Raw genomic sequence first — 461,373 nt, 5'->3', positions numbered from 1 at the left:
CTGGATATGGAGCATAAGGCCATCCACAGGTGAGGCCAGCCAGGCCAGGACCGGGGCATTTGCAGGCCATCTGCCAGAGTCTATCTCTTTCCTCGGATAATAAGGGACCAGCCTCTGTCCCGATACGCGTCCCCAGATCGTTACGGCAGGGAGAGCTGGGTTGAACTGCCTGATATCCACCCTTACAAGATCGGCAGGGACGCCGTATAATGGATATGTAAACCGGTCGTTAGGCGTAAGCGATGCCGAAAGCTCAGGCTGAAAGTATCCTGTAATAAGCAGGGGGTCCTTGTCGACCGCTTCTATGGTGCGCTCGATCTTATAGAAATCAAATCGCCTTGCAAGCTCCTCCTGGAAGGCCTGTCGGGAAAGACCTTCATCGAGAAGGTGCAGAAAGACCTGCACGGTCGCCTTGAGCCGTAAGGCCTTGACGACCATGCCACCTAATAAAAAGGATTGATCCGGATCAAACCTAGAAAGGGCCGAGATATCCTTTTCCGCCGCATCCCTAAGCGACTCCCTATCACCGGTGTCTATAAAAACCGGGATGTCCAGCGGGCTGACACGAACCACATAAGGTGCCGAGACAGATTGCCTCACCCGAGGCGGATAGCTGCATGAAGGAGGCAGGAAACAGATCAAGACCAACAAGGCCAAGACGGTCTTTCTTGAAAACACCATATCAAAGACCGGTTGACGCCACCTGTCTCTTGACCGCGGAAATGGACTCCTGCAGTGCACCATGTTCCTCAGGGGTAAGTGGAAACTCCAATATGCGCTCTACGCCCCCGGCCCCGAGAACGACCGGCGCCCCCAGAAACACACCGTTTATCCCAAACTCTCCCTCAAGATATACGGCACACGGCAGCACCCTGTGCTGGTCTTTGAGTATGGATTCGGCCATCTCAACAGCGGCAAGCCCGGGTGTTGCAAAGGCACTTCCAGTCTTCAAATGACCCACGATCTCTGCACCTCCATGCCTGGTCCTGTGGATGATCCTGTCGATCTCGTCTCTTGGAAGAAGCACCTCGAGCGGCACGCCTCCAACAGTTGCAAGCCTCACGAGCGGAAGCATATGATCCCCGTGGATCCCCATTACGACGGCGCTCACATCCTGTGGCGAAACCCCAAGGGCCTGGGCTATAAAAAACCGGTATCTGGCAGTATCGAGTACACCGGCCATGCCGACCACCCGCTCACGCGGGAATCCTGACACCTTGAATGTGACATAGACCATGGCGTCTATGGGATTCGTTACCACCACTATACACGCCCCTGGAGACCGGCCAGCGGCCTCGGTAACGACAGCCTTTATTATCCCCACATTTTTGGAAAGCAGGTCTTCACGGCTCATGCCAGGTCTTCGGGCAAGACCAGCGGTTATGATTATCACGTCAGAGTTCCCGGTCTCTTCATAGTCATTCGACCCTGTCACCTTGCCGTTGAACCCACAAAGCGCGGCTGATTGTGCAAGGTCAAGGGCCTTGCCCTGCGGCAGCCCTTCCACCACATCAACAATTACAATCTCATCGGCTGCATGCCGACTCACAGCCCATTGAGCGGCTGCCGTACCGACCGCGCCAGCACCTATGATGGTCAATTTTTTCTTGATGCCTTTCATGGATGACCATCATAGTTAAAAAAACATGTCTTTGCAATCCGATAAGTCACACTTGTCAAACATACAGCTCTTTGGTAGGTTAATGTTACAACTGCTTAAAAATTATTTTAAACTTCTTCTTGCACAAGGCTAAAACAATGATTCTGGGTCCCCTTCTAGGCTGGCTTTCAAAAGACCTCGCAATTGATCTAGGCACCGCCAACACCATCGTCTATGTAAAAGGAAAGGGTATAATCCTCCGGGAGCCCTCAGTTGTAGCGGTAAAAAGAGAAATGGGTGGAATAAACAAGGTCCTGGCCGTAGGCAAAGAGGCCAAGATGATGCTCGGCAAGACCCCGTACAACATCGAGGCCATCCGCCCCATGAAAGACGGTGTGATAGCCGACTTTGAGGTCACCGAGGCCATGCTTCGATATTTCATCCGCAAGATCCATAACAGACGCACCCTTGTTAGGCCGCGCATCATAATAAGCGTCCCTTCAGGGATCACACAGGTTGAAAAACGCGCCGTAAAGGAATCGGCTGAGTCGGCCGGGGCGCGAGAGGTCTATCTAATCGAAGAACCTATGGCCGCGGCGATAGGCGCCGGCCTTCCGATAACGGAACCCACGGCCAACATGGTGATAGATATAGGTGGTGGCACCACCGAAGTAGCGGTAATCTCCCTTTCCGGGATCGTCTATAGCAAATCGGTCCGTGTGGCAGGAGATAAGATGGACGATGCCATCCTGCAACACATAAAGAGGCGCTATAATCTATTAATAGGTGAATATACCGCTGAATACATTAAGATGGAAATAGCCGATGTAATGCCGGAACCGCCATACAAAGAGATGGAGATAAAGGGCAGAGATCTCATATCCGGCATCCCTAAAACCATAAAGATAAACTCCCAGGAGGTGCGCGCGGCCATCGCTGAACAGATCGACAACATCGTCGAGGCCGTAAAAGATGCATTGGAACAGACTCCGCCCGAGCTTGCAGCTGACATAGTAGAAAGAGGCATAGTATTGACAGGCGGAGGTGCCCTCCTGAGGAATCTCGACAAACTGCTTGAGAAGGAGACGGGCCTTCCGATAATCGTTTCCGAAGACCCGCTTTCATCAGTCGCGCTAGGTTCAGGCAAGGCATTGGATAACATCGAAATTCTAAAGGAGATTATGATATATTGATCGTTTCCTGCACTTGATGACCTGCAAACTTTTTAATCCTGAACGGCCTGTAAGCCCCTTCTAATCCAAATAACTATCGGGTGTATTGGTAGTGTCCCGCCTCCAAAAGAAAAAGAAACAAAGACACCCTTCATTGTCAGCCCCTTTTGTACTGGCAGCCTTTATATTCCTCATATCGGCAGGCCTCTGGCTGGGCGTATTCGGCATATTGCAACCTATCAAACAGACATTTCTCGACATCTCAGGATCGGCCCAAAAATGGCTCGAGATCCCCTTCGCCTGGACGAAAGATATCTGGAGCTCATATATAGCCCTCCGAGATATAAAAACCGAAAACGAATCCCTCAAGCATGAGATAGAAAGGCTTCAGCGGGAGATAGCCAGCTATAAAGAGGCAGTCATGGCAAATGCAAGGTATAAAAGGCTCTTGGACATAAAAAACCAAGAAAAGATCCCAGTCGTAGCAGCATCCGTAATCGGCGAGGATCTTGCACCATGGGTGTGGTCGCTGACCATCGACAAGGGGATCAGGGACGGCGTAGGCCCTGAGATGCCGGTCTTGGCCGACGATGGCATAATAGGCCAGGTGGTCGAATCATCGGACCGATTCAGTAAGGTGTTGTTGATCGCCGACCAGAACAGTGCAGTAGCGGCCATAGATCAGCGAAGCCGCACACCAGGGATCTTAAAAGGCAATGGGGACGGCCTATGCAGGCTTGCCTATGTTGGGAAGGAGGAAGATGTAGCGGTTGGAGACGAGGTCATAACCTCAGGTACCGACCAAATATTCCCCAAGGGACTCCCCCTCGGAAAGATAATTGCCGTTGATAAGGGATCTGGCTCCGATCTCTTTCAAACCGTGACCGTCAAACCGGCAGCCGGGCTAAAGAAGGCCGAAGATGTGCTGGTGCAGATCAGAGGGAAGCCGCTGGTGGAGGGTCTTCATTGAACATATTTTTGACACTGGCGACCGGTTATATCCTTATCCTGACGGAAACTGTTGTCTGGCCTTCCTTATTTACAGGCATAATACGCCCTGACGGGCTCTTTGCCCTTGTGGTCTGGTGCGGGATCGAAATCCCACCATCAAGAGGCCTTATCGCAATGTTTGGTCTCGGCCTTACAGCCGAAGCCTTTACAATAATGTCAAAAGGCCTCTATTTGATCTCTTTCACCATAGGGTATATAATAATTCGCTATATCTTGAAACATATAATCGCTCCGCATCTCTGGGAACGGGGGGTGCTTGTGGCATTCATAAGCGCCATATGCCTGACCGTGTTATTGACGGGCAGCGGCAATGCAGGCCTCTTTTGGCCCTGGGGGATCCTGCAGTCCATATTAAACGGCGTCTTAAGCCCTGCATACTTCTTTCTTTTTGAGAAGATATCCGCGCTTAATCACCTTGCCCCGACGAGGAAAACGAAAGACCAACAACAATGAGATTACCTCCTCGTACCATCTTCGACATCAAGCAATTCGACAAAGACATGAATGCCTTCGAGGGCAGGTACAAAAGGTGCACCTTATTGCTTCTATTAGTCTTTATGATTCTGATCTCGCGCCTTTGGTACCTACAGATATATAAAGGCGATGAGCTGCGGGCAAAATCTGAAAGCAACCGCCTGAGGGTACTGCGCATCCAGGCGCCGAGGGGCAGGGTGTTCGACAGAAACGGTCGTATCTTGACGGGCGTAAAACCTTATTTCAACGTTTGCATCGTGCGCGAAGACGTAAGGGACATGGAAGGACTGATTACAAGGCTCGCCGGGCTCCTCGGTGAAGACGAAGCCGATATACGGGCAAGTCTTTATCAAGGGTCAAAACAGCCCCTTTATATGCCGATAGCAATAAAAAGGGACATAGATTGGGAGACCCTGTCCAAGATAAGCGCACGGCTCATATATCTGCCCGGGGTTGTTATAGATGTAGCGCCTGGCAGGGAGTATCCATATGGCCCGGTAGCGCCTCATCTCATAGGCTATCTCGGAGAAATCAGCGAAGACGATATAAAAAACAACCTCTATCCAGGTGCCAGACCAGGAGATATGGTCGGCAAAAGCGGAGTTGAGGGTAGATACAACAGCGAACTGGCTGGAGTACCCGGCAAACGCATCGTCGAAGTAGATGTAAAGGGCGGCCTTGTAAAAGAATTGGAGGAGACGCCGCCTGAAGCAGGGGATGATATCTATCTCACCATCGATCTCGACCTCCAGATGGCTGCTGAAGAGGCGATGAAAGACAAAATAGGCGCTGCAGTAGTTCTCGATCCGAACTCAGGGGAGATCCTCGCCATGGTGAGCAGCCCGGGCTTTGACCCAGGGATATTCGCAAAAGGCCTGACGACCGAGGAGTGGAAGGCGCTGAACGACCCTCTCTATAGGCCGCTCTTCAACAAGGCCATCCAGGGGACTTACGCACCGGGATCGACCTTCAAGATAGTCATGGCGGCCGCCGCCCTGGAAGAAAATGTTATAAATGAAAACAAAACCTTTTTTTGTCCCGGATTCTTTAAGTTCGGCAACAGGGATTACAGATGCTGGAAAAAAGAGGGGCACGGTTCCACAAACCTTTATAGGGCGCTTGCCGAATCGTGCGATGTGTACTTTTATAATGTCGGTCTGAAATTGGGTATCGATAAGATAGCAAAATATGCCAAACTATTCGGATTGGGCGAAAAGACGGGGATCGATCTCCCCAATGAGGCCGCGGGCACGATCGCCTCGTCCGAATGGAAAAAAAAGAGGTTCAAGAGCAAATGGTATGAGGGCGAGACCCTGAGCATCTCCATAGGCCAGGGCTACAACACTGTGACCCCTATTCAGATGGCCCGCCTGATTGCTGCGGTGGCGAACGGCGGCATCCTTTACAGGCCGAACTATATAGAAAAGATAACGGGGCCGGACGGAACTATCGAAGCCCGCTTTAAAAAGGATCAACAGGGTATCATCCCTGTTTCTGAATCAAACCTTCGGCTTATCCAAAACGGACTCATAGGTGTGGTGGAGGACGACAGGGGGACTGCAAAGGTATGTAGGATAAAAGGCATAACGATCGCAGGGAAAACGGGTACAGCGCAGGTGATCAGACAAGCCAAACGCAAGGAGGACGAAAAGATGAATTGGAAATACAGGGATCACGCCTGGTTTGTAGCCTATGCCCCTGCCGAAGCACCTAAGCTAGCCATAGCCGTCCTCATAGAACACGGCGGTCACGGCGGGTCGGCCGCCGCCCCAGTAGCCCGTGCAATAATCGAACGCTGGCTTCAGATGCAGGGTCCAAGGCCGCAAGATAGCCCCGAACGAACAGCCGGGCTCGATCCTGCTCCAGCCCATCAAGGATAATAGAGGTCAAACATGTTTGATCGCAAAGTGTTTCTGCATCTTGACTGGTGGCTCCTTGGATATATGGCCATCATCATGATCATCGGGGTTATCAACCTAAACAGTGCAAGTACCGCGGGCTCCTATTATCAATGGAAACAGGCCCAATGGTATGCAGCCGGCACCGTGTTTATGCTCCTGTGCATCATATTCGATTACAGGGTGCTTGCATCACACGCCGTACATATATATATATTGACGGTTGTGTTGCTGCTTTTGGTCATCTTTGTTGGGAAAAGTGTAAGCGGCTCACAGAGATGGATCCCACTTGGGTTCTTCAATCTACAACCATCAGAGTTTGCCAAGCTGAGCACGGTTATTGTGGTCAGCAGCTATTTCTATCACAACGAAAAACCCAGTTATGGCATAAAAGACCTCATAAGACCCACCTTACTGATGGCAGTGCCGTTTTTTCTGATCTTCCGCCAGCCCGACCTCGGCACCGCCTTGTTGGTGCTGCTTATAATGGCATCCATAATACTTGTAGCCGGACTACGCTGGACGTCCATATTGACCATTGCTACAGCGTGCATTGCTGCTGCACCGCTCGCGTGGAAATTGATGAAACCCTATCAAAGGGAACGAATAAAGATATTTCTGAATCCCGAGTCCGATCCCTTGGGATCGGGTTATCACATCATCCAATCCAAGATCGCTATTGGCTCAGGCCAGCTGTTCGGCAAGGGTTATATGGCCGGGACGCAGGCCCATCTCGACTTTCTGCCTGAAGTCCATACAGACTTCGCATTTTCCATATGGGCCGAGGAATGGGGATTCATCGGTGCGTTTATACTGCTCTCGGTGTATTTCCTGATTATCGCAAGGGGGCTCCAGATAGCCTCTCAATCAAAGGAACGCTTCGGATCTTTCCTGGCCTTCGGCATTACGGCCATGCTGTTCTGGCAGGCCGTAATCAATATATGCATGGTGACCGGGCTCATGCCTGTGGTTGGCATACCCCTCCCCATGATAAGCTATGGGGGTTCATCTGTGATAACAACCATGATAGGCGTCGGTCTCCTCATCAACATAAAATCTAGACGTTTTATTTTTGATTCTAAATAACCAATAAACAACCGCTCAATCCCTATTGCATGCCTCGCCACAACGCCAAGACCTTGTCCACATACTCCCTTGTCTCGCGGAACGGCGGGACGCCCCCGAACCTTTCTACACTGGCCGGGCCTGCATTATATGCAGCTAAAGCCAATCTGATATTGCCGCCAAATCTATCGATCATCTGTCTCAAATACTTGGCGCCCCCCCATATGTTCAACTCAGGGTCAAAAGGATTTGCTACATACAGCTCTGCCGCGGTATCAGGCATGAGTTGCATGAGACCTATAGCCCCTTTCTGGGAGCGCGCATCGGCAAGGCCACCCGACTCAGCCTTTATCACGGCCTTTATAAGGGCTGGATCAAGATTGTGACTCCTGGCTGCGCTGGAAATAACCCCATTCAATGAAGCCAGACTAATCCTCGACCTAGATACCGAGCTGACCATTGCGCCCCTCACTGTAATGTTTTTGTATCTGGCGATAAGTTTATACCTGCTGTCCGTAGGCACATTCGTAAAATGCATCACCCCGCGCTCGTCTCTAAAGCAATACAGCCCGTCCGCATGGCCGACACCAACACTGCAAAGAACCGCAAAAACACCACTCAGAAAAGGGATCATCGAAAGACAACCTATCCTTAGCCAAGACCTCATCAAGGCGAATATCCTCCTCTTGTTTGTTATTTAATTTTTCGGAACCTTTTCCCAATCGGATAAAAATTTCTTGAGGCCGGCGTCTGTCAGCGGGTGACAAACAAGCTGCGCTATCACCTTATACGGTATCGTTGCGATATCGGCCCCAAGCCTCGCCGCCTCAAGGACATGAACGGGATTTCTTACGCTGGCTACGATAATCTCGGCATCAAAACAATAGTTGTCGAATATCCGTATGATGTCCGCCACCAGCTCCATACCCGTCTGCGCAATATCGTCGAGCCTCCCGACAAACGGGCTTACATATGCGGCGCCGGCCTTGGCGGCAAGGAGTGCCTGGAGCGGGGAAAAGACCAATGTCATGTTTGTCTTGACGCCCTGACCAGCAAGCTCCCGTGTTGCCTTGAGCCCTTCCGTGGTCATTGGGATCTTGACAACGATATTGGGGGATATCACAGCCAATCTTTGGGCCTCCTTTATCATACCCCCCGCCTCAGTGCTGACGACCTCTGCACTGACAGGCCCGTTCACCAAACTGCATATCTCCCTTATCCTCTCTTCAAATGGACACCCCTCTTTGGCTATAAGCGACGGATTGGTGGTGACTCCGTCGGCCATGCCAAGCGCGACCGCGTCTCTTATCTCATCAAGGTTTGCGGTGTCGATAAAAAATTTCATAAAGAGCCACCTCCTGATTCTATAACGCACAAAAGAAACTTGATTTTTAAATCTCCTTGCACCACTGATCCGATCAAGTCTGGTCTGTCAGTCGGCAGACAGGCTTGCGGACAGGACGCCCATCGCCGCAAACAGGGATATGGGACCCGCCAGGCCATGAACGGATATCGGACAAAATTTTTATTAGTATATCAGCCTACCGCGGATTTGTCATGTCAAACAACCTAAAAAGACGTAGTAAATCGGTTTGTTTTATTGAGGCGAAATTCATTTTGACATAAATCATAACGACAAAAGGCTTGGCAAAGATGGATGGTTGTGATACAGAAAGAATGAAATATGTTTTTATCCTTTTAATAAACTCCGCTCTGGATATTCAAAGAGGCGGTGAAGAAATAAAAAATCAAGGAGGTTTTAAAATGCCAGTTTATGTTTTAGGACACAAGAGCCCGGATACAGATTCCGTAACTTCAGCTGTCGCATTTGCAGCGTTGCAAAAGATGCTTGGCGTAGACGCGGTTCCATGCCGCCAGGGCGACCCCAATCCAGAGACCGAACTCGCCTTTAAAAAATTCGGCGTGCCCATGCCAGAACTTATGACCGACGTAGCGGGCAAACAGTACATGTTGGTGGACCATAGCGACATCAAACAGGCGCCCGACAACTGGGACAAGGGGGAACTTATGGCAGTAGTGGATCACCACAAGATCGGCGACATCACCACAGCAAGCCCGATCTTTTTCTGTGCCATGCCAGTAGGCTGCACTGGTACCGTACTCTATCGTCTATACAGCGATCTTTACAAAAAGCCGATTGATCCGAAGGTGGCTGGGCTCATGCTATCGGCCATCCTTAGCGATACGGTGCTCTTCAAGTCCCCAACCTGCACCGATGCCGACAAGGCCGCCGCAGAGGCCCTTGCCAAGATCGCCGGTATATCCGACATCAAGGCATTAGGTCTAGAGCTCGCCAAGGCCAAGAGTTCAGTGGAAGGCGTACCCCCAATGGATCTAATCCACAGAGACTACAAAGACTTCAATATGAGCGGCAAGACCGTGGGTATAGGTCAACTCGAACTGGTCTCTTTGAGCCAGGTCAGCAATGACCTCAAATGTGCCATCATGGACAACCTCAAGAAGATGAAGGTGGACGGCAATCGTCACAGTGTATTTTTGATGCTTACCGACACCATGGAAAAAGAAGGGACAGAGCTCTTGGCCGTGACCGACGACCCTTCAATAGTCGAAAAGGCATTCGGCAAGAAGCTTGAAGGCAATTCTGTGTGGCTTCCGGGGGTCATGAGCCGTAAAAAACAGATGGTTCCGCCCCTTGAGAAGGCATTCGCTGCTTAATCTTTCAAAATTCCTCTGAGGCCGGGTCTACCCGGCCTTTTTTATTTTTTTATTTAATGACATGTGCCGCAACCTGTCTCAAAAGACATTCTTTGTGTGCATTACCACCCTTTCCGTGGTCTTGATCATCCTCGGCCTTGCAGCACTTGCACGCCCAGAAAAGAAAATGGGTGGAAAAGATATCCCAAGGAAGGCGGTGACCGTCAGCCGCACTTCAGGCGGCAGGGTGGAAATGTGCCTCAGCTGCCACAAGGAAACACCTGATAAGGCGCATGGTCGGGAGGTTCTTGGTTGTTCCGTATGCCATATGGGTAATCCACTTTCAGGCGACGTATTCGATGCCCATAGGGGCATGGTCCTAAACCCCGGCGAGTTGAAATACGTCGGAGAGACCTGCGGACAAGAGGGCTGCCACCCGCGGGAGGCCGCCTGGGTCAAGAATTCATTGATGGCCACAAACCGCGGGATCATAAGCACACTTAGGTACTATTGGGGCGAGACCAAAAACCACAACGAGGCGATAACCGTAGAATATCTCAAAAAAACCGGGTTCGACTCACCTGCGACCGATTACTTCAGAAAGCTGTGCGGGAGCTGCCATCTCTGGGTTGAAAGAAGAACCCTGCCCTATTTTCTGAAACACAAAGGTGGAGGGTGCACGGCCTGTCACCTTGTGCCCGGGCCGAAAGATATAAAAAAGGGACAGGAACACCCATATATAACCAGGTCCATCCCCATGGAAAACTGTGTGCGTTGCCACAACCGCAGCGGGCGGATCGGGCTTTCATATCAGGGCATTTATGAAACCGACGGCTACGGCGCCCCTCTTGAGGCAGGACATCCAAACAACAAAGTCCTGGAAGACGGCCGTTTTTATCAAGATCTCCCTGAAGACGTCCATCACAAGGCAGGTCTTATCTGCATCGACTGCCACACACAGAGAGAGACCATGGGAGACGGTGTGCAGAGGCCGCACATGGAGTACCAGCTTGAGATAAATTGCTCTCTGTGTCACGGGGACGAAAAGGCCCTGGAATATATGTACAAAATCAATAAATCCGATGATGAAAAACTATACCCAAAGGGTGACAAGATCCCCCTGTATCCCAGACTGAACATCGAGTCCAAAGATGGCCGTTTTTTCCTGTTAGGCAAAAATGACAAAAAGCTCCATCCTTTAAAAAATCCTGACCAGACGGCGTGCAACCACCCGGTTCACCGGCGCCTTTCATGTCAGGCCTGCCACAGCACATGGGTGCCTCAGTGCTTTGGATGCCATGTGAGAAATGAGAAGGCAAAACCACAGCTTGACAAAGTAGTAAATAAAAATACCCCTGGTCTATGGCAGGAGTTCAAGGGCTTCATGCGCCTTGACGCACCGTCTCTTGGCATAATGGAAGAAAAGAAGGATGGTACAGACCAGGACAAGGTGGTGATCCTGGTGCCTGGATGACAAGATTTCGCATCCTTTCTGGACGAAAGGGGGAAATGGAAAAAGGACTTCACAAGACTCACCATTTCGTGGATGGACCCGCATACTACACAGAAAAAGGCAAGGACCTGCAAGGAATGCCACCAAGACCCAAGGGCACTAGGGCTCGGCGAGGGAAATCTTTTCATCCGCCGAAATGGCACATGGGGCTTCCGCCCTGCCTTGTCATCCGCACCATCAGGCGGTATCAGTCACCCCCTAGATGCCTTCGTGGGCCTTGCCGGAAGGCCGTTGGTTCATACATCAAGACCGAATCTGCGACCCTTTAACAGAAACGAGATTACAAGAATACTATATGTAGGCCTGTGCTTGAATTGCCACAAAGACTTCAGCGACCCTGTAATGCGAAATTGGACCCCGCTGCATGCCCCGCCTGTCTGCGAAAAAGGCAAGATCTTTTTGCAAGGTCTTGAAAGATAAAGATATGCACGAGCTATCTCGTAGATTTTTGAATAGCCTCGCCCCCTTTTTCTATATCCTTGCCCAGCCCATGTATGGTATTACAACCAGCTGCAGTCAAACAAAAGGATGCAAGAAACAGAACAAATATAATTTTTTTAAACATCAGGGATCCTCCTTAAAAACAAAACATTATTCCGTTTTCGGCAACGACTCACCACCTGCTTACAACCTAGGGTATGGCGAGACCGATAGCAATCAATCATGACGGCTTGCATTCATCAAATATTAAGTTAATATGAAAAATTCATGAAATCAACAAGATATTCAATCGATACAAAACAGTCGGGCGAACACTGGGGCAAGGCTGTATGGGAATATATCCAGGCGATATTGATCGCCCTTATCCTTGCGCTGACAATCAGGACATTCGTCATCCAGGCCTTCAAGATACCATCCGGGTCCATGATGCAGACCCTCTTGGTCGGCGATCATTTGCTGGTCAACAAATTTATCTATGGTGTCAGAAACCCTTTTACTCAAACGCTCTGGATAAAAGGAGAAAAACCGAAGCGGGGCGATGTAATCGTATTCATATATCCGCTTGATCCGTCAAAGGACTTTATAAAACGGGTGATCGGCATAGGAGGCGATACTGTAGAGATAATAAATAAAAAGGTCTATGTAAACGGCCGGTTATATCCCGACCCACCTGGGGTGCAACATACAGACCCAAGGATACTCCCGGCTTCTGTCAGCCCGAGGGACAATATGGGGCCTATAATCGTCCCGAAGGATAGTCTTTTTGTCATGGGAGACAACAGGGATCAGAGCTACGACAGCAGGTTTTGGGGTTTTGTCCCTTTAAAAGATGTAAGGGGAAAGGCCTTGATCATCTACTGGTCTTGGGATTCCGATGACTTTAGGCCCAGGCTTGACCGTATCTTCAAGATTATAAACTGACATCATAACTCTTTAATATCGCTTAGATATCTATTCTTGAAATCTTAAGGCACTAAAACCACTTTTTAAACATCTATCCAGATTGTGGCGATAATAATAAAAAACCCTTGTAAGAGGTCGCCATGGATAACAAAGGCATCGATCCAACCAATGCAAATCCCGCCATTCTGATACAAATAAGGTCCGAAAAGAAAGAACCTAGAGACATCAAGCCTGTCCAAGAAAGCGCAAGAGGGACATTTCAGACGCCTATGGACAAAAGGCCAGACAATGGTTTCAAGGATTTCATGCATGAAGCAGGGTTTGGGCTTATCGCCAACATCTTACCTGACGGCCTAAAATCCACAAGGAAATACAAGACGCGATGGCGCATAAATAGAGAAAATGGGGAGCTTGTATTGGAGATAAGCGACAGGGCATCAGATAAAGTGGTAATGGTATTCACACAACAAGAGATAGAAAAAAAACTTACAGAGAAGGGCAGAAAAGGATCCGAATCATCTGGATCCCTTATAGATAAAACTGCATGATGCAGCTGCGAAAAATAAGATGACGCACGCAATCAAAGGCCCCAAATAAAACCAACCACAATGCGGCCTCCCCAGACCCAGCCAACGACCCCTGTGTCAAGAACTGCAGCAGGGTGCGCACACTAAAGACAGGGCGATTGAAACCGCCCTGTCTTTAGACAATCACCCTCTCTCCATTCAGTAGCTGCTATTTCTTTATGAATGGTTTCCAGAGATCGGAGTTAGCGCCTGAGACAAGGCCATGTTCAACACAGACAAATTCGCCAGGATGATTGACCTTCGCTACTACATAGGCACTCGAATACCCTACAATAGCTGCGCTTGCGTCTTTCCTGAATACGGTATCGCCTGCAACCTTGGTCCAGATCTCCGGCTGTGCCCCAGTGAAAGGCAGTTTAACGATCATGGCCTTTTTCTCCGCGGTATTAAGCCCCAACCTCAGCACATAGGCATCGGCAAGGCCGATGCCGTCGAGGTAGACAGACTCGGCCTGCGGCTGAAAACCGCACTCTGAAAGCTCGGGCTTCAGATCTTCGGGTATATAGAAATAGAGCTTGTCCGACCAAGGGCCATTTACCACCTGTTTGGCGTATTCTGCGGCCAGCTCATCCGGGGTAAATTTCGATGGATCGTTGATCTCGGTTATATCATAACCGCGAACGCTGCCTTCGCTCGTTATATAGAAGAGCTCCTCTGCATGATGTTTACTAAGGGCCAAGACGTCTTGGGCCTTAGCGCCGAGTACGCTCAAGTTGTCGGCTTGCTGCGGCTGAATGTAGGCCACCTCGCCGTCAACTATGAAGAGGCCATTCGGGTTGGCCGGGACCATGCCCTTTGCCGGGTCATACTTCATGACACGATTATCATCCCTGAACCAAGGCGGGGCCCACGACACATAAGTGATAATCCTGTCGGTAATCCTGTGCGCACCTGGATCTTTTGTATAATCCCCATGACAGTCGAAGCAGGATCTTGCGCCCAATGCCTTCTCCTTTGGCTGAACCCCGTGCGAATCGGAGAAATAATGGGCGGCCACAAAGATGATCGGCTTGGGATCTGTTTCGCCCTCTGCCTTCAGGACCTTCACTAGTGCCTGCTGCATGGCGCGCACATCCTCGTCCCACCACAGATCGGGATACATGTCTCCGGTATGGTCGAATATGACATAGCCGCTGTCTTTTAGAATGATCTTGCCCACATTTGGGTTCCTTGCCCAGTTGGGATCATTCGGCGGGATGCCTGCAAGCGTCCTTGGATCAACAGCCCCGACCTGGAGCGGCGGGATATAAGCCTGTATAGCTGCATTTATCTCCCTTAGATAGAGCACCTTGGCCCCGCCGTATGGCAGATCACTCATATCGTGATCCGGCTGCGGGTTGGCGTCAACCCATGTCATGATAGTAATCGGATTGCCAATCACTATCTGCGGATAACCGTTTCTTGAGTTTGCATAGTATAGAGGCGGAAATACCTCATTGTCGTGGGCCGGGTCATAGTTCAACGGGACACCCATGGCCTTGTACTGATTCAGGCTTGCCTCATAGAAATAACGCCAGAAATCAAAGCCAGGATTCGTAGGCATGCCGTTCACAATTTGACCTGGATCGGCTGAGCCGCTCATGTTGAAGTAGTCCACCATCTGTGAGACATAGTCCATGGGCACCACGCCACCACCATTTGCGTCTATATGTTGTGATAGCATATTGAAGTGCGCTATGCCGTACCCTGGAGACGTCCCATAGACAGGGGACAGGGCATATTCGGGCGGATAGGCAGCCATCTTGCCGTCACCGCCGGGGAGTATATTGTAACCCATGCGGTTGTCAAAATTGCTGAAATATCCCATGGTGTCGTCAAATGTCCTGAAACGCCACGTCCTTCTATACGGCACATGGCATGTCTCGCAGGCGATCTCAGCCATGTGACGGCCTGTATTTTCGCCGAATTTCTCCTCATGGGCGGCGGTAGGATTAGGCGCCTGCGGATCACCGCCCGAAAGGTGACAATACTCGCATGTCTTCGGTTTCGGATTATTGTCAAGCTCGTTGCTGACCATGTGAGCGGTATCGGTACCCTTCAAGAAATTATGCTTATCCTCTACCGTACCGACCGCCCTAAGATGACACGATCCGCAACCCATCTTCTTTGATGACATATGAACATCATAACCGGACGCCTCTATATCGTTGGTGAAATTGACATACTGGCCATTTTTGACCCAGTCGGCAGGCATCCCGAGGTTGTAGGGACGGGCGTAATTCCATTCGCTGTTACCGTGATCTTTGGTCATCACATGGCACTGGCCGCATATATTGACCCACTTGTATGAGCCTATATCTTTAGGACCTCCAAACATGTCTATGCGGAGATATCCATCCCCAAGGTCTGCTGTGTTCCAATACGCCTTCGCCTGCCAGCTCCCGCCGCTCTTGTCAATACGCACATAAGTAAGGGGCGCGCCGTCCTGATTGAGATCAAGCCCCATTAAACCCGCTGTAGGCATCATATAGAAAAAGTTGGGCAAATACTCATGAAGGGCCGGCTGGATCGCACTTTGACTTATAACACCCTTTTGCACATCGGCCATAACTGCAGCCACATCCGGGGTCCCGGCAGGGGTGATATAGCGGCTATCCCCCTGCATAGCCCTCTGCACGGCATACATGGCCGCCCCCCAGCCCATGCCGACCTTGCCTGAGTAAGGAATGCCTTCACCTTCGATAAGCGGGGCCCTCACATAATCCCTTACAGAGGCATTACAGTCATCCCAGTCGGTATAGAATTTCCCTGGCTCATACGCCCTTAAAGGAACAGGTATGGGAAGGAGGTTGCCCATCTGGTCCTTTATCTTGTAACCATATATAAAATCGTTAAAAAATAGGGCCATCATGTCGTTCATGGTGGCACTTGACGAGATAAGACCTTTGGACTGCATGAATCCAAGGAGTTGAGAAAAGAGCTGGTTTATGGCGCCAGCGGCGTTTGCAAGCCTGGCAGCCTCATCCGCAGGCCCTGCCGGGTTTGGACAATAGGCGCCTTTTATACCGGTTGATGTCCATATCTTGTTGACATTCGGGCCGTAAAGGGCGTAAGGAAGGCTTATCCCGCTTTTTTCTATTTGTTTGAGCCCGTCTGTCCACATCTTCATCATCTGCCCAACGACATCTGGCGGCAACATGTCAAGGGCCAACATCTTCGTCGGCCTGGACATCCTCTGGGGATCGTTGGTATAGGAAAAGGCCGATTCATTAAAAAGCCCATAATTTAACGGCATGCCGAGCGAGATGCTCTGCACCTGACCGTTTTGTCTGGATGCAAAGATCATAAGCCTAGGCCTGAACGGCTGGGCCTTTAGCCCATCCGCAGCCTTCAGTGCATATGGACTCTGAGGATCGATATGACATAGGAGGCAGTCCGCCTCCATGACGCCTGACTGATGCCAGTCGTGCGCCTTGGGCGCACCAATTGCAGCTATGGTATCGCTGATTGACGCCTGGCTATTCAATGCCTCTGTAGTGGCATACGGGCTGTAATCGTAGAAATCCCTATCATAGGTATGAACAGGCTTGAGAGTCGAATCCGTATAGGGAATAACCGTTCCGTTTGCCTGAACGATGCCCTCTGCAGGCCCACCGCCTGGATGGCATGAGTAACAGACCCCCATCTCATCAGCGGTCCCGACATCAAAAAAGTATCTCTTGCCCTCTGAGGTAAATGGGCTTTTTAATCCACCACGCTCCGACTTAGCCGCCAACTGGCGGTAAGACGGCGGTCACCACGCGCCGAATTGCCCAGGGCTTATCAGATGCCCATAGGCATTGGCTAGATAGCGGTAAAGGGGGTTATCTTTGTTTTTCGCGCTCCAGTGGTCGCTAAGGTCCTGACCGTAGGCGCCAGCGCCTTCACGGAAGTGATAGGCCCTTGTAATCGCCTGATAGTCATGGCACTTGCCACATGTCTGCTTCGGGCTGTAGGCAGGACCCCTCATATAAACTGAACCATTTGCGGCAACCACCGTATCCGACGGATTCAACTGATCTTTTATAGGCATCCCGTTGGCGTCCAGGAGTCGGACCGCCGGGTGAGCGAACGCCAGGGCCGGGATAATGAGACCTGCTGCTATCACCCACAAGATTGATCTTGAAATCCTTGTAATTTTGTTAGACATCCCTCAAAGCCTCCCTTTGGATAGTAATCTAAAAGATATATCAAGATATCTCCGATCTCTCGGCGCTATCTCCTCAAGATGATCGACTGATGACACTTCATGCACTCGCTTGTTTCGTGACACACATTGCAGCTCCTGAAATTGCGGCGCGCCTCCTCGGCATGGCCGTTTTCTCGGCTGAGCGCCATCCAGTCTGCACGCCTGTGCGAGATGGGCTGCTCTGACCTGTGACAATCAGAACAGTAACTTGCTGTATGACAAGTCGTGCACAGACGACGGTCATGTGTCGCCTCCTCGCCGTGCTGCGTCGTCTTCCAATTGAATATATGATCCTTCGGCTTCTGTGTCCTGTGGCAATCCTGACAGAAGCGCTCCTGATTTTCATGACAGAACTGGCATGACCTGTCGAAACGGCTCTCGAGGCCGTGGTGCATGGTCCAGTCGCCATGATGGCTCTCTGGTGCTATATCCTTTCTGATCTTCTCATGGCAGACCTCACAGGTGATCGGGGCCTCTTTCCCGTTGTGGCACCTCTTGCAAACAAACATATCAGGCCACTCTATTTGCGAGAGAGAATCCTGTTTATCTATCCCCTTGTGGCACGTATTACATTCAACACCTTCATGATATTCATGGCTGAATTTGAGGTCTTTATAGCTCTTCGGTTTCTCCGGTACAGACTCAGACACCTCGTAATCGTGGGCCGCGCTCTTTACGGAATGGCACAAAAGGCACTTTTCAGACGGATGGTCAGTATCTATTTCATGGCATTCGGAACACTTGTCCATGCCTGGGTTCTGCAGCTTTCCCTTTTCGCCTGACGCATGGCAGGTTGCACACGCCATCTGGTTGTCAATTACGTGCAGCTTGTGGTTAAATTTGAGATTGGTCTCTTCTTTTTTACAGCCTGGCAATAGCAATAGCAGACCAATCAACACCAAAATTATGAGTAAAAACTTGAGCGATCTCGACTCATTCATATCTTATTCCCCTATCCCTTTTTATCCGCTGATCTCCAATACGCCTGCCTTTCCAAAACTAGAAACGGGCGGAAACCGTAGCGGTTATGGAATTTATATCTCCTACACCGAATTCCCTGTAATAGTCATCGTGCTCATATTCATACTTAAGCTCGGCCCACTTGTCCTTGGCAAAACCATATCTCAGAGAACCATAATAGTGTGCAGCGGCCTCACCCTCGATGAGGGAATTGACATCTTCATCCTTGTAATAAAAACCGCCACTGACCTCGAACCTGTAGGGGAGTTCCTGATGAAAATCCAGGAAGACCGATCTGGATTTACCTTCATAAAGATAATCCCTCTTCTCCCACCATGAAGTCACACCGACCGACATATGAAAACCATGCAACTCGAGCCATTCATCAAGCGAAAGACCGCATGTAAGGCTATAAAAGCTGGTATTATACAGGTCTTCCTGATTATCATGGGCTAGATCCCTCTTCGTACCGCGCACGAAGACAGCAAGACCTTTCTGTGTAGGGATCGGTTGGCTGACCGACAATGTATACTGGGTATACGCCTCCTCCCTGGAGAGATAGAGACGCCTTATATTGTTCAGACTGTCGCTCATTGAATATGTATAATCGTAGATGAAATCGTCAGGCAGGGTTACCCTGAACCTATGATATACATTGAAACCTATGGTAGTACCTGTAGACTCGACATCACCCACCACGTCAACGGATGCCTCACGACTCTTGTCGTCGATCAACGCCCATCTGACATTGGCCTTAATGTATTCGACCGGACGCCAATAAGCTGACGCCTCGTAAGAATTTTCGCGATAAAACACGCTGTTAAGATACAAGGCAAGTTCTTTCGATGGATAAAAGCCCAGATTGACGCCGCCCACACCGTCCTGGGTAAGGTTAGAATACATCTGGACTATCTGGCCGCCGAAGGCCTCTATGCTGAAACGCTCATCCAGGGACCTGTCCGCCCTGACCCATAAGCCATCAAAATGGACTGTTTCCGCTCCATAGGCATATTGGCGCCCTAGCCTAAGATCAACACCCGGTATGACATCTTTATTTTCGGCAAAGGCATAGTATGCATCAAACCTCTGCCTTTGACCTCCGCTTGCATCCAGGTAATCCTGGAATATGGAGCCAGACGGCGTACCATCGAGGTCTTTTGCATATTTCCCCAGAAAGGAAAAGGAAAGTCCATTGATTTTGGACGAATTCCAGTCAACGCCGAGTATCTCAGAGATGTCTTGATCGCTTGAATTGCTTGAAACAAGCTTGCCGTTAGGAGGATCTGACCATTGGAGTTGATACCTGGTGGTACTGCGGATGTCTATTTCGCCGATAGACGTATCCATTGCCCAGGCAGGCTGGACCAAAAACGAAAATGCAAGAAACAAGACAAGAATAGGGCCCCTGGCCCAAGTGGCTATTCACCTTCCATATCGTGTCTTTTCCCTCTCCATATCCCTGACCCCCTTCTCCTTACAAGAAAAATAAACAGCAGCAAATTTATAGCATCCAAATTAAAATTGCCCCAATAATACAGCTAGATATTATCAATGATCTAACAATTGAATATCTATTCAATTTTAATAATATTAAAAATGAATTAGTATTCAATAAATATTTATAAGTGAAAATGCCTGTCAATTTCTAAAATGAACGATTATCAACACTTATGGAAGGTATCTGCTTTTTTATACGTGCAAAGAAATTTTTTCACAAATAACGAACAAATTCGCCGCAATCGATCTAACTAAAGATTGCTTGCATAGACAAAAATAAACAACGGGCTTGATAGCCTACTGTCGAGGAATACCTTGATCTTTCGTCCTCAAAGGCAAAGGGTTTGGGATAGGCGCCCTCAAAATCTGATTCGATCATGATATCGTAGGGAACAAGGCTTATACAGAGACTTCCTATAAAGCTGGGCGCGTAAATAAAGTCTAAGGGGGAAAATGCCGAATTTTAATAAGGCAGGAAATATGTTAAGGGCCTTTGGGGCTTATATTTTTACCCCTCATCAGTTGAGAATAAATTTAAAGGGTTTCTTATGGAAAATTCCAAAAAACAGGGTTAAGAAATTTATTGATGATCTAAACTTTTTTATGTTTTCTGGGGGTGGAAATGCCGATATATATCTGGGAAGGGATATCGATAACAGGCGAAAAGAAGAGGGGGGAATTAGAAGCGGTTGATGAGAGGGCGGTACGGATAACCTTAAGGAGGCAACGCATCAAACCTTCGAAGATACACACCAAACCCAAAGACCTTTTTAAAGACATAAACCTCCTTAAACCCAAGATCAAAACCAAGGATATCGTAATCTTTACAAGGCAATTATCAACAATGATAGACGCAGGCCTGCCGCTTGTCCAGGGGATTGATGTGCTGGCGGAACAACAGGAAAATAAGACCTTTAAGTCGATGCTCCGCCAGATCAAGACCGATGTAGAGGGCGGATCCACATTTGCCGACGCCCTAAAGAGACATCCAAGGCACTTCGACAACCTTTATACTAACATGGTGGCCGCTGGAGAGGTGGGTGGAGTACTCGATGAGGTCATGAACCGGCTCGCCGTTTATATGGAAAAGTCCCAGCGCCTGAAGAGGAAGGTAAAAAGCGCCCTTACTTACCCAATAATAGTCCTTGGCATATCAGTTGTTGTATTGGCCATCATACTGATATTTGTAATACCTGTATTCGAAAAGATGTTTGCCGAATCCGGGCAGGCGCTGCCCTTGCCCACCCAGATGGTCATTGCGCTCAGCAACTTTGTAAAATCATACTTTCTGGTGATCGCAGCAGCGGTGGCGTTTTTTGTATTTCTTTTTAAAAAATTTTATTCCACATCCAAAGGACGTCTTTTAATCGACAAGACCCTGTTGAGGATGCCCGTATTCGGTCCCCTCATAAAAAAGGTCGCCGTAGCCAAACTTACGCGTACGCTTGGGACGCTTATAAGCAGCGGGGTCCCTATTATAGATGCACTGAACGTCGCAGCGGGAACGGCTGGGAATAGGTTAATAGAAGACGCCATTTACAATGTGAGGATGAGTATAAGCGAAGGACGCACGATAGCCCAGCCCCTCCAAGAAGCCGGCATATTCCCCAATATGGTGGTGCAGATGATATCGGTAGGAGAGACGACCGGGGCCCTGGAACAGATGCTGGGCAAGGTGGCGGATTTTTATGACGAAGAGGTTGATGCTGCGGTTGACGCACTGACGAGCATGATAGAGCCGTTTATGATAGTCTTTCTGGGCGGCACGATAGGCTCCATCATAATAGCCATGTATCTGCCGATATTCAAGATGGCAAGTGTAGTCGGGAGTTAAAAGCCCCCGAAGCCTGGGCCTTGGGGGCCTTAATCAAAAAGAGACAAGAAACGGCCTTGTTCTTGGCCTAATCCTACCACCAGCTTACGGTCTGATCGGCCTCGAATATCATCTGCACAAGCATGTCATAATTTGGTTCGCCGATATAAAGCCTGAATTCTTTCGCCTCTCTATCACGGTTTAGTATCTCGACCAGCTTTTTGACGTCATCCGAAGGCTCGGATCTATATACATGAAGTATCTTTTTTACATCACTCATAATCATAAACTCCTTTATTTATACTTACCTTACTCTGCACAGGCAGGCGGCGGGGTCTTGCTTTGCTTCGGCAGTCCGTAAGGTATGATCACATCCGCCTCCCGAAGACGCTCACCGAGCTCCTCAAGCGTAATAGGGGTAAGCTCGACACCTTCCGGTGCCTCGCCGCCAAGGGTAAAGACATCGCCCTCCATATCCCTGATCCAGTCGATATTCTCCTTTACATAATCTGAAAACCTGGGATACTCTCCATACATAAGGACTGGATAGGCAAAGTGGTTCTCAACGGCCTGCCCAAGTGCGGAGCGTATGGCATCTCCGGCATACATGCGGTTCGGCAATAAAAAATATATCTTTTTTGATTCCATGTCTCATCTCTCCTTTTTTTAAAGCACTAGATATTTACCACACTCTTCCAGTACCGCCCCATGATAGGCCTGGGTACGCATCTGGCGTGGGGTAAGCCCGCGCGGGACATCCTTCTCGACGTCGTATCCTTCACAGGTATAACTGTCGGCGCAGATTGCAAGATCTTCCACGTCGCAGAGATTGGCAAGGGTTGCAAACTCAGGGGTCTTGGTCAGATGGACGGACTTGTATGTAAAAAAGATCATGACCTTTTTCCCTGCCCTTACAGCCGCCTGGGCGACGCCAAGGATATGGCGCATGTTTTGTGGAGATGTTACAAATATTCCCAGCTTGTTTGGATCGGCAGACATCTTGATTATCCTCCAAAAATTGACATTAATTAATCAAAGATTTCACTCTCTTCCGTGCCGGGGAACCTGCACACAACCCACCCCAGCCCGAAAATAAAATAAAAAACACCCGCTCTGCCCCTCGGCTTATTTTTTACGCACGTAAAAACGTATAAAGCCTGAGTCTTCTTTTTCGCCCAGATATTCATGACCAGCCCTGGCGCACCAGCCCGGGATATCATTGCGGGAACCAGGATCTGTCCCCAAGACCTCAAGGATCTCGCCACTCTTGATCTTCTCGATCTCCTTCTTTGTCCTCAAAAGAGGCATGGGGCAACTGAGTCCCTTTGCATCCAATGTGCGATTAGCCGTGATCCCGTCAGGGGCCTTTTTGATGTCGCTCATAACTCCTCCCTTATTTATTAAGTATTTTTCAAAACAGTCTTATATTTCTGTAAATTACATCTCTATGACCAACTTGTTGCTGTCCTCATTCCAATCGATCACTAAATACCAAAGCAACATGGCGATTATCACGAGGATGATAGAGCCGCCATATCCAAAAATATCCGGAAGATAGATCGCTTTGCCAAGCTTTGACATCCAGTCATTCTTCTCAAACCAGTAGCGCAAGAGGCTGTTGGTAAGGGCAAAGGCGACCACCACCACCCAGAGTTTTATCTGACCCTCTGCCACACGCCAGAGAGAGCCGCTGCCGCAGCCACCGGCCACCACCATCCCTGCTCCAAAGATAAAACCACCCAGAAGGGAACCCCACCAGAAGGAAGTCACAACAAAAAGGCTTGTATCCCTCAGACCTGCATATTTCAATATGGCTATGCCTATGGTACCGAGGATCACGCTTACCGCGACAGCCTTGCCCATGGCCGCCTCACCTGTCATAAACGGCTCACGGAAGCCGTTAACCATGCACAACCTGCTCCTATGAAAGACAAAACCGATGCCCGCCCCTATCAGGAGATAACCTGACATGAGAGGGGCATTTTCCACGCTTGAATTTGAATAGGCATAAGCCGCAACTACAAGACCGATGATGCCGAGCAGCCCGATGGCTGGAGGGATGTTGCCGAGAAAGGTAGGCCCAGCGGGACCCGGGGTGAAGTGCTCCATCTCCCAATAGAGGTATTTAAGCCCTACAATAACACCGGCTATAAGGCCGATCATCATGGCAAAACCGTTGGCCGCAAGGTTCTGGATGGCGCTGTAGAACCCGCCGACATTGCACCCATAGGCCAGGGTCGAACCTATGCCCATAAGGATCCCGGCGAAAAACCCCTTCCAGAGCTCAAGGACAGGAGGAACCCTGAAGGCGAATTCCCTTGCTATGACAGCCGATATCCAGGCGCCTGCAAGGAGCCCCAGGTCCATGACAGACGATGAAAAAAAGAGGGGGTGTTCAGGCTTATCTCCGAATACGCCGATCAGATAAAAAAACCAATCACCCCAGTTTCGAAGACCGCCGACGATACCCCATGGACGCTGCCATGCCTCCATGTAAATGGCAAGTACCGCAAGAAGCACGCCTCCGGTCATGGGAGACCACGTCCGCTTGAAAAATGACTCATAGACCTCGGATATCTTCTCTCCAAAAGAACTCATCTTGCCCCCCCCGACATAAATTATTATTAGGTATGGCCGATGTCTTGCATGCCACAAAAAACATGGCTATCGTACCGCAAGGACATCGAGTATCTTTACAAGGTTAATGGCTTAGGTCGTACCAAAATTCACGCGCAGTGTCAAGACCTTTAATGAACAGTCATTCATCAAAAAAAGGAGACGAACTTCCATGCCGGGGTACAAAGAAACAATCATTCTCCTTGCGGCCTTCCTGGTCTCGGTCGTATTCCAGCTAGGTATCAGACCCCTTGCTGCATGGGCTGAAGACATCCTGCCTGGGGCAACGAAAATCAAACTACCGAACGGCCTGACCGCAGTCATCAAGGAGACGGACCGTGCACCGGTGGCTGCCGTCCAGGTATGGGTAAGGGCCGGCAGCAGCTATGAGACGGACCGAGAGGCCGGCATCACCCATCTCATCGAACACATGATATTTAAAGGCACAAAGAAGAGGGGGCGAGGGGAGCTTGCAAGGGCCATAGAATCCATAGGCGGGTCGATCAATGCCTATACGTCCCTTGATTACACCGTCTATCACTGCGAGGTGCCCAGCCGATTCCTTGGGGAGGCCATAGATGTCCTCTCCGACGCCGTACTCAACTCGAACTTTGAGCCAGATGAACTTGCAAGGGAAAAGGATGTGGTGCTCGAAGAGATGAAGATGCGGAAAGACATGCCGACATCCGCACTCTTTGATCTACTCATGGAGACATCATATGAAAAATATCCATACAGACGCCCCGTTATAGGCTTTGTCAAAACAGTCAAGTCCTTCACGAGACAAGACATCATGGATTATATGGCCAAGAGATACAGACCTGAAAACATACATGTCGTGATAGCCGGTAATGTAAACACACGGGAGGCGGCAAGATATGTCCGCAATGCATTCAAGACGCTCAAGACGTCCAGAGAAAAGGCGGATATGGATGTAATCGAACCACTGCAGGACGCCCCTAGGGCGGCAGTCAAGACGATGGATATACATGAAGGCCACTTAGCCATTGCATTCTCCGGCGCACCCGGCTTCAACGACCCACGCGCGCCCGTCCTAGACGTCTTGGCGGCGCTCCTTGGAGGCGGTAACAGCTCAAGACTGAACAGATCCATCAAGGAAGACAAACAGCTCGTCTATCAAATCGATTCATCTGCCTTTACGCCTCTGGGACCTGGTCTGTTCGAGGTGACCGCCATCCTTGCCCCTGAGAAGACCAGGGACGCGCTTACCGCCATACTCACAGACATCTACCGATTACGCACAGAGGCTGTGGGCCAGGAAGAGCTCAACAGGGCCAAGATCCAGGTTGAAACAGATTTCATCTATGCCCAAGAGACGATGGAAGGCGAGGCTCAGAAATTGGGTCTGTTCGAGACGATGGCTGGAGATCCTTCAGCGCAGACGACATATCTGGAGCGCGTAAAATCGATTACGCCGCGAGACATCCAGCGGGTTGCTACTGACATATTCAAAACTAAGAATATAAACATCGCCATGGTCATGCCGAACTGGAAGGCGCCGAAGATCACCAAAAAAGACCTGACGGCCATAATAAAATGCGCCGAAGCCGTGGCTGCCGCATCGCCGATCAAGACACATAAGGCACCCATGGGTTTCAACATTAAAGAGACCACGCTCTCAAACGGCGTAACCATACTCGTACGGGAGGTGCGGGATGCACCTACGTTTGCCGTGCGGGCAGTGTTTCCAGGCGGGGTGAGATACGAGACCGAAGATACAGCTGGCCTCTTCAATTTTCTTGCAAGGGCATGGACCAAGGGCACAAGACTGCACAACGCCCAAGAGCTCGCTGCGCTTATAGAGGGCATAGGCGGAGAGATAGACGGATTTTCGGGCCAGAATTCGTTCGGGCTCGAAGGCCGCTTTCTAAGCGATCATCTTGGAGATGGCCTCTCGCTTTTCGCCGAAATCCTCCTTAATCCAATATTCCCGGATGAAGAGATAAAAAAATTGCAACCATTGCTCATCGCAGGCCTCAAACGCCAGGAAGATTCCCTGCCGTCGGTCGCCGTAAGGGAATTCAGGCGCGAGCTCTTCAAACCGCACCCATATTCTCTGAATCCCCTTGGCACAGAGACATCCATAATGGGGATCACATCCGAAAGGCTCGCCATCGCCTATAACGACTTCGCGAGGCCGGACCGGGCGATAATCTCTATAGCCGGGGACGTGAACCCTGATGAAGTCACAAAAAAGCTCAAGGCATATCTTGAAAAATGGGGCGCTGGCAAAACCCTTGACCCGCCCACCTTGCCGACCCCGCAACCACTTGACTCTCCTAGGACCGTAACGGTTAAAAAACAAGACAAACAACAGTTACACATCGTGCTTGGTTTCCCAGGTGTTACATTTAAATCCAGCGAGAGATACGCCGTAGAGGTATTAAACGCCGTTCTGGCCGGTCAGGGCGGGAGGCTTTTTACTGAACTGAGGGATAAGAAGGCGCTCGCATACTCCGTAACCTCTTTTGTAGGCCTCGGAATAGACTACGGCTCATTCGCCCTTTACATAGCCTGCGCACCGCAAAAGAAAGAAGAGGCTATAAAAGGACTTTGGCAGGAGATAGAAGCGGTGCGAAACGGATCCGTATCGCCTGAAGAGCTTGAAAGGGCCAAGATGTGGCTTATAGGAAATTATGAAAACGACCTGCAAACCAACGGGGCGCAGGCAATGGACATGGCCCTTAACAAACTCTACGGCCTTGGCGCAGGATTCGCCAGGATATATCCAAAGGAAATAAAAAAGGTGACAATCTACGATGTCAGACAGGCGGCCGTGCACTATCTCAACCCTGAAAGATATGTACTCGTGGAGGTAGGTCCATAATACCAACAACACTGAAAACACAAAGGCCACCATGCAGCCGCTGGGCCGGCGTATCACGCGCCAAATACTGGATCGCAGGCATGCTCCTCGCCTTTTTTGTCACCCCGATGCAGGCCTCTACATCATCATTATCATCATTGGAAAAAGAATCTAGACAGGAAGTGCCGCAGGAAGAACTTAGATACAGGATAACATGGAGCGGCATACCTGCCGGTGAGGCTGTATTGGACACCATCAAAAGCGGACAGTTCATCACCTACCGGCTCACGGCCAGGAGCCTTCCCTATATAGATGCAATATATCCGGTAAGGATACATGAGGAATCCATAGTCACATCAGACGCCCACCGGCCTGTCAGTTTCTATAAAAGGTCAAGGGAAGGTCTTATGGGAAAGGAGGGTGTAACGCAGGTCCTGTTCAATGCAAAGTCAGGCTACGTGGAGCTATGGAAAAACGGGAGGTTCAGGGGGAGGCTCATAGTATCCGAAGACGTGCAGGACCCACTTTCCTGTCTTTTTTGGTACAGGACGAACGGAAAACCCGAGCATGACGTCAGGCTCAGGATAACGGACGGCAAAAAGATCATCACCGGCACGGCCCATATGATAAAACGGGAAGAGATAGAGACGCCCGCCGGCATATTTGACACCTTCCTGCTCAATCCCCGGATGGAAGGACTTTCAGGCGTCTTCAAAAAGAGCCCAGGGGCAGAGATCATGGTGTGGCTGACAGATGATGCAAGAAAAATCCCAGTACTGGTCAAAAGCAAGGTGGTGGTCGGCTATTTCAGCGCTGAGCTTATAAGCCGTTGATGAAAGGCCTCAAAGGCCTGTGTTCACAAAACAACACTCAAGAAAAGAGAAAGGCAATATCCTCCGCTGAGAGCCTCTGCAATGCCTCATTGCGCCCTGAAAAAAAATCAGCGACCAGCTCCTGCTTTCTTTCTTGAAGCATCAAGACCTTTTCCTCCACGGTGCCCTCCGAGATGAGACGATATGTAAAGACCTTTTTATCCTGGCCTATCCTGTGGGCCCTATCAACTGCCTGGAGCTCCACAGCTGGATTCCACCACGGATCGATCAAAAACACATAATCGGCAGCGGTGAGATTAAGACCTACACCGCCTGCCTTGAGGCTTATCAAGAAGAGCCTTGCATCTTCGCAGGATTGAAACCTCTTCACCCTTCTTGCCCGTTCTCCAGCCGGCGTCTTGCCATCCAGGTATTCATATTCGATGCCTAACTTGGCCACAGCCTCTCTGACAAAATTAAGCATATCGGTAAATTGAGAAAAGACCAGTGCCTTGTGACCTTGGAACACCACAGCCCGCTCCACAAGAGACACAAGCTCCTTGAGCTTACCCGAACCGATGCCCCGCATACCTACAAGCCCCGGGTGTACTGCAACCTGTCTTAATCTCAGAAGCCCTTCAAGCACCCTGAATCTAACGGTATCCTTGCCGCTTCCGGCCCCACGCACAACTATGGCCCTATAGCGTTCCTTTATATCTTCATAAACCCTGGCCTGACCTTCCGTCATGGGACAACGAACCAGATGCTCCACCTTTTCCGGCAGATCGCACGCCACATCACCTTTGGTGCGTCTCAGGATAAACGGATGGACAATCTTCTTTAAAAACATCAGGGCCTCATCGTCGCCATCAGCTGCAGGCCTTATGAATCTCGCATCAAAGGCGCTGTAAGGGCCGAGAAGGCCTGGGTTCAGGAAGGCCATCTGCGACCACAGCTCACCAAGATGATTTTCGATAGGCGTCCCGGTAAGGCAAAGCCTGTGAACACACCTGAGACGTCTGGCAGCCCTGGCCGTGATGGACGCCGCATTTTTTATGGCCTGACTCTCATCAAGGACCGCGTAATTGAAACGCCACCTTGTCAAAAGGCCAATATCTAGCCTCAAAACGGCATAGGTGGTAAGGACTATGTCGGCATCGTCAAAACCATTCTCAATCAGACGAAAACGGTCCCGGCCGCAATACAAAACAACCTTCAGCCGTGGCGCAAAACGCGCGATCTCCCCTTGCCAATTGAACAAGAGTGAGGTCGGCGCTATTATAAGTGAGGGACCGTTGTCTCTGCCTTCCCCTGCAAGCATGGCAATGACCTCGACGGTCTTTCCAAGCCCCATATCATCCGCAAGCACACCGCCAAAACCAAACCATTTCAAAGACAAAAGCCACCCCAGGGCCTCCTTTTGGTAGTTGCGAAGTCGGCCTTTGAATGACTTCGGAACCTGTACGTCTTTAAAGGAATGGACGGCCTTGAGCGACATGACAAATTCCCTGAAACGCCCATCTGTAAACTCCACGGCTTCGCCTTCAAGAAAGGCCTCAAGGATCAAGGCCTGGGAGGCCCTTATCCTCAGCCGCCCTGAGGCCTGCACACCTGTAGAAAGTCCAAGGACGGCAAGGTTCTTTTTGACCCATTCATCAGGGACAAGCCCCACGCTTCCATCATCGAGCCTTATTAAATGCTCTCCCCTCGAGGCCGCCCTCAACGCCCTTGTCAGCGGCACGGATATACCTTGTCCGAAAGAGATCTCACCTTCCAGATCGAACCAATCAAGACCTGAGAAGACCCTTAACCTCCCGACCTTTCCAACCCTTACAGGTCTGCCGTTATTGCCATAGACAAACCAGCCCTTCAAGGAAAGACCCCTGATCGCCTCTGATACACCGTAGATAGACCTGACAAAACGCCCATGCGCCCCCTCCTCAAACCCATGATCTTCAAGCTCCTTGCGATACAACGCCTCGTCTTCAGAGCTCCGCCGGACAATCCGCCAATCGGCGGCATCCAAGATCTCATGGCCTCGACTATCCAGCCCTATTAGTATGCCCCCATAATCCATAAAAGGCTTTGCCAAAAGCATGCCATCCCTGAATTCCAGTATCAGGTGCGGAACCGGCTTGAGCGCAACCGGCTCAGGTCCGAACCCTTCAGGTGCGACTATGCGCGGCCCACATGCAAGCGATGACGCCTTTGCGACAAGCCTTCTCAGCTCCCCCCTTGTCACAACAACCACATCTTTCGCACCTAGCATGGCCTTCAGCGCCTGAAAGGACGGGCCCTTGAGCGAATAAAGGCGCCCCTGCCAGATAAAATAAATCGGCTTTGTATTAAAAATATAGAAAAGAGACCTAATGTCCACAGACAGTCCATCGACCTTGATGGACGGTGAAAGGATGTAAGTGTCGTCCGTGTCTACCTCCATCGCATCAATTATTAATTCGGCCTCAAGGGGCTCGGCTGCAACGAGCGGCGCCGTCAGACGCCCTTTTTCATGGTGGACAAGAAAACAGCGGCCCGTCCTGGCCAGGAGCGGCAGCAATGCCCTGACATCCCTGGGCCCAAGCAAGATATTCGAAAACGACCTCGCGCCGCTGCGACAGGTACTGCTGCCTAATGGCCTTTCAGCTGCGATATCCCACAAAACGGCCATGATAAGTCTGTCTTCCGGCGGAAAATCCCGATGCTCAACAGATGCAGGACTGACGTCTCTGGCCCTTCCCAGTGCCCCATCTCTACGCAAATACCTCTCAACGGCGGAAAGCCTTACATGTTTACCCCCGAGTTCAAGCTCATAACACAGCACAAAACCCCCAAGTGCAGGGTTCCATGGCGTTGCGGCGTCATCGTTATGCCAGAGCTCAACCAGAAGGAAATCACCTATTCCGGCAGGGGTCTCCACCCCCTGCCTTGTCATCGGTATCTCTTTCTTGATCTTTTCAGAAATCATCCTCGTCTTCATCCACCTGTAATCAGCCTCTAGGATGGAACTTCCGATGCACCTCTCTCAGGCGCTTGAGATCAAGATGGGTGTAAATCTGCGTGGTGGTTATGCTCGAATGCCCCAAAAGCATCTGGACAGCCCTAAGATCTGCCCCGCGCTCCAGAAGATGGGTGGCGAAGGAATGACGGAGGGTATGCGGGGAGATTCTATGCCTGATCCCTTTCATGGCCGCATAGGTCTTCAATATCTGCCAAAATCTCTGTCTTGTGAGGGGTCTTCCATCCCTGCCGGTGAAGACATAGAAGCTCGCCGCCTTGCCGAGCATGCACGGCCTCGCCTCCTTCAAATAACGATCCAGCCAGTAAACAGCCGTCTCGCCAATGGGTACGACCCTCTCCTTTTCACCCTTGCCAGAGACCCTTATATAACTAAGCTTACGGTCTATCTGATCCAGTCTCAGCGTCACGGCCTCGGAGGCCCGAAGGCCACAGGCATATGAGACCTCGAGCAAGGCCTTGTCCCGAAGACCGATGGGTTTAAGGCAATCAGGGGCCTCCAAAAGCGCATTCACCTCCGGGATCGACAGCTGATCCGGCAGGCTCAACCCGATCCTTGGATTGTTAATGACCGTAAGCGGCGTCGGGTCAACGCCATACCCCTCGGACAAGAATCTAAAAAAAGAGCGGAGGGCCGACAGCCTTCTGGCCAGGGTCCTTGGCGAAAAACCTCTGTTTCTCTGGGTCTTCAGCCAGACCAAGACGTCGGAAGACGAGACAGCGCCTGGACCACAGGCCTTATCTCCGCCTAGTCCGTCAATAAAATCGAGGATATCCCTGCTATATGCCTCAAGCGTCTTGACCGAGGCCCCACGCTCCACTGTAAGGTGTGCCAAAAAATCGTCTAACAGGGTGGTCCACGACAAAAGATGAGCCGATCCAGTGCCTGACATGGATATCACAATTCGCCCACCCCGGCCCACGCGGCATCCCTTATCTCAAGGTCCCTTGCGTTCAGACTTAAGACCTTGAGCTTGCTTTTCAAACCCTGCCTCTCAAGAAGCCCCTTCCCACGAGAAAGCCTGACAAGCGCATCGATCGCCTCAATGACCACACGCGGCTCACTCTTAAAGTCCAGAAAAAGCATTAAGGTCGCCCAATCATCGGGTAGGCCGTAACGTTCCAGATAACGCCTTACCGCAGCCTCAAACTTTGCGGTCCCATATGTCTCATGTATAGCCCTTAAGTCCTTTGAATGTCCAGCACCACCTTTAGCCCCCATAAAAAGCCTATTGGCCTCTTTGAGATATCTCTCCTTAAGCCTGGGATCTTCCAGCGCCCTTTCAAGGCTACTTCGCTCGTCCCTTTTGTCTGATACGTCCCCTCTGTCTTTTATTCGGTCTATCTCTCTCCAACTCCTTTTTCTCTCAGACATCTCTTGATCTTGCCCCTCAACCCTCAAAGAAAAATCGGCCGCCCTGGCATTCCTTGTCTAATTTCAGGCAAGGTCTGCGATTATGGCCCTTAACGCATCAAAATCGGTCTTTTGAACGGCAAGAGGCCCGTTTTTAAGCGCCGTAAAACGGTCTTCAAACACGGGCCTCCCGGTCTTTTCGTAGATGACGCCAAGCGGGATACGCCCCCCGAAAAGGAGTGCAGTCCTAAATGCAAGCTCCCTGTCCGTTGGGTCGTAGCCAATAGGCAGTTCCCGACAGCGCTCCTTATACCATGCATAGGTGTTTACCTTATTAAACGACACACAAGGCTGGAGGATATCCACCAACGAAAATCCCCTGTGCCTTATGGCCCTGACAATGAGATCGGTAAGATGTTCCTTCATGCCCGCATAGCCCCTCGCCACAAAGCCTGCATCAAGGGCGACTGCAACCGCTAGTGGATTGAACGGCGATGAATACACGCCGTGCGGCTGGGCCTTGGTCACAAAACCCTCGTCAGAGGTGGGGCTTGCCTGGCCCTTGGTAAGCCCATAGACCTGATTATTATGGACTATCATCGTTATATCAATATTTCTACGGATGGCGGAGATGAAGTGATTGCCGCCCTCGCCGTACATGCAACCGTCTCCGCTCTCCGCTATCACGGTAAGCCCAGGGTGTGCAAGCTTGGCCCCTGTTGCAACGGGGACAGCCCTGCCGTGAAGGCCGTTAAACACATTCACGTTCAGATAGTGAGGTATCTTCGCCGCCTGCCCTATGCCTGAGACTATTAAGACCTCGTGGGGGCCGAGTCCACAGGCAACAAGGGCCTTTTTGAGCGCATCGAGTATGCCGAAATTTCCGCATCCTGGACACCAGGCGGTCTCATATTCCCCGAAATCCTTTATATCAACCATGGAAATGCCCCCATTAAAGGCGTTCAAGTATGTAATCCGCCGTAAACGGCAATCCGTCGTAGCGAAGCACACGGTCTTTGATATCAAAGCCTGTCTCGCGCCTGATGAGTCGGGCGAACTGACCTGTGGCATTGCCCTCGATGGAGACTACCCTCTTGGCCGAACTCAATCGTCCGAGGAACTGGTCCTGCGCCAAAGGCCAAACCTGGTCGAAGTGGAGGTTCCCAACGGATTCGCCACCTTGTCTCAGTCTCTTGCCTGCCTCAAGACCAGCGCCCCTTGAGGAACCCCATGTTAAAAGGATCGTCTCGGGCGCCTCTGGACCATGATATTCAGGCGGTTCGACCTCTTTCAAGACGACGGTCCATTTCCTAAACCTCTTTTTCACCATTGCCTCCCTAACTGAAAGGTCCTCAGTAAGATGCCCATCTTCAGTGTGTTCGTCGCTGTCGGCGACGACAAGATGCCGGCTGAACCCTGGAAGCAGCCTAGGCGAAACGCCGCTCTCTGTAATGAGATATCTCCTATAAGGCGCCTCTATGTCGGATACCCTTGCGCCGGCCCTTACCGGCGCAAGCCCCTCCAGATTAAATGGTTCAACCGCCCTATAGGAATCGGCAAGAAACTGGTCGGTCAAGATGAACACCGGCCCCTGCGACGCCTCTGCAAGGTGAAATGCCCTGTGAGTCAGGTGAAAACATGCCTCTATAGACCCTGGGGCAAAGATCGCCCTTGCAAACTCGCCGTGGCCGGCATGGAGTACAAACTCGAGGTCGGCCTGTTCCGTCCTGGTCGGAAGGCCTGTAGCCGGCCCTGGACGCTGGGCAACCACTATCACAACAGGGGTCTCTGTCATGCCTGCAAGGCTTATACCCTCTGTCATCAGGGCAAAGCCCCCTCCCGAGGTCGCAACCATGCTGGGCGCGCCACAAAAGGAGGCCCCTATGGCCATGTTGATTGCAGCTATCTCGTCTTCGGCCTGCTCCACAACAAGGTCCATAGCATCTGCATTGGCTATGAGTGTAAGAGGGACGGATGTGGACGGTGTCATGGGATAGAAGGCGCAGAACTTCGCCCCAGCGCTCATAGCCCCTAGGGCTATGGCCTGATTGCCGTTCAGCATGACGCTGCGGCCTGAGCGGTCCGTTTTGCACGTCTTTGAAACATCCATCCGCCTAGAGGTGTTGGTCTTGGCCCATTCATATGCCTTTTTGAATGCCGCAAGGTTTTCATCCAGGGCCTCTGGATGTTTCTTGCCCAGGGTATCGCGGATAAGCCCCTCGAACAGGGCACTTTCAATGCCGATCAAGAAAGCTAAGACCCCTAGGACTGCTGTATTTTCAAATCCCGACAGCACCATATCGCGTGGGACCAAGACCGCACCATCTGCATCAACGCCGACGGATCCGCTCGCGATGATCAGCCCGTCTTTCTTTAAATCCTTCCTGTGGAGATCCAAGGTCTCGGGGTCTAGGGCAACGAGTACATCAAGTTCATCTTGCGGAGCAAGCGGCAAATCAGCCCCCGCCCTGATGGAAAACGTATTATGTCCACCCCTGATCCTCGATTGATAGCCCTGGGTTACAAGGATATAGCAGCCGCTCCTTACCATCGCCCTGCTTAAGAGCTCACCGATAGTTACGAGCCCCTGCCCAGCCTCTCCCCCAATGAGGATATTGAATTCATCAAACGACATAACGCCCCTCTTATTTAGTCTTTGGAAGTATCTCACTTCAGACCGACCCTGAAACACCAAAAAGGGTCTCTCATGACCTCCGTCTCCCAGATACAGATCGGACTGCCATCCAACCATATATCAGGATGTTTATCGCTACAACCAGCAAGCCGAGGTCTGTCTGGGTCCTGCGCGTAAGACCTGCCGGATATAGTAATGGCAGGATGTAGTGCCCGACAAAATCGCCGGTGTATCCAACCTGTCCGCCGGCCAATCTGAGCTTTTGTTCCAAAGGGGTAAGTGGACATAGCCACCCGTTAAACTCAACCAGTGCGCCCCATACAGCAGCAGGTATATGCAGGCACATGATCCAGCGCCACCTTAGGGCCAAAAAACCGCCAGCCACCACAAAGGCGACAAACGCCAGGTGAAAAAACACCAGCACGTCCGCACAAATAAGATAGCCCAGAAACACCCCCTTTTTTGCTGCAAGACGTTGCTTCAAAGACCTTAACCCTGCCCAGATCTCTGGCATCAAGATATCAGAAAGGGAATCGGTGTCAACCGCAGGACCACCTGGCATCACCGACGCAGACGCAACCCTATGCCGCCCATACATACCGAAACAGCCTAAAAAAGTTGTATTTTGTCATAATGTCCTCCTTCGGCCATCTTACATCAAGGGAGAAGGTGATTATTGGCAACCGCCGTCGGCCAATTAGGGCACCCTGTTTCTTCTTGAATTCCGGACATGTTGTGTTATACAAAATACTTCACTTTGTATAACCGTCCAAACTTGGAATCGACCTATGCAGCCTTGTATCCAGGCATTTCTTGACTTTTTGAGCGCGGAGCGGAATGCATCCGCAAACACCATAAAGGCCTATTCAAGAGACCTTTCTGAATTTGTCGGCATGCTCGGCCAGGACAGAGACATCCGTACGGCGACAAGCCGAGAGGCAAGGGCATGGCTCGGTGCACTCATCAAAAAAGGGGCCGGCAGGTCCACCGTTGCAAGGAAACTTGCGGCCCTGAGGAGCCTCTTCAGATTCCTTGTGCGTGAAGGGCTTGTTGCAAGGAATCCGATGAGCGCCCTTCGCTCTATAAAACCGGACGGAGCGCTTCCAGCGTATCTTTCCATAGAAGAGGCCTTCAGATTGATTGAAACAGGAAAGAGGGACGGATTCAAGGCCTTAAGGGATCAGGCCATCCTTGAACTCCTCTACAGTGCTGGTTTGAGGGTGGGCGAGTTGTGTAGCCTTGATATGGGACATATATCTCTTTCTCCGGAAATGGTCCGCGTCAGGGGCAAAGGGAACAAAGAACGCATCGTGCCGTTCGGAGAAAAGGCGGCCGAGGCCTTGAGGGCGTACCTCCCTGCACGGCTTTCCGTCCTTCAAAGGCTCAAGCTGGACAACGAGGCCCTTTTCATAAGCCAAAGAGGCACCCGCCTTACACCAAGGAGCATCGAAAGGCTTGTTGAACAAAGGCGTCTCGAGTCAGGGATCGACACCAAGGCTACACCACACACTTTCCGCCACTCCATGGCCACCCATCTCCTGGAACAAGGAGCGGACCTCCGCGCCATACAGGAGATGCTGGGCCATGCAAGCCTTGCCACAACCGAACGCTATACACATCTTGACATAGCAAGACTTACTGAGCTCTATCAAAAAGCCCACCCCAGGGCCGTCCTTAAGATGCTCCATAAGCCTGAAAGCCAAGGGAGAAATAATGAAGATGCATGACATGAAGCCGGATTTGAAGGATCGACTTATCAGGGGCACCACTGTGATCTGTGTCAGACATAAAGGCGAGGTCGTAATGGCCGGAGATGGGCAGGTTACGCTCGGTGCGACCGTCATAAAACACAGTGCAAAAAAGATAAGGAGGCTCTATCATGACAGTGTGATAACAGGTTTTGCAGGGGCGACCGCCGATGCATTCACGCTTTTTTCAAGGCTTGAACAAAAACTTGAACAATATAAAGGAAATCTGGTACGTTCGGCGGTCGAGCTCGCAAAGGATTGGCGCACAGACAAACTGCTCAGGCGCCTTGAGGCCATGCTTATCGCCGCGGACAGTGGACACTCGTTTCTCATCTCCGGATCGGGCGACGTGATAGAACCTGACGATGGCATAATAGCCATAGGCTCCGGCGGACCTTACGCCCTTGCAGCCGCACGGGCACTTGTCCTGCACAGCGGCCTTGCTTCAAGGGAAATCGCTGAGCAGGCGCTTAAAATAGCCTCGTCTATTTGTATCTACACAAACGACCAAATAACGGTCGAAAATCTATAGACATGGAGAATAGCTGTGCCGTTTAAAGATATAAGACCATTGACGCCCAAAGAGATAGTGGCTGAACTTGACAAATACATAGTAGGGCAGGACCAGGCCAAGCGTTCTGTGGCTATAGCGCTCAGGAACCGCTGGAGGAGACAACAGGTCGCACCAGAATTGAGGGATGAGATCGCACCTAAGAATATCATCATGATAGGTCCAACTGGCGTCGGAAAGACCGAGATAGCCAGAAGGCTTGCACGTCTTGCCAATTCCCCTTTCTTGAAGGTGGAGGCCACTAAGTTTACGGAAGTGGGCTATGTGGGACGCGATGTCGAGTCCATGATCAGGGACCTGACGCATCTTGCGGTTGACATGGTCAAGTCTGAAGAACGTGAAAAGGTGGAAGAAAAGGCCCAGGGCCTGGCAGAAGAAAGGCTTTTGGATCTACTACTTCCTACAAGACACCAAGTGGAAGACGAGGCCTCCCAAAACGCCACCAGGGAACGTTTCAGGCAAATGCTCCGTGAAGGCAAACTGGATGACAGGTTCGTGGAGCTCGAAATAACTGCACACCCCCAACCACCCATGATCGAGGTCTTGGCCGCAACTGGCATGGAAGAGCTCCAGGGTGGCCTCCAGGATATGCTCTCCAACATCTTTCCAGGTAAACGGAAACGCCGACAGGTGAAGGTTTCAGAGGCCAAGAAGATACTGGCACAGGAGTCAGCGGCAAAACTGATAGACATGGACAAGGTAACGGAGATGGCTATAGCTAGGGTCGAAAGTGCAGGCATAATATTTTTGGACGAGATAGACAAGGTCGCATCAAAGGGTGGGGGAAGCGGCCCTGACGTCTCGAGGGAAGGGGTGCAACGCGATCTCCTGCCGATAGTAGAAGGTACGTCCGTCCACACCAAATACGGCATAGTCCGCACTGACCATATCCTTTTTATAGCAAGCGGGGCATTTCATCTAGCAAAACCATCTGACCTGTTGCCCGAGCTCCAGGGCAGGTTCCCGATTCGGGTCGAACTGAACCCGCTTACCCAGGAAGACTTCAGGCGCATACTCACAGAGCCTGAAAACGCCCTTGTAACGCAGTACGAGGCCTTGCTCGCCACAGAGGGCGTAAAGCTTGTATTTGAGCCGGATGCTATAGAGGAGATAGCGCACATAGCATTTGTTGTAAATGAACGCACGGAAAACATCGGTGCCAGAAGGTTGCATACAGTGATGGAGAAGCTGGTGGAGGAGATCTCTTTTGAGGCCCCTGATGTCGCACCACAAGAGATCAGGATCACTGCTTCATATGTACAGGAAAGGCTCAAAGACATAGTAAAAGATGAAGATCTGAGCAGATTCATCCTGTAAAAGGGGGTGGATGACAATTGGATGCCCAACTGAAGGCCGAGGTCCTTACAGAGGCCCTGCCATATATCAGACGGTTCGCAGGAAAGAGTGTGGTCATAAAATACGGCGGCCATGCGATGGCGGACAAGACCCTAAAAGAGAAATTCGTTCTTGATGTAATCCTCATGAAATATGTTGGTATAAGGCCAGTAATAGTGCATGGCGGCGGTCCCCAGATAAGCCGCACCATGGAACGCATGGGGATTAGGCCAGCATTCGTAGAAGGACAGCGGGTAACGGATGCGGAGACCATGAGCGTAGTGGAGATGGTGCTCGTGGGCACAGTCAACAAGGAAATCGTGGGCCTAATAAACCGTCACGGCGGCAGGGCCGTCGGACTATCAGGCAGGGACGGTGACCTTATCCAGGCCGAACAAATGAAGATATACAAATACACCGGCGATGAAAGACCCCCTGAAATCATTGATATCGGACGGGTCGGCAAGGTCGCCAGGGTGGACGCAACGGTCTTGAAGACCCTCGAGGACGCCGGCTTTATCCCGGTCGTCGCCCCTGTGGGTGTAGGACCTGACGGCGAGGCATACAACATAAATGCAGATCTCGTAGCCGGGGCCATAGCAGGTGAACTTGGTGCAAAAAGGCTTATCCTCCTTACGGACGTACCCGGTTTTATGGAGACCAAAAAAGGCGGAAACGGGATTGAAACAAAGGAGCTCGTTACCTCCATGACAGCGGCCGATGTCGAAAATGCCATCCTCAACGGTACTGCAACAGGCGGGATGATCCCAAAACTCAAGGCATGCCTCAAGGCGCTTGAGAGGGGTGTGGAAAAGGCCCATATCGTCGACGGACGGATCGCCCATACAACACTTTTAGAACTCTTTACAGACCATGGCGTGGGAACGGAGATAATACCAAAATGACCTGCGAGACAGCTATCGCCAACACATACAACCGCTTCCCGGTGACACTGGTAAAGGGCCTTGGGTGCAGGGTCTGGGACGATGCCGGGCGCGAATATCTGGACTTTGCCGCAGGCATCGCGGTATCAAGCCTTGGCCACTGCCATCCAAGGGTGGTAGAGGCCGCAAAGGCCCAACTTGAGGCGTTGATGCATGTCTCAAACCTCTACTGGACCAGACCTCAGATAGAACTTGCCAAACGCTTAACCAGCCGCTCGTTTGCTGAACAGGTGTTTTTCTGCAATTCTGGAGCGGAGGCGATCGAGGCCGCGATAAAGCTTGCCCGCCACAGGGGTCATGACATCAAAGGGTCGGATTGTTATGAGATCATCTGTCTCGAAGGGGCCTTTCACGGCCGCACCCTTGCCGCCGTTGCAGCCACGGGCCAGCCCGTTTATCAGAGGGGCTTCGAGCCATTACCGAACGGTTTCCTGCACGTTCCGCCTGACAATATCAAGGCGCTGAGGCTTGCGGCAGGCACGAGGACCGCCGCCATCCTTATCGAGCCCATTCAGGGCGAGGCTGGTGTAAGACCGATCAGTGATGAATTTTTGAAAGAGGCCAGGAGACTCTGCGACGAACACCAGGCACTTTTGATATTCGATGAGGTACAAGTCGGACTCGGGCGCACCGGAACCCTCTTCGCCTATGAACAGACAGATGTCACGCCAGATGTGCTGTGTCTCGCAAAGGCGCTTGGAGGTGGGCTCCCGATCGGGGCTATGCTTGCCAAAAAAGAGGTGATGACTCATCTGCCGCCGGGCAGCCATGCATCGACCTTTGGCGGAAATCCAGTTTCGTGTGCGGCTGCCGCCGCCGTGCTCGATGTAATGACCGAAACTGGATTCCTTGAAAAGGTACGAAAGACCGGGGCGTACATGGCGGATGGACTGAACAGGCTCAAGGTGGCCTATCCGGATAAAATCAGGGAGACAAGGGGAAGGGGCCTCATACAGGCCGTTGAATTCGCAGCACCTGCCCCGGATTTAAGCCTTAAACTCCTTGAAGATGGATTCCTGACCATCCTCAGCCACGGCGATACCCTCAGGCTTGTGCCCCCCCTTATAGTTGAAACAACCGAGGTGGACGCCCTCTTGGATTGCCTCAAGGGACGGATCGCCGCATTATAAACGATCAGAATAAACAATCAGGATTGATATCATGAAAAAAACAAACGAATTCAAAAAGGCCAGACACTATCTCAGGGTATTTGACTTAGGGTCAGATGAACTCTTGGGCATCATAAACCGTGCTACGGAATTGAAACGGCGCAAAAAGGCAGGGCTTGCATCTGACCATAGGCCAGCCATAGGCAAGACCTTGGGGCTCCTGTTTGAAAAACCTTCCACAAGAACCAGGATATCCTTTGAGGTCGCCATGTTCAACCTGGGTGGTAACGTGAGCTTCATGCCGGCGCGCGACCTCCAGCTGAGGCGAGGCGAACCGCTTAAAGATACCGCAAGGGTCCTCTCCAGATACCTCGACTGCCTTGTGGTGCGGACCTTCGGACAGGAGATAGTAAACGAGCTGGCCGAGTGGTCTGGCATACCAGTAATAAACGGCCTAACCGACCAGCATCACCCATGCCAAATACTGTCCGACTTAATGACAATAATAGAGAAAAAGGGTGTAGGCCTCAAAGGACTCAAGATCGCCTGGGTCGGAGACGGCAACAACATGGCCAACTCCTGGATCGAAGCCGCATCCCGCCTTGGCTTTGAGCTCATCCTGGCCTGTCCAACCGATTACTGGCCTGATCAAGGCATACTTAATGAGGCGTTGAAAGACGCCAAATCAACCATCAAGCTGACACACGACCCGGAAGAGGCGGTAAAAGACGCCGATGTGATAAACACGGACGTCTGGGCCAGTATGGGGCAAGAAGGAGAGGCGGAGAGGAGGAGAGGCGCCTTCGCCCCTTATCAGATCAATGCAGGGCTTCTAGGTCTGGCAAAAAAAGATGCAATAGTACTTCACTGCCTCCCCGCCCACAGAGGGGAGGAGATAACAGAAGATGTACTGGAAGGGCCACAGTCTGTCGTGTGGGATCAGGCCGAAAACAAAATGCATATACATATGGCTATACTTGAATGGGCGATAGGGCTGCATCCCATCCCCTCTCATTGAAAACAGGGATCGCCGGCTTGAAATGGATAAGAGGCGATTGAAAAGGAATATGAAATGGCTAGAGATACTAAAAAAAATCGAAAGACGGAAAAGATCGTGCTCGCATACTCAGGCGGCCTTGACACCTCGGTTATACTGAAATGGCTCCAGGAAACCTATGAATGCCCGGTGGTCGCCTATTCGGCGGACATCGGCCAGAAAGAAGATTGGGGTCTAGTGCGCCAAAAGGCGACCGATACCGGCGCCTCCGACGTGGTCATAAAGGACCTCAGAGAGGAATTCGTCCGGGACTTCTTGTTCCCGATGTTCAGAGCGAACGCCATTTATGAAGGCGGCTATTTGCTTGGCACATCCATCGCAAGGCCTCTTATAGCCAAGGAGCAGGTGAAGGTGGCAGAAGAATTCGGGGCAGACGCGGTAAGCCATGGCGCTACAGGCAAGGGAAACGACCAGGTGCGTTTTGAACTCACCTATATGGCGCTGAATCCAGCCCTCAAGATTATCGCCCCATGGCGTATCTGGGACCTCAATTCCAGGCAAAAACTCATGGACTTTGCAAAAAGACACGGCATCCCGGTACAGGCCACAAGGTCCAGACCTTACAGCATGGATGCGAATCTCTTGCACATAAGCTATGAAGGCGGAATACTAGAGGACCCCTGGGCCGAGCCGCCGAAGGACATGTTCGTCTGGACGAAGGCCCCTGAAGACGCGCCTGATAGACCGCAATACATCGAGATCGATTTTGAAAAAGGTATACCCGTTGCAATAGATGGGGAGAGATTGGGGCCATTTGCCATATTTTCCAAATTGAATCAAATAGGGGCGCAAAATGGGGTCGGCAGGGTGGATCTGGTCGAAAACCGCTTCGTCGGCATGAAATCAAGGGGTGTGTATGAAACCCCGGGCGGGGCCATCTTAAGAACGGCCCATATGGCCATTGAATCGATCACGATGGACAGAGAGGTCATGCACCTTCGAGACAGCCTCGTGCCTCGCTACTCTGAACTGATATATTACGGTTTCTGGTTTTCACCGGAACGCGAGCTCATGCAAAAATTAATGGATGAATCTCAAGCGAATGTCACCGGGACGGTGCGGCTTAAGATTTACAAAGGAAATTGTATAGTAGCGGGCAGAAAGGCTGAAAAAGGCCTCTACCTACCTGAATTCGCCACATTTGAGGCAGATGATGTCTACAAACAGGCTGATGCTGAGGGCTTTATAAGACTCCAAGGTCTGAGGCTCAAAATCAGGGCCCTTGTGGAAAAGACCAGATCGACATAGAAAATGGCAAAAACCTCGGTTAAAGGTCTTGACCCGCCTGTGCGGTTGCTAGATCTCTACCTTCCTGAACCGGCACCTGGCGATAACAGATCATATGAAGCCAGACTCAGGTCTGCTGCAGAACAGACCTTGGGGGCAAGGCCGCACATCCCGCTCCTCACCCTCCAAAGACTGGGACGACTACTCATGGAGCGCCGGTATCATGTCGAGGCGGTGGCTGTAGATGGACCATGCGGCTGGGAGATCTGTCGGACCCTGCCCAAGGGCGAAGGCGTGGGTCCTCCTTTGGGCCTGGCTATAGACCTTGGAAGCACCACAGTAGTCTTCTATCTCGTAAACATGATCTCAGGGATTGTGCTCCAGACACTGTCTATGGCCAACCCCCAGCGCAGCCACGGCGAAGACATCCTTGACCGCATCATATTTGCAGGCATGGGTGACGGACTCGCCGTCCTCAGAAAAGAAATCATCGGCCTTTTCAACTCAACGATCAGCGAAATGGGCTGCGCCGCACATATCTACTTCATTGCAATAGCCGGCAACACAACCATGTGTCACCTCCTCCTTGGGCTGGAGCCAGGTCATATCTGCAAGGCGCCTTATCTGCCCTTGGCAAATGGCTTTGATATATTTTCAGCAGATGAGCTGGGCATAAAGGTCCATGACCGTGCGAAGGTCTATGTCTTTCCAAATATCGGAAGCTATTTCGGTGGGGACCTGCTGGCCGGAATCGCTGCGGCCGGGATGCATACACATGATGAGATATCCATGCTCATAGATGTCGGCACCAATGCGGAGGTGGTGCTGGGAAACAAGGACTGGCTTATAGCCTGCTCAGGCGCAGCAGGCCCGGCCCTGGAAGGCGGCGTCCTCTCATGCGGCATGATGGCAGGACCTGGGGCCATAGAGCGTGTCTTTATCGACAGGGAGACCCTTAGACCGTCGTATAAGACCATAGCAGGCAAACCGCCCATCGGGATCTGTGGCTCAGGCATAATAGACCTGCTCTCCGCCCTCTTCCTGGCCGGCCTTGTCGATCGAACGGGTAAACTGGTTTTGACAAAGGCCGAGGAAAGGATGAAAGAGATAAGCGGGGAATGGGCCTATATACTTGCAGATGAGAAAGAGACAGGCCATGGAAGGCCGATTTACATCAGTCAGAGCGACATAAAGAACCTGATCCGCTCAAAGGCCGCCATGTACACCATCTTGAATGTAGTCGCCAGCAGTATAGGCATAGGGTTTGAAGACATCAGCACCTTCTATGTGGCAGGGGCCTTCGGAAATTACATAGATCCCAAAAATGCCGTTGCCATCGGCATGTTGCCGGATGTCCCGATAGAACGTTATAAGGGCATCGGGAATTCAGCTGGACAAGGTGCGGTTGAGGTCCTGAGACGCAGAACCGTCAGACAGGAGGTAGAAAAGATCAGAGAAAAGATCACCTATCTCGAGATGAATGTACGCGAGGACTTCATGAACCAACTCACCGCAGCCCTCTTTCTACCGCACACCGACATGGAACGATTTCCGTCGGTCAAGGCCCTTTTACAGAAACGTATTTGACCAAAACCACTTCTGCAAATATTCGGCAGGCACAGCCTACAGCACATCCCGCTCCTGTCGAGGATGCGGCAGATTGAAAAGTGCCCTTGCATTGGCGCTTGTGCGGCTGGCCGCCTCTTCAAGTATGACCTCCTTTAATCTTGCGACCTCTTTGACTACATAGACGACCCTTGCAGGCTCATTCGGTTTCCCCCTGAAAGGCGCAGGACTCAGATATGGGCAGTCCGTTTCTACCATAAGTCTTTCAAAAGGAATAGATTTTACCGCCTCCTTGAGGGCGTCGGTCTTTGGAAAGGTGATAACACCCGTCACCGAAATAAAAAACCCGAGCCCGACAGCATGTCCAGCCACCGCCGCATCCCCGGAAAAACAGTGGATGACACCACTCAGCCCCTGACCCCTATATCCATCAAGAATGCCAAGGACTTCGTCATGTGCGTCTCTGTCGTGGATAATTACCGGCATGGAAAGCCTCAACGCAAGGTCAATCTGTCTTACAAAGGCGTCTCTTTGTCTAGCCCGCGGCGAGTATCCCTTGGCGAAATCAAGCCCTATCTCCCCAATGGCCACCACTTTTTGAAAAGAGGCAAGGCGTTCCAGTTCCTTGACCGCCTCACGGGACATCGAATCCGCATCATGTGGATGAATGCCGACTGCGGCGAAGACACCCCTAAACCGCCCAGCCAACGATATAGCCCTCTTGGAACTGTCAAGATCAACCCCTATGGTTATCATCTGGACAACCCCATGCTCCCTGGCCCTCAAGACCACACCCTGAGGATCACTGGAAAGCGGCGGTATGTCCAGATGAACATGTGTGTCTATAAGATCCAAGAGACCAGAGGTGTTTGTTTGATCCATCAATCCTGTATCACAGGGAGCCTTACAATAACAGTGGCGCCCCTGAACCTGTTACCTTCTATGGAGAACGTACCGCCATGGGCCGATATCGTGCGTTTTGCAAGGCTGAGGCCCAGCCCTGCGCCTTGCGGTTTGGTTGTAAAAAAAGGCTCCCCGACCTGCCTCAGGTGTCCCCTTGCCACTCCGAGACCCGTATCAGTGACACGTATCTCAACCATCCCGTCTCGGCTTGCAACGGACACAGCCAGAAGGCCGCCGTCGGGCATGGCGTCTATCGAGTTTTTAAATATATTCAAAAAGGCCTGCCCCATGCCTTCCTTGTCTAGTTTCAATTCAAGTTCCGGAGCGGCGTTGTAATGCTTGACCTTGATGCCAAGCCTTTCAACATCTCTGTTAAAGAGCGAAAAAGTCGACTCGATCAGCTGCCCCAGCTTGACCTTCTCAAGTTTCAGGCCCGCTGCATCTGATGGTCGGGACAGATCAAAGACGTCCCTCAGTATCCTCTCCAGCCGCTCGGCGTTTCTGACTATCGTCTCCGCGTATACGACAAGGTCAGGATCATTCAGCCTCTTTTTGAGCATCCTCGCCATACCACCCAGGGTCATAAGCGGATTTTTGATCCCATGATAGAGCTGATCCGTCATGCGACTGATTACATTTAACCGCTCCGCCTCGACCAGGAGGTCTTTGTTGCGCTCGACGTCGTCGTTTAGCCTCTTGAGCTGATTGATACAACCTTCCAGCCTCTCGCACATGTTTGTCTTACACACGGCTATAGAAGCAAGTGTCGCGAAGAGGTGTAAGGCGTCCATATCTTCGTCGGTTATCACCGCCCCGGTGACAAAGTTGTCTGCAATTATCACCCCGTACATCTTTTCATCTGTAACTATGGGTACTATAGCGAATTGCCTTGAGTTGATAATCTTTCTGATCTCAGAGACACCATGCCCTTCTGAATCCTCACCTATCCTGACGGCCTTTTGCCCGGTCATGGCCATCATTAGGACGTTCTGCGCATCGGAAAGGGGCACGCGTATCTCTTTTACAAGCTGATTGATGGGGCGCGAACCGTTTCTAAAGTCTTCCTTGACCGCTTCCAGTATCTCAAAAAGGGAAAGATGCCTCTGGGACAACTCGGACCATATTCTATTGGCGTCGGTTGCGTCAGCGGGTCCGATGGCGAATCTGCCCTCCAGCCGTTTCTTGTCTTCATTCAAGAGGATGAGAAAGGCCCTATTGAACCCAAGCCCATCCCCTGCAGTGATCCCTACGAGCACAGCCTGGAATATCTCGTCCAGATCCCTGGCCTTCAAGAAGGTGGAATTGAGTTTAAGTGCAAGATCGAGCAGGAGCTTTATACGGCTTCTACACAAGACAACAACCTCGTCCTGGACATGATCCATAGGCCATGCGGCACCCTGACGCCCGATGTCTTCCATGATTACAAATAGGACCGTTTAAGTATAATTTAGATTCCAAACAACCAATTTACATTTTTGCAGCTTTTTAGCAAGTGTTGCGCTTGCAATATCCATTACTATGAGGCAAGCTTCGATGATATGCCCTATCAAGACTTTAACCGCATAGAAATAGACCTTGGCGCCCTTTCGCACAATTTTAACGCCTTGAAGACGATCGCCGGCCATGAAACATGGGTCTTGGCGGTAGTAAAGTCAGACGCCTACGGCCACGGCCTGGTCGAAGTGGCCAGACAGCTTGCGATAGACGGGGTCTCAGGTTTTGCGGTCTTTGACCTCAATGAGGCCGTCGCACTCCGTAGCGCCGGCATAACCGCACCCATACTTCTGCTCTCTGGGATCGCACCAGGCGATGAAGCGGGATGTCTTGAACTTGGGCTCACCTGCGGAGCGACTTCCTTTCAAATGTTAGATTCCCTTGAACAGGAGGCAAAAAGACATGGCAAGAAGGCTACCGTTCACATCAAGGTCGATACCGGCATGGGGAGGATGGGATTTGATCGCAACGAATTCTTCTGCGCCATAAAGGACTGCGCACGTTGGCCTCACATAAAAATGAAAGGGATATATTCCCATTTCTCATCGGCAGATGAACCGGACGATCCTATGAACAAAGATCAGATAGCGGCCTTTTGTCACATGATCAAAGGGGCAAGGCAGGCTGGCTGGCGCCCTGAGATTATACATCTTGCCAACTCGGCTGGACTTATTCATTTTAAAGAGGCCAGATTTAACGCGGTGCGCCCAGGGCTCGCACTATATGGGGCGTATCCCGGCGAAAAAAGCAAGGGGCGCATCATATTAAGGCCTGTTATGCATCTCAAAAGCAGGGTAATATCGGTCAGGCGCCTGCCCGCAGGCTCCGGCATAAGCTACGGTCATGCCTTTGTCACAAAGCGGGCGTCCAAGATAGCCGTAATACCTGTTGGTTATGATGATGGATATCCAAGGGCCCTGTCCGGGAAGGCGGAGGTCCTTATCCGTGGTAGGCGCATGCCGGTGGTGGGACGTATCTGCATGAAATCCATGATGGTCGATGTGACAGATATGGACGGGATCTCGACAGGCGAGGAGGTGGTGGTGCTGGGGAGGCAAGAGAATGAGGCAATAACCATTGAAGAACTGGCTGAATGGGCCGGTACGATCAGTTATGAACTTTTATGCCTGCTCGGCACGAGGAACAGGCGTCATTTTATCAAGAGGAACTGAATATGTTTGGCATAGGGATCCCGGAACTCGTAATAATATTTATCATTGCGTTGATAGTCCTAGGCCCCGAAAAGCTGCCGCAGCTTGCAAGGCAACTCGCCCGCCTTATAGCAGAATTCAAAAAGGCCGCCGAAGACTTCAAGGCACAGATGGATCTTGAGGCATTAAACGAAATAAAGAGTCCGAAAGAGATGTTGAAGGATGTGTTGGCACCAAAATCGGACAATACGGCCACCAGCCCTGGACCGGAGTGGAAACCGGCTCATCCCTCTGGGCCGAATGGCGGCGCCGGAGACCATCCCCAGTCCACGCCTGCGCCTATACAAAACAACAACTATGAAGGATCGGCTGAAGGGCACCAGAGAGATCCAGCCGACGGGCGCATCGACAAGCCGGTTGACAGCAGGTCAGATGTCGATTGACCGCATCCCTTTCGGAGCGCACCTTGCCGAGTTGAGGCGCAGACTAATCTATTGCGTCCTCACGCTTGCAGCGGCCTTCTTTATATGCTATTGGGCATCCGACTACCTGGTCTCCGCCCTGTTCTATCCCATTAGGCAAGCCCTGCCACCCGGTAGCACCATGGTCTTCACCTCGCTGACCGAGGGTTTCATGACCTATCTCAAGGTCTCCTTCTGGGCAGCAGTTATCGTCTCTACCCCGATGTTTGCATATCAGGCGTGGGCATTTCTGGCCCCAGGGCTTTACGAGAACGAGAAACGCCGCATAACGGTCTTTGCAGGATGGGCTGCGACACTTTTTACAACTGGAGCCGCCTTCGGCTACTGGGTCATAATGCCTGTGGTATTGTCCATAACCATGGGTTTTGCAAGTAAGGGTCTTGAGGCCATGCCCAGATTGCAAGACTATCTGGTCTTTGTCCTAAAGACCATGCTCTGCTTCGGAATCACCTTTGAGATGCCGTTTCTGATGGCGTTCACAGTCCGTCTCGGCCTTGTACCTGGAGGGTATTTCAAGAAACATAGAAAAATATTCTATCTGACGCTCTATATATTGGCGGTGGCGCTCGCACCTACGGACATATTTTCACAAATCATGCTCCTTGCGCCGCTTATAGGAGTCTTTGAGATAGGCATCCTGGCGGCCGCTAAAAAGAATGGGCCGCAATAAACGGCCTTGTCTGATGTACGGCTATTGCCCTTGATGCACGGCGCTGATATTTTATTAAAATGGATAAAAAAACTGGCGGCCGCGACTATTACCCAGCCTTTTTGAACCTTAAAGGCCGGCTCGCAGTGGTAGTGGGGGGCGGAAAGGTGGCCGAACGCAAGGTGCTGGGTCTCCTTGATGCGCATGCCGCCATAAGGCTAGTATGCCCTGAGACAACGCAAAGACTTGAAAACCTGGCACGAGATGGCTTGATCGAGTGGCGAATGCGGGGATTTCTGGCCGAAGACCTAGACGGGGCATGGCTGGCCATCGCTGCAACAGACGATCCAGCTGCGCAAAAGGCCGTCTACGATGGGGCTGAGACAAGGGGCATCTTCTGTAATACGGTCGATCAACCCGATCTCTGTAGTTTCATAGTCCCTGCAGTGACAAGGCGCGGCGGCCTTTGTCTGGCCGTTTCGACATCAGGGAACAGCCCGGCCCTTGCAAAACGCATCAAAGAAGAACTGGAGGCGTCTATAGGTCAGATATTCGGTACATACACAGCCATGCTCGGCGAGATAAGGGATTGGCTGCTCTCCACGCGCCAGGACCCAGTGGAGAGAAAAATCTTGTGTCAATCCCTGGCAGAGAATAAGATCTTAACTTGGATGAAAAACGGCGAGTGGGACAAAATAGAAGATTGGGCCGTGACTAACTATGGAGAAGGGGCCGGAGAGGTGGTAAGGAGATATAGGCCATCAACAAAATCCCTTTAGATTGAAAATGATGCACGATTTTATCTTTAATATCTCGCTGTTTTTATATTTTTTGGCTACAGCAGGTTTCCTGGCAAACATCATAACCCTCCGCAAAGACGCCGGGAAGGTGGCGAATCTCTTTTTGTACGGGGCCTTTGTGGCCCATGGGCTTGCGATCTTGTTACGTATGTTTGAGGCAGGTCATACCCCGCTTGTGAGTATGCACGAGTCCCTCTCTTTTGTAGCTTGGTGTATGGTCGGCGGGTATTTGATCTTGCAGTCCCTTAACAGAGTGAAGTCGCTCGGGGCGTTTGTAACGCCACTCGCCCTTGTGATCATGATTGCATCTTCTATACAGAAAAGGCAGATTCCGTCCCTCCCCCCTGCGCTCCAGAGCGCATGGCTCCCCATTCATGCCGCCATATGTCTTGCAGCCTATGCAATCTTCGCCTTGGCATTCTGTCTTGCCATCATGTATCTCATACAGGAAAGGCAGATAAAAGACAGGCGCCTCGGTGCGATATTCCGGAGGCTCCCGTCCCTCGAAAACCTTGACATCATGATAGGCCGTTGCCTTGCCGTCGGCTTCCTGCTCCTAACTATTGGCATCATTACGGGCTCCATTTGGGCTGAAAATGCCTGGGGATCTTATTGGAGCTGGGATCCTAAGGAGACATGGTCTTTGATAACATGGCTTTTCTACGCCGCACTCCTGCATCAAAGACTTACAGTAGGCTGGCGCGGGAGAAAGGCCGCAATCATGACGATCCTTGCATTTGCGATCCTTGTTTTCACCTTTCTTGGCGTGAATCTCCTTATCCCAAGCGAACACAGCTATGCCGCAAGCTTCAAATAGACCTCAGATATTGCTTATGGGTGTAAACCATAAAACTGCGGGTGTCGAGGTGCGCGAACGTCTGGCGCTTCGTAATTGCGAAACACCGGCCTTGAAACTCCTATCAGGGCTCCCTCAGCTTGATGAACTGGTATTTCTGTCTACATGCAACAGGGTGGAGGTCATCTCCGCAACACAGACCCCCAAGGATGCAGAGGCCGCAATTAAGGCGCTCTGGCTTAAAAACACCGGAATAGACAAGACCCTCCTTGACTCCGTGCTCTATATATACAAGGGGGAAGAGGCGATTCGCCATGTGTTCAAGGTGGCTTCAAGCCTTGATTCAATGGTCGTCGGCGAACCACAGATACTCGGGCAGATGAAAGACGCCTATCGCATGGCAGTGGATGCAAAGACATCGGGCGCCATCCTCAACCGTTTACTCCACAAGGCATTCTCTGTAGCAAAACTCATCCGTACAGAGACCGGCATAGCGAACAGTGCGGTCTCCATAAGTTATGCAGCTGTTGAGCTTGCAAAGAAGATATTCGGCGATTTGAAAGGCAAAAAGGCCCTCTTGGTAGGCGCAGGCGAGATGGCTGAACTTGCGGCCAGACACCTTATGACAAATGGGATATCCAGGCTCATCGTAGCCAACCGCACCCTCTCAAGGGCAGTTGAGCTTGCGGAGCGGCTGAAAGGCCTGGCCATTGCCCTTGAGGAGATAGAAGACGCCCTGCTTGAGACTGATATAGTAATAAGCTCCACAGGCGCACCGGGGTTTATCTTAACCAAAGATATAGTGCGCAGGGCAATGCGTCCCAGGCGGCACCGCCTCTTGTTCCTCATAGATATTGCAGTTCCAAGGGATATAGAGCCGGGGGTCAATGAACTTGAAAATGTCTATCTTTACGGCATAGACGACCTCAAAGGGATCGTTGAATTCAACAAAGCGGAGCGGGGGAAAGAGGCCAAAAAGGCTGAACGTATGGTGGAGGCCGAGGTCATCAAGTTCATGTCTTGGCTTGAGTCAACTGACGCCGTACCCGTGATCCAAGCTATCCAACAGAAGGCGGAGGAGGTACGCCGCCGCGAGATGGCCCGCAGCCACTCCGTATTAAGCGCACTAACACCTGAACAGCAAAAGGCGATTGACGTCCTGACCTCCTCAATCGTGCAGAAAATCCTCCTCAATCCTATAATTTGTCTCAAAAAGGAGGGGTGCAAAGAGGGGAAAAGCGAACTTGTTGAGGCGGCCGGCCGTCTTTTCGGCCTGAATGGGACCGAAGAATGCAAGGAAAGGCATTGAGCCCGGGAAATATGGCAGGCCAGACGCCCCAAGGCGATCCTTAGTTGAAAAATTACAGGGAGATCCTCGATGGACCTTAAAATCTATAATACGTTGACCCGCAAAAAGGAGCCGTTTGAGCCGATGGAACCAGGGCATGTAAAGATGTATGTCTGCGGTGTCACCACATATGACCGTTGCCACATTGGACATGCAAGATCTGCCGTGGTCTTCGACGCCTTTGTGCGCTATCTTCAACATAAGGGCTATAAAGTCCATTTTGTACGAAATTTCACAGACATAGACGACAAGATCATAAAGAGGGCGAATGAAGAAGGGATCTCATCCTCCGAACTCTCAGAGCGTGAGATCAGACATTTTTATGAAGACATGGCAAGGCTCAAGGTAATGCCGGCCAGCTTTGAGCCAAGGGCCACCGAACACATCAAAGAGATTGTAAGGCTTATCGAGACCCTCATCTCAAAGGAATACGCCTATGAAGCTGACGGAGACGTCTATTTTTCTGTGCGCCATTTCCCGGCCTACGGCGCGCTTTCCGGAAGGAATATAGAAGAACTGGTTTCAGGGGCAAGGGTGGCTATAGGTGAACGCAAAAAAGACCCACTCGACTTCGCCCTCTGGAAGGCAGCGAAACCAGGGGAACCTTCGTGGCAGTCTCCATGGGGGGCTGGACGCCCAGGCTGGCACATCGAGTGTTCTGCCATGGGCATGAAATACCTTGGACCCACCCTTGATATCCACGGCGGCGGGCTTGATCTCATATTTCCGCACCACGAAAATGAGATAGCCCAGTCGGAGGCCGCAACCGGCAAGACCTTTGTGCGCTATTGGATTCACAATGGATTTGTCACCATAAACGGCGAAAAAATGTCAAAATCGCTCGGCAATTTTATTACCATCCACGAGATCTTAAAGACACACAGTCCTGAGGCCCTGCGCCTCTTTCTCCTGTCCAAACACTACAGGAGTCCTCTTGATTACAGTGAAGAGGCCTTGAACGAGATGGAGGCCGCGTTGGATAGGTGCTATAACACCATCTGCGAGGCAAAAAACAAGGCATCAAGAGCTACAAAGGCTACAAAAAAAATGCGCCCTTTAAGCGACGTCGCAGAAGATGCCGTAAAGAGCCTAAGGGCCCTGCCGGAAAGATTTGATCAGGCCATGGACGATGACTTCAACACAGCGCAGGCCATGGGCTATTTGTTTGAGGCGGTTAGGGCGCTAAACCGCCTGGCAAAGGAGTGTGAAAGGACACCGTCGATATTGTGCACAAAGGAATTGGAGGCCGGGATAGGGGTGATCCTGAATGCCTCACATATCCTTGGGGTCCTAGAGGAAGAGCCAGATGCCTATATAAATGCCAGGAATCTGGAAGGTCTTAAAAGATTCGGCCTTACAGAAGAGGAGATATTGAGCGCAATAGAAGAAAGGACTGCTGCCAGGGCTAAAAAAGACTGGGCTGCTGCGGACAGGATCAGAAAGGGGCTTGAGGCAAAGGGCATTATGCTCAAAGATACGCCGGAAGGGACCCGCTGGGCCATAAAATCCTTTGGTTGACAAGTCTTTTATACGGAATTACACTTGACGCCATGCTTCTTGAGGAGATCACCATGCCAGCCTTTGTCCAAGGGCTCTCAAAGACCAGGACGGTCATCGTGCCCTTTGGCTCTGTTGAGGAACACGGGGCCCATCTGCCCCTTGGCACCGATACTGCCCATGTCTATGAACTTGCAAAAGAGGCATGTAAAGTGCGGCCTATTTTTGTAGCCCCGCCGATCTGGTATGGCCTATGTAAAAGCACTGGTAGACACCCTGGAACCGTCACTATTTCGGGTGCAACGGTTAAAATCTTAACCATAGAGATCGTGACATCGCTTTACCAACACGGGCTCAGGAATTTCGTCCTTATATCAGGCCATGCTGGCAAAACCCATATGGCCGCGCTGCTCGATGCAGGCGAGGAGATACTCGGGCGCCTCAAAGAGGCTAAGGTGGCAGTGCTCACTGTGCTTGACCTGGTCGCCATGATTGCAGACGGCCTGGTCGAGACAAAAAATGACTCTCATGCAGGCGAGGTCGAGACCTCGCTAATGGAGTTCCTGCGCCCATGGCAGATAAAAGGGACAAGCCCTGAAGAATATCCAATATTCCCACATTCAATCCTGGTTAGAAACAAGAGGGCCTTCTGGCCAGGGGGGATCTGGGGCAATCCAGCCAAGGCCTCTAGGGAAAAAGGGGAAACCATACTAAAAAAAGAAACCGAGCTCCTTGTGGAGCTTGTAGATAAACTAGAATCTTTTAATGAAGAGGAAAAAGATGAAAAAGATCTCTATTAAGTTACTTACAGTATTTTTTTTCTTGGTCGCAATTGTGCATGTTTCAGCCTGCCGGGGTATGGCAAACCCTGTAAAGGCCCCTGATTTCACCCTGTTAAACCTCGAAAACAAAAAGGTGAGCCTGTCGGACTTCAAGGGAAAAGTGGTGCTCTTAAACTTTTGGGCTACATACTGCCCGCCGTGCAGGGCCGAGATGCCCGATTTTATAGCGCTTCAAAACAAATACGCGTCAAAAGGATTCAATGTCATAGGGATCTCTGTTGATGAAGACTGGCAAGAGGTCCTGCCATCCTTTGTCAAGGCCATGAAGGTCAATTATCCTATTTTGATCGCAAATACGAAGGTCTTAAAGGACTACGGCGACATCTACGCCCTGCCTGCCACGTTTATAATCGATAGGGAGCAAAAGATCGTGAAGAGCTACACCGGCATGGTTACACAAGATGAAATCGAGCCGGTCATCTTAAAGGCCCTCAACCAGAAATGATATTCTTGATAACGCCGTGAAAAATAAAAATTGATAGCGTCGCAAGAAGTCGCCAACCAAAAACCATCTATGGTCTGATGACTACAGCAGGCGGACCTTCTTCAACACGGCCTATATCCCTGCACCACTCAAGCCTTTTGCCGGAGAGACGGACGATCAGCTCCTCCGTCTTCTCCTCCGGCACGGCTATCAAAAGACCGCCTGATGTCTGCGCGTCAAAAAGGAGCTCAATAAGCCCTTCTTCCACCCCTGCATCTATTTTTATCTTTTTCTCGCAGAAATTCCTGTTGGCATAATCACCTTCGGGGACAAAGCCCTGCATGAGATATGTGATTGCCTCCGGTATATGGGGTACCTTGTGGACGTCTATCACAAGCCTGGCGCCGCTCGCCTCGGCCATCTCAAGGGCATGGCCGACGAGACCGAAGCCTGTTATGTCCGTGGCCGCAGAGACCCCTATCTCCATCATGGCCTCACTGGCCTCACGATTCAGGGTCTTCATTATATCGACCAACTTTTTGTACAGATCGTTCGGCAGCAGCCCGGCCTTAAGCACAGTCGCCAGGATGCCGGTCCCAAGGGGCTTTGTAAGAATCAGCCTGTCTCCAGCCCCAGCCCCTGCCTTGGTTATAAAATGCCCAGGCTGGACGATCCCGGTCACGGCAAGCCCGTATTTCGGTTCAGGATCCTCCACGCTGTGCCCACCCAGGAGTACCGCACCTGCCTCATGTATCTTGTCGATACCACCGAGGAGTATCTTTTTAAGGACTTCCTTCGGAACCTCCTTGCTCGGAAAGCAGACTATATTCATGGCCGTAAGGGGCCGAGCCCCCATGGCATACAGATCGCTGAACGAATTCGCGGCGGCGATCTGACCGAATTCGTAAGGATCGTCGACTATCGGCGTAAAAAAATCCACAGATTGGACTATTGCAATCTCATCACTGATCCTGAATACGCCGGCATCGGAGGCCATCTCACGGCCAAGGAGGAGATCGGGATGGATAGACAAGGGCAGCACCCCCAGGATGTCTTGAAGGTCACCCGGACCTATCTTGGATGCTCACCCAGAGGCCGCAACCCTGCTTGTTAGCAAGGCACTTTCCTGTTGCGTCATTGTATCATGATGAGGTCTATTTTCTAAGGGTCGCTATAAGACGGCTCGGTTTTAAAAACAAGTCGAAGGCGTCGCAGATATTCAACACCACCATCTTGCTCGACATGATTGCGCTTACGGATGCCCCTTCCTGGCCTATTACGCAGATCCCCAGCGCCGCATCCCTCAACATTAGGACGTCGTTACAGCCGTTTCCTATGGCCACTGTATTTTCCCGCCCGAGGTCCCTTAAAAATTCGAGTTTCTGGATATCCCCTCGGCCGGGTTCAAGACGGTACGCCTTTACAATACCATCATTGACCAAGTCTTTTGTGAGCTCCTCCATGGTCTGATTGGTGTCGGCGGACAGGATATAGACATTAAGGAGCTTGGAGATGTCTTTCAATCTCCCTTCAACGCCATCTATCCATTTACCGTCGACGGTCATGGTACCGTTCATGTCCAGCAGGATATTTTGCAGATTATAAAACACCCCACACGGAAGGTCCACTTCGATTGATTTTGTATGAACCATTGCTCTGGCGCCCCCCCTAATCCAACTTAGTTTCCTTATAAGGATAACCCGAAAAATATTAAAAAGTAAAGGGTTTCTATACCGATGCCAGCCGATGTATTCAAAAGACTGTTCTTTTGTTCAACTCTACTTTATTATTTCATTATATAAAATCGAACCCTCAAAAGGTGGTCATCTATGAATCAAATGCATGGTGTCGTATATCCGGTGACATATCTCGGCTTCAATCTAAAGGGACATCTCTCACGCATGTTCAGCAGGCTCACGGCAATCATCCCGGCCGAGGACTGTATGCCATTTTCCGCTTCGTCGGACCCGAGCAGCATGAAATTGTCTTATATCTCGCCATGCCCGCTAGGTGACAGGCTCCAATGGTTTAATGGGTTCATAAGGTCGATTACAAGCTGGGCAAGAGATGTAGACCTTGAGGCCATAAACCTTGGAGGTCTCCTTGACAGCGAATCCATACCTGAGATCATAACCTCCTTAAAAAAAAGCAGGAAGGACCCGCTCCTTAAGGCCCAAATCCTTTTAAGGCTTGCCCACAACCACGACCGCAATGAAGATGAGGCGGAAGAGTCACTTGTAAGGCTCAAGACAAAGGAGATGGTGCTCAAGGACATACTCCTCGGCGAACCAGCCATCGGCCGAGGGACCGGACCTGACAAGATGGCCCAAAGACCCCTTGCAACCACGGTGACGGTTTCAATACCCTCAAAGCGCCTTGCAGCATGGTCTGAGCTCTGGACAAGGGCCAACCTCGAAGGGGTATCGCCTGTAGGCATCGGCATAGACGTAAAGGACCTCATGGACAAGGCATATGAGTCATTGACCGGAACACCAGCCATAGACCTCTTGGCCCTGAAGCTTCCAATTGATCCATCAATCGATGTCAGTGCACGGCCCGAGATTAAAAAAGGACTCGAAGACCTGGCCGCGGCCGTTTCTTTACTGACAAAAGAGACGACGGAAGGACTGCGAGATGGGGCCGAAGGGGTTGCCGACCGGCTCAAACAGGATGCCTTAAGGCTTTCCGGACTCTGGGACGGCCTTATTAACGGCATGGAATGCGGGCCTATCATTGGTCTGAGCCTGTATCCCAGGGTCTCCTTCGACGAATTGCTCCTAAAAGCGTCCGGCGGATGTCCGCCGACCCCGGGACATAACGGCCAGACTGGATGGTCTTTTTATCTCTATTGAACGCTACATGCACAACCGCCTGCCAGACAGCATCCCTTGCCCGCATGGCCCCTACAAGACCGGGGCGAGGACCGTCCGCCTTGCAGGAACGCCAGCCCAGCCACCTGTGCCGGGGGCATGTGGCATGCTGGACGACCTTACACCGCAACCGACAAAAGTTAACGCTTAATTGAGAAACAGGATTATCCGGCAAGGCGGGTCAAGGCGTCGTCTAAACTGATCCCTTTTATCAAAAAGATCTTGTCCCTTGACCCGGCGCCAGCCTTAAGCTTTACATCGCTCCTTCCGACTTTGAACAGGCTGGCAAGAAACCTCCGGCATTCCTCGTTGGCCGCACCGTCAACCGGCGGAGATTTGACCTTGAGCTTTAGCGCTTCACCGAATACCCCGGCAAAAGACGTAACCGATGCCCTTGGTTGTACATGAAGGCTAATGATTACGCCTTCTCCTTGGACCTCCCTAATGTAACCAGATGTCTTCACTATTGAATTTGGATACGTCCGCAAAGGATTGAGCCCAATCCCTGCAACTCTTCAAAGGTCTTTGTAAAGGCATCCCAGTCCTTGTTGTCGATGATCCTGCGAAGCCCTTCCGCCTTTCTGAAAAACCTCTCAAGCGCATCAGCCGAATATGGGTTGGCCATCTGGATATGGGCGTAAAGCCTGGGGTCCTGCTGCGAAAGTCTCGCCAGCACCTTAAGCTGCTGCTCGAAACTCGGAGTTGAGAGGTCCAGGATATCTCCAGGATCTATCCCATCTTCCATAAGCGCCATTCCAAGACTCATGACAAGAAGGTGATTAAGGGCCTGGACCCAGGCCATGGCCCTGTCATGCAACGCCGCGTCGACCACGCGGACCAATGCCCCATGGGCCCTCAAGAGCCCCTCCCACCAACCCAACCACCTCCTGCCCCTGCCTGGGCAGAGCGCGACCCTTCTACCGGCTATCGACTCCTCGGATGGACCAAAGAGCGGATGCGTTCCAACCGTCTCCGCTTGAGTATATTCAAGCATCAGGGCCACTTGCCGCTCCTTGAGCGAACATAGGTCGGTCAAAAAGGCATCTGGTCCCAGGATGGGCCCCACCCGCCTTACGACATCGTCAAAGGTCGTCATGGGCACTGATAGCACGACAACATCGCAGCGTCTCGCAATCTCCTCAGGGTCAAGACCGCCGTCCAGGTCAGAGAGGAGAACGGTCAGGCCAGCCCCCTTGAAAAACCTTTCAAACCACCTGCCCATACGGCCATGGCCCCCTATGATACCGACCAAAGGAGAGACCTTGGACCCGCAACCGCCGCTCATGCCCGTATCGCCCTCAGCCGCAGGAGATGATCCGCAAGCACGATCCTGACCATGGCCTGGCATACAGGCACTATCCTTGGGATAGCCGATGCATCATGGCGTCCGCCGATGATTATATCGACTGGCCTTGCGCCTGTGTCTATGGTCTTTTGGGTCATTGAAATGGAAGGTATCGGCTTTACCGCCGCACGACATACGATCTCGTCTCCATTTGAGATGCCTGCAAGTATACCGCCGGAATTGTTTGACAAGAACCCATCAGGGCCTATCTGATCGTTGTTCTCCGAACCGAGCATTAAGGCAGCCCTAAAACCAGACCCTATCTCTACACCCTTTACCGCCCCTATGGACATAAGCGCCTTGGCAAGATCCGCATCGAGCTTATCAAACACCGGTTCCCCCAAACCAGACGGGCAGTTGCGCACACTCACCTCCACAATCCCGCCTACCGAGTCGCCTCTTGAACGCGCATCCGCCACTCGCTCTTCCATCCTGACAGAGGCCTCATGGTCAGGACAGAAGAGCCGGTTCTGCTCGGCCGCCCGGAGATCACGCCTTTCGGCCCACACGCCACCGAGACATACCGTATACGCCGTCACCTCTATTCCCGCTGTATCCAATACCGCCTGGGCAACGGCCCCTGCAGCCACCCTTGCCGCGGTCTCCCTCCCTGAGGCCCTGCCGCCGCCACGATGATCCCTTATGCCGTATTTTTTGAAATAGGTGTAGTCACCATGACCGGGTCTGAAGACGTCTTTGAGTTTATCATAAGCCGCACTTCTTGCGTCTTCATTTCTTATGAAAAGCGAGATAGGCGTCCCTGTGGTAAGACCTTCAAAGACACCGGAAAGTATCTCTACCCGGTCCATTTCCTTCCTTGGGCTCTCAATTACACCACCCTTTCCTGGCCGCCGCTTATCCAACGCCTCCTGTATCGCAGCCTCAGTCAAGGGGAGTCTAGGCGGACACCCGTCCACTACCACACCGATCGCAGGGCCGTGGGACTCTCCCCAGGTCATTATCCTGAAGACCTCACCAAACGTATTCCCAGCCATAGCCTTAAACCCTTATAATTTTATTCATTATTTCTCTAGCTATCTCATCTGGAGACCTGCCGTCCGTATCTATAGAGATGTCTGCCCACCTTCTATAAAGGGGTGTCCTTGTGCAGAGTGTCTCTTTTATCTCGTCCTCAAGCGACCATCCTGCCGCCAGCGCCGGCCTTGATGCCTCTGTCGCGGGGTCGGCCTCAAGCCTCCTGAGGATCGTCTCGATCCCGGCCTTGAGCCAAACCACTACGGCATTTTCCTTGATCAAAGGCCATACAGCATCATGCATCACCGCACCGCCGCCACATGCCACGACAAGATTCCTGGCTTGATCCGCGGCCTCCGCAAGGGCATCCCGTTCTCTCTCTCTGAAATATCTCCATCCACGGCCCTTGACTATCTCCTTGATCGAAACCCCTTGTTCAGCAACGATCCGCTCATCAAGGTCCCAAAAATCCCAGCCGAGGACCCGAGAGAGTGCATGTCCGACGCTGCTCTTGCCGACCCCGCGATAACCTATGAGAAAGACCTTTTGCACCATTTTTCAATAGAGGTCCTTCCAAAGCTCCCAGAAGGATGGAAACGACTTGGCCACACAATCAGGGTCCTCGATGACAACGCCCTTGACCTTTAACCCGGCGACGGCAAAGGCCATGGCGATGCGATGGTCGTCATAGGTCTCAATGCCTGCGCCGTGCATGGATCCACCTCCGTGTATGATGAGCCCGTCCGGGAGCTCTTCAACCCTGACGCCGAGCCTGGCGAGCCCTGCTGCAACGGCCCTTATCCTATCCGTCTCCTTGATGCGCAGGTGGGCCACATTTTTTATGTGCGTCACACCCTTTGCAAACGCCGCGGTGACAGCAAGGGTCGGCACCACGTCGGGCATCTTCACCATGTCTATCTCAACCGGCAGCAGCGCGCCGTCAGCCGGACCCTCGACAGTCACACCATTAGAGCCCTTCTCCACCCTGCAGCCCATCCTGCCAAGGACGTCTGCAAACCAGGCGTCCCCCTGCAATGAATGCTCATGGATATTCAAGACCCTTACCCGCCCGCCCGTAACGGCCGCTGCAGCCCAAAAATAGGATGCACTCGACGCGTCCCCTTCGACCTGATAATCAGCCGCGCGATAACCCCCTTGCGGGATTAAAAAACGCCCATCCGTCTCCAAGACATCCACGCCGAATGAGGACATCACGGCAATGGTCATGTCCACATACGGCCTTGAGACCAAAGGGCCTGCAAGCTCGATTACGGCCGGCGTCCGAGCATACGGTCCGATCAGCAGCAGGGATGAGAGAAACTGACTGCTCTTGGCGGCAGAGAGCCTGACTGCACCGCCTTCTAGGCCTTTCGCCCTTATCTCCACCGGCGGACAACCTGTGCCGTTTATGCTCCGCGCCTCAGCGCCCCAGACGTTCAGGGCGTCGAGCAGGGGTCCTATCGGGCGTTCTTCCATGCGCCTTGAGCCAGTAAGCCTGTAGACGCCCTTACCAAGCGCCGCGAACGAGGCCAAAAAACGTATGCCAGTTCCATTGTTGCCGAGATAGAGTTCATTGGCGCAAGGCACAACCTCTCCGCCGGTCCCGTCTACAACCCAGACCTCTCCAACCTCTTTTATCCTTACCCCGAGCGCCCTCAAGGCCTCTCTCAAAAGCCGCGTGTCTTCGCTGTCAAGCGGATCAGCAAGCCTGCTGCGGCCCTTGGCCAAGGCGGCGGCTATGAGGGCCCGCTGCGTGATGCTCTTCGAGCCCGGCACCCTGACCTCTGACGAAAAAGACGATGAAACAGGCGTAATTTCGATATGTCCTGCCATTGCTTGCCTTTATTTTTATTTTTTTTAAGATTAAACTATAATTGTTGGTGCTTGCAAGGCGCAAGTTTCAATTTCTCCGCCTGACACACGCGGCCGACCGGGGAAAACAAGGAGGCTTAAATGAAGATAAAGATTAAGAGGGTGTACGACCCTGTCTCAGCGGATGACGGCAAGAGGATCCTTGTAGACAGGCTATGGCCGCGCGGCATAAAAAAATACAGTGCAGCGATTGACGAGTGGCTGAAAGACATCGCTCCCAGCAATGAACTGAGAAAATGGTTTTCCCATGACCCCTCCAGATGGGCTGAATTTAAAGAGAGATATATCGAGGAACTCAAGCAGAAACGGGATGTGCTCAAAAGGCTTAGGATGGATGCGAATAAAGAGGGAATAACCCTTATATTTGCAGCAAAAGACACGAAACACAACAACGCTGCTGTGCTCATGGAACTCATCGGGCAGATGCAGGCATAAGAAGGGATGTTAACTAACGTTAACCAAGCGGAATGCCGATAAAAAACAAAAAGGCCTAAAGGCTCGGGGGTTGCGATGTCATTGACCATTAATCGCGGCAGTCTTTGCAGGGGCTTTACACTTATCGAGATGGCCGTCGTCCTTGTGATCATAGGGCTGCTCATAGGTATAGGGGCAAGCATGATAGGACCGCTCACCAAGAGGGCGAAGCTCATGGAGACCAGGGAGACGGTCAAGACCGCCTACGAGGCCGTCATGGGCTATGCGGCGCAGAACAAGAGGCTGCCCACTACAACACAATTCACCCAGCTCGGGGTCAAGACCTCCGACAGTTACGGCAACCCCTTGAATTACTATATATGGACAGGTACAGACCTCTGCACGTCCACCGGCACATATCTCACGGTCAACGACGCCTCCAATGGCACGGCGATCACAAAAGACAAGGTGGCCTTCATCCTGATTGCCAACGGTGAAAACAGGTGTAACCAAACGGGCGCAGCATCGCCGTTTTACATATACCAACAGGGCGATTCAGGGGCGGTTTCATATCCAGGATTCCCGTCCGTGCCTGCGTGCCCCGCCGGAGGTGACTACGACGACATAGTCATGTATGCAGATATCGACACAATCAGGGGGCAGATATGCCAGCCCTTCACTATTACAACCTGGTCTCTCCCCATGGGGACTGTGAACCAACCATATCAAAACGTAACACTGGCGGCTGCGAATGGAACACCTCCATTTACATGGACTTGTCCGGTATTGCCGGCGGGTTTGAGACTGGACCAGAAAACCGGCGTTATTTCAGGCACGCCGACACAACCAGGCAGCTATCCAGTAACGGTCCAGGCCTGCGACAGCGACGATGGGCAACAGCATATCCCATGTGTCCAGCCGACAGCCAACCAATATAGATATGCTACAACGACACTGTCAATTACAATCAATCCTTCCGGTGGTGGTGGGGGGCCCACTAGCTGTAGCGATTGCGGCCCCAACTATTATGACAATTATGGGCAATGTAAAAAAAACTGTCTTTCTCCTTGTCACCAAAGCCCCTGTGGAAGCATAACTTGCTGGCAATGTATTTAATTTTTGCGGTTGAAATAGCCGCGCATAAAAGACCACAGACGCTATTTCCGCGGATCTCGCCCGTCCTCTTCAACATCCCATTGGAGAATAACAAGCTTGACATGACCGCCGGTATACCTGTAAAAACAATAAAGAGGATCTGAATCTATAGAAAATACTAAGGAGGCGTCCGATGGTAGAGGTCAAGAAGATACTTTTCCCGGTTGACTTTACGGAGAATTCAAAAAAGGTCTTGCCTTATGTAAAACACTTTGCAAGGGCATTCGCCGCACACATCACCCTTATTCATGTAGTCAGGGGCCCTGATGAATTCAGCGGCTTCGAGCTCGGATCTGCATGGTGGAGTTCCTTTGAAAAGGAGGTCATGGAGGGGTCGCGGGCGGCTATGGAGCACTTCATGACCGAAAACTTACAAGATTACAAAGACATCGATTACATGATACTGATGGGTGATATAATCGAAGAGATCAATAAATTTGCGGTCGAAAAAGGGGTGGACCTGATTATCATGGGGACCCATGGGAGAAAGGGCCTCGAAAAGGCTGTATTTGGGAGTGTAGCCGAGGGCGTGGTCAAACATGCAGCCTGCCCTGTCCTTACAATAAATCCATTCAAGATCAAATCCTAACCGGATGCCGGCTGGCCCGGAGACGGGCTTGCAAGAAAACGCCAACCCGTCTCCATCATCACGCGAGCCGGCCGCTGCAGCCCAAACCCACATGCCCCCTGTTGCGAATCGGTCCATAGACATGTGACCACGGTCATCACCACCCATATCAACGCTGATTTTGACGCCGCGGCATCCTGTCTGGCCGCAAGCAAGCTCTATCCAGGGGCCAGAATCGTGTTCCCCGGTTCACAGGAACGGGGACTCAGGGAGGTTTTGCTCAAATCAGGCGGATGCTTTCCTGACACAACCGCCTTGAAAGACATAGATCTCAATAAAATAGAGCTCCTTGTCGTGGTGGACACACGGCAGAGGGCCAGAATCGGCGTATTTTCAAACCTCTTGGACAGATCCGATGTAACGATACACACCTATGACCATCATCCACACTCCAGGGACGACATAGCGGCGGATAAGACGTATTTTAAGCCTGTTGGGGCGAACACCACCTTAATGGCCACGCTTCTCAGGAGGCACAGGATCAGGATCACACCTTGCGAGGCCACATTCCTGGCACTTGGTATCTATGAAGACACAGGGTCTTTCACCTTCCAATCCACCACACAAGACGACCTGAAAGCCGCCTCCTGGCTCCTTGAAATGGGCGCCGATCTGAACGTGGTCAGAGAGACCTTGGCCCACAAGCTCACCCCGGAACATATAGCCTTGATGGATGAACTATTGACCACCGCCGTCAACTACACAATAGCCGGCATCCCGATAACCATCGCAAAGGCGACTGCGCCGCGATATATTGAAGACCTATCTGTCCTTGCGCATGAACTTATGGACATGAAGGGCCTCAATGTCCTCTTCCTGATGGCGCTCATGGAGGATCATGCCCTTATCGTCGGCAGGAGCCGCGACCCAAAGGTCAATGTAGGCGAGATATTGAAGCCGCTCCGAGGCGGCGGGCACCCGATGGCCGCATCCGCCTCAGTCAAAGGCGCGACACTAACAGAGACAGAGGAACGGCTTATCTCGGAGATATACAGACAGCTCGGCGCTGAGCCATTGGTAAGGGACATAATGTCCTGTCCGGCGCTTTCTGTAACGCCCGAGACGCCTATCTATGACATCCACGACACCCTTACACGCTATGGCATAAGCGTGGTTCCTGTAGTTCAAGAGGACAAAGTGCTGGGCCTCATCTCGCGAAGGACGGTCGAAAAGGCCATTTATCACGGTCTTGCAGCCCAACCAGCCAAGGAATACATGACCACCGACTTCGAGACGATAGGTCCCAATGAAACCCTCGGCCGTGTCAAAGAGCTGATAGTAGAAAAACGCCAAAGATTTCTACCCGTGGTTCAGGATAAAAAGATAACGGGCGTGATAACCAGGACGGATCTCCTGCAGATATTGAGCGGTGATCCCTCTCGAAGGCCTGAACCGCTCATCGAAGAGAGATGGCAGGACAGAAACGTCTCATCGCTTCTACACGGCGAATGCAGCAAAAATATACTGGACATCCTCATGGCCGCCGGGGAGACGGCTGAAAGGGAGGGCTTCCAGGTCTATGTTGCAGGCGGCTTTGTAAGAGATCTGCTCCTGCGCCTCCCAAATACGGATGTAGATCTCGTGGTGGAAGGAAACGGCATAGCATTCGCCAAACGCCTTGCAGAACGATTTTCGGCAAGGGTACGGGCCCACGAAAAGTTTCAGACCGCAGTGATCATATTCCCGGACGGCTTCAAGGTAGATGTGGCGACTGCCCGCTGGGAATACTACGAATACCCGGCCGCCCTGCCGACCGTAGAGCTGTCTTCAATAAAACTCGACCTCTATCGGCGTGATTTTACGATAAATGCCATGGCGATAAAGTTGAACCCAAAGGAATTCGGCATGCTCATAGACTTCTTCGGGGGACAGAGGGACCTGAAAGAAAAGACCATAAGGGTCCTGCACAGCCTGAGCCTCGTAGAAGACCCTACAAGGGTCTTTAGGGCCATAAGATTTGAACAGCGGTATGGATTCAAAATAGGAAGGCATACGCTGAAACTTATCGAAAACGCCGTCCGCCTGAATATCTTTAAAGAACTGTCCGGCAAGCGCATCTCAAACGAGCTCAAGCTCATCCTAAATGAGGCTGACCCTAGACCGGCGCTGCAAAGGGCCCAGGAGTTCGGGCTCCTAGGCGTCATACACCCTGGCCTCAGACTGACGGGGCCCATCCTTGGCCTACTTGTTAGGCTTTACGAGGTCCTGGCATGGTATGACCTCTTGTTTAAACCCGAAAAACCGAGGAAATGGATTGTCTATATGCTTTCTTTGTGTGAAGGTCTTAAACTGGAGGAGGTTGCACAGGTCGCAGACAGGCTCGGGCTTGCCGGCCGGGAAAGGGCGCTCCTTACCAACGGATTTGCAGCTGTGAGAAACGCGGCATGGCGCCTCGCTGAGATATCCGAGCCGAGGCCGAGCCTTATCTATTCGATCTTAAAGCCGCTGGATCTTGAACACCTGATCTACATGATGGCGAGGGCCAAAGATGATGCTATAAAAGAATACATCTCGCACTTTATAACCTCGCTCATGGATAAAACCCCGATACTTAAGGGGGACGACCTCAAGGCAATGGGCCTTGTTCCGGGCCCGGCGTTCAAGGAGATCTTAAATAGGTTGCTGATGGCAAGGCTGGATGGCAAGGTGGAGACTAAAGAAGATGAGATGGAATTTGTAGCGAAGGAGTTTGCCTGCCCGATGGGCAAAACTACAAAAGGCGAGATAGATGGCTATGCCCCATGACTTCAGGAGATAGATGGCTCAATGAAATTAACAATAAATGGCGCGGTCATCCGCGCCATTTATTGTTAACGTTGGCCCAACCGTATCTCTTGACTGCCTCGCGGAGGTTGTCATTCCGAAGACTTTATGTGTTTCCCATGCCGGATCCCGAGAAGGCGTCCGATGATGACGGCAACGAGGCAGCCAAACGGCAAGATTTTTAGTAGATGCTCAGATAATTTTTATGCTCCCAATCCGTGACGGCTATCCTGAAGCTATCCCACTCTTTTTCCTTGGCCTCTATGTATTTTTCATAGATGTGGTCGCCTAACGTTGCCTTGGCGATGGGATTGGCCTTAAGCTCCTCCAACGCCTCTTTGAGCGAGCTCGGCATGCTCACGATCTTTGCGGCCTCTTTCTCTTGATCGGTCATCTTGAAGATGTTTACATCGACGGAATCAGGCGGTGTGAGCTTGTTTTTAACGCCGTCAAGTCCGGAATTGAGCATCATGGCAAAGGCGAGATAAGGGTTGCAGGTCGGATCAGGACACCTGAGCTCGCACCTTGTGGAAAGGCCGCGGGCAGCCGGAATCCGGATAAGGGCGCTCCTGTTGGCCGCTGACCACGCCACATAGACCGGCGCCTCATAACCAGGGACAAGCCTCTTGTATGAATTCACAAGCGGATTTGTGATGGCTGCAAAACCCCTTGCGTTCTTCATGAGGCCCGCGATGTAATGCCTGGCCGTCTCGCTCAATTGAAGTGGCGCCTTCGGGTCAAAAAAGGCATTGGTCCCATCCAGATTGAACAACGACTGATTGGTGTGCATACCAGATCCGTTTATGCCGAATACAGGCTTCGGCATGAAGGTGGCATGAAGCCCATGTCTTCTCGCGATGTTCTTTACGACCCATTTGAAGGTCACGGTATTGTCCGCACAGGTCAGGGCGTCCGCATATTTGAAGTTTATCTCATGCTGACCCTCAGCCACCTCGTGGTGAGAGGCCTCTATCTCAAAACCCATGCTTTCAAGGGTATGTATGATCTCCCTGCGGCAGTCGCTGCCATAGTCCTCGGGATCAACGCTGAAGTAGTTCGCCACATCCTGGGTCTCTATGGTCGGGTTGCCACAATCGTCCAGATTAAAGAAGAAAAACTCCAGTTCCGTCCCGACATTAAGCGTGTAGCCCGCCTTCTTGGCGCCTTCCATGACCCTCTTCAAGTTTACACGGGGGCAGCCTTCAAACGGGGTCCCGTCAGATTTATATACATCGCAGATGATCCTTGCGGCGGCCACCCCGTCCTTTGTACGCCAGGGCAGGATACGAAACGTATCGTAATCAGGTTTGAGATACATGTCTGATTCCTGGATCCTGACAAAACCATCAATGGATGAGCCGTCAAACATGATGTCCCCATCCAGGGCCTTTCCGATCTGGCTCCTGGGAATGGCGACATTTTTCATAAAACCGAAGATGTCACAGAACTGCAACCTGAAGAAATGAACGTTTTCCTCTTCCACCAATTTCATTATCTCGTCTCTGGTCATTTTCCTGCTCCTTAGGTTTTTTGTATTATCTAAACTTAATAGAAAATCTTTAGCTATAGGCCGTCTCACTGTGCTCGCTCAGGTCGAGCCCCTCTATCTCGGCAGAATCGGCCAATCTTAGACCCATAATACCGTCTATAGCCTTAAACAATATCAGGCTCACTGTAAAGGCATAAAATGCAACCACGGCTATGGCGGCTATCTGTATTGCAAGGAATCCGGCATTGCCGGCGAACAGGCCGTCCGCCCCGGCCGGATTTACGGCCTTTGATGCAAACAACCCGACGCAAAGGGTGCCGATTACGCCCCCAAGCCCGTGTATCCCGACCACATCAAGGCTGTCATCATAAAACCAAACCTCGGCTTGAGCGCCACGGCAAAATAACAGCATACACCGGCGGCAAGGCCGATAAGCACGGCGGACCCAGGACTGACAAAACCAGCTGCGGGCGTCACTGTGGCAAGACCCGCCACGGCCCATGACGCCGCGCCCAGGGTGGTGGGCTTGCCGCGATGCCGCCATTCCACCGCCACCCACATGGCCATACCGGCCATCCCTGCAAGATGTGTCGCTACAAAGGCGGATGCCGCCACGCCGTTTGCCGCAAAGGCGCTCCCTGCGTTAAAACCAAACCAACCGAACCACAAAAGCCCCATCCCCATAAGCGTCATGGGCAGGTTATGAGGCATTAACGCCTGCGTCCCATAGCCCCTGCGCCTCCCAGTTACAATGGCCCCTGCAAGGGCAGCGGCCCCTGAACTCAAATGCACCACAAGCCCACCTGCAAATCCAAAACGCCCATCGACTTAAGCCATCCACCCGAACCCCAGACCCAGTGACAAACCGGGTTATAGACCAGAACGGCCCAAAGCAGGCTGAATACCAGAAAAGGGGCGAAACGCACCCGCTCTGCAAAGACCCCGGTTATAAGCGCAGGGGTGATGATCGCGAACATGCACTGGTAGATCATGAACAGGGCCTGAGGGATAGTCGGGGCGTAATCAGGATTTGGAGCCGCCCCAACGCCACTCAGTCCAAACCATGAAAGGCTACCAATGAGACCTTTGATGTCAGGCCCGAAGGACATGCTGTATCCAAAATAGACCCACTCCAAACTGACCACAGAGATCATGATTAGACTCTGCATCATGGTGCCAAGCACATTCTTGCCGCGCACCATGCCCCCATAAAACAGAGCCAATCCGGGTATCATCAACAAAACCAGCGCTGCCGACACCAACATGAAGGCCGTATCGCCTGTTTGGATCTGCGCCATTTAGTTTATCCTTACGAATAATTACATTTTTGTAAAAATTGCACACTATTCGCAGGATAGAAGCAAATCGCATGCCAATATAATTTTTATTTTAATTTCTTGTTTATTCAATAAGTTATTGACCAACCTCTTTTTTTTGTACAAAAAATTTCATTTTTGTATAAAATTTTTCTTCAAAATTGAAATTATATGACAATTTTGTCAAACAGCCTTTTCACCACGTTCGCCCGTCCTGACCCTGACTACTTCCTCAATGGGCAGGACAAATATCTTGCCGTCGCCGATATTGCCTGTATATGCCGCCTCACAGATCTTTTTTACCACATCTTCCGCCTCGGAGTCGGTAACCACTATCTCAAGCTTTACCTTGGGGATGAAGTTCACCATGTATTCGGCCCCACGATATATCTCTTTTTGCCCTTTTTGACGGCCGTAACCCTTTACCTCCGATATGGTCATACCCTTTATACCTATTGAATTTAAGGCATCCTTTACATCGTCAAGCTTAAAGGGCTTGATAATTGCCTCGATCTTTTTCATCTATTCCTCCTGATCTTATTAATGAGTTTGCGCCACGCGACCTTTAAAATTTATACATCAAATCAGAGTGAATAGCCAACCTCACTGTGCTGCGAAAGATCAAGCCCCTGCACCTCATCTTCTTCATTGACCCTCAATCCTATGATGATATCTATCACCTTGAGGATTACAAAGGTCAGAACGAGTGAATACAAAATGGCCGAGCCAGCGGCGATGCCCTGCACCAGAAACTGGTGAGGATTCCCGAAGAAAAGGCCGTCCGAGCCGGCCGGGTTCATGACCTTTGAGGCGAAAAGCCCTGTAGCAAGGGCGCCCCAGAGACCGCCCACGCCATGCACACCCACTACGTCAAGGGCGTCGTCATAGCCGAATCTGGACTTAGCGATTACCGCCATGTAACATATCAGACCTGCCACAAGCCCTATAATGACAGCCGACACCGGCCCCACAAAACCCGCTGCGGGCGTTATGGCCACAAGACCCGCCACCGCCCCTGAGGCCGCCCCAAGGGTGGTGGACTTCCCATGCATCATGCGCTCGACCATGATCCAGGAGAGCGCCGCTGCGCCTGTCGCAACCTGCGTGCTAAAGAATGCGACCACAGCCGTCTCACCGGCCGACAGCGCGCTTCCGGCATTGAAACCGAACCAGCCAAACCAGAGTATCCCGGCGCCCAGGATGGTCATGGGGAGGTTATGGGGTAGGAAGGAGTCTCTGCCATAGCCCTTTCTCCTGCCGAGCATGATGGCCGCGACAAGCGCCGCCACGCCTGAGTTCAGGTGTATGACCGTACCGCCCGCAAAGTCAAGGGCGCCAAGCTTCCCAAGCCAGCCCCCTCCCCAGACCCAGTGACACACGGGCAGATATACAAATGTAGTCCAAAGGATGGTAAAGGCGACAAAGGCTGAAAACTTCATCCGCTCCGCAAAGGCCCCGGTTATAAGCGCAGGGGTGATGATCGCGAACATGAGCTGGAATGCACAGTAGAGGAGACCCGGGATGGTTGCTGCATATGGCCCGGGTTTAAGCCCCACGCCGTTTAGAAACGCAAGGTCAAAGTTTCCTATAAGACCGGATACATCCGGGCCGAACGCAAGCGAATAGCCGTAAAGGACCCATATAATAGAGACTATCCCCAGGCTTATAAAACTTTGCATGATGGTCCCCAGTACGTTTTTGGAACGTACGAGCCCGCCATAAAACATGGCAAGCCCCGGGGTCATAAACATGACAAGGGCAGATGCAATCAACATAAACGCCGTATCACCTGAATTCACAAAAAATCCTCCTTATTTTTGTTGTTGTTATGATGATGCAAGCGCTATGCCGATGTTTAATTAACTGTTTTTTAAAAATAAAAAAGCAAAAGATATAAATTAATTACAATTTTGTATTGTATAAAATACAAAATTGTAAATTTTTAATCTTGATCAACTAAAATAAAGGACCAGATAATAGGCCCCCATCATGAACAGGCCTATCGGGACGCCTATAACCGCCCATGCCCTGCTCGATATCCCAAGCTTTGACGCGGAGATAATGTTTGGGATATTGCCTGGTATCAGCATACCGCCTGATATTATCAGGCCCATCATGACCCCTTTTATCTGTCCGATGTCCATATGAGGGCTTAGTTCCGCGGCTGCAAGCGTGGCGTTATCAAGGACGGCGGAAGACATGTTGACCCAATAGAGCACTCGTCCCGGCATTTTGGTGATATAGGCATCGATAAGGGGTTTGAATCCAGCGCCCAGCAGTATCAATGACATGACAAAGAGATAGACCTTTGCCGCCCTTAACGCGATAATCCTGTAAGATTCTGCGTAAAACTCCGACAGGCTCTCGGGCCGTTCGACCTCTTTACCCCGAAGAAGCCCACCGAGAAGGGCGATAAAAAGCATCCCTGGGATGATATATGCCCCGATAAGTCTTAAAAGAAACAAAAACCCCACGTCATACGCCCCGCCATGGAGTTTCGCCATCGCTATTGTGGAAAGCGGCTCTCCTATGGGGGTAAGCACCGCACCCATGCCTATTGAGAAACAGGCAAGGATTGTAAAGATTGTCTCGTATTTTTTATCAAGGTTCAGTGCGCTTACTATCTCACAGAGTATCAGTGCGGCGATTATCGCGGTGATGACGCTCGATATCATCCCCAGAGAAAATATAGTTATAAATGCAAAAAACCTGGGGCCCATCCGCTCTTCGAGATATGCTATTCTTTTTTTAATGGTCTCCTGAAACACCCTGAAAAGGAAACCGAAGACAAGCGTCGCCAGAGAGATCTTTATGGGCTCCGTAAGGGATAACTCAAGGAGCTTAAGGCTCCAGGCAGGCTCAGGGCCAACAAGATGTGAAGAGGTGACAGCGGCGACCGCCATGACAAAGAGGAAAAGCTCGATATTGTGTTCGATCCTTTTGACCAGGAGGGGCAAAAAAAGGATGATGGAAAAACAGGCCAGAAGAATATAATTGATCATGTGCATCCTTATTTTTGAGGGCAGGGATCAACCCCACCCTCAAAAAATTGAGATTAAGCCGTCAGATCGCCGTCTCTCCGATCTCGCCTGTACGTATTCTTATAACATTATCAAGTGAATAGACAAAAATCTTGCCGTCTCCGATCTGGTCGGTCTTTGCGGACCTTTCAATCGCAGAGAGCACCTTGTCCAGCATGTTATCCGGAATAAGCACCTCTATTTTTATCTTCGGGAGAAAGGAAATATCATATTCCGCCCCCCCTGTAAAGCTCCATGTGGCCTTTTTGCCTGCCAAAACCCTTGACCTCGGTCACTGTCATGCCCTGAATCCCTATGCCATTAAGGGCATCCTTGACCTCATCAAGCTTGAACGGTTTTATTATCGCTTCTACCTTTTTCATGGACTGTCTCCTCAATTACCTGTTGGTTTCACGGATCGCAAAGTCAGGATAGGCCCTGACAGCCACCTCGGCCTGGTCGAGACCTTCAATCTCCAGCTCCCGAGAGACCCTCAGGGGGATTATCTTGTCAAGCAATTTAAAGAATACAAACATCATAACGAATACAAACACCGCATTTGTGATAACACCCGCGACCTGCGCGACAAACTGCAATGCATCCCCATAAAAAAGACCTTTTACAGCGCCGGTTATGCCATTAAGCCCGTCGCCATAGGTGCCGTCAGCGAACAGACCCAGGGACAGAAGTCCCCATGCGCCATTGACCCCGTGTACAGATATGGCCCCCACCGGGTCATCAACCTTCATGACACGTTCTACAAAGAATACGCTTATACAGAGAAGCACCCCTGCGATCGCCCCTATAATCACCGCTGAAACAGAATTTACAAAGGCGCAGGGCGCTGTAATCGCGACCAGTGCTGCAAGCAACCCGTTTGCCGACATGGATATGTCAGGCTTTCCATAGAATATCCACATGTACAGCATTGAGGAAAACGCCCCTGCCGCCGACGCCAGCATGGTATTTACAGCTATTACACCGATTCTCAGGTCTCCACCTGCGAGCGAAGAGCCTGCATTGAATCCAAACCACCCGAAGGCGAGGATAAAACACCCGACTATCGCCATCGGAATATGATGGCCAGGGATGGCGTTCGGCCTTCCATCAGCCCTGAATTTGCCGAGTCTGGGGCCCAGAACGATTGCGCCTGCAAGCGCCGCCATACCACCTGTCATATGGACAACCGATGAACCGGCAAAGTCGAGCGTACCATGGCCTAGGCCGAAATTTTTGCCAAGTTGGGACAGCCAGCCGCCGCCCCACACCCAGTTGGCATAAAGCGGATAGACAAACATAGCGATAAAAAAACCATAGACAACGAACGATTTAAATGTCCACCGCTCGGCCATTGCGCCTGTGGGTATGGTCGCTGTCGTATCCATAAAGACCATCTGAAAAAGAAATAAAGTAAAGACAGCGGCGTCATAGGTATCTCCAGAGAGGAAAAACCCCTTTGTCCCGAATAGTCCGAAGTCTTTGCCAAAAAGATGGACTACAAACTCGCCGTTTAATGTCCCTGCGCCGCCCAGTGTGGCAACGCCCCCCCACACCACCCATCTGGAGCGCAAAACCGCATAACCAGTAGCCGAGCATCCCTATGACGTAAATCATGAAATTCATCGCCATGGTGTGCCCTGCATTTTTGGCCTGCGTGAAGCCCGTCTCGGCCATCGCAAAACCTGCCTGCATGAACATGACCAGAAAGCCGCAGATCAGGGTCCAGACAAAATTTATCGCGATCCTGTTGTGCCCGGTCACGTCCGCCAGTTTTGCCGCAAGGGGCTCCTTCGGCCCAAGGGTCTTGAGATCATCCGCAGTCGGGGCGCCTAAACTTGCACCGATCACATCCGATGCCCCGCCGATGCTGGCGCCAGACGGATCGGCCTTGGCCACGGGAGCGGCAGGAGATGCCGCTGCTGGTTGAGCCAGTTGCGATGGTTCAGGCAGGCTGGATGGGGCAGGGCCAGGCTGTTGAATGCCTTCATCGGCAGAGGATATACCTGCCACACATACCAAAAAAATCGCCAAAATTAATATACCTGATAATCGTTTCATTTATATTCTCCAGATTTAATGAATTTGTTTAGAAACTTAAGCTTGCCGAAACGCCGCCATAGACGAAGCTATCATCTTTTTGGTTATGGCTCCTCCACTTCATGTCGTTTGATGCATCGCCTGAGAGTGGGAAGGACCAATTAATGCTAGGGGTAACGGTTAAATATTTGGCGAGAGGTATATCAAGCGCCGCAGAAACTAGGCCATCATGGAAGTTATTGTATTTATCAGTGCAAATCCCGTTCCGGCGGCATCGTGAATCCACCTTCGGGTAGGCGCCAGCATCCTCAGATATGAGATAGCTTGCCTGGGCGCCAAGGTTCAATGTGATCTCGCGGTACACAGGAATGGAATGGGAAATAGCCGCTGTGATGTACCAGCTTGGATAGTGGGCGAATTCCCTGTAAACTGTAATAGTCGGGGAAAGAAATGTATCAAGCCCGGCGCTCAGGAAGACCTCCTGGGAGTCATCCACGGAATCAAGGGCATAGTAGATATAGCCGCCGTTCAGCTTGACCGGACCAGCCGAGGCGCCATACGAAATGGTCGTGTCGGTCTCTGTCCATTTAGTTTTTGAGCTGTCTGCGTGCCGGTCTGTATCCATATTGCCCCACATGTTATAGGTAAATCCCTTGTAGCCTATCGTCATGGACGGCTCGATGACCATGGAGTCATGACTCAGCTCCTGTCCACGCCATATATACTGGCTCATAAGGGCCACGCTTAAATTCACCGTGGGCCTCTCTTCAACCTGTCCTGACTGTCCGGCCTGCGTGGCCGCAGGGCCGCCTTCTTCGGCGCCTGCGGCAAGCGCGCACATGAGAAAAAATAGCCCGAACACACCGGCCATCATCTTTTTCCACTCGAATTTCCACATAACATCCCCTCCTTTTTATAATGTTTGTCTATTCAAACTATTTATTATTCAAAAAATGTGCCTGAGATCCTGATATAGAAATCGCCTTAAAAAACAATCGGATATGAACTATTTAAAATTTTATTTACAATTTTGAATTTTTTTGAATACAAATTTGTCGTCAAATGTAAGGCACGCAGATCCTGAGGAATGAGGTGTACTCCACATTTCGATATGTACGTTCAAATATGCCTCAGGCCCGCGCTTGTATAGCTTACATCCCTACCTCTTGACATTTGCACATTTTTCTTTTAGAAGTCGTGATACTCTTTGAAACTAAAGAAGAGGTAGTAGTGTTCTAGTTTTTTAAGTCTTAAAGAATTCTTAAAGATCTAGTTTCCGGAGATTGCAGATGAAAACACCCCTGCCAAAGGTGGATGAGATTGAACGAAAATGGTATGTAGTCGATGCAGGTGGCCAGCCCCTTGGACGTCTTGCCTCCCAGATAGCCATGCGGCTGAGGGGGAAACACAAAGCCACATTTACCCCACATCTCGACACAGGCGACTTTGTCATTGTTATAAACGCCGCAAAGGTCAAACTCACTGGCAAAAAAATGGACAAAAAGATATATGTCAGGCACTCAGGATATATGGGCGGCCTCAAAGAGATCACCGCTCGCCAGATGATCGACAAAAAACCAGAAGAGGTCATACGCCTCGCCGTAAAGCGGATGCTGCCGAAGACAAGACTTGGAAACAGCCAACTTAAAAAGCTCAAGGTATACAAAGGCCACGAACACCCTCATCAGGCCCAATCACCTGAGGCGATCAAGCTCCTTAATAAATAGAGAAATAAAAAAAGGAAGACTTTAAAGATGGCACAAGATAAATATTACGCCACTGGAAAGAGAAAGACCGCCACCGCCAGGGTATGGTTAAAAATCGGGAGCGGAAACATATCGGTAAATGGCAAGACATTTGATGATTATTTCAAGTCTGATGTGGCAAGAGTGATAGCAGAAAAACCGTTTGCAATAACTGAAACTCATGACAAATTTGATGTAACCGTTAATGTAGGCGGGGGCGGACTCGCAGCCCAGGTCGAGGCCATTCGTCACGGGATTGCCAAGGCCCTCCTACAAATAAACCCGGACTACAGGTTGCCGCTCAAAAAGGCCGGGCTCCTGACGCGTGATTCAAGATTGAAAGAGCGCAAGAAATACGGCTTGGCTGCGGCAAGAAAACGTTATCAGTACTCTAAGCGTTAAGACGCTTTTTTGATAAGAGGGATGCCCAAACCTGAAAAGGAAGGAATGCCCCCTTCCTTTTTGTTCAATTTAATCCATTCCTAACGAACGATGCTGCGAATTGCGATAATCGGCGGATCCGGATATACTGGGATCGAGCTGTTACGCCTGCTAAGGGGCCACCCTAAGGCCAGGGTCGTTGCCGTCACCTCCAGGAGATTTGCGGGCAAATTGCTGGCAGATGTATTTCCTTCGCTCTACGGCCTCTATGATGGCCTTGCCTTTTCAGAACCAGATATCGGATCGCTGGCCGGAGATATAGACGTGGCCTTCACCGCCGTACCGCACAAAGCGGCTATGGCGATAGTGTCCGAACTCCTTGAAGCTGGGCTAAGGGTGATAGATCTTTCTGCTGACTTCCGCCTCCGCGATCAAAAAACATATGAGGCGTGGTATGAACCGCACAGCGCCCCGCATCTTCTTTCCCATGCGGTCTACGGACTGACGGAGATCTACAGGGCGAAGATAACTGCGGCTAGGCTCGTCGCAAATCCTGGCTGCTACCCCACAAGCGCCCTTCTGCCCTTAATCCCGCTCCTAAGGGCCGGGCTTGTAGACCCCAAGGATATAGTCATAGACTCCAAGTCAGGGGCCAGCGGGGCCGGACGGAATCCATCGATCGGTACCCTTTTCTGCGAGGTCAATGAGGCGTTCAAGGCATACAAGATCGGGGAGCATCGCCATACCCCCGAAATCGAACAAGAGCTCTCTCTGGCGGCCGGGACGGATGTCGTCTTAAACTTCACCCCGCACCTTGTACCAATGTCAAGGGGAATCCTGACGACGATATATGCAAAACCAGCCAAGGCCGCCTCTACATCGGAGTTGATTGAGGCCCTGAGGGTATTTTATCAAGACAGACCATTTGTCCGTATACTGCCTCAAGGCCTCTTCCCGGACGTCTCTTCCGTAAGAGGCAGTAATTTCTGCGACATAGGGCTCAAGATCGAGGGCCGGACAAACAGACTTATCATCATATCCGCCATAGACAACCTTGTAAAAGGGGCATCTGGCCAGGCAATCCAGAACATGAATATCATGCACGGGATCCCTGAAGCCGCAGGCCTTGATGCGGCCCCCCTATTTCCCTGAAGACACCAAAAACCTTTCTTGCCTGTCATGAGGAACATCAAGCTTACCATTCAATATGATGGATCACGCTATCACGGCTGGCAGAAACAAAAAGACAACCCCACCATCCAAGGGCTTCTCGAGGATGTACTCAAGAGGATGACCGGCGAGATGATAAGGCTTATCGGCTCAGGCCGCACGGATGCCGGGGTGCATGCGGCGGCACAGACGGCGAATTTTCACACCATGAGCAATATCTCTCTAAGCGGTATCCAAAAGGGCATAAACAGCATGCTCCCCGATGATATTGCCGTCATCGCGGCCGAAGAGATAGACGATGACTTCCATGCATTAAAAGATGCGGTCTGCAAGCGTTATTCATATCACATTGTCTCATCGCCAGTCAGGCTTCCCCTTTGGGAAGGTCGGGCGTGGGTGATAAACCAGCCGATTGATGCAGACGCTGTCAGGCAGGCCTTGGCCTTCCTTACCGGTGAGCACGATTTTTCTGCATTCAAGGCGAGCGGCTGCTCAGCGAAGACATCGATCCGCAGGATATTCTCCGTTGATTTCAAACAGATATCCATTGAATTTCCGCCTGCCGGCGGCATTCATTATATCTTCACTATTGCCGCAAGCGGCTTCCTCCGTTATATGGTAAGAAATATCGTCGGCGTCTTGGTCATGATAGGGACAGGCAAGATCAGGCCAGATGAAATGAAAAGGATCATCTCATCCAAAGACAGGTCCATGGCCGGACCGACCGCGCCGCCCCAGGGCCTTTATCTGGAAGAGGTGACTTATTGAGGTCGCCGAGGATTGCAAACTGAAACGACAGCGGCCGAAATGACTACTTAAAGGAGATGATAATGATTTTTACCCCTCCCCTTGCCGAACGCGTCAGAAACCTGAAGCCATCGCCTACCCTTGCCATAGATGCAAAGGCAAAGGCGTTAAAGGCCGAAGGGGCCGACATCATAAATCTCTCGGTCGGCGAACCCGATTTCGACACGCCTGAACATATAAAAGAGGTGGCAATAAAGGCCATAAAAGACGGCTTTACCAGATACACGGCAGTTGGCGGCATCATGGAGCTGAAACAGGCCATCATACAGAAATTTCAAAGGGATTACGGACTTGCTTACCGCCCTGAAGAGGTGATGGTCTCAACTGGCGGCAAGCAGGTCTTATACAACATCGCCCAGGCCATTCTTGACCCGGGGGATGAGGTCATATTGCCAGTACCCTATTGGGTCTCATATCCGGCCATAGTGGAGCTGGCGGGTGGTGTAGTAAAATACCTGCCCACAGACCCTCAAAGGGGTTTTGCGCTTGACATCGGCGCGATCGGGACGATGATCACGAACCGCACAAAGGCCATCATCTTAAACAGCCCCTCAAATCCGACCGGCGCTGTGTATGGAAGCGACGAATTGAAGGCCATAGCCGAACTCGCTATGGAACGGAACTTCATGATCATTACCGATGACATATATGATGCCATACGTTTCGACGGCAAAGGACCCGAAAATGTGGCGTCCCTTGTACCAGAGGCAAAGACGAATACCTTGATCGTAAACGGCGTCTCCAAGACCTATGCCATGACGGGCTGGCGTATAGGTTATCTTGCGGGACCGGAGGCCGTTGTAAAGGCCGCAACCAAGATACAAAGCCAGAGCACCTCCAACCCCAATTCAATTGCCCAAAAGGCAGCGCTGGCTGCCCTTACAGGCCCTCAAGACTGCGTAAAAAAGATGTGTGCCGCCTTTAAAGAGCGCAGGGATCTCGTCATGGAGAGATTGAACGCCATACCAGGGGTAAGCTGTGTGGAGCCCAGCGGTGCGTTTTATGTCTTCCCGGATCTATCGCCTTACTATGGCACACGGACCTCTGGAAAGACTATAGAGGGATCGCTCGACCTTGCCGACTACCTCCTAGATATGGCAAGACTTGCAGTCGTTCCAGGTATCGCCTTTGGGGACGACCGGTTTGTACGATTTTCTTACGCGGCCGACATTGCAACCCTGAAAGAGGGCATGGACAGACTGGAAAGGGCGCTTTCAGCACTCAAGCCCTGAAACGAAACGCCCTCCTGATGTAAAATGGGTTTAAACATCAAACAATTTCCTGCAGCCCGGCCTTACGCCAGACCGCCGGATGGATTGAGAAAGATTAACGGCCTCTTGCTGCACGTTTTGCAGCCTTCAGCGGGTTTATCTTCTTGCCGGATTCGTCCTTTGCCACCTCCACCTTTACATGGGTAGCAAAATTACAGATGCCCTTCCGCCATTTCATGGCAGGCTGCGAATAAACCGAGCAATATTCCTTGCCCTCCCAGGACATTATCCTTGCGCATCCCTTGCATTTATCTATTATCTCCTCACAAAGGATGCCCTTGAACATCATCGTCCCTGTTGAAGCACCCGTGGTAGTTACATGTTCCATATCATCGCTCCTATAAGAGGTTACATCCTTAAGTTAGAATTAAGGAATAATTTTTAATATATGCCCCTATATATGTCAAGTTATGGGCCAGCGGGTCATAGACAACCCATGGCGAAACGCATCAAATCGGTAAATGGACACTGGCCTGCCGGGCGATCTTGATAAGACATGGCGAAAACATTTTTCATAAAGTCCATTTGACATCGAGATCTTTTAATTTATTTTAAACCTGATCAAAAAACACCCTCGGGTAATAAGGTAAACGATATGGAAAACCCCCCAAAAGTACTGCTCCGCCTTTTTGCAAGGGCCTGTCGTCGTACTAGACAGAAAAAATGAAGAGGGCTGGCCCGTAGTATTTGCAACAGGAAACGTCAAAGATGTCCTTGGTTATTCCATAGAAGAGTTTGAAAAGGGCCTGATCCGCTATACCCAGATCATCCATCCCGAAGACCTGGAGAGGGTCAAGATCGAGACGGCACGCTGTTCAGCCTCTGGAGCCAACCACTTTAGACAAAATCCCTACAGGCTCATCACAAGGGAAGGAGGGATCATCCATATACTGGATTTCACCACCATTGTTCGGGACGAATCGGATCGTATCATCAACTACATCGGTTACATCATAGACGTGACTGATATGATAAACAAAGAGGCCGAGATCGAGAGAGGCAACCAAAGGCTCAAATTCGTCCTTGAAGCGGCAAATCTGGGCACTTGGGAACTCGACGTGTCTTCGCGAAGGTATGTGGTTGACAGCATGTGGGCCAGGATAAAGGGCTTTCTGCCCGAAGAGGTAAGGCCATCCCTCGACTTTTGGACGGAATTACTCCATCCGGAAGACAAGAAAAAGACCCTTGACACCCTGGAAGGTCACATTACAGGGCGGACGGAGGTATATGACGCAGTATATCGCATAAGGGCCAGAAACGGCCGATGGATATGGATACACTCCCGCGGAAAGGCCATGGGAAGAGACAGTGACGGAAGGGCCCTAAAGATCATGGGCATCCATGAGGATGTGACGCAGCACTATGAACTCCTACACAAACTTGAGGAAAAGGAACGGGAGATAACCGAGGCATACCGTTTCTTTCGACTCACAATAGACACCATCCCTGATATGATCTGGGCAAAAGACATGCAAAAACGCTATATCTTTGCAAACAAGGCGACCTGCGACTTCCTGGGTGCAAACGACCCTGATGAACCTATCGGGAAGGATGATGTGTTTTTCGCCGAGAGATCCCGCGCCCAGAGGCCTGACCGGCCAGACTGGCATACATTCGGCGAGATATGCCAAAATTCCGATGAAGTGGTTATGCGAAACAAACGCAAACAGCACTTCGACGAATATGGAAACGTAAGGGGCAAATTCCTGTTCCTGGATGTATACAAGGCGCCTTTTTTCGATGAAAATGGAAAGATTATAGGGACGGTAGGCGCCGGCAGGGATGTGACCAGAGAAAAGGCCTTGGAGATGGAAAAGGAGGAGATGGAAAAACAGCTTCGACAGTCCCAAAAGCTGGAGGCAATTGGGAGGCTGGCGGGCGGCATCGCGCACGATCTCAACAATTTCCTTATGCCCGTACTCGGCTATTCGGAGATGGCCGCAAGGCTTGTAAGGCCTGGCGATGTAATGCATCAATACATAGCCGAGATCAAAAGGGGCGCCGAGCGGGCGGCTAAAACAGTCAGACAGATACTCGCCTTCGCGAAAAAACAACCCTTCACCCAAAAGCCCATTGATCTCAACAGCCTGTTGAGCGATCTCAAGGGCTCGCTCTTTAAATCGCTGGGTGAAAACATAGAAGTAAAACTGAATCTCTGCGTCGATCTGCCGCGTATCATGGCCGACGACTCACACATAGAACAGGTGATAATGAATCTGGTCATAAATGCTAGAGACGCCATGCCGGATGGTGGGACCATCACTATAGAGACCGCCAAGGCCAACAAGGGCTTTAACGGACAGATAGACGAATATGTATTGCTGTCTGTTGCCGATACGGGCTGCGGCATGACAGATGAGATCAAGCATAAGATATTCGAGCCATTTTTTACCACCAAACCTCTGGACAAAGGCACTGGTCTCGGTCTGTCTATGGTCTACGGCATCGTCAGCCGCCTAGGGGGTAGAATAGAGGTCTTCAGCGAACCAGACAAGGGCTCAACTTTTAAGATCTACTTCCCCACAGCACCAAAGACGGAGATCGAAGAAACAGGATCGCTCCAAGGATGGGATCTTGACCAGCCAACCAAACCGCAAAAAGAACTTTATATAGCAGTGGTGGACGATGATGAGATGATTTGCGACCTCATTTCATCGGTACTGAAGACAGAGGGTCACAAGGTCTTGACCTTCACGAAGCCGGAACAACTCCTGAAGGCGGCGGAACAGGACAGACCGGCGCTCGAGCTGCTGATCACCGATCTAATGATGCCCGGCATGAACGGAAAGGAGGTCTTTAAGAGGCTTAAAGGGCTATATCCCTGCCTTAAGGCGATCTATATGTCAGGCTATGCACAAGACACTGCCGATGGCCCCGACCAAGAGGCCGTATTCCTGCAAAAACCATTCGGCATAAAAGAGCTTCTCGATGCAGTGAATAGGGCATCCCGAATAGATTAAATTATGGATCGCATCGTGAGAGACGCCCTTAGGCTAATCACTCCCACTCTATGGTCGCCGGGGGCTTGGAACTTATATCGAAGCAGACCCTGTTCACCCCGCGCACCTCGTTTATGATCCGGTTTGAAAGACGCGCAAGGACATTATAGGGGAGCCGGGTCCAATCCGCAGTCATGGCGTCTAGGCTGTCAACCGCCCTTATTGCGACCACGTGTTCATATGTCCGCTCATCCCCCATCACGCCTACCGTCCTGATAGGAAGAAGTACCGCGAATGCCTGCCAGACCTTGCGGTACCAACCTGAGGTCTTTATCTCCTCCATGACTATCGCGTCCGCTTCACGGAGGATCGAAAGCCGCTCTTCAGTAACATCCCCGAGTATCCTTATCGCAAGGCCGGGGCCGGGAAACGGGTGTCTATATATGAGCTCATCCGGCATCTTGAGTTCATGAGCCACCTTTCTCACCTCATCCTTAAAGAGTTCTCTCAGCGGTTCAATCAACTCTAGCCTCATCACCTCAGGTAGCCCGCCTACATTATGATGGCTCTTGATAACGGCGGAAGGTCCTTTGAAGGATACGCTCTCTATCACGTCTGGATACAAGGTGCCTTGCGCAAGGAAACTTACCTGACCGATCCGACCCGCCTCCTCTTCGAATATGCGGATAAACTCCTCACCTATGATCTTCCGTTTCCTTTCAGGCTCAGCGACCCCTTTCAGCCTCTCAAGAAACCTCTTTGCAGCATCCACATAATGCACATTGAGCCCTATGCCATTTAGAAAAGCAAGCACCGCTTCCGCCTCGCCCTTTCTCAAAAGCCCGTTGTTTACAAAGATACTGATCAAGTTCCCACCTATAGCCTTGTTGACTATAAGGGCTGTTACCGTGGAATCAACGCCGCCAGAGAGGGCGCATATGACCCTTTTGCTGCCGACCCTCGCCCTGATATCCTCTATGGCGGCTGTCACAAACGACCCCATGTCCCAGACAGGCCGACAGCCGCAGACCCTGAATAAGAAATTGCGTATGATATCATCACCTATCTCGGTATGAACCACTTCAGGATGGAACTGCACCCCGAAGATAGGAAGCCTTTTGTGGCGCATCGCAGCGACAGGGGATGACCCACTGCTGGCCACAGCGACAAAATCCTCAGGCATCACATCAATCCTGTCCCCGTGACTCATCCAGACCTGATGCGTGACCGGCGCCTGGGCCAACCCCTGGAATATCTCGCCGTGCTCCTCTATGACAAGCCTTGCCGGTCCGAATTCCCTTCGTACACCCTTTTCGACCTGCCCACCCATAATATGTGCAGTAAGTTGCATGCCATAGCAAATACCGAGTATAGGGATCCCAAGCCTGAAAAGTCCAGACGGTACCTTGGGCGCACCCTGATCATAGACGCTCGCCGGTCCGCCGGAGAGGATTATCCCCTTAGGTGCCATCTTCCTTATCTCATCTAAACCCAGGCTGAATGGATGAATCTCGCAATAGACCTTGGCCTCGCGCACGCGCCTTGCTATGAGCTGGGTGGTCTGCGAACCAAAATCGAGTATGAGTATCCGCTCTCTGTGCATATCTTTCATCAGGGCCTCCGGACCATAGGTTTGAGCTTTATAATAGCAATCTTGCCTTCAAATGTCATTTGGTTTTGCTGGGCGGCAGCGGCCTGGCAAAACCAAAAAATGGGAATTTTTTCGATTTTTGCTAGCTTGACACTTGCCGAGCCATTCAATTGCAGTTAGGATCAAACGCCGCTGCATAGACCCCAAACGCCGGCTGACTACGATGTGATCGGCTGGCGTACATACGAAGGGGAAGATTGTGGCATAAATCAGGCAAGGATTGAGACATGGCTGTAGTTCTGCCCTTTCGCGGGCTCAGATATGACCAAGATCGCGCAGGTTTAATAGACACCCTCGTAGCACCTCCCTATGATGTAGTCACCCAGGAGGAGCGGGAATGGCTTATCGCACAAAACCCTTACAATATATTTTCACTTGAACTGCCGCACGGAAACGAAGACAGATACGAACGGGCGAAGCACCTTTTCAATGCCTGGATGACCGATGGGATACTCAAAAAAGAAGATGCCCCTGCGATATATCCCTACCAAATAGAATTCCACTTGAAGGGAAAGGTCTTATCAAGACTGGGCTTTGTGGCGCTTGTCAAGATAGAGGAATGGGGGAGCCGCATCATCCGTCCGCATGAAAAGACCTTCGACAGGGTAACCGAAGACAGATATAGGCTTTTGAGCGCCACAAGGGCCCAATTCAGCCAGATATTCGTCATCTACAGACACAACGAACCCGTCTCGTCGCTGCTGTCCTTGTATATTGAAAAATCTGAAGATGGACCTGTGTGTGCAGCAAGAGACAGGGCCGGAAACAACCACAGGCTATGGCGCATAACCGACAAGGATGCAATCAAAGGCATCCACGATGCCCTTATCGACCAGCCGCTCTACATAGCCGACGGCCATCACCGCTATACAACCGCATTAAAATACAAAAAGGACATGAACGCCCGACTGGGCGGCGATCCCGCAATGCCTTTCAATTACCTAATGGCCTACCTTGTCGATGCAGAAGATCCAGGCCTTGCAATCCTGCCGACCCACAGGATGGTCACCCTTGATACCGAAGGGTTCGACAGGCTTAACAGGCTTTCGAGCACCTTTGAAACAAAAAAGATAGAGGCCGACGGAAACGGGCTCTGTCAAAGGCTTGAAGCCGCACTTGCAAAGGGATCGGACATACCTTCCTTCGGCGTGGTCTTGGATCATGGGAAAAGGGCCGAGATATGGCAACTCAAGGACGAGGCAGCGAAAGACCTGCCGCCCCATAAAAGGTTCGATGTCTTGGTGCTCGAAGAAACCATCCTTAAGGCGCTGCCTTGCAGGTCGATTGCATATTCATCTGAATGCAAAGAGGCCCTTAAGGGATTGGGCCAAGACCAGGTGCTCTTTTTGCTGAGGCCTACACCGATTGACAAGGTGCTTGACATAGCTGATCGGGGACTTACCATGCCCCACAAATCCACCTTCTTCTATCCGAAAATCCTCACCGGCCTTGTTGTAAACCAAGCCGGTGAGGATGGCAGGATCGAGCCATTATAAGGCCTGATGGTACATCCAGCTACTCAAGAAAGTATCTCAGCCTGTCCTTGCGGCTTGAGTGCCTGAGGCGGTTTAAGGCCTTTTTCTCTATCTGACGGATACGCTCACGGGAGACATTAAAGCGCTTGCCGATCTCCTCAAGTGTGTATTCGCTGTCTTCTCCTATGCCGAAACGCAGCCTTATAATCTTTTCCTCGCGTGGAGAGAGCGTGGCGAGTATGCCCTTAACACGCTCGGTAAGCTCCTTTTCCTTGACGGTCTCATAAGGAGATGCGGCGTCTCTATTCTCTATAAAGTCGCCAAGGGTGCTGTCTTCATCGCCGACTGGCGTCTCAAGCGATACCGGCTCCCTTGAGGCCTCAAGGATTGAATATATCTTCTCCATGGGAAGTCCTGTCCGTTCGGATATCTCGAGCGGCGCCGGTTCCCTGCCGAGCTCCTTCACTAAGGCATAAAAGGCCTTAAAAAACTGGCTCCTGAGTTCCAAAAAATGGACCGGGAGGCGGATAGTTCGGGTTTTGTCAAGGATAGCCCTTGTAATGGCTTGGCGTATCCACCAACTGGCATAGGTGGAAAACTTGTTACCCTTTGTATAGTCAAACCTGAAGACTGCACGCATAAGCCCCATATTGCCTTCTTGAATAAGATCAGCCAAGGAAAGACCCTGATGCATATAGCGCTTGGCGATGCTCACCACAAGGCGCAGGTTTGCATTGATCATCTGGTCCTTGGCCCTTTCCACCTTCTGGCTGTTTTCCTTGATAAAGGCCAGAAGCTCGCTTAATGATGCATCATCAGGGTGTTGGGCGCATATCTCGCTTACTGTCTTTACAAGGTGATTGAGCTGGTGCTTCTTGGGTTTGAGGGATGGGTCGCGGCGCCTCCATATGCGTATCTGCTCCTTCAGCGCCTCAAGCTCAGGCCACTCCGATTCGTACTCCATTATGGCAAATATGATGCTGTTAAAACCGTCCCGTATCGTGCGGCTCAGTTCCTCTTCCCTCTCGGGTGTCAAGAGTTCATAGCGCCCCATCTCCCTGAGATAAGTAGTTGTAATCTCCTCGGTCTCAGAATATTCCCCCATCTCCATCACGGCTGGGGCCGCTTCAACGCTTATGTCGGTATCAGAAATCTCGAGGTCGGCCACATCGACATCTATCTCCGCCATCTCTACATCTTCCTCCGGGATGCCAGGCAGTCCTTTAGCCGCCCCGACCACACCTTCTATATCGCTGTCTTCTATGATCTCTATGTTGTTTTTACACAACAGATCGAATATCTTTTCGATCTGTTCAGGCTCCTTGACATCGTCGGGCAGGAGGTTGTTCAGCTTCTCATAGGTAATAGGGCCCTGCCGCCCGATCTCAAGCAGACGGCTGAGATAGACATCTGCATCAGATTTCTTTTTCTTGCCGGTGATCTTGTCGTTTGTCATATAATCATCCTACCTTGCGGCATTGGTCTACCCTTCCTTGCCGGTCTTAAGGATTACTATAAGAAGATAAGAATCCGGCACAAAAAGGCCAGATTTGATGCCTAAAAAGTAAAATCTTAAAACATTAAGCAAAAAAAAATAAACTACATGCCCGCGATTGGCAAGCATATTTTTCAAGATATGGATTATTATAGTGGATGTAAAGAAATTTTTTTTCAAGATCCTGCTTGGTGCCAAGGTTATTGGGTGCACAGGCCGATCTTATATGATATTTGGATAAAAATATATAAAAATACATAGGGAGCGGCCCATGCCCGCTAATTCAGATCAAACAATATGCAAAAAGGACAAACGGCTGCGCCTCGCGCTCATCTGCGGCGGACGCTCCGCCGAACGCGAGGTCTCGCTTAAGGGTGCCGAGGAGATAAAAAGGGCGTTAAACCCATCGCGCTATGAGGTCATGATCTATGACCCAGCCATTGACATAAGTCGACTCGTCCATGATGCACCCAAGCTGGATGCGGCGTTTATCCTGCTTCACGGCAGACTCGGTGAAGACGGGACGATACAAGGCCTCCTGGATCTCATCGGGCTCCCTTATCAGGGATCAGGGGTCCTTGGAAGCGCCCTCGCCATGGATAAACACCTGAGCAAGGTCATCTACAGATCGGCAGGCATCCAGACGCCAGCTTGGATTCTAATAGAAAAGGACGAACAGCCCACCGAAAAAGAGATCATAAAATGTATCGGTCTGCCGCTAATGATAAAACCGGCAACACAGGGTTCAAGCGTGGGCATGAGCAAGGTCGTATGCCCCGAGGATCTGAAACCGGCAATCGATGAGGCGTTCAGGTGGGACAAAAAGGTGATAGCAGAGGCGTTCATCCATGGCCGCGAGATCACCGGGGCCGTGCTGGGCCTTGAAAAACCTGAGGCCTTGCCCATTATTGAAATACGCCCGGGTGAAGGCCATGGTTTCTTTGACTATCAGGCGAAGTACCAGGAAGGGGCATCGCGCGAAATATGCCCGGCCGAACTGCCGAACGATGTCGCAGAGGAGGCACGGCGCCTAGCCATAATGACACACAAGGCCCTTAATCTCTCGGGCTACAGCCGTACAGATATGATAGTGAACACCGACAACTGTATATTCGTGCTTGAAACCAACACCATCCCCGGCATGACGCGGACAAGCCTATTTCCGCAGGCGGCAAGGGCCGCCGGGATATCCTTCAGTGAGCTCCTCGACAGACTGATAGCCATGGCTATATCCAAAGGTAAGAGCCGATCCCATGATTAAGGCCATAAGTCTGATAGTCAAACGCGGGGCCGAACTACCGGAAAGGATGGGTGAAAGACTTCGTATCAGCCTTGAGGCAAGGGGCGTCTCTGTAACGGTGGGCGAGGTTGACCCAGGGACCTCAGCAGTGGTCGTCCTTGGAGGCGATGGGACCCTGCTCCATGTAGCAGGCAAGGCCTATATCCATAATCTGCCCCTCCTCGGAATAAACATGGGGACACTTGGCTTCCTTACTGAGGTCTCCATTGAAGAGATGGACGCCGCCATAGACATATTATTGACCGGGCACTTCAAGCTTGACAGGCGAATCATGCTCTCGGTCAAAGCGATTGAAAATGGAAACAAATCGGTTTTTGAATGTTACGCCTTGAATGAGGCGATAATAACAAGGAAAAACCCCGGCGGCATCATAGACATCCCTACACGGGTGAACGAGGTGTTTCTTACCTCATATCGTGGCGACGGCCTCATCATAGCCACCCCGACCGGCTCCACCGCCTATAACCTCTCTGCAGGCGGACCGATAATCCACCCGGACATGGAGGCCGTCATCCTGACACCAATATGCCCGTTCGCCCTTAACGCAAGGCCGTTCATCGTCTCTTCAGACGCAGAGATATCCATCTTGATACGAGAAGATCAAAAGGGTGTAAGACTTGTAGTAGATGGCCATGCAGGTTTCGATTTTGAAGAAGGCGGCAGAATAGAGATACGAAGGGCAAAGGGATACTTAAGGCTTGTCCGCTCCCCTTCCAGGGATTATTTCACAATATTAAGGGAGAAACTCGGGTGGTCCAAGGGAGTCGGGATCTGAGCCGCCATGCCGCTGCTATGAGAGGGCGAGACCCCGCCCTCTCATAGACCGCCTGCTGCAAAAAAAGATTAGACCTCTTCCCCTTCCTTTTTAAACCTGGACACAAAACGCTCCTTTTCCCTCTCCATGGCCTCCTTACCGGCGTCGATAGCGGATTCCAGTATCGTCTTTTTTTCTTCGATAAACTCCTTACCCTTTTCTAGGAGGCCTGCTGCCTTTTCCTTCACCTCGTCCGCCGCTTCGCCTGCCCGCTCACGCAGGTAGTTAGCCCGCTCCAAAAGACGTTCCCTGGTTTCAGGACCTGATTTTGGGGTAAACAATATGGCAAGTCCCGCACCTACTGCACCTCCAAGTAAAAACGCCGCCACCACACTGCCGGCTGAAAATTTCTCATCACAACTCATGATTGCCTCCTTTTTTAATAAAATTCCTTGTCAAAAAGTCAACCGACGCCCTTATGCCAGCGGTCATGCCTGCAATCTGTGCGGCAAGGCCTGTCAATCCCGAACGAGCGGCACTGGATACAGCTATCATGGCCTCGCACGTCTCTATGGCCGCATCAAAAAGGCCTTGGGCCTTTCTAACCTTGTCTTTTATGTCGCCGGTAGTATCACGGAGATCCGAGCTCACCTTATTGAGGTTCCCCACTATAACTGATACATCGTTGTCTATCAGCGCTTCAACGGCATCCGCCACCCTGGCGTGGGCATCGGCGGCCTTTTCAAGCGCAATCAAAACAGATTGTATCTGCGGAAGCAATGCGGAGTGTACCTCTGAAAGCGCAGCCGACACCCTTTTTACGAGATCGACAAGGTACGAAACGAGTACAATAATGGCCAATGAAACCGCAACGGCGGCGATGTCCATCCATGTTAAGGGCTGCATATCAAACCTGCTCTTTAATTTTTATAAACCTTGGATCATCCTATTTTTTATAAATGTCCGACACAAATTAAATATCATCATTCAGGCCCAGTTGGCAAGCTTTTATAGGCTGATCAAAAAACGATTGAACACTGCATGCGCCTTTATCAGGCACAAAACCATACCTCATCTCGGTTGCCAGACTGAAGTAAGGAGACAAATATAAAAATATAGTTACAATATAACCTTTATGACAGCGCGAGGCAAATCAGACAAAAACCTTGCCGATTCTGGTGCAACGGCGGTAAGACTGCAGAAATTGCTTTCAGCCGCAGGTGTGTGTTCAAGACGGACCGCGGAAAGGATGATCCTTGACGGCAGGATAACTGTGGACGGCAAAACGGTGACCGAACTCGGCGTAAAGGTTGAGCCTTCAAAAAACCTTGTCTGCGTCGACGGTATCGCTGTAACAACCGTAAACGCGCCGATATATATGGCCCTCCACAAACCCAAAGGGGTGCTCACAACGGTCTATGACCCCTTTGGAAGACCTACCGTAATGGAACTTCTGGCAGACGCACCAGGCAAGGTATATCCGGTCGGGCGCCTGGACATGGACAGCGAAGGGCTTCTCATCTTTACAAATGACGGCGAGCTTGCAAACCGCCTGATCCACCCGAGGCACAAGATTGAGAAGACCTACCGCGTCGTCGTCTCCGGTCGCCCTGAAGGGCATGACCTCGACCTACTCAGGCTGGGGATAGAGATAGACGGCAAAAAGACCTTGCCATGCAGGATAAAAGAGATCAAGTGTAAGGACCGCTCCTCGCTTTTGGAGGTAACGCTGAAAGAGGGGCGGAAGAGGCAGATAAGGATCATGTTCGACAAGATAGGACTTCATGTTATAAAACTCATAAGGATAAAGATCGGCCCGATCAATCTGGGGGATCTTCCGCCTGGCAAGTGGCGTATGTTAAAAGACGATGAGATATCGGCACTCAAGACGGCCGTCGGCCTCCCGGCATCCAATGCAAAGACGGATTGAAGGGGTGAAAAGATGACCATCCAGAAATTTATTATCGCCACCTACAATGTGAATTCGTTGAGATCGCGTCTGCACATAGTAATACCATGGCTTCAGAAGACAAATGCGGATGTCCTGTGTCTTCAGGAAACAAAGGTAAGGGATGAAGAATTCCCGGCAGATGCCTTTAAAGACATAGGCTACAATATAGTCTTCCGCGGACAGAAGGCCTATAATGGCGTGGCCGTGGCGTCGAGGCACGCGATAAGCAACGCGGAATTCGGTCTCGGCGACCCGCAAAACAGCCCTGAAGATGAGGCGCGGCTCATCCACTGCATAATCTCCGGCATCGCGATCATAAATTCCTATGTCCCGCAGGGCAGAGCAGTCGATCACCCCGCCTTTCAATACAAACTTGACTGGTACAGACGGCTGAAGAGACTTTTTATGGAAAGGTATATGGGCAGGATGCCCCTTGTGTGGTGTGGGGACCTGAATATTGCACCTGAACCCGAAGATGTCTACGATCCTGAAGGGCTAGAAGACCATGTGTGTTTTCACATCAAGGCGAGAACGGCCTTTAAAGACGTGAAGGATCTAGGCCTGGTGGATATCTTCCGCAAATTCAACCCGGGGCCGGGCCATTATACCTTTTATGACTACCGTGCGCCGAATGGGATAAAGAGAGGTATCGGATGGCGCATAGACCACATTCTGGCCACAAACGACATGGCAGAGAAGGCGACCAGCGCATTTATCGACATGGATACAAGGCTTGCCGAAAAACCGTCTGATCATGCCATACTTGCAGCAGAATTCTCTGCTTGAATTCGACAAGACTACTTCCCTTCAGACCCTAGTGATCTTAAAGATCATGGCACAAAGCCGCTTATGATATCTGAAGACCTCTCGTATTCCGCAAGGGCTTTTATGATGCAAATGTGCAGATCCACCCTGGAAAGGCCTAACCGCTCATACAGCGAAGGACGTATCCTGTGTCTGAATCCATCGGCCCCGACACCCATCCCCAGTTGAACCGCAAGGATGTTGCTGAGCGCAAGGAGCGCCGAAAGATCGTCATGGACATACAGGTCGGGATCGTGATGATTACGCACAGCCCTTACTATATCTGGCGGAAAGTCCCACTGTCTCAATATATCTGAACCTATGACCGCATGATCCCCGCCTAGCACCCGCCACTCCGCCTCTGTAAAGGCAAGCCCTTCCTGCTGGGCCAGGGTCAATATCTCGTCAAGCCTGTTGCCGACGAACATATTGAGCACGATCTTTCCTATGTCATGCAGAAGGGCACATGTAAATAGGATAGAGCGATCAGGATAACCGCATTTCTTTCCGAGGATCTCGGCCATGATAGCTGTGGCCATGGAGTGGATCCAGAGATCCCTCGGCTCCATAAGGTATCCTGAAAGCGGTCTTGCAAGATAAGGCGCGCCTGCACTGGCTATCAGCACCTCCCTCGTCTGCACCTGCCCCAAGAGGGTCAAGGCGGTATGAAGGTCGGTGACCTGCCTAGAGAGACCGAAATGCGCCGAGTTTGTAAGGCGTAGCATATTTGCCGTAAGCGACGGATCGAATCTCAATACGTCAACCAGCTGGGCGATGGTTCCGTTAGGGTCGTCAAGGATAGCAAGCGCCTTCGCAACGACCTTTGGGAATGTCGGCAGCTCCACAATGTTGTCGAATATATGTTCCAGTGTAAAATCTATCGGGGGACAGAGATCAAGGCTCATAGAGATACCTCTCTAAGACCTGGCGCCGTAACAAGAGGTCCACCAGCCTTACCGGCAATCATCTTGACCGATCTGTTGTATTGCCCACCCACATGTTCGCCCTGTATCATGACCCTGTTACCCTGAAGGATGGTACGGACAGCGGTATAGATCTGAGCGCCGAGCGCCATGTCGGAGGGCTCTTCAATAAATTTGGCAGCCCCTACGAGCCATATGTTCAAATTTTCCCTCTTGGCACCCCTTTTCATCAGCCCACGCATGAGACGGGTAAGACCTCCTGGTGCATCAAGGGCAACCTCCTCAAGACCAGCGTCACCTTCTATGCCAGATGGAGCCCTGGGGAGGACGATCACCGTCATTGCGGACACAAGGGCTGTCTGATCCTTTACGCAGACACATAGAGTTGAGCCGAGGGACCTGGCCACCAGCCATGTATCCGGGCTGCTGCTTACAGCAATGCCGCCTCTTCTTACCAAGATATGCTCCATGTTTTTATTTTCCCCTGATTGATGATGACTTTTAATATATCATCCCTATTTTTTAAAAAAAAGGAGGTCAACTATGAAAGAGGCCCTTTTTTATGAGACAAAAGGAGATAAGATGGTAAAATGCGGGCTTTGTAACCATTTCTGCCAAATCAAGACGGGTGGTCGGGGGATCTGCGGCGTAAGAGAGAATCAGGATGGACGTCTCGTGAGTCTGGTCTATGGCAGGCTTGTCTCGACCAATCTCGATCCCATAGAAAAGAAGCCGTTATTCAACTTCCTGCCTGGTTCCACCTCCTATTCCATCTCAACCGTCGGATGCAATTTCAGGTGCCTCCACTGCCAGAACTGGCAGATTTCACAATATCCGCGTATGAATAAGGGTAAAATCATAGGGGACGATTACACACCTGACGAGGTGGTAGAGGCCGCCGTCTTGAACGGCGCGAAAAGCATAAGCTATACCTATGTGGAACCAACCATATTTTATGAATTCGCATACGACTGTGCAGTCATTGCAAAAAAGAAAGGCATAAGAAACGTCTTTGTCAGTAATGGCTTCATGGCACCGGATGTCACCAGACACCTTGTCCCGGTGCTCGATGCGATCAACATAGACATAAAGGGCTTTACAGAAAGGTTCTACCGCGAGGTCTGTAAGGCGAAATTAAAACCTGTGCTCGACAACGTAAAATTGTTTCACGAATTGGGCGCCTGGGTGGAGGTAACAACGCTGATCATCCCAGGTCTTAACGATTCACCTGAAGAGTTAAGGGACATAGCGAGGTTTATAAAAGGGGTGAGCCCGGCCATGCCGTGGCATGTAACGGCCTTTTATCCTACCTACATGATGATGGACAAGCCTCCAACCCCTATCTCATCCCTCAGGCTCGCGCGCCGGATCGGACTTGAAGAAGGACTTAAGTATGTATATGAGGGAAACATCTCAGGGGAGGGTGGTGAAAATACATATTGCCCGTCGTGCGGCTCCGAAGTGATAAAAAGGCATGGTTTTTGGATAAAAGAAAACAGGCTTGAAAACGGCGGATGCCCTGATTGTAAGACGCTGATAGAAGGGGTCTGGAAATGAAAGACCCATATTCTATTATCTCCACCAATTTCTCTTCTCCAGGAAGTCGTTGACCTGTCTCCTGATAAGGCGCGGGATGAATTCAGGACGCCCGATATAGGAAAGGGCGTCCTTCTTGAGCCTTTCGACAAACTCCCGAAGCAGCCCGTCTTTTTCTCTCTGATCTATGAAATTCCTTTCAAACTCCTTATCGAAATAGACAAGTTCGCCCCTTGTATCCAGAAATTCGCGGAACATGGCCTCACACTCAGACAAATGTGCGAATGCGTCAGAGGTCACCCTGACAGACGCGCGGGCAAGGAGCTTTACATACCATCTATCACCGGCGATCCGGCGCGAGCAGTCATAAAGTTCCACTACAAGGCCGTTTGGAAGGTCTATTTTTTCTATAAGCAGTCCCATTGCTTAGTTTTGATGGTCTTTTTGCGGGGTCATCAGTGCTTGAACGCCCTCTGGCCGGTAAAAACCATCGCGACAGGTGGATCGGCCTCGTTGCAGGCCTCTATGACCTCCCAGTCGCGAAGACTGCCACCAGGATGCACAATGGCTGATACACCCTGACGGATGCCTACATCAACCCCGTCCCTGAACGGGAAAAAGGCATCTGAGACCATCACTGACCCAGGAAGTCCACCTCTATCCGCCTTGATCCTGGCATCTATCTCTGCCTTCTTTTCCGCTGCGTCCTTTTCGCCGCGTTCGGCCTTGAGCTCAAGCTCTTTATAGGACATACCAAGGCTGTCATAACACAAGATGTCAGCGTATTTGGCATAGGCCTTATAAACCGCTATCTCAGCAACCCCCACCCTATCCTGTTCGCCTGTGCCAATCCCTAATGTCACGCCGTCTTTTACATATATTACAGAGTTTGATGTCACACCCTGCTCCACAGACCACCCGAACAAGATGTCTTCGTATTCCCTTTCGTCGGGCAACCTTTTTATTCGGTAAAATCTCCCCTGGTATTCACATTCCGCGGGCCTAAGATCTTCTTTCGTGCGGATCCGATTTACAGGCGACTGTTGGACGATAAGTCCGCCATCAATGAGGCTCTTGAAATCCACAAAGCGTTTGTCCCAGAAGGTCTCAAGGTCTTCTATCCGCCTTATCTCTATGATCCTCAAGTTTTTCTTCCTGGCGAGGATATCCACCGCCCCTTCCTCGTATTGAGGGGCGCAGACCACCTCGAGATACTGAGCGGAAAGGGCCTCGGCTGTCCCTTTGTCAACAGGCCTGTTCAGGGCAACGCAACCCCCAAATGCGGCTACGCGGTCGGCACGCAGGGCCCTTTGAAAGGCCTCTTCAATCGTAGCGCCATAGGCCACACCACATGGGTTGTTGTGCTTGACGATTACGGCGGCAGGTTTTTTCATTAAGAATTTCAGGATATTAAGTGAATTGTCAATATCTGTGAGATTGATCTTGCCTGGGTGCTTGCCCGCCTGAAGCATGGCAGCCTCATCAATGGCGCTCACAAGTCCGTTTCCAGGTCCTATATAAGCACACCCGCCCATGACCAGATTTCCGTTTACAAGCTCGTACAGAGCTGCCTCTTGATCAGGATTTTCACCATAACGAAGCCCCCTTTCTTCAATCAGCCCTGTCTTTTCGTTCTTGAAGGCCCAAGTCCTCTTGCGGTATATCAAAGTTTGATCCCCAAACGAGATGCAGAGCTCGTCAGGAAACTGATCCTTAAGGATGGTCCTGTACATCTCCTTCATATCTTTCATATCGGCCTCTTGACCTCCGCTTATATCATATTCCGAGATGCTTCTTTAATTCATCGGCTGAAAGGACGCCAGAATGAAAGAGCCCATCCTGAAATATATAAGTAGGCGTACCTGTTATACCCTTTTTGCTTAGGAATGCGATCGTGTCCTCCACCTTTTTTTTACCGGCCTCACACTGGTTTTCCGACCTGTATCTAGATTTCAAGCCCTCGATGCCTTTATTGTCGCATATAATAGAGATAGATTCCTCTTTTGCACCTTGGTGAAACGGAAGCGGGAACAAAAGGACCCTCAACTCCAGCTGCCCAGCCTGGGCCATAGGAACGATTGTCTCCTCTGCCTTTTTGCAATAGGGACACTGAGGGTCGGTCACAAGGTAGACGACCTTACCCTTGCCTATCTTGAAGGCCGTAAGGCTCGAAAGGCGCTCCATCTCTGCAGCAGAAAAACGATTGAGCTCCATGGCCGCTTGCTGTGTGATATTCGTCCCGTCAGATGTCCTGTATAGCTGGCCGGCCACCAGAAATTCACCCTTTGAATCGGTATAGATGATCCCTTTCTGCTCGTTCAGCTTTAACTGCACCTCGCAGAGACCAGGTACCTGGCTCGGCGAAATCTTGACCACCTTGATGTTGGTCTTTTTAAATATCTCCGAAACGGCCTTTTGAACGGCCTCCTGCTGCGGACAACCCACCTCCGCAAACAAGTCGGTAAGCCCAGCGGTTATGGACAAAAAGATAAAAAGTGCTGCTGTAACGGCAATCTTTTTCATAACAATCTCCCGCAATGATTTATTTGTAAGACCTTTGCATAACTTAAACATAAAACGAAGCGCCCGCCTAGGTTGCACTTATAATAATAAAATGGGATAGTTCACTAATTCATATCAGCCATTTTGCACCAAGCCTTGCGATCCCATTCAGCCCCCACGGAAGGACCAAGCTGTCGATGCCGACCGATCTCAAAAAACACTGGGTCTCATAGGACCTCGTTCCGGCATTGCATATCAGGATAAAGGTCTTGCCCCTCGGAAGGGCCTGATAATCACCCCTCACCTTGTCGTAGGACATGGCGATCCATCGGCCAGGAAATCTCTCGGCAAGCAGTGCAGCCTCTTTCGGATGCCTTAAATCAAGCGCCATCCAATCAGGGTGATCAGTCCGGCCTTCCATCCAAGCCATAAAGTCCTGTATGGAGACGGTCTTGAGCCTGTCAGAGACCAAATTGTCAGCCACATTTGACACTGCATTCAGCACATCAACCGCAGTTGAAAAAGGCGGGGCGTAGGCGAGCTCAAGCGTGCTAAAATCGTCTACGGAGGCCCTGCGCTCAATGAGCCCACAGGCCGCATTGATCCTTGCCAAAAGCCCATCCCCCATCTTTCCAAGGCCTTGGAGTCCAAGGACCCTGCGGCTTCTCTTGTCAACGACCATGTTCAGGAACAAGAGGGCCTGTGTCGGAAAAAAATGGGCGCGATCTGACTGCACACACTTCGCCTCCACCGCATCAAAGCCCTCTGAAAGCGCGGTCTCAAGGCTTATGCCTGTCGAGCCCACGCAGACATCAAAGACCTTCATGATAAAGCTCCCCACACAGCCAGGAAAGACGCTTGGGATCCCCGCGAGGTTGTCCGCCACGATCCTGCCCTGACGGTTTGCCAGAGAACCAAGTGGGGCAAAGAACTTCCTGCCTGTTACGAGATGATTTATTTCGACGCAGTCTCCAGCAGCATAGATATCTGGATCCGAGGTCTGCATGTGCTGATTTACTATTATCGCACCCTGGGGCGAGACCAAAAGCCCGGCATCCCTTGCAAGCTCACTGCGCGGACGTACACCGGCAGCCATGACGACCAGGTCGGCAGCGATTTCACGTCTGTTTGTGACGACCCTTTCGACCCTTCCGTCTCCGCCGCCCACAAACTCCTTGGCGGCCTCCTGCGTATGCACCTTTACGCCCCTTTCCTTCAGGTGCTCCTGGACCATGGCCGCCATATCCGGGCCGATTATCCTCGGCAGTATCTGCGGCATAAACTCCACAATAGTCGTATCAACACCCCAGAGGTCTGCCAAACCCTCTGCCATCTCTATCCCTATGGCCCCACCCCCGATTATAACCGCGCTCCTTACCCTGCCGGCCGCAAGGTCGTTTTTTATTGCCACGGCCTTGTGGAGATCGCTTATGGCATAAACCCCCTTGAGGTCTCTCCCTGGTATGGGCAGGATGTTAGGCCTGCTGCCGGTTGCCAACACCAACTTGTCATACGAGAGCGCATCCTTTTCGCCAGTGATCACATCCTCTACATGCACGAGCCTTTCCTTCCTGTCGATGGACACGGCCCTTGTCTTTATACGGGTCGTTACGCCCTTGGCCTCCTGAAAAAAATAGGGGTCCCTGACCATATGAAAACTCGTGGACCTGAGCTCCTTTTCGTCAGAGACATCCCCGCCTACAAAATACGGGATACCGCAGCCACCGTATGAGATGAGTTCGTCCTGATCCACAAGCGTTATGTCGGCGTCCGGAACAAGCCTCTTTAGCCGACTCGCAGCCTTTGGTCCTGCGGCCACCGCCCCTATGATTACCACCTTCATACTATTTTGTGCCCCCTTTAAATCGTTTAACCTGGTTAATTAACAGATAATAAACGATTAGTTAAGGGCAAAAAAGAAAATTTTTAAAGGACGACCACGCGATTGCGGCCGGTGTTTTTGGCCATATAAAGGGCCTCGTCCGCCTTCTTGATGAGATCCATCTCGTCCCTTACATCGGTTTCAGGGAAAGACACGCCCCCTGCACTTATTGTGATCCTGATATCGGTGTCGTCCGCCTTGACAGTCTGGTCCTCCACAAGACGCCGCATCCTCTCCGCTATCTTCATTATGTCCTCGCTTGATGCGGCAGGTAATATGGCCAAGAACTCCTCGCCGCCGTAGCGTAGGAGCACATCCCCCTCCCGCAGGGCCGAACGGGCGGTCTTTGCGACCATGATCAAGACGCGGTCGCCGATCATATGGCCATATGTATCGTTCACCTTCTTGAACCAGTCTATGTCGAACATGACAACGCCCAGCTGTATGTTCGCCCTTACCGCCCTGCCATATTCCTCATGAAACCTTATCATGCCGAACCTGCGGTTGAAAACGCCGGTAAGCGGGTCAATCGCCGCAAGCCTCTGGAGACGGTCATGGATGAGCGCATTGTGAAGGGCAAGGGCAAGGCCTTGACGAAACAGCTCTAGCCTATTTATCTCCTCGGTTATGAAACCCGCCGCACTTGCCAGCACTATAACGCCTATAGCAGCACCCTTATATACAATAGACGCAACACAGGTCTCTTTGGGCCTAAATTCCGCAAGCACGCCCTCGACCACTATGCCCGTCGGCAAGGTCAGCCTTTTACCTACCTTTGTATCAAACGCCCGCTTTACATGGTCATTTTCCGCAAGCCTTGCCGGATTTTTTATGCCGATGGAGGCGGCCACCCGCAATTCCCCGTTTTCTTCTATCAGGACAGCCCCTGCATTGGCGTTTGTATGCTGGATGAGCTGTTCGATGGCCTTGTCAGCCAGTTTTTCAAGGTGCAGGTGGCTTGTCAGCATCTCGGTGAACATGCGGACCGCAAAGACATCCCTGAAAGAGTCGGCAAGGGCCTGCACAAGGCGGTTAAATGCACGGGCGCTCTCGCCTATCTCGTCATCAGAATCCCCTTCTATGAAGCAGTTTTCAGGCGTGCATTTCTCCATGTCGCCCTGATTGGCTATCTCAAGAAGGTTGGTCTTTACGTAGTTCATGCGGTCTGCAAGGATGCGAAGCCGTTTTCCTACTATCGCCTTGGCAAGCCAGATATTGGCCGCACCGACCAGGAGCCCTGCGATCATACAGGTTGCAAAAAACCAGGGTTTCATCACAAACTCAGATGGGATACCCATTAAAAGCACAAAAAACGGGAATACAACGCCCATCAAAAGCCCAAAACCTGTCATCCAGATGGCAAGGTCAGTAAACACCCTGTGGGTTATGCGCATATTACCCCCCCCTAACCTGCAGCTGCCGCACCGCCCTCATCGGCCCATTTTACAGCCTCAAGGTAACACCTGATTGCTGTCTCGTCGTTGATTCTCAATGCATCCATCAGTCTTGCCATATCATAAAGATGTCCCTGTTCATAGGCAAGCATGAATTCAAGATACGGGGCGAGGGGGCCCTTGCTGTCAATCAGCGCGCGGCTTACCGCAGGGGCCACGGGCAGGGGCTTTAATATCTTTTCGATCGGCCTTTCAAGCACCGCATCCATCAGGGAAAAAAGCCCCATGAAAAAGGCATTTGACGCCAAATCGGCCTGTCCCGCGGCCTTTGCAAGCCTTTCTCCAAAGGATGCGCGGACACATGCGGTCTTCATGAGCTCCGTGGGTTTATCCGCGGACAAATGGGCCAGGAGAAGGACGGATATCCACCTCCTGATCTCTATCTCGCCCAACAAAACTATGGCCTGCTTGACAGATGACACCGGCTGCCTGAGGCCCACGGCGGCCACGTTTACGACCTTAAGGAGTTTGTAGCACAGCGCCGGGTCTTTGGTAATAATGTCGGATATCTCATTTATGTCAAGGTGGTTCCCCTGTACCGCGGTCATGAGTCTTAACATGGACCAGACGCCGGGCGATAGATCCTTGCCCTTGATGACAGAGGGTCTGGCGAAGAAATAACCCTGAAAACATGTAAAACCAAGGTTCAAGGCCTGTCTGAATTCTTCATAGGTCTCGATCTTTTCGGCAAGGAGCTTGATATTGCGGCCTGTTGCGGCCTGCCTCGCCGCATCTATTATTCCCCCTGTCTCCTCTTTGGAGCTGGCGCGCCAGTCCACCTTAATATAATCGGCCAGGGGGATAAGCGGTCTTGACGCCTCATTAAGGACAAAGTCGTCGAGCGCCAGCTTGAAACCCTTATGGGTCAGGGCCTTTAAGGCCTGAATCAGCGCTTCGTCAACCAGGACGTCCTCAAGTATTTCTATCACGACCTTATTGGGGTCAAGCATCGGGGGCCCGCTCAAGAGTAGTTCCCGCGTGAAATTGACAAACAGGCGCTTCCCGCCCACTATCTCATTAATATCCATGGAATAGAAGGCGTTATTGATAAGATTGGATGTGGCGGCGGTGCCGTCCATACCTGGAAATGCATTTTTCTCCCCTGAGCGGTAGAGGAGCTCATATGCGACCGTTTCCCGGTCTGAATTCAATATAGGCTGTCTGCCTACATATATTTCCATATGTTCACGCAGGCCTGTACTATTGACTTTAAAATTAGTTTAATACCATGTATAAGTCAAATCGACACAGATGGACGGAAAACCATGAACTTTATTGATCAGGCGGAGATACACATAAAGGCCGGCGACGGCGGCAGGGGTTGCGTCAGCTTCAGGAGAGAGAGATATGTCCCGAAAGGCGGACCTGACGGAGGAGACGGCGGCAAGGGCGGGAACGTGGTCTTTCGTGTAAAGAACGGCCTGAACACCCTCCAGCGTTTCAGACACAGACGCGTCTTCAAGGCCGAAGACGGCAAGGCGGGCCGAGGAAAGAACCAACACGGCAAGACGGGCCACGACCTTATCATAGAGGTCCCGCCCGGCACGGTCATAAAAGACCTTGAAACAGGGGCCGTACTTGCTGACCTTACCAATCCGGGCGAAGAATGGATCGCAGCCAGGGGCGGCAAGGGCGGTCTTGGAAACAGCCGCTTCGTCTCGGCCATGAGACAGACCCCGAGATACGCCCAGCCAGGACTTAAAGGCGAGGAAAGAGACCTTGCGCTTGAACTCAAACTCCTTGCGGATATAGGGCTGGTCGGTGTACCGAATGCGGGCAAATCCACCCTCCTTTCCAGGATATCGGCCGCGAGACCCAAGATAGCAGGCTATCCATTCACAACCCTTGTACCGAACCTCGGCGTGATAAATCTCTCAGACGGCCGCACCATGGTTGCTGCCGACATCCCTGGTCTGATTGAGGGGGCGCACCTTGGAGCGGGTATGGGTATCGATTTTCTACGCCATATCGAGAGGACAAAGGTAATCCTGTTTGTAATCGATGCCTCAGGCGAAAACCCCTTTGAAGAATTCGAAATGGTAAGAAGCGAGATGGAGAGGTATCGCAAGGCCCTAACGGAAAAACCGTTCTTGATCGCGTTGAATAAGACCGACATGTTGGATCGGGATATGATAGAAAGACTCAAAAAGACCTTTTCTCCTAAGACGAAGGCGCCCTGTTTCATATCGGCATTGACAGGCACAGGCATCCCAGAGCTCCTGGAGATACTCTACAACATGAGCCGTCCGACCACGATGGGAGACGGATCCAATGTGGCACAAACCCCCATACTGGCTTCTACGGCAGGATGATATAGAAACAAGAAACTGGACGCCAAAATATGCAAAAAAGATACATTGAAACGGCAAAAAAAATAGTCATCAAGGCCGGAAGTGCGGTCATTGCTGATGAAAACGGCCTTGACACCTCCATGATCGCCGCTGTCAGCCGAGGACTGGCGCATATAACATCCATGGGGCGCAAGGTGGTGCTGGTCTCGTCTGGTGCGGTAGCCGCAGGCAGGGGCAGACTCCCGATGCACAGAGCCTCAAAGACTATCCCTGAAAAGCAGGCGCTCGCCGCGGTAGGCCAAGGCAGACTTATGCACGCATACGAGGAGGCCTTCGACCGCTTTGGGATACCTGTGGCCCAGGTCCTCCTGACTAGAGACGCCCTGGTCTCTAGGCCCAGGTATCTTAATGCAAGAAATACGCTGAAAACCCTGCTCAAATGGGAGGTGCTCCCTATTATAAACGAAAACGACACGATGGCCACTGAAGAGCTCCAATTTACGGACAACGATGCATTAGCCGCCCTTGTGGTAAACCTTATGGAGGCCGATCTCCTTATATGCCTGAGCGACATAGATGGTCTTTACGACAGAGACCCGCGAAAAAGCATGGACGCCAGGCCCATCAAAGTGGTGGAACGGGTCGATGACGACATCCTCCGGCTGGCCGGCTCGAGTCCGGGAAGGGCCGGCAGGGGCGGCATGCGATCCAAGCTCGAGGCCGCGCGGATAGTCACCGCCTGCGGCATCCCCATGATAGTTGCCGGCGGCAGGACGCCAGATGTCCTGGAGCGGCTCTTTGCAGGCGAAGAGGTCGGTACGCTTTTCAAACCACAGAGACGGCGCAGGATATATGGGCGGAAACCGTGGATCGCGCTTGCCTTGCCCAGGGAAGGCGTGATTTGGCTTGACAACGGCGCGGTCATGGCCATACTCGAACAAGGCAAGAGCCTCCTGCCCGTAGGGATAGAGGCCGTAGAGGGCGGATTCGCCGCAGGGGCCTGTGTAATATGCAGGGATCAGACGGGGAGAGATATCGCCATCGGTATATGCAATTACGGCTCTGGCGACCTGTTGAAGATCATAGGGTGCAGGAGCAAAGAGATATGCGGCATAACCGGACAAAATGGGACCGATGAGGTGATCCACAGGGACAACCTTGTGGTATTATGAAATCAAGGAGGTAACCATGAAAGACATACAAGGCCTGATCGCCAGGATGACCGCCGACGCTAGAAAGGCGGCACGTGGAATTGCAAGACTATCGACCGCGACAAAAAATAAACTCCTTCTTGAGACGGCAGGACTTCTGGACGACAGACGCGGGCAACTGAAGGAGGAAAACGCGAAGGACCTTGAGGTGGCAAAAGAAAAGGGGGTTTCAACGGCCTTCATCGACAGGCTAAAGCTCTCCGACAAGGTCATCGACTCCATGATAAGAGGCCTGAAAGAGGTAGCGGCCCTTGCCGACCCGGTAGGGGCGGTTACCGGCATGTGGAAGAGGCCGAACGGCCTACTGGTGGGCAAGGTCCGGATACCGATAGGGGTGATCCTCATGATATATGAATCCCGCCCAAATGTCACCATAGATGCGGCTGGGCTCTGTCTCAAGTCCGGAAACGCAATAATCTTGCGCGGTGGCTCCGACGCCATACACTCAAACCTAGCCCTTGCCTCAATATTAAAAGAGGTCCTTAAGGGCAACAGTGCACCGGAAGGGGCGGTGCAGGTGGTCCCGACCACGGATAGAGAGGCCGTGACTGAACTCCTGAAAAAAGAAGGTGAGATAGACCTTGTGATTCCACGTGGAGGCGAGGGGCTCATACGGTTTATAACAGAAAACTCACGCATTCCAGTGCTCAAACACTACAAAGGCGTCTGTCATATATATGTTGACGACCCATCGGACATCGAGATGGCCAGGAAGATATGTCTAAACGCAAAGGTCCAGAGGCCGGGCGTATGCAACGCAATGGAGGGCCTGCTTGTCCATAAAGGCGTGGCCGATACCTTTTTACCCGCAATGGCAGAGGATTTCAAAAAGGCTGGCGTGGAGATCAGAGGCTGCACACGCACATGCAGTCTTGTACCGTATGCCAGGCCTGCCGCTGACTCAGACTGGGGGACAGAGTTTCTGGACCTGATACTTGCTGTAAGGGTGGTGGATAACATGGATGAGGCCCTAGATTACATCGCCCGCTACGGGTCGAACCACACGGAGGCCATTATCACCAAGGACTACGAACGGGCAAGGAGGTTTCTTGACGAGGTGGATGCATCACTCGTACTGGTAAATGCCTCCACACGCTTCAACGACGGAGGGGAGCTCGGACTCGGTGCAGAGATAGGGATCAGCACATCGAAGCTCCATGCTTACGGCCCTATGGGTCTTGAAGAGCTTACCACCCAAAAATTCATAGCCTACGGCTGCGGCCAGATAAGGATCTGACTTGAAGACCGTCCCGCGGGGTAACACATGCACATAGGATTGTTCGGGGGGACCTTCGACCCCATCCACTATGGCCACCTGAGGTCTGCGGAGGAGGTGCGAGAGGCGTTCGGTCTTGACGAAATATGGTTCATTCCAACAGCTTACCCACCTCACAAAGATACGGGAGACATCACTCCTTTTCACCATCGACTTGCCATGACGAGGCTTGCGGTAAATGGCGTCGATTATTTCAAGGTCCTCGACATAGAGGCAAAAAGAAACGGGCCATCATACTCCATCGACACCTTGAGGGAATTGAGCGGCCTACACCCTGACAAGGAATTCTATTTCATCCTCGGCAGCGACGCATTTGCATCCATAACCTCCTGGAAGGAATACTGGCATATACCCGAATTCACCTCCATAGTCGTCATGGGAAGAAAGGACGGTGAGATTGAGGAGGTAAAGCGGATTATAGCCCGGACCTTCAGAAACGCGAGGCCGGACGGCCCCGGAGACGGGGCGTTTATGCTGCCAGAAGGAAAGGGCATTTATCTCGCAAAAGTGACCCATATCGAGATATCTAGCACTAAAATGAGGGAACTTTTGATAAATGGACGGTCTATACGTTTCCTCCTTCCTCACGAGGTGACCAAATATATCAGCGCAAACGACCTCTATAGAGACGAGGCGATGAAGCTGGCCGTCGAACTGGCGAATGAGGTGGCAAACAACAAGGGTGAAGAGGTAGTGATCCTGAATCTGAGAGGCCTTTCAGACTTCACAAGTTTCTTTGTCATAGCCCACGGACGATCCGCCAGACATATCCAAGGCATGGCCGACAATATCCTGGAGGTCTTCGCGCAAAAAGACATCCATCCGCTAGACATAGAGGGCAAAAAGGAGGCTAAGTGGATACTCATGGACTACGGCGAGGTGGTAGTACATCTCTTTTATGAACCGATGCGCGCCTTCTACGACCTCGAAGGCCTCTGGAGCCAAGCGAAGAGACAATATATCAAAAAATAAACAAAAGGGGCCATACATGAAAAACGACATCCGACCGGTCATGCTGATCATAATGGACGGCTGGGGTTGGCGCGAAGATACAGAGGGCAATGCGGTCAGGCTCGCAAACACACCCAATCTTGACCGCTTTTACAACGAATACCCCTTTACCCTCCTCACGGCATCGGGCGAGGCCGTCGGGCTTCCTGCAGGCCAAATGGGGAACTCGGAGGTAGGGCATTTGAACCTCGGGGCGGGCAGGATAGTATATCAAGAGCTGACCCGTATAGACAAGACCATCCGGGATGGATCGTTCTTTGAAAATAAAACGCTTGTAAAGATCATGGATGAAATCCTGCACTCCGGCCATACGCTTCACCTCATGGGCCTTGTTTCAGACGGCGGAGTCCACAGCCAGATAGGGCATCTGTTTGCACTCCTCAAGATGGCGCGAGACCGTGGCCTCGCCAAGGTCTGTGTCCACGCCTTCCTTGACGGCAGAGATACCCTGCCGTCAAGTGGAGCCGGCTATATGAGGGAGCTTGTGGCCGAGATGGACCGACTAGGCTCGGGCAAGATAGCCACCATAATAGGCCGTTACTACGCAATGGACAGAGACAAGAGATGGGAACGGGTGGAGGCGGCTTACAAGGCACTTGTAAAGGGAGAAGGCCGAAGGGCAAAGGACCCTGTGGCCGCGATCGAAACGGCGTATGCCATGGGCGAGACAGATGAATTTATAAGGCCTGTCGTCCTTGAAGATGAAAGGGGTGAAATGACGCCCAGAATAGGCCGAGGCGATGGGGTCATCTTCTTCAATTTCAGGGCGGACAGGGCCAGACAACTCACCAGGGCGTTTATTGAGCCAGGCTTTTCCGAATTCAACATCAGCGACAGGCCGTTGATTTCCTTTGTAACAATGACCCTTTACGACGAAGGATTCAACTCCCCTGTGGCCTTCCCGCCGCAACACCTCTCCCACATCCTAGGCGAAGAGGTGGCAGCGGCAGGGCTCAAACAACTCAGGATCGCAGAGACGGAAAAATACGCCCATGTCACATATTTCTTCAACGGCGGCGAGGAGACGCCGTTCCATCTTGAAGAGCGGGTGCTCATTCCGTCCCCGCGTGAGGTCGCAACATATGACTTAAAGCCGGAGATGAGTGCCTTCAAGATAAAGGACGAGCTCATTAAGCGAATAACAGAGAATGACTATGCATTAATCGTCGTAAACTTTGCAAACGGCGACATGGTGGGGCACACTGGCGTCTTGCAGGCGGCTGTCACTGCATGCGAAGTAGTGGATAGGTGCGTAGGTGAACTAACCGATGTCTGGACAAAAAAAGACGGCGCGGCGCTGATAACCGCTGACCACGGGAATGTAGAGGTGATGCTCGCCCCTGACGGCGGACCGTCAACCACGCACACAACAAACCCTGTGCCGTTTTACATGATAGACAGCAGAAGAAGAGGTGCAAGGCTGTCAAGAGGGATATTGGCCGACGTGGCCCCAACGGCCCTTACAATAATGGGCCTTCCTTTGCCGGACGCCATGACAGGCAAAATACTCTTTGAATAGGGGGATAATGACGCTCCTTGAACTGATAGACGTTACAAAAGAATATAGGATCAGACAGGGGCTCTTTGATGCAGGGAAAGGCGTTTTGCAGGCTGTAGACAGGGTCGATCTCTCTGTCAGCGAGGGTGAAATACTAGGGCTTGTGGGAGAGAGCGGCTGCGGCAAATCTACCCTTGCAAGGCTCATACTTGGGCTTGAAAGGCCTACACGCGGCAAGATTATTTTTTGCGGCAATGACATAGATAGACTTGATTCCACAAGGCTCAAAGAGTTCAGAAGGCAGGCCCAAATGGTCTTCCAGGACCCGTTTTCATCGCTCAATCCCAAAAAAACGGTCTTTAATACCCTTAGTGAACCCTTAAAGATACATAGGCTCTTTAAAGGAAAAGAACTTACAGAAAAGGTGGCAGGGCTCCTCGAAGAGGTCGGGCTCGATGCATCGGCAATGGACCTGTATCCTCACGAATTCAGCGGCGGCCAGCGTCAAAGGATAGGCCTCGCAAGGGCCTTGGCCACCAACCCAAGGCTCATAGTGGCCGATGAACCCACATCCGCCCTTGATATGTCGATACAGGCCCAGATCATCAATCTCCTCCTCGACCTCCAGCAAAGACGCGGGCTCTCCTATCTTTTCATCTCTCACGACCTGCCGGTGGTGCAATTTATAAGTCACAGGATCGCGGTTATGTATAAGGGGGTTATAGTAGAGGTCATGCCGAAAGACGCCTTTTTGGAAATAGGCGCCGTACCAGACGCCAAAGAAAGGCCGCCTTACCGAGGCATCCCACACCATCCATATACAGATTATCTCATCAAATCCGTCCCCCTTCCGGATCCGAGGCGGAAGATAAATAATCAAATGACGGAAAACACCGCAGCGGAATCGCAGCCTTCTCCATCAAAAGATGTGCGGGATATCAGCGCATGCCGATTTTATGCGAGATGTCCGCTTTCAGCCTGGGCATGCGCAAAAACCCCGCCTGAATGGGTGGAGGCTGGCTCGAATCACTTTATAAGATGTCATGCAGCGGCAAGACCCTAAGCGTAAACAGGCCGCGTCTGGGTGGCTGTAACACCCGGATACCTAAAATCTTCTCATGCAAGCACACCGACTATAAGAAACACCGGATACACGCGGACGCTTCCATCAGGAGCGGCCCTCCGCATCTCGTGCGCAGTCACCGCCTTCAAATCCTTGAGGCCGAGAGACCCCATGATCGTCAATATCTCACTTCTATCAAAGCCATTATGAGCAGGGACCGGCGCCCCATTCCTATGGAAGGAACCGTCTTCAAGATCCAGGTCGGCTATGGCCATGAATCCACCCGGCATGAGCATACAGCGGAAGGTCTTCAGCATACCTGCAAAATCAAGGATGTGATGGAGTGTCATGCTTGTATAAATAAGGTCGAATCCGCCGTCAAGCGGCCCTGTCTTAGTAAGATCTGTGAACAGGGGAAATATGTTTTTTACGCCGAACCTTGCGATCTTCTCCTTAAGCACGGATAGCATCCCTTCTGAGGCGTCGGCCGCCAGCACCTCACGTACCCGCCTGGCGATTTCAAGTGTCACAAGCCCTGTACCGCAGCCGTATTCAAGGGCCTTCATGCTGTTATTTAGCGGGACGTTTTCTGCGATCGCCGATGCAACGCCATGCGCCAAGGCGACCCTTGCAGGCTCTTCGTCCCAATTCGATGCAATCTTGTCAAAGACATTCACAATCCACCTCCATTTTTATCATCTTCAACAAATTCATCTAAAAAATCAATTAAATCAAGATACCCCGGGGCAAAAAGCCTTTGCAACTCTTATTTTTCATTGTTATGATATCGCCATCAAAATACGTCAATATGGATCTCACCTCACAGACAAAACCGGACATATTGCGTAATTTTCAGGAGGTCTCATGTGAAAATAGAATACGATCCCGATATACCCATAGCGGCTCGCCCGTCAATAGACCAAATAATAAATGAGTCTGTTGCCGGTCCATGCGAATGTGGCTGCGATGAAATATATGTCTCGCTTGGCTCCAAAAACATCATTGACGTAAAATGCTACGACTGCGGGAAAAGTTTTTTCGAACTGGAGATCGAGGTCGAAGAAGAGGCCATTGAGGCCTGAATGGCCACCACCATTTAAAGGGACAAGGAGAGATTTTGAGATGGGAAAGATCAGGGTTGCTGTAGTCGGAGTCGGCAACTGTTTTTCTTCTCTATGGCAAGGTATCAATTATTATCACAAGAAGGATCGGGGCGATGAGGCCATCGGCCTTATGCACTGGGATATCGGCGGTTACAGACCTGGAGACATAGAGGTGGTTGCGGCCTTCGATATTGACAAAAGAAAGGTCGGTCGCGACGTCTCCGAGGCGATCTTTGCAAGACCAAACTGCACCAAGATATTTTTCAACAATATACCAAAGACAGGGGTCAAGGTGATAAAGGGAAGGGTGCTTGACGGTTTTTCCACACACATGTCCGACTATCCTGAAGACCAGACCTTCGTATTGGCGGATGGCCCAGAGGCCGACGAGGATAACGTAATAAAGATCCTGAAGGATTCGGGTGCGGAAATACTCCTCAACTACCTGCCCGTAGGCTCTGAAGAGGCAACGCGTTTTTATGCCAGTTGCGCATTAGAGGCAGGGACGGCGTTCATAAACAACATACCGGTCTTCATTTCGAGCGATCCGGAGTGGGAAGGACGTTTCAGAGAAAAAGGACTCCCCATCATAGGGGATGACATAAAATCTCAGATTGGAGCGACGATCGTCCACAGGGTGCTTACAAACTTGTTCAAAAAAAGGGGGGTGCACCTCGACAAGACATATCAGCTCAATACCGGCGGAAATACGGATTTCTTAAACATGCTAAACCGCAAGCGTCTGGCCTCCAAAAAACTCTCGAAGACCGACGCGGTGCAAGCCATGCTCGATGAACCGCTTGCCGATGAAAACATACATATCGGCCCAAGCGATTATGTGCCTTGGCAGAAGGACAACAAGATTGCCTTCATCCGCATGGAAGGCAGGCTCTTCGGAAACGTCCCCATGGATCTTGAGCTTAGGCTCTCGGTCGAAGACTCCCCGAATTCGGCCGGCATCGTTATAGATGCGATACGTTGCTGCAAACTTGCCCTCGAAAGGGGAATAGGGGGGGCGCTCCTCGCACCATGCGCATATTTTATGAAACATCCGCCGATGCAGATGACGGACGACGAGGCCTTTCAACGCGTACAGAAATTCATAGCCGGAGATCCTGACTGATGTTGACAAACACCGCAAGAAGGACACAGACATGAAGGCGCTTATAGCCCTTGAAGACGGGAGGATATTTGAAGGACGGTCGTTCACGGGCCATGGTGAGGTCTATGGCGAGATGGTCTTCAATACCAGCATGACGGGTTATCAGGAGATATTGACAGACCCATCATACAAAGGGCAGATCGTCACAATGACCTACCCACTCATAGGCAACTACGGAACAAACAACAGGGATATCGAGTCCTGCGACATCCACGCAGAGGCCCTTGTAGTCAGGGAATACGAAGAGGCCTACAGCAACTGGCGGGCGGACATGAGTCTCAGACGATATCTCATGGTTCATAACAAATTGGGCATCGAGCAGGTTGACACCAGGGCACTCACCAGACACATCCGCCTTAAAGGGGCCATGAAGGCCGCGATCTCCACCAAAGACCTTGATCCAGGCTCGCTGACAGCAAAGGCGAGGTCGTCGCCAGGGCTTGTGGGCCGCGATCTTGTAAAAGAGGTGACCTGCCGGACGCCATACATATGGAAAGACGATAAAATAACAACTCTAAATGCGCATACCCTGCAGAATATATGCAAGACAAAATCAAGGGATCTCCGGGTAGTAGTCCTGGACTGTGGTCTTAAATACAATCAGTTGAGGCTCCTTGAAAAACGAGGCTGCGAGTGCGTGGTGTTTCCATGCACCGCCTCAAAAGATGAACTCCTATCAGTGGAACCTGACGGGGTCTTCCTCTCTAACGGTCCGGGAGACCCTGCCGCTCTTTGCGGGATCGTAGAGACTGTAAAGGGGATCATCGGCAGACGCCCAATTTTTGGTATATGTCTTGGACACCAGATACTGGGGCTTGCCGTCGGTGGCAGGACGTTCAAATTGAAATTCGGCCATAGGGGTGCAAATCAGCCTGTCAAAGATCTTGAAACCGGTAAGATAGAGATTACATCTCAGAATCATGGTTTTTCAGTGGACGACAAGTCGCTCCCACCCGAAATTGAGATAACACACATAAATCTGAACGATCATACCGTAGAAGGTATGAGGCACAAAAAATTCCCTATGTTTTCAGTACAATATCACCCAGAAAACGCACCAGGGCCCCATGATGCCGAATACCTCTTCGATCGCTTTACAGAGATGATGAGACAATGCCAAAGAGAACGGACATAAAAAAGATACTGATCATCGGTTCCGGACCTATTATCATAGGTCAGGCCTGTGAATTTGACTATTCCGGAACCCAAGCCTGCAAGGCCCTAAGGGAAGAGGGTTTCGAGGTAGTGCTTGTGAACTCAAACCCGGCTACAATCATGACTGATCCCGACGTAGCGGACAAGACATATGTCGAGCCCATCACCCCTGCCGTGCTTGAAAAGATCCTTGAGAAAGAAAGACCCCAGGCCATACTCCCGACACTCGGCGGGCAGACCGGCCTGAACACGGCTGTGCGTTTGGCAGACATGGGGGTGCTCGAACACCTCCAGGTCGAGATGATAGGGGCGTCCCGCGAAGTGATCCACAAGGCCGAAGATAGGGAACTCTTCAGGGATGCCATGACCAGAATAGGCCTCAGAATACCCAAAAGCGCCATAGTCCGCTCAATGGACGAGGTAATGCTTGCTGCAAGGGAAATTGGTTTTCCGCTAATCGTGCGTCCAAGCTTCACGCTTGGCGGTACAGGCGGCGGCATCGCATATAATCCTGAAGACCTTGAAGACATATGCTCCCACGGGCTGGATCTAAGCATGATCCATGAAGTCATGCTCGAAGAGTCTGTTATCGGATGGAAGGAGTTTGAGCTTGAGGTCATGCGCGATGCAAGGGATAATGTTGTAATAGTCTGCAGCATAGAAAACCTCGACCCTATGGGTGTCCATACCGGGGACAGCATCACTGTGGCCCCTGCACAGACCCTGAGCGACAGGGAATATCAGGTCATGCGAGACGCCTCCCTCGCTATCATACGAGAGATAGGGGTCGAAACGGGCGGATCCAATATCCAGTTTGCCATAAACCCCCAAAATGGTGAGATGGTGGTGGTCGAGATGAACCCCCGGGTCTCACGCTCAAGCGCCCTTGCGTCCAAGGCCACAGGTTTTCCGATAGCAAAGATAGCGGCAAAGCTTGCCGTAGGCTATACGCTCGATGAGATCCCAAACGATATCACAAAAGAAACGATGGCCTCCTTTGAGCCGACGATTGATTATTGCGTAGTGAAGATACCACGCTGGACATTTGAAAAATTCCCAGAGGCCGAAGACATACTCACCACTTCAATGAAGAGCGTCGGCGAGACTATGGCCATAGGGCGGACATTCCGAGAGGCCCTTCAAAAAGGTCTGAGATCCCTTGAGATTGGACGCTTCGGCCTAGGCCTTGACGGGCGTGATCCATGGCAACGTTTCAGTGGAATGCCTGATAAAGAGGCTGTGATCAAGAGGCTAAGGACCCCGAACTCGGAACGCATATTCTATATTCCACTTGCCATGTCCATGGGGTTTGATATCGGCGAAATCCATAGACTTACAGGCATAGACCCCTGGTTTCTGCACCAGATAGCTATGATAAAAGAAGAAGGTGAACGCCTCTGTCTCGAGACAAGAGAAACGCTCAAAGACAACCTACTCCACTATAAAAGAGAGGGCTTCTCAGACGTCCAGATCGCATGGGCTGCAGGGCTCACACAAGACGAGGTAAGGGAGCTCAGGAGGCAAAACGGTGTAAGGCCGGTCTATAAACTGGTTGATACCTGCGCAGCCGAATTCGAGGCACATACCCCTTATTTTTATTCCACTTATGAGACGGAAGACGAGGCCAGACCAGGCACAGGGCGGAAGGTCATGATCCTTGGGGGCGGACCTAACAGGATCGGCCAGGGCATAGAATTCGACTACTGTTGTGTCCATGCGGCATTCGCCTTAAAAGAAGAAGGTATCGAGAGCATCATGGTAAATTCAAACCCGGAGACCGTCTCGACGGACTACGACACGTCAGACAAGCTCTATTTCGAACCGCTTACACTTGAAGACGTACTGCACATAATTGAAATAGAGAGGCCGATGGGCGTCATCGTCCAATTCGGCGGACAGACCCCGCTGAATCTCGCCCTTCCCTTGGCAAGCGCTGGGGTTAGGATACTTGGAACCAGTCCTGAAAGCATTGACATGGCCGAGGACAGGAAGAGCTTTCAAAACATGCTACGTAAGCTCGGGCTCATCCAACCCGAAAATAGGACGGCCTACTCGCTCGAAGAGGCCATCCTGGCTGCACGGGAGATCGGGTATCCGATAGTTGTAAGACCGTCCTATGTCCTTGGCGGAAGGGCCATGCGCATAGTCTATGACGAATTAGGCCTCAAATCGTTTATGGCCGAAGCGGTTTATGTCTCTGAGGGACGACCCGTACTGATTGACAAATTCCTCCAGGATGCGACCGAGATAGACGTAGACACTATATCCGACGGCGAGACAACTGTAATAGGCGGGATCATGGAACACATAGAAGAAGCCGGAATACACTCAGGCGACTCCGCCTGCGTCCTCCCGCCGCGGACCCTCTCATGCGCGCTAATAGACGAGATATGTTCGGCGACCAAGGCCATGGCCAGAGAGTTGAATGTTGTGGGCCTGATGAACGTCCAGTATGCAGTAAAAGATGGCAGGCTCTATGTGCTTGAAGTAAACCCAAGGGCCTCAAGGACTGTACCTTTTGTAAGCAAGGCCACAGGAATTCCGTTTGCCAAACTTGCAACCAAGGTCATGATCGGAAAGACATTGAGGGAGCTCGGTCTTACAAAAGACGTACCGATAAAACATGTGGCCGTCAAGGAATCGGTCTTCCCGTTCAGGCGGTTTCCTGGCGTGGACATTATCCTGGGCCCGGAGATGAAATCCACCGGTGAGGTCATGGGAATCGACCAAGGCTTCGGGATGGCCTTTGCAAAAAGCCAGATTGCAGCCGGACTCAATCTACCCATAAGTGGTACGGTCTTTTTCAGCATAAAGACCGGCGACAGGGCGGCCATACTTCCTGTTGCAAGAAAGCTCAAGGAGATGGGCTTTGACATCGTCGCAACCGAAGGCACATCGCTCTTTCTTAGAGAAAATGGACTAAAAAATGAGACGGTGTTCAAGATATCCGAGGGGCGACCGAATGTTATAGACCTGATGAAAAACCGCAAGATCGACCTGGTCATCAATACCCCGAGCGGCAAGAAGACCAGATCCGATTCCTATTACATAAGAAGAACGGCCCTTGAGTATGAAATCCCGTATTTTACAACTGTCCAAGGTGCGAGGGCGGCCGCCGAGGCCATTGCTTCATTGAAGTCGGAGGATATGAAGGTCAAACCCCTTCAAGAATACTACAAAAAATATGGACATTAATATGATCTCAATCCCTCGGCCTTGGCCTAAAATCCGTGAAGAGTGCGGCGTCTTCGGCATCTATGGGCACCCGGAGGCCGCAAAGCTTGCATATTTCGGTCTATATGCCCTGCAGCACAGGGGGCAGGAAAGCGCCGGCATTATCAGTTCAGACGGCAAAAACGTCAGGGAATTCAAGGCAATGGGCCTTGTAAGCGAGGTATTCAACGAGGCAAGGCTCAAGGAGCTGAAAGGGCATCTGGCAATAGGCCATGTGAGATATTCAACTACAGGCTCATCCATACTCCAAAATGCCCAACCCTTTTGCATTAGGCACTCCGGCTGCGCCCTGGCGCTCGCGCACAACGGAAACATCGTAAATGCAGGGGCAATTCGGCATGAGCTTGAGGCCAGAGGCTCGATCTTCCAAACCACAATGGACAGCGAGGTAATGGTGCATCTCTTGGCCAGGGCTGGGATCAAGGGGCTTGAAAATGCGATAACATCCATGATGGGCGCGGTAAGAGGGGCCTATTCCGTCGTCATAGGGACCGAGGACAGCATCATAGGCCTTCGCGACCCGTTCGGCTTTCGTCCACTTTGCATCGGAAGACTGGGCAAAGCCTACGTGCTTTCATCCGAGACCTGCGCCCTTGACCTGATCCAGGCGGAATACATAAGGGATGTGGCGCCTGGCGAGGTAGTGATTATAGATGCAAATGGCCTGAGGTCGTTCAAAGGGATCGAATCCCATAAACGTGCCCACTGCATCTTTGAATTCATCTATTTTGCCAGACCTGACAGCTACATTTTCGGTCAAAACGTCTACAGCTTTAGGAAGACTCTCGGTGCGGCATTGGCAAAAGAGGTGGATGTCAAGGCCGATTTCGTCATGCCTTTTCCTGACTCAGGAAACTATGCGGCGGTAGGATATGCGCAGGCAGCCAAGATACCGCTTGAGCTTGCCGTCATCAGGAACCACTATGTGGACAGGACCTTCATCCAACCGAGCCAATCCATGAGAGACTTCGGCGTAAGGGTCAAGCTCAACCCTGTAAAGGAGATGATCTATGGCAGACGCGTCATAATCATGGAAGACTCGATAGTCAGAGGCACGACAAGCCTGACCAGGATAAGGGCGATAAGGGAGGCCGGGGCAAAGGAGATAACCATGCTCGTTAGCTGTCCGCCGATCAGATTTCCATGTTACTATGGGATCGACTTCTCAACAAGCGGCGAACTCATTGCAGAAAACCACTCGGTAGAGGAAATAAGGCGATTTTTGGAGCTCGATAGGCTTCACTACCTGAGCATCGATGCCATGCTGAAATCTGCCGGGGGGGACCCGAACCGTTTTTGTCTGGCCTGTTTCAACGGCCACTATCCCGTCCCTGTTGACGATTACAAGGGTAAATTCCAGCTCGAACAATGACTGAGGAAGACAAGAAGACATACCGGACCCCGCCCGAAAGGGATGCGGATGCGATATTAAAAGAGGCAAAGGATGCCATAGAGGTTGAGATCCAAGGTCTTAAGCGCGTCCAAGGGCATCTTGGAGATAGCTTTGTAAAGGCGGCAGACCTCATCTTTAAGGCTACCGGCAGGGTCGTGGTGACAGGGATCGGCAAGAGCGGGCTTGTGGGCCGCAAGATAGCCGCAACCCTTGCGAGCACAGGGACTCCATCTATCTTTCTCCACCCCGTGGAGGCCCTCCATGGCGACTTGGGCATGGTAGGCCAGGATGATGTGATAATCGCCCTTTCAAATAGTGGGGAGACGCAGGAACTGAATGCCCTGATCATGGTGTTCAAAAAAAGGGGCATCCCAGTAATCGCCCTTACGGGCGGATTGAATTCAACGCTGGCAAGACTTAGCCTAGTTGTGATAGATACAGGGGTAGAACGTGAGGCCTGCACGCTGGGTCTTGCCCCGACAGCCAGCACGACAGCAGCCCTTGCAATTGGGGATGCCCTTGCGGTGGTCCTTCTGAACATGCGCAAATTCAATGAAAAGGACTTTAGACGCAACCATCCGGGCGGCTCTCTCGGAGAAATATTGAAGGTAAGGGTGGAGGAAGTGATGCTGAGAGGTGATGCGATACCTGCAGTACACATAGGCACAGACATCCCTACGGCCCTAAACGAAATGGACGCCAAGGGGCTTGGTGCAGTCCTGGTGCTGGGCGACGGGGGCTGTCTCCTGGGCATACTTACGGACGGTGATCTCAGACGTTTCATTGTAAAATCAGGCGGATTGACAAAGGGATCCATAGAAGAAATCATGACCAAAAGACCTAAGAGTATCCGCCCTGAGGCGCAGGCGGCCGAGGCCATAACGCTCATGGAGCAGCACCTGATTACCGTACTGCCGGTTGTGGATAGGGAGGGATGTCTTGCCGGAATAGTGCATCTCCACGACCTCCTTGGCAAGGGTCAATTCAAGTTTTCGGTATAACACCGAAAACTAAAATAAAGGTGGACATCAATGGCCAGAGGACTAAACAAGGTAATGCTTATAGGTAGGCTTGGCGCAGATCCCGAGATACGCTACACCCAGGACGGCACCCCGGTCGCCAATCTGCGCCTGGCCACTAACAGGGCTGTTAAAAAAGGGGAGCAGTGGGAAGAGGAGACGGACTGGCATAGGGTGATCGCATGGAGAAGGCTTGCCGAGATCTGTGAACGATATCTTAATAAAGGTAGCCTAATTTATGTTGAAGGGCAGATAAGGACCCGTTCCTGGGAAGATAAAGACGGCATAAAAAGATATGTAACCGAGATACAGGCCCAGGATATCCAAATGCTGGATTCCAAAAAGGAACGTCTTGGCGGTGAAACAGAAGGTCTTGAGACCCCCCCGCCAATTGAAGACGACGTACCGTTTTAAGTGACGCTGAAAGTACTTGTTTTATCCACCAACTGGATCGGCGACGCCGTCATGACCACTCCTGCCATCACTGCGCTGGCTGGGCTCTACCCGGATGCAAAGATAAAGGTGTTGGCAAGACCGGCGCAGGCGTCAGTCTTTACAGGACACCCAGACGTAGACGAAGTTATAGTCGCCGACAGAAAAAGCCTTGCAGATCCGCTAATAAGGCCGTTTCGGCTTGCATGGCGCATAAGGGCCGAACAATTCGATATTGCCGTCGTCTTTCCCAATTCGTTCGAATCGGCGCTCATACCTTTTCTGGCAGGGGTACCTGTACGCATCGGCTATAATACAGACGGAAGGTCCATACTCCTCACACACGGCGCAACGGTGCCTGGCGACAAACAAACCAGACACGAGGTCTATTATTATCTCGGCCTTGTGGATCACTTGATAAAAAAGATGGGGCTTGAGAAAAAAACGGCACCTGAAAAGCCCAGGCTCGTCCTGGACGTCCCCAAAGAAGGAGAGGATGGGGCGGGGCGTATCCTTTCTTCAGTTGGTATTGAAAAAGACATGCTGATAGGATTTAATCCCGGCGCGGCATATGGCCCGGCAAAACGCTGGCCCAGCGGGCGCTTTATCGAACTCGGCAAGACGCTTACAAAAAGGCACAGCGAGTGCTGCATAGTCGTCCTTGGGACGGAAGGTGAAAATACCTTGGCCAAAGAGATATGTGCAGGCATAGGCAAAAGGGCCTGCAACCTGGCTGGCCGGACCAGTCTTGTCGAGGCAATGGGTATCATAAATAGGCTTCGTCTCCTGGTTACGAATGACTCAGGCCTTATGCACGTCGCCGCAGCGCTTGGCACCCCGCTTGTGGCCCTTTTCGGCTCGACTAATCCGACAACTACCGGTCCGTGGACTGAAAAAGCCATTGTCGTCAGTCGCATCCTGCCCTGCGGCCCATGCCTGAAGCGCACGTGCCCGAACGGATTCGAATGTATGTTGGGCATCGGCGTAGAAGAGGTCTTAAAGGCCTGTGAAAGATGGCTTTGAACCAATGAAGACTAGACGCAAGGCGGTATTTTTGGACAGAGACGGTACCATCAATATAGAAATGGGCTACTTGGGCCGCCCGGAGGAACTCGTCCTTATAGACACGGCCGCCGAGGCCATAGCTATGCTCAACGGAAAGGGCTATGCGGTGGCAGTGATCACAAACCAATCAGGTGTTGCGAGAGGCCTCTTTGAAGAGAAAGATGTCAAGGCGATCCATGAAGAGATTGCAAGAAGACTCCTGAGATCAGGGGCCAGGGTGGATGGGTGGTATTATTGCCCTCATCACCCGTCGGAGGGCGTGGGGCGCTATAACATCCAATGTAATTGTCGAAAACCCCTTACAGGTATGATCGAAGCGGCAAGCAACGACCTTGATGTAGACATCTCCGAGTCTTTTGTGGTAGGAGACAGTATCCGAGATATGGAGCTTGCATGGAACTCCGGTGCAAAGGCGGTGCTGGTACTTACCGGCTTCGGGCTGGAGACCTTGAAGCGCCTTGCAAGACAAGACAAAAAGAATATCGTGTATATCGCTGCAGACATCCTTGACGCCAGTAAATTCATATGCGGATCTTGATCATAAAGCTGAGCGCTATCGGCGATGTGGTCCAGAGCCTCCCAGTCCTTGCAGCCCTCAGGATGACATTCTCCGATGCGCATATAGGCTGGGTGGTCGGGGAGGCGGCTTCAGGCCTCCTTGACGCACACCCCATGCTCGACGAACTCATAGTATTCCCACGGAAGGGATTGGGGGAGCTGGCATCAAACCCTGCTGATTGGCCTAAGTTTCTATACAAGGCCGCGACCTTTTTAAGACGTCTCAGGCTCAGGGATTACGACTTTGTCGTGGACCTTCAAGGACTCTTCAAAAGCGGTTTTGTAACCCTTTTTTCAAGAGGAAAGGTAAAGATAGGCTTTTCAGGTGGTAGAGAATTGAGCTCGATCTTCTTGAATAAGCGACTCCCGGCCTATGATCCAAATGAACATGCGGTAACGAGATATCTAAGGCTTGCAGCCCATCTCGGGGCAAAAACCGATAAGCCGGAGTTCCCGACGGGTCTTGACGACAAAGACAGGGCCAGGCTCGATCAGCTGTTAAGGGACCTTGGGATCTCGAAAGGGCCTCTCATATGCCTGATTCCAGGGGCGGCATGGACCTCCAAGCGCTGGACGAGCAGAGGTTTCAGCGAAGTCGCCGGCTACTGCATAGACAGATTGGGTCTTATGCCTGTAATAGCAGGCGGGGCTGGCGACAAAGGGCTTGCAGGGGAGATCGTATCGCTTGCTGGAAAGGGCATTATTGATCTTACTGGCAGGACGGATTTGAAGATGCTTGCGGCCCTGTTCGAACGCACCAGCGTAGTAGTAAGCACCGATACAGGCCCTATGCACCTTGCGGCTGCCGTCGGCACCCCTGTCGTAGCACTCTTCGGTCCGACGGCGCCATGGAGGACAGGGCCTTTTGGAAAAAGACACCAAGTCCTGAGGCTGGAGACTGGATGCAGCCCATGCTTCAAACGCATGTGCCAGGATCCTGTTTGCATGACAGGTATAAAATCCTCTGATGTCATCGCCGCCGTATTAAAGGCAGTAAAAGAAAACACTGCCCGGGCATAGACAAACTGTATATATGGAGATTAAGATGGATCAGTCTGTAAATCTAAATCATCAACTGTTGGAACTGCTGGCCTGTCCAAAATGTAAAGGGGATATCAGGCTCTCGGATGACAAAAAGGGACTTATCTGCGATAGATGCAGGCTCATCTATGAGATCAGAGACGGCATCCCTGTGATGTTAATAGACGAGGCTAGGCCGCTTGGAGACAGATGATTAAAGATCAGATGACAGACAGAACTAGGCTCCTTGTGGCCGTGGAGGCCTTCGAGCAGGCACGTATATTGGTGATAGGCGATCTCATGCTTGATCAGTTCGTTTGGGGCGAGGTCTTCCGCATATCCCCTGAGGCCCCTGTCCCAATAATCGAGGTAAGCGGAGAGACGATAACGCTCGGCGGGGCCGCAAATGTAGCAAACAACTTGAGGTCTATGGGCGCGGAGGTGGCCTTGGGTGGGGTAATCGGCAACGACCCAATGGGGGGTTCTATAAAAGATATGGCCCAAGGGCAAGGCATAGACACCTCCGCTGTGGTAAAAGACGGGCGCCCGACCACGGTAAAGACCAGGATAATAGCAAGGGGGCAGCAGGTCGTTAGGGTGGACAAGGAACAAAGGGCGCCCATAGGGGCTGAATGTATCGAGCCTATGCTCGCCGCTGTCCACAATCTAAAAGATGGTATCTCATCCATCGTGGTCTCGGATTATGCAAAAGGCACGGTCACAGATGGTCTGATGAGGGGTCTCAAAGATCTGGCGAAAGAAAGGAACATCCCCATCCTTGTTGACCCCAAACCAAAAAACCGACATCTATACAGGAATGTAAACCTCATAACTCCGAACAAAAAAGAGGCTGAAGACCTGGCCGGCGTAAAAATAAACGATGAGGCGACGCTTAAAGAAGCGGCCCGGACGATCCGACAAAGGCTTGAAACAGAGGCCGTGCTAATTACAATGGGGCCACAAGGTATGGCGCTTTGGCAAGGAGACGACGGACTCTTTACAATCCCGACCATGGCCCAGGAGGTCTTTGATGTTACAGGCGCAGGAGATACCGTCATAGCAACACTTGCGCTTGGGCTTGCAAGCGGGCTTGCCCTAGAAGAGGCCGCCTGCCTGGCCAATATCGCAGCAGGGATCGTCGTAGGCAAGGCTGGAACGGCGGTCTTGACTCGAGAAGAGCTCAAGGAAAAGATATGCCAAGAAGCATGACTACATTTTCAAGGGTAGAGGTTTCAGAAGGAGAGCTCGCCCTCGTCATGGAACTTAAATCGATAAACAGCAGATACTGCGACCTGGTCATAAGGGCCCCCAGATGGGCCTCGCCCCTTGAAGATAGGATACGAAAACTCATCCAAGGGAGGCTACAGCGCGGCAGGATCGAGCTCAACATCCAGGCTTCAGGCCGAACCAATGGCCTGACGAGTCCAGGGATCGCATCATTTGAACCCGATACAGCTCTTGCAAGGACCTACATAGAAGCAGCACTCAGGCTCAAGCAGGAACTTGGGCTGGAGGGCGTTGTCGATCTGCCGCTGCTGCTGAAGGCCCTGCCGGGCATTATTATTATCAAGGACAAGGAAGAAGACCCTGAGAATATGTGGCAGCTCATGGGCCCGGCGCTTGAACGTCTCTTGGACGAGGCTGAAGATATGGCGCTGGGAGAAGGATCCGCACTTCAAAAGGATATGACAACAAGGATCGAATATATAGAGGCACAACTGAACGAGATATCAAAGCGCGCCTCAACGCACCTTGTCGAGGCACAAAGGGCCATGTCCGAAAGGATCAAGGCCATTTTGAAGGATGTGCCGGTGGATGAATCGAAGCTGGCACAGGAACTTGCTGTCCTTGCGGACCGTCTCGATATAACAGAAGAACTGGTGAGGGCCGAAAGCCACATAGGGCAATTCAAGAAACTGCTCTCCGAAAACGGTCCGATAGGAAGGCGGCTTGACTTCCTGCTCCAGGAGCTGTTCAGGGAAATCAACACCATGGCGGTCAAGTCGGCAGATTCGACCATCTCTCACATATGCGTTGAGATAAAAGGCGCCCTTGAAAAAATCAGGGAGCAGGTTCAAAATATTGTTTAAAAGAGTTTAAAATTCAAAAATTTTAAGTGGATGTCATCAATACCAGCGCCAAAACAGTTTACTGCAGGCTGGTAAAGATATAAATTTAATGCCTTTAAAAAAACTAGAAGGGAAGGACGGAATGAGTTGCAAATTTAAACTCTTGAACATCGGATTCGGAAACTCCATAGTGGCCGAGAGGGTGGTGGCCATAGTAAATCCGGTTTCGGCACCTATCAAACGCCTGCGGGAAGAGGCCAAAAACAACGACAAACTAATAGATGCAACCCAGGGGCGGAGGACGAGATCCATAATTGTAACTGACAGTAATCACGTGATCCTCTCGGCGATTCAGGCCGAGACCATCGCCCAGAGGCTTGCAGCGGATTTACTTACAAAGATCGATGAGAAGAAAGGGGAGAAAGATCTCCCCCCGGCAGAATAGCGTCGGATGGAGCAGGGGGACATCTTTGTCATCTCGGCACCTTCGGGGGCGGGTAAAACTACGCTCTGCAGGAGACTGCTGGCAGACGATAAAAGGCTCTGCTTTTCGATCTCCCATACCACAAGGCGACCAAGACCAGGGGAGATAGACGGAAGGGACTATTTTTTTGTCTCAAGAGAGCGCTTTGAGGCCATAGAAAAGGATGGCGGGTTCCTGGAATGGGCCGAGGTGCACGGGAACCTTTACGGCACATCGAGATCGCAGGTGTTCGAACGGCTCAAAGAGGGTGCGGACGTCCTCCTTGATGTAGACGTGCAGGGGGCCAGACAGATTCGAAGGACCTTTCCGGATGCCGTATTCATCTTCATCTTACCGCCGTCATGGAGAGAACTGGAGAGGCGCCTTTATGCCCGCGGGAGTGAAGACAGTGAATGGCTCGAGCTCAGGCTCAAAAATGCCGCTGTTGAATTGGATGCGGTAACAGAATACGAATTTTCAGTGGTAAACAATGAGCTTGAGACCGCCCTTGAAGAGTTAAAGGCCATAATCCTTGCCAGACGCTGTAGGACAAAGAGGGTCCTCGAAAGGGCCGGGCTTGCCGGGTCCTTGGGTGTACAATGCGGCCGTAATGTCTGAAAGATCGCCGCAAAGGGAATAAATGGAGACATCTCAAGGCCGAGCGCCTGTAACGATCTGGGGCATACACCCTGTAATGGAGTTTTTAAAGACATGCCCGGATGCTGTAAGGGAGATATGCGTGCTGCCATCGTTCGGGAACAGACCCTGGCAGCGTAAACTCCTGACTCTGGCCCTGGAATGCGGTATAAAACCTATAGGCGTACGAGACTTTAACAAACAAACTATAGCGCCGGGCGCTGTACACCAGGGCGTTACGGCGCGAGTCATGCCTATATGGCCGATAGACCTTGCTGAGCTCCCTAGACACGTGGGCGATCATACGCCGCTTCTTGTTGCATGTGATCAGATAACGGATCCCCAGAATCTGGGGGCGATCATACGCTCATGCGTGGCGTTCGGGGCACAGGCGGTCATTGTCCCGTCAAGGAGTTGCCCCGAGATAAACGGCGTGGTTATCAAGGCATCGTCTGGGGCGGTTGCGCATATAAGGGTCTGCGAGGTCTCAAACCTGGCAAGGGCGCTAGCCGCACTCAAAGGCATGGGGCTTTGGGTGGTAGGGCTGAGCCCCGAGGCGGAGACCGTCGTCTGGGACGTCGATCTTTCCGGGCCTATATGCCTTGTAGTCGGGGCAGAGGGTGAAGGGATTCGTTGGTTGATCAAAAAGACCTGCGACATCACCGCCTCTATACCGCAGCATCCTGGGATAGGATCCCTCAATGCAGCATCGGCTGCAAGCGTATTTTTATACGAGGTGACGAGGCAGAGAAGGGGGCCGACAAAATCCTAGGATCAGGGGTGGATATCATCATGATGAAAGGCTTTAATACCACATATTGGAAGACAAACCCTAAAAAGGATGCCGCAAGATATCTTGAGGAGGATCTGATTTGATACTTGTAACCGGGGGCGCGGGTTTTATAGGCAGCTCGATAGTCTGGAGATTGAACACCCTTGGAGAAGACAGGGTTATTATTGTCGATGAGCTTGGCCATGACGAAAAATGGAAGAATCTTGTCGGGCTGAACTATTACGATTTTATAAATAAAGACGAATTTATAGACAAAATCAAGGCCGGGCTGAACTTTGACGCCAGATCCGTTATCCATATGGGGGCAAACTCATCCACAACAGAAAAAGACGCCGACCACCTACTCCGAAACAACTATGAATATACAAAAAAACTTGCACAATACTGCCTTGAAAGGGATATCAGATTTATCTACGCCTCTTCCGCTGCCACATACGGCGATGGCTCCCTTGGCTTTGACGACAGCGAAGACCTGTGCCGTCTTCTGCGCCCTCTCAATATGTATGGCTATTCTAAAAACCTCTTTGATATCTGGGCTGTTAAGAAAGGGGTCATAGGCAGGATCGTCGGTTTGAAATATTTCAATGTGTTCGGCCCTAATGAATATCACAAAGGAGATATGCGCAGCGTGGTCCATAAGGCATTCGAACAGATCATGGATACGGGGAGGGTGAAGCTATTCAAATCGAGGAATCCGCACTACAAAGACGGTGAGCAGATGCGCGATTTTATTTACGTTAAAGACGCCGTTGATATGACCTTGTTCTTTCTCGATAAAAAAGAAAAAAATGGGCTGTTCAACGTGGGTTCGGGCAGGGCGCGCACATGGAACGACTTGGTGACCGCGATATTCAACGCCCTGGACAGGCCTGTAAATATCGAATATATCGACCTTCCTGAGCATCTTGCGGGAAAATATCAATACTTTACCGAGGCAAGACTCGAAAAGATAAAAAGGGCCGGTTACTCAAATCCCATAACTACCTTGGAAGACGGCGTAACTGATTATGTTAAAAACTATCTTTTGAAAAATAAGTACTTCGGATTTTAGGACCGCATAGCGTTAACTGTACGGCAATAATGTAACGCCACTATCCCTGGCAGTTCCTTACCCTCCAGCAGCTCCAGAAAGGCCCCACCACCGGTGGACATATAGGAGATATTGCCCTCTTCCTTGGCCTTGTGGATGGCGGCATCTGTATCGCCGCCGCCAACTATACTGAGCGCATGGCACTCCCCTATGGCCCGGGCTAACGACATGGTGCCCATCGCAAAGGAATCGAACTCAAATGCGCCCATCGGGCCGTTCCATACGATGGTCCTGGCGTCATCAACAGCCTCACGGAAGAGCCTTACAGTGGCAGGGCCTATGTCAAGGGCCATCCAGCCAGGGGGTATCTCCTGTGCGGTGACTATCTTTGTGACTGCATCTTTCTTCATCTCTTCGGCTATGACAAAGTCCACGGGCAGATAGAACTTGACGTCCTTCTCCCTTGCATGTTTCACAATCTCCCCTGCAGTCTTAACCAGGGACGCCTCAATGAGTGACGAGCCTATCCTGAAACCCATAGCGAGGAGAAAGGTGTTTGCCATGGCCCCGCCTATAATGAGCCTGTCCACCTTCTTGATGATATTCTCTATGGCGCCGAGCTTATTCGACACCTTGGCACCGCCAAGGATGGCCACAAGCGGCCGCACCGGCTCTTCAAGCGCCTTTTTAAAATAGGCAAGCTCTTTTTTAAGCAAAAACCCAGCCGCACAGGACGTTACAAATTCAGTCACCCCTGCAACCGACGCATGCGCCCTGTGCGACACGGCAAATGCATCGTTTATATAGACATCGGCAAGGGCGGCAAGGGCCTTTGCAAAGTCAGGGTCATTTTTGGTCTCACCCGGGTGGAATCTAAGGTTTTCAAGCATCAGGACACCCCCGTCCTTGAGCCCCTGCACTGCCTTTTCGACATCAGGGCCGATGCAGTCAGGGGCAAGGGGCACATCCATATCCAAAAGCCCGCCGAGCCTCTTTGCAACCGGCCTGAGGCTGTACTTTTCTATCCTCTCGCCCTTAGGTCTTCCAAGGTGCGAACAGAGTATCAGCCTTGCCCCTGATTCAAGGGCGAAACGGATACCTGGCAGCGCTGCCCTTATACGGCTGTCGTCGGTTATTTCACCGGAGTCGTCGAGCGGCACATTGAAGTCCACCCGCATGAGCACCCGTTTATCCTTCAACACCATCTCATCTATATATCTTATCATGACCACATCCCCTTTTAAGGACCCATAACCCTTTCCCAAGACCCGCCCATTACAGTATCGAATCAGCCACAGACGCCAACCTCTCCCCGAGCATATAGGTATAACTGCCGAGTTCATTGTCATACCAGGCATAAATGACCGCCTGGGTTACAGGGATCTGGATCGATGTGCAAGTGATCCCGGCACCACCTATTCCCTTACATGCAAGCCTCGGGTCCACCTCGATCACAGCGGTACGGGTGTGCGTCTCAGCGCCCTCGATTATGGCTGCGGCACGCGGGGCGCCTACTATGTCCGACGAGACATCCTGTTCCTCTGTGTATATGAGTCTTCCCTTCATCGGCCCATCGGCCGCCTCTTTATAGATATTGTTTATGACGTCGCGCTTTATGGGGTTTTCCACGCTCTCGTCCTGAATGCTCAAGACCAGTATCACAATAGAGCCGGTAGGCGTTGGTATACGCACAGACTCGGCGATGAAACCTATCTTCTTCATCTCAGGCAACACAAGGGCCAAGGCCTTTGCCGCACCAGTGGTGGTGAGTATGATGTTGTTCATGATGCTCCTATGCTTTCTCAAATCCTTCGAACCGGCGGTAGGGAGCCTGTCAAGCACCACCTGGCTGCCTGTTGCGGCGTGAACGGTTACCATTGATGCAGACAATATGCGGCTTGCGCCGAAATGATCCAGAAGGGGCTTCACCATATAGGAAAGGCATGTAGTTGTACACGATGCGGCTGATATGAGCACGTGTTTGCTGGGTATATAATCGTCCTCGTTGATACCCATGACCGTAGTTACGGCGTCCTCTGGCATAGGCAACGCCTTGTCTTTTATCTTGAACGGGGCGGAGAGCACGACCTTTGAGGCCCCTGCCTCAAGATGCCCCCTCAAGGCGCCCTTAGGGTGTTCAGCAGGTGTAGTCGGATCGGTGAATACCCCTGTGGAGTCCAACACAAGACGCACGCCGTGCTGGGCCCAGTTTATATCCTTCGGATTCCGATTCTCCCGCAGGATCGTAACCGGCATGCCGTCTATGGTCATAGTCCCCTTTTCTTCATTGAGATTCTCTATAAGCCTGCCACCCTTGAATCCATAGATATAATTACCGAGCCTGCCATACGTACTGTCACGCTCAATCGAGGCGGCTATGTCTTGAAGTCCCTGTCCAACCTGTCTACCTATGTTCACCACGATCTCGGAAAACGCCCGCTCAGCCACCTGATTCCAGAGGCTCAGTTTGCCTATCCTGCCAAGGCCGTTGATACCAAGTTTTATTGGGCGCCTTTCATTCTCAATGCTTATCATGACTGTCCTCCTGTGAAGTTACCGTTCTTCAAGTTTCATATTCATCAGGTGATAACTGGCAATGAGCTGCGCAATGGCCAGGGGATTGCTGATCTTGACCTCATTCCCATCGTGGTATTTGCCAATATAGGTTTTCGGCATGGCAATGCCGGGTAGGTGATCCCAGACAATTTTCATGACCCGTCTAGTGGTTTTATGGGCAATATCCTGGGTTATGTTAATAATATCCACCGGCAGACCGTCATCCCTGCCAAGGGTTGCGGATATGCAGCATGGCTCCTGGATGAGTCCTGAATCAATAAACCGGGATAAATCAGGATGCCTGATGGTTGGACGCAGGATCAACTGCACGTTGAGCCCGCTGCCGGTCTCTTTTTCAAGTCCCTTGGGACGGTAAAAAGAAACCACAATGTCCGCGTACACCCGTTGTGGACGAATGTATCTTTTTGAAACCTCCTCCCGTCTTTTCAAGGATTCGATCACATCGTCCCGGGTATATCCTCGTTTCTGGGTGTCCCGGGCTATCTTCCAGTCCACCCGCAGGCCCTTCTCGGGGTCCAGGTACAACTTCACGTCAAAGACATCCCGCATCCTCCGGGTATAAAAACCGAGCAACCCCTCAATGATGACAAACTCCTTTGGTTTGATATACTCGGGAGGATCGAAACACCCCGTGGAATGATTGTAAACCGGCTTCAGTATCGGCTCTCCCCGGCGCAGACAGTACAGGTGCTGTTCCATGATGTCGATATAGTTGCACTCCGGGTGCAGGGCCGATATCCCCTTTTCCTTGCGCTGGACCCTGTTGTATCTGTGATAGTCGTCTATGCAGATAACGGTTACCCGGTCCGGCCCGAGTGTGTCTTCAATTCCCTTGGTAAAGGTGGTTTTGCCGGTGCCGCTGTCTCCGACTACCCCCAACAGTATTGGGCGATTGTTTCCCATGATCTTCCTCATCCTGTAAACCTACTGCACAACTTCGGATTTCGGCTTGATGCTGCGTTACTCGTCGGCGGAAAATGCTCACATACAGGGAGTATGCCCCGCCTTTTCACCTTCCTCGCGCCTTGCCTGAGGCCGAACTTCTCGTTTTGCAGCAGGTTCCCTGTGGTTAAAATTTCACTTCAGCCCAGATCGCAAGGGCCTCTCTGAGTTCCCGGCTCTGTCGCGCGATCTGATCCAACGACTTGCCGGCCACGACCCCTTCAACAGCTTCACGGACAGCGGCGGCCCCAGCCTGGCTTCCGCGTGGATGTCCGTGGACGCCACCGCCAAAGGCCCAGATGGCGTCCTTGCCGAAGATGTCAAAAAGTATTGGCACATGCCCTGGATGAAGCCCCCCTGACGCCACTGGAAATACGGGTTTCAGGTCTTCCCAGGGCTGCATGAACCGCATGCCGTTCACCACCTTGCTGTTCCGTTCTCTGAGGATCTCAAGCCGTTCTGCAAGCTCGGTCCTGGTGCCCTCGAGCTTGCCAACCCCGGTCCCCATGTGGATGTGATCCAGTCCTATCATCCTGGCCCACTTGGAGATCACCCTGTAATCCACGCCATGGTATGGAACCCGGTCATAGGCGGCGTGCATGGCCCGGTGGCCGTGCAGGGCGAGTCCTCCCATCCGCTCAATTTCCTTTCGCAGGGAGGCTACTGCAGTGAAACCCGCCACCACAAAGTCAATCATCACGAACCGGCCGCCATGTTCTTTGACCAGGGCCGCCCGGCGCAGCATCTCTTCCGTGTCGCCGGCGGTCACGTTGCACCAGTACCCCTTCCTTTCCCCGGTCTCGGCCTCGGCTTTCCGGACCATCTCAAGGGTGTATCTCACCCGGTCATCAAAGGGATTGAAACCCTGGCTGCCCAGGTTTTCATCGTCCTTGACGGTGTCAAGGCCGCCTCTGAGGGTTTCGTAGCATCGTTTTGCGTGTTCCTTGGCGGTAAGTCCCAACTTAGGTTTGATGGTGGAGCCGGTCAGCGGCCGGTCATAGACGCCGAGGAGTTCCCGTACACCCTGAATGCCCTGGACCGGGCCGGGAAAGGACTTGACGATCTCTTTGGGAAAACGCATGTCCTCGATGCGGATACCGTCAACCGCCTTCATGCCGAAGATATTGCCGGCCAGGCTGCTCAAGATATTGGAGAGACTGCCCTTTTCTACCAGGTCCGGATGATAGGCCACATAGGCCATATCCCCCTCCACCCGGTACACATAACTTGGCAGCCGTCCGGAGATCTCTCGATCTATCTCGGTCCAGGTGCCGGTGGAAGACTCTGCGCATGCGGCCGATGCAGCCTCGATGATATCCACGTCCTTCCTGGGCCTTATCTTGAAGGCGACCAGAATATAGTCGTCGCCTGGCTCCATATCCGGCTTGTAGTAGGCGTCCGCGTATGGTTTTACGCCTTTTTCCGCTGTGATTGTGCCCATGTTTTTCTCCTTTTTTTGAGTTGAAAATAATTGTTTAGAAACCCCATCCTTCTGGAATCTCAGTCATATTTGATGGCGCTTATTCGCATGAGCGTCTCAAGGTTGTGATGGGCCTCTATGTACCGGATGGTGCCAGTGAGTCCCCTCATGACCATGGAAAACGTCCTGGCGCCCTTGCCGGTAAATTCCACCCCCCTGAGAAAGCTGCCGCCGGTGATCCCTGTGGCGGCAAAGAACACGTCATCGCCCCTGATGAGTTCCTCGGTAGTCAATACCTGTTCAAGCCGGTATCCGGCCGACAGTACCGCCTTTTTCTCCGCATCCGACTGGGGATCAAGCATGCCCTGCATCTCTCCCCCCATGATCCTGATGGCCGTGGCAGCAAGCACCCCCTCGGGGGTCCCGCCAGTGCCCATCATCAGGTCAACGCCGGTGCCCGGCATCACGGCCATGAGCGCCCCGGCCACGTCGCCGTCGGTGTGGAGCTGGATACGGGCCCCCGCAGCCCTGATCTCCTGGACAAGCTTCCTGTGCCGCTCCTTGTCCAGGACAAACACCACAAGGTCATCAACATCCTTGCCAAGGGCCTGTGCCACCCTTTTCAGGTTGTCGGCCACAGGGGCCTTGATGTCCAGTTTTCCCCTGGCCTCGGCCGGGGCGACCAGCTTTTTCATGTAAAAGGCCGGCCCTGGGTCATACATGCTGCCCCTGGGGGCCGCGGCCACCACCGAGATGGCATTGGGACGGCCATAGGCAAGCAGCCTCGTCCCCTCCACCGGGTCCACGGCCACGTCCATTTCCGGCCCCCGGCCGGAGCCTACCTGCTCACCATTGAAGAGCATGGGCGCCTTGTCCTTCTCTCCTTCGCCAATGACCACCACCCCACGGATATCCACGGAGTCAAAGCTGATCCGCATGGCGTCTACCGCGGCCTTGTCGCCCTTTTCCTTGTCGCCTTTTCCCATCCAGCGGGCAGCTGTCAGGGCCGCGGCCTCTGTAACCCGCCCCAGGTCAATGCCAAGATTATGTTGCGGTGTTTCCTTCATGTATGGGACCTCCATGTAACGGGTTGTAGAAAATTTCCTTGGATGAAGCCCTGTGTCCGTGGTGATATTCATCATTCGTCGGGGCTGATTACTGCCAAGGTGTTTGCAGCCGTGCTGGTCAAGTTAGAAATACAACTACCGTGCCACAGGACTACTGCAAGCGGGCTTGTTATAAAAAGACTATGATTTCAATATATTATTGGTGCAATTAGCAGACGGGCCGGCAGAACGGCGGGGTTTGTCTGTGCCTTCTCCGGCACATCCGGCAGGAAGGGCGGAGGTCTCAACGTGTCTGATCTGGCACAGGACGTGTGATCCCGTGCTTTTTTATGAGGCGGTACAATGTGCGCCTCGGGATACCTGAGAGTCTTGAGGCCTGGCTTACGTTTCCCTCTGCCTTTTTCAGGTAATGGAGTATCTCCTGCCTTTCGTAATCGGCAAGGAACCGGTCGCGCGATGTCTTTAATTTTGGAAGTTTTCCTTCGCCTCCAGCCGGCGGATGGTTTTTCATGGACTGGGGGATGGGAATCGCCAGGTGTCCGGGGTTGATAATCCCGTCTGTACAGACAATAACCGCCCGTTCGATAACGTTTTCAAGCTCCCGCACATTGCCCGGCCAGTCATAATTCATGAGCACTTCCAGGGCCTCATCCGAGATCCCATTAATCTTTTTGTTGAGCCTGTGTTCCGCCTTGGTGAGGAATTGGTAGGCGAGGTAGGGGATGTCCTCGGTCCTGTGGCGGAGGCTGGGAAGGACGATGGTGAAGGTATTGAGCCGGTAAAAGAGATCCTGCCGGAAATCGCCCTGCTTGATGGCCTCTTCCAGGTTCCTGTTGGTGGCGGCAATCACGCGCACTTTTACCCTCTTTGTGAGCGACGAGCCGACCGGCCTGATCTCTCCTGTCTGCAGAAACCGGAGCATCTTGGCCTGCAGTTCCATCTTCATGTCGCCGATCTCATCCAGAAAGACGGTCCCGTTGTGGGCCTCTTCCAACAACCCCTTGCAGTCTTTTTCAGCGCCGGTAAAGGCGCCTTTCACATAGCCGAAGAGCTCGCTTTCAATCAGGGTGGAGGTGAGGGCGGTGCAGTTTACTGTGATGAACGGCTGGTCCTGCAGATGACTGGCCTGGTGGATACTCCTGGCCACCAGGTCCTTGCCGGTGCCGGTCTCTCCGAGCAGCAGCACGGTGGTGGGCGTCGGCGCCACCTGGGCGATCATCTCCCTGACCATTTCGATCTGCCGTGACTTGCCGATAATAGGCCCTCCCTGCTGGATATAGAGATCATACTCCCTCTTGGTGACCTTGTATTTTGTTTCAAAATCCCAGATACGCTGGCACTCCCTGACAAGAAGCTGGACCAACCGGACAGCGGTGCCATGCAGGATGGTCGTCCCTTCAGAGCCAAATGTGGCAAGGCAGTCTTTCTGTCCCTGATCAACAAAGAGTACGATGTCGGGCGGTGGTAAGCGCCTGAGCTGAGCGCATTCGTTCCAGAGGGAAATATCAAGCCTCCTGGCCAGTTCAAGGCTTGACGGGTCGGCGTCAATATCCAGAAGGCCAACAAGCATGCAGCCCTGGATATTTGAAAGGGTCTCAAGCAGGGTTGCACACTGCCTTCCCGGTCCGACGACCAGCAGTCTCATGGAGGGCCCGACCGAAAAGGCATCTTCGCTGGTTTTTTGAGGATTGGAGAGCAAACTCACCTTTTCCGGCTCCCCAGCTCGTTTCTCAATTGTCTGGCCGCAGCTACCATGTTCCTGAGCATGGCCTCCACCTCGGGCCAGGTCCTGGTTTTCAGGCCGCAGTCAGGGTTTACCCAGAGCTTTTCCGGGGGAATACCCTCCAGGGCAAGGCGTAGGAGGTCGGTCAGTTCGTCAATGGCCGGCACCCTCGGACTGTGGACGTCGATTATGCCCGGACCTATATCGTTTGGATAGTGGAAGTCACGGAAGGTATCAAGCAGCGTCATCCTGCTGCGGCTTGCCTCCATGCTGATGACATCGGCATCCATCCTGGCGATGGCGTCCATGATATCGTTGAACTCGCAGTAGCACATGTGGGTGTGAATCTGGGTTTGGTCCCTGACCCCGCTGGTAGCAAGCCGGAAGGCGGCCACGGCCCAGTCAAGGTATTGCTGCCGGTCTCTCTGTCTGAGAGGCAGTCCTTCCCTGAGCGCGGGTTCGTCGATCTGGATGATTTTCATGCCGGCCTGTTCCAGGTCCTATACCTCATCCCGGATGGCAAGGGCCAGTTGGAAGCAGGTATCCCGCTGCGGCTGATCATCCCTGACAAAGCTCCAGCGCAGGATGGTCACCGGCCCGGTGAGCATTGCCTTCATGGGTTTTTTCGTAAGGGACTGGGCAAAGGTTGACCACAAAATGGTCATGGGATGCGGCCGGGAGACATCACCATAGATAATCGGGGGTTTCACGCAACGGGAACCATAGCTCTGCACCCAGCCATTTTCCGTAAGACAGAACCCGTCAAGCTTTGTCGCGAAATACTCCACCATATCGTTTCGTTCTGGCTCGCCGTGCACCAGTACATCAAGCCCCGCCTTCTCCTGCTGCTGCACGGCGAATTCAATGTATTCTTTCATGCTTTGGACATATTCTTCGCGGTCTGCCTCACCTTGGCGGTATCTCTTGCGTATGGCCCTGATTTCCCCTGTCTGCGGGAACGAACCAATGGTTGTAGTCGGCAGGATAGGCAGGTCGAGAAGCGCGGACTGCGCCTTTTTCCGCTCAGGGAAAGGGGAGCTACGCGTAAACATCTGCTCGGAGATTGATGCCAGCCTGTCCCTGACACCGGGATCCATCCTGCGCGTGCATGCCCTGCGGGCCGCCAGGATTTTCCGGTTTTCGATGAGAGCGTCAGGCTGCCCGCCGGAAGCCGCATCAGCAATGGCCGCGACCTCAAAACATTTTTCCCTGGCAAAGGCCAACCAGGTTCTGATTTCAGGATCAAGACCATTTTCTCCGGCAATATCCATCGGCACATGCAGGAGCGAGCAGGAGGGGGCGACCATGATCCTGTCTTGGCCCAGGACCTTGCCAGCCTGGCACACCAAGTCGATGGCCCAGTCCATGTCCACCCGCCAGATGTTGCGGCCATTCACCACGCCCATGGAGAGGGCCGTGTGGTCCGGCAGGTTTTCCAACACCGCGCCGAGCTGGCCCGGGGACTGGGCAAGATCAAGGTGGAAGGCAGCGACCGGGATCTTAATCGCTGTAGCCGGATGTGCGATCTCCCCGAAATAGGTGGCGATCATGATCTTGGCGTTACCTGCCGCCTTTGCCAGGCGGTCGTAGGCGTTGATCATCCGTTCAAGCATCTTCCGGTCAAGATCAAGGACAAGTATCGGCTCGTCCATCTGGATATATTGGCACTCCTTGCCAAGCCCTGCCAGAACTTTGCAGTATGCCCCGACAATCTCGTCCAGGTGCTCCCAGCGGTCAAAACCCGGTTCCATGCCCTTGCCAAGGTAAATATAGGTAAAGGGTCCGGGGAGTACCGGTTTTGGCTGCACCCCTGACTGGCGGGCCTCCTGCACCTGCCGGAACAGCCGGGAGGACGAAAGACGGAAGACCTGCCCCGGCCAAAATTCAGGGACAATGTAGTGGTAGTTGGTGTCAAACCACTTGGTCATCTCCATGGCAGCAGGACCAGATTCGTCCTCTGCCCGGGCCATGCGGAAGTAGGTATCCAGATCAACCTCGTTGCCTTCAAATCCGAACCGTTCCGGAACCGCACCAAGTGTCGCTGTCATGTCCAGGATGTGGTCGTAAAGGGAAAAATCTCCGACCGGCACCAGGTCAATGCCTGCATCTTTCTGTATTCGCCAGTTCTCAAGCCGGATTTCTCTGGCGGTATCCAGAAGCTGTCTCTTCGAGATCCGGCCCTGCCAGAACCCCTCAAGGGCCCATTTCAGTTCCCTGTTGCGTCCTATTCTCGGAAACCCCAGGTTATGTGTCAGCATAACTGCCTCCTTTTTTAACACATTTTTAAAAAACGTGCTACTAAAACATCAACATAACTGCCTGGCGATGCTTTTTTGTTAGATCATGAAGAGGAAAATCGCGGAGGGAACAGGAGAGAACAAGACGCAGCACAGGCCATGATCGACCTGAAAAAAGGCTGTGGCGGCATATCATCAGTTATCCTCCTGGACCCAGGCGCGAGGTCCTCAACAGGCAAACACAGGCAGGGCGTCTTCTGGCTTACGGGCCAGGGCATGCCCCCTGGTGACAGCACCTCTTGCTCGGCCCCATCCTTCCCGGGCTTTCCCAGTGGATGCAGCCATGCTGTCAGACCCGATCACAGCAGCGCGTCTGCGACGGACTCTCACCGTCTTCCGTTTCCCGCATGTGTATTCCAATTCCAAATTATAACTTTGTCGGCTTCGCTGCGCGGCTCCTCGACGTATTTATTATAATGTACTGTCTCGTCACTGCTCATTCGCCTTCGCGTTCTACTATTGTTTTGCCACGGCGGCCATAAAGGCCTCATGACGCTGCCGGTAGGGAGGAAAGGCAAAAAATGCCGAGCCCGAAACCAGGATGTCGGCGCCGGCCGCAGACAGAGAGGATGCATTTTCAAGGGTCACGCCGCCATCTATCTCTATCAGGGTTGCCGCATCCTGGGCGATGATCATTTCCTTCAGCCGCCTGGTCTTTTCAAGGCAGAAAGGGATGAACTTCTGGCCGCCGAAACCAGGATTGACGCCCATGACCAGCACCATATAAAGCTGGGGCAGGAGGTATTCCACCATAGCTAGAGGCGTGTGCGGGTTCAGGGCCACGGCAGACCGCGCCCCAAGCCTGGCTATCTCGCTGACCGTTCGTTCAAGATGCGTCTCCGCCTCGGCATGGACGCAGATGAGGTCGGCGCCGGCATCCACGAACTGCCCGATGAACCGACCGGGCCGTTCGACCATGAGATGCACGTCAAAAAACAGGTTGCTGTCTTTCCGGCAACTGGCAATCACGGCCGGGCCAATGGTGATATTGGGCACAAACATGCCATCCATCACATCCCAGTGCACCCAGGAAAGACCGGCCTCTTCAAGGGCGGCGAGCTCCCGGGCCAGGCAACCGAAATCCGCCGAAAGGAGCGAAGGAGAGAGCACCGGCATCTCAATCAACCTCCGGGTCTAGGGCGCCAGCGGCATAGCGCTCTGCCATGACATCCAGGGCAAGCGGTCTTATTTTTTCCGCCTGGCCTGCCGAGCCAAAGGCCTCGAAACGCTGCCGGCAGATATCCTTCATGGCCTCGGTGGCGGCCTGCAGGAATTTTCTTGGGTCAAAATTCTTTGGATTTTCTGCCAGGTGACGTCTGACCGCACCGGTGGACGCCAGGCGGAGGTCTGTGTCGATATTGACCTTGCGCACCCCGTGCCGGATGCCCTCCTGGATCTCTTCCACCGGTACCCCGTAGGTCTCACCAATATCCCCGCCATATTCGTTGATGATCATCAGCCACTCCTGGGGCACGCTGGAAGAACCGTGCATGACCAAGTGGGTATCCGGTATCCTGGCATGTATCTCCTTTATCCTGTCAATGGCCAGGATATCGCCGGAAGGCGGTCTCGAGAACTTGTAGGCCCCATGGCTGGTACCGATGGCGATGGCCAGGGCGTCCACTTTGGTTTTTTTCACAAAGTCCGCTGCCTGTTCCGGGTCGGTGAGCATCTGCTCCCTGGCGAGAACCCCATCCGCGCCAACACCATCCTCCTTGCCGGCCAGGGCGGTCTCAAGCGAACCCAGCACGCCAAGTTCACCCTCCACAGACACGCCGCACCCATGGGCCATTTCCACGACTTTGCTGGTGACCGCGACATTGTATTCATAGGTGGATGGGGTTTTCGCATCTTCCAGGAGGGAGCCGTCCATCATAACCGAGGTAAATCCCGACTGGATGGACTGCACACAAACGGCCGGTGAGGCCCCGTGGTCCTGATGGAGACAGACCGGGATATGGGGCCACTCCTCAACGGCGGCCAGAATCAAATGCCGCAGAAAAACAGCCCCGGCGTACCTGCGCGCCCCGGCGGAACTCTGCACAATTACCGGACTGCCGGTCTCGTGCGCCGCCTCCATGATGGCGCGCACCTGTTCCATGTTGTTGACGTTAAAAGCGGGAACCCCATAACCGTGCTCAGCAGCATGATCCAGGAGTTGCCGGAGAGAAATAAATGCCATAATATCCTCCTTTTGTTTTTTTGTTTTCCCCCTCGTCCCGTGTCGGCCCGGCGCGGGACGGCTCATTACACCTTGACGATCTTCATCGAATTTGTGCCGCCCCCCTTGCCGGGAAGGTCGCCGCAGGCGGTGATGACGATATCCCCCTCCATTGCGGCGCCCATCCGGACAAGCCTGGCTGCTGCCTCGGCATGTTGTTCCGGGGCGCTGACGGATGTGATATCAAAAGGTACCGGGTACACACCCCTGAAGAGGGTCATCCGCCGCAGGGTCTTCTCGTGACGGGCAAGGGCGTAGATCGAAACCCCTGAACTAATCCGCGACATCAGCATGGGCGTCTTGCCAGACTCGGTCAGCACCGATATGGCCTTTACCTCCAGGTGATTGGCGGCGTACATGACGGACATGGCCAAGGTCTCGTCAATGTGGGAAAACCGGGTGTCAATCCGGTGACGGGAGGTCCTGGCCACATCCTGCTTTTCCGCCTCCATGCAGATCTGGGCCATGTGGCGCACTGTCTTGACCGGAAACCGGCCGACAGCGGTCTCGGCCGAGAGCATGACCGCATCGGTACCGTCCAGTACCGCGTTGGCCACATCAAAGACCTCGGCCCTGGTGGGTATGGGGTTTTCAATCATGGACTCCATCATCTGGGTAGCGGTGATCACCACCCGGTTCAGGCATCTTGTCTGTCTGATGATCTGCTTCTGTACCGCCGGCAGTCCGGCCTCGCCGATCTCTACACCCAGGTCGCCACGGGCGATCATGACAACGTCAGCCGCTTTTATAATCTCATCCAGGGCGTAGAGGGCCTCACTACATTCAATTTTGGCGACGATGCCCCCGGTAAAACCCATGTCGTTCAGAGATTTTCTGGCCCGGATAATATCCTGCCCGCATTTTGGAAACGAAACCGCCACGTAGTCCGCATCCAGGGCCACGGCCTTTTCCATGTCATGGCGGGTCCTGGTCCCGAGGGCGTGTGACGTCAACCCTCCTCCCAGACGGTTGACACCCTTGTTGCCGGAAAGCGTTCCGCCTTCCAGCACCCGGCAGAAAATTTTTTTCTGCTCTATCTTCTCCACCTGTAGAACAATGCGGCCGTCATCCAGCAGCAGGGTATCCCCAGGCGCTACATCTGCGGCAAGATTGTGGTAGTTTATGCCAACCCCAGCCCTGGTCCCTGCCCCAGGCGGGATTTCCGGGTCAAGGACAAAGACGTCTGACTCGGCAATGTCCACCTGACCATCAGCAAATCTGGTAATACGAATCTTGGCGCCGGGGATATCCGCCATGATCCCCACTTCCCGCCCCAGTTCTGCGGCAATCCGGCGAACCTCCTCGGCCCGTCGGCGGTGGTCATGGCCCGTGCCGTGCGAAAAATTCAGGCGGACCACGTCCACCCCCGCGACGATCATCTCTTTCAGAACACCGGGAGGGTCTGTTGCCGGCCCCAGGGTGGCAACGATCTTGGTCCTTCTCATCCCGGCTCCCATTAAATCCCTTGTATTACCTTGAGCACGGTATCCACTATCGGCTGCACCTCAAAACCAAAATGTTTGAACAGCTCATTGCCCGGGCCGGACTTCCCGAAGCTGTCTATCCCTATAACCCGGCCCCTGCTGCCCGCATACCTGTGCCAACACCCGGTGTGGCCGGCCTCTACCACCACCCTGCGGGCAACATCAGAAGGCAGTACCGCCTTCCGGTATTCGCTGTCCTGGGCCTCAAAACGGTCCACTGACGGCATGGACACCACCCGGATGGGGTGTCCCATCCTGTCAAGCTCCAGGGCCGCCGCAAGGGCGAGCCCCACCTCCGAGCCGGTGGCAATGATGATCGCCTCAGGTCTTCCCTGGCAGTCTCTCAGCACATAGGCGCCCCTTGCTATATTTTCCATCTGTTCCGGCTGCCGCTCGATGTGCGGCAGCGTCTGGCGGGAGAGGATCAGACAGGTTGGCCCGTTTTCATTTTCAATGGCCGCCTGCCAGGCCACCGCGGTCTCCACTGCATCCGCCGGACGCCAGAGGCTCATGCCGGAAATCAGACGCAGACTGGCAATATGTTCAACAGGCTGATGGGTCGGCCCGTCCTCGCCCGTACCGATGGAATCATGGGTAAGCACATAGATGACCCGGAGTTTCATCAGGGCTGACATGCGCATGGCGTTTCGTGCGTAATCGGAAAACACCAGGAAGGTACCTCCATAGGGGATGAAGCCGCCGTGCAGGGCCATGCCGTTCATCATGGCGGCCATGGCAAATTCCCTGACCCCGTAATGCACATAGTTGCCGTCAAAATCAGAAGCAGGCCGGACCGGCCTGGTGCCCGACCAGTTGGTGAGATTTGAACTGGTAAGGTCAGCCGACCCGCCAACAAGTTCAGGGAGATATGACGCATATCTCCCTATGGCCTCCTGGGAGGCCTTGCGGGTGGCCATATCCCTGCCGGCTGCTTCAATATCTTTTATAAATTCTACGGCCTGGCCGGAAAATGATTCCGGCAGCTTGCCGGCGATCCTTCTTTCAAATTCCAAGGCCAGTTCCGGATAGCTCTTCCGGTAGGCGGCAAGCATCTCATTCCACTGTTGCTCCATTCGCGCACCCTTTTCTCTGGCGTCCCAACCGGCGTAAATGTCTTCGGGAATCACAAAGGGTTCATAGGGCCAGGCAAGCCTCTCCCGCGCCGCCGCGATTTCGTCCTGGCCGAGAGGAGCGCCGTGGCAGCTTGCCTTGCCGCAGGCATTGGGCGCGCCACAGCCGATTACAGTCCTGCAGCAGATGATGCTGGGCTTCAGGGTCTGGGCGCGCGCCTCGATAATGGCCCTTTTGATGGCGTCCGGATTGTGGCCGTCCACATCCCGGACGACATGCCAGCCATAGGCCTCAAACCTCTTCGGGGTGTCATCGGAAAACCAGGCGTCCACCGGGCCGTCGATGGATATACCGTTGTCATCGTAAAAAAGGATGAGTTTTCCCAGGCCGAGGGTGCCGGCAAGGGAACAGCATTCGTGGGAGATGCCTTCCATCAGACATCCGTCACCGGCAAACACATAGGTGAAGTGGTCAACTAAGTTGAAACCATCCCGGTTGAACCGGGCCGCGAGCATCTTCTCTGCCAGCGCCATGCCCACAGCATTGGCAAGCCCCTGGCCCAGGGGGCCGGTGGTCGTTTCCACACCCGGAGTCAGACCATGCTCGGGGTGGCCTGGGGTCTTTGAATGCAGACGCCTGAACTGTTTGATATCTTCTATAGTCAGGTCGTAACCTGACAGATGAAGGAGGCTGTAAAGCAGCATGGAACCGTGGCCGTTTGAAAGGATAAACCGGTCCCTGTTGAACCAGCCGGGATTGGCCGGGTTGTGCCGCATAAAGTCGTTCCATAGCACCTCGGCAATATCGGCCATACCAAGGGGCGTACCCGGGTGGCCCGATTTTGCCTTTTCGATGGCGTCCATACTGAGCACTCTGATGGCATTCGCCATCTTTTTTCGTGTAGACAAAGACATGATTCCCCCTTTTCAAAACCATGGTGTAAAGAAACCCGGCTGGTTCCTTCAGCCGTTTTTTATTCGTTTTTATTCCAGAGAAGAGAACCAAGAATCAGGCCAAATCGGTCAGACACTGAGACCAACAACAAATAACTATTTATTTCAATAAGTTATTGCAAACATAGTACGGAGGGACATGAGAATACGCCTGTGCCATAAATGGCCCAAAGAGAAAGCGGACAGGGGTACAACTTGGACGTAATTGACACATATATCATACGGTTTTGCCAGGCCTGACCTGAATCAACCGGCATAGCTGAAATTTTTGACCAGCTGGTTGTCCTGTCGGTGCTTACAGTGTATAAAAAGGCATACCCAGAAAGAAGGGGCACGAAGTTTGTCCCTGACCTGACCAGGGATGGGGAATCTATCTTGTTGTTTTTGCTGGATTCCTGCTTGCGCAGGAATGACAAAATATGGATTTTTAGAACTTCCCTTAAAGATAAATTAGGAATCATAAAGGCGTTATTATGATACTTGTAACCGGAGGCGCCGGCTTTATCGGGTCAAACTTTGTCGTGGACTGGCTCTCTAAAGGCGATGAGCCGGTTGTAAACCTGGACAAGCTCACCTATGCCGGAAATCTTGAAAACCTTATCCATCTTAAAGACGACCCAAGACACATCTTTGTCCAGGGCGACATAAACGACCGTAAGCTTATAAGCGCCCTGTTTGCAGGGCACAGGCCGCGGGCCGTCATAAACTTCGCCGCAGAGACCCATGTTGACCGCTCTATCCATGCACCCGATGATTTCATAAAGACCAACATAAACGGGACATTCAATCTCCTTAGCGAGGCCTTGACATATTGGCAAGGCCTAAACGAAGAGGCAAGGGCGCAATTCCGCCTCCTTCACATCTCGACTGACGAGGTCTACGGTTCCCTCGGGCCTGATGACCCGCCCTTTACAGAGTCATCCCCCTATGCGCCGAACAGCCCGTATTCCGCATCAAAAGCGGCGTCCGACCATCTGGTGAGGGCATTTCACCGCACATACGGCCTCCCCACACTCATCACCAACTGCTCGAACAATTACGGCCCTTATCAGTTCCCTGAAAAGCTCATCCCCCTTGTGATCCTTAACGCCGTCGAAGGCAAACCGATTCCGATATATGGAGATGGGCTAAACGTACGTGATTGGCTCTATGTCGGCGACCACTGCGAGGCGCTCAAGATCGTCCTGGCCAAAGGCAGACCGGGCGAGACCTACAACATAGGCGGCGGCAGCGAAAAGACCAATCTGGATGTCGTACACACTATCTGCACCATATTGGACGAGCTGCGTCCCGATCCAAAAGGCAAGGGCTATTCATCCCTGATAACCAATGTCAAGGACAGGCCTGGCCACGACCGCCGCTATGCTATTGATGCAGGCAAGCTGAAGTGCGAGACAGGCTGGCAGCCAAAAGAGAATTTTAAAGATGGCATCCGTAAGACGGTAACTTGGTATCTGGAGCACATGGACTGGGTGCAAAACATAAAAACCGGGACATACAAGGCATGGATGGCGCTCAATTACGGCGATAGGGGGTGGAATCCATGAAAGGGATCATCCTCGCGGGTGGTTCAGGCACAAGGCTTTATCCATCAACGATCGCGGTCTCAAAGCAGCTCCTCCCCGTCTATGACAAGCCGATGATATATTATCCGCTCAGCACCCTAATGCTCGCAGGTATCAGGGACATCCTTGTGATCTCGACCCCTGCCGACACCCCGCGCTTTGAGCAACTCCTTGGAAACGGCAACCAGTGGGGAATCAACATTTCTTATGGTGTACAACAAAGGCCCGAGGGTATCGCCCAGGCGTTCATAATTGGGGAGAAATTCATTGAAAACAAAAGCTGCGCACTAATGCTCGGCGACAACATCTTTTACGGCCACGACCTACAGGCATTGCTCAAAAAGGCCTCACAAAAACAAACCGGTGCGAGCATATTTGCCTACCCAGTAAAAGACCCTGAGCGTTACGGCGTAGTGGAATTCGACAAGAGCGGCAGGGTCATAAATATCGAAGAAAAACCAAAGATCCCGAGGTCGCGCTATGCCGTCACCGGCCTCTATTTTTATGACGGCAAGGTGACCGACATCGCAAAGGCCATAAGGCCGTCGGCAAGGGGCGAGCTCGAGATAACCGACATCAATAAGGCCTACCTCGAAAAAGGGGAACTGGACGTAGTCGTCATGGGCAGGGGCATGGCATGGCTAGACACGGGCACACATGAATCCCTGCTTGAGGCGTCTTTGTTTATCCAGACCATCGAAAAACGCCAAGGGCTCAAGGTCTCGTGTCCGGAGGAGATCGCATTCCGCATGGGATACATAGGCAAGCGCGAGCTTGAGGCCCTTGCCCAGCCGATGCTCAAAAACGGCTACGGGCAATATCTTGTCGGGCTATTGGATGGCGCAAGGGCGGTTATGTGACCTTGCGCCACACAATCAGAACTTAAAGCTCAATTGATATACGCCGTTTGTCGCGGCCATATAATCGGCCGTCCCCCTTATGGCTCCCTTGCCTGCATTGCCGTCATCATACAACCTGTCAATAGCCTGACAGACATCATAGGGGACGTTTTGAAAATGTATCCAGTGGGCAGTCAATGCCGTACCACCTGCAATCGCCGGCATGGTATAATACGAAACAGCTATTGCCCCACCATAGGGATGGGTCGGGTTGGTAAAACCGGAACCCGTCAAGATATCAGCCGCCCTCAACTCCTGCCAAAGGTCGCACTGCTCAGTACCTGTGCCTGAACAAGCAAAGTTTGGCGCAGTGGATGCAGCGCCAACCGCAATCAGGCCGTTCCCATTCCCATTTGTAACCGTAACACCTGGCCATCTGCCGCTGGCTGCAGGATCATCGCCCGGGAAATACCCATATTTATCATAATACGTATAAAGGGCGGCGAATATCTCTCTTTGCTCATTATAAAACCTCTTAATTTTCGCATTGCCGATCAGCTCGCCACCCTTCAAAACAGCGGCCAGTATGATCCCAATGATCACCAACACTATAGCCATCTCCACCAGTGTAAACCCCCTCTGCCCTCGATGATATAGACTCATAATAGATCCCCTCTCTTTGTATAGTGGACACTCATTAATTTAATTAGCACCAACCCCAACCGGCGCCGGCAGTATCCACGCCGAATACGATCGTACACCCGCCACGCCCCTTCCATCCGCAAGGACGTGAACACATAATAACAAGCAATCAGAGGGATCGCGCTGGACGCCTTCGAGGATATTCAGTCAACATTAATAAGGCTTATCAAACATATAAACCGCCGCCACATCGGTTGTGGCCCACGGCGTTGAGCTACCGGCGGTGGTTGAATTTACGGCAGTTACAGCAGTAACCGCGCCGGCCTGTATGTTGTTGACTGGGCCTGTACCTGCAAGGGTTACAGCAGTGGCCCCCCTGAATCTACCAAGTCCTGCGTCCGCAGTGCCGTCGATGGCTGTATCAACGGCCTGGATTATAGCCAGGTCATCATTGGTGAACGTAGCAGTACACGCTGCATTGGCGCATATGACCATACAGTTTTTATTTGTGCCACTGTCATAGCCTATATAAATATAATAGTTCGAACTGCCCAATTGCACTGGATTCGGCGGGATATTCTGCATGGTGCCCGTTGCTGCAAGCGTGCCTATTGCAGACCCTGCAGTCGTTTGCTCTGCCGCATCATCTCCAATAAGCCCATCTTTGTTGTCTGCATCGCCCGGAAAATAACCCATCCTGTCCATATAGGCCCACGTAAGCATCTCCCACGACTTTAAAGAGGTTATCAATTTCTTCGCCCTGGCACCTTGAATCAGGTCCTGCCCCTTGATTACCGCTCCTAAAATGATCCCAATTATCACCAACACTATCGCCAGCTCCACCAGTGTAAAACCACCTTGCCCTTTCAAGAGCCCTTTGCCACTTGCCTCTTTTGCCACCCTTACCTCTTTCATTTTTGCCTCCTTGATTTTGTTTTGCTTTTATCTGAAGGCCGGTTGCGCCACTCAAGCATCTCCATAACCACCTTGGCGCCCAGATTGGCAGCTATGGCTGGCTTTCCTTTTTAACCTCAATTTTACTGTTTTATTGCAAATGTCCTGCAATTTTAGAATATGCAAATTTTATACCAATGTTATTTGAACCAGATTTTCTTGAACTCCAGAGACAGGCTGCAAGATGTCTCAAACCTGAAGATTTCTTCTCTGAAGTCCCCTTCTTTTATGTATTTGCCGTTTCTCCATCTGTAAACCTTTGCCTTTTTCAAGGCTGGATAACACAATACATAATACCTGACGCCTTCTTTTTGATAAAGTTCAAATTTATATCTCTCATCTGTGGAGGCGTTTTTTTCAGAAACGATCTCAAAGATAACCTCCGGCGGCCTGGTAATGGTGTTTTGAATGTCATCACATACCACCATTACATCCGGCCTGACCACCGTATCACTACTGATAATCCAGTCCAGGTCCTGAAGCACATAGCATTTGGCCTCGCAGGTCTCGAGCTGTTCATCCAAATAACGGATTATTTTGGTGGCAACATACTGATGCACTGGTGTTGGAGAAGGAGACATGGCAATGGGGAACCCTTGGATGAGCTCCCATGAGCCTTCCCAGTTCCGCCAGTCTTCAAGTGTGTAGCGCAAGTCAATGGCTGTCTGCATGGATTAGCCGCCCCTTTTTGATGATTGTCTCATTTCAACAACCCCAGAAGCCTTGCGATAAACTCAAGGGAATTCTGGTTCAAAACCACCATAACGGCCACAATAATCACGGTCATGATCTTCATGTCTTTTCTGACCAGCTCTATCTCTTTCCTTAAATCTATCTCTAACTTTTCTATATCCTTTTTTAAAAGGGCTAAATCGTACTTTGTGGCGAGTTCCTTCTTGAGATTTTCCGAGATAACTGTCTGCTGTCTCTCCTCCGCCTCTTCAAAGGCCTTTTTAATGGACTCCTCCAGTGCCTTGGTTATAACGCCCGCAGCCTCTTTGCCCAGCTTTTCTTCGAGCTGCTCATATATCTTTAATGGTATGGCATAACCCATAACGGCACCTTCGACTATTTTATCATCTTCATATTTTACAATAGTCATTAATCAAGGTGATTGTCAATCAATAAAGGGGCGTTTTTTAGGCGTTTTACAACCCGCTCCCTCCCAATGGCGACAAGACAGTCAAAGAGACCCGGACCCACTGACTGGCCTGTTACAACCGTACGTACCGCATTTATTATGACGCCTGAACTAGCGCCGGTCTCATCTATGAATCCCCTTATCGCGGCCTCGGTTGCAACCTGATCCCAGATTGGAATTGCAGAAAGCCTCTCCGCAAGCACGGGGAGCCACTCTCTAAGATCAGGATGTTTGAGGATATTTTTTGCAAACGCCTTCTCGTCTACACTAAACTCATCGGAAAAATAGGCCCTGCCAAGGGTCGCGAAGTCTTTCAGTGTATGATAGCGAGCCCTTATAAGATCCAGCGTCTCAAGAAACCAGTGCCTCTTCGGTCCATCATATTCGGGATCAAAACACCCTGTGGCCTTGAGCTCCTCCTTTACATATCCAGCCAGGTCTTCTATGGGCATCGTTCTTATATAATGGGCGTTTATCGAGATGGCCTTCGGGTCAGTAAAGAATTTCGGATCGCCTGGACGGTAATTGAATATCGAATTTGCCCTGCTCACCCCCTCAAGGGAAAACGCCTCGATAAGCTCCTCTCTTGTAAATATCTCCCTGTCGTCAGGTGTATGCCAGCCGAGGAGCACCAGGAAATTTACAAGCGCCCAGGGAAGAAAGCCATGTTCTCTATAAAACTGCACTGACACCACCTCGCCGTGCGTACGTTTTGAGATCTTTTGTTTTCTGAGGTCAAGGGTCAGTGGCATGTGGGCAAATTCAGGGGGCTGCATACCAAGGGCCTTGTATATGAGTATCTGCCTCGGGGTATTGGCAAGCCCGTCCTGCCCCCTTATGACATGCGTAATCCCGTCGTTCATGTCATCCACTGCATTTGAAAGAAGATAGAGCGGAGATCCATCAGAACGCAGGATAACAAAGTCTTCTATATCATCATAGTGTTTTTCTATCGGGCCATAGACAAGATCGTTGAAAACAAGAGTGTCTTCCGAATCGGGCGTCTTGAAACGGACAACGTACGGAATACCCCTTGCCTCCATTTCAGCCGCCTTCGCAGGACTTAAATCCCTGCATGTGCGGTCGTATTTGTAGGGTTGTTTTAATGCCTTCGCCGTCTCGCGCTTTGTATCAAGCTCTTCTTTGGTACAGAAACACCTGTAGGCATGACCAAGCTCAATCAACCTCATCGCGGCCTTCTTGTGCGCATCTATGTTGGCTGACTGAAAATACGGACCCTCATCCCAGTCGATCCCGAGCCACCTAAGCCCGTCCAATATGCCCTCGATGGATTCCGCAGTCGAACGCTCGGCGTCAGTGTCTTCTATACGCAAAATAAAATCCCCCTTGTGCTTTCTGGCGAAAATCCAATTGTAGATAGCCGTTCTTGCACCCCCTATGTGGAGATATCCTGTCGGACTCGGCGCAAACCTGACGCGAACCCTTTTTGTTCTTTCAGACATGACCTTCCCCTATGGTTTCATCTTCTGGCTTAAAAGATTAAAATAGTAGTCTTATCTTTTAAAGACTACAAGGGATTTTAATGCCAGAAAAAATACGTCCTTTTAAAATACAATCGCCCTTTCAGCCGTGCGGAGACCAACCTGAGGCCATAAAGCACCTCGTTGACGGCCTCAAAAGGGGGTGTAAGCATCAGGTGCTCCTTGGCGTAACCGGATCGGGCAAGACCTTCACTATGGCGAATGTGATCGCCTCGATGCAAAGACCGGCCCTGGTGATCGCCCCAAACAAGACCCTGGCTGCCCAATTGTTCGGTGAATTCAAGGCCATGTTCCCGGAAAATGCGGTTGAATATTTTGTAAGCTACTACGATTACTATCAACCCGAGGCCTATATCCCACAATCCGATACTTATATTGAAAAGGACTCGGCCATAAACGACTTCATAGACAGGCTCAGGCACAGCGCCACACGCTCGCTCCTTACCAGGCGGGACGTCATTATAGTCGCAAGCGTCTCCTGCATCTACGGCCTCGGCCCCCCTGAGGAATATGAAAAGATGCAGCTATACCTCCGTATAGGCGATAACCGACCGCGGGAATACATCATCGAAAGACTCGTCGCCATGCTCTATGAACGAAATGAGGTGGACTTTCACCGGGGTACGTTCAGGGTAAGGGGCGACATAATCGACATATTCCCTGCCCACGAAGAAGAACGTGCCGTAAGGGTTGAACTCTTCGGGGATGAAATCGAGGCCTTAAGTCTCATAGATTCCCTCACAGGCAAGACCATCGGCGCCTTGAGAGACACGGTCATCTACCCGTCGAGCCATTATGTCACTACTGAAGGCGGGCTTAAACAGGCGATACTCGGCATAAAGGCCGAGCTTGAAGAACGGCTCATGTTCTTTGAATCCAAGGGCAGACTCGTCGAGGCCCAACGCCTGGAGCAGCGTACAAATCTGGACCTCGAGATGCTTCAAGAGCTAGGTTGGTGCCACGGGATAGAGAACTATTCAAGGCACCTTTCAGGCCGGGCGCCGGGTGTTCCACCCCCGACGCTCATCGAATATTTCCCCAGAGATTTTCTGGTCTTTATAGACGAAAGCCATATAACCATACCGCAAATCGGCGGCATGTACGCCGGCGACAGATCGAGAAAGGAGACATTGGTGGAGTTCGGCTTCAGGCTCCCTTCCGCCCTCGACAACAGGCCTCTTCGCTTCGATGAATTCGAAAAGGCGATAGGCCAAGTCATATATGTCTCGGCCACTCCTGGGCCCTATGAGCTGGGGAAGGCAGGCCTGCACGTCGTCGAACAGATCATAAGACCCACCGGTCTTCTGGACCCTATAATGGAAGTAAGACCTGCCAGCACCCAGGTAGACGACCTGCTCTACGAGATCAGGAAGAGGGTTGAGCGGAATGAAAGGGTGCTCGTCACCACCCTCACAAAACGAATGGCCGAGGACCTGACCGAATATTATGCATCGGTCGGAGTAAGGGTCGAGTACCTGCATTCAGACATAAAGACTGTCGAGAGGGCGCGCCTCATCCAAAGTCTAAGGCGTGGAGACTTTGATGTGCTTGTCGGAATAAACCTCTTGAGAGAAGGCCTTGACATCCCAGAGGTCTCCCTTGTGGCGGTGCTCGATGCGGATAAAGAAGGGTTTCTACGCTCCGAACGCTCGCTAATCCAGACCGCTGGCAGGGCGTCGAGGAACAGTGAAGGCATGGTGATCCTCTATGCCGACAAGGTCACGGAATCCATGAAAAGGGCCATGTCAGAAACGCATAGGAGGCGGAGACGCCAGATGGAGTACAATAAGACCCACGGCATCACCCCGCTCACCATAAGCAAAACGGCAAGGGACGCTCTATCCTCAATGTATGAATATGAACGGAGAAATACCGATCTTACAAAGGATGGGGTCTTTGGATGCATCGACGGCGGGATCAATCTTGAAGCAAGAATAAAGGCCCTTGAAAAAGAGATGAAGGCTGCGGCCAAGGCCCTTGATTTTGAACGCGCGGCCAGGATAAGGGACGAGATCAAGGGACTGAAAGGGCTTACCGGATAGCTGCAGGGGGTCCAGTTGAAAATCCTTTGACAAAATATTCGGCAAAGCGTATATTTTCAGGCAAAAGAAAATTTTAATGGGGTAATTTATGATCGCCGCAGACACCTTGACCGCAAGCCTTGAAGACTATCTGGAAGGCATTTTTCACATCATTACAGAAAAACAGGCGGCCAGACCCAAAGACATCGCCAGACGGCTCAAGGTCGGCAACTCATCCGTTACTGGTGCACTTCGTGCCCTGGCAGACAAGGGGCTGATCAACTATGCCCCACATGACCTGGTCACGCTCACCCAGAGCGGCAAGGCCGTCGCAAAGGATATAGTACGACGCCATGAAGTCCTGCGGGACTTCTTTGTAAACGTCTTGGCAGTGGACTATGGGATCGCCGACAAAACCGCCTGCCAGATGGAACACGCGATCCCAAAGGTCATCCTGGAACGGCTGAGCCAGTTTATAGAGTTTGTTGAGACATGCCCCAGGGGAGGGACAAAATGGCTTGCCGGATTTGGCTATTACTGCGACCAGGGCCGCTCCCACGAAAACTGTGAAGAGTGTATCTCCACGACCCTGGAGGCTGTAAAAAAACATATACAACAAGGGGGTAAAAAATCGATGGCCAATACCAATCTAAAGGCATTGAAACCTGGCCAGAAAGGCAGGGTCATAAAGATCAGGGGCCGTGGTGAGACAAACAAACGGATTGCGGCAATGGGAATAACCCCTGGCTCTCTGGTAGAGGTCGAACGCGTTGCCCCGCTGGGCGATCCGGTGGACGTCAAGGTCAAGGGATACCACCTCTCCCTTCGTAAAGACGACGCGGAATCGATAGAAGTGGAATTGATCGAATAAGAATAAGTAAAAATGGAGGAAAGATCGTCATGTCGCTTGCAATGGTTGAAAATGGCAAAAGGGTGCGACTCTTAGGGGTCAAGGCCGGCTGCGAGCTAAGAAGTCGGTTGTCGGTCCTCGGACTCATACCGGGTGTCGAGATCGAGATGATACAAAACCTCGCGGATGGGCCGGTAGTAATAGGACTTAATGGATCTAGGTTGATGCTGGGCCGCGGGATGGCACAGAAGATTATAGTTAGATAATTTTTTTGTACCTTTGTTTCGTTAAAACTAAAATTTTATGCCATACCTAAATAAAAAACCAGTCAAAAAAATGGGGTGAGGGATAAAGAATGGGACCGAAGATTACAGTAGCCCTTGCGGGCAATCCAAATTCAGGAAAGACTACCATTTTTAACAACCTGACGGGCGCTAGGCAGCATGTCGGAAACTATCCGGGCGTGACCGTTGAGCGTAAAGAAGGTCTTTGCCGGCATGGTGGTCATGAGATCAAGGTCATCGACCTCCCGGGTACCTACAGCCTTACGGCCTATTCAGAGGATGAGGTGGTGGCCAGGGACGCGATAATTGATGAACGGCCGGATGTGGTGGTGGATATAATCGACGCCTCCAATCTGGAGAGAAATCTCTATCTTGCCGTGGAGATCATGGAGCTTGGCGCTCCGCTTGTCCTGGCCTTCAACATGAGCGACATAGCCAGGGAGCGCGGGTATGAATTTGATATTGAAAGGCTCTCAAGGCTCCTTGACGCCCCTATCGTCCAGACAATCGGCAATAAAGGGGCGGGGATAGAACAGCTTTTGGACGTGGCCGTATCCATGGCCGGCTCAAAAGGACCCAGGCGCGACAAGGTCGTGGACTATGGGCCCGAGATCGAGGGGGAGATCGAGAGGATACAGACGCTCATCGAAAAGGACCCTGCGCTCCAGGGGGTTGCAGGTAGATACGGTGCAAGGTGGCTGGCCGTAAAACTCTTGGAAAACGACAAAAACGTGCAAAAGAAGGTCGGATCCCCTGAGTTAGACAGGATAGTCAGGGAAGGCGCGGCGCGTATTGAAAAATTGACAGGAGAGCACCCAGAGACCGCCATCGCCGGCCAAAGGTATGGCTTCATCTCTGGCGCATGCCGCGAGGCGGTGCGCTCCACCATCGAGATACGCCATACGATATCCGACAGGATAGATGCGGTGCTTACAAACCGCGTGCTCGGGATCCCGATCTTTCTGGGGCTCCTGTGGCTCGTCTTTCAGCTCACATTCACCCTTGGCGGGCCGCCCGGGGAGTGGATCGAAGGCGGGTTCAATTGGCTTTCCACCCTTGTGGGCGCAATCCTGCCCGAAGGGTATCTGAGATCCCTTATAACCGACGGCGTCATTGCAGGCGCAGGCGGCGTGCTGGTCTTTGTCCCGAACGTCCTCATGCTGTTTCTTGCCATTGCCGTACTTGAGGACTCAGGCTACATGGCCAGGGTGGCCTTCATCATGGACCGTCTGATGCACAGGATCGGCCTGCACGGCAAGAGCTTCATCCCTATGCTCATCGGTTTCGGCTGCAACATCCCTGCCATCATGGGTACCCGCACCATTGAAAACGAGCGTGACCGCATCGTGACCATCCTCGTGAACCCGCTCATGAGCTGCAGCGCAAGGCTTCCAGTCTATACGCTCCTCGCCGGGGCGTTTTTCGCCCCGCATGTCGCAGGTCACGTCATCTTTTCCATCTATGTCCTCGGCGTTGTCCTTGCGATAGCCATGGCGAAGATATTCAAGAAATATCTCCTGCCCGGCGCGGCCACGCCGTTTGTGATGGAGCTTCCGCCCTACCGTATGCCCACGCTCAAGGGGGTATTGATCCACATGTGTGAGAGGGCATGGCTGTACATAAAAAAGGCTGGGACCATCATCCTCGCCATATCGATAGTGATGTGGTTTCTCTCAAGCTTCCCTGCAAATCCCCAGCTTGAGGAGACCTATAAGACCATGATCGAGGCGGCCCATGACAAAAACGAAACCAGGGCCCTTGAAAACGAGCTCGCTGAAAAGAAGCTTGAGCAGAGCCTTGCAGGCCGGATCGGGCACGCGGTCGCCTTTTTCCTGCAGCCCATAGGTCTAGGCGATTGGAAGATAGGCACGGCGCTGTTTGCAGGCTTTGGCGCGAAGGAGGTGGTGGTGGCCACCCTCGGAACCCTTTACAGCGTAGGCGCAGGAGAGGAGGGCGCGGACGATCTCAAGACGGCGCTTCAAAAAGACCCGTTTTACAGCCCGCTGGTCGCCTACACCCTGATGGTGTTCGTGCTGACCTATGTCCCGTGCATGGCCGCGGTGGCGGTCGTAAGGCGCGAGACAAACTCCTGGCGCTGGCCGCTGTTTATGATCGGTTATGAGCTGGCCCTGGCCTGGGTCGTCTCTTTCATCGTCTATTGGGGCGGAAGGTTGTTCATATCGTGAAGGGGGACGGACAATGTTGTGGTGTGAAGACTGGGGTGAATTAGATATCGGGGCGCAGGCCCTTAGCGTTACCAGGGCCTGAGTGAGTCTACATCAATTCGCCGAGGCGCTTGGAAACGCCATAGACGCTAAAGACAGACATACCTATGACCATTCGCAGCATGTAGCGGTGATAGGGTACATGATAGCCTTAAAGATAGGTTTTACAGCCCAGCAAGCCGATGTGATCCACATAGCAGGCCACCTGCAGACATCGGCAAGATTGGGGTCCCTGACCATATCCTCTCTAAAAAAGAGAGATTGACCGAAGAGGAGTGGCAATACATAAAAAGACACCCTGAAACAGGGGCCGCCATCATAGGTGCGGTGAGTTGTTTCAAAGAAAAAGGGGGCATCAAAGACATGGTGCTTCACCACCACAAAAGATATGACGGAGGTGGTTATCCAGCCGGCCTGAGGGGCAACGAAATCCCGATCGGGGCCAGGATCCTCTCTGTAGCCGACACCTTTTCGGCAATGATACAAGACAGGCCGTATAGAAAGGCAATGTCGCCGGAGAAGGCGTTCGATGAGATCGCACTGCTCTCCGGGAGCCAGCTGGACCCTATATGCACAGCGGCACTCCTTGCAATAAAAGACAAGGTTATAGGTTGGATTCGGGGTTTTACGCTTACAGACCACTAGAGAGTGAGGCTTTATGTGCGTAGCGCTGATAGGAGGCATGGACAGGCTTGAGAGACAATACAAAAACGAGGCCGAGAGATTCGGCATAAACCTCAAGGTGTTTACAAAATCTGAGACCGGGCTGGGTTCCAAGATCAAGGGCGTGGACGCCCTGGTCATCTTTACAAACAAGATATCGCACAAGGCCAAAAATGAGGCGAGGGATATGATAAAAGGCAAGGATATACCTGTATTCAGGTATCATTCGTCCGGCGTCTGCACCCTCAGAAGGTGTTTTGAAAAACTGACAGGGGCGCCTCGATTATAAAGCAGAGATACATCATCCATTGCCGATCCCGGGGGTTGCTCTTGGCGGTTGATTGGGCTATATTCGTGTTACTTTTTTTTATAAAAATACTATTTAAGAGGAGGCCAATTAAAATGGGACGGAATTTAAATCTGTTCAGGCATGGTTTTGGAGGAGAGGGCGCATGGATTTTTATAACAGCCATCCTGTTTTTATTAACCTTTTTGCCCGCCGGGATAGTATGCGCGGACACTGAAGACAAGGAAATACGAAAAGAACTTGAAGAGCTGAGGGCCAAGGTAAAGGACCTCGACGCCTTGAAGACAAGGGTCCAGGAGCTTGAGGAAAGGCTTGCTGCAAAGGATGCGGGCGAGGGGCAGGAGACGGTAAAGGAAGAGCTCAGAGAAAAAGAAGGGGCCGCCGAGAAAGAAGGGGAAAAGAAAAAGATTGTAAAGCTGGTCAGCCCATACCTGGACAACCTCAATATCACAGGCGGTGTGAGCGGCGGCTGGTTCTCTACAACAAACGAGGGGCCAGGTAACAAGAGCAGCAACTTCGTCCTGTCAAACCTCCTTTTGGACCTCTCGTCCGAGATGGAAGGGGGGCTTCTTGGTTTTAACGTCGGACTTGGAGGCGTTACGACCCCGTCTGTCTTTGATGCACCCAATGACACGACCCCGGACTTCCGCATTGAATACGCCTCGATAAACCTGAAGCCCATAAGGTCTCTGGAGGGCCTTTCCGTAGAGACAGGTCTCTTAAAACCCAACTCAGGCTATGGGAGCACCTATACCTTTCAAAATCCAAACGTCACTGTAGGGGCGCTTGCCTCCCAGCAGCCCTATAATGCAATGGGCGCAAGGGTGACATATGCCTTTGGCGAAGACCTGAAGCTCTGCGGCGCGATGTTCAAGCACAGGCTCGATGATGACGAATACCGCACGGACGATGTCTATCTCAATGAATACGGCGAGCCAATGGGCCTCGGCGCACAGGATTCAAGCTCGTGGGAGGTAGGCGTAAACGGCTCTGTAAACGGCCTGGGGCTGAGCCTATACCACTACCACCTGAACGATCTCAGGCACCTTACGGGCATTGTTATTGACCATACCATAGATGACCTGTACGGCCTCAAAAGCCTGTATCTGGCAGTAAACGGAGACTACTGGAGGTGGAGCAGCAGGGTGGACAAATACTTCAAGGACGACTCATCCATCGGCGCCAGCCTCTACATAGTCCCATCCCTTGAAAGGCTCTCATTCCCGCTCCGCCTTGAGTATATCCATCAGGGGGAGAGCAGGATATACCTTGACAGCCCAGATGCGGAGGACGTCTATGCGGTCACATTCACCCCCACCTACAACCTCACATGCAATGTATTTTTAAGGGGCGAACTCTCCTACGTCCATGCCGACAACGGCTTTTCAGACGACAAGGGCAGGCTGCAGGACGACAAATACATGTTCGCTGTTGAGACCGGCGTAAAGTTTTAGGCTGTCTTTTATTAAAAAAAGGGGGGTAGATATGTATTGCCATAAAAACCAAAACGCTTGGCCAGGCCGGCTGTCTGCAGAAATTGCAGGCGCAATTGTGTACTTGCCGGCCGGAGAAGGAAACAAAACGGATAAAAAGGACATACTGTCTCAATTGGATTAAAAGAGACCCGATAAATAAAAGGAGAAACGTCATGAATGGTAAGATAGCGATCACGGCCATGGGCATGGATGAAGGCGCGGTCTTTTCCCGTCATTTTGCAACAGCAACCCACTTTCTCGTCTATGACACCGCCACGGGTGTCTTGGGCGCAAGGGAAAACCAGGCTCGGGCCCTGACCACAGGGCGCGGGGTAAAGGCGGCGGAGATCCTTGTCGATTCCGGGGTAAACGCCCTTGTAACCGACCTTATCGGGCCAAAACCCTTTGAGCTTCTCAACAAAAAGGGGGTCAAGATATATCAAGGTCCACGCATAGGTATAAAGGACGTCTTGCAGGCGATCAGAGAAGACAGGCTCGGCCCACCCCTGTCGGCACCTACCGAAGAGGCGCATGCAGGGCAACATGGTGACTAAGGACGTTTGATCCCAAGGGGCCTCGAAGAATTCATTTTTTCACCCACAGGGGAGGGGATTTCAGGGGCCCCTGTCTTCGACTTAATAAAATAATAAGAGGAGGTCTAAGCCATGACAGGTCTTCTAAAAAAACCAGAATATTCAGTCTTATTCTGACCATTGCTTTATCCATTTTTATTCCTTTTGTTGTTGCAGCAAGAGCGGAGACTGAAAGGGGCCCCGGGATACTTGTTATAGCACATGGGACAGACGATCCCACATGGACAGGCCCTGTTTCAGCGCTGGCGGAAGAATTAAAGAAGAGGTTTTCATGCCCGGTGGCCCTTGGTTATCTGGAGGCCACAAAACCCGACATCCCAGGGGCGGTGGATGAACTAAACAGCCGGGGCGTAAACCGTATCATAGCGGTGCCCTTGTTTATCTCCTCTTATTCCAATCATATCGAAGAGATAAGATATATACTCGGTTTAAAGGACACCCCTCCAGGTGGAGAAAACCTTGTAAAGGCCGATCCCGCCGGTGAAGTTGAGCTCACGCGGGCTATTGACGACAACCCATTCCTGGTTGAGACCCTGGCCGGACAGATTGTGGCAATGTTGGACGCAACCACTGGTTTTACAAATATATTTTCTCGAAAGACCGCTATTTTAGCAATGCATGGAAGCGATACCCCTGAAGGTATGGAAGGCTGGGAGCGGGCAACAAATTCCCTGGAGGGGCGCTTATACAGGACGCTAAGCGCCCAGGGATGGGGTTTTGAAAGAGATGACATAAGGCATGGCTATCTCTTCGAAAAGGCTGATCCTCAGCTTGGCGATGTTGTTTATCACGCCATATTTAACGAGGGTAAGATACCGTATGTGATACCTGTGATGCTGAGTGAGGGCTATTTTACCGGGAGCAAGATACCATCGATCCTCAAACCTGTTGAAAACATGTATCGCTACCCGGAGAAAGGCAAACGATCCCTCATTACCTTTGACAAAAAGGCCTTGACAAAGATGGTGGTCTATAGGGCAGCGAATAGCCTCTGGATGCCACCATTGATATTGAAAAACGGGAGAATTGTTGAGTTTTCCCTGGACAGGGTCTATGAGATTTCAGGTGAAATATGCCCTGGCCGGATTATGGCATGGCGCGCGGCCAGCTACGGCCTTGCCAAATTATGGGGGGATACCGTGGTGAACCCGAGCGACCTGTTTGTTGTATCGATGTTCCCGCCGGAGGCGGAACACAAAGAGCTGTTTGACTGGCTTGCCGGTGTTGACAACGTAGCCTATATAGGACAATCCTACAGAGGCATGACAGAGATTACCCCTACATTCTCTTTTATTGACAGGGCAACCGGCAGATTTATAACGGTACGGACAAAAAAAGATATCTTTGGTGGAGATGAATTTTTTGAATTAAAAAACAAGGCGCAGGCAGGCAAAATCACAAGAGAAGAAGGAGCCAGGCTGAAAAGATTAAAAGAAGAACTCCTTCTTAAACTCATGACAACCCCTCCTGACATGCTGTTTGATGTCGTTTCAGCCTCCTTATAACCATCGTTCGTTCCAAAGGGCCGAGGCGCCAGCCCTCCTTAACTCTCATCTCGCCCCGGCCCCTCTCTTTACGTACAAGTTAAATACATCATGGTATCGTATCAATCGAAGCAAACCGAGGCTCGTGAAGCGGTAACAAGATGTCCGCCATGTCCCGCACCCTCAAGACGATGTCATAGGCCTCATATACATTGACATGCGTCCCGGGCGGGATGACCTCCATCTCCATTGCCTTTATCTTTGCTGGTGGATAGAAGTTCTCCATTATCAGACAAAATCCGGTTATCACCGCCTTGCCGCGGGCAGTATCAACCATTACCGTCAAACCCCCATCGGTATGTGCCGGCGTATGAATGACACGGATGCCTGGCACGACCTCCGTATCCTGGGTTATTGTCTTTATCTGGCCGTTCTTTTCGATATCCAATATGAACTCTTCATTATATCGAAAATCGAGCGGATGTGGGTTGTGTATGCGTTCCATTTCTTTTGCATGTACATAGAATGTAGCATTAGTACATTTATAATCATTTTCACAATGATCATTATGTAGATGCGTATGTATGACAATATCTATATCCTCGGGCGACAGCCCCCATCGGCCCAACCCCTCCTCAAACCTGTAAATCTTTCCACCCACGGCCCTTTCCCTGCCCTCGGATTGCAATGGACTCATCTCTCCCGTGTCTATCAGTATATTCCTATCGCCGCCCTCCAGATACCAGCAATATATGGGGATAGTGTAAGGCTCGCCGTATCCGTATTGATAGGTCATCATGCCCTTATCAAATACCTTTGTCCCCATTACGATGGGATGAATTTTATATTGCGCCGATCTGCACATGGCAACCTCCTGTCTCAAAAATATTCTCCCGCTCAGCTTCGGGTCTGATCGATGGCTTCAAGGGGTCATCAATGGCTGGACGGCAAACCCGGCCGCCTGATATCAACCAATCTGTCACTGATCTTTTTCTCCAGCTCAAGCATCTGACCATAGACATGTCTGAACTCATCGCTCCGGGCGATTACAGCCTTACCTCTATTGAGCTGGTTCAGGGCCTCGTGGAGGTCAGCCATCGCACCTGCGGCATCCCCATCAGCCGCCCTTTGATCCGCCCGCCTTACAAGTATAATCGCCAGATTGTATCTCATGTAAAAATTCTGATGGTCCCAATCATCAACCCCTGTCTTTAGATATTTGACAGCGCTGTCTAAGTCGTTCAGCTTGTTATACGCGTCAGCCAAGGCTATATAGAAGTTTTCAGGCTCCCAGGTCACGTCTTTATAGACAAGGAGCCGCTTTATCCCCTTGTTTAACTGATATTTGGCGGCATCGGAATTTTGCTGCCTCAAGACGTCATAATAATAGCTGGATGCAAGGGCATAATAGACGGCATAATGGGATTCAATCGGATTTTGCGCCATCGCCGCATTCATGCGGGCAAGCGTCGTTTCCAGAAATTGAAGCCTGGCCGGAGGCGCCATGGCGTTCTGGTTCGCCTCATAATACTTGATGTTTCCAAGGCCATAAAGAAAATTATTATCGGCAGCCCATGCCTTGAAATAATATATGCCATTTACAACCACTAGGACAGACATCACAAGGACAATGACAAAGAACGGCCAGGGTGTACCGGCCTTTCCTTCGATAACGGCAACGTTATGCACATCTTCCCTGGCTGCAACAATGTTATTCAATGAAACGATAAGGCCCAGGAAGACATAAAACAGCGTCATAGACACAACGGTGTCAAAGATGGTCAGCGTGTTAACGGCATAGGCAAGGAGACCGACGGTAAGCCCTGCCAAAAACACGCGCTCGTCATTGAAAAGGTCTTGTTTGAACAGCCTGAAGATGGACCTTGCGGCAAGAAACCAGATGGCGGTCCAGGCCAAAAACCCCGCTATGCCCATCTTTGCCAGTATCCCAAGATAATTGTTGTGGGGGTCGTCATAGTTTACGTTGGGCTCAAGCTGGGATAGGTGCAGCGGCTTAAAGGGCATGAAGGCCCTCCGAAACGACTCCAGGCCGACACCGAAGACCTTTCCATTAATGGTGTTGTCCCATATAAATCTCAATGTCTCCTGCCACAATATCAGGCGGGTTGCGGCTGTCCCTTTGATTTGCAGCAGCCCCATGATCCTCGGGACAAAAAAATCGCTGAAGACCGATACGGCCCCGGCACTTATAATCAGCAAAAGCGCCAAACCGATTAGAATAAATTTCAGGTGGTGTTTTCTGCGCCCCCTGTCTGAAAAACTCAATAATATAACGATAAAAACCAACAAGCCGGACAGATAGCCTATCCAGGCGCCCCTTGTCAGGCTGAAAAGGATGCCTGCGGTCTGCACGAGCAGCGCAACCCCGAACGCCAGACGCCTGACAGGGCTCACACTGGAAAAAAGTCTGCCAAAATTGAGAAATATGGTAAACATCATTACTGAACCAAAGAGATCGGGTTGACCCTGAAGACCATAGGCGTGGGTACCCAACGGGATATCAAACCCGGTAAAGTCCAGGCCGAAAAATTGAAAGATTGCGACTACGGCGTTTATGGCGCCTGCTAAAATAAGCAGATCGGCAAACAGATATATCTTCTTTTCATCATTTAATATAATGATGGTCAAAAATGTCATGCCGAGGGCCTGTATCTGCGTCATGAGCCCCAATTGCCTTTCATACACGCCGAAAAGGGATACAAGTGGCGTAATGGAAAAAACAGTGGACAAGACCAGCATCGTGGCAAAAATCAAGACTGAAAGGGAAAAGGGCGTCTTTAATCTGTCAAACGCACGACCGTCCCTTAACAGCCAGAGGGATGGGATACCAAAGATCAGCCATGCCCAGGTGAAGATCGCTGATTTGCTGATGTAGAAGGTGCAGCTTACAGATCTTGAGAAAAAGAGAAACGGCAGGATGGCCAGGATAAAAAGACCAAAAAGGGCGTACCTCTCCAGAAAAAGGGGCTTTACAGTATTTGCTTTCAATGGGATCGACTTGGGCAGCTTATGTCTGGCCTTCATTGAGAGTGTTCCATTTTTGTTTTAAGGTGGTCATGTGATTAATATCATCAATGGTATGACATTACAACAAAAGACCGGAGTAAAAATCATATATGAGGACAACCACCTCCTTGTGCTGTCAAAACCGGCGCGCCTCCTGACCGTGCCTGATTCAACTGGCGATCCGTCGTTGCTGGACTGGGCAAAAAGCTATATCAAAAAGAGTGGGTCCAAACCTGGAAATTGCTTTCTTGGTGTGATACACCGCATCGACCGCCCGGTATCAGGGCTTGTATGTTTTGCAAAGACCTCGAAGGCGGCATCGCGTCTCTCGGAACAGATGCGCATGCACACAATCCGCAAGACATATCTTGCACTCACCAGGGCTATCCCCCCTGCCCGAAGTGGGGTGCTCGAACACATGCTCAAAAAAGATCACACCCGAAACCTCGTTCAGGTCTTCCCGAAGGACTTCAGCGACCCCTTGGCAAGACCAGCCCGCACCTTGTGGAGGACTGTTGAAGAAAAAGGCGGGCTCTATCTCCTGGAACTGATACCTGATACAGGACGCCCGCACCAGTTGAGGGCGCAATGCGCCCACATGGGTTGCCCCATCCTGGGAGACATAAAATATGGGGCGGCAGAACCCCTTCCTGACGGCTCAATTGCGCTCCATGCCTTCAGATTGGAGATAGACCACCCTACAAAAAGGGGGCGTCTGGTCTTTAAGGCACCGCCACCAGACACAGATGTATGGCATATATTTTTTTATAAGCACTATGCAAAGTAGCGGCATCGATTTCGCAAGCCAGACATAAAGACCATTTACCTCCCTACGTCCATGCCGCAACAGGTAGACATCAAGACAAAAAGCAACAAAAAAAGAACCAATAAATAATTAATGATCTCTAAAAGTCATTATATGAGATGGTTAAGTAAAAATCGTAAATGCAAGGTGCGCAGATCCTGAGAAATGCGGCATACCTCCTGCACGCCGCAGTGACAAAGGATGCAGCACAACGCAGCAGTTGACAACTTTTTACAACACCATCAACAATTAATTAGGGCCTGTAAATAATTTTGTGTAAACGGTCTTGTTTTTTCATATTCAATAAGCAGGCATTCTGTCACCAAATAAGATGGAAAAGCGGTTCAATGCGGCCTTCCAGTCTCTGATTGGCATAGTCCATTTCCTGGCGATATTGTTCAGCGCCAGATAAAGCAGTTTGAGCATAGCCTCGTCATTGGGGAACGAACCCCGGTTCTTAGTAACTTTGCGCAGCGACATGTTCAATGATTCTATAGCGTTAGTCGTGTATATCACCTTGCGTATCTCCGGCGGATAGGCAAAAAAGGGATAATGCGCTCCCAGTTCCTGCGCCAGGATTGGCCGATGGACGGATGCGTTTTATCCCATTTTTCCTCAAAGGCCGTAAGATTCATCTCAGACTGCTCGGCGGTTGTCGCCTGGTAGATGGTCTTGAGGTCCGCAGCTACCTCTTTGCGCTGTCTCCATGAGACATATCTCAGGGAATTGCGCACCATATGGACAATGCAGAGCTGTATCCGGGTGCGAGGAAAGACCGTCTCAATGGCCTCGGGGAAACCCTTCAGGCCATCCACACAGGCAATAAAGATATCCTGTACCCCACGATTTCTCAACTCTGTCACTACCTGCAACCAGAACTTGGCGCCTTCGTTTTCCGCAACCCACATCCCCAGGACATCCTTGACCCCATCCATGGTGATACCGATAGCCAGATAGACCGCCTTGTTCATAACATGTCCATTATCGCGTCCCTATAGATGATCGGGTAAACAGTGTCCAGAGGGCGATTCTGCCAGATTTTAACCTCATCGGCAACAGCGTCAGTGACCGCTGAAATCAGGCTGGGAGAGACATCAACACCATAGATATCCTCCAGATGCCCCTGAATCTCCCTGGTGGTCATACCCCGGGTGTAGAGTGAAATAATCTTGTCATCAAAACCGGAAAAGCGGGTTTGCCCCTTCGGAATGATCACCGGATCAAAGCTGCTGTCGCGGTCACGAGGGACATCGATCGGCAGCTTGCCAAACTCACCCTTGATGGTCTTGACGGATTTGCCATTACGGGCATTTCCGCCTTTGACGGCTATTGCACCATGTTTCTCGTGTCCCAGATGGACAGCCATTTCCGCCTGCAGCGCCCTTTCCAGAAGGGCCTTGGTCAGTTGCTTGAGCAACCCGTTTTCCCCGATCAGCTCTTCGGGTCTTTTACAGTCGTAGCCGACAAACAGACGATCCAACAGTTCTTTTTCAATGGCCATAATGATCTCCTTTTAAAGGGTGGGATATCGACATACCCCTGAATGGCCATTTACACAAATTATTTTACACCCTCTTTTTTAACACTTTAACATCCTCTATTCTTTACAAATTGATTTTATAACTAAAAAATATGATACTTTTAAATTGTAAACTAATTATTATCATATAACAAAACTTTCAATCTTATAAGGAAAGGAGCACTTCGATGACAAAACCCGGATCTGCAATCATAGACACCGACGCCGCTGCCCACACAGTATCCACCTTGCACCTCATCCTCCTCGCATGTTTTGCAATCCTCAGCACCATAGGCATATCTTTTGGGATTCATGCCCTGGTACTAGGACATGGTGAGACCTTCAACACGACAAGAGAGGTCCCATGGGGACTTCTCATAGCATCGTATGTATTCTTTGCATCCATGTCAACAGGACTCTGTATTGTGGCCTCACTCGGCCAGGTCTTCGGCATAAGGGTATTCCAGCCGATTGTTGAGAGGACGATCTTTCTCGCGATTGTAACTATAGCCGGGGGACTAATGAGTATCTCTCTGGAGCTTGAAAATCCCTGGAGAGTTCCTATTTATGGCGTATTATCGCCCCATCCCGAATCAAATATCTGGTGGAAAAGCACCATCTACAGCATATATTTTGTTTTGCTGACCCTGGATCTGACTATGCTGCATCTTGGGAAACGAAAGGCAGCAGCAAGGTTCGGCCTCGTGGCACTCATCGCATGCCTGGCGGCAAATCTAAACATGAAGGCAGACATGTCGGTTATAGGATCAAGAGAATTTTGGCTCGAAAACTATATGCCGCTCTATTTCGCCATCCAGGCCACCCTCCTTGGGTGTTCCGCAACCATGTTCTTCAACTGGGCCGCCATCAAACTTGACAAACAGCCTATCGACGCCGGGATGCAAGATGCACTCTCCATGATTGCAAAGATCAGCGTGATACTCCTTATTTTGACGGCTGGTTTTGTCGGGTGGAAGATATATTCAGGACTCTTCAACATGACCGAAAACCAAGATGCCATGATGCTTTTATTAAAAGGAAGCTATGCGGGCAATTTTTGGATAGGTGAAGTTATCTTGGCGGTCCTTGCGCCTCTCGCACTCATAACAGCTGCAAGGACAAAAAATGTAACCGCCTTGGCCGCCGCAGGTCTTGTCTGCCTGGTCGGCACTTTTGTGATGATTTACGACCTTGTGGTAGTAGGTCAACTCATCCCGGTTTTCCATCAGTACAATATCGTTGACTTGCCAAGATATTTCTCCTACACCCCATCCCTCCATGAAGATATGATATTTATTGGGGCCATATCTTTTGTCATTACTGCTTTTCTTATTTGGGAACACTTTTATAAAATAAGGGCTATGGAAGCTGCAAGTCTGACACAAGGTACCAATGCTGGCGTTGGCGACTAACAAAAGGGCTTGGCTGACAAGATTTATTAGATCATCGTTGATGGCATAGCAAAAAGTCCAACTGCGGGGTACAGGTCTGTGCGCCTTACATTGACGATTTTTGCTTAGCCATCTCATGTCAATAACTTTTTTACGAGATCATCATTTAAAAAACGCCCGACCCTAAATAGGTCGGGCGTTTTTGGTTATCAGACGTTTTTTGGTTATCATTGGTGCGCCCGGAGGGATTTGAACCCCCGACCTTCGGATTCGTAGTCCGGCGCTCTATCCAACTGAGCTACGGGCGCCAAGTGGGTTATATATAATTGAAATACCTGCCCGTTGCAACCCTTCCCTTATGGCATCTCGTTTTTATAGCATTTGATCATTTGCACAATAAAATTGTGACATAACATAGTTATTTTGTTACAAAATGAAATTAATCTATTCTTTGAAATTTTTCTTAACAAAAGATTTGTCTTTGATATTGATTAAAATCAAGGCAAAAAATTAATAATACGATTTTTTAAAAATTCTTTTGCTGAAATATGTTAAAAAAAGAAACAAATTACGTAAATTAATCTCACCAATAAACGATGGGACATCCAGGAGGAACGATCTATTTTTTTGGCCGATCAAAAAAAGGGAGTCCTCTATTTGAAGTCTGATAAACCGAAGGGGGTAATTACAAGCTGTCGCGTGTCTCATCGATTTAAATTGACCATAAAGGGTCAGATCAGGAGGGAGAGATGCACAAAAAAATCCTTTTTGTAGTTGTAGGGTTGGGATTCATCATGGGCTGCACTGGTGGACTTCAGAAACGCTCGGCCGTAATAAAAACACCAAAACCAGTGCCGGAAGCAGTCTATGTAGGGACAGAGACATGCAGAGGGTGTCATGAGGGGCTTGTAGCCGAGAAAGAAAACGTCCATATGAGGATAGCCTCTTTTGAGGTGCCTGACGGCTACAAGACAGGCTGCGAATCCTGTCACGGGCCTGGTTCAGTCCATATCGAGTCAGGCGGCGATCCGACCAAGATATTGGGCCCAAAAAAAGACAAGAATGACTCGAACCCTGAAGGTGTCGCAGGGATATGTGTATCATGTCACCAAAACGGATCTTGCATGAACTGGCCAGGCTCAACCCACCAAGAAAACGGAGTCCATTGCACATCATGCCATAAGATCCACTCAAATTCAAAAAAATCCTTTTTAATAAAAGATGAGAAGGAATTATGTGCGTCGTGCCATCAAGATGTAAACGCACAGACCTACTTTGCATCACACCACCCTATCAAAGAGGGGAAAATGGGATGTACAGACTGCCATAACCCGCATGGCGGTGAAAATATGGAAAAGGGTATGCTCAGGACGGACGAACGAGTAAATGACCTGTGTCTAAAGTGTCATACAAGATATCAAGGACCGTTCGTCTTTGAACACGACCCTGTAGTGGAAAACTGCCTGATTTGTCATGAACCGCACGGCTCTGTAGCCAACAATCTCTTAAGGCAGCAGGAACCATTCCTCTGTCTGCAGTGTCACGAGGCGCACTTTCATGCAGCAAGGGCCTCGAACAGCCAATTCCCCGTAACCGTGCCTGGCGATCCAACAAATCAGATCGCTGCGACCGATCGCGGCTTCCAAAAATCGTTCATGACCAAATGCACGCAGTGTCACCCAAGGGTCCACGGCTCCGATATGCCATCACAATCTGTAGCCGGCCAGGGCAAGGGCCTTACAAGATGATAAGGGGGATAAGGACATGAACATGAGTAATGTTTATCTTTACTTGATAATCGCTGTCGGTCTTTTGTTTATCTGTTTCACGCCGGTCTTGGCGGATGATGAAAAACCGATCGAGGGTGAAATAACGGTCGGCGGCTCTTTAAACGACAAACTGAAAGGAAAGGAGCAGGGGGCCAAGGGCGCCGCTGAATATCAAAGCATCTATGATAAAGGTTCGAACTGGGACCTTAACGGCAGATTCAAATATAGGGGGGCAATCTTGACCTGGATGGCTCTGCAAGATATCAAGATTCGGAAGACCAGGAGTATAGGGGCGATCTCTCGCTTAATCGAATAATCCTTTACAAGACCGACTACAACAAATTCATGCACCGCCTAGACCATGACAAACTGGAAAATCTTGAAGCACACATATTTAAAGGGGCAGGCACGCCAGGCGCCCCTGTAGGATTACCTTTTTCAAGCCCAATCCCCGGGAAAAATCCTGACGGCACAGCCATAACCGCCGGACAGAGCATAATAGGGGCCGCCGCCGTATATTACACGGATCACGGACCAGGAGATGACTATTCGGTTACCCGCTCCGAGTGGAACAGCCGCATAGTCTTCAATATACCCCAGATACCAGAACTGAAACTCGGTTTTGATCACAGAATGGAAAAAAGGACAGGCTGTGTCCAGTCGCGCACCATGAGCAAGTGTTCAGCATGTCATATAGAGGCCTATTCAAAAGATATAAATGAACTCACGAATGATTTCATACCCAAACTCTCTCTGAGACTTGAGGCCCTTGTAATAGACTATTCATATATGCACAGGGAATTTGATGACAGCGGCGACAAAATGTATAATAATTATAATAAGTTAGCAAGTGCACACGTTGCACCCTTCGGCCCGAAACTCCAGTTCGACGGGACATACGGTGCGCTTCCATTCGACCGCACGCCAGAGTCTACCAAAGACAGCCACAGCCTAAAACTACGCTACGATATAGACAAGAAGAATACCGTAATGGCCGGGGCTGTATATTCTGTGAGCACAAACCGAGGCACAGATTCATCATACAATGCACTCCTGGGCAATTACGGCAAAGACCTTGATCTTAAGAGCGGCTCGCTCTTCGCCAAGATACATAGCCGCATAACCAAAAAATTGTCCTTGACTGCGCAAGTAAGATATCAAACACTCAACAACGACAACGTCTTCATAAACGTAAACGACCAGAGACAGATTGATGCATTTAAAAACGAACCCTTTTCAACATACGATTTTACAAGAAAATCGGGCTATGACCTGAACCTCTATACAGGCGGCGTTGATCTGACCTACAAGCTCAGCTGCACGATTGCAATCATGGGCGGCTATGAATATCGTCGGGAAGAAAGAGAAAACAATAAGGAGCACAATGTACCGCACGACACAGATGAACACATATTTAGACTTGCCGGGGACTGGCAGTTAAACAATGGGCCCAGGTTCAACCTTGGATATAAGCTTATGCTTGCAAACGATGTCTATGCCCTTTACAAGGCAGTGTGCGCCCCTAGCGGACAATTTGCCACCTATGCTGGTCCGGCCACAGACAACTGGAATTATTACAGAACCTATGCACCCAATATCTATGATGCAAGAACTGGGACAAGGAGCAATATGCCCAACAGGCTTCATGAAATAGGGCTCAAGGCAGGGTGGTCGCCCATCCAAATACTCTTTACAAACCTCTATGCAAAATACCGCATAGGAAACAATAACGAGGTAGACGGCAGAGATTGGCATCAGAATCTCTTCACCGGCGGATTGAACCTGGTGCTGGCTCCGAACGAAAAGATGGCCTTCAGTGCAGGCTATAACTATTTCTACGACAAATACGAGTCCATGTATTGCATAGCCGTCTATGACGGGTGAGGGAACCTCATAACATCGAGCCAGTTTGGCTCTGAACACACTAATATGAACTACAGGACAGAGGCACACACCTTTATGGTTGGTACAGACATCAAACCGGCGCCGAAGATCGGCCTAAACGCCACCCTGAGCTACACAAAAGGCATGGGCAGCATTAAGGACTTCTTCTTTGCAAGCATGTATCCAACAGGGGATGTAAAGCTTGATTATAATGTCAGTTCTCTCAATCCCAACATGCCATATCTCTATGATGTTGCATACATAAACGGCATACAAAACTATTCAAATCTCGACTTCTCAGAATTCGATTTCACATTTGGTGCAACCTATCGCCTTACAAATACCATTGGGCTGGGGTTGCACTATTTCTATGACAAATTTACAGACAAAGAACCATACGTTTATGGCGATCAAGGCACTGAGGTCCAGTCCGTTCTAGGGGTCCTGACCTACAGGTTCTGAGTCTTTCTTGCCCCAAGAGGGGCGGATCGTCCGCCCCTCTTATCCAGCCCTATAGACGCATAGACATCTAACCGCCCGCAAGAAATAATTGGTTATCTTTTTGAAGATATCCGCCTTTCGCGATTTAAATAAATTGCGGCCCTCTGGCCCGATCATGTGATGGACGACGGAATGTGCGCACAATATCGGTCTTGTAATCAGGAACAGGATTTAATCGCAACAGCGGTTTGTCGCCGCCAAATTGTTTTAAGATAATGGAAATGCTTGCATTTAGGATCTGATCGGTTTATATAGCCTAAAATCAAAATCCCTATTTTTAAGAGGTCTCTATGTCCAAGACATGCGAAATATGCGGTAAAAGACCTGGAATAGGCTGCAAGGTAAGCCATGCCAACAACCGCACCCTAAGGCGTTGGCTTCCAAACCTGCAACGCGTCAAGGCCCTTGTAAATGGCCAGACGCGGCACATCCGCGTTTGTACTCAGTGTATTCGTTCGGGGCGAGTTGTAAAACCTACAATATAACAAACCAAATTAACGATGGTTGGTGATATCTGCTACGACCTGCTGAATCCATTAAAATGACCTGGTTGGTGATATCTGCTTGACGCGAGATAAAAACTCTTTTTTAGTCTCTCGCATGTCATACATACCACCAGATCCTTCCACAAATACTGCAGCGGTCAAAATGCTCAAATATCAATCCAACGCAATTAGTCCATGGGTGGCTCTGCAGATTGTGCCCGGCATAGGGAGCATTACCCTCAGGAGATTGGTGGACCATTTCGGCTCGCCAGAGGCTGTGCTGAAGGCACAGACCTCTGAACTCGACGCTACCGGGTGGCTCTCTATCAGACTCAAAAATGCCATTTTGGCTGGTCCGGATTGGCGTCTCCACAAACGTTGCATGGAGACGATTGAAGGGCTTGGGGTTTGGACGATAACCTATCGCGATAAAGAATACCCAAAACCCCTGGGGCAGATACCTGATCCACCGGCCATACTATATGGGCTTGGAGACCGCAATGTCCTCAACGGCAAGGCTGTTGCAGTAATCGGCTCCAGGAAGGCCAGTGCATATGGCATCAAGGCGGCCAGCGAGATCGCATCCGGGCTTGCCGAAAAAGGAATTACGGTGGTCTCTGGACTTGCCCCTGGCATAGACTTTGCGGCCCATGAGGCCACACTCAAATCAGGTGGCGTCACCATAGCTGTAAAGGGATGCGGTATAGATGTGCCATATCCCAGGCACGACAAGGCCTTTATTAAGCGCATAACATCAAGTGGCGCTATCATAACCGAATTTCCGCCCGGTACAGCGCCGGAGCCGAAAAACTTCCCTATACGGAACAGAATAATAAGCGGACTCTGTCTGGCAGTTGTAGTAATCGAGGCAGGCCTTAAGAGCGGCTCCCTGATCACTGCATCCTGCGCACTCGAACAGGGCCGAGAGGTGATGGCGGTTCCAGGCAGTATTTACTCAAACGGGAGCACAGGAAGCCATTGGCTTATAAAGCAAGGTGCACGATTAGTTGAAAATGCAACAGATATACTCGATGGTTTCTGTATCTTTCAGACCGGCCATGCAGAACCCGATGTGCCGAACAGGCCCAATATTATGTCTCTAGGGCCGGAAGAGAGGCTTTTATATAATATGCTCGACGCTTATCCGGTACACATAGATGAAATTGTACATTCAAGCGGCCTTCCGGTCGCCCAGGTAAACGGCATATTGCTACAGATGGAGCTGAAAGACCTCATCCAGGTCCTGCCTGGCCAAATGTATCAAAAAAAATAAGGACTAAAAATATAATGGGCAAGAGTCTTATTATCGTTGAATCTCCGACAAAGGTCCGAACAATAAAACGATACCTCGGAAATGGTTTTGATGTAAGGGCATCCCTTGGTCATATCAAGGATCTTCCAGCCAAGTCGCTCGGCGTTGATATCGAAAACGACTTTACCCCGCATTATGAGACGATTCGGGGCAAGGCCAAGGTCTTAAAGGAACTCAAGGCAGCCGCCTCAGGCGTACAGGATATATACTTGGCACCTGATCCTGACCGTGAAGGAGAGGCGATAGCGTGGCATATAGCTGACGAACTTGCAGGAAACGGCAAAAAACCGGTGAAATTCCACAGAGTGCTATTCAGAGAGCTCACAGAAAAGGGGATAAAGGAGGCCATAAGTGCCCCTGTAGAATTGAACAAAAACAAATTCGAATCACAGCAGGCAAGGCGCATACTTGACAGACTGGTTGGTTACCAGATATCCCCGATACTCTGGGACAAGGTAAAAAGAGGTCTTTCGGCCGGCAGGGTCCAGTCAGTGGCTGTAAGGATTGTGTGCGACAGGGAAAGAGAGATACGTACATTTGTCCCTGAGGAATACTGGACCATCCAGGTGAAACTCAAAGCCGGACATCCACCTGAATTTGTTGCAAGGGTAACGGCAAAAAATGGCAAAAAGCTTATCATCAACAACGAAGATGCCGCAAGAGAAATAGCGGACTTTCTAAAAAACGCCGCGTTCAAGGTCTTAAAGATACAAAAAAAAGAAAAGAGGCGTCAGCCTGCCCCTCCATTTATAACCAGCACGCTTCAGCAAGAGGCAGCCAGAAGACTCAGGTTTTCGGCGAAGAAGACCATGACCATCGCGCAGATGCTATATGAGGGCATAGACATCGGCGAAGAAGGCCCTGTAGGTCTTATCACCTACATGAGGACAGACTCTACAAGACTTGCTAGTGAAGCCGTCGATGCAGCCAGGGACTTCATAAAAGAGATGTTTGGAAAGGATTATGTGCCGCCCAAGGCGCCGAGCTACAAAACAGGCAGATTGGCCCAGGACGCCCATGAGGCCATAAGACCCACATCTATCTTAAGGACACCCGAGGCCATGACTACATACCTTTCCAAGGATGCCCTCGCACTCTACGAACTCATCTGGAAGAGATTTGTAGCGTCCCAAATGGCCCCTGCAATATTGGACCAAACACAAGTGGACATAGAGGCAGGGCCCTATATGCTGAAAATTACTGGCTCAATAATGAGATTTCTCGGTTTTACCGCCATGTACTCGGAGAAAAAAGATGAACAGGTAGGTGCCGATGACGATACAGGTCCGGTTGATCTCCCACCCCTTTCCGAAGGTGAAAATCTGGACCTCATAGATATCATTCCAAAGCAACACTTCACCCAGCCTCCGCCCAGATACACAGAGGCAAGCCTTATCAAAACCCTCGAAGAAAAGGGTATAGGCAGGCCAAGCACATATGCAACAATCCTTTCGACCATTCAAGAAAAGGAATATGTCCGCATGGAACAAGGGCATCTTTTGCCGACGGAGCTTGGTTTTATAGTTACAGACCTCCTGGTTGGACATTTCTCAGGCATACTCGATACAGGATTTACGGCCGATATGGAAAGACAGCTCGATGAGATCGAAGAGGGAAAATTGTCATGGCTTGAGGTCCTAAAGGGGTTTTACGCCCCATTTAAAGAGAGCCTTGATACTGCAAAGACCGAGATGAAGTCAATAAAGTGGGTCGGCATAGAAACCGCCATTAAGTGCGACAAATGCGGTGCCCCGATGGTCATTAAATATGGGAAGACAGGGGAATTTCTTGCTTGCTCAGCCTATCCTGTCTGTAAAAATACAAGCGACTTCACAAGGGATGAAAGGGGTCAAATAAAACCAATAGGCAAGGAGACATCCCATCCATCGGCTGGAATATGCGAAAAATGCGGGCGTCCGATGGTGGTGAAAAAGGGAAGATTTGGTGAATTCATCGCCTGTTCAGGCTATCCTGAATGCAAAAACACAAAACCCCTAACAACCGGTGTGCCATGTCCAAATCCAGGATGCAGCGGACAGATAGTAAAAAAGAGATCTAAGACTGGCCGCACCTTTTATAGCTGTAACAGATATCCAGAGTGCCAATATGTAAGTTGGGATGAACCGGTTAATGAAAAATGCCCTAACTGTGGCTCGCCCATATTGGTCGCAAAGATCGGGAGGGACGGGAAAAGGACGCTGAGGTGCCCAGTTAAAGGCTGCGGCTATAAAAAAGAGGCACAATAACAAAAAGGAGGAGCTGTCATGAAAGTAACATTGATGGCATGCAGTGGTGATCCTGAGATCCTCTGGAATGCCTTTCGCATGGGAAATCTAATGCTCGAGCAGATGGATGATGTCACCATCTTTCTTAATGGCCCGTCTGTCAACTACCAGATATTGGCCTCGGAAAGATACCCCCTGACCAATCTCGCCAAACTGTTCACTCTATCCGAAGGCGCCTTGCTTCCTGAGGCAAGCTCCTTGACCTCCACGGCGTGGAGGAAGGATATCACAAAAGGGCCAAACAGGCCGACCTGTACCGGTTGATCGCCGAAAGCGATAGGGTGCTGACATTTTAAAAAATCTCCAAGATTAACGATTTTGTTCGACAGTAAGGCGCGAGATAACCACCATCAATCTGTCCCTCTCCACATCAAGGGGATTAATTTTTATCCTACATCGGAAGTTGTCTTTTACCCCTTTGGAGAAAGGATTTGGAAATGGATTTAAATCTCCCTTCCATACCTTGACAGGATGGATTAAACACCATGGAAGGGGCAATTTGGAATCTTTCCAAGAAATTATAGCTGTTTATACGGCCTTTAAAATGTATCTGATCCGTTCAAACTCATCGAGGTCCTTGTAGCGTATCTCTATACGGCCACCTTTTTGTCCATGGGATATCTTCACGGTAAGGCCAAGGGAGGCACTAAGTTCCTTTGCAATACCTTCTATGTCAGGGTCAGAAATAGAAGGTTGTCTTGCCTTCCTTCCAGCGCCACGCAATAAAAGCCTTCTAGCAAGGTCCTCTGCCTGTCTCACCGAAAGCCCTTTTGAGACGATCTGATCCCTCATCATGCGCATGGTATCTGCATCGTTTGCCATCAAGAGTGTACGAGCATGCCCCATAGTGAGCCTACCCTCCACAAGATCCCTCTGTGCATAGTCCGGAAGCTGCAACAGCCTCAAAAAATTGGCGACTGTAGCCCTATCTCGACCCACCCTCGAGGCAACCTGGGCCTGTGTAAGCCCCACTTCATCCACAAGCCTCTTATAGGCCATCGCCTCCTCAAGCGGGTTCAAATCCTGCCTCTGGATGTTCTCGATAAGCGCAAGCTCCAAGACCTCGTTGGGACTTACATCTTTTATCACCACAGGGATGGTCTTTAACCCGGCCATCTGGGCAGCCCGCCATCGCCTCTCTCCAGCAACGATCTCATACCGACCGGATGAGACCTCCCTTACAACAAGCGGCTGAAGCACCCCTTTCTCTTTTATGGATGCCGCAAGGCCTTCAAGGGCGGCGCCATTCATCTCCTTCCTCGGCTGATTCGGGTTGGGATGGATCTTTTCTATCGGACACTGGAAAAAACCAGGGCTGCCTGCGTCATAAATATCACCTTCAGCAATAAGGGCGCCGAGCCCCTTACCAAGTCCCCCTTTAAACTTCATAAACCCCTCCTATGTCTTGAAAGAAACTCCCTGGCAAACGAAAGATATGCCTCTGCGCCTTTGGATCTCGGATCATACAAAAATATGGGCTGTCCGTGGCTTGGGCTCTCACTAAGCCTTATATTTCTGGGAATAGTCGCTCTATAGACCAAATCCCTAAAATGGGTCCTGACCTCCATGGCAACCTGATAGCCAAGGCGGATACGGTGATCATACATCGTAAGCAATATCCCTTCTATGTGCAACATCGGATTAAAATTGTGTTTTACAAGACGGATGGTCTGAACCAGCTGGCTAAGGCCTTCAAGGGCGAAGTATTCGCACTGGAGTGGTATGAGTACTGCATTTGATGCAACAAGGGCATTTATGGTCATAAGCCCCAACGAAGGTGGGCAATCTAGGATAATAAAATCGTAATGATCGAGACCACTGAGTGCATTCTTTAATACACCTTCCCTCTCCTGCCTCTCGGCCAGATCAAGTTCTATTCCGACAAGGTCGGTATTGGAAGGCAGGATGTCTAGATTCGCCACGGCCGTATGACGCACCACACCGGCCGAGCCAGAGGTCCCAACAAGCATGTGATACAGATGCGGATCAATTTGGCGCGATGAAAGACCCATACCACTGGTGGCGTTTCCCTGTGCGTCACAGTCCACAAGCAACACTGACTGTCCGAGCATGGCAAGGCCTGCGGCCAGATTGACAGCGGTCGTAGTTTTTCCTACGCCGCCCTTCTGATTTGCTATTGCTATAATGGATGTCCTTTGGGAAGATAGGTTTGTCATTGTTTCACGTGAAACATAATTCATGCCGGTTCATTCATATTTCCAGAGAGCAAGGGGGTATGACGATTGATATTTTTTGATATCTTTACCAGCGATCATTAATTGCCGAAACATCGGTCTCTCAAGGGTGACTATGACATTTTGATGTCGTTGATATGGACCCCGGGATTCCCTTGGCCTCAGTTAAAATCGCTCTCTTCTATGTGGATTCCAGATATTGACAATCCGTCCGACCTGGAAAGGTTTATCACGGATTCGCCTGACTTACTGTCTTTGTAAAGCCAGATTCCAGTTGTCCCCCTCAAAAAAACAAAAGGTATGTAGGGATGGCGTAATTTTGCAACAGATTTTTTTGGTACCCCACGATCGTTATTGACACAATCCCGACGAAGACACGCCCCTTCCAACACAGCTGTAACAGAACCCGATCTCCCTTACCTTGAACGGGTCATATACGTTTCTCAGGTCCACAATCGCAGGGGTCGCCATAAGCTCCTTGACCTTCATCAGATCGAGATTTCTAAACTCATTCCATTCCGTGACCAGCACCATGACATCCGCCCCCTCTACGGCCTCATATGGGTCAGAGGTATAGGCGACCTGGTCAACGCTGAATATGCGCTTGAATTCATTCATTGCCGCTGGATCATAGGCAGATACCCTCGCCCCCTTTTTGATAAAGGCATCTACCAGATGAATGGCCGGCGCCTCACGTATATCGCTTGTATTGGGTTTAAAAGAAAGACCCAGGACCGCTATCTTTCTACCGCCAAGCTCTCCGCCAAGTATCGCCTCGGTCTTTTCAACCATACGGTCTTTCTGTGCGGCATTCACATCCATGACCGCCTCAACAATCCTCAATGGAGACCCAAGATCCCTCCCCATCTTGACAAATGCCTCTGTATCCTTTGGAAAACATGAACCGCCGAAGCCAGGACCAGGGTGAAGGAATTTAGGGCCGATGCGCCTATCAAGCCCCATCGCCCTTGCAACATCGTGGACATCCGCGCCGGCCTTTTCGCACAGGTTTGCCACCTCATTGATGAAGGATATCTTGGTGGCGAGAAAGGCATTTGATGCATATTTTATGATTTCAGCGGTCTCAAGGCCAGTAACTACAAACGGTGTCTCAATGAGATACAGGGGTCTGTATATGTCTTTCACAATAGCAAGCGCCCTTGGGCTATCAGAGCCCAAGACAACGCGATTTGGGCGCATAAAGTCCTCAACCGCAGCCCCCTCCCTCAAAAATTCCGGATTTGAAACAATATCCACCTCGACCGGCTGCTTTTTATTCTCATCTATAAGGGCCTTGATCCATCGGTTGGTGCCCACAGGGACCGTGCTCTTTGTGACTACCACCTTATAATCATTCACCGCCGATGCAAGCTCAAGCGCCGCCGACTTGACGGCAGACAAATCAACCCCGCCACGTCCATCGGATGGGGTACCAACACCCAAAAAAATAACTAGTGATTGTTCAACCGCCGGTGCGAGCTCAATGGAAAACGAAAGCCTTTTGTTTGCAACATTCCTATCCACCAACTCCTTGAGACCGGGTTCATAAAATGGCATTTCACCAGCAATAAGCTTATCTATCTTATCTTTGTCCTTATCCACACAGATGACGTGCATCCCGAAATCGGCGAGTCCGGCGCCCGCCACCAGACCTACATACCCCGTACCAATTACTGTAATATGCATCTCGATCAATCACCCGCCAATCTCGTAGTATTTTTTGTACCAATCTATAAACCTTGGAATACCATCCTCAAGGGGTATCTGTGGCTTAAAGCCTATATCCCTTTCCAGGTCCGATATGTCCGCATAGGTTACAGACACATCACCTGGTTGTAAAGGAAGGAGATTTTTCTTTGCCTTTTTTCCAAGGCACCGTTCAACAACCTCTATGAAATACATCAACTCAACCGGTTTGTTGTTCCCTATGTTGTATATCCTGTATGGGGCGTAGCTTGTTGCCGGATCAGGGGCCGCCCCGTTCCATTCTGGGTTTGGATCGGGCACCTTGTCCACAATCCTTATCACGCCCTCGATTATATCATCTATGTAAGTAAAATCACGCCGCATCTTGCCAAAATTAAAGACGTCTATCGGTCTATCTTCAAGGATGGCCTTGGTGAACAAAAAAAGCGCCATATCAGGTCGCCCCCATGGACCGTACACTGTAAAAAAACGCAGGCCGGTTGATGGAAGGCCATAGAGATGGGCGTATGTGTGGGCCATAAGCTCGTTAGCCTTTTTTGTTGCTGCATAGAGTGAAATTGGATGATCGACGTTATCATGGACTGAAAATGGCAGCCTGGTATTTGCACCATAGACCGAGCTGGAGGATGCAAAGATCAGGTGTTTCACACCGGTATGACGGCACCCTTCAAGGACGTTTGCAAAACCAACGAGATTTGTGTCAACATATGAATATGGATTTTCAACGGAATAGCGTACCCCGGCTTGTGCGGCCAGATTTACCACTGCATCAAAGCGTTCCGATTCAAAGAGGGTTGCCATGGCCTCTCTATCGGAGAGATCTGCACGGACCATCTTAAATTTAGGAAACGGGATAAGCTCTCTCGCCCTGTCTTCTTTTATGGATGGGGGGTAATAGTCATTAAAATTGTCGAACCCAATAACCTCCCTGCCTTCTTGCAAAAGCCGCTTTGAAAGATGGAAACCTATAAACCCAGCCGCGCCTGTAACCAAGATTTTTTTAAAACGCACTGTATCTTTCTGTATCATACACCCCATCTTTCATTAAGACCCTGCTACAGACAAACTTATCATTCAACTGTAACACTCTTTGCCAGATTCCTCGGCTGATCAACATCACAACCCCTGGCTGCTGCTATCTCATAGGCCATGAGCTGTAAAGGTACTACATAAAGAAATGGATTTATATCACCATCTGATGGCCTTGGGACAGATACCACATATTTGGCCATCTCCGCAAGACGGGTATCGCCATCTTCACCAAAGGCTATCACAATCCCACGCCTTGACCTTACCTCTTCTATATTGCTGATCATCTTTTCATACACATGATCCATTGGCGCCAGGGCCACAACCGGCATGTCCCTATCTATCAAGGCTATGGGCCCGTGCTTCATCTCGCCAGCGGCATAACCTTCGGCATGTATATATGATATCTCCTTGAGTTTCAATGCGCCCTCAAGGGCTATAGGGAACATGAAACCACGGCCAAGAAAGAGGAAATCCTGCTTCTTATAAAATTCATCTGCAAGACCCATGGCCTCTTTGTGCCACAAGGTAAGGTAACCTTCCAATAGACCAGGAAGCCCTGCGAGGGCATCAATCTTTGTTGCAAGTTCATCACGGGCGATTGTCCCTCTTATTTTGCTGAGGTACAACCCCAATATAAACAAGGCGGCGAGCTGGCTTGTAAAGGCCTTGGTTGATGCAACCCCTATCTCAGGGCCCGCATGTGTATAAATAGTGGCATCAGCTTCCCTGGTTATGGTACTGCCGACAACATTACAGATCGAAAGCACGGGCGATCCCATGGCCTTTACCATCCTGATCCCCGCAAGGGTATCGGCGGTCTCTCCTGACTGCGAGATCGGGACGACCAGCACCTTATCATTAAGGATTGGATGCCTATAGCGAAACTCGGATGCCAACTCCACCTCAACAGGGATCCCAACCCACTTCTCTATCCAATACCTCGCAACAAGGCCTGCATGCCACGATGTCCCGCATGCAAGAAAGATTATACGATTAAGTCCTTTTATTACATCAAAAGAAAGATCTATCTCAGGAAGGGTTATATCGCTCACCCCAGGTTTGATGCGTCCCAGAAAGGTATTCAAGACCGCCTGGGGTTGTTCGTATATCTCTTTTAACATAAAATGCTTATATCCTGCCTTTTCAGCCATAGAAGCATCCCACGAAATGGTATGTGACACCCTGTCGACCGGCTCCCCGGTCTCGAGAGAAAAGAATCTTATCCCACCCCTCGACAGGATAGCCATGTCGCCGTCCTCCATAAAGACCAGGTCGCGGGTATAGGGCAGGAGTGCAGGGATATCGGATGCAAGAAATGCCTCATCCCCTCCAACCCCTAGGATAAGCGGGCTCTGTCTTCGAACAGCCACAAGTCGGTCCGGTGCACCCTTCCACATGACAGCAAGGGCATAGGAACCCCTTACATCAAAAAGCGCTCGCCTTACTGCTTGAATCAGATCTCGACCGTCTGTCAGATATTTTTCGATCAGGTGGGCGATAACCTCTGTATCAGTGCTGGAACGGAAGGTATGCCCTTCATCCAACAAACACCGCCGCAAGGTATAATAATTCTCGATGATCCCGTTATGGACCACCACCAGCGAACCAGTACAGTCTATATGGGGATGGGCATTAACCTCATTCGGCTCCCCATGCGTAGCCCAGCGGGTATGGCCAACCCCTATACCATCCGTCGAGGCACAGTGACCCCTGAGTCTGTCTTCAAGACCATCCAGCTTGCCTTTGCACCTTACAAGCCTCAGATCACCACCCTCGATCCAGGCAACCCCTGCGGAGTCGTAACCCCTATATTCAAGGCTTCCAAGACCCTTAAGCAATACCGAGCGCACATCCCGATGACCAACATATCCGACAATTCCACACATACCAACTCCTACAATGCTGCTTGCGATGATATCAATTTTTGCAATTATAAACTAGCAAACCTATTACTTGAAGATTATATTTTGGTTAAGAAAAAAAGGGGTTAATAGATGATCTTGGCTGTAGATATAGGAAATACCCAGACCGTCTTAGGGATAATCAAAGGTACAACAATAGTCCGAAACTGGAGAATCCATACCAACAAACATACAACCGCCGACGAACTCGCTGCCTTGCTGATCCAGCTAGGCGAGATAGCAGAGATAAAAATTTTCCATATTGAAGATATTATTATTTCCTGTGTCGTGCCGCCTCTTGTACGCCCCTGGGAAGAATTTGCTACAAAATATTTAAAAAAGGAGGCTATAATCTTAAAAGGAGATATGCCGCTTGGGATGCCGATTCTATATAAAAGGCCATATGAAGTCGGGGCAGACCGCATCGTAAATGCCATTGGTGCTTACAAAAAATACAGACGGGCGCTCATTATAATCGACTATGGCACTGCAATCACATTCGACTGTGTCTCATCGAAAGGCGAATATCTAGGTGGCGCAATCGCGCCTGGAATATGGCTTGCGACAGAGGCACTGTTTCGCGGCACATCAAGACTCCCAAGGGTAGAACTCTTTGCCAAACCAAAGACCGCCATAGGCCAGGATACAAACTCAGCCATCCAATCAGGTGTCATATATGGATTCGCCGGTCTTACAGACGGGATGGTGGAGCGACTATCCAAAGAATTTCCTAAGAGACCTACCGTTATAGCAACCGGCGGCCTAGCATCGCTTATTGCCCCTTATTGCTCAACAATAGAAGAAGTTCTTCCCGATCTCACCCTGCAAGGCCTTGCCATTATCTACAGGGGCCTAAAGACAAGAAGCCGGGCTAACCGGCAGGATTCAACAATTCCAAAATGACATCGGCCTGACGGCTTGCAGCATTGCCAGAGAGCCCTATCAAGGCATCTCTAGCTGCCAGACCAACCTGCTTTCTGAATGCAGGGGTCCTAAGCAATGACTCAACAATCGATACAAGCCCGGCAACATCTCTGACCTCAAAACCACCACCGGCATCGAGCGCCGCCTTAGCCTCTTCGAAGTTATCCATATATGGCCCATAGATCACAGGAAGCGCCCATGCCGCAGGTTCCATGATGTTCTGTCCCCCCTTAGGGACAAGTGAGCCGCCAACAAACACAACCGTGGCGATGCCATAAATATCAAACAACGGTCCAACTACATCTACAACAACCACCTGGGATGTGCGCCTCTCCCCCATCTCCAGTCTACTCCAAAGCTGAAAAGGTAGACCTGCAGCCTCCAGCCGCGATGCAATAGAAGACACCTTTCTTATATGCCTTGGTATCAAAAAAAGCATAAGCCCCGAAAAAGAACTTAGGAGCAGGCGATATGCCTCTATAACCAGCCCATCTTCATCTCCCCTCAAACTGCCAGCCACAAATACATGGGCAGAGGCATCTATGCCCATGCGACAGCGGAGCGCCTCGGCCCTTTCATTATCAGGCCTTGAGATCAGACCCTCAAATTTTGCATTGCCGGTTACCTCAACCAAGGTCTCGGGCGCCCCCAATTCGATCAAGCGCCTCCCATGTACCTCTGAAATGGCACAAACCCGCGAAAACTCACGCAACAATCCACCTATCAACCACCTTATCTTTTTATATCTCCCAAAAGACCTTGTAGATATCCGACCATTTATCAATACAACCCTTGAACCGGTCTCGCGAACGGCATTGATCATGTTGGGCCACAACTCTGTCTCAATAGGTGCATAGACCTTCGGCCTTATGGCTACCGCCACTCTGTGCACCGCCCGTGGAAAGTCTAGGGGATATGGTATGACCAGGCAACGATGTGATAAGAAAGACATGGCCCTCGCAAGACCAGCGGGCGTTGTGGATGAGACGGCAATTTTGAGATATGGTGCCCTTTTATCTAGCGCCGCAACAATAGCCTCTGCTACGGCTACCTCTCCGACAGATACGGCCTGAATCCAGACATCATATGGTCCTGTATCAACGGGTAGACCTGGCATCTTACCAAGCCGCCCAACAAGAAGGCCATCCAGCCCCTCAAGCCTTGACCACACCCCCAGAAAAGGATAGGCTATGCTATATAACATAGCGGAACATCTTTTGTATGTGGCATAAGCCACCGACTGCCCCAGTAATTTCATCAAGGTCGATTTTAACTCACCAGACAGCCCTTGCGCCAATACATTCTTCTGGTATTTTTATAATTAATATATATTAATCGTTTGGAATCTTTTCAACCTGAAAGATCAGGGGAGTTGGGCGTGAAGCGTACACCAATAACCAAGGAAGGTTATGAAAGACTAAAAAAAGAACTGGAACAACTAGAAAGGGTCGAAAGACAGCTTGTAATCAAGGCCATCGCAGAGGCAAGGGCGCACGGTGATCTGTCTGAAAATGCTGAATACCATGCCGCCAAAGAACGCCAGGGTCACATCGAAGCAAGGATACAATACCTCAACAACCAACTTGCATCGGCCGACATCATCGATTGTTCAGACCAGGATTGCGAGAGGGTAGTATTTGGAGTAAAAGTCAGACTTATAAACCTTGATACAAACGAAGAAGTTGTTTATCAGATTGTCGGGCCGGACGAATCCGACATACAAGCAGGCCGACTGTCTGTAACCTCTCCACTAGGCAAGGCGCTGATAGGAAGGCGCCAAGGGGATGAGGTGGAATTGAAGACGCCTGCAGGCATTAGAAACTATGAAATATCTGAGATTTTTACATAAAATCCTGTTCAAGACCCCTTGCCAATGGATTTGTTGAGCCCCTCAAGATAACCCTCCCATTCCATTGGAAGGAGATATTTCTTTTTACTATTGCATTCTCTGCATGCCGGAACCAGGTTGACTTTTATACTCTTGCCCCCGCGCGCCAAAGGAACAATATGATCCATTGTAAGGTTCTGCGGCCCCACATTGCGCCGACAATAATAGCATTCACCCCTTGCGCGCTTATTGCGCCACCACTTGCTGTTTCTAAGCTCTTTCGCCTTATTTTTCTCTTTACGAACATCCTCTTCGGTCAGATCGAACAAAAACACTATTTACAACCTCCGACCACCTTGTGGTTGATTTTCATTAAAATTAACCTATTTTATATAAATGGACAAGAATGAGCTCAAAAAACTTGACAAGATGCTTTTTGCCATGCTGGCAAAACGCCCCGACCTTTACGGATTGGTCCCGGACAATGAAGGATGGATAAAAATAAAAGAAATCCGCAGTGCACTCCATCAGGAAGATGGCTTTTCCTACATCACAACCCAATCACTTATACAGTTTTTTAATATCTTTGGCCGCAAAAAATTCGAAACAGACGGCATAGTTGTCCGGGCAAAAGATCCACAAGGTCTGCCAGTCCCAGAAACGGCGGTACCACCTGAAACCCTCTATCTGCCAGCAAAAAATGAGGTGTATGAACATGTGTTAAGAAACGGCCTCTTCCCGTCGCCCGGCAATAGATGGATCGTCCTTTCCGCCTCAAAAGAACTGGCTGCCAAAATAGGAAAAAGAAAAGACAATGAACCCATTGTCTTTGAGGTCTTAACGTCAAGGGCCGATAAAAGCGGGACGGAGTTTAAAAGGTTTGGTGAAAATCTGTTTCTTGTGGATGTTGTCAGGCCTGAATGGTTGAATCTACAGCACATGCCAAAGACTAAACAAAGACAAAAAAACAAAAAGGATAGGGTCAGAAATGGACCCAAACATACCAACAGCATGACTGTCCCGCTCACACCTGAAGACTTAGCAAATATTGGAGGCTACACCCTAAACAAACAACTCCACACCCAAATAGGCGAGCCATTGCCATCCTTCTTTGACAACAAGAAGAAAAGGCGATTTAGAGACAAAGATCCGGAATGGAAACATATAAGACATATCGAAAAGAAAAGGTGACCACCACGATGGCCCGAAGGACCTGTTGCGTCTTTTTGATATACATGCTTATAGGTTCTTTTGTTTCGACATTACAACCAAAACCATCCTGGGCCATGATGTCTATAGAACAAGAACGTAAGCTTGGAGAAAAACTTCTAAAGACCATCGAAACCCAGGTAACCCTGATAAATGATCCAGAGGTTGTGGGATATGTAAGGGATGTTGGGGAACGCATACTTAAATCCATAGACGACAAATATTTCAATTACAGATTCTTTGTAATAAAAAACAGTGGGATAAATGCCTTCGCCGTACCCGGGGGAGAGATATTTGTCAATTCCGGCCTGTTGGAGGTGGTAGACAACGAAGATGAGCTTGCCTGTGTTCTGGCGCACGAAATGGGGCACGTACAAGGAAGGCACATCGCCAGACGGATGGATAGTATGCAAAAGGTCAATATAGCAACCGCTGCGGCGGCTGTAGCCGGTCTCTTTCTTGGGGGTGGACAGGCTGGGTCGGCGGTGCTCGCCACATCAGGGGCGCTAAATGCAACAATAGGACTTAAATACAGCCGGGAAGACGAAGAAGAGGCCGACAGAAGGGCATATCAGTACTTGTGTAAGGCTGGTTATAGCCCAAAAGGACTTATTGAGGTCATGAAAAAGATTCAACAATACCGTTGGCTCGGAAACGATTCCGTCCCAAGTTATCTTCAAACCCACCCCACATCCAGCCAGCGAATAACCTACCTCGAAGACCTCATAGCCAGCAGATCTTGCAAACAGACAGCAAAGGAAAACAACTTCGAACTCAAAAAGATACAAATAAAAACAAAAATCTACGAACACGACCCAAACATCTTGGCAAATAGATATAAAAGGGAGTTGAGCACAAATCCCGACGATATCTTTTTGCTTTACGGCCTTGCACAATCACTCTTAACTGCTAAAGAATATGAGGATGCCATTGCAGCATTCAAGCGACTTGTGTCGATTGCAAAAGATCACCAAGGATTTGTTGTCGATCTTGGTATTGCCTATTTCACGGCGGGCAGATATAAAGATGCTATCTCTACACTGGCACCCTACAGTCAAAACCACCCAGAAGACATCAGGGCGAAATTTTACCTTGCAAGCGCCTATTTAGAACAAGGCTCATACAAAGAAGCGGCCACAATCTTCCGCTCACTGAAAGATGTCTGGCCTGACCGGCCGGCCCTATATTTTAATCTTGGTAGATGCCTTGTTCCTTTAAACGAAAAAGGTGAGGCCCATTATTATTTTTATCTCTATTACAAGGCAAATGGAAATAGAGAAATGGCCAGATATCATCGAGCCAAGGCCATTGCCGAGTTGCCGGTAAACAGTGGCCTTTATGAAGAATTAAAAAATGAAGGCAAGGGTGAGGGCGATGAAAATCAAGAACCACCCAAAAAGACAGGAGAGTGAAGTGAAACAGGGATTGTTTAAAAGGCCATCTGTCCCGTTACTCTTGCTTATTGGCATTACAATAGTAATTCTAGACCAAGTAAGCAAGGCGATAATAATGGCCCACATGACTCCGTTTGAGACAAAACAGCTAATACCCGGCCTTTTTAATCTTACATACATAACCAATACCGGTGTTGCGTTTGGTTTTATGGCCGGGACAGAGAAATGGCGCCACATAACATTTCAAATCATCGCCTTCACGGCGCTTTGCGGGCTTGTCCTTTTGTACAAAAACCTTCAAGACAAAAGCTTGGTGTTGTTTTGGGGAAGCGCTCTTGTCTTTGGTGGGGCGCTTGGTAATTTAATAGACAGGGTAAGATATAGACATGTCATCGACTTCCTGGATTTTTATATCGGGAACCTTCATTGGCCTGCCTTCAATATAGCGGATTCGGCCATAACCATAGGGGGGACGCTGCTGGTATGGCATTTCACGCGCAAACCATCATCCTAATCCGAAACTCTGGATCTTAAATTCAACCCCAAAACGGCGTAGGGGTATTGCATTTCAAAATTTTGTATTTATATTAGCACTCGTTCCAGGAGAGTGCTAACAACCTTTTCAAAAAATCAAAAAAATAAAGAAAGGAGATTGGTTGCTATGAAGATCCGTCCATTAAACGACAGGGTTTTGGTAAAGCGCCTCGAAGAAAAAGAGGTGACCAAGGGTGGTATTATCATCCCAGACACAGCCAAAGAGAAACCCATAGAGGGCAAGGTGATAGCTGTAGGAAAGGGTAAATTGATGGAAAATGGCGAGGTCAGACCGCTTGACGTCAAAGAGGGTGACAAGGTCCTGTTCGGCAAATACGCAGGTACAGAGATCAAAATAGACGGTGAAGACTTTTTAATGATGAGAGAAGATGACATTCTTGGAATCATCGAGGAATAATTCACTATTCTAAAAAATCAGAAATAAAAACCATCAAAAATTATCAATAAATCAATAATATGGAGGTTTAGATATTATGGCAGCTAAAGAGATAAGATATGACATAAAGGCCAGAGAAGCCATTCTTAGGGGCGTAAACACCCTGGCCAATGCAGTCAAGGTAACTCTTGGTCCAAAAGGGCGTAATGTTATTATTGAAAAGTCCTTTGGCTCCCCAATCATCACAAAAGACGGGGTTACGGTCGCCAAAGAGATCGAGCTCGAAAATAAATTTGAAAATATGGGCGCCCAAATGGTCAAAGAGGTGGCATCAAAGACCAGCGATATAGCAGGTGATGGTACCACAACAGCCACAATCCTTGCTCAGGCTATTTATTCCGAGGGTTCAAAGCTGGTCGCCGCCGGAATAAACCCAATGGCACTAAAGAGAGGTATAGACAAGGCTGTTGAAGTGGTGGTTTCTGAACTCAAAAAGATCAGCAAACCTACAAAAGACCAAAAAGAAATAGCTCAAGTCGGCACTATCTCGGCAAACAACGATGCCACCATCGGAAACATTATAGCCGAGGCCATGGATAAGGTCGGCAAGGAAGGTGTTATAACTGTTGAAGAGGCAAAGTCAATGGAGACCTCGCTTGAGGTAGTTGAGGGTATGCAATTTGACCGGGGCTATATCTCCCCATACTTTGTAACCGACCCCGAAAAAATGGAGTGTGTGTTAGAAGACCCATATATCCTTATCCATGAAAAAAAGATAAGCAATATGAAGGACCTCTTACCCATACTTGAACAGATAGCAAAGATGGGTAAACCGTTCCTCATTATCGCCGAAGACACCGAGGGTGAAGCCCTTGCTACATTGGTTGTAAACAAACTCCGCGGCACATTACAGGCATGTGCCGTAAAGGCGCCTGGCTTTGGGGATAGAAGAAAGGCAATGCTTGAGGATATAGCTATCTTAACAGGCGGCCAGGTTATCTCAGAAGATATTGGCATCAAGCTTGAAAATGCATCGATAAGCGATCTTGGACGAGCCAAGAGAGTGGTTATCAATAAAGACACCACCACAATTGTTGATGGTGCAGGTGCCAAAGAAAAGATAGAGGGTAGAGTAAAGCAGATCCGCGCCCAGATCGAAGAAACAACATCTGATTACGATAGAGAAAAACTTCAGGAACGCCTTGCAAAACTCATCGGAGGCGTTGCTGTTATAAACGTAGGAGCTGCAACAGAGACAGAAATGAAAGAAAAGAAGGCAAGGGTTGAGGATGCGCTAAATGCTACAAGAGCGGCTGTAGAAGAAGGAATTGTACCGGGTGGCGGCACAGCACTCCTGCGGACACTCCCGGCCCTTGATAAATTAAAGACAAAAGATAGTGATGAACAACATGGTATCAACATAATCAGAAGGGCGATCGAGGAGCCGCTCCGTCAGATTGCAAATAACGCCGGCCATGAAGGGTCAATTGTGGTAGAGAGGGTTAAGGCCGAAAAAGATGGGGTTGGATTCAATGCTGCAACCGGCGCCTATGAAGATTTGATGGCAGCTGGTATTATTGATCCGACAAAGGTAACGCGTACAGCCCTACAAAATGCAGCTAGCGTATCGGGCCTACTACTTACCACTGAGGCAATGATAGCAGAGATACCAAAGAAAGAAGAAAAGGGTGCGGCTAACATGCCAGGCGGCGGGATGCCTGACATGTATTGATAAGTTAATACCGACAATTGGCAACAAAAAACCCCTTCAATCAAAAAAGAAGGGGTTTTTTGTTGCCAACATACTAACAACAGCCTAAACTTTTCCAAAAAAATAAAAGGATCGGTACGATGTTGGCGACAGCAAGAAGTGCATCTGTAATAGGCATAAACGCCTTTCCTGTCGATGTACAAGTAGATGTGTCCTCAGGCCTTCCTGGTTTTAATATAGTAGGACTCCCAGAAGGAGCGGTAAGGGAGAGCAGAGAACGCGTCAGGGCTGCAATAAAAAACTGCGGTTATATATTTCCAACCAAAAAACTAACCGTAAATCTTGCACCCGCCGACATAAAAAAGGAGGGGGCAGGCCTGGACCTCCCTATTGCAGCGGCCATTCTATGTGCGGTGGGCATAATCAAGCAAGAAAAATTAAACGAATTCGCAATCCTTGGCGAACTCTCTCTTGATGGAAATATCAGGCCTGCAAGGGGTATCTTGTCAATCTCTCTTGCGGCAAGATTTTGGGGGCTTTCAGGAGGACTGATAATACCCAAAGAAAACGCTGAAGAGGCCGCCATTGTTAAAGAAACAATGGTTTATCCAGTAAAACACCTATCAGAATTAGTGGAATTTCTTATTGGCAATCTCGACATCAAACCCAAAAAAATTGATCATAAAAAATTGTCTTTGGACAAAGACAATAATCAGGAAGACTTCAGCGACGTGACAGGACAAGAACACGCCAAAAGGGCCCTTGAGGTAGCCGCTGCAGGTGGACACAACATCCTAATGGTAGGTCCGCCTGGTTCTGGAAAGACCATGCTTGCAAAGAGACTCCCATCCATACTTCCACCACTTTCTTTTGAAGAGGCGCTTGAAACAACAGCCGTCTATAGTGTTGCAGGGCTCCTCCCTCCCGGAACCCCCCTTGTCTCAACCAGACCATTTTGTACACCCCATCATTCCATTTCAGATGCAGGACTTATAGGTGGTGGCGCCATTCCCAAACCAGGACAAATCAGCCTGGCCCACAACGGCGTCCTTTTTCTTGATGAATTGCCCGAGTTTCAGAAAAATGTGCTCGAGGGTATGAGGCAGCCGATTGAAGATGGGATAGTAACGATAGCCAGGGTTAATATGACAATCACCTTTCCAGCCCGCATAACCCTTGTTGCAGCCCAAAATCCATGTCCATGCGGTCATTTGGGTGATCCAAAGATAAACTGCTCTTGCACTCCACAACAAATAGCTCGTTACAAAAACAAGGTGTCTGGACCACTTATGGATAGAATAGATATTCATATAGAGGTACCGGCCGTTCCCTATTCAGAACTTATCAAATCAAGGCGTGGAGAGGACTCAAAAACCATAAGGGATAGGGTTGTTGCAGCCAGAGATATACAAAAAAGACGTTTTGAAGGACTTGAAATCTACTGTAACGCACAGATGTCGTCAAAAGAGATGAGAAAATTTTGTGTACTTGATGGACAATGCAAGGATTTTTTGGTTAGTGCACTGCAGAAACTTGGATTTAGTGCAAGGGCCTATCATAGAATTATAAAAGTCTCCAGGACAATAGCCGACCTGGAAGGTGCCAAAGAAATATCCATAAAACACCTGGCTGAGGCCATACAATACAGGACTTTTGACAGAAAAGTGTTGTAGTATAATGTCAAAACCAATTTTGCTTGGAACAATTCATCTTGACAGGGCCGGGGAATATGAGTCGCTACAGTTAATGCTCGAAAGGATAAGGCCAGAGATTATAGCGGTTGAAATAAGCCCATTTTCAGTCCGTTATAGACAAAAAAATCAAAAAAAATGGTTAACCATTTTTAACAAAAGGATATCATCGCTCACAGAAAAAGAAGGGATGCATTCTGGGTTGGAGTTATTAAAACTACAAATCACTACACCCTTTGAATGGGAAGTTGCAAATATCTATGGAAAAAATAATAATATTCCTGTTATCGCAATAGATTGCGGCGATATTGCAAAAAAAGATATGCCTTATTGGGAGAAAACTCTTTTATCGCTAAAAAACATCTCAAATATCTTAAAATTGCAATCGGTTGATATTGATGATTATTTTGAAAGGCACCATCAATACGCACTAAATTTTATTTCAAGGCCTATGTATATACCAGAGGTCATAAACCCTCTTCGATGGCTAAATGACGAAACTTGGTCAAAAAGAGAGGCACTACTTGAAACAAAAATGAGGAGGATTTTAAAAACAAATAAAAAATCTTTATATATAGGCGGATGGATGCATATTGTTATGGGTTCACCATACAAGACCTTGGCGGAAAGATTATCTGATCTTAATCCGGAGTGTATTCTTTTAAAGAGAAGAAATAAAAAATCTTGAAGGAGCTAGATAATAATGTTAGACATAAAATTCATTCGTTCAAATATCAACTTAATAAAAAAAAGCTTAAAAGATAGAAACTATAACTTAAATATAGATGAATTGCTTGATATAGATTCACAAAGAAGAGAAATTATCCATAAAGTAGAAGAATTAAAAAACCAAAGAAATATCCTATCTGAACAGATAGGCCTTTTAAAAAAAGAAGAAAAAGATACTGATTCACTTACATCTAAAGTAAGACAGATTGGATTAAAGATTAAAGAATTAGATTCCATTCTTGCAAAAAAAGAAGAAAGATACAAAGATATTCTCTTGGCAATACCAAACATTCCGCATAAAACTGTACCTATTGGGAAAGATAATTCTGAAAATGTTGTAGTAAAAAAATGGGGAGAATTACCTGTTTTTAACTTCAAACCCCTTCCACATTGGGATATTGGAGAGCATATTGGAATACTTGATTTTAACAGGGCCGCTAAGATAACAGGGACAAGGTTTTGTTTATATTGTGGAAATGGGGCAAGATTGGAAAGAGCGCTCATAAATTTTATGCTCGATCTACATCAAACAAGACATGGATATAAAGAAGTTCTGCCGCCATTTATTGTAAATCAAGATTCGCTTGTAGGGACCGGACAGCTTCCCAGGTTTAAAGAAGATCTTTTTAAACTCGAGGGAAATAATTACTATCTTATACCAACAGCCGAGGTACCTGTAACAAATATTCACAGAGATGAAATAATCAACGAAGATGACTTACCAATCAAATATGTTGCATATACACCATGTTTTCGCTCTGAGGCTGGCTCATATGGCAAAGATACACGTGGGATAGTGCGCCAACACCAATTTAATAAGGTAGAGCTTGTAAAATTCTCAAAACCTGAAACATCATATAATGAGCTCGAAGAGCTTCTCTTTGATGCTGAAACTGTGTTGCAGCTCCTTGAAATTCCATACAGAGTGGTGCTGTTATGTACGGGTGATATGGGTTTTTCATCTGCAAAAACATATGACATCGAGGTTTGGTTACCTGGACAAAATCGTTTTTGTGAAATCTCTTCGTGTAGCAATTTTGAAGACTTTCAAGCAAGGCGGGCAAACATACGCTATCGTCCAAAAGGGCAGACAAAAACTTGTTTTGTTCATACATTAAACGGTTCAGGGCTAGCTATAGGGAGAACTGTTGCAGCAATTATAGAAAATTACCAATTGCCGGATGGTAGTTTTATGGTCCCCAAGGTATTAAAATCATATATAGGTGGAATTGAAAAGATAACTGGGCCATAAAGACCAAAACAAGAAATCAAGGACTATTTTTTGATAAAACTATTTTTTTTATTTCATAAAAATGTTTCACGTGAAACATGGCTTCAAGTTTTTCATTTTTATAAGCTATAAAAGATATACCGGCATCTCGTGCAGCCTGTTCATCCAAGATAGAATCACCGACAAATACTGTCTTTTTATGCTCGATGCCAAGCTTGTCTATTATTTTTAAGATACCTTGGGGATGGGGTTTTGGAAAATCTACATCAAGGGCGGTCATTATAGAATCAAACAATCGATCAAAACCAAACATCTTGACTAACTTAGGCATGGTTGTTGTTCTGTTCGTAAAGATGGCAGTCAAAACCGGTGGTCTTATATCTTTTAAGATCTCAACGACATCCGGTTCGATCTTTAAAAAAGGTAAGTAATCTAAATAATCCAGTTTTTTGATAAGTTCTAGTGCGTTATTATATAATTCTTTATTATTCCTAAATAAATACAAAATCGATTGCTCGGCCGTATGAGTATGTACATAATCTAATTCGTCTTTATTTATTGAACCAAGCCCCAATTTTACCAAAATATCATTATAATATCTATAATTTGCCTCTTTTGAATCAACAAGAACTCCATCGCAATCAAATATAACGAGATCAAAATTTTTCATATTATATCAGATATCAAAGACGATTTATAAGATTTTTAAGCCGAAAACCCTTTAATGATGTCTGAGTAATATCAAGTCCCTTTGCCTGAACCATTACTTTGTGCGACATCCCCATCCCTTGAGGCATTATAAGGGTCTTAATTTCTGCCAATTGCGGTGAAAAAGGTTTTATTTTGGTACCTATTTTTTCATAAACAACCTCTTCAAAATCTAATCCGCCTAAAAATGCCCATTGTGGTGTATATCCAATAGTATAAAAACCCATTTCCATACCCCATCTGGAAAGATCTGAAAAGTTGATATGGGCGGTTAAGTCCTGCTCACCAGGTCTTATAAGTAGCTCTTCAGAGACCTTTTGATCTTTATAAGCCAAAAGCGTACCCCTATTTCTTGTTGGATTGAAATATTCTTTGGAAGTATAACCGTAATCAATTGTCATCAAAAAACCTTTTAACATCTTCTTGGATATATCCTTAATCCAAGTTTTTATATCAAGATTTATTTCTGTCCTGTAATGATCTGCGAGATTGTTTGGTAATAATTTGACATATAATTTCAAATCTTGGGAACTCAATTTGCCAAGACATTCAATAAAACCGCGATTATGATCAAAATCTATATATATTTCCTTAAAAACCCCCGATTCTTTTTGAACGACATGAACAGGAAAGGCGTCTAAAAGCTCGTTTGAAATAAAACAATATACCCCAAGATCTAATTCATTTATAGAATTTATCCATCTTATACTATCAAATTGGTCTCTAAGATTTTTTTTCTGGATAAAAATATTTTTTGGATAGGGTTCAATTATTATATATGTTATCTTTTTAAAAAGATATTCCTTTTTAAGTTCAGATAGGATGTCAAGGGCCAAATAACCCGACCCAGCACCCATTTCTACAATAAAAAAGGTGTCGGTCTTTAATATTTGATAAAATTCCAGTAACTGCCTTGAAAGTAATGCACCAAAAATATGACCAGTATGTGGACTTGTTATATAATCTCCTGAAGCACCGATAGGGAAATAGGTATTAGTATAATATCCAAATTCAGGATCATAAAGACACATCTTCATAAATTCAAAAAATGTTATAGGACCTTCTTTAAGGATTTTTTGTTGTATTTTGTTGAATAACATATTGGATTAAAGTATTATTTTGTGTTATATTAATTTGCTTAAAATAATCAAAATTAATCGATCAAATTGTAAGTATTATTAAATCATTTTTTTAAAAAGAAAACTCCAAAAATTGAACTTATTTGACTTTATCAACAATAATTAATTTAAAAAATTTTTTTAATTTTAATTAGTTATTTATTTTTTAACAAAATAAACAAACTTAATTATATATTTTTAATATAAGAAAAGGAATAAAAAATTATGTTAAAATTAATTGTTAAAAAAAATAATTTACTCAATCCATTATATAACACACAAAGTATAGTAGATAAAAAAACAACGATGAATATTATTAATAATGTATTAATCTATAGTAAAAACAATGAACTGTTTATTGAAGCAACAGATTTAGAATTAAGTTATAAAAATAAAATTTTATGTTCTGTTATAGAAGAGGGTTCTATAACAGTTAATGCAAAAAAATTTTATGAGATAGTAAAAGAATTTCCAGATGAAGAAATAAATATTGAAGAATTACCCAATCTTTGGTTAAAGATATCAAGTTTAGATAAAATTGAATATAAAATTGCAGGATTGCCAGCAGAAGATTTTCCAAAATTTAAATATATAAATACCGAAAACTCTATAACAATAGAAACGTCTTTATTAAAGGAAATGATAGAAAAAACCATTTTTTCTACATCGCTTGATGACAAAAAAATTAATTTATCAGGTATATATTTAGAACAATTTAAACAAAATAATAAAAATATATTAAGAATGGTAAGTTCAGATGGACATAGATTAAGTTTAATAGATAAATATATAGATGATGATGTTGATTTAAATATTGAATCAGGGATAATTATTCCAAGAAAGGGTGCACAAGAAATAAAAAAAATAACAGAAAATCATAATACAATTTCTTTAGGAATTGATGAAAAGTTCTGTTTTGTAAAAGCAGATAATGAATATCTTGCTATAAGATTAATTGATGCTAAATTTCCAAATTATAAATCAATAATACCACAACAAAATATAAATACAATAATTATAGATAAAGATTATTTCTTTAACGTATTAAAAAGAGTAATTATATTATCATCTGATTCAGAATTTAATGCAGTCAAATTTTCAGTTTATAATTCAAAAATGAAAATAGAATCAATAGTTAAAGAAATTGGCGAAGTATATGAATTTTTAGACATAGAATATAATAATGAGCCTTTTGAAATTGCATTAAATGCAAAATTTTTAATGACTTTGTTAATGGTAATGAAATCAAAAAAAATAAAGTTAATCATTAATACCCCAGAATCTCCGTGTATTATAAAAGGAGATGATGATGAAGGTTTTTTAAGTTTAATTATGCCAATGTCTATTGTCTAATAGTCATTAGTGAGGATTGATTTAATATATGGATATAAATAATATTCAAAATCAATATAATGCTAATCAAATAAAAGTTTTGGCAGGCCTTTCAGCGGTTAGAAAACGTCCTGCGATGTATATAGGAAATACGGGAATAGAAGGACTTCATCATTTAATATATGAGGTTGTAGATAATAGCATTGATGAAGCATTAGCTGGTTATTGTAATTTGATAAAGGTTATAATACATGAAGATGGAATGGTAACTATAGAAGATAATGGTAGAGGAATACCTGTGGATATTCATCCAACAGAAGGTATTTCAGCATTGGAATTGGTAATGACAAGATTACATGCTGGAGGTAAATTTGATCATCAAACCTATAAAGTTTCAGGTGGACTTCATGGGGTTGGTATTTCTGTTGTAAATGCATTATCGGAATACTTAAATGTTGAAGTCTATAGAAATAATAAAATATATTCACAAAATTATTGCAAAGGAAATCCAATTAATCCTATAAAAATTATTGGGGAAACAAAAAAACAGGGAACAAAAATAACATTTAAACCCGATAAAGAAATATTTGAAACAACTGAATTTCAATTTGATATTCTACAAGCTAGAATGAGAGAATTAGCTTTTTTAAATCCAGCAATAACTATAGAATTAAAAGATGAAAAAAACGATATTTCTGTAAACTATCATTTTGAAGGAGGAATTGTAGAATTTGTTGAATATTTAAATAATAATAAAGAATTGGTAAATGAAAAGCCAATTTATATAATAGGAGAAAAAGATTTAATTCAAATTGAAATAGCTTTTCAATATAACACTGGCTATTCAGAAAAACTTTTAAGTTACGTAAATAATATACGTACAAAAGATGGTGGTACACATGTAGCTGGTTTTAGATTAGCATTGACAAAATGTATTAATAAATATGCTAATGAAGATATTATACCTAAAAAACTTAAGGAAAAAATGGAAGGTGATGATTTAAGAGAAGGTCTTACTTGTGTAATATCTGTAAAAGTACCAAATCCACAATTTGAAGGTCAAACAAAAACAAAATTAGGCAATACCGAAGTTAGGTCTATTGTTGCATCTGTTGCATATGAAGGTATATCAACATTTTTTGAAGAAAATCCTGTAGTATCCAAAAAAATATTGGCAAAGGTTGTGGATGCAGCTCGTGCAAGAGAGGCTGCTAAAAAGGCAAGAGAACTTGCCAGAAAGGTAAGTTTAGGGCAAGACATGTCTATGGCTGGTAAGCTTGCCGAGTGTCAAGAAAAAGATCCTGCTCGAAGAGAAATATTTTTAGTAGAAGGAGATTCGGCGGGAGGAAGTGCAAAACAAGGTAGAGATAGACAATTTCAGGCGATATTACCCTTAAAAGGTAAGATAATGAATGTGGAAAAGGCAAGATTTGACAAGATGTTATCAAGTGAGGAAATAAAAAATCTCATATCTTCACTTGGAGCTGGTATCGGCATGGACGAATTTGATATTAATAGATTAAGATATCATAAAGTAATTATTATGACCGATGCCGACGTAGATGGTGCTCACATAAGAACACTACTATTAACTTTTTTTTATCGCCAAATGATTTCTCTTATTGAAAATGGCATGTTGTATATAGCCCAGCCGCCACTTTATAGAGTATCCTTTGGAAAAGGAAAGGAGATATTTCTTAAAGACGAGGAAGACCTTAATAATTTTCTTTTCAAAAGGATATCAAAAGAGATATCTATTAGACCGAAGGGTTGGGATTCTTCTTATAAAGAAGAAAAACTTAGACAGCTTTTATTCGATTTGTCTAGTTATAGTAAAACATTAGAAGATATGGCAAAAAAGGGCTGTTGGAAGGAGTTATGTCAAGATATACTTGAACTGGGGCTGGAAACAGAACATCAATTTGAAGATATAGAATTTGTAAAAAAACTTGCCGAAGGACTCAAAAAAAGGGGTTATAAAGTCGGCCCTGTAACACCATCCAACTCAGTGCCTTTTAGTTATGAAATTAGCATTGGTATGGATGAATTGGCTTATCTTGAAACAACAATCGGTCCAGATTTTGCAAAAATGCCAGAATTTCACAGAATTTTAAGGATATATAAGATTATTTCGCCTATAATCAAAAACGGTTGTGAGATATTGGTGTCGGAAGGAATAGAAGATGATGGTGTCAACAAGTATTTCAGTGATGTTCATGAAATATTGATGTATATAAAGACGCTCAGTATGAAGGGTCTTACCATCCAGAGATACAAGGGGCTTGGCGAAATGAATCCGGACCAGCTCTGGGAAACTACTATGAATCCTGAAAAACGCACCCTTCTTCAGGTAACCATAAAAGATATTGGTGAAGCCGAAAGGTTGTTCACTACATTAATGGGTGAAAAAATCGAACCAAGACGCGAGTTTATACAAACACATGCCCTTGAAGCGAATGATCTTGATATATAATAAGAGTACGGATTAATATTGAATTAGAGGAATAATATTGATTGTTTGTGGGCCTATCTAAGGGCAGAGGGGTGGTGCTATGTCGAAGACAGACAAAGAAAAAAGAAGGTCTCAGCGCTTACCTTTACACATAGAAATAAATTTTTCGGACGGCAAGAGGTTTTATTCCGAGTTTGTAATGGATGTCAGTATGGGTGGTTTACAGGTGGAAACGACCATTCCTTGCAATAAAGACGATATATTAACACTTACTCTTGGTGAGTTTCCCCCGCTTAAGGTAAAAGGCGTTGTGCGCTGGATTAAAAGGGATGGTTTTAAGTACAGAATGGGACTAGAATTTTGCGATCTTACCACTGAACAAGAAAAGCGTTTGAGAGAGATGATATCAAACCTGTTTTGGAAGCAAGTAAAGGTATAAATATTTATGTCTTGTTATATAGATCTCACAATTTTTGGTGAGGGCTTGACAAACGATTTTATTGCTGTTAACTAATGAATTTTTCACACTAAAAAATAAGGATTCTTCATCCACACATACCCGATTGGTACAAATCCAAACAAACCGAATAAATCATCCACAGGATTAAGAATCAAAATTGATTTTTTTGTAGGTATTTTATTCTGGCAGGTGATTTTATTCTGATGTGGCGCCGGACGGTGTGTGGTTGTATGTTTCAGATGAATCATTTTTTGGAGTAGAAACGAGATGAAAAAAGACCCTAGACTTTTAAGAAACATAGGCATTAGTGCCCATATAGATGCGGGCAAAACCACTCTTACAGAACGTATTTTATACTATACCAGAAGAATACACGCGATACATGACGTGAGAGGTAAAGACGGTGTAGGTGCCACCATGGACTTTATGGAGCTTGAAAAAGAAAGGGGTATAACCATTACCTCTGCGGCCACATATTGCGAATGGAAAGGACACGAGATCAATATCATCGATACGCCTGGCCATGTCGATTTTACTATAGAGGTAGAAAGGGCTCTGAGGGTACTTGATGGTGCAATCCTTGTGCTTTGTTCTGTTGGTGGTGTGCAATCTCAATCTATTACAGTCGATCGTCAAATGGCGCGTTATAAAGTACCTTGTCTGGCATTTGTAAATAAATGCGATAGAAGTGGCGGCAATCCCCTCCGGGTGGTTGATCAGCTCAAAGAAAAACTCGGTCATAACGCAATCGCCATGCAGATACCTATAGGGGCAGAGGCTGGTTTTGAAGGTGTGGTCGACCTTGTGTCTATGAAGGCCTTATATTTTGATGGTGCAAACGGTGAGATGGTAAGAATAGAAGATATTCCAGCTTCCTTAAGGGCCGAGGCCGAGACAAAAAGAGAGGTATTGATTGATGCGGCATCCATGTTTTCTGATGAGCTCATGGAGGCCGCAATTGAAGGCCATGTAACAGAAGACATGATAAGGGACGCCGTGAGGCGCGGTACCCTTCAAAGAAAGATTACCCCTGTATTTATGGGGTCGGCCTATAAAAACAAAGGGGTTCAACCCCTTTTGGATGCGGTTACTTATTATCTACCCAGCCCGGCCGAGGTGGAAAATGTTGCTCTTGATATGTCTAGGGATGAAGCCCCTGTCATCTTGGAATCTGACCAGGAAAAGCCACTGGTGGCCCTCGCCTTTAAGCTCGAGGAGGGTAGGTATGGCCAGCTTACATATATCAGGGTGTATCAGGGCACCCTTTCAAGGGGCGATATGATTATGAATTCCAGGACGGGTCGCAAGGTAAAGGTTGGCAGAGTGGTGCGTATGCATGCCGATCAAATGGAAGACATAGATTCCATTCCTGCAGGTTATATAGGCGCACTTTTTGGTATAGATTGTGCCTCTGGAGACACCTTTACCTCACCCGATATAAACTATACTATGACCTCTATGAACATACCGGAACCTGTTATTTCCCTTGCTATAGCCGCAAAAGACAGCAAGGCCCAAGCGAATCTATCCAAGGCCTTGGCTAGATTCACAAAAGAAGACCCCACTTTTAAGGCGTATATAAATCACGAAACTGGTGACACTATTATATCTGGTATGGGCGAACTACATCTTGAAGTCTATATAGAACGTATGCGCCGTGAGTATGGAGCCGATGTCACCACTGGAATGCCACAGGTCGCCTATAGAGAAACCATTACCCAACGCGGAGATTTTAATTATACACACAAGAAACAAACAGGTGGTGCAGGTCAATATGGCCGAGTGGCCGGTTATATGGAACCTACAGAAGATGGCGAGGAGTTTGTTTTTGACAACCAGATAGTGGGTGGCGCCATTCCTACCGAATTTATATCTTCATGTGAAAAGGGTTTTAGGGCCGGTATGGAAAAGGGTCCGCTCCTAGGTTTCCCTGTGACTGGAGTTAGGGTGGTTATAAACGATGGTCAATCCCACTCGGTCGATTCGTCCGATATGGCCTTTCAGGCCGCCGCAAAAGGTGCGTTCAAAGAGGGATATATGAAGGCAAAACCTGTAATCCTGGAACCTATAATGAAGGTTGTTGTTGAGACACCGACTGAATTTCAGGGTGCGGTCATGGGTTCCTTAAACCAGAGAAGGGGAATAATACTTGGAACCCAAGATGAGGGCGATATGTGCATCATTGAGGCCGAGGTGCCCCTTGCCGAGATGTTTGGTTATTCCACAATTTTGAGATCGGCTACACAAGGTAAGGCACAATTCACCATGGAATTTTCAACCTATCGCCAGGTGCCGAGGAATATAGCTGAGGAACTCATGAAAAAGGCCGCTGAACAGAAGAAGAAGGCCGCTTAGAATGGTGTGTGCGAATATTATTTATCTAAACAAGAGGTCTGTCGCGATGCTTAAAAAGGACTTGATCATTAGGAACCCATTGAGACTTCTAGGGGAGAGCACAGGACAGATGCTTACAGAAGGCTGGTTCGGTGCAGTGTTGGCAAGGGCTGGTGTAGGTAAGACCTCGTTTCTTGTTCAGCTTGCGCTTGATAGTCTTCTCGGGGGGAAAAATGTCCTTCATATAAGCCTGGGGCAACCTGTAAAAAAGGTCTGTTTGTGGTATGAAGAGGTATTTCGCAACATAAGCCGTGAGTATCAATTGGAGAATAACAATGAGTTATGGGAAGAGATATTACCTCATCGTTTTATCATGACATTTAATGCCGAACGTTTCAAGGTACCGCGCCTCGAGGAGAGGTTGGCCGATCTTATTGAACAGGGTATATTCTTTCCCCAGGTGGTATTGATAGATGGGTTGCTTTTTGATGATGCGACAAGGGATGTTTTGAGTGAACTGAAATTGGTCGCCAGGGATCATCATTTTCCGGTTTGGTTTGCTGTCAAGACGCATGGAGATGACGAAATTGAACCTGACGGCATCCCGCTGTCTGTCGCCCACACATCAGATCTCTTTGATATCATGATACAGCTTACGTCAAGGGGCAAAGGTGTTCATGTGGAACTTCTTAAGGGCAAAAAGGGTAGGATGGATACACATCTAATTCTGGATCCTGCAACATTTCTCATAAAACAGTCATGAAGTGAACCATTCCATTCTTACAGTAAGTGGGCTGGATATAGAGCTAAAAAGGAGCGGGTGTTTCGTGCCATTGGTGCGGAACACCTCTTTTTTTGTTGGGAGCAGCGAGTCTGTTTGTCTTGTTGGTGAATCAGGAAGTGGCAAGACGGTGACAGCTCTTGCCATTATGGGGCTTTTGCCATTATCTTTTCGAATAAAATCAGGCTCGATCTTATTTGATGGGATTGAGCTTGCACGCCTGGATCAGAATAAATTAAACAGGATTCGTGGGAGGCGTCTGTCTATGGTTTTTCAAGAGCCAATGACCGCACTTAATCCTGTATTTACCATAGGATCACAGATAAAAGAAGGCATAGCCGCCCATGAAAGGCTCACCTCAAAGGAGTTGAACCGCCGGACGCTCGATATACTGGAACGGGTTGGGATGCCAGATCCCCAAACGGCGTTCAATGCCTACCCTCACGAACTCTCCGGGGGGTTGAGGCAGAGGGCGATGATCGCTATGGCGCTTTCTTGCCATCCTGATATGTTGATTGCCGATGAGCCAACCACTGCCCTGGATGTGTCGTTGCAGGCCCACATCCTTGGTCTGCTCTCGGAGTTGAGGCGTGGCTCAGGCCTTGCCCTTCTGTTTATAACCCACAACCTTGGGGTCGTGGCTCAGGTTGCAGAGCGGGTGATTATTGTGTATGCAGGAAAGATTGTGGAAGAGGCCGGGGTTTTTGACCTGTTTGACTCGCCGCTACATCCTTATACAAAAGGACTCCTGGAATCCATTCCTTATTTTAAAGATGGTAGTGGTGGGGTTGATAGAGAAAGGCGGCTAAAATCCATTCCCGGCAATATCCCACCACTTGAAGCCATACCCCATGGATGTCCGTTCCAAGACAGGTGCGGCGAGGTGATGGATGTCTGCAGGAGGATCGAGCCCACAGAGGTAAGCACTGGGAGGGCCCACAAAGTGGCATGTCATCTCTACGGATAGCTATAGTTCATGACTGGCTTGTTTCAAGAGGCGGGGCGGAAAGGGTCCTTGAGGAGCTTTTGCGCTGTTATTCTGATGCAGACCTCTTTACCTTGGTGGACCAGCTTCCTAATAAGGAGCGAGATTTTATCCAACAAAGATCTGTTACCACCCATTTTATAAACCGTCTGCCGTTTGTAAGGGTCTATTACCGTAAACTTTTGCCCTTTATGCCCTTTGCTGTCGAACAGTTTGACCTCAGCCGGTATGATATTGTTATCTCAAGCTCCCATGCAGTGGCAAAGGGTGTTATCACAGGCCCTAATCAACTTCACATTTCATATTGTTATTCCCCTATGCGTTACGCCTGGGATATGTGGCATCAATATCTTGAGACATCTGGCTTTAAATGGCCCCTATCCCCCATCGCCGGATGGTTTCTGCATAAGATCAGGTTATGGGATGTGTGCGCAGCGAACCGGGTGGATCGATTCATTGCCATATCACATTTCATAAAAAGGCGTATCCAGAAGACGTACCGCAGGGATGCGACGGTGATTTATCCGCCGGTTAATGTGGATGCCTTTTTGCTGAGCGGACAAAGGCAAAAGGAGGGGTTTTATCTCACAGCATCGCGTCTTGTGCCATATAAGAGGGTGGATTTGATTGTCGAGGCATTTTCCGAACTCAGGGACAGAGAGCTTGTGGTAATTGGAGATGGGCCTGAGGCGGCCAGAATCAGGGCAAAAGCCGGCCACAATATAAAGTTTCTTGGCTGGGTGGACCAAGCGGTATTGATTGATTACATGCAGCGCGCCAGGGCCTTTGTCTTTGCCGCCCAAGAGGACTTTGGTATCGTGCCTCTGGAGGCCCAGGCCTGTGGAACACCTGTCATAGCCTTTGGAAGGGGCGGGGTGCGTGAGACCATAAATGGGCTTGACAGCCCAAACCCGACAGGCGTATTTTTTGATGCCCAGGACGCCGGTTCAATCCGTGACGCCGTAATGAGGTTTGAAAGGGAGTCATGCCACATAACCCCTGATGCCTGTAGGGCGAATGCTATGAGGTTTTCGTCCGGGCGTTTCAGGAGGGAATTTACCGCCTTTGTGGACGATGCCTGGATCGAGTTTAAAGGGCATTGGTAAATATATGGCATTGCTTACATGGGTTGGTGGTTTTGTCGGACATTTGTCATGGAGAGGCTTGACCACATCCTAAGCTACTCCCCATTGTCAAGACAAAAAATCGAGGGGTATTTAGTGGATCAGGCAGCCTGTCTTTGTTTTAAAGGCAGCCCCTTTTTATAAACCTCAGCCGGTGTTGCATAACCGAGGGATTGATGGAGCCGTTCATTATTATAAAAATCGAAATACCGTCTTAAGCCATCCCTGGCAGCCCTTACGTCCTGATAGTCGTTAAGATAAACCTCCTCATATTTAACACTCCTCCAGAGACGCTCAACAAATACATTGTCCAACGCCCTGCCCCGGCCATCCATGCTGACCCGTACCCCCAATGATTCAAGGCGTGAGGTAAAATCCATGCTTGTAAACTGGACACCCTGATCCGTATTGAATATCTCAGGCAAGGCTATCTTAAGGGCCAGATCAAGGGCGTTCATGCAAAACTCCTTGTCCAGCCCAGTCGATATCTCCCAACTCAGGACATACCGGCTGTACCAGTCAATAACAGCCACCAGATAAATAAAACCATGTCTAAGCCTTATGTATGTTATATCCGCGCTCCATACCTGATCAGGACGGATAATCGTTAACCCCCTCAAAAGATAGGGATATTTCTTATGCTCCTGATCGCTGACACTTAACCGAGGCTTGGGGTATATAGCCTCAAGGCCCATGAGCCGCATTAAACGCCGTGTCCGCTTCCCATTTATTCCATGGCCCTCTTTCCTTAACCACGCCGTCATCCTCGCTATCCCATAAAACGGCGTCTCTGTAAACTGCTCGTCTATAAGCCTCATAAGCTCAAGGTTATATCTGTCTTCTTCCCTCGCCTCGTAATAGTAAGACGCCCTTGATAGATCAAGCAAATCACATTGGCGACATACAGGTATCATGGAATGCCCCGGCTCTATCATGCCCCGCTTCTCGTTTAACTGAGCAGTCGAGACTTTTTTTTAAGCCACTCCAATTCCACACTGAGCTGCCCTATCTGCCGGTAAAGCTCGTCTTTAAGCCCCTCTCCCTCTTCCTCGGATTTTTTCCTCTTATCAGAAAAAAGCGTAGGGAGTCCCTCGATAAGATGCTTCTTCCATTGTCCTATCTGATTTGCGTGTACCCCATATTCACTTGAAAGCTGGGCGATGGTTTTTTCCTGTTTGACCGCTTCAAGCGCTACCCTGGCCTTAAAAACCGCATCGTGATTCCTGTGCAACCTGCTCATCCTGCCTAACCTCCTGAAGTCTCGGCAGGCTACTTTACCACTAAGTTACTCTGTCTAAAATTTGGGGAGTATTATATCCCCTACTATTTGCCATGATAAAACTCGGTAGCAATAGGGTCTGTTTAGTGAAGGAAGGGTTTGTCGGCGCTGTCTTGTGGGATTGCGGGTCAACATCCCATACATATCCAGACGATACTGGATGGTTGTGGCGCGCAATAGTGTATGGATGATGGATTGACGACCACCCTTCAAGCCTTGTGCTTTGGAATGGTTATCCCATGTTTTTTGATCTTATATCCTATTTGGCGCTGAGTGAGACCTAAGACCCTCGCAGCCTTGGCCTGTATCCAATTGTTTTGTCTGAGGGCCTCTTCAAGCTCGCGGCGCTCTATCTCGCACAAGGAAAGCGTCGTCTTCTGAATTTGTTGAATTTGTCTCGGCCCATCGTTCGTTTGTGTCTCAACAGCCTCTGTATTCGGGATCAATCCCGGCGTCCTCAGCATGAATGACGGGATGTCAGACGGCTGAATATAGTTTTCATCAGCCATTATCACCAGGCGCTCTATGAGGTTTTGAAGTTCCCGGACATTTCCTGGCCAGTCATAAGACATGAGTAGGTCCAGTACCTCTTTAGAAAGCCGCACATTGCGGTTGTTTTGTCTATTACTTTCCCGCAAGAAGTGCTCCGCTAGCAGTGGAATATCTTCTTTACGGTTTCTGAGCGGTGGGATGACGATTGGGATGACGTTAAGACGATAGTAGAGATCGGCCCTGAAGCTCCCATTGTCCACGGCCATATTGAGGTCTCTATTTGTGGCGGCTATCAACCTGATGTCTACTGTGATGGTTTGTGTTCCACCCAAGAGTTCGAACTGTTGTTCTTGCAATACCCTTAGGAGTTTTGCCTGCAATGAGAGTGGGAGTTCACCTATCTCGTCAAGGAAGAGGGTCCCGCCATCAGCCAGCTCGAAGCGCCCCTTTTTCCTTGCTGTGGCGCCGGTAAAGGCACCTTTTTCATGGCCAAAGAGCTCGCTTTCAAGTAAGGTCTCTGGCAGGGCTGCACAGTTCACCTTAATGAATGGCCGTTCATGTCTCGGGCTTGCCTGATGGATGGCCCTTGCGATCAGCTCTTTGCCCGTGCCCGATTCGCCAAGAATTAAGACTGTGGCCCTTGTGGGGGCCACTTTTTCTACGGCAAGAAGCACCTCATGCATGGCCTTCGAGCTGCCGACTATGTTGTGGCGGGCGTATCTCCCATGGAGTTCGGCGCGAAGCGAGCGATTTTCCTCCAGGAGGCTTTCCTCTTTTTTATGTATAGCCTGATGTAGGTTTAAAAACTGGGCGACAAGTGTAGCCACAACCGTCAGAAAACGGACGTCTTCTTCAAATGAGATCTCGGGCCCGAAGAGCCTGTCGACCGTAAGCACGCCTACGGGTTTGCCAGCCAGAATTATCGGGACCCCAATGAAGGAGAGTCTTTCCTTTGTGATGATGCGGTCCCTGGCCTTGGTCCTGTTTAGAAATAGTGGTTCTGCTTTTATGTCGGGTACCACAAACGGCGCGCAGGTGCGAAATACTTGCCCAGTTATCCCTTCGCCTAGGCCATAGACCCCTCTTTGCTCCTCTTCCTTTGTCAGGCCGTAGGATGCTTTGATTATTAGGCGTTCGCCGGTATGATCCAGCAGCACCAGGGTGGCTCGCTCCATATGCAGGGTATCGTGAAGCACCCGCAATATCTCCAAGAGCGTCTTGTCAAAAAATACCGCTGAGCCGATGAGAAGCGATATTTCATAGAGTGCCTGGATCTCGATGGCAAGGGTATCTGGATTGCTGTTATGGATAGTATCATCTTGTTTTTTAGGTACGGTAGTCTGCATTTATACGGACATATTCAACCGATAAGTCGGATGTGAGGACCCTAGCCTCGGCCTCTCCGAGGCCGAGGTCGAGCCTTATCTCATATTCTCGACCGGCCATGACCCCTTTCGCTGTAACCTCGGCCTCTTCCCCAATGCCCACACCACCCCTTACAATCTCAACCCCACCTATGGTAAGCGCAATTCGGTCTTGATCAAGGGCGAAGCCAGCCCTACCGGCAGCGGCCAATATCCTGCCCCAATTGGGATCGTTGCCGAAAAGGGCGGTCTTTACAAGGGGAGATGTGGCTATGGTCCTTGCTATCACATCCGCCTCTGCATGGTTTCTTGCCCCTTTCACAATAATGGTCACAAGCTTTGTTGCACCCTCGCCGTCGGCTACGATTAGGCGGGCTAGTTCCTGCATGAGGTCTTTTAATATCGCATTGAATGCGTCGCCCCAACGCCCATTTTCTATTGAATGATTCCCAGCTAGACCGTTTGCAAGGAAAAATACCGTGTCGTTTGTACTTGTGTCCCCATCTATAAGTATGCGATTGAAGCTTTCCTTGGTCGCCATGTTTAGGGTTTCGCGGGCAAAGGTCGGCGTAATGTCGGCATCTGTCAGGATGAATGCAAGCATGGTCGCTTGAGGAGGGGCAAGCATTGGGGCTATCATGCCGGCACCTTTCGCCATACCCGCAATCCTCACCTTCACCCCATCTATCTTGATGTCCCTCACGGCAGTTTTTTTCATACTGTCCGTCGTAAGTATGGCTTGGGCGACAAGATCAAGCCGATCTTCGTCGAGCCCATCTATCAGGGCGTGGATTGCATTTGTGATCCTGTCCATGGGCATTGGTTTCCCGATTACGCCTGTTGAAGATACCAGGATGTCTTCCGGATCGATATTGAGCGCCCGGCCGACAAGCAGCTTTGTGGTTTCTACATCTTGAAGGCCATTCAACCCTGTACATGCGTTTGCATTTCCGCTGTTTACCACGACGGCCCGCACGTAAGGGTTGCCTGTGGCCATACGTCTGATACCGGCGATGACCGGCGCTGCCTTTACTTCGTTCCGCGTAAAGACGGCAGCTGCAACCGCTGGCCTTTCAGAAAGGATCAGTCCGAGGTCAAGCCGCCCTTTGTGTTTTATCCCTGCCTCCACGGCCGAACCAAGAAATCCAGTTACCCGCATAATTAATTTTTATCCCTTCCGCAACATTTTTTGTATTTTTTCCCACTCCCGCAAGGGCATGGATCGTTCCTGCCAACCTTCTTTTCCTTTCGCCTTACTGTTACTGGCTTGTCATCACCTTGGTTGCGGCTGTATGAGAGTTCGGCCTGTTTTTTCTTGCGCTGTGCCTCAAGCTCCTCTACACGGACCTCTTCAACTGGCCTTACCCTGAGCAGGAGGCCTACGGTTTCCTCGCGGAAGGCCTGTATCATGGCCATGAACATATCATAGCCCTCTTTCCTGTATTCCTGGAGCGGGTCTTTCTGGCCGTACCCCCTAAGACCGATCCCTTCGCGCAGATAGTCCATGTTTAAGAGGTGGTCCTTCCAGCGGTTGTCGAGGGTCTGAAGCATGATGAAGCGCTCTATGTGCCCCATCTCTTCCGAACCAAATCGTTCGATTTGTTTTTCATAAGCCGCCTTGAGGGCAGAGGCTATCCTTTCCTCAAGGTTTTTTGTGTCGACAACTTGTCTTTCTTCCTGGGTAAGGCCGAGCTTTATGCCGAATTGGCCAGCGAGTCTCTCTTCTAGCGCAGACCACTCCCACTCGTCCGGAGGTATTTTTTCATTTGTATAGGTTTCGACCAGGGAGGATGCAATTTCTTCCATGAAATCGAGTATGTCATCCCTCAATTCCCGGCCCCCAAGTATCTGCCTCCTCTGACTGTAGATCACCTCCCGTTGCTTGTTCATCACATCGTCGTATTCGAGGAGGTGTTTTCTTATCTCAAAGTTATGGGCCTCAACCTTGCGTTGGGCGTTTTCTATGGCCTTTGTGAGCATAGGGTGTTCGATAGGTTCCCCTTCCTCCATGCCTAGTTTGTCCATAATGCTTGAGATGCGTTCGGCGCCGAATATGCGCAATAGATCATCTTCGAGCGACAGATAGAATCTGGACGAACCTGGGTCACCCTGCCGTCCGGAACGGCCTCGCAGCTGGTTGTCTATGCGTCTCGATTCATGGCGCTCGGTCCCGAGTATGTGCAGACCGCCGAGTTCCGCCACCCCTTGGCCAAGCACTATGTCGGTCCCCCGCCCGGCCATATTTGTGGCGATGGTAACGCGTCCCATCTCGCCGGCATGGGCCACTATTTCAGCTTCGCGCTCATGGTGTTTGGCGTTCAACACCTCGTGCGGTATGCCCATCTTTTTTAAGAGTTGCGAGAGTTGTTCGGATTTCTCGACACTGGTTGTTCCGACCAGTACTGGGCGCCCTTCCTCGTGGAGCCGTTTGATCTCTTTTGCGGCCGCAAGGAATTTTTCTCTCACGGTCTTAAACACCAGGTCAGAATAGTCCTGGCGGATCATTGGCTTGTGGGTGGGTATGACCACCACATCAAGCCTGTATATCTTATAAAACTCGGCGGCCTCGGTCTCGGCTGTACCTGTCATGCCCGCAAGTTTTTCATACATACGGAAATAGTTTTGGAAGGTGATGGATGCAAGGGTCTGGTTTTCGTTCTCGATCTTGACACCTTCCTTGGCCTCGAGGGCCTGATGAAGCCCGTCGCTGTACCGCCTGCCGGGCATTATGCGGCCGGTGAATTCATCTACAATGACAACCTGGCCATCTTTTACTATGTAGTCCTTGTCTATCTGAAACAGGGCGTGCGCCTTGAGCGCCTGCTCGACGTGATGGAGGATCTCTGTCTGCGCCGGGTCATAGAGGTTGTTGACGTGCAGGAGCTTTTCGCACTTGGCTATGCCTTCTTCGGTAAGGATCACGGAACGGGCCTTTTCATCTACTGTATAATGGACATCCCGTTTGAGAGACGGGATGATTTGATTGACCTTGTAGTAGAGATCTGTCGACTCCTCAGAGGGGCCGGAGATGATGAGCGGTGTTCTGGCCTCGTCTATCAGGATGCTGTCTACCTCATCCACAATGGCGTAATGGAAATCGCGCTGGACCATGTCTTCCAGTGAATATTTCATGTTGTCCCTGAGATAGTCGAAGCCGAATTCGTTGTTGGTGCCATAGGTTACGTCGGCCATATAGGCAGCCTTTCTCTGCGCATCGTCCATGTCGTGCACTATGACGCCCACATCGAGCCCAAGAAATCTATAGATGTTGCCCATCCATTCGGAGTCGCGTTTTGCCAGGTAGTCGTTTACAGTCACCACGTGGACGCCGCGACCTGTAAGGGCGTTCAGATATACAGGCATGACCGCGACCAGTGTTTTCCCTTCGCCTGTCTTCATCTCTGCGATCTTTCCCTGATGTAGGACAATGCCTCCTATAAGCTGGACATCATAAGGCCGTAGGCCGAGGACCCTCTTTGCAGCCTCGCGTACCACTGCGAATGCCTCTGGCAGGAGACTGTCCAGGGATTCACCGTTTTTGAGTCTTTCTTTGAATGCAGGGGTTTTCGCCTTGAGTTCGTCGTCTGAGAGTGCCGAGATCTCGCGTTCAAGCGAATTTATTTGCTCCACAATGGGCATGAGTCTTTTTATCTCGCGGTCGTGTTTGGTGCCGAAGACCTTGGTAAGTATCTTGTTTATCATTGTTATTCCTTTACAGTTCTATCAACAGCGCTGACTCGTCACAATCTGGAAATTTGGGACACCTCACACAATCCGCCCAGATCTTGTGGGGAAGAATCGTCTTGTCGACCGGCTTGAACCCAAGCTTTTCAAAAAAATCAGGCTGATATGTGAGTGTAAAGACATTGTGTATGCCAAGCGCCTTGGCCTCGGAGAGGCACTGCCTGACAAGTTCGCGTCCGATCCCGTGTTTTTGGTACTCTTCGTCGACCGCCAGCGATCTTACCTCGGCAAGGTCGTCCCATACGATGTGAAGGGCGGCGACGCCTTTGATTGTGCAGTCCTTGGCCTCGAACACGGTATAATCCCTGAGGTGGCTATACAACTCACTCAGAGATCGCGGAAGGAGTAGACTCTTTTCTGCAAAACGGGACAGTAGGGCATGAATCGCCTTTATATCGCCTATCTCAGCCTTTCGTATCATTTAATAATAAAAAGCCGTATTATTCCTTTACGAATATCACATAAGAGTCGATCCCGTCTTTGTCGTGGAGGGTCTTTGCGAAGGCCTTGGCCTCTTCCGGGGTCTTGAAACGACCCAGATACACCCTGTGGAGCGTTCCGTTGGGTGTGCCAGTATCCGTGACCTTGATCCGCGCCTTGTATCCCTTGGCATCGAGGCGCACAAGCTCCAGTTCGGCATTCTTTTTATCCTTGAAGGCCCCTATTTGAAGGGCGTAATATGCCCCCTCAGCTTCTTTTATACCTTTTCCATGGGTAGGTGCCGTGTTTTGCGGCTTGACAAGGGCTGTTTTCACACCAGTTTGAGCCGCCTTGTTTCGTTCATGTGACGTCTCGGCCGCGGCCTTTGTGTGACCATTAGGTCTTGTCGTGGTCTCGATCTTTTTGACCTCATACCCTTGTTTTGCGGCCTTTTCGGGCCGCCGCGTTTCGATCTCTTTAGCCTTTCCAGCCTCTTTAGCCCCTTCGCCGGCCGCTGCCTTTGTGGTGGGTCCGTTCTCCGCCTGGCCGGTTTGGGAAGAGGAGGCCGCCTCCGGTGTCGCGGCTGGTTGCTGCAGTTGTGCCGCGCCTTGAGGTTGACCCTTTTCGGATGCCTGCTGTAGATGTGCGGCTGCATTCAGCCCTTGTGCCTCTTTATTCGCCTGGAACGTTGTAGGCTGTTGTGTTTCAGGTCCGCCAGCTTCCCTGGCTTCCTGTTGTCCCTGCCCCTGCGGTGGCAGATTTTCATTTGCGCGTGCTGCAGGCTGGGCCTGAGCTGTCTGCTTCGGTTGTTGCGCCATAATCAGGGCGGCGTTTTTCTCAGCCACCTTTTTGCCACTCCAGAAGCCCAGTACGAACGCCCAAAGAAGCACACATATGGTGGATATGGCAACTGCAGCCAAACCGCCCCAGCTCAGCTGAAACTGTATCTTTTTCCCAGTCCTTTCTGTCCGCGCCATAATTGCAAATCCCCCTACATCTGTTTTGGGGCCGAGACCCCTATGAGACCCAAGGCCTTTTTCAACACCTGTCTTATAGTGTCAGCCAGGAGAAGCCTTGCGCACGTAAGATGCCTGTCCTCGCCTATGAATCTGTTTTTTGTATAATAATTGTGAAACAGTCCTGCAAGTTCTGTGAGATAGTAGCTGATCCTGTGTGGTTCAAGGGCTAATGCGCCTTCTTTGACCACCTGAGGGAATGCGTCGAGATGTTTCAGGATGTCCAGGTCTTCTTCGGATCCCAGGAGTTTTGGGTCAGCCTCGTCGAGACATGCTGGCCAAAGGCCGAGATCCTCTGCATTTTTAAGGATGCTTGACAATCTCGCATGGGCATATTGTACATAATAAACAGGATTTTCCTGTCCCTGTCTTTTAGCTAGTTCGAGGTCGAAATCCAGTTGGCTGTCTGATTTTCTTGTAAGAAATACAAACCTTGCTGCATCTCTACCTACCTCCTCAAGGACTTCTCTCAGTGTTACGAATTCACCCGACCTTGTGGACATTGACTTGGTCTTGCCGCCTTCGAGCAGACTCACAAACTGGACGAGCAGGACCCTTAACCTGTCTTCAGGATAGCCAAGGGCCATGATTGCTGCCTTTACTCTGGGCACATAGCCGTGATGATCCGCCCCCCAGATGTTGACAAGGAGATCATAACCTCTCTCGAGCTTGTGTAGGTGGTATGCCATATCCGCCGCAAAATAGGTAAGGACCCCGTTTGAACGTCTGACCACCCGGTCCTTTTCGTCGCCGAATGCAGTGGTTTTAAACCACAGTGCCCCATCCTCTTCATATATGTGTCCTGCCTGTTTCAGCTTTTCAATAGTCCTTTCCACAAGCCCTGAGTCATGTATGATCTTTTCGCTGAACCATGTATCAAAACTTACACCGAAGTCATCGAGATCCTTTTTGATGCCTGCCGAGATGTCGTCAACAGCTGTCTTTACAAAAAAAGGCAGGCAAGACTCCATGGGTTGATCAAGGAAATCCTTCCCTCTTGACGCGATAATTTTTTTTGCGATGTCGATGATATAATCCCCCTGATAATATTCCTTGGGGAAGAGGGCCTTTCGCCCTAGAAGTCCTTGATAGCGGAGATATACTGAGGCCCCAAGGGTATTCATTTGATTGCCCACGTCGTTTATGTAGTATTCCTTTTCCACATCGAATCCGGCGGCCTTCATGATCCTTGCGAGCGAATCGCCGACGGCCGCCCCTCTGCCGTGTCCGACATGTAGGGGCCCGGTCGGGTTTGCGCTTACAAATTCGACGAGCACCCTTTTACCCTCTCCGGCATTGGATTCACCAAAGGACTCCCCGGCCCTATGGATATCAAGGAGTCTTTTTTGCCACTGATCAGGTGAGATGAAAAAATTTATAAAACCAGGGCCAGCGACCTCAATTTTTTCAAAAAATAAGTCGCCTTCGAGCTCCTGTACAATAGCCGTGGCTATATCCCTTGGCTTGAGCTTCATGGAGGGCGCTACGGCCAGTGCCAGATTGCTTGCGAAGTCCCCGTACCCCCTTTCTTTGGGCCTTACCACTTGGTGTGAGGCCGGGACTGGGAGGGCGGGCAGTTTCTTTTTTGACTTCAAATTATCAAATGCGCTGATGAGCGCGGATAAGACCTTTTCGCGCATATTTTAGACCTTTGGTATTATGATAACTGTATAAAAATTTTATAATAGTTAATTTGAGGTATTTTAGCAATCGCATTTATGTTGTTTTTTTGGGTTGTCTGTGTGTGTCAAGATCCATATAATTGTCTCCAGACGTTGATTCCATAAACTAAGGAGTAAAAATGGGCCTTACAGTCACCGAAAAGATCATAGCCGGGCATTTGGTTGAAGGCGAAATGACCCCTGGATCTGAGATAGCCGTGCGAATAGATCAGACTCTTACCCAGGATGCCACTGGCACCATGGCGTATCTCGAATTTGAGGCTATAGGCATCCCGCGGGTCAGGACCGATCTCTCTGTGAGTTATGTTGACCACAACCTCCTACAGTCAGACTTTAGAAATGCTGACGACCATCGTTTTCTGCGTACCGTAGCGGCCCGTTTCGGCGTTCTCTTCTCACGGCCTGGAAACGGCATATGTCATCAGGTACACCTTGAGCGTTTTTCCGAACCAGGAAAGACACTCCTTGGTTCAGACAGCCACACACCGACGGCGGGCGGTGCGTCCATGTTGGCTATAGGCGCTGGCGGTCTTGATGTGGCCATGGCCATGGCTGGTCAACCTTTTTATCTGCGCATGCCGAGGGTTGTGGGCGTAAATCTCGTAGGACGACTCCAACCATGGGTCTCGGCTAGAGACGTAATCTTGGAGCTGTTGCATCGCCTGACTATAAAAGGTGGTGTAGGTAAGGTGATTGAATACTTTGGTCCGGGGGTTATGACCTTGACTGTTCCTGATAGGGCGGTCATTGCAAATCTGGGTACCGAATTGGGGGCGACTAGTTCGGTTTTTCCTTCTGATGAGATGACAAGGGCCTTCTTGAAGGCCCAGGGTCGTGAAGGGCTCTGGCGGCCGCTCGAGGCGGATGCGGATGCCTGTTATGATGAGGTGATCGAGATGGATCTTGCGAGGCTTGAGCCCATGATCGCCTGTCCTTCATCGCCTGACAATGTGGTGCCAGTGCGCGAAGTGGCGGGCAGGGCTGTTTCGCAGGTGATAATCGGCTCATGTGCCAACTCCTCATACAGAGATCTGGCCCTGGCCTCACTTGTATTGAAGGATCGGGCCATTCATAAAGATGTGAGTTTCGAGGTCAATCCTGGCAGCCTCCAGGTCTTGGAGAACTTGGAGATCAACGGTCTTCTTTTACCGCTCATCCATGCAGGTACAAGGATGCACCAGTCTGGCTGTCTTGGCTGTATAGGCATGGGCCAGGCCCCTGCCACAGGCACCATCTCCCTCCGCACCTTCACCAGGAATTTCCCGGGCAGGAGCGGCACCAAAGATGATCAGGTCTATCTGTGTAGCCCTGAGACAGCTGTGGCGTCTGTGGTCGCCGGGGCCATAACGGACCCGAGGGATCTCGGCGAGATGCCCGACATCCATCTACCTGAGCGATTCGTCGTCAATGACGGCGGCATAATAGTTCCACCCAAAGACGGCTCAAGGGTCGAGGTGCTTCGGGGGCCTAACATAAAACCGCTCCCAGTCTTTGATCCACTTCCTGACACCCTGTCCTGTCGGGTCATCCTCAAGGTGGGCGACAACATCACCACCGACCACATAATGCCTGCAGGGAGCAAGATCCTTCCCCTCAGAAGCAACATTCCGGCCATAAGCGAGTATGTCTTTTCGTCCATCGATCCTTCTTTTGCGATGAGGGCCAGGGAAGTGGGCTCGTGTATGGTGGTCGGTGGTGAGAATTATGGCCAGGGTTCATCAAGGGAACATGCTGCATTGGCCCCTAGATATCTTGGGGTGCGGGTTAAGTTGGTCAAGAGTTTTGCCAGGATTCACAGGGCGAATTTGATAAATTTTGGTATTGTTCCGTTGACCTTCAAGGATCCAGATGATTACGCATATATCGCACAAGACGGCCATGTGGAGATACCTGGGCTTAGAGCGGCCTTGCTAGATGGCATGGATGAGGTGGAGTTGAGGGTCGACGGTCGGTTGATTGTCGCCCGTCTGGAGCTGAGCAGGCGCGATAGGGAAATATTGACTACAGGGGGGCTCTTGAACTGGACGAGGGCGAGGATCCAGGGGGTGTAATGGCAAGGTCTTTTCCCTGGCCTAGCGCGGCTACGGCCCTTTATGGCATTATCGGTCATCCGGTGGCCCATTCGTTGAGTCCTGTCATACACAATCGGGCCTTTGAGGTTATGGGGATCGACGCCGCATATCTGGCATTTGATGTGATCGACCCTGCTTCAGCCTTAAAAGGGGTCAAGGCGCTTGATATAAAGGGTCTTTCGGTCACCATACCCTACAAGGAGGCGGTTTTACCCTTTCTGGACGAAATCGATCCGGCGGCCGAACGGATCGGCGCCGTGAATACCGTGATCAATCATTCCGGCAGGCTCTTTGGCGCAAACACCGATTGGATCGGTGCCATAAGGGCCCTGGAGGAGGTTGTGACCATAGAGGGTAGGAGATTTTTGGTCCTTGGGGCCGGGGGTTCGGCCAGGGCTGTCTGCGCTGGCCTGGTAATGAAGGGGGGTGTTGTTCATGTGGCCAACCGGCGTCCCGAGAAGGCAAGGATATTGGCCGAGGCCGTCGGTGCCGCATGGTCGGGGCTTGATCGGATGGCAGATGTCAGGGCATCCGTGCTCATAAACACTACCTCGGTTGGAATGAGACCCGGAGAGGGTGAATCCATTGTGGATAAGGCCTTGCTGAAGGGGTTCGATGTGGTCATGGACATCGTCTATTCACCGCCTGAAACCAGACTCCTTAAGGAGGCCAAGGAATACGGTTGTAGGGTTGTTAGTGGTCTCAAGATGCTCCTTTATCAGGCCGAGGCGCAATTCGAGCTCTGGACAGGGCAAAAGGCGCCTCACGAGGCCATGAAAGGGGCGTTGAAGGCCATCCTCGATCTGGCTGATTTTTAGTCTTCAGTCAATATCGGAAATCTTTTCAGAAGGCCGCCGAGCCCCCTTAACGTCGGCATTACCTGCTCCTCGCCGTGCGGCTCAAGGGTGAGTAAGGGATGGATTTTATGTGCGGTAAGAAACGAAAAGAGGGCGTCAAAGTCAAGGATGCCAGCCCCTATGGCCAGGTGGTCGTCCTTGCGGCCGAGGTTGTCGTGGAGATGGAGTTGGCCGATGTAGCGCCCAAGTTCGTCCAGCCAGATGGAAAGCCCTGTCTTTGAAAAAACCTGCTGATGCCCCATGTCAAAGCAGAATTTCAGGGCAGGCGAGTCTGCGGCTGAAAAGAGCGCCTTGTGGATGGCTGGTGAGGGTTCGAAGACGTTTTCTAGCATGATGGGAATACCTGCTGATTCTGCCTCGCGGCAAAGGGTCTCAAGGGAGGCCCTGGCGTTTTCCATCCATCGTCCTTCAAAACTCAGGTAGTGTCTCTCGTCAAAGCCGGTATGAAAGACCATTGATCTTGCCTCATAAATGGCCGCTATCTCAAGGCACTGCCTGAGTCTGTCCACCGAGACCCTTCTGATCTTTTTGTCGATGGCGCCTATGGAGAGGTCTGTAAACTGGGCATGAATCGTGCATTTTGTTCCAGAGGCCTTGAATATGCGGGCTATTCGCCTGAAGCTTTGGAACCTGAATTCGTCAAGGACACCACCGTTCAGGCCTATCTCAGGGTTTATGTGTTCGGCTATGATCCTTTTCAGATAATCGCTGACAATCAGGTTAAAGGGGCAGCAGACAAAAGCGTTCTTTTTTGCAAGTTCAGCTTCCAATGCCGTTTCTCCTTAAAAGTTCGCATACAGCCTCATATGTGGCGGCCCTGTCAAAGCCGGGGCAGTCGGCCTTGATGGCTTCCCAGGCGTTAGGGTCATTGAGTATGCTTGGATGAAGCGGCCAACGGCGGCAGTGAAACGGCTTGACTGGATGGATGGCGCAGAGGTTGTTAGGGCCCAAGAAGATGCAATGCCCGTTTTTTATCAGCATTTCAACCCTTTTATCTTTTTGTGTGCATAATTTCTGTAAAAAATCCCTGGGTTCCAGGCCAAGATAAGATGCGATCCGTTTTTGTTCCTCTTCTGAGAGCGAGACCGTGCCCTCGCCGCAACAGCAGTGGCCGCACATCTGACAACGGAATACCTCGTTCATGGCCGCACCTCATAAGAAATGGGGTCAATAACGCCTGCGGCCTCAAAGCCCTTAAGCCTCAAAACACAAGAGTCACACCTTCCGCAGGCTGCATCCTCGTTTTTGTAACATGACCAGGTAAGGTGCAGAGGGGCGTTAAGTCTCAGGCCTTCCTCAACCACCTGTCTTTTTGAGTAGCGGATGATTGGTGTGATTACCTCTATTTTGGTCTCAGGCCTGGTCCCTTCCTCTATGAGTCTGTTGAATGCCTCAAAATAGCCCTTCCGGCAATCAGGGTAGCCTGAGCTGTCCACCTCCGTGGCCCCGATGAATATGTAGCGCGCGCCTATTACCTCCGCCCAGGATACGGCGATTGCAAGGAGATGCGTGTTTCTGAATGGAACGTAGGTCATTGGTATCCCAGGCCCATGGGCGTCGAGCGGGACAGGGATCGACGGGTCTGTAAGGGCCGAGCCGCCTATTGATTTAAGGTGTGAAATGTCCACCACAAGGCGGTCTTCAACTCTGAAATAATTAGCAATCCCATTAAAGGCCTCAAGCTCGCGCCGCTCAGTCAATTGGCCATAGTTTACGTGGAGAAATGCAAGCCTGCAAGTCTTCCTGGCGATGGCTGCCGTGACGCAACTGTCAAGCCCGCCGCTTACAAGGCAGACGGCAAGGGGTTTGCCAATAATTTCCACCTGCATTTCACTACCTCTTTGATTTTTTGCGCCTTTCGCTTGAAAGCCTTTTAATTTACTGGATTAAAATAAGTCCTAAGCTGATTTTTACAAGCCTCAAACGAATGAGGCGGCAGCTGGTGGTTTTGAAGGTTTTTGACATAGTTTGACGCATAGGGAATCAGTCTGTTATTGAACTTTGTCCCCCGCCCTGTTATCTTTGATAGTTAATTTATTTGTCAGGGGGAATCCATAATGGAAAAAGTAGCCGAGGCAACACAGGAACAGGCTCCAACCGCGACCGCCGAACAGGCGGCTGCGCCTACTCAATCAGGACAAATGCAACAAAAAAAAGAAGGGTCTTTTGAGGAAACTGGCGACATGGGCCAGTTTGAAGACCTTTTTGAAGAGAGTCTCAAGACCTTCCAGGCCGGAGAGATCATCGAAGGCAGGGTCGTTCGTATAGACAAAGAGCATGTTATGGTGGATGTTGGTTACAAATCAGAGGGAAGGATACCGGTTTCCGAATTTTTGGGCGAGAATGGAGAGGTTATGGTATCGCCTGGTGATAAGATCGAGATACTCCTCGAAGATTGGGATCCTGTGGATGGGAGGCTTTCCATCTCATATTCTAAGGCCCTCCGTCGCCAGATATGGCAGGATATATTGAAGGCATATGAAAATGGCACACCTGTCAGGGGTATCATATCGTCAAAGGTAAAGGGCGGGCTATCGGTCCAGATCGGGGAGAAGAGGGCGGGTGTCAAGGCCTTTCTTCCGTTTTCTCAGATAGATATCAGACCGGTCAACGATCCTGATGGTTTCATGGGGAAGGCCGTCGACTGCCTGATCTTGAAATGCAACAGAAAGAGAGAAAATATAGTGGTGTCTAGGAGAGCGCTCCTTGAGAAAGAGCGGGATGAAAAAAAGAGGCAGACCCTTTCATCTCTAGCAGAGGGTCAGGTAATCGAAGGGGTCGTAAAGAATGTCACTGATTACGGGGTATTTGTGGATATAGGTGGAATAGACGGCCTCCTGCACATAACGGATATATCATGGGGCCGTATAGAACACCCATCGAAGCAGTTCAAGGCGGGTGATAAGATCAAGGTAAAGGTCTTAAGCTATACGCCCGAGAATGAAAAGGTCTCGTTGGGTATCAAACAGCTCACCGAAGACCCGTGGCTTCGTGTGGCGGAGAAGTATCCTGTCGGCGAAAGGGTCAAGGGCAAGGTGGTGAGTCTTACGGATTATGGTGCGTTTGTCGAGCTTGAAGAGGGGGTTGAAGGCCTCATACATGTCTCTGAGATGTCGTGGGCAAAGCGTATCCGCCATCCATCTCAGATATTAAAGGTAGGCGAAAGGGTCGAGGCAGTCGTGCTTAAGGTGGATCCTGAGGCCAAGCGGATATCCCTGGGTTTGAAACAGATAGAGCCGAATCCATGGGATCTTGTAGAGGAACGCTATCCGGTGGGCACAGTCATCGAAGGTACGGTCAAGAACGTGACCGACTTCGGCGTCTTTATCGGCATAGAAGAAGGGATAGACGGGCTTGTTCATGTATCCGATCTTTCATGGAGCAAAAAGATAAACCATCCGGGGGATCTGTATAGAAAAGGTGACCGCATACAGGCCGTGGTCTTGAATGTCGATAAAGAGAAGGAGCGGTTTTCGCTCGGGGTGAAACAGCTTCAACCGGATCCGTGGACTACTATAACCGAGCGTTTTCCAGTAGGGCGGATCGTTACTGGCAAGGTGACGAACGTGACCGACTTCGGCGTCTTTGTCGAGCTTGAAGAGGGGGTTGAAGGCCTCATACATGTCTCCGAGGTTGCCACAGGCAAGGTGAAGACGCCGATGGGTATGTTTGAGATCGGTTCGGAGGTGTCGGCAAAGGTGATCCATGTAGCCCCGCTTGAAAGGCGCATAGGTCTATCTATAAAGCGCATAAACGAGGACTCTGAGAGATCTTATTTCGAGGAGTATTCATCTGCCACAGCCTCCAAGCGCGGGGCTGCAACCCTCGGCAGCCTTCTTCAGGAAGAACTTGCACAGCAGGGCATCGTCCGTTCCAAGTCAGAGGAACGGAGGGGCTAGGTGGATTTCGGCATGGAAGGCGAGCGGCCCATTCAGACCACTGGCGGTCTACGAAATACCTTGCTCGTGGTCTTGGCCACGATAGGGGGGCTTGCCATATTGTCGATGGTGGGTTTTGTCCTGTTGATATTCTGGTTGGTGAGGCCTGGCGTCACTGTACCTGCAGTCGGTTCGGGAGAAAAGATAGGTGTAGTCGAGATTAAAGGTGTGATCACTGAATCGGAGCCGACGCTTAAATTATTGCGGGAGCTGGGTGCACGTCCTGACATAAAGGCGGTCGTCGTCAGGATAGACAGCCCTGGCGGGGCGGTCGGTGCATCTCAAGAGATATACGAAGAAATAAAAAGGCTCGATAAAAAGAAGCCTGTTGTGGCCTCCCTCGCCACAGTGGCCGCCTCGGGCGGATATTATGTAGCGGTAGGTGCCCGCAGGATCATTGCGAACCCGGGCACCATTACTGGCAGTATAGGCGTCATTATGAAGTTGCCGAACCTTGGTCCTTTGATGGAGAAGTTGGGTATAAAACTTAATGTGGTGCAGAGCGGGGCGCTCAAAGACCTCGGGCCGATAAACCGTGATCCGTCGCCAAAAGAGGTCAAGGTCATCTCTAGCGTCATGGATGACATCCACAAACAGTTCATCGCAGCGGTTGCGGAAGGACGCGGGCTTACAATTGAACAGGTCGAGCCCCTGGCTGACGGGCGTATCTTTTCAGGAAATCAGGCCCTTCAGTATAAACTTGTTGATAAGCTCGGCAATTTCAGTGTAGCTGCGCAGGAGGCTGCGAGGTTGGCTGGGATCAAGGGCGAGCCCAAGCTTGAGTATCCTGCTAAGGACCGTTTGTCTATATTGAGAGAGATGTTTGAAGAAACCGGGGCAAGGGCCCTTTCAGGGGTCATCCAAAGATTTTTTATATCCATCGATCCCATACCTTTGTATTCCATTGGCATGCCCAATGGCCAGCGATAAGATGCAGCGGGTGTTGTTCAAGGGCGACTTGGCTGCAAGGCTCAAGGAGGCCTTCCCGGATATCCTAAAAAGGGACTTGAACGAGGTGGTTGATACCGTCTTCAACTCCATTGCCGAGGCGTTAAGAGAGGGTCGCAGGGTGGAGTTAAGGGGATTCGGCAGCCTTGTTGTTCATCGACAAAAAGGGCGCCGTTTCCTCAATCCGAAGAATAACATCTTGACTGAATGCCCTGCCAACAGGCGGATCGTCTTTAAGCCAAGCAAGACCATATCCGCCGTCTCTAAGACATTCGATGGTTGAGGCTGTCGATCCGGGCGTCAGCCGATTCGACTTGTCTATTTCGGTCTGTTACACGGATCAGCTAGATCAACCAAACCAGCTCTAAAAGCCTGATATATCACCCTTGCCGACCCTCAAGACCTTGGCCTCGTCGTTTATGAGTGATATTACGCTTGAAGGCTCAGGATGTATTATCCCGCTGTCAATGACGATTGCTATATGTCTTCCGATAGCATCCCTTATTTCATAAGGATCGGCCCATATTGGACCTGCGCCCGTGCTTGCAGACGTGCTGATGACCGGATTTCCAAGTGCGGCGGTTATGGCGAGACAGATCTTGTGATCAGGTATCCGGATGCCGGCCGTGCGCCTTTTTGTAAGCATCATCTTGGGCACCTCGCGCGATCCTTCGAGGATAAATGTGTAAGGTCCAGGGAGATATCTCTTCAATATCCTGTAGGCCCAGTCTGTGACATGTGCGTAACGGCTGATGTTGCTCAGATCCGCACACACAAAGCTGAAGGGTGTGTTTCTTGGCGTGCCTTTTATTTGATAGATGCGTTCTATGGCCTTTTTGTTCAAGATATCGGCACCTATCCCATAGCAGGTATCAGTGGGATAGACTACGATTTCGCCGCGCCTTAATGCATCGGCGACTATGTTTATATGTCTGGGGTTAGGCCTTGTCGGGTCTATTTCAAGGATCAATTCGGATCACCTCGGCAGGTTCTGGGCATCTTGATTGCAATTACGGAATTGACAAACAACCCCATATTCAGTTACCAGTAAAAATTACACGGCTCATTAAAGACCGTAAGCTTCAGGCCCTTGGTTTTTGGCCTACAATTCTATACAGGAGGAAGATTTTATGCAACTCGATCCAACAAAGATGAAGGATTGGCAGATAGCCGAGGCAGCGGAAGAAAATATGAAGACCGTTTATGCCCTTGGCGAGGAGATGGGGCTTCAAAAGGATGAGCTTCTGCCATATGGACATTATGTGGCAAAAATAGACTATGCCAAGGTCCTCGATCGGCTCAAGGGCAGGTCTGACGGCAAGTATATAGATGTTACAGCCATAACACCCACCCCGCTCGGCGAGGGCAAGAGCACCTGTTCGGTTGGCCTCATGGAGGGGTTGGGCAAGAGAAAAAAGAATGTAATCGGCGCCCTGAGGCAACCCTCAGGCGGTCCTACATTCAATATAAAAGGCAGTGCGGCGGGCGGCGGTCTGGCGCAGGTGATCCCGCTTTCCAAGTTTTCGCTTGGGCTTACAGGCGACATAAACGCTATAATGAATGCCCACAACTTAGGCATGGTCGCTTTGACCTCCAGGATGCAGCATGAGGCCAATTATACGGACGAGGAGTTGGCGAAGAGGGGGCTTAAGCGTCTTGACATACACCCCAAGATGGTAGAGTTCAGGTGGATTATAGATTTTTGCGCCCAGGCGCTAAGAAATATAACGATAGGCCTTGGCGGCAAAATGGATGGTTTTACCATGCAGAGCGGTTTTAATATAGCTGTAAGCTCAGAGATCATGGCGATTCTGGCCATTGCCAATGATCTCAAAGACTTGAGGGAGCGCATAGGAAGGATTGTACTTGCTTATGATAAGCAGGGTCGGCCGATCACCACAGAAGACCTGGAGGTGGCGGGTGCCATGACGGCATGGATGGTTGAGGCGGTAAATCCCAACCTCATGCAGACTATCGAGGGGCAGCCTTGTTTGATCCATGCAGGGCCGTTCGCCAATATCGCAATCGGCCAGTCATCGGTCATTGCAGACAGGGTTGGGCTCAAACTCGCCGACTACCTTGTTACCGAGAGCGGGTTCGGCGCCGATATCGGTTTTGAGAAGTTTTGGAACCTGAAGTGCCGTTTCAGCGGCCTTAAGCCGAATTGTGCCGTGGTTGTTGCCACTATAAGGGCATTGAAATGCCACGGTGGGGCCCCGATACCGCGGCCAGGCCGTCCGATGCCTGAGGAGTACAACAAGGAGAATGTCGAGTGGGTGGAAAAGGGTTGTGTAAATCTCCTGAAACACATAGAGACTGTTAAGAAGAGCGGCATAAATCCGGTCGTTTGTATAAACGCCTTCTATACCGATACTAAAGACGAGATAGCCGCGGTCAGGAGGTTGTGTGAGTCAGCTGGTGCAAGGGTCGCACTCTCCGAACATTGGCTGAAGGGCGGAGACGGCGCGCTTGAATTTGCTGATGCGGTCATTGATGCCTGCGAGGAGCCAAACAACTTTAAGTTCCTTTACGACCTTGATGTCCCGCTGAGAAAGAGGATTGAACTTATAACCAAAGAGGTCTATGGCGGCGACGGCGTTACATACACCCCGGAGGCGGCAGCTAAGGCCGAGGCCATGGAAAAGGACCCGGAGCTTTCAGGGCTCGGCACCTGCATGGTGAAGACCCATTTGAGCCTGTCGGATAACCCGAACCTTAAGGGCGTGCCGAAGGGCTGGTCACTCCACGTAAGGGATATACTGACTTACAAAGGTGCCGGGTTTGTGGTGCCGGTGGCTGGTGCCATAAGCCTTATGCCAGGCACAGGTTCAGATCCGGCTTATCGCCGCATAGATGTGGATGTGGAGACCGGCAAGGTTAAGGGTCTGTTTTAAGGTCCTTTACAGGGGAAAATGCCCCACCTCTGGGGCATTAGACCCCAGGGGCAGGGCATTGATATTATTTATATCAAAAAAGTAACACTTTCTTTAATAAGAATTCTTTGAATTCAATAAATTATGATTTTTTAAAAAGGCTATGGTCGTCGCATAAAATATGGCATGATTTTGGCATTATTTATGGACATTTGATTCGGAGGGTGTATCGCGATGGCAGCAAAGATTATAAGCGGTGTGGAGATAGCTAAACAGATACGCGAAGAGCTCAAGGCCGAGGTGGCCGAGCTCAAGGAAAGACACAAAGTGACCCCAGGGCTTGTGACCATTTTGGTTGGAGAAAATCCAGCGTCGGTTTCGTATGTGATGGCCAAGCAGCGTACGGCTCACGAACTTGGTTTCTATTCGGTGCAGGATAATCAAAAGGCAGATATAAAGGAGACAGATCTTCTTGCCTTGATTGAGAAATACAACAAGGACCCGGCGATCCACGGGATACTTGTTCAGTTGCCGCTGCCTAAGGGCATAAATGAGACCAAGGTGCTCTATGCGATAGATCCTGACAAAGACGTGGACGGCTTTCACCCAGTAAATGTCGGCAAGATGGTTATTGGCGAACAGTGCTTCTTGCCGTGTACCCCGCATGGCATACTTGAGATGTTGGTCCGTTCAGGCATCGATACGAAAGGTGCTGAGGTGGTGGTTGTGGGAAGGAGCAATATCGTTGGTAAGCCCATAGCCAATCTGATGCTTCAGAAGCGGCCTGCCGGCGATGCAACCGTGACCGTATGTCATACAAGGACGAGAGATATGGCCTTTCATACTAGGAGGGCCGATATACTGATCGTGGCTGCAGGGAGACCGAAGGTAATCACCGCCGATATGGTGAAGGATGGTGTAGTTGTGATTGACGTGGGTGTAAACCGCATAGGCCAGACCGCGGAAGGCAAGGCGATCCTCTGTGGGGATGTCGATTTCGATGCAGTCAAGGAAAAGGCTTTTGCGATCACCCCTGTTCCGGGCGGCGTGGGCCCAATGACCATAACGATGCTTATGAAAAATACGGTTCAGGCCGCTAGGCAGGCCGCTGGACTGGCATAGAGCGGACATAAAGGAGAAGTAACTATGGATACCAGTAAGCGATTTGACAAGGGAAACGGCGGATGCCCTAAGATACAATGTGAGGCCAATATAGACGTGCTGTGTCAGTCCTGTGCGTCCGGAGTGGTCACTGCGGCCCACAGGGTGGAGCTCAGGGCCACCGAGCCCTGTCTTTTCGGCAAGGGCGGGACATGCTGCCGCAACTGTAATATGGGGCCATGTCAGATTATAGAGGGCGTTGACCAGATGATAGGGATATGTGGGGCCGACGCATCTACTGTGGCCGCCCGTAACTTTGCCCGTATCGTAGCCGGTGGTGCATCCGCACACATAGATCACGGCCGAGGGCTTGTGATGGCCTTTCTTGCCACTGCAAAGGGTGAGACTCCGTATACAATAAAAGACGAAGACAAGCTCAGGGAAACTGCCTTGAGGCTTGGCATAGTTCCCAACGGCAAGGACAAAAACGACCTTGCCATAGAGGTTGGCACCTTGCTTATAAATGAATTTGGACAGCAGTCGGGCCGGCTCTTATTTGCCGGGCGTGCGCCCAAACCGCGTCAGGAGCTCTGGGCCAGACTTGGCGTTATGCCGAGAGGGATTGACCGCGAGGTAGTGGAGCTCATGCACAGGACCCACATGGGCGTGGATCAAGACTATAGGAATATCCTGTTTCAGGCAGCACGTTGCTCTATGGCCGACGGATGGGGCGCCTCCATGATAGCGACTGAGCTTTCGGACATCATGTTTGGAAGGCCGGCGCCCATTCGCACAAAGGTCAATATCGGCGTCCTCAAGGAGGACGAGGTCAATGTAACGGTACACGGCCATGAGCCTGTCCTGGCTGAGGCCCTTGCAATGGCTGCAAACGACCCCGAGATCATAGCAGAGGCCAAGAAGGTTGGGGCCAGGGGGATAAACCTGGCAGGTGTATGCTGTACTGGAAATGAGATACTTATGCGCCGCGGCCTTCCTATAGCCGGAAGTTTTATACAACAGGAGGTGGTGCTTGCAACAGGGGCGGTTGAGGTCATGGTAGTTGACGTCCAGTGCATCATGCAGGGGGTCTCTCCTGCAGCCAATAGATACCACACTGAGCTTATAACCACCTCTGAGCGGGCGAAGATGGCCGGGGCCACGCACATCCAGTTCGAGGAGCACAGGGCCCTTGATGTGGCCAGAGAGATACTGAGACGTGCCATAGAGCGCTATCCAAGGAGGGGGGAGCATTATATACCGATTTATCAGGCCGATGTGGTTGCCGGATTCAGTCACGAGACCATAAATTACATACTCGGCGGGCGTTTCCGGGCCTCATACAGGCCGCTTAATGACAACATCGCAAACGGTCGCATCAGAGGCGTGGCGGCTATAGTGGGATGCGACAACTATAGGGTCTTTGATGAAATACATGTCGAACTCGCAAAAGAGCTCATAGCTAACGACGTTTTGGTGGTGGTCACTGGTTGTGCCGCGACTGGCGTCGGCCGCGCAGGGCTTCTCAACCCTACGGCCTTGACGATGGCCGGTCCGGGGCTCAGGGAGGTCCTAGAGGCAGTGGGCTGTCCCCCGGTACTCCATATGGGCTCATGCGTGGACAACAGCCGGATACTTGTTGCCCTTACAGAGATGGCGAAGATAGGGGGATTGGGAAGCGATATAAGCGATCTTCCGGCCATAGGCTGTGCGCCGCAGTGGATGAGCGAGAAGGCTGTTGCGATAGGCCAGTATTTTGTAACAAGCGGCGCAGCCGTTGTCTTTGGTCCCAACTTCCCGACTAGCGGGTCCAGGGTGGTAACGGACTACTGCATGAAAGACATGCAGAACCTTTACGGAGCGACATGGGATGTGGCACAGACCCCTAATGAATTCGCAAACAAGATGATCGACAAGATAAACGAAAAGCGCAGGGCCTTGGGGCTTGACAAGAAAAAAGAACGCGTGCTCTTTGACATGGCCATGAGGCGTGAACTAGGTTCGCCTGGCGCGGCGCTTCATGACGTGGGGTGTCACGGGCCCGGTTAGAGTTAGGTCTTGGCGATTGCCAGGCATGGATGTGTCATCCTTCCAAGGGCATGCGACAAGGCATCCACTGCCAGAAAAGGTCGTTTATGACCTTGTTGTCGGGATAGTGTACTGCACGCCCTGGTTATATGATTTCGCAGGATAGCTAAAAGACCGGAGTAATTAATGATATGAAAAAATCAGGTGCTGTTTTGGTGCTCGGAGGCGGTGTGGCCGGTGTCCAGTCGGCCATGGACTTGGCTGATCTCGGTTATTATGTCTATCTGGTCGAGAAAAAGGCCTCTATCGGTGGTATGATGGCCCAGCTCGACAAGACCTTTCCCACCAATGATTGTGCACTCTGAATACTTGCGCCCAAGCTGGTGGAGGCCGGTCGGTCTCCCAACATAGAGATACTTACGAATGCAAGGCTCGAGTCCATTGAGGGTGCGCCCGGGAACTTTATGGCGATGGTGCGTCAGGAGCCTCGTTATATAGATGAGGACAAGTGCACAGCCTGTGGGACCTGCACCATGTATTGCCCAAGACCCATACCGGATCTCTACAACGAGAGACTGGAGATGACAAACGCCCCTCACAAAGATTATCCTCAAGCGGTCCCAACCAGTTACTATATAGACCCCATGGCATGTCTGAGGGTCAATTATGAGACCTGTAACCTATGTGCCCAGACATGTACGGCCAAGGCCATAGACTTTACACAAAAGCCGAAGGAGTTGTCGCTTGAGGTAGGGGCTGTAGTACTTGCCCCGGGTTTTGGCAGGGTCGCCCAGGAGGTGCTTGCAAGATTTGGTTATGGCCGTTTCCCGGATGTTGTGACGAGCCTTGAGATGGAGAGGATTATGTGCGCTTCAGGTCCGTCCGAAGGTCATATAGTTAGACTTTCAGATGGACGGGCGCCGAAAAAGATCGCCTTCTTGCAGTGTATTGGTTCAAGAGATGAGACATGTGGAAACGGTTATTGCTCATCCGTGTGCTGTATGTATGCCATAAAAGAAGCCTCAGTCATCAAGGAGCACGAGCCCGATCTGGATATTGCCTTGTTTTTTATTGATATAAGGACCCAGGGAAAGGGTTTTGACGCCTCCAGGGAGAGGGCGGAAAGGAATTATGGGCTCAGGATTATTAGGGCCAAGGTGCCAAGGGTTGATCAGGTTGACGGGCGGCTTGTGCTCACTTGGGTTACGGATGATGGCGAGCACCATTCGGAGGTCTTTGACATGGTGGTGCTTTCCGTCGGGCTCGAGGCCCCGGAGGATGCGGAAGAGATAGCGAAGACTGCGGGGATAGAGCTGAACCACTATGATTTTTGCAAGACGGATATAGGTGCGCCGCTGTCTTCGAGCCGCCCCGGAGTCTTTGTTGCAGGTGCGTTTCAGGGGCCGAAAGATGTACCTGAAAGCGTTACGCAGGCCTCAGGTGCGGCTGCAGCAGTGTCAGAGATGCTGGCTGAAGGCCGCGGCACACAGAGTGTAACCCTGACATATCCGGATGAAGATGAATCTTTGGCCAGAGAAGAGCCGAGGATCGGCGTCTTTGTCTGTCACTGTGGGACAAACATCGCAGGGGTGGTGGATGTCAAGGCAGTTAAGGACTATGCCGGGACATTGCCAAACGTCGTCCTATATGAAGATACTATGTATTCCTGTTCCCAGGATGCCTTGAAGCTGCTCGTTCAAAAGATAAAAAATAACAGACTCAATCGAGTGGTCATCTCGGCCTGTTCTCCGAGGACCCATGAGCCGCTCTTCCAGGAGACATTGAGGACCGCGGGCGTCAATCCTGCGTTCTTCGAGATGGCGAATATCAGGGATCAGTGTTCATGGGTTCATGCCCATGAGCCTGAGGCAGCAACACAGAAGGCAAAGGATTTGGTGAGGATGGCTGTCGCTAAGGCGAGGCTCCTTGAGCCCCTTCCTCAGCAGACCGTATCAGTCACGCCGAGCGCCGTAGTGCTCGGCGGCGGGGCTGCGGGCATGTCAGCAGCCCTTAGTATAGCCGATCAGGGCTATGAGTGCCTGTTGGTGGAAAAGACTGATCAGCTCGGCGGAAACCTGCGCCGCGTGACTTGGACTGTCGATGGCCAGGATGCGGCAAAGATAGTCGGCGGTCTCATAGAAAAGGTCAATTTCCACCCAAGGATACGCGTGCTTTTTGATGCCGAGCTCGAAGGCATTTCCGGATATATAGGCAATTTCACCTCGACTATCAGACACGGCGGACAGGCTGAGCTAATAAACCATGGCGTGCTCGTTGTAGCAACCGGTGCAAGACAGTATACGCCTAAATCCTATCTCTACGGCGAAAGCAATAAGGTTATGACCCAGCTTGAGCTTGAAGAACGGCTCAAAAAAGGCAAGGCCGTGCTGAAGAATGTGAATTCCGTGGTCATGATTCAGTGCGTCGGAAGTCGGGGAGAGGATCTCTCCTATTGCAGCCGGATCTGTTGCGGCCAGGCGGTGAAAAATGCCTTGAAGCTCAAGGAGCTTAAGCCCGGACTGAGGATAATGATACTTTACAGGGACATCCGCACATACGGATTTTCAGAAGACCTGTACCGAGAGGCCCGCAAAAAGGGCGTCATATTTTTGAGATATGAGCCTGACAGAAGACCAGAGGTTATAAAGACGAGGGGCTGGGTTAGCGTCCGTGTCTTTGATAGGCTTCTTGGTGAGGAGATAGAGGTCCCGGCTGGGTTGGTGGTGCTTTCAGCCGGCATAGCCCCAGGGGACAACGAGGCCCTGGCGAGACTTTTAAAGGCCCCGCTTACTGGGGATGGTTTTTTTCTCGAGGCCCATGCAAAGTTGAGGCCTGTAGAGGTGGCTGTAGATGGGGTGTTTTTGTGTGGTCTTGCCCACGGGCCGAAGTCACTTGATGAATCGATATCGCAGGCAAAGGCAGCGGCTGCCAAGGCCGTGATCCCGCTTGCAAAAGGAAGGGTGGCGGTGGCGCCCATTGTATCAAGGGTAGATCAGGCGAAGTGTATAGGCTGTGGCATATGCGAGAGCCTCTGTCCGTTCAGCGCCATACGTCTTCAAAGGGTGGATAAGCGCCGCAAGGCCGAGACTATTACTGCATCCTGTAAAGGCTGCGGCATATGTGCATCGCACTGCCCGACTTTGGCTATAAGCATGGGCGGCTTTACCGATGACGAGATAATGGCCCAGATACATGCCTTTGCCGGGGAGTTCTGTAAAGGCAGCACAATGGATTGATTTTATGAAGTATCAATATGAATGATTGCGCAGCAAAAAGCAGTGGCAGGCCCACATGCCTGCCTAAAGGAGATATATTATGACCCAGACAGAGGGCTTTGATCCCCGCATATTGGGCTTTTTCTGTCACTGGTGCTGTTATGCCGCCGCAGATTCTGCCGGCGTCGGACGGTATCAGTATCCGCCAAATATCAGGGTAATAAGGGTGATGTGCACGGGGCGGATCGATGCGAGGTTTATCCTGGAGGCCTTTAGATGCGGGGCGGATGGTGTGTTTACAGGCGGGTGACACCTGGGCGAGTGTCATTACCAGTCTGGTAATTACGAGGCGTTGATAATGGCCGAGACTGCGCGGCAGGTATTAAGGGCCGCCGGCATGAATCCCGACCGTTTTACCCTTGAATGGGCGTCGGCTGCGGAAGGTCCAAGGTTTGTAGAGCTTGTAACCAGATATGTCGCGAAAATCAGGACGATGGGGCCTTTTGGGCAAGGAGATGGCGAGGTCGATCCGACTACATTGAAAAGGCGGCTTGGGGCCGCATGCAGGGCCGCTCAGGTCCCAAAGGTGCGTACCGCTATTGGGAATCTTGCAAAGAAGATGCATGAACAAGGCGATTATTCAATCTATACGCCAGACGCCATCTCGAGGGATGTGGCGGAGAAGGTCCTGCCGGTCTTTCGCGAAGAGGCGCTGAGGGAAGACCTTTTGTCGGTCATGGCCGATGGCGTCCATCACGACATTTCATCGTTGAGGGGCCTGAGCAGCGCCCCTGATGATTTAATTGATAAGGTCATCCAGGGCCTTGTGAAAAAGGGCGTTGTAAAAGAAGATGGCCAGGGTCTCGTCCTGGTCAGGAATGAGTGAAGGCGGGGCTTGCTATGACCATACAGGCGGCATCTCTGAACGAATCGTTTGAAACCGGAATCGCCGTTTATGACGGCTGTTTAACCTTGGCTCAATGCTTTACCTGCGGCGCATGCAGTGGCGCATGTCCTGTCGAGAAGGTGGTCTCGGCGTTCGACCCTAGGAAGATTGTGCACATGGTAATCCTTGGGATGGAAGACGAGCTCATGACTTCCGACATCATCTGGGCGTGCTCTCAGTGTCAGAGCTGTGTGCCAGTGTGTCCACAAGGGGTGCGTTGTAGCGATGTAATCAAGGCCCTGAGGACAGAGGCGGTGAGGCGAGGGCTGGCGGACAGAGAGAGGCTTAAAAGGCTCGGGCTCTTTGCAGAGGTCGACCCTGGCAAGTGCGTGGCCTGTCTTACTTGTGTAAGGCTCTGTCCATTCGGTGCGCCCGGGATTGTCTCCGAGGGCTATGCCTTTATCGATCCAGATAAGTGTAAGGCCTGTGGCATATGCGTCCTAGAATGCCCGGCTAAGGCTATAGCGCTTTCGCCTTCACAGGAATATAGGGGTATGGTGGAGGGAAGAGATGTCCGATAGCAATCCCAAAATCGTGGGCTTTTGTTGCAATTATACTATTTCTGTATCTGCAGAGGCCATAAAAGAGACTGGGCTCCTGCCGGATGGCGTCCAGATCGAGAGGGTTCCTTGTACTGGTAGGCTTGAGCTCACATCTATTCTGGATGCCTTCAGTGCGGGTGCCGATGCAGTCTTTGTAGCCGGATGTCCGGTCGACGGCTGTCACAATCTGAATGGGAGTCGGATGGCCGCCAAGAGGGTAAAGAAGGCGGGCGAGATATTGAAAGAGCTCGATATGAACCCAGAGCTTGTCGGGATGTTCTTTGTCCCGCGCGGCGAATCAGGCCCTGTTGTGGATGCGGCCCGCGAGATGATAGGCCGTGTGAGGGGTGAAAAGAAATGATAATAGCTGAGAGAAAGCCGTTGAAAGAGATATTGAAGATGCTTGAAGGGGTCTCGAGGCTCCTGATCCTCGGATGTCGGGGCTGTGTTGCGGTATGTTCGGCAGGCGGGGATAAGGAGGTCGCGATCCTGGCCTCGGCCATAAGGCTTGGGCGCAGGAATCTTGGGGCGTCTATCGAGATAGACACGGATACCTATGTAAGACAGTGTGATCCAGAATACCTTGAGCCATTGAAGGAACGCGGCAAGGGCTATGATGCGGTTCTATCAACGGCCTGTGGCGTAGGTGTGAATTTTATAGCCGATCTATGTCCTGGCGTCAGGGTTTTCCCTGCGCTTAATACCTCGTTTTATGGGGCGAATCTCTCGAGCGGCGAGTGGAAGGAGATGTGTGCAGGCTGCGGGGCCTGTGTGTTGCACTTGACAGGCGGGCTTTGTCCTGTAGCAAGGTGCGCCAAGGGGCTTTCAAACGGGCCGTGCGGCGGCTCCCAGGGCGGCAGGTGCGAGATCGATCCTGACACCCCATGCATCTGGCACAGGATTTACGATAGACTTTCCGCGCAGGGTGAGGCCGAAAGACTGACAGAAATAATGCCCATTCGCGATTGGACCGCTGCAGGACACGGCGGACCGCGTCGCAGGGTCAGGGAGGATCTGTTGCCGTGATAGCAGGAAGCAATCTGGAACATATATTGACATCAGGCCAATTTGCAGTCACAGGGGAACTTGGTCCGCCGAAGAATGGGGATCCGGATGTAGTGCGCAGGAAGGCGCGTATACTCAAAGGGCATGTGGACGCTGTAAATATAACAGACTGTCAGACTGCGATCGTGCGCATGTCAAGCCTGACAGCCGGACTTATCGCCCTTTCCGAGGGGCTTGAACCGGTCATGCAGATGACCTGCAGGGACAGAAACCGTATAGGTATGCAGGCAGACATACTAGGTGCATCAGCCCTCGGGATCAAGAATCTCTTGTGTCTTACCGGAGACCATCAGCGTTTTGGCAATCACCCCCAATCCAAGGGTGTCTTTGACATGGACTCTATACAGCTCCTTGGTATGGTCAGAGGTATGCGGGACGATGCGCGGTTTCAATGTGGAGAGGAGATAAAGGGCGCGGCGCCTAGGTTCTTTCTTGGAGCCGCCGCCAATCCGTTTGCAGACCCGTTTGAGTTCAGGCCAAAGAGGCTTGCTAAAAAGGTCGAGGCTGGGGCTAATTTCATACAGACTCAGATCATCTACAATGTCAAGAAGTTTGCAAGGTTCATGGAAATGGTTCGCGACCTCGGTCTCCATGAGAAGGTCTATATCCTTGCTGGCGTCACCCCGCCCAAGTCTTTCGGCATGGCTAAATACATGAAAAACAATGTCCCAGGGCTTGAGGTTACGGACGAGGTGCTCAAGCGATTAAGGGATTCAAAGGATCAGAGGGAGGAAGGGATCGATATAGCTGTCGATATTATCAACCAGGTGCGCGAGATCCCTGGCGTTGCAGGTTGTCATATAATGGCGATCGAGTGGGAAGAGGCTGCACCCGAGATTGTAAAGAGGGCCGGGCTTGGGCCGAGGCCGGAGGTAAGGGGTGTAGAGCCGGTGCTCGTCGGGCAGGAGGCCTTGGATGTATCGTTTGAGAGAGGAAGGTCTGAGGCAGAGGCTGAACTGAAGTCCAAGCTTGAAAAGGCCAGGGCCGAGGCCTTGGCGTCAAGGGAATCGGCAGCGAGGGAAAGGGAAAGGATCGACGTCGAATTGATGGGTCTTAAGAAGGAACTGGAGGCAGCAAAGGCGATGGCTAGTCAGCAAGATATGGAAGCAAGGGCCGCAAGGCTTGAGCTTGAGGAGAATAGACGATCACCTGGACAAGTGCCCATGGCTGATATGGTGCAGACCGGTGGGTCTGTCTGCCATGGCACACCGCTTTCTCCAAGGGAGCAGGTTATACTCAGATCTTTGAATCTAGGTCTTGGGGCGCTCAGAAAGGCGCTGGGCCTCACTGAAGAGCAATTTGAGGCGATCAGACACTTTCTTGAGGCTGAATTCATGCTCCATGGGGGTGGGATGGAGCCAGCGACGGTCATTGAGCCAGCACAGGTCCTTCATGCGGCCCCTCAAGAGACAGACAGGATTGATGCCAAGATAGAAGCGCCGCCCCAAGTCGTGGCCCAAATGCCTGTCAAAGATATGGGTTTGCCCCCCTGCCCCGAGGGATTTACTGAAGAAGAGTGGATACAGAAGCTCGTCATTCGTCTTGTCGGTAAGGGCAATGTTTGTCTGGCCAAGGGGGATGTCGACGGCGCAAGGGATTGTTTCAAAAAGGCGCTTGATCTCAAACCTGGCGACGAAAAGGCTGCCCGCGGCATGAAGGCCGTGGAGGCGGGCGGGGTGGTGGTGCAGACTGCACCGATTCGGCCTATGCCTTCAGAGGTACCAAGACCTCTCGAACCAAGGCCCGAAGAAAAGGCTGGAGAGGCTGCGGCGCCGATCCCCCACGAGATACAGATGCCTGAGCCCAAGCAGGCGCCTAGGGAAAAAGTCAAACAGGCGTCGAAGAAGAAAGAAGAGAGGGAAGTGCCGACTGTTGCAGCGGCCAAGGCCACGGTCTCCAGTCTCAAAAAAGAGGCCAAGTCCCTTATAGAAAGAAGCGCTGGGATACCGCAGGACTTGTTTATAGAAAGGGTGGACTCCTTCATCCGCGAGGTGACCATAGGAGACGACGAAAGGGCGATAACGGTGGGCGGTGAGAGCGCCTTGCCGTTTCATCTCTTTGAGGGCGACATGCCCAATCCACCCAGGGTGGCGCTTGAGGTGCTGGATGTCCCGCCAGAGGATTGGCCTGAATGTCTCTCCGTCTACTATAAAGACGTAATAGGCGACCCTGTTGCCTGGGCGAGGAAATGCGTGAATGAATTCGGTGCAAGAGCGGTATGTCTGTCGCTTGTCAGTACGGATCCGAATGGCCTCAACCGACCGTCATCCGATGCGGCAAAGACCGCAAAGGCCGTCATAGACGAGATCAATGCGCCGGTCATCTTGTGGGGCTGCGGCAATGCCGAAAAGGACACGGAGACCTTAAGGGAGGTCACGGGTCTTATTGGTTCTAAGAAGGTATGTATAGCGCCGCTTACTGATGCGAATTATCGAAACCTCGGGGCAACGGCTATGGCATTTGGATTGCCGGTTGTGGCCTCAACCCCGATCGACGTGAATCTTGCCAAACAGTTGAATATCCTCTTTGAGAACCTCGGGGTGTCCCTAAATCAGATACTAATGGATCCATCCATAGGCGCGGTGGGCTATGGACTCGAGTATACATACTCGGTCATGGAGCGTATCCGCCTTGCAGCCCTTACTCAGCAGGACGACAAGCTGCAGGCGCCTTTTATCTGTCAGCTTGGCAGGGAGGTATGGAAGGCCAAGGAGACAAAGTTGCCCACCGATCCTTATTACGGAGACCAGGAGAAAAGGGGGGTGCTTATGGAGGCTGTAACCGCGTCGGTCCTCATGCTGGCAGGTGGCGAGCTCATGGTTATGAGGCATCCCCATGCGGCATCTTTGGTGGATACGCTGGTCCAGGGGATGATGTAATACAATAATGACTGGAGGAGATTATGTCTAAGATCATCTGTTCATCAGCAATCCGCGGCGCTCACAAGATAGTGGATATGGCTGAAGAAAAATATGAGGAGGCACTTAAAAAATATGGGCCTGAGCGCGAGGTGGCCTTTCCGAATACAGCTTATTACTTGCCGATCATATACAGCATACTCGGCGCCCCTGTCTCGAGACTGGGTGACATGAAAGACATATTCAAGGAGTGTCGCAAGCTCCTTCCGCCACCTGTAAGCGAAGGGGTTTGGCTTCCCTATCTCGCTCCGGCCCTTGATGCAGGGATGGCCACCTTTTTCGCCGAAGAGATGTATGAGGCCATAAGATATATAGACGACCCTGATTTTTATGCAAAGACTGAGGATCCGCCAGAGGGCAGGGTATGGCTCGGTGCAGCGGATGATGTGATATTCAGGAAGCGCGGCGTGGAGTTTGTCGACGGCACCGCTCCTGGTTTCGCCGCCATACTAGGCACGCCATCCGACCCTGAGATGGCCAGCAAAATAGCAACCGAGCTCCAGGAAAAAAATCTCTATATCTTTATGCACGACCAGACGGAAGGCATAACCATGCCTGATCAGCTTAAGAAACAGAAGGTGCAGATCGGTTGGTCGACCCGCCTTGTGCCGTTCGGACCCACATATACCTCGGCTGTTTTTGCCATAGGCTTCGCCTGTCGTGTCGCCTTGGCCTTCGGCGGCATTAAGCCTGGTGATTACAAGGGCAATCTTATATATAACAAAGACAGGACGTTCGCCTTTGTGATGGCCTTCGGCCCTGTATCAGACGAGTGGTATGCAAATGCGGCAGGCGCCATCAATTGGGGTTTCCCAACCATATCTGACTGGGATATCCCTCAGGTGCTCCCGACCGGCATATGTACCTATGAGCATGTCGTGAGCAAGGTGCCGCACGAAGAGATCGTCCAGAAGTCAATAGAGGTGAGAGGGCTCAAGGTCTCCGTTACAAAGATAGACATACCGGTTTCTTACGGTCCTGCCTTTGAGGGCGAGCGGGTCAGGAAAGACGACCTCTTTCTGGAGTGTGGCGGTGGCAGGACGCTTGGTGTAGAGCTCCTGGTCTCAAAGGATATGGAAGAGGTTCAGGATGGCCTTGTGACCGTAGAAGGGCCTGAGATGACGGATATGCAGCTGGGCGCAAAGTTGCCGCTCGCGATACTTGTCGAGGTGGCCGGCCGCCAGATGCAGTCAGACTTCGAGCCGATCCTTGAGCGTCAGTTTCACCACCTTATAAACTACGCCCAAGGCATAATGCATGTAGGACAGCGGAACATCATGTGGCTAAGGGTCGGCAAGCAGGCCATAGAAAAGGGCTTCAAGTTCGAACATATAGGCCGCATACTTCACGGCAAGCTTCACCAGGAGTTTGGGGCCATTGTGGATAAGGTACAGGTCAAGATATACACAGAGGAGGAAAAGGTAAAAGAGATCCTGGAGCTCGCAAGACAGGTCTATGCCGCCCGGGATGAGCGCCTGGGTTCGATGACAGATGAAACCGAAGAGATATTTTATTCGTGTACCCTCTGTCAGTCGTTCGCCCCGAGTCATGTATGCGTGATTACGCCTGAAAGGATCGGGATGTGCGGGGCCTATAACTGGCTTGATGGAAAGGCGTCTTATGAGATCAACCCGACAGGTCCAAATCAGCCTATAGTAAAAGGTGAGCTTATAGACCCATTGCTTGGTCAATGGGTCGGGGTCAATGAGTTTGTGAAGAAGGCCTCTAGGGGCAAGGTGGAGCGCGTAAGCGCCTATAGCCTTATGGTCGATCCTATGACCGCTTGTGGGTGTTTTGAGGCCATAGCGACTATGTTGCCCATGTGCAACGGCATAATGCTGGTAAACCGCGATTATTTAGGCATGACGCCGAGCGGGATGAAGTTCACCACCCTTGCCGGTATGGTCGGCGGTGGGGCCGTAACCCCAGGTTTCTTGGGCGTATCCAAGCACTATATGTGCAGCCGCAAATTCATGAAGGCCGAGGGGGGATTGAAGCGGGTGGTCTGGATGCCTAAGATGCTCAAGGAGGAGCTCAAGGATCGGCTGCTGATAAGGGCGCAAGAGGAAGGCGTGCCCGATCTCCTTGATATGATTGCAGACGAAGAGGTGGGTGTCACGGAAGATGCGGTCCTTGCCTTCCTGCAGGCAAAGGGTCATCCTGCGCTTTCAATGGAGAGTGCGGTTTAGACAAGAGAGAAAGTGAGGATAAGACATGGCGCTTACAGGGATTCAGATATTAAAGATGCTCCCGAAGACAAACTGTGGGGAGTGCGGCGTGCCTACATGTCTGGCCTTTGCCATGAAGGTGGCGGCTGGGCAGGCTGAGATCGGTGGCTGTCCTTATGTCTCTGAAGAGGCGAAACAGCAGATAGGCGAGGCGTCGGCCCCGCCTATACGTACCATAACCCTCGGCGGCGGAGACGCTGTATTTAAGATGGGCGGAGAGACCTGTATCTACAGACATGAAAAACGCTTTGAAAATCCGACTGGCATAGCCGTTCTCATAAAAACCGATATGTCCGACGCCGAGATCCAGGGCCGTCTCGAGAGGTTCAATGCCTTGAAATATGAGCGGGTCGGTCTTGAGCTCAAGGCGGACATTGTCGCTGTAAAAGACGCCGGCCAGGGGGAAGCCGCATTTGTTTCGCTAGTGGAGAGGGTGAGAAGTCAATGTCCCAACGCCGCGCTTGTGCTTATGAGCAGCGATCCTTCAGCGCTGACCGCGGCCGCTAAGGCATCCGGTGCTTCAAGGTCCCTTTTATATTGCGCCACAGCTGGAAATTTGGACGCCATGGCCGGTGTAGCCAAGGAGACGGGCGCGCCGCTTGCTGTAAAGGGCGAGACCATCGGGGAGGTTGCCTCTTTAACGGAAAGGCTCCTGAGCGCAGGCCTCAAAGACCTTGTCATCGATACCGGGGCGAGGACGATGAAGGCCGTGTTTGAAGACCAAGTCGCCATAAGGAGGGCCAGTATCAGACATAAATTCAAACCATTAGGGTTTCCGACCATCACGTTTCCATGTGAGATCACTGAAGACCTCATGCTTGAAACTCTTGTGGCCTCGGTCCTGATTGCAAAATACGCCGGCATAGTAGTGCTCTCTGATTTGAGGGGGGAGTCGCTGTTTCCTCTTTTGCTCGAACGCCTCAATATATATACCGATCCTCAGCGGCCTATGGTGGTGCAGGAGGATATCTATCCGATAAACGGTCCTGGAGAGGACTCGCCGGTGCTCATAACCTGCAATTTCTCGCTTACCTATTTCATAGTCTCTGGCGAGGTCGAGGGGAGTAAAATACCGTCATGGCTTCTGATAAAAGATACAGAGGGTCTATCTGTTCTTACCGCATGGGCCGCCGGTAAGTTCAGTGCGGATCTGATAGCCGGATTTGTTAAAAAGAGCGGCATTGCAGACAGGGTGAGACACAGAAACCTTATTATCCCTGGTTATCTTGCTTCCATCAAAGGCGAGCTCGAAGAGGAGCTCCAGGGCTGGAATATCCAGATAGGGCCCAGAGAGGCGAGTCATCTGCCAGCCTTTTTGCGGGATTGGCGGGCGGTTGCGGTCTGAGTCGTCAAGCGCCTTGCGCGAATCTATGGATCTCGGAGGATTGAACGATGTACGTCCAGTGTATAGCTGAGAGTATCAACATAATGGGCAAGCGGACTGGCGCCGCCATGAAGGCCAGAGACCCTGCGCCTATCGAGCTTATGGCCAACGAAGAGGTGGCGAACGGCGCGGATTTCCTGGATATGAACATAGGTCCGGCCAGAAAAGACGGCCAGGAGCTCATGCCATGGATAGTCAGGGTGGTTGAGGAGGTTACGGACTGCCCCCTCTCGCTCGACACCACAAATGCAGATGCGCTTATAGCAGGAATCAAGGCCGCAAGGCATCCGAGCCGACATATAATGAATTCCATATCGCTTCAGCCTGAGCGTATGAAAAAGCTTATCCCTGTGGCAGCGGAGATGGGTTGCTATGTCGTTGGGCTGCTCTGGGGCGTGGACGGTATGCCGCGTGATTCAAACGAACGGGCCGCGATGACCGTGGACCTGACGATGGCCATGAACGAAGCCGGCATACCAAACGAGCGGATACTTATAGATCCTATTGCAACGCCAATCACCCTTGGTTCAGATCAGGTAATGAGCGGCATCGGTTTCATGGAGATGCTCTCTGAGATAGCCCCTGGTGTCAAGTCCACGGTCGGGCTTTCAAATGTTTCAAATGGCGTCTCGGCGGAGAAGCGGCATTATCTCAACCGGGCGTATCTTGCCATGTTGATGAAGGTCGGTATCTGGTCGGCGATCGTCGACGCCTACGACGAGGAGCTGATGGCCTTGGCCCATGGTGAGAGGCCGGAGCTGGTAAAGGTCGTTCATGACGTCATGGACGACAACGATCCTGATCCAAAGACCCTTTCCCCGAAGGAGCTCGAATACTATAAGACTACGCGTGTTCTGATGGGAAAGACCATATTTTCAGAATCTTGGTTGGAGCTTTAATATGGACGGCATAACCGTCAAGATCAACGGCCAGACGGCGAGGTTCAAGCCAGGGCTTACCATACTTGAGGCAGCAAGAGACATTGGGGTTTTTATCCCGACCCTGTGTTTCCTTGAAGGTTTGGAGGTATCCAGGAGACCTTGCATGATGTGTCTCGTTGATGTGGAAGGGAGGGGCCGAGTTAGGGCGTGCTCGACCCAGATAGAAGACGGTATGATCGTCATCACGCATTCGAAGGAGATCGAAGAGTTAAGGGCCAAGCGTCTTCAGGCCCTTGCTGAGGTGCATTACGGAGACTGTCGGGCCCCGTGTAATCTGACCTGTCCAGGCGGTATAAACGTCCAGGGCTATGTAAATCTGATAGCCCGCGGCGAGTTTGAAGCGGCCCTCAGACTTATAAAAGAAAGAAATCCTCTTCCTGTATCAGTAGGGAGGGTTTGTCCTAGGTTCTGTGAGACCAGATGCCGCAGGGTGCTTATAGATGAGCCCATAGCCATAAATCATCTCAAGCGTTTTGTGGCTGACCATGCCCTTGAACACGGTCTTTATAGAGATGAGACTGGATCGCCTACGGGTCGTAGGGTTGCGATCATAGGCGGAGGGCCGGCTGGCCTTTCCGCTGCTTACTATCTCAGGAAGTATGGGCACGAGACTACCATATTCGAGGCTGAGGAAGGACTCGGCGGGGCCTTGAGGTACTGGTTGCCCGGCTATAAGCTCCCTAAAAGGCCTTTGGATGCAGAGATAAAGGCGATCTTGAACATGGGTGTCCATGTCAAGACAGGGAGGAGATGGGGAGAGGATTTTACCCTGAAGGATCTCCAGGACCAGGGTTTTGAGGCCGTATTCATTGCGGTCGGTCTCAACAAGCAAAGGGCCCTTGATATCCAAGGAAGCGAATTGACCATGGACGGCCTTAGCTTTTTGAGGAATATAAATATCGGCCGTACACCTAAAATAGGCAATAAGGTGCTTGTTATAGGCGGCGGTGACGTGGCTATTGACTCCGCAAGATCTGCGGTAAGACTCGGGGCGGGCGATGTGACTGTCATATATCCGAGGTCGAGAATGGAGCTCACTGCACAACAGCGCGACGTCCAGGAGGCCGAGAAGGAAGGTGTCCAGTTCTTCTTGATGGCCATGCCCCTCAAGATAGTTAGAGAAGACGGTCAGTTGAGGGTGGAGATGGCAAGGACCGTGCTTGACGAACCTGACGAAAGGGGCCTGAGGCATCCCATTCCAATGCCGGGTTCAAGGTTGTTTTGGGAAGGAGATGTCGTGATAGCCGCCCTTGGCCAGGAAGGCGATCCGAACATATCGACTTATGGGGAGCTCGAGTCGCAGCTTAAGCTGAATCAACGCGGTACGATAAAGGCCAATCCGACTACCATGGCTACAGGCGTTGAAGGCGTTTATGCTGGAGGAGATGCGGTAAGCGGGCCGCGTACCGTGATACAGGCCGTAGCCTCAGGACGCAGGGCGGCTGAGGCCATAAACGAGTTTCTATCAGGCGAAAGGGCCCCTGCAGAGACCAGATTTAATTTTTCAAAAGGAAAACGCTTTGAAGATGTGGATATGCACAATTTTGACGGCTATTCCATCAAGCTGAGCGAGACCATGCCGGCCAGGCCTGCCGACCGCAGGAATAGGGACTTTGACGAGGTGGAGCTCGGTTTTACGGAAGAGATGGCCAAGAGAGAGGCTGGGCGATGTCTAAAGTGCGGCTGTCTAGGTCTTTCAAAGTGCGAATATCGTGAGCTCTCTGCATCGTATAAGGTAAATGCAGCTGGTGCGCTTCAAAGACTTAAGACCGGTATAGACGCCTCCCACCCGTTTATTGTAGTCGATGCCGACAAGTGTATTGGCTGTACAAGATGCGAAAGGAGTTGTAAATATGGTGCACTTGAGCTCTCTATCCAGGAAGACGGCGTTACGACCACCTTCCTTGGTGCATCGATCAAGCTGAACGAAAATTGCGTTTCGTGCGGGGCTTGTGTTGATGCATGTCCTACAGGGGCGCTTATAAAAAAGACCTCTGTGGTGCCGCTGATGCCTGATCAAGTCGAGGAGATAAAGAGCGTCTGCACATATTGCGGGACAGGCTGCAGTGTCAGCATTATCAGGAAACACGGGGCCATACTTGAGATAAGGGCCAACAGGGCTGATCCACCCAATTTCGGCGATCTATGTGTAAAAGGCCGATTTGGTTATACGTTTTATCATAATCAAGAACGCGTATCTACCCCCCTGGCGAGGGAGAGCATAGATGAGCCTTTCAGGGAGGTCTCATGGGATGAGGCCGTAACCCTCATAGCCGGACGACTTTCAATGATAAAAGATCGTTCAGGCGCTGACAGTATAGGGCTTATCTCTTCCTCGAGGTGCACGAACGAAGAAAACTATCTCATTCAGAAGTTGGCGCGTGCGGTGATCGGCACGAACAATGTCGATAACTGCGCGCGGGTCTGACACGCCCCGACGGTCAGCGGTCTGCTGGCCACACTTGGAAGCGGGGCTGCGACGACGCCATTTGAGCAGATAATCGGTACGGATCTGCTCTTGATATGTGGCTCCAACACCACAGAGGCCCATCCGATCGTTGGATTGAAGGTGAAGGAGGCGGCGAGGCATGGGACAAGATTGGTCGTGATCGACCCAAGGCGGACAGAGGTGGCGGTCATGGCCGAGGCGCAGACGGGCGGTCTTTTCCTTCAGCTTAGACCTGGTACTAACATACCGCTTCTGAATGGGATGCTCTACGTCATCTTTGAAGAGGGTCTCGAAAATAAGACCTTTATTGAGGGTCGGACTGAGAACATGGATGCCGTCAGGGCCCATGTTGCAGAATATCCACCCGAAAAGGTTGAAGAGATAACCGGCGTCGAGGCAAGACTTATCCGTGAGGCGGCGAGGGCGTATGCTAAGGCGGAAAATGCCTTGATACTGTATGGTCTTGGAGTTGCGGAGCACAAAGGTGGAACCGCAGGGGTAATGGCATTGGCGAATCTCGTGCTAGCGACTGGGCACGTCGGCAGGCCTTTCAACGGGATAAACCCACTTCGAGGCCAGAACAACGTACAGGGCGCCTGCGATATGGGCACCCTGCCTTATTCATATCCGGGGTATTCCCCGACGGATGACCCGAATGCCCTGGCCCATTTCGCCAGCGTCTGGGGGGTGAAGGAACTGCCCTGTACTGATGGACTTCTTGAGCCCCAGATGTATGACGCCGCCTTGTCTGGTTGGCTCAAGGCGATGTATATAGTCGGCTATGATCCGGCCCAGACACAGGCAAATGTCGGCCACGTGCAGAAGGCCTTATCAAGGCTTGATTTTGTAGTTGTGCAGGACCTTTTTTTGACGGAGACGGCCCGTTTTGCCCATATCTTCCTGCCAGCGGCATGTTTTTATGAAAAGGACGGTACATTTACAAGCGGCGAGCGTCGTGTGAGGCTTGTTCATAAGGCGGTCGAGCCTTTCGGCGGGTCAAGGGCCGATTGGGAGATCATCTGCCTTATAGCCAGGGCGATGGGGCACCCGTTTGTTTACAGACATCCTAAGGATATAATGGAGGAGATTGCAAGGGTAGTTCCGCAATATGCAGGGATATCATATGGAAGATTAGAAGGTGAGGGGCAGGTCTGGCCTTGTCCGTCACCTGGGCACCCGGGTACGCCGTTACTTCATGTCGATCGCTTTCCAATAGGTAGGGGGCGCTTTGTGCCTGTATCCTATGTACTTCCAGAGGAGGATGCGGACAAGGACTATCCGTTTGTCCTTATAACAGGAAGAAGGCTTGTGCACTACAATAATGGTTCGATGACCAGGCGCTCCGAGGGCTTCGAGGCCATTTCGGACCGCGAGGTCGTAGAGATCAATCCGGTGGATGCAAGACGTATCGGGGTGAAAGATGGGGCGGATGTATATGTCGTTTCCAGACGCGGCAGGATAAAAGTGAAGGCCGCCGTAACGGATAGGAGCAGGCAGGGTACGGTGTTTCTTTCGTTCCATTTTCAAGAGGCCCTTGTAAACCTCCTGACGAGTCCGGGTCTCGATTTGAAGACCCTGACACCGGAATACAAGGTCTGTGCAGTGAGAATTGAGCCCGTTGCTTGATCTCAGAAGCCGTATGTCTTAAAATAAAACAAGCGCCGTTTTGACGCTTGTTTGGGGATAGTTTCAACTGGTTGCTGTATTTAGACTGATAGAGCGTTATCTGCGCCTCCAGCCGTTCCAGACTGGAAAGCCGTTTGTGTCGCGGAGCGTCAATACATCATCCCCTCTTTTTACCTCTGAGGCAATAATGGTGGGTTTGCCTTCAAATGTCACTCTCGAACCCTTAACCTCGACCTTGTCCTTTGGCGCAATCTTTATGCTCTGATTTTCAATAAACCAACCGGGGCCAAGGTGGACCGGTATCGTTTCCTTGTTGGTTTTGACTATGAGCTGGATGCCGTAAGACATGCCCTTTTGCGGCATAATTTTATCGACCGCCACGACCTCTCCGCTGATAGTCTCAACAGTCTGCGGGTTATACATGCTGGCGTAAGGTGTCCCGGTGGAGCACCAGCCGCCCCCGCCTTTCGGCATCATCATTCCCCGCTGCGCCAGTGCTTGAGTAGCAAAAAATAGACCAAATACCGCCATCACAGCAATTAATGTCACAAATCTTTTCATTTTGTTGCCTCCTTTTTTAAAATTCTGTTTACCCATATAAATTTGGGTAGCAAAAATGAACAGTGCTGTCAAGAAAATAGTTTAAAAAATTATTGTTTATATTTTTGAAGCCGAAGATTCAGTTACAGGATGTCCTTTTTCCGTCAGGATAAACGCCACAAAGAGCGCCGCCGAGACAGCCGCCATGGCCGAACCGAAATAGAAGGTCGCGGATGAAGAGACGTGATCCCAGAGCCAGCCCCCGATGATGCTTGCAGGGAGCGTGGCGAGTCCCACAACGGTATTGTACACGCCGAATGCAGTGGCCTTGAAGTCCTGGGGTATAATGGTTGCAAGGTATGCCTTCTGGATCCCTTCGGTAAGCCCCATGAATATACCGTACAGGGCAAACAGGAGCCAGACCACGCGGGCATCTCCCGTAACTGCAAAGCCGTAATAGACGAACGCAAACAGGATAAGTCCAAGAAGGATTATCCGTTTTTTCCCGAATCTGTCAGCGGCCATACCCGCAGGGATGGCTGAGAAGGCATAGATCAGGTTGAATATTAGATAGACTATCGGGATGAGCGTGGGTTTGATGCCCGCTTGTTGCGCCTTGAGTATCAGGAATGCGTCGCTTGAATTGCCAAAGGCGAATATGACGGCGATTACTATGAAGAGCCTGAATCTCCAGTTGAAATGCCTCAAGGTGAGACAGGGCCTTTCGGCGGCAGGCGTCTTCGCCTTCTTCTTTTCCGTGATAAAAAAGACGATGAGGAGCACCGCTATAACCCCTGGGATTATCGAGATCCAGAAGACAAGCCTGTAATTGTTCTGGAAAAGTCCGAGAATTGAAAAGGCCGCAAGCGGCCCCGCCACTGCGCCCATGGTGTCCATGGAGCGGTGAAGGCTGAATGCCCTGGCAAGATAGGCCGCCTCTGTGGACTCGGCCAGGATTGCATCCCGCGGGGCGGTTCGCACCCCTTTGCCAAGGCGATCTATGAACCTTGAGGCCAGGACCTCATGCCATGATCCAGATATGGCCATGATGGGTCTGCTCAAGACCGCCAGACTATATCCGGTGGCCATAAGCCACTTCCTGCTCCCGATCCTGTCTGAGAGCCATCCGGAGAAGACCTTTAGAATACTTGCTGTGGACTCTGCAATGCCCTCGATGAGACCTATAATCGCCTTGTCCGCGCCAAGGACATTGGCCAGAAACAGGGGCGCAAGCGGATAGACCATCTCTGAACTTGCATCCATGAAGAAACTCACAAGGCCCGTGATGACTACATTTTTATTGAATCCCCTGGTGAATCCAAAGAGCCCCCTTTTTTCTTGCATTTATCCCCTCTTTTATTTCACCACAGTGACGGTGCAGGGCGCATAGGTGGTCACCCTCTTTGACACAGAGCCCATGAGCCAGCCAGAGATGCCAGACCTTCCCCTCTGACCCATAATGAGCATATCGGCCTTCTTTTCACTGGCGCATCTGATGATCTGTTCGGCAGGGTGGCCTACAAGTATGTCTGTTTCTATTTGAATACCCTTTTCTTCTGCCTTTTTCTCAAGCTCCGAGTGAAGTCCCTTATAATGCCTGGTTGCATTGTCGATAACCGCATCCATCTCCACAATTTCACTTAGTTCAGGCGGCTGGGCCACAGAAATGACTGTGACCTCAGGCCCTTCTCCTGCGCCCGGACAGAACCTGGCCAGTTCGAGGGCGAAGTCAAAGGCCTTGTAGGACTGGGGCGAGCCGTCAAATGCGACGATGATTTTTTTAAGCATATCTGCCTCCTTTTGTTTTTAGGGGACCTTTAAAAATCGTCCCTTCAAGTCCCCTTTATTTTTTGTCCACATCTTTTCTCTCAGGCAATAGATAGTGAGGGAGGAAAAAGGCGTTGGCAATGAGCGTCGGGACCACTGCGCTTCCGATCACCGTTGCTATCAAAAGCGAGTACTGCCCTTTAGTAATTATACCATGGGTCAGGCCGAAGAGGGCCGATATGGAGCCGAAGGTCAGACCTGTTGACATGAGAAGGGTGGTGTAAACCGCCTCCTTTTGGGCGTACCTATAGAGCTTCGTGGCTGGATAGACACCTATTATCTTGGTGATCATCTTGCCCATAAAGAGGACGAGGAGGGCAAAGGGCGCGGCGAAAAGGGCCGAGACGGACACGTAAGAGCCTGCCCTTATAAAATAGAAAGGGGTGAGGAGGCCGAAGGTCAGGGTCCTCAGCCTCCTGATAAGCACATGGTCTTTACCGACCGTTCCGGCAAGCACCATGCCCACGAGATATGCCGGCAGGACCGCCTCGCTTCCAGACCAGGCAGCCAGGGAGCCGAGGCCGAAGAGGACAAGAAGCAGAAATTTGGCCTCAAGCTCAGACGGGCGGTCGCCGTATTTTTTGAAAAATCTCGGGGTAAGATAGGGGAGGATGATAAATACCGCGATGCCGGATACAATAAAGATAACTGTTTTGATGGTAAATGGCGCAAAGATCATGCCGAGCGCAACGACCGTCCCGAGGTCATTCACAAAACATGCGGCCAGAACGGCCTTTCCAAATTCAGTCTTATTAAATCCAAGTTCAAGCATGACCGCATAGACGACCGCGACAGAGGTGGTTGAAAGCGCGACCCCCGCAAGCCAGCTTGCCTGGCTCGACCAGCCAAGGAGATAATAGGCCAGGGCTGCGCACCCCAAAAAGGGCGCAAAGAAGGCGATGATGCCGATGACCGTGGCCTCTTTCCACTTGATTTTGAAGACATCCGGATCAAGCTCCGCCCCTGCCAGAAATGTGAGCACTATGGCCCCTGCGCCTGACAAAAACACGATCCACGGCTCACCAGCACCCAAAGACCGCCCGATAAAGGCGCCGATCAAGAGCTGCGCCACCGTACCCACCACAATTTCGGAAAGGGCGGTGGCGATACGAAACCAGATGGAAAGAAGGGTGGCGATCAAGGCAAGACCCAACCATAGCGCCGCTATACCCCAGACCTCATGCATGAGCCTTCTCCTTTCGGATAGGTATAAAAAAACTCCTATCCTTAAAAAATTTGAATTTTAAGGATAGGAGTCATTAGCCTCTGCTTATGAAATCAGGTGCGGTTAACGGCGAACCCCATCGCCTGTATGAATTTTATTCTATCAATAATGATGCTGAAAAGCAAGCGGTTAGCAACATATTTCTGTCAGCAATATATTCCTTGACATATCACTTTATAATCCTTAATATTGCGTTCAAAGTAAGGCGGGCGTAGCTCAGTTGGTAGAGTACAAGCTTCCCAAGCTTGGGGTCGCGGGTTCGAGGCCCGTCGCCCGCTCCATCCCTTTTTGAGGTTTGCGCAACTGGCTGCCGCAAGGCAGCCGCGGCCTTACTTCAATTAGTGGAGTTTATGTGGATTTGTCCTTTTTGGGGATGATTTTAAAATATCATAAACCCTACTTATTGAAGCGGGCTTTAGGCCCGTTTTTTATTTATGGCAAAAGAAAAAAAGACGGAAGACGTAGTGAGGGCGCTTCTTGAGCCGGTCATTGCATCGTATGGAATGGAGCTTGTGGATGTGCATTGCGGCCGTGATCCTCGCGGAATGGTCTTAAGGCTTGTCTTGGACAAGGCAGGGGGTGTCGACATAGACGATTGCGCCGAGATCAGCCGTCTGGCCGGGGATATACTTGATGTGCACGACCCTATTGAAGGTCCGTACACACTTGAGGTCTCTTCGCCTGGGATAAACAGGCCGCTTAAAAAGATGGAGGACTTTGAGAGATTCAGGGGTCAAAATGTATTTATTGAGACCAGTGAACTCATAAACGGGCGTAGGCGTTTCAGGGGCCTTTTGGAGGGTGTGAGCAATGGGATTGTGGCGGTGTTTGCGGACAAGATTGCCTTTGAGATCCCATTTGAGAAGATATCAAAGGCCAGGCTTGATATTATTTAAACGCTAAAGGACACTAAATCATGTCTTCAGAGCTTAAAAAGATTATAGATCAGGTAAGTAAGGAAAAGGGTCTGGACCGGGAAATCCTGATATCCGCCCTTGAAGAGGCCATAAAATCTGCGATCAAGAGGCGTTACGGTGCCGATCTTGAGCTAGAGGTCAATTACAATCCCGAGCTTGGAGAGATTGAGGTCTTTCAATACAGGGTCGTGGTGGAAAATGCATCCAACAAAGACATCGAAATATCGCTTGAGGAGGCGAGGGAGCTCGACCCCGAGAGCCAATTGGGAGATAGCATCGGCGTAAAGATGGATGTGTCCTCTCTTGGCAGGATTGCCGCTCAGTCTGCCAGGCAGGTGATAATGCAGAAGATGAAGACGGCTGAAAAGGATCTGATCTACGAAGAGTTCAAGGACAGGGTCGGCGATATAGTAAACGGTACGATTCAGAGGTTTGAGCGTGGCAATGCCATTGTAAACCTTGGGCGTACCGAGGCAGTCTTGCCAGTGTCAGAACAGATACCTACAGAAAATTATCGACGCGGTGACAGGGTGAGGGCATATATTCTCGAGGTCAAGAGGGATGCAAAAGACTCGCAGGTTGTGCTCTCCAGGACCCATCCCGATTTTCTTGTAAAGCTCTTTAGCCTTGAGGTGCCCGAGATCGCCGATGGCACCGTAAAGATCATGGGTGTCGCCAGGGAGCCAGGCAGCAGGGCCAAGATCGCCGTGAGTTCCAGTGCATCTGATGTCGACCCTGTGGGGGCATGTGTGGGTATGAGAGGTTCGCGGGTGCAGGCGGTTGTGCAGGAACTCAGGGGCGAAAAGATAGATATCGTCCCATGGAGCCCTGATCCGGCCAGATATCTGTATAATGCCCTCGCCCCGGCCGAGTGTTCCAAGGTCATAGTTGACGAAAACAACCATAGCCTTGAGGCTATTGTCCCTGACGATCAGCTGTCGTTGGCCATAGGACGTCAGGGGCAAAACGTGCGTCTTGCTGCAAAGCTTATGGGTTGGAAGATAGATGTCAAGAGCGAGCTTCGCTATGCACACCTTGAAGACCCGGCATATCTTGAATTGTTGAAGGTGCCTGGTATGACGGAGGCTATAGCTGACAAGATATATGAGCAGGGCATAAAGACGCCTGAACAGCTGGCTGGCATGGATCCGGTTGAATTGGCCCGTGGGGCGCGCATCAAAAGAGAGGCGGCCGCTTCGCTGATCAAAGAGGCGGCGAAGATGCCTCTGGCGGCACAGGGTGAGGGTCAGGCCGCTGCAGGTGATGAGCCGGCGGCCTAATGGAAGAGTTAGAGGGTAAAGATGGCAAAGATAAGAGTCCACGAACTGGCTAAGGAGCTTGGCATAGCCAACAAAGAGATGGAGTTGAGGCTCAAAGAGCTAGGCTACAGGATCAAAAGCTACATGAGTACCCTTGAGGACTATGAGGCCCAGGAGATCAGGCGGAAGATCTTGGCCGAAAAAGAAGGGGTTGCAGCCTTTCAAAAAAAGGAATCCACCCCTGTGGTCAGGCGCAGACATGCAGTGATCCGCATAAAAAAATTAGTCCCATCCGGTCTTTCCGAAGAGTCAACCAAGACGGAAGAAGGTCCTGCCCAGGTTCAGGCCCAGGAGGTTTCTGTTTCTGAAGAGATGCACGGTGAGGTTGAGTCTGGATCGGCTTTGGTAGAGGCTGCTTCCGGTGCGGCTCAGGCTGGCGGCGAGCCGATTGTCAGGGAAGGCGAGCATGAAGATGTCGGACTGGTTGAGCAACCTGAAGGCGGTCGAATAGAGGCTGGGAAAAGAGAGGATGAAAGGCCGGCAGGGCCGAAGAGTTTTGTAAAGATACTTGATAGACCCAAGGTCGTGATCACCAAGCCAGCCCAACGCCAGGCGCCGCCGAGGCAGGCTCAGCAAAGGCCTCTTGGCCCGAGGCCGTCAAAGGAGCAATTGGCCGAAAGGTCTGGTGGACCTCTGAAAATAGGTCCTCAAGTTGAGGTACCACCTGTCATTATCCCGCCTGTCGAAAAGGCTGCAAAAAAGAAACAGCTGAAACGCGTCGTGCAGATGTCGGAGATGGAAGAAACCGCAAAGAGGCGCAAGGCGCAGCCGAAAAAACAAGAGAAACCGAAGCCCATCACAAAGCTCCTGGTTGAAGAATTGGGTCTTATTGAGGCTCCCATACAGGCTGAGCCTGAGATGTTGCCGTCTATTCCAAAACCCTCGGCCCCTTTGAAGAAAAAGGCCTCCAAGGCCAAAAAGTCTGGTGAGGCCGCTGCGCCGTCCCCTCTAAGGCCAGGTAAGCGAAAGCTGGTCATATATGAGACCATCCAGGTCGGAGAGCTTGCCAAGCGCATGGGGATCAAGGTCGGTGATGTAATTGCAAGGCTCATACGTTTGGGTGTCATGGTTACTGCAAACCAGGCCATTGATTATGAGACGGCCATGCTGGTCGCGGCTGATTTTGATTATGAGGTCGAAAAAAAAGCCGTTGCCGAAGACATGATCCAGATGGAAGAGGCCCAGATCGGCGGCGGAGATCTGAGATTGCGCCCGCCGGTCGTGACCGTCATGGGTCATGTGGATCACGGAAAGACCTCACTTTTAGATGCGATACGCCATGCAGATGTCGCCTCAGGAGAGGCTGGCGGGATCACGCAGCACATAGGCGCATATCACGTTACGCTGCCTTCCGGCCATGAAGTGGTATTTCTCGATACGCCTGGCCATGAGGCGTTTACCGCCATGCGCGCAAGGGGTGCTAAGGTCACTGATATCGTAATACTTGTTGTGGCAGCGGACGACGGTGTAATGGCCCAGACGAAGGAGGCGATAGATCATGCCAAGGCGGCCGGGGTGCCTATTATAGTTGCCGTGAACAAGATCGACAAGCCAGGCGCTAACCCTGACAAGGTAAAGAGTGAGCTTGCTGAGCTGGGTCTTGTGCCGGAGGAATGGGGTGGAGACACCATATTTGTAAACATCTCGGCCAAGAAAAAGATCGGCATAGAAGAACTCCTTGAGATGCTTGCATTGCAGTCAGAAGTACTTGAGCTTAAGGCTGATCCGAAGAGGCCGGCCAAGGGGCATGTAATCGAGGCCAAGCTTGATAAGGGCCGCGGTCCTGTGGCGACGCTCCTTATATCCGACGGTACCCTTCATGTGGGTGACGCCATAGTGTGTTCGCTATATTACGGCAAGGTAAGGGCCATGATAAACGACAAAGGCGGGCAGATAGAATCGGCCGGTCCATCAATGCCTGTTGAGATTCAAGGTCTCTCCGGCGTGCCGGAGGCAGGCAATGAATTTATAGTCTTGCCGGACGAGAAAAAGGCAAGGGAGGTGGCCGAATACCGCCAGAGAAAGGCCAGGGAGGCTGAATTCGCTAAGGTGAGAAAGATGAGCCTCGAGAGTGTGTTTGATAGGCTTAAAGAAGATGAGATCAAAGAGCTCAATATAGTCCTGAAGGTGGATGTTCAGGGTTCGCTGGAGGCCCTTGCCAATGCGCTTCGCAAGCTTAGTACAAATGAGATAAAGGTAAATGTAGTCGGAAGCGGCATCGGCGCTGTTACCGAATCAGACGTTCTGCTTGCCTCGGCTTCGAATGCCATCATAATCGGTTTTAATGTGAGACCGAGCCCGCAGGCAAGGGCCCTGGCAGAGCAAGAGAGGGTCGATATCCGTTTTTATGATGTCATATACAATGCCATCGAAGAGGTAAAAAGTGCAATGACGGGCCTTTTGGAGCCCGTATATGAAGAAAAGATTACAGGGAGGGCTGAGGTGCGCCAGGCGTTTCATATCCCAAAGGTTGGGGTCGTTGCAGGCTGTTATGTGCTCGAGGGCATTATGCAGAGGAATTCTAAGGCGCGGCTGCTCAGAGACAATGTGGTAGTATATACAGGCAAGATTATATCCCTGCGTCGCTTTAAAGAAGACGTAAGAGAGGTGCATGCGGGTTACGAATGCGGTGTAGGTCTTGAAAAGTTCAACGACATCAAGGCCGGTGACATAATAGAAACCTATAAGCTGGAAGAGAAGGCTGCGGTCTTGGGCGATGTCGTTTCAGAGGGGGATGCTCTGCAATAAATCCCTCTTTCCTCCATTAATCCCCTCGAGTGGAAAGAGCGGAACTTGGATGCGAAATGGTTGATGCAGATACAGCATATACAATGGTTGTAGGCGTGGTAAGACTCAGTGTGAGGTTGCCTGATAATCATTCGCTTAAAGGCAAGAGGCAGGTGATAAGTAGTCTGATAGGTCGCATCAGGAGTAGGTTTAATGTGGCGGTCTCTGAGACGGCCTATCATGACCTCTGGCAGCTGGCTGAGATTGGGATAACCACCATAGGCAACCGCCAGCCAGTAATAGACGCGGCATTGAACAAGATATTGGATTTTATAGAAGGTATCCGTCTTGTAGAGGTGATCGAGACGGATATAGAGATAATACATTTTAACAGACAAGGTCTTTAAGTATGCCTCACAGGTTTTCACGTTCGAAGCGGGTTGCTGATCAGATCAAGAGGGATCTGGCTGCCATGTTTATGGGTGAGATCAAAGACCCGAGGATAGCTGCCGTTATGGCTGTTATGCATGTGGATGTGAGTGAAGACCTGCGTTACGCAAAGGTGTTTGTGTCGGTCATGGGCGGCCCCAAGGAACAGTCCGAGGTCCTGGCTGGTCTTAGGAGCGCCGGGGGTTTTATCAGGTCTGCCCTTGCCTCTCGAATTGACATAAGGCGTGTGCCCGAACTTCAGTTTTTGATCGATCACAGCCTTGAAGATAGGGCCAGAATAGAGATGTTGATCAACAGGGCCAAGGAAAGAGAGAAGGCCTAAAAAGGATGTTGTTTGCGAAAATGATTGAAGCCTTTCGCAGTTGTCTCAAGCTAGACGAAGCGGCCATCAAGAAGGTCGCGGAAGTACTCAATTCGTCGGATTCCTTTGTCGTTACATGTCACGTGAGGCCTGACGGAGACGCCGTCGGTTCGATCTTGGGCCTTGGGCTTGCACTTAAAGATGCCGGGAGGGGCGCTGTGATCTATACCGAGGAGCCTATCCCTGAGCGTCTCGCCTTTCTGCCCGGTTCGGAGTTTGTCGTAAGCGGTGCGGCGCCGATGCCGGAAAGATTCATCCTTGTCGTACTTGATTGCAACGAGCCGGTGAGGATTGGTGCGCGTTTTGCGGAGTTGGTTGAGAAGGCCTCGGGGGTGGTAGTCCTCGATCACCATCTAGCCAAGATCCTTGATAGTTGGGGTGGAAAGATCTCGGTCTCATATATAGAACCCGGTGTCTTTGCGACTGGCGCCATTGTTTACCTGGTGATTGAGGAGCTTGGTTGGCCTATATCAGACACTGTCGCCTCGAATATATATGCGGCCATACTATCTGATACTGGTTGTTTTTGTCACAGCAATACAAACGAGGCGGCGTTTTTGATGGCTGCCAAGATGGTTGGCCATGGGGCGGATCCGTATGCGATAGCAAATGGCCTTTATCAAAATTATTCTGTAGCCAGACAACGGCTCCTAGCCCTTGCATTGAAGACTTTGGAGCTGAAGGGGCGCGACAGGATAGGTCTTATGCAGGTTACGCCGGATATGTTTAAGATATGTGGTGCAAGTGAATCCGACACCGACGATTTTGTAGGTTATGTCCGTGCACTTCGCTCTGTAGAGGTAGCTGTATTTATAAAAGAGGTACATGAAGGTCAGACCTATGTCAGCTTAAGGTCCAAATCTTTCTATAATGTGTCCGAGCTTGCGCAGGAGTTTGGGGGTGGAGGTCATGTCAGGGCCGCTGGCTTCCGGATGGCGGCTTCGGCCTCTGAGGTGAGAGGGCTGTTGCTGAACAGGCTCATTCAGGATTTTGATGCGCTTGGTGGTACCGATGTCGGTGATTGATGGGGTGGTTGTAATAGACAAGCCTGCAGGGATGACCTCGTTCAGGGTCGTGAATGCGGTTCGCAGGCGCCTTTCTGTGAAAAAGGCCGGGCATACAGGTTCCCTTGATCCTATGGCCACAGGGGTGTTGCCCATATGTCTTGGAAGGGCTACCAAGCTCGCTGGCCTTATTATGGAGGGTCGAAAGGTCTATGAAGGAAGGATCCGCCTCGGTATAAGCACGGATACCTATGATGCGGATGGCAAGGTCACGGCCATACATCCTGTACCCGATCTCGATCCTGAGGTGATCATAAAAGCGGTGCAGAGGTTTACAGGGCGCCTGCTCCAGATGCCACCGCCCTTTTCCGCGGTCAAGCACAACGGACAACCACTGTACAAACTTGCCCGTAAGGGGATTTTTGTAGAGAAGGCACCCCGCACTATCGAGGTCTTTTCCTTTGAATTGCCGGAGATCACCCTTCCTGATATAAACTTCAGAATCTGTTGTACGAAGGGGACATATATAAGATCTATAGCGCATGAACTGGGTGAATATCTGGGGACGGGAGGTCATCTTGCCGCCCTTAGAAGGGTGCAGAGCGGTCTGTTCGGCATTGAGCAGGCCGTAGATCTGGGCAGGTTTGATGAGATAGTGTCAGCGGGCAGGCTTTCCGAGATTATAACGCCTATAGATGTAGTGTGCGTAAAGGCAGAGACGATCTAGTTGCAGGGCCTTGCCTTTCGGCAGAAGGATTCGATTGGACTTAACTATTTTTATAAATTTAATAAATAAGGAGGAAACAGACGGTGGTTCTCACGCCAGAACTTAAAAAGGATTTGATAGAGAAATATAAGCTCCATATGACCGATACCGGTTCGCCGGAGGTTCAGATCGCCCTTTTGAGCGCAAGGATAGGGTATCTAACAGAACATTTTAAGGGGCACCAAAAAGACCACAGTTCAAGACAAGGGCTTTTAAGGTTAGTCAGCCGCAGGAGACGCCTGCTTGATTATCTCAAGAACAAAGACATCGAAAGATACAGAAATATCATAAGGGAGCTCAATATCAGGAAGTAAGATAAAGGATGTGAATAGATGAACAAGGTGGAAACACAGATAAACGGCATGACCTTTAGCCTCGAGACCGGTCGCCTGGCAAGACAGGCAAGCGGATCGGTACTGGCAAGTGTTGGGGAGACTGTGGTCCTGGTGACGGTCGTAAGCTCGCCGGATATAAAGGAGGGGGTAGATTTTTTACCGCTCCTTGTGGATTATCAGGAGATGTTCTATGCCGCTGGTCGTATCCCTGGGGGCTATTTCCGGAGGGAGGTCGGTAGGCCAAGCGAGAAGGAGACGCTGACTTCAAGGCTCATAGACAGACCCCTCAGGCCCAGGTTCCCCAAGGGGTATCGTTATGACACCCAGATTATCGCTACGGTCTTGTCTGCCGATCCTGAGGTTGATCCGGATGTTATCGCCATAACCGGCGCTTCGGCTGCACTCTGTGTCTCTGATGTGCCATTCGACGGCCCGATAGCGGGGGTCAGGGTGGGCAGGGTGAATGGTTCTTTTGTGGTCAACCCAACCAAGACCCAGCTTGCCGCCTCTGACCTTAATCTTATAGTGGCTGGCTCAAAAGATGCAGTTGTCATGGTCGAAGGCGGTGCCAATATACTGCCGGAACAAGTCGTCTTGGACGCCATTTTTTTTGGCCATGCGGCACTCCAGCCCCTTATTGAACAACAGGAAGAACTGATGCGGCTTGCAGGAAGACCGAAGAGGGCTATTACATCGGTGGATATAGACCCGCTTCTTGCGAAGAGGGTGCGCGAGCTTGCCACAGACGGCCTCAGGGCTGCCCTCTCCAAGGTGGCCAAGGTCGAGAGATCCGAGGCCGTCAGGGGCGTAGTGAAGGCTGCCTTGGAAGCGGTGACTATGGAGCGGCCGGGTAGTGAGCAGGAGGCGTCCGAGGTATTGAAAGAGCTTGAAAAGGAGATCATGAGGGGAATGATTGTGGATGGAAGGCGTCGCATAGACGGCAGGGCCTTTGATGAGGTCCGTCCCATAACATGTTCTGTAGGAGACTTGCCAAGGACGCACGGCTCAGCCGTCTTTACCAGGGGCGAGACCCAGGCGCTCGTGGTGGCGACATTGGGCAGTTCCGAAGATGAGCAGCGAATAGAGTCGCTGGGCGGCGAGATACTCAAAAACTTCATGCTCCACTACAACTTCCCGCCATACTGCGTTGGAGAGGTTAGGCCGCTGAGAGGCCCTGCAAGGCGCGACATAGGTCATGGGGCATTGGCGGAACGCGGGCTTTTGAGCGTAATGCCTTCGCCTGACGTTTTTCCTTATACCATCCGTGTGGTTTCAAACGTGTTGGAGTCTAACGGCTCCTCATCTATGGCCACCGTCTGCGGCGCCACTCTGGCTATGATGGATGCAGGCATACCGATAAAGGAAATGGTGGCCGGTGTGGCCATGGGTCTTATAAAAGAAGGGGATGACTTCATAATCCTTTCCGATATACTTGGTGATGAAGACCATCTCGGCGACATGGACTTTAAAGTGGTTGGTACAAAAGACGGGGTTACAGCCCTTCAGATGGACATCAAGATATCTGGGATCACCAAAGAGGTGCTCGAAAAGGCGCTGGATCAGGCCAAGGAGTCAAGGGGTTTTATACTCGGTGAGATGAGAAAGGTGATGGACAGACCGAGGGAGGAGCTCTGTTTTTATGCACCCAGAATAACCACTTTGCAGATCAATCCTGACAGGATTAAAGATCTGATAGGGCCCGGCGGGAAGAATATCAGGGGGATCACATCTGCCTGCGGGGTCAAGATAGACGTGGATGACTCCGGCCGCGTAAACATATTCGCTTCGTCCGGGGATGCGGCCGAGAAGGCTGTAAGCATGATAAAAGGACTTACTAGAGAGGCTGAGGTGGGCGAGATTTACGAGGGTACGGTCAAAAAGATCGTAGAATTTGGGGCATTTGTAGAGATATTCCCTGGCACCGATGGGTTGCTTCATATTTCACAGATAGAAAACAGGCGGATAAATGATGTCCACGAGGTGTTGAATGAAGGCGACAGGGTCCTTGTAAAGGTGCTTGAAATCGACAAGCAGGGCAAGATAAGACTCAGCCGCAAGGCCGTTTTAAACAATGGGCAAGAGAGGGCCGGCGCGATTAAGTAATGGAAGGCGTATATTCAAAATCAGTCCTTCAAAACGGGGTGAGGGTCATTACGGAGAAGATACCCGATGTCCGTTCCGTATCTGTGGGGATATGGGTAGCTGCTGGATCGAGGGACGAGGACCGAGATGAGGCTGGGATATCGCATTTTATCGAACATATGGTTTTCAAGGGGACTGAGCGGTATTCTTCTCTTGATATCGCGAAGATATTCGATCAGATGGGCGGCATATCTAATGCTTTTACCTCAAAAGAGATCACCTGTTTTCATGTTAAGGTCCTGAAGAACCACATGGATAAGGCCGTCGGCCTCCTGTCCGATATGTTTCTTCATTCGGTCTTTGATCCTGTTGAGATAGAAAAGGAGTGTCAGGTGGTACTCCAGGAGATTGGCATGGTTGAAGACTCGCCGGATGACCTGATCCACGACCTGTTTTGTGAGGCCTATTGGCCTGATCACGGTCTCGGTCGCTCGATCCTTGGGACCAGGGAGACGGTTTCGGCGTTTGATTCCGATTCCATAAGGCGGTATATGAGCAAGGTATACAAGGGGTCAAAGGTCATTGTGGCCGCTGCAGGGGATGTGGACCATGAGGCTTTTCGCGATAGGATAAACGGGCTCTTTGACGTTCTTGCCGATGGAAACGGCGTTGTCGCCAGATCGGCCCCACTCCCGAAGGCCGGTATCCGTTTTGTCAGGAAGGAATTGGAGCAGGCGCATATACTTTTCGGCTTCAAAGGGCCATCTGTTACAGATAAGTGGCGTTTTACCGCGATGCTTTTTAATGTAATACCAGGCGGCTCAATGGGCTCAAGGCTATTTCAGGAGGTGAGAGAGAAGAGAGGGCTTGCATATTCGGTCTATTCCTTTCTCTCGTCATATGAAGATGCAGGCCTTCTTGGTACCTATGCAGCTGTGGCCCCTGACAATGTCTCGGCGGTGGCTGAGATTATACGTGGCGAGATAATGAAATTGGCCACGTGTCCTTTGTTGATTGAGGAATTGGATGCAGCCAGGGATCATCTGAAGAGTGAATTGCTCCTTTTGTCGGAGAGTACAGACGTAAGGATGGCCAGGCTTGCAAAAAATGAGATAGCATATGGAAGGCAGGTGTCTTACGATGAGGTGGTGGACAATATAGAGGCGGTTTCCAGTGAAGACATAATTGCCTTTGCGGATGCATGCCTCAGCGGCGATGCCTCGTTGGTCTGTCTTGGTCCTGTTTCAGACGCGGAGGTCCATAGATGCGCCGGGTTGATCTAGGGAAGCGATTGTATATTGACTGTAAGACTAAATCGCACTAAAAGGTCTCCATGTTTTCAGAGAAAATTTACGATCCGCCCCCTCTTTCCATAGGTAATTTGGTAGCCCCTTTGCCCATAATTCAAGGGGGGATGGGCATAGGTATCTCAATGTCGGGCCTTGCCTCTGCAGTTGCGCGGGCAGGCGGCATAGGGGTCATTGCGGCGGTCATGATAGGCATTACTGAGCTGGATTTCCACAATGACCAGAAGGGCAGCACGTTCCGCGCCCTTGAGAAACAGATCAAGGCGGCGAAAGAGGCTGCACCCGGCGGGATTATAGGCGTAAACATCATGGTGGCCTTACAGGACTACGATGAGCTGGCAAGGATCGCCGCCGTTTCAGGGGCCGATCTGATAATAAGCGGCGCTGGTCTCCCTTTAAGACTCCCAGGCCTAATTCCAGATGGCTGCGATATAAAGTTGGTCCCCATCGTCTCTTCAGGGCGTGCGGCTCAGATCATTTGTCGCAGATGGAACGAACACTTCAGGCGTCTGCCGGATGCCATAGTTGTAGAGGGTCCGATGGCCGGGGGACACCTGGGTTTTAAGCGTGAAGAGCTGGATGACCCTAAAAATGCGATTGAGACATTGACCCTTGAGGTCATAGAGGCTGTCAGGCCGTTTGAGGTCATGGCAGGCCGCAGGATACCGGTTATTGCAGCAGGCGGCATATATACCGGTGAAGACATCTATAAATTTATAAAAATGGGTGCAGCCGGTGTCCAGATGGGTACCAGATTTGTGGCTACCTACGAGTGCGATGCCTCTGACAGGTTTAAACAGGCCTATATCCAGGCCAAAAAAGAAGATATCGAGATCATAGTCAGCCCGGTGGGGCTTCCTGGGCGGGCATTAAGGAGTCCGTTTATTGAAAAGGCAAAGAGAGGCGAAAAAAGGCCCCGTATCTGCGTCAACAAGTGCATCAAGACCTGCAATTTTAAAGAGACACCCTATTGCATAAGTATGGCCCTTATAAACGCCCAGAGGGGCAATTTGGATGCGGGTTTTGTCTTCTGTGGCGCCAATGTATGGCGTGTGGACAAGATTGTCTCCGTTCAGGAACTCATGGATGAACTTGTAGAGGGTTATCGGGCTGCCGCCCGACTGTCAAACCGTTGAAAAACGCCCGTTTGTGTTGCGTGTACTCTATAGTATTTCCACCCATCCATACCTGTCTTCCAGCTCGCCGTATTGGATGCCTGTAATCTCGTCAAAGAGGGCCTGGGCATAAGGACCGGTATTCCCACCGTTTATGCGGTAGCTTTCGCCCTTGTAAAAAAGGGACCCGACTGGCGAGATCACGGCTGCTGTCCCTGTGCCGAAACACTCCTTGAGTCTGCCGTCCTTCGCCTTTTCAATCACTTCGTCGATGGGTATGGCCCTTTCCTCGACCTTTAGGCCTTGTGTCTTTGCGATCCTAATAACAGAGTCCCTTGTTATGCCAGGCAGGATGCTCCCGGATAGGGCTGGTGTCGCTAGGACGTCTTCAAATAGGAAAAAGATGTTCATAGTGCCCACCTCTTCCACATAGCGGCGTTCGACGGCGTCCAACCACAAGACCTGGGTAAAGCCGAGCTTCTTTGCCTCTTCAGAGGCCATGAGGCTTGCGGCATAATTCCCTGCGTTTTTGGATTCACCAACCCCACCCCTCACAGCCCTTGCATATTTATCCGTCACGAATATTTTGACAGGGTTGAAGCCTTCCGAATAGTAAGCCCCGACCGGGCTCAGGATGACGGCGAAGAGGTATTTTTTCGATGGGCGTACGCCTAAAAACGCCTCTGTAGCGATCATGAAAGGGCGTATGTAAAGCGATGTCCCGCGGGCCGATGGCACCCACCTTTCGTCTATCTTGACCAGTTGTTTTATGGCCGTGACTGCCAGGTCTTCATCGACTTGCGGCATGCACATGCGCCATGCAGAACGATTGAGCCTCTTGACGTTGTCCCTAGGTCTGAACAGACGAATCTTCCCGTCACTGCATCTGTAGGCCTTCAACCCTTCAAATATCTCTTGGCCATAGTGGAAACACACCGAGGCCGGGTCCATGGAAAAATTCCCATATGGCACCACCCTTGGATTGTGCCAGCTCAGCTCTTCCTCGTAGTCCATGAGGAACATGTGGTCTGTAAAATAGACACCGAACTTGAGGTTGTCTTGTGGTGGGAGCCTCTTCCGCCTTGAATCGTCCAGCAAGAGTGTCTTGATATCCACTTTGCATCTTTCCTTTCCCGATTATTTTTTAAGGCATCTCTAAAAAACGCCCGTTTGTCCGACGGCCTTGCCATCGAATAAAATTTTTTGATTTTTAAAGGCACCTTTTAGTCTGCAAGGATAATTTGTTAACCCAATATGTCTGTAATGCAAGTTTATTTTTTATCGGCCCTGTCCTCTTCAAGCCATTTTCCCACAAATATCGTCCTTTGCAGATCCGCCCTTCCGATGGTATGCGGGGTATAAGGGATGAGCGGTTGGCCCTTTGGCCTCAAATTGTCGAATACGACGTCACCTCTGGCGTTAACATAGCTTATGGAGATGTCAAGGAGGGGTCTCATGACCCTTAGCCTGCCGTCCCGGTCTTCCCCGAGCACGACGGGCCACCAGCGCCTCTCTGAAAAGACTTGGAACCACAGACCGAGTCTGGCCTGGCCTGTGAACTTGTCGGTCATGGTTATCGTGTCGGTCTTGCCTGAGTTGTGATCCGTGACCGCCTTTTCGATCTCGCTTGAGCCCTGAACGGCCAGATAGGTCCAGTCATCGAAGATGGGGCTCTCCTGGAGGACCAGGGAGCGCCCCTTGTCATAAAAACCCCATAGCGCATGGCAGGCGTCGCAGCTCACCCGGCCCAGGTCTCCTTTCCTGTGGCCGATTATGCCGGGGTCCATCGGCATCCCTTTTCCTTCCCCACCGGTACTGTGGCACTCGATACAGGAGATGGTCTTTGTTCCCCCTTCTTTATCATGGGTACCTTCTTCTTTATCATGGGTACCTTTTTGGCATGGACCTTTGATGTGGCAGGCGGTGCAGGGCATCCCGTATCTTTTATGGACGTCCGGTGTCATGTCGTGCCATTCAACGCCGTAAGGCCTTGGAATGTGCCGACCCTTTACAAGCGGGGCGCGGAAGTCATCCTCAAAGTCCTTTTCGAACCTGCCGTAGTAGTCCCAGCCCACAAAATTTCCATAGTGGCAGGCGAGGCAGTTTTCATCGCTGACCTGCCTTTTAAACCTGTGGTCGATACGGTCCTTCAGACACGCCCTGGCCTTTATTGGAAGGTGGCACGCTGCGCAGCCTGTCCCGCGTCTTACACCGGCGTAGTCATCACCTTCATAATACACATGGCAGAGGAGACAGCGTCTTCTTAAGAGGTCCGCCACAATCCCTCTTTCCGTGCCGGGTGGCCCCATGTTTGCAAAGTCTTTTATAGATGGCGTCCGATCTTCCGGGAAAAACGCACCCCACAGCGCGCCTATCTCATCTCTTAGAGTAAAATGGGCGGAGGCCTCTGCCGAGGCGACTTCGTCTTTGTGGCACCTGCCGCAGACCTCAGCCATGCGACCTGGACCGGAGGGCCGTGCTATCAACCCTTGATGCGCCCCCTTTATGGTCTTTGCAGCCTCATTCCCCCTGTGACAGGTTGTGCAGCCGATATCGTGGGGAGGGTCAATATCCACCTTATGGCAGACTCGACAGCCAGTCCTGGCCAGGGGAGATCGGACCTCAGGGTTGCTGCAGGCCGAGACAAGACCCAATGCAAGTGCGGACAAGATGGTTATGAGGTAAAATTTTATCGTTCTCTTTCGGGACATGATATGACATTAAAAAACAATTCCTTTGATTTTGCCATAACATATTTAAGCAGTTTCCAGTTTCACGGCTTCAGGCTCGGGCTCGAGAGGATCACGGCCGTCCTTTCGACCATGGGGAACCCGCATCTTTCTTACCCGTGCATCCATGTGGCAGGGACAAACGGCAAGGGCTCTGTCTGCGCAACGGTCGCAAGCATCCTTACAAAGGCAGGCTTCAAGACCGGGCTATACACCTCGCCGCATCTCGTCTCTCTTCGGGAGCGCTTCAGGATAGACGGTGAAGAGATAGGCGAAGAGGCGCTTGGCAGGCTTATATTCAAGATCAAGTCCCTTGTGGACCGCGGCTATGAGCTCAGTTATTTTGAATACACCACGGCCATCGCCATGGAGTGGTTCAGACAGGAGGGGGTGGATATGGCGGTGTTTGAGACCGGTCTCGGCGGAAGGCTCGATGCGACGAACGTGCTTACGCCGCTTGTCTCTGTGATAACCAATGTCTCGTTTGATCATATGGCCTATCTGGGGACGACACTTTCAGGGATTGCCCATGAAAAGGCCGGCATTATAAAAACGGGAGCGCCCGTGGTCTCAGGGGTGATGGATGACCCTCCCCGCGAGGTGATAAGGGCAAGGTGCAGAGAGATGAACGCCCCTTTGTGGGAGCTTAGGAGGGATTTTGACGTAGAGGTGAAGTCAGATGGGCTTTTGGATTACAAGGGCCATGACATGGAGGTCTGCGACATAAGACTGAGGCTTGCCGGTGCGCACCAGGCATTGAACCTTGCCCTGTCCCTTGCGGCCTGTGAAAGGCTCATGGAGAGGGGTGTTAGTCTTCCTATGACGGCCATTAAAGACGGCATAAGCAAGGTCTTTTGGCCATGCAGGGCCGAGTTTTTGCATGGCCCATGCCTTGCCCTGATAGACGGGGCGCACAACCCGGCAGGCGTCCAGGCCCTTAATGCGCTGCTTGCGGATTTTGTCCAAAATGAGGGCGCAGAATATCACCCAAGGGTGCTCCTTTGGGCATGCTCAAACGAGGGGAAAGACAAGGACTTTGTATCGATGCTTTCTGATATCGCCCCATTTTTTGAAGATGTGATTGTAACAGAGCCGCCTGGGCCGAGGCACCCTGTGACCGTGGAGGAGTGGCGGGCGAGAGGCGGGCTTTCTGACGCCGCGGCCCTTGAGAAGGACTGGCAAAGGGCCTTGGAAGCGGCCTTGTCAATAGCCAGCGTGGGCGGGCGGAGGGGCCTCATGTGTGTGGCCGGCTCGCTTTATCTTGCCGGTGCAGTAAGGGAGAGGCTCATACAGTCTGGTTTTACACCCTCATAATCAGTGCGCAGGACCAATGAAACAGAAACCATCCTCCATCAATATAGTCTGGCTGGCTATGGTTGTTTTGGCCACAATTACCGCCTCCTACACAGACCGCATGGACGCGCTTACCAGGGCCTTGTTCGAGTCGGCCAAGGATGCGGTTGAGCTGTCTATAAGTCTCATCGGACCAATGGCGCTCTGGCTTGGGATCATGAAAGTGGCTGAGGTTGGCGGACTCATGCAGACCATTGCCAGATGGATGCGGCCTGTAATGGTTCGTCTGTTTCCAGAGGTGCCGGGCGATCATCCTGCCATGAGCGCCATGATTATGAATATGGCGGCCAATGCCATGGGCTTGGGTAACGCGGCGACCCCCATGGGGATCAAGGCCATGCAGGAGCTGGAGAAATTGGCGCCGGAAAAGGGCACGGCAACGGACGCCATGTGTCTATTTTTGGCGATCAACACATCCAGCGTAACCTTGCTGCCTCTAGGGGTGATCACTATCCGGGCAGCGGCCAACGCCAAAAACCCTGCTTCCATTTTTATACCGACCTTGATTGCGACCTGCTGTTCCACTGTTGTTGCCGTTTTGGCGGCTAAATTTATGGCAGGCAGAGGGCGCGGGCCGGAATTGGCTGGCGGTCTTGAAACACCAAAGCCGAATAAAGATGAAGAGACCTGTTTCAATGCCACCTCCATGCCTGCATTGGATCCGCCAGGTCTTGGCGGTAGAATATTTGCATGGCTTATTGTTGCCGCCTTTATTGGAGGTGTTGGCTATCAGATGAGCAGGGCCGCTGCCCCCTTTGTCCTTTCATCCGTCGTACTTAACAGCATTTCCAACTGGTTGATACCAATGCTGTTTTCCGGCCTTTTGATCTTCGGCTATCTGCGTGGGGTCAAGGTCTATGAGGCCCTGACCGATGGCGCAAGGGATGGTTTTACAACCGTCATCCGCATCATCCCATTTATGGTGGCTATTTTCGTAGCCATCGGCATGTTCAGGGCCAGCGGGGCCATGGACATCATGATCGGTATCTTGTCGCCTTTTACATCGGCGGTTGGAATGCCGCCCGAGGCCTTGGCCGTGGCCCTTATGCGGCCCCTTTCCGGAAGCGGCTCTTTCGCCATGATGAGCGAGATCGTGAAGCAATCGCCGGATAGCTTCCTCGCCGCCCTGGTCTCGGTGATCCAGGGTTCCACAGAAACCACCTTTTATGTACTGGCCGTATATTTCGGAGCGGTCGGCGTCAGAAGGACCAGGCACGCCCTCCCTGCCGCGCTCTGTGCAGACGCCGCTGGTGTCATCGCCTCGGTTGCGATATGCCATCTTTGGTTCGGCTGAAATATTCTCCCTCGCAGACCCCTGTTGCTACATTAGCTAGCAATTAAAAATGCCTATTCTTTTTACTCGCCGATCCCCCAGCCTGAGATATTCAACAGCGACCAGGGTCTCAGTTTACGGGCACCGAGTTTACCTGACGGCTTGAGAGCCTCCCTGTTGTCTAACGTACGGCTTAGGGGCGGCACACATGTGAAGCAACCGACCTGGAATCACCACTGAATCTTATGTGGGGCACGGCCTTGGAAAAAACGCTGCGTTGTTTGCTGTCCCTTGCAGCCGATTGTTGTGCGCTTTATTGTTATTTACTTACTATAAATTCCAATCGTTGCATTGCCGTTTTAATTTTACCATCACTATCTGGTGCATGCTTTGCAATGTACCTTGTAGCGATCAACTCAATAAAACAATTTTTTAAATTCTCTGGTACCCGATAAAGATACGGCAACCAAGTAGTCCGTATCCAACCCCTAAACTTTTCAATATCTCCGTGAACCATAGTTTTTGGTTTTAATTCAAGATGTTGAATTTTAAATCCTACTTCTTTAAGCCAAGGTTAATATTCTTTTGGCGAATAGAATCCATAAGGAAAGGAAAAATCTTTAAAATATTCATTCCATGGACTTTCGTACATTATTTCATCTAAAATCTCTACAATATTTGCAGCATTACCCTTGCCACCCATTTGAATAATAGCTTTCCCTTTCGGTTTTAATGCTTGATATATCCCCTTTAGTACAGGTTTATGATTGATAATCCAGTGAAGCGCTGCGCTTGAAAAGACAATATCAAATTCTTCTCGGAAGGATAATGCACAAGCATCCATTTGCTGAAAAAATAGATTAGGATATTGTGAAATTGGGAATTTATTGGAGGCAAGAGTTATCATTTTTTCTGAATTATCAATCCCAACCACCTGACCCTTAGGGACATATTTTGCGATTTCAGCCGTAACTTTTCCATCGCCACAGCCAATATCAAGTACATATTCATGTCCTTCTAACTGGATTTTCTCTATTAATTCTCTTGCCCATAATTGTTGTGAAACAGAATGCATTGCATAGTCCTCCGCATCCCATTCATATTTATCCTGATATGGATCTTCTCTCATATTCTTCCACTGGCTACTGATTACCATTTAAGTCCGTCCGCCGGACTCCGGATGGCCCGCGGTTGGTTAAGGATATGGGTGTGTATATTATCCAGTTTCTTTGCATCGAAGCGTTATTGCCGCCCCATTCTGTAGTTGGGCACTACCTTCTTGGGCCAGTTTATAGGTGGTCGATCTGTCTGTCTTCAGGTGTTATGTTGCTTCAATGGCTGTGAGCCACTTGATTTCCATCATTTTTCTTCAATCACGAGGGTGAGTGAACGGGAACACGCTTGCCCTGCGATAGTTATGTCGTAGCTGCTGATGGGTACACCTTGTAAAGCAAGTGCCGCCCGTATTTCGCCAGATCCATTACATCTTCTCAATCAAACGGAATGACTTCAAAGCGAAGCGCATCAACGGCGGCCAAATTATGTTCGCGCCGCATGCCCTTGTATGCACCGAAGTAGAGCTCATGAAGCACAATTGCAGACAGGCCAATATCGTTTAATATATATCTAAAAATAATATATTAAGAGTGCTAAGTCGAGATCCAAAAAGAAAAATAAAAAAGACAGGCGTATCTCTGTATCTTTCTGTACATGTTGCTGTTAATTTTTTATCTTAGGAGGTATGAAATGACAAGCCGTGTTCATCTTTAATGGCCTTATAAAGGGCATCGGCGTCGCTGACATGAGCCAACTCTACCTCAACATGAGTTATCAGGGAAAGGCCGGATTCTCCATACCCCTGCCTTGAGTAAGTCCCTGCAATCTGCGCCTGACAGCCCTTGCCTTTATGAATGACCATCATAGCCGGAATCAGGATCAGACGGATTTTGCAAAGAATTTGAGGGGACATCCTTTCCACCGACATTGCTTTTTCAGAACCTGCAATAGAACAGGAAGCGCCTGGCGAATATGATGCCTGAGGAATCCTGTCCAGTAAAGGGGTTTTTTGTGGTCTTTTATGTTGAGCATGACATATTTCTAACAGCTTGATATTTAGTCAGATATATACCATACTGTGCATTCAAAAACGACGTTATTTTATGCTTTTGTGAATAATTTGAATAAGTTAAATCTGTAGATACTTTTTACAAAACCATCATAAACATAAATTAGACTTCCTATAGGGATAGCTGTATGAATGACTCCAGCGCCGCGCTTTCGGACAAACACGGGAGAGAAATCACCTATTTGAGGATATCCATAACAGACAGATGCAATCTGCGGTGCAGTTACTGCACGCCGAGGGACGGTCAGGTCAATTGGCTTTCCCATGAAGACATCCTCAGCTATGAAGAGATAGAGAGGCTTGCCAATGCCTTTTCAGGGCTTGGCGTGAGAAAGATACGTCTGACCGGCGGCGAACCCCTGGTGCGAAAGGGGGTGGAGGGTCTGGCGGGCCGCCTGATCAAAATCCCTGGAATAAAAGAGGTCTGTCTTACCACAAACGGCATCCTTCTTGGAGATATGGCGACCCCCTTGTTCGATGCGGGCGTAAGACACATAAACATAAGCCTCGATACCCTTAAGCCCGAACGCTTCCTGAAGATCACCGGAAAAGATCTCTTTCAAAATGTATGGCAGGGCATAGAAAAGGCCATAGAGACCCGCTTTACAAAGATCAAGCTGAACGCCGTGGCCATGAAGGGCGTAAACGATGACGAAATAGTGGACCTCGCAAGGCTGAGCCTCGAACTTCCGCTTGAGGTGAGATTTATTGAATTCATGCCGGTAGGAAGCGCCACCACCTGGGAAAAATCAAGGCATCTGAACTGTGACGCAATAAAAGAGATGGTCGAGAGGTCGCTTGGTGATCTAATCCCTGTCTCACAGGGCAAAGACTCGGGCCCGGCCATGATCTACCGCCTTAAAGGCGCAAAGGGGAGCGTAGGATTCATAAGCCCTTTAAGCCGCCACTTCTGCGGCACATGTAACCGGGTCAGGATCACGCCCGATGGCCGTTTGAGGCTCTGTCTCTTTTCAGACAATGAGATAGATTTGAAGGGATGGCTCAGGGCCGGGATTTCGAATGATGAACTCAAAATATTTCTGAAAGAGGCCATAGCCCAAAAACCCAAGGGGATCATATCTCTTAAGGACGAAACCCCACATTGCACACGGGCGATGTCCAGGATAGGAGGATAACCGATGGAAAAGACCGCGTTTGTCTTCCCTGGGCAGGGTTCGCAATATATCGGCATGGGCAAGGCCTTCCTTGAGACGCTTCCCCGTGCGCGGGAGATATTTGAGATCGGGGAGGCCGTAACCGGCATTCCGCTGAAGACCCTGTGTCTCGAAGGCCCGATGGATGAGCTCACAAAGACCGCAAATCTCCAGCCTGCCTTGACGGTGATAGATACCGTCTGCGCCGCGGCAGCGATGGACAGCGGCCTCATGCCAGGCGCGGTTGCCGGTCACAGCCTTGGCGAATACCCGGCACTCTGGGCCGCGGGGGTCATTGGGCTTGAAGATCTGTTCCGGCTTGTCCAGGCGCGAGGGCGTCTCATGGAAGAGGCCGGGGCCAGGAGGCCCGGGGCGATGGCTGCTATCATCGGGCTCAAGAAGGCTGAACTGGACGGGCTCATTCAGCCCCTTGCCTTGCAGGGGGTCATAGCCGCCGCGAATCACAACAGCCCTGAACAGATAGTGGTGACCGGCGAAAAGGCGCTCGTTGACGCCCTTGCGGGGCTTGTAAAGGAAAGGGGGGCAAGGGCCGTACCTCTCAAGGTGGGGGGGGCGTATCACAGCCAGCTCATGAAAAATGCGGCGGATAAATTCGCCAGATTGCTTGAAGAGGTGAGATTTTCGCCGCCAAAGACACCATTCTATAGCAATGTCACGGCAGGGCCTGAAAACGACCCGGAAGTCATAAAAGGCCTCATGGCAAGGCAGATGTGCGAGCCTGTCAGATGGTATGAAATAGTGACAAACATGGTCAGGGACGGCGTCAAGGAATTTATCGAACCCGGGCCCAAAAACGTCCTCTCAAATCTAGTAAAGAAGTGCCTGCCCCAGGGTGAGGTCAGGGTCTTCCAGATAGATGACCCTGAAGGACTGAAGGCCTGCATCTCTCAAAGATAATATCTTGGTAAGACCCTTGCACAACTATCCATGCATGGTATGGCTGGGTTCGGCATCCCGACAAGGAGGCCATGGATGGCCTCCGCCTGGCTTGTGGACAGGATGTCCACTGCCGGGAAAAGGGATGCCGAACCCAGCCATACCAGTGGCGCAGGTGTTTTTTTTGATTATAATCCTTGCTTAAGCCGCCTGCATTCCATATCATTGGAAGGAGGAGGATTTTATGCAAAGGAACAAGATCATATTCGCCCTTGGAATCATCATCATTTTCGCCATCGCAGGCGGCGCCCTTTCAGTTATATTCACCAGGTTTATAGACTTTAGCGAGACGTCCGGAGACTTAGCCACCCATCAAAAGACTGGGACAACCGTCCAGCCAGGCATGGCGGCGGTAAAGGTGGAAGGTGTCGCCGCCTTCAATCCTCCGTCCCTTGAATCCGCGCCCGCAGACATAAAAGATGCAGTCATGCTCGGCCACAATATCCTGACAAATACCAGAAAATATGCAGGCGGCTACGTTGGGAACAAGCTCACCTGCTCAAATTGTCACTTCAAGGGGGGCGTAACCCGGGGCGGGGAAAACGGAGGCCTCTCGCTTGTTGGGGTAGGGGCCACCTACCCTGCCTACAAAAAGAGACAAAATTACGCGGTTCACCTCATTACCCGGACAAACGACTGTTTTCAGCGGAGCATGAACGGCAGACCCCTGCCGGCAGACAGCAGGGAGATGACGGCCATCGTCACCTACTATCAGTGGATATCAAAGGGGCTCCCCATCTACGGAAAAATCCCATGGCCGGGCCTGAAACACCTGAAGAGCAATCATAAGCCTGATGAGACAAAGGGGACACAGGTCTTTGCACAAAAATGCGCCATATGCCATGGGACAAGCGGCCAGGGGTCTTCGGCTGCACCGCCTCTTTGGGGCAATGATTCCTTTAATGACGGCGCAGGAATGGCGAAACTGGCCAACCTCGCCGCCTTTGCCCATTTCAACATGCCGTTGGGAAACCCCGACCTCTCAGTCGAAGACGCCCTGGATGTGGCGGCGTTTGTCATAACCAGACCCAGACTCCATTTCACTGCAAAAGCAAAATAAGGGGGCTAAAATATGGAATTCCCCATCTTTCAGTTCCCATACCTTGGAACCGGCATGGTTATAGCCCTGGATGCCGTCCTCCATGTAATCATCAGCCATGGCCTTGCCATAGGCGCGGTCTTGTTCATCGTCATAAGCGAATATCTCGGGCTTAAAAGGGCGTCCAGGGATTGGGAAGATTTTTCAAGGGATTTCCTAAAATTCACAATCATCATCACTACAGGGATCGGGGCGGTGACAGGGGTTGGGATATGGTTTATCCCAAGCGCCCTTTCGCCTCGCGGCATAGGGTCAATGCTCAGGGTCTTCTTCTGGCCCTGGTTTATCGAATGGATGGTCTTTACCTGCGAGGTGATATTCATCCTTGCCTATTATTTTACCTGGGGAAAATGGCAGGGTGAGAAAAAGAGGAGGCATGTCTTTCTCGGCGTGGCCTATCTCTCTTTCGCCTTTATATCCGCCACGCTCATTACAGGCATTTTAGGCTTCATGCTCACATCAGATGGATGGCCGTGGGACAGGGGTTTCTGGTCGGCATTTTTAAATCCCAGTTATACGCCGCAGCTCTTTTTAAGAATCAGCGCCGGTCTTTCGATCGGGGCGCTATTCTCTTCGGCGTTTCTCCTCTTTACTCGAAGAGATAGCGCCTTCAGACAGGAGGCGCTTGGATTTTTCGCAAAGGCCGCGATTATTTCATTTTCTGCCACGATTCTGTTCACCTGGTGGTATTTTACCGTGATCCCTTCGGCGTTTAAGACCCATGCCATATTTGCAGTCCTCACCTCCCGCCTTTCGCAGGAGCCACAGATCTTCTGGTATGCAAACGCCGGCGGCGTACTTCTGTTGTTTGTAACGGCCATGGTCTCATTCGGGGGTTCATGGAGAGGTCCGGCAGTCCTGGCGAAGGTGCTGATCATCCCTGCGCTCCTGGCAGCGATGACATTTGTGACGGAATTTGAACGGATCAGGGAGTTCATAAGGGGGCCGTATCTCATGCCTGGATATATGTATGCAAACCAGGTGCTCATAAGCGAGACCCCGCTTCTCAAAAAAGTCGGGATGCTTAAAAACGACCTCTGGTTCAGCCATGCGCCTGGCAATCAGGAGGCAGCGGTTCAGGGCGCATATCTCTTCGCCCGCAATTGCTCGACCTGCCACACCATCGGCGGGATAAACGACATCGCAGAGAGGGTAAAAGGACGTACAGAGGACGGAATATTTGTGCTCCTCGGCCATACCAGCGACATGGTCCCCTTCATGCCACCTTTTTCGGGGACAGAGGATGAGCGAAGGACATTGGCCGGCTTTCTCTATGAACTCTCAAAAGGAACGGTCAAGTTACACGACCCGTCCCGTCTTGTCCCTTTAACCGGAGACGAAAATCATGGATAGATTATCCGATCTCCTTCTGGTTGCGCCCATCTCTCAAACCCTGCTCAGGGGGCTCCTTTTCGCATCATTTACACTTCACATGCTATTTGTCCTTCTGACCCTGGGAACGGCCATCCTCGCCATCTACTATTTCATTGATTCCCAGTGCGGCGGCCGCGCGAAGGAACTCAGATTCGATAAAAGGATCCTTAAAACCTTTATGGCGCACAAGAGCCTGGCAGTGGTCCTGGGGGTCGCGCCCCTGCTCCTCATCCAGGTAGGCTACACGGTCCCTTTCTTCACCGCCGTGAATCTCTTCGCCCCGTACTGGATGTCGGTGATCGTGTTTCTGATTGTCGCCTTCCTTGCCTTTGACGCCCTGGGGCACAGAATATATTTGCACAGATATATCCATCTGGCATTAGGTACGGTCGCCCTTATATTTCTCCTTGCCGTGCCCGGGTTGTTTTCCGCCATCCTTACAGCGTTTGAAAATCCTGATAAATGGCCACAAATAACGAGCGACAGCTACCGGCTGACCGGAGCGCTGGCCATCCGCTGGCTGTTCAGATATCTCCATGTACTTGGCGCGGGCGTTGTATTCGGGGCAGGATTCCATTACTTTTTTACCGCAAAGGACGAAACAGAAAGAAAAGCCCTTCAGAGATGGCTTGTAGCCGGGATTTTGCTCCAGTTTATCCTTGGCATAATGCTCTATGGAGTATTTCCGTCAAACCCAGGTCATCCCGTCATTATCTATCTGTTTACTGGCATTGCTGCCGCATCTTTCCTCCTGTGGCTCGTCTTTTTCGCGGCGGAAAGGGGTCTGCTTCTGAATATCAAGATCATCCTTCCGGTCTTGATGCTCGTGCTGGTCTCGATGCTCCTGACCAGGCAGTTTCTGCAGGACAGGGCGCTTATCCCCTTTCAGAAAAGGCTTGAGGCAAACGCCGTAGCATACGGAAATGCGCTCAGGCCTTTTGAACAACAGGCATTGGCTGGATATGGGGCGGTCCTCAAGGTGGTCTATGACAATGGCAAGACCATATACGCCAGAAGTTGCGCCTTTTGCCATGGGGAAAATGGGGACGGAAAGGGTGTTGAGGCAAAGGGGCTTGCCATACCTCCGGAAGACATATCAGCCATAAGGACAACCCGCGGGTATCTCTATGGCATTTTAAAGGATGGCGTCCATGGTTCAGCCATGCCCTATTTTACCTTTTTTGACAGGGACAAGCTCGATTCACTGATGGATTACATGGACAAAAGATGGAAGGTCTTAGATCCGCCCGAGGCGGTTTTGGCGAATGTTTCAAAACAGGCGATGGCGCAGGCGCAGGGCGCCTATGCCAAGACCTGCGCCGGGTGTCACGGCATGGATGGAAAGGGCGCAAAGTCTTCCAAGAATCTCGAACCCCAACCCCCCGACCTTACGGCTTACAGCCTTTCGCCCAAAAGGACGTTTGACATAATCTCAAACGGCTATCCCGGCACCATGATGCCGGCCTTTGGGGATATTCCGGAAGAGGTCAGATGGGGGCTGGTGAAGATAGTGAATAAGAAAAGAGGCTTTCAATAGTTCAAGAAAAAAGGGAAAGAGATGAAGAAACAAGTAATATTCGGGCTGGCGCTAATATAGGCGCATTGCTTATTATCAGTCATAAGACCACTGCCCAACAGGGGCCTCAAGAAACCAGCACCTGTCTTCAGTGCCATGGCAATGGAAAAAAGATGCAGGAGTTGGGCTATCCGGACTTCACCATAACCCAGGAGGCAGTGGAAAAGCAGACCGGCATGCCTGCAACATGCGAGATGTGTCATCAGGGGAATCCCAATGACAATACCATGGAGGGGGCACATAAGGGCATCTTGGGATTAGCTGTGGTTATGAAAAAGGGGATTGTTGCAGTGCCGAGGAGAGCTCAAGGGAGAAGACAGGGAATCCATCAAAGGTTTGAAGCTGAAAGGTGACTTTGTCGGCAACGCCCTTTTTCCAAGGGTAACCGCTGGGAATGGAGGGTCTGTGCTTAATCCAAGGGTATTTATTATACAATGGCATGACAAGGATATCAATACTATCGCCTTTAATCCGGGCATCGCTGAGAAGACCTGCGGAACCTGCCACCCGGAGGCTGTAAAAAGCTATATGAAGACAGCAATGGGCCTGGCCTTGACCCAGAGCCAGTATGCGACCTGGGTCGGCCCCACAGGTCCTCAGTCCTGCGGCCTCTGGACCGCGGCCACTGCAAAGCCCGACAATGACAGCTTTACTACCGGAAATATGGAGAAATACAATGCGGTCAGCACCGCCCATCTCGGCAAAGAACAGGCGTTCTCCAACCAGAGAAACTGCAATACCTGCCATGCAGGTTGCCTGGATTGTCACTACAGTCCTTTTAATAAAGAGGCCAGAGACAGTAAAGGCAACCCAAAAGAGGTGGGCGTTCATACCTTTTCCTTTAAACCTACGGTGCTTTCGTGCATGGGCGATGGCAGGGCCCAGATATGTCATGCAGGCCCCATGGAAAGACGGAGGGGAGATGGATTTATAAAGGGGGATTTTGCCAGGAAGGCTGTGGCTGACTTGCGGAACAAAAACTCAAAAAAATATATTGAGACCCCGGACATACACTTTGCCAAAGGCATAACCTGCGTGGACTGTCATGATCAGAATCACAAAACCCACAATATGGGGGATCAGATAAGGAGTCCCGAGCCCATGGAGTGTGCAAAATGTCATAAGCAAGAGGTATCCAGCCATAAGAAGGGAATTCACAGGAATCTCTCCTGCGAGGCCTGCCATACCCCCTTAGTAGCAGGCTATGCCTTTAACTTCTGGGCGCCTGGAAAAAAATTCGGGCTGGAGACCCCACTGGACAGGCATCCATTTTATACGGTTAATGCAATGGCCCCCATCATCCTTAAGGATAAGAAAGGCCAGTGGAACCCCTATCACATAGTCCCGCACATCTCAACCAATGTTAAGAAGGAGGAGATAAAGCTGACAGGGAAGCTCATCTTCAGGAACAAGCCGGATGTAAACATAAAGAGGGAATATCCGTCCGATGATGCCTTTGCTGTCACGGGAACCTATGAAGGCAGCAAGGATGAAGGCACGGTCATGGCCTGGTTGAATATCGACAAGGTCGCTCACGCGACAACAAAGGCCAGAAGCTGTAGGAGCTGCCACGGACCAGGAGGGGCGCAAAGGGTTGTTGTGGATTACAAATGGATGGGAAAACCTGATACCGCTTATAAAGATGTCCTGTCAGGCAGTTTTACGATTGTGGCTGACAAAAAGGGTTTGAGGATCGAGAACCTTTCAGGGGCCGATGGAAAAACGATCCCTGAGGGACTTAAGCCCCTGTCAGGCAAGTGGAGTTTAATGGGAAACTTTTCCATCCCCGAGATAAGAGATAAGAGGGCATACGCTGAAGAAAAAGCCAGGTACGAAAGGGCATTGAGCGGGGGTAGATACCATTAAAATAAACTATCGAGGAGGTGATCGGACTTAACAGGAAAAGATCAATCAAAATTCGTATATTTTAAGGCCTGGCTTGTTGGGCTGACACTAAAAGACAACCAAAAACATAAGGAGGTATTAACATGAGGCACAGGATCTTTTTGATGGCAGGTTTATTTGCATTTCTTTCCTTTAACCAGGCAGCCTTTACCCCTGTGGCGTATTCCCAGACTGCACAGGTGGCCCAAGGCCAGACAGCGGAGCCAGGGGCTGACTTTCAAAAGGCCCATGAGTCCTTTATTAAAAAGGATTTCAAGGCATCCGCCGCGGAGATACGAAAGGGTGCGGATTTTTTAAAGAAGGAGGCGGAATCTGCCGGTGATAAAGGTAAAAAGACCTTGACGGCCTCTGCCCGGGAACTGGACAAGCTGGCAGATTCAGTTGAAAAGGGGGCTGTAAAATCAGACAAGGAGCTGAAAAGTGCATTTTCAAGGGCTGAGCACGCGGTAGCCAGTAATTACTATGTCAAGGCGACCGATTCCTGGGCAAAAAAAGAGACAAAAGAGACCGGCGAGGCCCTTAACTCAGCGGCAGAGCATATGGAACAGGCTGCAGATTGGTCAGGCCATAAACTTAAAAGCGGCGCATCCAAGGCCATTAAAGAGGGGCGCGAGATCTCTGGCAAACTTGTCGAAGGCACGGGCTACGTACCTGAAGAGGTTGGTAATGGCCTTAAAAATATGGGTGACGCCATATCGTGGTTTGGTAAAAAAATCCTGCCCGGAAAGAAATAAGGTGCATATATCCTGGATGTGCATCATATCATGGGAACCTCTTTTAGAGGTCCCCTCAAGGAGAACCCAATGAAATTATACCAACTGATTGCGGCTGGCTTGCTGACGCTAATGATTCTGGCTGGCTGCGCCACTATCGGCATGGGGCGCGGAGAACTGATTGCCAAGGGGGGATCCGCCGAGCCCGTTTTGTTTAAATGGAAAAGCATGGACGGTGGGCTGTCCGGCACGATGACGGCCATACTGCCTGATGCTATATATACAGGCCGGTTCTTTCAGATTACCCGACAGGCGACGCGCGAGGCCCTTGTTCCGATGTGGGACGGTTGGAACGAAGGCTGGTGCGACTGGCCACCGTACTGGGGCGGGCCTTATCCTTATAGATATAGCGTGAGACAGTTCATTACGTACTATAGCGGAAAGGTAATCGCTAATCTTGAAACTAGCGGCGGACGCCATATGCGCTGCCGCTTCAATCTTGTCGATCCGCGAAGCGGCATGGCTGGCGGGGGGCAGGGCGAGTGCCAGCTATCTGGTGGCGGGGTCATTAATGCAACATTTTGACCCATATTTTGTCAGATCAGAGGCTGCACGGCACTACTAATCCTCCCTTTGATCCCCTTCTGTCGGGAGAGGGAAAAATAAAGGAGGCCTATCAAAGGAGGAATATGCAATTTCCAGAGCGGCTCCATGGAGACGTGGATTCAGAGCAGCCCCTCTCCCCTTGGGGAACAAGACTTGCCGGATATTCATGAAACTTGACAAAAAAAGGCCTCTGCGATGGGGCGGCTGAAAGAATCCGAGTCAAGTGCCAACCAAAATCATGCAAAGGAGATCGATTATGTCAAATGAAAATGCAGCGGTTGCAGTCTTTGATGCCCATGTCGATGCAGAAGAGGCTGTGAAGGAATTACAGAAGGCCGGCTTTGATATGAAAAAGCTGTCCATCGTGGGCAAAGACTATCACACCGATGAGCACGTCGTCGGCTACTACAATGCCGGTGACCGCATGAAGTACTGGGGCAAAATGGGTGCCTTTTGGGGCGGACTGTGGGGTATTCTATTCGGCGCAGCATTTTTCTGGATCCCTGGAATTGGTCCGGTTGTTGTAGCCGGACCGCTTGTCTCCGCCATTGTCGGCGGGCTGGAGGGTGCAGTGGCAGCCGGAGGGTTGAGCGCCCTTGGCGCGGGCCTTTACAGCATCGGTATTCCAAAGGACAGCATCATCAATTATGAGACGGTTATAAGATCTGACAAATTCCTGCTGATAGTCCATGGCTCCGGGGATGATCTGGCAAAGGCCAAAGAAATCCTTAAAAGCGTTGGCCATGAGCTGACTATTCATCACTGACATCCTCTCGGAATCCAAGTCAGGGGGGTTCTACATGAAACTTCCAAATTGGGGTATATATAAACCCTTCGGCTATTATGCCTTTACTCCATCTTTACTCCATCCAGCTGTTCCCTATATAAAACAACCTGCTCCCCATCGGAGGGGGTATGATTGAGCAAACGGGAACAACTATCACCGCCCGAGCAACAGGTCACGAAGAGATGAACCAGGCACTGGCAGGGCGGGCGTTTGGGGTGGAAGAGTGGCCTTTGGCCCGTGTTGAATAGATGATGGTGCCTGCGGCGGGGGCACGGGCTGCCCGGGCTGAACCGGCTGCTGAGATGAAGGGCTGGCTTGTTGCAGCGGACCTTGCGATTGAACGGATTGGCCTTCTGCCGCCCCGCCTTCCTTGGGCTGCTCGCCACCTGGTTGAGGTGGTGAAGGGGCCTCAGGTTTTATTTGAGGGGTCTGCAGGCCGACTGGAGCTGTCGCCCTTCGTTCGTCTTTTTCAGGCCCGAAGATGGCGAGATGGACACTCCTCCCCCTGAGCTCGAGATCTATCCCGTGGGGCGTTATGGCCGTAATACGCCAACCTTCCAGGGAATCCCCTATTTTCACAGGATGCGGCCTCTCTGCCTGGGCAGCCTGATTCATGGCGGGGAACTGTGGACCGGCCAATGGGAACACAGGATGACTTGTCTGGGGGGTGTTCACGGCCTTTATAAAGGCCTGACGTCTGCCGTTGATTATACTTACTCCATAGACCAGATAGCGATTGATCAGCTCCTGTTCACTGGCATACCTGGCCTTTTCATCAGCCTCATTCTGTGCGCCTTGGCCGCGTAATGGATCAAAGAGGTTTTCCTTTACTATGACATCATAAAGGCCGAGACCAGGCTTAGCACCGTTTGTATTTGATGGTCCAGCCATGCACAGTGCAACTGGTGTGATTGCCCCCAAAAGAGATAAAATGCATATAAATAGACTGCCTCTGTGTGCAGGGCCGGACATCATTGCTTCTTTGTCTCCGGACTAGCCTCCCCCGCAGGGGGGATGGGCTGGTTTTTTTTGGCATCCGGCCTTGCGGCAGGTCCTTCAGCCTTTGCAGGTACCTCGGCCTCAGGGCTGGGCGGCAGATTCGCATTTTCAGGCGTCGTCTGGACATTCGGTTTCGCAAGCGGCGCTTCAAGCCCTTTGCCTGAATCAGCCGCTTCCGTCGCCTTCGTCCCCAATCCGCTGATGCTCTTTTTTTTCAAAGCCTCCTTCAGCTCTTTCACCCTCTTGGAAAAATCCAAGGTGAGCGCATCAGCGTCCTCGCGTGTTTTGATAAGATAAGGTGTAATAGCGAACATGAGCTCGGTCTTGCTGGTCTTTACGCCTTGATCGCCGAACAAATGACCTAGAATAGGTATATCTTTTAAATATGGAATCCCTGAATTGCTCTTGGTCTTCTGTGTCTGTATGAGACCCCCCATTATGATGGTCTGGCCATCCTTGGCCACCATATATGTGGTGGCCTTTCTGGTCCTGAAGCTCGGGGAATTGAGCCCCCCGGTCTGCATGCTGGTGACTGAGCTTACCTCCTGTGTCACCTCCATACGCACCAGGCCACCGTCATTTATCGATGGCTTTACCTTAAGTATTATACCGGCGTTTCTGTACTGCACTGACTGTGTGGTCGTACCACCTTCGGTGGTGGTTGTGCCTGTAAGCGTTGGCACCTCGTCACCGGATTCTATCTTGGACTCTTGGTTGTCAACGGCAAGGATCGTCGGGCTCGACAGTATGTTGACGGTGGTCTTCTGTGCCAAGGCGCTGATCAAGGCCCTTAAGCCCCCTGCATTGTCGAAAAGGCTATATGTCAGACCAGTAGGGCCTGTGCCAAGCGGCGTATTCTGTTTCATAGTGGTGCCGTCCGTTAAGGCTACATCTGCATTATAGGTTGTACCACCGAAATTTAAGCCCTTGTTTTTAAGAAACCACTCAACGCCGTATTGGAAATTGTCGTTGAGCGTCACATCCACTATGAGGACCTCTATCAGGACCTGCCTTGGCACCACATCTATCTTTTTGATGACATCCGATATGACCTTATAGTCCCTTGGGCGGGCCCTTACCAGTATGGCATTGTTGGTCTCATCAGGGATGATCTCTACATCCCCCGCCAGCTCCCCGGTACCGCTTATACCTTCCGGCTTAGCAACAGCCGCCGGTTTTTCCGTCTTGGTGCGTTCGACCATGACGGTTTTGTTCTTGTCAGTTTTTGAAGCAGATGATCTTGATGCGCCCCTTATCCCATAGAGTTCATTCAACATATCTGCTATATCCTTGGCCTTGCCGTTCTGCACGAAATAGACATATACCTGCTTGCCCTTATCAGCCTGTCTCTGATCAAATTCCTTGATCCAATTCCCTACCACATCTAGGACATCTTTCCATTTTGTAACGACCAGGATGCTGTTTATCGTTTTGAGCGGCAGGATCTGAAAGGCGCTTTGATCAAGGCCTGCCCTGCCGTAGATGACTTTGCCCTGGATAAGTTTTTCTATATCATCATAGACATCGGTGACGCTTGCATTCTCAAGGGTAAAGAGCCGCCAATGGTAATCTTTGAAGATATCTGTATCTATAAAGGTAAGTATGCTGCCTATTTTGTCTATATTTTCGGCGGTATCAGAGATCAGGAGCGAATTTGTGCTCGGCTCGGGCACTATTACGGCACCTTGGGACAGGAAGTTCTTTAGATTTGAGGCTGCGGCCGTGGCTGACAGATATTTGAGTTGAAATATCTGGACTACGTCGCCCGGATTGGCCAAGGCATCTTTCCTGTTTATGACGATAGGGCCGGTCCTTGCGGTGTCGGGTTTTCTTACGACCTTGTAAAGGCCGTGCTCCCCCTTTGTTATGCCAAGGCCGTGTATCTGAAGCACCGAATTAAATAGGTTCAAAAGCTCATCCCTCGTGTATGAACCCTGTATGTGGAGCGACACCACACCCTTTATTGCCGGATCAACTACGTAATTAAGCCCCAATATCTGGGACAACACCAGGTCGAGCACAGGATAGATATCCATATTGTCAAGGGTGATGTCAATGGGCTTGCGCTCTAAAGGCGATGCGCCTGCAAATGGAGAAACCGAGGCCTGTGGCTGGGCCTGGGGCGCCTGCAGAGGTACAGGGTTGGGCGGAAGAGGAACGGCTGCCTGCCCCTGGGCGGGAGGGGGCTGATTTACGGACGGTGCAGCCTGGTTTTGTGCAGGCGCCGAGGCAGTAGGCTGTATCGGCATAGGGGGCTGCGCGGCTGCAGGTTGTTGCGGCCCAGACCGTGCCGGCGCCACCCCCGGAACGGCTACCGGAATGGATGGGCGGTCTATATGTTTGGACCTCTGCCTCGAATTTTGGTCGACGCCCTGCGCACCCTTCTGCGTCTGTCCTTTATCTTGGCCGAACGAATAACCTGCGTTGGATAACAGTGTAATTATCAAAACAATGCTGAATAGCCTAATGATATCGACTTTCATTTCCAATCCTATTATCTTCATTTTTACCCGCTCTTACGCCATGCTTGGCCTCATTCTTTGCCTTTACGGCACAAAGGGCGTCAAAGTCCATATTGATCCTGGTATATGGAGTCGGACCCTGTATTACCATTACATTGAGATTATTCAATCTGACCATCTTGCCTTCGGAATCAACCTTCATTAAAAACTGCACCAGCCCCTTCATGCCTGACTTGGTGATCAGACTTACAGTACCCAATGGATATTCATTCCACTTGCCACCGGCAGCCGCCCTATAACTCAAGACATCCATGCCGGCATCCGATGCCTTTTTTAGTAAGTCATCCTGAAGATTTGAGGCAACCACCTGCGGGTTCTCCCCTGGTATCAACAACTGCATAAACCTGGCCCTCTCCTGTTCGACCCGTTTTAGTTCCTCGTCTATGCTGCGCAGCCGTTTGATCTCTGCCTTGGTACCCTCTATCTTTTTTTTCGTAACCGCAATCCGGGTCGTCATCTCGTCGATCTTTCCGGTCGTTGGTTCAAACAAAAATGAATACCAGAATATTATCGCTATTATCAAGATCCCATAGCGCAAAACCGGACTTTTTGAGTCAAATTGCCATTCAGAGGCCTTCATTATCTTATCCCTTTTTGGTTTGTAAGGGTTATCTCCACAGAGAAGCGTTCTTTCTGGTTGTTGTCCTTCATAACCGGGGATGTGAACTTGAGTTCGGCACAAAACGGCAGCTTTCTCCATTCTGTGGTGACCTGAGAGGCTGAATTTCCTTCTGCCGTTATCCTGAGCTTGTCATCTTTAATGGTCAGGTTCTGTATCCAGGTATCCTGGGGCGTATTTACTGTAAGCAGGCGTAGAACATCGAGTGGACGCGGAAATTCGTCTTTAAATCGTGTCATCAAGGCCATCTCACCCTTTATGCCATCGACCTTTTTTTTGATCTCAAGAAGGGGCTTGAGTTTCTTATCCAGAGCTGCAAGCTCGGCTTCTCGCGACTTCAGGGCGATTGAATGCCCATAAAATTTAACCCCCAAGATGCACGTATTCAGCAGTATGATGGTCCCCATCGCTAATACAGCCGCCTGGAACGGATTGATGCGGAGGATAAGTGGTGGACGACGGGGCGTCTCTTGAAAGGATATCGCCGGGTACATACTGAGTCCGAGAACTGCGGCGCAAAGCCCCCAGCTGAGTCTCTCCTTTTTCCCGCAAAACCTGGATATCCCTGGTAGGGCGTGGCATGGATCTTGGCAGGACGTCGAAATCGAGCTGGATCCACTCGGATCTACAATATAGGCAGGACTGGGTATGAGCCTGAAGAACTTGGCCGGCACATAGGATGAGAGATCGAGAAGCGCCTGAGAAACATCCCTGCCTCCCTCAATCGGCAGGGTATAGACCCCTTCGCAGACTGTTTCTCCGTGCAGGGAAGTATACCAAAATCCGCCTTGCCTGCCAAGGACGACGCACGGGAAACCGGCCTTGCCTCGTCTAATGAGTATATCCAGTCCGACGAAAGCGGGTGACACAGGACCTAGAGACACCTTGTGGCCTGTCTCTGAAAACACCTTAAAAAGTGGATCAAGAACGGCACGTCTTATATAGGCAAGAAGGACTATCGTTTCGCCGTTTCTTTCAAAGGCATATTGATCATAATATATCTCCGACTTATCCAGGTGGGAATGGAGCTCTATGCCCAGTCTCACCGATTCCGCAGCCTCCGCCGGGATAAGCCGGGCCATGGCCAGCTCTCTAAAAAAACAATACCTCTGAGGCAGGGCTAGACAGAACCTTCGCCTTCGTGACGGGTTAAACGCCTGCAGAAAGACCTTGAGCTGATTATAAAAAGATCCTTGTTGACGACCAGGCCACTCCGGTATGTCAAAAGGCGCCCAACCTTTTGGTCCAAGCCTTAGGCCAAAGACCTGTGGATCATCTTCGTCTGCATATATACCTATTATCTCAGTGTGAAAAGCCATCTTTACCCGGCGTCTCCCCATATAAGACGTCTTCTTGATCAGAGCCTGCGCTCGCGGTCTCGGTCCAGTGTACTAGCTTGAAATTGGTGCCGCCCTGAACCGGTTGCCAATATATCCAATAGCTCATGCCGCCGATCTTGGTCTTAAGACAAACCACCTCGTGGGAGAATGGGGCGTTGCCAGCACCGGCTATGTGTCTCAAGGGCGGCGGCGCATACTCTTTTATAACAGTTCCGGTCTTGTTGTAAACTGTAAAAATATCCCTCAAACCGCCTTTCCACTCCAGATCCATCCCTGAGTCTTTGAATTCATAAGGGATGGGCCCATAAAACAGCTCCTGCGTAACACCATTTACAAGCAAAAGTTCTTCCAATGTGTGAAACGGGCCGTTGGCAGGGAGATAGGGCGGGGTCTTCGCAAGATAGACCTCATCCTCGGCCCCGTTTTCCCTTGGTATATTGTCGGGATCCCTCCAGTCCAATATCCCATCCACGATCTCGTCCGCGGTCGTCCCCTTGCCCAACAGTCCTCCAAGTGCCTCTTTGAGCTGTTCCTCGGTCGCATTATTCAGATCCAGCTTCCCATGTTCGTCCTCAAGGGAGAAGGTCACATCCTTTCCGCCGATATTTACCATATAAATGGTCCCATCCGGGATCAACAACCCTTTATCCCAAGCCTCGTCAGGCTTCATACCAGGAGGTGCAAGCCTTGTCGAGACAAGGAGCAGAAGGGAACGGGTTAGATATTGTGCATCAAGCGAGTCCCACACTTCCTGGCCTAGATTGCGCCTGACCCTGGACTGGACCGCATAGAAACCGGCTATCATGGTGAGAAAGGCCAGTGTCCAGAGGACCAATATCATCACGAACCCCTTTTGCCCCTTCACCTCTTTTTGTCTCCCTCGCAAAAAGGATCGGTGCACAGCATCCGGTAAGAGAGGCCCTTGTCCTTTGCGGTCCCCCAGGCCAGGACCACTATCTGCGGGACGTCGCTGGCTTCATCCCATTTATCTCTCCAATCCTTCGGATTTGCAGCCTCGTCTTGATCGGCGCAATAGAAGAACGAAATGGGCCCTGTACCGCTGACCTCGGAATATACCCAACCTTTGGTGATACTATCTTCGTTGAACTGCTCAGGCGGTGATTCGTTCAGTTCATCCTTTCTCGTTATAAGTCTCTGAGCATATATCAGTTCGTCTGAGTCGGCGTCGTATCTGTAGATTACATGGAATATACCGCCCATTCGGGAACCAAGGGGGACATAAGTGGTCACAAAAGAAAGTTCGGCATTGTCGCCCTTGAACATAGCGAATTCCCCGAGATCCTGCGACGAGGTACGGATCGCACACTTAAGCTGCCGCGCAAGGAGATTTTCTATGGAAGACTCAATCATAAGGGCCCTGTCCTCTTCGTGGCCCCTTTCCCATGCCATTAGACCCGCATGGATCGCCATGGAGAGTATGACCGTAATAACTGCCATAAGGGTTATGGAAATCAGGAGTTCAAGGAGCGTAAAGCCATTCCCGCTGCATCTTGATGTCAATTAAGACCTCCGGCAAAGGGCGCCTGCGCGCCTGGAGAAGGCTGATCCGCAGACTGCATGAGGCTTGCAAGTACAAAAGGCGCCCCGTTTCCGGGCGGGAATATCTTTAAGACGACCTCCACGAGCCCTGGTGTATCAAGATCCTTTTCGCCCATATCTTCATTCTGAAGCGTGACAGCCGCATCCCTTACGACAATACTATAAGACCAGCCCGGATGCCCCTCGACCTTGCCGGAACCGGCTGTGATTGACCCTCCTCCGTCTCCAAGGTCCCGAAGAATATCTCCTGCTATCTCTGCCGCCTCTCTCGCCTGATCTCCTCTGAAGGCCTCCCTATGGCCCATGGCTATACTTGAAAGGATTACGCCGAGCGCTATGCCGACTATGGCGATTGCAACGAGCACCTCTATGAGGGTAAAGCCGCTTGAGCGCTTCATGATATGTGTCTTGACTGTATTATGCCTAGAAATCGATCGATGGTAACCCTGTCGACGGAGCCATCGGCCCGTTTAAGATCGATCTCCCCGCCGCTCGAACTGCCGTCGGGGAAAAAATAGACTATATAGACGCCAGGCCTTGGTTCGCTTATCCCCTTGCCTTCCACTTTGATGGTCTCAGGGACATGTTCCGGGCTCCTGCCCTGCACAAAAAATTCCCTCTCGGGCCCATAGATTACAAAACGCACCACCTCGCCCCTGACAAGACTTGCGCTCCTAGCACTGGCGATCGCCTGTGTGAAATCTACAACGAAACGGCTCTCGTTAGACTTCAGCATCCCGCTCCCGACCGAGATAAAGACCATCGCACCTACTATGCCTATCAATACAAGGACTATCAGGAGCTCTACCAAGGTGAAGCCCTTACCGGACAGACGGCGACGTCCTGAGAGGACATCGGCGACTCCGTGGCGGACGGGGGCATGCCCGGCCATGACCGCCTTCCGTGCCGCAACACCATTAACAGGATCGTCGAATAGAGAGATGGCCGCTGCGTAAACAACGACCTGCAAAGGCAGCAAGCAGGTGTCCTTGAACGGTCTTTCAGAACGCGACATCGTTTATGCCGAATATGGCGAGCAGCATAGAGAGGATAATGCCGCCGATCACGATGCCCATGAACACTATTGTGATAGGCTCCACCAGGGAGAGATAGACCTTTGTGTCATGCTGTATCTTTTCATCGAAGTCATCAGCCACCTTCAGGAGCATGGCGCCCAGTTCGCCGGTCTCCTCTCCGATGCCGACCAGATTGACCATCAGGGTTGGAAAGAACCGTGACTTCTTCATTAGCTGACTGAAGCTCCTGCCTTGACGTACCCCTTTGTATATCTCGCCTATCTCGTCTCTTAAAAGGCTGTTCGACACAACATCACCTGCAAGAGATATGCCCTTTAAAATAGGGACGCCGCTCTCTATCAATGTTCCTAGAGTGCGGCAGAAGCGGGCCAGCTCAATCTTTAAAAGCATAGGGCCAGCAAGTGGGAGTCTCAATACAAATCCATCCCACCAGGCCCTGCCGTCGGGCGTCTTTATATACTGGCGGAACCCAAAAAATCCAGTGGCGGCTATTGAAAAAATAATCCACCACCACTTCTTGATGACAATACTCGCTTGAAATATGATCCTGGTCATAGTCGGCATGGGCTGATCCAGGTCGTCGAATATCTGTCCGAACTTAGGCACGACAAAGGTTATGAGTATCACTACCGAGAGTATCCCGACCAGCATCAGTACACCGGGATATATGGATGAAGTGACAATAAACCTCTTTATCTGCCTGGAGCGCTCCAGAAAACCGCCGAGCCTCTTCAAGACCTGAGGCAGCACCCCACCCATCTCACCGACTGTAACCATGTTGACATAGAGCTTGTTGAATATATCAGGATAGGCGGAAAGTGCGCCGGAGAGCCCTTTACCACCCTGGACGTCTTCCTTTATGGCAACTACGAGTTCCCGCGTGCCAGCTTGTTCAGATGAATCGGCTATAATAGACAAGGCCCTCTCTAGAGGGACGCCAGCCTCAAGGAGATCGCCCAGCTCCTTGGTGAAAAAAAGGACGTCCTCATGACTGAACCTGCGGCGCTGCCTGCCGAAGACGGCCTGGAGCGGCCTTATGCGCCTTATCTTGATGGGTTGCAGACCTTTTGACAGGAGCTGCGCCAAGACAGCCTCCTGGCTTACGGCCTCATCTACCCCCTTTATTCTCTGCCCGCGCTGATCAAGGGCCTCATAGGCAAAGCTTGGCATCAGTTCGTAACCCTCATTACCTCTTCAATGGTGGTCTGGCCGTCTATAACCTTTTGAAGGCCATCCTGTCTCAATGTGCGCATACCCCTTTTTATAGCTGCGGCAAGTATCGCTGAACTGTCGTCCCCATGCATTATGAGTCTCCTGATCTCATCATTCACCAACAAGAACTCATATATGCCGGTACGCCCGGAATAACCCGTGCCAGCGCAGTGAGCGCAGCCGGTGCCGCGCCATACGTTCGTAGGACATCTAGAGGGATCAACACCTAGGGCATGGGCTATCTCATCAACAAACCCGGGCGGCAGTGCATAAGGCACCCGACACTCCGGACAGATCTTGCGCACAAGTCTCTGTGCCATCACGGCAAGGATGCACGAGGAAAGGAGATAAGACTCAATACCCATCTCCTGAAGCCTGGTGATAGCACTGGCGGCGTCGTTTGTATGCAGGGTCGAAAAGACCATGTGTCCTGTTAGGGCCGATTGGACCGCTATCTCCGCGGTCTCGGAGTCCCTGATCTCGCCTATCAGGATGACGTCGGGGTCTTGCCTCAAGATGGTGCGAAGGGCAGAGCTGAATGTGAGCCCGATGTTTGCGCGGACATGAATCTGGTTTATGCCGTCGAGCTGATACTCTACCGGATCTTCTACAGTCACTATCTTTTTTTCAGGGGAGTTTATCCGGTTCATTACCGCATAAAGCGTAGTGGTCTTGCCACTGCCAGTGGGCCCGGTGACGAGTATCATGCCGTAGGGCCTAGTTATGACACCCTCAAAGGCTCCTAAAAGCCCTTCAGAAAGACCAAGGGCTGTAAGATCTAGCTTGACCTCTTCGCGGTTTAAAAGCCTCAAGACTATACTCTCGCCAAAAAGTGTGGGCAGGGATGAGACGCGGATATCTATATCCCTCGAACCCTCGCGCACCCTTATGCGCCCATCCTGGGGGAGGCGCATCTCGGCTATGTTCATTTTGGCCATCAGCTTGATCCTAGAGGTAATGGCAGGCTGGAGTTTTTTTGAAACGGTTTCGACGTCGTGCAGCACGCCGTCTATCCTGAACCTGATCGTCAAGTGATCCCTGAATGGCTCAAAGTGAATGTCAGAGGCCTTCACCTCAAGGGCCTGGCTGATCACGTGGTTTACAAGACGTATTACAGGGGCCTCGGAAGCAAGGTCTCGCAGCTGTTCCGGATCGTCCCAAAGACCTTCTTCTATCCTTGACTCGATGTCGTCATCGTCCTCTCCGCCAAGATCCACCTCTGCTTCATACCAGCGGTAAACAGCGGCAAGTATATCTTCTTCACTGGCTAGAAGCGGCTTTATAGGTCTTTGGTAGATATCCTTAAGCACCTCACGGAGGTAAAGGTCATGAGGCCTCGCCATGGCAAGCCTTACCTCATTTTCATCTATGGCAAGGGGGACAACGCGCCACTGCTTCATGAGACGAGGCGGCAGGCCGTTTACGAGCGGCGGTCTCTCAGGAAAATCACCCTGACCAGCCCGCGGGAATTCAGGTAAAGGGCGTTCGCCCTCTCCCCCTGATTCCCTTTCGGCCCCATCCACAGACAGGTCTCCGCCATGGGGGATAAAGCCGCTCTTTTGCAAGAGCCTTTCTATCTTTTCTTTACCGCCATTCAAAAAGGTATTAAATTGACCGGCAATGGATTTAATATCCATACTTATTGCCAGCTTGTGATGTCGGCGTCTTCCCCTTCACCGCCTGGCTGCCCATCCCTGCCGTAGCTTATGATGTCGTAGTCTCCATGCTCACCGGGGCAGCGATAGACATAGTCATGGCCCCACGGGTCTTTTGGTATCGGCTTGGGAAGATAAGGGCCATTCCATGTATCAAGGCCGGGCGGTTTTTCTCTCAAGGCCTTAAGGCCCTCTTCGGTGGTTGGATAACGCCCGTTGTCGAGCCTGAAGGCGTCAAGGGCCTCGCCGAACAACTCTATCTGGGCCTTTGCAGTCTTCTCTTTACTGGCTGCAAGTTTACCGAAAAATTTCGGCGCAACGAGCGAGGCCAAAAGCCCTATAATAATGACGACGACCAGGAGTTCTATCAGGGTAAAACCTGTTTGCCTATTTTTTTGAATTCGAGACTTCGCTCCCCACAAGGAGACACCTCCAAAATTTAGGATCTTAATTGGATATATATAACACCTATTGGGCTTACAAAAAAGAGGAGTCCGAAGTATCTGACCGAATAGGACGCCAAACCTGAGATCTCACCGCCGGCACAGGTCCATACGAAAGGAGCGCCCACAATCATAACCGCGCCCGCAATACCCTTGGCAAGATGCAGCATCATACCCAAATAACGATTTGAAGTCTTTAAATAAGATAAGGACATCCTTTTCGACATCCATGGGGGTGCCTCGGTGCATCATGACACGCGATCGGCGTATCAGCGGCGGATAGTGTGATACCTAATACGCATTTCAGTACGTGTTGTGCCGTTTCAAGCGCCTTTCTTGCATACGCCTTGCAGCAGCTCGGGCCCGTCAGGTCACGTATGGCGGCCGAAATCTCACAGACTGCATCCATCGTCAGCCTTTGTTCCCGATCCGTTCCGCATTTTGAACCCAAGATAACAGCAAAGCATGCCCCAAGCGCTGGGGTGATCCCACAGACGCCAGTCAGCCCGCAGTAGCCCCCTACAGCCTGTCGCCCAGTCCTCAAAAAGACCTCTTCCATTGTAGAGTCCGTCACGTTCAACGTCCCTTCATTTTTTATGGCGGCGATAAATGCCCCGGCGGCGATAAATGCCCCGGCGGCCATAAAGGCATGGTGACACCCCAGCATGGGGACGCCTGAAAACCGGAGCATCTCTTCGAATATCCCAATCGGATCCGTTGAATCTGTAGAGGAGCAAACCTGCTTTATAAGTCCTACGGCGTAATTATTGTGGCATATATCGCATATATAATGCCTATTCGGGCAGACAACGTGGGTTACAAAATCTTTCCCACAGCAGGAGCATTCGACCGTCTTGCCGGTTGTCAGATACTCAAGTGGGGCACCGCACAACATGCAATTTTCTCCCTGTGCGGCATACTTGACAGCAGAGGTGTCGTTATCTGTAGCCTGACCAGGCTGGTTGACAGATGGCAATCAACAGATTTGGGCATTTCTGTCGAGTATGTCCATAATTCGACTTTCCAATGCCTACAGGCCGCAGGCTTAGTAGGAGATAAAAATCATCCGCGATGTAATGCGGCCCTGGCTTCAATTTATAAAAGGCGGACAAGACGACCAATCAGCCGTCGTCTTCAATGCCTGAATTGTCTTTTATGATATCTTTTACGTTTTCTAACGTATAGAGGACATCATGTATAGTAACTTGCGGGTTTTCTTCACAAAAATCATCGACAACCGATAGTATGCGCTCTGTAAGGTCTTCGAATTGCTCAACTGTAAGGTTTGTCGCAGGCTCGTTTGACATCAACTGGTCAAGATCGATGCCATAGCCTCTGAGGAGCTCCTCTTTGAGGCTTTCAAGCCTACGGGTCCGCCCGATATAAGAGCGTTTTACATCTTTAATGTTTACTACTTTTGCCATGTGACCCCTCGACAGGCCTATAATACAAAACTTAAATTCATGCCGTTGTTTTAGTAATTTTACGGAAAAACAGTATGAAATGCAAGGTGTTTTCCATTATATTTTTATTTCTAGGCTGCATGACCTCATTTCTTCTTGACAGATCAATAAAAATCAATAATGATTCCGGCAAAAAATATTCTAAGCGTAAAGGCGGTGTAGCTCAGCTGGTCAGAGCATGCGGCTCATATCCGCAGTGTCCGGGGTTCAAGTCCCTGCACCGCCAAAAAATAAATCAACTGCCGGCCAAAAAAACGAGCAGCCTATATATCAAGGCCGCTAATTTTAAAAAATATGAACCTTCTTTTTAACGCCCTGGGGATCCTTCTTATAGTGGAAGGCATCCCGTATTTTGCCTTCCCCGAAAAGATGCAGGAAATCATGCGCGAGGCAGAAAAGATGCCGCCGGCCACGCTTCGCTGGTTTGGGTTCGCAAGCATGATCGTCGGGCTCGGCATCTGCTATCTAGTTCAAAAGACAGATCCCTTTTAATTCCCCACCTTACATGCCAGTCAGCTTTAAATTGGAAGATTACGACTACAATTTACCTGGGCATTTGATAGCAAAACACCCGGCAAGGCAGCGAGATGCATCGAGACTCATGGTGCTCGATCGGGCAGGACGTTCGATAACCCATAGCTCATTCAGCAGGCTGGAGGAGTACCTAAGGCCGGGGGATTGTCTGGTATTAAACAACACCCGCGTCTTCCCGGCGCGGGTCAAAGCTAGAAAGGCAACAGGAGGAGCGGTCGAATTCCTCCTGTTGCACTTCCCTGTCATGCAGACCGAGGGCAGGGCAAGGGCTACGGCGCTGTCGCGTTCGTCAAAACCCTTGAGGTCTGGTCAAAAGGTGAGTTGCCGTGGTATTTTGGACATATCTATATTGGATATACTGCCGGAAAATCATGTTGAGATAGAACTCGCATTTCAGGGCGATCTCAAGACAGCGCTCAGCCTGTGCGGCGAAACGCCGCTTCCTCCGTATATAAAACGAGACGAAGTGCCGTCTGATATGGAAGACTATCAAACGGTCTACGCTAAGGAGACAGGGTCGGTTGCAGCGCCTACAGCAGGCCTGCACTTCACACAGGGTCAACTCGAACGTATTGAAGACATGGGGGTCGTCATGGCATGGATCACTCTCCATGTGGGCTACGGCACATTTGCCCCTGTCAGGACGCCCGACATACGTGAACACAAGATACACGCCGAATGGGTCAAGATCCCGCAGGATACGATCGATAAAATGGCCGCGGCAAAGAAAAACGGCGGGCGCATTGTAGCGGTAGGAACCACATCTGTAAGGGCGCTGGAGGCATCGTCATCCTGCGACGGAACGCCCAGGGCCTTTGAGGGGCTGTGCGACCTCTATATAGTACCTGGATATGAATTCAAGGTGGTGGACGCCATGATTACGAATTTCCATCTCCCGCGATCATCCCTGCTCATCTTGGTCTCGGCATTCGCAGACAGACTTGAGGTCCTAAGGGCTTATGGCGAGGCCATAAAGGCAGGATACAGGTTCTACAGCTATGGGGATGCGATGTTCATCGTCTAATAGAATCAGGGGTGATCTCCCCAGCGTCCAGTGATACCACAACCAGATCCAAACACAGGATTTAAACGATTTGACAGCCCCAACACTTAAAAAAAGAAACTATTTAGCCCTTGCAGAAACTCATTGGAATTTTCAGGGAACGGATTTATAGTCAAATACGATATACGATAAATCAATGCGGTCTCCTTGCTGTTTCCTGTATATACCCGACGCCCATATTCCGTTAAGGACTTAAGGCCGGAATACCGATAAAAAATTATACGGCAAATTCTATTGTGAAGACCGGATTCGACGCCAGCTTATGAATCATAGATATAATCCAGACGATACCCAGAAGTTCGTGATATTCCTGGCGATCGGGATTGCCCTTTCCATATTGATTATAGGCCTTAGACTATTCGCCCCCTTTTTCTACCCCATTGCATGGGCTATCGTACTGACCTTGTTTTTTTATCCGGTCTTTCAGCGGATAAACCGCATTTTAAAGGGGAAAGAGGGTATATCGGCATTATGTATGTGCCTCATAATCATATCTTTTATAATAATTCCAGTCTTCATCCTTCTAGGGAGCCTTGCTAACGAGGTCCTGAGGGTCTATGACGAATTTCAGGCCGCCATATCGTCCAAAGGGCCGGGCCTCATACCTGATCCGGGGGCGCACCCTTTGTTAAATAGGTTATTGTCCAATCTGTTTTCTATGTTCAACATCCATGGCAATATCTCTCCAGGGCAATTCATGACAGACCTCGTCAAGAGATTCAGCGAATCTTTTATAGCGCAAGGGACGGTGGTTTTCAAAAATATAATCACCGTCGTCTTTGACGGCCTGTTGATGCTGGTGGTGCTCTTTTACCTCTTCAGAGACGGAGAAAAATTCCTCGACACATTTAAGGGTGTCCTGCCTTTTCACGACGTAGAAATAGAGAGATTTTTCAAGATCATATCAGATGTATTGTACGCTACCCTTTACGGCAATATCCTGACCGCCTTAATACAGGCCGGGCTAGGGGTGTTTATCCTCTGGGCCCTTGGCTTCTCGGCCCCCTTATTATGGGGAATAGTCATGGGAATCGCCACGTTCATCCCAATCGTAGGCACAGCCCTTGTATGGGTACCGGCAACCCTCTATCTGTTTCTGGCTGGCTCATATTTGAAGGGTGCCGTACTTCTTATCTTCAGCATACTCCTGATAAGCCAGATAGATTACTTCCTAAGGCCCTATCTGATAAGCGGCAAGACACATCTACACAGCCTCTTCCTATTTTTCAGCATACTAGGCGGTCTTAACGTCTTTGGCCTCCTTGGACTCGTGCTAGGTCCGATCATAATCGCACTCTGTGTATCCATTCTCGAGATATACCGGCTTAACTACCTTGGATATCCGGGCAACGGCATGAAACGGCTACTAGAATAAAGATATCAGCTTGACTTTACAGGAGATATTTTTTATTTTTGCAATTATGTTGCAAGCCTTAAGGCAGGAGGACAAATGACCCTTACAAAGGCGGATATCATTCGGCGCATATATGAAAGCAAGGTCTTGAGCAAGGCTGATTCGACAAAATCCGTTGAGACGCTGCTTGAGCTCATGAAACAATATCTTGAAACAGGAAACGATATACTTATAAGTGGATTCGGGAAATTCATTGTAAAAGAAAAGAAGGCGCGGCGCGGAAGAAATCCGCACACAGGGGATGACCTGATACTTGAACCCAGACGCGTGGTCACATTTCGTCCGTCAGGTGTGCTTCGCAGAAAATTGAACGCCGGCAAGGGGTGATGCAACACAAAAATAAGATGCCGCAATAAAAATAAATAAATCCCCCGGCCTCAAGGCCAGGGGGTTTATTGCGCTTATATCTAGATCTTAAAGCGTCTGATCTCTTCCTCGACCTGTCTTGCCTGTGCCAACAGACCTTCCATTGCCGAGAGTGTTCCTTTGGCGCTCTGGGCGTTTCTGGTTGCCGTCTCGGCCATCTCATCCATGAGTTTCTGGAGCGCTGCGCTTCTCTCCCTCTGCATCGCAGTCCTTTTAGTGATCTCTTCCGAATTGGCGGCGACCTTTTCAACTGTCTTCACGGCGCCCTTGGTTATATCCTCGGCCGACTTGGTTATGTTTATAATCTCTTCACTTATAGCTATAAGGGTTTTCATGGCGTCTTCAGCCATCTGCCTACGGGTTGCCTGCTGGTTCGTCATCTGGACGATGTGATCCGCAAGACCCTTCAGATCGTCGGTCAGTTTGAGCAGGGCCTGGGTGTCGCCCGCATATTTGGTGGCGAGTTCCGAGATATTGGTCGTAACCTCAGTGCCGGATTTGACGCTCTCCATGATCTTCAAGATGATCTGCGCGGTCTGATTTGTATATCTCTTACCCTCCTCAACCCTTTCAATGCTAGATCTGATAAGTTCCGCTATTTCCTTGGTGGATTCCGATGTGCGTTCCGCCAGCTTTCTAATTTCATCCGCCACCACCGAAAATCCCCTGCCGTGTTCGCCAGCCCTGGCCGCCTCGATGGCCGCATTCAATGCAAGGAGGTTTGTCTGTTCAGCAATATCCGAGATGAGGTCAACAATCTCCTTGACCTGGTCGGAACTCTCGGCAATGGCGTCCATACCTTGGATCATCTGCTCCATGGCCTTGCCACCCTCTTCGGCGCTTACAAGCGCATCTTGGGAGCGCCTCGCCGATTCCTGGGCCTCAACTGCCATCTTACTGAGCTGATCCGCCATGGCATGGAGCGCCTCGGCGGTCTTTGCAGAAGACGCGGCCTGGGCATAGGCTCTTGCCTGGACCTCCTTAGCGGTCTCCCCCATCTCCGAGACAATCTTTGTCGCGGACTTCGAACCCTCTTTGTTTTGTACCGATATCTTGGCAATCTCCATACTCAGATCGGCTATTTCTTTTATGGATTTGGACGCCTCTGATACGATATTAGCGGACGATTCGGCATGGGAGGCCACCTCGGCCGCAGTCTGACCCATAACGGCGACCCTCTGCATGACGTCCTTGGCCCTTTCAGCCTGAACGGACGCGTTGGTGACGATATTTTTTGACACCTCGTGCACCTTCTGACTCATCTGTGCAAAAGATACCATTGTCTGCATGACGTCTTTGAAGGTATCCTGCAGCACACCTAGGAGCCCGTTTACTGCCTCGGTCATGCGTCCGACCTCGTCTTTGGTCTTTATCTTTATCCGCTTAGTGAAATCCAAATCCTTGGCGATCTTCTGAAGTACGGATGCGGTATCAGTAATAGGTCTTACGAGGAGGGAATGGAAAAACAGCGAAAGAGCGGCGGCCATAATTGCCAGATAAAGTATAACAAGACCTGTAAACTTAAACTGCCCCATATAAAGTTCGTTAAATTTTCCATTCAAAATACCGATATCTTCTGCAACTATATTAAGGCCTACATTCTGTCCCTGATAATCGATTACCGGGCTATAGGTAATAAAATATTTATCTGTTATTTCGTAGCCATCAGCTAAAAGTTTTTTATAGTCAAGTGTTTTTGCAATATATTTTTCTGTATCATCAAACCACTTATCGTCTGAAATGATATAATTATCCCCCACTGCCACCCTTGGCTCTGCCTCGATAATTCTTTTAACCTGTGGCATATCTCTTTTTAAAACCAGAATATATTTTAGATTTTTTTTGTGTAGATCTTTGGCTATTTTATCCGGAGTTTGTTCTATTTCCACCGATCCTATGTAATCGTTGTCTCTGATAATCGGCGCCATGCATCTCATTGCAATATCAACTGTCCCTACTTCAAATACCGCTATAACTTTTTTTGTTTGCTCCACCGCCACAAGAGTCGGCCTTACGTTTTTTACATTGTCTCCATAGGCATCTGGCGCCCAACTTCTTAGGAATGATGTACCATCTGCAGTACGTAGCTGTACTCTTATGGCTGTCAAGTCAGTACGTTGTCTATAATCATCGAGAAGGCTGGTTAGCCTGTCTAGTGCAAGCTCTCTATTATTTTCAAGAATAGCCCTTGAAAGAGTACCGTTGTTTGCTATAGCAACAGCATTAGTTTTGGCTATTGTAAAAAATTCATTGATATCATCATTTAATAATGACAATATTACCTGCTTTCTATTTTCAATTGCCTCTCTTTTTAGAGGTTCTATACTATAGAATGTATAAGCCAAGTTTACTATGATGATAATCAAACCTATCCCAAGAATAATCCCTGCAAACTTCGCCTTTAGACTTAGATCGCCCCTTAACTTAAACATATGAATCTCCTTTGCCCACCTCTCAAATTTGAATCCAGACAGCCACTATCTTTGTTTACCAAGCGACGTCGAGACAGCGTCAGCTTGATGTGTGTCGTCAAAACCTAGACCCTTTATGTGATCTACAAGCCTTTGGACGTTAAGAACCGGCAAAACCGCGTCCTCATATTCCGCCAGGCCCCATACAAAATCGGCATTCCATAATGGCTCCATGCCGCCGGCATTGGTCATTTTCGTGTCTATTGAATTCAAACTCCCGATGCGGATGACCGAATCCACCATGATTCCAATGCTCGCCTCTCCGCCGCCGATAAGCAGGACCCTGTTCTGCGCATCAATACCTTCAAGAGCGGACATGGATTCAAATAGATCGCCCATGGGCCGTTTCATCAATATCTCACCGACCTTTAAAACCGGCAGGATCTGCCCCCTTACATTCAAAAGTCCGGCGATGACAGGATGTGCATTCGGCATGATCCCCAACCCCTTGGGCTGTAAGACCTCTTGGACCCAATCCAGCCCTACAGCCCATGTCTGTCTTTGGAGTTTAAAAAAGACAACGTGATAAGGCGCATTGACAGACATCCCAGGGCGCTCTTCAGATTGTTCCATAAACTGCGCCTCTCAAACAAAAAGTATTCAATCGAACAACCCAGGTCGATATATTTTTAGTAATCCATAAATTATTATCGTCACAAAATCATCATGACTTTAAGATAACCCCTGTGCAGCGATAACGACCTTTCCAAGCGGGTATCTAGCTAATATGTGATACAGTGGGCCGTTTCCTGTGATCTCGCTTTTATAAATCGCTATTTCCTTTACATCAAAAGGGGCCGATTCAATCGGCTCTTCCAGATACGTATTCAGAAACCTTGCGATCCTCCGCCTGGATCGTACCCTGCCAGTTGTCAAATGCGGGGAAAATGGTCTTGTCTCTGTTGGGAATCCGGCCCTCTCCAAGAGCAGATCAAGATCGCCCTGTAAGGAACAGAGTGCATCCAGGGCGCCCTTGATCCCGATCCACAACACCCTTGGATTGTCAGTACCAGGAAACACGCCTGTCCCGGAAAGATAAAGGGGAAAGGCATCATGACTTGCTGCCGTTTGTCTGGATGCCGAATAGACCAGATCAAGTCGGTCTTCGGATACGTCACCAAGAAACTTCAGCGTAAGATGAAGGTTGTCGGATCTGACCCATCTTATATCGGCCCGGCTGTCAGACCGATATGAACGCCAGACGGCCAACCTGTCTCTAACAATATTACAGCAGTTATCTGGAATATCTATTGCTATAAAGATTCGAGCCATACTTAAGGCGCCTTCGGAGCCAATCCAGGGCTGTCTCTGCAGATAGTATCTGGATTTCATGTCTTGAGCCTGAAAATAAAAACCTCTCACAAGATGTGGACTCTGGGGTGCTCAACGCTATATAAACAGCGCCCACTGGTTCACTGGCAGTCCCGCCGCCTGGGCCTGCAAAACCAGTGATTGCGAGACCGTAGGTGGTGCCGGCCGCCTTTTTTATTCCCTCAGCCATCTCTATGCCTACATTTCTACTTACCGCCCCGTAACGATCAAGCGTCTCCGGCAAGACCCCGATCATCTCCATCTTTGACCTGTTGCTGTATGATATCACACCCCTTTCAAACCACTGAGAGCTGCCCGGTATGCCGGTAATCCTGTGGGCCACAAGGCCGCCCGTACACGACTCGGCAACAGCCAGGCTTTCACCCTTTGCGCTCAAGAGCGCCCCGGCCAAGGACTCCTGCGTATCCCCATCAGTCCCTATAAGGCTCTCGCCTAAGGCAACCTCCACCTCCCTGCAGATCTTGACAAAGCGTTTATCTACCTCATCCTTGTCAAGGCCCATTGCCGAGACAACGAGACAGACCTCGGGAAAATCGGGATAATAGCCTGCATTTATCCCGTCCATCTCCTCAAGGAGCCTGTTTACGATTACATTTATCTCTGTCTCCTGGAGCCCGAAGACCTTGAAGGTGCGTTGTCTGGTTATGAATCCCGACGAAAAGGCTGCCTCGATCCTGGGGATGACCTGCGTCGTCAGGAGATATTCCAGCTGCTTTGGCACGCCAGGGAGACAAAAGATAAAAACCCCTTTATCGATGATTACATAGCCCGATGCATGTCCATCAGGATTTAAAAACTCGGCGCCTTCCGGTAAAAATGCGAGTTTTTCCAACATAATATCAGGCGTATCCCCCCACACACGTCTTTCCGCATAGACCTTTTTCAATATATCTTCATTGACTACGAGTCTGCGGCCCAGCGCCTTAGCCACTGCCTCGTTGGTTATATCGTCGCTGGTAGGACCAAGGCCGCCTGTTATGATAACAAAATTCGCCCTTGTCATGGCCGAAAGTAGGGCGGCCTTGATGGCCTCGGCATCGTCGCCGATCATGGTTATGCCCTTTACCTGATACCCTGCCAGAAAGAGCCTGTTCGCCGCAAAGGTGCTGGTGGTGTTCTGCACCCGTCCGGTAACAAGCTCGTCGCCTATGGCTATTATTTCACCATACATGATTCAAAAGATATTCCATTAGACTTAATACTACGTTGGCGCATACCCCAGCAGCTATATCGTCAAGCACTATGCCCGTACCGCCATGAACTTTTTTATCTATATAATTTATGGGAAATGGTTTAAGAATGTCAAATATCCTGAAAAGCAAAAAGAGGGCCGCTATCCTATATAAATCCAGGTGAACAAAGGCCAGGGCAAAGCTCATACCAACCGCCTCATCGATAACCACCTCCGGCGGGTCGTTCCTCCCGATGATTTTCGCAGCCCTACCTGAAGCCCAGAGGGAACAGAGCGAAAAGAGGAACAGAAAAGACGATTCGGTAATGGGCGAACGGCCGCCAAGCCCGAGGCAAATGGGTATTGCAACGATGCTGCCCCACGTGCCTGGGGCCCATGGGAGCCTCCCGATCCCAAGGCAGGTTGCAATGGACAGCGCGGCCTTATCAGCTACATCATTTCGACAATCTGGATGTATGTCCTTTTCCATCGCCGCTAATAAAGATCCTGCCAGATGGTCCATCAAAATAGCTGAAAACAGTCCTGCTAATCTCAGTCCGCGCCATTGCCGTCCTTTGCATGTTTCTCGGCCCATCTGTACAATCCTTCACGATAGCGCCATGCAGGCAAGACGACGACAAGGGCGACAAAAAGCATAACCGCTAGACCTGGCAAGTCGCCGTCGTAGAGCCTTGCACCCTGAAGCGTCAAGAGAATCGTGCCAGGCATCCTCCCGATTGTAGAAACAGCCAAAAATATCTGCCACGGCATCCTGCTCAGCCCTAAAATATAACAGAGAAAATCCTTTGGAAACCCAGGGATAAGAAAGAGTGCAAATGAAATGAATATGCCTTGGCGTTCCAATAGGTATTCAAAACGTCTGTATATCTCGGATCGCTTCAGCCAGGTCCCGACAAACCGTCTGGCGAAACGGGCCGCGGAAAAAGCCGCCATGGATCCTGCCGTAAGACCTATAGTGGAATAAAGAAATCCCATCCACTGGCCGAACAAAAAGCCTCCGATTATCCCGGAGGCCTCACCAGGAAGGGGTGCGAATACCACCTGGAGTGCCTGCAGGGCGATGAACGCCAACGGGGCGAGCCCACCCCAGGACTCCACATGTCTCCTTAGGACATCGCGATGCTCTATAACATATGCCATATTGCCCCAGAAGGTCTTGATTTTGTTCCAATCCCAGGAAAACAAGACATAAAGACCAATAAAAGAGACCAAAACGAAGAAGACGAATGCAAGTGTCTTTTTCTTCAACGGATTCAAAGCGACGGATCGCCCTTGGAGCGCCTCAGGATAGTGTCTCTACGCCAGTTCCAGTCATCTTTCTCTTGATTGTCAAGGATGAAGTGCCCGCCACGCGATTCGAAACGGGCGCTGGCCGCCATGATGATCAAGTCCGCCACCTGGGCTATATTTCTAAGCTCCACAAAATCACTTGTAAGGATATAGTCCCAATAGTGCTGATTTATCTCCCTCAGGATAGGTTTTATCCTCTGGCCCGCAAGCCTTAAGCGCTTTGCACTCCTTACGATGCCCACGTAGTTCCACATCAGTCGGCGTATCTCATCCCAATTGTGGGAGACGAGTATAGCCTCGTCCATATCCACTGCACCGCCTGGGTCCCAAGGGGGGACAGAGATGGAATCCATCTTTTTGAGCGTCTGAAACGTAGCAGAAATCCTTAAAAAGGCCTGGTGCGACATCACAAGACCTTCAAGAAGTGAATTCGAGGCAAGGCGATTCGCCCCATGAAGCCCGGTGCAGGCCGTCTCTCCTACAGCAAAAAGGCCCTTGAGATCCGTCTCGCCGTATCTGTTTGTGACGACACCGCCGCACATATAATGTGCGGCCGGCACTACCGGTATCGGCTCACGGGTGATGTCTATACCTAGTTTAAGGCATGTCTCATAGATGTTCGGGAACCGTCTGCGCACGAAGTCAGGATCCCTGTGGCTTATATCGAGATAGACATGCTCTTTTCCGCTCTTTTTAAGCTCGATGTCAATAGCCCTTGCGACAACGTCTCTGTTAGCCAACTCCTTAAGCACGGGCGCATATTTTTCCATAAATGGCACGCCATACCAATCGATGAGTCTCGCGCCCTCGCCCCTTAGCGCCTCTGAGATCAAAAAATTTTTTTTCTGGGGGTGATAGAGGCAGGTAGGGTGAAACTGTACAAACTCCAGGTTGGCCACTCTAGCCCCTGCCCTGTACGCCATGGCTATGCCATCCCCGGTGGCGACATCAGGGTTGGTTGTATAGAGATAGACCTTGCCCGCGCCACCTGTCGCAAGGACGGTCACGGGGGCAAGGATGGTATGTATGATACCGGTTGAGACATCGAGTACATAGGCGCCAAGACATCTTTCCCCGGTTTTTTTTGCAGAACCCGATCTGATCTTCCCCTCTGTGACGAGATCAACTGCAATATGATTTTCAAGGATCTCTATATTCGGATCAACCGACGCCCTCTCCGTCAAGGTCTTTTGAATGACCCTGCCAGTGATGTCGCCTGCGTGAACCACACGTCTTCTACTGTGTCCGCCTTCCTTGCCGAGATCATAGCTGTCGGGACGGCCCTGGTCTATCGAGAACTCCAGACCAAGTGACGCAAGCTCTCTTATCCTGTCAGGACCGCCTTCTACAATCATACGTACGACCTCTTCATGGCTGAGGCCGTCACCGGCCTTTAGGGTATCGTATTCATGAAGATCAAAGCTGTCGTCAGGCCCTGCTACACAGGCGATCCCGCCTTGCGCCCAATTTGTAGCTGTATCCTGCACACCTTTTTTGGTAATCACCACAACACGCCCTATCGCGCCCAGCTTGATGGCAAGGCTTAAGCCTGCTATCCCGCTTCCTATGATCAAAAAATCAGTCTTTTTTTCCATACTCATACACGGTCCTTAAAGACCCAGACCTTGAGCTATCAGGCCGAAGATGTCAGGATAACGGCAGACCAGTTCAGACAATATCTTGAGCATAATCTCCCGCATGGATGGATCGGCCGCCTTCGAGGCCCTGAGCCTCGTTATATGCATCCATTCGTCAATAGCCGCATGCACCATGATCTCTGTCTTACAAGAATTGGGAAGCACTGTGCGTGCAGCCTGTGGAGAAGATGTCTTCAAGAGCTCGAGATAGCTCCTCTCCCCCTCGGCCATGGCCTTCAACCATATTTCATATTCCCTTGTACCTTCTTCATAGAAACAAGGTCGAATAAAGACCAGCTCGCCTCCAAATCGGGCTTCGCCGTATCTGCAGTAACGCTGGGATTCCTGTAGATATGAGGCCACGCGATGGCGGACGAGTTCATGGGACACCGCCCTGTTTGTCACAAGATGGATGAGGATGGTCTTGTGTCTGATGAGGATGTCTTGAGGAAGACTGGAGATCTCATCGGGCGTCATGAGCCTGACACTTATTCCGGTCTGTGGCATCCATCTAGACCTACGCCCGCCCCCGAAGGCTATGTCGGAGAATAGGACCGGGTACCTGTCTGTAAGCAGACCGAGAATAGCCTTTACCACTTTAAGGTTGCCGTACGCCCTTGCAAGATCTCTGAAGACGCGGGGATTGCCGGACAGGATGAATCTCTTCCTGTCCAGACGGCTGCTTCTGCAAAAACTAGGAATAATTTCAAAGAATTTAACCATCGGGGTCTCGGCGTCAAGCACGATTTCAAACACCAGTTGCGCCATCTCAAGGACCGACTCGTGCCCTCGCTCTATGATACCCGTTATGAATTTTTCAGCCGAACCAGACGATATACGATCCTCGCTCTTGTAGCAGATGCGGCCACAGCGCTCTATCTGTTCAAGGATTGCGCCCCTTTTCTCATATTCGTCAATAATTTGAAATGACTGTTCTATAATCTTCATGGTGTGTTGTTGTAGTAGAGTACACTAAAAATCAGGATTTGCATCAAGCATCATCTCTTGTGCCAGAAATTCCTCCAAAATAATCTTGTCCGGCGGCAAGACAGGTCCTTCGAAAAGGGGCGATGCTTATCGTTTATTTTTGTCTCCACCGTAAAATGCGCTGTAGGCCTTATACGTCATAAAGAGATCAGCTTTATGTGCTACCTCGAATGGCGAATGCATGCTCAACAGCGGGGTACCGGCATCGACCACGTCCATCCCATACCCTGCCAGATACTTCGCTACAGTTCCGCCGCCCCCCTCGTCGATCTTGCCAAGCTCTCCCGTCTGCCAGATCACGCCGGCCTTGTTCCATATATTCCTTATCCATCCCACATACTCCGCATGGGCGTCGTTGGCCCCGACCTTGCCGCGGGAACCTGTATATTTTGTAAGGCATATGCCATAACCCATTAGTGCGTCGTTGCGCTTCTCGTGAACCTCCTGATAATCGGGCTCAACACCTGCGGTTACATCCCCTGAAATGGCCCTTGAGTTCATAAAGGTGCGGACAAGTGTATCAGGTCCTAGCTTGAACCCTGATCTTCTAATGATGTCATACATGATCAACTCGAGAAATTTGGACTTGGCGCCTGTGTTGCCCTCGCTCCCGATCTCTTCTTTGTCGAGAAATACGGCCATGATAGTCCTGTCAGGCTGTTGCTGTTCTAAAACCGCCTTTAGGGCCGCATATGCACAGGAACGATCATCATGGCCGTATGCCCCTACAAAGGCCCGATCGAGACCTACATCCCTGGCGGTCCCGGCAGGGACCAGTTCAAGCTCCGCGCTCACAAGGTCCTCCTCGACAATGCCGTAACGTTCATTTAAGATCTTCAAGATCGAGAGCTTGACTGCGTCTTTCATATCTTCAGGGCCGAGGAGCGGATTTCCGCCGAAGATCACATTCAGCTTTTCGCCCGGAACGGCCTCTGAGGTCTTTTTTTCTGCCTGCACCTTGTAGGCAAGGTGCGGAAGGATGTCGTTTATCGTAAAGACTGGGTCGTCGGCATCCTCGCCGAGCCTTATATACGCAACTCTACCATCTCCTTTTATCGCCACCCCATGGAGCGCGAGCGGACGGGTGACCCATTGGAATTTTTTTATGCCGCCGTAGTAGTGAGTCTTCAGATAGGCCATGTCAAGCTCTTCATATAGCGGGTTTTGTTTGAGATCGAGCCGTGGCGCATCGATATGGGATGCGATCATCAGCACCCCTTCATTTACAGGACGGACGCCCAGCACAGCCAGGGCGCACATCTTGCCCCTGAAACTCCAGATGAGCCTGCGTGCATCCCCATCCGTCCTTTCAGATTGAACAAAGCCATGATCATCGGCCATTTTCGAGATGGCATCTACCGCTTCACGCTCGGTCTTGGCATTGTTGAGAAATTCCTTATACTCCTCGGCATACTCAAATATCTCCTTGCGTTCACCATCGGATAGTTGTAGCCATGCATGTCTTCGTTTACGCGTGAGTTTCTTTTCCAGCTTCTTGTATTCGGTCTTGGAAAGTCCTTTTTCTGTCATCGCACTTACACCTTATGTCCTTTGAAATGATGAATACCTCATAATAACCACACATAAAAAGAGCGCAATGGTATAAACAATGCCGCCGAAGACTTTGAAAAACCGCAAAACCGGCTACATTTAACAAAATGATAGACATCCAGAATCTGGTCAAGGTCTACAACGGCATTACAGCACTTAAGGGTATAAACTTGAACGTGCGGGAAGGTGAGATATTTGCATATCTCGGTCCAAACGGCTCTGGCAAGACCACAACTATAAAGATACTTACCGGCCTTGCCAGGCCTACATCAGGCAAGATCAACCTGAACGGACTAGATATAGAAAAGGCACCGATAGAGGCCAAGTTCCATTGCGGCTACGTGCCGCAGACCATAAATCTTGACGCAGAGCTTACCGTCTATGAAAACCTCGACATCCATGGGAGGCTCTTTTCCATGGAGCGGTTGAGGAGAAAGGAGAAGATAGACGAGCTCCTTGCCTATGCAGGCATAGCCGAACGTAGAGACAGCCTTGTGAAAGAACTGTCCGGCGGCATGAAGCGCAGGGTCATGGTAGTGCGCGCCCTCATGCACGAGCCAAAGATATTGTTTTTAGATGAACCGACTGTAGGCCTCGATCCGGCCATCAGGCGAAAGATATGGGCGCTTATCAAACGGATAAACAAGGATGGGACGACCGTGTTTCTTACGACCCACTATATAGAAGAGGCGGAGTTTCTGGCCGATAGGGTCGCATTTCTGGATGAAGGGAGGATCGTGACCATCGACACGCCCTTGAATCTGATATCAGACCTTGGGATCTGGGCCATAGACGAGATAGATAATGACAGAATACGCACATTTTATTTCAAGAGCCAAGATGATGCCCGCAGGCATGTCGCCAAATATGGTGGAGAGCTCACCTTGAGGCGGGTAAATCTCGAAGATGCCTTTATTGCGCTTACCGGGAAAAAGGTAAAACGGCAATGAAGGGCTGGTTTGCCGTTTATTATAGGGAACTCTTGATCCTTAAAAGGAGATTCTTCAGGCAGGCGGCCTCTATGTCGGTCTCGCCTGTACTCTATATCGTGGCCTTTGGTTTCGGCATGGGAAAAGACGTCACCCTTCACGGCCGTCCCTATATTGAATTTCTGATCCCGGGGCTCATGGCCATGACCAGCATGACCCAGGCCTTCGCCATAGCAAGCGAGATAAACATAGCCAGGTTTTACTGGCGGATATTCGAAGAATTTCAAGCTGCCCCGATATCCCATCTTGCGTATGTGACAGGCGAGGTTATGGCCGGACTTACAAGGGCGCTCTTGTCCTGTTTTATAATCATTGGCCTTTCCTTCATGATCGGCGTCTTTCTCTCCTACGATGTATATTTTTGGGTCGCCATGGGTCTCAATGCCCTCTTTTTCGCATCCCTTGCGGTTTGCTTCGCCATGCTCGTGCGCTCACATGCCGACCAGATGCTGCTTTCAAACTTCATAATCACCCCCATGGGTTTCCTCGGTGGAACGTTTTTCCCGGTCGAGCGCATGCCAATATGGGCGCAAAAACTGCTGTCCATACTTCCCATCACCCATGCCACATCTGCCATGAGGATCGCGGCATTCGGAGGCCGCCCTGAGGTCTGGTCATACCTTCTGCTCCTGGTGCTCTGGATCATCGCATTCGGCGCTGCGGTGCGTATGGTAAAAAAGGCCATGGATTGATTGGGCGTCTTTCCAATAACAGGCCCTTGAGAAAAACAGGCGCATATTGTAACTATTTTATCCAATGAGGTAGATTATGGAAAAACGCGATCCACAAAAAACCATAGATACCGGGCTGCCGTTGTCACAGAATGCGCTTATCGTACTTAAGCGCAGATATCTCAAAAAAGACGAACAGGGGAAGGTCGTCGAGAGGCCTGAAGACATGTTCATGCGTGTGGCGAAGACCATAGCCGGCGCCGACCTTGCATATAATGGAAACGCCGATACGGACGCCCTGACCGAACGATTCTACAGCCTTATGACCTCCCTGCGCTTCATGCCTAACTCGCCGACGCTCATGAATGCGGGTAGGGAGCTGGGGCAACTTTCAGCCTGTTTCGTCCTGCCGGTGGAAGATTCAATCGAGAGCATATTCGAGACGGTCAAACATGCGGCCATGATACACAAGAGCGGCGGGGGTACTGGTTTTTCGTTTTCGCGTATCCGCCCCGAAGGTGATAGGGTCAAGACTACCCACGGCGTGGCCAGCGGACCAATATCGTTCATGACCATATTCGATGTAGCCACCGAGACCATCAAGCAGGGTGGGACCCGCAGGGGCGCAAACATGGGCATACTGAGGGTGGATCACCCCGATATAGAAAAATTCATCACCTGCAAGACCAGGACGGACAGGCTCAACAACTTCAACATTTCCGTCGCTCTTACAGAGGAGTTCATGAAGGCCGTAGAGCAAGGCAGGGAATATGCCCTTATAAACCCCAAAACCGGCGCTGAGGTGAGACGCCTGCCTGCAGCCGCGGTATTCGAAAAGATAATCGATTCGGCATGGACAAACGGTGAGCCTGGCATAATATTCATTGACAGGATGAATCAGGGAAATCCGACGCCGCACCTGGGTGAAATCGAAAGCACGAACCCATGCGGCGAACAACCGCTTTTGCCCTATGAATCATGCAACCTGGGTTCTATAAATCTAGGGCTTTTTGTAAAAGATGGGGCTGTGGATTATGCAGGGCTCAGAGATACGGTTCGGGATGCGGTGCACTTTTTAGATAATGTGATCGACGTAAACAGGTTTCCGCTTGGAGAGATACGCGATGCCACGCTCCGTACGAGAAAGATCGGTTTAGGGGTCATGGGATTCGCAGATATGCTGATAAAGCTCGGCATATCCTATAATTCAGAAGCGGCGGTCAAGACGGCCGAAGAGGTCATGACCTTCATAGACAATGAGTCAAAAGAGGCGTCTATGGAGCTGGGCCGCAAGCGCGGGAGTTTCCCTGCGTTCAAAGGTAGTATTTATGATGGCAAGGTCGAATGCATGAGAAACGCCACCACAACGACCATTGCCCCTACAGGCACGATAAGCATTATAGCAGGGGCCTCGAGCGGTATAGAGCCCTTGTTCGCCGTAAGCTACATCCGAAAAGTCATGGACGGGACCGAGCTTATAGAGGCCCATCCGTTGTTTGTGGAGGCTATGCGAAAACAGGGACTTTATTCTGACGAACTCATGGAGCGCATAGCCCATTCGGGGTCGATCCAGGGATTCGATGAGGTGCCTGAGGATCTGAAACGCATTTTTGTCACATCTAGGGATATCCGGCCCGAGGATCATATAGCAATACAGGCGGCCTTTCAGCGCCACACCGACAACGCAGTCTCAAAGACCATAAACTTTTCAAATGAGGCCACAAAGGAGGACATCAAAAAGGCGTATCTCCTGGCATGGCGGCAGGGGCTCAAGGGCATTACCATATACAGGGATGGAAGCCGCCCTGTGCAGGTCTTGAACCTCAAAAAAGAAGAACGGCAGGCCGCCGTCAATAAAATAGAGCCGAGACCTAGACCTGTCAGGACGACAGGCATTACCGAACGTGTAAGGACGGGTTGCGGTAACCTCTATGTGACTGTCAACAGGGATGACAAGGACATCTGCGAGGTGTTTGCCCAGATGGGAAAAGCCGGAGGGTGTGCAGCCTGTCAGATGGAGGCCGAAAGCAGACTCATTTCGTTGGCCTTGCGTTCGGGCGTGAGCGTTCATGCGATAATAAAACAACTCATAGGGATACGCTGTCCGTCACCCATCTGGCAGGAAGGCAAGCAGATACTGTCGTGCCCCGACGCCATGGCCAAGGTCATGAAAAACATCGAGGGGTTGGCCGATCCGGATCTGGCCGAGACGGCTGCGGCAGGCAGGGTATGTCCGGAATGTGGTGGCACATTGGAGCCGGAGGAAGGCTGCCTCCTATGCCAGTCATGCGGGTTTTCGAGATGTGATTAGACCGGTCTGTCTGCATCGGAATACAGATAGACCTGGTGATGAAACAGAGGGGCCATGGCCTTTAACGCCTGGGAATATATATTTGCAAAGACGCGACCTGAGCTATTGAAGTCGCAGTGGTGGATAGGGCACATCCCTTTTGCGTTTGAGCTTGTTAAAAGGCTCAGGCCTGAGATGATCGTCGAGCTCGGCACTTACAGCGGCTCATCATTTGCCGCATTTTGTCAGGCGGTACACATCCTTGGGCTACACGCCAAATGCTTCGGGGTTGACCTCTGGCAAGGCGACATCCATATGGGCAAGTTTGATGAAAACATATACCTCGAGATATCGGAATATATCAAAAAGAACTATCCCGATATAGGCGTATTAATAAGATCCAGCTTTGACGAAGCGGCCAACAAATTTGAAGATGGCTCGATAGATATCCTACATATAGACGGCACCCATACCTATGAAGCGGTAAGTGGCGACTTCCATACTTGGTTGCCGAAGGTTTCGATAAAAAAGGGTGTTGTCCTTTTCCATGATATAAATGTAACCCGTGAAAATGTCGGCCCTGCGGCTGAATTTTTTGGCGTAAGACGTTTCTTTGACTCCGTCAAGGACCGCTATCCGCATATCGAATTCGATCATTGCTATGGCCTAGGTGTCCTGGTCATAGGGAGGGAAGTGCCGGAAGACATCTTGAGGATGATAAATGACTCAAAAGACCCTGGCTTCCATAGATTTTTTGAAGAACTCGGGCAAACGGTGTGCAACAGATTTTGGCAACAGCAGGGAAAACGCGGGATTTTAGGGGGCCGCATATCTGCCAAAATTACGAACGACATAAAAAGGATCCTCTATAGGCTTAAATCTTTGATGTTTAATTCTTGATGATCTCGTAAAAAATCATTATATGAGATGGCTAAGCAAAAATCGTAAATGCAAGGTGCGCAGATCCTGGAGAATGAGGCATACTCCCTGTACGCCGCAGTGACGACGGATGCAGCGCAACACAGCGGTTGGCGACCTTTTGCGACACCATCTTAATTCAACATTATTTAACTTAACGTTCAACATTGATTTGATCTTATGAACTTTACACACCTTCATCTTCACACCGAATACAGTCTCCTTGATGGGGCCATAAGACTCAAGGATCTGTTCCCGACCGCAAAAAAATGTGGTTATGAGGCCGTGGCCATGACAGACCATGGCAACATGTACGGCGCCTTGAATTTTTATGAACAGGCGATGAAACACGATATAAAGCCAATTCTTGGCTGTGAGATGTATGTAGCCCCCAAGGGGATAAATGACAAGGGCGCAAAGGGTGCAAAAGATGCAGGCTTTCATCTCGTGCTTCTTGCGCAGGACAACGACGGCTACAAAAACCTCTTGAGGCTCGTAAGCATTGCCCATCTCGAAGGATTTTATTACAAGCCTAGGGTAGATCTGGATTTGCTTAAGGAATACAATAAAGGGCTGATCGCCCTTTCGGCCTGCCTTCATGGAGAGGTGGCCTACAACATGCTTCACGGCGGGATTAATGAAGCAAGGAAAAAGGCACAAATATATGCAAGGATCTTTGATGGACGTTTTTATCTGGAACTCCAGGAAAACGGCATCCCTGAGCAAGCAGAGGTAAACAAAGGCCTTATGGATATCGGCAGGGAGCTGGGCCTCCCGATAGTCGCCACCAACGACTGCCATTATTTGAATGCAAAGGACGCCATAGCCCACGATGTGCTCTTGTGCATCCAGACCAACAGGACAATAAACGACAAGGGCAGGATGCGCTTCTCAACCGATATGCTCTATTTTGCCCCGCCCGAGGAGATGGCCAGGCGTTTCAGCTATGCACCTGAGGCGCTCTCAATTACCAAAGAGATTGTCGAGAGATGCAATGTCACGCTCGAATCGGGAAGATATCACTTTCCGGTTTACCCGATCAAGGAAACTGAAAGTTATGACGGCCTGTTCGAGGCCAAGGCGAGGGAGGGTTTTGAAAAACGGGCTAAGGAGCTCGGGCTCGATGAAGAGACCCGAAGGCTTTATCTGGCGAGGCTCGAAGAGGAACTTGAGGTCATAAAAGACAAAGGCTTCGCCTCATATTTTCTCATAGTCGCCGACTTCATCAATTGGGCCAAGTCCAAAGGGATACCGGTAGGGCCTGGGCGCGGTTCAGCCGCAGGTTCACTGACGGCCTACTCGATGGGGATCACCGAGCTCGATCCGGTGCGCTACGGCCTCTATTTCGAGCGCTTTCTTAATGCCGAAAGGGCATCCCTGCCCGATATAGACGTGGATTTCTGTATGAACCGCAGGGATGAGGTCCTCGACTATGTAACCCAAAAATACGGTGGGGAGGGATATGTAGCCCAGATCATCACATTCGGCCAAATGAAGGCAAGGGCGGTCATAAGGGATGTAGGCCGCGGTCTTGGGATGCAATATCCGGTAGTAGACCGAATAGCAAAACTTGTTCCAGCCACGCTTAATATAACCCTCGACAAGGCCATCGAACAGGAGCCAAGGTTTAAGGAACTGGCTGAAAAAGACGAGCAGGTCGCGAAGCTCCTGGAAATAGCAAAGGCGCTTGAAGGTCTCCCGCGCCACGCCTCGACTCACGCTGCCGGCGTGGTCATATCGGACAGACCAATGGTTGAACATTTACCGCTCACAAAAGGTCAAAAGGGTGAGACGGTCACGCAATTCGACATGAAGTGTGTTGAAAAGGTAGGGCTCATCAAGTTTGACTTTTTGGGTCTCAAGACACTTACTGTAATAGACGATGCAATAAAGATCATCAAAAAGCACCTTGGGGTCGAGGTCGATATAAACAAGATACCTCTTGACGATACTGATACTTATGAACTCCTGTCTAGGGGTGACACGACCGGTGTTTTCCAGCTTGAAAGTCCGGGCATGAAGGATCTCATAAGAAAGATGCGGCCGTCAATATTCACCGATCTGATAGCCCTTGTAGCACTGTACAGGCCAGGTCCTCTCGAAAGCGGAATGGTAGACCAATTCGTAAAGGCGAAACACGGCGAAATAAAGGTTAAATACCTGCTGCCCGAATTGGAGCCAATCTTAAACGAGACATATGGCGTAATCGTATATCAGGAGCAGGTCATGAAGATCGCCCAGACGCTTGCCGGTTATAGCCTCGGTGAAGGCGATCTTCTGAGACGCGCTATGGGAAAGAAAAAGCCGGAAGAGATGGCTGCCCAGCGGGACCGCTTCATCTCAGGCGCCAAGGCCAAGGGTATACCAGGCGATAAGGCGGCGACCGTTTTCGATCTCATGGAAAAATTCGCAGGCTATGGTTTCAACAAGAGCCATTCCGCTGCCTATGCGTTGATCGCATATCAGACTGCTTGGCTCAAGACCCATTACAGGGCACCTTTCCTCGCCTCGCTCCTTTCAAACGAATTGGGTGACACGGATGGCGTAGTAAAGTACATCAGCGAATGCAAAACAAGCGGCGTAAAGGTGCTGCCGCCTGATATAAATCGGAGTGACGAGGGTTTTACCCTGGATGGCGACGCCATACGCTTCGGCCTGGCGGCAGTCAAAAATGTAGGGGTAGGTGCCATAGAGTCCATTATAAAAGAACGCGGACGTCGGCCATACGACGACTTTGAAGACTTCTGTTCAAGGGTAGATTTAAGAAAGGTGAACAAAAGGGTTATTGAGAGCCTGATAAAATGCGGTGCTTTTGATTCGCTGGGACATAAACGCTCTCAGCTGATGGAGGTCCTGGATCAGGCACTCGATCTCGGCCAGGCTGCAAAAAAGGCCCAAGACTGTGGCCAGAAATGCCTTTTTGATGGCGCTTTTGAGCAGGATGTCGGCAGGCCCAGGGTCGGATTCCTCAAGCTGCCAAATCTACCTGAGTGGCCTGAAAGCGAGCTTCTTTCAATGGAAAAGGAGGCCTTAGGTTTTCATATAAGCGGTCATCCACTTGACCCATATAGAGATAGCCTGCAAATGATGGGCGTGGTCTCTACAGAAGAGGTGGTTGGTTTCCCCGATGAAAGCAGGGTGGCCTTGGCAGGCATAATAAAGAGAAAGAAGGAAATCGTCACAAAAAAAGGGGAGCGCATGGCCTTTCTGCTGCTTGAAGACCTGCATGGCTCCATTGAGGTCGTATGCTTCCCTGAACTTTATACAAAGACGAGGGAGGCCTTGGCTGGAGACCAGCCAATTTGGGTGAAGGGGTCATGCCAAAGGGACGATGACGAGGCTGGATTGCTGAAGATTATAGCCGATGCAATAGAACCGCTTGAGGAGATCGGTAAAAAGAAGACCACAGGTCTTATAATAGAATTAAACGGTGGGAATACCGGCCTATGGGTCATTGAAGCACTCAAAGACATAATAACCAACCATCCCGGGGCCTGTCCGATCAAATTAGCCATAGCTATGCCAGGGAAAGGCAAGGTGACGCTGAAGTTGCCGGAAAGCCTTAATGTCGCCCTGGACAACGAATTTTCCGCTGCCGTAAATAACCTTGTAGGTTATAATGGACTCCAGCTGGAATACGGTCAGGTATAAGCAAAGGGGGAAATATGTCATTATTTGCACAGGCAGGCCGCAAAAATACAGCTGATTCGATTGAGAGGCTTAAGGAAGGAATAAGGGAATACGGTATAGGCCAGGTTGTGGTTGCCTCAACATATGGGGATACAGGCCTTGCCGCAGCCAGGGCACTCAATGGTTTCGGGACCAAGGTGGTGGTTGTAACCCACAACGTCGGGTTCAAAGATCCAGGCCAAATAGAGATGAGCAAGGAAATGAGGCGCGAGATAGAAGGGCTCGGTGCAACGGTCTATACCGGCACTATGGCATTCAGAAATATAGGTACGGCGATAAGGGAAAAACAGGGTTACTGCCAGCAGGATCTGATCGCCAACACCTTGAGACTGTTCGGTCAGGGGGTGAAGGTCTGCGTCGAGATAGTGCTTATGGCCTCTGACGCCGGACTGATAACCACTGAAGACTGCCTCGCTGTGGCCGGTACGGGCCGCGGCGCCGATACAGTCGCACTCATAAAGCCTGCGCCATCGAACAGACTCTTTGACCTCAAGATCCGTGCCATCCTGGTAAAACCCATGGATTGGTAAAGAAATTAATGACAAAAAACTCGATCAGGATAGTATGTCAAAACCGCAGGGCGCGGCATGAGTATCAGATAGACGATATATTTGAGGCCGGCATTATGTTGCTCGGTCCAGAGGTGAAGTCCCTGAGAGATGGAAGGGCCAACCTGGGCGATGGATATGCGGCCTTTCATGGGGGGGAACCTTGGCTATACAACGTACACATCTCACCGTATCCCAACGCCTCAGATGCGTTCCATATTGATCCCATCAGGCCTAGAAAGCTCCTGCTTCATAAGGCGGAAAATAGAAAATTAATTGGAAAGCTGGAGGAGCGCGGCTATACGCTCATTCCCCTCAAGATATATTTCAAAGACGGCAAGGCAAAGGTGGAATTGGGCCTTGCAAAGGGCAAAAGGCTATATGATAAGCGCGAGGCCGTAAAAAAGAGGGAGACCGAGCGCGAACTTAGGAGGCGGTACAATATAAGATAGTTACAAGGCGGCTGGCCAGCTGAATTTATTTTTGCGCGGGCATTGACACTTCCACATTAATCCATATATTCTAATTCAGAAATATATTATTATTTGAAAATTTTAAAGATCTGATGCCCATATAATTATTACAAAGGGGGCGAACCGGTCTCGACGGAGGTATGGAAACTTAAGTTGCGTGTCGAGGGGCTGCGACCTCGTTAAAATGCAGATAAAAAAATAAACGCCAACTCAGAATACGAGTACGCACTGGCTGCTTAGTTCAGCCAGCACCCATCCCAGTAGGCCTACAAGCTGGGTCTGGGTGACGGTTCAGTAGGCTGGCTTCTGGACGGCGCCTGTTTGCCCAGAGGTGAGATCTTTACAGGATAGCCTGATTCCATCTTGCCAGAGAAGAAGGTATCGGGCGAAACCTTAAATCTCAGGCTACACACGTAGATACTTAAGTGGAATACTTTCGGACGCGGGTTCGATTCCCGCCGCCTCCACCATTTGAAAAAGACAACTCGTCTCTCGGAGGTCATTCTCTGAGGCGACAGGTTTTCTATTTTCCCTTGTTTTCAAAGGGTTTGCGCTCGTTTCACATCTTCCAGGACTCGCTGCTCACCCGTCGGATTCTTTCTCCTTCCCCGCCTTTCATTTCCTCTCTAGCCTGGTCGACCTCCAACCCTGGGAGGGCGACAACGGCTACGCTCTTGATACCAGCTGCCACTAACTGTAAATTACATAAGTTAGATTAGATAAAATGACATGAAACCTGCCTTGCGGCCAGAGAGGTGCGCTTGATGGAAGAAAAACCAGGTGATGTCCTGACCATCGAAGAGTTGTCTGCCTACCTGAAGATATCGAAGTCCACGCTCTACAAGCTCGTTCGGGAAGGCAAAGTCCCGTGCCAGAAGATTGGCCGCCATTGGCGCTTCCGGAAGGAAGCCATTGACCGCTGGCTGGAAGACCAGCCTGTCGTGCCGAGCGCTGTGCAGGTAGGAACGTACGGCGATACGACAAATCGGCAGGACAGCCGGTTTGGACGCGCCGAGGGCGTGCCCAAAGGGCGAGGGCCAGGGAAGGCCTGAGTCAAAGACGGAAGAAACGAGTAATGGCGGAGCCCTTGGCGGATCAGGTCCTGCGAAAGATTGGCGAGGTGTGCTCTCTCTATCACCGCCTGATCCTGATGGTGGGGCCGGCGGGAAGCGGGAAGACGTCCGCGTTGCAGGAGGTGTCGGCAAGGGCCTCTGCACCGCTCATCAACGTCAATCTCGAATTGTCTCGCCGGATGCTGGACCTGACCGAACGCCAACGGGCCCTGCAGGCTCCAAGGCTCTTAGGCGAAATCGTGGGTGAAGCCATGGGTGCCTTGCCTGCCGCTACGCTCGCGGCGCAGGCAGGGCTGGTTTTGCTCGACAACATCGAGATCCTTTTCGATGTCCACCTGAAGCAGGATCCTTTGCGTCTGCTTCAGGGATTGTCCCGGAACAAGATGGTCGTGGCCGCCTGGAACGGATCCATTGTGGGTGGTCACATGACCTATGCCGTCCCAGGCCACCCCGAATACCGCCGCTACCCGATTCGCGATTTGAGCATCGTCGACGCGTCCAGCGTCGAGCGTCACGCATCGTCAGGGAGATGGTCATGAGCAAGATCGAATGCTTTGAGGACATCCAGGCCTGGCAGGAGGCCAGAATTTTGATCAAGGAGAGCTGCGCGATTTCTGGAAGTGGGCAATGGGCCAAGGACTATGCCCTTCGGGACCAAATTCGCCTGGCGTCAATCTCCGTTTTGACGAACTCTACGAACGATGCGCAAGGAGCCAGATACCTTGGCAGCTTCATCCGCTACCTGCGAAACAATGACGCACGGCGCATGACGTGCGACCCGGAGACACAACCATGAAATACAGAGACCTGATCCAATTCGAGCCTATCGAGTCCGTAGTCCAGCTACGGGACGCCGATGAGGCCGCTGCTGCCCGGCAGCTTGTCCAGACCTACGTCATCTCTGGAGAGATGGCTGAAAGGTTGATCAGCCTGGTCATTCCTCAGCTTCAGTTCGACCAGCCCATGGACAACAAGGGGCTGCTGGTCGTCGGCAACTACGGCACCGGTAAGTCGCACCTCATGTCCGTGATCTCCGCCCTGGCTGAAAATAGCGATCTTGCAACGCATCTGAACGACAAGAGCGTGGCCAGCGCCGCCGGCAAGATCAGCGGGCGCTTCAAGGTGGTCCGAACCGAGATCGGCGCGACCACCATGTCCCTGCGCGACATCCTCGTGGCCGAACTGGAGGAGCACCTGGCCGCAATGGGCGTGTCTTACTCCTTCCCGCCCGCAGATAAGGTGTCCAACAACAAACGTTCCTTCGAAGAGATGATGACCGCCTTCCGCCAAGTGCATCCCGACCACGGTCTGCTCCTGGTGGTGGACGAACTGCTCGACTACCTGCGCACCCGCAAGGACCAGGAACTCATCCTCGATCTCAACTTCCTGCGCGAGATCGGCGAGGTCTGCAAGGACCTGCGGTTCCGCTTTATCGCCGGTGTTCAGGAAGCCATTTTCGACAGCCCCCGCTTTTCCTTTGTGGCCGACAGCATCCGCCGGGTGAAGGACCGCTTCGAACAGATCCTCATCGCCCGCAAGGACGTCAAGTTCGTGGTGGCCGAGCGTCTGCTCGAGAAGACCGCCGACCAGCAGGTGAAAATCCGGGAGTACCTGACCCCCTTCGCCAAGTTCTATGGCCGCATGAACGAGCGCATGGACGAGTTCGTGCGCCTCTTCCCCGTGCATCCCGACTACATCGATACCTTCGAGCGGGTCACCGCGGTGGAGAAGCGCGAGGTGCTCAAGACCCTGTCCCTGGCCGTCAGAAAGCGGCTCGAATGGACAATGCTACGCCAAGGAGCCCGGGCATGAAAAAGGAACACGAGATCGAACAAGGGCTGCTCGAAAAGCTGCAAGCCCTCAAATACACCTACCGCCCCGACATCCGCGGCCGCGAGGCGCTCGAGCGTAACTTCCGGGAGAAGTTCGAGGCGCTCAACCGCGTCCGGCTCACGGACGCCGAGTTCGCGCGGCTCCTCGACGAGATCGTATCGCCCGACGTCTTCGCCTGTTCCGATCGACTTCGCCACCGCAACACCTTCCAGCGCGAGGACGGCACGCCCCTGCACTACCAGCTCGTCAACCTCAAGGACTGGTGCAAGAACGAGTTCGAGGTGGTCAGCCAGCTCCGCATCAACACCCGCTCGAGCTTCCACCGCTACGACGTGATCCTGCTCGTGAACGGCCTGCCCCTCGCCCAGATCGAACTCAAGTCGCTCCAGGTCAGCCCCCGCCGGGCCATGCAGCAGATCGTCGAGTACAAGCAGGATGCGGGCAACGGCTACACGAATACCCTGCTCTGTTTCATGCAGCTTTTCATCGTCAGCAACCGAAGCGCCACCTGGTACTTCGCCAACAACAACGACGAACATTTCCGCTTCGACGCCGACGAGCGCTTCCTGCCCATCTACCAGTGGGCCACGTCGGACAACAAAAAGGTGACCCACCTCGACGATTTCGCAGAGGATTTTCTGGCCAAATGCACCCTCGCCGAGATGATCAGCCGCTACATGGTGCTCATCCAGACCGAGCGCCGGCTCGTAATGATGCGCCCGTATCAGATCTATGCGGTCAAGGCGATCGTCGATTGCATTCACGAGCACCGCGGCAACGGCTATATCTGGCACACCACCGGCTCGGGCAAGACGCTGACCTCGTTCAAGGCCTCGACCCTGCTCAAAGACAACCCCGACGTCGAAAAGGTGCTCTTTGTCGTGGACCGCAAGGACCTCGACCGCCAGACCCGCGAGGAGTTCAACCGCTTCCAGCCGCGTTGCGTCGAGGAGAACACCGACACCGAAACCCTGGTGCGGCGCCTCCTCTCGGACGACTACGCCGACAAGGTGATCGTCACCACCATCCAGAAGCTGGGCCTGGCGCTCGACGCCGACCACCGCAAGGAATACCGCAAGCGCCTCGAGCCCCTGCGAGATAAGCGTATGGTGTTCATTTTCGACGAGTGCCACCGCTCTCAGTTCGGCGAAAACCACCGGGCCATTCGCGAGTTCTTTCCTAAGGCGCAGCTCTTTGGCTTTACCGGCACCCCCATCTTCGAGCCCAACGCCACCTACAAGACCATCGAAGGCCAGGAAGCCCGCATGGTCACCACCGCCGACGTCTTCGGCAACCAGCTCCACGCCTACACCATCACCCACGCTATCGAAGACGGCAACGTGCTGCGCTTTCATGTGGATTACTACAAACCCGAGGGCGCGCCCGTAAGGCCCGGCGAAACGCTCGCCAAGCAAAAGGTGGTCGAGGCCATCCTGGAAAAGCACGACGCCGCAACCAGCGCGCGCCGGTTCAATGCGCTGCTTGCCACCGCCAGCATCGACGACGCCATCGAGTACTACCGGCTCTTTCGGGAGGTCCAGGCCCGCCGGCAGCAGGAAGACCCCGACTTCCAGCCGCTGAACGTGGCCTGTGTCTTCTCCCCACCGGCGGGCGGCAACCGCGACATTGCCCAGCTGCAAGAGGACTTGCCCCAGGAGCAGCTCGACAACCGCAAAGATCCAGACAAGAAACGGGAAGCGCTCAAAGAGATCATCGCCGACTACAACGCCCGCTACGGCACCAACTTTTCTTTGGATACCTTCGACCTCTATTACCAGGACATCCAAAAGCGCATTAAAGACCATAAGTACCCCAACCGCGACCTGCCGCGCGAGCAGAAGATCGATCTCACCATCGTGGTGGACATGCTGCTGACCGGCTTCGATTCGCAGTATTTGAACACGCTGTACGCGGATAAGAACCTCAAGCACCACGGCCTGATTCAGGCCTTTTCGCGCACCAACCGGGTGCTCAACGACTCCAAGCCCTACGGCAACATCCTCGACTTCCGCGCCCAGAAGGAGGCCGTGGACGAGGCCATCACGCTCTTTTCCGGCGAGGCCGGTGAGCGCGCCCGCGAGATCTGGCTGGTGGACCCGGCCCCGGTGGTGGTGGGCAGGCTCTCCGAGGCGGTGCAGAAGCTCCAGGAGTTCATGCAATCCCAAGGGCTGGCATGCCAACCCGAGGAGGTGGCCAACCTCAAGGGCGACGAGGCCCGCGCGGCCTTCATCAACCACTTCAAGGAGGTGCAGCGCCTGCGCACCCAGCTCGACCAGTACACCGACCTGGACGCAGCCACCCGCACCCAGATCGAGGACGTCCTGCCAGGCGATACCCTGCGCGCCTTCCAGGGGGTTTACTTGGATGTAGCCGCCCGGCTCAAAGCCGAGCAGGGCAAGGCCGCTGACCCCGCCGACCCCGTTCAGCAGCTTGATTTCGAGTTTGTGCTGTTCGACTCGGCGCTCATCGACTACGACTACATCATGAAGCTCATCGAGCGCTTTAGCGCCAAGGGACCCAAAAAGCAGAAGATGACCCGCGACGAGCTGATCGGGCTCTTGCGCAGCAACGCCAAGTTCCTCGACGAGCGCGAGGAGATCATCGAGTATGTGAACACCCTGAAGGAGGGCGAGGGCCTCAGCGAGCAGCAGATCCGCGAGGGCTACGAGCGCTTCAAGGCCGAGAAATACGCGCGAGCCGTGGCCGAGATCGCCGCCCGGCACGGCCTGGCGACCGAGGCGCTCCAGGGCTTCATCGACGGCATCCTGCGCCGCATGATCTTCGACCCCGACGCCCTCACCGAGCTAATGAAGCCGCTCGGCCTGGGCTGGAAGGCTCGGGCGCAAAAGGAACTGGCGCTAATGGAGGATCTCGCGCCGCTCCTTAGGAAGCTCGCCCAGGGCAAGGAGATTTCGGGAATTGAGAGTTATGAGTTATGAGTGATGGACGCAAGAGTGTGATTAGAGAAAAGTCCTTTGCGTTCGCGCTGAGGATTGTCAGGTTGTGCAGGATGTTGGAGAGCGAGCACAGAGAGCGGGTATTGGGCAAGCAGCTGTTGCGCAGCGGTACCGCCATTGGTGCGCTGGTGCGGGAAGCGGAGTACGCGGAAAGTAAGGCCGACTTTATTCACAAGATGTCCATCGCCCAGAAAGAAGCCGGAGAAACCGCCTATTGGCTGGAACTCTGCACCACTCCGGTCTTTTGGGCGATAAAGAGTTCGCTTCCATCATTCAAGACCAATCAGAGATAGCGAAGATCCTCGCCTCGATCATTTTGACATCGAAAGGAGTCAGGAAGTGAATTATGAATTATGAGTTATGAGTTATGAGAGCTGGTGCAAAACGGCTATGTGCGATAGACGGTGAAGAGGCAAGGGCTATGACTTGCAGTTTGGCTATTCCTAAGCGTCATCAACTTCACAAATATGAAAGATATGAAACCTAACACTCATCATTCACCACTCACCACTCATCATTCATCACTCGCTCCCGCGCTGCGCTTCCCCGAGTTCCGCGACGCCGGGCCGTGGGAGGTGAAGCAGTTGGGGGACCTCTGTGATATGCGAGCTGGAAGTTTCGTGGCGGCAGCGGAAATCCATTCGGAGCCTGGGGATGGCCTTTATCCGTGTTACGGCGCCAATGGCCTGCGCGGCTACACTCGATCATATACGCATACCGGGGCCTATTCCCTGATTGGTCGTCAGGGTGCATATTGTGGAAACGTTCAATTCGTTGAAGGCAGTTTTCACGCGACAGAGCATGCGGTAGTTGTCTCACTGAAACAACGTGCTAACACTCGGTTCTTTTATTATCGGCTTGTCAAGGCCGACTTGCCACGGCTTGCGACGGGGCAAGCACAACCGGGCCTATCTGTAGGTAGGTTGGAGGGACTTCCAGTTTCGTTTCCAACGCTGGCAGAACAACAAAAAATCGCCGACTGCCTGTCATCGCTGGATGAGCTGATCGAGCTTCAGGCGAAGAAGCTCGAGGCCCTCCAGGCCCACAAGAAAGGGCTGATGCAGCAGCTCTTCCCCCGCGAGGGCGAAACCACCCCCCGCCTGCGCTTCCCCGAGTTCCGCGACGCCGGGCCGTGGGAGGTGAAACGGCTTGGAGAACTTGCGCGCGAGCTCTTAGATGGGGACTGGATTGAGTCGAAAGATCAGTCGCTTGATGGCATTCGATTGATCCAAACAGGTAACATCGGACTCGGTATATATATCGACAACGCTGATAAGGTTCGTTTCATTTCTGAAGATACATTTGAGCGCCTTAAATGCTCTGAAGTCTTTCCGGGGGACCTATTGATTTCTAGGCTCCCAGATCCAGCAGGACGCTGCTGTTTGATTCCCAATATTGGGAAAAGGATGATAACCGCCGTGGACTGCACGATCGTACGGTTAGACCAGCAGAAGGCAATTCCATATTTCTGCCTCTCATATTGCCAAACAGATCGATACTTCCAGGAAGTAGGAACTCTATCTGCTGGCTCCACGCGAAAGCGCATTAGCCGACAAAACCTTGGGGATGTTCGGATCCCCACCCCAAAACTCTCCGAACAACAAAAAATCGCCGACTGCCTGTCATCGCTGGATGAGCTGATCGAGCTTCAGGCGAGGAAGCTCGAGGCCCTCAAAGCCCACAAGAAAGGGCTGATGCAGCAACTGTTTCCAAATTGTGAATTATGAATTACGAGTTATGAGCTGTCAGATGCTTAGAGGTGTACAACAATGAAAAGGAAAAACGAACAACCGAACCATTCATCATTCACCACTTATAATTCATCATTAGGCAAGACGCTCTGGGCCATCGCCGACAAACTGCGCGGCGCGATGAACGCCGACGACTTCCGCGACTACATGCTGGCCTTCCTCTTTTTGCGCTATCTCTCGGACAACTACGAGGAGGCCGCCAAACGGGAATTGGGGAGCGACTGGCCCGAGCTTGCCCCAGACGACCGGCGTTCGCCGCTGGCGGTGTGGTACGAAAAGAACCCGGACGACGTCCCGACCTTCGAGGACGTGATGCGCCGCAAGGTGCACTACGTCATCAAACCCGAGTACCTCTGGAGCAGCATCGCCGAGATGGCCCGCACCCAGGATGCCGAACTGCTGCACACGCTGCAAAAAGGCTTCAAGTTCATCGAGAACGAATCCTTTGGCAGCAGTTTCCAGGGGCTGTTCTCGGAGATCAACCTCGACTCGGACAAGCTCGGCAAAACCTACACCCAGCGCAACGAGCGGCTGTGCGCCATCATCGGGCGGATCGCCGAAGGCTTGGCGGAGTTTCCCCACGAGCGCGATCTCTTGGGCGATGCCTACGAGTACCTGATCGGGCAGTTCGCCGCCGGGAGCGGCAAAAAGGCCGGCGAGTTCTACACCCCGCAGCAGATCTCGAGCATCCTCTCGGGCATCGTCTCGCTCGACGCCCAGGATCCGGCGAACGGCAAGCGGGAGAAGCTCGGCAGGGTGCTGGATTTCGCCTGCGGGTCCGGCTCGCTGCTCCTCAACGTGCGCCGCCGGATGGGCAAGGACGGCGTGGGCAAGCTCTACGGCCAGGAGAAGAACATCACCACCTACAACCTGGCCCGCATGAACATGCTGCTGCACGGCGTGCGCGATACCGAGTTCGAGATCTTCCACGGCGATACACTCACCAACGAGTGGCCGCTCCTGCGCGAGGAGAACCCGGCCAAGAAGATCGAATTTGACGCGGTGGTGGCCAATCCTCCCTTTAGCTACCGCTGGGAGCCCAGCGAAGCCCTGGCGGAGGATTTCCGCTTCAAGGGGTACGGGCTGGCCCCCAAATCGGCGGCGGATTTTGCGTTCCTCCTGCACGGCTTCCACTTCCTGCACCGTGAGGGGACCATGGCCATCATCATGCCGCACGGGGTGCTCTTTCGCGGCAATAGCGAAGCCAGGATCCGGAAGAAACTCCTGGAGGACAACCACATCGACGCGGTCATCGGCCTGCCGGCGAATCTGTTTTACTCCACCGGCATCCCGGTGTGCATCCTGGTGCTCAAGAAGTGTAAGAAGTTCGACGACGTGCTCTTTATCAACGCGGCGGAACACTACCAAAAAGGGAAACGGCAAAACGTGCTGCTTCCCGAACACGTGGAAAAGATCGTCGAAACCTACCAGCACCGCAGGGGGGAACCACACTATTCCCGCCGGGTGAGTATGGAGGAAATCGAGCAGAACGACTTCAAACTCAACATCACCCGCTACGTGAGCACGGCGCAGGCCGAAGCCGAAATCGATCTGAAGCAGGTGCACCGTGAAATTGCCGATCTCACGCACAAAATCGAGGCCGCCCGGACGCGGCACAATGCCTTTCTCAAGGAATTGGGGCTGCCGGAGTTGCCATGAACACCGGTGACACATTTCGGATACAAAGGCCAAAGCGCTCCTGGACTGGCTCTACCGTCTCCAGGCCGAGGAAGGCGACCCGGAGCTCAAGACGCTGGTGTTCACCGAGTTCGTTCCCACCCAGGAGATGTTGCGTCGGTTCCTGACTGAGCGCGGGTTTTCGGTCGTCTGCCTGAACGGCTCCATGGACATGGAAGAGCGTAAGCGAGTCCAGGAGGCATTCGCCAAGGATTCGTATTCTCATCTCCACCGACGCCGGTGGGGAGGGCTTGAACCTCCCGTTTTGCCACGTGGTGATCCACTACGACATAGCTTGGAACGCGATGCGTCTGGAACCGCGGATCGGCCGGGGGGATCGTATCGGTCAGGCCCATGCGGTGCGCGCGGTCAACTTCGTCTTCGAAGATTCGGTTGAACATCGCGTTCTCCAGGTGCTGGAGGAGAAGCTGGCCATCATCTTCAAAGAGTTCGGCATCGATAAGACGGGTGATGTGCTCGACTCGGCCCAGGCGGGACAGATCTTTGATGACTTGTATATGGAGGCTATTCTCAATCCCGATGCAGTGGCGACGAAGGTCGACCAGGCTGTCAGGAGCATCCAGGAACAGGCCCGTGCTGTGCGGGAGAGCGCCTCTGTGCTTGGATCAACCGAGGACCTGAACCCGGTTGAGGCCCAGCGGTTACAGGCCCATCCGCTTCCGTATTGGGTCGAACGGATGACGATGAGTTATCTCCGAGCTCACGGCGGTAAAGCGGAAAAGAAGCACGATGCCTGGAATCTAACCTGGCCTGACGGCGCAATAATGACCGGCGTCGTCTTTACCGGCAAGGAGGCGGAAAAGGGGCGGGCCGTCCGTTACGTGACCTTGGAAGACCCCAAGGTCCGTGGCCTGACCATGCGGCTTTCCCGGTTCGTTCCGGGGCAACCGGTACCGGTCATCACCCTCCCTGAACTGGCCGCGGAGATCACAGGTCTCTGGTCGCCCTGGCGGGTCTCCATCGCCACTGCCGATTGGGCCCGCCGCCGGATTATGCCCCTTTTCCTGTCTGACGACGGCCGGGTATTCCTACCGACTGCCCGGCACATTTGGGATCGCCTCTTGACCACCGCACCGGTCATCCTCCGTCATCTGGATGGCGAGACAGCGCAGCAGGCCTTCGAGCGGCTCCGGAAGGTGGCAGAAGGACAGGGGCAGACGATCTACGAGGAACTGATCCAGGCGCACCGGGCCCGCCTGGCGCGGGAACAGGAAAAAGGCGAGTATGCCTTCGCTGCCCGCCGCCGGGCCATCGAGCGCATCGGCTTGCCCCAGGTTCGCCACCATCGCTTGCGTCTTTTGGAACAAGAGGAACAGCGCTTCAGGAAAGAACTCCAGCGGCGGGCGAAGGTCATGCCGGAGCTGGTGCCCTTGCTGCTCGTTCGTGTGGAAGGTGGAAGGCATGAGTAGCTGGCGTGATCAGATCCTCAAAGAATTTACACCTCAGGTCGCCCGGCTGACCCTGGTCGCAGACCCCGACGGCCTGCTCCTGGAAGAGGGTGTGCTTGAGGGTATACGGGAACGGGGTTTTGAGCTGATCCCCTTTGATGATCACGTTGCCTTTCGCTATGCTTACGAATCCAGGTTTCGCTCCCGGTGGGACCATGGTGAAGAGACCGATCTGGTAGTGGTGTTGCGGTCGCCGTCGAGCGACCTCGCTGCTTTGCCCTACGACCTGTTACAGGCTGGCCGCCAACTTTCTTTCAACCTGGGCGATCTCTTCCCCAACCTCAGCTATCCCGTCCTCGCGGCCCTTGACCGGGCCGATCTGGATGCGTTATACGAGGCACAGACTAGGTATGCGCCGGGTCCGCTGGGTGATAATGCCACGAAGGAATTTGTCTTGCGCCACGTCTTCGAGATCGCGCCAGAACTTATTAGAAAACCGTCGGACCTACTTAAGGTTCTCCTACGTCGCCATTACCGTCGGCAACGCATCCCGGCCATTCTCGATGAACGCCTGATCCAGGTACTCCGTTTGTCAGGCCTGTTTGATGACTGGCCGCTGGAGAGGATTGTCCCGGATCGCGAGGCCTTCTTTGCCTTCCTCCAGGAGCGTTGGCCGGCCTTCCTGGATCGCTGGGTGGCGCGGGAGGATGCATTCCATGAGGATACCCCTGGGTATGGCCTTGAGTTTTCAGGGCCGACGGACCTGCCCTTTGACCATGACGACGTCCGCGTCTATCTCGATAACCTCTTCTTTGATGGAATTCTCCAACCGGTTCCCCATCCCAGCGCGGAATCTCTCGCCAAAAGTTGGGTGAGCATGGGTATTGTCCATTCAAAAACCCTGGACCGCCGGCGGCGCATAAAAGGGCTTTTGGACTCGGTTGAGAACACCATTCCTCAAAACGATGCCCGCCATTCGGACTGGTTTTCCTTTGCCTACCGGTGGGCGGAGCTCGTCGCCCTGGGGTTGGAGTCAGACGATGAGACGCCCGAAGGAGAGGAAGACCGGCAGCGCGTGGAAACTTTAAGACCTCAGATCGATTCTGCACTTGCCACCTGGGTGCTGAAGCGCTATGCCGGCCTCATCAGCCTGCCGCCCATACCCCCGGCGATGCTGCATCACATCCCGCGGTTTCTCGTCCGCAGCTTGATGGACGACCCGCGGGCCAAAGTGGCCTTTCTCCTGGTGGACGGGCTTTCCTTGGATCAGTGGGTTATCTTGCGCACGGTCTTGGGGGAACAGGATGCTCGGCTGCGCTTTCACGAGAGTGCCGTATTCGCCTGGATTCCCACCATCACCTCGGTTTCCCGGCAGGCGGCCTTTGCGGGGAAACCGCCGCTCTATTTCCCGGCAAGCATCTATATCACCGATAAGGAGCCGGTACTGTGGACCCAATTCTGGGTGGATCAGGGGCTGAAACAGCATGAGGTGGCATATGCCAAAGGTCCGGGCGACCTGTCTGCCGGCCAGGCAGGTGGGGATCTGGACCGGATCTCCGAACTGCTGGCCGATACCCGGCTGCGCGTCGTCGGCCTGGTCGTCGATAAAGTCGATAAGATCATGCACGGCATGGAATTGGGCACGGCCGGCATGCACAACCAGGTTCGGCAATGGGCCAGGCAGGGCTTCTTGCGGCACCTTCTTGAACTTCTTTTAGACAGAGGGTTTCTCGTCTACCTGGCCTCGGATCACGGCAACATCGAGGCGACAGGCTGCGGACGGCCTGCGGAAGGGGCGGTGGCCGACCTCCGTGGCGAACGCGTCCGTGTTTACTCCGATCCGCAGCTTCGGGGTGAGGTTAAGAAACGTTTTCCGAACGCCCTGGAATGGCCACCCCTCGGTTTGCCCGTGGATTACCTACCGCTCGTCGCACCCGACCGCGCCGCCTTTGTCCGGGAAGCGGAACGTCTCGTGGGCCATGGGGGCATCAGTGTCGAGGAATTGCTCGTACCGTTTATCCAAATAGACAGGAGAGACCGATGATCACACGCAGCACTCAGATCGGCTTTAGCCAGCGCGTCCGCCTGGAGTGGTTGGAGAGGACGGCCAACCTGGTGCTGGCTGGGAACGACAAGGAATCGATTTACAGCGCCCTCCAGGAGCTGCTCCACGACAAGCTCTCCGTGGGAGGGAATGCCGAACGTGGCAATAGAGAAAAGGTTATAACTATCCTGATGAAGATCTGGGTAAATCCCTCGGTCGGCTTGCGTCCCCTCCAGAGCGATGGGCTGAAGCTTCTTTCCAGCCTGCCACGGGAGGACCATATCGTTGTTCACTGGGGCATGACCATGGCGGTTTATCCCTTCTGGGGGGCGGTCGCGGCCATTGTTGGCCGGCTGCTCCGGCTCCAGGGAACGGCCAGCCACGCCCAAGTGCGCCGACGCGTGATGGAACAATATGGCCAACGCCCTACGGTCAAAGATTCTGTCCGCCGGGTCCTGCGCTCCATGGTTGATTGGGGCGTCTTGCGAGACGCGAAGACGCAGGACGCTCGACGCGCCGACGGCACCTACGTGCCGGGACGTTCACTCGCCATCACCCAGGTCGAGCTTATTGCCTGGTTGGTCGAGGCCTTCTTGCACGCTCACCCCAATGGCTCTGTGGCCCTAGAAACGTTCCTCGATTCCACGAGCCTGTTCCCGTTCCGCCTCAAGCCTGTTTCAGCGGCTCATCTGGTCGCGGTCTCCAGGCGGCTCGATGTGTTGCGACACGGCCTTGACCAGGACTTGATCATGCTCCGCACGCCTGTCTGCTGTGACGCTCGCGGCGCAGGCAGAGAACGCCTGCCAGCGACGAAGGGAGGCGGATCATGAGCTTTCGCTTCTGGAGACGAATTAGGATCGCACCGGGCATGATCCTCACAAATCGGCAGGAGAGCCGATTTAGACGGCCGCAGGCCGCCCCGAAGGGCGCGCGCGAGCCAGGGACGGCGAGCGTCAACGTCTCCCGGAAGGTTGTGTGGTTGGCCGAAGGTATCGAGAATGAGACGCCGTCTACACCGCTCTGCTGCTTTACAAGGCCAGGGCCTTGCATGGTTTCGGGCCCCTGGACGCGGCGCGTGTGCCGTTGATATTTTGTCGTGAATATCTATCGTAAGAGACATAGACCTTGACCAGATAAGGAGAATTCAACATGTTGAGAAGGCAAATACGTGAGGGGGGTGTTTTGGCTGGGCGCTGTTGACTGGGACAGACGCCTTTTTGACTCTCTCATCCCGCTTCCAGAGGGCACGAGCTACAATGCCTACCTGATTCAAGGGAGCGAAAAAAACGCCTTGCTGGACACTGTCGATCCGCCGATGGCTGATGAACTGATGGCGCAACTGACGGATGTGGACAAGATCGACCTTGTTGTCTCTCATCACGCCGAGCAGGACCACTCGGGCACTATTCCTCGTGTTCTTGAGCGGTTCCCGGAAGCAAAGGTTGTTGTGACGCCCAAGGCCAAAGGAATGCTCATGGACCTCTTGAATATCCCTGAAAATGCCTTTATCACCGTCGAAGACGGCGAAAGGTTATCCCTCGGAGGCAAGACGCTCAGGTTCATACATACTCCTTGGGTGCATTGGCCCGAAACCATGGTGACCTACCTGGAAGAAGATCGCATCCTTTTCAGCTGTGATTTTTTCGGTTCACATATCGCAACAACTGATCTTTTCGTGACCGACCGAGGGCGTGTTTACGAGGCTGCCAAACGATACTTTGCCGAAATCATGATGCCCTTCCGGAGTATGATCGAGAAAAATGTCAAGAAACTCGAAGGGTACGACATCCAGATGATCGCCCCAAGCCATGGCCAGATCTACGATGACCCATCCTGGATCATGGATGCCTACCGAGAATGGACAGTGGCACCTCCCCGCAACTTGGTTGCGTTCTCTTTTGTGTCCATGCACGGCAGTACTCGAAAGATGGTCGATCACCTGGTGTCCAGGCTGGTGGAGAACGGGGTACGTGTGGAACTGTTCAACTTGGCCGTTGCTGACATAGGAAAGCTGGCCATGGTGCTTGTGGATGCGGCGACAATCGTCATCGGAGTTCCTACGGTCCTGGCCGGCCCCCATCCCCTGGCGCTCTATGCCACGTTTCTCGCCAACGCCCTGCGGCCGAAGGCGGAATTTGTCTCTATTATAGGATCATACGGATGGGGAGGAAAAACGGTTGAAATACTGGCGGGGATGATCCCAAACCTGAAGGTGGAGGTGCTCGAACCCGTTTTGTGTAAAGGACTGCCTAAAGACTCCGACTACACCGCCCTCACCCGTCTTGCCGATACAATAGCCCAAAAGCACAAAGAACGCGGTTTAGTGTAAGGTAAATCCATGAATGCGGTTTTTCACTACCCGTCGAACTGACCTCATGACTTATACCACGTACTGAAACGGAGAAGTTCGTGGCGCAGCTGGTTGTTCGAATCAAACGCGTCTATGACCGGTGGAGGAGGAAGACGGGATACGGATCCTGGTGGACCGAGTATGGCCTCGGGGTATGAGCAAGGAGCGACTGCACGCGGATTACTGGATGAAAGATGCGGCACCGAGTGCAGCTCTCCGGAAATTAAATCTTCGGTATCTTTCCGAGTTGGATGATAAGCCAGATATAATTCAATACTGGAATTAGCGGCAACCGGATCGGTGTTGGCCTTTTTCTGCACGAGATAATGTCACTCGCGCATAAAAAGGCGGGGTCGAAGGGTGGTTGAATCCCTAAACGAAAGGAGATACGTATGGACGCTATAAATGACCTTAAGAAGGAACACGAAGGAATACGGCTCATGCTGCAGGTGCTACAAGCTGTATCAAGGAAACTTGGCCGCGGTGAACGGATCAATGCCCAACACCTTGGTGGCATCATGGAGTTTCTCTCGATCTTTGTGGATAAATGCCACCATGGGAAAGAAGAAGAATTTCTCTTTCCGGCCTTGGAAGCAAGCGGCATTCCAAGGGAGGGCGGTCCGATAGGTGCCATGCTTGCTGAGCATGACCAAGGCCGCAGGATCGTTTCGGAACTCCGCGACGCCGTAAAAAGCTATAATTCGGGGGACAAATCCGCCGCAGACAGCATCAAGAGCCGTATCGACGCCTATGTAGAACTGCTGACACAACATATAGAAAAGGAAAACACCGTCCTTTTTGTAATGGCGGACGCGAGATTGGATACAGCCAAAGACAGTGAGCTCGTCAAGGCATTCGAACGACTTGAAAATGAACGCATCGGAGCGGGAAAACACGAAGAGTTTCATGAATTTTTGCATGAATTGGACCATGAGTACTTGGGCTGGGGGGGGGTAGACGGCAATGGGAAACATGCAACGTGGAACAGTGGGGAATAATAACCCACGCTTGCATCTAGGATTGATTTAAGAGCGGAGGAAGAGAATGTGAGCAAAAAGATTTACATTGATACGGAAGAATGTCTTGGTTGCCAAAGTTGTGTTGAACCTTGCCCCGATGTGTTTGGCTTCGATGATGGGGCAGAAAAGGCTTTTGTCATAATCGCCGAGGGAGGACCGGAAGTATTGATGAGGCCATTGAGTCATGCCCAGCAGGGTATATCCATGTGTAAAAAACAGGCTTTTTGTTTTGCATCGAATGATACGGCTGAACCAACGTATTCAATGTAAGAATACGGTCAACGGGCATCCTCGGGTCAAAAGAGGTCTTTTTGTATGCAACGCCGCTCATTGATCGACGGCCCGCCCTGATCAATAGCATCATCATCGTCATCGTCCAAAGAGAGACTGATCCTGCCATAGACGCCGTCATAACCAGGAGTTATATGCACATCACCCCTTCTCATCTTCATTATCCCCTTAAGTATCCGCTCAGGGACAAAAGATTTGAGCTCTTCCACCTCCTTCCATAAAAGTATATCCATTTCTGTCCCACCGATCTGTATGAGACGCCTATATTCTTTTCGCACAAAACCGGTTACGCTTTTTACCCCAAAGGCATCCGCTATGATCTCCTCTAGGGGGATTAGATGCACGCACGGCCTAGCTGAATCAGGGACAAAACCCTCCGGCCTGTTCGCCAGGGATTCGACCCTGTAAAGGACGCCAAGGGTCAGCGGGCCGCCGCAGACAGGGCAGATGCCGCTCGCGGCCCGACTTTCATCAGGACTGAACCGAACCCTGCAGGTCCTGTGGCCGTCCAGGTGGTATTTGCCTTCCTCAGGAAAAAATTCGATGGTGCCCTCAAGCCCGGACCTCGGGTCTTTTATTGCTAACATAATATCTTTATAGGTAAGCGGGCAGGAAAATACGTTGGACTCGCGACCGAGCCTTGATGGCGAATGGGCATCTGAGTTTGAAAGCAGCGCATATCCATCCAAGGCCGACAGCCGCCAGTTCATAGGTGGATCTGAGGAAAGGCCCGTCTCCAGGCAATGGATATGGCAGCTCTGTTCTTCAAAACACTCCTCTATCGAATCAAAGCCTGACTTTGCCCCAAATACAGAAAACCACGGCGTCCAGACATGGGCCGGGAGGACCAGGCAGTCCGGTGAGGCATCTTTGACTATCCTGACCAGGTCCTTTGCAGAAAAACCGAATATAGGCCTTCCGTCAGAGGCGATATTGCCAAGGAACGAAAAGCGCCTCTGGATATCTTCCGCCACCTCAAAACCTGGTGCAAATATCACAGTGTGTACCCGGCGACTCTTTCCACCTTGTGTAAATATATTCGAGACCTCAGAGGTCAGGATGAAGCGTGTCCCCTCTGGATCATCTTTTAGCACATAGATACCTGGTGTCCCCTCGATAAGCTGTTCTTTAAGTTCGGCAAGATAGCCGGGGTGCGTAAAATCCCCCGTCCCCACAAGGGCCAAGCCCTTTTCCTTTGCGGCCCTATTCATGGCGACCGGCCCCATGTCCTTGCTTGTGGCCCTGCTATAACGGGAATGGACGTGAAAATCTGCAAGAAAGATCGTCCGTTTCGATCTCCACTGCGACCTGAGGTAATTAGTCATCCGGCCCCCTTTTCCGTCCCGGCCGTCCATGAGGCAAGGACAGAGGCTATGGCTCTTATGGCCTTGGCAGCCTTCGAGTCGGGCGCGGTCTCATAAAACGGCCTCTGCTCCTTCACAGCCTTTGCAACAAGACTATCCCTCGGGACATGGCCTACATAATGGGTATTTACCCCCAAAAACCTCTTTATCACCTTAGAAAACCCCTCGTATATCTGAAGTCCTTCGCCCTCGTCCTTTACAAAATTGGAAATGAGATAAAAATCCTGCATGCCGTATTCGCGGTGCAAGACCTTGATAAGTGCATAGGCGTCTGTAAATGAGGTGGGATCCGGGGTAAAGATCACCATATTTTTTTTTGAAAAGGCATTAAACCAGAGCACCGATGGGCCGATACCTGCCGCCGTATCTATGATCACACAATCAAAACCGTGCATCAGCTCATTCAACACATCGCCTATTTGCCTTTGCTCCTCAGGCCCGAGATTTACCATATCGGGCACCCCTGAGCTTGCAGGTAGAACGCCGAGGTCTGGCCTTGGATAGACAATGACGCTCAGCGGGTCTGCAAGCCCGGCCATCACATCCCTGACAGTAACGCGGACCGTCAAGCCCAGCAGCACATCGATATTGGCAAGTCCCAAGTCCCCATCAACCAGCAGGCACCTTTTCCCTGCTGCCGCCAGGGCGAAGGAGGCGTTTACGGCAAGACTTGTCTTGCCCACCCCACCTTTTCCGCTGCTTATGGAGATAATCACTGGCAGGGTGGTTTCTCTAAGGCCGATCTCTTCGTTCATAATTGTTTTCCCCATCAAAATTTGAATTTATTGCAATTAATAGCAAGGGCCCTGCATTGCTACGGCCCCCCATGCCAAGCCCATGCCGGTCTTGATGTGTAGATCACCATGTGGGAAAGGCTGGCGCCTGCCATGTCACAAACCCGGCGGGGCCATGCCCCTGCACACCCCATCTGGCGACTGATCTAACCGACCGTTGTCATGCTTGTTGCAACGCATGAGCGCCTTCTTCTCATCGACACCAAGGGCGGTCTCATTCATAACCTTCCGCATCTCTCTGAAGCATACTCGGTCTCTTCCCTCCCTCTTTGCCGCAAGAAGCATCTCGTCGGCCGATTTTATAAAGGCCTCAGGCGAACTGAATTCATTCGCATGCCCAAAGACCTCTACACCGAAACTTGCAGTAAGGGATATTATAGAACCGTTTACATCAACAGGCGAGACGGCAAGTGCCTGCCTAAGGCGCTGGGCGCTCTTTACCGCCAGATTGAGCCTGGTGCCAGGAAGAACGATCGTGAACTCCTCCCCGCCATAGCGGCAGACTACGTCCATTCGTCTCACGTTTTTTCTCCAGATGCCCGCAGCCGCTCTGAGCGCCGCATTGCCGGCTTCATGGCCGTAAACGTCGTTTATCTTCTTAAAATGATCGAGATCGATCATGATGAGCGCGGTCGGGAGCCCGGTACGAAGCGTGCGCTCCATCTCGATATCCAGGGTTTTTATGAGATAATTGTAATTATAAAGCCCGGTGAGGCCGTCGGTCTCGGATAGGGACCTGAGACGCAGACACTCGTTTTTGAGATTTATAAACTCTTCGAGTATCAAACAATCATCCTTCCCTGCAGGGCAACGCATCATAAAAAACCTTCAAATGGTAAAACGGCAAGCCGTTCTTCTTTTTTATCTTACAATAAATTAATATAATCTATTATTGACCAATGGTCACTTAAGGTTTAGCTTATTTTAATATCATTTAATCTATCATCAAAAGGCTGTGGAAGGCTCGAGACAGATTCTGATCTTCGTGGTAATTTTTAATTCCAAAGGTTGTTGAAAGATATGCTGTTTGAAATTGACGCTTTTTTCTCGAACATCCCGGATAAAATAAAAGATCTCTTTGATGGCGGACCGCTGTGGAAGGCGCTTGACCTATTGAAAGGACATATAAGGAGGATTATAAGACCGAACCTACCGGATATAGGTGATATATTTCAGCCCGGCCTTCCACTTGCGTCTCATGTAATCCTGCTTCCAGAGGGCTTCCTGACAGAAGGGTTTGAGATCGTCTGCAACGATGAGACCGCTGGAAGGATCGAGGTCTGGATCGAGGGCGAAAGGGTGCCCAAGGCCTCTCTCATATGCGCCGGCGCAATATTTTCAAACGATCAGGTCCAGCTAGGAAGCGGCGTCGTCATAGAGCCTGGGGTAATGATCAAAGGGCCGACGGTTATAGATGACGGCGTCGAGATCAGGCAGGGGGCGTATATAAGGGGTGATTGCTTTATAGGCAGGGGCTGTATAATCGGCCACACAACAGAGATCAAGCACTCCATCCTGATGGACGGTGCCAAGGCGGGACATTTCGCTTACATAGGCGACAGTATTCTTGGAATGGATGTAAACCTTGGGGCCGGCGTCAAGCTCGCCAATCTTACCTTTTCCAAAGGAAATGTAATCGTAAAGACGGCGGATGGCCCAATTGATACAGGGAGACGCAAGCTTGGGGCCATACTTGGAGACAGCGTCCAGGCAGGCTGCAACAGCGTAACAAACCCTGGAGTGCTTTTAGGCCGCGGGTCGATTATTGCCCCGCTCGCCTCAGTAGCGCCAGGCATCTACAAACCACATTCGGCAATAAGATAATAAATTAAGATAATAGAAGATAGGCTGTTCAAAATTAAATAAAAAACCTAAGGAGCAACAAATGGGAAAAGACATGTCTTTTAGAACAAAATCATTGCTGTATCTCTTTTTTTTCATGTTGGTGGCGATCGTTTCCGCGGTGCAATATGCAAGCGCGGCGGACAAAAATGCCATACTAGCCGAGGTCGGGCCTTACAAACTCGATGCAAAGACGTTTGAAGAACAAATAAAATCCCTCCCACCCCAGTTGCAGATGATGGTGGCACAGAATCCGCAGGCAAAAGAACAGCTTGTGGAGAGATGGACGCAAATCACGCTCCTGGCTATGAAGGCGCGGGACATGAAGCTGGATCAGGATCCAGAGGTGAAATCGAGGATTGAGGACCTTAAGAACTCCCTTCTGGCCCAAGAGATCATCCGCAAGGAGATCGACAAGGATATACCTGTAAGCGATCAGGAGGCAAAGGAGTTCTATGAAAAAAACAAGGCCGAATTTAGCCAACCGGAGATGATCAAGGCCAGACACATCCTCATAAGACCTCAGGGCAATAGTGAAAAGGCATGGAAAGAAGCCGAGGCAAAGGCAAAGGATATAAAGAAAAAGCTTGAAAAGGGCGCTGACTTCGCGCAGCTTGCAAAACAATACTCGGAAGACCCTGGCACAAAAGATAAGGGTGGAGAGCTAGGCCTATTTCCAAAGGGTCGCATGGTGCCGGAATTTGAAAAGGCCGCCTTTGCCCTCAAGGTAGGCGAAATAAGCGCACCGGTGAAGACGCAGTTTGGATACCACATCATAAAGGTGGAAGAGAAAAAACCCGCTGAAACCAAACCACTAAAAGATGTAATGTCTCAGGTTAAACAGATGGTCAAGATGGAAAAGCAACAGAATGAGCTTGAGAAACTCATTGACCAGATAAAGACCAAATATCCGGTCAAGATACACAAAGACGCCATCTCGGCGCTCCAGGTGGAATCACCTGCACAGACACAGGCGGTGCCGCACCCAACCAAATCCAAATAGTTAGTTAAGAAATTATCCGGAAACGCACCCCTTCTTTCAGGAAGAAACCTGAAAGAAGGGTAAGACATACATGGATAAAGATAGAAAAAAACTCATATTCCACGCCATATACTGGATTATCGGCCTGATTATAATCTTCGGCCTGCCGCATCTGTGGCTCAGTCTTCAGACCGAAGTAATACCTTACGGTCAATTCAAAGATTTGGTCAAACAAGGACGGATATTAAAAATAACTATAGATCAAAGCGAGATAAAAGGCCTGCTTTATAAGGGTCCGGCGGTTGAGCTCCCTGACATAAAAGAGAAATTGAAGAAACTCACCTCCACTGACCAGGCGGGCGATCTCGACACCCTGATGGGCAGGAGGGCCGTTTCATTCCAAGAATTGGCCCAGCAACTAAACAGCAAAATAAATCCGCCTGGACAGGTCATCCTTTTTCGTTCGACAAGGGTTGAAGACCCCAAACTCGTGGAGACGCTGGATCAATATGGGGTGGATTATTCAGGTCTGCAGGAGGGTTTTCTAGGTCAGTTGGTGTGGGGCACGCTCTTGCCGATACTCTTTTGGGTAGGACTGTGGTTTTTACTTATGAGAAGCATGGGAAGACCCGGGGCCGGGCTGCTTTCTATAGGCAAATCCAAGGCGAAGGTCGCCATGGAAAAGGATACAGGCGTAAGGTTTTCAGACGTCGCCGGTTGCGAAGAAGCCAAAGAAGAACTTGCCGAGGTAGTGGAATTTTTAAAAGAGCCCCAGAAATATGAGGCGCTTGGCGCGAAGATCCCAAAGGGCGTGCTGCTTCTTGGTCCGCCTGGTACCGGCAAGACCCTCCTTGCAAAGGCCCTTGCTGGTGAAGCAGGTGTGCCGTTTTACAGTATTTCCGGCTCTGAATTCGTTGAGATGTTCGTAGGAGTCGGGGCCGCAAGGGTAAGAGACCTCTTTTCCCAGGCCAAGACAAATGCGCCGTGTATAATCTTCATAGACGAGATAGACGCCATAGGCAAATTTAGAAGTGCAGGCATGATCGCCGGCGGCCATGAAGAGAGGGAACAGACATTGAACCAACTCCTTGTCGAGATGGATGGCTTCGAACCGAATATTGGCGTAATTCTGCTTGCTGCCACAAACCGTCCAGAGGTACTGGATCCAGCCCTCTTGAGACCAGGGCGTTTTGACAGGCAAGTGGTGCTCGACGCCCCGGATGCAAGGGGTAGAGAGGCCATACTGGAAGTCCATTCCAAAGGGAAGCCCTTGGCGCCGGGTGTAAGCCTTAAGGATATAGCCATGAGGACACCCGGATTTTCCGGGGCCGACCTGGCCAACGTAATGAATGAAGCCGCATTGCTTGCCGCCAGAGAAAAGAACAGCCAGATAACGCAAGCGCATCTTGAAGCTGCGGTTGAAAAGATATTGGCCGGACCGGAACGCAAGAGCAGACATCTTGGCGATAAGGAACGGAGGCGCGTGGCCTATCATGAGGCAGGCCATGCACTTGTGGCGTTTTACTGCCCGAACGCCATGCCTGTTGCCAAGATATCCATAATACCAAGGGGCAGGGCCGCACTTGGCTACACGCTTCAACTACCTGAGGAGGAGCAGTTCCTTATCACAAAAAATGAGATCCTGGACAAGATTTGCGTCTCTCTCGGCGGCAGGGCCGCCGAATCAGAGATACTGGGCGAGATAAGCTCGGGGGCGCAGAATGATCTTGAAATGGCCACTGAGATGGCAAGGGGGATGGTGTGCCGCTTCGGTATGAGCGAAAAGATAGGACCATATGCACTTTCGAGGGAGACCAGTCCGTATCTCCGTCAACAGTTCGCGCCTCAGCAGATAGAGGCAATGGGGCCAGAGCTTGCCTCCGAGGTTGATGGGGAAGTACGCCGCATCCTTGCCGAACAGGACGCCAGGGCTAAAGATATAATAGGGAGGCATAAGGAGATATTGGGAAGAGTGGCTGACAAGCTCCTGGCCCAAGAGGTGATGAGTGCCGAGGAGTTTCGTGTTATTATTGAAAAAAATACCAATGAAACAGGAGGAAAAGATGGATCTTAAAAGACGTCTCAAATCTCAAAATGCGCCCGTAATAATAAGCATATGCATAGCCCTTGTCCTGAGCCTGGGCGTATGGGCGACATCCCACTGTGCCTTCTCGTCCAGCGATATCCGCGGTACGGCCAGCGAGGTCCACAATACAGTCCAACCCGCAGTGGGCCAGGATATCACGACCCTTGCAAGACTCGGCAAGGCATTTGCGTCCATAGCCAAATCAGCCATCCCTGCTGTTGTATCAGTTCAGGTGGAAAAGACACTGAAACAGGAACAGATAACTGAGGAAGACCCGTTCGGATTTTTCAACGACCCATTTTTCCGCAGATTTTTCGGGCCGGAAGGGCCGATGTTTGGGAATCCGCATAAATTCCGCCAGATGGGGCTTGGATCCGGTTTTATCATCAGTCAAGACGGCTACATCCTGACAAACAACCATGTAGTGAGCGGAGCGGATGTCATCAAGGTCAAGCTCTATGACGGCAGGGAATTCAAGGCAAAGGTCATAGGCACCGATCCACAGTCCGACATAGCGGTGATCAAGATCCCGGCAACCAACCTCCCGGTACTCAAGCTCGGCGATTCAGACAAGATCGAGGTAGGCGAATGGGCCATTGCCATAGGGAACCCGTTCGGCTTGAAGGAGACGGTCACGGTCGGTGTCATAAGCGCCAAGGGAAGAGATCGTGTAGGCATAAGCGACTATGAAGACTTCATACAGACAGACGCGGCCATCAACCCAGGTAACTCTGGGGGTCCGCTTTTGAATATATATGGGGAGGTCATAGGCATAAATACCGCCATTTTCTCAAAAAGCGGCGGCTATATGGGCATAGGCTTCGCCATACCCATAAACATGGCTAAGGTCATTAAAGACCAGCTTATAGCCAAGGGCAAGATAACGAGGGGTTGGCTTGGTGTAGTCATCCAAGACGTAACCGAGGATCTCGCCAAGTCTTTCGGTCTCAAAAAGAAAGAGGGTGTATTGGTTGCTGACGTGACCAATGGCTCCCCTGCGGAAAAGGCCGGAATCAAGCGGGGAGATGTCATAATTGAGCTGAACGGGGTGAAGATAAACGATTCCGGCGAACTCAGGAACAAAATAGCCCTCACAGCGCCCGGCACCGTGGTGAAATTGGAGATCGAACGCAATGGCAAAAGGCTTTCAATCCCTGTAACCATAGCGGAACAGCCCCAGGGGATTGCGGCCTCATTAACCCAGCCCAAACTGCTTGAGCGGCTTGGTTTCACGGTACAAGATATCACGCCTGAGATAGCCGAGCAGCTTGGCTACAAAAGGGGTCAAGGCGTTGTCATCTCGGATGTGGAATATGGCTCCATTGCAGCGCAGGCAGGACTCCGCCCTGGCATGCTGATCGAAGAGGTGAACCGTCAACGTGTACATAATGTTGTTGAATTCAACAAGGCCCTGTTGAAACAGAACAAGATGGTCCTCTTGAGGATACGATACGGGCAGATCAGCCAATATATCACGTTGTCCCTAGAGTAAATTCACGGCAGGGGGTCTCGATGAAAAGAGACCCCCCTTTTTTTAACAAAAACTACTTTTGATGATCTCGTAAAAGTCATTATGATATGGCTAAGCAAAAATTTTAAATGCAAGGTGCGCAGATCCTGGGGAATGAGGCGTACCCCCTGTACGTCGCAGTGACGAAGGATGCAGCGCAACACGGCAGTCGGCGACCCTTTGCGACGCCATTACTTTATAATAACTACTTAGGTATGTATCCATGTTTTTCAACCCATTCGCCATAATATATTTCGTCATATTTCTCTTTATATTGTTGCTGCTGTTCGCCTTCATCCAGATAGGTGCCATTACGATCGCCTTTGCAAAGATAGGGCTGAGCCCAACTCAGGCCTTCGGTTTTTTGCTCCTGTCCCTGATCGGCAGCCACATAAACATCCCTATAAAGCGCATTGCAGGCGATGACATAGATGCGCCTGACACAGTAAGGTATTTCGGCGTAACCTATAAAATACCCAAAAGGAACGCAAACACCAGTATAATAGCCATAAACCTCGGGGGGGCCGTAGTTCCGATATTTCTATCCATCTATCTCTTCGTAAAGCAAGGCCTTTTTTTTGAACCCATACTCGGCATATTTATAATAACCATTATATCTTATCTCCTTGCAAGGCCGGTGCCGAGGCTTGGCATCGCCCTGCCGGTCTTTATACCGCCGCTCCTTTCTGCGCTGGTGGCTGTGATGCTCTCCTCAGGCGAACACGCCCCTGTCGTGGCTTACATATCAGGGGTTATCGGGACCCTTGTCGGGGCCGATATCCTACATCTAAAAGACGTAGGGCATCTTGGCGCGCCGGTGGTTTCAATCGGCGGCGCAGGGACGTTCGATGGGATATTTTTAACTGGTATAATAGCTGTGCTTTTGGCTTAAGGTCAAAAATCTCAAAAAGGGAGAAATATGATCATAACACCGATTTCTTATCCCTCTGATGAAGGGGACGCCAGGATCAATGCCCTGTGTTCTCGCAGATTCGACATCAAGGAAGACATAGAATATGCCGTAAAAGAGATATTGAAAGATGTAATGGTCTACGGGGACGATGCCCTTGTAAGATACACGCGCATGTTCGATGCCCCTGACTTTTCCCGTGAAGACTTGAAGGTCACCTCTGAAGAAATGGAGGATGCCCGTTCAAGGGTGGATGAAAACTTCCTTGCGAGCCTTGGAAAGGCCATAAAAAACATCGAGGAATTCCATAGGCACGAATTGCCGAATTCATGGATGATGACCAGGGAAAACGGTGTGGTGCTCGGCCAAATGGTCCGACCCGTAGACGCCGCTGGCCTCTACGTGCCTGGTGGCAAGGGCGGTCTGACACCGCTTGTCTCATCCGTGCTCATGAACGCCATCCCGGCAAAGATCGCAGGGGTAAAAAGGATCGTCCTCGCAACCCCGCCCAACGACAAAAAGGAGATAGATCCACATATCTTGGCCGCGGCGTCCTTGTGCGGCATAAATGAGATATATAAGGCCGGCAGCGCATGGGCCATCGGTGCAATGGCATACGGTACCGAGTCGATCGCCCCTGTTGATGTAGTTGCGGGCCCTGGCAATATCTACGTCGCCGCAGCTAAAAGGTTCGTCTCAGGGCTTGTAGGCATAGATATGATTGCAGGACCGAGTGAGGTAGTGATCATAGCGGACAAGGGTGCAGACAAGGGATATGTGGCTGCGGATCTTCTGTCGCAGGCCGAGCATGACCCGATGGCAACCGCCGTACTGATAACCACAGATGCAGGACTTGGAAAAGATGTAGCAGTAGAGGTTGAGCGATTGGCGGCAGGGCTTGAGAGAAAAGAGACTGCGATAAGTGCCCTTAGAGATAACGGCCTCATATTGGCTGTCAACAGCCTCGACGCGGCCGTGTCTTTGGCGAACAGGATATCGCCCGAACACCTTGAACTGATGGTCAGGGATCCATGGGAGGTGCTTCCTCATATACGCCATGCCGGGGCCATCTTTCTCGGCGATTACACCCCTGAACCTGTTGGAGACTACATCGCCGGGCCGAACCACGTCTTGCCCACCATGGGGACGGCAAGATTCTCTTCAGCCCTCGGCGTCGAGACATTCCTCAAACGTTCAAGCATCATATCATATACAAAAAAAGGTTTTGCAGATGACGCCAGGGACATAATCGCCCTTGCAGAAAAGGAAGGGCTTACGGCCCATGCAAGGTCTATAGAAACAAGACTCAATTCAATAACCCCCGACTAAAGCCTGCGGACTTCCGCGCTAGAGTTTTTGTGAAGGCCAGCTCAGGGTTAGGTCTTTATCCGTTCCCTTGCCGAGAGTGCTCGCTTCAAGGTCATGGTGTCTGCATATTTGATGTCCATGCCCATGGGGATACCGCATGCTATACGCGTCACCCATGTACCAGTGCCTTTGAGGATGTCGCAGAGATAGGCGGCCGTAGCCTCGCCGGCAGCGGTGCTGCTGGTTGCAATAATCACCTCTTTTATACCGTCCCTGGCGATGCGGCTTACAAGCTCGGATATCTTAAGCTGTTCAGGACCCACGCCGTCCATCGGGGAGATAACGCCGTGAAGGACGTGATAAAGTCCTCTGAACGCCCCGGACTTCTCTATGGCAAGCATATCGCCTGGATCCTCAACCACACAGATCACATCATGCTCGCGCTTGGGGTCCACGCATATCCGGCACGGGTCCTCCTCGGAAAAGGCAAAACATGATGAACAGAGCCTTATCTTCCGGTGGAGCTCGGCGACAGAATCCGCCAGCTCCCTGGCCTTCGCCTCCGGCCATTTAAGTATCTGGAGAGCGAAACGCATGGCGGTCTTCTCGCCGACGCCAGGAAGCCTCTCTATATTCTTCATTAATCTCTCCAGTGCAGGGGGAAATACTGATGACATAGAAGTTAAATGAGACCAGGGATCCTGAGACCACCTGTGATTTTGGACATCTCCTCCTCGGCCATCTCCTTTGCCCGTAGGATAGCCTCGTTTACAGCAGCCACAACGAGGTCTTGAAGCATCTCGACATCGTCAGGGTTCACCACTTCTTTTTCTATGGTAATGGAGATGATTTCTGGCTTTCCATTGGCCACGGCCTTGACCATCCCACCGCCGGCAGAGGCCTCTATCTTCTTCTGGACAAGTTCTTCCTGAAGCTGTGCGATCTTGGCCTGAAGCCTCTGCGCCTGCCTCATCATTTCCTTCATGTTGGGTTGCATACTTTGCTCCTCTCTTTTAACAAATTGAATCAAAACGAACCATCCCTGTCTTTGTCGGGAAACAATTTAACATCCATGATCCTGGCGTCAAATACCTTTATGGCTTTCTTTACCAGAGGGGCGCTCAAAAGTTCGTCGCGTGCGGATGATTTTTTTGAACCATTCGGCATGCTGCCGCTGGCTTCATCTTCTTTTTTCAAGACCTCTACGACCAAACTAACAGGTCTCTTATAGAACTCCCTGGCGAGGTCTTGAAGACGTGATATATTATCTCTCTCGGAAAGCAGGTCATAGTGCATGCCTGGTACGCACAAAAGCCTTATTATCCCGTTATTTTCGTCTACATTAACCTGCTTGCAGCACACAAGCTTTGACGCAAGCGGCTGGCTCCTTTTCCTTGTAAAACAGAGAAAATCCTCCCAGCTCCCACCTGACAGCGGTGCCGGTCCTTCAGTTGAGGCAATAGATCCTGTCTTGATCTCCATAGAGTCCATCGATGTGCTGTTTGACACAGACGAAGATGCAGGGGAAACAGCTTCGGACCCCACTGGAGACCGGAGCTCGTTGAGACGCCTTAATATCTCATCTATCTTAACGGCATCCCTCATATGGATGAGACGCATGAGCAATATCTCCAAGGAGATCCTTGGGGTTGAGCTCCGCCCTATGGCATCGAGCCCTTTCATCATGGCATCGAGCATCTGCATAAGCCCGTTCGGGCTTACATCGGACAAAAGTGGGCTGAGTTCGTTTATGTCCTCTCTGGACAGCACGACAAGGCCATCGGCCCGCTCAGGCCCAAGCTCCTTCACTACAAGCATATCTCTAAGATAAAGGGTGAGGTCTGAGGCAAACCGCTTGAGATCGACACCATAGCCCTGTACGTCATCCAGGATGCTCAACATGCCCGCCACGTCACCTTTGATAACGGCCCCGGCCATATCCCGCATGACCTGAGAACTGATCACTCCAAGCGCCTCACACACCTCTTCGAGGGAAGATGCGCCGAATGCTACAACCTGATCAAGCAGGCTGAGGGCATCCCTGACGCTTCCCCCGGCCTCTCTCGCAAGGAGCATGATGACTTCACGGTCGAGCCTGAGACCTTCGGCGTGGGCGATCTTGTCGACGTGGGCGGCAAGCGCGGCCGCACCCAATCTCTTGAAGACATGGTGTTGGCACCTTGAATGTATGGTGACAGGGATCTTTTGGGGCTCGGTTGTTGCTAAAATAAAATAGACATGATCAGGCGGCTCCTCAAGGGTCTTCAGGAGTGCATTAAACGCCTCTTTGGTCAGCATATGCGCTTCATCTATTATATAGACCCTGCATCTGCAAAAAGACGGGTGGAATCGACTATTTTCCTTCAAAAGCCTTATCTCATCAATACCCCTGTTCGACGCCGCGTCTATCTCCTGGACGTCCACCGAGCGACCTTCGGTGATCTCCACACATTGCACGCATCTATTGCATGGGTTTTTCGCAGGGCCGGCCTCACAATTTATGGCCTTGGCAAGTATCCTGGCCACGGACGTCTTGCCCACCCCTCTAGCTCCGCTGAAGATCATGGCATGCGAGAGTCTTCCCATCTCAATAGAATTTTGAAGGGTCCGCGTGACATGACGCTGGCCGGCGACATCTTCAAAGGTCTGAGGCCGCCATTTCCTGGCAAGGACTAAGTAAGACATAACAATTGATTAATGATCCAAATAAAACAATCAGCGTGCATAAGGAACAACAGAAAATGATAGCCAGGCACCCCTGCGGCACACGAAATTACCTGCTGCCGTTGCTTCCTTCCGGACCTGGCGGGGTCCACAGGGTTTCGTTGCGCAGGACCCGGCTATCAAAAATTTATAGCTGCCCGAACTTGAGGCCCTTCTCAGTATCAGAAATTCTATATTAAACACAATTCAATCCGTATTCAATAGGCCCCCTCCTGTTTTATTACACAACGAATGGTCTTCATCAAGATAATGACATCGAGACCTAGGTTCCAGTTCCTGACATACCAAGTATCGAGCCCGATCCTATCGCTGTAGGGCGCCTCATTTCTCCCTGAGACCTGCCATAACCCGGTTATGCCGGGAAGCACGCTCAGGATCGTATCACCCTGTGCCATGACAAAAGACCTCTCGCTCGGAAGATACGGTCTTGGACCCACAAGGCTCATGTCACCCTTTAGCACGTTCAGTATCTGTGGCAGTTCATCAAACGACGTTTTCCTCAAAAAACGTCCCACCCTCGTCACCCTAGGGTCATCTTTAAGTTTCCATCGGTCTTCCCATTCAGCTCTGGCCTTCGGATCCTTTTCCAGTATCTCATTGAGTTTTTCATCCGCGCCGAGATACATGGTTCTGAACTTGAGGCATTTGAATAACCTGCCATGCCTCCCGATCCTCTCCTGGGAAAATATGACTGGACCTTTTGAATCAAGCCTTATCATAATGGCTATAACCAGCATGGGCACTGCCAACAAGACAAGCAAAATGAGACTCAGACCCATATCGAAACTCCGCTTTACAAAGACATTCAAGGGCCTTGCAAGGTTGTTTTTGATCTCGAACGCAAAGGTCTGCTCGTTGAAAAAGTGCTGGAGTTCGGCGCCAAGGACGGCGACACCGAACATATCGGGCACAAATGAGATGCCATCTACCTTATGCTGGAGGTTGTTTATGAGATTTTGGAGCCTTTCGCGGCCTGCCGATGGCATGGCGATGAACACATCCGTGACCCTCATCCTTTTTAAATATTTAAAGACGTTGTCCACGCCATGATGGACTTTGACACCTTCAATCCGCATGCCGGCCTTTTCCGGATCGTCATCAAGGATACCTAATATCTCATAGCCATAGTTGGGTTCCCTGCTAAGGGCTTGGATTATCCGCACCCCGGTCTTGCCAGCCCCAAGCACTATCACCCTCTTTTTCAAGAGACCGAACATCCTGAGCACCGCTTTTGCAGCCATCCTTATGGGCGGCAGGGATACCAGCGAAAGCCCTCCCATCAATACGATTACCGTTCTCGAGACCTCCCCGCTCAATTTCCCCATTGATACTAGGGTAAAGACCCCTATTGTGGCTAAAAACGAGACCTTCCATATGGACATGACCTCGTCCCATAAAGAAAATCTCCTTGTGTAAAGCCCCTCGTAATAATAAAAAAAGAGCCATACGATGGGAAACCACCAGATATTTTTAAAAGTGATTACACTAAAATCCCCGCGAAAGCCGGAATATAGAATAGGTAGGATATCCGTTCTAACAAAAACAGATAGGCCTAAAATTAAAGAGATGGCAGCGGCATCTATAAAAAACAAAACAGCGCGTTCAAAAACGGTCTTTAATTTATTGTTCATTCCATGCCCAGAGGTGCATTATCCAGATTAGGCGCACGCCAGTTTTCTAATTTCTAACGACCTTTGCTATAAGCCCGTATGCAGGAATATTATATTCAGATTTATTTCGATTTTGAACATCCATCGTCTTTATTTTTGTCATTTTAACCTGTACATAGGCAGACGCTGGATTAAAATAAAAATCTTCGACCGTATAGATTCTTTTTTGAGGTTCTGATATAAAAAGGCAGTGAAAATCAAGACCCTATCCGTACTTTTCCTTTATAATGTCCTTTTGTACATGTCTTTGCCCGCCGCAGCCCTGCCTGTCCTTGCATTTATGGGATTTAAAGACAAATACCGCGGCCAGCTCAAGGGAAGGCTTGGTATAGGCCTGGATGCAAGGGCCATCGAAGGAAGATACCCCCGCATCTGGGTGCACGCCCTGTCCCTGGGTGAAGCGAACGCCGCGGTTCCCTTTATAAGGGAGGTGGCAAAAAGGTGGCCTGATGCCGGAATCATCTGCTCGGCCTCTACCAAGACCGGCCTCAATGTGCTGAAAGACGCCTTTGCCGGTGCAACGCGTATGATCATCATATCCATGCCCTTTGATTTGCCGCCCGTAATCGCACACTTTATTCGGCGTCTTTCGCCTAACTGTCTCGTGCTGGTTGAGACGGATCTGTGGCCCAACCTCCTCTGGATGTTGAGGCGAAACAGGATACCTGCACTTTTGATAAACGGCAGCATCTCTTCTCGGGCGCATAGCCGTCTTAAACGCCTCGGCACGGCATTCACCGACCTGATCTACGGTGGGCTCAGTCATATAGCCATGCAGTCGGAAATGGATCGCGCAAGGCTCCTTGACCTGGGCCTGCCCGAAGACAGGATAAGCACGGTGGGAAACATCAAATACGACATAAAATGTACAGAGGCGCTCAATCCAATGGATAAGAGGCGCAAACTCGGGCTGGGCGAAGATGGTCACGTCTTTGTAGCGGGAAGTACCCATAAGGGTGAGGAGGCGGTGATATTTTCAGTCTTCAAGGCCCTGAAAAAGGAATTTGCCACCTTGAGACTCGTAATAGCACCAAGGGATCCTGCCAGGGGGAAAGAGGTAGCGGCCATAGCAAGAAACCTGGGGCTAGCCGCAGACTTGCGCAGCGCCGGATCGGGTAAAACAGGAGCTGACATCCTTATACTCGACACGCTTGGAGAGCTTAAGGAGTGCTATCTTGTAGCTGACATCGCCTTTGTCGGAGGTAGCCTTGTAAATGCATGCGGTCACAACATTCTTGAGCCTGCCGCATGCGGCGTGCCTGTAATCTTCGGTCCTAACATGGAGAGTTTCAGATATGCCGCCGATACGTTTGCATTGAAAGGAGCGGGCCTCTACGTTATGGATGCAAGTGGGCTCGAAAACGCAGTCCGCACCCTGTTGAAAGACGATGGCAGACGCATGGAGATGGGGAGGCGCGCGAAGGATCTCATTGCGGAAAATAGCGGCTCGGTTATACGCTGCATCGAGCTGTTGGAAAAATACATTAAAAGGAGACGATTTGTTTGAATCCAAGGCTTTTGCCCCTGCTCTTCCTGCTCGGCAGGCCTTTTTCGCCGCTCTATTCAGGCGTCATGAGGCTCAGACCATGGGCCTATAGAAAGGGCTATCTGGAGACAAAGGCGCTTCCACGCCCTGTCATAAGCATCGGCAACATTACCCTAGGCGGTACCGGCAAGACCCCGCTTGTGATGGCTGTAGCAGAGTGGTTTAAACGACAAGGCCTCAGGGTCGCAGTAGTCACGCGTGGCTATGGCGGCAGTATCGGCAAAGGGCCCGTGCTTGTATCAAAGGGTGAGGGTGCTGTCATCTCTCCGCATAAAGCAGGAGATGAACCGGTCATGATGGCCGAACGGATGTACGGGATCCCTGTAGTAGCTGGCTCCGACAGGTTCAATGCCGGACTTTTTGCCATACAGGAGCTGGACGCACAGATCATCCTGCTTGATGACGGCTTCCAGCACCTTGCGCTCAAGCGGGATATAGACATCTTGCTCCTATCGGCAAGGCGGCTGTTCGGTACAGGCAAGGTCTTTCCTGGCGGTGATCTGAGAGAGCCGCTTTCGGCTATCAGCCGAGCAGCGGCCATTGTGATTACCGATTCGCAGATCTTTGGCCCTGATCAGATCGAGGCCTGTAGGCAGATGCTGGACGTGCTCGCACCTGAAAGACCTGTCTTTTTCAGTCAGACCAAGACAAAGGCCATAAGGGATCTTAATCCATCGACCCCTGTCTTTGCCTTCTGCGGCATAGGTTCTCCCGAGGCGTTTTTTGAGATGTGCGCCGAGACATGGACAGAAATAAGGGGCAAAAAGGCCTTTCGAGACCACCACGTCTATACCCTGCGAGATATCAATGAAATAGCTACGGAGGCCTTGAAGGCAGGGGCGTCATGCGTCGTCACGACCGCAAAGGATGCTGTAAAAGTGACGGGGATTTGGTCGAAGGCTACAGCTAGGGAAGGCAAGATCCTGCCTCTGATGGTCTTTGAGATAGAGGCCGCGCCCGAACCTGAATTGTTCGATTTTATCAAAAGTCAACTGCCCCCTCTTACAGAAGTTGGAGCTTCCTACTTCACAGGATGATGTTCTCTAGAAGGGGATTTTATCTTTCGGTTATCCCCATGCCGGGTTCGCGAAACTTCACAAGGACCCCCCTGATTTTAATCAGAGGAGGAATTGTGGCGTGATTTGCCATCAGCAAGATATTTTTTAAATTCTACCAGTTAAAGAATATCCTAGCCCTGTCCGGGAGGCATCATAGAGCCAATTTGAGAGGCGCACAAAGTCATCAATCGAAAGCGCCTCAGCCCTATGAGAGGGATCTATGCCACATTCGCTCAGTCCTTTGAGCACAAGGCCTTCATCAAGATCCGACAATGACCTGAGGGCGTTGGAAAGCTTTTTTCTCCTCCGGCCGAAACCTGCCTTTACAAGATTTAAGAAAAGGCCGAAACTTAAGGCCTCTCTCTGCGGCGGTCTGAATTTTAACTTGATGACCGTCGAGACCACCTTGGGTATAGGGCGGAAGAGACCTGGAGGGATGTTTATGAGCCTCGAAATCTCTGTACAGTAACCTACAATGATCGAAAGGATGCCGTAATCCTTGCAACCCGGGCCTGAGAGCAGCCGGTCCGCAACCTCTTTCTGGAACATGAGGATCGCAAGGTCGATGGCCTCCTGCTCCTCTATCAGCTTGAACAACATCCGGCTTGAGATATTATACGGGAGGTTTCCAATGATCTTGAGTCTTGAGCCTAATTCATCTGCAAGGGCCTTGTAAGATACATAGAGCATGTCCTCGTTTCTTATCTCGACATTCGGTGCAACCCCGCCCTGAGCCTCAAGATACTCTATCATGCGCCTGTCAAGCTCGATCCCTATCACCCTTTTCACCCTGGGGGCAAGGGCGTGGGTCAAGGCCCCCAGGCCGACACCGAGCTCTACTACCGTGTCTCCTATTGTCAATCCTGAGAGCCTTGCGATCGTCTCGCACGTCCCTTTGTGCACCAAAAAATTTTGTCCCATGGCGCGCTTGGCATAAGGCCTAACACTCATCATCAAATTAAAACCCCTTCCATCATATGGCCTGACAGGGCCTGACATCCTGGCAAGAAGGCCATGGATGGCCTCTGCTCATATCCCCAAACAACGAACAACGAACCTTCCTGGGCTCCACCGTATGCCCGAAAGAAAACAAAAAATGCCTGCTTTTTATTTTGCGGATCCATTGAGACATCACAGCGGGGATATCCGGCTTGGCAAACGGCGTAGCTGAATAGTATTGAATCTAAAAAGGTTTGCATCGGGGGTTTTCCCAAAACAGTATCTACTTTTTATTATACCATTTGATTCATTCATCTAAGTCTTTTTTAATTCTTCAAGATCTGAATATATTTTTTGGTTCTTCGTCATTTTGTGTGGATTTTCAGCATATCGCCCAGAGGTGCGGCCAGCAGGTAGATCATGGTAACGAACGTCTGCACGTTGCGATATCCTCTGGCCCTGGCCCGGGCTGCCTGAAATATCCCATTCAGTCCTTCCAGTCTGGCGTTTGTGTAGTCGTTGCCCCATCGGTTCAAAATACGATCCCTGTGACGCTTTACTGTCTCTATCGCCTTGAAAACTGGCCTTAAAATCGGAGTGTCATTCAATAAACTGTGGGCATAGTTCAGAAAGTGAGTCAACCGCCACTTGGCCCCCTGAGAAAACTCCGCTTTCTTCACCCAGCGAAGCATCTCCTTGATGCGCCATGCCTTGGCTGTATGAACAGCAAAGCCCTCCAGTTCATCAAGAAGTCCCCTCTGTTTCTCTGTCAACCTGCCGCCATCCGAGGCCTTCAGCAATGTCCAGCGGGTCCCCCGCGGCATCCTGCTTTTGACTGATTCACGCCGTCTGACCTCATCCACAGCCCTGTTGAACAACTGCACCACGTGAAACCAGTCCACCACTACCACCGCATTCCCGAAGCGCTCTTCACTGCCGGAGATAAAGGCCTTTGACATGTCGCATACCACCCTGGCTATGTTTTCAGCCTTGCCATTACGCCCTTCAAGATACCTCTCAAAGGCCTCTATGGTCTCCTTGCCCTTACCCTCCGTTGCAAACAAAACAGGACGATCCTTACGGTCAAGATCAATAAATACCGTCACATAGTGATGCCCCCTGGATACAGCGGTCTCATCTACCGCTATGCCCTGAACAGCGCTCAAATCCAGACCGGACATGGCCTGGTTCACATAGTGAAAAACAATCCGCCACAGCGTCTTGTCATCTGTGCCAACTATCCGCGTCGCTGCTGATACAGGCATCTCACGAACCAGAAGCATCGCTGCCTGCTCAAACAACAGCGTGAAACGATTCCCGCTTCGGGCCCATGGCACCCTTACCATCTTAACCCCATGCTCAGGACAATCCGTCCTCGGAACCGATGCCGTAATATAACAATGGTGCTGAAAGAAATTCAGATGCCTCCATGTCTTTTCATGGAAATCATGGGCCTTGCACATACGGCCACACTCAGGACAGGGAAACTCAGCGCCTCTGTCGGCCTGTATCCGTATCTTCAGTTGATGAGGCTCAACACCTGTATCCAACGTCTGACCCGCTATCTTTACAGGGAGGCGTAATGCCCAATCCCTAGATAGATAATTTTAGATAATTTTTAGTCTTGACAAAAAAGCGGTTTTAGTTTCTATATCGTTATATTTAAATAAATATAACGTAGTGATAAAAATCACAAAAAGGAGGCAGAAAAATGAATTATAAGGAGATGGAAAAGGTATTAATGGACGAACTCAGGCTCATGCATCATCCCATTGCGGTTAAGTATCTGTTCACTGATGAACAGGTGCAGGAGTTTAAGGACAATGTGGATGATTATGTAACCCCAGTAAAGCCTCTTACTTTCTGTCAGTCAGAGCTTGGCCCGAGAATGGAGGCCAAGACCGTGGCGGTGACAAAGGAATACATGGGCTGCGCCAATGCAGCCTTTGTTCTGGGCTGGAGCAGCATGAGCGACAAGGAGATAGAGAGCCATTTAAAATATGTAAAAGACAGGGCCCAGGCAGAACGGTTTTTAAAGACAAAACCCAGACTTCCAGAAGGAGCGCTTAAGGTCATTGTGCTGTCAACCCTTGGCAACTCTTATTTTCAGCCCGATACGGTCCACTTCTACTGTGACAATATGCAGGCATATCACCTGGCAGTGGACTATATGGCAGCTATGGATATACATCCATTGCGCACAAATATTACCATGAACTCCTCTGCATGTGCTGGAAATGTATATTCATATCTTGAAAAGACTGCAAACATGCTTCCTGCCTGTAGCGGAAGCTACAATTCAGGCAAGACCGAAAGGGGAGAGATAAATTTTATCATACCAGGAGAGCACATTGAGCCTACAGTTCAGCGCCTTTTGGCCAGAAAGGAAAAATATCACGGTGCGTCTATCACCAGAGTGGGGGATCCATTCCCGGGTATAGATGTATGCAAAAATTGCCCATTGATAAATTTTTGCACAAGAAGGATTTAGCTTTGGTAAATGGTGAAATGGTTTCATGAACGATGAAGCGACAGGTCACTCTGACCATTGACGCCCGACAGATAGTAGTGTCTGGGGGCGCCACAGTGCTTGACGCCGCTAAAGGCGCTGGTATCCCGATCCCGCACTTGTGTCACCTTCCAGGTAAGGATGATGCCCTGCGGCCTTGTCTCTTGTGTCTGGTTGATATAAACGGCGAACATCGCAGGGCTTGCCGCACCGAGGTCAAGGATGGCATGGTGGTGACGACAGACACCCATGCCCTTATAGCATGGAGGCGGGAGAGACTTCAAAAACTGGCCTCTCACCACTACGGAGACTGCAAGGCCCCGTGCAACCTTACTTGTCCTATTGGCATAAACGTCCAGGGTTATGTAAATCTCATAGCAAACCGTCTGTTCAGGGCCGCCCTTGAGCTGATTCGGGAAAAGAACGCCCTGCCTGGCATCATCTGCCGCGTCTGCCCGAGGTTCTGTGAAAGCCGTTGCCGCAGGGTCTTGGTGGATGAGCCTATCGCTATCAACGACCTGAAACGTTTTGTGGTTGATAACTCCATAAAGGAAGGGCCGAGGCCGGTAAGTATTGCGCCTCCAACCGGCTACAGGGTGGCCATTATAGGAGGCGGACCAGCAGGACTTGCCGCTGCCTATTATCTTCGAAAGAACGGGCATGAGGTCACCATATTCGAGACCGAAGAAGATCTGGGCGGGATGGCCCGCTATGGGATACCAGCATTTATGCTTCCCCGAAAATATGTAGATTATGAGATAAATAACATCCTTCGCATGGGCATTCATCTCAAGACCAAGGTCAGGTGGGGAAGGGATTTCGACCTTAAATCATTGTTTGAACAAGGCTATAACTCCATTCTTATTGCCACAGGACAACCACGTAGTAAGCCGCTTGAGATAGAGGGGGCGCACCTTGCAGTAGATGGCATGGAGCTCCTTAGAAAAATAAACGACAATGAGACGGTCAACGCAGGCCGCAGTGTAATAGTCATAGGAGGTGGGCGGACCGCAGTGGCAGCGGCCCGAGCGCTAAGGCGTCTTAAGGCGGAAGTAACCGTGGTCTATCCCAGATCGAGACAGGAGATGCCGGTCCATCTGAGGGATGTAAAAGACGCCGAGGCAGAAGGGGTGCGTTTATTTCTCATGGCCATGCCTGTGAGAATATCAAGGCTCGGCGACCAAGGCCTTCAATTGGAGCTTGCAAGGACTGTCCTTGGAGAACCTGATGAACGAGGAAACAGGGAGCCAAAGCCGATGGATGGGTCTCGTCTTGTATTGGCAGCGGATACCGTTGTCTCAGCCCTCGGTCAGCAAGGGGATCCTCGAATTATTGAGTTTGGCGAGGTTGAGGCAAGGCTGTCGATAAGCTCAACAGGGACCATCAAAGTCAACCCCACCACCATGAAAACAAATCTTCCATGGGTTTATGCCGCCGGTGATGTCGCCTCCGGCCCAAGGACCACAACCCAGGCGGTTGATGCAGGACGGAGAGCGGCGGAGGCCATTCATAAGGACCTTACTGGTCGACACAATATCTCCTTTGACGGTCGCTTCAATTTCACCAGAGGCAGGCGTTTTGAGGAAGTGGACATGAAAAATTTTGACGGAATGTCACTTTATCCTCGTGTCTCAATGCCTGCTCGCCCAGGTGAAAGGCGGGTAAAAGATTTTGACGATGTCGAATTTGGCTATACAGAGGAAATGGCCGTGCGCGAAGCCAGACGCTGTCTTCAGTGCGGCTGTCTGGGCCTTGCCAAGTGTAAATATCGAGAACTCTCAAGAGATTACAATATAAGCACAAAAGATGCGACTGATCGACTCAGATATCCCATAATAAATAATCACAAATCTATTCAAATTGATGCAAATAAGTGCATAATTTGTCATAAGTGTGAGCGATCTTGCGCATTTGATGCCATCAAAATTAATTATAAAGAAATAGATGACACAGTTACAGAAAAGGCAATCGAAATAAATAGGCAATGTGTTTCTTGCGGAGCCTGTGTTGATAACTGTCCAACAGGGGCTTTAGTAAAAAAGAATGTCTTCCTGCCTCTTCTTCCAGGTGAGGCCGATATTACAAAGAGTGTCTGCACCTACTGCGGGACAGGTTGTAACATCGAAGTCCACACAAAGCATAATGTGATACTTGAGGTGAAGGCACAGCCGGATGCCCCGCCAAACTACGGCGAACTATGCGTAAAGGGTAGATTTGGATTTGAGTTCCAGCGCCATCCCAATCGACTTACGCGTCCACTTATCAGGGAAGGCCTGACCGAGCCATTCACCGAGGTGCCCCATGAATATGCTATTGATTTCATAGCCAAAAAATTATCAAATTACAGAGGAGACAGCTTTGCCACCCTCTCCTCTGCCAAGTGCACCAATGAAGAAAACTATGTGTTTCAAAAGTTTGTTAGGGCGGTAATGGGTACAAACAACATAGATCACTGCGCACGCCTTTGTCACGCCCCTACAGTATCCGCTCTGGCCGCCACGCTTGGAAGCGGTGCAATGACAAATTCCATTGAAGAGATAGGAGATGCGGCCTGTATCCTGGCGATTGGTACAAATACGGTGGAGAATCACCCTGTTATCTTTCTTCAAATAAAAAGGGCGATAAAAAATGGCGGGAAACTCATAGTGGTCGATCCGAGGGAGATCGGTCTTTGTAAACTTGCTCATATCTGGCTGAGACACAAATCTGGGACAGATGTGCCATTACTAATGGGTATGGCCAGAGTAATTCTCGAGGAAGGCCTCCTGGACAGGGAATTTATTGACAAACGATGTGAAAATTTTGATGAATTCAAGTCATCGCTTATCAATTTTGACCTTAAGCGGGTATCTGAAATTACAGGTGTGACAATAGCAGATTTGGTCAGGGCGGCAAAGGCCTTTGCTGAAAACCGTCCCGCAACCATTCTCTATGCCATGGGTATTACTCAGCACTCCCACGGGACTGACAATGTGATGGCCGTTTCCAATCTCGCCCTGATTACAGGAAATGTAGGCAAACCATCATCCGGGGTAAATCCCTTAAGGGGACAAAATAATGTACAGGGCGCCTGTGATATGGGCGCCCTGCCGGCTTCCTACCCAGGTTATCAGCGGGTCGATGACAAGGCAGTCAAAAATAAATTCGAAAAGGTCTGGGGTTGCACCTTGTCCGACAGACCTGGCCTATATCTTACAGAGCTTTTTGATGCTATCGACGAAGGAAGGGTGAAGGCCGTCTATATTATGGGTGAGAATCCGGTTCTCAGCGACTCTGACGCAAGACATATTGCAGAGCTTACCCCTTCATATGCCGGTATCAATTACGAACGGCTTAAAAAGATCAGCCTGCAATGGCCATGTCCAAATGTGACCCATCCAGGCACCCGGTATTTGCATGCTGAAAGATTCACACGTGGCAAGGGAAAATTTGTTCCGCTTGAGTATAAACCTTCCATTGAAAATCCAGACCATAAATATCCATTCATTCTTTCCACAGGCCGAAACCTTTTCCACTACCACACAGGCACCATGACAAGAAAGTGTAGCATACTTAATGAAATGCAAAATGAAGAATTAATTGAAATCAATCCCTATGACGCCAAAAATTTAGAAATTGAAGATGGTGATACAGTAACTATATCCTCAAGAAGAGGAGAGATTAAGGCTAAAGCAAAAGTAAGTGAAAGATCGCCAAAAGGGACAGTATTTATGACCTTCCATTTTGCCGAGAGTCCTACCAATCAGCTAACCAATTCTGCCCTTGATCCTGTGGCTAAGATACCAGAATTTAAGGTATGCGCTGTAAATATTAAAAAATATCCTGATTGAATAGTCTTAAAAAATTATAAATTACAATAAAGCTCATAAATTACAGATGGAACTAAAGATAGAAGCTCAAACTCTTATTCTTGAACCAAAGGAAGAAACATATAGGGACGAAAATTTAGCCATAGAAGTTCCTTATCAAGTATTCTTAAATGATAAATACACTGCTTCTTCAATGCTGCTTCCTGTCGGACTTAAAGAGTTTGCCGTTGGTTTTTTATTTGGACAAGGGTATATATCTATTCATGATGAAGTGAAAGAGATATATATATGCCAAGAAGGTAGCATAGCTGTCTATGCAGACATAGAAAGCATAGAGCCAAAAGAGATGATTGTTACTTCAGGATGTGGTGGCACAGGAAGGATTGCGAGAGAGATGCTGAAAGACATTTTTAATAAAGTTCAAGAATACACTATAACACTTCAGGATATCAGACAATTTATTACAGAGGTACTCCATTACTCAAGCTTACAACAGGAAACCCACTGTGTTCACACATGTGGGTTTTGGTCTGAAGATAAAACTAAACTCTGTTATGAAGACATCGGAAGACACAATGCTGTGGACAAAATTATCGGTGCTATTCTCTTGAACAAATTATCGCCCAATGGGGCGATATATACTACAGGCCGATTGACATCGGATATGGTTCTTAAATGTGCGCAGTTAGGCATACCAATTGTCATGTCACGGACTGCCCCATCATCGCTTGCGCTTGAAATCGCAAGGCGGGCAAATATTACACTGATTGGATATGCCAGGCCAGATAGGGTCAATATCTTTCATGCTCCTTGGCGTATCATTCAATAATCATAACCTGAAAAAGGAGAATAACTATCTAAAATGATATCGTTTAACGATGCAAAAGACATTATTGATAAGAATTTGCCAATGATAGATAAAACAGAAGAAATTGAACTTGATAAAGCACTGATGAGGGTCTGTGCTAAAGATGTCTTTGCTAAAGAAAATATTTTAAATTTCAAGAGATGTGCAGTAGATGGATTTGCCATACGAAGTGAAGATATAAAAGGGGGAATGGAAAAAGGATTAAAGATAGTGGATGCAATTGATGCTGGAGAAATTTCAGAGATTGCAGTGCGAAGAGGCGAATGTATAAAGGTTGCAACAGGTTGCAAATTACCACAAAACTGCACTATGGTTATCATGATAGAAGATACACAAATTATAAATGAAGATAAAATAGTAATATTAAAAACAAGTAATAACAAAAATTACGATGATATTGGAAGCGATGTCAAAAAAGGAGAGAAAATTGTAAACAAAGGGGAAATATTAACTCCGCCAAAAATAGGGCTTCTTGCAGCAAATGGAAATGCAAAAATAGAAGTATACGGCAAATTTAAGATCGGAATTTTGATAACTGGAGACGAAATTATTCCTCTAAATGGGGTACACGAAAGAGAACTGAAAAACGGGAAAATTTACGATTCTAATTCCTATATCATCAAATCTATGTTAGCGGGTTTTTTTACTATAAAACATTATGGGATTGTAAATGATGTTAAAGAAGATATAGATAAAATTTTGGAAAGAGCCTGGCAAGATGATGAAATAGATATAATGATAATGACTGGCGGGACATCAATGGGAGATAAAGATATAGCATATAAAATTATTGAAGAAAAAGGTGATATGTTATTTCATAAACTTTTTATTAAACCAGGGAAACCAACATTTTTTGGAAAAGTTAAAGACAAATCTATCATTGGTTTACCCGGCAACCCTACGTCAGCATTTATAATAATCGATGCATTATTCCTTCCAATTTTGTTTAAAAAATCACGCCTGAAATTTAAAGAAAAAAGAATTTCTGCAATCTTAGATAACGATGTTGAAACAGGTGATAGAGATACTTTAATGCCGTTTAAACTTAAAGAGGCAGAAGGAAAGGTTTACGCTGAAAACACATTTAAACACTCCGGGGCAATATCAAGCGTCAGCCAGGCAGATGGATATGCAATGATACCGGCAAATAGTAAATTTAAAATGGGACAAAAAATTGATGGGATATTATTCCATTTTAAATCCTGTGACTATTTGCGGACCATCTGAAATTCCACAACTGAACGAGGTTCCGTATGTTCCGCTCGACTTACAGATCTCAGGGCGGCGCGGGCAGACAGGGTTTTTAGATAGATAATTTTAGATAATTTTTAGTCTTGACAAAATAAGCAATCTTTGTTTCTATATCGTTATATTTAAATAAATATAACCTTAACCAGGGAGGATCGCATGTTTGACAACAAGTTGTCGAGAAGGGGATTTATTGCGGGGGCAAGCGCGCTTGCGGTGGGGGCAGCCTATGCCCAGTTAAGTGGCCTGCCTTCGGCAGAGGCCAAGGGTCAGCCATCTGAAAGGTGGCCGTGGCCTTATGTGAAGCTTGATCCCGCAACGAGCGCCGAGATAGCCTACAAGGAGTGGTACAGGCTATACTGCGGAGGAGCTGTAATCAGCAGTATCTTTGGCCAGCTCAGGGAAAAGGCGGGCGGGCCTTATAAGGCATTTCCCATTGATCACTTTATTTATCTTGAAGGGGGCACCTGCGGCTGGGGGACGATATGCGGTTCGCTTGCAGGGGCGACTATGGTCATAAATATGATAGTTGGGCCAGAGAAACTTGAACCAAGCGTATGGGAAAACCACACGGACGCCATACTGATGGGTTCCGAGGTGATGCAGTGGTATTCGGATGCGAATATGCCGGTCTTTGTTCCAAAGAATCCGAAAACAACCGCCGGATTACCACACACCGTAAGCCATTCTCCGCTTTGTCATATTTCAGTAGGTAAATGGATGAAGGCCGCGAATAAACCGCTTGGAAGCCCAGAGAGAAAGGACAGGTGCGCCCGTGTTGCTGCAAGCGTAACCTACCGTGTCGTAGAGCTTTTGAATGAATGGAAAGACGGCAAATATGAAACCAAGGGCCTATTCCCGCCGGAAGAATATGACATAACGGCACAGGGCAACTGCGAAGAATGTCATGGTTCAAACGTTCCAACACCGCCTTCAAGCAAAAAGCGTGAGAAAGCCTCTTAATTAAAAAAGAGGGTGTTGTATTGAGTGGGCCTTTGGTCAATAAGGTCAAAGGCCTTATAATTTTATATTGTTTTCAGCATAAGGCGCAGCATACAGACACCGGCAGAGATTTGTTATGGCAGGAACAATTAATAAAGCAGGCTCAAAGTGTAACTTAAAAACGCCGTCTTACTGTCTTGATAATTGGGCGCACTTTATTCAGGAAGAACGCATGCGGAATGTATCAACGGCCAATTCGGCCATGGTGCTCCTGTATTGGGAAGTTGGGCGGATGATTCTGGTGCGGCAGGCCCGGTCAGGCTGGGGGGCCAAGGTCATCGACCGGCTAGCCAGGGACCTGCACGAGGCCTTTCCTGGCATGAAGGGGTTATCGCCGCGGAACCTCAAATACATGCGCGCCTTTGCCGCGGCCTGGCCGGATCAGACAACCGTACAAGAGACACTTGCACAAATTTCATGGTATCACAACCTGACACTGCTGGAGAAACTGGACGAGCCAAACACTCGGCTTTGGTATGCCCGCCAGACCATCAAACATGGCTGGTCGCGAAGGATTTTGGTGCAGCACATCAGGTCCAGGCTAAAAGAGCGCCAGGTGCAAAGGCTGGCGCCGGATTCAAGGCTGTTTACCCGCCGGCCTGCCGCAGGATGGACATCGGGACCCTCGGATCGTCATCCCTCTGTCTGTGTAACGACAATGTCTGTAGTGCTTGTATAACTGAATGGACAATCAGTTGTCGGGCTGGATAGGCGCATTGCCTTGCTAGGTGCTAGGCAGGGCCTGCCGCCTGGCATTGTCTGTTGGCCAGAGGTTTTTGAGGAGGTTTATTAGCGCCATCGCCTCATTTGGCGGTTTACCCTTGGGAAGGATCAGGTTTGCAGCTAGGAAAAGTCTTCCCCTCTCACCAGTCTCGTTTGTCCAGCCCTTGTCGGCTACGGTGATGATTTCTCCCTGCGCAAGCCCTGGAGGTATATCTATGAGTAAGGTGCTGTCGATCGCCGCCACGCTTACCTTGCCCCCCATAAGCGCGGTCCAGATGTCGATGTCGAGTCTTGTATAGATATCAAGGCCGTCAAGCCTCCAGCCTTCAGGGAATTCCACCCTTATTTCCACAAAGGCCGGATCCCTTGCATTTTTGTCCGCACGCCATGGACCCTGTCCCTGGAGCCTCAACACCTCGCCGTTCCTAACCCCTTTCGGTAGGCGAACGGTTATGTCCCTTGTTATGACGATACACCCCCTGCCCCGGCAAAGCCTACATGGCGGTTGGCCTACGTAGCCCGTTCCGGAGCATGTGGCACAGACGACAAACAAGTTTTCGGTGCCCCATACCAAGGCCCGGCGCCCTGTGCCGTTGCAGTCTGCGCATATGCATATGCCGTTTCTTGTTGCCGCTGGATCCGCATAGGCGCGTCCGGAGCCGCTGCATTCAGGGCATATGGCCTCCCTGTCGGCAATTGTTATCTTTTTTGCAGCCCCACGAAATGCCTCTTCGGCGGTGACATTCAAAAAAAAGAACGCCCCGTCTTCGATCTCATTACGATCTGGCTTGTTCGTTGTCTTTGTGTGTCCGGGTGTTATGTTAGTGAGACCTTGGATGAGTTGCTCATAGGCGGCCCTGATGCGCAAAAAGGTGTCTATGCCGTGCAAGGAAGGCCTTGTAATATCAGGATGGCAAAGCCTCACCAGCCTTCTGTATGCCTGCCTGATCTCCTCGCGGCTCGCGCCAGGAGAAAGACCGAGCACCATCCACGGATCTCCATCACGATCATGTCGGCTGATTGCCAATACCATAAACTCCTTTTTTCATAAGCAATATCATTGACTATATGTTTCCGGCACTGCTCCTGCGACGGCTCGAGAGGCCCTGGCTTTCAAGGGCGTTGCAGTCGAGGATGACCAGGAGTTTGCCAGGCAGCTTACATACCTCTTTTACAAATTTTACGTTGATGCCCGCCAATAGATCGGGTGGCGGTTCTATCTCGGCCTTGGGTACCGATATGACGTCTCCGATATGTTCTACAAGCAGACTTATTGGTTCCTCACGCCTGCCTACTATTACGTTGTTGTATTCTTTTGGTTCGTTTGTATTTTCAAGTCCTATGCGCCGTCCAAGGTGTATGGCGGTGAGTATGTGCCCCCTCAGGTTTACGACCCCGGAGACATAGTCGGGTGCAAGCGGTACCGGGGTCACATTGAGACAGCGGTTGATCTCTATCACATTGTCGATAGGTAAGCCAAAGAAGTGCTTACCCGCATAAAATGTAACAAACTGCCTGGTCTGCTCGACGGCTATAATTTCGTCGATGCCGTTGTCGGTACCGGCCAGGGCTGTATTATTCGTCTTCGCCGGTATGGCGCTTACTGATCGCCGTTCCATTTGTCTTTCCTCCTTTCGACTTTCCAACCTTGGCTATGCGGCCTGTTCAAGATTTTGAACTTTTTGGGCGTTCAGAAGCGACTCGACCGATTTTAGGACCATATCCCGCTCCAGTTTTGCATGGAAGGCGTCCACCCCCACCTGGGAGGCCCGTCGCTTGTCATCCTCACCGGAAAGCGAGGTCACCACAATAACCGGGATGGTCTTCAGCCGTTCGTCTTCCCTTATCTTTTTGGTGAGTTCAAAGCCGCTCAGCCTCGGCATCTCTATGTCCGTGATGACTATGTCGAAGGATTCCTGCTGTAGCTTTTCCCATGCATCCTGGCCGTCTTCGGCGGATATCACATCGAATCCGGCGGATGACAGGTATGAACTCAAGAGGTTTCTATAGAAACCGGAGTCTTCAGCCAGCAGTATCCTGCCGCCCTGGAAACCGCTGCCTTGCCTGTATCTGATGAAGAAGTCGGGGTTGTACATATTTATTATTTGATATACGTCTAAAAACAGGGTGGTTCGGTCCCTGATGATGGCAGAGCCCAAGATGCCGTCCTGCCTGAAGTTCTCTTCATCTACATTTATGGCGATATTTATACTGTCCTCGATCTTCGATACGAGGAATGCTATGTCTTTATCGTTCATATTAAAGACTATCAGGTGATATTCATCCTGTTCGGGCAAGGGCGAAATGGGGAGATAGTTTTCCAGTCGAATGACCGGCATGGACTTTTTGCGGTACTGAATGACCTCCCTTCCGCTTATGTGCTCGATTCGGTTTGCCTTTATCTTGTCTAGACGGTTTACGAGTGCGAGGGGGATGGCGAAGAATTCGTCCGGATTTACAGTAAAGAGGAGCAAGAATTGCTGATCTTCTTCCTTGACCCCGCTTTCGGCCACCAACTTAGTCTGCTTCAGTGTCTCCTCGGCCCTGAGGTTTAGGGTGGACGCTATGCCAACCACATCTAGGATCAATGCGGCCCTACCGTCTCCCATGAGAGTGGTGCCGGCATAACACGGGATGTGTTTCAAGTGGTCACCGAGGGGTTTTACTACGATCTCCTCAGAGTCGTTTATGCTATCGACTACGAGTCCGAACTGTCTTTCCCCCGAGTTCAGTACGACTATGTTCATGGTTTCATGATCGGCTGCCTCGACTGTCACGGCATTGTCGGCATTGGATTTGGATGATGATGTCGTGGCACCCGCGTCTGCACCCCGCCCAAGCTTGAAGATGTCTCTGAGTCTTACAAGGGGTAGTATCTGGCCGCGAAGACGATAGAATTCCGCATTCCCTATGAGCTGCACATCCCTTGCGATGGTCTCGGGTTGCAGATGCACCAGCTCCACAAGGTTTACCTGGGGTATGGCATAGCGTTCCCCGGCTGTTTTGACTATGAGCGCCGGTATGATGGCCAGCGTCAAGGGGATCTTTATCTTTACGGTTGTCCCGACGCCGGGTTCACTCTGAAGGTCGACCACACCGCCCAGTTTTTCGATATTTGTCTTCACAACATCCATGCCTACACCCCGGCCCGAGATATTGGTGACCTTCTCAGCGGTGGAGAAACCGGGCTGGAATATGAGCATGAGGGCGTCTCTGTCCGAGAGCGCCTGCGCCTTTTCAGGGGTGAGCAGCCCCTTTTCGACGGCCTTTGCCCTGATCTTTTTAGGATCTATGCCTGCGCCGTCGTCCTGTATCTCTATGATCACCTGGCCGCCTTCATGGTAGGCGCGCATGACCAATACGCCTACCGCCGGCTTGTCTTTCTGGATACGGATATCCGCCGGTTCTATCCCGTGGTCTATGGAGTTTCTCACCATATGAGTAAGCGGATCCTTGATGGATTCGATTATCGAGCGGTCAAGCTCGGTCTCTGCGCCTTCTATCCGGAGCTGTATCTGTTTCTGTGCGGCTTTTGCAAGGTCGCGGACGATCCTGGGGAACTTGTTGAAGACGTTTCCGATCGGCTGCATCCTGGTCTTCATGATCTGTGTCTGCATCTCAGTGACTATCAGGCTCATGTGCTGATTTGCAGCCAACAGATCGATATTGTTCATCTGGTTGGCGAGCTGCGTCAACCTGTTTCTTGAAAGGACCAACTCGCCGGCTAGGTTCATGAGGTTGTCGAGGAGCTGGACGTCTACGCGTACATGGGTCTCGGTGAGGTGCTGCTGTGTCGGCGGTGGAGAGACGGATTGACTGGATTCGGGCCTTTCGGATTCGGAGGCGTTAGTTGTTTTCTTCGGTGCCTCCGACCTAAGCGGTGTCGGTGTCTCCGATTCAGTACCCATTTCAGTACCTGTTTCTGGGATCTTTGGTGTCGCGGCGGCCTGTTCTATCGCAGCGGTCGATGCGCTGGGCCCAGCCTCCACACCCGATACCTCAGTCTGGGCGGTTTCGGACGGGGATGTCCGCGCCGGCTGTTTTATGACCTTCTCGGCGAAATTCCTCAGTTCCACAATGAAGTCCAGGTATGTCAGGTCGTCCGGCTCCTTGCCTGTCTGTTCAAGTGCGACAATGATGGCCTTTATGTGGTCGACTGCCCTCAAAAGCATCGTTGTGATGTCTTCATTGTTTCTGATCGTCCCGTCCCTGAGTTTGGAGAGTATATCTTCTCCGAAATGGGCGATTGCTTCAAGGGTCGTGAAGCCGAAGAAGCCGGATGTCCCCTTTATGGTATGAATAGTCCTGAAGATGCTCTTTATGAGTTCGGCGTCTTCAGGTTTTTGCTCCAGCTCGACGAACTGCTGGTCGAGCAATTCGAGGTTTTCTTTACATTCCGACAGAAAGTCTTTGAGGATATCGTTTTCTATGGCCATAGCCGCCTCCCGATTTAAAGCCTGAATACGCCGAGACGCTCTCTGAGTTCTTCAGAGAGGTCTTTCAGTTTGTCCGAGGCCGTTTTCACCGTCTGTGCACTTTCGCTGGTCTTTTCACCGGCCGACGCTACGTTTGTAATCATATTTATTATTTCGCCGACCTCTGAGTTGACATCCTGCGCCCGGCGGCTGATCTCGCTCACTGTGGCAGTCTGTTCTTCAACGGCGGCGGCGATGCTGTCGGAATGCTCGGTCATCTGTTGAATCGTCCCAACGACCTGTTCGACGACACTCACGGATTCCCTGGCCCCTTGCTGAAGTCCTTTTACGATCTCGTCGATCTCGACGACGGATGTACCTGTCTGTTTGGCGAGCTCCTTGACCTCGTTGGCTACTACGGCAAAGCCCTTGCCTGCCTCACCCGCCCTGGCCGCCTCGATGGTGGCATTGAGCGCCAGGAGGTTTGTTTGTTCCGCGATGCTCCCGATGATCTTGCTGGTCTCGCCTATCTTGGCCGAGGCCTCGGCGAGTCTGTGTATGATCTCTTGGGCGTTTTTGGCCTCATCGCTCGCCTGTACCGCGATATTCCTTGCGCCGTTTGTATTTTGGGCGATCTCGGAGATGGTGGCTGTCATTTCTTCCATGGCCGCAGCAAGGCTCGAAACCCCGGCGCCCGCCCTTTCGGCCCCGTGTTTTATCTCTTCCGATCTGTTTCTGACCTCAGCCGCAACGCCTGCAAGTTCCTCTGTGGAGCCGCCGAGCGTATTCGATTCCTCAAACACATAACCCGCAGCCCTGTCCACGCCCTTTATCATGTCGGCAAGCTGGTCCTTGGCCTCTGTGAGTGCCTTTGCCAGGGCGCCTATCTCATCGTGTTTGTCTATGTCTAGCCTTGTCGTGAAATCGCCCTCGGCCAGGGCCTGCGCAAAGGAGACGGTCTTGTTGAGCGGGCCGATTATAATCTTCATGTTGAAGAAGGTTATGGCAAGGGCCATGAATATGGTCAGGGCGATTATCAGAGAGATGAACGTATAGGCTACGCTCTCCATGCCCCCGATCTTTTCCTTCAACACGGATGCATCTTCTCCGACCAGATTTATCCCAATCTCCTGTCCCTTGAAGTCCTTGAGCGGACTGAATGTTATGAAATATTTGTCGGTCAGGAGATAGCCGTCCTTCAGGAGTTTAGGATAATCGAGACCTCTGGCGAAATCTATAATATCTTTGTCGAACCACTTGTCGTTGGCTACATAAAACCCATCCCCAACATCGGTGTGCCCGCTTATGAGCGTGGCCGTATTGATGACATCTTTATTCAAGAGCGTGATGTATTTCTTTTGTTCCTTTGCAAACTTGCGGCTAATCTCCCCAGTGCCATCGAGAAGCTCCACCGACCCCAGATACTGCCCATCCCTGATTATCGGCGAGATGGCCCTGATGGCAAGCCCGTCGCGGCCCACCTCGATAAAACTCATGGCCTTTTTCTCTTCCTTTACCTTCCTGAGTGAATCACGAAACGAGATGTCATCTCCGAATTTATCCTGAGCCCAGCTCCGCACAAAGGACTTCAGGTCCGCCGTATGGATATGTATCTTTATATTCTTGCCGTTTTGTTTGTAGGCATCGATCATGCCGTCAAGACGCGCAATCGCAAGGTCTCTGTCGTTTTCCTTCAGGGCCTTTGAGATCGTGCCGTTTTCAGCAATGCCTATAATGACCGAGAGCCCGAAATCGCCCTTTTTTGCTAAAGAGGCGTCGACCTCGGCGCGCAGGTTGTGGATTTGGTTCTTGATCGTCATGTCTGTCAGGTGGCTTTTGGTATAATTCATATAGATTACGCCGCAGACGACGGAAAAAAGCCCGATGACAGTAATGAGTATGAGAAGTTTCGTCTTGATGGTTGAGGTCTTCAAGATGTCCGGCATGATTCTTACCCCCTAATGGTTGATTTTAATGTTTGATATTAATTAAATGTTTAATTAAAACCCTTTCATCCATCATTCAATGTCTCTTTTTACGCCAACAGGTGGTCTTTCCTATGGTCAGCCTCTCCATAGCCGGAGAAAGGCCTGTCGGCGTCTCTGTGGCCCCGAAGAAGAGGTATCCGCCCGGGTTCAAAGCCTTCTCCAGTTTTTGAATTATCTGCTGTTTTGTCTCTTGATCAAAATATATAAGGACATAGCGGCAGAAGATCACATCGAAACCGTTGACCCCTGTAAAGGGATCTATAAGATTCAATATTTTAAAATATACCATATTTTTGATGTCATCGTTTATCACCCAAAACGCCCCCTGTTGCCTGAAATACTTGATGAGCATGGTAATGGGTAGGCCCCTGTTGGCCTCAACCTGGGTGAATCTCCCGGCCGCCCCTTTTTCGATGGCCTGTTTTGAGATATCGGTTGCCAGGATTTCAACCTTGCCGTTTGCAAGGTGTCTAAAGTGTTCGGCTATGATCATCGCTATGCTGTAAGGCTCCTGGCCTGTTGAGCAGGCAGCGCTCCAGAATTTAAGTTTGGCATCGGCACCCTTTCCTGCAAGGAGTTCAGGTATGACCTTGGTCTTGAGCGCATCAAAGGGGTGCTGATCCCTGAAAAAATATGTCTCATTGGTGGTCATGGCCTCAATTATCTGATTTTTGAGTTGAGGCGTCATCTGGCGCACGGCCTTATGGTAAAGTTCGTCGATATCGCGTAGATTCAAGAGTTTTGAGAGTTCATTCAGTCTGCTCTCGACTAGGTATTCCTTGCCCATTGTCAAGCTGATGCCGCTTGCCGATCTTACTAGGTCTGCAAAGAAGCGGAATTGTTCGGGGGTGATCATCTCCTGCCCCCTCTCATAGAAAATTCAAGTATGTATTCCGCTATCTTGTCCAGCGGGGCTATCCTGTCCGCAAGTCCAGCCTCGGCTACGAACCTTGGCATCCCCCAGACTATGCAGGTTTCTTTGTCCTGGGCGATGATCACGGCCCCTTTGTCCTTCAACTCCCGGCAGCCAGCGAAGCCGTCCTGGCCCATGCCGGTCATGACTACTGCGATGGCCCTGCCCCCATAGACCCGTGCTATAGATTGAAACAGCACATCGACCGCCGGCCTGCAGCTATTGACTGGCGGATCCTGGTTAAGTCTTATTATCCTATTGTTTTTTTCACCGTCCACCTCCATATGGAAATCGCCTGGCGCTACATAGACCGTTGCAGGTTCGACCAGCATACCGTCTTGCGCCTCGACCACCTTAAGGGTCGATCTGTCATTAAGCCTCTTGGCAAGTTGGGTTGTAAAGACAGGCGGCATGTGCTGCACAAGGAATATCGGCAGACCGAAATTGCCCGGGAGTCTCGGAATGACGTCGTTCAACGCGTTCGGCCCGCCTGTCGAGACGCCGATCGCTACGGCCTCGGGGCTGAAGAGCCGTCTCAGGACCAGTGCGGCCGAGGTGGTGCAAGGTCTGGTTTCTTTTAAATGCCCTGGCGCCGGTTTGGGCGGGATCTGGGTGTGGTCCGGCTGTCTTGTAGGCCTCTGTGTTTTAGGGACGGGCGCCGTTGGAGGAGATGATATCGGGCCTCTCTGTATTACCCTGTTGATCTTGGATTCGGCATAGGCCCTGATCCTTGGTATAAGTTCACCCTTTATGCGCTTTACGCTCTCTGAAAACGCCCCTGTGCCCGTAGGTTTGGGCACGAAATCAAACGCACCCTTTGCCAGGGCCTCAAGTGTGGTTGTCGCGCCCTCGATGGTAAGGCTTGAAAACATTATTACGCCCACGTTGAGCCTCTGACGGCGTATCTCATCCAGGGTCTGAAGGCCGTCCATCTCAGGCATCTCGACGTCGAGCACTACAAGATGCGGCCTTAGAGTCCTTATCAGCTGCAAGGCCTCCTTGCCGTTTGCAGCGGCCCCAACTATCCTGATGCCTGGATCCTTGTCAAGGGCCTCGGTCAATATCTTTCGGAAGACCAGTGAGTCGTCTACAACCAGGACCTTGATCATCATAGACCGAGCACCATCCTAACCTTTTCCTCCAGCATGTCGGCGTTGAAGGGCTTCATGAGGTACTCGTTGGCCCCGGCCATAACCGCTCGGATGATGTTCTCCTGTTGGTTTTCAGTGGTAACCATCATGACCTTTGTATCGTTCCACTCCTCTCTTTTGCGGATGTTCAAAAGGCAGTCAAAACCTTCCATTTCAGGCATGTACCAGTCGAGGAGGACAAGGTCGAAGGGGCCTTCGTTTTCGAGTTTCTCCAGGGCGCGAAGCCCGTTTTCAGCCTCGACGATCTCATCAAACAGGTTCATCTTCTTCAGCCCAGACTTGACTATGTTCCTCATGGACTGAGAATCGTCCACTACAAGAGCCCTCATAGTCCTTCCCCCTGTATTTTCAAATAAAAATCCATACCTGCCGCTCAATAATTTTTATTATCGAGACTTTAACAAAAAAAATCAAATGGACAAGCAAATAAAGCGGAGCCTATGGCTGGCGACCATTCGAGGGCTAGATGGGATCTTGAGCGATTCTCTCCGATTCAGGAGGAGGGGTCGTGGCGGGGATATCCTATGGAAACGAGGCATGGCGCATCAGCGGGCTATGGGTTATACAAAATGATATAAATTTGATCGAAGGGATTTTCTCATGTCAAAATCTTGTCCACCACGCCTTGTGATCTCGGCTATAAGGGGCGGATCGGGAAAGACAGTCTTGACACTCGGCCTTATCCGCCTTTGGCGTGAGCAGGGGTTTAAGATTGCAGCATTTAAGAAAGGGCCTGACTATATAGACGCTGGGTGGATGGCCCTTGCAAACGGAAGCAATTGTTATAATCTTGATCCCTTTCTCATGTCCCATGATGTAATCAAAAGGTCTTTCTTGACCAGGGTGTGTGGCGCTGATATTGGGCTCATAGAAGGCAACCGCGGCCTCTTCGATGGCTCTGACTCACAGAGTTCAGCGAGCACCGCTGGGCTTGCCATGGCGCTCAGCGCCCCGGCCATTCTCACACTTGACTGCGCCAAGATGACCAGGACTGCGGCCGCGGTCTGTCTCGGTTGTAAAGTGTTTGAGCCCAAGTTGAATCTGGCTGGCGTAGTTCTCAATCAGGTGGCCCAGAGGCGTCATGAAATAGTGCTCAGGCGGGCCGTAGAAGAGGAGGCTGGGGTCAAGGTCTTTGGGGCTCTTCCTCGCCTGAAAAAAGACCCGCTTCCTATGCGGCATCTTGGTGTGACGCCTTGCGAGGAATACCCTGAGGCGGAGCAGGCCCTTGATGGGCTTGGGCAACTTGTAAAAGATCATGTTGACACCCAAGGTCTCATGGAGGCGGCTCGTGATGCAGGGGACATGGCCGGGTGTGACGTAGAAGGCCTGGATGCCCCACTCTTCAGGAAGACTAGGTCTCAAGGGCTCAGAATAGGGGTATTTCGTGATGCGGCGTTTCAGTTCTATTACCCGGAGAATCTTGAGGCCATCGAGTGCGCTGGCGTGGAACTTGTGTTCTTAAACGCCATAAACGACAAATCCATTCCGGAGATTGACGCCCTCTACATAGGCGGCGGATTTCCTGAGACCCAGGCCAGGGCGCTTTCCGCCAACAAGGAGATGCTCTCTGAGCTTAAAAGGCGGATTGAACAGGGCCTCCCTGTCTATGCAGAGTGTGGAGGGCTCATGTATCTGGGAGCCGCGATTGTCTGGAAGGGGGAAAGATACCCGATGGCAGGTGTCTTTGGCTGGGATTTTGTGGTGCATGAACGGCCTGTAGGACATGGCTACAGCACGATTGAGGTCATGCGTGAAAACCCGTTTTATAAGCGGACTGAGGTCATCAAGGGCCATGAATTTCATTATTCAAAACCGGTCATTGCTGACCCAGGCACATCCGGCGCATTCACATGCAAGGTCATTCGGGGATATGGCTTTGATGGCGCATCGGACGGTATATGTTACAAAAATTGCTTTGGCACATATACACACGTCCACGCCCTCTGGCAAAAAGGCTGGGCGGAAGGCCTGATAAACGCCGCAAAAAGGTTTCATAAGGGCGTCTTTAAGGAATAATTTTAAAACAGTTAAAAGGCTTAAAAAGTGCTGCGCTGTTTTTAAAGCCGCTTGCAAACTTGGCGGAGAGGGTGGGATTCGAACCCACGGTCCGCTCACGCGGACAGACGATTTCGAGTCGCCCCCGTTACAACCGCTTCGGTACCTCTCCGTTGTGACAAAAACCCTTGCGCCTTGCCCTGAAAAAGCCCTGGATCATCTCCCTGCATCGCCCTTCCAGTATGCCCTCGATGACCTCGATCCGGTGATTGAGCCTTTTATCCTGAACAATATTGTAAAGGCTTGCACATGCCCCTGATTTTGCATCCCTCGCTCCGAATACCAACCTGTCTATACGGGCGAGCACCATGGCCCCTGCACACATCGGGCATGGCTCTATCGTAACATAGAGTGTGGCGTTCGCAATCCTATAATTGCCTGTCTTTCCCGCCCCGCCCCTCAGGGCTAGTATCTCTGCATGGGCCGTGGGGTCGCAGAGTTCTATGACCATATTCCTGGCCCTTGCCAGTATCTCGCCCTGGCCGTTTACGAGGATAGCCCCTATCGGCACCTCGCCGCGTTCGGCGCTTTCTCCGGCAAGGGCAAGGGCAAGTTCCATAAAGGCCTGGTGATCCAGCTGCTTGAGGTCAGGGTCAGATTGTGGGGGCGTCTTTGAAATCATCTGACAGACATGCCTTGATGGCAGGACCGTATGGTGGAAAGAGTACGCCGCGTTCCGTTATGATGGCTGAGATGAGGCTGGACGGCGTCACGTCGAACACAGGATTCCATGCCTCTGCGCCTTGAGTTGCGATGTATCTTTGGCCAAGGTTCAAGACCTCACCACCGTCCCTTTCTTCAATGGGGATGGCATTACCGGACGGCGTTTCGGGGTCTATTGTCGAACATGGCGCGGCTACATAAAACGGCACGCCGTTCGCCCTTGCAAGTTCGGAAAGGGTGTATGTCCCTATTTTGTTCGCCGTGTCCCCGTTTGCAGCTATCCTGTCGGCACCGACGATGACCGCATCTATAAGACCGCGATGCATAAGCAGACCTGCGGCTGAGTCTACGATCAATGTCACGGATATCCCGTCTCTTATAAGTTCCCAGGCCGTAAGGCGTGTACCCTGGAGCCATGGCCTTGTCTCGTCGGCTATGACCTTTATGTCTTTTCCCGCCTTGGTTGCCGCCCTTATGACACCAAGCGCCGTGCCATAGCCGCCTGTCGCAAGGGCGCCTGCATTACAGTGAGTAAGTACGCAGCACTTATCCGGCAGTAGCGCTGCGCCGAACCGGCCCATTGCAAGATTTGCCTCGATGTCTTCGGCCCAGATGGCCATAGCCTCTCTCTCGACGGCCTCGGCAATGCCGGACGGATGGCCGGCAGGGTCGGCGAGCACTAGATCTTTAAGCCTTTTAACTGCCCATTTAAGATTCACCGCGGTAGGCCTGGCTGTTAACATAATATTTGCTGCTTTCAGCCAGAAGTTGAGAAATTCGGCTTGAGACCTTGTTTCGAGCCTTCTAGCCTCGAGCGCAAGGCCGAATGCTGCAGCTATGCCTATGGCAGGTGCGCCGCGCACCACCATATCCTTTATGGCTGATGCAGCCCCGGAAGCGCCTGTGATGGCAAGCCACCTTTCATTATGCGGCAGCAGCCTCTGGTCTAGGAGATACAGGACGCCGCACTCCCAGCGGAGCGGCGTGATGGATGAGCCACCTTCTTTAAGGAGATCAATAGGGTCGATGGAACCATGTCTCAACGGAGGGCCTCCAGGAAGAGTTCATTTACCTTCTTGGGGTTTGCCTTTCCCTTGGTCTCTTTCATGACCTGACCCACAAGAAAGGCCAGGACCTTGGTCTTGCCGGCCCTATACTTTTCCACCTCTTTTGGGTTTTCATCCAAGACCTTCTTGATCACGGCCTTAAGCGTAGATTCGTCGCTGACCTGGGAAAGCCCTTGGGCCTTGACGATCTTGACAGGGTCTTTTCCTGTTTTGTAGGCAGTCTCCAGGACATCCTTCGCCATCTTGCCACTTATGGCACCTGAATCGATCAGTCTTAGGAGTCCTGCAAGGCCGTCGGGGCCTATCGGCGACGACTCGATCTCGCGCTCATCTTCCTTTAGAAGTCGTACAAGCTCTACCATAATCCAGTTGCTTACGGTCTTTGGGTTAGGAAAGAGTTTTACACACTCTTCGAAATAATCGGCTGTGGCCCTGGAGGCTGTAAGGACTTCGGCATCGTAGGCAGGCAGCCCGTACTGTCTGGTGAATCTGGTGCATTTTTTGTCAGGCAGCTCCGGCAACCCGTCCGCAATATATTCTATCCATTCCTTGCTGATTTCTAAGGGCGGCAGGTCTGGTTCAGGGAAATAGCGGTAGTCATGCGCCTCTTCTTTGCTGCGCATCGACACAGTAATGCCTTTTGATACATCCCATAGTCGGGTCTCTTGGGCCACCGTCTTTCCGTCAAGCAAAAGGGCACTCTGGCGTCTTATCTCGTAGTCGAGGGCCTTTTGGACGTTTCTGAAGGAATTCATGTTTTTGAGCTCGGTCTTGACCCCCATTTCATTAGAGCCGACAGGTCGGATAGAGATGTTTGCATCACAACGTAGACTTCCTTCTTCCATATTGCCGTCGCTTATACCGAGATAGCGCACAAGCTGTCTTATCTTTTTAAGATAAGCAGACGCTTCTTCTGGGCTTCTTATATCGGGTTCGCTGACGATTTCTATAAGCGGGACCCCTGTACGGTTGAGGTCTATATAACTTATTGGGAGCGTCTCGTTGTGTATGAGCTTGCCCGCGTCTTCTTCCATGTGTATGCGCGTAATACCTATACGCTTGATCCTGCCGTCTATGTCTATAGACACCCAGCCATGCTCGGCCAAGGGCGCTTCATATTGAGATATCTGATAATTCTTCGGAAGATCCGGATAAAAATAGTGCTTTCTGGCGAAGCGGCTCCTTGGAGCGACCTTGCAATTGGTGGCGAGAGCCATCTTTATCGCGAATTCTATCACTTGCCTGTTTAGGACAGGCAGGACCCCTGGCATACCGAGGCAAATCGGGCATGTATGTGTATTAGGGACAGCACCGAATGCAGTGGAACACCCGCAAAATATCTTGCTTGAGGTCTTGAGGTGACAATGCACCTCAAGACCTATGACAGCTTCAAATTCCATAAAACCCTCTGAAATTTAAGAGATACCAGTTATTTTTTGGATTTGCTGGCCTTTGATTCTTTTGTGCTTGTTTTTGGTGATACGCCGCGTTTTTCCAGAAATTGAAAGATTGGATTTGGTCTTTGGATGGTCTTTTTAGGGAGTTCCATGTGTTTTCTGAGTTCGCCGACTATCTTTGAGACCTGAAATTTGCTTATGCCAAGCTTGTCAGCTATTTCGCTTGCCGTCATCTTTGCATAGTTGTCGTATACAAACTCTACATCATCTACTGTATAGGGCCTGCTTCTTTTTCCTGCCATGATATTATACTCCTTTCTTTTATTTTAAGAGAAAATTACTTGCACAAAGCAAATTGTCAAGTCTTTTTTAAAAGGGTTTTTATATTATTCATAAAGATACGAGTTCAAGCTCGATATATTGTTTTGTATTGCATGATATGTTTATGTCTATGCTGCACTTATGCGCTGTTCGATTCGCCGCTGCCATTTATATGGCGATTTGTTTCATCCTCTTTTTTCATCTTTTCACGGGATAGATAATATATTATACATGCCTGTCTGAAAGGACAATAATCCATTGGATGCAGGCATCCCTTCGAGATATCGGCTTCGCGATTGTCTTTTTGACAAAATCCATGAGTCGTCATAATCTTGCTCCGTGAAAGGCTATTGAATTTTTTCTCTAATACCTGTTATCTATCAAGGATTTTACTATACAAGGAGGAATGTTGAATGGAAGAGGCCAAGATTATCGTAATAGGGGCTGGACCGGCCGGTATAGCGACGGCCGTCGAGGCCGGTGCGGCGGGCGTATCCCCGGTTATGGTCCTTGAGAAGGCCGATCATGCATGTGACACCATTGTATCCCTTTATCACGAAGGCAAAAGGGTCGATCCGGTATTTCGGAAGATAAAGGTAGAGCCCATAGGAAAGCTCTCTTTTGATACCGAAACGCGGGAGGAGTTTTTGGCGAGGATCGACAAGGCTATAAAAGAAAACAGGCTCGACATAAGATATAAAAACGAGGCCAGGGGCGTCGTTCAGAAAGACGGCCTTTTCCATGTGACTACAAGCGGCGGGCTTGAGGTCAAGGCGCCGATCCTTGTGATAGCCATAGGCATATTCGGCAAACCGGTAAAACCGCGTTATCCCATCCCCAAGGAGGTCAAGGACAAGATATTTTATGCTGTCCCAAAGACACCGTTGACAGGCAAAAAGATACTTGTTGTTGGAGGGGGCGATTCGGCTGCCGAGACGGCCTGCTTTTTGTCAGATGCCAATGATGTAAGCCTTTCATATAGACGGCCCGAATTCTTCCGCCTGAACGAGGTGAATGCCTGCAATATCCATGACCTTGCCGCAAATGGTAAATTGAATCTCATGATGGCCAGCGATATCGAAGGGCTCGAACAGGCGGGCGAAGGGGTGCGTGTCCGCTTCAAAGATGGGAGGGACATGGTCTTTGACATGGTGTTTTATTGTCTCGGTGGTACGACGCCGAGGGCATTCCTTGAGTCAGTCGGTGTTGAATTCGACGGCGAAAGGCCGAGAGTGGATCAATATGGAGAGACGAATGTCAAGAGGATCTTTCTGGCAGGGGATTTGATGGTCGAAAAGGGATCGATAATGGCTGCGTTTAATTCGGGCAAGATCGTTATGGACGGTATACTTAGCCGTTACGGCGATCTGGTGAAATGATGCGGTTCGGCTAGAACCACCTCCAGCCGTGCATGTTGAAAAACGTAGCGGCTGACCTGACAAACATGACTATTGAGCGCAGTCCCTTGAGGGACGAGCGTCCACCAAAATGGATGATCCTGACGGAAGGTACATAGGCGATCCGCCAGTTTCTGGACAGTCTGAGAGAGAGGTCAAAGTCCTCGAAATAAAGAAAAAATCTGTTTGAGAAACCGCCTATCTCGTCAAGGGCGCGCCTGCGGCAGAGCATAAAGCAGCCGCTTGCAATTTTGATCGTGTCGATGTCACTTTGTTCGGTTACGCCGCGGAGTTCATAGTCGGCCAGGCGCCTTGCAAAGGGCGCGGCAAAGGGCTTTGGCGCAAAACCCCTTAGGAACAGCGTGAAGATCGATGGATATCCCTTGCACAGATATTGGCGGCTTCCGTCCGGCCAAGAGGCATAAGGCGTAAGGCAGCCTGTCTCAGGGTGTTTTGTCATGTAGAGCAGGGCGTTCGATAAAGCGCTTTCTTCCATGATTACGTCAGGGTTCAAGATAAGATGGTAGTCAGTCGAGCTGCTGGCGATCTCCTTTAACGCCATGTTGTGGCCGACCCCGAATCCTACGTTTTTAAATGGCCTTACTGATTTTAAGCTGTACGGCCAGATACGGTGGAGGCCGCCTCTCAAGAAGACATCCAGCCCGCCGCCAGGTCCGTTGTCCACAAGGACAAGGACTGCATGATCGAGCAATCCTTGTCTCTTGGCGTATTTTACAGCCCTGGAGAGGCTTTTTATTGTTTTTTGAAGGAGATGAAGGTCTGCAGCGTATGTTACTATGGATATGGAGAGGACTTGTTGGGCCTCTTTGATGGACTCGTTGGATCTTTCACCGGACAGGGTAGACACTTACCCGTTTTCTGTTTTGGGCGGTTTCGAAACGCACCTCACCGTCTATCTTTGCAAAGAGTGTATAGTCATTGCCCATTCCCACGTTGTGACCAGGATGGATCTTTGTGCCAACCTGACGCACTAGGATGTTGCCGGCGCGTACGATTTGACCGCCGAAACGCTTGACGCCTCTACGCTGTCCTGCACTGTCACGCCCGTTTCTTGAACTTCCGCCGGCCTTTTTATGTGCCATTAGAGACCTCCTTAGACCCTTATATCTTTAATTTCAATGGTGGTATAGGGCTGCCTGTGCCCCTTTTTGATCTGATAGCCCTTGCGTCTTTTCTTTTTCATCATTAAGATCTTTTTGCCGAGACCGTGTTCGGTCACGTTGGCCAGGACGGTGGCGCCCTTGACCAGGGGATTGCCAATCTTTATATCTGAGCCGTTCACGACCATCAATACGTCAGTTATCTCCAATTCACTTCCCACTTCTCTGTCGAGCCTCTCCACCCTCAAGGTCTCGCCGGTCGATACTTTGTATTGTTTCCCGCCGGTTTTTATTATCGCGTACATATTTCCTCGCTATCGTCAAAAATCGAACAACGCAAAAAGATACCATGAGGGCGCCATATGTCAAGGCTGAATTTCGCGATCCACCTCGGACCATGGGCTGACCTCGCGATGTGCCGAGGAACGAGGCGCATCGGATTGGTTGAACCGCGAACGGTGCGCTTCCTGCGTCAGCGCACCCTGCATCACTGCATCGCTATGTTTGGGAATGGCAATTTTATAATGAAGCCGCCCTGCTGTTTATTTCATGGGCTGCCAGCCGCCAAAGTCGTCTCCTGTAGTGGCTGCCGGGCAGGCGGCCAGGGCCACGTTTCTTGCGCTGTCCTGCTGGTAGTATTGTCTTGTGTCCGAGTCGTAGCCGTAGATCTTGTCGCCCCAGAGGTGCTTGGCGCAGGCATTGAAGGATGTGCCGTTTACGGCGAAGGGGGGGATTGTGACGTTGGCGTGGGGGGTGAAATGGAGGGTGGCGACGTCGGGTGCATAGGTGTTGTTGTCTGCAAACCAGCGCTCCTGGGAGGTAACGACCGACATGATGTCGCCCTTGGCCTGGTCGTTGTAGCCGGAGGCCACGAATGGCGTGTAGATAGACATTATGACTGCCGCAAGTATGCCTATCAGGGCCAGGGTGATCATCAGTTCGATCAGGGTGAAACCGCCTTGGTGCGCCTTGGTGTGATGGTGATGCGGGCAGGCTGGCATGATTACCTCCTTTATCTAAAAATCGCCCCACCGGGCAGTAGGGGCGCGGCATGCCGCGCCCCTACTGGGCTTGATGTCAGATGGTTATCTTAGTCTATGGTGTTAATGTGCATGTGATGTTGGTATTATATGCACCGGTGCAGGCGGCTGTATAGGTTGTCCCATCCTGTGTTTTGCCTGTAAGTGTGGAGTTAATTGCGGTGCAGGTGCCACCACCACTTGTAAAAGTTGTATCAGTTAAATAAGGAAGGGTGGGGGGGGTGGCGCATGAAACAAGGGCCGTGGGGTCAGCAGCAGTATCCTGCTGACAGGCCGCTGCATATTCCTGGGCGCACGCCCTTGCGGCGTCTATAAGCTTTGACGCCTGGGCCTTTCTTCTGTAGGCGTTATACTGCGGCAAGGCAATGGCCGCCAGAATCCCAATGATTGCGATGACGATCATCAATTCGACCAGTGTGAAACCCTTTTGACCGTTTACAGGCCTCTTTGCCATTTCCGCCATTTTAATTAACATCTTTTGTTCCTCCTTCTTACTTTTTTATTTTATTTATTTTTCTAAAAGATCCTGTCCCTTGTCTTTTCGGCTAACCGCGAACGGTGCGCCCCTACAAAGGCTGGGCCTGTCTGCGATGCGTCGGCGCACCCTACATCTGTCTTATCGGTCATGGCCCCGGCCTCCTTGATTTTTGCCCCACCCCCTTTCCAAGGCCTTGTCATTATATAGAGCAATTTGTATGCCAGCATCAGCCAACCATATATAGCGCCATCAAAAAATCCAACCACTAAATATGGTGGCGGCCTATTTGCCGCACTTACAAATTTTGTCATGTCATGACAATTTTTTGAAAACAGCCAGTCGTAGATACTGTTATCCATGTCAAGTGCCATGATGTAATATAATACCGTTGGTTGAGTCAAAGATTTATCCTATTTTTGAGCCGTAGTGCTTGGGCTTCAAGGCTTATAGATGGAAACATGGCGCCAGTTAAACGCCATGGAGGGCCGGATCGAACGGCTTACCAGACTTGAGGATGCCAAAGGCAACATGGATCAGTTTGCGCATCATGGCGCCAATAATGACCATGGGCGTCTTTCCTGCCGAGGCCAGGCGATCTCTGAACGCACGTCCCCATGCGGTCTTGGTGATGGCGACCATGGCAGGCATATAGAGCGCCTTACGCAAAAGCGTATGCCCCATCTTGGACAGGCGAGGTTTGCCACGGACGCTGCTTCCTGACTCATGTTGACGCGGATCGAGTCCGGCGAAGGCGGCAGCCTGTCTGGCATTTTCGAACCGAGGCGGCCCACCGTAGTACGACAGCAGCACAGGAATGGTTTTCTCGCCCAGACCGGGAATGCTGTCGAGAATCTCACGCTGTTCCTTAAGGTCGGGATCATTGTCGATCTTTTTGCGGATAGAGTCCTCAATCTCAATGATGGCTTTTCAGATACTCAAGATGCCCCTCAATATCTTTGCGTACTGCTTCGCGGGCCACCAGTAGACGATTTTTCTCCTGTGTGCACATGGCGTCCAGCGCCTGACGCCTGGCCACCAATGCCCTGAGTTCCCTGATGGCCGCAGAGGGCGCCTGCCATGGCTCCGGATGGTGAGTCACGCAATACTCGGCGATCAGTCTGGCATCCACACGGTCGGTCTTGGTGCGTACCCCGGAGGCGGCGCCGAACGCCTTGATTCTTGCCGGGTTAACGACACTGACCGTGAAGTCTGTATCGGAGAGGTGCTCGGCCACGGCCTCCCAATATGTTCCGGTCGCCTCCATGCAGACATGAAGGTCAGAAACATCATGCTTGGTCAGCCAGGCTGTAAGGGCCTCAAAACCCTGGACGGTGTTGTCAACGATCCTGCTACGAAACTTGCCCTCTGGAAGACGCAGGGCGCAATCCAGTTTGGCTTTTGCCACATCGATTCCAAGTGTGTGTCTCATAATAATCCCTCGCGCAATCAACCTTGTAAATGCGGGCTTCCGGCTATGCCGGGCCAAAGATACTGTCCGATTTCTCGCAAAAAGAAGGGGAAGACCGGCGCATTATCTACGCGGCGAGCTTTCAGCTCAAGGATGCGCACGGCGTCCGGTCTTCTCTCTCGGTCAAACCCGAGTAAAGCAACAACACGTTCACAATACAAGGATGCGCCGAGTTCCGTAGGGGCGCGGCATGCCGCGCCCCTACTCCATCACCCTCTCCTTAATCCCCGTCAACCGTCAAGGGAAGGGAAAGAGCATGGGGATTGAACTACACCCTAATAAGGAGGGGAAAGAACAGATAGGCCTTCCAGTATCCAACCCTCTTCCCTTGCGGGAGAGGGTTGGAGTGAGGGGGAAGAGATGGAGGTTTCCCGGCGCACATTGCGCACCTGTTTTGTTTACTCAATTCCCAATCTCTGCTATTATTTCTTCAGGTTGAATTGGACAAAGGAGATGCCCTGCCATGGAGATGGAGACCATAAAAAGGCGATGGCCGAGATACTTCTCCTGCAGCTTGTAACCATTGAATCCGGTTACAGGGAGATCAAGGTGGCCCTTGACGGTATCCAGAAGAGGCTCGATGACGTCAATATCCACCTGCCGACCAGAGCCGGAGGATAGACGAGACCAACCAGCGTATAGACGAGATCAACAACGACCTGGTGCAGCGCATCGACAAGGTAAACGCTGATCTTACCAAGCGTCTTGACGATACCAATAAGCGTATTGACAAGATCAATAACGACCTGATCCAACGTATTGACAAGGTGCACAACGACCTTATTATGCGGAACGACAAGTTGAATGAGCGTATCGACCAGCTTGCCCTGGCTGTCGTCAAGCAGGAGGAGCATTTGAAGATAGCAGAGAGGGTGACGGAGCTTGAGAAGACTGTAGTTGAGATGAAGGTCAGGCTTGCCGCATGATGCAGGGTCTCAAGACAAGCAAGGCCATGACCCTGATCCGCAGGTTGGCTTGGGATTTGGTGTTGAGGGCCGAGGAGGAAGGGGTGGGACTTTCCGCCTTTACGGTAGTCTTTCCAGGGAAGCGCCCTGCGTTTTATCTGAGAAGGGAATTGGGCAGACTTTTGAAAAGACCGTTTGTCCCGCCGCAGATCCTTGATATAGAAAGGTTCATGACCGCATTGGCCGCGACTGCGCCGACAGGGGTCGGCAGGAGGGAGGCGTCTCTTGTAGAGCTTCTATACCTCCTTTTTCGTACAGCCGTTCATACAGATGGGCGTGGATCGGCAGGTGGATTTGAGTCCTTTTCCCCTTGGGGAATCAGACTGATCAAGGCCTTTGACGAGTTCGGGGCCGGTCTTGTATCGCCTGAAGAGCTGGATAGGGCCGTGCCGCTTGCCCTTGCCGATGCAGGTTTAAGTGGAGAGGCCTGTGGGCTTTGGCGCGGGTTCCCCAATCTCTACCGTGCATGGATCGAGCGTCTTGCCGCAGACGGTCTGTGGACGCGCGGCGAGAGGTACCGTTTGGCAGCCGAGACGGCAAGGGCCTTGGCCAGCGGCGGGTCATACCCATTCCCATCCTGGATGGAGCCAGGTCGGCGGCGGGTGTGGCTGGTCGGGTTTTCTATGCTTACAAAGGCCGAAGAAGAGGTGTTTTCTTCGCTTTCAAGGCTTGATTGCATCAGAGAGGTCGCGGAAGGTCCTGAAGACGACCTCTCTTCTCATCCATCGCTCACGCTTCATATGCAGCCTGACCTTCATTCCCAGATATTCGAGGCACGCGGACTCTTTACAGGCCTTTCGGATCAGGGCGCCATCGGTCCCGATGAAGAGGCCATAGTCCTTCCAGATCAAAGCGCCCTTATACCTGTTTTGGAATGGCTGGTCAGCGCCAGAGGCGTGCCTTTCAACATCTCAATGGGGTATCCGCTTGCCCATACGCCTCCTGCTAGACTGTTGTGTCTCGTCTTGGACGCCCAGACAGGCCGCCGCAGTGACGCCTTCCATGTGCAGGAATACCTCGATGTGCTGCGTCATCCATATGTCAAGGGCTTAAGGCCCCTTGATGCCAGGGACCGCGAAGACCTGCCGGCCGAGGAGTGTTTCCGCAAGATTGTCCACAGGATAGAGGCCTGGGTTGCGGAAAAGAGGCCCATCTTTGTCAGGTGTGGGGATGTGCTGAAGGATCTTGAAGATGACGAAGGGGTGGGCGGCGTATGGGTCAGATTTCTGTCCGAAGTGCACAGGAGGCTCTTTCTGGACCCTGGGGAGGCGGCGGATGTGCGCGGTTTCGCAGCGGCCCTGATATCCATCCTTGATTTGATCGTTGATTCGAGCACCTGGCAGTCCCATTCCATGGCAGGGGAATTCATGTCGGCCCTGTATGAGTTTCTCGATACCCTGATCCAGGGTCCGATAGCTGCTGAACCGTTGACTGCAAACGGGTTTAGATTCCTTTTCCGCCATCTTGCCCGCGAAATCCATATCCCTTTCGTCGGCATGCCGTTGGACGGCCTCCAGGTCCTTGGCCTCATGGAGACAAGGTGTCTGGATTTCAAGAAGGTCCTGGTCTTTGATGTAAATGAGGGCATACTGCCGCCAGAGGAGGACATAAATCCCTTGCTGCCGCCTGGTCTAAGGCGCCGTCTAGGCCTGCCGGGCCGCAAGGAAACGGTCGATTTGAGCAGGAGGTATCTTCAAAGGCTCCTCTCAAGGGCGCAGGAGGCACATTTATTCTTTTCTGAAGGGGGTGAAAGGGTTAAGAGCCGTTTTATCGAGGAGATCCTATGGGAAAAAGAAAAGGCAGGCCTGATCCCTGTTGGGTATGATGTTAGACATGACGATGGGGTCGGATATCGGTCGGTTTGTTCATCCGGGGGTGCTGGACTGCCATCTGGACTTTTTGAACAATGCGGCGCGGCGGCGGTCTCCATGCCGAAGGACGGCGTAGCCAGCCTGCTTTCTTCCTTTATCTTTTCTTCGACCTCGATAGACACATATCTTTTTTGTCCGTTCAGGTTTTATGCGGCCTATTGCCTCGGCCTGAGACAGGGCATTGCAGACGTAGGCCGGGCCTTAGGTCCAGATGCCGTCGGGCGCCTGATCCACAGGGTGTTAAAGGAGGTGTACGGGCGTTGGCTCGACAAGGAGATGGTGTTTAGTGGGGATGAGTCCGTTGTGCTTGCTGAGCGATTGGATTGTGTGTTGAGGGAGGAGTTCGGCGGGAACGAGTGGCTCAATGCGGCCGTGGATCTGTTCCGAGAGGCCGCGTTTTATAGGCTGGGGCATCTCCTTAGGCTGGAGCAGGATTGGGTCAAAGGCCATATTTTGCTCGGGCTGGAAAGGCCGTTCGAGGCCGGATTCGATCTGGACGACGGGGTGCAGGTGAGACTGAAAGGTATCGTGGACAGGGTTGAAAGGGACAGAGGCAGCGTCTTGTGGGTTATAGATTACAAGACCGGGGGCGATATAAAGATGCCCAAGGGTAGGTATGCGACGGACTTTTCGAGGGAGGCCCTGAAGGCGACCATCGGCTCCTTTCAGCTTCCCATCTACCTCATTCTTTGTGACCGGATCTTTGATCTCAAGGGCCGGTGGGACCGAATGAATGCGGCAATTTATGAGCTTAAGGGCATCGGGGCCTCGACAAGACCCGATGATGTTAGAAAGGTCTTGTTCGGGACCGGAGACGATCATGAATCGCTCATGGATTCGCTATATCTACCTGCCCTTAAGTCCATCGTTTCAGAGATACTTGATCCCGAGACATCGTTTGAGCCTGACCCGTCGGATCCGGCTCAATGTCGCTCCTGTCCGTACAGCACTGGCCTTTGCAGGGCAGCTGTATAGATCGCCCTTTCGCTTTTTTATGATTGCGGCTAGAATCTCGATTAGCTGGATTGCGCGCAAATTTCTATCGGTAAGAGGTTTTTATGGGTAAAGGGTATTCAATGAAAGGCGTGCCTCTTCCAAAGGCGTATGATTTCAGTGCAGTGGAGCGCCGCTGGTACGGCGAGTGGATTAGCGCCGGGCTCTTCAGGGCGGATGCGGGTTCGGACCGGCCTGCGTTTTCCATGGTCATCCCCCCACCCAACGTGACAGGGGTATTGCATATCGGACATGCCTTGAACAACACGCTTCAAGACATCCTTGTACGCTACAAGCGCATGGACGGCTTCGATGTCCTTTGGGTGCCTGGTACGGATCACGCGGGCATCGCTACGCAAAATGTGGTGGAGCGCCAGCTGGCAGCGGAGGGCAAGACCCGTGACGATCTGGGCAGGGACGAGTTTATCGCGCGGGTCTGGAGGTGGCGGCAGGAGAGCGGCGGCCATATCATCGAACAGCTCAAACGCCTCGGCTGTTCATGTGACTGGAGCCGCGAGCGCTTTACTATGGATGATGGGTTGTCGCGCGCTGTCCGGGAGGTCTTTGTGAGGCTCTTTGAAGAAGGGCTCATCTACAAGGGCGATCGCATCATAAACTGGTGCCCGAGATGTCATACTGCCTTGGCTGACATAGAGGTCGAGCACGAGATGGCTGATGGCCGGATCTGGTATATAAGATATCCGGTCTCTGGCGGTGGAGGCCATGTGACGGTGGCCACCACAAGACCTGAAACCATGCTCGGCGATACGGCTGTTGCGGTCCATCCAGACGATGTGAGGTACAGTGCCGTTATCGGGCGGATGCTCCACCTTCCTTTGATGGAACGCGACATCCCGGTGGTGGCGGACGATACGGTCGATCCGGCATTTGGTACAGGCGCGGTCAAGGTTACGCCCGCCCATGATTTCAATGACTTTGAGACGGCGAGACGCCATGGCCTGCCGGCCATAGACATCTTTGACAAGAATGCCCACATCAAGCCGGGGTTCGGCCCTTATTCAGGTCTCGACCGCTACGAGGCGAGAAAGAAGATCATTGAAGACCTCAAGGCCCAAGGGCTTCTGGAAAAGGAGGAATCTTACAGTCTTGCGGCTGGTGGTTGTTACCGTTGCAAGACTACGGTCGAGCCTAGATTGTCGAAGCAGTGGTTCGTGAAGGTCGCCCCGCTTGCAGGGCCGGCGTTAAAGGCGGTCTTGAATGGAGAGACCAGGATCATGCCGGCTTCATGGATCAAGACCTATGAGGAATGGATGACTAACATCCGCGATTGGTGCATCTCGCGCCAGATTTGGTGGGGGCACAGGATCCCGGCCTGGGAGTGCAAGGCATGTGGAGAGCTGATCGTGGCGAGGGAGACACCTAAGACATGTCCAAGATGCGGCGGTTTGGAACTCATCCAGGAGGAGGACGTGCTCGATACGTGGTTCAGCTCGGCCCTTTGGCCGTTTTCGACCCTGGGCTGGCCTGATGAAACGCTGGAGCTCAGACGCTATTATCCGACTTCCGTGCTCATCACTAGCTTTGACATCCTTTTTTTCTGGGTGGCCCGTATGATGATGATGGGGCTGCACTTCATGGGGGATGTCCCGTTCGTGCATGTCTATCTCCATGCGCTGGTGCGCGATGGATCGGGTCAGAAGATGAGCAAATCCAAGGGGAATGTCATAGATCCTATCACCATTATGGACAGATATGGCACGGATGCGGTGCGCTTCACTTTGTGTTCATTGGCTGCACAAGGTCGGGACATCAAGTTGTCGGAGGAGAGGATTGAGGGTTACAGGCACTTTGTAAACAAGATCTGGAATGCCGCAAGGCTTGTGTTGATGAATCTTGGGGGCAGGCATGAGGCCTTGGACGCTGCAAGGGTGTCCGGTCTTACAGCCCTCGCCGGTCTCGATCTCGCCGATTGTCTTTACGAAAAGTGGATACTCTCGCGTCTCAGCGCCGTCATCGCCAAGGTAAGGGCTGCATTCGACAACTTTGATTTTGATGTGGCGGCAAGGGAGATGTACCAGTTTTTTTGGCATGAATTCTGTGATTGGTATCTCGAGCTTGCAAAGCCATCCTTTTCAAGCAATGACGCCGCAAAAAAACGGACTGCGAGGGTCGTTTCGCTCATAGTGCTCGACAACAGTCTAAGGCTCTTACACCCAATCATGCCCTTTGTGACAGAAGAACTTTGGCACAGCCTCCCGGGCAGACAAGGTTATATCATGACCGCTCCATTTCCTATGTCTTCGCCTGAGTTCGATTCCCCTGAGGCCGAGGCCCTGGTCAACGGCCTTATCGAGGTTGTGACGGCCATAAGAAACATCAGGGCCGAACTGAATATCCACCCAGGGGCCGGGGTGAAGGTCATGGTGATCGCCCATTCGCAAAGGGCAATGGACATCATGGAGTCTCATGGGCCTGCCATATCCACGCTTGCCAGGGTTGAAGAAATCGTCTTTCTCCCTGTGGGCGGGAGGAGACCTTCGGGTGCTGCGACCGTGATCCTTGAAGACCTTGAGCTATTCGTGCCGGTCGAAGGCCTTGTTGACATAGAAGGTGAGATCAAGAAGGCCACAAGGGAAGAGAAAAGACTCGCCTCCGAGATTGAAAAGGCCATGACAAAACTTGCCAGAGAGGATTTTCTTTCAAAGGCCCCACGTGAGATCATTGAAAAGGAGCGGGAGAAGCTCAAGAGGTTCGAGGCGCAGATGGAAAAGATCGTAAACCACAAAAAGATGCTTGAATCCGCCATAGGATCAAGGGATAGAGATGGACAGGCGTTTCTATGAAGGGATAGTGGCGCAGGCGCTCCGTGAGGATATCGGGCACGGGGATATCACTACTTCGCTTTGCGTGCCGCGGGATGTCAAGGGCCGTGCCGTTGTCGTTGCCAAGGAAGACTGTGTCGTTGCCGGGATATTTGTCGCTGAAGAGGCCTTTTTGCAGTGCGACCCGGATTGCAGCTTCCCGATGGCCCTTAATGAGGGCGCAAGGGCCAACAGCGGCGATGTGGTGATGGAGATACAGGGCAGTCTCCAGGCCATCCTTCAGGCGGAGCGCACGGCCTTGAATTTCCTGCAGCGGCTCTGCGGCATTGCAACCCTGACCAGGCACTTTGTAGAGAAGATAGGCGGCCTCCCCTGCCGCCTTGTTGATACCAGAAAGACCACCCCGTGCCTGAGGGTGCTTGAAAAATACGCGGTGCGGGCAGGGGGCGGCTTCAACCACCGCTATGGGCTTTCAGACGGCATCCTCATAAAGGACAACCACATAGCGGCCTGCGGTTCCATAAAAGAGGCCTTGTCAAAGGTCAGGGCCTCATGTCCACATACGCTCAAGATCGAAATCGAGGTCAGTACCCTGGATGAACTAAAGGAGGCCATCGATGCCGGGGCGGATGCAGTGCTTTTGGACAACATGGATGTCAAGACCTTGACAGAGGCCGTGGCCATGGCCCGCGGTTTAAAGCCAGGCCTCCTGCTCGAGGCCTCGGGCGGCGTTTGCCTTGAAAACGTAAGGGATGTGGCCGGAACCGGGGTCGATATCGTGTCTGCAGGGGCGCTCACCCACTCGGCCAGGGCCGTTGATCTGAGTCTCAGGGTGATACGTTTTGCCTTTGCGGATGGCCATTGTCTCACCCCTTCAAGTTCGGCATCTAGCAGGGGATCGGAGAGCTCGTCGACCTGCAATTGACAACGAGGAACTACGAAGCATTTAGACTGGCTTCTTAATGTCTTTGATGCGTAACGAGACCGTTCCTTTGGGTAACTTTGCCTCAACGATGGAGTTTAATGGCTTACCTAAAAGCGCTCTTGCGATTGGCGTGTTGATATTGATAGCCCCGCATTCCGGATTTGATCTTTCATAAGTTATTAATGCCTGCTTTTCGTCCTGAGGATTTTCAATATCTACATAAACTACGGTATCCTCAACTTCGACTTTGATATCGATCTCTGACCCATGAATAGACCTATCGGGCTCGCTTTCTCGGGGGTTCTTGCTCGGTCGCTTCGTCTTGCGTCTCAAAAATGAGTATGTACTTGATTCTTTTGAAACATCAACATATTGCGGATAAATATCTCTTTTATCTAGTGCATTCCAAAGACCATTCAAGGCATCCACCTTGTTTGAGTAAAATGCCGATTCCCTGACATGGAAGAACTCCCATCCGCAACGCTCCAATTGTCGCTGGCGTTGCATGTCGTCTTCATAGCGGTCAGCGCCATGCCAACGGTCGCCGTCGCACTCGACCGCCAGACGCGCTTGTCCGCCCTCGACCACGAGATCAATCCGCTTGCCTGCGACTTCATGCTGGGCAAGCACCGTGAAATCCCTGCGAAGAAGTTCCAAGGCGATGTCAACCTCGAACCAACTTTCGAATGGTGCGGGAGGACTCACAACGCGCCGGTTGTCCTGGGCCGCTCGCCGCTCCAATTCGTCCCGCTCGATTCCGGCGATCTGTTGCGGTTTCGTGTTCTCGAAGAACTCAAGCAACTGACGTCGAAGACACAAGGCGCTGAGATCGTCACAAGTGACCGAGTGGAAAAGAATCATCATGTCACGGGCGCGGCTGGCCGCGACATTGAAACGTCGCTCATCCACCGCTTTTGTGAGGGGACCGATTCTTTCGTTGCTGGCAGCGACAAGCGACAGAAACATGATGTCTCGCTCGTCGCCCTGGAAACTGTAGGGATTGCCGCAGATCAAGCGGCGCCGCTCCATTTCCTCGGCGCCCAATCGTTCGAGCAATTGACTCTCGATCAAAGCCGCTTGCGCCTCACCTTGAAGCACTACCACGCCCATCGTCTTGCCGTCATAACGACTGTCGCCGCTCATCTCTGCAATTCTCTCAACGATGGCTTCGGCCTCCGGACGGTTGATCGCACGGTTGTTCGAGCCCTCACGATATCCGCCTTTCACAAAGACATGGTCGAGCGGAGGCAGGCGGTTCGGGCCATATTGCCGCAAGGGGATCAGCGGAGTATCCGAATAGCACAGATTGTTGCTGAATCGAATGATCTCCGGCATACAGCGGAAATGCTCCCGCAGCGTTATACGTCTGGTTCCATACCGAAGTTTCCCGTGATCGAATAGGCTGCTCTCAATATCGAACGACGACCTGAACTGGAAATCGTGAAGGAATTCTTCCATCAGGCGATGCACCGGATCGCGGGGCAAACCCACAGCGTCTGGGCTGATCTGCTTGTCATCGCCAACGATCACTATCTTCTTTCCCAGATAGAACAAGGGGAGGGCTTCGAAGCCACATTGCGAAGCCTCGTCAACGATAATCACATCGAACATGCCGGGCGCGGGAGACACCGTGTCCCAAACGCGATGGAGCGGCATGACCCATGCCGGAACCGCCTCACGGCATTTATTCAAATGTTCTTGCGCTTCACGTCGGTGATGCGGCGCGTGCTTTCCCGTCCCTTTGCCAAGTTTCCGCATGGACAGTTGCCAAGCTGCCATGTGACCGCAATGGTCTTTCTTGAGCCGCGAGAAACAGAACGACCAGGCGTGAAGCGCGGCAAGCTTCGCTATAATGTTGTTGATCTCGTCCTCGATTTGTTTGGCGCGTTTGGCGAGCGCTGGAACGTCTTCCTGCCGGATGTAATCCTCGAGCCAGTACCGCGCCTGGGCCCAATGCCAGGCGTCATTGATATGCTGGACTCGCTCCTCCCAATAAGGATCGTTGCAGGTTTGTTCCAAGGATTTTGTGAACTGCGGGAGCAAACGGCGCAAATCTGACAGATCATCGTCCATTTTCTGAAGGCACTGACGCTCATTTGTCAAATCTTGAATCGTATTCACGCATCGTGCGAACTTTTCCACGTCGCGGCTGTGCACGGCGCTCAGCAAATCGTTTGTCACCGGATGCGTGTCGCCACTGGCAGCCATGAGTGAGATCGTGGTCTCAATACTCTGAATTTCCTCGATGGCGCGCCGCTTGCGGATACGGGCCAATGCAAGGCGACACGAGGAGATAACCCTTTCAATCTGGGATTCGTCGGCCCATACGGGTTCGCCCATGCCTGAACATTGTTTTATCGCTTCTTGGCATTTGGCAATGAGTTCCTCAAGCGCCAGGGCGTTTTTGAGCGCATCGCACAATGACTTGAGGGCGGTCAGTTGGAGAGTGTACGGCCTTCAACCTTTTCACTTCGCCCATTCCAGAACCCCCACGCCTTCTCGCATTCAATGCGAACGTACAGTGCCTCGGCAAGAGTTGAGAAATGTTCGACCGTGGAGCATGGGCGGCCGCCAATCTTCACGGCCTTGATAACGTATAACCGCTCTTTCACCGGTTTAGGCCGAAACAACCCCCAACCCAGTTTCCCGCCGTTCTCCATGTGCTCTTTCAGTTTCCCGCCGTCTTCATACAAGGATCTGATATCGGTAGTGTCCGGGAATTCGATTCGGGTCTCGTCAGCGACCGCAACGAGTGCTTCGATTGACGCAATAACGTCTCGTGTAACACGGAAAAGCTCATGCCACAGGGACGAATTACCGCCCAGAATATCGCGCAAGGCATCGATCATCCATGAATGCGGCATTGCGAGGAGTCTCCTGCGAGTGTCACGGAACGTTGAGAAAGCGTTAAGGATCGCCTCGATGGCCAGAGGATTGTTTCGTTCCAAAAGATTGGCGATATGTTCATCGGCCCCGCGAGCCGAGTTTTGCTCTTCTTCAGTCGCGCTGGTTTCATTCCCTACGAGTTTGGCAAATTGCTCAGGGGATGGCAACTCCTCAGGCCATGCAAGGCCCAATTCCTGGCGCTTCTCTGGCGTGAATTGGCGCAAAGCCGAGAGAACGCTTCGCAAAGTGTCTGTGGAGATCTGACACGTCTTGTCTAAAGGAACGGAATCCGCGAACCATTCGTAGTCGGTGCGATGCTGGTTCACAGCTTCAGCGATTCTCGCCGCCGTCCCTCGATAGGCTCCCTCCGCGACGGACTGCGTATGAGTCTCGGACTCCCTGATGTCGCGGAGCCGGCGGTTGACCTTGGCCTTCTCTTCACGGAGATTCTGAAGGCGCTCTTCAAGTCCCGTGCGCTCTCGCCCGGCGCGATCTTCGTTCCACTCCTCATTCTTGCGGAGAATGCCGCCAACGCTGGATTCGAGAGAGCGGCGTTCTCCAAGTCCGCTACCAAGCAGATTGATGCAAAGAGGCCGTAACTCAACAGGCACAAGTCCTTCAAGAACCTGAAGAGCGCGAGGCGTCTTCGCCGTGATCAGCGTTCGCTGTCCTGTGGCAAGCAGATGGCAAATCAGATTGGCGATGGTATGAGATTTCCCAGTGCCGGGCGGCCCTTGGACCAGCACACCGCTTGCCGCTCGAATCTTGTCAACAATCAGGCGCTGCTCATCGTGGATGGCTTTGGGAAGAAGATTTCACTATCGAACGGGACGTTGGCCTCCTCCGGGCCATCGCCCGTTGCGCGATCGTTATTCGGGCGAATCTCCGCAAGGTCCGCAAATTCACAGGGAACGTCTTCCCCGTTTTCTATCTGCTCCTTGATCCGTTTCAAGGTTTCGGCAAGACCTTTGGCGGAACGTTTTCGCAGAATCAAGGCGGGGGCGTATTCTACGATGGGCTTTGCCGAGGCGCGGATGTTCTTGGCTTCAAGAGCACCCTCATAATCGCCCTGTGAGTTGATCGAATGCACCAGGGCCTGAAGGACGCCTTCGACACAACCCTTTTCCCACGGATCGTCTTCGGCCGCAGCCAGTGACGCCTTTGCGGTTTCCTCCGCGCGCGCCGGTTGCTCCTCGATGTCCAGCATATCGAGTTCAAGGCGCAGCTTGGCACCCTCGGTGTGGGGACGGACGGTGAATTTCCCCAGGCGGGCTTCAAACTCCAGAATGGCGTCGGCGACAACCAAATGACGTCGGGCGCGCTGCCCGGTGGGTGTTTGCCATGTCAGCAATCCCAAACCGAGCACCAGTTCGTATTCCTCGCCGAGCCGGAGCTGTTCTTGATGGATGGCAAAGAGAGAGGAATAGACCTTGTGGACCTTTTCCCATGCATTGTGCTCTTCCGTCCAGGGCAACCATTTGTCTTCGACATAGCGATTCCATGCTTGTTGAACCTCGGGATGATCCTCAAGGCGTTCAGTATGCGGGATGGTTTCCGGCTGATCCGATCCCTCGCGCCAATCAGGATTCTGGATTTGCCGCTGGATTTCCGGGAAGAGTCCGGGCAGGTCGTTCTTGTTGCGGAGCGCCTCTTGGTTCACCCAGTCTTTGCATTGAGCAGGAACAGCAGGCAATTCCGGCTCATGCCGGTTTTGAACTTCCAGCCATTCGTCCGGTTCATGTTCTTCATCGCTCCCCCAAGCCTGTGTGAAGCAACCTCGCTCATTCGGAACCTTCGACACCCAAAGCACTTTCTCGTATTCATCAACGTCGCGGATCAACTTGGTGCGTAATGACGCCAATCGAAGCAGATAATCGACCAATCGAACGGCTTTTTCATTCGAGCTTTGAGTTGAGGAGGGATTCATTCTGTTCCTCCGGTTGGCACCTTACCCGTCACTGGCCTCTGACTTTTCATCCACTGGTCGATTCCATCTCGGTCGAAGCGCCATTGGTTGCCGACCTTGGAAGTCGGAATGTCCCCATCTTGGGCCATGCGGTACAGCTTGGCCCGCCTCATTTTTAAATTCACACAAACCAAATATAGTCGACAGTATCCTGTCTCATTCTCATGCGGGTGCTGCAAAATTGAAGGATACGGGAACGGGCTGGCTTTCGTTTGTTTCAATACGTTCCGCCATAACGCGAAGGGCCAGGGCTTCTGCCTTGGCCATCGCTTCTTTTGCAGTTTTGCCGTAAGCAAGGACACCTGGAAGTCCGGGCACCTCGGCTATCCAGCGGCCGTCTTCCTCTTGTTCATATTCAATATTGTAATCCATTGCAGTAATCTCCAGAGTGGCAGGTGATGTAAACTCAATTATGTTTGAAAATAATAAATCTGGTTGAGACTTTCAAATCAGGCGATAAACCGCCACAGTCAGCCTCTCGTTTTAAACGCTGATATTGTCTTTCAGGATACCAAGGGCCGCCACCTTCTCCTCTGAAAACCTTCTGGTTATAGCCTGTTGCACCTGCTGGGCAGAAGAACCGAACTGGCGGCCTCTTATGTCATATACGGCATTTATGATGGCCTGATCGGAGAGATCGCCTTTGGCCCTGAGGCCTTCAATGGCCTTCTTGAATATCCTGGCGGCCCCGTCAGGCCCATGTTGGACAGATGTACTCCACAGCACCTCTTTAAGTGCGGATGACCTTTCACTCAGGTCGATACCAGTGTTCTGGGCGATTTTTTGAAGCGCTGGGCCGTAGTGGGTGTCTTTGATGAATTGTCGCTGCAGGGCCTCAAAGCCCCCTGGATCTTCCTTTGCGATCCTCTGCCATTCCTGCGGGACCTTGCCTGACTTTCCGCCTGTATCCGGGTTCCCGGCGGCCTTAAGTCTTGCTGCATAGTCAGGGGCGTATTTTTCAAGAAATGAGATGAAACGGTTAAAGGTACCTCGGCGGCTTGAAATCTGGTATGTCCCATAGGACGTTCCGCCTGTTTCATCATAACCTATTGTTCCAGGACCTTGATTGCCAGATTCAAATTCAGCCGAAAGCCTTCCTATTTCTCCATGCCCGGTATCTTCCAAGGTGTCGCCATGGATACTGCTTGCAGCGGTGTCATGTGCGGCTGGTACATGGATCGCCTGTGTTTGGAAAGAGATCACCTGCGGCGCCTCTGCAATATCCATAACTGCGCCCTGATCCTGAGCTGTCGGGACCTGGCCGAGTCTAGTAAGCAGAAAGGCCAGAAAGCGCTCCTGTTCAAGTGCTGCCATAACCTTTGCAAGGTTGTCCGACATTGATTCGGCTGGCGCGTTCGGCGGCGCATTGGTCGACGCCGCGTCTTCGGCATGGAAATTTTTACCTGCCTGCATCGTGGCAGTATGGTCATTCGGCATAGCATTTTCTTTTGCGCTGGCCAGGGCAGCGTTAAAGGAATTGACAGCGCCGAACCCATTGAGCTGCATATGGTATCTGTTTTGTGACGCTGTGCCGATTGCAATGGGTGTCTTGAACCTGATAGGGGCGATGCTCATCATCCTGCCTCCATTTCATATATCCGCGGATTTTTTAGTTATCAGATAACTTATGCAATATTCATGCTTAGTTTGATATTGGAGGTGTAAGTTTTTTGCCGTATATGATCTTGCCGTCACCTTCGGCATAAAAATTTTCCAAGAAGGCAAGGCGCTTAAAGCCGCATCTTTCATAAAACAGACGGGCTGTTTCATAAGAGGGTTGTGACGAGGTTTCGGCATAGAGCCTTTGGCCTCCTGAGCTGATTATCATGGATTCGACGAGACTGAGGATGACCTTGCCGATGCCAAGGCCCTGCATTTCAGGTTCTACGGCTATCCAGTATAAGTCAAAACTCGCTTTGGTACACGGGATGCGTCCGTAACATGCAAAACCTGCGAGACCTTCAGCGCCGCCGATAGATGTCTCCGCCACGACAAACAGGTAATCGCTTTTGTCTCCGTGTAGAAACAGGCGGTCGTTTACCAGTTCCAGGGCCACGACCACCTCATCGGCCCTGAAGAGGCCTGTGCGATCGAGCAGCGCCTTGATTCCGACCGCGTCCGTTGCGTTTAGATGCGTTCTAAGGTTTATGGGATAAAGGCTGTTCATATCGCATTGCGGCCTCAAGTATCCTCTTGATGACCTCTTCTTTCGAAAGTCCGCCCTCCCTGGCCGCAGCCATGAATCCTGCATTACCGGACAGGCATGGGTTTGCATTTATCTCGAGGATCCAGGGCATCTTGTTTTCATCTACTCTCATGTCGACTCTTGCATAGCCGTTTAGTTCAAAGGCCTTCCAACACGCCTTTGCCAGGGCCTTCAGCTTCTCGAGAAGCGGAAGATCTTCTGGCGTAAAGTCAAATGATCTCACCGTGTTATGATAAGATAGGGCTGATGTGTCCCACTTCGCCTGCCAGTCAAGTATCTTCGGGCGCCCTTTCGGGTGATTGCGGAACACGATTTCCGCCGGAGGCAGACATTCGACACCTCCAGGTCTTTCAAGCATGGATATGTTGAATTCTCGTCCGTGTATGTATCGCTCTACCAGGAACGGTTTAGCGTCAGGCGCCTTCCATCTCGACGACAGCCCTGCCATGAGATCATCCGCGGAGGAAAAGACGGCATCTTCGTCTATGCCGATAGAGGCATCCTTTGCAGCGGGCTTTACGATCCACGGACCCCCGGTTTTTCGACAGCGGACATCATGTCCGCAAGCCAGCAGGTGATCATCTGCGGTCCATTCGCCTGTGCGGCAGACCCGGTAGGGCCGCATATCCTCTGGATATGTCCAAAAATCAGGGGTTGGTATGCCCCTCGCCTGCATTATCTCCTTGGCAATGATCTTGTCAGTGGTAAGCCAGAGACCTCGGGCCGATGATCCGGTAAATGGAAGCCCGATCAGTTCAAGCACCGCTGCGATATTTGGATGGAGTTCATCTTTTCCGCTAACTGATTCAACGAGATTGAAGACTATGTCAGGCCTGAATCTCTCGATGCCATACATAAGATCCTTGAATATCTTAGTTATGGGTAAGGCGGCATATGTTACCCCTAGTACATCGAGGGCCTTACCCACTGTCTGTGCCTGATCCAAGACATCAAGTTCGGACGGATCGCAGTTCCCGTCTACGGCATTATATATTATTGCTACCCGCATAAGGGGAATGGATTCGTTTGAGCGCTGAGGATATGATATTTTCTATCAGCTTGTGATACTCAATACCTTTAAGCCGACAGAGTATAGGAAGGTCTGAATCAACTGGGTGCAGACCGGGAAGCGGGTTCACCTCGAGGAAATGCCATTTCCCATGACCGTCAGCCCTGAGGTCCACCCTTGATACATCCCTGCACCCCAGGGCCGTGTGGGCTGATACGGCAAGCTCTTCAGCCTTCCGCGCATCATCTCCTGGCTCAAGTAGCCTGTATTCTACGAATTTTTTGTAGTTGTCTTTTACGTGGTGGGAATAAAATGCATCTTTTATCCCTGGTTTGAATATGATCTCCATAACGCCTATTGCCTCGGCCTCGTCATCGGTGCCTATTACGCCCACAGTGACTTCGCGTCCAGGGAGATAAGCCTCAACCAGTACGGGTTGGGCATAGGTCTTGAGCATTTCTAGCGCGGCGGACTCGAGTTCGTCATGATCTCTTACAAGGGATCGCGATGATATGCCCTTGCCCGTACCTTCTGCCACAGGCTTTAAGAAAAGCGGAAATGGCAGCGTGACGGTGTTTATGTCGCCGGGCCTTTTGATCACCGTGAAATCAGGGGTGGCAAGGCCGTGGTCGCGCACTATCCGTTTAGCCGTTTCTTTGTCAAGTGTTATGGATGCGGTAAGGGGGTCGCACATGGTGTAGGGTATGGAGAGGCACTCAAGGATAGCAGGCACCTGGGCCTCCCTGCTTCTCCCGTGTGTGCCTTCGGCTATGTTAAATACGAGATCCCAGCGTTTACCGGCGGCCAGCGCCGTTATAAGGTCCAGGCAGTTGCCTATACGGCTTGCCCTGTGTCCAAGCCTTTCTATCGCAGAGGCTATGGCGTCTATAGTCTCGGCTGAGTCGAATTCGGCCGCATCATCGGGCCTCCATCCTCTATCCATGTAGTCTTGCTTGAGGTCGTATGTAAGGCCTAGGTGCATTTATATTGTACCTCCGGCCTTTAGATGCCTGCGTCTGTATCGGTCTCCTTCATCAGCGGGTGGCGGTGATGCAGCATGTCTCTTTGCAGGGTCATTTTCAGGATACGGATTGGGATATCTTATGATCAACCCCTCATAGTTCCTGAATATCACCTCTTCATCATTGGCTGACAAGAGGTAGAAGGGTTGAAGGGGTATCTTACCGCCCCCGCCTGTTGCATCCACCACAAAGGTCGGGATACAGAGGCCGCCTGTATGTCCCCTCATGCCTTCGATAATATTGACGCCAGTCCAGATGCTGGTGCGGAAGTGTTCCGCCCCTTTTACAGGATCGCACTCAAACAGATAATATGGCCTTACCATGATGCGCTGCAATGCATGACATAGTGCCTTTATGATCTCCAATGAATCGTTTACGCCCCTCAGGAGGACGGTCTGGTTCGAGACAGGAATGCCGGTTTTCAACAGTCTGTCGCACGCCAGGGCCGCTTCGGGTGTCACCTCGTTGGGGTGGTTGAACTGGGTGTTGAGCCAAAGGGGGCGGTGGCGGCCGAGCATTGCACAGAGTTCGTCGGTTATGCGCATAGGCAGTACAACGGGTATGCGGGTGCCGATCCTTAGCACCTCGACGTGGGGGATGGCCTCAAGTGCGCCCAGAAACCAGTCGAGCTTGTCCATGTTCATGGTCAAGGGATCTCCACCCGATACAATCACCTCCCTTACCTTTGGTGTAGCAGCGACATAGTCGATCATGCGCTGGAGGTCCTGGTAGCTCCTTTCCGCCTCTGGTTCGTGCCATATGCGTTTTCTGGTACAGTGGCGGCAGTACATGGAACACCTGTTTGTCACGACCGCAAGGACTCGATCGGGGTAGCGGTGCACTAGTCCCGGCACTTGGCTGTCTTCTTCCTCTTCGAGGGGGTCTTCCGTATCGATCTCTTGCATGCAGCTGATCTCTGCACTGGTTCCGTTGTATTCAATCTCTGCAAGGTCAGGGATGCATTGACGGAAGATAGGGTCATTTGGATCGTTCCAGTTTATAAGGGAAAGGTAATAAGGCGTTGCCGAAAAACGATATGTGTCAAGGAGCCTTCTGAATCTATCCAACACCTTTGGTTTGAGGCCAAGAAGGAGGGTGAGGTCTTTCAGGCTGTGAAGTCTGTTTTTGAACTGCCACCGCCAATCATTCCACTGTGCTTGCGTGATGTCAGCCCAGAGACTGGCGAGCGCTGGCGGTATGTTCGACCGGCATGGAGGCGAAGGAGGCTCTTCGTCTTGATGCGAAGGAGGCTCATTGGCGGTGGCTGGTTCGATCGCAGCGCATTCACGAGCGAAGACTGTCGGGGATCTTTTCATATTTTACCTCTTTCAGCGCCTATGCATATGCGCTTATCATAAAATCAAAACAAGGACCAGAAAACAGAGACGATCCTGCCATCTCTGGCATTTGACAGGCAACCTAATTTACGATCAGCGTGACCGTGTGTATCTTTCCAGTATCGGTTTCTTTCAATTGAAGACGGAGTTGTCTTGCCCCACTCGCCTCGGCGGGGAAGAACATGAAGCCTCTCGCCAGATTTTCTGGCTCGACAGGTCTGTTTTTGAGTTGCTTCCTGGCAAGGTCGTTCGATATCTTCTCAGAGACCTCGTCGGTGTTGAGGCCCTGGGCCCCGCCTACCAGTGCGCCGCCTGCCGCCCCTGCGCCTGCGCCTTTAAGTATATCTTTTCCGATGTCTCTGCCCGAGAGTATGCCGACAGCGGCCCCTACCAGTGCGCCGCCCGCTGCGCCAAGGGCCGCCCCTGCGCCGGAAGACTTTGCGATATTTGTAAATTCTGAGCTTTTTTCAAGGCGTTCATATGCCTGTATGTTGTCGAGGATATTCCACATCCTGCCGTTTGAATCGATCAGAAAGGTTTGGGCCGGGACTACTTCAAGCCCATGGGTCCCTTCATTGTCGATTACGATCTGTACAGGCAGGACGCCTGCGCCAAGGATGTCGAAGCCAAATGCGCTTTTTGCCCTGTTTTTATCGGCGAAGGCCTCTACCGCAACCTTCGCCCCTGCGATGTCTTGTGAGAAATTATAAGACGTCGGGTAACGGAATGACACCTCCTGGCTTTTGTAGGCGGTGCTGCACGATGCAAGGAAGATGGTTGCGATCAACGTTGCAAGGATTGAAGAGGCCGGTTTGAAGGGCGTCTTTTTGTTCATGACATCACCTCTAGATTTGATCCTTACCGATCATTTTTATAGCGGATTATGATTATTTAAAATCCAAAGTCAAGCCCTGAAGCCGACCGTTTTTTGCTTGATGCAAATCCGAATGCAGTTTGTTGGTTTTGTTTTATAATATTGACACAATTTTGTCATTTTTCTGTAACAATCAATGGATAGCCTTTATTATAAATAAATAGTTAGGCAAATATTCTAAAGGAGGTTTGAAATGAAAATGACAACAGGGTCTTTGAGGTTGTATGTCCGACGACTGGCATCCATTAGTTTTTTGATGGTGTTTTTGCCTTTCGTGGCCGGTTTTTCACAGTGCCTTGCAGAAACCATAACCGGTGCAGGGGCAACTTTCCCCTATCCGATCTATTCAAAGTGGGCGGCTGCATACCAAGAGGTCTCGGGTGTTAAGCTCAACTATCAATCCATCGGTTCAGGCGGCGGCATTCAACAGATAAAGGCAAGGACTGTGGACTTCGGGGCATCCGACGCCCCTCTTGAGCCGCAGGAGTTGGAGGCAGCTGGTCTTGTTCAGTTTCCAATGGTGATGGGTGGGATAGTGCCGGTCGTAAATCTCAAGGGGGTTAAGGCCAATGAGATCAAACTCGACGGGGAGACCCTTGCAAAGATATATCTGGGTGAGATAAAGACATGGAACGACCCCAGGATAAAGGCCTTGAATCCGACAGTGAATCTCCCTTCGACCGCAATAACTGTTGTCCATAGGGCGGACGGCTCCGGCACCACCTGGATATTCACCCATTATCTTGCGGCGGTAAGCCCTGAGTGGGGCAAGGCGGTCGGTGCCGACAAGGCGGTCAACTGGCCGGTCGGGCTCGGCGGTAAAGGTAATGAGGGTGTGGCTTCTTATGTAAACAGGGTAAATGGTGCCATTGGCTATGTGGAGTATGCCTATGCCCTTCAGAACAGGCTCATAACAGTGAGCCTTAAAAACAGGGACGGACATTTTGTGGTCGCCGACGATCAGACCTTCCGTGCGGCTGCGGCAAGCGCGGACTGGAAACATGCCCCTGTAGGGATGAAGGTCGTGCTGGTGAATGGGCCAGGGGCTGGGTCATGGCCTATTACGGGGGCGACATTCATTTTGATGTATAAAGATCAACCCAATCCTGTAAAGGCACGGTCTGTCTTGAAGTTTTTTGACTGGTGCTACAAGAACGGCGGTGATATGGCGAAGGAGCTCATATATATCCCTATGCCCGATGAGGCGGTGAAGATGGTGGAGGATATGTGGACTAAAGAGATAAGGTCCGGCGGCAAGGCCGTCTGGCCGGCGAACTGATCCCTTCGTGGGGAATGGAGCGGTTGGTCTCCTTTCCCCTGTCTAATTTATCGGCTATGGTTAAACAACGTATACTTTTGGTCGAGGATGAAAAAGACATAGCGGATCTCATAAGATTTAATCTGGATCAGGCAGGGTTTGAGTCCATGGTGCTCCCGGAGGGACGCCATGCCTTGTCTTACGTGAGGCAGTTTAGGCCCGACCTGATCCTTCTCGACCTCATGCTTCCAGATGTGGATGGGCTTGATGTGTGTAAACGCATCAAGCGGGATCCGAAGCTTTCACATATTCCTATCCTCATGGTGACGGCCAGGGGCTCTGAAACAGACAGGATCGTCGGCCTCGAGCTCGGGGCGGATGATTACATCGTAAAACCCTTCAGTCCAAGGGAGCTGATCCTCCGCATAAAGGCTGTAATCGCCAGGACCTATCCGCAGGAGGACAGATCCGTGGATATACTCAAGGCCGGGGGTATAGAGATGGATCTAGGGAGATATGCCGTCAAGGCTGGCGGAGAGGCTGTAGATCTGACCGCAACAGAGTTCAGGCTTCTTAAGGAGCTTATCTCGACCCCTGGCAACGTAAAGAGCCGCGAGACGCTCCTCGACAGGGTATGGGGTTATTCCTTCGATGGATACGCAAGGACCGTCGATACCCACATACGAAGGCTCAGAAAAAAGCTCGGTGCCTTGAGCGGCTGCATAGAGACCGTAAGGGGCATGGGCTATCGCTTCAACGAAAGGGCCTGAAATTGCGTGCCCTCTTAGTTCTTGCAGCCGCGTTGCTTACAGCCGTTTTCATCCTTAGATACGTATTTGCAAGGCCTTGGAGTGGGTTTCGAAAGGCCTGTGCGCCCCCTTCAGACCTGCTGCAGGCCCTATTTGAAAAGGGTCTCTTAAGCCGGGAGAAGGTCGGAGACGATGTGCCCGGCGTCGTTGAGGCGCTTGCCGGTGTTGTCATTGAGCAAGATGCGAAGATAAAAGCCCTTAATGCAATCATTTATGACATCAATGAAGGCGTCTTGCTGACAGACGGACGGGGTGGAATTAGTCTTGTAAACAATGCGCTCTTGAAGATGCTAAATCAGTCCGATGCCCATCCTGATGATTGGATAGGCCGGGACATTCAGGGGCTTGTAAGGGCGCCGCAGATTATCAGGGCCCTGAAGGATGTTGACACCTGTCTCGAACAGACCGGAAACATCAGGATAGTACAAAATAACAAGGAGATGGATGTAACCGTCAGGAGGCTTGACAGTTCTGATGGTGGCGGGTGCCTCATGATTTTTAATGATGTCTCAGGGCTTGTCCGCTCGGAGCAGGTGGCAAAGGATCTGGTCGCCAATGTGGCGCATCAGTTGAGGACGCCGCTTACCTCTATCAAGGGATATGCCGAGACACTTCTCGACCAAGGGTCGCTTGACCCAGAGATGTCCAGGCGGTTTTTGACGATCATACTCAAGAATTCGGACAGGCTCGCCGGTATTGTCCGTAATATACTGACGCTGGCCCAGCTTGAAAGCGCGGGCTGTCTGAAAGGTGCCGAAAAGTTGTCGTTCAAGGAGGTGGTACTCAAGGCTGTTGATGCGATGTCGCCGTTTTCGGAGGAGAAGGGGATAAGACTTGATATAAGGCTGCCTGAGAAGGATGTCCTGATTGTTGCCTCCCCCTCGGCTATTGAACAGGCGGTCGTCAATCTTATTGACAATGCAGTAAAGTATTCCAGTGAAGGATCGGGCGTGGCGGTCGTCATGGAAGTGCAGGGGGCAGAGGCCGTCTTGTCCGTATCGGACGAAGGGCCGGGCATACCGACTGATGCCCTTGATAAGGTGTTTGAGCGGTTCTACAGGCTTGGAAACGACAAGACCGGAGGTGCCGGCCTTGGGCTTTCGATAGTCAGGCAGGTGGCCCAGATCCATAATGGCAGAACGTGGGTGGAAGGCCGACTCGGCCATGGATCGACATTCTATCTTGCCGTCCCTGTTTCTCTACCAGACCCCCCTTAGGCCGAATTCTTTTCTGATTTGGTCTACCCTCCTTTCAAGGTCTATCCGCCATTCGGCATGTATCCTTGCGGCAGGAGGGGCAATAAGCTCAGGCAGTCCGTAGACGAGCCGGTCGGCAGCATGGCTCGATTCTATCACCGCCTCAATGGATCGTGCGCCGAATTTGTATCTGGCTATGAGGAGCCGCAGCAAGAGTCCGGAGGTCTTTCGGGCGGCCTTCGGCCAGTGGTTGTCCATCTGGTGCGCTATTATAAAGGCCCTCTTGAGCAGGATCATCCGCAGGGTTTCAAGGTCCTCGCCAGACGTCGAATCTCTTAGTAGTTCCTCAGGGATCTTTATACCCTCTATGTCCAAGACCACCCTGAGCCTGCTCATGAAATCAGGGATTTTGAGGGTCTTGACCATCCTGTCTATTTGATCGCTGGGTTGTTGCAGGAGTGCGGTCATGTCATCCCATGACTCTTTTACCCCGCCTGCAAAGACGAATATCGACCGGCCTATGTGCCTGGGAATGCCGTTTACGTATGTGACGCCGTCTTGCATGGACGGTAGAAAATATCTCAGATATCCGAATTCAAACCCGTCATAGCGGCAGTCGAATTCGTCCCAAAAGGTGATCGGGATCCTTCCCTTTGCTACAGAGGCCCTGACAAGATCGATGGCTGAATTTATCTCTTCAGGACCTGAAAACTGCGTCAGATTGAATTGAAAGAATTCAAACGGGTTTCTGTCGAACCTTTTTGAGATGACCCTTGCAACCTCTTCCACGGCAAATGATTTACCTGAGCCCGGTGGACCGAATACCCCTACGCATAAAGGGCGCTTGACATGTTCCTTTGTAACATAGCTGTCCATCACCCTTTGAAGGGCCATGACCGGTTCGATCTCGACCGGGTCCGTTGTTCGGAGGGCGCCTACCTGGAAGAGGCGCAGATATTTGAAGCCGGCCTTGCGGTTTACTTCTTCCTTTAGGTGTTTCAGCACCGAGAGTATAACACCTATATACCCCAGGTCTCTTGCGGTTGCTGCTGGGCCGGTTGTTTCACACTGATTGGCCGGTGTATTGGCCCTGAAAAACGACCTTATGGCCTGTTTTCTGTCTTTGCACCATGACTGGCTGGAGACGATTTCCAGCATGTGTTCAAGATGTGGGGTGAAGGGTGGCAGTACAAAGAAACATGGGTCATCGTATGTATTCAGGAATGAGCATGGGACCCCGGTAGGATATGTTGATGAAAAGTCGAGATTCGGGAATTCCAAGCCGTCGGTGAAGTAATATCCATGCTGGTGGAGCTGATGCCAGTTCAGGAGGACGCGTTTTGATAAATCAAAAAAGTAGTTGCTGTCGAGCGGTATCCCGCCTATACGCAGACAGTCTATCGAAAGCATGGCGGGAAGAAGTGTATCATAGCATGGCACCGAACCATATGTATTGCGTGATCCAACCCCTGGAAGGGCCCCCTCCCAATGCCTGAACATGGCCGTTTCAGGGCCGATGTAAAGTATGCCGTCAGGAAACATCTCAACCATTATGTGGCATTTGAAGCGGTTCGATCTCTCATCCCAAAGCCCCACCTCTGGGCTCTTCAGCGCCCTTACGGCCATTGCCACAGTGGATTCCCATAGGATTGAGCTGTCCATCTCCATTCGCGTGGTTTCGAGATCGGAAAGTCTGCATATCAATATGAAATTTTCCTTAAAAGATTCCACCCAGCCTTGCCAGTGGGCCGCGCTTATGCCGAGGGCTATCGCCCATGCCCCTGGGTTGAGTTCTTTTATTTCTCCTGCAAGTCTCGGCGGATTTCCCCCGTCGTCAATGATCACTATGCCGTTGTTTGCCTCCAGTGCCGATTTGTTGTCGTTTGTTATTTCAATATGGTCAGGTTCGGTACTTCTTCCCCCGGGAGGGAGTATTTGTTGGACCATGAACCAGCCGTGATCGTTTTCGACAGGGCCTTGGCTGCTGCGTTTTTTGAATATCTGAAAGACGTCTCTTCGTACGCCGTAATTAAGGGTGCTAATCCTCGGATTTAGCCCCGATGCGGTCAGGTAGGAGGAGAGCCAGGTGAGGCACTGCTCAAGACGTCCCTCTTCAATCGTGACCTTGCCCGCCATCAGTTCTATGAAGTCGCCTGGGTCATAGCCGTAGGCCGGTAGACTCCCCTGGGCGATAAGGTTCACCTCTTTTATGGGCATATTTGTTATCGTCACCCTGGAGCCCATGAGCAATATCTTCTTTTTTTTCCAATCAGGCATTTCAACAACTCCTTAAAAAATAATGGCAGGTTAAATACATGGTACGGTAATGGCGCGTTCCTTTCTTTCTGATCTAGTGTGTCTAGGTCGCAAATGGTGGTAAACATGAACATTTACGAGATCTGTCATAAGGACGGAGATGAACAAATATCCCCATATCAGGACGGTTTCCGGCCAGGTGATGGGCATGATGAGCCCAAAGCCGTAGGCGGCCAGCAGGGTGCTCCAACTTGGTGATAACCGCCGACCAGACCATGATGGGGGCGGACCAGGGCCGTTTCCAGAAATGGTCCTTGGTGCGCGCCGCAAATAGCACCAGGTGACCAGCCACTGCCATCTTGAGGAAGACGTAGGTCTGTATCTGCGACACGCCCAGTTTGAGCCAGTCCATGGCCGATCGGTAGCATCCCGAAGCTTCCTATTACGCCAACGAACCCCATTGCGGTTGTCACAGTGATGACCTGGCGCATGTCCCAGCGCACGGGGCGCTGTTCAAGACCAGTGCGGTCATAGGCGATGGTCATGATGGGCACGTCGTTGAAGAACGCCAGCAGGATGATCATGACGGCGGTGATCGGATAGAAGTCGAAGAACATCATCGCCAGCACCACAAAGAACATGATGCGGTCTGGCCGAACCTGGTATTCTTGCCGGTGGCTGTGACCTCGGCCACCACCTTGCCCTGTTTGACCACAGCGCCCGAGAAGGCCGCGTCACCGGCGCGTTTGGTCACCGGCAGGGATTCGCCGGTCAGGGCCGATTGATCCACGCTCAGATAATCCCCCTCCGTCAATTTGACGTCAGCCGGGATCACATCTCCCAAACGGATGCGGATGATGTCGCCTGGCGCCAACGGCTTGACGTCGATCTCCTGCCACCGACCATCGCACAACACCTTGGCGCGCGTGGCGGGCTGTTTCTTCAGCGCCTCCACCGCATTGCCGGCCGTGTATTCCTGCCAGAAGCCTACCGCCGCATTGAAGATGAGCAGGGCGGTGACGATCCAGAAATCCGCCCAGTGCCTGACGATGGCCGAGAGCAGGGCCGCCGCCTCGATTATCCATGGGATCGGCCCCCAGAAGTAGCCGAGCAGCTGGCGCAGGATGGAGATTTTTTTCTCCTCCAAGGCATTTAGACCGTATTGCTGCAATCGACGGGCCGCTTCGTCGGAACTCAGTCCATGATGTAGGGCCTCATGTGGTTTTGTTGACGAGGTCTCAACCATCAGCGCACCTCCTTGACGGGATGGTCTGGTTCGTTATCTTGCTCGGGAAGCTTTTTACGTGCCGATCCTTAAGAAGGATTCAGACAGGCGATAGGCTATCGCCTGTCTGAATTATATCATAAAAAAATAAAATAAAAATGAATGTGGCCTAGAATTTGAGCGTCACTATGGCGTCCAGCATCAATCTGTCGCGTATCAGGCCATCCTCTTTGCTTGTGAGTGGGATTTCATAGGCTGCACCGAAGTCCAGCCAGTTTGTAACCCTGAACCTTGAGCCGAAGGCGAGGGTGACGAGATTCCTGTGGTCGTCATTGTACCTGCCGCCGAGGTCGACAATGTCGCATCCATTGAATTTGGCGACGCTTGCGACTACATCGTCTTCCTTGCTTGTGCCGAGCGTTGCGCTTAACGCCCTTTCGACCCCGAGCTTATTTATGGCGTTCCTGATCCATGGATCCCTGTCGCCGCTGTCTATGACATAGAAATGATTGAGTTCAACAAGGGGTCTGAACCAGTCTGTAACCGCATAATCAAGGTGCCACGAATCATAAAACAGGGTGTTTTCTTGGTTTCTGTCAACCGGCACTACAAGGCCGAGCGCCCCTGAGAATTGCAGCCTGTCGATCCCCTTCAAGAACAAGATGGATGGATTGAAGTTGCCGTCGCCGTTTCCCTGATAGACTTGATCGCTACCGCTTGCCATTTCATAAACAAGCCTGGCGGTCATGATAAAGTTGTCTTGTGGGTGATACAAAAATGAATATTGGAGCCCTGCGGCTATATCGGCCCAGCCGTTGTGATCATTTAGGGTATTGTTGGGCCTGCAGTCTATATAGCCGTCCTTCACTGCAACAAGCGAGAGTCTATCGTTAAAGGCGTAACTCGCCTGAATTGCGAAGCCGTTTATGTGGCCGCCAAGCGGGACCTTGCCTATTATGGTATCGACCTTTTGGGGGAGCCTTTGAAAGAGATAAATAGGTCTTATCATGGTGACGTTTCTTGCGTCTCCTAGATATATAGGGTTGGACACCGGCATGATAAATCTGTCAAAATCATCGTTGCAAATGCCGAAACTAGGATAAAAGATACCCATAGCCATGATGAGCATTACAATCCCAATCTTTAATAAACCAAGACTTTTCATAGATACCCTCCCTTTTGTTTTTTTTATTTAACCCTTCAATGACCGAGATCTTGTCTTGAAATAGGGCGCAGCTAGATCCATCCTGTCGCATGCAGGATTAAGAAGATTTTTGCTGCATTGGACTATTGTTTTTTGATTGCAGGGGCGGTTTCCTATGCCCCTGCAATGACTGTCTTGGACAACCCGGACAAGAGATGGACTTTGAAGTCGGTTATATCTTTTTTAATATGCCTCTTCGTAGGTCAGGTCTTTTTCCGTAACCTTACCCCTTAAAAAGATATAGACCCATGTTTGATAGGCGATCACGATAGGCACTATGACCAGGGCCACGACCAGCATGATCTTCAATGTAAGTTGGCTTGAGGCCGCATTAAAGGCCGTTATGCTGTAGTTAGGATTGAGGCTTGATGGCAGGAGATCAGGGAAGAGCCCTGCCACGCCGAAAAAGGTGATAAAGAGTATGGTGGTGCTTGAGGCGAACCACGCCTTCCACCAGTTCATCCGTCCGATGAAGACTTTTGTTATCAAAAGTGCCGCTACCGCGATCAAAGGTATGATCATGAGCACCGGTGTCTTGAGGTAGTTGTTAAAGAGATGGGTGGCGAAGAACGTAAAGGCAAGGAACAGTATCGCCACTACAAGTAGTATGGGCCAAAGCCTGGATGCCATCCGTCCGGCCCTTGTCTGTAGATCGCCCTCGGATTTTATTGCAAGCCAGATAGAGCCGTGGAGCATGAATAGGAGCACAAAGAGTACACCACCGGCAATGCCATAGGGGTTTAGGAGGGTGAGGAGCCCGCCTTGGAATACCCCGTTTTCATCTATTGGGATACCCTGAAATATGTTTGCAAAGGCGATGCCCAAAAGGAGTGCGGGCAGAAAGCTTCCAATAACTAGACACGCATCCCAGATTGAGCGCCAACCCGGGCTGTCCACCTTATTGCGGAATTCGAACGATATCCCCCTTAAGATAAGGGCGAACAGGAGCAGGAGTAGGGCTGCATATAGACCGTTGAACATGACTGCATATGCCACCGGGAATGCCGCAAATGTAGCGCCGCCCGCAGTGATCAGCCAGACCTCGTTTCCGTCCCAGAACGGACCCATGGCGTTATAGACAATCCGCCTTTCCTGTTCGTTTTCGGCCAATACGGGCATTAGCGAGCCAAGGCCCAGATCAAAACCGTCGAGCATGAAATATACCGCCCAGAGTACACCCCATAGTATGAACCATATAGTCTCAAGCATGATGACGCCTCCTTTATTTTTTTTGATCTGTCTAAGCCTTGGCCGGATTTGGGCCCTTGCGGGCATATTTTGCAAGTAGATAAAAGTCCACAACACCCAAAAACGTATAAAGTATTACAAACGCCGCCAAAGAGACGGCCACCTGAGATACCGCAAGCACTGATACGGCATCGGATGTCCGCATGAGCCCGTATACGATCCAAGGTTGCCTGCCCACTTCCGCAACTATCCAGCCCGCTTCGTTTGCTATATATGGAAGGGGAATGGCGCAGACCATTAGTTTCAAATACCCTGGATATTCTTCTATGTCGTTGCGTTTAAACCAGCCTATCACGGCAAGGACTGCAAAGAGAAACCCAAGACCCACCATTATCCTGAACGACCAGAAAGTAAGTCCTACAGGTGGACGGTCTTGGACCGCAAAGTCCTTAAGACCTTTTACTTCAGCTGAGGCCCTATGGAAGGCAAGCAGGCTCAGTGCGCCAGGGATTGGCAGGATCTCTACACTGTTTCTCTCATTCTTTGCATCAGGGATCAGGAATAGGTACATCGGCGCATAAGAATCCGTCTCCCAGTGGGATTCCATGGCGGCAAGCTTGGTAGGCTGTGTCTCCGCCACCTCGGAACCGTTTAAGTGGCCGTTGAATACCTCGAATAAGGCGAATATGAGTGTGAAGGTCACTGCGGCATTGAACGATTTTTTAAAAAAGACGACCTCGTTTTTTCTGAGGATATGATAAGCTGAGACGCCTATTACAAAGAAACCGGCCAAGATGTAGGCGCCGCTTATGGTATGCAGGAATTCCAGCACTGCAAACTTGTTCGTGATGACGGTTGTAAAATTGTCCAGTTCAGCCCTGCCGTTTCTTAGCACATAGCCGACAGGCCTTTGCATCCATGCGTTTGCGATGAGTATCCAAAGGGCCGAGACATTGGACGCAATGGCCACCAGCCAGATAAAGACCGCATGCGTCTTCTTTGAGACCTTGTCCCATGTGAATATCCAGAGGCCTGCGAAGGTGGATTCCAGGAAGAAGGCCAGCGTAGCCTCGATGGCCAGGAGCGAACCGAAGATATCGCCTACATATTTTGAATAGCGCGACCAGTTGGTGCCAAATTGAAACTCCAACGTGATACCGGTCACGATCCCCAGTGCGAAATTGATAAGAAAGAGTTTGCCCCAAAACTTGGCAGCCCGTTTGTAATCTTCATCCTCGGTCCTTACATACATGGTCTCAAAGACCGCGGTCAGAATCGAAAGCCCTAAGGTCAACGGGACAAAGAGAAAGTGAAACATAGTGGCGGCAGCAAACTGCAGCCTCGACAACATCAATACATCCATAATCCTACCCCCTGTCTTTGATTTTAAAGGCCTTTATGCCCTTTTGTTTGTCTGATTTTGCCATGCCGCATAGATACGATTCAGCGGATGCCCTCGCCTGTCTTTCTCGTTCTATCTCCATCCTTATTCGGTAAGCGCAGTCTCTGATCACCCCAAACAAGAGTCTACAGCCGTCGTTTTGGCAGTCAGCGTCCGCCCTGTCAGCAAGTATGATCATATCGCGGACCATTTCTAAGGCCATGTCGATTAATTTATTATCATCTTCCATAAAATCGTCCGTTTTATTCTTTTTAAGAAACCTCATGGGCACTACTGACATCTCGGCCCTCTTCACATCACCCTGTCTGCTCCTTATCGTAAGTGGATAATGGCACGGGAGTCCGGATACATCTCTCTTGCCGTCGCAAAAAGAACACCTGCTGTCGCAGAATTTGCCAGGAAACGCCTCGTGACAATCCTTGCCGAGTATGTCTTGACGGTTGTAGCCTGTGATCTCTTCCGCCGCCCTGTTGAAATAAAATATGCGCCTTTTTAGGTCATGGGCGATTATGCCGTCGTATAGATTATCCATGACCAATTCCGCGTTCTTTTTTACCTGAATGAGGGCGTTGAAATAGCCCTGTTCAAAAAAATCATGGGTCAGTTGAGATATCCTGTCCCTCATTCCCCGCAAGATGCGGATATCGTGGTATGGTGGACCGGTTTCCACATCTTCGTCAACCGCCCATTTGATGAAAATCGGATTTCCTGGGAGCGCCTGGTATCCCGGACATTTCTCATTGCCGAAACATATGATCAGGTCAAAGAGGTGGAGATTTATCCCGTCGATCGGGATTATCCTTTCAGGAAGCCCAAGGCCCGCCTCAGCCATTATCGTCGATTCCGAAGGCGTCCACTCCGCCACAGGTCTGCCCCCGACTAATATGGCGAGCCCATCATTTTTTAAGGTCTTTGCGACCGCCGCGGCGATTGCAGGTTTTATTGGGTATCCGTCCGCGACGAACAGCAGGGAACGATCATTGCGGCTTGCTTGCATAATTCATCTCTTGCCCCCTCGGCGCAATCTTTGGCGACGGTATCCTAATCAATTCCATTCGTCCAAAATAATATATGCATCCTTTTTACTTATCGCCTGCCGGGCTTGAAGGCGCCTTGTAATCTTCCTTTTCGCCTATGCGATCTGCTATTAGTGAGCCGTACATTCTTTCAAGCGGATCAGGAGACACAAGGAATGGTTTTATATATACGATGGCCTTGCATTTTTTTAAAAAGTCCGGGTTTGTCTCAGATATCCTCATGATCCCCCGGAGCGCCCCTTTCCTTAGTGGGGCATATTCAAGATAGTTGCCGTCTTGCCGTATATAAGAAAGCAGTATTTGTCCATACTCTTCTAGGAGGCCCTTGTGCCTTGCCATGGCCTCTGCCATCGCCTCCGGCGCACCCCAGCCGATGCCGCCTGATTCGTCATTGAGGCTCCACATAAGCCGGCGCATTACAATGCGGGCCGCCTCCATGTCTTCTCCGGCAAGTCTTTTCATCATGTCACCAAAGGCAGAGACGGCTTTGAGTCTCACCACCTCGTCAGGCGAGTAAAGAGATGGAATGAGGGTGTTTATGGCCTTTTTGGCAGAGAGGCCGGAGAGCTGGCGCAGTACCTCTTCAAGTCCTTTTTCCCTCAAGGTTTGCCCCAGCGCCCGCCTGTCCATGCCTAGTCTGCCTTTACGGCCTTACCTATTCTCCTGCCCATCTCCACACATTCTTTGAGGTCTGGGTGCGCCGGGACGTATTTTATGCGGATGCCGGGCTCTGTGACCGTAAACTTCATCTCTTCCATGGCCTGATTCATCTGCTTTACCGCCTCGCCGCTCCAGCCGTATGAGCCGAATGCCGCGCCGATCTTGTTGCCGGGCTTCAGCCCCTTCATATACTGAAGAAAGCCCGCCATACGAGGGAGCATGCCGTTGTTGAGTGTGGGGGATCCGAGAACGACCGCCTTGGCGTCAAGGACCTCGGTTATGACGTCACTCCGGTGGTTTACCTGCAGGTCCAGGAGCTGGACGCTTACGCCTTCATCCATGATCCCGTCCGCAACCGCCTTCGCCATCATCTCGGTGCTGTGCCACATGGTGTCATAGATCACCAGCGCCTTTTTCTTTGCCTTGTGGCTTGACCAGTCGTCATAGGCCTTGAGGATGTCTGCTATGTGAGAGCGTTTTATAAGGCCGTGGTCAGGTGCAATCATATCTATCTGCAGCCCCGATTTCCTTACATTTTCAAGGAGCTTTTGCACCAGAGGCGAGTACAGGAGCAGGATGTTTGAGTAATACTTGGCGTTGTGCCGCATGAGTTCGTCAAAATCCACCTCGTCATCAAAACGTTCGCTGGTCGCCCAGTGTTCGCCGAAGGCGTCACTGGAGATCAGGAGTTTTTCCTCTGGGATGTAAGAGAACATGCTGTCCGGCCAGTGGAGCATTCTGGTCTCAATGAACTGGATGGACCTCTTTCCGGTGCTTATCGGCTGGTTTGGCGAAACCACCTCCAATGGCCAGTCCTCCCGATGAAAATGCTCAATCAGGGCCTTTTTGCCCATGGCTGAGCAGAAGACCTTCTCGGGCTTTATCAGGTCGATCATATCGGGCAGAGAGCCTGAGTGATCCATCTCTACATGGTTCACCACGATGTAGTCGATCTTTTCAGGGTCCATGATGGCCCTGATGTGATGGACAAGGTCGCCCTTTTTCTCTTTCTTTACCGTGTCAAATAGGACCGTCTTTTCATCCTTCATGAGATATGCGTTATAGGTCGTGCCCTTATAGGTGGAGTAGCCATGAAAGTCGCGGATAGTCCAGTCCACGGCCCCGACCCAGTAGATGTCTTTTTTTATCTCTGTTGCAGTCATTTCTTGCCTCCTTATAGATCTATAATCATGTCAAAGGGTTATTATCTCAAAGCCCCTTTCAATATATCCTGCCATAGCTACATGACCCGACATATCTGACGCTATCGGGAGTCCAAGCCTTTCCACCTCGGCCAGCACGCCCATCTTTTGAGAGCAGGCCTTGCAGACCGCGTCTATGAGGCCCTTTTCTTTAACCTTGAGATATAAGTTGTTCAGAAAGTCGTCGGGTCTTTCCATCCCTGGTATGAGCCTTGTCGCCTCGCCTTCAATGACTATTCTGCCTCCCATATCCTTTTTATTGAGGTCGAGGGAATTCAAGAGGACATGCACAAAACACATGGCCTCGCCCCTGAATGCAAAGATCACTATCTTTTTCATCTTTTTCATGCCGTCCCCCAGGGTCCTGTCAGGAAGGCCGTCCTTCTCTGGACATGGCCGATCCTTAATCTATCGGATCAAATTGATCCTTTGCAGCCCCGCATACCGGGCAGACCCAGTCCTCAGGCAGCTTCTCAAACGGGGTGCCAGGCTCAACGCCGTTTTCAGCGTCTCCGACTGCAGGGTCATAGACATATCCACAAACAGAGCACTTGTATTTTTTCATTTCTGTCATCTCCTTTTATCTTTTTAGACTTCAGTTTGAGGTCCAGGTATGGCCTGTTCCTCCATAACAGATCCAGGGCCCGCAAGGGGCCTAAACATGGCCTTTGTGGCCCCGCACACGGGACATCTCCAGCCGTCGGGTAGGTCTTTAAACCTCACCCCTTTCGGTATCTTGCCCTTTCTGTCACCCCTGTCTGGGTCATAGATGTATCCGCAATTCAGGGTCTGGCACTGCCACATATCCTCTGGTCTTGACATATTTCTGCTCCTTCAGGCCTTTTGGGGCGGCGCTAGAGGCGCTTGGGATGTCTGGGGAGGCGGCGTGAATATCCTTTGAGCAAGCTCCTTGTCCACCATGAACATCCCGCCCGGAGATTGACCAGCAAGCTTCAGTCTTTGGATTACCGCGCCTACCGACGCCTCCTCTTCAACCTGCTCGGAGATAAACCACTGGAGGAATATCTGGGTGGCGTGGTCCTTTTCCTCAATGGCGATGTCCATCATGTGGTTTATGCGGCCTGTCACTGTCTGCTCGTGTTTGAGCGCATCTTCAAAGGCCTCAAGCGGTGACGCCCATTCTGCCTTTGGCCCCTTGATCTCCTTCAGAACCACCCTGCCGCTACGGTCATTGACGAAGTCGTACATTTTCATGGCATGCATGAGTTCCTCCTGCGTCTGCACCCTCATCCAATGGGCGCATCCTAGCAGGTCATTCGCCTGGAGATATGCCGCCATGGACAGATAGATATAGGCCGAATAAAATTCAAAATTTATCTGGTCGTTCAATAGGTCCTGCATCTTTTTGCTGAGCATGGTCTTTATCCCTTCCATAGCCCGTGAAGGTTACAGTATTCGCGGGCGGTTATGTTCGTTGCGTCGATGCAGAAAAAGGCCTCGGGCTTGTCGCCTGGCTTCAGGAATTCCCTATAGGCCCTGCCGTCCGCAATGAGCTCGATCCATTCGATATAGTGCTTTTCCTCCATCGGGTGAGGAACGCTGCCCACCTTGATCTTGTAGCCACCATCGACCTTCTCGATCACAGGGACGTGTTTTTCCCTGGACGCATCTACGATATTTTCCTCCATGAGCTTCATGGGTTGTCCGCAGCAGACGAGCTGCCCCACGCCATCATGGACCATCTCCACCATGTTTCCGCATATCTCGCACTTGTAAATCTGTAGCCTCTTTGTCATCTTGTGTTCCTCCTTTATTTTTTCTTTTTATTGTCCTTTATACCCTTGTGCGCAGCCTCAAGAAACTTGAGCCAGTCGGACATCTTCTGGATGTTGCGTGACATGGCCCAACGCCCATCTGCAAAGACCCCATAGTCGGCGCCGCCCATTGCCGAGGCGAATCTGGTTGAGTTGGCGAAAAACAGCCACTCCTCTATCCACATCTTCTCAATGGCCTCGTTAAATATGCTGTCATGCTGGGCAAGCCCCTTAGCCAGGCCTTTACCCCAGGCGGCAAGGACGATCTTTGTGGCTGTAAGCGTCATCTCGTTAGTGGTCTTTATGGACTGATCCAGCCTTGCAAAGTGTCCGTCCACCCAAGGCTGGGTGTGGCAGGCGAGACATACGGCCTCCATTGTTGCAAGCCTTTGGGCCTGTTCCTTTGCATCGATCAGATAAGCGGCCGCCGGTTCGCCTGTAAGCTCGGACGGAAGCGGCAGGCCGGCTTTGTTCCTGATGATGCTCGTATCAGGTGACTTTGGCTGAGGTGTAGCATAGATAAGACCGAAGAGCCTATAGGGAAGCCTGTCACTCATCTGGTGCGTGCGTTTGGCTATTACTTCACCGCTCTTGGTGACAAGCAGGCTCACATGACACGTCGCACAGGTGGGCGCGGTAAAGTCTTCGCCCAGCTTCCACGGCACCGCATCGAAATGCCATTTTTCTTTGTCGGCGGCGTAGATGTTCCCGTGTTTGCTCACACTGTAAACCTTGTAGGCAGGGACATCAGGGCCCTTGTGGCATTCCGAGCATGTGGCAGGTTTTCGCGCAACCTCGATGGAGAAGGCGTGTCTCGGGTGGCACGAGGTGCATGAGCCCTTGGAGCCGTCGGGGTTTATGCGGCCAACCCCTACGCTTGGCCAGCCTGCAAGTTCGGGGAATTTCATCTCCCCCATCGAGGTGTCGCGCGCCTTCAGGCCCTTTACCTCTATCTTTGTGCCGTGGCAGTAGAGACAAGAGTCATCCTGTGTGATCTGATCTGGCTTGCCGATAGTCGCCTTTTTGCCGTCAAATGCGGCTATGCCGTTTGTCGAGTCCATAAGGCCGTGATAGACAGGGTTATTTACAAGGTTTCCATAGGCATGGGACATGATATTCTTTGCATATTCGTCCCTTTCAACCGGGTGGCATTCGGCGCAGTCCTGGGGGGTCACAACCACATGGACCTTGAAGCCATTGTGTTCAAAGGTATCCTTGTGAGAGGCTGCATTTATTGTGTGACACTCGGCACAGCCCACAACTATCCCAGACATGCCCGCAGGGACCTTTTCTATGGATATGCGTCTTTCGATAACCGGCTTCTTGAGGGCTTCTTCGACGGTCATTTTTGAATGGCGCCCGCTCTTCCAGTCGGCCACAATCCCTGGGGTTGCGGATTCGTGGCACCCGAGACAGGCCTGCGTGGCATCGCTTATCTTGCCCTGGGCAAGGGCGCTGCCTGTGCCGTGCGCCATCAATGCGGTGATCAAGGCTGCGCCCGTGAGATATCTTTTAATAATCTTCATCGGTTGATCCTCCTTATTTGACCGCGAATAACAGTCTGTTTTCGTTTACCAGGATCGGCGCGTATTCCTCCTTTGGGAGTTTAAAAAAATCGCCCACAGAGCTTGGGACCTCGCTGTAGTAGAGCCTGGCCTCGATCGTAAGCGCACCCTTTGGAAGATTTTTGGGGAGGTTGAAGCTGTAGTGTTCGATCTTCGTCTCCCTGGGCCCGATTCTGTAGTCAACCCGGGTGTTTTCTACCGTGTACCACTGGCAGGTGGTCATTTCGCCCTTTGGATTGAAAAACGGTCTTCTAAAGATGCGCGCCCCGTCCGGCACATTTCCATCCCTCTTGAGGCCCTTGAAGCCCTTTATATTCATGATCTCGCCATAGTCCTGATAGGCCAGGGTCTTTGAGTCGGCGATAGTGAATCCTTCATCTTTGAAGCCTTTTTTTGTTACAGGCACGGGATAGCGCCTGCCTTTTGCATCCACCGCCCAGACCTCGAGCCAGAGCATGCGCTCCTCTGTCGAGCCGGATGGCACGAAGTGACCGGCCTTGCCGTTAAAGAGCTCGGCCCGGAAGTTTATCGTTTGGCCCGGCGAAACCGTGGCGTTTTCTGTGTAAAGGGCCAGATCAATGACCCCGGCCAGCTTGTTCGGCCAGTGTGAGCCATGGAAGACGTGATGGGCGATGTCTTTTCTCTCAGGGCCCATGTCGGTCGATTTGCCCGGTGAGTGATACATGTGGCAGTCCTGGCATCTTGTCCCCTCTTTTGCATAGGGCCCGGCCTTCCACTCCCTGTAGGTCTCTTTTACCCATGCGCCGTAGGGGCTCTGTTCGTCGTGACAGGTGGCGCAGAGCTCTGGGCTCCTGGTGAATTCAGAGAATTGCGTGCCGTGTGCAGGGCTTTCGGCGTCCTTTCTCGGTCCGCGCTTTATGCCATTTGGATCAATTGTGAAACTGAAGTTGTAGGGCGCCTTCTCTGTGCTCCCTGTTATATTGTGGCAGATCTCGCAGGAGACCCCCTCGTTTGCGCGGGTATTCGCCACAACCGGCTTTGGCGGGATGTCGCCTGAGAGAAAGGCCAGAGGTCCGTGGCAGGCGATACATCCTGCCTTCACCCCTGACACCTTTTCAAGTTTCAAGGCGTGGGGAAGGGCAAGCTTAAAGTATTCAACCTCATCCCACTTGTGGGTATAGGACTGGGACATGAGGCTCTGCGCCCACTCCTCGTGTATTTGTATGTGACAGCTGGCGCAGTAGTCGGGTTTCTGGAAGTCGTCGTACTTAAGTTTCCCCATATCCGCCGGAAAGCCCAAGGCCGGTGTTAAAAAAAGCGCTGCAACAGCCATTATTACGCCCTTTATGGTCGCTTTCATTTTTACCCTCCTCCCTTTTTAACGTAAAATTCACATGCCCATCTTTAAAAAAGCGATTTTAAAGATGGGCATCAGTACTTTAGGTAAGTAAAATTATTTGCATCCGCTCTTTTTGCAGCCTTTCTTTGCGCCCTGCGCGCCGTGCTTGGCCAGATAGCTCGCCACACCCTCTTTGGTAGGCTTCATGGCCTCCTCGCCAGGCCTCCAGTTTGCCGGGCAGACATCGCCGTGGGCCTCGTGGAACTGCAAGGCGTCAAGGATACGGATGGCCTCATCGACATTCCTGCCAAGCGGCAGATCATTTATGAGCGCATGCCGTACAATGCCCCCCTTGTCGATAAGGAACAGGCCGCGTAAGGCCACGCCAGCTTCCTCCAGCAGAACACCGTAGGCCCTGGATATCTGTTTCGAGAGATCCGCCACCAGAGGATATCTGACATTGCCTATGCCTCCATTGTTGACAGGTGTGTTTTTCCAGGCGAGATGGGTGTATTCGGAGTCTACCGAGACCCCGATGACCTCGCAGTTTCTCTTTTTAAACTCGTCCAGCGCCGTATCAAAGGCCAGTATTTCGGACGGGCAGACAAAGGTGAAATCAAGGGGATAGAAAAAAAGTATGATGTATTTTCCCCTGTTCGAAGAAAGGCTTATCTCCTTAAAGTTGTTGTCGGGCATGACCGCCTTTGCCTTGAAGTCAGGCGCCTCTTTTGTAACCAGATTGCACATAAATACTACCTCCTGTTATCTTTGTTTTGGTTTTTATAGCTACCAATTCTCGCCCAGCAATTCGAAGTGGGCTATCGGGTGTGCACAGGCAGGGCATTTTTCAGGTGCCTCTTTTCCCTCATGGAGATAGCCGCAGTTTCTACAGCGCCAGACCACGGTCTCTTCGCGTTTGAAGACCTTTCCTTCATCTATGTTTTTGGCCAGTGCCCTGTATCTCTTTTCGTGCTGTCTTTCAGCGACCGCTATGGCATCAAATATGCAAGCTATCTCATTAAATCCCTCTTCCCTGGCGATCCTTGCAAAGCCGGGGTACATCTGGCTGTGTTCGTAGTTCTCGCCCTGGGCTGCATGGAGGAGATTGTCCCTGGTGCATCCAATGGTACCGGCCGGAAAAATTGCCGTTACCTCTGCGTCCCCGCCTTCAAGGAGTTTATAGAGCCGTTTTGCATGTTCCCTTTCTTGGTTGGCTGTTTCTTCAAAGATGGCTGCAATCTGTATAAAACCCTCTTTTTTTGCCTGGCTTGCATAGTAGGTGTATCTGTTTCTTGCCTGAGATTCACCCGCAAAGGCGATGAGGATGTTCTTTTCTGTCTGTGTGCCTTTGATCCTGTCCATCTAAACGCACCTCCTTATTTAAATTTAACTTATTGATATAAAAATTATCTTTCTTTTGAGGATGATCGTTCCCCTTTCTTTTTGCACCCCGGGCATATGCCTTCGAATTCAAGGCGATGACCAAGCACTGTATAGCCGCACGGATCTGTAACAGCCCTTTCTATCTCATTTAATTGGATTGCAGGGATGTCATCGACCCTGCCGCACTTGATACACTTTATATGATAGTGATTCGATGTATCCCAGTCAAAACGTTTTTGTCTGCCCGTCACCTCAAGTTTTTGAATGATATTTAGGGCTGCAAGTGTTTCCAGATTGCGGTAGATGGTTGCAAGGCTGATCCTAGGGAGGCGTTTTTTGACCTTGTCATACAGTTCATCTGCCGTCGGATGGGTTTTGAGCGCCCTCAGTTCCTGAATTATTATCTCACGTTGCCGGGTCATCCTGATCTTGTTTGTTTTCATTGAGGTATCTTTTTAAAGAATAATTATTATTTTTAATTTAAAAAAGTTTTTTGTCAAGGATTGATCTTCGCCTAGCCGATAACAACAATAACAAGGTGATGAAATAGATTTTTTATTATAATATAGCAAATTAGCTGCAAGATCGGGTTTTTCATATCCCAGGATTGTCGTCGGAGAAGATGTTTTGAAAATTTTTAGGAATCAATATTTAAACATCAAGGAGCGCAACCAATGAGAAAAGGGGCAAAAACGATCGTTATCTTGGGTTTGTCGGCAGCTGTTTTTTGGGGTTTGTTCGTATCATGCTCCAGCGAAGGCGGTCGCCGTACGGAAAACAAGCCTGGGCAGACGCAGACAAAGACTGATTCTGGGCATGCAGCCACGACTGATTATCTCAAGGGCAAGGTCATCCAGACCATGGACAGTGGCGGCTATACGTATGTATTGCTTGATAGAGGCGACTCTCAAATATGGGTGGCGATGCCAGAGACCAAGGTTTCAATTGGAGACGATCTGCTGCTTGATCCGGGCATTGAGATGAAGGGTTTTACAAGCAATACGCTTAAGCGCACGTTCGACAGGATCGTTTTCTCGTCAGGTATCATATCGGGCGGCCACTCGCAAGGCGCTCTGGCCGCCGAGGATGGGGCGGTCCATCATGTCTTGTTGGAGAAAAAAGATGTAAGGATCGAACGGGCCAAGGGCCCTAATAGCTATACGATTGCGGAGATCTACAGGACGAAGGCGGAGATCAACGGCAAACAGGCGGTTGTAAGAGGTGTAGTGGTAAAGGTGTCGACCGGCATTATGGGTAAAAACTGGGTGCACATTCAAGACGGCTCAGGCACACAAGAAAAGGGCGACTTTGATCTTGTTGTTACATCACAGGACCTGCCGGCAGTCGGCGATGTGGTGACCGCAAGTGGAATACTGCATTCAGACAGGGATTTCGGCGCAGGATATAGGTGCAGTGCCATAATGGAAGATGCAACAATACGAAAAGATTGATTTTTCGGGATAGACCACAAATGAATAAAGAGGCGGACGCAATAAGCGGTCTGCCTCTTTAATTTTTGGCGGGGCCGACGAGGCTCGAACTCGCGACCTCTGGCGTGACAGGCCAGCGTTCTAACCGGCTGAACTACGACCCCGAATTTTTAAGTCGTTTCATTTACCTTCTTTTGAAACTAGGGTGGTAGGCGGAACAGGATTTGAACCTGTGACCCTCGGCTTGTAAGGCCGATGCTCTCCCGCTGAGCTACCCGCCCTTAAGAGATTTTTCTTGTACCATTTGATTTTTTTGGTGTCAAGGGCATTATAATTGTAAGCAAGTGATCCGTTTACATGCTAATCGCCATAACCAAATCAATAACTTATAATTTGCTTGAGGGGGCGCACCCTTTTAGAAAGCTGTGAACGATATCGGAAAGATTAAATTTTATTGTGCGCAATAATAAGGCTGAGGTGTTATTTCTTCTAAAACAGGACTCATAAAGACCTTGCTTGGTATAGGCAATCCTGCCTGTAAGGTTCCCATTGCATGCGGCTATGTGAGCCGGAGGATTGGCGAGATAGAATCCAATATTACGGATATCTTTAACGGGGCGTTAAAAGGATTAAGAAAGTCAGGTATGTTGAGACCGGACGCCATCGAATCAAGGGTAAAATATTTAGTTGAGATGCATCCATCCTTGTGTCATGGAAACAGACACTAGAGACCATTATAAAGAGGGTAAGCCGTAATCGGTGCAGTTTGCGCCCCCTTTTTCTCCCATCGTCTGTGATATAAATGGCCCTATCAATAAAAGATCGCCAGACCATGAATACTCAAGTTGATAAGGAAAACCCGATTTCCAATCAGTCTGCGGGGGTTATTGTCTCGTTTACAAAAATCATATCCCATAAAAATATATCCTCGATAAAGATATCAGGCGGGTGACAGCCTGTTTATCCTGCAGCGGGATAGAATGGTCCTGCCAGAGGAAAGCCCTGGCAATTACTACTAATTTTGGGCCTTTCTCTAGTTAATGAATTGTATACCACCTCCCCCAAGTCCCAGTGCGGCAAGTTCCATGGCCCTCTGTCTACGCTGCACAACCCCTTTTTGCCTTGTTAAGCACAACGGGATGTCAAGGATCAGCCCTATTGAGCCGTCACCAAGTATCGTGGTCCCGGAAAAATCCGGTTTATCGGTCAGAAAATCAGCGATGGGTTTTATGACCACGCCTTGTTTTTCCAAAAGGGAATCCATCCTAGACCAGCTCGAATTTTTCATAATATATTTGGTGTCAAGGGTAGATCAAGGTTGTCTGCACAGGGCCGAGCTGAATACAATTTCAAAAAGATATCCGAATTTTTAGGCTTGACAGTTTCCATTGATTTGTCTATAAAAATGAACGGTTATTCATGAATAAAATTTTTATCGGTTTAAGGCCTTGACACAACATTGTAACAGGTATATACATAATCCCCATAATGAATATCTATTCATAAATAAAATGGGATGAAATAGTCTGTCATTACAGCAAAAGGATTGAAAGCCGATAAGGCCGCCTTCGAGTATAGATGATTTTATGATGAATAATCTATTACATGAACGCCTGGCAGTTATAGAAGACAGGTGGATACGTTTGATAGCGGCGACATATCCCCCTGAGACTGCCAAGTTTTTGCTCGGCCAGAAAGATCGGTTCGCAAATCCAGTTGGCTATACCATTTTAAATGCGGCCGGTCCTATTTTGGAAGAGATTCTTAAAGGTGGTGATCCCGAAAATGTCAAGGATCAAATGGACGAGATGGTGAGGATCAGGGCGGTGCAAGATTTTGAGCCGTCCGGGGCTGTTTCGGTGTTTTATCTGCTAAAAAAGGCCATTAGAGATGAGATTCGTGCGCAGGATTTGGGCGGTAAGATCAAATTGGAAGATATCCTTTCGTTGGAATCTAAGATCGACAAATTCGTATTAATGGCCTTTGATGTGTATATGAAGTGTCGGGAGCGAGTGTGGGAGATCAAGCTCAACGACATTATGAAGAGACCTTTTGTGTTGTCAGAGGTGACTATGTGTCCATCATATCTTATAAAAAAAGGCATGTTTAAAGATATTGGCCTTGAAAAAGATATTAATAATCAAGGTCTTAGCTAAAGTGAGGTGTTGGTAATGGGTGCAATGATATCCCTGATTGCGGTTTTGGTGATAATTTTAGCCGCCTTGGTAGGTTCGATGGCAGGGTTGCAATATGTCTTCGGTGTGATTCTTCCTTATACCGGCTTTACCATATTGCTTGTCGGATTTGTTTTTCGTGTGCTTGACTGGGCTAAGTCACCGGTGCCGTTTCGTATCCCTACGACAGCAGGTCAGGAATTTTCTCTCCCATGGATAAAGCAGGCAAAGCTTGACAATCCGAGCACCACGATGGGTGTGCTGGGGCGCATGGCCTTTGAAATTCTGGCCTTTAGATCACTGTTCAGAAATACCAAGGCCGAGCTCCGTAGCGGCAATCTTATTTATGGCCCGGCCAAGTGGCTGTGGTTGTTTGCTTTGGCCTTCCACTGGGCATTTTTCATTATAGCCGTAAGACACCTCCGTCTTTTCATGGTGCCGGTCCCTGGTTTTGTCGAATGGCTTGATAAGTTGGACTCGATCATGCAGATCGGCACCCCGCCGCTTTATATCACTGATGTGCTTCTGATTGCCGGGGTTACTTTTTTATTGCTGAGGCGTCTCATGAGTCCGAGGATACGCTATATCTCATTACCGGCTGATTATTTTCCGCTGTTTTTAATACTCGCCATAGCGACGACCGGCATATTAATGCGTTTCTTCATCAGGACCGACATTGTGGGCGTAAAAGAGATTTTGGTGGGCCTGGCGACCTTCCATCCAGTTATGCCTGATGGGATAGGACCGATCTTTTTTATCCATGCGACGCTGGTGAGCGTCCTTATGGCCTATTTTCCGTTCAGCAAGCTTATGCACCTTGGGGGGGTCTTTTTGAGTCCGACCAGGAATATGGCCAACAATAACAGGATGGTCAGGCACGTCAATCCATGGAATTATCCTGTCAAGATTCATACCTATGATGAATACGAGGATGAGTTCAGAGACCTTATGAAGGGCGCAGGAATACCAGTTGAGAGGGAATAAGCTAAGATGGCTAAGGATCTAATACCGCAAGAGATGCTGAGAATTGACTACAATCCGCCTAAGACGGGTTGGATGGATACCCCTGTTAAGATAAAGCCTGGTATCTATTGTCATCCCGCCAAACCGGAAAAGATAGCAGATGTCGGGATGCCCAACCCCCATCATTGGAATCCTCTTGATGAAGACTGGAACTTGCCGGAGAACTGGCAGCAGATATTCTTCGACGGTATGAGGGAGAGGCTGGATAAACACCGTTCCTTTAAGATATTTATGGATATCTGTGTAAGGTGCGGCGCCTGTGCGGATAAATGTCACTTTTTTCTTGGTTCCGGTGACCCGAAGAATATGCCGGTGGTCAGGGCCGAGCTGTTGAGATCCATCTACAGAAAGGAATTCACAACGGCCGGTAAGATACTGGGCAGGCTTGCTGGCGGTAGGGAGCTTACAGCCTCTGTGATCAAGGAATTGTGGTATTATTTTTTCCAGTGCACAGAGTGCCGGCGTTGCTCCTTATTCTGCCCGTACGGTATTGATACGGCGGAGGTCACTATTATAGGGCGTGAACTCTTGAACCTTCTCGGTCTCAATATCAACTGGATCCAGGAGCCTGTTTCAAACTGCTATCATATCGGCAATCACCTTGGTCTGAAGCCACATACATTTAAGGAAAATATTGAATTCCTTTGTGACGATATCGAGACCTATGTCGGTATCCGGATAAATCCCACGTTTAACAGAAAAGGGGCAGAGATACTCTTTGTCACGCCCTCGGGCGATGTCTTCGCCGATCCGGGTATCTATACGCTCATGGGTTATTTGATGATCTTCGAACATATAGGTCTTGATTACACATGGAGTACCTATGCATCCGAGAGCGGTAATTTCGGCTTCTTTACGTCTTTTGAGATGGCCAAACGCCTCAATGCAAAGATATATGCAGAGGCCAAAAGACTTGGTGTGAAGTGGATACTGGGCGGGGAGTGCGGGCATATGTGGCGCGTAATTCATCAGTACATGGATACCTTCAACGGCCCGGCCGACTTCCTGGAGGAGCCTGTCTCACCGATTACCGGGACGAGGTTTGAAAACGCGAAGTCCACAAAGATGGTTCACATCACCGAATTTACAGCTGATCTTATCAAGAACAACAAGCTCAAGTTAGACAAGAACCGCAATAACCATCTGAAGGTAACATTCCACGATTCATGCAATCCCTCAAGGGCCATGGGCATCCTGGAAGAGCCCCGTTATGTGATAAAGAATGTCTGCAACTATTTCTATGACATGCCGGATACAACTATCAGGGAACAGACCTTCTGTTGCGGTAGTGGGGCTGGTCTTAATGCGAGCGAAAATATGGAGATCAGGTTGAGGGGCGGGCTTCCGAGGGCCAATGCTGTTAAGTATGTTCATGAAAAGCATGGTGTAAATACGCTTGCATGTATCTGCGCTATCGATAGAGCAGTGCTTCCAGCCTCGATGGAATATTGGGTGCCAGGCGTCAAGGTAGCAGGTGTGTCGGAATTAGTAGCGAACGCACTGATAATGGAGGGCGAAGGGGACAGGACTATGAATCTGCGAGGGGAAGAAATCCCGAAAGGGGAGGAAGGCAGCGATGTATGATGCAAACAAGATAATCCCTGGCCTTGTGATATTTGTAGGTCTCATGACCGTTCCGATCTGGTCGGCAATGGGCAGAGTCGTGCCACCTCCTAAGCCGAAGCTTGATACACCGGTTATACGAGAACTTGCTGAGAAGAAGTGTGTAGAAGGCAAGGAGTTTATGAAGTCGTCGCATATGCAGTTTCTGATAACATGGCGGGATGAGGCCCTTAGAAAGGGTAAACGTGTTTATATAAACAGTAGAGGCCAAAAATACTACGTAAGCCTGCAGAATACCTGCATGAAGTGTCATTCCAACAAAAAGGAATTCTGCGACAGGTGTCATAATTACGCAGGGGTTGAAGACCCATATTGCTGGGAATGTCATCTTGCGCCAAGGGATGCAAAAGGAAACGAATTATGAGCATGGACAGGAGAGAATTCATCAAGATAGCCGGGATCTCCGCCCTGTTGGGTATCACGGGCAAAGGTGCGTTTGAACTGCTTCGTCCGGGTGATCTGGATGCCTTTGAAGGACAAGAGGGTGGGGCTGGACTGCGAAAAGAAGATTTGCCCAAGATCAGGTGGGGCATGACTATTGATGTAAAGAAATGTGACGGTCAAGTAGTGCAAAAGGTGAGGGGGGTCTGCGATTACCTCCATAACATCCCTCATTTCAATAACAAAAAGGACGAGGTCAAATGGATATGGGGGGATACGTATGAGCATGCCTTTGCCGACGGCGCAAACGAATATATAGACGACGCTATAAAAGAGCTGCCGTTTTTGCTTTTATGCAATCACTGCGACCATCCGCCCTGTGTAAGGGTATGTCCTACGAGGGCGACGTTCAAAAGGCCCGACGGTATAGTTGCGATGGACTATCATCGGTGTATAGGCTGCCGTTTCTGTATGGCTGCATGTCCTTTCGGTTCGCGCAGTTTCAATTGGCGTGATCCAAGGGAAGGATTGAAAGGGAGGAAGTTGAATCCGGAATTTCCGACCAGGATGCGTGGTGTTGTCGAGAAGTGTAACTTCTGCGTGGAAAGGATAGACAAGGGTCAGATACCAGCCTGTGCCGAGGCGGCGCCTGAGGTTATGACATTCGGCAATCTTGCTGATCCGAATTCCAACATAAGACAGGTTCTTCGGGTAAGGACCTCTCTTAGGCGTAAGATAGAGTTGGGCACAGAGCCGTTTGTATTCTATTTGGTGTGAGGGTGCTATGCTAGAAAAGGCATTGGTTGGAAGTCAAAGGTATTGGGGTTGGATCATATTCCTGCTCGCAGTTATAGGTGTCGGGTTTGCGTGTTGGATATACCAGCTGAATTACGGTCTGGGCATTACGGGCATGAGCCGCGATATCTCATGGGGCGTCTATATAGCCCAGTTCACCTACTTCGTCGGCGTGGCAGCGGGTGCAGTTATGCTGGTAATCCCTAAATACCTCCATCACTATCAAAAATATGCAAATATAGTCATATTTGGTGAATTCTTGGCGATTGCTGCGGTTGTTATGTGTCTGCTTTTTATAATTGTGGATATAGGACAGCCTCAACGTATGCTTAACGTCTTGTTTTATCCCACACCGAACTCGATACTTTTTTGGGATATGATCGTCTTAAATGGTTATTTGGCCATCAATATAATAGTCGGGTGGAACAGCCTGCTCGCCGAGCGTAAACATGTCCCGCCTCCAGCGTGGATTAAACCGTTTATATATCTATCCATCCCATGGGCGATCAGTATACATACTGTTACAGCCTTTTTATATGCAGGTCTTCCAGGTCGCCATCTGTGGTTGACAGCAATCATGGCCCCTAGATTTTTGGCGTCCGCTTTCGCAGCCGGGCCTTCCCTACTTATACTTCTTTTGCTTTTAGTCAAGAAACTGACAAGATTTGAGCCTGGAGAAGAGGCTATCCAGTCTGTCGCCAAGACCGTGTGCTATGCGCAGATAGCCAATATGTTCTTTCTGGCGCTGGAATTCTTTACAGCATTTTACAGCAACATACCGGGCCATATGAGCGGCCTAAAGTACCTCTTTTTTGGCCTTGACGGCTATCATGAGCTCGTGCCCTGGATGTGGACATCCATAACCTTCGGGCTTTTTGGCATCTTGCTCCTGCTTATACCGCCGCTTCGTAGAAATCATACGTTTCTTGTTGTGGCGTGTGCATCTATATTCTTTTCGACATGGGTCGATAAGGGTGTAGGTCTTGTGATTGGTGGTTTTATACCAAACCCATTGGAACAGGTCACTGAATACCACCCCACATTTCCCGAGATAGCCATTGCAACAGCTATATGGGCGATAGGCGCCTTGATCCTTACCATTCTATACAAAGTTGTCGTGTCTGTGAGGCAGGAAAACGCGTAAACAGCCCGGGATTTGATTTTATCTGTTTAAGGCTGATCCCAAAAGGGATCAGCCTTTTTTATTAAAACGATGAAAGAAGTTTTTCTATGAAGGTACTGCTCATCTATCCACATTTTCTCGATCAAAGGGTTATTGATTATGACATAAGAGCCGTTCCTATAGGGCTTTATTATATCGGTGCGGTCTTGAAGGAAAGGGGTATCGATGTCGAGATATTGAATTTCCATGAGATAAAAGGCCAAGTTGAAATATATGAAAAGATTTTGCAGGAAAAGCAGCCTGACATCATCGGATTTTCGATATTTCATGCCAACAGATGGGGCGGTATCGATATGGCTAGGGTGGCAAAGAGGCTCTTCCCGGATATAAAGGTTGTATTCGGCGGTCCTGGCGCAACATTTTTATGGAGGCATATCCTTGAAAACTATCCAGAGGTCGATTTTGTGATCAAGGGTGAGGGTGAGATTACGTTTTTGCGCCTGATCGAGAGGATTGAATATGGAAAGGCGCATGGCGGACTGGGAGACATAAAAGGTTTGGCCTTTCGTTGTGACGGCAATGCCATCAGCACTGGTGATCAAAAATTTATTGAGGATATAGACATGCTGCCGAACCCTGCAAGATATTTTACATTCGAGCATGTTGTCTCCTCTAGGGGGTGTCCATGGAACTGCACCTTTTGCGGCTCACCTAGGTTTTGGAAGAGAAGGGTAAGGTTTCATTCGCCCGATTATTTTGTGGAGCAGCTGTCGCTTTTGTATGAAAAAGGGGTCCGTTTTTTCTATTTTTCCGATGACACATTTACCCTTGACAAGATCAGGGTGATCCAGATCTGTAAAAAGATATTGGAATTAGCTCTTGATATCAGATGGGTTGCGATATCAAGGGTGGATTACGTAGATGAAAACGTACTTTATTGGATGAGAAGAGCGGGCTGTATACAGATAAGTTACGGCGTAGAGAGCGGTTCGGCTGAAATAAGAAATAGACTCAATAAAGACATAAAGTTGCAAGACATAAAAAGGGCTTTTACCCTGACGACAAGTTACGGTATACTGGCTAGGGCCTATTTTATTTATGGCTGTCCTGGTGAGACGCAGCAGACCATCCAGGAGACGATAGACCTGATTGATGAGATTAAGCCGCTTAGCATAATCTTTTATATCCTTGATCTGTTTCCTGGTACCAGGCTTTATGAGGATTTTGTAAAAAAGACAGGGGTGTCGGATGATATATGGTTAAACCGTATTGAAGATATAATGTATTTCGAGATCGACCATAGCCTTACAGCAGAAGACATATTGTCGTTCGGCAGGCGTTTGAGATCCCATTTTTACGGCAATCTCCACAATTATGCATTGAATGTTGAATTAAAAGATGATCCGGGCCTTTATTCACTCCATGCCGATTTTTTATCCAGGTTGGCCATGACCTTCAGTCATGGCGATTATTCAAAGATCGATCAGGTGTTAGAAAAAGACAGTGTTGCAGCCGTTCTTTTTGAACGTGCGCTGGGCTACCACCCTAATCACAGGGCATATCTTGGGCTGTCTGCGCTCAAACAAAGGGAGGGTGACCTTAAGGGTTCCATAAGGGTTGCATTGGAGGGCCTGGTTCATTTCCCAGGCTCTGAAGACCTGAGTCTATGTATTGCGACAAGCATGATGAATCTTGGAAGATATGAAGACGCCCTTTTGTACCTGGCCCCATTTAAGGACTCTGACAGATTCAGTGGTTATATCGATTTGTGTCGCAAGGCTTTGGGCAATGGGTTATAGCGCTGTTTTCTTCTTCCGGGAGGCCGATGCATATCTGTTCCTTGAGGTCATCAATCTGATCCCTGTAAAAAGAAGCCGGTTTTTCTTGCCCGCAAGACCTGCAGACTACCCTTGCATGTGTTCATCTGCCCTTAATCTCCGCCGGACCGCCGCAGAATATACAGGTGAGATGTTTTTTTTGCCGTTTCTCAATAGAATCGCCGCCCATATATTTGCCTTCCGATATATTTGGGTTAGATTATGGAACAAATTACAAGATAAAAATGCAATAAGGAGAGATGCATGGCAATGCCCCCTGTTTCATCCGGTGAGACACATGATATCATACAGACCCTTGAAGGGGAATTCGAAAAGAATCCAAGGTCGGTGATCGCCGCCCACAGGCTCGGCCTTAGCTATTGGCGTTCAGGCAGGTTCGAAGACGCTGTCAGGGCCTTCAGGCATGCGCTTGAGATAGATCCATTGTCCTTTGAGATAAGGGTCAACCTTGGTTCCCTGTATTTTCAGATGGGGGAATTTGATAAGGGGATAGAGGAAAACAAAAAGGCCCTAGAGGCGTACCCGATGTCTGCAGAGGCGCTGGCAAACATAGGTTCTGCATATATTCAGCTAAAAAATTGGGATGAAGCTGCGCATTATTTGACAAGGGCCCTGGAAATCAACTCTGATATGGTTACGGTCTGGACGAACCTTGTTACGGTCTATATCGAGAAAGATGAGCTGGACAAGGCGATAAGCGCCGGCAAGAAGGCCGTTAGTCTGGCCCCTTCTTTTGGCCTTGCACATAATAACCTTGCCGTAGCGTATTATAATAAAGGTGATTACAAGTCAGCCATGGGGCACCTCGAAGAGGCGTGCAGATACGGCTATCCTGTCCATCAGCAGTTTGTGGAGCTGGTCTCTGAGAAGGCCAGGACGCAACGAGGATAGGCTGCTTTATGGCAAATTTTGCAACTGGCGGTGCAACTGAGGCCAGATGCCCGCTATGTGACAGATTGATAGTCCGCCCCAAGACAAGGGAGCCCAGGAGGTTTGCGGATTTCGAATTCGGGGTCTGCCAATGTACAGCTGTCTATGTGCACGATATAACGGGTCATAATCTAGGCGCAGCCTTTATGGAGGCGCTCGGTTTTGCCTGTGGGGACGATTGGGATATGGCCTGGGGGCTTATGCCAGGGGAGGATTATGAAGACGCCCTGTTGGAGGGTTATGATATCGAGTCCAATCTAGTTGAGCCCACAGGGCGCACAAAAGAAGGGAAACGGGTCAAGGGGGTGTTGACTTTTATCCGCCTGAAGCCTGATCTTAGAGATGTCATCTCAAGGGGCAGGGGTTCCTTCGGTGCAATAGACGATCAAACCAGGGGTGTGCAAGAAAAAGGAGATCGTATTCATGGCGGATTTCAGACAGCCAGCGCAAGATACTCAAAAGGGGATGTTGACAACCTAGTGCGCGATGGGCGCATTGAAGAGCTATCGTTAGCCGCGGTCCACGATCCTCTTGTCATAAGAAAGGTGCAACGCCTTCTCTATGCCGCTGACATCCGTTTGAGATGGAATGCTGTTATGGCGCTTGGAGCTGTGATAGGACGCTTGGCAGACGATCGTCCTTCTGTCGCAGGCAATATGGTGCGCACGCTTTTGTACGCATGCAATGACTCTGCTGCTGCCAATTGGGGCGCGATAGAGACGTTGGGCGAGGTCATAAGGCTCAGGCCGGGCGTTTATGGTTCATTTATAAGGCACCTGCTCGGACTTCTGAATGACCCGCCGTCCAGACCTGCGATCTTTTGGGCCATGGGACGTATCGGCGGCCAGCACCCCAAGCTTGTAAGGTCCAACGCCTTTTTCTCGATCTTTAATTTTCTTGAAGATCCAGATCCAAACGTGCGCGGCCATGCTGCATGGGCGCTTGGTCGGATTAAGGCCGCAGAGGCTGCATCGGCCATTGAAAGGATGGTAATGGACGAGGAGACAGTCGATCTCTTTGACGGCGAGATGCTTATCAAGACCACAGTCGGTCGTATCGCAAGGGAGGCCTTGTCGAATATATATGGTATTAATGGGGGTGATAAATATATGGATGAAGACGCGGGTAAAATAAAAAACGGCGGCGATCCTGTCCGTTCGGACGAGGCTGTTGAGCTTTATAGGGAGGCTGCCGTGCTGATGGGCAGAGGGATGTCACTTGATGCCATTTTAAAGCTTGAAGAGGCATTGAAGAGATTCGAAGACCAAGGTAGACATGTTGAAATAGCAAATACATGTGAGAAGCTTGCTGATCTTCACGTACAGCGGGGAAACTTCAAGGCCGCCATACCCCTTTATCAGAGGGCCATGGCCATATGTGAAAAGGGAGGCGATGATATAGGCAAGGTCTTGCTTGCAGAGAAGATAATAGATATTTACAGGGCTGATAACGAACCGGATAAGGCCTTGCCCTATCTTTTCTTTGCCCTTGAATTGGTCGAATCGCTCGGCGACGCCTCCCGTGCCGCATTCTATCTAACAGGCATAGGCGATATATATCAGAGGCAGGGTGACATCCCAAGTGCAATTGATGCGTATAGGCTTGCGCACAAGATCTACAGCGAAATGGGATCAAAGGAGCGTGCATCTATACTTCAAAAGGGCCTTGAAAAGTTGATGGTCTCGTAAAAAACTATTATACGATGGCTAAGCAAAAATCGTCAAATGCAAGGCGCGCGATGATGAATGAACGGCGATAACATCAGGACATCATGTATCCGCTGCGGTCAGTGCTGTATAAAGGGCGGTCCGACCCTTCATCAAGAAGATGTCTGCCTTCTTAATGACGGTGTACTGCAACCAGGAGATCTTTTTACTATAAGGGCAGGTGAGCCAATACGTGATCCAGTTAAAGGTATTATAGTTCAGACTCCGATAGAATTGGTGAAGATAAAGGGTGTACCTGGCTCGTGGGCCTGCAAATTCTTCGATCCTGCGGCCAAGGCGTGCAATATCTATGAAAACCGTCCCCTGGAGTGTCGAGTCTTAAAGTGTTGGCATCCAGAGGATTCTATAAGATTATTTATGCACGATGTACTCTCAAGAAGTGCGGTCATACCAGAAGGATCGTTTCTTTATGAGGTCATATCTTCCTATGAGGCGAGATTCTCAGCAGCGGCATTCATTGAATTGTTTACCTCGACGATCCCGTTAGGGGGCAGTGCCGCCCTGTATAAGATCGATGAAAAAATAGACCTTGACAACACCTTCCGCAGGGAATTTATTGAGTTTTTCGGAATAGAGGCGACCGTCATGGATTTTTTCTTTGGAAGGCCTCTCAAGGATATCGCCGCACCTTTAATGAAAAAGACCCTTAAGGGCGGGTACCCTTAAGGGTCTTTGCGGCCTCTACAACCATTTTTCTACTCGAAGGCCTCTTCGGTTCCCTTGCCGAAGCCAGGCACTCCATACATTACGGTGCTCCCTGACGAGAAGAATTCAAGCTTTCCTTCTCTTACCAGTTCGTTTGCCGCGTTTTTTACCTCGCGGGGCGACGCCTCAGGCATCGCTGCATATAGGTCTTTTATATACATCTTTGACTTGAATGCAGCTTTTTTTGTGGCGTACTCTACGAGTTTCCGTTTGAGTTCTTCTTTATCTACTGCCATTTTAGTACCCCCTTTTTATTAGAGGTTATCGGTATGCACACTCCACTTGAACTGTGTTGTTGTGTGGTATGTGGTGTATGCCAAACGATAATCATCAATTGATTTGTCTGTGAACGGGATATCGCATTTCTCAAAGAAGCGTTCCCAGCCGATCCTCTCAGCCCATTCACCCAGCCGTTCATATTTATTTGCATTGGCAGCGTAGACTTCAAGGATGTGTTTTACCGTCTTTACCGTAGTCGGCCAACGCGGCGGCTCATTGGGTATATATGGGATGATGAGTTTTGAGAATTTCGGGGCGGTGATACGGTTTGATATCTTGCCACCCACTAAAATTGCAATACCGTCGCCCTGGCCGTCTGCAAGCGGCATGGCAGGGCACATGGTGTAGCAGTTGCCGCAGAACATGCAGCGTTCTTCATTGACCCTGACGGTCTTTTTCTTCTCACCATTGACCTCCACCGTAACGGGCTTGATGGCACCGAGAGGGCAGGCTGCAACGGCAAGAGGTATCTCGCAGACGCCGGTGATGCGTTCGTCTTCAATAAGCGGCGGTTTGCGGTGGATACCTAGGATAGCGATATCGGAGCAGTGGACCGCGCCGCACATATTGAGACAGCAGGCAAGGGCGATCCTCACCTGGGCAGGGAGCTTGTGGCTGCCGAAGTAGTCGTAGAGCTCATCCATTACTGATTTTACTACGCCCGATGCATCGATGGCCGGCGTATGGCAATGCACCCAGCCCTGGGTGTGCACGATGTTGGTCACGCACGCCCCTGTGCCGCCTATCGGGAACTTGTATGACCCGCCAGGGAATTTGCGACCCTTAAGGTCGTCTTTTAGGGCACGCAGCTTTTCTTCGGAGGTCACATGAAACTCGATATTGTTACGGGTGGTCCAGCGGACCGAACCGTCGCAATATTTGTCTGCTATATCGGCCACTTCTCTTATGAGATCGGTGGTGATCAGACGGGCGGATCCGCAACGTACGGCAAAACAGACATCCCCTGTCTCGCTTGTATATTTAATAACGCCGGGTTCTATTATCTCATGCACCTTCCATTTGCCGTAGTTCTTTTGGATAACCGGCGGCATGAACTGGAAATAGTGCGGCGGTCCTATGTCTGTGATACGGTTTTGCATCGGTTTTTTGGGGTCATAGAGCTTTCCCGCCAGTTCTTTATCGTAGGGCTTGGACACCACCTCTGAGATATCAAACCCCGGATTGTCTCCATACAGTTCTTTTTGCTTCTCAAGATACTCATTCATACTATGTCTCGCCTCCTTATCAAATTATGCTGCATGTCTCTTACGGAATTCCGCAAGGTCGCGTTTCCATCCACCTTCGACCTCTTCTGCACTCCAGAAGACATACGGGTTGGAACGCGGCTCCTTGACCATCTGCGGTATGGCCTTGAGGCCTGTACGGCGCAGCAGTTCCTGTATGGACTGGCGCTGGATAAGTTCGCCTGAGCGCTCGCGGTTTTTGCCTTCCTCCATCCACCAATCCCATATCTTGCCTATAAAGTCTTTTAGTTCATCATAAGGGGCCTCCATTCTGATGAATGGTATGGCCAGGGTGGCAAGCTGGGCGCCTTCGAGGATAGGTGCCTTGGCGCCTAGAAGTATGGTGGCACCTGTATCGGTGCCTGGGCGGAGGGCAGCAGGCATAACGTTGATACAGTGCATACAGCGTGTGCATTCGCGGTTGTCTATCTTGAGCTTGTCGCCTTCCATCCACATGCAGTTTGTCGGGCAGCGATCAATGACCTCTTTCTGAATGTCGAATTTTCCCCAGTCTTTGTCGCTGTGTGCCCCGGCATTCGGTTTGAGCTCGCCGCCTATATAAGCCTTTACAGCCGCCTGGTCGATGCGGATGTCGTCTTTCCATGTCCCGATGATGGCGCAGTCAGACCTGGCAATGGCGGCCACGCAGTCATTGGCGCAACCAGAGATCTTGAACTTGTATTTGTAGGGGAAGGCCGGCCTGTGCAGTTCATCCTGATACGTCTGTGTCAGGTCATAACAGATGGCCTGTGTGTCTATACAGGAGTATTCGCAACGCGCTTTGCCTATACAGCAGGCAGGGGTGCGGAGGTTGGAGCCCGATCCGCCGAGGTCCACACTCATCTGATGGGTAAGATCGTAAAAGATGGGCTCGAGCTGATCTGTCTTGGTGCCAAGTAGGATCAGGTCTCCTGTTGAGCCGTGGAGGTTGGTCATGCCGCTTCCTCTGTGGTCCCACATCTCGCAGAGTTTTCTGAGATAAGCCGAGGAATAGAACTTGCTTGCAGGTTGATTGACGCGGATGGTGTGAAAGTGGGCTATGGTTGGGAACATCTCTGGTACGTCTGAGTAACGCCCAATGACCCCGCCGCCGTAGCCGAACACGCCGACGATCCCGCCATGTTTCCAGTGGGTCTCTTTGTGTTTGTAAGATAGCTCGAGCTGTCCGAGGAGATCGAGACACTCCTGCTTGCCCTTTAGACCTTTTTGCTCAATGTCGTCGACAAAGCTCGGCCACCGGCCCTTTTTTAGCTCGTCGACCATCGGGGTGTCATGTTTCTTGACATCTGCCATTTAATTCTCCCTCCTTGATGGAATATAATATAACAAAAATTAACCTGCTTGATATCTCCTTAAAAACCCTGCGATTCAAAAAAAATGAATGATCATTCGGTAAAATACTTTTCTACATAGTTTATTCTTATAATATCTTTGTGCATTTTTTGTCAACCCTAAAAAGGCGGCTGCATGAAGATTTTTGTGGTATTTTAAAGAAGGTTGCATAGAAATTTTTTGACGATTTCAATACAACTTTTAGCCGAATGACTATTCAGTCTGATCATGACCATTTTGGATAAAGACATGGGGGAGAAAATGGATGCAATCGGATGCTGCGACCTTCATACACATACTACTGCGTCGGACGGTTCTGACAGGCCGGAAGACCTTATACGTCTTGCGGCTGCGGCCGGACTCAAGGCGGTGGCCATTACGGATCACGATACTGTTAGTGGACTTGATAGCGCCATAGAGGCCGGCCATAAGGCAGGGATCGAGGTCTTGCCGGGGGTTGAGCTCAGCGTCAATGCCAATATAGCTAAAGGCGATATGCATATGCTAGGCTATTATATCGATGCGGATTCAGCCTCCTTAAACGAGGTGCTTGAAAGGGTCCAGGCGGCAAGAGCGAAACGTAACCCACTTATCCTTGAGCGCCTTGCCCAAATGGGCAAACCTTTGTCACTGAAAGAGCTCGAGGATATGTCAGGAGGCGGTCAGATAGGAAGGCCGCATATCGCAAAGGCGATGGTCAGACATGGGTATGTAGGCTCGACAGGTGAGGCCTTTGCGAGATTTCTCAAAAAAGGTGCGTCTGCCTATGTACCTAAGTCCATACTGTCGCCCAAAGAGGCCGTGGACGCCATCCATGCGGCCGGTGGGCTTGCTGTGCTCGCCCATCCCATAAGTCTTGCATGTGAGGATGAAGCTGGGTTTGATGCGCTGGTAGGCCGTTTGGCGTCGAAAGGCCTGGACGGTATGGAGTGTTATTACAGCGAACATTCCTTGGATTTTACAAAGACATGCCTTGCAATCGCCTCCAAATACGGGCTTGTCGCTACAGGCGGGAGCGACTATCATGGGAGCGCTAAGCCCCAGATAGCCATAGGAAGAGGCAGGGGCGGGTTGTGTGTGCCGTACGATTGTGTGGAGGCGCTCAAGGCAAGACTTAAGAGATTGTAGCCATGGGGCGGTGGATATGAAACGCCTTTCAGGATTGCTGTTTCTTGCAGCCCTGTTCATTGTCGTCATGTGCCTGGATGCGTTGGCCGTGGACAAGTGTCCCTACTATGGGGATACCATAGTCGTCGGTTCCATAGGGGATGCCTCGACCCTTATCCCAATGCTTGCCTCAGATGCAACCTCACATGAGATAGCCGGTTTTGTCTATAACGGGCTTGTTAAATACGATAAAAACCTGAACCTTGTCGGCGATTTGGCCAAGTCGTGGGATATCTCGCATGATGGTCTCGTGATCACCTTCCACCTCAGAAAAGGCGTGAAGTGGCAGGACGGCGTTCCATTTACCGCCGATGACGTGATCTTCGGATTCAAGCTGATAACTGATCCCAAGACACCGACCCCATACGCAGGGGATTTCATGGAGGTGAAGTCCATTGAGGCGCCTGATCCCTATACCGTCCGTGTCACATATAAAGAACCGTTTGCGCCTGCCCTGAGCTCGTGGGGCGATATAGTGGTGCTGCCGAAACACCTCTTGGAGGGCAAAGACATCACGAAGAGCCCACTTGCGCGCAAGCCGGTTGGGACCGGTCCATTCATGCTCAAGGAATGGAGGACCCAAGAGAAGATAGTCCTTGAGGCGAATCCTGACTATTTTGAGGGCAGGCCGTGTTTGGACCGCTATCTCATGCGCATAATCCCTGATCCGGCCACCATGTTCCTCGAGCTCAAAAGCGGCGGGCTTGACTGGATGGATCTTTCCCCGATCCAGTACAAGAGGCAGACCAATACTGGGTTTTTTAAAAATAATTTTAACAAATACAAATACCTTTCTTTTTCGTATACATATCTAGGTTTCAACCTGAGGTCCCCGTTGTTTAAAGATAGACGCGTACGTCAGGCGATTGCATATGCCATAGACAAGGATGAACTGGTCCGCGGGGTGCTTTTGGGTTACGGGGTTGCCGCAACTGGCCCCTATAAGCCCGATGCCTGGTTCTATAATCCGAATGTCAGGCGTTATCCTTACAACCCGGCAAAGGCCCGCAGGCTTTTGGCCGAGGCGGGGTGGAGGGATACGGATGGAGACGGGATACTTGACAAGGACGGCCGCCCGTTTTCCTTTACCGTCTTGACAAATCAGGGAAACAGCGTGCGCGAGGCCACTGCCCAAATCATTCAATATCGTCTTAGGCAGATAGGGATTGAGATGAAGATAAGGTCTGTCGAATGGACCGCCCTGATAAACGACTTTATAGACAAACGCCGTTTTGAAGCCGTCATCCTTGGATGGACCACCGGGCCGGATCCGGACATCTATGATATATTTCATTCCTCAAGGACCGGGCCTAATGGGCTCAATTTCATCGGATATAAAAACCCTGAGCTCGACAGGTTGCTCGTTGAAGGTCGCCGCACATTTGACAGAAAAAAGCGGAAAGAGATATATGATCGGGTGCAGGAGATACTGGCAGACGATCAGCCGTATGTATTTTTGTACGTGCCGATGGCCCTCCCTGTTATCAGTAAGAGGTTCAAAGGGGTCGAGCCGTCGCCGTCGGGCATAAGTTACAATTTCATCAGGTGGTGGGTGCCGAAAAATGAGCAGATATACATGACCAGATAGCCATGAGGATGATGATATGGCAGTTGTGAAATACTTGATCAAGAGGTTGGCTGTGCTGGTCCCGACGTTTTTCGGGATAACGGTCATTTCGTTCATCGTCATGCACCTTGCCCCAGGAGAGCCTATAGGTGTACAGGCCGATCTCAACCCCAAGATGACCCCGGAGATGCGGGAGAGACTGAGGGTTCAGTACGGCCTCGATAAGCCCATATACGTCCAGTACTGGCGCTGGCTCAACGGACTCGCCCATCTCGATCTTGGGAGGTCGTTTGCGCCGGATCGGGCGCCTGTGTGGCAGAAGATAAAAGAAAGGCTGCCGGTGACGATACTTATAAACACCCTCTCCCTCGGACTCATCCTGCTTGTCGCCATCCCGCTTGGCGTGGCTTCGGCCGTGAGGCAGGGCGGGACCTTCGACAAAGTGACGACCGTCGTCATATTCTTGTTTTATGCAGCCCCGTCTTTCTGGGTGGCCCTGCTCATGATGTTGTGTTTCGGCGTGGAGTTGGGTTGGCTGCCGATCTCCGGCCTTCACAGCCTTATGGGTTATCAGGATATGACTATCCTTGAAAAGGTCGTCGACTGGTCGCGGCATCTCTTTCTGCCGGTGCTGGTCTCGGCCCTTGGCGGGCTCGCAGGTATCTCGCGTTACGTGCGTTCTTCCATGCTCGAGGTCCTGAGGCAGGACTACATCATGACGGCAAGGGCAAAAGGCCTGCCAGAAAGGACGGTCATCTATCGGCATGCCTTGAGAAATGCGCTGTTGCCCTTGATCACCATACTTGGGTTGTCGCTTCCGGGGCTTATCGGTGGAAGTGTCATCTTTGAGTCCATATTCGCCATTCCAGGCATAGGTCAGCTCATGTGGGCGAGCGTCATGTCCAGAGATTACCCGGTTCTAATGGGGAACCTCGTGATAGTCTCCATCCTTACGCTCATTGGGAATCTCCTTGCAGATATAGGCTATGGCCTTGCCGACCCGAGGATAAGGACCGGTGCGCATGGCGGATAGGGCTGCAAAAAGCAAGGCATCCAGCGTCAGGCGCGGTTTATGGGCCAGTTTTTTTAGAAATCCCCTTGCTGTGGCCGGTCTCCTGATCATTGGATGTCTTGCAGTCACAGCTGTCTTTTCCTCTGTCATATCTCCTTATGACCCCCAGGCCATAGACACCTGGCACATACTTGAGCCGCCTTCAAGGGCGCATCTTCTTGGTACGGATACCCTCGGGCGCGATTGTCTTTCGAGGTTGATCTATGGCGCCAGGATATCGCTTGTCGTCGGCATTGTGGCCGTAGGGCTTTCAACCCTCATCGGAGTGGCCCTTGGGGCGTTATCAGGTTATTATGGCGGGCTGATCGATGTAGTTATCATGCGCCTTGTGGATATAATGCTCTGTTTCCCGGCGATATTTCTAATAATGGCCGTGATAGCCTTTCTTGAGCCATCTATTTTCAATATAATGGCTGTAATAGGCTTGACCGGGTGGATGGGCGTCGCGCGTCTCGTGCGGGCGGAGTTCCTGTCGCTTAAAGAGCGCGATTTTGTACTTGCAGCCAGACTCTCCGGGGCATCAGATATGAGGATAGTCTTTTCGCACATACTCCCGAACGCCATAGCCCCGATACTTGTCTCGGCCACCCTTGGAATCGGTGGGGCTATCTTAACGGAGAGCGCGCTCAGTTTTCTCGGTATAGGGGTACAGCCGCCTACACCCAGTTGGGGCAACATGCTGGCGGAGGGCAAGGACAACCTTGATGTGGCCTGGTGGCTTTCGGTATTTCCAGGCCTTGCCATTTTAATCACGGTCCTTGGATTTAATCTCTTGGGCGAAGGGCTGAGGGATGCGCTGGACCCACGGATGAGGCGGGACTAACGCCCCCTTTTGCCTATGAGCCAGACAAGGACGATGCTTATCTCGTAGAGCAGCATGAGCGGGACGGCGAGCATAAATTGGTTCAATATATCTGGTGTCGGGGTGAGAACGGCCGCCAGGATGAAGTTTATGAGAATAGCGTACTTGCGGTTTCTTTGGAGCATTTTTGCATCTATTATGCCGACAACCCCTAGGAGGGCTATAAAGACGGGCAGTTCAAAGGCGATCCCGAAGCCTATGAGCAGATGGATCGTAAGGCTGAAGTACTCGCTTACATTGGGCATGAGACGCAGGTACTTATTGCCGTAGCTTGCCAGAAACTTGAAGGCCGTCGGGAAGGCCACAAAGTAGCCGAACAGCCCCCCTCCAACAAAGAATGCGGTTGAGAGGAGGACGAATGGCAGAGCGAGGCGTTTTTCATGTTCATAGAGACCTGGGACCACGAATGCCCATATCTCATAGATAATAATCGGGCTTGCAAGGAAGACGCCGCACGTGATGGCGAGCTTTATATATATAAAGAACGCTTCAGGGTATGAGGTGAATATAAGTGACGTTCCTGGCGGTAGCACTGCCTCGATCGGCCTCGCAAGCACGGCGAATATAGGTTCTATGAAGGCGTAAGACAGTGTTGAACATATAGCGACGGCGATAAGTGATACTACTATGCGGCGTCTCAGCTCGGCGAGATGCTCGGTAAGACTCAATTCTTTAAATGGATTGTGTCGCCCCTGGTCTTTGTCGGTCATGTGCGATCTAGCGTCTTGAATTAAAAGTCATAGAACCATTCGTCTCTGCTCAAGACCAGTCTGCCCCTCTCTTCTACATAGACCATGTTTTCAAGCCTGACCCCGCCTTGACCTGGAAGGTATATGCCCGGTTCGATGGTCACCACCATGCCAGGTTTTAAGGTCTTCTTGGCCCTCGGTGACAGGACCGGGGCCTCATGGACCGCAAGACCTATGCCGTGGCCGAGGGAATGGTTGAACATCTGGCCATAACCTGCTGCATTTATTATGTCGCGGGCCGTCTTGTCGACCGCGTTTGCCGCCATGCCCGCCCTGATCGTGTCTTGTGCCGCTATCTGGGCCTTTCTCACCATCTTGTATATCTCTTTAAAGGGCGGCCGTGGCTGTCCGATAAATATCGTCCGTGTCATGTCGGATGAATAACCGTCTAGCCTCGCCCCCATGTCTATAATAATGGGCTCGCCTTCGCGTATCGGTCTTTCTGCAGGGATTGCATGTGGAAGCGCCCCGTTCGGGCCGGAGGCCACGATCGGGGGGAATGACGGGCCGTCTGCACGCCTTGAAAGGCCTTCAACAATGCGCAAGGCGATTTCTTTTTCGGTCATGCCCGGGCGTATGGAGCTGGAAATCTCTTCAAATACATCTTCAGCCGCAGAGATCGCCGCCTTTATGAACCCAAGCTCTTCCGGCGATTTAACAGCCCGCATCGTCTCTATCCTGCCTTGAAGAGGTACAAAGTCGATTTGTGGGCAGGTCTTTTTTAAGGAGTCGAGGCCTGCACAGGTAATATATTCAGGTTCGTAGGCAACCCTCTTGACCTTGGTCCCGTCAGTCAACCTCTTAACGGCCTCTTTAAGGCCTTTTTGATATATAAACACCCGCCAGCCAGGGCAATCAAGCCCCGCCTGGGCCCCATAGCGGCCGTCGGTAAGCACTACGGCCTCAGCGGGCGTAATAAAGAGTGCACCCGACGATTCGTTTATTGCAGCGTCTTCCGCTGTAAATCCACTCAAATAACGGCGGTTTTCCGGGGATGTGACCAGGAAGGCGTCTAGTACCCGCGCCCTCAGGACCGCCCTGATCCTCATCAGACGTTTCAAAGGTGTCCTATAAATGGCTACTTGTTTTTCCATGCCTTCTCACCTCCATTGTCTCTTAAGAAGGCGAGGATAGCACATGGCCGGTGTGCGGGAAACAGTTTTTTTAGGCGGCGCCGGCAGGCATATGTTGGGGTCTTGTCTCTTCAGAAAAGATATCCTTAAAACTTGCATAGATTGATGTTATGGTGATGGGCATGAGCATGATCAACCCGAGGCCGAGGGTGAATACGGTCAGGATGCCCAAAAGCAGATAAATTAACCCATAGACGGTCATTGACAAGACGTTTTTCATGCATGCCTCGATGCTGAGTTTCATGGCCTCCATGGGTCCTGTCCCTGTGAGCATGACAAGTGGGATGGCATACAGCATGGCTGAGGCGAACAGGAGCGCTAGTATGAGCAGTAGAATAGAGACAAAGACCGCCCCTACGGCAAGATGGACGACGGAGTAGAGACCTAGATATGCCCTGTGCATGAGCATGTGCATCCCAAGCCCGCCTATGGTAATGAATATCAACGCAGCGCTCAGGATGTTGAAGCCGATGCCGACAGCGCCGAGGATAATGACATTGTTGCGGATTACAGGGTCTTTAAAGGCCGCGATAAGGTGTTCAAAAGAGGGTTCCCTGCCAGTTTCCCAGTCGTGGGCGGCCTTAAATAGTCCGCCTGTAATGCCTGGCATGAGAAGGGAGAAGGCAAGCCACCCCAAGAACGGGAGGATGTGCAAGAATATGCCGATAAGCCAGTACGCCAGACACAGCAATATCCACATACCAAGCCTGGGCCTCACGATCTTCCATCCGCCGATGTACCACGCTGCGCCTTTTGCAGCAGCTACCGTATTGGCTTTCATGGTTTAACTCCTTTCATTCAAGGCCGGTCTGATGGACCGTGTCTATGTCTTTGACCTTTTTCAGTGGCCTTAAAAAATCTTTTATGACAAAAAGTGATGGTGTCGCAAAAGGTCGCCAACCGCTGTGTTGCGCTGCATCCGTCGTCACTGCGGCGTACAGGGAGTATGCCTCATTCTCCAGGATCTGCGCACCTTGCATTTACGATTTTTGCTTAGCCATCTCATATAATGATTTTTTACGAGATCATCAAAAATGTTTGTCTATAGATAGATTATGGGGATTTTTATCTTCCGGCAAGAAAATTTTTTCTTGCCCGTCGTATGTTGTCTTGACATTATATATAAAAATTTTTATTTAATATCTTAAAAAAGATTCGACAGAGACCCTGATGAAGCACATCCTTTTTCTATGTACTCAAAACTCCTGCCGGAGTCAGATGGCTGAAGGCATCATAAACCAGGCCCTTAAAGGCCTGGTCAAGGCCTTTTCAGCAGGGACGAGCCCTGCCGGCGTCCATCCGCTTGCAGTCAGCGTGATGGGCGAGATCGGGATCGATATCTCTCGAAACCGATCAAAATACATAGATGAATTCAGCGGCCAGCGCTTTGATCTAGTGGTCACGCTGTGCGGCGGGGCTGCCGAGACCTGCCCGTTTATACCTGATCAGGGGCCGCGGGTCCATTTTGGCTTTGACGACCCAACAGAGGCGCAAGGCAGCGAGAAAGAGAGGCTTGTCGCCTTCAGACGATTAAGGGACGAGATGTTTGAAAAGCTCGTCCCGTTTGTCAGGGAAAGGCTTGGTCTTAAGGAGGCGTCATGCTGAAGATATTTACATTGCTTGCCGATCTCATTACCTACCGTTGGCTGAGCCTCAATCCTGGGGCGCATCTTACTGAGGCCCTGCATTTTTTTATCGAGGACACGACCAAGATATTTTTCCTCCTGACCGTGATCATCTTTTTCGTCTCCATTGTCAGGAGCTTCTTTACCCCTGAAAGGACGAGGAGGTTTCTGCGAAATAAAAGGCTGATAATCGGCCACATACTTGCCGCGGCGCTAGGTGTAGTGACGCCGTTCTGCTCGTGCTCGGCCTGCCCGCTCTTCATAGGTTTTGTCGAATCCGGCATCCCTCTGGGCGTGACCTTCAGTTTCCTCATCTCGTCTCCCATGGTGAACGAGGTCGCGCTCGTCCTGCTCTTCGGTCTCTTCGGCTGGAAGGTAGCGGCGCTTTATCTCTTTTCAGGCTTTGCAGTGGCCATCGTTGCTGGTATTGTCATCGGCAGGCTGAACATGGAAAGATACGTCGCTGACTACGTATGGCAGATAAGGATGGGCGAGGCGGCTGTCCCTGAGATGACCTGGCATGACAGGTTTGAATACGCAAAGGGTTATGTAAAGGACATCCTGCGACGCATCTGGCCATATGTGTTGGGTGGTATCGCCGTAGGCGCATTTGTCCACGGCTATGTGCCGGAAAATTTTCTGCTGAGATACGCAGGGCCTGGCAACCCCTTTGCCGTGCCCATAGCGGTCCTGATAGGCGTTCCGCTTTACAGCAATGCAGCAGGCGTGATCCCAGTAGTCCAGGCCTTGATGAGCAAGGGTCTGCCGCTCGGCACCACCCTTGCCTTTATGATGGCGGTGACCGCCCTTTCGTTTCCTGAGGCCATGATCCTGAGCCAGGTGCTAAAGAAGGAGCTTCTAGCCGTATTTTTTGGTATAACAGCCGTGGCTATAATAATTGTTGGCTATCTCTTCAATTTCGTTATGGGCTAGAGAAAAGTAGGCGGATCATGCCGGAGACTATTTGTTACTGCTTTAATTACACGGATGAAGACATCATCGACGATGTAAAGACGCACGGCCGGTCTTTGATCCTTGAGAGGATCATGGCAGCCAAAAAGGCCGGAAGATGCGAGTGCGCCACAAAAAATCCAAGGGGCCGCTGATGCCTTGCCGACGTCCGCCGGGTTGCGGATAATGCGATGAGTTAATATGGATATGGTTTATCCAAGAAAGCAAGTAAAGAAGGCAAGGAATCCCTTGAGAAGGCGGTTGCCATATCTGCCTTTGCGGCTGCTGCGGGTGATAAAAATTAATTTGAGCAATCGAGATAAAGAAAGGAGATATAAATAATGAAGATCGAGATACTTGGACCCGGCTGTCAGAGATGCGAGGCCTTGGCAAGAAATGCGGAAGATGCGGCAAAGGAGCTTGGGCTCCAGGCCGAGATAGAAAAGGTGACCGAGATGGGACGGATAGTCGGCTATGGGGTCATGGCAACGCCGGGTATCGCGATCGATGGCAAACTCAAGGGGTCGGGTAAGCTGTTTACAGTTGACGAGATAAAGGCCTTTCTTCAGGGGCGCTAGCGCATCTTGCAAGCGGCCGGGTTTATACTTAAATATGGATGCTCGGTCCTTTTTATATCCGCCGAAGCATGAGAGATTTGAGGTAGAAATTATGCCCGATGTATGTCCCGTCCCGGCGGATATCTTTGTCTTTAAAGACAGCCAAGGCAGGTGGATCGATGCAAATCTGTCGGCCTTAAGGCTCTTCGGCCTTGAAGATACGTCATGGCACGGCAAAAGCGACGAAGAGCTCATCAACCTTGCCGGCTTTCCCTCGGCCTTGGAGGTGTTTATGCGGGCTGGTCGGATGGAAGAAGGGGCTGGTTGGCATGGCAGGGGGGTCATAGCTTTACAGGACGGCCGCCAAAAAAAATTTGCCATCTCCTGGGCCCCTGCATTTAGAGAAAATAGTTTAATAGATGGACTGATTCTCTTTGGCAGGGACTTGGCAGGTTGCCCGGAGGCCGAGAAAGACGATTATGGAAATGAGCTTCTTGGCAGGCTGCTGGTGCTTATGTTTTCAAGCGATTCGCTCAAGGCGCGCACGACCTCTTTTCTGGGTGAGATTCATTCGCTACTCCCCGCCGTCACAAAATCATCGGTCTTTTTGAACAGCGAAAATGAAGAAAAGACCCTCCTCCTCTTCGCATACAGGAATCTCGATCTGCCGCTTATAAAATTTTGTCAAAAGGTGCCTTACAATTGGTGCCTGTGTGGGAGGGCGGCGGCTGGCAAGAGGATAATCAAAGAAGACGTCGACAACGACCATGAAATCAGATTTGATTCGATGGCGTCGCACGGCCATGTGGTCTTGCCCATTAAATATAACGACATCGTCCTTGGCGTTCTATGCCTACATCTCAAGCCAGGATCCCTATTTTCAGCCGGAGAGCTCGGGCTTGTCGATTCCGCCGCAAACATTATCGGCGCCGCCATCCGATATGACAGCCGCTATAAAAAGTCTGAAAGACTGGGGATGGACAAGGCTCTCTATCTCCCCCATGCAGCTGCCCTTGAGGAATGGCTCGATCTCTTAGCCGTGGCGTTCGAAGATACAGAAGATGCTCTGACTGTCACTGATCCAATGGGCAAGATATTGATGATAAATCCAGCCGTTACAAGGATCACTGGCTATTTACCCGAGGAAATCATAGGCCAAAATCCTAGGGTCTTAAAATCAGACCGCCATGGCAGTGAATTCTATAAGGAGATGTGGGAGGCTATAAAAAAGGTCGGCAGATGGCAGGGTGAGATATGGAATAGAAGAAAATCGGGCGAGGTATATCTTGAGCGGCTTACAATCAATGCAATAAAAGATCGGACTGGCAATATAATAAATTACATTGCTACATTTCATGAGTTATCGTGCAGCCTGGAAAGGCAGGCTGCCTTACAGGGCGTCCAAGATTGTGATCCATTGACCACCCTCCCGAATCTGCCCCTTTTTCTTGATTATCTTAAATTAGGTATAGAGGCCGCAGGCCGGAAGGAAAAGCTGGTCGTAGCGCTCATAGATTTAGATGATTTTACAGCCATCAACAATAGCTTTGGTTTCGTCGTCGGTGACAACATATTAAAGATCGTCGCCAAGCGGTTGATGACCGCTGTCCGCCTAGGGGATACGATTGCGAGACACGAAGATGCCTTTTTCCTCCTCTTGAGAGACATAAAGAGTGAGGATGACGCCATGGTGATATTGAACAGATTGATGGAAGCTGTATCCTCTCCAATTTTTTTGGAAGGCCGAGAGATCCATCTTACCTGTTCAATCGGTGTAAGTTTCTACCCGTCAGACGCCTTGATACCCGATCAGCTTGTAGGAACGGCAAGGATAGCCTTAAAAAAGGCTCAAACACATGGAATCGGACATATCGAGGTCTTTACGCAGGACTTAAACAAAAGGATGACCTCCGATCTTATTTTGTTGTATGGGCTTAAAAAGGCAGTGAGCGACAAGGAATTTATTTTGTATTATCAGCCGAAGCTTGACCTTTTGACCAGACGGATTATGGGGTGCGAGGCATTGATCCGTTGGATACGGCCTGATGGTGTCTTTGTTTCGCCTGCGGAATTTATTCCAATTGCTGAAAAAAGTGACTTGATATTTGCAATCGGTGAATGGGTGATAAAAGAGGCGGTCAGGCAGGCGGTTGAATGGCGTGACTTGGGGCATCCGATAAGTGTTGCCGTAAATCTTTCTCCAAAGCAGTTCAGACAAAAAAATCTGGTCGATATGGTAAAGACGATCATTGGTGCGGCAGGGCTTCATCCATCTTGTTTGGAGTTTGAGATCACGGAGACCGCTATTTTGGAGGACGAAGAAGACGCCATAGGGATCCTATGGAAGCTCAAAAAGTTAGGCATAAATATCTCAATCGATGACTTTGGTACAGGATATTCGTCACTTTCTTACTTAAAACAACTCCCAATTGATGCCCTCAAGATAGACAAGACCTTTATCGACGGGTTGCCTGATTTTGAAGACGATGCCTTAATTACGAGCGCCATTATAAACCTTGCACATTCGCTGAAACTTATGGTCATTGCCGAGGGAGTGGAAAGGGATGCGCAGCTCGAATTTTTAAATAAGGCCGGCTGCGATGGAATACAGGGGTTTCTCTGCTCTCCCCCAGTACCGGCGGCGGATCTTTTGGAGAGATTAAAAAACCGGGCCTGATTATTCCAAAATCGAGACATCAACATTGAGAACGATTTGTGCACAGACAGGTATTTCAAGAGAGGAATTTCTTAAGGCCCGCAACAAAACTTAGTAGAGTGTTAAAGATTGACTATTTTCCGTCACTCTAAACCTACTAAACTCTGATATAAATCACTATCAGAGTTTAAGTTTACATGTTTAAAGCCGTGAGCATTGCTCACCTGACGCTGCGGCAGGGCAATACCTGTCGCCTTACCCGACACGCTATTTTGCAGTAGTCTGCAAAAATCGCAGTCGCTTTTTAGTTTTATTGGGTTAGAGAGTTTGAAGAGTTTGTGTTGCAAATAGTTTGTATTAATGTCTTTAGCTATCTTAATGTGATTTACCGCTGCATTTAGATCTGTGTTGAATGTTTTGTTTATTGCTGTGTCTATAAATAATTCTCTTTTAGCACGCCTTCCAGAGAAGGCATTAGCTAAATCTGTTTTGGCAAGTTGTTTTACTTCATCATGTCCTATAATTTCAAGTTTGCTTTTGAATGATTAAATAGATTTATTCTAACTGTTAGAAGCCTTTTTGAAATATTCGTGGGAGGCATTGAGGCAAAGCTTGTGGGCGGGAAGAAGGCCGTTTTCAACCGAGGTAAAAGATGCATCGCAAAATCGACCCCGCTTCATGGCGCAATGCCATGCCTGATGACATCGCCGGGGCGGTGCTGTTGGCGTCAGACGCCTCCTGTTTCGTAACAGGTCAGTATATATCCGTAAGCGGTGGGGCCTTATGCCGTGAGATTGTATAACATCAGAGCTGCATGAAGTGGCGCAAAGGGAAGGAATATGGTCCTATGGGGAATGATATTTTGTCAAAAAAATGGCCATATTTATCATGGCTACCAAGATCTCATCGAGATTTGAGACTGATAATCCGACTACATAGAAATCAGGCAGTTTTTCAACAGGGCGGCATGCAGACAGCTATTGGCTGCCAGAAGTCCTTTTGATGTTCCTAGTTGTTCCATCCGTCTAGTCCTTTATTTATCAAGAGTTACGGCTTATTTTATGGCAGTGTGATTATATATATTACCTATGCAGGTCCTTAAAAAATGGCAACAATAATAAACTAGAGTAACCTACTAGTTATTTAATAAATCTATATATAATCTCAGGAAACGTGACAGCTAGTATAAAACAAGAGGTAATAAATGCTCAAAATAAAGGTCTTTCATAGACAGCGGCTTACCGACCTCTAAACCATCGGTTATTCGAGGTCTCCAGATACCTCTTTATCTTTTTTCTCTGACGCGCTGTATACAGATATATGGAAAGAAAATAGGCCCCTACTCCGAACGGCAGGGCGAAAACGACCCCTCCTACCAGCATAGTGACGATGATATCCGTGCCAATTGCGTAAATGTGCCTAAGCGTGGCAAAGAAACCGACACCATGGGCCAATTTGATCAGGCTGTAGATTTCGTTCCAAGAGACACGGTTTCCTGTCAGCCACACCCCAATCTTCCATGCCGCATAATAGTGAATAAGCATGGTGAATGGATTGCTGACCAGGAAGCTGGCTATTACACCAGCAATGATATTACCTCTAAAAAGTGTGCAAAGGGACACGATAATTATCGTATGCAGCGGCACTGTAGGGGTAAGTGCAACGAACGTCCCAATAGCGACACCGCGGGCAGTGACAATTGGGTCCCCCTTTAACCTCAGCAGCCGGAGCCAGTAGTATCTGAGCGTCTTTAAAGGATTTAACATGTTATTGCCCATCGAAAGACCTCGAATATACATCTGCATCGCTGCCTAAGAATAGACCTGCCTTCAGCCGATGATACCCGGCAAGGCCAACCATGGCGGCATTGTCGGTGCAGAGGGCCGGGGATGGTAAAAATATCCTGAAACCGCTGACCAAAGCGGCCTCTGAGGCCTTTTCCCTTAGCCTCTGGTTCGCCGCCACTCCACCGCAGATGACCAGATCTTTTATGCCATATGTCATTAATGCAGAAACGGCTTTTTCCACGAGCACATCAACCACCGCCTCCTGAAACGAGGCGCATACATCCTCGATAGGCACCAAGGCACCCTCACGCAGTCTCTTTACAGAGGTTAGAACCGCCGTCTTAAGCCCGCTGAAGCTGAAATCAAAGGGGGTATCCCTGAGCCTCGCCCGTGGATATTGAAATGCACAGGCATCCCCCCTACTTGCAAGGCGCCCTATTACAGGGCCGCCAGGGTACTCAAGGTCCAGTATCTTCGCAACCTTGTCAAATGCCTCTCCAGCCGCATCGTCCCTGGTCTGTCCGAGCGGCTCTGCAGAGAGGAAGTCTCTTACCAAATAAAGGGCCGTATGGCCGCCAGAGACGACAAGGCCGATGAATGGAAAACAGGGCTTTTCTTCAAGAAAGACGGAAAGGAGATGGGCATGCACATGATCTACACCCGTAATCGGAAGGAAACGCGCCGCTGCCAATGCCTTGGCAAAGGAAAGACCTACCACTAATGAGCCGACGAGACCTGGGCCCTGGGTTACAGCCACAGCATCAACATCCCTAATGCCAATCCCTGCATTCGAAATGGCCTTCTCCACCACCTGGACGATGGCCTCAAGATGGCAACGCGAGGCGAGCTCAGGAACGACCCCGCCGTATTCGCTGTGTACAGCTATCTGCGAAGCCACCACACTGCTCAATATACGCCTGCCGTCTTCAATGATTGCAGCAGCGGTCTCGTCGCAGGATGTCTCGATGGCAAGGATATGTCTTGGTCCAATTTCATGATTGTATCTATTCACAACTCACAACCGCAACCTAAAAAATCTCTTAATCCTTACGACACAAATGGACAGAAAGGATCTTTTAAATAAAACGATGCGATAGTATAAGATATCAACCGGGTTTTTTAAACCGGATTAAAAAGATTCGGAGGACGGCGATGCCGATAAACCCGCATATCTTCAGGGAATACGACATACGAGGCAGGGTGGATGAAGACCTGGGCGATGATGCGGTCTTCGCTATAGGGAGGGCCTACGGGACATATGTCATAAAAAATGGACTTAAAGAGGTTGCATGCGGCAGGGACGGAAGGGCCCACTCAGCGCATATCCAAAAGATCCTGATAGAGGGCATCACATCTGCAGGTATCAATGTCATAGACGTTGGCCAGTGCCCGACGCCGCTTCTTTACTTCGCTATATTTCACCTCAAGACAGACGGCGGCATACAGGTTACGGGCAGCCACAACCCGCCTGAATTCAACGGATTCAAGATGTGCCTCGGGACATCCACACTGTATGGTCGGAGGATACTCGAACTCGAGGAGATAATCGAAAAAGGGGCGTATTCCCATGGTAAGGGCGCGGTGAGGTCTTATGACATTTCAGGTCCCTATCTCGATTACATGAAAGAAAACATCCATATCTCCCATCGGCTTAAGGTCGTTTTGGATGCTGGAAACGGCGTCGCAGGGCTGGTTGCGCCAAGGGCCTTTGAAGACCAAGGTTGCGATGTAATCCCGCTGTTTTGCGATGTGGATGGCTTATTTCCAAACCACCACCCCGACCCTACCGTTCCGGCAAACCTCGCGGCGCTCAGGGACAAGGTCCTTGAGACAGGGGCGGATGCAGGCATGGCCTATGACGGGGATGGAGACCGCCTGGGCGTAGTGGATGAAAAGGGCGATATTGTCTTTGCAGATCGGCTCATGGTCATATTCGCCAGGGAGGTCTTGAAAAACCACCCCGGGGCTGCCATAATCGGGGAGGTCAAGTGCTCGCACATACTCTACGAAGAGATCGAAAAGGCAGGGGGGCGGGCCATTATGTGGAAGACCGGCCACTCACTTATCAAAAAGAAGATGGCCGACGAGGGCGCGCTCCTTGCGGGCGAAATGAGCGGGCATATCTTCTTCGCCGATCGTTATTTCGGCTATGACGACGGGGTATATGCATCGTTAAGGCTTGCCGAGATAATGGCGTCTGATGAGAGGCCGCTTTCATATCTCTTTAAAGACCTGCCGGAGATATATTCAACGCCAGAGATCCGTATAGAATGCCCTGATGAGAGGAAATTCGCCATAGTGGAACGAGCGAAGGGGTGGTTTTCAGCAAGATTCAAGACCATAGACATAGACGGCGTAAGAGTTATCTTCGACGATGGTTGGGGACTCATTCGGGCGTCCAACACCCAGCCGGTGTTGGTGCTGCGTTTCGAGGCCTCAAGTGAAAAGAGGCTCGGCGAGATCCGTAATTTAATGGAAAATCGCCTCAAGGAGATTGTGGGTGGACAAAAATAAGGGCCGTGGCTGCCCAATCCTGTTGTCTGGGATATTGAAGACCGCTTTCGAGCGCCGGGGATGGGAGGACAGGCTCTCAAGGGCTGAGGCTTGGAGATCCTGGGAAGAAGTTATGGGCCATGAGATCCCACTTTACGCATGGCCCGATAGACTTCAAGGCAAAGACACCCTGGTCGTCAAGGTGTCTGATTCCATTTGGATGCAACAGCTGTCTTTTATAAAAAACGAGATGCTTGACCGCCTGAATGCAAGGCTCCCGAACCGAATGCGGTTTAAAAACATAAGGTTCGAACTCGGTGATGTGGATGGCTTGAGATCCCTTTGGCACTCGAAGGGCCGAGACAGTTGGGATAAAAAAGACGCAGGGATACCGGCGCCTGATCCTCGCGTAATGGAAACGGCGGAGGCCATGGTCCGCAAGATCAACGACAAGGAGCTGGCGGAGTGCCTTAAAAGGCTTTATGTCAAATATGTCCAAGGAAAGGGGCGCCAGACATAAACACCCAGCTGGACTAGCGTTGAAAGGCCGTCGATTATATAGTCTTATATCGTCCGAGGTTGAGCAATCGGTTCAATATATCTGGGAGGAAGTACAGTCATCTCCTCGCCAGCGTCTTTGCAACCCTCGACAACGATAAGTCTTGCATTCGCCCCAGGCCTTGGATATATCATCTGCATCCGTTTCGGCTCGAGCTGGACCTCGCGCATAGTGGACAACAGTTTTACTGTAAGGCTTGCCGGATATATGAGGCTTATGCGCCCTCCGGGCCTCAGGGCGTAACGGGCGGACTTGAGCAGTCTACTCAAATCCGTCAGTATCTCATGCCTGGCCAGGGCATCGCATGGATGTGTACAGAGTCTGCCTGAACCCGCGGAGCGGTAAGGCGGATTGCTCACAACATGGTCGAATTCCCCGGGTGCGACGACCTCGTGTATCCTGTTCAGATCCCATTCTATCAGACGGATGTGTCCTTCCATCCCGTTCAATCTGATGTTTTCCAAGGCAAGACAGGCCATGTCTCTTTGGACCTCGATCGCCGTTATCCTTGCATCTTCATGTCTCTTGGCAAGTATCAGGGCGATGACCCCGCAGCCAGCGCCGAGGTCGAGGACCTGTTCCCTCTTTTTGAGCCGGATGAAATCACAAAGCAGCAGGACATCAACAGAAAAACGGTAGCCCATTTGAGGCTGAAGGAGCTCAAGGCCCTCTGATTTTAGACAGGTAAGGCCTGCCTTGCCGGTAAGCAGGTCTGAATTCGCGCTATCCATTTCTCACTCGAATGATCACAACTTGAAGGTCCCGATGATCTCTTGCAGACGGCTGGCCAGCTCAGAGAGCTGCCTAGCCTGCTCCTTAGTGGACGCTGCATCCCTCGATGTGTCTTCTGCAAGTCCCGACACCTCACCGGCAAGTGCAGAGACCTGGCTTATACCATCGGCCGCTCCGCTGATATTGTTTGTTATTTCGCTCACGGTAGCCGTTTGCTCTTCAACTGCCGATGCAATGGTATTATCAATATCATTCAATTTATCTATTATACTTTTTACTTCACTTATGGCCTCAACTGTATTTGCGCTTTCATCTTGTATGGTCTTGATCATTGATGTTATCTCTTCTGCTGCTCGAGCTGTCTGCTTGGCAAGTTCCTTTACCTCATTTGCGACAACAGCGAAACCCTTGCCTGCCTCTCCAGCGCGGGCTGCTTCAATTGTTGCATTTAATGCCAAAAGATTTGTCTGTCCCGCTATCTCACTTATTAGCCTGACCGCCTTTCCTATTTCTGTTATATTAGCTCCTAATTTAAGAACCTGTTCGCCTGATACATCCATCTTCTCCTTAGCTTGATTGCTTATCGATGCAGCTTGGACTACATTTGTCGCTATTTCCTGTGAAGCTATCGAGAAATCATTAACAGCTGAAGCAATGGTCTTGATATTATCACTTGCCGTTTCGCTGATGCTCGAGGTATCTTTGGCTCTCATTGATGACTTTATGCTCTGATCAGCCATAACAGCACTTACAGACAAGAGTTTTTTTGCAGATGCCGATACCTCCTCCGCCTCTGATTTTACACCTTTTATAAGTCTATAAAGCCCTTCCTGCATCTTTTTAAATGCAGCGGCAAGTACCCCTATTTCATCATTCGATTTGATATATATCTCATGGGATATATCACCATTTGAAATACGCTCCGCCTGCAAAATTATATCATTAAGAGGCCTTGTAAGTACACGTTTTATAATGAAAGAGACGATTGCTATAATCATAAATATGCCCAAAAAGGTCACACAGGCCACTACAAGCTGATTGTTTCTCAATTGGGCCAAGGCGCTGTCCAAAAAGAAGATGAGTTCAAAGGCACCGTGGACCTCGCCAGCCTTCCAACCTTCCATGACAGTGCCGGTTGGGTCTTTGCCTTCATCATTTCCCCAATATTCCCTAGAAAGCCTTGGGTCGCCGTGGCACATCTCGCAGTCTTTGGTAAGGACTATCGGCCTGAAGAACCGAAGCACATCTTCTTCTTTACCTGTATTTGGATTTTTATATCTTCCGAAGACAGCTATATCGGTATCTTTGCCGGTGGAGAGTCTTTCCAGCACCTCCTTTTCCGTCGGGTCTGGTGTGTTGTTGGGATTTCTGGGGTTTATTTTGGGTACACGGAGGAGATATCCCGCCTCTTTTGCATTCTTTTTAAGCATGGAAATGGTGCTTACCACAGGCACTGTCTCGAGAAGTTTTTGAAGCGCCGCCTTTTTATAAGCTGGATCCTGACTTTCCAACCCCCTTTTTATATCGTACAAATAGGTTTTGAAGGCACCCTGGCTATTAAGCTTAGCTATCATTGAACGCATGGCTTCGGCCTGGATTACGATCGCCTTTGCTTCGCGAATCACATTTTCTTTGAGCTGATCATGTCCCCTTGCACCAATAAGGTAAGTGAGCAAGAATGATCCGATCATAAGCAATATGATTACGGCTAAATTTATCTTTTTGCTGAGGCTGAGATCTTTAAACCGCTCCATGAACCCTCCCTGAAAATTAATTAGTAATAAATCTAAAAATTAATTTTATTCTACCTTAAAACAGAAAGTCAATATTTGTTTGGCCTATCCAACGGCTTGACATGAAACAAAATCGTGGTAAAAAACTCTCTGTTTTTGCATATGGGCCGTTAGCTCAATTGGTAGAGCAACTGACTCTTAATCAGTAGGTCCTAGGTTCGATCCCTAGACGGCCCACCAAGCCAGTACCCATAAGTCCCTTGAGATGAAAGCAGATGCCTTTACGGATCATCGCTTCTATTTCCCCTATACTCGCTCTCTAGTGGCAACGCAGCCAGGCGAGTCCGGTACATAAGTGGATGAGATGTCTGTGTTCTTAAATGGTCAACAGCACATGGGCAGGGCGACCACGATCAGTAATAATTAGTCCACTGCGGGCTGACTTCTTGGCCCGACTGGCATCCTGGTTGAATTTTCAACTACCTCTCATTGTCAACTTATGTAACTAGACAGTAGCTGCTTAAACAGCAACAGCCTTTTCAAGTGGATGTCCTTTTGTTTTGCCCATAGCCCAAGACCTGGGATAGGTAGTTAATTTAGCGCTTACTTTAAAAGAGCCGTCGCCGCTCTTCTATGGCCTCATCAAATATCTGCAGTGTGGCGTCAGCGGCCTTTTGCCAACTAAAACGTTGGGCGTTCACTTTGGCGCGCTGGGCCAGATTCCGGCGCAGCGTCTCATCGGTAAGCAGTGCCAGTAGGCCCTTGGCTATGGAACCAACATCATGCGGATCTACCAGGAGCCCGGCATCCCCGGCAACCTCCGGCATGGATGAACAGTTCGAAGTCAACACCGGCGTACCCCTGGCCATCGCCTCCAGAAGCGGCAAACCGAATCCTTCATACAGCGAAGGCATGGCCAAAAAGAGGGCATGTGCATACAAGGTAGAAAGCATTTCATCACTAACATAACCCAGGATATGAACGCTGCGGTTCAGGCCAAGTCGTGACGAAACAGCCTGCGCATCCACCCCGCCCCACCCTTTGCCGCCTGCAATAACGAGCAGAATACTATTCTTTATACCTTCCGGCAGGGTAGCATAGGCCTCCAGCAGGCGATATAGATTCTTACGTGGCTCAAGCGTGCCAACAAACAAGAAATAGGGACGATCAATCCCTATGGATTTTAGAGACCCCCGGGAAGCGGTTGGATGCAAAGCAGGCGCCCCCAAATGCACCACCCTCACCTTATTCTTCGCTTCCGGCATCTCCGCAACGAGATCCTGTGCGGTATGACCGGACACCGTAATTACGCGGTCTGCGATACGCACTGCCGCCGGCATTTGTTTTGCGTCAAGCCAGCGGGCGAAGGGTCTCATGGTTTCCCCGGCATGTTTCCAAACCAGATCATGAATGGTTACGACACGGGCAATCCGCCGGGGCAAATAGTAAGGCAGCCGATGCCCGGGGGCCCAGAACAGATCAATATCATCCTGATTTGCCCACCAGGGAAGGACACTCTGGGCCCAGGCCAGGCGTAACATACGCCTCGGCAAATTGATTGCCTCAGGCAGATTGGCGGTGCGCAACTGCACGTTGGACTGAGACCAATCCCCCACGACGAGAGGGCGATGAGAATAAAGGAACCACTTATGGCCACGATCGACAAGGACCGCAAGCATTTCGTATGTGTAGCGACCAATACCGGTTATCCTCTCGGACAGTATACGTGCGTCAACTCCAATACGATATATACGATTTGACTCAAACATGACATCTATAGGAAAAATAGGCACCGAGGACGTTAGAATTATAACACAACTACCTTGTCTGTATGGGGCTTGTCAACAGCCCGGCGCTGTGCGAGCAGGAATCCGGATAAGCCAACAAACAGCCAACCCTCCGTGGCAACCGTGACCCATGCGGCGCCCTTTACGCCATAACGGGGAATGAGCCAGCTATTCAACACGATATTCAGCGCTGCCGCCATCGTAGCGATAACTGCATAGGCACGTTCATGATTTAACGCAATCGCGGCCTGTGTCAGAATAAAGTTGGGCAGGATGAAAAGCAGCGCACATGCCAAAACGCCCAGCAAACTGGTGGCTTCACCATAGGCCTTTCCATAAGCCAGCGCAATCACCCATTCGCCAAATACCGAGAGGAGGGTAGCCGCCAAAACCCCCGCCGCCGCAGCCAAGAGTAACGCCCGCCATGTCCGTCGGCGCAGGCGTTGTAAATCCTGCCATTCCAGTCGCAATTTGCGAAAAATAAGCAGAGAAATCGGGGTGGCAAGCAGGATAATGGCCTCGATAAAACGGTAGGCTGCTGCGTACTGCCCGATCTCCCAGGCCGGCACCCCAATGACTTTCAACAGCAACATGTCTGAACGGAAATAGACCACCGTTGCAAGATCTATCCACAACAGAAATACCGCGGCGCGATAAGCCTCCGGATGCCACTCCAGACGAGGGAACCGGGCCTGGCCATGGGGAAGAAACATTATGGATACCAAAGAACCCGCCGCCCCTGCAAGCAGAATTTCTGTCGGAGTTTTTGCCCCTGCCAAAAGAACCCCCAAAATGGCGACCGCACTGACGGTTCGCGCGCCCACCTGCCACCCGGCATCGGCGTCAAAGCGCCCGTCGCCCCGTAACGCCCCTGATACAAACTGGATTAACGCTATGCCAAGAAAATACGCTACTGCAGCGACAGCCAGATCGCGATGCCCGGGCATAAAAACAAACACCAGGGTGCCCATGACAACAGCGGTCCCCATGGCGTGTCCTATTGCCACTGCATGCAATGTTGGAACCAGCCCAGCCAATGCACCTGTGGCCAGTGTCCGCTCACGCATCAACAGCGTCTTGAAGCCACCATCCAGGAAGATACAAGCTATGGCGCCCCCTGCAAGCGCAACGCCGTAGTCGCCAAAACGCCCAGGTCCAAGCAGCCGCGCCAACAAAAAATTCAAGCCGAGGCCAACCAGGCCGACATAGGCGGTGGCCGCCCACTGCGCCGAAAGAAAACGCAGGCTCATTCGGTGGTTTCCTCGGCTGCTTGTTTGCCGCGCCCCCTTGCCTCCCGTCGCAACGCCAGAATTTCCAGGACAGTGCCGGTCACCAGGAGGTAGTAAACGATGACCGCCATCTGCTCGGCGACCGGGGCAAGATTAATCGCAAGCAGACCGGCGGTGACGAGCAGCCCGACCAGGGCGCCGGAGAAATAGATCGTCCCTTTCCCGCCGTAAATTTTTTCCGCCAGGGCTGGATGGGTGTGGAAGATGCGTTCCCGCGCGTAGCGCATCAATGCACGCCAAGAGAAAACCGCAACGATGCCGCCGAAGGTAAAGAAATAATTTTCTCCCTGGCCGTAACGCTGGAGTAGCCCGAACACATAGAGCAACAAGGTGACCCCCGAAAGAATCAAGAAAACGCCCGCCGGGGAGCGCGCACCGTCTCGGACGCTTTACCTTTGAAAGACTCCTTACGCTCGACCCGGTCCGATTCCAGATCGTTGAGCAAGACCAGCAGTTCGGCATCAGTGAAAGTGCTCAAAGCTCGTCCCCCTTGAACAGCTGCGGTTAACTTTAAGAGATTATAGCAATTCTGTCGAAAAAACAAAGAATTAAAATCAGACCAGTGATGCCCCCCGAGGGTTGTTTTCCAGGGGCAAGGGTCGGTTGATAATGGTTGATGATCGCTCGAACGATTGCGCATGAGGAACGAAGCGAGTCCTGTGTGGGCTTGATTATGGCGCTCTAAATATCATCAACAATTGGCCAGACCCTGCAGCAGCGCTCGGATCATATGGTTTTGGATATGGGAAGAATGTCTGCAGTGATTGAGAGTTGTACCTTTCGATAATTGGCTCTAGCATATCAATGTCACCCAGCAACCCGACACCAAAACATTTGCCCTTTCCATCAGGACAGCCCCACTGGCCTATCCAGCCATTATTATCTGTCCAATTAACAGCAGGACCTGTCTTGTACCCAAAGGATTTTGCTAAATAGCCCTGTTCTTCGAGATATTGAGGCAAAAGTTTAGATGGATCACCGCCGTCAGATAAGAATTTTTGGGAAGAAGTGAAAAGAGTGGTAAATACATCAATAGCTTCTCTTAGATATGTATCTTTAGCCTTAGGTATGAGAGTATTTAAATAATTTCTATCTATTTGATACAGCTTAACCCCACCGACACTGATAGGTTTTCTCTCTAACGAATCAAGCAATTTTTCGACAATCGGATTATGAAAGTTTTCTGGAAGCAAGATGGCACTCACATTGCATTTTGCAAGGTAATTAAGAAAAGAAAAAGTTGAGCTTGGATTCAGTGTTGGTTTCGTTTCACCATAAAAAAGATTATACAATGCCCAAGAAATAGTAACATCGTTTCTTAATTCTTTAGGAACAGGCCCAGCAATTTCTTGCGATAGATTAAAATAAAAATCTGTTTTCTGCTGCCATAGTGGCCCTTGAAAACCGCCAATAGCATAAGTTGGAAAGACAATAACATTTTCATTTGGTTTTATATAATCTTTATATGTGCCCGATGATATAAATTCAGGATACTTTATTTCAGAACCGTTATATAGGTTAAGATTTGGTATTAGAAATAATATTGCTAAAAAAACTATTATAAATTTAAATTTTATGTTGTAGTGTGTTTTTTCAAGCCACAAAGCACATATAATAGAAACAATTATATCAACATAAAGAGTAAACCTTGTTGGCAGTGCTTGTTCAAGAAAAGGTAATTTTGCAAAAACAATCCACGGCATTGGAATTATCTGATGATTTAAAACCCTCAAGTATGGTCCAAAGCTAAAGATAATTGCTATCAAGAAAAATAAAACTATAAAGATATACATTTTGCTTTGTTTTTTCAGGTTTTTAAATGCTATATATGTAAAGCTAAAGATAATAAAAATCAAAGGTAGTCCTAGATAAGCTCCTTCTTCTGCAAAATTTCCAGAAAATTTTGAACTAATGGGTAAAAACATATTGCCAAAAAGCCAGGTTATTGGTGTAGGTATAATATAGTTTAATGGATCGGATACATATAAAGAATTGTTATTTAATGATCCCGATACAAATCCATGCAATATATAATAAATATATGGCAAAAGCAAAACAACACTTAAAGCTATAGATGCTGTTGTTTCAAGGCCTGTAACTATAAGTTTTTGCCTGTAGTCTTTTTCTTTTACATACAATATTATCAAAACAGCAAAGGCAAAAAAGCTAAACACAATGAAAGTAGCATAAATTTCATTTGATATACCAAACTGAAATGCCAGCAGTAAAGCAAATAAAACTATATATTTTTTTCTGCCAATTAAATCTTTAAATCTTAACACATAAAGATAACACAAAAAGACTACAACAAATACAATATCTAAATTTAAATGCCCAAGAAGCTGACCCCAAACATAAGATGAAAAGAAAAACACCAAAGCGCCAAATATTGAACTTAATTCTCTTAAACCAAGTTGTTTATTTATTAGATAGATTCCGTATGTCGCAAGTGTTAAAGATATTAAAGTTACAAAATTATATGAAAATACAACTCCAAACAATGCAGTAATAGGCCACATAATTAATGCTAGGCTAGGGCAAGATGTAGTCCAGGCAAGGTTTGGACCAAAAGGAGCCCAAAATGCTTTAGTTAAAAATGGATTGAGACCGTGAGATATCGCGCAAGGCCACCATTTTAAACTCCACAAATAAAAAGCAACATCACCACCTATATTAATTCTGCCAGCAAAGTCAAACTTCATTGGCAGTCCCCAAAAAAATAAAGCTAAAACAAAATATAACAGCAACACATAATAATTTTTTTTCACAAAACTCTCTCCTTTCTAAAAGCGAAATACTTTGCAAGCAAAAAGCCGCTTAAAGTATAAACCGCACCGCTTATAATTTGCGAGACATAGGCATTAATATGAATTGCTCTAACACAAAAAACCAAAGTTAAAAAATTTAGACCATAAGCAATCAAAAGTGAAGCAACAAATTTTGGAAATTCTTTTTTGGGATGGGCTTTGCTTTGAAATGTATAAATTTTATTAAGCACATAGGATACGCATATGCCTATAGAGTAGCCAATTAGATTGCTGATTTCTGGAGATGTGCCTATATACATTAGAGAAAATATAATGCCATAGCCTACGATAGTATTTATTATGCTAACAATTAAGTACTTGTAAAAAATCTGGAACTTTACCACCTGATTACGGATAGTTTTTATGTATGTCATTTACTCTCTTTTTCGAAGACAGCAACTAAAATAGAGCCACCGTATGGTAACTTTGATTCTAAATTATCAACCATTAAAGCCCCCCCCCACGTAAATGGTGCCAACCAAGGAGCTATTAAACAATTAGTTTTTATATGATTTACTTGAAATCCAGCTTCTTCAATTATCTTTTTTAATTTATTTCTGTCATAGTGTTCTACATGTTGATATTTATCCAGTGGATTAGAAAGGTGAAATTTATCCATCAAATACTCTATCAATGGCCATGCGCTTCGATAATTAGGTGTAGTAAGAAAAACTTTCCCACCAGGTTTTAAAATTCTATAAAAATTTCTTAACATCTTAAGACCTTGATTATAATATATGTGTTCGATTAATTCTAAACAGTATATCTTGTTAAACAATAAATCAAATTTGTAATCATCATCTACTAACCCGTAAATAAAACGACATCTACTATTTTCGAATTTAGATTTAGCAAAGTTAATGGCTTCTATATTGCCATCAATGCCAATGGCAGATGCTCCTAATTCTGATAAAAAATTTGTTATAACGCCTGAACCGCATCCAACATCTAAGACATTGTCTCCTGTTTGAGGAGGCAAAAATCTCTTTATGGCTGTCTTTTTTGAATAATACCAAAATTTTTTGATTTTATTTTTTGATAGTGATGCTTTATAGTGATAGTCGCCACTTATTTTTATTAGATCGCCATTTTTCTTTTGATTATTCACTACCACTCCTATCATAAACTTTTTTTACTATATAAAGCGGCCTTTGTTTTACTTCTTCATATATTCGTCCAATGTATTCTCCAATTATTCCAATAGTTATAAGCTGCACTCCGCCAAGAAACAAAATAGCTACCATCATTGAAGGATAGCCTTTAACCGGATTTCCAAAAGCTAATTTAGCTATAATTATCCAAACTGCATATAAAAAAGCCACAAAAGAAACCAAAAGACCAAGTAAAGAGGCTAGCCTCAAGGGTGCTGCTGAAAATGAAGTAATACCTTCAATTGCTAAATCTATTAATTTTATGTAATTCCATTTTGTCTTTCCAGAATGTCTTGGGGCTCTTTCGTAATATACAGAAGCAGTTTTAAATCCTACCCATGCAAATATACCCTTCATAAAACGCTTTCTTTCCCTGATACCCTTAATAGCTTCCAGAGCATCTCTTGAGATTAGTCTGAAATCTCCTACATCTTTTGGTATCTCAATATCCGTAAGCTTGTTTATAATCTTATAAAATAATTTTGATGTAATCTTCTTTAAAAACGTTTCACCGTCTCTTTTACTCCTGACAGCGTTTACTATGTCGTAACCTTCTTTATACTTTTC

Annotated in this window: 414 protein-coding genes, 7 tRNA genes, 2 other RNA genes, 10 pseudogenes and 2 riboswitches (2 of these 435 only partly in view); of the genes and pseudogenes, 231 read left to right on the top strand and 202 right to left on the bottom strand. The window is 50.7% G+C overall.

Going from position 1 to position 461,373, the window contains the following annotated elements:
• A protein-coding gene (gene mltA, locus LGS26_RS02990; RefSeq protein WP_237889178.1) for a murein transglycosylase A crosses the window boundary here: on the bottom strand, positions 1–681 show its 5' portion. 528 nt of this gene lie to the left of the window's left edge; only the first 681 of its 1,209 coding nucleotides appear in the window; it begins with the start codon at positions 679–681; its stop codon lies off the left edge, out of view.
• A 1-nt stretch (position 682) separates the two neighbouring features.
• Positions 683–1,621 carry a malate dehydrogenase gene (gene mdh / locus LGS26_RS02985; protein ID WP_237889177.1) on the bottom strand — a complete coding sequence of 313 codons (939 nt, stop codon included), beginning with the start codon at positions 1,619–1,621 and terminating at the stop codon, positions 683–685.
• 137 nt (positions 1,622–1,758) lie between these two features.
• Here mdh and LGS26_RS02980 point away from each other — a divergent pair, with 137 nt between their 5' ends.
• From LGS26_RS02980 to rodA, 5 genes are all read left to right on the top strand, one after another.
• Positions 1,759–2,793 (top strand): rod shape-determining protein, encoded by a 1,035-nt coding sequence (locus tag LGS26_RS02980; RefSeq protein ID WP_237889176.1) that lies wholly within the window; start codon positions 1,759–1,761, stop codon positions 2,791–2,793.
• A 91-nt stretch (positions 2,794–2,884) separates the two neighbouring features.
• Positions 2,885–3,742, top strand: coding sequence for a rod shape-determining protein MreC (mreC, locus tag LGS26_RS02975; RefSeq protein WP_237889175.1), 858 nt, complete (start codon positions 2,885–2,887; stop codon positions 3,740–3,742).
• A complete protein-coding gene (locus LGS26_RS02970) occupies positions 3,739–4,236 on the top strand; it encodes a rod shape-determining protein MreD (protein ID WP_237889174.1) in 498 nt (165 codons plus the stop codon). Before mreC ends, LGS26_RS02970 begins: the two co-directional genes overlap by 4 nt.
• The gene (gene mrdA, locus LGS26_RS02965; RefSeq protein WP_237889173.1) at positions 4,233–6,137 is read left to right on the top strand and encodes a penicillin-binding protein 2; all 1,905 of its coding nucleotides are present in this window, start codon (positions 4,233–4,235) and stop codon (positions 6,135–6,137) included. The genes LGS26_RS02970 and mrdA overlap by 4 nt, the downstream gene beginning before the upstream one ends.
• Positions 6,138–6,149: 12 nt before the next feature.
• The gene (rodA, locus tag LGS26_RS02960) at positions 6,150–7,241 is read left to right on the top strand and encodes a rod shape-determining protein RodA (RefSeq protein WP_237889172.1); all 1,092 of its coding nucleotides are present in this window, start codon (positions 6,150–6,152) and stop codon (positions 7,239–7,241) included.
• Positions 7,242–7,263: 22 nt separating this feature from the next.
• On the opposite strand, the gene LGS26_RS02955 is transcribed toward rodA, so the two are convergent.
• Together LGS26_RS02955 and fsa are read right to left on the bottom strand one after the other, a co-directional pair.
• On the bottom strand, positions 7,264–7,887 hold the full coding sequence (locus tag LGS26_RS02955) for a transglycosylase SLT domain-containing protein (protein WP_237889171.1): 624 nt from the start codon (positions 7,885–7,887) through the stop codon (positions 7,264–7,266).
• Positions 7,888–7,917: 30 nt separating this feature from the next.
• Positions 7,918–8,565, bottom strand: coding sequence for a fructose-6-phosphate aldolase (gene fsa, locus LGS26_RS02950; protein ID WP_237889170.1), 648 nt, complete (start codon positions 8,563–8,565; stop codon positions 7,918–7,920).
• A gap of 419 nt (positions 8,566–8,984) precedes the next feature.
• Between fsa and LGS26_RS02945 the strand changes: the two genes are divergently transcribed.
• The 3 genes from LGS26_RS02945 (at position 8,985) to LGS26_RS02935 (ending at position 11,829) form a co-directional block, all read left to right on the top strand.
• Positions 8,985–9,917, top strand: a complete 933-nt coding sequence (locus LGS26_RS02945) for a manganese-dependent inorganic pyrophosphatase (RefSeq protein ID WP_237889169.1) — start codon at positions 8,985–8,987, stop codon at positions 9,915–9,917.
• 94 nt (positions 9,918–10,011) lie between these two features.
• Positions 10,012–11,370 (top strand): hypothetical protein, encoded by a 1,359-nt coding sequence (locus LGS26_RS02940; RefSeq protein WP_237889168.1) that lies wholly within the window; start codon positions 10,012–10,014, stop codon positions 11,368–11,370.
• Between the two features lie 72 nt (positions 11,371–11,442).
• Positions 11,443–11,829: a hypothetical protein gene (locus tag LGS26_RS02935; protein ID WP_237889167.1), complete on the top strand. Its 387-nt coding sequence runs from the start codon at positions 11,443–11,445 to the stop codon at positions 11,827–11,829.
• 13 nt (positions 11,830–11,842) lie between these two features.
• Here LGS26_RS02935 and LGS26_RS02930 read toward each other — a convergent pair whose 3' ends face one another.
• Positions 11,843–11,974, bottom strand: a complete 132-nt coding sequence (locus tag LGS26_RS02930; RefSeq protein WP_237889166.1) for an entericidin A/B family lipoprotein — start codon at positions 11,972–11,974, stop codon at positions 11,843–11,845.
• 143 nt (positions 11,975–12,117) lie between these two features.
• Here LGS26_RS02930 and lepB point away from each other — a divergent pair, with 143 nt between their 5' ends.
• Both lepB and LGS26_RS02920 read left to right on the top strand, forming a co-directional pair.
• A complete protein-coding gene (lepB, locus tag LGS26_RS02925) occupies positions 12,118–12,771 on the top strand; it encodes a signal peptidase I (protein ID WP_237889165.1) in 654 nt (217 codons plus the stop codon).
• A 122-nt stretch (positions 12,772–12,893) separates the two neighbouring features.
• The gene (locus tag LGS26_RS02920; RefSeq protein WP_237889164.1) at positions 12,894–13,301 is read left to right on the top strand and encodes a hypothetical protein; all 408 of its coding nucleotides are present in this window, start codon (positions 12,894–12,896) and stop codon (positions 13,299–13,301) included.
• 187 nt (positions 13,302–13,488) lie between these two features.
• Here the strand turns inward: LGS26_RS02920 and LGS26_RS02915 are convergent, their stop codons facing one another.
• The 4 genes from LGS26_RS02915 to LGS26_RS02900 form a co-directional block, all read right to left on the bottom strand.
• Positions 13,489–17,055, bottom strand: coding sequence for a cytochrome c3 family protein (locus LGS26_RS02915; RefSeq protein ID WP_237889163.1), 3,567 nt, complete (start codon positions 17,053–17,055; stop codon positions 13,489–13,491).
• Positions 17,056–17,073: 18 nt separating this feature from the next.
• Positions 17,074–17,469 (bottom strand): hypothetical protein, encoded by a 396-nt coding sequence (locus LGS26_RS02910; protein ID WP_237889162.1) that lies wholly within the window; start codon positions 17,467–17,469, stop codon positions 17,074–17,076.
• Positions 17,470–17,534: 65 nt separating this feature from the next.
• Positions 17,535–18,449: a cytochrome c3 family protein gene (locus tag LGS26_RS02905; RefSeq protein ID WP_237889161.1), complete on the bottom strand. Its 915-nt coding sequence runs from the start codon at positions 18,447–18,449 to the stop codon at positions 17,535–17,537.
• Between the two features lie 58 nt (positions 18,450–18,507).
• Positions 18,508–19,815 (bottom strand): hypothetical protein, encoded by a 1,308-nt coding sequence (locus LGS26_RS02900; RefSeq protein WP_237889160.1) that lies wholly within the window; start codon positions 19,813–19,815, stop codon positions 18,508–18,510.
• Between the two features lie 603 nt (positions 19,816–20,418).
• Here LGS26_RS02900 and LGS26_RS02895 point away from each other — a divergent pair.
• Both LGS26_RS02895 and LGS26_RS02890 read left to right on the top strand, forming a co-directional pair.
• The gene (locus LGS26_RS02895; protein ID WP_237889159.1) at positions 20,419–20,658 is read left to right on the top strand and encodes a hypothetical protein; all 240 of its coding nucleotides are present in this window, start codon (positions 20,419–20,421) and stop codon (positions 20,656–20,658) included.
• Positions 20,588–21,799, top strand: a complete 1,212-nt coding sequence (locus LGS26_RS02890) for a type II secretion system F family protein (RefSeq protein WP_237889158.1) — start codon at positions 20,588–20,590, stop codon at positions 21,797–21,799. The genes LGS26_RS02895 and LGS26_RS02890 overlap by 71 nt, the downstream gene beginning before the upstream one ends.
• 73 nt (positions 21,800–21,872) lie before the next feature.
• Here the strand turns inward: LGS26_RS02890 and LGS26_RS02885 are convergent, their stop codons facing one another.
• From LGS26_RS02885 to LGS26_RS02865, 5 genes are all read right to left on the bottom strand, one after another.
• Positions 21,873–22,058, bottom strand: coding sequence for a hypothetical protein (locus LGS26_RS02885; protein WP_237889157.1), 186 nt, complete (start codon positions 22,056–22,058; stop codon positions 21,873–21,875).
• Between the two features lie 29 nt (positions 22,059–22,087).
• Positions 22,088–22,426, bottom strand: a complete 339-nt coding sequence (locus tag LGS26_RS02880) for a hypothetical protein (protein WP_237889156.1) — start codon at positions 22,424–22,426, stop codon at positions 22,088–22,090.
• Between the two features lie 18 nt (positions 22,427–22,444).
• A complete protein-coding gene (locus tag LGS26_RS02875; RefSeq protein WP_237889155.1) occupies positions 22,445–22,777 on the bottom strand; it encodes a hypothetical protein in 333 nt (110 codons plus the stop codon).
• Positions 22,778–22,903: 126 nt separating this feature from the next.
• The gene (locus LGS26_RS02870; protein WP_237889154.1) at positions 22,904–23,161 is read right to left on the bottom strand and encodes a sulfurtransferase TusA family protein; all 258 of its coding nucleotides are present in this window, start codon (positions 23,159–23,161) and stop codon (positions 22,904–22,906) included.
• Positions 23,162–23,215: 54 nt separating this feature from the next.
• Entirely contained in the window at positions 23,216–24,376 is a 1,161-nt protein-coding gene (locus tag LGS26_RS02865) for a YeeE/YedE thiosulfate transporter family protein (RefSeq protein ID WP_237889153.1), read from the bottom strand.
• Positions 24,377–24,566: 190 nt separating this feature from the next.
• Here LGS26_RS02865 and LGS26_RS02860 point away from each other — a divergent pair, with 190 nt between their 5' ends.
• Together LGS26_RS02860 and LGS26_RS02855 are read left to right on the top strand one after the other, a co-directional pair.
• Positions 24,567–27,242 (top strand): M16 family metallopeptidase, encoded by a 2,676-nt coding sequence (locus LGS26_RS02860; RefSeq protein ID WP_237889152.1) that lies wholly within the window; start codon positions 24,567–24,569, stop codon positions 27,240–27,242.
• Positions 27,243–27,322: 80 nt separating this feature from the next.
• Entirely contained in the window at positions 27,323–28,054 is a 732-nt protein-coding gene (locus tag LGS26_RS02855; RefSeq protein WP_237889151.1) for a DUF3108 domain-containing protein, read from the top strand.
• A 37-nt stretch (positions 28,055–28,091) separates the two neighbouring features.
• On the opposite strand, the gene LGS26_RS02850 is transcribed toward LGS26_RS02855, so the two are convergent.
• The 6 genes from LGS26_RS02850 to LGS26_RS02825 form a co-directional block, all read right to left on the bottom strand.
• Positions 28,092–31,010 carry a DEAD/DEAH box helicase gene (locus LGS26_RS02850; RefSeq protein ID WP_237889150.1) on the bottom strand — a complete coding sequence of 973 codons (2,919 nt, stop codon included), beginning with the start codon at positions 31,008–31,010 and terminating at the stop codon, positions 28,092–28,094.
• Between the two features lie 10 nt (positions 31,011–31,020).
• The gene (xerD, locus tag LGS26_RS02845; RefSeq protein ID WP_237889831.1) at positions 31,021–31,941 is read right to left on the bottom strand and encodes a site-specific tyrosine recombinase XerD; all 921 of its coding nucleotides are present in this window, start codon (positions 31,939–31,941) and stop codon (positions 31,021–31,023) included.
• 5 nt (positions 31,942–31,946) lie between these two features.
• On the bottom strand, positions 31,947–32,423 hold the full coding sequence (locus tag LGS26_RS02840; protein WP_237889149.1) for a hypothetical protein: 477 nt from the start codon (positions 32,421–32,423) through the stop codon (positions 31,947–31,949).
• 63 nt (positions 32,424–32,486) lie between these two features.
• Positions 32,487–33,341, bottom strand: coding sequence for a 2-oxoacid:ferredoxin oxidoreductase subunit beta (locus LGS26_RS02835; RefSeq protein WP_237889148.1), 855 nt, complete (start codon positions 33,339–33,341; stop codon positions 32,487–32,489).
• Positions 33,342–33,354: 13 nt separating this feature from the next.
• Entirely contained in the window at positions 33,355–35,037 is a 1,683-nt protein-coding gene (locus tag LGS26_RS02830; protein ID WP_237889147.1) for a 2-oxoacid:acceptor oxidoreductase subunit alpha, read from the bottom strand.
• Positions 35,038–35,107: 70 nt separating this feature from the next.
• Positions 35,108–35,635: a DUF2784 domain-containing protein gene (locus LGS26_RS02825; RefSeq protein ID WP_330873321.1), complete on the bottom strand. Its 528-nt coding sequence runs from the start codon at positions 35,633–35,635 to the stop codon at positions 35,108–35,110.
• Positions 35,636–35,825: 190 nt separating this feature from the next.
• Between LGS26_RS02825 and xerA the strand changes: the two genes are divergently transcribed.
• The 8 genes from xerA to LGS26_RS02785 are packed head-to-tail and all read left to right on the top strand — an operon-like array spanning position 35,826 to position 44,615.
• Positions 35,826–36,764, top strand: coding sequence for a site-specific tyrosine recombinase/integron integrase (xerA, locus tag LGS26_RS02820; RefSeq protein ID WP_237889146.1), 939 nt, complete (start codon positions 35,826–35,828; stop codon positions 36,762–36,764).
• Positions 36,751–37,317, top strand: a complete 567-nt coding sequence (gene hslV / locus LGS26_RS02815; RefSeq protein ID WP_330873320.1) for an ATP-dependent protease subunit HslV — start codon at positions 36,751–36,753, stop codon at positions 37,315–37,317. The genes xerA and hslV overlap by 14 nt, the downstream gene beginning before the upstream one ends.
• 30 nt (positions 37,318–37,347) lie before the next feature.
• Positions 37,348–38,673, top strand: coding sequence for an ATP-dependent protease ATPase subunit HslU (gene hslU / locus LGS26_RS02810; protein ID WP_237889827.1), 1,326 nt, complete (start codon positions 37,348–37,350; stop codon positions 38,671–38,673).
• Between the two features lie 17 nt (positions 38,674–38,690).
• A complete protein-coding gene (gene argB / locus LGS26_RS02805) occupies positions 38,691–39,596 on the top strand; it encodes an acetylglutamate kinase (protein ID WP_237889145.1) in 906 nt (301 codons plus the stop codon).
• Positions 39,593–40,765, top strand: a complete 1,173-nt coding sequence (locus tag LGS26_RS02800) for an aspartate aminotransferase family protein (RefSeq protein ID WP_237889144.1) — start codon at positions 39,593–39,595, stop codon at positions 40,763–40,765. The genes argB and LGS26_RS02800 overlap by 4 nt, the downstream gene beginning before the upstream one ends.
• A gap of 31 nt (positions 40,766–40,796) precedes the next feature.
• Complete coding sequence (gene argF / locus LGS26_RS02795; protein ID WP_237889143.1) at positions 40,797–41,762, top strand: ornithine carbamoyltransferase; 966 nt, start codon at positions 40,797–40,799, stop codon at positions 41,760–41,762.
• 54 nt (positions 41,763–41,816) lie between these two features.
• Positions 41,817–43,049, top strand: coding sequence for an argininosuccinate synthase (locus LGS26_RS02790; RefSeq protein WP_237889142.1), 1,233 nt, complete (start codon positions 41,817–41,819; stop codon positions 43,047–43,049).
• A gap of 3 nt (positions 43,050–43,052) precedes the next feature.
• Complete coding sequence (locus LGS26_RS02785) at positions 43,053–44,615, top strand: ASKHA domain-containing protein (protein ID WP_237889141.1); 1,563 nt, start codon at positions 43,053–43,055, stop codon at positions 44,613–44,615.
• A gap of 36 nt (positions 44,616–44,651) precedes the next feature.
• On the opposite strand, the gene LGS26_RS02780 is transcribed toward LGS26_RS02785, so the two are convergent.
• Entirely contained in the window at positions 44,652–45,476 is an 825-nt protein-coding gene (locus LGS26_RS02780) for a TatD family hydrolase (protein ID WP_237889140.1), read from the bottom strand.
• A complete protein-coding gene (locus tag LGS26_RS02775; RefSeq protein WP_237889139.1) occupies positions 45,476–46,915 on the bottom strand; it encodes an ATP-binding protein in 1,440 nt (479 codons plus the stop codon). Before LGS26_RS02775 ends, LGS26_RS02780 begins: the two co-directional genes overlap by 1 nt.
• 120 nt (positions 46,916–47,035) lie before the next feature.
• Here LGS26_RS02775 and alr point away from each other — a divergent pair, with 120 nt between their 5' ends.
• The 9 genes from alr to LGS26_RS02730 all read left to right on the top strand — a co-directional run bounded on the left by alr (position 47,036) and on the right by LGS26_RS02730 (position 55,001).
• Positions 47,036–48,163 (top strand): alanine racemase, encoded by a 1,128-nt coding sequence (gene alr / locus LGS26_RS02770; RefSeq protein WP_237889138.1) that lies wholly within the window; start codon positions 47,036–47,038, stop codon positions 48,161–48,163.
• A gap of 2 nt (positions 48,164–48,165) precedes the next feature.
• Complete coding sequence (tatB, locus tag LGS26_RS02765; RefSeq protein WP_237889137.1) at positions 48,166–48,585, top strand: Sec-independent protein translocase protein TatB; 420 nt, start codon at positions 48,166–48,168, stop codon at positions 48,583–48,585.
• Positions 48,575–49,294, top strand: a complete 720-nt coding sequence (gene tatC, locus LGS26_RS02760) for a twin-arginine translocase subunit TatC (RefSeq protein ID WP_237889136.1) — start codon at positions 48,575–48,577, stop codon at positions 49,292–49,294. Before tatB ends, tatC (LGS26_RS02760) begins: the two co-directional genes overlap by 11 nt.
• Positions 49,295–49,353: 59 nt before the next feature.
• Positions 49,354–50,052 (top strand): precorrin-2 dehydrogenase/sirohydrochlorin ferrochelatase family protein, encoded by a 699-nt coding sequence (locus LGS26_RS02755; protein ID WP_237889135.1) that lies wholly within the window; start codon positions 49,354–49,356, stop codon positions 50,050–50,052.
• Between the two features lie 7 nt (positions 50,053–50,059).
• The gene (ccsB, locus tag LGS26_RS02750; protein ID WP_237889134.1) at positions 50,060–50,890 is read left to right on the top strand and encodes a c-type cytochrome biogenesis protein CcsB; all 831 of its coding nucleotides are present in this window, start codon (positions 50,060–50,062) and stop codon (positions 50,888–50,890) included.
• A complete protein-coding gene (hemA, locus tag LGS26_RS02745) occupies positions 50,871–52,178 on the top strand; it encodes a glutamyl-tRNA reductase (protein ID WP_237889133.1) in 1,308 nt (435 codons plus the stop codon). The genes ccsB and hemA overlap by 20 nt, the downstream gene beginning before the upstream one ends.
• Before the next feature lie 69 nt (positions 52,179–52,247).
• Positions 52,248–53,735 (top strand): cysteine--tRNA ligase, encoded by a 1,488-nt coding sequence (gene cysS / locus LGS26_RS02740; RefSeq protein WP_237889132.1) that lies wholly within the window; start codon positions 52,248–52,250, stop codon positions 53,733–53,735.
• Complete coding sequence (locus LGS26_RS02735; RefSeq protein ID WP_330873319.1) at positions 53,732–54,514, top strand: creatininase family protein; 783 nt, start codon at positions 53,732–53,734, stop codon at positions 54,512–54,514. The genes cysS and LGS26_RS02735 overlap by 4 nt, the downstream gene beginning before the upstream one ends.
• Positions 54,495–55,001, top strand: a complete 507-nt coding sequence (locus LGS26_RS02730; RefSeq protein ID WP_237889131.1) for a TlpA disulfide reductase family protein — start codon at positions 54,495–54,497, stop codon at positions 54,999–55,001. The genes LGS26_RS02735 and LGS26_RS02730 overlap by 20 nt, the downstream gene beginning before the upstream one ends.
• Positions 55,002–55,068: 67 nt before the next feature.
• Here the strand turns inward: LGS26_RS02730 and selD are convergent, their stop codons facing one another.
• Positions 55,069–56,118 carry a selenide, water dikinase SelD gene (gene selD, locus LGS26_RS02725; protein WP_237889130.1) on the bottom strand — a complete coding sequence of 350 codons (1,050 nt, stop codon included), beginning with the start codon at positions 56,116–56,118 and terminating at the stop codon, positions 55,069–55,071.
• A 16-nt stretch (positions 56,119–56,134) separates the two neighbouring features.
• Positions 56,135–56,632 (bottom strand): HAD family hydrolase, encoded by a 498-nt coding sequence (locus tag LGS26_RS02720; protein ID WP_237889129.1) that lies wholly within the window; start codon positions 56,630–56,632, stop codon positions 56,135–56,137.
• Between the two features lie 177 nt (positions 56,633–56,809).
• Here LGS26_RS02720 and LGS26_RS02715 point away from each other — a divergent pair, with 177 nt between their 5' ends.
• Positions 56,810–57,832: a hypothetical protein gene (locus tag LGS26_RS02715; RefSeq protein WP_237889128.1), complete on the top strand. Its 1,023-nt coding sequence runs from the start codon at positions 56,810–56,812 to the stop codon at positions 57,830–57,832.
• A gap of 182 nt (positions 57,833–58,014) precedes the next feature.
• Here LGS26_RS02715 and LGS26_RS02710 read toward each other — a convergent pair whose 3' ends face one another.
• The 5 genes from LGS26_RS02710 to aroA are packed head-to-tail and all read right to left on the bottom strand — an operon-like array spanning position 58,015 to position 62,003.
• Entirely contained in the window at positions 58,015–58,314 is a 300-nt protein-coding gene (locus tag LGS26_RS02710; protein WP_237889127.1) for a DUF167 domain-containing protein, read from the bottom strand.
• Positions 58,314–59,135 (bottom strand): prephenate dehydrogenase/arogenate dehydrogenase family protein, encoded by an 822-nt coding sequence (locus LGS26_RS02705; RefSeq protein ID WP_237889126.1) that lies wholly within the window; start codon positions 59,133–59,135, stop codon positions 58,314–58,316. Before LGS26_RS02705 ends, LGS26_RS02710 begins: the two co-directional genes overlap by 1 nt.
• Complete coding sequence (gene aroC, locus LGS26_RS02700; RefSeq protein WP_237889125.1) at positions 59,132–60,190, bottom strand: chorismate synthase; 1,059 nt, start codon at positions 60,188–60,190, stop codon at positions 59,132–59,134. Before aroC ends, LGS26_RS02705 begins: the two co-directional genes overlap by 4 nt.
• A 4-nt stretch (positions 60,191–60,194) precedes the next feature.
• Entirely contained in the window at positions 60,195–60,725 is a 531-nt protein-coding gene (locus LGS26_RS02695; protein ID WP_237889124.1) for a shikimate kinase, read from the bottom strand.
• A 3-nt stretch (positions 60,726–60,728) separates the two neighbouring features.
• Positions 60,729–62,003: a 3-phosphoshikimate 1-carboxyvinyltransferase gene (gene aroA / locus LGS26_RS02690; protein ID WP_237889123.1), complete on the bottom strand. Its 1,275-nt coding sequence runs from the start codon at positions 62,001–62,003 to the stop codon at positions 60,729–60,731.
• Positions 62,004–62,123: 120 nt separating this feature from the next.
• Here aroA and LGS26_RS02685 point away from each other — a divergent pair, with 120 nt between their 5' ends.
• The 4 genes from LGS26_RS02685 (at position 62,124) to LGS26_RS02670 (ending at position 66,984) form a co-directional block, all read left to right on the top strand.
• Positions 62,124–62,477 carry a DUF488 domain-containing protein gene (locus LGS26_RS02685; RefSeq protein ID WP_237889122.1) on the top strand — a complete coding sequence of 118 codons (354 nt, stop codon included), beginning with the start codon at positions 62,124–62,126 and terminating at the stop codon, positions 62,475–62,477.
• 75 nt (positions 62,478–62,552) lie between these two features.
• A complete protein-coding gene (locus LGS26_RS02680) occupies positions 62,553–63,572 on the top strand; it encodes a putative Ig domain-containing protein (RefSeq protein WP_237889121.1) in 1,020 nt (339 codons plus the stop codon).
• Positions 63,573–63,744: 172 nt separating this feature from the next.
• Positions 63,745–64,200 carry a universal stress protein gene (locus tag LGS26_RS02675; RefSeq protein WP_237889120.1) on the top strand — a complete coding sequence of 152 codons (456 nt, stop codon included), beginning with the start codon at positions 63,745–63,747 and terminating at the stop codon, positions 64,198–64,200.
• A gap of 123 nt (positions 64,201–64,323) precedes the next feature.
• On the top strand, positions 64,324–66,984 hold the full coding sequence (locus tag LGS26_RS02670) for a CBS domain-containing protein (RefSeq protein ID WP_237889119.1): 2,661 nt from the start codon (positions 64,324–64,326) through the stop codon (positions 66,982–66,984).
• Positions 66,985–67,183: 199 nt separating this feature from the next.
• Here the strand turns inward: LGS26_RS02670 and glnA are convergent, their stop codons facing one another.
• The 8 genes and pseudogenes from glnA to LGS26_RS02630 form a co-directional block, all read right to left on the bottom strand.
• Positions 67,184–68,512: a type I glutamate--ammonia ligase gene (gene glnA, locus LGS26_RS02665; protein WP_237889118.1), complete on the bottom strand. Its 1,329-nt coding sequence runs from the start codon at positions 68,510–68,512 to the stop codon at positions 67,184–67,186.
• Between the two features lie 49 nt (positions 68,513–68,561).
• A pseudogene (locus LGS26_RS02660) lies at positions 68,562–69,789 on the bottom strand (ammonium transporter).
• Positions 69,790–69,990: 201 nt separating this feature from the next.
• Complete coding sequence (locus LGS26_RS02655) at positions 69,991–70,329, bottom strand: P-II family nitrogen regulator (RefSeq protein ID WP_237889117.1); 339 nt, start codon at positions 70,327–70,329, stop codon at positions 69,991–69,993.
• Between the two features lie 62 nt (positions 70,330–70,391).
• Complete coding sequence (locus LGS26_RS02650) at positions 70,392–71,606, bottom strand: ammonium transporter (RefSeq protein ID WP_237889116.1); 1,215 nt, start codon at positions 71,604–71,606, stop codon at positions 70,392–70,394.
• Positions 71,607–71,759: 153 nt separating this feature from the next.
• Positions 71,760–72,809 carry a DUF1646 family protein gene (locus tag LGS26_RS02645; protein ID WP_237889115.1) on the bottom strand — a complete coding sequence of 350 codons (1,050 nt, stop codon included), beginning with the start codon at positions 72,807–72,809 and terminating at the stop codon, positions 71,760–71,762.
• 61 nt (positions 72,810–72,870) lie between these two features.
• Positions 72,871–73,210: pseudogene (locus tag LGS26_RS02640) on the bottom strand (P-II family nitrogen regulator).
• A 15-nt stretch (positions 73,211–73,225) separates the two neighbouring features.
• Positions 73,226–74,885, bottom strand: a pseudogene (locus LGS26_RS02635) (ammonium transporter).
• 28 nt (positions 74,886–74,913) lie between these two features.
• The gene (locus LGS26_RS02630; RefSeq protein ID WP_237889114.1) at positions 74,914–75,762 is read right to left on the bottom strand and encodes a hypothetical protein; all 849 of its coding nucleotides are present in this window, start codon (positions 75,760–75,762) and stop codon (positions 74,914–74,916) included.
• Positions 75,763–76,153: 391 nt separating this feature from the next.
• Between LGS26_RS02630 and rplM the strand changes: the two genes are divergently transcribed.
• From rplM to LGS26_RS02605, 5 genes are all read left to right on the top strand, one after another.
• The gene (rplM, locus tag LGS26_RS02625) at positions 76,154–76,591 is read left to right on the top strand and encodes a 50S ribosomal protein L13 (RefSeq protein WP_237889113.1); all 438 of its coding nucleotides are present in this window, start codon (positions 76,154–76,156) and stop codon (positions 76,589–76,591) included.
• A 27-nt stretch (positions 76,592–76,618) separates the two neighbouring features.
• Positions 76,619–77,011 (top strand): 30S ribosomal protein S9, encoded by a 393-nt coding sequence (gene rpsI, locus LGS26_RS02620; protein ID WP_237889112.1) that lies wholly within the window; start codon positions 76,619–76,621, stop codon positions 77,009–77,011.
• Positions 77,012–77,101: 90 nt separating this feature from the next.
• Complete coding sequence (gene argC / locus LGS26_RS02615; protein WP_237889111.1) at positions 77,102–78,142, top strand: N-acetyl-gamma-glutamyl-phosphate reductase; 1,041 nt, start codon at positions 77,102–77,104, stop codon at positions 78,140–78,142.
• Positions 78,143–78,169: 27 nt separating this feature from the next.
• Entirely contained in the window at positions 78,170–78,928 is a 759-nt protein-coding gene (truA, locus tag LGS26_RS02610) for a tRNA pseudouridine(38-40) synthase TruA (RefSeq protein WP_237889110.1), read from the top strand.
• Between the two features lie 62 nt (positions 78,929–78,990).
• Complete coding sequence (locus tag LGS26_RS02605) at positions 78,991–80,199, top strand: pyridoxal phosphate-dependent aminotransferase (RefSeq protein ID WP_237889109.1); 1,209 nt, start codon at positions 78,991–78,993, stop codon at positions 80,197–80,199.
• 94 nt (positions 80,200–80,293) lie between these two features.
• Here LGS26_RS02605 and LGS26_RS02600 read toward each other — a convergent pair whose 3' ends face one another.
• Entirely contained in the window at positions 80,294–80,566 is a 273-nt protein-coding gene (locus LGS26_RS02600; RefSeq protein WP_237889108.1) for a PxxKW family cysteine-rich protein, read from the bottom strand.
• 301 nt (positions 80,567–80,867) lie between these two features.
• Here LGS26_RS02600 and LGS26_RS02595 point away from each other — a divergent pair, with 301 nt between their 5' ends.
• Positions 80,868–83,198 carry a PAS domain-containing protein gene (locus LGS26_RS02595; protein WP_237889107.1) on the top strand — a complete coding sequence of 777 codons (2,331 nt, stop codon included), beginning with the start codon at positions 80,868–80,870 and terminating at the stop codon, positions 83,196–83,198.
• A gap of 37 nt (positions 83,199–83,235) precedes the next feature.
• On the opposite strand, the gene guaA is transcribed toward LGS26_RS02595, so the two are convergent.
• Entirely contained in the window at positions 83,236–84,789 is a 1,554-nt protein-coding gene (gene guaA / locus LGS26_RS02590) for a glutamine-hydrolyzing GMP synthase (protein ID WP_237889106.1), read from the bottom strand.
• Positions 84,790–85,055: 266 nt separating this feature from the next.
• Here guaA and LGS26_RS02585 point away from each other — a divergent pair, with 266 nt between their 5' ends.
• Entirely contained in the window at positions 85,056–86,324 is a 1,269-nt protein-coding gene (locus tag LGS26_RS02585) for a DUF1015 domain-containing protein (RefSeq protein ID WP_237889105.1), read from the top strand.
• A 19-nt stretch (positions 86,325–86,343) separates the two neighbouring features.
• Here the strand turns inward: LGS26_RS02585 and LGS26_RS02580 are convergent, their stop codons facing one another.
• The gene (locus LGS26_RS02580) at positions 86,344–87,759 is read right to left on the bottom strand and encodes a sigma-70 family RNA polymerase sigma factor (protein ID WP_237889104.1); all 1,416 of its coding nucleotides are present in this window, start codon (positions 87,757–87,759) and stop codon (positions 86,344–86,346) included.
• A gap of 310 nt (positions 87,760–88,069) precedes the next feature.
• Here LGS26_RS02580 and LGS26_RS02575 point away from each other — a divergent pair, with 310 nt between their 5' ends.
• Positions 88,070–89,059 carry a D-alanine--D-alanine ligase family protein gene (locus tag LGS26_RS02575; RefSeq protein ID WP_237889103.1) on the top strand — a complete coding sequence of 330 codons (990 nt, stop codon included), beginning with the start codon at positions 88,070–88,072 and terminating at the stop codon, positions 89,057–89,059.
• Positions 89,052–89,873, top strand: a complete 822-nt coding sequence (locus LGS26_RS02570) for an NAD(+)/NADH kinase (RefSeq protein WP_237889102.1) — start codon at positions 89,052–89,054, stop codon at positions 89,871–89,873. Before LGS26_RS02575 ends, LGS26_RS02570 begins: the two co-directional genes overlap by 8 nt.
• Before the next feature lie 68 nt (positions 89,874–89,941).
• Here LGS26_RS02570 and LGS26_RS02565 read toward each other — a convergent pair whose 3' ends face one another.
• Both LGS26_RS02565 and LGS26_RS02560 read right to left on the bottom strand, forming a co-directional pair.
• Positions 89,942–90,277, bottom strand: coding sequence for a YtxH domain-containing protein (locus LGS26_RS02565; RefSeq protein WP_237889101.1), 336 nt, complete (start codon positions 90,275–90,277; stop codon positions 89,942–89,944).
• On the bottom strand, positions 90,267–90,758 hold the full coding sequence (locus tag LGS26_RS02560) for a hypothetical protein (RefSeq protein ID WP_237889100.1): 492 nt from the start codon (positions 90,756–90,758) through the stop codon (positions 90,267–90,269). Before LGS26_RS02560 ends, LGS26_RS02565 begins: the two co-directional genes overlap by 11 nt.
• A 229-nt stretch (positions 90,759–90,987) precedes the next feature.
• On the opposite strand from LGS26_RS02560, the gene LGS26_RS02555 reads away from it, so the two are divergent.
• Both LGS26_RS02555 and xth read left to right on the top strand, forming a co-directional pair.
• Positions 90,988–91,782, top strand: a complete 795-nt coding sequence (locus LGS26_RS02555) for a pseudouridine synthase (RefSeq protein ID WP_237889099.1) — start codon at positions 90,988–90,990, stop codon at positions 91,780–91,782.
• A 12-nt stretch (positions 91,783–91,794) separates the two neighbouring features.
• The gene (gene xth, locus LGS26_RS02550; protein WP_237889098.1) at positions 91,795–92,589 is read left to right on the top strand and encodes an exodeoxyribonuclease III; all 795 of its coding nucleotides are present in this window, start codon (positions 91,795–91,797) and stop codon (positions 92,587–92,589) included.
• 44 nt (positions 92,590–92,633) lie between these two features.
• On the opposite strand, the gene LGS26_RS02545 is transcribed toward xth, so the two are convergent.
• The gene (locus LGS26_RS02545) at positions 92,634–93,512 is read right to left on the bottom strand and encodes an HDOD domain-containing protein (RefSeq protein ID WP_237889097.1); all 879 of its coding nucleotides are present in this window, start codon (positions 93,510–93,512) and stop codon (positions 92,634–92,636) included.
• A complete protein-coding gene (locus LGS26_RS02540) occupies positions 93,509–94,000 on the bottom strand; it encodes a hypothetical protein (RefSeq protein ID WP_237889096.1) in 492 nt (163 codons plus the stop codon). The genes LGS26_RS02545 and LGS26_RS02540 overlap by 4 nt, the downstream gene beginning before the upstream one ends.
• 73 nt (positions 94,001–94,073) lie before the next feature.
• Here LGS26_RS02540 and amrS point away from each other — a divergent pair, with 73 nt between their 5' ends.
• Positions 94,074–95,087 carry an AmmeMemoRadiSam system radical SAM enzyme gene (amrS, locus tag LGS26_RS02535; RefSeq protein WP_237889095.1) on the top strand — a complete coding sequence of 338 codons (1,014 nt, stop codon included), beginning with the start codon at positions 94,074–94,076 and terminating at the stop codon, positions 95,085–95,087.
• Positions 95,088–95,102: 15 nt separating this feature from the next.
• On the opposite strand, the gene LGS26_RS02530 is transcribed toward amrS, so the two are convergent.
• The 6 genes from LGS26_RS02530 to LGS26_RS02505 all read right to left on the bottom strand — a co-directional run bounded on the left by LGS26_RS02530 (position 95,103) and on the right by LGS26_RS02505 (position 102,085).
• On the bottom strand, positions 95,103–95,489 hold the full coding sequence (locus tag LGS26_RS02530; RefSeq protein WP_237889094.1) for a hypothetical protein: 387 nt from the start codon (positions 95,487–95,489) through the stop codon (positions 95,103–95,105).
• 32 nt (positions 95,490–95,521) lie between these two features.
• Positions 95,522–96,817 carry an IMP cyclohydrolase gene (locus LGS26_RS02525; RefSeq protein WP_237889093.1) on the bottom strand — a complete coding sequence of 432 codons (1,296 nt, stop codon included), beginning with the start codon at positions 96,815–96,817 and terminating at the stop codon, positions 95,522–95,524.
• Between the two features lie 25 nt (positions 96,818–96,842).
• Entirely contained in the window at positions 96,843–97,589 is a 747-nt protein-coding gene (locus LGS26_RS02520; RefSeq protein WP_237889092.1) for a DsbC family protein, read from the bottom strand.
• Between the two features lie 109 nt (positions 97,590–97,698).
• Complete coding sequence (locus LGS26_RS02515) at positions 97,699–99,411, bottom strand: FAD-dependent oxidoreductase (RefSeq protein WP_237889091.1); 1,713 nt, start codon at positions 99,409–99,411, stop codon at positions 97,699–97,701.
• An 83-nt stretch (positions 99,412–99,494) separates the two neighbouring features.
• Positions 99,495–100,844, bottom strand: a complete 1,350-nt coding sequence (locus tag LGS26_RS02510) for a diguanylate cyclase (RefSeq protein ID WP_237889090.1) — start codon at positions 100,842–100,844, stop codon at positions 99,495–99,497.
• Between the two features lie 11 nt (positions 100,845–100,855).
• Positions 100,856–102,085 (bottom strand): EAL and HDOD domain-containing protein, encoded by a 1,230-nt coding sequence (locus LGS26_RS02505; protein WP_237889089.1) that lies wholly within the window; start codon positions 102,083–102,085, stop codon positions 100,856–100,858.
• Between the two features lie 84 nt (positions 102,086–102,169).
• Here LGS26_RS02505 and obgE point away from each other — a divergent pair, with 84 nt between their 5' ends.
• The 6 genes from obgE to LGS26_RS02475 are packed head-to-tail and all read left to right on the top strand — an operon-like array spanning position 102,170 to position 109,254.
• Positions 102,170–103,216: a GTPase ObgE gene (obgE, locus tag LGS26_RS02500; protein ID WP_237889088.1), complete on the top strand. Its 1,047-nt coding sequence runs from the start codon at positions 102,170–102,172 to the stop codon at positions 103,214–103,216.
• 29 nt (positions 103,217–103,245) lie between these two features.
• Positions 103,246–104,367, top strand: a complete 1,122-nt coding sequence (proB, locus tag LGS26_RS02495) for a glutamate 5-kinase (protein ID WP_237889087.1) — start codon at positions 103,246–103,248, stop codon at positions 104,365–104,367.
• 16 nt (positions 104,368–104,383) lie between these two features.
• Positions 104,384–105,643, top strand: a complete 1,260-nt coding sequence (locus LGS26_RS02490; protein ID WP_237889086.1) for a glutamate-5-semialdehyde dehydrogenase — start codon at positions 104,384–104,386, stop codon at positions 105,641–105,643.
• A 27-nt stretch (positions 105,644–105,670) separates the two neighbouring features.
• The gene (nadD, locus tag LGS26_RS02485) at positions 105,671–106,654 is read left to right on the top strand and encodes a nicotinate (nicotinamide) nucleotide adenylyltransferase (RefSeq protein WP_237889085.1); all 984 of its coding nucleotides are present in this window, start codon (positions 105,671–105,673) and stop codon (positions 106,652–106,654) included.
• A gap of 16 nt (positions 106,655–106,670) precedes the next feature.
• Positions 106,671–108,212 (top strand): 2,3-bisphosphoglycerate-independent phosphoglycerate mutase, encoded by a 1,542-nt coding sequence (gpmI, locus tag LGS26_RS02480; RefSeq protein ID WP_237889084.1) that lies wholly within the window; start codon positions 106,671–106,673, stop codon positions 108,210–108,212.
• Positions 108,205–109,254: an ABC transporter ATP-binding protein gene (locus tag LGS26_RS02475; RefSeq protein WP_237889083.1), complete on the top strand. Its 1,050-nt coding sequence runs from the start codon at positions 108,205–108,207 to the stop codon at positions 109,252–109,254. The genes gpmI and LGS26_RS02475 overlap by 8 nt, the downstream gene beginning before the upstream one ends.
• A 53-nt stretch (positions 109,255–109,307) precedes the next feature.
• Here LGS26_RS02475 and LGS26_RS02470 read toward each other — a convergent pair whose 3' ends face one another.
• Complete coding sequence (locus LGS26_RS02470) at positions 109,308–109,931, bottom strand: class I SAM-dependent methyltransferase (RefSeq protein ID WP_237889082.1); 624 nt, start codon at positions 109,929–109,931, stop codon at positions 109,308–109,310.
• A 189-nt stretch (positions 109,932–110,120) separates the two neighbouring features.
• Between LGS26_RS02470 and LGS26_RS02465 the strand changes: the two genes are divergently transcribed.
• The 17 genes from LGS26_RS02465 (at position 110,121) to rfaD (ending at position 126,407) form a co-directional block, all read left to right on the top strand.
• Complete coding sequence (locus LGS26_RS02465; RefSeq protein ID WP_237889081.1) at positions 110,121–110,336, top strand: hypothetical protein; 216 nt, start codon at positions 110,121–110,123, stop codon at positions 110,334–110,336.
• A 40-nt stretch (positions 110,337–110,376) separates the two neighbouring features.
• Positions 110,377–111,480, top strand: coding sequence for an inositol-3-phosphate synthase (locus LGS26_RS02460; RefSeq protein ID WP_237889080.1), 1,104 nt, complete (start codon positions 110,377–110,379; stop codon positions 111,478–111,480).
• Between the two features lie 31 nt (positions 111,481–111,511).
• Positions 111,512–112,654 carry a glutamine-hydrolyzing carbamoyl-phosphate synthase small subunit gene (gene carA, locus LGS26_RS02455; RefSeq protein WP_237889079.1) on the top strand — a complete coding sequence of 381 codons (1,143 nt, stop codon included), beginning with the start codon at positions 111,512–111,514 and terminating at the stop codon, positions 112,652–112,654.
• Positions 112,633–115,869: a carbamoyl-phosphate synthase large subunit gene (gene carB / locus LGS26_RS02450; protein ID WP_237889078.1), complete on the top strand. Its 3,237-nt coding sequence runs from the start codon at positions 112,633–112,635 to the stop codon at positions 115,867–115,869. Before carA ends, carB begins: the two co-directional genes overlap by 22 nt.
• A 1-nt stretch (position 115,870) precedes the next feature.
• Entirely contained in the window at positions 115,871–117,280 is a 1,410-nt protein-coding gene (purF, locus tag LGS26_RS02445) for an amidophosphoribosyltransferase (protein ID WP_237889077.1), read from the top strand.
• The gene (locus LGS26_RS02440; RefSeq protein WP_237889076.1) at positions 117,277–118,302 is read left to right on the top strand and encodes a KpsF/GutQ family sugar-phosphate isomerase; all 1,026 of its coding nucleotides are present in this window, start codon (positions 117,277–117,279) and stop codon (positions 118,300–118,302) included. The genes purF and LGS26_RS02440 overlap by 4 nt, the downstream gene beginning before the upstream one ends.
• Before the next feature lie 30 nt (positions 118,303–118,332).
• The gene (locus LGS26_RS02435) at positions 118,333–118,734 is read left to right on the top strand and encodes a single-stranded DNA-binding protein (RefSeq protein ID WP_237889075.1); all 402 of its coding nucleotides are present in this window, start codon (positions 118,333–118,335) and stop codon (positions 118,732–118,734) included.
• Positions 118,735–119,775 carry a lipopolysaccharide heptosyltransferase II gene (gene waaF / locus LGS26_RS02430; RefSeq protein ID WP_237889074.1) on the top strand — a complete coding sequence of 347 codons (1,041 nt, stop codon included), beginning with the start codon at positions 118,735–118,737 and terminating at the stop codon, positions 119,773–119,775.
• The gene (gene gmhB / locus LGS26_RS02425; protein ID WP_237889073.1) at positions 119,759–120,355 is read left to right on the top strand and encodes a D-glycero-beta-D-manno-heptose 1,7-bisphosphate 7-phosphatase; all 597 of its coding nucleotides are present in this window, start codon (positions 119,759–119,761) and stop codon (positions 120,353–120,355) included. The genes waaF and gmhB overlap by 17 nt, the downstream gene beginning before the upstream one ends.
• Positions 120,343–121,395, top strand: coding sequence for a glycosyltransferase family 9 protein (locus LGS26_RS02420; protein ID WP_237889072.1), 1,053 nt, complete (start codon positions 120,343–120,345; stop codon positions 121,393–121,395). The genes gmhB and LGS26_RS02420 overlap by 13 nt, the downstream gene beginning before the upstream one ends.
• Before the next feature lie 25 nt (positions 121,396–121,420).
• The gene (locus LGS26_RS02415; RefSeq protein WP_237889071.1) at positions 121,421–121,609 is read left to right on the top strand and encodes a Trm112 family protein; all 189 of its coding nucleotides are present in this window, start codon (positions 121,421–121,423) and stop codon (positions 121,607–121,609) included.
• A gap of 11 nt (positions 121,610–121,620) precedes the next feature.
• Positions 121,621–122,604, top strand: coding sequence for a D-glycero-beta-D-manno-heptose-7-phosphate kinase (rfaE1, locus tag LGS26_RS02410; protein ID WP_237889070.1), 984 nt, complete (start codon positions 121,621–121,623; stop codon positions 122,602–122,604).
• Positions 122,589–123,485: a YicC/YloC family endoribonuclease gene (locus LGS26_RS02405; RefSeq protein WP_237889069.1), complete on the top strand. Its 897-nt coding sequence runs from the start codon at positions 122,589–122,591 to the stop codon at positions 123,483–123,485. The genes rfaE1 and LGS26_RS02405 overlap by 16 nt, the downstream gene beginning before the upstream one ends.
• 121 nt (positions 123,486–123,606) lie before the next feature.
• On the top strand, positions 123,607–123,909 hold the full coding sequence (locus LGS26_RS02400) for a DUF370 domain-containing protein (RefSeq protein ID WP_237889068.1): 303 nt from the start codon (positions 123,607–123,609) through the stop codon (positions 123,907–123,909).
• A gap of 6 nt (positions 123,910–123,915) precedes the next feature.
• Entirely contained in the window at positions 123,916–124,545 is a 630-nt protein-coding gene (gmk, locus tag LGS26_RS02395) for a guanylate kinase (protein WP_237889067.1), read from the top strand.
• A 22-nt stretch (positions 124,546–124,567) separates the two neighbouring features.
• On the top strand, positions 124,568–125,335 hold the full coding sequence (gene rlmB, locus LGS26_RS02390) for a 23S rRNA (guanosine(2251)-2'-O)-methyltransferase RlmB (RefSeq protein ID WP_237889066.1): 768 nt from the start codon (positions 124,568–124,570) through the stop codon (positions 125,333–125,335).
• Between the two features lie 100 nt (positions 125,336–125,435).
• On the top strand, positions 125,436–126,407 hold the full coding sequence (rfaD, locus tag LGS26_RS02385; RefSeq protein WP_237889065.1) for an ADP-glyceromanno-heptose 6-epimerase: 972 nt from the start codon (positions 125,436–125,438) through the stop codon (positions 126,405–126,407).
• Here the strand turns inward: rfaD and LGS26_RS02380 are convergent.
• The 11 genes and pseudogenes from LGS26_RS02380 to tkt all read right to left on the bottom strand — a co-directional run bounded on the left by LGS26_RS02380 (position 126,404) and on the right by tkt (position 142,096).
• Entirely contained in the window at positions 126,404–127,612 is a 1,209-nt protein-coding gene (locus LGS26_RS02380) for a phosphoglycerate kinase (protein WP_237889064.1), read from the bottom strand. The genes rfaD and LGS26_RS02380 overlap by 4 nt on opposite strands.
• Positions 127,613–127,661: 49 nt before the next feature.
• A complete protein-coding gene (locus tag LGS26_RS02375; RefSeq protein ID WP_237889824.1) occupies positions 127,662–128,891 on the bottom strand; it encodes a type I glyceraldehyde-3-phosphate dehydrogenase in 1,230 nt (409 codons plus the stop codon).
• 48 nt (positions 128,892–128,939) lie between these two features.
• Complete coding sequence (locus LGS26_RS02370; RefSeq protein ID WP_237889063.1) at positions 128,940–129,866, bottom strand: phosphoribulokinase; 927 nt, start codon at positions 129,864–129,866, stop codon at positions 128,940–128,942.
• Between the two features lie 166 nt (positions 129,867–130,032).
• Positions 130,033–131,346 carry a ribulose-bisphosphate carboxylase large subunit gene (locus LGS26_RS02365; RefSeq protein WP_237889062.1) on the bottom strand — a complete coding sequence of 438 codons (1,314 nt, stop codon included), beginning with the start codon at positions 131,344–131,346 and terminating at the stop codon, positions 130,033–130,035.
• A gap of 59 nt (positions 131,347–131,405) precedes the next feature.
• Positions 131,406–132,392: a class II fructose-bisphosphatase gene (gene glpX / locus LGS26_RS02360; protein WP_237889061.1), complete on the bottom strand. Its 987-nt coding sequence runs from the start codon at positions 132,390–132,392 to the stop codon at positions 131,406–131,408.
• A 283-nt stretch (positions 132,393–132,675) separates the two neighbouring features.
• Complete coding sequence (locus tag LGS26_RS02355; RefSeq protein ID WP_237889060.1) at positions 132,676–134,097, bottom strand: sigma-54 interaction domain-containing protein; 1,422 nt, start codon at positions 134,095–134,097, stop codon at positions 132,676–132,678.
• Positions 134,094–136,373, bottom strand: a pseudogene (gene metE, locus LGS26_RS02350) (5-methyltetrahydropteroyltriglutamate--homocysteine S-methyltransferase). The gene LGS26_RS02355 and the pseudogene metE overlap by 4 nt, the downstream one beginning before the upstream one ends.
• A gap of 231 nt (positions 136,374–136,604) precedes the next feature.
• Positions 136,605–136,750: riboswitch (cobalamin riboswitch) on the bottom strand.
• Between the two features lie 118 nt (positions 136,751–136,868).
• On the bottom strand, positions 136,869–137,528 hold the full coding sequence (gene rpe, locus LGS26_RS02345; RefSeq protein WP_237889059.1) for a ribulose-phosphate 3-epimerase: 660 nt from the start codon (positions 137,526–137,528) through the stop codon (positions 136,869–136,871).
• A gap of 1 nt (position 137,529) precedes the next feature.
• Complete coding sequence (gene fba / locus LGS26_RS02340; protein WP_237889058.1) at positions 137,530–138,594, bottom strand: class II fructose-bisphosphate aldolase; 1,065 nt, start codon at positions 138,592–138,594, stop codon at positions 137,530–137,532.
• 65 nt (positions 138,595–138,659) lie between these two features.
• Positions 138,660–140,078, bottom strand: a complete 1,419-nt coding sequence (gene pyk, locus LGS26_RS02335; RefSeq protein ID WP_237889057.1) for a pyruvate kinase — start codon at positions 140,076–140,078, stop codon at positions 138,660–138,662.
• Between the two features lie 11 nt (positions 140,079–140,089).
• Positions 140,090–142,096: a transketolase gene (gene tkt, locus LGS26_RS02330; protein ID WP_237889822.1), complete on the bottom strand. Its 2,007-nt coding sequence runs from the start codon at positions 142,094–142,096 to the stop codon at positions 140,090–140,092.
• A gap of 518 nt (positions 142,097–142,614) precedes the next feature.
• Here tkt and rfbB point away from each other — a divergent pair.
• Together rfbB and rfbA are read left to right on the top strand one after the other, a co-directional pair.
• Positions 142,615–143,688, top strand: coding sequence for a dTDP-glucose 4,6-dehydratase (gene rfbB, locus LGS26_RS02325; protein WP_237889056.1), 1,074 nt, complete (start codon positions 142,615–142,617; stop codon positions 143,686–143,688).
• Complete coding sequence (gene rfbA, locus LGS26_RS02320) at positions 143,685–144,566, top strand: glucose-1-phosphate thymidylyltransferase RfbA (RefSeq protein WP_407932026.1); 882 nt, start codon at positions 143,685–143,687, stop codon at positions 144,564–144,566. Before rfbB ends, rfbA begins: the two co-directional genes overlap by 4 nt.
• A 15-nt stretch (positions 144,567–144,581) precedes the next feature.
• Here rfbA and LGS26_RS02315 read toward each other — a convergent pair whose 3' ends face one another.
• The 5 genes from LGS26_RS02315 to gltX all read right to left on the bottom strand — a co-directional run bounded on the left by LGS26_RS02315 (position 144,582) and on the right by gltX (position 148,745).
• Entirely contained in the window at positions 144,582–145,208 is a 627-nt protein-coding gene (locus LGS26_RS02315) for a prepilin-type N-terminal cleavage/methylation domain-containing protein (protein ID WP_237889054.1), read from the bottom strand.
• 192 nt (positions 145,209–145,400) lie between these two features.
• Positions 145,401–146,102 carry a prepilin-type N-terminal cleavage/methylation domain-containing protein gene (locus tag LGS26_RS02310; RefSeq protein WP_237889053.1) on the bottom strand — a complete coding sequence of 234 codons (702 nt, stop codon included), beginning with the start codon at positions 146,100–146,102 and terminating at the stop codon, positions 145,401–145,403.
• Between the two features lie 179 nt (positions 146,103–146,281).
• Positions 146,282–146,812 carry a Uma2 family endonuclease gene (locus LGS26_RS02305; RefSeq protein ID WP_237889052.1) on the bottom strand — a complete coding sequence of 177 codons (531 nt, stop codon included), beginning with the start codon at positions 146,810–146,812 and terminating at the stop codon, positions 146,282–146,284.
• Between the two features lie 29 nt (positions 146,813–146,841).
• Entirely contained in the window at positions 146,842–147,243 is a 402-nt protein-coding gene (locus LGS26_RS02300; RefSeq protein WP_237889051.1) for a hypothetical protein, read from the bottom strand.
• A complete protein-coding gene (gltX, locus tag LGS26_RS02295) occupies positions 147,243–148,745 on the bottom strand; it encodes a glutamate--tRNA ligase (RefSeq protein ID WP_237889050.1) in 1,503 nt (500 codons plus the stop codon). Before gltX ends, LGS26_RS02300 begins: the two co-directional genes overlap by 1 nt.
• Before the next feature lie 80 nt (positions 148,746–148,825).
• On the opposite strand from gltX, the gene uvrB reads away from it, so the two are divergent.
• The 10 genes from uvrB to LGS26_RS02245 all read left to right on the top strand — a co-directional run bounded on the left by uvrB (position 148,826) and on the right by LGS26_RS02245 (position 158,707).
• The gene (gene uvrB / locus LGS26_RS02290) at positions 148,826–150,826 is read left to right on the top strand and encodes an excinuclease ABC subunit UvrB (RefSeq protein WP_237889049.1); all 2,001 of its coding nucleotides are present in this window, start codon (positions 148,826–148,828) and stop codon (positions 150,824–150,826) included.
• Positions 150,827–150,914: 88 nt separating this feature from the next.
• Entirely contained in the window at positions 150,915–151,676 is a 762-nt protein-coding gene (locus LGS26_RS02285) for a metal-dependent transcriptional regulator (protein ID WP_237889048.1), read from the top strand.
• Between the two features lie 29 nt (positions 151,677–151,705).
• Positions 151,706–151,921, top strand: coding sequence for a FeoA family protein (locus LGS26_RS02280; RefSeq protein ID WP_237889047.1), 216 nt, complete (start codon positions 151,706–151,708; stop codon positions 151,919–151,921).
• 89 nt (positions 151,922–152,010) lie between these two features.
• The gene (feoB, locus tag LGS26_RS02275) at positions 152,011–154,125 is read left to right on the top strand and encodes a ferrous iron transport protein B (RefSeq protein WP_237889046.1); all 2,115 of its coding nucleotides are present in this window, start codon (positions 152,011–152,013) and stop codon (positions 154,123–154,125) included.
• Positions 154,126–154,207: 82 nt separating this feature from the next.
• Positions 154,208–154,429 (top strand): hypothetical protein, encoded by a 222-nt coding sequence (locus LGS26_RS02270; protein WP_237889045.1) that lies wholly within the window; start codon positions 154,208–154,210, stop codon positions 154,427–154,429.
• Positions 154,426–154,809 (top strand): HD-GYP domain-containing protein, encoded by a 384-nt coding sequence (locus tag LGS26_RS02265; protein WP_237889044.1) that lies wholly within the window; start codon positions 154,426–154,428, stop codon positions 154,807–154,809. The genes LGS26_RS02270 and LGS26_RS02265 overlap by 4 nt, the downstream gene beginning before the upstream one ends.
• A gap of 13 nt (positions 154,810–154,822) precedes the next feature.
• A complete protein-coding gene (locus tag LGS26_RS02260; RefSeq protein ID WP_237889043.1) occupies positions 154,823–155,116 on the top strand; it encodes a DUF2325 domain-containing protein in 294 nt (97 codons plus the stop codon).
• 113 nt (positions 155,117–155,229) lie between these two features.
• Entirely contained in the window at positions 155,230–156,588 is a 1,359-nt protein-coding gene (locus LGS26_RS02255; RefSeq protein ID WP_237889042.1) for an outer membrane beta-barrel protein, read from the top strand.
• 194 nt (positions 156,589–156,782) lie between these two features.
• Positions 156,783–157,163, top strand: coding sequence for a NifB/NifX family molybdenum-iron cluster-binding protein (locus LGS26_RS02250; RefSeq protein ID WP_237889041.1), 381 nt, complete (start codon positions 156,783–156,785; stop codon positions 157,161–157,163).
• A 29-nt stretch (positions 157,164–157,192) separates the two neighbouring features.
• Positions 157,193–158,707: a sirohydrochlorin chelatase gene (locus LGS26_RS02245; protein ID WP_330873340.1), complete on the top strand. Its 1,515-nt coding sequence runs from the start codon at positions 157,193–157,195 to the stop codon at positions 158,705–158,707.
• An 88-nt stretch (positions 158,708–158,795) separates the two neighbouring features.
• Here the strand turns inward: LGS26_RS02245 and LGS26_RS02240 are convergent, their stop codons facing one another.
• Both LGS26_RS02240 and LGS26_RS02235 read right to left on the bottom strand, forming a co-directional pair.
• Entirely contained in the window at positions 158,796–159,551 is a 756-nt protein-coding gene (locus LGS26_RS02240; RefSeq protein WP_237889040.1) for an N-acyl homoserine lactonase family protein, read from the bottom strand.
• 68 nt (positions 159,552–159,619) lie between these two features.
• Entirely contained in the window at positions 159,620–161,731 is a 2,112-nt protein-coding gene (locus LGS26_RS02235; protein WP_237889039.1) for an O-antigen ligase family protein, read from the bottom strand.
• Positions 161,732–161,765: 34 nt separating this feature from the next.
• Here LGS26_RS02235 and LGS26_RS02230 point away from each other — a divergent pair, with 34 nt between their 5' ends.
• A complete protein-coding gene (locus LGS26_RS02230; protein ID WP_237889038.1) occupies positions 161,766–162,500 on the top strand; it encodes an RluA family pseudouridine synthase in 735 nt (244 codons plus the stop codon).
• Between the two features lie 318 nt (positions 162,501–162,818).
• Here LGS26_RS02230 and LGS26_RS02225 read toward each other — a convergent pair.
• Positions 162,819–164,019 (bottom strand): annotated as a pseudogene (locus LGS26_RS02225) (IS256 family transposase).
• A 206-nt stretch (positions 164,020–164,225) separates the two neighbouring features.
• On the opposite strand from LGS26_RS02225, the gene nrfD reads away from it, so the two are divergent.
• The gene (nrfD, locus tag LGS26_RS02220) at positions 164,226–165,449 is read left to right on the top strand and encodes an NrfD/PsrC family molybdoenzyme membrane anchor subunit (RefSeq protein WP_237889037.1); all 1,224 of its coding nucleotides are present in this window, start codon (positions 164,226–164,228) and stop codon (positions 165,447–165,449) included.
• Positions 165,450–165,659: 210 nt separating this feature from the next.
• Here the strand turns inward: nrfD and LGS26_RS02215 are convergent.
• A tRNA-Arg gene (locus tag LGS26_RS02215) sits at positions 165,660–165,736 on the bottom strand.
• Between the two features lie 441 nt (positions 165,737–166,177).
• On the opposite strand from LGS26_RS02215, the gene LGS26_RS02210 reads away from it, so the two are divergent.
• The 8 genes from LGS26_RS02210 to LGS26_RS02175 all read left to right on the top strand — a co-directional run bounded on the left by LGS26_RS02210 (position 166,178) and on the right by LGS26_RS02175 (position 173,928).
• A complete protein-coding gene (locus LGS26_RS02210; RefSeq protein WP_237889036.1) occupies positions 166,178–167,176 on the top strand; it encodes a GSU2203 family decaheme c-type cytochrome in 999 nt (332 codons plus the stop codon).
• A 16-nt stretch (positions 167,177–167,192) separates the two neighbouring features.
• Positions 167,193–167,513, top strand: coding sequence for a hypothetical protein (locus LGS26_RS02205; protein ID WP_237889035.1), 321 nt, complete (start codon positions 167,193–167,195; stop codon positions 167,511–167,513).
• Entirely contained in the window at positions 167,441–169,081 is a 1,641-nt protein-coding gene (locus LGS26_RS02200) for a GSU2204 family CXXCH-containing (seleno)protein (protein WP_269137063.1), read from the top strand. The genes LGS26_RS02205 and LGS26_RS02200 overlap by 73 nt, the downstream gene beginning before the upstream one ends.
• A gap of 45 nt (positions 169,082–169,126) precedes the next feature.
• Positions 169,127–169,543, top strand: a complete 417-nt coding sequence (locus LGS26_RS02195) for a hypothetical protein (protein ID WP_237889033.1) — start codon at positions 169,127–169,129, stop codon at positions 169,541–169,543.
• 329 nt (positions 169,544–169,872) lie between these two features.
• Complete coding sequence (gene rpmB / locus LGS26_RS02190; protein ID WP_237889032.1) at positions 169,873–170,067, top strand: 50S ribosomal protein L28; 195 nt, start codon at positions 169,873–169,875, stop codon at positions 170,065–170,067.
• 199 nt (positions 170,068–170,266) lie between these two features.
• Positions 170,267–171,340: a DNA-processing protein DprA gene (dprA, locus tag LGS26_RS02185; RefSeq protein ID WP_237889031.1), complete on the top strand. Its 1,074-nt coding sequence runs from the start codon at positions 170,267–170,269 to the stop codon at positions 171,338–171,340.
• 14 nt (positions 171,341–171,354) lie between these two features.
• On the top strand, positions 171,355–173,625 hold the full coding sequence (topA, locus tag LGS26_RS02180) for a type I DNA topoisomerase (RefSeq protein ID WP_237889030.1): 2,271 nt from the start codon (positions 171,355–171,357) through the stop codon (positions 173,623–173,625).
• 18 nt (positions 173,626–173,643) lie between these two features.
• Entirely contained in the window at positions 173,644–173,928 is a 285-nt protein-coding gene (locus LGS26_RS02175; protein ID WP_237889029.1) for a sulfur reduction protein DsrE, read from the top strand.
• 264 nt (positions 173,929–174,192) lie between these two features.
• On the opposite strand, the gene LGS26_RS02170 is transcribed toward LGS26_RS02175, so the two are convergent.
• The 5 genes from LGS26_RS02170 to glmS form a co-directional block, all read right to left on the bottom strand.
• Positions 174,193–175,053, bottom strand: a complete 861-nt coding sequence (locus tag LGS26_RS02170; RefSeq protein ID WP_237889028.1) for a ParB/RepB/Spo0J family partition protein — start codon at positions 175,051–175,053, stop codon at positions 174,193–174,195.
• A complete protein-coding gene (locus LGS26_RS02165) occupies positions 175,050–175,865 on the bottom strand; it encodes a ParA family protein (RefSeq protein WP_330873318.1) in 816 nt (271 codons plus the stop codon). Before LGS26_RS02165 ends, LGS26_RS02170 begins: the two co-directional genes overlap by 4 nt.
• 345 nt (positions 175,866–176,210) lie before the next feature.
• A complete protein-coding gene (locus tag LGS26_RS02160) occupies positions 176,211–177,545 on the bottom strand; it encodes a UDP-glucose dehydrogenase family protein (RefSeq protein ID WP_237889027.1) in 1,335 nt (444 codons plus the stop codon).
• A gap of 9 nt (positions 177,546–177,554) precedes the next feature.
• The gene (locus tag LGS26_RS02155) at positions 177,555–178,595 is read right to left on the bottom strand and encodes an NAD-dependent epimerase (protein WP_330873317.1); all 1,041 of its coding nucleotides are present in this window, start codon (positions 178,593–178,595) and stop codon (positions 177,555–177,557) included.
• Positions 178,596–178,636: 41 nt separating this feature from the next.
• Entirely contained in the window at positions 178,637–180,484 is a 1,848-nt protein-coding gene (gene glmS, locus LGS26_RS02150) for a glutamine--fructose-6-phosphate transaminase (isomerizing) (RefSeq protein WP_237889026.1), read from the bottom strand.
• A 108-nt stretch (positions 180,485–180,592) separates the two neighbouring features.
• On the opposite strand from glmS, the gene LGS26_RS02145 reads away from it, so the two are divergent.
• Positions 180,593–181,402, top strand: coding sequence for a type III pantothenate kinase (locus LGS26_RS02145; RefSeq protein WP_237889025.1), 810 nt, complete (start codon positions 180,593–180,595; stop codon positions 181,400–181,402).
• Here LGS26_RS02145 and LGS26_RS02140 read toward each other — a convergent pair.
• Entirely contained in the window at positions 181,371–182,627 is a 1,257-nt protein-coding gene (locus LGS26_RS02140) for a 3-deoxy-D-manno-octulosonic acid transferase (protein ID WP_237889024.1), read from the bottom strand. The two genes, LGS26_RS02145 and LGS26_RS02140, sit on opposite strands and share 32 nt — an antisense overlap.
• 174 nt (positions 182,628–182,801) lie before the next feature.
• Between LGS26_RS02140 and greA the strand changes: the two genes are divergently transcribed.
• Complete coding sequence (gene greA, locus LGS26_RS02135; RefSeq protein ID WP_237889023.1) at positions 182,802–183,272, top strand: transcription elongation factor GreA; 471 nt, start codon at positions 182,802–182,804, stop codon at positions 183,270–183,272.
• Between the two features lie 8 nt (positions 183,273–183,280).
• On the opposite strand, the gene LGS26_RS02130 is transcribed toward greA, so the two are convergent.
• Positions 183,281–183,586 (bottom strand): HNH endonuclease, encoded by a 306-nt coding sequence (locus LGS26_RS02130; protein ID WP_237889022.1) that lies wholly within the window; start codon positions 183,584–183,586, stop codon positions 183,281–183,283.
• A 61-nt stretch (positions 183,587–183,647) separates the two neighbouring features.
• Here LGS26_RS02130 and LGS26_RS02125 point away from each other — a divergent pair, with 61 nt between their 5' ends.
• The 8 genes from LGS26_RS02125 (at position 183,648) to serS (ending at position 192,168) form a co-directional block, all read left to right on the top strand.
• Positions 183,648–184,442 carry an RNA 2'-phosphotransferase family protein gene (locus LGS26_RS02125; RefSeq protein WP_237889021.1) on the top strand — a complete coding sequence of 265 codons (795 nt, stop codon included), beginning with the start codon at positions 183,648–183,650 and terminating at the stop codon, positions 184,440–184,442.
• Positions 184,406–185,872, top strand: a complete 1,467-nt coding sequence (locus LGS26_RS02120) for a M48 family metallopeptidase (RefSeq protein WP_237889020.1) — start codon at positions 184,406–184,408, stop codon at positions 185,870–185,872. Before LGS26_RS02125 ends, LGS26_RS02120 begins: the two co-directional genes overlap by 37 nt.
• On the top strand, positions 185,835–186,368 hold the full coding sequence (lspA, locus tag LGS26_RS02115) for a signal peptidase II (RefSeq protein ID WP_237889019.1): 534 nt from the start codon (positions 185,835–185,837) through the stop codon (positions 186,366–186,368). The genes LGS26_RS02120 and lspA overlap by 38 nt, the downstream gene beginning before the upstream one ends.
• Before the next feature lie 147 nt (positions 186,369–186,515).
• Positions 186,516–186,806 (top strand): co-chaperone GroES, encoded by a 291-nt coding sequence (groES, locus tag LGS26_RS02110; protein WP_237889018.1) that lies wholly within the window; start codon positions 186,516–186,518, stop codon positions 186,804–186,806.
• Between the two features lie 76 nt (positions 186,807–186,882).
• Entirely contained in the window at positions 186,883–188,517 is a 1,635-nt protein-coding gene (gene groL, locus LGS26_RS02105) for a chaperonin GroEL (RefSeq protein WP_237889017.1), read from the top strand.
• A 119-nt stretch (positions 188,518–188,636) separates the two neighbouring features.
• Entirely contained in the window at positions 188,637–190,169 is a 1,533-nt protein-coding gene (locus tag LGS26_RS02100; protein ID WP_237889016.1) for a YifB family Mg chelatase-like AAA ATPase, read from the top strand.
• A 4-nt stretch (positions 190,170–190,173) separates the two neighbouring features.
• Positions 190,174–190,875 (top strand): hypothetical protein, encoded by a 702-nt coding sequence (locus tag LGS26_RS02095; RefSeq protein WP_237889015.1) that lies wholly within the window; start codon positions 190,174–190,176, stop codon positions 190,873–190,875.
• A gap of 15 nt (positions 190,876–190,890) precedes the next feature.
• Complete coding sequence (serS, locus tag LGS26_RS02090) at positions 190,891–192,168, top strand: serine--tRNA ligase (protein WP_237889014.1); 1,278 nt, start codon at positions 190,891–190,893, stop codon at positions 192,166–192,168.
• Positions 192,169–192,184: 16 nt separating this feature from the next.
• Here serS and LGS26_RS02085 read toward each other — a convergent pair whose 3' ends face one another.
• On the bottom strand, positions 192,185–192,817 hold the full coding sequence (locus LGS26_RS02085) for an HAD family hydrolase (RefSeq protein WP_237889013.1): 633 nt from the start codon (positions 192,815–192,817) through the stop codon (positions 192,185–192,187).
• A 13-nt stretch (positions 192,818–192,830) separates the two neighbouring features.
• Positions 192,831–193,955: a class I SAM-dependent methyltransferase gene (locus LGS26_RS02080; RefSeq protein WP_237889012.1), complete on the bottom strand. Its 1,125-nt coding sequence runs from the start codon at positions 193,953–193,955 to the stop codon at positions 192,831–192,833.
• A gap of 243 nt (positions 193,956–194,198) precedes the next feature.
• Here LGS26_RS02080 and dnaN point away from each other — a divergent pair, with 243 nt between their 5' ends.
• The 7 genes from dnaN (at position 194,199) to LGS26_RS02045 (ending at position 203,423) form a co-directional block, all read left to right on the top strand.
• Complete coding sequence (gene dnaN / locus LGS26_RS02075; protein ID WP_237889011.1) at positions 194,199–195,326, top strand: DNA polymerase III subunit beta; 1,128 nt, start codon at positions 194,199–194,201, stop codon at positions 195,324–195,326.
• A 28-nt stretch (positions 195,327–195,354) separates the two neighbouring features.
• Entirely contained in the window at positions 195,355–197,778 is a 2,424-nt protein-coding gene (gene gyrB, locus LGS26_RS02070) for a DNA topoisomerase (ATP-hydrolyzing) subunit B (RefSeq protein WP_330873315.1), read from the top strand.
• Positions 197,779–197,857: 79 nt separating this feature from the next.
• Positions 197,858–198,196, top strand: a complete 339-nt coding sequence (locus LGS26_RS02065) for a PilZ domain-containing protein (RefSeq protein WP_237889010.1) — start codon at positions 197,858–197,860, stop codon at positions 198,194–198,196.
• Between the two features lie 288 nt (positions 198,197–198,484).
• A complete protein-coding gene (fusA, locus tag LGS26_RS02060; RefSeq protein WP_237889009.1) occupies positions 198,485–200,572 on the top strand; it encodes an elongation factor G in 2,088 nt (695 codons plus the stop codon).
• Position 200,573: 1 nt separating this feature from the next.
• Entirely contained in the window at positions 200,574–201,314 is a 741-nt protein-coding gene (locus LGS26_RS02055) for a cytoplasmic protein (protein ID WP_237889008.1), read from the top strand.
• 1 nt (position 201,315) lies between these two features.
• On the top strand, positions 201,316–202,299 hold the full coding sequence (locus tag LGS26_RS02050; protein ID WP_237889007.1) for an ABC transporter ATP-binding protein: 984 nt from the start codon (positions 201,316–201,318) through the stop codon (positions 202,297–202,299).
• A complete protein-coding gene (locus LGS26_RS02045; protein ID WP_237889006.1) occupies positions 202,281–203,423 on the top strand; it encodes a glycosyltransferase family 4 protein in 1,143 nt (380 codons plus the stop codon). The genes LGS26_RS02050 and LGS26_RS02045 overlap by 19 nt, the downstream gene beginning before the upstream one ends.
• 119 nt (positions 203,424–203,542) lie before the next feature.
• On the opposite strand, the gene LGS26_RS02040 is transcribed toward LGS26_RS02045, so the two are convergent.
• From LGS26_RS02040 to argS, 7 genes are all read right to left on the bottom strand, one after another.
• Positions 203,543–204,681 (bottom strand): IS3 family transposase gene (locus LGS26_RS02040; protein ID WP_237888795.1). Its coding sequence is split into 2 segments (ribosomal slippage): positions 203,543–204,393 and positions 204,393–204,681, totalling 1,140 coding nucleotides; the frame shifts between segments, so codons are not numbered across the junction.
• Between the two features lie 248 nt (positions 204,682–204,929).
• The gene (gene nifA, locus LGS26_RS02035; RefSeq protein ID WP_237889005.1) at positions 204,930–206,558 is read right to left on the bottom strand and encodes a nif-specific transcriptional activator NifA; all 1,629 of its coding nucleotides are present in this window, start codon (positions 206,556–206,558) and stop codon (positions 204,930–204,932) included.
• Positions 206,539–207,735, bottom strand: coding sequence for a bifunctional glutamate N-acetyltransferase/amino-acid acetyltransferase ArgJ (gene argJ / locus LGS26_RS02030; protein WP_237889004.1), 1,197 nt, complete (start codon positions 207,733–207,735; stop codon positions 206,539–206,541). Before argJ ends, nifA begins: the two co-directional genes overlap by 20 nt.
• Before the next feature lie 2 nt (positions 207,736–207,737).
• A complete protein-coding gene (gene secA / locus LGS26_RS02025) occupies positions 207,738–210,278 on the bottom strand; it encodes a preprotein translocase subunit SecA (protein ID WP_237889003.1) in 2,541 nt (846 codons plus the stop codon).
• Positions 210,279–210,288: 10 nt separating this feature from the next.
• Entirely contained in the window at positions 210,289–210,741 is a 453-nt protein-coding gene (locus LGS26_RS02020) for an N-acetyltransferase (protein ID WP_237889002.1), read from the bottom strand.
• A gap of 19 nt (positions 210,742–210,760) precedes the next feature.
• On the bottom strand, positions 210,761–211,717 hold the full coding sequence (locus LGS26_RS02015; RefSeq protein WP_237889001.1) for an SPOR domain-containing protein: 957 nt from the start codon (positions 211,715–211,717) through the stop codon (positions 210,761–210,763).
• 14 nt (positions 211,718–211,731) lie between these two features.
• Entirely contained in the window at positions 211,732–213,396 is a 1,665-nt protein-coding gene (gene argS / locus LGS26_RS02010) for an arginine--tRNA ligase (RefSeq protein ID WP_237889000.1), read from the bottom strand.
• 161 nt (positions 213,397–213,557) lie between these two features.
• Between argS and LGS26_RS02005 the strand changes: the two genes are divergently transcribed.
• Positions 213,558–215,489, top strand: a complete 1,932-nt coding sequence (locus LGS26_RS02005) for an aconitate hydratase (RefSeq protein ID WP_237888999.1) — start codon at positions 213,558–213,560, stop codon at positions 215,487–215,489.
• Positions 215,489–216,328 (top strand): shikimate dehydrogenase, encoded by an 840-nt coding sequence (locus LGS26_RS02000; protein ID WP_237888998.1) that lies wholly within the window; start codon positions 215,489–215,491, stop codon positions 216,326–216,328. The genes LGS26_RS02005 and LGS26_RS02000 overlap by 1 nt, the downstream gene beginning before the upstream one ends.
• On the opposite strand, the gene LGS26_RS01995 is transcribed toward LGS26_RS02000, so the two are convergent.
• The 3 genes from LGS26_RS01995 to queC are packed head-to-tail and all read right to left on the bottom strand — an operon-like array spanning position 216,325 to position 218,196.
• Positions 216,325–217,137: a sugar phosphate isomerase/epimerase family protein gene (locus LGS26_RS01995; RefSeq protein WP_237888997.1), complete on the bottom strand. Its 813-nt coding sequence runs from the start codon at positions 217,135–217,137 to the stop codon at positions 216,325–216,327. The genes LGS26_RS02000 and LGS26_RS01995 overlap by 4 nt on opposite strands.
• Positions 217,127–217,510, bottom strand: a complete 384-nt coding sequence (locus tag LGS26_RS01990) for a YkgJ family cysteine cluster protein (RefSeq protein WP_237888996.1) — start codon at positions 217,508–217,510, stop codon at positions 217,127–217,129. The genes LGS26_RS01995 and LGS26_RS01990 overlap by 11 nt, the downstream gene beginning before the upstream one ends.
• Complete coding sequence (gene queC, locus LGS26_RS01985) at positions 217,507–218,196, bottom strand: 7-cyano-7-deazaguanine synthase QueC (protein WP_237888995.1); 690 nt, start codon at positions 218,194–218,196, stop codon at positions 217,507–217,509. Before queC ends, LGS26_RS01990 begins: the two co-directional genes overlap by 4 nt.
• A gap of 228 nt (positions 218,197–218,424) precedes the next feature.
• Between queC and LGS26_RS01980 the strand changes: the two genes are divergently transcribed.
• The 3 genes from LGS26_RS01980 to LGS26_RS01970 are packed head-to-tail and all read left to right on the top strand — an operon-like array spanning position 218,425 to position 221,536.
• Positions 218,425–220,266, top strand: coding sequence for a 30S ribosomal protein S1 (locus LGS26_RS01980; protein WP_237888994.1), 1,842 nt, complete (start codon positions 218,425–218,427; stop codon positions 220,264–220,266).
• Complete coding sequence (sppA, locus tag LGS26_RS01975; RefSeq protein WP_237888993.1) at positions 220,267–221,235, top strand: signal peptide peptidase SppA; 969 nt, start codon at positions 220,267–220,269, stop codon at positions 221,233–221,235.
• Positions 221,222–221,536 carry an HU family DNA-binding protein gene (locus tag LGS26_RS01970; protein ID WP_237888992.1) on the top strand — a complete coding sequence of 105 codons (315 nt, stop codon included), beginning with the start codon at positions 221,222–221,224 and terminating at the stop codon, positions 221,534–221,536. Before sppA ends, LGS26_RS01970 begins: the two co-directional genes overlap by 14 nt.
• A gap of 81 nt (positions 221,537–221,617) precedes the next feature.
• Here LGS26_RS01970 and LGS26_RS01965 read toward each other — a convergent pair whose 3' ends face one another.
• A complete protein-coding gene (locus LGS26_RS01965) occupies positions 221,618–222,223 on the bottom strand; it encodes an L-threonylcarbamoyladenylate synthase (protein WP_237888991.1) in 606 nt (201 codons plus the stop codon).
• A 160-nt stretch (positions 222,224–222,383) separates the two neighbouring features.
• Between LGS26_RS01965 and LGS26_RS01960 the strand changes: the two genes are divergently transcribed.
• From LGS26_RS01960 to fdhF, 14 genes and pseudogenes are all read left to right on the top strand, one after another.
• A complete protein-coding gene (locus tag LGS26_RS01960) occupies positions 222,384–224,147 on the top strand; it encodes a formate--tetrahydrofolate ligase (protein ID WP_237888990.1) in 1,764 nt (587 codons plus the stop codon).
• A gap of 213 nt (positions 224,148–224,360) precedes the next feature.
• Entirely contained in the window at positions 224,361–225,248 is an 888-nt protein-coding gene (folD, locus tag LGS26_RS01955; RefSeq protein ID WP_237888989.1) for a bifunctional methylenetetrahydrofolate dehydrogenase/methenyltetrahydrofolate cyclohydrolase FolD, read from the top strand.
• Positions 225,249–225,272: 24 nt separating this feature from the next.
• A complete protein-coding gene (gene cooS, locus LGS26_RS01950; RefSeq protein WP_237888988.1) occupies positions 225,273–227,273 on the top strand; it encodes an anaerobic carbon-monoxide dehydrogenase catalytic subunit in 2,001 nt (666 codons plus the stop codon).
• Between the two features lie 170 nt (positions 227,274–227,443).
• Positions 227,444–230,488, top strand: coding sequence for an FAD-dependent oxidoreductase (locus tag LGS26_RS01945; RefSeq protein ID WP_237888987.1), 3,045 nt, complete (start codon positions 227,444–227,446; stop codon positions 230,486–230,488).
• A 79-nt stretch (positions 230,489–230,567) separates the two neighbouring features.
• A complete protein-coding gene (locus tag LGS26_RS01940; RefSeq protein WP_237888986.1) occupies positions 230,568–231,353 on the top strand; it encodes a hydrogenase iron-sulfur subunit in 786 nt (261 codons plus the stop codon).
• Positions 231,354–231,367: 14 nt separating this feature from the next.
• A complete protein-coding gene (locus LGS26_RS01935; protein WP_237888985.1) occupies positions 231,368–231,934 on the top strand; it encodes a 4Fe-4S dicluster domain-containing protein in 567 nt (188 codons plus the stop codon).
• Positions 231,924–232,316, top strand: a complete 393-nt coding sequence (locus LGS26_RS01930; RefSeq protein ID WP_237888984.1) for a hydrogenase iron-sulfur subunit — start codon at positions 231,924–231,926, stop codon at positions 232,314–232,316. Before LGS26_RS01935 ends, LGS26_RS01930 begins: the two co-directional genes overlap by 11 nt.
• The gene (locus LGS26_RS01925; protein WP_237888983.1) at positions 232,313–232,981 is read left to right on the top strand and encodes a methylenetetrahydrofolate reductase C-terminal domain-containing protein; all 669 of its coding nucleotides are present in this window, start codon (positions 232,313–232,315) and stop codon (positions 232,979–232,981) included. The genes LGS26_RS01930 and LGS26_RS01925 overlap by 4 nt, the downstream gene beginning before the upstream one ends.
• Positions 232,978–235,899, top strand: a complete 2,922-nt coding sequence (locus LGS26_RS01920; protein ID WP_237888982.1) for an acetyl-CoA decarbonylase/synthase complex subunit delta — start codon at positions 232,978–232,980, stop codon at positions 235,897–235,899. Before LGS26_RS01925 ends, LGS26_RS01920 begins: the two co-directional genes overlap by 4 nt.
• A gap of 23 nt (positions 235,900–235,922) precedes the next feature.
• Positions 235,923–238,127, top strand: coding sequence for an acetyl-CoA decarbonylase/synthase complex subunit alpha/beta (gene acsB / locus LGS26_RS01915; RefSeq protein WP_237888981.1), 2,205 nt, complete (start codon positions 235,923–235,925; stop codon positions 238,125–238,127).
• A gap of 25 nt (positions 238,128–238,152) precedes the next feature.
• Positions 238,153–239,511, top strand: a complete 1,359-nt coding sequence (gene acsC, locus LGS26_RS01910) for an acetyl-CoA decarbonylase/synthase complex subunit gamma (RefSeq protein WP_237888980.1) — start codon at positions 238,153–238,155, stop codon at positions 239,509–239,511.
• Positions 239,512–239,558: 47 nt separating this feature from the next.
• Complete coding sequence (locus LGS26_RS01905; protein ID WP_237888979.1) at positions 239,559–240,449, top strand: dihydropteroate synthase; 891 nt, start codon at positions 239,559–239,561, stop codon at positions 240,447–240,449.
• A gap of 1 nt (position 240,450) precedes the next feature.
• Positions 240,451–241,863 (top strand): annotated as a pseudogene (locus LGS26_RS01900) (FAD-dependent oxidoreductase); the annotation flags it as partial.
• On the top strand, positions 241,840–244,566 hold the full coding sequence (fdhF, locus tag LGS26_RS01895; RefSeq protein ID WP_330873339.1) for a formate dehydrogenase subunit alpha: 2,727 nt from the start codon (positions 241,840–241,842) through the stop codon (positions 244,564–244,566). The pseudogene LGS26_RS01900 and the gene fdhF, both read left to right, overlap by 24 nt.
• A gap of 96 nt (positions 244,567–244,662) precedes the next feature.
• On the opposite strand, the gene LGS26_RS01890 is transcribed toward fdhF, so the two are convergent.
• From LGS26_RS01890 to LGS26_RS01875, 4 genes are all read right to left on the bottom strand, one after another.
• Positions 244,663–245,127 carry a ubiquitin family protein gene (locus LGS26_RS01890; RefSeq protein WP_237888978.1) on the bottom strand — a complete coding sequence of 155 codons (465 nt, stop codon included), beginning with the start codon at positions 245,125–245,127 and terminating at the stop codon, positions 244,663–244,665.
• A 96-nt stretch (positions 245,128–245,223) separates the two neighbouring features.
• Positions 245,224–246,450: an MFS transporter gene (locus LGS26_RS01885; protein WP_237888977.1), complete on the bottom strand. Its 1,227-nt coding sequence runs from the start codon at positions 246,448–246,450 to the stop codon at positions 245,224–245,226.
• Between the two features lie 12 nt (positions 246,451–246,462).
• Positions 246,463–246,894 carry a universal stress protein gene (locus LGS26_RS01880; protein ID WP_237888976.1) on the bottom strand — a complete coding sequence of 144 codons (432 nt, stop codon included), beginning with the start codon at positions 246,892–246,894 and terminating at the stop codon, positions 246,463–246,465.
• Between the two features lie 55 nt (positions 246,895–246,949).
• The gene (locus LGS26_RS01875) at positions 246,950–248,119 is read right to left on the bottom strand and encodes a cation:proton antiporter (protein WP_237888975.1); all 1,170 of its coding nucleotides are present in this window, start codon (positions 248,117–248,119) and stop codon (positions 246,950–246,952) included.
• A gap of 57 nt (positions 248,120–248,176) precedes the next feature.
• A riboswitch (Fluoride riboswitch) is annotated at positions 248,177–248,251 on the bottom strand.
• Between the two features lie 112 nt (positions 248,252–248,363).
• On the opposite strand from LGS26_RS01875, the gene LGS26_RS01870 reads away from it, so the two are divergent.
• The 12 genes from LGS26_RS01870 to LGS26_RS01815 all read left to right on the top strand — a co-directional run bounded on the left by LGS26_RS01870 (position 248,364) and on the right by LGS26_RS01815 (position 260,562).
• A tRNA-Gly gene (locus LGS26_RS01870) sits at positions 248,364–248,439 on the top strand.
• A gap of 153 nt (positions 248,440–248,592) precedes the next feature.
• On the top strand, positions 248,593–249,054 hold the full coding sequence (locus LGS26_RS01865; protein ID WP_237888974.1) for a ribosome maturation factor RimP: 462 nt from the start codon (positions 248,593–248,595) through the stop codon (positions 249,052–249,054).
• A 20-nt stretch (positions 249,055–249,074) separates the two neighbouring features.
• Positions 249,075–250,355, top strand: a complete 1,281-nt coding sequence (gene nusA, locus LGS26_RS01860) for a transcription termination factor NusA (RefSeq protein ID WP_237888973.1) — start codon at positions 249,075–249,077, stop codon at positions 250,353–250,355.
• 21 nt (positions 250,356–250,376) lie between these two features.
• Entirely contained in the window at positions 250,377–253,142 is a 2,766-nt protein-coding gene (gene infB, locus LGS26_RS01855) for a translation initiation factor IF-2 (protein WP_237888972.1), read from the top strand.
• Between the two features lie 56 nt (positions 253,143–253,198).
• Positions 253,199–253,528, top strand: coding sequence for a DUF503 domain-containing protein (locus LGS26_RS01850; RefSeq protein ID WP_237888971.1), 330 nt, complete (start codon positions 253,199–253,201; stop codon positions 253,526–253,528).
• Positions 253,529–253,530: 2 nt separating this feature from the next.
• Positions 253,531–253,893 (top strand): 30S ribosome-binding factor RbfA, encoded by a 363-nt coding sequence (gene rbfA / locus LGS26_RS01845; RefSeq protein ID WP_237888970.1) that lies wholly within the window; start codon positions 253,531–253,533, stop codon positions 253,891–253,893.
• A gap of 20 nt (positions 253,894–253,913) precedes the next feature.
• Positions 253,914–254,957, top strand: a complete 1,044-nt coding sequence (locus LGS26_RS01840) for a DHH family phosphoesterase (RefSeq protein ID WP_237888969.1) — start codon at positions 253,914–253,916, stop codon at positions 254,955–254,957.
• Entirely contained in the window at positions 254,944–255,663 is a 720-nt protein-coding gene (truB, locus tag LGS26_RS01835; RefSeq protein ID WP_237888968.1) for a tRNA pseudouridine(55) synthase TruB, read from the top strand. Before LGS26_RS01840 ends, truB begins: the two co-directional genes overlap by 14 nt.
• 83 nt (positions 255,664–255,746) lie before the next feature.
• Positions 255,747–256,016 (top strand): 30S ribosomal protein S15, encoded by a 270-nt coding sequence (rpsO, locus tag LGS26_RS01830; protein ID WP_237888967.1) that lies wholly within the window; start codon positions 255,747–255,749, stop codon positions 256,014–256,016.
• An 18-nt stretch (positions 256,017–256,034) separates the two neighbouring features.
• Positions 256,035–258,140, top strand: a complete 2,106-nt coding sequence (gene pnp / locus LGS26_RS01825) for a polyribonucleotide nucleotidyltransferase (RefSeq protein ID WP_237888966.1) — start codon at positions 256,035–256,037, stop codon at positions 258,138–258,140.
• On the top strand, positions 258,140–259,402 hold the full coding sequence (locus LGS26_RS01820; RefSeq protein WP_237888965.1) for a M16 family metallopeptidase: 1,263 nt from the start codon (positions 258,140–258,142) through the stop codon (positions 259,400–259,402). Before pnp ends, LGS26_RS01820 begins: the two co-directional genes overlap by 1 nt.
• 50 nt (positions 259,403–259,452) lie before the next feature.
• Positions 259,453–260,562, top strand: coding sequence for an NAD(P)H-dependent flavin oxidoreductase (locus LGS26_RS01815; RefSeq protein WP_237888964.1), 1,110 nt, complete (start codon positions 259,453–259,455; stop codon positions 260,560–260,562).
• 27 nt (positions 260,563–260,589) lie between these two features.
• Here LGS26_RS01815 and LGS26_RS01810 read toward each other — a convergent pair whose 3' ends face one another.
• Entirely contained in the window at positions 260,590–261,657 is a 1,068-nt protein-coding gene (locus tag LGS26_RS01810) for a branched-chain amino acid aminotransferase (protein ID WP_237888963.1), read from the bottom strand.
• A 155-nt stretch (positions 261,658–261,812) separates the two neighbouring features.
• Positions 261,813–263,252 (bottom strand): hypothetical protein, encoded by a 1,440-nt coding sequence (locus LGS26_RS01805; RefSeq protein ID WP_237888962.1) that lies wholly within the window; start codon positions 263,250–263,252, stop codon positions 261,813–261,815.
• A gap of 3 nt (positions 263,253–263,255) precedes the next feature.
• Between LGS26_RS01805 and LGS26_RS01800 the strand changes: the two genes are divergently transcribed.
• Positions 263,256–264,584 carry a bifunctional folylpolyglutamate synthase/dihydrofolate synthase gene (locus LGS26_RS01800; RefSeq protein ID WP_237888961.1) on the top strand — a complete coding sequence of 443 codons (1,329 nt, stop codon included), beginning with the start codon at positions 263,256–263,258 and terminating at the stop codon, positions 264,582–264,584.
• Between the two features lie 16 nt (positions 264,585–264,600).
• A complete protein-coding gene (locus tag LGS26_RS01795) occupies positions 264,601–265,917 on the top strand; it encodes a nucleoside recognition domain-containing protein (protein ID WP_237888960.1) in 1,317 nt (438 codons plus the stop codon).
• A 553-nt stretch (positions 265,918–266,470) separates the two neighbouring features.
• Here LGS26_RS01795 and LGS26_RS01790 read toward each other — a convergent pair.
• Positions 266,471–267,025 (bottom strand): class I SAM-dependent methyltransferase, encoded by a 555-nt coding sequence (locus tag LGS26_RS01790; RefSeq protein WP_237888959.1) that lies wholly within the window; start codon positions 267,023–267,025, stop codon positions 266,471–266,473.
• A 603-nt stretch (positions 267,026–267,628) separates the two neighbouring features.
• A complete protein-coding gene (locus tag LGS26_RS01785; protein WP_237888958.1) occupies positions 267,629–267,865 on the bottom strand; it encodes a hypothetical protein in 237 nt (78 codons plus the stop codon).
• A 284-nt stretch (positions 267,866–268,149) separates the two neighbouring features.
• Between LGS26_RS01785 and moaA the strand changes: the two genes are divergently transcribed.
• The 10 genes from moaA to LGS26_RS01735 all read left to right on the top strand — a co-directional run bounded on the left by moaA (position 268,150) and on the right by LGS26_RS01735 (position 278,171).
• Positions 268,150–269,157, top strand: a complete 1,008-nt coding sequence (moaA, locus tag LGS26_RS01780; RefSeq protein WP_237888957.1) for a GTP 3',8-cyclase MoaA — start codon at positions 268,150–268,152, stop codon at positions 269,155–269,157.
• A 3-nt stretch (positions 269,158–269,160) separates the two neighbouring features.
• On the top strand, positions 269,161–270,093 hold the full coding sequence (fabD, locus tag LGS26_RS01775; RefSeq protein ID WP_237888956.1) for an ACP S-malonyltransferase: 933 nt from the start codon (positions 269,161–269,163) through the stop codon (positions 270,091–270,093).
• Between the two features lie 223 nt (positions 270,094–270,316).
• Positions 270,317–271,192, top strand: coding sequence for a c-type cytochrome (locus LGS26_RS01770; protein WP_237888955.1), 876 nt, complete (start codon positions 270,317–270,319; stop codon positions 271,190–271,192).
• 12 nt (positions 271,193–271,204) lie between these two features.
• The gene (locus LGS26_RS01765) at positions 271,205–272,584 is read left to right on the top strand and encodes a c-type cytochrome (RefSeq protein ID WP_237888954.1); all 1,380 of its coding nucleotides are present in this window, start codon (positions 271,205–271,207) and stop codon (positions 272,582–272,584) included.
• Entirely contained in the window at positions 272,577–274,142 is a 1,566-nt protein-coding gene (locus LGS26_RS01760; RefSeq protein ID WP_237888953.1) for a c-type cytochrome, read from the top strand. Before LGS26_RS01765 ends, LGS26_RS01760 begins: the two co-directional genes overlap by 8 nt.
• 65 nt (positions 274,143–274,207) lie before the next feature.
• On the top strand, positions 274,208–274,534 hold the full coding sequence (locus LGS26_RS01755; protein WP_237888952.1) for a hypothetical protein: 327 nt from the start codon (positions 274,208–274,210) through the stop codon (positions 274,532–274,534).
• The gene (locus LGS26_RS01750) at positions 274,467–276,047 is read left to right on the top strand and encodes a cytochrome c3 family protein (RefSeq protein ID WP_237888951.1); all 1,581 of its coding nucleotides are present in this window, start codon (positions 274,467–274,469) and stop codon (positions 276,045–276,047) included. The genes LGS26_RS01755 and LGS26_RS01750 overlap by 68 nt, the downstream gene beginning before the upstream one ends.
• Positions 276,048–276,169: 122 nt before the next feature.
• Positions 276,170–276,820, top strand: coding sequence for a hypothetical protein (locus LGS26_RS01745; protein ID WP_237888950.1), 651 nt, complete (start codon positions 276,170–276,172; stop codon positions 276,818–276,820).
• A gap of 69 nt (positions 276,821–276,889) precedes the next feature.
• Complete coding sequence (locus LGS26_RS01740; RefSeq protein ID WP_237888949.1) at positions 276,890–277,384, top strand: hypothetical protein; 495 nt, start codon at positions 276,890–276,892, stop codon at positions 277,382–277,384.
• Between the two features lie 277 nt (positions 277,385–277,661).
• Positions 277,662–278,171, top strand: coding sequence for a general stress protein (locus LGS26_RS01735; protein WP_237888948.1), 510 nt, complete (start codon positions 277,662–277,664; stop codon positions 278,169–278,171).
• Between the two features lie 174 nt (positions 278,172–278,345).
• On the opposite strand, the gene LGS26_RS01730 is transcribed toward LGS26_RS01735, so the two are convergent.
• From LGS26_RS01730 to LGS26_RS01670, 13 genes are all read right to left on the bottom strand, one after another.
• The gene (locus tag LGS26_RS01730; protein ID WP_237888947.1) at positions 278,346–279,083 is read right to left on the bottom strand and encodes a hypothetical protein; all 738 of its coding nucleotides are present in this window, start codon (positions 279,081–279,083) and stop codon (positions 278,346–278,348) included.
• Between the two features lie 80 nt (positions 279,084–279,163).
• The gene (gspD, locus tag LGS26_RS01725; RefSeq protein ID WP_237888946.1) at positions 279,164–281,695 is read right to left on the bottom strand and encodes a type II secretion system secretin GspD; all 2,532 of its coding nucleotides are present in this window, start codon (positions 281,693–281,695) and stop codon (positions 279,164–279,166) included.
• Positions 281,655–282,293 carry a GspMb/PilO family protein gene (locus tag LGS26_RS01720; protein ID WP_237888945.1) on the bottom strand — a complete coding sequence of 213 codons (639 nt, stop codon included), beginning with the start codon at positions 282,291–282,293 and terminating at the stop codon, positions 281,655–281,657. Before LGS26_RS01720 ends, gspD begins: the two co-directional genes overlap by 41 nt.
• Entirely contained in the window at positions 282,293–283,651 is a 1,359-nt protein-coding gene (locus tag LGS26_RS01715; RefSeq protein ID WP_237888944.1) for a PilN domain-containing protein, read from the bottom strand. The genes LGS26_RS01720 and LGS26_RS01715 overlap by 1 nt, the downstream gene beginning before the upstream one ends.
• A complete protein-coding gene (locus LGS26_RS01710) occupies positions 283,635–284,537 on the bottom strand; it encodes a type II secretion system minor pseudopilin (protein WP_237888943.1) in 903 nt (300 codons plus the stop codon). The genes LGS26_RS01715 and LGS26_RS01710 overlap by 17 nt, the downstream gene beginning before the upstream one ends.
• Positions 284,534–285,193, bottom strand: coding sequence for a PulJ/GspJ family protein (locus LGS26_RS01705; RefSeq protein WP_237888942.1), 660 nt, complete (start codon positions 285,191–285,193; stop codon positions 284,534–284,536). Before LGS26_RS01705 ends, LGS26_RS01710 begins: the two co-directional genes overlap by 4 nt.
• Complete coding sequence (locus LGS26_RS01700; RefSeq protein WP_237888941.1) at positions 285,190–285,630, bottom strand: type II secretion system protein; 441 nt, start codon at positions 285,628–285,630, stop codon at positions 285,190–285,192. The genes LGS26_RS01705 and LGS26_RS01700 overlap by 4 nt, the downstream gene beginning before the upstream one ends.
• Positions 285,627–286,247, bottom strand: a complete 621-nt coding sequence (locus LGS26_RS01695) for a prepilin-type N-terminal cleavage/methylation domain-containing protein (protein ID WP_237888940.1) — start codon at positions 286,245–286,247, stop codon at positions 285,627–285,629. The genes LGS26_RS01700 and LGS26_RS01695 overlap by 4 nt, the downstream gene beginning before the upstream one ends.
• On the bottom strand, positions 286,234–287,439 hold the full coding sequence (locus LGS26_RS01690) for a type II secretion system F family protein (protein ID WP_237888939.1): 1,206 nt from the start codon (positions 287,437–287,439) through the stop codon (positions 286,234–286,236). Before LGS26_RS01690 ends, LGS26_RS01695 begins: the two co-directional genes overlap by 14 nt.
• On the bottom strand, positions 287,439–289,118 hold the full coding sequence (gene gspE, locus LGS26_RS01685) for a type II secretion system ATPase GspE (protein ID WP_237888938.1): 1,680 nt from the start codon (positions 289,116–289,118) through the stop codon (positions 287,439–287,441). Before gspE ends, LGS26_RS01690 begins: the two co-directional genes overlap by 1 nt.
• Before the next feature lie 2 nt (positions 289,119–289,120).
• Positions 289,121–289,558 (bottom strand): type II secretion system major pseudopilin GspG, encoded by a 438-nt coding sequence (gspG, locus tag LGS26_RS01680; protein WP_237888937.1) that lies wholly within the window; start codon positions 289,556–289,558, stop codon positions 289,121–289,123.
• Positions 289,559–289,775: 217 nt separating this feature from the next.
• On the bottom strand, positions 289,776–290,474 hold the full coding sequence (locus tag LGS26_RS01675; RefSeq protein ID WP_237888936.1) for a DUF5714 domain-containing protein: 699 nt from the start codon (positions 290,472–290,474) through the stop codon (positions 289,776–289,778).
• 226 nt (positions 290,475–290,700) lie between these two features.
• Positions 290,701–291,003, bottom strand: a complete 303-nt coding sequence (locus tag LGS26_RS01670) for a hypothetical protein (protein ID WP_237888935.1) — start codon at positions 291,001–291,003, stop codon at positions 290,701–290,703.
• A gap of 191 nt (positions 291,004–291,194) precedes the next feature.
• On the opposite strand from LGS26_RS01670, the gene LGS26_RS01665 reads away from it, so the two are divergent.
• From LGS26_RS01665 to LGS26_RS01645, 5 genes are all read left to right on the top strand, one after another.
• Positions 291,195–291,268: transfer RNA gene (locus LGS26_RS01665), tRNA-Met, on the top strand.
• Positions 291,269–291,336: 68 nt separating this feature from the next.
• On the top strand, positions 291,337–291,534 hold the full coding sequence (locus LGS26_RS01660) for a DUF2065 domain-containing protein (RefSeq protein WP_237888934.1): 198 nt from the start codon (positions 291,337–291,339) through the stop codon (positions 291,532–291,534).
• 31 nt (positions 291,535–291,565) lie between these two features.
• On the top strand, positions 291,566–292,600 hold the full coding sequence (gene queA / locus LGS26_RS01655) for a tRNA preQ1(34) S-adenosylmethionine ribosyltransferase-isomerase QueA (RefSeq protein ID WP_237888933.1): 1,035 nt from the start codon (positions 291,566–291,568) through the stop codon (positions 292,598–292,600).
• A gap of 301 nt (positions 292,601–292,901) precedes the next feature.
• Positions 292,902–294,014: an AI-2E family transporter gene (locus LGS26_RS01650; RefSeq protein WP_237888932.1), complete on the top strand. Its 1,113-nt coding sequence runs from the start codon at positions 292,902–292,904 to the stop codon at positions 294,012–294,014.
• 75 nt (positions 294,015–294,089) lie between these two features.
• Entirely contained in the window at positions 294,090–294,380 is a 291-nt protein-coding gene (locus LGS26_RS01645; RefSeq protein WP_237888931.1) for an integration host factor subunit alpha, read from the top strand.
• A gap of 80 nt (positions 294,381–294,460) precedes the next feature.
• Here the strand turns inward: LGS26_RS01645 and LGS26_RS01640 are convergent, their stop codons facing one another.
• From LGS26_RS01640 to LGS26_RS01600, 9 genes are all read right to left on the bottom strand, one after another.
• Entirely contained in the window at positions 294,461–296,851 is a 2,391-nt protein-coding gene (locus LGS26_RS01640) for a methyl-accepting chemotaxis protein (protein ID WP_237888930.1), read from the bottom strand.
• A 45-nt stretch (positions 296,852–296,896) separates the two neighbouring features.
• Entirely contained in the window at positions 296,897–297,463 is a 567-nt protein-coding gene (locus tag LGS26_RS01635; protein WP_237888929.1) for a chemotaxis protein CheW, read from the bottom strand.
• A gap of 99 nt (positions 297,464–297,562) precedes the next feature.
• Positions 297,563–298,162, bottom strand: a complete 600-nt coding sequence (gene thpR / locus LGS26_RS01630) for an RNA 2',3'-cyclic phosphodiesterase (protein WP_237888928.1) — start codon at positions 298,160–298,162, stop codon at positions 297,563–297,565.
• Positions 298,125–299,393 carry a CinA family nicotinamide mononucleotide deamidase-related protein gene (locus LGS26_RS01625; RefSeq protein ID WP_237888927.1) on the bottom strand — a complete coding sequence of 423 codons (1,269 nt, stop codon included), beginning with the start codon at positions 299,391–299,393 and terminating at the stop codon, positions 298,125–298,127. Before LGS26_RS01625 ends, thpR begins: the two co-directional genes overlap by 38 nt.
• Positions 299,383–299,883, bottom strand: coding sequence for a phosphatidylglycerophosphatase A family protein (locus tag LGS26_RS01620; RefSeq protein ID WP_237888926.1), 501 nt, complete (start codon positions 299,881–299,883; stop codon positions 299,383–299,385). Before LGS26_RS01620 ends, LGS26_RS01625 begins: the two co-directional genes overlap by 11 nt.
• 62 nt (positions 299,884–299,945) lie before the next feature.
• Positions 299,946–300,671, bottom strand: coding sequence for a TVP38/TMEM64 family protein (locus LGS26_RS01615; protein ID WP_237888925.1), 726 nt, complete (start codon positions 300,669–300,671; stop codon positions 299,946–299,948).
• Positions 300,668–302,299: an L-aspartate oxidase gene (gene nadB, locus LGS26_RS01610; RefSeq protein WP_237888924.1), complete on the bottom strand. Its 1,632-nt coding sequence runs from the start codon at positions 302,297–302,299 to the stop codon at positions 300,668–300,670. The genes LGS26_RS01615 and nadB overlap by 4 nt, the downstream gene beginning before the upstream one ends.
• Positions 302,300–302,314: 15 nt before the next feature.
• The gene (locus tag LGS26_RS01605) at positions 302,315–303,289 is read right to left on the bottom strand and encodes an FAD-dependent thymidylate synthase (RefSeq protein WP_237888923.1); all 975 of its coding nucleotides are present in this window, start codon (positions 303,287–303,289) and stop codon (positions 302,315–302,317) included.
• Between the two features lie 126 nt (positions 303,290–303,415).
• Positions 303,416–304,858, bottom strand: coding sequence for an aminopeptidase (locus tag LGS26_RS01600; protein WP_237888922.1), 1,443 nt, complete (start codon positions 304,856–304,858; stop codon positions 303,416–303,418).
• A 128-nt stretch (positions 304,859–304,986) separates the two neighbouring features.
• Here LGS26_RS01600 and LGS26_RS01595 point away from each other — a divergent pair, with 128 nt between their 5' ends.
• From LGS26_RS01595 to LGS26_RS01480, 24 genes and pseudogenes are all read left to right on the top strand, one after another.
• On the top strand, positions 304,987–305,829 hold the full coding sequence (locus LGS26_RS01595) for an ABC transporter ATP-binding protein (protein WP_237888921.1): 843 nt from the start codon (positions 304,987–304,989) through the stop codon (positions 305,827–305,829).
• A complete protein-coding gene (locus tag LGS26_RS01590; protein WP_237888920.1) occupies positions 305,826–306,560 on the top strand; it encodes an ABC transporter permease in 735 nt (244 codons plus the stop codon). The genes LGS26_RS01595 and LGS26_RS01590 overlap by 4 nt, the downstream gene beginning before the upstream one ends.
• Before the next feature lie 115 nt (positions 306,561–306,675).
• The gene (locus LGS26_RS01585) at positions 306,676–308,850 is read left to right on the top strand and encodes a vitamin B12-dependent ribonucleotide reductase (protein ID WP_237889814.1); all 2,175 of its coding nucleotides are present in this window, start codon (positions 306,676–306,678) and stop codon (positions 308,848–308,850) included.
• 54 nt (positions 308,851–308,904) lie between these two features.
• On the top strand, positions 308,905–309,729 hold the full coding sequence (locus LGS26_RS01580) for a class I SAM-dependent methyltransferase (RefSeq protein WP_237888919.1): 825 nt from the start codon (positions 308,905–308,907) through the stop codon (positions 309,727–309,729).
• Between the two features lie 198 nt (positions 309,730–309,927).
• A complete protein-coding gene (dnaE, locus tag LGS26_RS01575; protein ID WP_237888918.1) occupies positions 309,928–313,398 on the top strand; it encodes a DNA polymerase III subunit alpha in 3,471 nt (1,156 codons plus the stop codon).
• A 14-nt stretch (positions 313,399–313,412) separates the two neighbouring features.
• Positions 313,413–313,967, top strand: coding sequence for a hypothetical protein (locus tag LGS26_RS01570; protein ID WP_237888917.1), 555 nt, complete (start codon positions 313,413–313,415; stop codon positions 313,965–313,967).
• Positions 313,968–313,975: 8 nt separating this feature from the next.
• Positions 313,976–314,437 (top strand): SsrA-binding protein SmpB, encoded by a 462-nt coding sequence (gene smpB / locus LGS26_RS01565; RefSeq protein WP_237888916.1) that lies wholly within the window; start codon positions 313,976–313,978, stop codon positions 314,435–314,437.
• A gap of 135 nt (positions 314,438–314,572) precedes the next feature.
• Positions 314,573–314,928, top strand: a transfer-messenger RNA (tmRNA) gene (gene ssrA / locus LGS26_RS01560).
• Positions 314,929–315,222: 294 nt separating this feature from the next.
• Positions 315,223–315,510 carry a helix-turn-helix domain-containing protein gene (locus LGS26_RS09730; protein WP_330873313.1) on the top strand — a complete coding sequence of 96 codons (288 nt, stop codon included), beginning with the start codon at positions 315,223–315,225 and terminating at the stop codon, positions 315,508–315,510.
• Positions 315,511–315,533: 23 nt separating this feature from the next.
• A complete protein-coding gene (brxF, locus tag LGS26_RS01550) occupies positions 315,534–316,070 on the top strand; it encodes a BREX-3 system P-loop-containing protein BrxF (protein WP_237888915.1) in 537 nt (178 codons plus the stop codon).
• On the top strand, positions 316,067–316,327 hold the full coding sequence (locus tag LGS26_RS01545; RefSeq protein ID WP_237888914.1) for a four helix bundle protein: 261 nt from the start codon (positions 316,067–316,069) through the stop codon (positions 316,325–316,327). Before brxF ends, LGS26_RS01545 begins: the two co-directional genes overlap by 4 nt.
• Positions 316,324–317,298 (top strand): annotated as a pseudogene (locus LGS26_RS01540) (DUF6079 family protein); the annotation flags it as partial. The gene LGS26_RS01545 and the pseudogene LGS26_RS01540, both read left to right, overlap by 4 nt.
• A gap of 41 nt (positions 317,299–317,339) precedes the next feature.
• Positions 317,340–320,303, top strand: coding sequence for a type I restriction endonuclease subunit R (locus LGS26_RS01535; RefSeq protein WP_237888913.1), 2,964 nt, complete (start codon positions 317,340–317,342; stop codon positions 320,301–320,303).
• Positions 320,300–320,614, top strand: a complete 315-nt coding sequence (locus tag LGS26_RS01530) for a four helix bundle protein (protein WP_330873312.1) — start codon at positions 320,300–320,302, stop codon at positions 320,612–320,614. Before LGS26_RS01535 ends, LGS26_RS01530 begins: the two co-directional genes overlap by 4 nt.
• A gap of 183 nt (positions 320,615–320,797) precedes the next feature.
• Complete coding sequence (locus LGS26_RS01525; protein ID WP_237888912.1) at positions 320,798–322,048, top strand: restriction endonuclease subunit S; 1,251 nt, start codon at positions 320,798–320,800, stop codon at positions 322,046–322,048.
• A 42-nt stretch (positions 322,049–322,090) separates the two neighbouring features.
• Entirely contained in the window at positions 322,091–323,731 is a 1,641-nt protein-coding gene (locus LGS26_RS01520) for a type I restriction-modification system subunit M (protein WP_237888911.1), read from the top strand.
• Positions 323,732–323,828: 97 nt separating this feature from the next.
• Positions 323,829–325,179: pseudogene (locus LGS26_RS01515) on the top strand (helicase-related protein).
• On the top strand, positions 325,172–327,202 hold the full coding sequence (pglZ, locus tag LGS26_RS01510) for a BREX-3 system phosphatase PglZ (protein ID WP_237888910.1): 2,031 nt from the start codon (positions 325,172–325,174) through the stop codon (positions 327,200–327,202). The pseudogene LGS26_RS01515 and the gene pglZ overlap by 8 nt, the downstream one beginning before the upstream one ends.
• Complete coding sequence (locus LGS26_RS01505; RefSeq protein ID WP_237888909.1) at positions 327,199–328,032, top strand: hypothetical protein; 834 nt, start codon at positions 327,199–327,201, stop codon at positions 328,030–328,032. The genes pglZ and LGS26_RS01505 overlap by 4 nt, the downstream gene beginning before the upstream one ends.
• The gene (locus tag LGS26_RS01500; protein WP_237888908.1) at positions 328,029–328,289 is read left to right on the top strand and encodes a hypothetical protein; all 261 of its coding nucleotides are present in this window, start codon (positions 328,029–328,031) and stop codon (positions 328,287–328,289) included. Before LGS26_RS01505 ends, LGS26_RS01500 begins: the two co-directional genes overlap by 4 nt.
• 81 nt (positions 328,290–328,370) lie before the next feature.
• Complete coding sequence (locus LGS26_RS01495) at positions 328,371–329,531, top strand: FprA family A-type flavoprotein (protein WP_237888907.1); 1,161 nt, start codon at positions 328,371–328,373, stop codon at positions 329,529–329,531.
• Between the two features lie 175 nt (positions 329,532–329,706).
• Complete coding sequence (locus tag LGS26_RS01490; RefSeq protein WP_237889813.1) at positions 329,707–329,838, top strand: DUF488 family protein; 132 nt, start codon at positions 329,707–329,709, stop codon at positions 329,836–329,838.
• Between the two features lie 106 nt (positions 329,839–329,944).
• Positions 329,945–330,550, top strand: a complete 606-nt coding sequence (locus LGS26_RS01485) for a hemerythrin domain-containing protein (RefSeq protein WP_237888906.1) — start codon at positions 329,945–329,947, stop codon at positions 330,548–330,550.
• 48 nt (positions 330,551–330,598) lie between these two features.
• On the top strand, positions 330,599–330,841 hold the full coding sequence (locus tag LGS26_RS01480; protein ID WP_330873310.1) for a ferredoxin: 243 nt from the start codon (positions 330,599–330,601) through the stop codon (positions 330,839–330,841).
• Between the two features lie 26 nt (positions 330,842–330,867).
• On the opposite strand, the gene LGS26_RS01475 is transcribed toward LGS26_RS01480, so the two are convergent.
• The 3 genes from LGS26_RS01475 to LGS26_RS01465 all read right to left on the bottom strand — a co-directional run bounded on the left by LGS26_RS01475 (position 330,868) and on the right by LGS26_RS01465 (position 333,806).
• Complete coding sequence (locus tag LGS26_RS01475) at positions 330,868–332,187, bottom strand: endonuclease Q family protein (protein WP_237888905.1); 1,320 nt, start codon at positions 332,185–332,187, stop codon at positions 330,868–330,870.
• A complete protein-coding gene (locus LGS26_RS01470) occupies positions 332,184–332,981 on the bottom strand; it encodes a MinD/ParA family protein (RefSeq protein WP_237888904.1) in 798 nt (265 codons plus the stop codon). The genes LGS26_RS01475 and LGS26_RS01470 overlap by 4 nt, the downstream gene beginning before the upstream one ends.
• A 135-nt stretch (positions 332,982–333,116) precedes the next feature.
• Positions 333,117–333,806 (bottom strand): GGDEF domain-containing protein, encoded by a 690-nt coding sequence (locus tag LGS26_RS01465; RefSeq protein WP_237888903.1) that lies wholly within the window; start codon positions 333,804–333,806, stop codon positions 333,117–333,119.
• Positions 333,807–334,040: 234 nt separating this feature from the next.
• Between LGS26_RS01465 and LGS26_RS01460 the strand changes: the two genes are divergently transcribed.
• The 6 genes from LGS26_RS01460 to hisD all read left to right on the top strand — a co-directional run bounded on the left by LGS26_RS01460 (position 334,041) and on the right by hisD (position 341,679).
• Positions 334,041–334,844 carry an LbetaH domain-containing protein gene (locus LGS26_RS01460; protein ID WP_237888902.1) on the top strand — a complete coding sequence of 268 codons (804 nt, stop codon included), beginning with the start codon at positions 334,041–334,043 and terminating at the stop codon, positions 334,842–334,844.
• Positions 334,845–334,905: 61 nt separating this feature from the next.
• Entirely contained in the window at positions 334,906–335,865 is a 960-nt protein-coding gene (locus LGS26_RS01455) for a peptidylprolyl isomerase (protein ID WP_237888901.1), read from the top strand.
• 70 nt (positions 335,866–335,935) lie between these two features.
• Positions 335,936–337,918 (top strand): ATP-dependent zinc metalloprotease FtsH, encoded by a 1,983-nt coding sequence (gene ftsH, locus LGS26_RS01450; protein WP_237888900.1) that lies wholly within the window; start codon positions 335,936–335,938, stop codon positions 337,916–337,918.
• Positions 337,908–339,422, top strand: a complete 1,515-nt coding sequence (locus LGS26_RS01445; protein ID WP_237888899.1) for a DegQ family serine endoprotease — start codon at positions 337,908–337,910, stop codon at positions 339,420–339,422. The genes ftsH and LGS26_RS01445 overlap by 11 nt, the downstream gene beginning before the upstream one ends.
• 241 nt (positions 339,423–339,663) lie before the next feature.
• Positions 339,664–340,332 carry a DUF1614 domain-containing protein gene (locus tag LGS26_RS01440; protein WP_237888898.1) on the top strand — a complete coding sequence of 223 codons (669 nt, stop codon included), beginning with the start codon at positions 339,664–339,666 and terminating at the stop codon, positions 340,330–340,332.
• Positions 340,333–340,359: 27 nt separating this feature from the next.
• A complete protein-coding gene (gene hisD / locus LGS26_RS01435) occupies positions 340,360–341,679 on the top strand; it encodes a histidinol dehydrogenase (protein ID WP_237888897.1) in 1,320 nt (439 codons plus the stop codon).
• A 47-nt stretch (positions 341,680–341,726) separates the two neighbouring features.
• Here the strand turns inward: hisD and recR are convergent, their stop codons facing one another.
• From recR to wbaP, 5 genes are all read right to left on the bottom strand, one after another.
• On the bottom strand, positions 341,727–342,299 hold the full coding sequence (gene recR / locus LGS26_RS01430; RefSeq protein ID WP_237888896.1) for a recombination mediator RecR: 573 nt from the start codon (positions 342,297–342,299) through the stop codon (positions 341,727–341,729).
• Between the two features lie 41 nt (positions 342,300–342,340).
• A complete protein-coding gene (locus tag LGS26_RS01425; protein ID WP_237888895.1) occupies positions 342,341–342,655 on the bottom strand; it encodes a YbaB/EbfC family nucleoid-associated protein in 315 nt (104 codons plus the stop codon).
• Positions 342,656–342,684: 29 nt separating this feature from the next.
• Complete coding sequence (gene dnaX / locus LGS26_RS01420) at positions 342,685–344,343, bottom strand: DNA polymerase III subunit gamma/tau (protein ID WP_237888894.1); 1,659 nt, start codon at positions 344,341–344,343, stop codon at positions 342,685–342,687.
• A gap of 58 nt (positions 344,344–344,401) precedes the next feature.
• An RNA gene (ffs, locus tag LGS26_RS01415) (signal recognition particle sRNA small type) lies at positions 344,402–344,500 on the bottom strand.
• A gap of 79 nt (positions 344,501–344,579) precedes the next feature.
• A complete protein-coding gene (gene wbaP, locus LGS26_RS01410; protein ID WP_237888893.1) occupies positions 344,580–346,013 on the bottom strand; it encodes an undecaprenyl-phosphate galactose phosphotransferase WbaP in 1,434 nt (477 codons plus the stop codon).
• Positions 346,014–346,293: 280 nt separating this feature from the next.
• On the opposite strand from wbaP, the gene LGS26_RS01405 reads away from it, so the two are divergent.
• Together LGS26_RS01405 and lpxK are read left to right on the top strand one after the other, a co-directional pair.
• Entirely contained in the window at positions 346,294–347,559 is a 1,266-nt protein-coding gene (locus LGS26_RS01405; protein ID WP_237888892.1) for a 3-deoxy-D-manno-octulosonic acid transferase, read from the top strand.
• The gene (gene lpxK, locus LGS26_RS01400; RefSeq protein ID WP_237888891.1) at positions 347,556–348,635 is read left to right on the top strand and encodes a tetraacyldisaccharide 4'-kinase; all 1,080 of its coding nucleotides are present in this window, start codon (positions 347,556–347,558) and stop codon (positions 348,633–348,635) included. Before LGS26_RS01405 ends, lpxK begins: the two co-directional genes overlap by 4 nt.
• A 126-nt stretch (positions 348,636–348,761) precedes the next feature.
• Here lpxK and rsmA read toward each other — a convergent pair whose 3' ends face one another.
• On the bottom strand, positions 348,762–349,610 hold the full coding sequence (gene rsmA / locus LGS26_RS01395; protein ID WP_237888890.1) for a 16S rRNA (adenine(1518)-N(6)/adenine(1519)-N(6))-dimethyltransferase RsmA: 849 nt from the start codon (positions 349,608–349,610) through the stop codon (positions 348,762–348,764).
• A gap of 350 nt (positions 349,611–349,960) precedes the next feature.
• Positions 349,961–351,160: an ISL3 family transposase gene (locus tag LGS26_RS01390; protein ID WP_237889811.1), complete on the bottom strand. Its 1,200-nt coding sequence runs from the start codon at positions 351,158–351,160 to the stop codon at positions 349,961–349,963.
• A gap of 146 nt (positions 351,161–351,306) precedes the next feature.
• Between LGS26_RS01390 and LGS26_RS01385 the strand changes: the two genes are divergently transcribed.
• From LGS26_RS01385 to LGS26_RS01360, 6 genes are all read left to right on the top strand, one after another.
• Positions 351,307–352,086 carry a DUF169 domain-containing protein gene (locus LGS26_RS01385; protein ID WP_237888889.1) on the top strand — a complete coding sequence of 260 codons (780 nt, stop codon included), beginning with the start codon at positions 351,307–351,309 and terminating at the stop codon, positions 352,084–352,086.
• Between the two features lie 32 nt (positions 352,087–352,118).
• Positions 352,119–355,934, top strand: coding sequence for an FAD-dependent oxidoreductase (locus tag LGS26_RS01380; protein ID WP_237888888.1), 3,816 nt, complete (start codon positions 352,119–352,121; stop codon positions 355,932–355,934).
• Positions 355,935–355,980: 46 nt separating this feature from the next.
• Entirely contained in the window at positions 355,981–356,742 is a 762-nt protein-coding gene (fdhD, locus tag LGS26_RS01375; RefSeq protein WP_237888887.1) for a formate dehydrogenase accessory sulfurtransferase FdhD, read from the top strand.
• A 33-nt stretch (positions 356,743–356,775) separates the two neighbouring features.
• Positions 356,776–358,008, top strand: a complete 1,233-nt coding sequence (locus LGS26_RS01370; RefSeq protein ID WP_237888886.1) for a molybdopterin molybdotransferase MoeA — start codon at positions 356,776–356,778, stop codon at positions 358,006–358,008.
• A 180-nt stretch (positions 358,009–358,188) separates the two neighbouring features.
• On the top strand, positions 358,189–358,992 hold the full coding sequence (locus LGS26_RS01365) for a C-GCAxxG-C-C family protein (RefSeq protein WP_237888885.1): 804 nt from the start codon (positions 358,189–358,191) through the stop codon (positions 358,990–358,992).
• A 211-nt stretch (positions 358,993–359,203) separates the two neighbouring features.
• On the top strand, positions 359,204–359,710 hold the full coding sequence (locus tag LGS26_RS01360) for a DUF1016 N-terminal domain-containing protein (protein WP_330873309.1): 507 nt from the start codon (positions 359,204–359,206) through the stop codon (positions 359,708–359,710).
• A 45-nt stretch (positions 359,711–359,755) separates the two neighbouring features.
• On the opposite strand, the gene LGS26_RS01355 is transcribed toward LGS26_RS01360, so the two are convergent.
• From LGS26_RS01355 to LGS26_RS01325, 7 genes are all read right to left on the bottom strand, one after another.
• Positions 359,756–360,787: a DnaJ C-terminal domain-containing protein gene (locus LGS26_RS01355; RefSeq protein ID WP_237888884.1), complete on the bottom strand. Its 1,032-nt coding sequence runs from the start codon at positions 360,785–360,787 to the stop codon at positions 359,756–359,758.
• A 31-nt stretch (positions 360,788–360,818) separates the two neighbouring features.
• A complete protein-coding gene (locus tag LGS26_RS01350) occupies positions 360,819–361,373 on the bottom strand; it encodes a chemotaxis protein CheW (protein WP_237888883.1) in 555 nt (184 codons plus the stop codon).
• Positions 361,374–361,406: 33 nt separating this feature from the next.
• Positions 361,407–364,190 (bottom strand): hybrid sensor histidine kinase/response regulator, encoded by a 2,784-nt coding sequence (locus LGS26_RS01345; protein ID WP_237888882.1) that lies wholly within the window; start codon positions 364,188–364,190, stop codon positions 361,407–361,409.
• 14 nt (positions 364,191–364,204) lie between these two features.
• Positions 364,205–366,115, bottom strand: a complete 1,911-nt coding sequence (locus tag LGS26_RS01340) for a methyl-accepting chemotaxis protein (protein WP_237888881.1) — start codon at positions 366,113–366,115, stop codon at positions 364,205–364,207.
• Between the two features lie 76 nt (positions 366,116–366,191).
• Entirely contained in the window at positions 366,192–367,013 is an 822-nt protein-coding gene (locus LGS26_RS01335; protein ID WP_237888880.1) for a CheR family methyltransferase, read from the bottom strand.
• Positions 367,010–368,182, bottom strand: coding sequence for a protein-glutamate methylesterase/protein-glutamine glutaminase (locus tag LGS26_RS01330; RefSeq protein WP_237888879.1), 1,173 nt, complete (start codon positions 368,180–368,182; stop codon positions 367,010–367,012). The genes LGS26_RS01335 and LGS26_RS01330 overlap by 4 nt, the downstream gene beginning before the upstream one ends.
• Complete coding sequence (locus tag LGS26_RS01325) at positions 368,179–368,550, bottom strand: response regulator (RefSeq protein WP_237888878.1); 372 nt, start codon at positions 368,548–368,550, stop codon at positions 368,179–368,181. Before LGS26_RS01325 ends, LGS26_RS01330 begins: the two co-directional genes overlap by 4 nt.
• Before the next feature lie 271 nt (positions 368,551–368,821).
• Between LGS26_RS01325 and LGS26_RS01320 the strand changes: the two genes are divergently transcribed.
• Entirely contained in the window at positions 368,822–370,237 is a 1,416-nt protein-coding gene (locus tag LGS26_RS01320; protein ID WP_237888877.1) for a cobyrinate a,c-diamide synthase, read from the top strand.
• Between the two features lie 60 nt (positions 370,238–370,297).
• Here the strand turns inward: LGS26_RS01320 and LGS26_RS01315 are convergent.
• The 5 genes from LGS26_RS01315 to LGS26_RS01295 form a co-directional block, all read right to left on the bottom strand.
• A tRNA-Ser gene (locus tag LGS26_RS01315) sits at positions 370,298–370,388 on the bottom strand.
• Positions 370,365–370,898 (bottom strand): tRNA adenosine(34) deaminase TadA, encoded by a 534-nt coding sequence (gene tadA, locus LGS26_RS01310; protein ID WP_237888876.1) that lies wholly within the window; start codon positions 370,896–370,898, stop codon positions 370,365–370,367. Before tadA ends, LGS26_RS01315 begins: the two co-directional genes overlap by 24 nt.
• Complete coding sequence (gene mtnA / locus LGS26_RS01305; RefSeq protein ID WP_237888875.1) at positions 370,870–371,982, bottom strand: S-methyl-5-thioribose-1-phosphate isomerase; 1,113 nt, start codon at positions 371,980–371,982, stop codon at positions 370,870–370,872. Before mtnA ends, tadA begins: the two co-directional genes overlap by 29 nt.
• Entirely contained in the window at positions 371,979–373,406 is a 1,428-nt protein-coding gene (gene gatB, locus LGS26_RS01300) for an Asp-tRNA(Asn)/Glu-tRNA(Gln) amidotransferase subunit GatB (protein ID WP_237888874.1), read from the bottom strand. Before gatB ends, mtnA begins: the two co-directional genes overlap by 4 nt.
• Before the next feature lie 29 nt (positions 373,407–373,435).
• Positions 373,436–373,705, bottom strand: a complete 270-nt coding sequence (locus LGS26_RS01295) for a MarR family transcriptional regulator (RefSeq protein WP_237888873.1) — start codon at positions 373,703–373,705, stop codon at positions 373,436–373,438.
• A 432-nt stretch (positions 373,706–374,137) separates the two neighbouring features.
• Between LGS26_RS01295 and LGS26_RS01290 the strand changes: the two genes are divergently transcribed.
• Positions 374,138–375,103, top strand: a complete 966-nt coding sequence (locus LGS26_RS01290) for an NAD(P)-binding domain-containing protein (protein ID WP_237888872.1) — start codon at positions 374,138–374,140, stop codon at positions 375,101–375,103.
• Positions 375,104–375,113: 10 nt separating this feature from the next.
• Here the strand turns inward: LGS26_RS01290 and LGS26_RS01285 are convergent, their stop codons facing one another.
• The 7 genes and pseudogenes from LGS26_RS01285 to LGS26_RS01255 all read right to left on the bottom strand — a co-directional run bounded on the left by LGS26_RS01285 (position 375,114) and on the right by LGS26_RS01255 (position 379,189).
• Positions 375,114–375,989 (bottom strand): glycosyltransferase, encoded by an 876-nt coding sequence (locus LGS26_RS01285; RefSeq protein ID WP_237888871.1) that lies wholly within the window; start codon positions 375,987–375,989, stop codon positions 375,114–375,116.
• Entirely contained in the window at positions 375,970–376,224 is a 255-nt protein-coding gene (gene rpmA / locus LGS26_RS01280; protein WP_237888870.1) for a 50S ribosomal protein L27, read from the bottom strand. The genes LGS26_RS01285 and rpmA overlap by 20 nt, the downstream gene beginning before the upstream one ends.
• Positions 376,225–376,235: 11 nt before the next feature.
• Complete coding sequence (rplU, locus tag LGS26_RS01275) at positions 376,236–376,547, bottom strand: 50S ribosomal protein L21 (RefSeq protein ID WP_237888869.1); 312 nt, start codon at positions 376,545–376,547, stop codon at positions 376,236–376,238.
• A gap of 237 nt (positions 376,548–376,784) precedes the next feature.
• Positions 376,785–377,243 carry a type IV pilin protein gene (locus LGS26_RS09720; RefSeq protein WP_330873307.1) on the bottom strand — a complete coding sequence of 153 codons (459 nt, stop codon included), beginning with the start codon at positions 377,241–377,243 and terminating at the stop codon, positions 376,785–376,787.
• 94 nt (positions 377,244–377,337) lie between these two features.
• Positions 377,338–377,757 carry a prepilin-type N-terminal cleavage/methylation domain-containing protein gene (locus LGS26_RS09715; protein ID WP_330873306.1) on the bottom strand — a complete coding sequence of 140 codons (420 nt, stop codon included), beginning with the start codon at positions 377,755–377,757 and terminating at the stop codon, positions 377,338–377,340.
• 41 nt (positions 377,758–377,798) lie between these two features.
• A complete protein-coding gene (locus tag LGS26_RS01260) occupies positions 377,799–378,161 on the bottom strand; it encodes a hypothetical protein (protein ID WP_237888868.1) in 363 nt (120 codons plus the stop codon).
• Between the two features lie 67 nt (positions 378,162–378,228).
• Positions 378,229–379,189: pseudogene (locus tag LGS26_RS01255) on the bottom strand (IS110 family RNA-guided transposase).
• A 29-nt stretch (positions 379,190–379,218) separates the two neighbouring features.
• Here LGS26_RS01255 and LGS26_RS01250 point away from each other — a divergent pair.
• The 6 genes from LGS26_RS01250 to nadC all read left to right on the top strand — a co-directional run bounded on the left by LGS26_RS01250 (position 379,219) and on the right by nadC (position 386,765).
• Positions 379,219–379,365 (top strand): hypothetical protein, encoded by a 147-nt coding sequence (locus LGS26_RS01250; protein ID WP_237888749.1) that lies wholly within the window; start codon positions 379,219–379,221, stop codon positions 379,363–379,365.
• A 223-nt stretch (positions 379,366–379,588) separates the two neighbouring features.
• Positions 379,589–379,849 carry a hypothetical protein gene (locus tag LGS26_RS01245; protein ID WP_237888867.1) on the top strand — a complete coding sequence of 87 codons (261 nt, stop codon included), beginning with the start codon at positions 379,589–379,591 and terminating at the stop codon, positions 379,847–379,849.
• 41 nt (positions 379,850–379,890) lie between these two features.
• Positions 379,891–380,154, top strand: a complete 264-nt coding sequence (locus LGS26_RS01240; RefSeq protein ID WP_237888866.1) for a coiled-coil domain-containing protein — start codon at positions 379,891–379,893, stop codon at positions 380,152–380,154.
• A complete protein-coding gene (locus LGS26_RS01235; protein ID WP_237888865.1) occupies positions 380,151–383,039 on the top strand; it encodes a PD-(D/E)XK nuclease family protein in 2,889 nt (962 codons plus the stop codon). Before LGS26_RS01240 ends, LGS26_RS01235 begins: the two co-directional genes overlap by 4 nt.
• A gap of 101 nt (positions 383,040–383,140) precedes the next feature.
• The gene (locus tag LGS26_RS01230) at positions 383,141–385,861 is read left to right on the top strand and encodes a valine--tRNA ligase (RefSeq protein ID WP_407932048.1); all 2,721 of its coding nucleotides are present in this window, start codon (positions 383,141–383,143) and stop codon (positions 385,859–385,861) included.
• On the top strand, positions 385,842–386,765 hold the full coding sequence (nadC, locus tag LGS26_RS01225; RefSeq protein ID WP_237888863.1) for a carboxylating nicotinate-nucleotide diphosphorylase: 924 nt from the start codon (positions 385,842–385,844) through the stop codon (positions 386,763–386,765). The genes LGS26_RS01230 and nadC overlap by 20 nt, the downstream gene beginning before the upstream one ends.
• 21 nt (positions 386,766–386,786) lie before the next feature.
• On the opposite strand, the gene LGS26_RS01220 is transcribed toward nadC, so the two are convergent.
• The 11 genes from LGS26_RS01220 to LGS26_RS01170 all read right to left on the bottom strand — a co-directional run bounded on the left by LGS26_RS01220 (position 386,787) and on the right by LGS26_RS01170 (position 398,026).
• Positions 386,787–389,186: an AAA domain-containing protein gene (locus LGS26_RS01220; RefSeq protein ID WP_237888862.1), complete on the bottom strand. Its 2,400-nt coding sequence runs from the start codon at positions 389,184–389,186 to the stop codon at positions 386,787–386,789.
• 14 nt (positions 389,187–389,200) lie between these two features.
• On the bottom strand, positions 389,201–390,397 hold the full coding sequence (locus LGS26_RS01215; protein ID WP_237888861.1) for a hypothetical protein: 1,197 nt from the start codon (positions 390,395–390,397) through the stop codon (positions 389,201–389,203).
• Between the two features lie 29 nt (positions 390,398–390,426).
• Entirely contained in the window at positions 390,427–391,578 is a 1,152-nt protein-coding gene (locus LGS26_RS01210; protein ID WP_237888860.1) for a hypothetical protein, read from the bottom strand.
• Positions 391,575–391,706: a helix-turn-helix domain-containing protein gene (locus LGS26_RS01205; RefSeq protein ID WP_237888859.1), complete on the bottom strand. Its 132-nt coding sequence runs from the start codon at positions 391,704–391,706 to the stop codon at positions 391,575–391,577. Before LGS26_RS01205 ends, LGS26_RS01210 begins: the two co-directional genes overlap by 4 nt.
• A gap of 73 nt (positions 391,707–391,779) precedes the next feature.
• Positions 391,780–391,989: a type II toxin-antitoxin system HicB family antitoxin gene (locus LGS26_RS01200; RefSeq protein ID WP_237888858.1), complete on the bottom strand. Its 210-nt coding sequence runs from the start codon at positions 391,987–391,989 to the stop codon at positions 391,780–391,782.
• A gap of 111 nt (positions 391,990–392,100) precedes the next feature.
• Positions 392,101–393,195 (bottom strand): VgrG-related protein, encoded by a 1,095-nt coding sequence (locus tag LGS26_RS01195; RefSeq protein WP_237888857.1) that lies wholly within the window; start codon positions 393,193–393,195, stop codon positions 392,101–392,103.
• 64 nt (positions 393,196–393,259) lie between these two features.
• Positions 393,260–393,784, bottom strand: a complete 525-nt coding sequence (locus tag LGS26_RS01190; RefSeq protein WP_237888856.1) for a GNAT family N-acetyltransferase — start codon at positions 393,782–393,784, stop codon at positions 393,260–393,262.
• The gene (locus LGS26_RS01185) at positions 393,756–394,832 is read right to left on the bottom strand and encodes a D-alanine--D-alanine ligase family protein (RefSeq protein WP_237888855.1); all 1,077 of its coding nucleotides are present in this window, start codon (positions 394,830–394,832) and stop codon (positions 393,756–393,758) included. Before LGS26_RS01185 ends, LGS26_RS01190 begins: the two co-directional genes overlap by 29 nt.
• The gene (locus tag LGS26_RS01180) at positions 394,810–395,814 is read right to left on the bottom strand and encodes a D-alanine--D-alanine ligase family protein (protein ID WP_237888854.1); all 1,005 of its coding nucleotides are present in this window, start codon (positions 395,812–395,814) and stop codon (positions 394,810–394,812) included. Before LGS26_RS01180 ends, LGS26_RS01185 begins: the two co-directional genes overlap by 23 nt.
• On the bottom strand, positions 395,815–397,170 hold the full coding sequence (locus LGS26_RS01175; protein ID WP_237888853.1) for a KamA family radical SAM protein: 1,356 nt from the start codon (positions 397,168–397,170) through the stop codon (positions 395,815–395,817).
• Positions 397,171–397,273: 103 nt separating this feature from the next.
• Complete coding sequence (locus LGS26_RS01170) at positions 397,274–398,026, bottom strand: hypothetical protein (protein WP_237888852.1); 753 nt, start codon at positions 398,024–398,026, stop codon at positions 397,274–397,276.
• A 232-nt stretch (positions 398,027–398,258) separates the two neighbouring features.
• Here LGS26_RS01170 and pstS point away from each other — a divergent pair, with 232 nt between their 5' ends.
• The 3 genes from pstS to LGS26_RS01155 are packed head-to-tail and all read left to right on the top strand — an operon-like array spanning position 398,259 to position 401,349.
• Positions 398,259–399,344 carry a phosphate ABC transporter substrate-binding protein PstS gene (gene pstS / locus LGS26_RS01165; RefSeq protein WP_407932020.1) on the top strand — a complete coding sequence of 362 codons (1,086 nt, stop codon included), beginning with the start codon at positions 398,259–398,261 and terminating at the stop codon, positions 399,342–399,344.
• A gap of 56 nt (positions 399,345–399,400) precedes the next feature.
• Positions 399,401–400,093 carry a response regulator gene (locus LGS26_RS01160; RefSeq protein WP_237888851.1) on the top strand — a complete coding sequence of 231 codons (693 nt, stop codon included), beginning with the start codon at positions 399,401–399,403 and terminating at the stop codon, positions 400,091–400,093.
• A 2-nt stretch (positions 400,094–400,095) separates the two neighbouring features.
• A complete protein-coding gene (locus LGS26_RS01155) occupies positions 400,096–401,349 on the top strand; it encodes a sensor histidine kinase (RefSeq protein WP_237888850.1) in 1,254 nt (417 codons plus the stop codon).
• Here LGS26_RS01155 and LGS26_RS01150 read toward each other — a convergent pair.
• From LGS26_RS01150 to LGS26_RS01065, 19 genes are all read right to left on the bottom strand, one after another.
• Positions 401,332–403,605, bottom strand: a complete 2,274-nt coding sequence (locus LGS26_RS01150; RefSeq protein ID WP_237888849.1) for an ATPase — start codon at positions 403,603–403,605, stop codon at positions 401,332–401,334. The two genes, LGS26_RS01155 and LGS26_RS01150, sit on opposite strands and share 18 nt — an antisense overlap.
• 158 nt (positions 403,606–403,763) lie before the next feature.
• The gene (locus tag LGS26_RS09710; RefSeq protein ID WP_330873305.1) at positions 403,764–404,129 is read right to left on the bottom strand and encodes a hypothetical protein; all 366 of its coding nucleotides are present in this window, start codon (positions 404,127–404,129) and stop codon (positions 403,764–403,766) included.
• A gap of 71 nt (positions 404,130–404,200) precedes the next feature.
• Positions 404,201–404,830 (bottom strand): HAD-IC family P-type ATPase, encoded by a 630-nt coding sequence (locus LGS26_RS09705; protein ID WP_330873303.1) that lies wholly within the window; start codon positions 404,828–404,830, stop codon positions 404,201–404,203.
• Between the two features lie 148 nt (positions 404,831–404,978).
• Positions 404,979–405,974 carry a hypothetical protein gene (locus LGS26_RS01140; protein ID WP_237888848.1) on the bottom strand — a complete coding sequence of 332 codons (996 nt, stop codon included), beginning with the start codon at positions 405,972–405,974 and terminating at the stop codon, positions 404,979–404,981.
• A 222-nt stretch (positions 405,975–406,196) separates the two neighbouring features.
• Entirely contained in the window at positions 406,197–407,222 is a 1,026-nt protein-coding gene (cydB, locus tag LGS26_RS01135; RefSeq protein WP_237888847.1) for a cytochrome d ubiquinol oxidase subunit II, read from the bottom strand.
• 31 nt (positions 407,223–407,253) lie between these two features.
• Positions 407,254–408,564 (bottom strand): cytochrome ubiquinol oxidase subunit I, encoded by a 1,311-nt coding sequence (locus LGS26_RS01130; protein WP_330873302.1) that lies wholly within the window; start codon positions 408,562–408,564, stop codon positions 407,254–407,256.
• A gap of 4 nt (positions 408,565–408,568) precedes the next feature.
• Positions 408,569–409,600, bottom strand: coding sequence for a PAS domain S-box protein (locus LGS26_RS01125; RefSeq protein ID WP_237888846.1), 1,032 nt, complete (start codon positions 409,598–409,600; stop codon positions 408,569–408,571).
• A gap of 85 nt (positions 409,601–409,685) precedes the next feature.
• Positions 409,686–410,270 (bottom strand): DVU0298 family protein, encoded by a 585-nt coding sequence (locus tag LGS26_RS01120; protein WP_237888845.1) that lies wholly within the window; start codon positions 410,268–410,270, stop codon positions 409,686–409,688.
• A gap of 2 nt (positions 410,271–410,272) precedes the next feature.
• Positions 410,273–411,463: an FprA family A-type flavoprotein gene (locus tag LGS26_RS01115; RefSeq protein ID WP_237888844.1), complete on the bottom strand. Its 1,191-nt coding sequence runs from the start codon at positions 411,461–411,463 to the stop codon at positions 410,273–410,275.
• A gap of 30 nt (positions 411,464–411,493) precedes the next feature.
• Positions 411,494–411,850 carry a cytoplasmic protein gene (locus LGS26_RS01110; protein ID WP_330873301.1) on the bottom strand — a complete coding sequence of 119 codons (357 nt, stop codon included), beginning with the start codon at positions 411,848–411,850 and terminating at the stop codon, positions 411,494–411,496.
• A 55-nt stretch (positions 411,851–411,905) separates the two neighbouring features.
• Positions 411,906–412,067 carry a rubredoxin gene (gene rd / locus LGS26_RS01105; protein WP_237888843.1) on the bottom strand — a complete coding sequence of 54 codons (162 nt, stop codon included), beginning with the start codon at positions 412,065–412,067 and terminating at the stop codon, positions 411,906–411,908.
• A 23-nt stretch (positions 412,068–412,090) separates the two neighbouring features.
• On the bottom strand, positions 412,091–412,324 hold the full coding sequence (locus LGS26_RS01100; protein ID WP_237888842.1) for a rubredoxin: 234 nt from the start codon (positions 412,322–412,324) through the stop codon (positions 412,091–412,093).
• A 12-nt stretch (positions 412,325–412,336) separates the two neighbouring features.
• On the bottom strand, positions 412,337–412,879 hold the full coding sequence (locus tag LGS26_RS01095; RefSeq protein WP_237888841.1) for a ferritin: 543 nt from the start codon (positions 412,877–412,879) through the stop codon (positions 412,337–412,339).
• A 5-nt stretch (positions 412,880–412,884) separates the two neighbouring features.
• The gene (locus LGS26_RS01090; protein WP_237888840.1) at positions 412,885–413,259 is read right to left on the bottom strand and encodes a desulfoferrodoxin; all 375 of its coding nucleotides are present in this window, start codon (positions 413,257–413,259) and stop codon (positions 412,885–412,887) included.
• A gap of 14 nt (positions 413,260–413,273) precedes the next feature.
• On the bottom strand, positions 413,274–414,803 hold the full coding sequence (locus LGS26_RS01085; RefSeq protein WP_237888839.1) for a multiheme c-type cytochrome: 1,530 nt from the start codon (positions 414,801–414,803) through the stop codon (positions 413,274–413,276).
• A 13-nt stretch (positions 414,804–414,816) separates the two neighbouring features.
• On the bottom strand, positions 414,817–416,163 hold the full coding sequence (locus tag LGS26_RS01080) for a multiheme c-type cytochrome (protein ID WP_237888838.1): 1,347 nt from the start codon (positions 416,161–416,163) through the stop codon (positions 414,817–414,819).
• Between the two features lie 93 nt (positions 416,164–416,256).
• Positions 416,257–416,889: a peroxiredoxin gene (locus LGS26_RS01075; protein WP_237888837.1), complete on the bottom strand. Its 633-nt coding sequence runs from the start codon at positions 416,887–416,889 to the stop codon at positions 416,257–416,259.
• A 39-nt stretch (positions 416,890–416,928) separates the two neighbouring features.
• Positions 416,929–417,504 (bottom strand): rubrerythrin, encoded by a 576-nt coding sequence (rbr, locus tag LGS26_RS01070; RefSeq protein ID WP_237888836.1) that lies wholly within the window; start codon positions 417,502–417,504, stop codon positions 416,929–416,931.
• Positions 417,505–417,548: 44 nt separating this feature from the next.
• Positions 417,549–417,968, bottom strand: a complete 420-nt coding sequence (locus tag LGS26_RS01065) for a Fur family transcriptional regulator (RefSeq protein WP_237888835.1) — start codon at positions 417,966–417,968, stop codon at positions 417,549–417,551.
• Between the two features lie 231 nt (positions 417,969–418,199).
• On the opposite strand from LGS26_RS01065, the gene LGS26_RS01060 reads away from it, so the two are divergent.
• Positions 418,200–418,976: a DNA-binding protein gene (locus LGS26_RS01060; protein WP_237888834.1), complete on the top strand. Its 777-nt coding sequence runs from the start codon at positions 418,200–418,202 to the stop codon at positions 418,974–418,976.
• A 66-nt stretch (positions 418,977–419,042) separates the two neighbouring features.
• On the opposite strand, the gene LGS26_RS01055 is transcribed toward LGS26_RS01060, so the two are convergent.
• The 3 genes from LGS26_RS01055 to LGS26_RS01045 form a co-directional block, all read right to left on the bottom strand.
• Positions 419,043–419,119 (bottom strand) — tRNA-Asp (locus LGS26_RS01055).
• Between the two features lie 42 nt (positions 419,120–419,161).
• A tRNA-Val gene (locus tag LGS26_RS01050) sits at positions 419,162–419,236 on the bottom strand.
• Positions 419,237–419,988: 752 nt separating this feature from the next.
• On the bottom strand, positions 419,989–420,207 hold the full coding sequence (locus tag LGS26_RS01045; protein WP_237888833.1) for a CheW domain-containing protein: 219 nt from the start codon (positions 420,205–420,207) through the stop codon (positions 419,989–419,991).
• Positions 420,208–420,541: 334 nt separating this feature from the next.
• On the opposite strand from LGS26_RS01045, the gene LGS26_RS01040 reads away from it, so the two are divergent.
• The 10 genes from LGS26_RS01040 (at position 420,542) to LGS26_RS00995 (ending at position 431,235) form a co-directional block, all read left to right on the top strand.
• Positions 420,542–421,111 carry an RsbRD N-terminal domain-containing protein gene (locus LGS26_RS01040; protein ID WP_237888832.1) on the top strand — a complete coding sequence of 190 codons (570 nt, stop codon included), beginning with the start codon at positions 420,542–420,544 and terminating at the stop codon, positions 421,109–421,111.
• 15 nt (positions 421,112–421,126) lie between these two features.
• On the top strand, positions 421,127–422,113 hold the full coding sequence (gene dsrM, locus LGS26_RS01035) for a sulfate reduction electron transfer complex DsrMKJOP subunit DsrM (protein WP_237888831.1): 987 nt from the start codon (positions 421,127–421,129) through the stop codon (positions 422,111–422,113).
• A gap of 6 nt (positions 422,114–422,119) precedes the next feature.
• Positions 422,120–423,736, top strand: a complete 1,617-nt coding sequence (gene dsrK / locus LGS26_RS01030) for a sulfate reduction electron transfer complex DsrMKJOP subunit DsrK (RefSeq protein ID WP_330873300.1) — start codon at positions 422,120–422,122, stop codon at positions 423,734–423,736.
• Positions 423,729–424,139 carry a sulfate reduction electron transfer complex DsrMKJOP subunit DsrJ gene (gene dsrJ, locus LGS26_RS01025; RefSeq protein ID WP_237888830.1) on the top strand — a complete coding sequence of 137 codons (411 nt, stop codon included), beginning with the start codon at positions 423,729–423,731 and terminating at the stop codon, positions 424,137–424,139. Before dsrK ends, dsrJ begins: the two co-directional genes overlap by 8 nt.
• Positions 424,136–424,933, top strand: a complete 798-nt coding sequence (gene dsrO, locus LGS26_RS01020; protein ID WP_237888829.1) for a sulfate reduction electron transfer complex DsrMKJOP subunit DsrO — start codon at positions 424,136–424,138, stop codon at positions 424,931–424,933. Before dsrJ ends, dsrO begins: the two co-directional genes overlap by 4 nt.
• A 7-nt stretch (positions 424,934–424,940) precedes the next feature.
• Entirely contained in the window at positions 424,941–426,095 is a 1,155-nt protein-coding gene (dsrP, locus tag LGS26_RS01015; protein WP_237888828.1) for a sulfate reduction electron transfer complex DsrMKJOP subunit DsrP, read from the top strand.
• Between the two features lie 86 nt (positions 426,096–426,181).
• Positions 426,182–427,873 carry a B12-binding domain-containing radical SAM protein gene (locus LGS26_RS01010; protein WP_237888827.1) on the top strand — a complete coding sequence of 564 codons (1,692 nt, stop codon included), beginning with the start codon at positions 426,182–426,184 and terminating at the stop codon, positions 427,871–427,873.
• Between the two features lie 282 nt (positions 427,874–428,155).
• Positions 428,156–428,803, top strand: coding sequence for a tetratricopeptide repeat protein (locus LGS26_RS01005; RefSeq protein ID WP_237888826.1), 648 nt, complete (start codon positions 428,156–428,158; stop codon positions 428,801–428,803).
• 8 nt (positions 428,804–428,811) lie between these two features.
• The gene (locus LGS26_RS01000) at positions 428,812–430,530 is read left to right on the top strand and encodes a DVU0298 family protein (RefSeq protein ID WP_237888825.1); all 1,719 of its coding nucleotides are present in this window, start codon (positions 428,812–428,814) and stop codon (positions 430,528–430,530) included.
• 57 nt (positions 430,531–430,587) lie between these two features.
• Positions 430,588–431,235, top strand: coding sequence for a YkgJ family cysteine cluster protein (locus LGS26_RS00995; RefSeq protein WP_237888824.1), 648 nt, complete (start codon positions 430,588–430,590; stop codon positions 431,233–431,235).
• Positions 431,236–431,264: 29 nt separating this feature from the next.
• Here LGS26_RS00995 and LGS26_RS00990 read toward each other — a convergent pair whose 3' ends face one another.
• The 3 genes from LGS26_RS00990 to dsrA all read right to left on the bottom strand — a co-directional run bounded on the left by LGS26_RS00990 (position 431,265) and on the right by dsrA (position 434,090).
• A complete protein-coding gene (locus tag LGS26_RS00990; RefSeq protein ID WP_237888823.1) occupies positions 431,265–431,510 on the bottom strand; it encodes a dissimilatory sulfite reductase D family protein in 246 nt (81 codons plus the stop codon).
• An 18-nt stretch (positions 431,511–431,528) separates the two neighbouring features.
• Positions 431,529–432,653: a dissimilatory-type sulfite reductase subunit beta gene (gene dsrB, locus LGS26_RS00985; protein WP_237889804.1), complete on the bottom strand. Its 1,125-nt coding sequence runs from the start codon at positions 432,651–432,653 to the stop codon at positions 431,529–431,531.
• Between the two features lie 150 nt (positions 432,654–432,803).
• On the bottom strand, positions 432,804–434,090 hold the full coding sequence (gene dsrA / locus LGS26_RS00980; RefSeq protein ID WP_237888822.1) for a dissimilatory-type sulfite reductase subunit alpha: 1,287 nt from the start codon (positions 434,088–434,090) through the stop codon (positions 432,804–432,806).
• 300 nt (positions 434,091–434,390) lie between these two features.
• Between dsrA and LGS26_RS00975 the strand changes: the two genes are divergently transcribed.
• The 4 genes from LGS26_RS00975 to LGS26_RS00960 are packed head-to-tail and all read left to right on the top strand — an operon-like array spanning position 434,391 to position 438,758.
• The gene (locus LGS26_RS00975; protein WP_237888821.1) at positions 434,391–435,257 is read left to right on the top strand and encodes a PHP domain-containing protein; all 867 of its coding nucleotides are present in this window, start codon (positions 434,391–434,393) and stop codon (positions 435,255–435,257) included.
• A 16-nt stretch (positions 435,258–435,273) separates the two neighbouring features.
• Positions 435,274–436,884: a peptide-binding protein gene (locus LGS26_RS00970; RefSeq protein WP_237888820.1), complete on the top strand. Its 1,611-nt coding sequence runs from the start codon at positions 435,274–435,276 to the stop codon at positions 436,882–436,884.
• A gap of 16 nt (positions 436,885–436,900) precedes the next feature.
• Positions 436,901–437,896, top strand: a complete 996-nt coding sequence (locus tag LGS26_RS00965) for an ABC transporter permease (protein ID WP_237888819.1) — start codon at positions 436,901–436,903, stop codon at positions 437,894–437,896.
• Entirely contained in the window at positions 437,886–438,758 is an 873-nt protein-coding gene (locus LGS26_RS00960; RefSeq protein ID WP_237889799.1) for an ABC transporter permease, read from the top strand. Before LGS26_RS00965 ends, LGS26_RS00960 begins: the two co-directional genes overlap by 11 nt.
• Here LGS26_RS00960 and tatC (LGS26_RS00955) read toward each other — a convergent pair.
• The 4 genes from tatC (LGS26_RS00955) to LGS26_RS00940 all read right to left on the bottom strand — a co-directional run bounded on the left by tatC (LGS26_RS00955) (position 438,755) and on the right by LGS26_RS00940 (position 441,659).
• Positions 438,755–439,507, bottom strand: coding sequence for a twin-arginine translocase subunit TatC (tatC, locus tag LGS26_RS00955; RefSeq protein WP_237888818.1), 753 nt, complete (start codon positions 439,505–439,507; stop codon positions 438,755–438,757). The two genes, LGS26_RS00960 and tatC (LGS26_RS00955), sit on opposite strands and share 4 nt — an antisense overlap.
• 20 nt (positions 439,508–439,527) lie before the next feature.
• Positions 439,528–440,640: a M24 family metallopeptidase gene (locus tag LGS26_RS00950; protein WP_237888817.1), complete on the bottom strand. Its 1,113-nt coding sequence runs from the start codon at positions 440,638–440,640 to the stop codon at positions 439,528–439,530.
• Positions 440,641–440,710: 70 nt separating this feature from the next.
• On the bottom strand, positions 440,711–441,460 hold the full coding sequence (locus tag LGS26_RS00945; protein WP_237888816.1) for a BPSS1780 family membrane protein: 750 nt from the start codon (positions 441,458–441,460) through the stop codon (positions 440,711–440,713).
• A 13-nt stretch (positions 441,461–441,473) separates the two neighbouring features.
• On the bottom strand, positions 441,474–441,659 hold the full coding sequence (locus LGS26_RS00940) for a hypothetical protein (protein WP_237888815.1): 186 nt from the start codon (positions 441,657–441,659) through the stop codon (positions 441,474–441,476).
• 190 nt (positions 441,660–441,849) lie between these two features.
• Here LGS26_RS00940 and LGS26_RS00935 point away from each other — a divergent pair, with 190 nt between their 5' ends.
• From LGS26_RS00935 to LGS26_RS00910, 6 genes are all read left to right on the top strand, one after another.
• Positions 441,850–442,284 carry an arsenate reductase ArsC gene (locus LGS26_RS00935; protein WP_237888814.1) on the top strand — a complete coding sequence of 145 codons (435 nt, stop codon included), beginning with the start codon at positions 441,850–441,852 and terminating at the stop codon, positions 442,282–442,284.
• Between the two features lie 2 nt (positions 442,285–442,286).
• On the top strand, positions 442,287–443,237 hold the full coding sequence (locus tag LGS26_RS00930) for a permease (RefSeq protein ID WP_407932047.1): 951 nt from the start codon (positions 442,287–442,289) through the stop codon (positions 443,235–443,237).
• A gap of 17 nt (positions 443,238–443,254) precedes the next feature.
• Positions 443,255–443,410, top strand: coding sequence for a bacterioferritin-associated ferredoxin (locus LGS26_RS00925; RefSeq protein ID WP_237888812.1), 156 nt, complete (start codon positions 443,255–443,257; stop codon positions 443,408–443,410).
• Positions 443,411–443,596: 186 nt separating this feature from the next.
• Positions 443,597–443,833: a thioredoxin family protein gene (locus LGS26_RS00920; protein ID WP_237888811.1), complete on the top strand. Its 237-nt coding sequence runs from the start codon at positions 443,597–443,599 to the stop codon at positions 443,831–443,833.
• Between the two features lie 91 nt (positions 443,834–443,924).
• Positions 443,925–446,489, top strand: a complete 2,565-nt coding sequence (locus tag LGS26_RS00915; protein WP_237888810.1) for an EAL domain-containing protein — start codon at positions 443,925–443,927, stop codon at positions 446,487–446,489.
• A gap of 631 nt (positions 446,490–447,120) precedes the next feature.
• On the top strand, positions 447,121–447,270 hold the full coding sequence (locus LGS26_RS00910; RefSeq protein WP_237888809.1) for an SDR family oxidoreductase: 150 nt from the start codon (positions 447,121–447,123) through the stop codon (positions 447,268–447,270).
• 436 nt (positions 447,271–447,706) lie between these two features.
• On the opposite strand, the gene LGS26_RS00905 is transcribed toward LGS26_RS00910, so the two are convergent.
• Together LGS26_RS00905 and tsaD are read right to left on the bottom strand one after the other, a co-directional pair.
• A complete protein-coding gene (locus tag LGS26_RS00905; protein ID WP_237888808.1) occupies positions 447,707–448,246 on the bottom strand; it encodes a DUF2062 domain-containing protein in 540 nt (179 codons plus the stop codon).
• A complete protein-coding gene (tsaD, locus tag LGS26_RS00900; protein WP_237888807.1) occupies positions 448,236–449,267 on the bottom strand; it encodes a tRNA (adenosine(37)-N6)-threonylcarbamoyltransferase complex transferase subunit TsaD in 1,032 nt (343 codons plus the stop codon). The genes LGS26_RS00905 and tsaD overlap by 11 nt, the downstream gene beginning before the upstream one ends.
• Positions 449,268–449,407: 140 nt before the next feature.
• Here tsaD and LGS26_RS00895 point away from each other — a divergent pair, with 140 nt between their 5' ends.
• Both LGS26_RS00895 and LGS26_RS00890 read left to right on the top strand, forming a co-directional pair.
• On the top strand, positions 449,408–450,769 hold the full coding sequence (locus LGS26_RS00895) for a phosphomannomutase/phosphoglucomutase (RefSeq protein WP_237888806.1): 1,362 nt from the start codon (positions 449,408–449,410) through the stop codon (positions 450,767–450,769).
• Positions 450,756–451,268: a DUF721 domain-containing protein gene (locus tag LGS26_RS00890; protein WP_237888805.1), complete on the top strand. Its 513-nt coding sequence runs from the start codon at positions 450,756–450,758 to the stop codon at positions 451,266–451,268. Before LGS26_RS00895 ends, LGS26_RS00890 begins: the two co-directional genes overlap by 14 nt.
• A gap of 44 nt (positions 451,269–451,312) precedes the next feature.
• Here the strand turns inward: LGS26_RS00890 and LGS26_RS00885 are convergent, their stop codons facing one another.
• Together LGS26_RS00885 and LGS26_RS00880 are read right to left on the bottom strand one after the other, a co-directional pair.
• Positions 451,313–452,038, bottom strand: a complete 726-nt coding sequence (locus tag LGS26_RS00885; RefSeq protein WP_237888804.1) for a tRNA1(Val) (adenine(37)-N6)-methyltransferase — start codon at positions 452,036–452,038, stop codon at positions 451,313–451,315.
• Between the two features lie 15 nt (positions 452,039–452,053).
• Positions 452,054–453,793, bottom strand: coding sequence for a methyl-accepting chemotaxis protein (locus LGS26_RS00880; protein ID WP_237888803.1), 1,740 nt, complete (start codon positions 453,791–453,793; stop codon positions 452,054–452,056).
• A 143-nt stretch (positions 453,794–453,936) separates the two neighbouring features.
• Between LGS26_RS00880 and LGS26_RS00875 the strand changes: the two genes are divergently transcribed.
• Positions 453,937–454,012: transfer RNA gene (locus tag LGS26_RS00875), tRNA-Lys, on the top strand.
• 139 nt (positions 454,013–454,151) lie between these two features.
• Here the strand turns inward: LGS26_RS00875 and LGS26_RS00870 are convergent.
• From LGS26_RS00870 to LGS26_RS00835, 8 genes and pseudogenes are all read right to left on the bottom strand, one after another.
• Positions 454,152–454,247, bottom strand: a pseudogene (locus LGS26_RS00870) (type II toxin-antitoxin system Phd/YefM family antitoxin); the annotation flags it as partial.
• 133 nt (positions 454,248–454,380) lie between these two features.
• Complete coding sequence (locus LGS26_RS00865; protein ID WP_237888802.1) at positions 454,381–455,541, bottom strand: glycosyltransferase family 4 protein; 1,161 nt, start codon at positions 455,539–455,541, stop codon at positions 454,381–454,383.
• A gap of 38 nt (positions 455,542–455,579) precedes the next feature.
• Positions 455,580–456,809: an oligosaccharide flippase family protein gene (locus tag LGS26_RS00860; protein ID WP_237888801.1), complete on the bottom strand. Its 1,230-nt coding sequence runs from the start codon at positions 456,807–456,809 to the stop codon at positions 455,580–455,582.
• Complete coding sequence (locus LGS26_RS00855; RefSeq protein ID WP_237888800.1) at positions 456,806–457,198, bottom strand: hypothetical protein; 393 nt, start codon at positions 457,196–457,198, stop codon at positions 456,806–456,808. Before LGS26_RS00855 ends, LGS26_RS00860 begins: the two co-directional genes overlap by 4 nt.
• Positions 457,199–457,519: 321 nt before the next feature.
• Positions 457,520–459,616 (bottom strand): glycosyltransferase family protein, encoded by a 2,097-nt coding sequence (locus tag LGS26_RS00850; RefSeq protein WP_237888799.1) that lies wholly within the window; start codon positions 459,614–459,616, stop codon positions 457,520–457,522.
• Positions 459,613–460,029, bottom strand: a complete 417-nt coding sequence (locus tag LGS26_RS00845) for a GtrA family protein (protein ID WP_237888798.1) — start codon at positions 460,027–460,029, stop codon at positions 459,613–459,615. The genes LGS26_RS00850 and LGS26_RS00845 overlap by 4 nt, the downstream gene beginning before the upstream one ends.
• Entirely contained in the window at positions 460,026–460,763 is a 738-nt protein-coding gene (locus LGS26_RS00840) for a class I SAM-dependent methyltransferase (protein WP_237888797.1), read from the bottom strand. Before LGS26_RS00840 ends, LGS26_RS00845 begins: the two co-directional genes overlap by 4 nt.
• Positions 460,756–461,373, bottom strand: the 3' portion of a protein-coding gene (locus LGS26_RS00835) for a glycosyltransferase family 2 protein (protein WP_237888796.1). The gene runs 342 nt beyond the window's last position; only the last 618 of its 960 coding nucleotides appear in the window; its start codon lies beyond the right edge, outside the window — the gene reads right to left on this strand; its stop codon occupies positions 460,756–460,758. Before LGS26_RS00835 ends, LGS26_RS00840 begins: the two co-directional genes overlap by 8 nt.

The sequence above is a fragment of the Dissulfurimicrobium hydrothermale genome (assembly GCF_022026155.1).
Lineage (GTDB): Bacteria > Desulfobacterota > Dissulfuribacteria > Dissulfuribacterales > Sh68 > Dissulfurimicrobium > Dissulfurimicrobium hydrothermale.
This window is presented reverse-complemented; position numbering and strand designations above follow the sequence as displayed.

Excerpts from the sequence above, each read along its gene's own strand:
- aroC (WP_237889125.1), bottom strand. The coding sequence starts at position 60,190 with ATGGCTGGGAATACGTTTGGTGAGGTCTTCAGGATAATGACCTGGGGA.
- argJ (WP_237889004.1), bottom strand. The coding sequence starts at position 207,735 with ATGCGGGTAACTGGATTTCTTGGTTCGGCCGTGGAGGCAGGGATAAAA.
- glnA (WP_237889118.1), bottom strand. The coding sequence starts at position 68,512 with ATGACCAGAGACGAGATAATGAAATTGGTGGAAGAGGAAAACGTTCAT.
- carB (WP_237889078.1), top strand. The coding sequence starts at position 112,633 with ATGCCAAAGAGAACGGACATAAAAAAGATACTGATCATCGGTTCCGGA.
- infB (WP_237888972.1), top strand. The coding sequence starts at position 250,377 with ATGGCAAAGATAAGAGTCCACGAACTGGCTAAGGAGCTTGGCATAGCC.
- dnaN (WP_237889011.1), top strand. The coding sequence starts at position 194,199 with ATGTTAAAATTAATTGTTAAAAAAAATAATTTACTCAATCCATTATAT.
- LGS26_RS02880 (WP_237889156.1), bottom strand. The coding sequence starts at position 22,426 with ATGGAATCAAAAAAGATATATTTTTTATTGCCGAACCGCATGTATGCC.
- LGS26_RS02730 (WP_237889131.1), top strand. The coding sequence starts at position 54,495 with ATGAAAAAGATCTCTATTAAGTTACTTACAGTATTTTTTTTCTTGGTC.
- pglZ (WP_237888910.1), top strand. The coding sequence starts at position 325,172 with ATGAGTAGCTGGCGTGATCAGATCCTCAAAGAATTTACACCTCAGGTC.
- LGS26_RS02945 (WP_237889169.1), top strand. The coding sequence starts at position 8,985 with ATGCCAGTTTATGTTTTAGGACACAAGAGCCCGGATACAGATTCCGTA.
- rplU (WP_237888869.1), bottom strand. The coding sequence starts at position 376,547 with ATGTACGCGATAATAAAAACCGGCGGGAAACAATACAAAGTATCGACC.
- purF (WP_237889077.1), top strand. The coding sequence starts at position 115,871 with ATGATCTCAATCCCTCGGCCTTGGCCTAAAATCCGTGAAGAGTGCGGC.
- LGS26_RS01160 (WP_237888851.1), top strand. The coding sequence starts at position 399,401 with ATGGTTAAACAACGTATACTTTTGGTCGAGGATGAAAAAGACATAGCG.
- LGS26_RS02365 (WP_237889062.1), bottom strand. The coding sequence starts at position 131,346 with ATGGGCACAATCACAGCGGAAAAAGGCGTAAAACCATACGCGGACGCC.
- LGS26_RS01790 (WP_237888959.1), bottom strand. The coding sequence starts at position 267,025 with ATGAGAGAAGATCCATATCAGGATAAATATGAATGGGATGCGGAGGAC.
- LGS26_RS01530 (WP_330873312.1), top strand. The coding sequence starts at position 320,300 with ATGAGTGATGGACGCAAGAGTGTGATTAGAGAAAAGTCCTTTGCGTTC.
- truA (WP_237889110.1), top strand. The coding sequence starts at position 78,170 with ATGAGGAACATCAAGCTTACCATTCAATATGATGGATCACGCTATCAC.
- LGS26_RS02935 (WP_237889167.1), top strand. The coding sequence starts at position 11,443 with ATGGACCCGCATACTACACAGAAAAAGGCAAGGACCTGCAAGGAATGC.
- gyrB (WP_330873315.1), top strand. The coding sequence starts at position 195,355 with ATGGATATAAATAATATTCAAAATCAATATAATGCTAATCAAATAAAA.
- LGS26_RS00845 (WP_237888798.1), bottom strand. The coding sequence starts at position 460,029 with ATGACATACATAAAAACTATCCGTAATCAGGTGGTAAAGTTCCAGATT.
- dsrB (WP_237889804.1), bottom strand. The coding sequence starts at position 432,653 with ATGCAAAACCGTATCACAGACATAGGACCGCCGCACTATTTCCAGTTC.
- xerA (WP_237889146.1), top strand. The coding sequence starts at position 35,826 with ATGCAGCCTTGTATCCAGGCATTTCTTGACTTTTTGAGCGCGGAGCGG.
- rd (WP_237888843.1), bottom strand. The coding sequence starts at position 412,067 with ATGAAAAAATACAAGTGCTCTGTTTGTGGATATGTCTATGACCCTGCA.
- LGS26_RS02420 (WP_237889072.1), top strand. The coding sequence starts at position 120,343 with ATGCGGATCTTGATCATAAAGCTGAGCGCTATCGGCGATGTGGTCCAG.
- LGS26_RS00960 (WP_237889799.1), top strand. The coding sequence starts at position 437,886 with ATGGCGGATAGGGCTGCAAAAAGCAAGGCATCCAGCGTCAGGCGCGGT.
- LGS26_RS02095 (WP_237889015.1), top strand. The coding sequence starts at position 190,174 with ATGTCAAAACCAATTTTGCTTGGAACAATTCATCTTGACAGGGCCGGG.
- LGS26_RS01115 (WP_237888844.1), bottom strand. The coding sequence starts at position 411,463 with ATGACTGCAACAGAGATAAAAAAAGACATCTACTGGGTCGGGGCCGTG.
- LGS26_RS02100 (WP_237889016.1), top strand. The coding sequence starts at position 188,637 with ATGTTGGCGACAGCAAGAAGTGCATCTGTAATAGGCATAAACGCCTTT.
- fba (WP_237889058.1), bottom strand. The coding sequence starts at position 138,594 with ATGGCATTTATTTCTCTCCGGCAACTCCTGGATCATGCTGCTGAGCAC.
- LGS26_RS02645 (WP_237889115.1), bottom strand. The coding sequence starts at position 72,809 with ATGATCAATTATATTCTTCTGGCCTGTTTTTCCATCATCCTTTTTTTG.
- LGS26_RS02125 (WP_237889021.1), top strand. The coding sequence starts at position 183,648 with ATGGACAAGAATGAGCTCAAAAAACTTGACAAGATGCTTTTTGCCATG.
- cooS (WP_237888988.1), top strand. The coding sequence starts at position 225,273 with ATGGATACCAGTAAGCGATTTGACAAGGGAAACGGCGGATGCCCTAAG.
- LGS26_RS01180 (WP_237888854.1), bottom strand. The coding sequence starts at position 395,814 with ATGCACCTAGGCCTTACATACGACCTCAAGCAAGACTACATGGATAGA.
- LGS26_RS01695 (WP_237888940.1), bottom strand. The coding sequence starts at position 286,247 with ATGTCGCGTTCTGAAAGACCGTTCAAGGACACCTGCTTGCTGCCTTTG.
- LGS26_RS01690 (WP_237888939.1), bottom strand. The coding sequence starts at position 287,439 with ATGCCAAGCTTTGCCTATGAGGCCCTTGATCAGCGCGGGCAGAGAATA.
- LGS26_RS02205 (WP_237889035.1), top strand. The coding sequence starts at position 167,193 with ATGAACATGAGTAATGTTTATCTTTACTTGATAATCGCTGTCGGTCTT.
- LGS26_RS01040 (WP_237888832.1), top strand. The coding sequence starts at position 420,542 with ATGATGAATAATCTATTACATGAACGCCTGGCAGTTATAGAAGACAGG.
- LGS26_RS01805 (WP_237888962.1), bottom strand. The coding sequence starts at position 263,252 with ATGTCCCGAAAGAGAACGATAAAATTTTACCTCATAACCATCTTGTCC.
- LGS26_RS01235 (WP_237888865.1), top strand. The coding sequence starts at position 380,151 with ATGATGCAGGGTCTCAAGACAAGCAAGGCCATGACCCTGATCCGCAGG.
- LGS26_RS00970 (WP_237888820.1), top strand. The coding sequence starts at position 435,274 with ATGAAACGCCTTTCAGGATTGCTGTTTCTTGCAGCCCTGTTCATTGTC.
- LGS26_RS02655 (WP_237889117.1), bottom strand. The coding sequence starts at position 70,329 with ATGAAAAAGATCGAGGCAATTATCAAGCCCTTTAAGCTTGACGATGTA.
- LGS26_RS02440 (WP_237889076.1), top strand. The coding sequence starts at position 117,277 with ATGACTGAGGAAGACAAGAAGACATACCGGACCCCGCCCGAAAGGGAT.
- LGS26_RS02405 (WP_237889069.1), top strand. The coding sequence starts at position 122,589 with ATGCCAAGAAGCATGACTACATTTTCAAGGGTAGAGGTTTCAGAAGGA.
- LGS26_RS02705 (WP_237889126.1), bottom strand. The coding sequence starts at position 59,135 with ATGAGCGGCGGTTGCGGGTCCAAGGTCTCTCCTTTGGTCGGTATCATA.
- LGS26_RS00945 (WP_237888816.1), bottom strand. The coding sequence starts at position 441,460 with ATGAAAGCCAATACGGTAGCTGCTGCAAAAGGCGCAGCGTGGTACATC.
- LGS26_RS02305 (WP_237889052.1), bottom strand. The coding sequence starts at position 146,812 with ATGCAGACAGCCATTGACTTGCGCTACACACTTGAAGACTGGCGGAAC.
- LGS26_RS01475 (WP_237888905.1), bottom strand. The coding sequence starts at position 332,187 with ATGACTAATTACCTCAGGTCGCAGTGGAGATCGAAACGGACGATCTTT.
- gspD (WP_237888946.1), bottom strand. The coding sequence starts at position 281,695 with ATGAAGATAATAGGATTGGAAATGAAAGTCGATATCATTAGGCTATTC.
- LGS26_RS01120 (WP_237888845.1), bottom strand. The coding sequence starts at position 410,270 with ATGGACAGGCGGGCGCTGGGGCAAACCTTGAGGGAAAAAGGACTTGAA.
- LGS26_RS02885 (WP_237889157.1), bottom strand. The coding sequence starts at position 22,058 with ATGAGTGATGTAAAAAAGATACTTCATGTATATAGATCCGAGCCTTCG.
- glmS (WP_237889026.1), bottom strand. The coding sequence starts at position 180,484 with ATGTGTGGAATTGTCGGATATGTTGGTCATCGGGATGTGCGCTCGGTA.
- LGS26_RS02300 (WP_237889051.1), bottom strand. The coding sequence starts at position 147,243 with ATGACTATTGTAAAATATGAAGATGATAAAATAGTCGAAGGTGCCGTT.
- LGS26_RS01815 (WP_237888964.1), top strand. The coding sequence starts at position 259,453 with ATGTTTTCAGAGAAAATTTACGATCCGCCCCCTCTTTCCATAGGTAAT.
- rodA (WP_237889172.1), top strand. The coding sequence starts at position 6,150 with ATGTTTGATCGCAAAGTGTTTCTGCATCTTGACTGGTGGCTCCTTGGA.
- LGS26_RS02435 (WP_237889075.1), top strand. The coding sequence starts at position 118,333 with ATGGCCAGAGGACTAAACAAGGTAATGCTTATAGGTAGGCTTGGCGCA.
- nusA (WP_237888973.1), top strand. The coding sequence starts at position 249,075 with ATGTCTTCAGAGCTTAAAAAGATTATAGATCAGGTAAGTAAGGAAAAG.
- LGS26_RS01470 (WP_237888904.1), bottom strand. The coding sequence starts at position 332,981 with ATGAACGAAGAGATCGGCCTTAGAGAAACCACCCTGCCAGTGATTATC.
- gltX (WP_237889050.1), bottom strand. The coding sequence starts at position 148,745 with ATGTCTGAAAGAACAAAAAGGGTTCGCGTCAGGTTTGCGCCGAGTCCG.
- hisD (WP_237888897.1), top strand. The coding sequence starts at position 340,360 with ATGATCATAACACCGATTTCTTATCCCTCTGATGAAGGGGACGCCAGG.
- LGS26_RS01500 (WP_237888908.1), top strand. The coding sequence starts at position 328,029 with ATGAGCTTTCGCTTCTGGAGACGAATTAGGATCGCACCGGGCATGATC.
- LGS26_RS02140 (WP_237889024.1), bottom strand. The coding sequence starts at position 182,627 with ATGTTATATAGCATAGCCTATCCTTTTCTGGGGGTGTGGTCAAGGCTT.
- LGS26_RS01595 (WP_237888921.1), top strand. The coding sequence starts at position 304,987 with ATGATAGACATCCAGAATCTGGTCAAGGTCTACAACGGCATTACAGCA.
- LGS26_RS01140 (WP_237888848.1), bottom strand. The coding sequence starts at position 405,974 with ATGAAAAGTCTTGGTTTATTAAAGATTGGGATTGTAATGCTCATCATG.
- LGS26_RS01340 (WP_237888881.1), bottom strand. The coding sequence starts at position 366,115 with ATGCCGGACATCTTGAAGACCTCAACCATCAAGACGAAACTTCTCATA.
- LGS26_RS01295 (WP_237888873.1), bottom strand. The coding sequence starts at position 373,705 with ATGGCAGGAAAAAGAAGCAGGCCCTATACAGTAGATGATGTAGAGTTT.
- LGS26_RS02585 (WP_237889105.1), top strand. The coding sequence starts at position 85,056 with ATGGCTGTAGTTCTGCCCTTTCGCGGGCTCAGATATGACCAAGATCGC.
- LGS26_RS02045 (WP_237889006.1), top strand. The coding sequence starts at position 202,281 with ATGTCATCTCTACGGATAGCTATAGTTCATGACTGGCTTGTTTCAAGA.
- LGS26_RS01760 (WP_237888953.1), top strand. The coding sequence starts at position 272,577 with ATGGATAGATTATCCGATCTCCTTCTGGTTGCGCCCATCTCTCAAACC.
- LGS26_RS02545 (WP_237889097.1), bottom strand. The coding sequence starts at position 93,512 with ATGAGCCTTGATCTCTGTCCCCCGATAGATTTTACACTGGAACATATA.
- LGS26_RS01605 (WP_237888923.1), bottom strand. The coding sequence starts at position 303,289 with ATGAAGATTATAGAACAGTCATTTCAAATTATTGACGAATATGAGAAA.
- LGS26_RS02695 (WP_237889124.1), bottom strand. The coding sequence starts at position 60,725 with ATGGTGCAAAAGGTCTTTCTCATAGGTTATCGCGGGGTCGGCAAGAGC.
- LGS26_RS02560 (WP_237889100.1), bottom strand. The coding sequence starts at position 90,758 with ATGCAGCCCTTAACATGGATGGACATCGCCGCCGTTGCGGTTTCATTG.
- brxF (WP_237888915.1), top strand. The coding sequence starts at position 315,534 with ATGGCGGAGCCCTTGGCGGATCAGGTCCTGCGAAAGATTGGCGAGGTG.
- LGS26_RS02555 (WP_237889099.1), top strand. The coding sequence starts at position 90,988 with ATGACAGCGCGAGGCAAATCAGACAAAAACCTTGCCGATTCTGGTGCA.
- LGS26_RS02715 (WP_237889128.1), top strand. The coding sequence starts at position 56,810 with ATGAATCAAATGCATGGTGTCGTATATCCGGTGACATATCTCGGCTTC.
- LGS26_RS01865 (WP_237888974.1), top strand. The coding sequence starts at position 248,593 with ATGGCAAAAGAAAAAAAGACGGAAGACGTAGTGAGGGCGCTTCTTGAG.
- LGS26_RS02905 (WP_237889161.1), bottom strand. The coding sequence starts at position 18,449 with ATGAATGAGTCGAGATCGCTCAAGTTTTTACTCATAATTTTGGTGTTG.
- LGS26_RS01875 (WP_237888975.1), bottom strand. The coding sequence starts at position 248,119 with ATGCATGAGGTCTGGGGTATAGCGGCGCTATGGTTGGGTCTTGCCTTG.
- LGS26_RS00965 (WP_237888819.1), top strand. The coding sequence starts at position 436,901 with ATGGCAGTTGTGAAATACTTGATCAAGAGGTTGGCTGTGCTGGTCCCG.
- LGS26_RS02255 (WP_237889042.1), top strand. The coding sequence starts at position 155,230 with ATGGGACGGAATTTAAATCTGTTCAGGCATGGTTTTGGAGGAGAGGGC.
- LGS26_RS01720 (WP_237888945.1), bottom strand. The coding sequence starts at position 282,293 with ATGAAGGCCTCTGAATGGCAATTTGACTCAAAAAGTCCGGTTTTGCGC.
- LGS26_RS01525 (WP_237888912.1), top strand. The coding sequence starts at position 320,798 with ATGAAACCTAACACTCATCATTCACCACTCACCACTCATCATTCATCA.
- LGS26_RS01000 (WP_237888825.1), top strand. The coding sequence starts at position 428,812 with ATGGCAAATTTTGCAACTGGCGGTGCAACTGAGGCCAGATGCCCGCTA.
- rpsI (WP_237889112.1), top strand. The coding sequence starts at position 76,619 with ATGGCACAAGATAAATATTACGCCACTGGAAAGAGAAAGACCGCCACC.
- LGS26_RS01785 (WP_237888958.1), bottom strand. The coding sequence starts at position 267,865 with ATGTCCCCTCAAATTCTTTGCAAAATCCGTCTGATCCTGATTCCGGCT.
- mdh (WP_237889177.1), bottom strand. The coding sequence starts at position 1,621 with ATGAAAGGCATCAAGAAAAAATTGACCATCATAGGTGCTGGCGCGGTC.
- LGS26_RS01570 (WP_237888917.1), top strand. The coding sequence starts at position 313,413 with ATGTCATTATTTGCACAGGCAGGCCGCAAAAATACAGCTGATTCGATT.
- LGS26_RS01440 (WP_237888898.1), top strand. The coding sequence starts at position 339,664 with ATGTTTTTCAACCCATTCGCCATAATATATTTCGTCATATTTCTCTTT.
- ftsH (WP_237888900.1), top strand. The coding sequence starts at position 335,936 with ATGGATAAAGATAGAAAAAAACTCATATTCCACGCCATATACTGGATT.
- aroA (WP_237889123.1), bottom strand. The coding sequence starts at position 62,003 with ATGGCAGGACATATCGAAATTACGCCTGTTTCATCGTCTTTTTCGTCA.
- LGS26_RS02980 (WP_237889176.1), top strand. The coding sequence starts at position 1,759 with ATGATTCTGGGTCCCCTTCTAGGCTGGCTTTCAAAAGACCTCGCAATT.
- LGS26_RS02285 (WP_237889048.1), top strand. The coding sequence starts at position 150,915 with ATGATCGCCGCAGACACCTTGACCGCAAGCCTTGAAGACTATCTGGAA.
- LGS26_RS02755 (WP_237889135.1), top strand. The coding sequence starts at position 49,354 with ATGGATAAAAAAACTGGCGGCCGCGACTATTACCCAGCCTTTTTGAAC.
- tatC (WP_237889136.1), top strand. The coding sequence starts at position 48,575 with ATGTCGATTGACCGCATCCCTTTCGGAGCGCACCTTGCCGAGTTGAGG.
- serS (WP_237889014.1), top strand. The coding sequence starts at position 190,891 with ATGTTAGACATAAAATTCATTCGTTCAAATATCAACTTAATAAAAAAA.
- LGS26_RS01925 (WP_237888983.1), top strand. The coding sequence starts at position 232,313 with ATGATAATAGCTGAGAGAAAGCCGTTGAAAGAGATATTGAAGATGCTT.
- LGS26_RS02605 (WP_237889109.1), top strand. The coding sequence starts at position 78,991 with ATGATTTTTACCCCTCCCCTTGCCGAACGCGTCAGAAACCTGAAGCCA.
- LGS26_RS01960 (WP_237888990.1), top strand. The coding sequence starts at position 222,384 with ATGCAACTCGATCCAACAAAGATGAAGGATTGGCAGATAGCCGAGGCA.
- acsC (WP_237888980.1), top strand. The coding sequence starts at position 238,153 with ATGGCGCTTACAGGGATTCAGATATTAAAGATGCTCCCGAAGACAAAC.
- tatB (WP_237889137.1), top strand. The coding sequence starts at position 48,166 with ATGTTTGGCATAGGGATCCCGGAACTCGTAATAATATTTATCATTGCG.
- obgE (WP_237889088.1), top strand. The coding sequence starts at position 102,170 with ATGAACTTTATTGATCAGGCGGAGATACACATAAAGGCCGGCGACGGC.
- dsrA (WP_237888822.1), bottom strand. The coding sequence starts at position 434,090 with ATGGCAGATGTCAAGAAACATGACACCCCGATGGTCGACGAGCTAAAA.
- carA (WP_237889079.1), top strand. The coding sequence starts at position 111,512 with ATGAAGGCGCTTATAGCCCTTGAAGACGGGAGGATATTTGAAGGACGG.
- LGS26_RS02460 (WP_237889080.1), top strand. The coding sequence starts at position 110,377 with ATGGGAAAGATCAGGGTTGCTGTAGTCGGAGTCGGCAACTGTTTTTCT.
- LGS26_RS01625 (WP_237888927.1), bottom strand. The coding sequence starts at position 299,393 with ATGTATGGTGAAATAATAGCCATAGGCGACGAGCTTGTTACCGGACGG.
- LGS26_RS02855 (WP_237889151.1), top strand. The coding sequence starts at position 27,323 with ATGCTCCTCGCCTTTTTTGTCACCCCGATGCAGGCCTCTACATCATCA.
- secA (WP_237889003.1), bottom strand. The coding sequence starts at position 210,278 with ATGATAAACAAGATACTTACCAAGGTCTTCGGCACCAAACACGACCGC.
- LGS26_RS01970 (WP_237888992.1), top strand. The coding sequence starts at position 221,222 with ATGGCCAGCGATAAGATGCAGCGGGTGTTGTTCAAGGGCGACTTGGCT.
- LGS26_RS01095 (WP_237888841.1), bottom strand. The coding sequence starts at position 412,879 with ATGCTCAGCAAAAAGATGCAGGACCTATTGAACGACCAGATAAATTTT.
- LGS26_RS02315 (WP_237889054.1), bottom strand. The coding sequence starts at position 145,208 with ATGAGTCTATATCATCGAGGGCAGAGGGGGTTTACACTGGTGGAGATG.
- LGS26_RS01740 (WP_237888949.1), top strand. The coding sequence starts at position 276,890 with ATGAAATTATACCAACTGATTGCGGCTGGCTTGCTGACGCTAATGATT.
- dsrP (WP_237888828.1), top strand. The coding sequence starts at position 424,941 with ATGCTAGAAAAGGCATTGGTTGGAAGTCAAAGGTATTGGGGTTGGATC.
- LGS26_RS01170 (WP_237888852.1), bottom strand. The coding sequence starts at position 398,026 with ATGAACAAAAAGACGCCCTTCAAACCGGCCTCTTCAATCCTTGCAACG.
- LGS26_RS02065 (WP_237889010.1), top strand. The coding sequence starts at position 197,858 with ATGTCGAAGACAGACAAAGAAAAAAGAAGGTCTCAGCGCTTACCTTTA.
- LGS26_RS02580 (WP_237889104.1), bottom strand. The coding sequence starts at position 87,759 with ATGACAAACGACAAGATCACCGGCAAGAAAAAGAAATCTGATGCAGAT.
- LGS26_RS02120 (WP_237889020.1), top strand. The coding sequence starts at position 184,406 with ATGGAAACATATAAGACATATCGAAAAGAAAAGGTGACCACCACGATG.
- LGS26_RS02525 (WP_237889093.1), bottom strand. The coding sequence starts at position 96,817 with ATGAAAGATATGAAGGAGATGTACAGGACCATCCTTAAGGATCAGTTT.
- xth (WP_237889098.1), top strand. The coding sequence starts at position 91,795 with ATGACCATCCAGAAATTTATTATCGCCACCTACAATGTGAATTCGTTG.
- LGS26_RS02685 (WP_237889122.1), top strand. The coding sequence starts at position 62,124 with ATGAAGATAAAGATTAAGAGGGTGTACGACCCTGTCTCAGCGGATGAC.
- LGS26_RS00865 (WP_237888802.1), bottom strand. The coding sequence starts at position 455,541 with ATGTTTGAGTCAAATCGTATATATCGTATTGGAGTTGACGCACGTATA.
- LGS26_RS01345 (WP_237888882.1), bottom strand. The coding sequence starts at position 364,190 with ATGGCCATAGAAAACGATATCCTCAAAGACTTTCTGTCGGAATGTAAA.
- LGS26_RS02540 (WP_237889096.1), bottom strand. The coding sequence starts at position 94,000 with ATGGAGCATATCTTGGTAAGAAGAGGCGGCATTGCTGTAAGCAGCAGC.
- recR (WP_237888896.1), bottom strand. The coding sequence starts at position 342,299 with ATGAAGAATATAGAGAGGCTTCCTGGCGTCGGCGAGAAGACCGCCATG.
- LGS26_RS01205 (WP_237888859.1), bottom strand. The coding sequence starts at position 391,706 with ATGGCCCAAGATGGGGACATTCCGACTTCCAAGGTCGGCAACCAATGG.
- LGS26_RS01325 (WP_237888878.1), bottom strand. The coding sequence starts at position 368,550 with ATGAGGGCTCTTGTAGTGGACGATTCTCAGTCCATGAGGAACATAGTC.
- acsB (WP_237888981.1), top strand. The coding sequence starts at position 235,923 with ATGTCTAAGATCATCTGTTCATCAGCAATCCGCGGCGCTCACAAGATA.
- dnaE (WP_237888918.1), top strand. The coding sequence starts at position 309,928 with ATGAACTTTACACACCTTCATCTTCACACCGAATACAGTCTCCTTGAT.
- LGS26_RS09715 (WP_330873306.1), bottom strand. The coding sequence starts at position 377,757 with ATGTTAATTAAAATGGCGGAAATGGCAAAGAGGCCTGTAAACGGTCAA.
- dsrJ (WP_237888830.1), top strand. The coding sequence starts at position 423,729 with ATGTATGATGCAAACAAGATAATCCCTGGCCTTGTGATATTTGTAGGT.
- LGS26_RS01010 (WP_237888827.1), top strand. The coding sequence starts at position 426,182 with ATGAAGGTACTGCTCATCTATCCACATTTTCTCGATCAAAGGGTTATT.
- gatB (WP_237888874.1), bottom strand. The coding sequence starts at position 373,406 with ATGGAATTTGAAGCTGTCATAGGTCTTGAGGTGCATTGTCACCTCAAG.
- pstS (WP_407932020.1), top strand. The coding sequence starts at position 398,259 with ATGAAAATGACAACAGGGTCTTTGAGGTTGTATGTCCGACGACTGGCA.
- LGS26_RS00935 (WP_237888814.1), top strand. The coding sequence starts at position 441,850 with ATGAAGCACATCCTTTTTCTATGTACTCAAAACTCCTGCCGGAGTCAG.
- LGS26_RS01250 (WP_237888749.1), top strand. The coding sequence starts at position 379,219 with ATGCGGGCTTCCGGCTATGCCGGGCCAAAGATACTGTCCGATTTCTCG.
- pnp (WP_237888966.1), top strand. The coding sequence starts at position 256,035 with ATGAACAAGGTGGAAACACAGATAAACGGCATGACCTTTAGCCTCGAG.
- LGS26_RS01545 (WP_237888914.1), top strand. The coding sequence starts at position 316,067 with ATGAGCAAGATCGAATGCTTTGAGGACATCCAGGCCTGGCAGGAGGCC.
- LGS26_RS01640 (WP_237888930.1), bottom strand. The coding sequence starts at position 296,851 with ATGTTTAAGTTAAGGGGCGATCTAAGTCTAAAGGCGAAGTTTGCAGGG.
- proB (WP_237889087.1), top strand. The coding sequence starts at position 103,246 with ATGCAAAAAAGATACATTGAAACGGCAAAAAAAATAGTCATCAAGGCC.
- LGS26_RS02570 (WP_237889102.1), top strand. The coding sequence starts at position 89,052 with ATGATTAAGGCCATAAGTCTGATAGTCAAACGCGGGGCCGAACTACCG.
- LGS26_RS01110 (WP_330873301.1), bottom strand. The coding sequence starts at position 411,850 with ATGAAAAAGATGAAAAAGATAGTGATCTTTGCATTCAGGGGCGAGGCC.
- LGS26_RS02860 (WP_237889152.1), top strand. The coding sequence starts at position 24,567 with ATGCCGGGGTACAAAGAAACAATCATTCTCCTTGCGGCCTTCCTGGTC.
- LGS26_RS02630 (WP_237889114.1), bottom strand. The coding sequence starts at position 75,762 with ATGTGGAAATTCGAGTGGAAAAAGATGATGGCCGGTGTGTTCGGGCTA.
- LGS26_RS01335 (WP_237888880.1), bottom strand. The coding sequence starts at position 367,013 with ATGATCACCCCCGAACAATTCCGCTTCTTTGCAGACCTAGTAAGATCG.
- LGS26_RS01380 (WP_237888888.1), top strand. The coding sequence starts at position 352,119 with ATGAAGCGACAGGTCACTCTGACCATTGACGCCCGACAGATAGTAGTG.
- LGS26_RS01365 (WP_237888885.1), top strand. The coding sequence starts at position 358,189 with ATGTTTGACAACAAGTTGTCGAGAAGGGGATTTATTGCGGGGGCAAGC.
- LGS26_RS02085 (WP_237889013.1), bottom strand. The coding sequence starts at position 192,817 with ATGAAAAATTTTGATCTCGTTATATTTGATTGCGATGGAGTTCTTGTT.
- LGS26_RS01990 (WP_237888996.1), bottom strand. The coding sequence starts at position 217,510 with ATGAACGAGGTATTCCGTTGTCAGATGTGCGGCCACTGCTGTTGCGGC.
- lspA (WP_237889019.1), top strand. The coding sequence starts at position 185,835 with ATGAAAATCAAGAACCACCCAAAAAGACAGGAGAGTGAAGTGAAACAG.
- LGS26_RS01850 (WP_237888971.1), top strand. The coding sequence starts at position 253,199 with ATGGTTGATGCAGATACAGCATATACAATGGTTGTAGGCGTGGTAAGA.
- LGS26_RS01065 (WP_237888835.1), bottom strand. The coding sequence starts at position 417,968 with ATGAAAACAAACAAGATCAGGATGACCCGGCAACGTGAGATAATAATT.
- gmk (WP_237889067.1), top strand. The coding sequence starts at position 123,916 with ATGGAGCAGGGGGACATCTTTGTCATCTCGGCACCTTCGGGGGCGGGT.
- truB (WP_237888968.1), top strand. The coding sequence starts at position 254,944 with ATGTCGGTGATTGATGGGGTGGTTGTAATAGACAAGCCTGCAGGGATG.
- LGS26_RS02895 (WP_237889159.1), top strand. The coding sequence starts at position 20,419 with ATGCCGAATTTTAATAAGGCAGGAAATATGTTAAGGGCCTTTGGGGCT.
- LGS26_RS00920 (WP_237888811.1), top strand. The coding sequence starts at position 443,597 with ATGAAGATCGAGATACTTGGACCCGGCTGTCAGAGATGCGAGGCCTTG.
- wbaP (WP_237888893.1), bottom strand. The coding sequence starts at position 346,013 with ATGAACAATAAATTAAAGACCGTTTTTGAACGCGCTGTTTTGTTTTTT.
- LGS26_RS01600 (WP_237888922.1), bottom strand. The coding sequence starts at position 304,858 with ATGACAGAAAAAGGACTTTCCAAGACCGAATACAAGAAGCTGGAAAAG.
- argF (WP_237889143.1), top strand. The coding sequence starts at position 40,797 with ATGAAAAAAACAAACGAATTCAAAAAGGCCAGACACTATCTCAGGGTA.
- LGS26_RS01730 (WP_237888947.1), bottom strand. The coding sequence starts at position 279,083 with ATGGCTGGACCATCAAATACAAACGGTGCTAAGCCTGGTCTCGGCCTT.
- LGS26_RS00895 (WP_237888806.1), top strand. The coding sequence starts at position 449,408 with ATGCCGATAAACCCGCATATCTTCAGGGAATACGACATACGAGGCAGG.
- rlmB (WP_237889066.1), top strand. The coding sequence starts at position 124,568 with ATGGAGACATCTCAAGGCCGAGCGCCTGTAACGATCTGGGGCATACAC.
- tadA (WP_237888876.1), bottom strand. The coding sequence starts at position 370,898 with ATGATTTCAAAGACGCCCCCACAATCTGACCCTGACCTCAAGCAGCTG.
- nadC (WP_237888863.1), top strand. The coding sequence starts at position 385,842 with ATGGACAGGCGTTTCTATGAAGGGATAGTGGCGCAGGCGCTCCGTGAG.
- LGS26_RS02850 (WP_237889150.1), bottom strand. The coding sequence starts at position 31,010 with ATGAAGACGAGGATGATTTCTGAAAAGATCAAGAAAGAGATACCGATG.
- rplM (WP_237889113.1), top strand. The coding sequence starts at position 76,154 with ATGAAAACACCCCTGCCAAAGGTGGATGAGATTGAACGAAAATGGTAT.
- dsrK (WP_330873300.1), top strand. The coding sequence starts at position 422,120 with ATGGCTAAGGATCTAATACCGCAAGAGATGCTGAGAATTGACTACAAT.
- LGS26_RS02490 (WP_237889086.1), top strand. The coding sequence starts at position 104,384 with ATGAAAGACATACAAGGCCTGATCGCCAGGATGACCGCCGACGCTAGA.
- LGS26_RS02515 (WP_237889091.1), bottom strand. The coding sequence starts at position 99,411 with ATGAAGGTGGTAATCATAGGGGCGGTGGCCGCAGGACCAAAGGCTGCG.
- moaA (WP_237888957.1), top strand. The coding sequence starts at position 268,150 with ATGAATGACTCCAGCGCCGCGCTTTCGGACAAACACGGGAGAGAAATC.
- cydB (WP_237888847.1), bottom strand. The coding sequence starts at position 407,222 with ATGCTTGAGACTATATGGTTCATACTATGGGGTGTACTCTGGGCGGTA.
- LGS26_RS02175 (WP_237889029.1), top strand. The coding sequence starts at position 173,644 with ATGAAAGTAACATTGATGGCATGCAGTGGTGATCCTGAGATCCTCTGG.
- LGS26_RS01005 (WP_237888826.1), top strand. The coding sequence starts at position 428,156 with ATGGCAATGCCCCCTGTTTCATCCGGTGAGACACATGATATCATACAG.
- LGS26_RS02510 (WP_237889090.1), bottom strand. The coding sequence starts at position 100,844 with ATGCGCATAACCCACAGGGTGTTTACTGACCTTGCCATCTGGATGACA.
- uvrB (WP_237889049.1), top strand. The coding sequence starts at position 148,826 with ATGCCAGAAAAAATACGTCCTTTTAAAATACAATCGCCCTTTCAGCCG.
- LGS26_RS01660 (WP_237888934.1), top strand. The coding sequence starts at position 291,337 with ATGAACCTTCTTTTTAACGCCCTGGGGATCCTTCTTATAGTGGAAGGC.
- LGS26_RS01230 (WP_407932048.1), top strand. The coding sequence starts at position 383,141 with ATGAAAGGCGTGCCTCTTCCAAAGGCGTATGATTTCAGTGCAGTGGAG.
- LGS26_RS02310 (WP_237889053.1), bottom strand. The coding sequence starts at position 146,102 with ATGAAAGAGGTAAGGGTGGCAAAAGAGGCAAGTGGCAAAGGGCTCTTG.
- LGS26_RS01505 (WP_237888909.1), top strand. The coding sequence starts at position 327,199 with ATGATCACACGCAGCACTCAGATCGGCTTTAGCCAGCGCGTCCGCCTG.
- LGS26_RS09730 (WP_330873313.1), top strand. The coding sequence starts at position 315,223 with ATGGAAGAAAAACCAGGTGATGTCCTGACCATCGAAGAGTTGTCTGCC.
- LGS26_RS01195 (WP_237888857.1), bottom strand. The coding sequence starts at position 393,195 with ATGATGAGCATCGCCCCTATCAGGTTCAAGACACCCATTGCAATCGGC.
- LGS26_RS01580 (WP_237888919.1), top strand. The coding sequence starts at position 308,905 with ATGGCCTTTAACGCCTGGGAATATATATTTGCAAAGACGCGACCTGAG.
- LGS26_RS02900 (WP_237889160.1), bottom strand. The coding sequence starts at position 19,815 with ATGGATACGTCTATCGGCGAAATAGACATCCGCAGTACCACCAGGTAT.
- rbr (WP_237888836.1), bottom strand. The coding sequence starts at position 417,504 with ATGGACAGGATCAAAGGCACACAGACAGAAAAGAACATCCTCATCGCC.
- LGS26_RS01405 (WP_237888892.1), top strand. The coding sequence starts at position 346,294 with ATGTCTTTGCCCGCCGCAGCCCTGCCTGTCCTTGCATTTATGGGATTT.
- nadD (WP_237889085.1), top strand. The coding sequence starts at position 105,671 with ATGCACATAGGATTGTTCGGGGGGACCTTCGACCCCATCCACTATGGC.
- LGS26_RS01485 (WP_237888906.1), top strand. The coding sequence starts at position 329,945 with ATGGACGCTATAAATGACCTTAAGAAGGAACACGAAGGAATACGGCTC.
- LGS26_RS01635 (WP_237888929.1), bottom strand. The coding sequence starts at position 297,463 with ATGGAACAATCTGAAGAGCGCCCTGGGATGTCTGTCAATGCGCCTTAT.
- LGS26_RS02890 (WP_237889158.1), top strand. The coding sequence starts at position 20,588 with ATGCCGATATATATCTGGGAAGGGATATCGATAACAGGCGAAAAGAAG.
- gpmI (WP_237889084.1), top strand. The coding sequence starts at position 106,671 with ATGAAAAACGACATCCGACCGGTCATGCTGATCATAATGGACGGCTGG.
- LGS26_RS02920 (WP_237889164.1), top strand. The coding sequence starts at position 12,894 with ATGGATAACAAAGGCATCGATCCAACCAATGCAAATCCCGCCATTCTG.
- LGS26_RS01075 (WP_237888837.1), bottom strand. The coding sequence starts at position 416,889 with ATGTGCAATCTGGTTACAAAAGAGGCGCCTGACTTCAAGGCAAAGGCG.
- LGS26_RS02675 (WP_237889120.1), top strand. The coding sequence starts at position 63,745 with ATGGTAGAGGTCAAGAAGATACTTTTCCCGGTTGACTTTACGGAGAAT.
- LGS26_RS01490 (WP_237889813.1), top strand. The coding sequence starts at position 329,707 with ATGAGCAAGGAGCGACTGCACGCGGATTACTGGATGAAAGATGCGGCA.
- LGS26_RS00940 (WP_237888815.1), bottom strand. The coding sequence starts at position 441,659 with ATGCAAGGTGCGCAGATCCTGGAGAATGAGGCATACTCCCTGTACGCC.
- LGS26_RS01670 (WP_237888935.1), bottom strand. The coding sequence starts at position 291,003 with ATGGCAAAAGTAGTAAACATTAAAGATGTAAAACGCTCTTATATCGGG.
- fsa (WP_237889170.1), bottom strand. The coding sequence starts at position 8,565 with ATGAAATTTTTTATCGACACCGCAAACCTTGATGAGATAAGAGACGCG.
- rfbB (WP_237889056.1), top strand. The coding sequence starts at position 142,615 with ATGATACTTGTAACCGGAGGCGCCGGCTTTATCGGGTCAAACTTTGTC.
- LGS26_RS02790 (WP_237889142.1), top strand. The coding sequence starts at position 41,817 with ATGGCTAGAGATACTAAAAAAAATCGAAAGACGGAAAAGATCGTGCTC.
- LGS26_RS02015 (WP_237889001.1), bottom strand. The coding sequence starts at position 211,717 with ATGGCGCGGACAGAAAGGACTGGGAAAAAGATACAGTTTCAGCTGAGC.
- LGS26_RS01520 (WP_237888911.1), top strand. The coding sequence starts at position 322,091 with ATGAAAAGGAAAAACGAACAACCGAACCATTCATCATTCACCACTTAT.
- hslV (WP_330873320.1), top strand. The coding sequence starts at position 36,751 with ATGAAGATGCATGACATGAAGCCGGATTTGAAGGATCGACTTATCAGG.
- LGS26_RS01190 (WP_237888856.1), bottom strand. The coding sequence starts at position 393,784 with ATGAACAGCCTTTATCCCATAAACCTTAGAACGCATCTAAACGCAACG.
- LGS26_RS02825 (WP_330873321.1), bottom strand. The coding sequence starts at position 35,635 with ATGTATGGGCGGCATAGGGTTGCGTCTGCGTCGGTGATGCCAGGTGGT.
- ccsB (WP_237889134.1), top strand. The coding sequence starts at position 50,060 with ATGATGCACGATTTTATCTTTAATATCTCGCTGTTTTTATATTTTTTG.
- dnaX (WP_237888894.1), bottom strand. The coding sequence starts at position 344,343 with ATGTCTTACTTAGTCCTTGCCAGGAAATGGCGGCCTCAGACCTTTGAA.
- LGS26_RS00860 (WP_237888801.1), bottom strand. The coding sequence starts at position 456,809 with ATGAGCCTGCGTTTTCTTTCGGCGCAGTGGGCGGCCACCGCCTATGTC.
- LGS26_RS02785 (WP_237889141.1), top strand. The coding sequence starts at position 43,053 with ATGGCAAAAACCTCGGTTAAAGGTCTTGACCCGCCTGTGCGGTTGCTA.
- LGS26_RS01320 (WP_237888877.1), top strand. The coding sequence starts at position 368,822 with ATGTCAAAATCTTGTCCACCACGCCTTGTGATCTCGGCTATAAGGGGC.
- LGS26_RS01700 (WP_237888941.1), bottom strand. The coding sequence starts at position 285,630 with ATGAAGCGCTCAAGCGGCTTTACCCTCATAGAGGTGCTCGTTGCAATC.
- LGS26_RS01765 (WP_237888954.1), top strand. The coding sequence starts at position 271,205 with ATGGAATTCCCCATCTTTCAGTTCCCATACCTTGGAACCGGCATGGTT.
- LGS26_RS02020 (WP_237889002.1), bottom strand. The coding sequence starts at position 210,741 with ATGATACGAAAGGCTGAGATAGGCGATATAAAGGCGATTCATGCCCTA.
- LGS26_RS02680 (WP_237889121.1), top strand. The coding sequence starts at position 62,553 with ATGTCATTGACCATTAATCGCGGCAGTCTTTGCAGGGGCTTTACACTT.
- LGS26_RS00910 (WP_237888809.1), top strand. The coding sequence starts at position 447,121 with ATGCATCGCAAAATCGACCCCGCTTCATGGCGCAATGCCATGCCTGAT.
- groL (WP_237889017.1), top strand. The coding sequence starts at position 186,883 with ATGGCAGCTAAAGAGATAAGATATGACATAAAGGCCAGAGAAGCCATT.
- LGS26_RS02830 (WP_237889147.1), bottom strand. The coding sequence starts at position 35,037 with ATGTCGTTTGATGAATTCAATATCCTCATTGGGGGAGAGGCTGGGCAG.
- folD (WP_237888989.1), top strand. The coding sequence starts at position 224,361 with ATGGCAGCAAAGATTATAAGCGGTGTGGAGATAGCTAAACAGATACGC.
- LGS26_RS00905 (WP_237888808.1), bottom strand. The coding sequence starts at position 448,246 with ATGGGCAATAACATGTTAAATCCTTTAAAGACGCTCAGATACTACTGG.
- LGS26_RS01885 (WP_237888977.1), bottom strand. The coding sequence starts at position 246,450 with ATGCAAGAAAAAAGGGGGCTCTTTGGATTCACCAGGGGATTCAATAAA.
- LGS26_RS01290 (WP_237888872.1), top strand. The coding sequence starts at position 374,138 with ATGGAAGAGGCCAAGATTATCGTAATAGGGGCTGGACCGGCCGGTATA.
- LGS26_RS00975 (WP_237888821.1), top strand. The coding sequence starts at position 434,391 with ATGGATGCAATCGGATGCTGCGACCTTCATACACATACTACTGCGTCG.
- argS (WP_237889000.1), bottom strand. The coding sequence starts at position 213,396 with ATGCGCGAAAAGGTCTTATCCGCGCTCATCAGCGCATTTGATAATTTG.
- alr (WP_237889138.1), top strand. The coding sequence starts at position 47,036 with ATGCCCTATCAAGACTTTAACCGCATAGAAATAGACCTTGGCGCCCTT.
- nifA (WP_237889005.1), bottom strand. The coding sequence starts at position 206,558 with ATGCAGACTACCGTACCTAAAAAACAAGATGATACTATCCATAACAGC.
- LGS26_RS02260 (WP_237889043.1), top strand. The coding sequence starts at position 154,823 with ATGTGCGTAGCGCTGATAGGAGGCATGGACAGGCTTGAGAGACAATAC.
- LGS26_RS01890 (WP_237888978.1), bottom strand. The coding sequence starts at position 245,127 with ATGAAAAGATTTGTGACATTAATTGCTGTGATGGCGGTATTTGGTCTA.
- LGS26_RS01590 (WP_237888920.1), top strand. The coding sequence starts at position 305,826 with ATGAAGGGCTGGTTTGCCGTTTATTATAGGGAACTCTTGATCCTTAAA.
- LGS26_RS02910 (WP_237889162.1), bottom strand. The coding sequence starts at position 17,469 with ATGTCTAACAAAATTACAAGGATTTCAAGATCAATCTTGTGGGTGATA.
- LGS26_RS02155 (WP_330873317.1), bottom strand. The coding sequence starts at position 178,595 with ATGATACAGAAAGATACAGTGCGTTTTAAAAAAATCTTGGTTACAGGC.
- LGS26_RS01100 (WP_237888842.1), bottom strand. The coding sequence starts at position 412,324 with ATGTCAAGACCAGAGGATATGTGGCAGTGCCAGACCCTGAATTGCGGA.
- mrdA (WP_237889173.1), top strand. The coding sequence starts at position 4,233 with ATGAGATTACCTCCTCGTACCATCTTCGACATCAAGCAATTCGACAAA.
- pyk (WP_237889057.1), bottom strand. The coding sequence starts at position 140,078 with ATGAGAAGGACCAAGATCGTTGCCACCCTGGGGCCGGCAACAGACCCT.
- LGS26_RS01795 (WP_237888960.1), top strand. The coding sequence starts at position 264,601 with ATGAAACAGAAACCATCCTCCATCAATATAGTCTGGCTGGCTATGGTT.
- LGS26_RS01355 (WP_237888884.1), bottom strand. The coding sequence starts at position 360,787 with ATGGTATTGGCAATCAGCCGACATGATCGTGATGGAGATCCGTGGATG.
- LGS26_RS02170 (WP_237889028.1), bottom strand. The coding sequence starts at position 175,053 with ATGAAGTTTAAAGGGGGACTTGGTAAGGGGCTCGGCGCCCTTATTGCT.
- LGS26_RS02930 (WP_237889166.1), bottom strand. The coding sequence starts at position 11,974 with ATGTTTAAAAAAATTATATTTGTTCTGTTTCTTGCATCCTTTTGTTTG.
- LGS26_RS01370 (WP_237888886.1), top strand. The coding sequence starts at position 356,776 with ATGATATCGTTTAACGATGCAAAAGACATTATTGATAAGAATTTGCCA.
- rpmA (WP_237888870.1), bottom strand. The coding sequence starts at position 376,224 with ATGGCACATAAAAAGGCCGGCGGAAGTTCAAGAAACGGGCGTGACAGT.
- LGS26_RS01980 (WP_237888994.1), top strand. The coding sequence starts at position 218,425 with ATGGAAAAAGTAGCCGAGGCAACACAGGAACAGGCTCCAACCGCGACC.
- LGS26_RS01200 (WP_237888858.1), bottom strand. The coding sequence starts at position 391,989 with ATGGATTACAATATTGAATATGAACAAGAGGAAGACGGCCGCTGGATA.
- rbfA (WP_237888970.1), top strand. The coding sequence starts at position 253,531 with ATGCCTCACAGGTTTTCACGTTCGAAGCGGGTTGCTGATCAGATCAAG.
- LGS26_RS02055 (WP_237889008.1), top strand. The coding sequence starts at position 200,574 with ATGGTGTGTGCGAATATTATTTATCTAAACAAGAGGTCTGTCGCGATG.
- LGS26_RS01745 (WP_237888950.1), top strand. The coding sequence starts at position 276,170 with ATGAGGCACAGGATCTTTTTGATGGCAGGTTTATTTGCATTTCTTTCC.
- gspE (WP_237888938.1), bottom strand. The coding sequence starts at position 289,118 with ATGGATATTAAATCCATTGCCGGTCAATTTAATACCTTTTTGAATGGC.
- LGS26_RS02780 (WP_237889140.1), bottom strand. The coding sequence starts at position 45,476 with ATGGATCAAACAAACACCTCTGGTCTCTTGGATCTTATAGACACACAT.
- LGS26_RS02380 (WP_237889064.1), bottom strand. The coding sequence starts at position 127,612 with ATGATAAGATATATAGATGAGATGGTGTTGAAGGATAAACGGGTGCTC.
- LGS26_RS00915 (WP_237888810.1), top strand. The coding sequence starts at position 443,925 with ATGCCCGATGTATGTCCCGTCCCGGCGGATATCTTTGTCTTTAAAGAC.
- LGS26_RS01770 (WP_237888955.1), top strand. The coding sequence starts at position 270,317 with ATGCAAAGGAACAAGATCATATTCGCCCTTGGAATCATCATCATTTTC.
- LGS26_RS00995 (WP_237888824.1), top strand. The coding sequence starts at position 430,588 with ATGAACGGCGATAACATCAGGACATCATGTATCCGCTGCGGTCAGTGC.
- LGS26_RS01880 (WP_237888976.1), bottom strand. The coding sequence starts at position 246,894 with ATGCTTAAAAAAATCATCGTCGCATTTGACGGCTCGCCCCAGTCCTAC.
- guaA (WP_237889106.1), bottom strand. The coding sequence starts at position 84,789 with ATGAAAGATATGCACAGAGAGCGGATACTCATACTCGATTTTGGTTCG.
- amrS (WP_237889095.1), top strand. The coding sequence starts at position 94,074 with ATGAAAGAGGCCCTTTTTTATGAGACAAAAGGAGATAAGATGGTAAAA.
- LGS26_RS01935 (WP_237888985.1), top strand. The coding sequence starts at position 231,368 with ATGACCATACAGGCGGCATCTCTGAACGAATCGTTTGAAACCGGAATC.
- LGS26_RS01080 (WP_237888838.1), bottom strand. The coding sequence starts at position 416,163 with ATGAAAGCGACCATAAAGGGCGTAATAATGGCTGTTGCAGCGCTTTTT.
- feoB (WP_237889046.1), top strand. The coding sequence starts at position 152,011 with ATGGGACCGAAGATTACAGTAGCCCTTGCGGGCAATCCAAATTCAGGA.
- LGS26_RS02280 (WP_237889047.1), top strand. The coding sequence starts at position 151,706 with ATGTCGCTTGCAATGGTTGAAAATGGCAAAAGGGTGCGACTCTTAGGG.
- LGS26_RS01645 (WP_237888931.1), top strand. The coding sequence starts at position 294,090 with ATGACCCTTACAAAGGCGGATATCATTCGGCGCATATATGAAAGCAAG.
- LGS26_RS01385 (WP_237888889.1), top strand. The coding sequence starts at position 351,307 with ATGAATTATAAGGAGATGGAAAAGGTATTAATGGACGAACTCAGGCTC.
- LGS26_RS02775 (WP_237889139.1), bottom strand. The coding sequence starts at position 46,915 with ATGGAAGACATCGGGCGTCAGGGTGCCGCATGGCCTATGGATCATGTC.
- xerD (WP_237889831.1), bottom strand. The coding sequence starts at position 31,941 with ATGTCAGGCACTGGATCGGCTCATCTTTTGTCGTGGACCACCCTGTTA.
- LGS26_RS01905 (WP_237888979.1), top strand. The coding sequence starts at position 239,559 with ATGTACGTCCAGTGTATAGCTGAGAGTATCAACATAATGGGCAAGCGG.
- LGS26_RS00880 (WP_237888803.1), bottom strand. The coding sequence starts at position 453,793 with ATGGAGCGGTTTAAAGATCTCAGCCTCAGCAAAAAGATAAATTTAGCC.
- LGS26_RS01460 (WP_237888902.1), top strand. The coding sequence starts at position 334,041 with ATGCTGTTTGAAATTGACGCTTTTTTCTCGAACATCCCGGATAAAATA.
- dsrM (WP_237888831.1), top strand. The coding sequence starts at position 421,127 with ATGGGTGCAATGATATCCCTGATTGCGGTTTTGGTGATAATTTTAGCC.
- groES (WP_237889018.1), top strand. The coding sequence starts at position 186,516 with ATGAAGATCCGTCCATTAAACGACAGGGTTTTGGTAAAGCGCCTCGAA.
- LGS26_RS01360 (WP_330873309.1), top strand. The coding sequence starts at position 359,204 with ATGCGGAATGTATCAACGGCCAATTCGGCCATGGTGCTCCTGTATTGG.
- LGS26_RS01675 (WP_237888936.1), bottom strand. The coding sequence starts at position 290,474 with ATGTTGTGCGGTGCCCCACTTGAGTATCTGACAACCGGCAAGACGGTC.
- lepB (WP_237889165.1), top strand. The coding sequence starts at position 12,118 with ATGAAATCAACAAGATATTCAATCGATACAAAACAGTCGGGCGAACAC.
- nadB (WP_237888924.1), bottom strand. The coding sequence starts at position 302,299 with ATGGAAAAAAAGACTGATTTTTTGATCATAGGAAGCGGGATAGCAGGC.
- glpX (WP_237889061.1), bottom strand. The coding sequence starts at position 132,392 with ATGAAGGAAACACCGCAACATAATCTTGGCATTGACCTGGGGCGGGTT.
- LGS26_RS02415 (WP_237889071.1), top strand. The coding sequence starts at position 121,421 with ATGGATCAGTCTGTAAATCTAAATCATCAACTGTTGGAACTGCTGGCC.
- LGS26_RS02240 (WP_237889040.1), bottom strand. The coding sequence starts at position 159,551 with ATGTGCAGATCGGCGCAATATAAAATTCATCCCATCGTAATGGGGACA.
- LGS26_RS01185 (WP_237888855.1), bottom strand. The coding sequence starts at position 394,832 with ATGCGGGTAGCAATAATATATAATGCCGTAGACGGGAACTGCGATCCG.
- LGS26_RS00990 (WP_237888823.1), bottom strand. The coding sequence starts at position 431,510 with ATGGCAGTAGATAAAGAAGAACTCAAACGGAAACTCGTAGAGTACGCC.
- smpB (WP_237888916.1), top strand. The coding sequence starts at position 313,976 with ATGACAAAAAACTCGATCAGGATAGTATGTCAAAACCGCAGGGCGCGG.
- fusA (WP_237889009.1), top strand. The coding sequence starts at position 198,485 with ATGAAAAAAGACCCTAGACTTTTAAGAAACATAGGCATTAGTGCCCAT.
- LGS26_RS02955 (WP_237889171.1), bottom strand. The coding sequence starts at position 7,887 with ATGAGGTCTTGGCTAAGGATAGGTTGTCTTTCGATGATCCCTTTTCTG.
- LGS26_RS02165 (WP_330873318.1), bottom strand. The coding sequence starts at position 175,865 with ATGAATTATGTTTCACGTGAAACAATGACAAACCTATCTTCCCAAAGG.
- LGS26_RS02575 (WP_237889103.1), top strand. The coding sequence starts at position 88,070 with ATGCCCGCTAATTCAGATCAAACAATATGCAAAAAGGACAAACGGCTG.
- rfbA (WP_407932026.1), top strand. The coding sequence starts at position 143,685 with ATGAAAGGGATCATCCTCGCGGGTGGTTCAGGCACAAGGCTTTATCCA.
- fdhD (WP_237888887.1), top strand. The coding sequence starts at position 355,981 with ATGGAACTAAAGATAGAAGCTCAAACTCTTATTCTTGAACCAAAGGAA.
- LGS26_RS02210 (WP_237889036.1), top strand. The coding sequence starts at position 166,178 with ATGCACAAAAAAATCCTTTTTGTAGTTGTAGGGTTGGGATTCATCATG.
- LGS26_RS01125 (WP_237888846.1), bottom strand. The coding sequence starts at position 409,600 with ATGCAAGCAAGCCGCAATGATCGTTCCCTGCTGTTCGTCGCGGACGGA.
- LGS26_RS02235 (WP_237889039.1), bottom strand. The coding sequence starts at position 161,731 with ATGAAGGCCAGACATAAGCTGCCCAAGTCGATCCCATTGAAAGCAAAT.
- LGS26_RS01535 (WP_237888913.1), top strand. The coding sequence starts at position 317,340 with ATGAAAAAGGAACACGAGATCGAACAAGGGCTGCTCGAAAAGCTGCAA.
- LGS26_RS02835 (WP_237889148.1), bottom strand. The coding sequence starts at position 33,341 with ATGGTTGATATAAAGGATTTCGGGGAATATGAGACCGCCTGGTGTCCA.
- LGS26_RS02520 (WP_237889092.1), bottom strand. The coding sequence starts at position 97,589 with ATGAAAAAGATTGCCGTTACAGCAGCACTTTTTATCTTTTTGTCCATA.
- LGS26_RS01060 (WP_237888834.1), top strand. The coding sequence starts at position 418,200 with ATGAGAAAAGGGGCAAAAACGATCGTTATCTTGGGTTTGTCGGCAGCT.
- rpe (WP_237889059.1), bottom strand. The coding sequence starts at position 137,528 with ATGCCGGTGCTCTCTCCTTCGCTCCTTTCGGCGGATTTCGGTTGCCTG.
- LGS26_RS02400 (WP_237889068.1), top strand. The coding sequence starts at position 123,607 with ATGAGTTGCAAATTTAAACTCTTGAACATCGGATTCGGAAACTCCATA.
- LGS26_RS02250 (WP_237889041.1), top strand. The coding sequence starts at position 156,783 with ATGAATGGTAAGATAGCGATCACGGCCATGGGCATGGATGAAGGCGCG.
- thpR (WP_237888928.1), bottom strand. The coding sequence starts at position 298,162 with ATGGCTCGAATCTTTATAGCAATAGATATTCCAGATAACTGCTGTAAT.
- LGS26_RS01130 (WP_330873302.1), bottom strand. The coding sequence starts at position 408,564 with ATGGATGTATTGATGTTGTCGAGGCTGCAGTTTGCTGCCGCCACTATG.
- LGS26_RS01175 (WP_237888853.1), bottom strand. The coding sequence starts at position 397,170 with ATGAAAAGATCCCCGACAGTCTTCGCTCGTGAATGCGCTGCGATCGAA.
- LGS26_RS01245 (WP_237888867.1), top strand. The coding sequence starts at position 379,589 with ATGGAGGTTTCCCGGCGCACATTGCGCACCTGTTTTGTTTACTCAATT.
- topA (WP_237889030.1), top strand. The coding sequence starts at position 171,355 with ATGGGCAAGAGTCTTATTATCGTTGAATCTCCGACAAAGGTCCGAACA.
- LGS26_RS01350 (WP_237888883.1), bottom strand. The coding sequence starts at position 361,373 with ATGGAACGGCGATCAGTAAGCGCCATACCGGCGAAGACGAATAATACA.
- queC (WP_237888995.1), bottom strand. The coding sequence starts at position 218,196 with ATGCAGGTGGAAATTATTGGCAAACCCCTTGCCGTCTGCCTTGTAAGC.
- LGS26_RS01840 (WP_237888969.1), top strand. The coding sequence starts at position 253,914 with ATGATTGAAGCCTTTCGCAGTTGTCTCAAGCTAGACGAAGCGGCCATC.
- LGS26_RS00950 (WP_237888817.1), bottom strand. The coding sequence starts at position 440,640 with ATGGAAAAACAAGTAGCCATTTATAGGACACCTTTGAAACGTCTGATG.
- LGS26_RS02840 (WP_237889149.1), bottom strand. The coding sequence starts at position 32,423 with ATGTCTGAGAGAAAAAGGAGTTGGAGAGAGATAGACCGAATAAAAGAC.
- LGS26_RS01735 (WP_237888948.1), top strand. The coding sequence starts at position 277,662 with ATGTCAAATGAAAATGCAGCGGTTGCAGTCTTTGATGCCCATGTCGAT.
- LGS26_RS01930 (WP_237888984.1), top strand. The coding sequence starts at position 231,924 with ATGTCCGATAGCAATCCCAAAATCGTGGGCTTTTGTTGCAATTATACT.
- hemA (WP_237889133.1), top strand. The coding sequence starts at position 50,871 with ATGCCGCAAGCTTCAAATAGACCTCAGATATTGCTTATGGGTGTAAAC.
- LGS26_RS02000 (WP_237888998.1), top strand. The coding sequence starts at position 215,489 with ATGGCAAGGTCTTTTCCCTGGCCTAGCGCGGCTACGGCCCTTTATGGC.
- LGS26_RS02530 (WP_237889094.1), bottom strand. The coding sequence starts at position 95,489 with ATGGGACTGCTTATAGAAAAAATAGACCTTCCAAACGGCCTTGTAGTG.
- LGS26_RS01620 (WP_237888926.1), bottom strand. The coding sequence starts at position 299,883 with ATGGAAAAGGACATACATCCAGATTGTCGAAATGATGTAGCTGATAAG.
- LGS26_RS02145 (WP_237889025.1), top strand. The coding sequence starts at position 180,593 with ATGATCTTGGCTGTAGATATAGGAAATACCCAGACCGTCTTAGGGATA.
- fabD (WP_237888956.1), top strand. The coding sequence starts at position 269,161 with ATGGAAAAGACCGCGTTTGTCTTCCCTGGGCAGGGTTCGCAATATATC.
- rfaE1 (WP_237889070.1), top strand. The coding sequence starts at position 121,621 with ATGACAGACAGAACTAGGCTCCTTGTGGCCGTGGAGGCCTTCGAGCAG.
- LGS26_RS09705 (WP_330873303.1), bottom strand. The coding sequence starts at position 404,830 with ATGGTTGAGACCTCGTCAACAAAACCACATGAGGCCCTACATCATGGA.
- LGS26_RS02800 (WP_237889144.1), top strand. The coding sequence starts at position 39,593 with ATGACCTGCGAGACAGCTATCGCCAACACATACAACCGCTTCCCGGTG.
- rpmB (WP_237889032.1), top strand. The coding sequence starts at position 169,873 with ATGTCCAAGACATGCGAAATATGCGGTAAAAGACCTGGAATAGGCTGC.
- argC (WP_237889111.1), top strand. The coding sequence starts at position 77,102 with ATGCTGCGAATTGCGATAATCGGCGGATCCGGATATACTGGGATCGAG.
- LGS26_RS01445 (WP_237888899.1), top strand. The coding sequence starts at position 337,908 with ATGGATCTTAAAAGACGTCTCAAATCTCAAAATGCGCCCGTAATAATA.
- LGS26_RS01800 (WP_237888961.1), top strand. The coding sequence starts at position 263,256 with ATGACATTAAAAAACAATTCCTTTGATTTTGCCATAACATATTTAAGC.
- LGS26_RS02600 (WP_237889108.1), bottom strand. The coding sequence starts at position 80,566 with ATGGAACATGTAACTACCACGGGTGCTTCAACAGGGACGATGATGTTC.
- LGS26_RS02565 (WP_237889101.1), bottom strand. The coding sequence starts at position 90,277 with ATGAGTTGTGATGAGAAATTTTCAGCCGGCAGTGTGGTGGCGGCGTTT.
- LGS26_RS02080 (WP_237889012.1), bottom strand. The coding sequence starts at position 193,955 with ATGTTATTCAACAAAATACAACAAAAAATCCTTAAAGAAGGTCCTATA.
- LGS26_RS09720 (WP_330873307.1), bottom strand. The coding sequence starts at position 377,243 with ATGCCAGCCTGCCCGCATCACCATCACACCAAGGCGCACCAAGGCGGT.
- LGS26_RS02195 (WP_237889033.1), top strand. The coding sequence starts at position 169,127 with ATGAACTACAGGACAGAGGCACACACCTTTATGGTTGGTACAGACATC.
- LGS26_RS02370 (WP_237889063.1), bottom strand. The coding sequence starts at position 129,866 with ATGGGAAACAATCGCCCAATACTGTTGGGGGTAGTCGGAGACAGCGGC.
- nrfD (WP_237889037.1), top strand. The coding sequence starts at position 164,226 with ATGACAAAACCCGGATCTGCAATCATAGACACCGACGCCGCTGCCCAC.
- cysS (WP_237889132.1), top strand. The coding sequence starts at position 52,248 with ATGGACCTTAAAATCTATAATACGTTGACCCGCAAAAAGGAGCCGTTT.
- LGS26_RS01455 (WP_237888901.1), top strand. The coding sequence starts at position 334,906 with ATGGGAAAAGACATGTCTTTTAGAACAAAATCATTGCTGTATCTCTTT.
- LGS26_RS01210 (WP_237888860.1), bottom strand. The coding sequence starts at position 391,578 with ATGAATCCCTCCTCAACTCAAAGCTCGAATGAAAAAGCCGTTCGATTG.
- rsmA (WP_237888890.1), bottom strand. The coding sequence starts at position 349,610 with ATGATGAGTGTTAGGCCTTATGCCAAGCGCGCCATGGGACAAAATTTT.
- LGS26_RS02720 (WP_237889129.1), bottom strand. The coding sequence starts at position 56,632 with ATGGTTCATACAAAATCAATCGAAGTGGACCTTCCGTGTGGGGTGTTT.
- LGS26_RS01090 (WP_237888840.1), bottom strand. The coding sequence starts at position 413,259 with ATGACAAAGAGGCTACAGATTTACAAGTGCGAGATATGCGGAAACATG.
- LGS26_RS00925 (WP_237888812.1), top strand. The coding sequence starts at position 443,255 with ATGCCGGAGACTATTTGTTACTGCTTTAATTACACGGATGAAGACATC.
- LGS26_RS02865 (WP_237889153.1), bottom strand. The coding sequence starts at position 24,376 with ATGAGTTCTTTTGGAGAGAAGATATCCGAGGTCTATGAGTCATTTTTC.
- LGS26_RS01715 (WP_237888944.1), bottom strand. The coding sequence starts at position 283,651 with ATGGCTTTTCACACTGAGATAATAGGTATATATGCAGACGAAGATGAT.
- LGS26_RS09710 (WP_330873305.1), bottom strand. The coding sequence starts at position 404,129 with ATGACCATCGCCTATGACCGCACTGGTCTTGAACAGCGCCCCGTGCGC.
- LGS26_RS01085 (WP_237888839.1), bottom strand. The coding sequence starts at position 414,803 with ATGAAGATTATTAAAAGATATCTCACGGGCGCAGCCTTGATCACCGCA.
- LGS26_RS02875 (WP_237889155.1), bottom strand. The coding sequence starts at position 22,777 with ATGTCTGCCGATCCAAACAAGCTGGGAATATTTGTAACATCTCCACAA.
- LGS26_RS01650 (WP_237888932.1), top strand. The coding sequence starts at position 292,902 with ATGAATCATAGATATAATCCAGACGATACCCAGAAGTTCGTGATATTC.
- LGS26_RS01425 (WP_237888895.1), bottom strand. The coding sequence starts at position 342,655 with ATGCAACCCAACATGAAGGAAATGATGAGGCAGGCGCAGAGGCTTCAG.
- LGS26_RS02505 (WP_237889089.1), bottom strand. The coding sequence starts at position 102,085 with ATGGAAATATATGTAGGCAGACAGCCTATATTGAATTCAGACCGGGAA.
- dsrO (WP_237888829.1), top strand. The coding sequence starts at position 424,136 with ATGAGCATGGACAGGAGAGAATTCATCAAGATAGCCGGGATCTCCGCC.
- tatC (WP_237888818.1), bottom strand. The coding sequence starts at position 439,507 with ATGACCGACAAAGACCAGGGGCGACACAATCCATTTAAAGAATTGAGT.
- LGS26_RS02160 (WP_237889027.1), bottom strand. The coding sequence starts at position 177,545 with ATGCATATTACAGTAATTGGTACGGGGTATGTAGGTCTGGTGGCGGGC.
- LGS26_RS02005 (WP_237888999.1), top strand. The coding sequence starts at position 213,558 with ATGGGCCTTACAGTCACCGAAAAGATCATAGCCGGGCATTTGGTTGAA.
- LGS26_RS01150 (WP_237888849.1), bottom strand. The coding sequence starts at position 403,605 with ATGCCTGATTGGAAAAAAAAGAAGATATTGCTCATGGGCTCCAGGGTG.
- LGS26_RS01330 (WP_237888879.1), bottom strand. The coding sequence starts at position 368,182 with ATGATGATCAAGGTCCTGGTTGTAGACGACTCACTGGTCTTCCGAAAG.
- LGS26_RS02870 (WP_237889154.1), bottom strand. The coding sequence starts at position 23,161 with ATGAGCGACATCAAAAAGGCCCCTGACGGGATCACGGCTAATCGCACA.
- LGS26_RS00885 (WP_237888804.1), bottom strand. The coding sequence starts at position 452,038 with ATGGATAGCGCGAATTCAGACCTGCTTACCGGCAAGGCAGGCCTTACC.
- LGS26_RS01820 (WP_237888965.1), top strand. The coding sequence starts at position 258,140 with ATGGAAGGCGTATATTCAAAATCAGTCCTTCAAAACGGGGTGAGGGTC.